The organism is Haloarcula onubensis, from assembly GCF_031624605.1.
Lineage (GTDB): Archaea > Halobacteriota > Halobacteria > Halobacteriales > Haloarculaceae > Haloarcula > Haloarcula onubensis.
Genome location: NZ_JAMQOS010000001.1, coordinates 441,047 through 880,457, shown reverse-complemented (window position 1 = coordinate 880,457; position 439,411 = coordinate 441,047). Strand labels below are relative to the sequence as shown.

Here is a 439,411-nt window from a genome sequence, read left to right as displayed (position 1 = left end):
TGAGTTCCGTGTCGGCACCGATGGTGCCGTCGTAGACGGTCACCCGGTCCTCGTCGTTGCCGCTGTAGGTACTGGTATCGCTGAGGGAGCCGGCGCTACTCGGGTGCGTGTGGACCGCGCCGTCGTCGTTGCGCGTGACGGTGTTGGTCGTGAAGCTGTCGATGGTCGACCCGCCGTCGACCTCGACGCCGTAGCCCTCGGACTCGCGGATGGTCGAGCCGTCGATGCGGACCCGCGACCCCTCGATGACCACGACGTTGGCCGGGACGCCGGCCCACGTGAAGCGGTCGCCGCCGCCGTACTCGACGACGCAGTTCCGTAGCTGGTTCTCGGTCCGGTCGGACTCGTAGAACTGCATCCCCTGCCAGTAGCCACGCGTCTGCTGTTCGCCAGTAAAGGTGATAGGCATCGACGCCTCGGTGTCGGGGTCGATGCCCACCGCGGTCAGTCGGCCCGGACCGACGTCGTCCATCAGCAGCGCGCAGTCCTGGCCGAACTCGATTGTCGCGCCCGGCGCGACCGTGAGGTGGCCCTGCACCGTCACGTCGTCGCCCGAGGCGACGCGGTAGGGCACGTCCAGCGCGTCCCAGGTCGGCTCGGCGTCGCGCTGGATGGTGCCGTCGGTCACAAGCACCACGTCCTCGTCGTTGCCGGCGTAGCTACCGGTGTCGGAGAAGGCGTCGGCCGTCCGGGCGTGGGCGAGGGCCGCGCCGTCGGCGTTGGCCGTCAGGACGTTCTGGGTGAAGGCGTCGACGGTGACGTTGCTGTCGAGTACCACCCCGTAGCCGGCGCTCTCGCGGACCATGCTGTTGGTCATGGACATCCGGGCGCCGTCGGTCACGACCACGTTGCCGGCCGCGCTGGCCCACGTGAAGCGGTCGCCGCCGCCGTACTCGACGATACAGTACGACAGTTCGCTGAGCTCCTGGTCGGCCTCGATGAGCTGGATACCCTCCCAGTAGCCCCGCGTCTCCTGCTCGCCGGTGAAGGCGATGGGCGACCCACAGGAGCCCACCGCCGAGAGCGCGCTGTCCTCCCGTATCTGCAGCGACGTGTTCTGTGCGAACACGACGCGCGTGCCCGGTTCGACCGTCAGCGTGGCACCGTTCTCTACCTCGACGGTGTCGGTGACCAGGTACTCGTCGCAGTCGCCGCCCCACGTGGCGTCCTCGGTGAGCGTCCCGCTCACACTGACCGGACTGTCACAGGTCGACGCGCTGGCCGGTCGCAGACACGGGTCCAGACCCGCCGTCTGTCCGCTCGCGCCGCCAGATTCGGTCGGCGTCCCGTCGCCGCCCGCCGGTGTCCCCGTCCCCGCTGGCGTCCCGGCCGGCGTCGAATCGCCGTCGTCGGACGACTCCGAACAGCCGGCGAGTCCGGCAGCGACCGCCCCCGAGCCGACCATCGCCAGATAGCGTCGCCGCGTCGATAGCCCAGTTCTTTTACGGTTAGTCATGTGATATTCTCGACACCCTATCCGCTAGCATACCATATAAATTAGTCTAGATTTAGCAGAGGAATACCTTCGCCCGGGATTGGCCGCCCTACAGACCCGTTAGGAACTGTTGCGGTGTGACCGGAATCGTGAAATGTACGACGGGATATGTCAGGCCGCGGCTTCGGTGTCCTCGAAGACCCACTGGACGACGCGGGCCTCGACCACGTCGCGTTCGTCGACGTAGGGGTCCTCGCGGTTTTCGAGTACGCGCTCGGCGTCGGCGCGCATCTCGGCCTCCAGTTCGGAGTGGTCCGGCTCGTCCCGGACGTCGTTGAGCAGCGCCTCGAAGTCCTCCCGCAGGTCGAAGGAGGCGCGGGCGACGTTACAGCGCGAGAGCGGGCTCATGCCCGTTTCGATGACAAGCTCCCGGACCACCTCCCAGTCGGACTCACAGAAGTAAATCGAGACTTCGCCGACGATGTCCCGCCAGGCGATGGCCGCGGCGTGTCGCAACAGCGGGACGGCTCGGGGCGGCAGGTCCAGCCGGCTGCTGGTCTCGGGGTTCCCACAGAGGCAACACGCCTTCTCCGTCTTGCCGGTGTACATGGTCGTGGGTAGGACTCGACGGCCTTGGATACGTCGCTCGGGACTGACAAGGTTTTAATCGCCGGCCCCGGGAGTCGGGGTATGAACACGGCCGACCGAGTCGACCTCGTCAGCAGCCACACACAGGAGGTCGTCACCGAGGAGGAGCTCGCGGAACTGTTCGAGGCCGGCGAGCCGACGGCGTACATCGGCTACGCGCCCACCGGGGAGATGCACATCGGGCACTTCACGACGATGCGCAAGCTCGCGGACTTCCTGCGGGCGGGCGTCGAGGTCACCGTCCTCATCGCGGACCTCCACGCCCACCTCGACGACAACAAGAGCCCCTTCGACCTGCTCGACGCCCGCTCGGCGTACTACGAGGCCGCGATAGAGGCGATGATAGACGCCGCCGGCGCGGACCCCGACGACGTGACGTTCGTCCGCGGCACCGACTTCCAGTTAGACGAGGAGTACACGCTGGAGATGTACCGCATGGCCGCCGAGACGACCATCGCGCGCAGCCAGCGGGCGGCCAGCGAGGTGGTCCGCGAGTCCGAGAGCCCCAACCTCGGCGGGCTCGTCTACCCGCTGATGCAGACGCTCGACGTGAAAGCCTTAGACGCCGATATCGCCTACGGCGGCGTCGACCAGCGCGGCATCTACATGCTCTCCCGCGAGGTGCTGCCCGACCACGGCGGCGACTCCCCGGTCTGTGTGTTCGCGCCGCTGCTCTCTGGCCTGTCGGGCGGGAAGATGAGCGCCTCCGACGCGGCCTCGAAGGTGAACCTGACCGACTCGCCCGAGGCGGTCGAGGAGAAGATCGGGCAGGCGTACTGCCCGGCCGGCGAGGTCGAGGACAACGGCGTCCTCGAATATCTGAACCACCTGGTCTTCCCCGTCCTCGACGTCGACGACGAGCCCTTCGTGGTCGAGCGCCCCGAGGAGTACGGCGGCGACCTCACGTACCAGAGCTACGACGAGGTAGAAGCGGACTTCGTCAGCGGTGAACTCCATCCGGCGGACCTCAAGCCCGCCGTCGCCGACGCCATCTCGGCGGTCATCGACCCCGTCCGAACCCGGCTCAACGACGAGCCCGAACTGCTGGCCGAGGCCTACCCCGACGAGTACGGCGGGGCGTGAAAATCGACGGCGAGCTACGACTCGTCCCGGACCGTACTACCGATGACCAGCGCCGCCGCGATGATGACCAGGTTCTTGATGATGTACTGGCCCTCGACGGTCAGCGCGTACGGGAACGTCACGTAGACGACGTCGGGGAGGAGGACGAGCGGGAGGAATGTACCGGGGAGCTGGAGCGCAAGCAGTAACAGCCCGAGACGGGTCAGCGGCCGATAGAGCAGGCAAAGGCCGATGAGCACTTCCCAGACGCCCAGCACGGGGACGAACAGGTCGGCCGGGACGACGTACACCGTCGCCGCGACGAGGTCGGCGGCCGGAGAGACGCCCAGCACCTTCAGCCCGCCGAACCAGACGAAGACGATGCCGAGTGCCGCCCGCAGCGCTGGGATACTCCAGCGGTCCATCAGCGAGGTGAGGGTCGCGTCGACCGCGTCGAACCGCTCGCGATACGTCAGCCGTGGCTGCTGTGTCTCTGTGTCTTGAGCCGTCATCGGACACCGAAACGTAGGGTCTGTGCGGGCTAAAGCCCTTTTAGCGCCGATTTATCGTGTACGTAGGCGGGCTGAAAGCCAAGCGACAACCCGAAGTCGCGCGCCCCGTTCGTGGGGATATGGGAACACCGCTGGCCAGTCGCGAGGCGCAGGCGACCGAGGTCGTCGATAGACTCCACGAGGAGTACCCCGACTCGACAATCTCGCTGAACTATTCGAACCGACTCGAACTCCTGATTGCGGTCGTCCTCTCGGCGCAGTGTACCGACGAGCGGGTCAACGAGGTCACCGCCGACCTGTTCGAGAGATACGAGACGCCCGAGGAGTACGCGAACGCGACCGAGGAGCAACTGGCCGAGGACATCTACGGCATCACGTTCCACAACAACAAGGGCGGCTACCTGCAGGGTATCGGCGAGCAAATCGTCGCGGAGCACGACGGCGAGGTGCCCGACACGATGTCTGCACTGACCGACCTCCCCGGTGTGGGTCGCAAGACCGCAAACGTCGTGCTCCAGCACGGTCACGACATCGTGGAGGGTATCGTCGTCGACACGCACGTCCAGCGGCTCTCGCGACGGCTCGGCTTGACCGAGCAAGAGCGCCCCGAAGCAATCGAGCAGGACCTGCTCGACGTCGTCCCCGAGAGCGAGTGGCAGCAGTTCACCCACCTGCTCATCGACCACGGGCGGGCGGTGTGTGGGGCCCGGTCGGCCGAGTGTGGCGAGTGCGTGCTGGCCGATATCTGTCCCTCGGAGCAAGGCGACAGCGACGTCGACCTGGCGACGGGCGAGCCCTGGTAACCCCGCTTGGCTACCGCTCTCCCGGGCTACTGGTCGCGCATCCGGACCGTCAACACCGGCTGGTCGGCCGTTCGAATCACTTTCTCGGTGACGCTGCCGAGCAGGTAGCGGTCGAGACCCGTGCGGCCGTGGGTCCCCATCACGATGAGGTCCACGCCGTGCTCGTCGGCGTAGTCGAGGATGGCCCTGTAGGGGGTGCCCGGGACGACGGCCGTCTCGACGGCCACGTCGTCGATTCCGGCGGCGGCGTCCTCGACGACGTGTCTGCCGTGTTCGCTCACGGCACCGTGTTCGTCGTGGGGCCTGCTGGTCATCCCGGTCTTGCTGGCCTCCTTTCGCTCCCGCGCTAACTCCTCGCCGCCGACCATCTCCGAGCGCCTGACGCCATCGTGTTCCTTCTCGACCATGCCCGACGGACCGAAGTCGTCTTTCGCGACGAACAGGACGTGCAGGGTCGCGTCGTACTGGCGGGCGATGTCGACCGCGTGGGCCAGCGCCGCGTCGGCCCCGTCGCTTCCGTCGGTCGGAAAGAGTACGTTCTGGTACATGATACGACAGCTACTACGCCGCCAACTATTGTCAATCTAGCTGATAGTTCGGGGTGCCAATCAGACCACGTAGCGCAGGACGTAGCGGGCCGCGCCGACGACGTAGGCGAGCATCCAGAAGATGACGTAGCCGAAGACGCCGATGCGAAGCCGGGAGCGCCAGTGGTCCATCTGTTCGCCGCCGATCTCGTCCATGAGCACGTCCTGGTCGTAGTCGTTGTAGAGGTCGTGGCGGCGTTTCGCCCGGAAGATACGGACGATTCCGGTCCCGCCGAACAGCAACAGGGCGTAGGCCTGCAGGCCCAGATAGGCGTGGACGGCGGAGAGCCCGCCGAGCTGGTCCGGCAGCCGGGGGGCCATCCAGAACAGCATCGGAACCGTCGTCAGCACCAGCCCCGTGCCGACGAACTTCAGATGGTGGACGAGCACGCCCCACGTGACCGGCTCCGTCTCGATGATGTAGTACGCGCCGTACAGAAAGCAGGGGAAGCTACAGCTCACCGACACGAACACGACGGAGGCTATCAGCGCGTCCGACACCATGGCCGGCGTTAGGACAGGACCCGCTAAAACGTGCCGGATACGCTCACCCAGTCGCCGCGACCGGGACTGTCGACGTCTCGGTAGCCACCGTGAACGACCCATCACACAGACCTGTCGTGTCCAGTTTTCCCCACATTGTTTACTAGACAATTACTATTATGACGTAATAACAGTTCAAATATAGACTTATATTCTTGATAGCGATACGTACGGCCAGACAATGATTGGATCGGCAAGCCGTCGGCAGGGCAGAAAGACCGGGCTGAATCCCCCGACGAACAGCAGCGACTACTACTACGGCGAGCGTGCGACCTGTGATATCTGCGAGGTCGAACAGCAGTGTTTCGACCGCTTCGGGATGGTGACCTGTCAGGCGTGTCAGAGCGAGTTTCTGCCCGCCGGCGGCGGCGTCCTCTACTTCGGCTAGGCGGTCGTCGACGGCGCGTGCGGGCACGCAGTGAGTGGCAATCGTCACGCTAACGGGTCTGCCCGACGTAGCACCCCCGATGAGCGATTCCTCGGACGAGCAGGCGCGAGCGGGACAGGACACCGAGCGTCCCACGGAAGCAGATTCCGAGGACGTCGAGGCGCTCCGCAAGCAGGTCGAGGAGAAGTACGACTTCGACGACTTCGGCCCGGCGGACATGGCCGAGATGACCGCCGAGGAGTGGGACGTGGCCTTCGACGAGGAGTCGTGGATAACGGGCGCAGAACTGCTGGACCGCGTCGAGCGCGACCTCCGGAGCCGGGTGGCCACGCGGGACGTGTTCGCGCGCGTCGAGCGCAACCGGAACCCGCCCCGCGTACTCGCGTACTCCGACGAGGGGTACGCCATCGTCTATCCCGACGGCTCGGTGGAGGGTGAGGGGACCGTCCTCCGCGACGTGAAGCCGACGGTCGCGCTGTGCTCGATGGACAGCTACGAGGTGCCCGAGTCGGTGCCCGACAACCCGCTGCCCGAACCCGACGCCGTCCCGGAGGGCGGGGGCGAACTCGGCAACCGGATGCTGCAGGTCATCGCCGGCGTCCAGTTGCTCGCGGGCGTGGCGATGCTCGCTGGCGCGGTGTTCGCGCTGCTCGACGTGTTCGGCCTGGGCGGTCCCGGCGCCAACATCGAGTTCCTCGTGGTCGGCGGGCTCGCCTTCGTCGGCGTCTCGCTGGTGCTGTTTTTCACCGTCGCGAACGCGCGCCTCTCCGATAAGTTCCGGGCCGAGGAGTACCGCGACCGGTTGCGGGCCGTCGGGCTCGAAGACGGGGAGCGACCCGAGTTCGTCCCCGAGCTAACCCCCGAGAACGACCGTGCCGACGGGGAGCGCGAGGACACCGACGAAGTCGGTGCGTAACGGTCCCTGCGGGTGGTATCCGGTGGGTTTATACAAACACAGTCCTGAAATCCGGACGAACATGAACAGGCGGGAATTCGTCCGGACAGCCGGGGGTGCCACGGCCGGCGTGGCGGCCCTCAACGCTGCCGGCCCGGCCGCTGCCCAGGAGGAGGGAACAGCCTCGGGCGGCGGCGAAGGCGGTGGCGGCGACACGGCCCCGGATTACGGCGGCTTTCTAGACCCGGTCGGGAACTTCGGCGGTCCCGGGAGCACCGTCGACGCGACGGGACAGGACACGGTGACAGTCGAGGTCGGCGTGCAGGCCAACGGCGGCGCCTACGGGTTCGGCCCGCCGGCGGTCCACGTCGACAACGGCGCGACCGTCCAGTGGGAGTGGACCGGCAACGGCGGCGGCCACAACGTCCACTCGGCCGATGAGGGCCCGCTGGACTCGGGCAGTGCCACGTCGAGCGCCGGTGTCAACTACGAGCACACGTTCGAGTCAGACGGCATCTACAACTACGTCTGTGTCCCCCACGAGGGGCTCGGCATGAAAGGCTCCGTCGTCGTCGGGAGCGACTACCCCACCCAGTCGCTGGGCGGCGGCGGACCGGTGGAGGTCGACCCCCACGAGGCCGGTGTCCCCATCCAGCCCCACTACGTCGGTTTCGGAGCCGGACTCGCGGTCATCATCCCGCTCATCTTCACCTTCTTCCAGTTGAAGTACGGTGAGTCGCCCCACACCAGCGGAGGGAACAACTGATGGCGTCGGAAGGCTCTACCTACGGCGATATCCACCGCTACGAGCCGCCGCGCGAGAGCACGGCCGCGGCGGTCGGTATCGTCCTCCTGACTATCATCCAGGTCGGCCTCGTCGGCCTCTTCACGTACGGGATGCTTGCCGGCTGGGCCTCGGGTATCGGGACGACCCTCACCGTGAGCCTCATCGAGGCGAACATGTTCCTCGGCGGCGTGCTGACGGCCATCTTCATCGACCTGGCCTTTATCATGCTGCTGTACCGCAAGGAGTTCCTCCCCGACGTGATGATAGTGAAGAAGCGCCGTCGCAAGTGGGAGGACCTCTACATCCGACAGGAGGACGTCGACGGCACGTCGATGGCCGACCAGGGCCAGCTCGTTGAGACTGTCAAGCGCGCGGTGTACCCCTACTACAAGAAATAAAGATGCCACTAGACGAAGACAAGTATCCGGCCGAGACGGGCAGACGACGATTCGTATCCGGTGTCGTGGGTAGCGCGGCGCTCTCCGCCGTGGGTGTCGGCGGCGCTGCTGCTGCCGACTCCCTCACCGACGCAGCTGGCGAAGGTGGCGGGACGACCACGTTCGTCGCCGTCGAGAACATCGACGGCCCGGCCCCGCGCGGGATGCCTATCATCCCCATTCAGATCGACGGCGGGACGCTGAAGGGCCACTGGCCCGAGTACGACGAGGAGGCCGGCGTCGCCATCGAACAGGACTACGGCGGGAGCGGCATCGACTACTCCTCGGCGTGGTTCCAGTACTGTGGCATTCAGACCGCCAGCGGTATCTATCCCCAGGCGGACGCCGAGAATACGTTCCTCAACAGTCAGGGGTCGTTCGACTGGCAGAGCGACGTCGAGAAGGGCGCGCCGCTGACCGTCGACATGTTCGACGACTACGAGGAGTGGGGCAACGGCATCGGCAGCGCCGGTCTGGGGAAACCAGCCGGCGCCACCTGGCGCCAGACCGACGACGGCGGCGTTCCGGTCCAGGTGCTCCGGTCGACGAGAATCGAGAAGATAGCGAACGGGGAGACCGACCTCCCGAGTAGCGTCCAGAGTTTCATCGAGGCAGCGACGGACCAGGGCTTTATCGCCTGGCTGAACAAGTGTACGCACTTCTGCTGTGTCCCCGGCTTCAAGACACAGGAGGGCAGCGCCAACTTCGGCGCGGAGAACCGAATCTACTGCCAGTGTCACCAGTCGGTGTACAACCCCTTCAGCCCGGTCCAGAAACAGTTCGTGGCACTGCCACGCCCGCCACAGACCGATGGATAACCAACCATGAGCCTAGAACGCAAAGACGACCACGACCACAAAGGGTGGATGAAATCGCGCGAGCTATCGCCGCTCGAGACCATCTACCTGACGACACTCATCTGGCTCGACAAGCGCCTGCGCGTCGTTGACTATCTCGAGATACTCGAGGACCTCTACTACAAGGTCAACATGCAGATGCCAAAGAGCCACACCGAACAGTACAACCTCGACAACAAGTTCTGGTACTGGTACCCGCTGTACGCGCTCGGCTCGTTCTCGACCATCGCGTACATCGTCGCCGCCATCTCCGGCGCGCTGCTGGGCTTTTACTACGCCCCCGCCGCCGCCGCCGCCGACGGCTCACCGACGGTGGCATACGACTCCGTGATGCTCATCATGGGCCAGCTCAACCTCGGCTACTTCCTGCGGTCGGTCCACCGCTGGGCCGCCCAGATTATGGTCGCCGCGGTGTTCCTCCACATGCTTCGCGTCTACTTCACGGGCGCGTACAAGGAACCGCGCGAGCTCAACTGGCTCATCGGCATCGTGCTCATCAGCCTGACGCTCGTCTTCGGCTACACGGGCTACCTGCTGCCGTGGAGCCAGCTCTCCTTCTGGGCTGGCCAGATCGGCGTCGAGATGTCACTCTCCATCCCGCTCATCGGCGAGTGGGTCGCACAGCTGATGTTCGGCGGGTTCACCCTGTCACAGGCCACGTTGCAACGGATGTACATCCTGCACGTGTTCTTCCTGCCGTTCATCACGACCGCCGTCATCGCCCTGCACATCGGTATCGTCTGGATGCAGGGCATCGCGGAGCCACACTGAAACCATGAGCGACAACGAAACCGACGACGACGTTCGCACGGACGGCTCGGGCTCGGGTATCGTCGCCCCGGACGACGAGACCCCCACGTGGTCCGAGCGCAAGCAACGCACGCAGGGGCTCTCCCGGCTCACCTACGAGTACTTCGAGCGCGGCCGTCGCGAGGACCAGGACCTGCGCCAGCAGTCCGACTACGTCGAGCGCGACGTGCTGGCGTTCCCGGCCTGGCCCCACGAGATGATGCGCAACCTCGCCCTGACGAGCTTCTTCGTCGGGATGATACTGTTCGTCTCGGCGGCCCTGCCCCCGGAGATGCCAAACCCCGCGAACTCGGGTGTCACGCCCGCCATCATCCTGCCGGACTGGTATCTCTACTGGTCCTTTGGCCTGCTGAAACTCGGCCCGCTGAACCCCGACCTCGCCATCCTGGGCGGGTCGAAGATAATGGCCGACCGGACCTACGGGGTGCTCGCCAACGTCGTGGTCGTCGGCTTCGTCGCCATCGTCCCCTTCCTCAACAAGGGGTCGGCGCGACGCCCCGTCGAGCAGCCGTTCTGGGCCGCCGTCGGCATGTCCGGCGTCGTCTTCAGCCTGACCATCGCCGCGCTGTCCATCAAGAACCTCATCCCGATGGACTCGCACCTGCTCTTTGACCTCACCTTCCTGGTGCCCATCGTCAGCGCGACCATCACCTACGCGGTGCTGAAGACGATGCGTGAAGGCTACATGTTCACGCTGAACCGCCGGTACTACCGGCTCCGACCGCCGAAGTAACTGCGACTGTTTTTTCCACCGGTTTCGCTGGCTCCCGTTTCGCGACTCGATAGGACAGTAGCGACAGCCGGACACTCCAGCCAGCAGCGTCGTTGCTACTAGCTCAACGGACGACCGCCCCTGCTATCTCGCCGCAGTAAAGTAGCTGTATCACCTAGCTGAGCCAATGAGCGAGGACGAATCGAGCACCGAGGACCCACCGCAGATAACAAGCAGCGGCGAGGGCAAACAGCGGGAGGTCGTCGTGCCGTTGCGCCTCTACAAGACGGTCACGGTGTTCTCGACGCTGTTTGCGATACTGGCCGTCGTCGGCGGGTTCATCCTCGTCGACGTGGCGACCGACAGAGCGTCGGCGCCGGCGTCGGAAATCGAGGTCCCCATCGCCATCCTGGGCATCGGACTCATCCTGGCCGGGACCGTGGTGTACGCCTTTTCCACTCGCTTTCGCACCGAGGAGATGGGAAAGTCTAAAGACGACGCTGACGAACCAACAGATAATGGCTGACGAGTTCATCAAAGGGTTCGCCGCGCTGATGGTCGGCGGGCTGGGCTGGATGACCATCGCGGGCTGGTACCGAACGCCGAGCTTCGAGGGGGCACAGCTCATCGGCGAAGTCACCGTCGAGGAGCCGACGGTGTTCGACACGGCGGCACTGTTGCTGATGGACGCCTTCTTCTGGTTCGCCATCTTCGGCGCGCTGACGTTCTGGGTCGTCCTCCCACTGGTGGGCGAACTGCGCGCGTATCTCGACGAGCGGTCGGCCTGAAGTTCGAGCAGACGGACCATTTCTCGACGGTCGCGACCCCGGTAGCCCCTGCCACGACAGACGGCACTAGCGACGCCGCCGCCGACACCGGACAGGCGGTGCCGACGCGGAGACGCTCGACACGCCTCGGAAGACATCCCGTACCGCCCGGTAAGCGGACCAAAGACCGGCCATAGCGGGTGTTTCGAGGGGAATCGGCCGGTCGACACGCCGGTGGCCCAGCAACGCCGCGGGCCAGGGTCCGGTGAACTCGCGCGTAAATTAGTGTCGCTGAATCGAATGAAAGGTGTCCGGGCGACGGGGCGACGCCGAAAATCGTAGTATAACTAATTCGCCGACCGAATTCATGAGACCTGTACAATGGACATGGACTTTACGTACCGGGCGTACAGGGACCTCCTCACCGCCGCGAAAGAGAACGGTTACGAACTGCTCACGGTCGACGAGTATCTCACGCGGGACGAACTGCCCGAACAGCTGCTGGTGATGCGACACGACGTGGACCGGAAAGTCGAGAACGCCCTCGACATGGCCGAAATCGAGGCGGCGCTGGGGGTGTCGTCGTCGTACTACTTCCGGGCCATCGACAAGACGTACGACCCGGAGATATTCCGGCGCGTCTCCGAACTCGGCCACGAAGTCGGCTACCACTACGAGGACCTCGACACGGCCGACGGCGACCTCGTCGCCGCCCGTCGCTCATTCGAACGGAACCTCGAACGGTTCCGCGAGCACGTCCCGGTCGACACCGTCTCGATGCACGGTAACCCGCTGACGCCCCACGACAACCGCGACGTCGTCGAGTCCATCGACCTCGAAGCGTACGACCTCTCGGGCGAGGTGTACCTCTCCTTTGACTTCTCCGAGGTCGTCTACTTCTCCGATACGAACCGGACGTGGTACGAGGAGAAGACCATCGTCAACGACTGGCCGGTCGGCCCCTCGGAGAAGCCGACGCAGGTCGAGTCCACCGAGGAACTCATCGACCTGCTCGGCGAGCAGTCGATTCCACACCTGTACCTGCTCGTCCATCCGAACCGCTGGGCGGACTCGACGGCCGAGTGGGCCATCGAGTACTCGAAGGACATCGTCACCAACGGCGGGAAGTGGGGGCTGTGGGCCGTGCGGTCCTTGCGAGGTGACGACCAGTCGGGTGATAGTGTTGTCTGAGCTCGACTCGGTCTGTGTCCTCGCCAACCGGAGCCTCCTGGAGTGGCAGGCGACGGCGCTCGAACGGATGGTCGAGGAGACCGGCGTCGACATCCCGCTGGTCGTCGTCAACGAGGTGACCGATGTCGACCACCCCGGCTTCAGCGAGGGGGCGTCGCCGCTGGGCGAACAGGCCACGAGCAACGCGACGGGCGTCGGCGTCGACGACCTGCGACTGTTCTACCACGTGCTAAAGCGGGAGGGGCTGTGGGCGTTCGTCCTCAGCGAGCGAAAGCTCGCGTGGCTGCTGGGTATCGACGACCCCGGCCGCTCGCAGCGGCGACCGCTTGACGACGTCGCGGTCCTCGACGACGCGGAGCGCGTTCGCTGTGAGCCCGTCCCGGTCGAGGGGTCGTGGTGCGACTTACCGGACGACGTCGTCGACCGCGTCGCGACGGAGACGGACGTGGCGGTCCGGTTCGGGTTCAGTCTCCTCACGGGTAGCATTCTCTCGGAACCGGCACACGGCGTCCTGAGCTTTCACCCGGCAGACATCCGCCGGTATCGCGGTCTCGGGCCGCCCCAGCCCTTCGCCAGCGGCGACCAGACGGCCGGGGCGACCCTCCAGCAACTCACCGACGAACTCGACGGCGGGAACGTCGTCGCTATCGAAACCATCGACGTGGGCGACGCCCACACCCTGGACGAAATCTACGAGCGCGTCCACGAGCGACAGAGCCGGATGCTGGCCCGGGGTATCGAGCGACTCCGCGACCCGGCGTTCGAGCCCGAACCGCCGGCGTCGCTCGGCCAGTACACGCCCGTCACGAAGCGCCAGGAGCCGGCCTTTGCGGGCAAGGTACTCGCGAAGAACCTCCTCGGGCGAGTGAGACACGAACGCGACTGAGCGGGGTCGGCCGGGGGGCCGAGACGCTGGCGGGAGAAGTGTCCGTCAGCGGCGATTGCACGGACCGACTGGCGAGGACGGTGTGTCCGCGATGCCGTTCCTCAGATGACCGACGACCAGGGGCCCTTGATGACCCAGAACAGCGCCTGGTAACTGGCGTACATCGCAACGACCAGGACGGCGACGATGGCGCCGTTGGGCCGTTCGAGCGGGATGTCACGGCGGGCTTCGACCTTCCGGGACTCGAACTCGAAGAAGTCGGTGATGACCGCGCCGAGGACCAGCACCGACATGACCATCCCGCCGTGAGCGGCGATAGTCATGTAGAAGAAGGCGGTGACGACCAGCAGGACGTTGGTCGCGACGTGTGCCGGATGGCGGGTGATGGCCTCCGCACCGCCCTCCTCGTACTGCGACTCGTGTCGTCGGTGGGCAAGCAGGCGCGTCCCGAAGTTGGCGAGGACCAGCACCAGCAGGACGTACTCGATGAGGAGCACGCCACCGGGTCCCTCGCTCCCGAAGACGGTGTCCAGCGGCCCGAAGAGGATGACATCTGGCTGCATACTTGCCTCTCTGTACGACGCCCATTAGTGTCTTTCCAATCTCCGCAGTCAACGGAAGCGAGAACAGCTCTCTTCGAGGACGGCGACACGCAACGTCCCGCTGCGACACAGCTGTGCGCTCTCCCCGCAGGCCACCGTCGCCACTGCGTCGCCGTCGGCGTACAGGGCGACCGTCGCCTCGTCGCGCTCGACCGAGACGGACAGCCCGTCGAGCGAGACGACCCAGTGGTCCGGGTTGGTCTGGAACGGGGCGATAGGGGCGACCACGCCGACCGATTCGGCCGGCGCAAACACCGGCCCGCCGACCCGTCGCGCGTACCCCGGCGACCCGGCCGGCGTCGCCAGCGTCACCCCGTCGGCGCGGAACTGCCCGACGCTGTCGGTGGTCGTCGCCACGGCGTACTCGGAGATGCGCGCCGCCTCCTCGGTGACCGCCGTCACGTCGAAGGCCGCCGTCCCCACGGCCTCGCCGGTCACGTCGACCTCGAAGAGGGGGTGGCGCTCCGTGAACGCGTCGTCCAGCCCCGAGACGGCGTCGGGCACGGCGTCGCGGGTCACGGACCGGAGGCCCCGCCCGGCGTCGACCGGCACCACCAGCGGGTCGACGACGGCGGTCGCGACGGCCCGCACCGCTCGCCTTCCGACGGCGACGACCCGCTCCGTCGTCGGGACGCTGTCGACGGTCCCCTCGACCACGGCGGCGCCCGCGGCCCGGAGCCGGTCGGCCACCGCCGGGTCACCGACCACGCCCACGGCGCTGTCGCTCATTGACGAGAGTCCCCGCCGGTCGGAGAAAAAGTTGCCGCACTCGCGCTGGCGACGACCGTGTGAGTTACCGGCCGCTGGGAGATTGACGGCAGCGCTCTGCCAACCGCAAAGAGCCGGAGAGCGGTCAGCGGGCACTGCTGCCCTGTCGCTCCGGCTATCGCAGTGGCCACTCGAAGACACGAAAACAGGTATCGCTAGCGTTGCAGCCGTCGCTTGGCGAACTTCGCGAGCAGGGAGAGGTCCGAGAAGTGCGCGAGTTCCAGGATGGCCCGTCGGTCGCCGCGGTTTATCTGTTCCAGCGTGTTGCTGTCGGTCCGCCGGAGGTCGTCCATCAGTTCGTCGTAGCGCTCGTTGGGCGCGAGATACAGCAACTCGGTCATCATCAGCCTGGAGTCGTGTTTCGGAGCGACGTCGCGGTGCCAGAGCTGGTCGTAGACGGAGAGCGTCTCGGCGTCTGTCTGGGGCTCGTCGGGGGTGAGTGCGGCGTCGACGGTGGCGGCCGCGGCCCGTGCGGATTTCATCCCCTTGTGGATGCCCTCGCCCCACAGCGGGTCGATGGTGGGGACGGTGTCGCCGATGGCCATGAAGCGGTCGGTGCTCAGCGACTGGGGCTTCTGGATGTGGGCCGAGCCCCGGTGGGCCTGGGTCCCCTCTATCTTCTCGGCGTCGGCGAATCGGGGGTCGCTGTCGAGCCAGTACCCGAGGTAGTCGTCGATACCCATCCCCTCCTTGGCGTACTGGTGGTGCGAGGAGTTCTGAATGTAACAGAGGCCGACTTTCGCCGTGTCCTCCCCGGTGTGGAAAATCCAGGAGTAGCCCCCTGGCGCGAGGTCGTGGTCCAGCCGGAGCATCATCGCGTCCCGCAAATCGGCGTAGCCGTCGTGGTTCACGGCGACGTTCTCGAACTCGTACTCGATGCCGATGGCCTGGTGTTCCCGCTGGAGGTTACAGACGTCGAGTTCCTTCGCCAGCGGCGCGGCGGGGCCGGTCGCGTCGATGACGATGTCGGCGTACACCTCCCTGTCCCCGTCGTACCGGACGCCGACGATGTCGCCGTCCTCCATGATGGGCGCCGAGACCCGCGCGTCGAAGCGGTAGGTCGCGCCCTTCTCTCGGCTGTCCTCGACGAGGAACCGCTTGAAATCGGCGAATTCGAGGACTGCACCGGTCTGCGTGCGGGTGTAGTGGTCGTTGGGCGATTCGAGGACCACCTTGTCGGTGTACTGCATGACGACCTCGTCGGGGATGGCGAAGGCGGTCATCGCCGACGGGAAGGTGCCGGCCGTCGATTTGTTGCTCTGACGTGGGAACTGCTCTTCGGGCTCGGTCTCGAGCACCAGCACGTCGTAGTTCCGCTCGGCCAGGTCGCGGGCGCACTGGCCGCCGGCGGGACCAGCCCCGGCTATCACCACGTCAAAGCGGTCGCGCATACACGAACGGAACGACGTGTTCGTAATCAGTCTTGCTTTATTGGCTCCCGAGTCTGTCTCTCGAAAGGGTAAAGAAGCCGCCAGTCACAGCAGTGTCCATACCGAGTCACGACACGATGGTTCTCAAAACAGGCGCGGCCGCGCTCGCAGACAGGCGCAGGCTGCCGACGGCGCTGCGCTCGGTGCTTGGCTACTACGCCGACACCGGCGTGTTCGACTACGGTAGCCTCTCGCTGAAATCCGAAATCGACGACCGGACCGAGCGGATGCTAGAGGACGTCTACGACCGCATCGAGGCGGCGTTAGCCGAGGAGTTCGGCCGCCCTGTCGATTTCAGCTACGACACGAAGCTCATCCTCCCGGCGCGGCTGACGCTGGGCTACGTCTATCGGGCAGCCCGCCGGGAAGCCGACACCGACCCCGTCGGCGGCGACATCGCCACGGGGGTCCCGCCGGTCGAGACGGCCGCGCTCGACGGCGAGTCGCCCACACTCAGTCCCCGCGAGCAGGTCGTCCGTGCGGAGCAGATGACCCGCCTCTCCATCGAGGCGCTCGTCGACGGCGACATGCGCGACGCCATCAACGACGCCGAATTCGAGGACTTCGAGGTGGCGTTCGGCGAGGGCGACGGCGGGGAGGCCTGGAGCGGGAGCGAGGCCGACCGCCGCCGGGTCGCCGAAATCGCCCAGCAAACGCTGCAGTCCCATCTCGACGGGCTGCTGGCGGACCTCCCCGACTCGGTCGGCGAAGCCTACCAGTGGGCGGTCGATTACTCGGAGGCCCACCAGGACCGCGACGACTACTTCCGCGGGCTGATGGACGCCGCGGAGGCGGGCGACGAGGACGCCCTCGACGCCGTCCGCGAGGAGTACAAGTTCGCCGACTACGACGAGCCGCCGGCGACGCTGTCGGCCGCCGAGCAGGCGTTGCCCTACAGCAAGACCCAGTACGCCCGCGTGGGCGTCATCTACGACGGGATGCTAGACCTCTATCGGCTCGCGGGACTGGACATCGACGACGACTTCGCGAAGGCCATCGTGCTGGCCATCATCGGCGCGCAGGTGTGGTTAGACGACGTGGACGACTACGCCGACGACCGCGCGGAGGGACAGTTGACGCCGGTGACGGCGGAGTACCTCCTGCGACCGGACGACCGGGCGGCCTACGGCCACGTCGTCGACATCACCGAGCAGTACCTCGACCTGGCAAAGGAGTACGCCACGGCCGCGGACTCGCCGCTGACCGGGGTCGCCGTCGAGTATATCTATCGCTCGGGCGACCCCGCGGTCCTGCCCGGTCATCGCTGAGCGGCCCTTTTTCATGAACGGTTTTCAGCGGGGTGGTGAGCGAGTGCTCCGAGCGAACCACCCCGTGCAAAACGGTTCTCGTAGGACATCTATCGCTCGGGCGACCCCGCGGTCCTGCCCGGTCATCGCTGAGCGGCCCGTTTTCGTGAACGGTTTTCAGCGGGGTGGTGAGCGAGGGCCGCTGTCCGGTTACTGCGCGTACTCGGGTTCGCTCTCGACCTCCGGGGCCGCGCCACAGAGTTCGTCGTCGACGACGGCGCTGTCGGGCAGGTCCGTGTCAGGCTTCCGACCGAGCGTGAGCAGGCGCTCGGTGAGCGTGAGTTCGTCGGGGCTCGGGCTCGGTTTCTGGATGGGTTCGTACTCGACGGCCACGCCGTCGGCCGACCGCGCGATGCGGACGGTACAGAGCTGGTATGAAGGGTAAAACACCGGCGGCAGCAGACCGATGACGCCGTCGCGACGGTGGAGTCGCTTGAGCCACGTCCCCGTGTTGACGAGCAGGCCGCCGTCCACCTCGCGCATCCGCGGACGGTGAGTGTGGCCGTAGCAGTAGACGGTGGTCCGGGGTTCCGCGGCGAATATCTCCCGGGCGGCGGCCTCGTAGGGCGCCTCGGCGTCGACGGTGAGGCCGGTCTCGAAGATACCAAAGCGGTTTATCGTCTGTCTGATGTCCCGCCGGAGGAAGTACAGCGGGATGCCGACGAGCAACAGGATGCCCGCGATGGCGACGTTGACCGCCAGCAGGAACCAGACGGCGGTCCCGGCGGGGCCGAACTGGCCCAGGAAGGCGGTGGTCGCGGCGACCGGAGTCGTCCAGATGCCCAGCACGTCGAGCCCCGCGACGACGGCGAGGACGGCGCTGACGTTGAACAGCAACAGGAACGGGAGCAGGGCGTAGCGAAGGACGGGGTTCATCTCGCGGTAGAAGTACTTCGAGACGAGCCACACCGGCATCCGTTCCGTGGGCGTCACCGCCTGGACGTCCTTCAGCCAGTTGTACCGGCCCCGGTCCGAGAGCTGTCCGGCCCGGCTGGTGACGAGCGTGTTGTAGTAGTAGCCAAGCGGCGTCGCGTTGGGGTCGCCCCAGTCGTCGATGCGGTTGTTGGGGTCGCGCTGGTGGCCGTGTTCGAAGTGGACGACGTGGTCGCCGACCGTCCGGGTCAGCGACTGGGCCTGCACGAGGTCGACGTTGTAGGCCGCGAACCGCTCGACGTAGGCGTCGTAGGCCGCCAGCTCGTGGTCGTGGTTGCCCGGCAACAGCGTGATGTCGATGTTCTCGCCCGTGGCCCGGAGCTGTTCGAACAGCGCCGGGTACGTCTCGACGAGGGCGTCGAACTTCCGGAGGCCGTCGACGTTCGTGAGTTCCCAGAGGCCGAAGGCGTCCCCGTTGACGACGAGTTCGGCGTCCTCGTCGGTGGTCTCGAGGCGGGCCAGGAAGTCGAGCAGTTCGTCGAGGAAGTCCACCTCCTCGAGTTGCTCGTCGCCGCCGATGTGGAGGTCGCTGACGACGTAGTAGACGCGGTCGCCGCTCTCCTCGTCCATTGGACTGGATTGGTCGGGCAACGGTTATGGGCTTTGCGGGCTCGCACTCGCGACGGCCCCATCTCGTCTGTCGGTTTCGATGTCGATACCGCGACGCCGGGCTCGCTAGCGCTTGCCCAGTGCGCGCTCGAACACCCGCTGGGCCCGCTCGTAGGCCGCGTTCCGGTCGACGATAGGGTCGGGATACTCCGGGGCGAGCCGGTCTCGCTCGGCGGCCGAGCGGGTCGGCCAGTCGACGATGTCGCCCGGGGGAACCCCGCGGAGTTCGGGGACGTACGCGGTGACGTAGTCGGCGCCGTCGTCGTACTTGGACAGCTGGGCGACGGGGTCGAAGATGCGAACGTCGACGGAGTCGGTCCCGGTCGAGGCGGTCCACTGCCAGTTGGCGGCGTTGTTCGCGGGGTCGTGGTCCAGCAGTTGCTGCTCGAAGTAGCGCAGGCCTTCGCGCCAGTCGACCAGCAGGTGTTTGGTGAGGAAGGAGGCGACGTTCTGGCGCGGGCGGTTGTGGATGTACCCCTCCGCGTTCAACTGGCGCATCCCGGCGTCGACGAGCGGGTACCCCGTCTCGCCGCGTTTCCAGGCGGCGAGCGTCTCGGGGTCGTTCTCCCAGTCGATGGCCTCGGGGAACCGCCTGTAGTTCTCCGTCGGGAGCGAGGGGTGGTGATAGAGCAGGTTGTAGTTCTGCTCGCGCCAGGAGAGTTCGTAGCGGTACTTGTCGACGTTGCGCCGGGCGTCGCCGTCGACCGCTCGGTAGCGGTCGGTGGCGTCGGCCCACAGCTCCCGAATCCCGAGCATCCCCGCAGCGAGATACGCGGAGACGCGCGAGACGGCCCGCTCGGGGCGGGAAACGGCCGCCGCCATGTCGTCGCGGGTGTCGCTGTAGGACTCGATGCCGTCGGCGAGAAAGCGGTCCCACCGCGCGCGGGCGGCGTCGTAGCCCGGCGCCGGGAGGTCGATGTCGGCCTCGGCGTCGGGGAGAGCCTGCGGGTCGGAGATATCGGCCACGGCGTCGGGGCCGGGCGTCGGCGCGGGCGCCGGTTTCTCTCGGGCCTGCCAGTCGTCGTAGAAGCGGCTGTGGTTCTCGTAGCGCGCGTCGAGGGTCGCCGGGTCGACGAGCACGAGGTCGGTGACCGCCTCGGTCGGGACCGCCTCGTCGACTTCTCGCTGGCGCTCCCGGCGGGTCGGGCGGTAGTGCTCGTTGTAGTAGACGCGGTCGGCGTCGAACTCCTCGGCGACGGCCGAAAGCGTCGTGGCCGGGTCGCCGACCCGGACGAGCAGGTCGCTGCCGCGCTCGCGGTACTCGCCCCGCAGCGTCCGGAGCCCGTTGGTCCAGAAGGCCCACTGTCGGTCGCCGACGGCGCGGCGGACCGCCGGGTCCACGACGAAGACCGGGACGACGGTGTCGTCGGCGGCGGCGGCCGCGAGCCCGCGGTTGTCCCGGATTCGGAGGTCCCGCTGGTGCCAGAAGACGTTCATGGACGCGCTTGGGCTGGCGCCGACTTGGGTTGGAGGCCGAACCAGTTTGGCAGGGGTCGCCGACGGTCCGCCGAGTGGACTGGCGCCCTTTGGATTCCAAAGTGAGAGCGACACGGTCGACGGGCGACGAACCGGTGTGGCGGACGCTGTCAGCGCCGTCGTGACGACGACCGAGCGACGCCGACGGCGTCGACCGCGTGCGCCGGACGATTGCCTGTCACTGCAAAGTCGTGCCGGCGTCCGAGTTCGGATACAAAGAGACTGCCACCGGGAGCGCCACGGAAATTCAGTAACAATCCCAATAGGAACGGCGCCCCTCCCTAGAGACATGGAACGACGAGAGTACGCGATACTGGCGGTCATCGCGGCTGCCGTCGTCGGCATCGGCGTGTTCACTACTTCGAGACCACTCCCGGCGTTCTTCGCCGAGAGCACGCGACAGTTCCTGACGACGACGGCGGCGATGGCGTGGATAACGTGGTGGGCGCTGGTCGTCGGGTTCGCCATCGCCGGCGGCGTCGAGGCGTGGACCTCGGACGAACAGGTCGCTGACCTGCTGGACGGGCACGGGCCCCGGGAAATCGGCTACGGCTCCCTGTTCGGGTTCGTCTCCTCCTCGTGTTCCTACAGCGCCGTCGCGACGGCGAAGAACCTGTTCAAGAAGGGTGGGTCGGCGGCGGCCACCATCGGCGCGTTCATGTTCGCCTCGACGAACCTGGTCATCGAAATCGGCGCGGTCATCTGGATTCTGCTGGGCTGGCAGTTCCTGCTGGCCGACATCCTCGGCGGGTTCGTCCTCATCGGGCTGATGGCGGTCGGCTTCGTCTACGTCGTCCCCGACGAGGTCGTCGAGCAGGCCCGCGAGAACATCCAGGAGGAGGGCCCTGACAAAGTGCAGGACCCCGTCTGCGGGATGGAAGTCGACCCCGACGAGGCCGACTACTCGACCGAGGTCGACGGCGAGACCTACTACTTCTGCTCGCAGTCCTGCAAGGACAGTTTCGACCCCGAGGAGGCCGACACGACGATTCGCGAGCAGGCGACCTCGCTGTCGGGGTGGCAGGCGCTCGCCGACAAGCAGTGGAAAGAGTGGGGGATGCTGTGGGACGAAATCGCCATCGGGTTCATCTTCGCCGGCCTCGTCGCCGGGTTCATCCCCGAACAGGTCTGGACCAGCGTCTTCTCCGGAGCGACCTTCGGGCTGCCGGTGTACGTGGTCTGGACGGCGGTGCTGGGGGCCGTCATCGGCGTCGCGACGTTCGTCTGCTCGGTCGGCAACGTCCCCTTCGGCGCGGTGCTGTTCAGCAACGGCCTGCCCTTTGGCTCGGTGCTCTCGTACATCTACGCCGACCTCATCGTCCCGCCGATAATGGAGGCCTACCGGGAGTACTACGGGTCGAAATTCGCGGCGGTGCTCTCCGCGATGATATTCGTCTCAGCCGTGGTCACCGGCGTCCTCATGCACTTCGTCTTCCTCGGCGCCGGGCTGATACCGCCCGCCGAGAGCGTCCAGATAGCCGAGGTCGGTATCGAACTGAACTACAAGCTGGTGTTGAACGTCCTCGCGACCGGGCTCTTCGCGGCCCTGTACTGGCTCCACCGGGCCGAACCGGCCGGCCCCGACAGCGGGGGCCAGTCCGCACAGATGGCGGACTGACGACGGGTTGCGCTCGCCGGGTCTAGCTTTAGATGCCGGACCGACGACAGGACGGGTATGACACGAGACGACCGCACGTCGCGGCGACGCGTCCTGCTGGGCACCGGTGTGGCTATCGGCACCGCTGGGCTCGCCGGCTGTGACATCCCCGGGGGTGGCGAAGACGGGGAAGATGGCGGTGACGAGGGTGGCGAGGGCGGCGAAGAAGGCGAAGACGGCGGTGGCGAGGGCGGCGAAGACGGCGGTGGCGGTGATGGCGAGGAAGAAGAGGAAGACGATTAACGGCGACCGGAAACCGACGAGCGGTGTGGTGGCCTCGCCAGCGGCTCGTCGCTGGCGAGCGGGGAAGGGCAGGCTCTCCGAAGCTATCCGCGAGCGAAGCGAGCGGTTCCCCGGAATCGCCGCAATGGGGCGATTCCGGCCTTTTTCATGAACGTTTTTCGAGGAGCGGTTCGCGCGGAGCGCGACCCCGACGACGAAAAAGGTTCTTTAGTAGAACTCCCGCACGAGGTCCATCGCGCCCTCGGGGGCGCCGTCGGGAATCTCGGCCATGGAGCTGTCGACGCCCTCGCGCTCCTCGAAGGGCACCGAGTCCTCGTCCTGGTAGAGCACGCCCATGTACTCCTTCTCGGTCTCCAGAATCTTGTCCTTGGCCTGGTCGCGGTCGCTCCGGTCGTGGTCGGTCTCTTTTAAGTCCTCGATGGTGTCACGGAAGTAGTCGTAGGTGTCGACGTCGTTGAAGGTGACACACGGCGAGTAGACGTTGACGAAGCCGAAGCCGTCGTGTTCGATGGCCTCCTGGACGATTTCGGCGTGCCGTTGTGAGTTCGAGGAGAACGTCTGAGCGATGAAGGTCGCGCCGGCCGACAGCGCGAGCGCCTTGGGGTTGACCGGCGGCTGGTTCGGGCCCTCGGGCGTGGTCGCGGTCTCGAAGTCCTCGCGCGACGTGGGCGAGGCCTGGCCCTTGGTGAGGCCGTAGATGCGGTTGTCCATGACGACGTAGCTCATGTCGACGTTGCGCCGGCAGGCGTGGATGAAGTGGCCCGCGCCGATGGAGTAGCCGTCGCCGTCGCCGCCCGAGACCATCACTTCGAGGTCGGGGTTGGCCATCTTGACGCCGATTCCCACGGGGAGCGCGCGGCCGTGGACGCCGTGCAGCGCGTAGCTGTGCATGTACGTCCCAATCTTCCCCGAGCAGCCGATACCCGCGACGATGAAGGTGTTGTCGGGGTCGTTGCCGGTCTCGGCCAGCGCTTTCATCATGCCGTTCATGGTCCCGAAGTCGCCACAGCCGGGACACCACGTCGGTTGCTTGTCGGACTTGAAGTCGGTGAATCTAACGTCTGAGCTCATTCTGCTGTCATCTCCTGTGTGCCCGCCGCGTCGGCGAGCGTCGCTTTCACTTCCTCGGCCAGTTCGTCGGCGTCGAAGCGGACGCCGGTGTACTTGTTGATGCGCTCGACCCGCTCTAAGACGTCGTGTTCGATGACGTCGGCGAACTGGCCGGTGGCGTTACACTCGACGACGATGGTCGTCTCGGCGGCCTCGACTTCCTCGGTGAGGTCCGGCCGCGGGAAGATGTAGGGGACCGAGATGAAGCGGACGTCGATGCCCTCCTCGTCGAGGAACGTCATCCCCTCGCGCATCGCGCCCTCGTTCGAGCCCCACGAGATGACCAGCGTGTCGGCGTCGGGGTCGCCGAACTCGCGGTAGTCGAACCCCTCCTGTTCTCTCGCCGTCTCGACCTTGCGGTTTCGCTTGTCGACCTGTTCGACGCGCACCTCGGTGTCCTCGGTCCGGCGGCCGAGTTCGTCGTGTTCCAGGCCGGTCGTCATGTGTGCGCCGTCGGTCGTGCCGGGGAAGGCACGCGGCGAGATGCCGTCGGCGGCGGGGAAATGGGCCTGGAACCGGCCCTTCTCGTCGAGCCACGCGTCTATCTCGTCCTCGTCGACGACCTTGCCGCGGTCGATTTCGACCTGGTCCATGTCGAACGTCTCGGGCGGGAACGTCTGCTCGGTGACGGCGAGCGCGAGGTCGGAGACGAGATACACCGGCGTCTGGTACTTCTCGGCGAGGTTGAACGCCTCGACGGTCTTCCAGAAGCACTCCGAAATCGTCGTGGGGGCGACGACGAAGCGTGGAATCTCGCCGTGGCCGCCGTACAGCGTCATGTTGAGGTCGCCCTGTTCCTGTTTGGTCGGCATCCCCGTCGAGGGACCGGAGCGCATCACGTCACAGATGACAAGCGGCGTCTCCGAGGTAGCGACCAGCCCGAACGTCTCGGTCATCAGGTCGATGCCCGGGCCGGACGTGGCGGTCATCGAGCGCGCGCCGGCGCGGGCGGCACCCAGCGCCATGTTGATGGCCGCGAGTTCGTCTTCGGCCTGGACGACCTTCCCGCCGAACTGGTCGATGCGACCGGTGAGGTACTCCATCACGTCCGTCGCGGGCGTGATGGGGTAGCCCGCGTAGAACCGACAGCCGGCGGCGATGGCGCCCATGCCGATGGCCTCGTCGCCGTTGAGCAGGACGTAGTCCGCGTCGGTGGTCTCGACGTCGTAGGGGAACTCGTGGTCGTACTCCTCGCGGACGTACTCCTGGCCCTTCCGGGCCGCTTTCTTGTTGTTCTCGACGATGGCTTCGCCCTTGTCGCCGAAGCGTTTCTGCAGACTCTCGTCGAGGTTCTCGATGGGGAAGTTCGTCACCTCGCAGGCGGCGCCCAGCGCGACGACGTTGAGCATGATGGCCCCGCCGGCGTCCTCGGCAAGCCGCTTGAGCGGGACTTCCAGGGCGGTCGCGCCGTGGGGGACCTCGACGTCCTGCATCGTCGAGCGCTCGCCGTCGTAGATGACGACGCTGTCCTCGTGGAGTTCGTCCTCGTTCTCGTGGACGGTGCGCTCGGTCAGCGCGATGAGGATGTCCAGACGGTCGACGACGCTCTCGACCCGGTCGACCGACGTGCGGACCTTGTAGGCGGTGTAACCACCACGTATCCTGGAGGCGAAATCCTTGGAGGTGAAGACGTGTCGACCGGCCCGGGAGAGAGCCTGCGCGAAGATTTTCCCGGTTGAGTCGATTCCATCGCCGGCTTCGCCGCCGATGGCCCAGTTGAGGTCGTCTGGCATACTACCACACGGATAGCCTGTGGTGGGTGAAAAGGCTTCGGTGTGCGCCCGCGCGCGTGCCACCGCGTCCGCCCGTCGGCGACCGAAATTCCCTTGTCTCCGTGTTCCAACCTCCGGGATATGGACGAACGTTCACTCACCGTCGCCGCCGTCCGTGACGTGGGCCCCGACGCCATCGCCATCGATGTCGAGACGCCCGACGACTTCGCGGCCCAGCCCGGCCAGTTCGTCAAGCTCACACTGACCGTCGACGGCGAGGACCAGTCCCGCTTTTACACCATCTCCTCGCCCGACGTCGACGGCGAGTTCGAGATGACCGTCGGCATCGACCCCGACGGCGAGGTCGCGCCCCACCTCGCCGACCTCGAAGCCGGCGACGCGGTCCGCATCGAGGGCCCCTTCGGCTCGGACTACTACGAGGGCGAGTCTCGTGCGGTCCTGCTCGCCGGCGGGCCCGGCATCGGCCCGGCCATCGGCATCGCCGAGCGCGCGCTCGCGGAGGGCAACGACGCGGCCCTGGTGTACCGGGACGACGCGCCCATCCACGAGGGCCGCCTCGACGCGCTCCGGGAGGCGGGCGTTCCGGTCCACGTACTCGACGGCGACGCCGACCTGACCGACGCGGTCGCCGACGTCACGCGCGACGGCGGCCAGGTCTTTATCTACGGCTTCGCGGCGTTCCTCGACGGCGCGACGGCCGCGCTGGAAGCGGCCGGCGTCGACACCGAGGACGCCAAGGTCGAGAACTTCGGCTAGGTGTCGCCGCTGTTCTGAGAGACGGCTTCGGCACACGGAGCCGGCAGGCCGGGCAGCGCCGCCGACGCGGGGTCGTTCACTCGGCGGTCTCGACGGACTCGACCAGCACGGTCGAGACGCGGGCGCCGTCGACGGTGGCGACCTCGATGCGGTAGCCGTCGGCCTCGACGCCGTCGCCCGGTTCGGGAATCTCGCCCAGTCGCGCCAGCACGAGCCCGCCGATGGTCTCGACGCCGTCGCTCTCGAAGGTCGACCCCAGTTCGTCGTTGACGACCTGGAGGGGGACGCTTCCGTCGATGTCGTACCGTCCGTCACCGAGCTCTCGGACGGAGTGTTCCCGCTCGTCGACGTCGAACTCGTCTCTGAGGTCGCCGACGACCGCCTCGACGACGTCCTCGATGGTCACGATGCCCTCGAACGCGCCCCACTCGTCGATGACCGCGGCCATCTGCTGGTGTTCCTCGCGGAACTGCAGCAGGATGTCGTCGGCGGTGGCCGTCTCTGGGACCATGAGGAGGCTGCGGGACAGCTCCGCCGCCGTCGTCGCTCCCGCTGTCTCGATGGCGCGCAACACGTCCTTGACGTCGATGAAGCCGACGATTTCGTCCTGGTCGTCGGCATCGACGACCGGATAGCGGGTGTGACCGGCGGTGAGGACTGTCGACCGAACCTCACCCAGCGACGCGTCCGCCGGGATGGAGACGACGTCGGGGCGCGGGACCATCACGGTCCGGACGGTGGTGTCGTCGAGGTCGAAGACGCGCTCTATCATCTCGACCTCCGCCGTGTCGACGTGGCCCTGTTCGCTGGAGCGAGCCAGTACGCGCCTGATTTCGCGCTCTTCGAGCGTCTCCTCGGTCTCCGAGGCCGGCGGGATACCCAGCAGGCGCGTGAAGGCGTTGGCGGTCCCGTTGAACAGGACCAGGCCGGGGTAAAAGACGTAGTAGAACAGCTTCATCGGCGGCGCGACCAGCAGGGAGAGCCGCTCCGCCCGAGCGATGGCGATGGTCTTGGGCGCGAGTTCGCCGAACACGACGTGCAGGAAGGTGATGAAGCTGAAGCCGACGGCGAACGCGACCAGGTGGAGCAGGTCGGGCGGCAGCAGCGGCCCAAGTACCGGCTCGATGAGCGAGGCGACAGCGGGCTCGCCCGCCCACCCCAGCCCCAGCGAGGCCAGCGTGATGCCGAGCTGGGTGACCGCGAGGTAGTCGTCGAGGTTGGCCATCACGTCCTGGAGCGTGTCCGCGCCGGCGCGACCCTCCTCGGCCAGCTGGTCGACCGAGGTCGAGCGCACGCGGACGAACGCGAACTCCGTCGCGACGAAGAAGCCGTTGAGCACGACCAGGACGAACGCGACGAGCAGTCGGCCCAGCGCGAACGCGATATCTACCATCGGTGCCTCCGGGACCCCCCGTGCCGACGACGTCGGTTCATACCCTGACGTGTCGACCTGGAGACTTAAACGGTGGCAGATGCGACGGGCGGTGTTCGAACGGAAATCCCGGAACCAGAAACAGCCAGAAAGCCGCCCGGTAGGGACGGGGCGGCGACGATAACGGCGATTGCTAGCCGGATGTCGGCCGTTTTTATCGGTCGAGCCCGTACGGGCGCTCAATGTACACCGACGAGCAGTTCGACTACGACGTGGCCGTCGTCGGCGGTGGCCCCGCCGGGCTGACGAGCGCGCTGTACACGACCCGGCTGGGGATGGACACCATCGTCGTCAACCGCGGCGGCGGCCGGGCGGCGATGATGACCGACACCCACAACGTCATCGGCGTCACCGAGGACGTCTCCGGCAACGAGTTCCTCCAGACCGCCCGCGAGCAGGTCGAGGACTACGGCGGGACCTACCAGCGCGGGTTCGTCGAGTCGGTCGACCCGCTCGACGACGCGGACGGGTTCACGGTCGACACGGGCGAGGACGCGCTCGCGGTCAAGCGCGTCGTGCTGGCGACGGGCTTCTCTGACGGGCGGCCGGACCCGCCGCTGCCCCGGACCGGAAAGGGGCTGCACTGGTGTCTCCACTGCGACGCGTTCATGTTCGTCGGCGAGCCCGTCTTCGTGATGGGGACCGGCGAGGCCGCGGCCCACGTCGCGATGATTATGCTGAACTACACCGACGACGTGGACGTCCTCACTCGCGGCGAGGAGCCGGAGTGGAGCGAGGAGACGGGAACGATGCTCGACAGCCACCCGGTCGAAATCGTCGAGACGGAGCTGTCGGGCAAGCGCACCGACGAGAACGGCTGGCTGGAGGCCTACGAGTTCGAGGACGGCAGCGTCCGGGAGTACAAGGGCGGCTTCCCGATGCTGGGCTCCGATTACCACGCCGAACTGGCCGACGGCCTCGGCGTCGAGCGCAACGACGACGGCACCGTGGCGGTCGACGACCACGGCGAGACCAGTGTGCCGGGCGTCTACGCCGTCGGCGACCTGACGCCGGGCCACAACCAGATTCCGGTCGCGATGGGCGAGGGCGCCGACGCCGGCATCGCCATCCACAAGGACCTCCGGAAGTTCCCGCGCTCCGTCGCTGACATCGAGGGCAAGGGGGCCGTCGAAGACGCGGAGGTCCCGGCAATCTCCCCCGAACTGTTCGCGACGGCCCTCCAGCACGAGGGCCACGCGGCGGGGCCGCGGTCGTTCGACGAGGACGAACCGGAGGCGGCGGCCGACGACGACTGACCGAGCGGCCGACAAAACCTATTATTCACGGCCCCGTATCGGGGGTATGCGCGAGGCAAGTCGCACGACGCGCCAGCGCATCGCCGACCGCTTGCGCGATGAGCCCATGGCCGCGGGCAGTATAGCCAACGATTTCGAGATTCCCACGAGCACCGCGCTCACACACGTCGAACACATCGCGAAGTCCCTCGACGCCACCGACGAACAACTGCTCGTCGCCCCGCCCGAGTGCAACGAGTGTGGCTTCACCGACTTCGACGACCTGACCAACCGGCCGAGCCGCTGCCCCGAGTGCAAGGCCGAGTCCGTCGCCGAGCCGGCCTACACCATCGGGTGAGCAGGTACGGCCGGGCGAGTCGTGACCAGCGGCGCCCGGCCCGGTAGCCAGAGTGACCCGGTGTCACTGGCCGGCTCACTCCGACGCTCAGGTGAGTTTCACCAGGTCCGCGCGAGTGAACTCCTCGTTACAGCAGTCACAGAAGTAGCCGCCGTCCTCCAGGACGATGGGGTTGTTGTCACACTCTGGACACGTCTCGGCCTCTGTGCGGTTTTCGCGCGTCATGAATGTTGGTACCACGTACCACACTATAATTCCACATGTAACTTTACCGGAAGTCGACCACTCGCCAGTGAACTACCCCACCCTACTCGCTCACCGCTGACGCGGTTCGCTCCTTGAGGGTGGGGCTTCCTGTTTCAACGACGCGCTTTGCAGATACGGACGTATCCACAGGGAGCGCAGTCTCCACAGGCGTTTCTTCGGAGCGTCCCGCTCCTAACCGCTTCTTCACACCGCGAGAAAGGATGTTCCACGCCGCGTTCGCGTCCCTGTCTGTCTTGAACCCGCAGGCCGGACAGGAGTGTTCACGAACCCACAGCGGTTTCTCCGTTGAGACGCCGCAGGCCGCGCACTCCTTGGTCGTCCCTCTCGGGTCAACAGCGACGAAATGCGTCCCCTCACGGTCGCACTTGTATTCGAGCATCCGCAGGAACGTCCCCCACGCTGCTCCTGCCCGATTGCGCGAGTTGCCCGGCAGTTCGACCAAACCCTTCGCGTCCAAGTCCTCGACCGCCACCAAATCGTACTCGGTGGCGTAGTAGTTCGACAACTTGTGGAGGAAGTCTCGGCGCTTTTGCTTGAGGTCGGCGTGCCGTTCGGCCACGACGCGGCGCTGTTCCTTCCAATTCGCAGACCCGTGTTCCTTCCGCGAGAGGTCGCGTTGAGCGCGTTCCAACCGCTCGCGCTCGTCGGATAGGCCGAGCGATTCGACGGCGGTTCCGTCGGTGTCGTGAGCGTACTTGAGAATCCCCACGTCGATGCCGACGCACCGCTCGGGATTCTCCGGCTTTGCGGGCGGGTCTTCCGGGGTTTCGACGCCGAGGATAGCGTACCACTTTCCGGTCGGTTCCTGCTTGACGGTGACAGTCTTTATCTCGGCGTTGTCGGGAAGGTCGCGGTGGAAGGTGACTGGGATTTCTTCAAGTTTTGAGAGCCACAGTTTTGTCCGACCGCTCGTGTTTTTGAGCTTGAAGCCGGATTGACTGTAGGTGAAACTGCGATACTCGCCCGGTGCTTTCCAGTTGAGCGTCCCGACGCGATAGCCGTTCTCTTTGCGACTGCGTAGCGTTGAGAGGTTGTCGTATAACCGTTGGACGACTTTCTGAAGAACCTTCGAGTGAACTTGTTTCAGGTCGTCCCACCACTTCTTGAGGTCCGGCAGACGTTTCTGTTCGGCGTATGCCGAAGTATCGTCGTTCCGATTCAGACGGTGGAGGAAATGATTGTAGACCTGTCTACAGGTATCAACAGTCCACGCTAACTGTTCTGCGAGGGCGTCGGACGGGTGGAGTCGATACCTGTAGTTGTAGTTCATCTACGAACGTTCTTCGATAAGTTCGTCAAGTTTCTCTTGGACGAACGAGGACAGACTCAGGTGGTTCTCCTGAATCCACTCCTCTTGGTCGTCGCGGATGGAGATGGTCTTGCGCGTTGCCACACCATAATTTATGCAAACAACGTGCTAAACAGTTGCGATTGTGTGGGCCTGTGGGCCGAGCGTCGAACGTGCAAGCAACTCGTGCGGCGCTGTATCCCCTCCCTACTCACTCGCTTCGCTCGTTCGTTGAGGAAGGGGCCTTAGCGCCTCAATTCAGGTAAACCGCTGCGAACGGGCCAGGGCGACCGGGGCTACTGTCCCGAAAAGCCGATCCGACCGCCCGAGGAGAGGTCGTGGTCGCCGGACGGACCCCGGTTCTCGAACTCGTAGCGGTCGTCGGTCAGGTAGACGTCGCCGTCCTCGACGGCCGTCTCGACCTCCTCGAGGACGGCGCCCTCACAGGGGCCGAACGTACACGAGCCCGACTCGCGCTCGAACGTCGCGCCGTGTTTCTCACACACCAGTTCGTCCTCCCGGACGGTCGCGCCGCTGCCCTTGTCAAGTCGGACGTCCCGCCAGTGGGGGCAGTAGTTCTCGAAGGCGACGACGCCGTCGGACAGCGCCACGAGAATCGCCTCCGAGGTGTCGAACCCCTCCCGGACGGTAAAGAGAAAACTCCCGTCTTCCGGCACCTCCTCGACCGCCGCGATACGACTGTCCTCGTCCATCGATGGCGGCGATACGGCCCTGCCCGCTTTCAACGTCCCGGTTGCCACACCGTTTGCGCCAAATCGTTTTGCGGGCCGGGGCCGAAGGTCCGATATGAGCGACCTCGTCGTCTACGGCTCCTACGGCTACACGGGTACCCTCATCGCCGAAGCAGCCACGGAACGGGGACTGGACCCGGTACTTGCCGGGCGCGAACGCCGGTCGCTCGAATCACAGGCCGCGCGGCTCGGCTGCGAGTTCGAGGTCGTGGCCCTCGACGAGCCGAAGGTACTGGACATGGTGCTCTCCGACGCCACCGCCGTGCTCAACTGCGCCGGCCCGTTCGCGCGGACCTGGAAGCCGATGGTCGAGGCCTGCCTGCGGACCGAGACGCACTACCTCGACATCACCGGCGAACGCACCGTCTTCGAGGCCATCCACGACCAGGGAGACCGGGCCGCGGACGCGGGCGTCATGCTGCTGCCCGGCGTCGGCTTCGACGTGGTGCCGACGGACTGCCTGGCCGCGCACGTCGCCCAGCGCCTGCCCGACGCCGACCGGCTCGAACTCGCCTTCCGTGCCGAGAACGGCGTCTCCCGCGGGACGGCCAAGACGATGGTCGAACACGTCGACGGTGGCGGCGCGGTCCGTCGGGACGGCCGCATCGAACGGGTCCCCATCGCCCACGAGAGCCGTACCGTCGATTTCGGCTGGGGACTCGACGGCCAGCACGTCGCGGCGATTCCGTGGGGCGACGTGGCGACGGCCTACTACACGACCGGCGTGCCGAACGTCACGACCTATATGGCGATGCCCGAGCGTGCGGTCCAGCTACAGCGTGCGGCCGGACTCGTCACGCCGCTGCTCTCGCTCCCGCCGGTCCGGACCGGCCTCCAGTGGCTCATCGAGCAGACCACCGAGGGACCCGACGCCGACGAACGGGAACGCGGCGAGAGCTACGTCTGGGGCGAGGCCACCACCGCCGACGGCGAGCGCGTCGTCTCCCGACTGCGTGGCCCCCACACCTACGCCCTGACCGTCGAGACGGCGCTGGCGACGGCGCGACGGGCGCTCGACGGCGACGCGCCCGTCGGGTTCCAGACGCCCGCGGGCGCGTACGGGCCGGACCTGATTCTGGGCGTCGAGGGCGTCGAGCGGGAGGACGTGGTCTGAGACGGCGCGGTCGGCTCAGTAGTGCCGTTCCTCGACCCGCTCGTCGTAGAGCCGCTGGAGCAGCTTCGTCATCGGGCCGGCGCCGACCTCGATGCCGTCGACCGTCTCGACGGGGCGAATCTCCCACGTCGAGTTGGTGAGGAAGGCCTCGTCGGCGTTGCGCAGGGCGTCCAGCGAGTAGGCGCCGGTCTCGACCGGAAACCCCTCGTCGCGAGCCAGTTCGATGACGATATCCCGAGTGACACCGGGAAGCAGGTCCAGTTCCGCGCTGGGCGTCCGGAGGCCGTTCTCGGTGACGAAAAAGAGGTTGCTCGTCGCGCCCTCGACGAGATTGCCGTCGATATCGCGAAGCAGGCACTCGTCGGCGGGGTCGCCCTCGCCCGCGGACTTGCGCAGTTCCAGCCGACCGAGAATCCCGTTCAGATAGTTGTGGCTCTTGATACCGGAGGGGACCGCTTCGTCCGGCACTCGCCGCGTCCGGACGGTCTGGACCGCCGCGGGGCCGTCCCAGACGCGCTCGCCGTCGCGGCCGCCACGCGGGAGCGGCTTGACGACGACCACGACGGTCGGGTCCACCTCGGAGTCGGGCGTGAGTTTCCCGGGCTGGACCCCGCGGGAGACCGAGACCTTGCAGTAGGCCTCCCGCAGGTCGTTCGCGGCGAGGGTCTCGTCGATTCGCTCGCGGAGGTCGTCGGGCACGGCGTCGGCGAAGCCGAGCGTCTCGGCGGTGTGGGCGAGTCGGTCGCGGTGGGCGCCCCACTCGAAGGGGGCGCCGCCGTAGACGCGTAGCGTCTCGAAGGCCGCGTCGCCGTACATGAACCCGCGGTCGAGCACCGACACCGTGGCCTCGTTCTCGGGGACGAGTTCGCCGTCTACGTGGTATTGCATGACAGACAGAAGTTCTCGACCATGGTCGTCCCGTGGTCGGTGAGGATGCTTTCGGGGTGGAACTGGACGCCGACGTGGGGGGCCTCGCGGTGGCGGACCGCCATCACGATGTCGGCCTCGGCTGCCTCGACCGTGTGGGCCGTCTCTTCGAGCACGTCGGGCAGGGCGTCGCGCCGGACCGCAAGCGAGTGGTACCGGCCGACCTCGACGGGGTCCGGGACGCCCTCGAAGACGCCCTCGCCGTCGTGGGTCACCAGCGAGGACTTGCCGTGGACGACGGCGTCGGCGTGGGCCACCTCGGAGCCGTTGGCCGCACACAGCGCCTGGTGGCCCAGACAGACCCCCAGCGTCGGGTAATCGAGTTCGGCGAAGGTCGCCATCGAGACGCCCGCGTCGGCGGGCGTGCCGGGCCCCGGCGAGACGACAATGCCGTCGGGGTCGATAGCGTGGATGTCGTCGACGGCGATGGCGTCGTTGCGCCGGACGACGACGTCGTCCTCGCCGCCGCCGAGTCGCGTGACCACCTCGCCGACGTACTGGACGAGGTTGTAGGCGAACGAGTCGTAGTTGTCTACGACGAGGACGGTGGGGGCCAGCGAGTCGGTCGTGGCGGTGGCGCCGTCCGCCGACCGCTCGCCGCCGAGCGGCCCGCTCATCTCGCGCCCTCCACGGAGAGGTCCGCGCGCTTGCCCAGCGCCTCGTCCACGGCGGTGACGAGCGCACGGCCCTTGTCGAGGGTCTCCTCGTACTCGCTGTCCGGGTCCGAATCGTGGACGATACCCGCGCCGACCCGGAGGTGGTACTCCTCGGCGTTCCGGACCAGGGTGCGGATGACGATGTTGAGCGTCGCCCGACCGTCGAAGCCGAAGATACCGATAGAACCGGTGTAGGGGCCCCGTCTGGTGGCCTCCACCTCGTCGATTATCTCCATCGTCCGGGGTTTCGGGGCGCCCGTTATCGTCCCGCCCGGGAACACCGCGGCGATGGCGTCCTCCAGGGTGGCTCGCTCGCGGAGTTTTCCCCGGACTTCGCTGACGAGGTGCATCACTTCGGAGTAGCGGTCCACGCGGCGGTAGTCGGTCACCTCGACGCTGCCAAAGCGGCTCACCTTCCCGAGGTCGTTGCGCTCCAGGTCGACGAGCATCGCGTGTTCGGCCCGCTCTTTTTCGTCGGCCCGGAGGTCCGCGGCGAGGCGCTCGTCCTCGGTCGGCGTGTCACCTCGCGGTCGAGTGCCGGCGATGGGTTCGGTCACCAGGTCGTCGCCGTCGCGATGCAAGAGGAGTTCCGGACTCGCGCTGACGAGGTCGACGCCGGGGAACTCCACGAGCGCGGAGTAGGGCGCCGGGTTCACCCGACGCAGGGCGTCGAAGGCCTCGACCGGGTGGACGGCCGCGGGAGCGGAGAGCCGCTGTGAGATGTTCGCCTGGAAGGTGTCGCCGTCGCGGATGTACCCCTTGACGGTCCGCACGCGCTCGGCGAACGAGTCGCGCGTGCAGTCGCTCTCGAAGGCGGCGCTGTCGGCCTGTACCGGCGGGTCGCCGACTGCGGGGTCGCCCTCGGTGACTTCGCGGGCCAGTTCCAGGGCGTGCTCCCGGGCGAACTCGTAGGCCACCCCGACCGAGTCGTGGTCGTCGAGGCGCGGACACGCCGTCACCGTGAGTTCGACCGGTCCGTCGTCGCGTGGTTCCGCCCAGGAGGCGACGCGGTCGTAGGTCGCGAGTTGCAGGCGGGGCAGCGCGCGGTCGTCGACGGCGCTGTCGGGCAGGGCCTCCAGGTCGCGGACGACGTCGTAGGAGAGCCAGCCGACGGCCCCGCAGGGATAGGGCACCTCGCAGTCGCCCCGGACGAGTTCCTCGTCGGCCAGCACGTCGGCCAGCGCGGGAAGCGCGGGACCGTCGGCGGCGCTCACCTCGGTGAACGCGGCGGGCGCGGTGGCGAAGTAGCCCCGGCCCGACTGCCCGCCGGTCGTCCCCAGATAGACGCCGCCGGTCGGGTCGCGGGCCCGGCGGTAGGCGGTGAACGGGTCGTCGACTGTGACGGCGACGGCGACGGGAATCCGGGCCATCGGCGGCGCGGCGGCCGCGAGGGCCTCGAAGGCGCCCCTGCTTGGCTCGACCCGTGGCATGACCGATAGCAACGAGTCCGGTGGGTAATTCGCTTGCGGTTCGGGCAGCAATCCGTCGAAGTCCGGACCACCCGGCAGGTCGCGGGGCCGACCGCAGAATCAGTACTCGTTTGCCTGCTCGACCCAGCCGGCGACGCGGCTCTCGCCGAGGTCTATCTGGTCCGCGACTTCGGCGGCGTCGGCGGCGGCCAGTTCGCCGACGGTCTCGATGCCGACGCCGGCGAGGCGGTCGCCGTAGGCGGGGCCGATACCGCTCAGCTCCGTGACGGGGTCGTCGCTTCCCTCGACCGCTTCCGCGGCCGCCTCGGCGTCCGGCTCCGCCGGCGCGGTCTCCTCGTCGGGCTCCGGCTCGGTCGGCGGTGCCGCTTCGGCGTCGGTCGCCGCCGCCTCCGGCTCGGGAGCCTCCTCGGCGTCGGCCGTCTCGTCAGCCCCGTCCGATTCACTCACCTCCGTCTCGTCCGTATCGGTCTCGTCCGCCAGGGGCTCGAACTCCTCGGCCGCGGGTTCGTCGCTCCCGGCCTCGGAGCGACCCGACGCCGCCGTCTCCGAGTCCGCAGGTTCTTCGGCGGACGCCCCACTGCTCGCCGTCTCTGTTCCTTTGACAGCGTCCTCGGACTCCGTAGACGGCTCGCGCTCGACGGTGACGTCCACGTCGCCGGAGCGGCCCGACTCCGACGACCCGGTCCCGTCGAGCCCGAGTGCAGATTTCAGCTTCTGAAGCAAACCCATACGCCCCTGTTCTGTGCCCCCACACTAATCTTTTGCTGGTACAGAACGGCTTAGAGCCCCGCCCGCAGCGCCTCGTTCATCGCCGCCACCGGCGCCGACTCACCGGTCCAGCGCTCGAACGCCTCGACGCCCTGGTACAGCAGCATCCAGGCCCCGTCGACCGTCGTCGCGCCCGCCGCCGCGGCGTCCCGGAGCAGCCGCGTCTCGACGGGGGAGTAGACCGCGTCTAACACCGCGAGGTCGCCGTGGAGCGCGTCGGCGGGCACCGGCGTCTCGTCTTCGTCCATCCCGACGCTGGTGCAGTTGACCAGCACGTCCGCGTCGGCGAGCAGCGCGTCGAGTTCACCGAGACCGTGCCCGCTCGCGCCGGGCACCTCGGCGGCCAGGTCGTCGGCCGTCGATGCGGTTCGGTTGGCTATCTCGACGGTCATCCCCTCGTCGGCCAGGCCGAAGGCGACGGCGCGGCCGGCCCCGCCGGCGCCGACGACGACCGCCGCCCCCGAGAGCGACACGTCGTGGTGCCCGAGCGCGCGGACCGCCCCCACCGCGTCCGTGTTGTAGCCCCGCGGCACCTCGTCCGAGAAGTCGACGGTGTTGACCGCGCCGATGCGCTCGGCCAGCGGGTCGGTCTCGACCGCACCGAGTACGTCCTGTTTGAACGGGATGGTGACGTTCAGCCCCGCCACGCCCAGCCGGTCGGCCGCGTCGACGGCCGCCGCGCCCTCGTCGGCCGGCGGCTCGAAGGTGACGTACTTCGCGTCGATGCCCAGCGCCTCGTAGCCCGCCTCGTGCATCGGCGGCGACAGCGAGTGCCCCACCGGATTCCCGATGAGCCCGTAGACTTGCATACTCGCGTGGGCGCGGGCGGTCCCCTTGAACGCCACGCTCCTGGTCGAAACGGCTGCCGTGGCCTCAACGACTACCAGCCGGATTTCGGACAGCCAGAAAGGCCCGACCTGCTACACTCGGGGGGCTCGTTGCGCCGTTCACTCGCTTCGCTCGCTCCAGTGCTTACATCGCCCACCTTCGTGTAGCAAGCGAGGTCGACTGCGCCGACCTCGTTACACGTGGCGGCTTTGCCGCCACGCAGCCGCCCCTTTCAGTCCCACCCGTAGCCGGTTGGTCAAACATCGTTGGGTGGGACTGAAAGGGGCCACGCTCTCGGCGAAGCACGGCGAAGTAAGCACCGCAGGCCGAAGGCCGAGGAGCACAGCGAGCCGCGCGAGTCGAGAGCGTGGGGGCTTTCTGGCTGTTGGCGGTGCCGTTCTCGGCGGTCGCTATCGGAGCCTCCTGGCCAGCACTGTGTTGCAAGATACCAATCATCTCAGTCGCGGCTAGCCGTTCGATTCGCAACCTTTTCCACCGGACCCCTGTTCCCCTCTCCTAGTGAGCCGTCTCAGTCATCCGCTCGTCCAGGTGGGGGGCGCGGTACTGCTGACCGTCAGTTGGGTCGCCGTTACCCTCCTCGGCGTCGGCCTCGGTGTCGTCGCGACGGTCGCCATCTCGGGACTGGCCGTCCTGGGCGCGTCGTTCCTGCTGGCGTGGGGCGCCGAGACCGCGGAGAAGGACGTGCCAAGAGCGTTCGCTATCGCCGTGCTCGCGGTGCTTGCAGTCGCGCCGGAGTACGCCGTCGACGCGCTGTACGCCTGGAACGCCGGGGCGGGCGGGGCGACGGCCCAGGCCTGTGCCCAGTTGACGCCGGCACAGATAGAGGCCGGCGCGACGACGCTGGCCCGGGGATGCCACGACGCGAACCTCGCCATCGCGAACATGACCGGCGCGAACCGCATCCTCATCGGCATCGGCTGGGCCGGCATCGCCGTCTTCACCGTCTATCGGGCCGCGTCCACGAGAGACACCGCAGTCAAGAACCGCGAGGGGACACTGGCCGACGCCGTGACGCTGGACCGGGACATCGCGACCGAAATCGCCTTCCTCTTCCTGGCGACCGGCTGGGCCTTCCTCGTACCGCTTGGCGGCGGTATCGGCCTGGTCGACACGCTGTTCCTGGTGGGGCTGTACGTCACCTACATCGGCCTCGTGTTGAAATCCGACGTGGAGACCTCTGACCACACCGTCGGCGTGCCGAAGTACTTCCAGCAGTGGTCGCTGCCGTGGCGGCCCATCGTCGTCCTCGCGCTGTTTGGCTACTCCGGCATCCTCATCTTCACCGCCGTGGAGCCCTTTGCCCACGGGCTGGAGGAAATCGGGTTGCGGAACGGCATCCCCGAGTTCTTCATGATTCAGTGGGTCGCGCCGCTGGCGAGCGAGGCGCCGGAGCTCATCGTCGTGACGGTGCTCGTGAACAAGGCCCGGTCGACGGCCGGCTTCAACGCGCTCATCTCCTCGAAGCTGAACCAGTGGACGCTGCTCATCGGGACCATCGCCGTCGTCTACTCCATCGCGCTGGGCGGGCTGGGGACGCTGCCGTTCGACGCGAAGCAGGCCGCCGAAATCTGGATTACCGCGGCCCAGTCCTACTTCGCGCTGGCCATCCTGGTCAACTTCGAGATTTCCATCCGCGAGGCCATCGTCCTCTTCGGCCTCTTCATCTCGCAGGTGCTCCTCGAGTTCGCACTCATCCGGGAACTCCTCGCGTTGCCCTTCGGGAGCTACGAACTGCTCATCGGCTACACGGTGCTGTACCTGGTCGCCGGGACCGCACTGTTCGCCGTCCGGCGGCAGGCCCTCGCCCACCTGTTCGGACTGGCCGGTGACGCCTTCAGAACCGCACTCGGCCGCGAGCCGGTCCACGAGGAACTGGCGGACTGATGCTCGCTATCGTCGTCTCGCGGGCCGACGAAGCCAGCGTCAACATCGGCGAGCAACTGCTTGACATCGCCGAGTGGACCGAGACCGCCGACGGGAGTCGCCCCGACGCCGACGGCGGCGGGACCGTCTATCGGACCGAGGGCGCCGAAATCCGGGAGTTCGAGGGGCGGCATCTGGAGCTCGAACGCGTCGCCGACGCCTTCGATAACGCCGGTGTCGCCGACGCCTTCGAATCCCCTGACACGGAGTCTGGAGGTTCGCCGTCGGCACCCAAGCTCCTCCTGTTCGCCTCGAAACACGCCGGCGAGACGGACGAACTGCTGACCGCCCACCCCACCGGGAACTTCGGGGAGGCGGAGTACGGCGGCGAGAGCGGGCAGTTCGCCAGGGCGGCCCCGAACGCCCACCGGGCCGTCGTCCACGCGCTCGCCGAACACGCCCCCGAGGGGTACGACGTGGGGATGGAGTGTACCCACCATGGACCGACCGACGTGGGCGTCCCCTCGATGTTCGTCGAGGTGGGCAGCGCCGAACCCCAGTGGCGCGACCCCGCCGCGGCGCGAGCGGTCGCCCAGGCGATTCTCGACTGCCGGGGCGTGGCCGCCGACACACCGGCCGAGGACGGGCGCCGGCGACAGCTCGTCGGCTTCGGCGGCGGCCACTACGTCCCCCGGTTCGAGCGGGTCGTCCGCGAGACCGACTGGGCGGTCGGCCACGTCGGCGCCGACTGGTGTCTGGACGCGCTCGACGAGTGGGCCGAAGACGAGAGCGAGTACGAAGCCGTCGTCGAGCGCGCCTTCGCAGAGAGCGGCGCCGAGTACGCGCTGGTTACCGGCGACCGCCCCGACCTCGTCGCCACAGTCGAGTCGCTCGGCTACCGCGTGGTCGACGAGCGCTTCCTCCGCGAGACGACCGGCGTTCCCCTCGATTTCGTCGACGCGGTTGAGGCTGCCGTCGCGCCGGTCGACGAGGGGCTCCGCTTTGGCGAGTCGGCCACCGAGGCCGTCTGCGAGTGGCGCGTCGTCTCCCTGCCCGACGACCTGCTCGCCGAGGCGACCGGTATCGACGCCGAGGCCGTGCGGTCGTGGTTCGAGGGTAGCGCACTCGCCTTCGGGACCGAACAGCGGGGCACCGTCGTCACCGGGCCGGCCGTCCTCGACGAGACCAGAGAGCGGGCGGCCGTCATCGACGCGCTGGCCGACGTGCTCGCCGGGCGCTACGACAGCGTCGAGCGCGACGGCGACGAACTGCGCGCCCGCGAACGGCGGTTCGACCCGGACCTCGCGGAGACGCTCGGAATTCCCGAGGGACCGAAGTACGGACGGCTTTCGGCCGGGCAGTCCGTCGAGGTCGATGGTCGAGAAATCGAGCCGGAGACGGTCCACAGCGAGCGTGTACGTCGCTTTACGTTGTAAGAAGTCGGCCCGGAACTGACAGCGGAACTGTCGGTCACCCGTCTGACACAGGGGGAAAACTAATGAGTGTTCGTCTGCAACGGGGATTTAAATATGGACTCGATTATCGACGACGCAATCGACGAGGCCGAGGGGGAACGGGAGGACTCCCCGGACCCGTCGACCAACAGCGAACACGAACCGACCCCGGACCAGGACGTCTCCACCTCCGGGACGATGACAGACGACGAGCTCGCGAGCGTCGTCAAGGACCTCGAAACCAAGATTACGGTGGTCGGCTGTGGCGGCGCCGGCGGGAACACGGTCACGCGGATGATGGAGGAGGGCATCCACGGCGCGAAACTGGTCGCCGCGAACACGGACGCCCAGCACCTCGCCGACGAGGTCGAGGCCGACACCAAGATTCTGATGGGACGCAAGCGCACCGGTGGTCGCGGTGCCGGGTCGGTCCCGAAAATCGGCGAGGAGGCCGCCCAGGAGGACATCGAGGACATCCAGCAGTCCATCTCGGGGTCGGACATGGTCTTCGTCACCGCGGGGCTCGGTGGCGGGACGGGAACCGGGTCGGCTCCCGTCGTCGCCCAGGCCGCACAGGAGGCCGGCGCCCTCACTATCTCTATCGTTACGATTCCCTTTACCGCGGAGGGCGAGCGACGCCGGGCCAACGCCGACGCGGGGCTGGAGCGGCTTCGGTCCGTCTCCGACACCGTCATCGTCGTCCCGAACGACCGCCTGCTGGACTACGCGCCCAGCATGCCCCTGCAGGACGCGTTCAAAATCTGTGACCGCGTGCTGATGCGCTCGGTCAAGGGGATGACCGAACTCATCACCAAGCCCGGCCTCGTCAACGTGGACTTCGCCGACGTTCGCACTATCATGGAGAACGGCGGCGTCGCCATGATAGGACTGGGCGAGTCCGACAGCGAGAACAAGGCCCAGGACTCCATCCGGTCGGCGCTTCGCTCGCCGCTACTTGACGTGGAGTTCGACGGCGCCAACAGCGCGCTGGTCAACGTCGTCGGCGGCCCCGACATGTCCATCGAGGAAGCGGAGGGCGTCGTCGAGGAGATTTACGACCGCATCGACCCCGACGCCCGCATCATCTGGGGCGCCTCGGTCAACAACGAGTTCGAGGGGAAGATGGAGACGATGATAGTCGTCACCGGCGTCGAGAGCCCACAGATTTACGGCCAGAGCGAGGCCGAACAGGAGCGGGCCGCCCGACAGGCCGGCGAAGACATCGACTACGTCGACTGAGTCGGCGCCGACAGCCGTTTTGCTCCGCAGTTAGACCGGCGACGCGCTGTCGCGACGTCGTGCGTACTGCCTTCAGAAGACAGAGAACAGCGACGCGCCGTGACCGCAGCGCGGTAGTTACGCCTGTGACTGTGCCTTCGAGACCCAGTCGTACGCGTGGTCTTCCGAGATGTCCGCCGCCTCGGCGACCGTCTCCGTGTCAGCGTCGGCTAGCTCGTCGACCGACTGGATGCCGGAGCCGCGAAGCTGGTCGGCGTACGGCTCACCGAGTCCCGGTATGTTCTCGAGTCGCTCGCCGTGGTCGTGCCGGGAGCCGTTCTCGCTCGCCCGCACGTCCGCTGCCAGCTGTTCCTCTGTCGTCTCGGCGACGGCCGCGTCGACTTCGTGGTCGTCCTCGGCGACCGCTTCGGACTGGCGAACGTTGTCGACGGCGTCGTCCTCGGCCTCCTGCTGGGCACTGAGCGCGGCGTCGACCGTCTCGGCGACGAGTTCCCGCTGGCGCTCGCTCAGGTCCGCGAACGCCTCGCCGAACTCGGACTCGAACTCGTTCCAGGCGCGTCGCTGGGTCCGTTCGAAGTCGTCGAACTGACTGTCGAACGCGTCGCGGAACTCGTCGTCGTCCAGCGCCGACTCGACGGCGTCCAGTTGGGCGTTGAACAGCTCCTGGGTCAGTTCGGCACCCTGCTCGAACCCCGCGTTCATGAGCTCCTGGGTCAGTTCGGCACCCTGCTCGAACCCCGCGTTCATGAGCTCCTGGGTCAGCTCGGCGTTCTGCTCGAACTGCCGGTCGAGCGTCGACCGGACCTCGTCGTCGTCCAGCGCCGACTCGACGGCGTCGACCTGCGCGTTGAACAGCCCCTGGAGGAGGTCGACGCCCTGTCGCTGCGCGGACCGCTGGGCACTGATGCCGTTGTACAGGAAGGCCTCGAAGGCGTTCTGCTGGAGTTCGAGCCCCTGCTGGAGGACGGTCTGGCTCTGCTTGATGGATTCACGCTGCATCTCGACGGCTGCGTCGAACGGTGTAGTGATGTCGCTCATTGGTATTCACGGGTTGTTGGGCGCTGCGTTCACGGCGGAGAGGTCGGGGCGCAGCGCCTGGTCTCGCGTCTGAACCGAGGGGGAGTAGCCAGATAAACAGCGAGCTTGCAGAGTATATTTGGGCACCTTCGCGACCAGAAGTACATGGATTGTCATCTATACCCATCTTTTGCTGTCGTTCCGTGAACTACATCGGTCGACAGCACTGAAGGCGTGACCTCCCGTTCCGAACGCATCCCGACTGTGGTCGGGAACCGCCGACCACAATATAGAAAAGCCATCGGACGAAAGGCCCCGATATGAACGTCCCGTACGACCTCACCTCCTACGTTCGCGTGCTCAAACTGGCGAGTACGCCCGACTGGGAGGAGTTCTCACAGATTGCAAAGATTGCCGGTGCCGGTATCCTCCTCGTCGGGCTCATCGGCTTCATCATCTTCGCCCTGATGACGTTCGTCCCGGGCAGCAAGCCGGTGTAAGAAGATGGGTATCTACGCAGTCAAAACCACGGCGAGCCAGGAGCGGACCGTCGCGGACATGATAATAAATCGCGAGGAGCCGGGCATCCACGCGGCGCTGGCGCCCGACTCGCTGACCAGTTACGTCATGGTCGAGGCCGACGACCACAACGTCTTCGACCGCATCTTAGACGAGATTCCCCACGCCAACGGCGTCGTCCAGGGCGAGTCCTCGATGGCCGAGGTCGAACACTTCCTCTCGCCGAAACCCGACGTGGAGGGCATCGCGGAGGGCGACATCGTCGAACTCATCGCCGGCCCGTTCAAGGGCGAGAAGGCCCAGGTCCAGCGTATCGACGAGGGGAAAGACCAGGTCACCGTCGAACTGTACGAGGCGACGGTCCCGATTCCCGTCACCGTGCGCGGTGACCAGATTCGCGTGCTGGATAGTGAAGAGCGGTAAGGAATCCGCGCGAGCGGAGCGAGCGCGGTTTACCGAACGCGAACGGTGCTCCGTAGCGTGAGTCAGTGAGCGGTCGACCTTTTTCGCCACCGGAAAGCTCGCTTGACTCGCCTTTCGAACTTCCGTTCGCTTCGCTCACGAAGGCCCCATTTTTCGAGGGACTGCCCCCGACCCGTCGGTGAAAATCGCGTCGAACCGTTCAGTGGGTTTACAGTGGCCAGTAGAGACGGTCCGACTAGAAGATGGTAGCTATCCGGACGCAGGGCTTGACGAAACGGTTCGGTGAGGACGTCGTCGCCGTCGACGACCTGGGCCTCTCCGTCGAGGACGGCGAGGTCTTCGGCTTTCTCGGCCCCAACGGCGCGGGCAAGTCGACGACTATCAACCTCCTGCTCGACTTCATCCGCCCCACGGAGGGGAGCATCGAGGTGTTGGGCATCGACGCCCAGCGGAACCCGGCGAAGATTCGCCGGCGCGTCGGCGTCCTCCCCGAGGGGTATGGCTTCGACGACCCGCTGACCGGGCGGGAGTACCTGGAGTGGGCGATTCGGACGAAACGCGCCGACGACGACCCCGGGGAGTTGCTCGACCTCGTCGGACTGGGCGACGACGCCGCCCGACTGGCCGGGGAGTACTCGAAGGGGATGCAACAGCGTCTGGCCTTTGCCATCGCGCTGGTCGGCGACCCCGACCTGCTGATTCTCGACGAGCCCTCGACGGGGCTTGACCCGAACGGCATCCAGCGACTTCGCGAGGTCGTCCGCGAGCGGGCCGCCGGGGGCACGACGGTCTTTTTCTCCAGTCACATCCTCTCGGAGGTCGAGGCCGTCTGTGACCGCGTCGGCGTGATGAACGCCGGCGAACTGGTCGCGGTCGACAGCATCGACGGCCTGCGCGAGAGCGCGGGCGGGGCGGCGACGCTACGGCTGACCTGCGCGAGACCGCCGACCGGTCTCGGCGTCGAAGCGCTTGCCGGCGTCCAGCGGGCGACCGTCGAGGAGCGCACGTTGGTCGTCGACTGCGCCAGCCCGGCCGCGAAAGTCGACGTGGTGACCCACGTCGCCGAGCGGGCGACCGTCGAGGACATCGTCTCCGAGACGGTCTCCCTGGAGGCGCTGTTCAACGACCTGACCGCCGGCGGCCGCGACGAGCGACGGGAGGTCCCGCAGTGAGCGCCTTAGACGTCGCCCGGAAGGACTTCGCCGCGGCGCGCCGGTCGCGGTCGCTGTGGACCGTGGCGACGCTGCTGGGACTGCTGACGACGCTCATCGCCTTCGGCTACAGCGCGTACCGCGTACCGCCGACGGTGACCGTCGTCCGCCTCTTTCGCACCATGGGCACCGTCTTCGGCCTGCTCTTGCCCATCGTCGCGCTCGTCGCGAGCTACATGTCCATCGCCGGCGAGCGCGAGAGCGGTGGCGTGAAGTTCCTGCTGGGACTGCCAAACACTCGCCGGGACGTGTTCCTCGGGAAACTGGCGAGCCGGCTGGCAGTCGTCGCCGCCGGCGTGACGTTCATGTTCGCCACCGCGACGGCGATGGCGGTCGCGCGCCACGGCGTCCTCCCGCTGTCTACCGTCGTGGGAGTGTTCGCCGTCTCGCTGCTGTACGCGGCCGTCTTCGTCGGTATCGCGGTCGCGCTGTCGGCCGCCGTCGCCGAGCGGAGCCAGGCCATCGCCGCCTCGGTCGGGTCGTACTTCCTGCTGGTCTTGCTGTACGTCATCCCCGGCGTCAGCGTGGCGTTGCTGGTCCGATTCGTCCACCAGGTGATGCTCGGCTTCGAGCGGAACGTCGACCTCTACAACGCCGTGTTGTACACCAGTCCGCTGATCGCCTACCGGAAGGCGTTGAACCTCGTCCTCCCGGGCACTGCCCAGCGACAGGTCCTCCAGCGCGCGAGCGAGGGGGACACGCTGCCGGCGTATCTCGGCGACGAGGTGTCACTGGTCGTCTTCGCCGTCTGGCTGGCCGTGCCGCTTGCGATTGGCTACTGGCAGTTCGAGGGGGCCGACCTGTAATGTCTCGGGACATCGCGGAGACGGCGAGTACGGTCCTGGTCGTGGTCGGTGTCGTCGCCCTGCTCGGCCCGGCGCTGGTCCCGGTCCAGCAGGTGCTCTACCACGAGGTCGGCGCCGGCACGACGATGAACGGCTCCCAGCTCGAAGCGGAGGGCTACACCGTCGTCGGGTACGAGAACCTCTCCGAGCGGGGCCAGGAGATATACGTGGCCGCGCTCGAGTCGCCCGACCGGGAGTACACCGTCCCCGTCGGCGAGGGCGCGCCGGAGTTCCCGTACGACGGAGCCGTCGAAGCCGACCGGAGGGAGGACTACCGAACCTATCAGCGCCTGACCGGCATCGTCGTCGAGCGGCCCGACGACGCCGACCTCCCGCCGCCGGCCGAGCCCGTCGGGCGAATCGACTACCAGCGCGAACAGCGCGATGAGCGGCCGACGAGTCAGAACGCGACGGAGAGCGAGGCCGACACACAGAGACAGCGCGCGCTCGAACGGCGAGAACAGGCCATCGGCAGGTACGACCTGCTGACCGTCAGGAAGGGGTCGCCGCCCCTGACCGACCCCGCGAACCTCGTGCGACTCGGCGCAGTCGCGTTCGGCGCGGTCGCACTCGGCGTGGGCGGCTACCTCCGCTCGCGGCCCTAGCCTTCCAGCCGGTCGATGACTTCGTTCATGTCCGCCGCGGACTCGACGGACTCCTTGATGTTCTCGCGGCGGCGGACCTCCGCGGCCGAGGCGTCGTAGGCGCGGACGTACTCGGCCCGGGAGTGTTCGTCGAACGCGTGCTTGATGGCGAAGTAGCCGTCCGGGACGACCGTCCCACAGACCTTGCAGCTGACGCGGTCGTGTTCGGTCGACTGGTGGACGATGAGCTCCTCGACGCGGTCGAACTGGCTGTCGTCGCCCTCGATAGCGCACTCCCAGCGTGGCATTGCTGAGTGGCAGGCACCCCGCCGATAAAAGCGTTCGCCACGGCCGACCGACACTTCCGCGAATAGAAACCCCTAATGGGGCGACATGGGAACCCCGAGACGTGACGAGCGAGGGGTTCACCGTCGACCTGCACGTCAAGGTGTTAGACGAGCAGGTCGTCGAACGAGCGAAAGCGCGCGGGCTCGACGCGATGGTGTACGCGCCCCACTTCACTCGACTGCCGGACGTCCGTGCCAGGGCGCGGCGGTTCTCCGACGAGGACCTCGCGATTTACCCCGGTCGGGAGCTGTTTACCGGGACCTGGCAGCGACGGCGCCACGTGCTGGCGGTCGGTCTGGACGAGCAGGTGCCGGACTTTCTCACGCTCGACGGGACGATGGCGGAACTGCGACGGCAGGAGGCGGCGGTGCTGGTCCCCCACCCCGGCTTCCTCTCGGTGAGCCTCGGTCTCGAAGAGCTCCGGACCTACCGGGAGACCGTCGACGCCGTCGAGGTGTACAACCCCAAGTACCTGCCACACCACACCCGCCGGGCCAGGCGGTTGGCCGGAACGACCGGGTTGCCCACGTTCGCCTCGTCGTACGCGCACCTGCCGGGGACCATCGGCGAGGCGTGGGTGACTTTCGAGGAGTCGGTCGCGGACGAGGCGGCGCTGACGACGGCGCTGCGCTCGGGCGCACCGCGGCGCGTCGAGCACCGGGACGGCCCCCTCCACACGCTGCGGCGCGGGCTGGAGTTCGCCCATCTGGGCTACGAGAACAGCTGGGAGAAGTTCGACCGCGTCATGTTACAGGGCACCGCGCCGACACACCCCGACCACGTTGCCTACGGCGGCGAGTTCGACGACGTGAAGGTGTACTAGGCGACCGACCCGAAGGCGTTGGTCAGCAGCTCCGTCGCCCCGGGCGGGAGATACGTCGGGAGGACGTACACCAGCGCGGCGACGGCGGCCAGTTCGAATATCGTGATGGCCACGGTGACGATTTCGGCGCGGTCCGAGGAGGTCGTCACGCCGGTCGGGAAGCCGTACTCGGTGCTCGAGATGGGGTAAAAGAGGGCGATGCCCCGCTTCGACCCGACGATGTCGAGCACGTAGTGGGTCAACACGCCGAGCCACACCCACTGGAGGTTACCGCCGTGGTACACCGGGTGTGCGAGGAAAATCAGGAGTACCGGCAGGTTGTGGAGCGTCTTGCGGTGCTTCCCGAAGGCGGTGTCCACGTCCGGGAACAGTGCTCCCAGGACCACCGGGAGGAACACCTCGGCGATGGTCGCGAACGTCGAGACGTCACCCGACGGGTCGAGGACGTAGCCCAGCCCGATGCTCAGCAGGACCGCGTTCAGGACGTGACCGCGCTTGTTCATTCAAGCGGGTCGACGACTCGCCGACCGAAAGCTCTTGCTACTGGGACCGGACGCGTTCCAGCAGGTTCACGAGTGCCTGCCGGGCTATCTTGGCTTTGACCTCGGTCCGGGAGCCGTCGAACTCGTAGTGACGGACCGTGCAGTCGGACCGGCCGGTCTCCCAGGGGGCCGCGTGGGCGACGGCGATGTGGACGGTCCCGACCGGCGTCTCGGGGCTCCCCCCGGTCGGCCCGGCCACGCCGGTCGTCGCCACGCCCCAGTCCGTCCCGGCGGTGTCTCTGACGCCGCGGGCCATCTCCGTGGCGACCGGTTCGGAAACCGCGCCGTGGGCGTCCAGGGCCTCGCGGGAGACGGCCAGTAGCTCCTGTTTTGCGTCGTAGGAGTAGGTCACCAGCGAGCGGTCGAAGTAGGCCGACGAGCCCGACACGTCGGTCACGAGCGAGCCGACCAGCCCGCCGGTGCAGGACTCGGCGACGGCCAGCGTCTCGCCGCGCTCGCGCAGCGCCGCGCCGACGCGTTGCTCGATAGGGTCGTCCGTCATGTGTCGCCGTTGGAACGGCCGGGGAATAAGCGTTCAGTCCGGACGGCGACGGGCACGGACGGCCGGTCCGGGCAGGACACGTGCCACGCGCGGACTACCGGGGAGCGGCGCTGCTTGCCGTTACCCGCCGTCTCAGTCGCTGTAGGAATTAGATATATAAGTCGACACGTGCTGTTGGGGATGTGGAACCCACATTACTACAGCTTAACGCGCCTGGCGGGCTCGTGCCCGCGGTGGTATCGTTCGTATTGACCGTCGTCACGTTCGTCGTCGCGTTCATTCTCCTCTACCTGGTCGGGAAATCGGTGCTCGTCCGGGTGACAAAACGGACGCTCAACGCGCGTGAGTTCTCGCCGGCGGTCGTCAGCCTCGGCTCCAGTATCGCCGGGGCCATCGCCCTGTTCGGGGCGGTGGCTATCGCCGCCACCGTGGCGGGCTTCCCGACGATTCTGGCCGCCTTCGCGACCATCACCGGCGCGCTCGCGCTGGGTGTCGCCTTCGCCGCGGGCGACATCATCGAGAACTTCGTCGCCGGCATCTTCATCCTCAAGGACAAGCCCTTCGAGGTCGGGGACTACATCGAGTGGAACGGCAACGGCGGCATCGTCCGTGAGATAGACCTCCGCGTCTCGAAGCTCGACACCTGGGACAACGAACAGCTCACCGTCCCGAACGGCGAACTCGCCAACGCCGTCGTCAAGAACACGCAGGCCAACGACACTCGGCGGGTCACGGTCGACTTCGGCGTCGACTACGGCTCCGACGTGGACCGCGCACGGGAGATCATCCTCGAAGAGATAGCCGCCATCGACGGCGTGCTGGAGGAGCCGGCGCCCGCTGCGCCCCTGACGACGCTCGGGGACTCCGCCATCGTCTTCAACGCTCGCGCGTGGATAAACCCGCAGGAGACCGGTGCCGGCGGCGTCAAGCACAAGCTCACCGAAAACGTGATGGACCGATTCGACGAGGCGGACATCGGGTTCCCGTACCCGCACACCGAAGTCGTCGGCTCGCTGGACGTCCACCAGACCGAACCCAGCGCCGTCGCGGACGACTAACGCAACAGCGGTTCGATTTTTTGCGACGCCGTGTCGACACGCCGTCCCGGGAGCTTTCCGTGTCGCCCCCGAACCTGTCGTATGGCCTACCGGACGACTATCGGCTGGTCGCTGCTCTCTTCTGGTATCGTGACGCTCCTGCTCGGCTTCCTCCCCGGGACGGACCTGTTCTGGGGTATCGCGCTGCTCGTCCTCGGGGCGGTGACACTGTACGTCCGGCAGTAGTCGGGGCGACGCCGGTCGCCGACGGAAAGACAAAGGGTGTCCGCCCGACCAGATGAGCCATGGACTACGAGACCCCGCAGTTCTACCGGGTCATGCAGTACGCCGCTGGCGCCGACCGGGACGTGGTCGACATGGTCTCGGGCAACCCGGACTGGGACCCGCCCGAGGCGGTCCGCGAGGGTCTGCGCGAGTACGCCGACGCCGACGCGTCGGACTTCCAGTACGCCCCGAGCCGGGGCCTTCGGGGGCTCCGCGAACGCATCGCCGCCCGCCACGGCGTCGAGACGGGCCGAATCGTCGTCACGAACGGCGCCGGCGAGGCCAACCACCTCGCGATGACGGCCGGGCTGGACCGCTTCTCCGGCAGGGAGATACTGCTTTCGGACCCGGTCTACCCCTACTACGCGGGCCGGGCGAACTTCCTCGGCGCCGAGACGAGGTTCGTCCCGGTGGACGAGAACGACAGACTCGACCCGGACGCGGTACGGGCGGCGGCGAGTCCGGAGACGGCGGTCGTAGTCCTCAACTCGCCCAACAACCCCACCGGCGCGGTGTCCGACGCCGACGCGGTGGCCGAGTTCGCAGCTATCGCCGAGGCGAACGACGCCTTGCTCGTCGCCGACGAGGTGTACGACCGGTTCGACTACTCGGGCCGGTTCGCCTCCGCGCTCGCCGCCGACTCGCCGAACGTCGTCGCCACGAACGCGTTCTCGAAGTCGATGGCCATCACGGGCTTTCGCGTGGGCTACGCGATATTCCCGCCGGCCGACGGCCCTGCAGGGGAACTCGTCGAGCGGGCGACGACGCGGCACATGCTGACGAACGTCAGCGGCTCGCGGCCGGCCCAGCACGCCGTCGAACGGGCGATGGAGACCACGGACGCGAGCTACTACGAGGCCGCCCGCGACCGACTCCGGGCCCGCATCGACCGGTTCTGTGACGCGCTCGACGCGGCTGGTGCGACCTACACCCGCCCCGACGGGGGCTTCTACGTGCTGGCCCGCTTCGAGGGCTTTCCCGGCACGTTCGAGAACGCCTACCGACTTATCGACGAGGCCGGCGTCGCGGGGATGCCGGGCGCGGCCTTCGGCGAGGCGCGCGCCGACGACCTGCGCTTTTCGCTGACGACGCCGCGGGTCGACACCGCGGCCGAGCGGCTGGTCGACTACTTCGGATAGCGTCAGGAGCGAGTCGGGAGGTAGCCGTGGTCGACGGTCTGGTACCCCAGCCCGAGGACGAGCGCCACGAGGAGGACGACGAGGACGAACGGCTGGGCCGGCATCGCCCAGCCCCGGGCCAGAAACACGTCCTCGCGCACCGTTATCGCCCACGTCGTCGCGACGACCAGCCCGGCGAGTCCGAGTCCGAGCGCGACGCCGTGGCCCAGCGCCGGCGAGAGGACGCCCGCGCGCACGGCGCCGACCGCGGCGAGAGTCGCCGCCACGATGAGGGCGACGGTAAAGGCGCTGAACAGGCCAGTCGCGTAGTACAGGTTGACGGCCGAAACCGGCTGCTGCGTGTAGGGCCAGGCGAGCGTGGCAAAGGCGAGCAGTCCGGCGGCCACGCTGAGTCCGACGGCCGAGCGGTCGCGCATGGCCCCCGTTCGCGGTCCGGACGGTTTGTTAGCCAGACGCTGGGTACGTCGCCCGAAAGTAGCGGCGGCTACCGCACCGACAACCGCGGGTTACGTCGGCCCGCGGTCGTCGTCCGGCCCCGCTGTGGGGCACCGCGCTTTCGCCGCCTTACGTCTCGTCGGACTCGTCGTCGGCCCCACCCTCGGGCTCGGCGCCCGATTGGGCCTCGGCGGCACCTTGCTCCCGGACGCCGCCGCCGTCGTCGACGGGGATGGTCCGCGCCTCCTCCTCCTGGCCCGTCTCGGGCCGCATCGTCTCCCGGCGGCCGCCGTCGCCGACGTTGACCGGAATCCGCTCGCGGAGGTCACTCGCCAGCGACTCCACGCGTCGGCGCACGCTCCCGGCCTGGTCCTCGAACTTCTCGACGTTCCTGTCGACCCGGTGGACGCGCTCTTTGGGAATCTGTTTCATCAGGTCGTTGCCGTCGGCGTCGGTACCGCTCCTGATGTTCCAGTGGTCGTAGGCGTAGACCATCTCCTCGTTGTCCACCGTCTCCTCGACGATACCCTCGTCGGGGTCCTCGTACACGATTGTCGCCTGCCCGAGTTCGAGTTCTTCCATAGCATTGAATGGTTGACACTCGCGCTACTTACGTACTCCGTCGAGAGCGAGCGGACCGCGAGAACGGGGACGGTCGCAGTCAGTTGAAGACGAGTTCGACCGACAGCGCCCGCTCTAACAGGCCCTCGTCGTAGAACTCGCCGGTCTGCTGGGGGTGGGTCTCGTCGATGGCCCGCACCTGCAGGACGGTGTTGGCGAAGTTCTTGTAGGTAGCCTCGTCGACCATCTGGCCCCCGACCACGACGGCGCCGGTCCCCTCGCGCTTGGCGTCGTTGAACGCCTCTATCTTGGTGAGGTCGCGGTCCAGTTCCTCGTCGGAGGGCATGTGGATGCGGTTGGCCTGGGCGGTCTGTTTGGGATGGAGCGACCAGGAGCCGTCGATGCCGATGGTCGCCTCGTGTTCGACCTGGTCGGCGTACCCCTCGGCGTTGTAGTAGGTGACGCCGGCGCGCTCGTGAAAGAGCTGGTCGAAGGGGCCGCCGATGGCGACGACGCCCGCCGCGCTGGTCTCGTTCGAGAGGGCTTCGAGCAGGCCGTCCCAGCGGGGGCGCTCGCCGTGGAGCGCGCGGCCGCCCAGTTCCGCGGTGTAGTCGACCGGGCCAAAGACCAGTCCCGAGAGCCGCGAGTCGGCGGCGAACTGGCATATCTCCCGGAGGTCCGAGCGGGCGGGCGCGGTTTCGAGGATGATAGCCATGTCGAGCGCACCGTCGTCGAGTCCGGCCTCGCGTTCGGCGTCGGCCAGCACGCCCGCAGCGCGACGTACGTCGTCGATGCGACCGACCTTCGGGAAGACGACGCCGTCGAGATGGTCGCCCACCTCCGTCGCGAGCCGCCGGACCTGCTCTGTGCCCCGGTCTCGGAACTCGGCGTCGTCGTAGGCCCACTCGACGCGGGGGAGTATCTCGCCCGCGAAGTCGGGCGCGTGGTCGGGCAGGCGGGAGACGACGTTGTCGACCGCCTCCGCTTTCATCGACGGGGCGGTCCCGTCCTCGATATCGGGGACGAGCCAGTCGGGCGTCTGGAAGCCCTCGCTCGTCAGACCGGATTCGAGGAACTTCGCGCTGTTCTCGCGGGGGACCGCGGCGGGTGCTGTCTGGAAGGTTCGGCAGAGTCGTGTCATTGTCGGGTAACGAGTGCGGTTCGCCGGCCGCTGTAGACCGGGGTCTGTTCCTGGTTGAACGCGACGTGTTCGAAGGTCACGGCGCCGGTGTGGTCGGGCCCGGCCGCGCCGTCGCAGTCGAGGACGCGGGTGAAGCCATAGACGGTGTCACCGAGCGTGACGAAGTCGTGGAACCGCTCGTTCTCGAAGCGGCGTTCGCGGTAGGTCGCCTCGTCCGAGCGGGCGTGGGCCAGCGCGACAGAGCGGGTCACGTCGCCGTAGGCGACGATGTCGCCCGACGGCGAGTCGGCCATCGCGTCGCGGTTGTGGTGCTGGCGGGCGGTGTTGAGCGTCGCCAGCGGGAGGCCCGCGACGAGTCGCTCGTCCATCGTCCGGCCCCGCTCGTGGCGGTAGGCGACGGCGGCGCCGTTCTCGCGGGCCCGCTCCAGGGCGACACGGAAGTCCTCGAAGGTGCCCCCGTCTGGGGTGACGAGCCTCGACGGGAGGTCGGGGATGGCGGCGTCAGCACTCGACGGCTGGTCGTCGGCGACGGCGCCGCTTCCGTCGGAGGCTACAGGTTCCCGCCGCGGAATCATGTTCGTCCGCTCGTAGGAGACCAGCACCTCGCCGCTCTCGCGGTCCCGGCCGACGGACTCCCAGGTGACGATGCCGTAGTTGGGCCGCGACGAGGAGGTCCGGGTGTCGACCACCGTCGAGGTCACGTCGAGTTCGGTGCCCGGGTAAGCCGTCCGGCGGAACTCGACGTCGGTGCGTCCGAGGAAGTAGCCGCCCTTCTCCGAGAGGTCCTCGACGGTGACGCCCATCACGCAGGCCAGCAGGTAGTCGGGGTGGGCGGGGAGCGCCTCGAACCCCCGTTCGCGGGCCCTGTCTGGCCGCCAGTAGGCCGGGTCGTGGTTCAGCGTCTGGCCCATCCACTCCTCGTTGCCGTGCCGGGAGAGGACCAGTCCGGGGCCGTGGCGAATCTCGTCGCCCTCGGCGAAGTACTCGAAGTAGTGGCCCTTCTCGCGGGTCTCGACGCGGTCGAGTACGGTCTGGAAGACGCGCTCGTCCGCGCAATCGATGGCGTCGGGCGCCGACCAGTCAGTCATCTGTCTCACCCCCGGCGGACGGCGTCGGCCCGTCGCCGTCTTCTCGCGGGCTCTGCCCGCTCGAATGGTCCGCGGAACTTCGTTCCGCGCTACTCGGCCCGTCGGCGACCTCGCTCCCTGCGGTCGCCCCAGTCGCCCGGCGCATCTCGTTCGTGACGACCATGAACCCCTCGTCGAAGCCCATGCCGGGTTTAGCCAGCACCTGCGCGGCGTCGGTCGCGAGTGCCACGTGGGCGCAGGCCCGCGCGGACGTGACCGTCTCGTTGCAGGTGCCACCGAGGTAGGCGCGTGTGTCGGTCCCGTCGCAGTACAGCACCGCTTCGGCAGAACGCTGCACGCCGCCGAGGTCCGGGGTCTTTATCTGGACCACGTCGGCGGCGCCCGCGTCGACGAACGCCCGCACGTCGTCGAACGTGTTGCACCACTCGTCGGCGACGATGTCGACGGCGACGCCGGCCGACGCCAGGGCCTCGCGGAGTTCGGCCATCCGCGCTATCTGGGCCTCGCGGCTCCCGGCGTCCATCGGCCCCTCGACCTGCAGCGGGTAGGGCGCGGCAGCCTCCCGCAGCGACGCGAAGTAGTCGGTCACCTCGCTCCGGTCGTAGGGCGGCCCGAACACCTCGCCGAGGATGCCGTAGACGTCGACGTGAAAGCGAGGGGCGTACCCCTCGGGGCCGAGCGCGTCGGCCCGCTCGGCCAGCCACGCGAGATACGCCCGCAGCCCTTCGCCGTCCTCGCCGACCTTCTCGACGCTGTTGAACAGGCCGTGCGGGAGGACGGGGACGCCCTTGATGAGCATCTTCTCGGCGTTGGTCCGTCGCTCGTCGCCGGACTGACCGAAGACGGGGACGGGTGCCGTTGCGGGGTCGGTGTCGTAGGCCGCGGCGAGTACGTCGGTCGGCGTACAGCCCCGCGCTCGCGCCGCGGCGTTCAGCAGGGCCTGTGAGACGCCGTAGCGGACGGCGGTGTGCAGGCGGTCGCCATCCGAGCGGTGCGGGTCGAGCGACTCCAGCGCCTCGGCGTTCTCGCGAAAGAGCGTCGCGTCCCGGCCCCTGAAGGCGTCGGCGACACTCCCCTCGACGACGGGACGATACTCGCTCGCGCGAAAGAGCGGGTCGCGGCCGCCGGCCCCGGAGTACTGCACCGCGGCGCAGTCGCCGGTGACGACGGAGCCGTCGGCGAGTTCCAGTTCGACGATGAGCGACTCGCCGGCCTCGCGGACGCGGTCGAACCCGGCGGTCTTTGGCGGGCCGTCGTAGGCGAACCCCCGCTGGGTCGCGCCCGCTTTGATGGCCCGCTGGTCGTCGAAGAAAAAGCCGGAGAGGCCCGGAATCGCGCGGACGGCCTCAATCCGCATCGGAGACACCCCCGCGGTAGCCGCTTGGCCGACCGATGAGTTTGCCGTCGCTGATGGCGTCGACGTCGTCGGCGACCATCCGGAACGACTGGTCGCGGCCCTCGGTCTGTGCGCGCTCGCCGAGTTTCGCCCCGTGTATCTCCTTGACCTCGTCGGGCAGAGCGAGGTCCGCGAACTCGAAGATGCGCACCCGGCCGTCGTCGTCGCGGGCCGGCAACACCGCGCCGGCCGCCGCGTCGCTGGGGGCGAAGGGCACGTCCATCTCACCGCTGTCGAAGGCGTCGACGACGCCCCGGGCCACGTCGCCGTCACCGGCGCGTTCGATTGCGTCGACGAGCGCCGTCGTGGCCCGTTCGATGAGCCGCTGTTCGTCGTCGATGCCGCCGAGGTCGATGTCTTGCTCTATCATCATATCGATAAGCTGTCTCGTGGTTCGCAGGCCCGCGGCGTTAGCCTCCTTCGTCGGGACGCCCTGGAACTCCTGTGCGGACTTGGTGATAACCTTGTCCGGCTTCGCCACCGCCGCCGTCGCCCCGCCGAGGCTGATGACGCCGTTGGCGCGGGCCTCGTCGGGCGGGAACCCGCCCATCCACTCGTGGAAGACGGTGGTCACGGTCACGGAGTCGGGCAGGTATCGCTCGGCCAGTTTGCGCAGCGCGCGCAGCGCGGCCACGTCCTGGACGAGGTTGCCGACCTGTCCGTAGCCCAGCGTCAGCGAACGGACACCCTGTGTCGCCGCGAGCCGTCCCTCGATGAGCATCACCGCGATGGCGATACACGGCGGGACGAGCGTGCCGGTCAGCGGGCCGAAGGGCTCGCGGTTGATGGTGACGCCGCGCTCGGTGTAGGCGCCACAGAGCCGGTCGACGAACTGCCAGTGTTCGATGGTCGTCGCGAGGTCGTGGCGTTTCGTGTAGGGGATGTTGTACGAGATGGGGCCCCCCTCGAAGCTCTGGAAGCCCCCAGCCAGCGTGACCATCGCCAGCAGTCGCGCGTCCGGCGTGCCGTGGCGCACCTCGATTGGGGCGTCTAAGGCCCGGACGAGCCGCCGACAGTCCTCGACGCCGTGGTTGACCGCGGGAAAGCCGTTGAGCTCGTCGCTGTCGCCGTTTCGGGACGCCGCGAGTCCCTCCTCGGCTTTCTCGTACTGGTTGTCCCGCGTGTAGGAGTCGATGGTCGTGGGCAGCAGGTCGGCGCCGCCCTCGTCCTGGAGATATCGCAGCAGGTCTATCTGGGCCTCCAGACAGGGGACGCCGGCGCGGGGCTGGAGCAGCGGCTCGTCCGCGGATTCGAGTACGCGGGCAAAGCGCTTGGTCTTGGGCAGGGACTCGTGGAAGGCGACGGCCTCCTCGAAGTCGACGGCCCGACCGGTGTGCCAGTCGTCGCGAAGCTCGTTTGCGGCCCGCTGTAGCTGGTCGGCGGGCAGCTTCGTATCTGTGGGCATCGTCAGCCGTCGACCCTGACCTGCTCGCCCTCTGTGGTCGTTATCTTGAGGTCACGGCGCAGGGCGGCGATGGCCTCCTCCGGGTCGGTCTCCGCGTCGAAGACCCGGTCGAAGCCCATCTCCGTGAACCGCTCGCGCGTGGTCTCGAAGTCGTCCTGCCCGACGGCGAGGTTCCCGCCGACGTACGTGGGCACGTCGACGCCGGCCTCGTCGAGCCGGTCGTGAAATCCCTCGCAGTCCTGGCGGGCGTGGCCGTAGAGGGAGGATACCAGTACCGCCTCGGCGTCCTTGGACTTGGCGGCGCTGACGAATTCGGCCTGTGAAGTCTGAACGCCGAGGTTGACGACCTCGAATCCTGCGGCCGACAGCGCCTGCTCGAGAATCGTGATACCGACGACGTGTGCGTCGGAGCCGATCACGCCGAGGATGACGGTACGGGGCATGTACTTCTGTGGTGGTCAGGCCGCGAGTATAAACTTAATGGTCTTTCATGATAATATCCCCTAAAGGAATTTATAATGATTCATCACCAAGATTTATGCCAGTGCCGTCTATCGGTTCGTCCATGAGTGCGCTTGCCGACCTGCGGGTGCTCGACCTCACACAGGTGCTGGCCGGGCCGTACTGCACGATGTTGCTCGCGGACATGGGCGCGGACGTGGTAAAGGTCGAGCGCCCGGGCGGCGACCTCATCCGGGCGAACCCACCCTACGTCGACGACAGCGAGTCGGAGGCCTACGGCGGCTACTTCCAGAGCGTGAACCGCGGCAAGCGCTCGCTGGAACTGGACCTCCGTACCGACGCCGACCGCGACGCCTTCCTCTCGCTGGTCGAACGCGCAGACGTGGTCGTCGAGAACTTCAAGGCCGGAACCATGGAGCGGTTCGGCCTGGGCTACGAGACGCTGCGGGAGCGCAATCCACAGCTCATCTACTCCTCGATTCGGGGCTTTGGCGACCCGCGAACGGGCGAGACCGAGCGCCAGGGCCAGCCCTCCTTCGACCTCATCGCGCAGGCGCTTGGCGGCGTGATGGAGATTACGGGCCCGGAAGACGGGCCGCCGACGAAGGTCGGCCCGGGCGTCGGCGACATCTTCACCGCCGCGCTCAACGCCGTGGGCGTCCTCGCGGCGGTCCACCACCGCGAGCGCACCGGCGAGGGCCAGTACGTCGACACCGCGATGTACGACTGCATGGTGTCGCTGGCCGAGCGCGCCGTCTACCAGTACTCCTGTGACGGGGTCTCGCCGACGCGACAGGGTAACTCCCACCCCACGCTGTTTCCCTACGACGCCTTCGAGGCCGCGGACGGCTACGTCGTCGTCGCGGCGTTCTCGGACGGCCACTGGAAGACGCTGTGTGAGGCGATGGACCGGCCGGACCTGGCCGCGGACTACCCCGACGCCCGGAGCCGCCGGGCCAACCGCGAGTCCCTGCGGGCGGAACTCGCCGACTGGACCCGTGAGCACGACACTGAGACGATTCTGTCTCTGCTGGACGGCCGCGTGCCGGCAGCGCCGGTCCAGAACACGGCCGACATCTTCGATGACCCGCACGTCAACGACCGCGAGATGCTCGCCGACGTGGCCCAGCCCGGAGCCGACGAACCGATGACCATCGCCGGGAGCCCCATCAAGATGACCGAGACGATGCCCGAGCCACGGGGCCGGGCGCCGCTGTTAGACGAGCACCGCGAGGAACTGCTGGGGGAGGACGGCGGTACGAACGGTGGTCGGGAGGTCGCCGAGAGCGACGACTAGCTGTGCCAACTCGGAGTTTATACGGCGGGACAGACTCCACGCCGACTGCCTTCACGGGAGCGGCCTTACGGCGGCGTCCACTCGTAGCGATAGACGACGTTCAGCACGCTGTCGGGCAGGAGCACCGTCACGCCGTCGTCGTGAGCCGCGGCGCTGACCATCGCCGGGAACCAGAGGTCGCCACCGGCCGTCTGGCCGCCGAAGGTGCCGAAGGAATCGACCGGCTCGTCGGGAATCCCGCCCGCCGGCAGCGTCTCGAACACCTTGATAGCGCGGTTCACCAGGTCGACGACGAACAGGTAGCCGTCGGCCAGCGCCAGGCTGGTCGGGAGGAGAAATCGCCCGGATTCGTCGCCGTAGCCCGCGGTCCCGACCACTTCCCAGCCGTCGCCGGCGTCGTACTGGAGGCGGTCGTTGCTGCGGTCGGCGACGTAGGTGGCGTCGGGCCCGACCACCACGTCCGAGGGGAGCCAGAACTCGCCGGCGTCGTGGCCGAACGTGCCCCTGGTGTCGTGGTCCTCGACGGTCGCCGTCCGACGATTGACGACCCACGAGGCGACCCGGCCGTTGAGCGAGTCGGCGACGTGGAGCCGACAGCGGCCGGCGTCGAGGGGTTCGACGGACATCCCGCGGGGCAGGCGCACGTCGCCGCCGAAGTAGCCCCAGCCGCCGAAGCTGACGACGTGTTCCGGCTCGCCGTCGACGAGTCGGTAGCAGTGAATCTGGCGGTCGTCGTCGAACGCGCCGGCGTCGGCGCTGTAGTCGGCGGCGAACAGATACGTCTCCTCGCCGACCGCCCAGGCCTCGACCGTGGCCGGGAACCGGTTCGCGGTGAGCGACGCGGGCGAGACGGGTGCGTCGAGCCCGGCGGCGGTGTGCTGGGCCCGCTCGTTGCCGCCGTCGCCGACCCAGCAGACCCGGCCGTCCGGGGCCCGATGAATCGCCGACCCCGAGGCGTAGTCGAACTGGCCGGGCCGGCGGCGGCAGCCGTCGACGGTCGCCAGCCTGGTCTTGCGCTCGGCGACGAACCGGAGCCGGTAGGCCGAGACGGCGTGGTCGAGCGCCTCCGTCACCAGCACCCGCCCGCGGATGGCGCCGGTCGGGTCGGCGTCGCCGGGGTCGTAGCCGGCGACGGCCATCGGCGCGCCAAAGCGGCGCGTCTCGATGTCGGGCGCGATGACCGACGGCACTTCCCCGCGCCGGTCGCCCGCCGGCGAGTAAGCATAGAGGTGGCCGCCGCCGATGTCGGGGACGACGATGCGCTCCTCGTCGGGCAGGTAGCTCACGGCTCTGGGGATGGCGAACTCGTCGTCCAGCACGGGACTCCCCGTCGCCGGGAACGGGACCCCCTCGCCCGCGCGGTCACAGCGGACCACGTTCGCGTAGTAGGGCGGGCGGCCGTACGCGCGGGCCTGCTGGCCGTAGCCGGTGTTCGCTATCAGGAGATTGCCCTCGGGGCCCGTGTCCAGTCCCTGGGGCCAGTACAGCCCGACGGGGTCGTCGGACGGCCGCGTGACCGAGCGGAAGCTCCCGGTCTGGTCGCCTTCACCGTCGAAGACGACGACGCGACTCCGGGTGTCCGCGGCGTCCTCGTGGTAGAACTCGTCGGCGACGAACAGCGTGAGGCCGCCCTCGTCCTCGCGGACGGCGACGCCGTTGGGGTGGAAGGCGTCGCTCCCGGGCCCGAAGGTCCGTTCGACGGTCACCGGCACGCCGCCCTCGTCGGCCTCGCCGTAGGCCAGTTCCTGCACGCGGCCGTTCCCCAGGTCGGTGACGAAAAGCCGGGGCTGGCTCGGGTGGTGGGCCAGCCTGAAAGGGAGGTCGAACTCGCCGGGTTCGGACCCCAGAGAGCCGACCTGACCGAGGACCCGGTCCAGCGACCGGTCGAACACCAGGAGGCGGTTGTTCCCGGCGTCGGCGACCCAGACCCGGCCGGTCGGGTCCTGGACGACCCCGACCGGGGTGGACAGGCCGAGTTCGGCGGCCGGTTTCGGGAACGGCCCCGTGAGGTCCGGCGCCCGCTCGCCGTATGTTTCCCGATGGTGACCCGACACGTTGTCACAACCTGAGTAGCAGTTGTATTAACAGTACTGGATACGCGAACCCGCGGCCGAACCCGGCGGTTCAAATACGGGGACGCCCAATCGCGCCACAATGCGGGAGCAGACGACTGGTTCGGAGGGATGGCGGCCGTACTTCGGGTTCGAGGAGCCGTACGCGAACCAGGCCGACGCCATCGAGCGGGTCATCGAGACCGGGAAGTCGCGGGGCTTTCTCGCGATGGAAGGTCCCTGTGGCACCGGGAAGACCATGGCCGCCCTGACCGCCGGCGCCCACCTCGTGCGGGACACCGACCTCTACGACCGCATCGTCGTGGTCACCCCCGTCAAACAACAGCTCCAGCAGTTCGTCGACGACCTGCGGACGCTCAACGGCGGCCTCGACGACCCTTTCGACGGTATCTCCCTCGTCGGCAAGCGGGACCTCTGCCCGTACGGCCGCGAGGGGAAGTTCCCCGAGGACGCGAGCACGCACGACCGCTGTGAGGACTTGCGCGAAGCGACCGCACGGCTCGTGGAGGACGACGGGCGCGGGGACGGCGCCGCGGTGGCCGACACCGCCATCGAGAACGAGGTCGACGAGGACGAACAGTGGTGGGACCCACGACTGGGTAGCAAACTCGCCGCGGCGGCCCGCCCCGACGCCGTCTCCCAGACCACGCTCGGCGAGGACACGCTGGCGACGGCGGGGGCGGCCTCGCCCTATCGCCCGAGCCAGCCCACCGCGCCCGACTCGATGGCCGAGGGCGACGACGCGCCGCTGTACTGCCCCTTCGAGGCCGACTGGTACGCCCGGAACAAGGGGTCGCCCGTGGACTTCTCGGCCGGCCCGAACAACGTCGTCACAATCGACGACTACCTCCCGGCGGCCGTCGAGCGGGGGACCTGCCCCCACCGGGTGATGAGCGTCATGCTGGAGGAGGCGGACGTGGTCGTGGGCAACTACAACCACCTCTTCGACCCGAACTCCCGGCCCCTGCTCTCCGCGATTCTGGACGAGCAGACCTTCGTCGTCGTCGACGAGGCCCACCGGCTGGAAGAGCGAGTCCGTGACCTGCTTTCGGACCGCCTGGGCAAACAGACCATCACGCAGGCGCGTAACGACTGCGACCTGCTCGTCCAGCGCGCCCAGCAGACCGCCGACCACAAGGAACAGGTCCGCGAGGTACTCTCCACGCGGGAGGTCCCCCTCGAAGCGGTCGACCGCGCTCGGAAGTTCTACGCCGACCTCGAACGCTGGCTGGACGACCGCGTCGAATCGTTCCTCGACAGCGAACACCCGGGGTGGCGCGCGGACCCCGCGATGCTCCCCGAGCACGACCACGAGATACCGCTGCGGGACCCAGACACCGTCGAGCGGGACGAACTGACCGAGTGGGCCGAGAGCGAGGGATACGACGGCGGGCTGTGGCGCTCGCTGGGACAGGTCGGCGCCGCCGTCGAGGACGCCATCGACCAGCTCGGGCTGACCCGCCAGCCCGTCTGTGCCGCCGTCGGCGCTATCTGTGGCCACTGGTGGGAGCGCGACCACTCGACGTTCCTCCGGGAAATCGAACTCGAACACTCCCCCGACCAGCGCCGGGCCGGCGACGCCGACTACGAGGCCGTCTACACGCCCGGGCTGCTGTGTTACAACTGTATGCCGGCGCTGGCTTTGCGGGACGTCTTCGACGAACTGGGCGGTGGCGTGGTGATGAGCGCGACGCTCGAACCGCTCGACGTGTTCACGAAGGTCGCGGGCCTCGACGGACTGGCCGAGCAGGCGCTGGACGAGGCGGACGACGACGCCCCGACGCGACCGGTCCGCTCCGCGACCTACGACCTCCGGTTCCCGCCGGAGAACCGCGCCTCCTATCTCGTCGACGCGCGGCCGTTCACCGCGCGCAATCGCGGGACCCCCGAGGAGATGCAGCCATTGGGCGAGAACTGGAACCCGACCCGGGACGAGTACGCTCAGGCGCTGCGTGCGCTGGCGCGCTCGCCGGGCAACGTCATGATAGCCATGCCGAACTACCGGGAAGCGCGCTGGGCCGGCGCCTACCTGCAGGAGGCCGTCGAGAAAGACGTGCTGGTCGACGAGTCCTCCAGCAACGAGGAGACCGACCGGACGAAGCGCTCGTTCTTCGCGGGCGAGGGGAAGGTGCTGGTCACGTCGACCCGGGGAACGCTCACCGAGGGCGTCGACTACGACGGCGCGAAGCTGTCGACCTGCGCCGTCGTCGGCGTCCCGCTCGTCAACATCGGCTCGCCCCGCATCCGCGCGGTCCAGCGGGCCTACGGCGACACCTTCGGTGAGGAGAACGCCTTCGAGTACGCCCTGACCGTCCCCGCGGTGCGGCGGGCGCGCCAGGCCATCGGCCGGGTCATCCGCGGCGCCGACGAGGTGGGCGTGCGGGCCTTCGTCGGCCGGCGCTACACCCCCGACGGCCGCCACTCCGTCTACGGCTTTCTCCCCGAGGGCGAGCGCGAGGAGTTCACGCGGATGACCCCTGAGTTCCTGTCCGGCCAGCTCGACGGGTTCTGGCGAAACCGGTGATACCGGGCCGCTGGTCGCCTGAGGAGGGTTCTTAACCGGTCGTCGTTGGCCGTAAACAAAAAGCATTTACATCATTATTAGAGTGTTACAAGGGATGCCCGAGTGTCAGAACTGCGGCGAATTCGTAACCGAGCAGTACGTACGGGTGTTTACACCGGAAGCCTCCGAAGCACACGGACCGAGGGTCTGCCCGAACTGCGAGGACAAACTCCGTGACGGCGCCGAAGTACGCGAAGCGCGCTCCTCGCGACAGTAACGGTCGCGCCGGTCGTCCGCGCGACCGGGACGCGTGTCGCGCGACAGCCACGGGTCACTGTCGCGCCCTTTTCGGGAACTACTCAAGGCCGGAGGCGTAGCCTCGGATATGAGCAACCTTGACGTCGAGGCGGTCGACGACATCGACGCACCGACCGGCGTCGACGCGCCCGAATACGTACTGTACGGGGGGAAAGGCGGGGTCGGGAAGACCACCTGCGCCGCCGCGACGGCGCTGGCGTCGGCCCGCGACGACACGGCGACGCTCGTGGTCTCGACGGACCCGGCACACTCGCTGTCTGACACGCTTGAGACCGATATCCCCGCCGAACCGACCCGCATCCGCGAGGACGTGCCGCTGTTCGCCGCGGAAATCGACCCCGAGGCCGCGATGGGCGAGGGGCCGCTGGGGATGGACGACGACGCGCTGGGCGGCCTCGGTGGGATGCTGGGCGGTCCGATGGGCGGGGACGCCGGCGGGCCCGTGGGCGCCGACGCGGGCGAGGACCCTATCGGCGGCGAGGACGGACTGCTGGGCGGGTCGATGCCCGGCGCCGACGAGGCCGCCGCGATGCGACTCCTGCTCGACTACACCGACGACGAGCGCTTCGACCGCGTCGTCATCGACACCGCGCCGACCGGCCACACCCTGCGGCTGCTGGAACTCCCCGAGACGATGGACTCGATGGTCGGGACCATCCTCAAACTCCGCGAGCGCTTCTCGGGCATGATGGACTCGGTCAAGGGCATGTTCGGCGGCGGCGAGGACGTCGACACCGAAGCCGGCATTCAGGATTTAGAGGAGCTGTCCGCGCGTATAGAGCGCCTGCGAGCCATCCTGCGGGACCCGACGCGGACCGACTTCCGCATCGTGATGGTACCCGAGACGCTGTCGGTGATGGAATCGGAGCGCCTGCTCGCCCAGCTCACCGACTTCGAGATTCCGGTCAGTACCATCGTCGTCAACCGGGTGATGCAAGACCCGAGCGAGGTGCTGGGTCGGGAAGTCGACATTCCCGGTCCGAATATCGAGGGCTGTGAGTTCTGCGCCCGGCGCTGGGAGGTCCAGCAGGACGCTATCGCGCGCGCTCAGGACCTCTTTCGCGGCCACGAGGTCCGGCGGGTGCCGCTCTTTGCCGACGAGGTCCACGGCGAGCGGTTGCTCTCTGTCGTCGCCGCCTGTCTGGACTGACAGTCGCACCCATCGCTCGCCGCCTGTCTGGACTGACAGTCGCACCCATCGCTCGCCGCCTGTCTGGACTGACAGTCGCACCCATCGCTCGCCGCCTGTCTGGACTGACAGTCCCACCCGTCGCTCGCCGCCTGTCTGGACCGAGAACGCGCCGCTTCAGTTCGTGAGCTTCCGAATCAGGCCGAATGCGGCGTCCCGCCAGCGTGCGGGGAGGTGGCGGGCCATGAGGATGAGCTTCGCGCCCTCGCCGACGGGGTAGCGGGGCTCGGGGTCGCTGGCGTTGGCGGCGTCCCGAATCGTCAGCGCGACGGTGCCGACCGTCACGGAGAGGGCGTCCTGAATCCCGGCCAGCCGGGAGTCCTCGCGAGCGGTGTAGAGCCAGTCGTAGGCCCCCGTCTTCTCGATGTCCTCGCGCTCGGCCATCGCGCGGTCGTAGAAGTTCGTCTCGACCGGGCCGGGCTGGACCAGCACCACGTCGATACCGTACTCGTCGGCCTCGACCCGGAGCGCGTCGCTCAGCGCTTCGAGGGCGAACTTCGAGGCGGCGTAGGCGCCCTGGCCCGGCAGCGCGAGGCGGCCGGCGACGCTGGACACGTTGATGATGGTCCCGCTCTCCCGGGCCCGCATGTGGGGCATGACCTGACGGATGAGACGGTGCGGGCCGTAGACGTTCACGTCGAACTGGCCGCCCGACGCGGCGATGTCGCCAGTCGAGACGTCCTCGACGGCGCCGAACTGGGCGTAGCCGGCGTTGTTCACCAGGCAGTCGATGCGCCCGGCGGATTCGACGACCGTCTCGACGACGCGCTCACACTGGGCGGCCTTCGTCACGTCGAGTTCGGCCGTCTCGCAACCGGCCTCGGCGAGGTCCGCGATATCGTCCTCGTCGCGGGCCGTCGCCCAGACCTGCCAGTCGTCGTCCAGAAACACCTCGGCTGTCGCGTGGCCGATGCCCGAGGAGGCACCGGTTATCAGCACCGTCTTGGCCATAACGGGGTCGTCTCACCCCGGACAATTAAGCTTCCCCCGTTCGGCGTCGCAACGAACGGCTCAGAGGTCGCCTTTCACCGAGTCGGCGTACGAATCCGCGAGCCGCGTCGGCTCCGGGAGCTTGTACCCCGCCGCCGTCGCCAGCACGAGGTCCGCGGCCGTCTCGGCGCTCACCCGGTGGCCGGGGCTGACGACGAGCGGGTTGACGTACCGGCTCGACGACTCGTACTGGCGACTCTGGACGGCGTAGCCGACGACCGTCCCCGCAGGCGCAGTCTCGACCTGCGCGTCGGCCTCGATGGCGACGCGAGCGCCCTCGGGGAGCTTCTCGTCCAGCGACTCGCGCGGCCGGCCACAGAGCAGGTTCTTCGCGACGCCGATAGTCGGCACGTCCAGCGTGACGCCGACGTGGGTCGCCAGCCCCGCCTCGCGGTAGTGGATGCGGCCGCTGCCGTCCACGAAGACGATGTCGGGCTCGGACTCCAGCGCCGCGAACGCGGCGAGGATGGCCCCGCCCTCGCGGAAGGAGAGCAGGCCGGGGACGTACGGAATCTCGGTGGGTTCGACCGCGTAGACGCGCTCGACGACCTCGCGCCCGCGAAGGACGACGATGGCCGACACTGCGCGGTCGCCGACGAACGCCTGGTCGACGCCGGCGACGAGCGGTGCGTCACTGGTGGTGCCCTCCTCGTCGGGCCGCGCGCTCAGCGTCGCTTGCCCGACCGGCCCGTCGAGTGAGACGGCCGCCGGGTCGAACGCGAAGTCGTCCTCGAAGACGGCCGCGTCGGCAATCTCTCGTTGCAGGGCCTCCATCTCGGCGGTCGACAGCGACGGGTCCGGGACGAACTCGGGGCGGACGGGCTCCATCAGAAGGGGCCGCGACCGCCGGGACCACCGGGGCCGCCCGGGCCGCCGCGGCGACCGCCGAACTGTATCTGGCCGGGGATTCGCGCCCGGTCCTTGACCCGGCGGCCGTACCAGAGCCCGATGACGAGGCCGATGAGGTGGGCCGTGTGGGCGATGTTCCCGCCCAGCAGCCCCGCGCCCTGGGGCGACAGCGTGCCCGCGATGCTGATAATGGCGTAGAAGCCGGTGATGGCCCAGATGGGCACCGGAATCAGGAAGTACAGGTAGACGGTGAGGTCCGGGTTGATGACGGTGACGAAGCCCAAAATCGCGAGTGCCGCGCCGCTCGCGCCCAGCACGCCGTAGGCGGGCCCGCCCTGGACGACCTGGAGGGCAATCTGGCCGAGCCCGGCGAGCATCCCCGAGCCGATGAAGAAGATGGTGTACGTCTTCGACCCCATCTGGCGTTCGGCCAACTGGCCGAAGAAGTAGATGACGATGGCGTTGCCGAGCAGGTGAAAGAGCCCGCCGTGGGAGAAGATAGACGTGACCCACGTCCAGACGAAGAGGACGTTGTCCGGGTGGAGCACGAAGATGGCCTGGAACGCGGCGCGGCCGAGGAAAGCATCGACGAGTTGCTCGGCCACGAACGTGACGGCCATGATAGCGAGGAACACGTAGGTCATGTTCCCGCGGAAGTAGCCCATGACGCCGCCCGGCCCGGTGTCGACGCTGAAGCGACTGGACTGGCTCGACCCGCCGCCCTCTACGGAGTCGTCGAAGCCGCTGTCGAACACCCCCTTCGGGTCGTTCCAGTTGTCCAGCCCCGGGCAGTCGTGGGCCTCGGGCAGCCGGTGCTCGGCGCAGTAGGTCCCCCCGCAGTGCCCGCACTGGTAGGGCATGTTCTCTTGCTTTCCACAGACGTCACACTCCGACATTGGCGGTGCTTGGGGTGGACGGTGCAAAGGGGTTGTGTTTGTGTCGCTCACCGGCACGAACGGGCTGCCCTCGGCAGTCGGTCACACACCCCCGGCCGACAGTATAAGAGCCCCCGGGCCAAAGACCCCAGTAGTGCAAGAGTTCGAGCGCAAACAACTGCTGGAGCGCATCGAACGGGAGGGTGCGACCGTCGGTGCCGAGATTCCCGACGAGATTACCGTCCAGGGCGAACGCATCGACCTGCAGGCGTTCGTCTTCGAAATCAAGCGCAGGGACACGGTGCCACGTGGCGAACGCGAGCGGGTCACACAGGCGAAGAAGAACCTCCGCCGTGAGCGACTCGCCCGCAAGCAAACGCTGGAGGACGGCGACGTGAGCTACGCCGAGGGCGAACAGCTGGTGGAGGCCATCGTCGGCATCGACCGGGCGCTGAACGCCCTCGAACAGCTGGGACCGGCGAACCTGGAGGACGAGGCGAAGGCACAGGAGACGGCCGACAAGAAGCGCTGGATGTCCTTCCTCCGGAAGGCGCTTGGTCACGAGGACGCCGACTCGGGGACGGGGCGAGCCAGCAGGGGGCGGCGATGAGCCGGAACGACGAGATAGCGGGTCTGTTAGAGGAGTTCGCCGACCTGCTGGACGCCAAGGGCGTCGAGTACAAGCCCCGAGCCTACCGCCGGGCGGCCGAGAACATCCGCGACCACCCCGGCGACGTCGAGGGACTGGCCGCCGAGGGCGAGGACGCGGTGGGGGAAATCGAGGGCGTCGGCGACGCCATCTCCGCGAAGGTCGTCGAGTACTTCGAGACCGGGCGAATCGAGGAGCTACACGAGCTTCGCGAGGAGTTGCCCGTCGACATGGCCGCGCTCACCGCCGTCGAGGGCGTCGGCCCCAAGACAGTGGGCTCGCTGTACGAGGCGCTCGGCATCACGACGCTGGACGAACTCGAGGCCGCCGCCGAGGCCGGCGAGATTCAGGATATCAAGGGCTTCGGCGCGAAGACCGAGCAGAACATCCTCGACAACGTCGACTTCGCCCGCGAGGCCCACGCCCGGACGCTGCTGGGGACGGCCCACCCCTACGGGGAACAGGCCCGGGCGTTCGTGGCCGACATCGACGCCGTCGAGCGGTGTGCGCTCGGGGGTTCGCTGCGGCGCTGGCGGCCCACCATCGGCGACGTGGACGTGCTGGCCGGGAGCCACGAGGGGGCGACGGTCGTCGACGCCTTCACCGACTGGGACGAGGTCGAGGGCGTCATCGAGGCCGGGGAGATGAAAGCCAGCGTCCGCGCCGGCGGACTGCGGGTCGACTTACGCGTCGTCGTCCCCGAGGAGTTCGGCGCCGCCCTGCAGTACTTCACCGGGAGCAAGGACCACAACGTCGCGGTCCGGAACCGCGCTATCGAACGCGACCTGAAAGTCAACGAGTACGGGGTGTTCGACGTCTCTGGCGTCTCGGACGACGAGGCGGACCACCAGCGCGCCGGCGAGCGCGTCGCCGGCGAGACCGAGGACGGAGTCTACGAGGCCCTGGGGATGGACTGGGTCCCGCCGGAGGTGCGCGAGAACCGCGGCGAGGTGCAGGCGGCCGCCGACGGGGACCTGCCCGACCTCCTCGTGGAAGGCGACGTCAGGGGGGACCTCCACACCCACAGCCAGTGGTCCGACGGCGGCAACACCGTCGAAGAGATGGCCGCCGGCGCGGCCGAGTTCGGCCACGACTACATCGCCATCACGGACCACGCGACCGGCCCGGGGATGGTCGGCGGCGTCGGTATCGACGACGAGGACCTGCGCGAACAGATAGCCGAGGTGGCGTCGGTCGCCGCCGACGCCGACGTCGACGTGTTCAGCGGCGTCGAGGCCAACATCGGCGAGGACGGCAGTATCTCCGTGGCCGACGACGTGCTAGCGGAACTGGACGTGGTCGTCGCCTCGCCACACGCGGGCCTCGACGGCGACGGCACCGACCGGCTGGTGGCCGCCGCGGAGCACCCCCACGTGGACATCGTCGGCCATCCGACCGGCCGGTATCTGAACCGCCGCAGCGGGCTCGACGTCGACGTCGAGCGGCTGGCGACGGCGGCGGCCGAGGCGGGGACGGCGCTGGAGGTCAACGCCAGCCCCGCCCGCCTGGACCTGGACGGCTACGCCGTCAAGGCGGCCATCGAAGCCGGCGCGACCGTCGCCATCGACACCGACGCCCACAGCCCCGGGAGCTTCGCCCAGGTGACCTACGGCGTCCACACGGCCCGACGCGGGTGGGCCGAGGCCGGGGACGTCCTGAACACGCGCTCGGCCGACGAGCTCCGGGAGTTCCTCCATGGCTGACCACGAGCGCGACCCGCTCGTGCTGGACGCGATGCTCGGAAAACTGGCGACCTACCTGCGGATGTGTGGCTACGACACCGCCTACGCGCTGGACCGCGACGCCGAGGCCGACGCCGACCTGCTCGCGCTGGCCGAGACCGAGGGCCGACGGCTGGTCACCCGCGACGAGGGGCTCGCCCGGCAGGTCCCCGACGCCGTCCTGCTGACCGAGCGCGACGTGCCCGACCAGCTCCGCGAGCTGGCCGCCGCGGGGTTCGACCTGGAACTGTCGGCCGAACCCGTCCACTGTGGCACCTGCAACGCCCCCGTCGAGCGCGTCGACCGCACTGAGCCGACCCCCGAGTACGCGCCCGACCCCGCAGAGACCGCCATCTGGCGCTGCCGTGACTGCGGCCAGCACTTCTGGCAGGGGAGCCACTGGGACGACGTGGCCGAGACGCTGGCGGAGCTGTAGCTCGGCAGAAATGTCGGGTGTATTTATTTCGCTAGCGACATATTCGAGTGTATGTCAGTCCTATCGACCGAAGACGAGGGGAAGTACCTCATGGACATCGAGGCGGAACAGATCGGTATCGTAACGGAGGTCGACACGGACGCCCAGGTCGCCTACGTCGAACCCGACCCGGGCGTCGGCGAAGCAGTGATTCAGGGCTTTGGCTACGGGGACGCCGACAGCGACGACATCGAAGTCCCCGCCGACGCCGTCGAGACGATTACCGACACCGAGCTCCGGGTCGCGAAGGACCTGTAGAACGGTATCTCTGAGTTCGTGCGTTCGTCGACGGTTGTGTGTTCAGTCGCAACCCCAATCTGAACAACCAGAGAGCCCCCTTCAGTCCCGCCCAGCGCTATTCGACCAACCAACTAGGGGGTGGGACTTTCTGGTTCTCTACATCGGGTGCTGACGACACCAGACACACTAACTCACCCCCGAAGCGCCTCGACGGGCGGTTCCCAGGCGGCCCGATACGCGGGGTAGAGCCCACCGACGAGCGCGACGAACACGCCGAAGGCGAACGCGCCGAGAGGCACCAAGGCGTTGCCGGGCTGGAGGACGGCCCACAGCGGAAGCTCGGTCTGTGTGGCGACGGCGACGACGGTCAACGTGCCAAGGAGGGCACCCACAGCCCCACCCACCACACCCAGCAGCGTCGCCTCGACCAGCAGCGTCCGGAGGACCTGCTTGCGATGGATGCCCACCGCGCGAAGCACGCCGATTTCGCCCCGGCGCTCGGCGACGGTCATCAGCATCACGTTGAAGATGCTGACACCGGCGACGACGAGCGAGATACCGGCGATGGCCAGCAGGAAGCCGTTCAGCAGGCCGAAAAACTCCGAGATTCTGTCGAGGACGCTCGTCAGCGAGAAGACGCTGACACGCTGCTGGCGGCTGTTGAGTCGCTCGCGGACGCCGCTCGCTATCGCGCGGGCGTCCTCGGGAGAGTTCGCCCGGACAACCACCTGCGAGGCCGCGTCGCTGCTGAACTCGCTGGGCGGAAGCACCACGGCCGAGTCGGGCTGGAGCGGCGAGATGCCCTCGACCGGCGGGAGGACGCCCACGACGCGGTACTCGTTACCCTCGACGGCGATGGTGCTGCCCGGGCGGAGGTCCAGGTCCTCGGCCAGTCCCGACCCGACGAGCGCGCCCTGACGGTGGGACGACGGGACGGCACCGCTGCCGTTGCCGAACAGCGCCTGTGGATTGTCGGTGCCGTATATCTGTCCGAACGACTGGCCGCCGGTCCCGCGCACGGTCCCGCCGGTCGCCTGGAGCGGGACCACAGTTCCCCGCCCGTCGGCCGCTCGGCGGACGGCCGCCACGTCGCGGCTGTCGAGCGTCTCGCGCCCGCTCTCGTCGGCGGGGCTGACGATGACCTGGTCGCCCAGGCCGCCCAGTTCCTCCTGTGCGGCCGCCGACAGCGCGTTCCCCAACAGCCCGAGCGTCACGACGGCGAAGACGCCGATGACGATACCCAGCGCCGCGAGCGCCGCACGCAGGCGCTGGCGCGAGAGGTTCCGCGTCGCGAGCGACAGCGCGGGAAACCGCCGCCCCGCATCAGACATCCCGCAACACCCCGTCGACGAGTTCCACCGTCCTATCGGCGTAGTCGGTGACGAGGTCGTCGTGGGTCACGGCGACGACGCCGACGCCGGCCTCGTCGGCGATGCGGCGAATCTCCTCTAAGATTGCGGTCCCGGTGTCGCGGTCCAGGTTGCCGGTCGGCTCGTCGGCCAGCAACACGTCGGGCTCGTTGACCAGCGCCCGCGCGATGGCGACGCGCTGTTTCTGGCCGCCCGAGAGTTCGTCGGGCGTGTGGTCGAGGCGGTCGCCCAGCCCGACGAGTCCCAGCAGGTCGCGGGCGCGGTCGGTCGCGTCGCCGGGGAGGAAAGCCGTCGGGAGCCGGACGTTCTCGACGGCCGACAGCGTCGGCAGGAGATGGAAGTCCTGGAAGACGAACCCCAGCGACTCCCGGCGGGCGTCGGTCCGCTCGGCCTCGCTCAGTCCGGCGGTGGTCTCGCCACGCAGTTCGACGCTGCCTTCGGTCGGCTCGTCGAGCAGCCCCAATATGTTCAGCATCGTCGACTTGCCGCTCCCGCTGGGACCGACGACGGCGACGACCTCGCCGCTCGCGACGGCGAAGTCGACGTGTGAGAGCGCGGTGACCGTGCCACCGCCGCCGCTCTCGTAGCGCTTGGTCACGTCGACCAGCGCGAGCGGCGGGACGGCCCGCTGGAGCGGTTCGAAACTCATCGGTAGCGAGTGACGTAGACGGTGGCGCCGGCGGCGGCGGCCAGCCCGAGGAGTATCGCGAGCGCCATCCCGGACGATATCGGCCCGCCATCGCCGCCGGTCTGGGCCGGTGGCAGCGGGACCATGACGGTCCGGTTGACCGCCTCGCCGTCGACGGCGTAGCGCACTTCGACGGGGACCTGGGTCGCGTTTTCCGTGTCCGCCTGGGCGGTCAACTGGAACGGGGCGAAGGAACTGGCGTCGACGGTGCCGACGAAGTAGTTGCGCTGGGGGTAGGCCGGCTGGACGCCCGTGCCGGGCCGGACGGCGAGGACGGCGCTGGTGACCTCGCCGTCGCCGACGTTGGCGAGGTTCCCGTCGATGGTCACCCGGCCGCCGTCGGTCACCGAGACGTCGAGCCCGGTAAGCGTCGCCTCGCCGCGCTTGGCGCGGTAGCCGTAGGCGAGGGCGGTCTCGTTGCGCCCCCGCGGGGAGTCGTAACTGACGACGAAGCGGACGCCGTCGGCGCGGACCCGCGAGAGGTCGGCGGTGACCGTCGTCTCCTCGCCGGGCGCGAGCGTGTCCGCGAGCGCGAACCGACCGACGGATCCGAGCCGGGCCCCGTCGTCGTCCTCGGCGGTGAGCACCACGTCGTCGACGGGTGCGTTACCGAAGTTCGTCACCGTCACGTCCACCCGAGCGGCACTCGCCGCGCCGTCGTCGCCGGACTGGTCCTGGAGCGCGGCGGTCCCGCCGCCCCCGCCCAGCAGCCCCGTCAGGTCGCCCGCGGCCTGCCCGCCGCCGTCGTCCTGTGGCCGCTGGACGCGGAGGCCCACGTCGGTCCGCAGCGACTCGACCGTCACCGGGGCCGACGTCAGCGTCTCGCGCTCGACGCCGTTGGGCGTCGTGTACGTCGTCCGCAGGTCGACCGTCCCGTCGCCGGCCGCGGGGACTGCGGTGAGGTTCACCGTCTCCGACGCGCCGGCAGCGAGGGTCGGAATCGTCCGTCGGCTCTCGCCGCCGGCGACCGACACCTCGATTCCCCGGAGCGGTGCCGTCGTCGGGTTCGAGACTGTCGCCCGCACCGACGACTCCGCGCCCGCGACGACCCGGTCGGTCTCGACTTCGACCTGTGGCCCGGCGCGCTCGACGCCGACGGTCAGGGGTCGGGTCGCCTCGACGCGGTCCCCGTCGCTGTCGGTGCCGACGGCCACCAGCCTGAGGTCGCGTGAACCGGCCTCGTCCACGGTGAACGTGACCGGGACGTCGAGCGTCTCGCCCGGCGAGAGCCGCCCGAGGTCAGTCGCGTTCCCGAGAACCTCGTTCTCGCCGGACGCGTTCGGAGCGACGACCCGCACCACCTCGACGGTTATCGACGTGTCGCTCCCGGCCGAGAGCCGGAGCGTCGCCTCGGCGGTGATGGGCGTGCCGACCGTCGGCGTCGCCGGGGTGACGGTCGTGTCGGTCAGCGTGACGCGGGCGTCGGCCGCGGCGGCCGGGCCGACGGCGGCCGTCCCGAACGCGGCGGCCGAGACGACGAGCACCAGCGTGAGGGCGACTGCGCGGCGGGGACGCTGCCGGGCGGGACGTGAGCGCATACCTAGCTGTGCGAAGGGCTGAACGCTCAAGTATCTTCCCTGGCCGACTCCAGAACGCTTGTTACACCTGTGCTGCTAGGGTCGACCGATGACCCTCTCGGAGGAGGCAACGGAGCGGCTCGCCGACATCGTCGCCCGCCAGCCGACGAAGAACGGCGAGCTACAGGAACTGTGGGGCATGGACAGCGGGAGCGAGGTCCACCAGTACCTCGAATCGGCGCTCAAGGAGTACTACTACCGCAACGAGAACAGCCTCATCTGTGCGACGCCGGAGGCGACGGAGCTGGTCGGTGGCAGCCCCGACGACAATCCGGCGCCGAGGATGACCGTCTCGCCGCTGCAGGGGACCATCGTGGAGGGGCTCGCCGGGCCCGACGAGGAGCCCATGAGCGTCGTCGCGACGCTGCAGGCGGTTCGGGCCGCCGGCGAAGACCCCGAGGTCGACGACGTACGGTCGGCGCTGCGGAGCCTCGCCGACATGGGCGTCGTCGAGACGGTACAGAAGACGGTGCCGACGTTCCGGCTGGCCGTCGCGCGCGAGGACCTGGACCTGGACGTCCGCGACGAGTAGCGGGGCGGGTCACTCCAGTCCGGGCCGGCGCTCGCGTCGCCGTCGAGCCAGCAGCCGCTTGCTGGCCGCGCCGGGGCCGCCCTCGATGGGCCACCCCTTCGTCCGCCAGGCCGGCGGCTCGGGCGCGAACTCGTCACAGCCGCCGCGACACTCCCGGGCGGTCGGCGTCCGTTCTTTCGCCGTGCAGTACGGCGAGACGCCGGTCGGGCCGTCCCGGAGTTCGAAGTGTCGGCAGTCGGGCCGCATCGTGTCCGCGTAGCTGCGCCACCCCCGCTCGTAGGCCCGTTCCGCGATGGCCCGGCGCTTCTCTTCCTTCCAGGCGGGGTCGACGTACTCGAAGCGAGCGGCGCTGTAGTCGTCGTCGGGCCGCTCGGTGATGCGGGTACCGGGGCCGTCGGCGTCGAGCGACCGGGGCTCCCAGACGGTATCGGCGCTCCCCGTCTCGGTGTCGACGGTCAACACGCCGGCCTCGGGCGGGAAGTCCGCGAGCAGAATCGGCTCGACGCGCTCGTCCGTGACCGCGGTCGCGACCCACACCTCGTCGGCCAGTCCGAGCGCCACGTCCCGCTCTAGCTGGTCGGCCAGGTCGCGGGCGGCGCTGGCGGTGAGGTCGGGCTTGTTCTCGATGGCGACGACGCGTCGAACCCAGTCGGGATAGGGTCGCTGGCGGCGAATCTCGATTCGTCGGCCCCGTTTCCGGGTGTCGAGGGCGCCCCGGTCGGCCAGTTCGTGAATCGACTCGCGGACGTAGCGCCACGGGTAGCCGGGGTCCGGCAGGGCGTCCCGATAGAAGGTCCAGTCGACGGGGGCGTGTTCGAGGACGTGCAGGTGGTCCGAGTCGAACGCCTCGGGGCCAAAGGCGCCGCGCGCTTCGAGTCCGTCCGGGTCGCATTCGAGTATCAGCGTGTCCCAGCGACGGTACTGGGTGCCCAGTTGCCGGGCGACGAGGACGGCGTCGCCCGCGCTCGCGGGCGCCCACTCGCGCTCGGCCCACTGGCAGACCCGCAGTTCGAACGCGAACTCGGAGTTGTGCGCCACATCGCCCGGTGTGCGGTCCAGGCCCAAAGCCCTGTCCGTACCCGGGGACGGCGCGGAGAGTCGTAACAATACAATTTCAGAAAGATTTTTGTGTAAATCTTAAGATGAATCGACGTATGGCTTTGCCAGCTACGGCGGTAAGCGACGCAGTATTGCTCCAGGGAAGTAACGGCGGCGGCGGCCTGTTGGGTGGCGTTCTGGGCGGGTTGTTCCTGCTCTTCTACTTGGCGTTTATCGTCGTCGTTATCGCGGGGATGTGGAAGACCTTCGAGAAGGCCGGAGAGCCCGGCTGGGGCGCAATCGTGCCGATATACAACACCTATCTGCTGGTCAAAATCGCCGGCCGTCCGGGCTGGTGGCTCGTCCTGTTCCTGATTCCGGTCGTCAACTTCATTATCTCCATCATCGTCAGTATCGACATCGCCAACAACTTCGGCAAGGGCACCGGCTACGGGCTCGGTCTGGGCTTCCTGCCCTTTATCTTCTATCCGATGCTCGGGTTCGGAGACGCCAGCTACCAGAGCGGTAGCACGGGCGGCTTCTGACGGAGCGGGCCGTCAATCGATTTCCCGGCCGGTCGCCGCGACCGGCCCCAACATTTTCAAAAGCGTGTAGCTGCCGCTCCGGTCTGCAGACTCGGACGGTCGGGCGCTACTCCTCGGTGTCCTCGTCCTCGCGCTCGTCTAAGAACTCGTGGGCCTGTTCCAGTATCTCGCGGGGGCCGTCCTGCGTGACGGTGTTTATCGCCTGCTCGTAGTCGCGCCACTGCAGGTCGCGGTGCTCGGTCGACAGCTCTGCCGACGCCTCGAACGATTTCGCGACGAACAGGTGGACCGTCTTGTGGATGGTGTTGCCGTTCGCCTCGAACACGTAGTCGTAGTCTTCGCGGAACCCGTCCAAGAGCCGGAAATCACCGATTCCGGCCTCCTCTTTCACTTCGCGTATGGCGGTCTGCTGGAGCTCCTCCTCGCCCTCGACGCCGCCCTTGGGGAACTCCCAGTCCCCGGGGCGGCTCTTGAGCAGGAGGTACTCCCGCCGGCCACGCGTATCGCGAAAGAGGATGGCTCCCGCGCTCGTGGCCTCTATCATTGTCTGATTTTACATCACCGGTACTTAAGAGAATATCGGAGACGAGCGCCGCGGGCGAGCGGCCCCACAGCGGGCGGAATCGGACGGTTTCGGAGCGATTCGGCCGACCACACACCTGTCGAGTAACAGAGGGTTACCGCGCGGTATCCCGTTCGTACGGCGGGCCCGCGAGCGGTCGAAGTCGCCGGCGCGGCCCTGACGAGGGCGCCCGACGGCCGACGCGAAAGGCTGGGCTTTTGGTGGTCGCCGGTCTCCTCACTTCCAATGCCGTTCGTCACGACCCTGACGCTGACGAGTGGGGACCGCCACCGCCTCGACGACGTCGTGGCGGATATCAAAGCCCGCGCCGAGCGCAAGGGCGTGGAGCTGAAAGGCCCACACCCGAAACCGCCCGAAGAGCTACGCGTGCCCCAGTCGAAGACGCTGGGGCCCGACGGCGGCCGCTTCGACCCGTGGAACTACACCGTCTACACCCGCACCATCGACATCGTCGGCTACGAGACGTTCGCTCGCGAGGTGACCGAGGAGTCGTTCCCGCCGGCGGTCCACGTCGAGGTGGGCGTCGAGCAGCGCACCCAGGTCGGCAGCGGCTCATAAGTCCCTGCGTCCCCTGCGCTCGGTATGGACCAGCAGCGACGCGAGCGGTTGGTGACCCTCCGCAGAGAGCTACACCGGCACCCGGAACCGGCGTGGTGTGAGTACTGGACGACGAGTCGCATCGTCACGGAGCTAGAACGTGTCGGTGTCGACGAGCTACTGGTCGGGCCGGACCTGCTCGACGCCGACGCGCGGATGGCGGTTCCCGACGAGGCGACACGCGACGACTGGCACGACCGCGCCCGCGAGGCGGGGGCCCGCGAGGACGTGCTGGAGCGATGCGAGGGCGGTTTCACGGGCGCGCTGGCGACCGTCGAGCGGGGCGACGGCCCCACCGTCGCGCTCCGGGTCGACGTCGACGCCTTGCCGATTACCGAATCGGACGAGGGGGGCCACGCACCGGCCGAGGCGGACTTTCGCTCGGACAACGAGGGGTTCATGCACGCCTGCGGCCACGACGCCCACGCGACCATCGGCGTCGGCGTCCTCGAAGCGGTCGTCGAGAGCGACTTCTCGGGGACGTTCAAGCTGCTCTTCCAGCCCGCAGAGGAGGTCATCGGCGGCGGCCGCGCGGTGGCAGAGAGCGGTGTGCTGGACGACGTGGACCACCTGCTCGCGCTCCACGTCGGACTGGACCACCCGACGGGCGAGGTGGTCGCCGGCGTGAACGGCTTCCTCGCGGTGCGGCAGTTCGCGGCCGAGTTCCGGGGCGAGTCGGCCCACGCGGGCGGCCACCCGGCGGCGGGTCGGGACGCCGTCCAGGCGCTGGCGGCGGCGGTCACCAACCTCCACGCCATCCGTCGCCACGAGGACGGCGCGACGCGGGTCAACGCCGGCGTCGTCTCGGGCGGGACGGCGACGAACATCGTCCCCGAGTCGGCGCGAATCGAGGGGGAGGTCCGGGGTGAGACGACCGCGCTCATGGAGTACATGAGCGAGCGGGCCGACGACGTCATCGAACACGCCGCCGGGATGCACGACTGTGAGGCGAGTGTCAGGACGACTGCGCAGGCGCCAAGCGCCGAAAGCGACGCCGCCCTCGCGGACGTGGTCTACGCGGTGGCCGAAGGCGTCGACGGCGTCGATAGCGTCCTGCACAGCGCTCCACTCGGCGGCAGCGAGGACGCGACGTATCTGATGGACCGGGTGCAGGAACGGGGCGGCCGAGCGAGCTTCGTCGGTATCGGCACCGACCACCCCGGCGGCCACCACACGCCCACCTTCGACGTGGACGAGCGGACGCTCGACATCGGCGTGGACGTGCTGGCGGGCGCCCTTGCCCGTCTGTGGTGAGCGCCGGCGTCGCTCGCGCACCGCCGGGGGCGGCTCAGACACCCGGCCCGCGCCACTCGGCGAGTCTGACGGTGACCTCCCGGTTGGGGCGTCCCAGACGACTCTGGCTGTCGCCCCCCTGAGGTCGAGATTCGGCGCGGGCAGGACCGCCGAGCCGTCGACGGTGACCGACTGGCCCGCACCCACGGGGTCGTCGGGCCCGTAGATACCGAAGGCGTCGAAGCGGTACTCGCCGTCGGCGGCGGCCGGCGTCGCCCCCTCGACGACGAGGAAGACGTCGCCGGCGGTGAGCGTGTCCCCGCCGCCGTGACGTATCTCCAGTCTGTCGGCGCCGCCCGGATTCGGCGTGTAGTCGAACTCGAAGACGGTCTGGGGGGAGCGGTGGCCGGTCCCCTCGCCGATGCCCAGGAAGACACCGGCGGTGGTCACCGCTAACAGCAGCGTGATACCGACCAGGAGGGCGACGCCGACGACCGGCGAAAGGGCCCGCGTTTGCTCGACTATCGGTTGCATGGTCCGCCCACCGGGCCGCGGCGACAGTCGCCCGCGCCGCCCCGTGAGAACTGGTGGTGATACGCCAATTCCGACCTTAACTGTTCGTCAGAAATCGACGGCTGAGCCGTCAGTACTTCGGCTCGGCGCCGGTGACCGCGTAGATGTCGTCCATGATGTCGTCCCGCTCGGTCTGCCACGCCTCGAAGCCGTCGCGGGTGCTGGGATAGGACTCGTAGTGGTCTAGTAGCCGGTCGGCGAGCTTCTTGGTCTGGTAGAGGTCCCGGATGGTCCCCCAGTGGCCGAAGGTCTTGACGGCGGTCTTGATTTTCAGGCCGAGACCGACGCTCGTGGACCCGCCGTAGAGCGCCTCGGCGAGTTTCTGGCCCGGAATCGCCGCGAGCAGCGCCATCAGGTCGTCGACGTCGTAGGCCGTGGTGAAGATGTTGTAGACGTCGAGCGCGGCGTAGCGCGCCCCGAAGTGGTCCATCACGTTGACGTTGTACTCCCAGAGGGCGTCCTCGTCGTCGGTTCGGTCGTCCTCGATGGCGTCGATGGCCTGCTCTGCGGCGTACTGGCCGGCGTAGGCCGCCCCGGCGATGCCCCCGCCGGTCGTGGGGTTGACGTGGCCCGCGGCGTCGCCGACAGCCATGTACCCCGGCGCGACCGCCGAGTCGTAGGGCCGGCGGGTGGGCAGGGCGGCGCCCAGTTTGTCCGTGACCTCTGCGCCCTCGAACTCGGGGCGAGCCCGCAGGTCGCGTTTGAGGTCGTCGACCAGTTCCATCGGCTCCTCGTTCATCTGGAACCCCAGCCCGGCGTTGATTTCCGTGTCCGTGCGGGGGAAGTACCAGAGGTAGCCCGCCGACCGCTCGGTGGGCTTGAACACCAGGGCGTCGTCCCACTCGACGGGGTCGTCGACCTCGACTATCTCCCGGTAGGCCGAACAGAACTGCGAGTAGCGGACGTTCGTGTCGAAGGTCGCGCCCTCGAAGTCGACCTTGTCCTGCAGGAGCGAGAGCGCGCCCGCGCCGTCGATGACGATATCCGCCTCGTAGGTGACGTGGTCGCCCTTGCGAACCGCGTCGAGTCCGGTGACGGTGCCGTCGTCGGCCTGGCGCACGTCCTGGACGACGGTGTCGTAGTGGAACTGCGCGCCCGCGTCGCCCGCGCCCCCGATGAGACAGCGGCCGTACTCCCAGCGGTCGATGACGGCCAGTTCGCCGGGGACCGGAATCTCCAGTACCGTGTCCTCCTGGGGAATCTCGAAGCGGCCGTGGTCGACGTCGGTGTTGGTGAAGGCGGGTTCGAGCTGGGACTTCGGGATGGCGTCGGGGAAGTCGCTTGCCCCCTTCAGCGCGTCTCCGCAGGCGATGTGGCCGGCCTCCTCGGCGTCCTTGCGCTCGACGACGACGACGTCGTAGCCCGCGTCGGCGATGGTCGCGGCGGCGTAACAGCCCGACGTCCCCGCCCCAACGACGGCCACGTCGTACTGATGTGTGGTCATGCACTCTCGTCCAGCCCGGAGCGCAAAAATCGTTCCGACTATCGGTTTGGGACCCGAGTGGCGGGAATAAAGAGTTTAGACGGGGGCCGGCAAAGCCGATGGTATGACCGACTACACCGTCTCCTTCGTCGGGACCGGCGAGGAGATAACGGTCTCCGAGAAGGAGACCATCCTCTCGCGCTGTATCGAGGAGGGCATCGCCCAGGAGTACTCCTGTCGCGTGGGGATGTGTCTGGCCTGCTCCGCGGAGATTCTCTCGGGCGAGGTCGTCCAGCCGGCGGCCCGGGGGCTCACCGACCAGGAGCGGGAGAACTACGCGCTGACCTGTATGGCCCGGCCCGCCTCGGACCTCGAACTCGACCGCGGGAAGTACCCGCCAAGCATCGAGGCCGACGCCGACGCGGCCGCGGCCGACGACTGACCCTCGGACGAGCCTCGGCCGCGCCGGCTGTCATACACCGGAAACCGCCCGATAGGTCGCGCTTGTACTCCGCCGGCGCCGTAGGCACCGGCTGCGAGTGAGTAACTCACACGTTACGTCCAACTGATAGAATAGAAGGGCAGGTCATATAAGCACGTGGTTCTTAGGGTCTACTGACACCAGCGTCAGCGGACGGCCGTCGACGACTTGACACACTCTCCCAACCATGACCAGCCGTGTATACAGACTCCACTCGACGCTCGAACTGCCATTGGAAGACGCGTACGATTTCTTCGAGGACCCCGACCTTCCACCCGAAATCGCTGACGTAGACATCACCCGTCGGAACAACACGCTCATCGTCAGTGCCGTCGCGAAAGACGACAGTATGAGCAAGTACACGCCGACGGCACAGCTGAAAGCCAGCGTTACCGAGAACCGTGTCTACGAGGAGGACCCAGACGAGATGGGCCCGCCCGGCGCGGCCTCGACCGGTTCGGCCGGCGGCGGCCCGCAGTGGGGCGCGCTCGAAGAGGAAGAGGAGGAAATCGAGTCCGAACTCGTCGAGTACGCCTGCTTCAAGGGCGACCGCGAGACCGTCCTCCAGAACACAGCGCTCCAGTACGCGATGTTCGAAGTGCTCTGTGAGGTGGCGAAAGTCGCAGAGAAGGGCACACTGACAGCCATCGCGGCTGTCGACGAGGAACTGGAGGCCGTCCGAATCGTGGACGGCGAAGAACACCCTGCTTCTATCAACGTGGTCGAAGACCCGGCCGACGAGGACGAGGAAGAAGGCGTCAACTGGCGGGACAACGAGTTCATTAGCTGATTCTCCCGCCCGGTCCACTCGAGTCGCGGCCGCCCCTCCTCACGCAGCGACGAGTTCCTCGCCAGCGACCGCTTCGGCGAGTTCGAGCGTGAGGTTCGCCTCGATGTAGGCGGCGACGACGATGAGCAGCGCCGAGACCGCGAGCAGCCACCCGGCCTCTCGCAGGTCCCGGCGGGTCACCAGGTCGGCTTCCAGCCCCCGGATATATCGGACCGTCAGCCGGGCGAACCGCAATCCGACAGCGGAGGCGACGAGCAGCGCCGGAATCTCCAGGATGCCGTGGGGGACGACGAGCATCGCGACGACGAGCGGGTCGACCTGCTGGACGGCGATGCCGACGACGGCGCCGATGAGCAGGCCGTTCACGACGAGGCCGAGGACAGTGACCAGTCCCAGCGAGACGGCGCCAAGCGACAGCGCGAGCATCGCGACGAGGTTGTTGACCGCGAGGTCGACCGTGGTCAGCGCCGGGAACGGACCCGTCCCCGCGCCCTCGCCGGTGGGGAGCGAGTCCATCGGCACGGCGCTCCCGAGCAGGAACCCGGCGACGGTGCTGGCACCCAGCACCAGCGCGGCCGCGGGGACGTAGAGTCGCAGCCACCGGCGGTAGATTGCCCGCGTGGCGTCCAGACGGGAGTTCATACCGGGTACAGGGCCGTCGCCGGGAAAAGCGGCCGGGGCCCGTCGGCGGCGGTGCCCCTGCTTGTCGGCCTGCCGCGACGGCCGTGTGAGTTACCCGCACGCCGTGTACGCATCCAAAAAGTTCTTACAACCCGTAATTATATCTCATTACACGATGTCCGAAACAGCCGAGTTCCCCGACTACCTCGACGTCGACTACAGCGACGGCGAGGGCGAGGAGCCCGAGGAGTACCCGACCGTCAACCACAAGATAGAGAAGGCTATCGAGGTCACGAAGACGGGCCTCGAACAGTACGAGAACCCCGTCGTCATGTGGACCGGCGGGAAAGACTCCACGCTGACGCTGTACTTCGTCAAGGAGGTCGCCGACCGCTTCGACCTCGAAGTGCCGCCGGTCGTCTTCATCGACCACTACCAGCACTTCGACGAACTCATCGACTACGTCGACCACTGGGCCGACGAGTGGGACCTAGACGTCATCTGGGCCCGCAACGAGGACGTCGGTGACATCGTCGACGCGCAGGACCTCGAACCCGGCGACGACATCGCCATCGACGACCTCTCCGAGCACAACCAGCACCACGTCCGGAACATCCTCGAATACGAGGAGGACACCTTCCCGTTCCTGCTGGACACCTACGTCGGCAACCACCTGCTCAAGACGGTGGCGCTGAACGACGCCATCGAGGAGTACGACGTCGACGGTATCCTGTCGGGTATCCGCTGGGACGAACAGGAGTCCCGCGCCGACGAGACGTTCTTCTCGCCGCGCCACGACCCCGACATCTACCCACCCCACGACCGCATCCAGCCGATACTCCAGTTCGCCGAGCCCGACGTCTGGGAGGCCTTCTGGAACTTCGTCGTGCCCGACACCGTCGAGGACTACCCCGAAGAGGGCTACGTCCCGCAGGGCCAGGACGACCTCCCCGAGGGCATCGAGAAGGAGGACGTCCCGGTCTCGCCGAAGTACTTCGCCGGCTTCCGCTCGCTGGGCAGTGAGGTCTCGACGGACAAGTCCGCCGACGAGCCCGCCTGGCTGCAGGACATGGCCAACACGACCGAACGCGCCGGCCGCGCCCAGGACAAAGAGGACCTGATGGAACGCCTGCGCGATCTGGGCTACATGTGAAATCGGCTCGGAACTGACTCACTGAACGAGTATTTCCGGTTTTCTCACCGCAGAGCGGTCGGTCGCGTTTCATCCGCCAGGAAACCTTTTTCTGGCTGTTCCAACTCTCGGACCAGAGATTGCCGTTCGATTCAGGGTTTCCACTGCTCACTGTTGCTAGTCGTACGTCCAGTAGTTCGCCGAGCCAACCTCGATTCGGACGGCGGTGTTCTCGGGCCACTCGTCCTCGTCGGCGCCGTAGCGGCGGTTGATACGCCGGTGCATCTCGCCCGCTTCGTCCTCGTCCGCGACGACGGTGGCCGTTCCGCGCAGCGTCACGCCCCACTGCGCCGCACCCTCGTCGGTGTCCTGCACCGAGAGCGCGACCCTGGGGTTCCGGCGGATGTTGTCGAGCTTCTGTCCGGTCGTGACGATATCGACGGCCCCGTCGCGGTAGTCGTACCAGACCGGCGCGACGTGGGGCCGGTCCGCGTAACTCGTCGCCAGGTGGGCGACGTGGGCGCCGCTGGTGAGCAACTCGGCGGCCGCGTCGGGAATCGAATCGGGCATACGGCCGCTACGGCCCCCAGGCGCAAGAAACTGTCACCGAAACAACCGTTGCCGCGCTCCGGTCACTCGACGGCCCGATACCGCTCTCCGTCCCGTTCCAGTCGGCCGTTCGCGACGGCGACTTTCAGCGCGCGGTCGACCTCGCGCTTGTCGATGGTGGTCGCGCCCATGAGCGAGTCCACCTGCGCTCGGGAACACCAGCCGTCGCCGGCGGCGTCCCGAACCGTCTCGACCACGCGGTCGGCGATGTGGCTCGGCATCGGCGGACCGAGGGGCGCCCGGCACTTGAGTCCCCGGGCGGTTGGCGATACATATTTTCCCGCACCGGCCCACGTCGTAGGTGTGAGTGAGCGTCGAGAGCGAATCGTCCTCGCGGCCGTCGTCTTCGTCGTCCTGCTGGCACAGGTGTTGCTCTACCCGGGCATCGACACGCTGGTCGTCGCGCTGGGCGCGGGGTTCGTCCTCGACGCGAGCATGTGGTTCCTGGCCGCGGAGTTCGCGGCCTTTGTCGCCTTCGCCGGCGTCTGGGGCGCGGTCAGCGACGCCACCGGCCGGCGCGTCCCGTTCATCGTCGGCGGCGCGCTCGTCGGGAGCGGCCTGTACGCCGTCCTGGCGATACTCCCGAGCGCAGGGAACGTCTCATTCGGGACGGTCCTCCTCCTGCGGGCGCTCCAGGGCGCGGCGACCATCGCGGCGTTCTCGCTGTCGATGACGATGCTGATGGACCTCTCGGGGGGCCACGGCAAGAACATGGGCGCGGCGGGCATCGCCATCGGCTCGGGGACGGCGCTGGGGGCGCCGCTTGGCGGCCAGCTATACGGCGTCTCGCCGACGCTACCGCTGTCCGTCGCGAGCGGACTCTTCCTCGTGGTGGCGCTGCTGGCCGCGCTCGTCACCGACCGCGCGCCGGCGGGCGACGGGGGCCGCCTGCGCCGCGCCCTCGGCCGACTGAGCGAGACGCCGGCGCTCTCGATACCCTACGCCTTCGGCTTCATCGACCGGTTGACGGCGGGCTTTTTCGCGCTGGTCGGGACGCTGTACTTCCGCGAGGCCTTCGGCCTCTCGCCGGCCGAGACCGGACTTGTCCTCGCGCTCTTCTTCGCCCCCTTCGCCCTGTTGCAGTACCCCTTCGGCGTCCTCTCCGATTCGGTTGGACGGACCGCCCCCATCGTCGCCGGGTCGGCGCTGTACGGCCTGGCGGTCGTCGGCGTGGGCCTGGCGCCGACCGTCGAACTCGCCGGCGCTGGCATGGTCGTCGTCGGCGTCATCGGCGCGCTGATGGCCCCGGCGACGATGGCGCTGGTCACCGACCTCGTCGGCGAGCGGGGGCGGGCGACGGCGATGGCGGGGTTCAACGCCGCCGGGAGTCTGGGCTTTCTCGCGGGCATCCTGGTCGGCGGCTTCGTCGCCGGCGAGTTCGGCTACCTCGCCGCGTTCGCCGTCGCGGGCGGCGGCGAGGTGGCGCTGGCGCTGGTCGCCCTGCCGCGGCTGCTGGCGCTGGAACTGCCGGCGGACGGTCGACCCGTCGAGTGAAGCCGCGACGGGCAAGCGGCGAACGAACCAAGACCCCTGCACGCGAACGGGCGACCAGCTATGAGCGAGTCCGGCGAGACCTACGACTGGCTGACACTGGACGGCGACGAGGAGATACTGTGGGCGGGCCAGCCCGCCACCGAGACGCTGTACGGCGCGGTGCTGGTCGGGATTCCGTTGCTCCCGTTGCTGGGACTCGGCCTGCTCGTCATCGCCAGCGCGTACCTGACCCGAGAGAACACGGACTACGTCATCACGGACAAGTCGGTGTACAAGAAGACCGGCATCTTCAGCCGCTCGGTCTCGGAGGTCGAGTACGAGAAAGTGCAGAACACCTCCTTCTCGGTCGGCGTCGTCGGCCGCTACTTCGGCTACGGGAACGTCGATATCAGCACGGCCGGCGGGTCGGGCGTCGAGATGTCGCTCCGCGGCGTCACCGAGCCACAGGACGTACAGAAGCGCCTGAGCCGTCGCGTCAAGGAGGTCCAGGGCGGTCGGGGCCGGGGCGACGAGGAGGCGAAACCGGACGTGCTCGGGGAGATACTGAGCGAGCTCCGGGCGATTCGCGTCGCCCTGGAGGGCGACGGGAGCGCCGGCGCCGAGCGCCACGACGGCGCGACAGACACCACCCGACGCGACGGGACCACAGACGCTCCCCAGTCCGACACTGGCGGCGCGACCGACTGGGACCCCGAACAGCCATGAGTGTCCCCGACTGGGCGCCAGCCACGGACACGGAGACGGTGGTCTGGGAGGGCCAGCCACGGGAACGGGTCGTGTGGCAGGGCGTCGCGGCCGGCGTCGTCGCCGCGCTCGTCGTCCTCTTTGGCGCCTATCTGGCCGCGTCGGGCGGGGCAGTTCCGGGGACGCTCGCGGCGGCCGTCGGCGTGCCCCTGGCGTTGCTCGCGTTCGCGGTGCCCGCGGGCGGGGCGTGGCTCTGGCGGTGGGCGAATCGGTACGTGCTGACCGACGCCGCGCTCTACCACCGGACGGGCGTACTCGTGCTCTCGGTCACGGAGCTCCGACTGGGCAAGATACAGAACACCAGCTACTCGCAGGGCATCCTCGGGACCGTCTTCGGCCACGGGACCGTCACCGTCGACACCGCCGGGAGCCAGGGCGCGGAGCTGACCCTGCGCCAGCTCGACGGCCCCCAGGCAGTCCACCAGCGCATCGCCGAGGCCGCGGCGAACGCGAAGGGCGAGCGAGACGACGAGATTCCCGGCTCGCTGGCGGACTGGAAAGCCGTTCGGGCGGAGGTCCGACGGATTCGGGCGGCAGTGGTCGGGAAGTAGCGCGGAGTGGTGACTCACCTCGCGTCTTCGATGGCGTCCAGCGCCTCCGGGTTCTCGATACTGGACATGTCGCCCAGTTCCTCCCCGCGGTACACCGAGCCGATGGCCCGCCGGAGTATCTTCCCGCTCTGGGTCTTGGGGAACCCGTCGACGAACAGCACCTCCCGGGGTCGGAACGGCTTGCCGAGTTCCTCGCCGACCGTCTCGGCGATGCTGTCCCGGAGGCCGTCTGTCGGCTCGTTTTCGGGTTCGAGGACGGCGTAGAGCACGACGGCGGTCCCCGTCGTGTCGTCGGGCACACCGACCGCGGCGGCCTGGTTGACGGCGGGGTGGTCCATTGAAGCCCCCTCCACTTCCGCGGGACCGACCTTCCGGCCCGCGACGTTGAGTGCGTCGTCGGCCCGGCCGTGGAGGAACCAGAGCCCGTCTTCGTCTTTCTGGGCCCAGTCGCCGTGGTTCCAGAGGTCCTCCCAGCGCGACCAGTACTCGCCGACGTAGCGCTCGTCGCCCGACCAGAGCGACTTCGTCATCGACGGACACGAGTCGCGGGCGACGAGATACCCCCGCTCGTGGGTGTCGGCGATGGAGTCGCCGGCCTCGTCGACGACGTCGATGTCCATGCCCAGCCCCGGGCCGCCCAGCGTGCAGGGTTTGAGCTCCTGGATGGGCATCGGCATGAGAAAGCAACCCATGATTTCGGTCCCGCCGGAGATGTTGATGATGGGACACTCCCCGGCGCCCACGTTGTCGTAGAACCACTGCCAGCTCTCGGGGTCCCAGGGCTCGCCGGTCGACCCCAGCAGCCGCAGGGACGAGAGGTCGTGGCCCGCCAGCCACTCGTCGCCTTTCTTGCGCAGGGCGCGAATCGCCGTCGGCGAGACGCCGAAGACGGTCAGGTCGTGGCGGTCTATCATCGCCCAGAAGCGGTCTGGGTCGGGGTGGTCCGGTGCGCCCTCGTACATGAACACCGTCCCGCCCAGCGCGTGGTTGCCAAGCAGGGTCCAGGGCCCCATCATCCAGCCGATGTCGCTGACCCAGAAGAAGCGGTCGCCGGGCTTGTGGTCGAAGCCGAAGTAAATCTCCTTGGCCGCCTGCATCAGCGCGCCGGCGTGCGTGTGGACGATACCCTTCGGCTCGCCGGTCGTGCCCGAGGAGTAGAGCAACATCGACTCCTGACCGCTGGGCAGCGATTTGGCCTCGTAGTCGTCGGACTGGCTCCCGACGGCCTCGTCCCACCACTCGTCGCGGCGGGTCCAGGTGAGCGTCTCCTCGGGGTCGTCGGCCGTCCCGATGCGGTCGTAGACGACCGTGTGCTCGACGCCCTCGCCGTCGACCGCACGCTTGGCCTGCTTGATGGCCGCGTCGGCGCCGTCCTTGAGATGGACCTTCGACCCCCGGCGGTAGAAGCCGTCGCCGGTAAAGAGCACCGAGCAGTCGGCGTCCGCGAGGCGGGTCGCCGTCGCGTCGACGCCAAAGCCCGAGAAGATGGGGACGGCGATGGCCCCGGCTTTCAGACAGCCATAGAAGATGCTCGCCACCTCGGGGACCATCGGCATGTACAGCCCGACGGTGTCGCCCGTCTCCACGCCGACCGATTCGAGGTAGTTGGCGACCCGGTTGCTCCCCGCGTGGAGGTCGTGGTAGGTGACCTGGCGCACGTCGCCGGGTTCGCCCTCCCAGACGAGCGCGACCTGGTTGCGAACGTCCGTGTCGGGCGCGGCGTGGCGGGCGACGGCGTTGTGGGCGGCGTTCAACTGGCCGCCGGGGTACCAGTTCGTGAACTGCGGGCCGTCGAAGGTCTCGGTCCCGCCGTCGGCCGTCTCTACCGTTCGCGTCTCGGTCTCGCGGACCGCGTCGTAGTCCTCGAAGAACTCGACGTGGAGGTAGTCGACGAGTTCGTCCCAGAACCAGTCGACGCCCGACTCGGGGACGCCGTCGATATCCGTCGTCGTCCGGCGTATCAACTCGTCGTAGTCGTCGATACCGAACGTCCGCATGAACTGCCACACGTTGGTCGATTCGACGAACTCCGCTGTGGGCTCGTGGACGACGCGGTCCAGGTCTTCGAGTGACTCCGGGGCCATAGCGTGAGGGTACGTGACACGTGACTAAGTAATTGCCCGACTTTCGGGACTCGAACGCGCACAGCCACCGCCTGCAGGCCCCGGAAACCCTTTTGGCCGGGGACGGCCAAGGTTCGGGCATGTACGTCCGGGATGCGAAAAACCGAGAGGAGGTCTGGCTACTGGACCACATCGAGGAGATGGGGCTGGACGAGACGAACTTCCGTTCCCGCGACTACGTCATCGCCATCGACGAACACGACGGCCGGAAGGCGGGCTTTGGCCGCATCCGAATCCACAAGCCCGACGACGGCGACCCCGTCTGCGAGCTCACGAGCATCGGCGTCCTCCCGGAGTGGCGCGACCAGGGGGTGGGCGCACACGTCATCGAACGGCTCGTCGAGTACGCCTCCGACGAGGGGTTCGACGTGGTGTACTCGCTGACGAGCGCCGACCGTTACCTCGCGCAGTTCGGGTTCGAGCGCATCGCCGTCGAGGAACTGCCGCCCCGACTGCAGGAGCGCCTCGACGAGAAGCGCGAGAACATCCAACCCGACGCCGTCCCGCTCCGGGTGGCCCACGACGACTTCACCGTCCCGCCGCGCTTTCGCGAGCGGTTCAAGAACGCCTCGGCCCACGAGTCCGAACCCGAACCGGAGGACACCGCCGAGGACTTCGGTATCGACCCCGACGAGGCGACCTACAAGTACGACACCGGCCGGTGAGGCCCGCGCTCCGCTACGAGCGAACGTCGACGACTTCGATGTCGAAGACGAGCGTCCGGCCGGCGAGTTCGTGGTTGAAGTCGACCTCGACGGCGTCCTCGCGCACGGCGGTCACGTCGCCGTGGAGGTCGTTCATCGCTTCGACGTGGAGGCCGACCTCCGGCTCCTGACCGACCATCTCCTCGAACGCCTCGGGGTCGTACTCGCGAATCTTCTCTTCGTCCATCTCGCCGTAGGCCTTCTCGGGCGGGACCTCGATGGTCTGCTCCTCGCCCTCGGCCATGCCGACGAGGGCCTCCTCGATACCCTCGATGATGTCGCCGCGACCGACGGTAAAAGAGAGCGGCGCGTAGTCGGCCGGCTGGACGCCCTGGGCCGTGATGAGGTCCTCGTGACGGGCGATATCCTGTCTGGAGGTGTCGAAGAGACTTCCGTCCTCGAACCGTCCCACGTAGTGGATGGTTACCCCATCCCCGCGCTCGATTGGCATATCAGTTGGTTCGGGCGAGGAGTGATTTAAACCCAACTCTCGGCGGCCGCGTCCGTCACTCCCGTCGCATCTCAGAGTGGGGCATCCGTGCCGGGTCGACTACGCTGTCTGACACAGTAGTAGCAGAACATATTTCGCCGGCCCGACGGTGGGGTTATTATAGCGCTACCGACAGTAAATCCGGCGCATAATCGCATTATCGACAGAAAGGGGCCTTTAACCCCATTAGAACGTCTTTCCGTCCGGCGGTTTATACATCATCTTTTTATACATTCACGTAGAGTACCACATTGGAGTGTCAACCTAATGTCAATGGACGCCGTGGTCTATCAAGGGCCACACGAAGTCGCCGTCGAAGAAGTAGACGAACCGGAGATAGAACACCCGAACGACGTACTCATCGATATCACCACCTCCTGCATCTGTGGCTCGGACCTGCACATGTACGAGGGGCGGACGGCCGCGGAACCGGGTATCGTCTTCGGCCACGAGAACATGGGTATCGTCAGCGAGGTCGGCGACGCCGTCAGTACACTCGAAGAGGGCGACCGCGTGGTCGCGCCGTTCAACGTCGCCTGCGGGCACTGTGAGAACTGCGAGGACGGCTACACCGGCTTCTGTACCAACGTCAACCCCGGCTTCGCCGGCGGGGCCTACGGCTACGTCGCCATGGGGCCGTACAAGGGCGGCCAGGCCGAGAAGCTCCGCATCCCGTACGCGGACTTCAACGCGTTGCAACTCCCGGAAGGGGACGAACACGAGGACGCGTTCGCCTTGCTCGCGGACATCTTCCCGACGGGGTGGCACGGGACGGAACTCGCCAACCTCGAACCCGGCGACTCCGTCGCCATCTACGGCGCGGGTCCGGTCGGGCTGATGGCCGCCTACAGCGCGAAAATAAAGGGCGCGGCCGAGATTTACTCCGTCGACCGAGTCCCGAGCCGCCTCGAACTGGCCGAGGAGCACTGCGACGCGACGGCCATCAACTTCGAGGACGGCGACCCCGTCGAACAGATTATCGACGAACACGGCGGCCAGGTAGACAAGGGCGTCGACGCCGTCGGCTACCAGGCCATCGACCCCGACAAGGAGGCCGACGACGCGTACGACCCCGCCCGTGAGAACCCGGCGGTCGTCCTGAACAACCTCATCCGGACCGTCCGGCCGACGGGCGAACTCGGCATCCCCGGACTCTACGTCCCCGAGGACCCCGGCGCGCCCGACGAGATGGCCGCCCAGGGTCGGCTTGGCATCGACTTCGGGCTCCTCTTCGAGAAGGGCCAGAAGCTCGGCACCGGCCAGTGTAACGTCAAGTCGTACAACCGCGAACTCCGCGACCTCATCATCGAGGGCCGGGCCGACCCGAGCTGGGTCGTCTCCCACCGCGTCGGCCTCGACGAGGCCCCCGAGATGTACGAGAAGTTCGACGACCGTGAGGAAGGCGTCACGAAGGTCCTCCTCGAACCCTGAACGGTAGCGACCGCCCATTTTTTCGGCGGCAGGGATATAGTCGTCGGGCTGAAACGTTCCGGTATGTGTCAGTACTGCAGCTATCGGTACCACGACGAGTGGAGCGCGCTGCTCGCCTACGACGACGTCTATCAGGACGCGATGGGCGCCGCGTCGGCGTCTACGTACGGCTTCCACGAGGAGTGGGACGAACTCCGCGAGGAAGTCGGCTACGGCGCCTGATTAGCTGTCTCTCGGGAAGGGGTCCGCGTCGGCCGACGGAATCTCCTCGCCGTCGCGTGCGAGACAGTCGTCCAGTTCGGCGGCCACGCCGTCTAACTCGCGGCCGATGACGACGAACCGCGTCGACGGGTCGTCGTCGCCCCACTCGCCGATGGGCCCGGCCTGTACCGCCGGGCCGGCCTGGCTCACGCCCAGGACGGTGTCGGGCCGACTCGCGACCCAGACGAACCCCTTCGCGCGCACGACGTCGCCGTCCCAGTCGTCCAGCCACGCGTCGAAGCGGTCGGGGTGGAACGGCTCCGCGCTGCGGTAGACGACGGAGTCGACGCCGTGGGCCTCGGCGGCCGACAGGCCCGCGGGATGGCCGTGGTGGTCGTCGCCCCCCGCGTGCTCGTGCCCACTATCGTCGCTATCCGCGCCCGCCAGCGTCTCCTTCCACCCCTGCCGCCGCCGCGCCGTCTCGAAGTCGAACCGCCCCGTCCCCAGCACCGCGCCGGGGTCGACCTCGCTGTAGGTCGTCCGTCGAATCTCGGCGCGGGGCTGGAGTTCGCGAATCGCGGCCTCGACGGCGTCGAGTTCGTCGTCGGGGACCATGTCACACTTGTTCAGGAGCAACACGTCACAGAACTCTATCTGGTCGACCATGACCTCCGTCAGCGGCCGCTGCGGGTCGGGCGCGGCGTCGGGGAGTGACTCCTCGGGGTCGAACGCCTTCCAGAAGCCGTAGGCGTCGACCACGGAGACCGTCGTATCGAGGGCGAACCGCTCGGGAAGGCTCGTCTCGTCGGTCCCGACGGTCAGCGTCCGGGCGATGGGTATCGGTTCGCTGATGCCCGAGGCCTCGACGACGAGGTAGTCGAACTCGCGCTCGTCGGCCAGCCGGGTTATCTCGGTCACGAGGTCGTCCTGCAGCCGACAGCAGATACAGCCGTTCGAGAGGTCGACGATGCCCTCCTCGCCCTGGTCGGCCAGCAGTTCCGCGTCGACGTTTATCTCGCCCATATCGTTGACGATAACGGCGATGCGGCGGTCGCCGGGGTCCGACAGCAGGCGGTTGACCAGCGTCGTCTTGCCCGCCCCGAGCGGCCCGCTTATCAGTGTAATCGGCACACCGTCAGATTGTTCAGTTGACATTTGTGTGAGATGAGGTCCCAGTGCGTAATGAATCCTCGGTGACGGACCGCGTCGTCGCGAACCCTTAAGCCGGGGCCCGCCGACACTTTTCGCATGTTCGACCCCGAGGAACTGGACGAGATTCGCGAGGCGAAAGCCGAGTGGGAGCGCGAGGACGTCCAGCCGACCGTCGACCGGTTCGGCGAGCGCGAGGAGCGGTTCACGACGGACACGGAGGGGCAGACGGTAGACCGGCTCTACACGCCGGCGGACGTGGCCGACCTGGACTACGACGAGGACCTGGGGTTCCCGGGACGAGAGCCCTACACTCGCGGCGTCTACTCGACGGGGTATCGGGGACGGCTCTGGACGATGCGCCAGTACGCCGGGATGGGGACCGCCGCCGAGACGAACGAGCGGTTCCACTACCTGCTGGACGAGGGCCAGACCGGGCTCTCGATGGCCTTCGACCTGCCGACCCAGATGGGCTACGACTCCGACGACGCGATGGCCGCGGGCGAGGTGGGCAAGACGGGCGTCGCCATCGACTCGCTTTCCGACATGGAGACCGTCTTCGAGGGGATTCCGCTGGACGAGGTCTCGACGTCGATGACCATCAACGCCCCCGCCGCCGTCCTGCTGGCGATGTACATCGCCGTCGGGGACCGCCAGGGCGTCGACCGCGAGGAGTTGCGCGGCACCATCCAGAACGACGTCCTCAAGGAGTATATCGCCCGCAACACGTTCATCTACCCGCCCGAACCGTCGATGCGCCTCATCACGGACATCTTCGACTTTTGTGCCGAGGAGGTGCCAAAGTTCAACACCATCTCCATCTCGGGCTATCACATCCGCGAGGCCGGTTCGACCGCGGCCCAGGAGATAGCGTTCACACTCGGCGACGGGCTAGAGTACGTCGAGGCCGCCATCGACGCCGGACTCGACGTCGACGACTTCGCTCCACAGCTCTCTTTCTTCTTCGCGTCGTACAACAACATCTTAGAGGAGGTAGCGAAGTTCCGGGCCGCTCGTCGGTTGTGGGCGAAGCTGATGGACGAGCGCTTCGACGCCGAGAACCCCAAGTCCAAGCAACTGAAGTTCCACACCCAGACCGCGGGGTCGACGCTGACCGCCCAGCAGATAGAGAACAACGTCGTCCGGGTGGCCTACCAGGCGCTCGCGGCGGTGCTTGGCGGGACCCAGAGCCTGCACACCAACGGCAAGGACGAGGCCATCGGGCTGCCGACCGAGGAGTCCGTTCGGACCGCCCTCCGAACACAGCAGATTCTCGCCCACGAGTCCGGCGCGGCCGACACAATCGACCCGCTCGCGGGGAGCTACTACGTCGAGTCCCTGACCGACGACCTAGAACAGGAGGCCCGCGCCATCATCGAGGACGTCGACGAGCGCGGCGGGATGCGTCGGGCCATCGAGACCCAGTGGGTCCAGCGCCAGATTCAGGACGTGGCCTTCGAACGCCAGCGCGAACAGGAGGCCGGCGAGCGAATCATCGTCGGCGTCAACGAGTTCGAGGTCGAGGAGGAGGGTGAGCAGGACATCGAAGAAGTCGACGAGGCCGTCGAGACCGCCCAGCAGGAATCTGTCGCCGGGGTGCGCGAGGAACGGGACGACGATGCCGTCGAGGAGACGCTGGCCGCGCTGCGCGAGGCCGCCGAGGGCGAGGCAAACCTCATGCCCTACATCGTCGACGCGGTGAAGGCCTACGCGACGACGGGGGAAATCTGCGACGTGCTCCGGGACGTCTTCGGGGAGTACCAGCCCGGCGCCTCGATGTGACCGAGAGGAACTATACCCGCGGCGACCGAACCACCGGTATGCGCTTCGACCACGCCGGCGTCGCGACCGACGACGCCGACTCGCTCGCGGGGCTCTACGCGGCCGCCTTCGACGCGCCGGTCGCCCACGAGGAGGAGTTCGACGGGCTCCGGGTCGTCTTTCTGGCCCTCGACGACGGCTACTTCGAGTTGCTGGAGCCGCTACCCGACGCCGACGGCGCCATCCCTCGCTATCTCGACCGGCACGGACCGGGACTGCACCACGTCGCGCTCGCGACCGACGACATCGAGGCGGCGCTGGCCGGCGCGCGCGAGGCGGGCGTCGACCTCATCGACGAGTCGCCCCGGCCGGGCGCGTGGGGCCACGACGTCGCCTTCTGCCACCCGAAATCGACTGGCGGTGTCCTCGTCGAGTTCGTCGAACACTGACCGGCCGTCGAGCGGGCGTGAAGTGCCAACAAACATCGTTACGTGAGTTGAACTATCCCGGCGACCGTCGAGCCCCGACGGGAGCGATGCGTTCCGCCCGAACGCGTCGACGGCCCGGCGGGAGGGAAAAGAACTTGTCACTTGCAGGTGTGGGTCGACATATGAAGGCAATTGTCCTTGCTGGTGGTTACGCAACACGAATGTGGCCGATTACGCGACACCGCCCGAAGATGCTGCTTCCGGTCGGTGAGTCGACCGTCATCGACGGCATCGTCGACGAACTCGAGAGCGACGAGCGCATCAGCGAAATCTTCATCTCGACGAACGAGGCCTTCGCCGACGAGTTCGAAGCGCACTTCGAGGAACGTGGCACCGACAAAATCAGTATGTCCGTCGAGGACACCAGCGACGAGGACGAGAAGTTCGGCGTCGTCGGCGCGCTCGCGCAACTCGTCGACCGCGAAGGGCTGGGCGAGGAGGACCTGCTCGTCATCGCCGGCGACAACCTCTTTGGGTTCAACATCAGCGAGTTCATCGACCACTTCAAGGACTACGACGACCCGACGCTTGCGGCCTACGACGTGGGCGACCTGGAGAAGGCCAAGTCCTACGGCCTCATTCAGGTCGAGAACGACGAAATCGTCGACTTCCAGGAGAAGCCCGACAACCCCAAGAGTACGCTCGTCTCTATCGCGTGCTACGCCTTCCCAGCCGACGCCATCCGCTTCGACGAGTACCTCTCGGGCGACAACAACCCCGACGAGCCCGGCTGGTTCATCCAGTGGCTCGTCGACCAGGGCTCCGTGCGACCCTTTAGCTTCGACGGCGTCTGGTACGACATCGGCACCCCCGAGTCCTACCTCGAAGCCGTCGAGTTCGCCCTCGGCGGCGAGAACATCGTCGCCGACGACGCCACCGTCGAGAACTCTCGGCTGGGCGACAACGTCCACGTCCTCCCGGGCGCGACCATCCGGAACTCCGACATCGACGACACCGTCGTCTTCCAAGACGCCACCATCACCGACGCCGACATCAACGATTCCGTGATAGACGAGAAGGCAAGCGTCGACGACAAGGACCTCGACGGCGCGCTCGTCGGGCAGCACTCGCGTATCCAATAGTACCATTTTACTTCGCCCCCACTCCTCGCGGCGCTTCGCGCCGCTGTGGGGAGGGGGACTCGCAAAAATCTACGCTAAAAACCGCCGAAAGCACGCCGCCAGCGCGCTTCCAGTGAAACTGCGGCCTGGGGCCGCCGTTTGCTCACCGGGACCGTCCGGTCAGAATATCACTCCAGCCAGGCGTCCTCGACCACGATGGTCCCCCGCGTCCCGTCCCACTCGGTGCTGTACGCCAGTTCGATGCGTCGGTCCATGTGGGGGCCGTCCACGACGAGCGTCTCGAACTCCCCGCCCTCGCCGAGGATGTGGACGCCGTATTCCTCGTTGAGCGCTTCGAGTTCGTCCAGCGCGTCGGCGTCGAGCGTGCGGCCGAGCCAGGACTCGTCTAAGCCGTAGGCGGCGACGCGGATGATGCGAATCTCGAAGCCGGCCGACAGCATCGCGTCGGCGAGGTCGCGGGGGTCTTCCTGCCAGAGCGGGGCGAAGAGGTTCGCCTCGAGGCGCTCGGCCATCGCCTCGATGCGGCTGGTCTGGTACTCGCTCTCGACGGCGCCGGCGGTGACGCCGCCGACGCCGACCTCGGCGTCTATCTCGCGCAGCGCGGCCTCCAGCGGTTCGAGTTCCGCGTCACCCTGGGCGCCCGAGTCGGGGACGTCGTCGGCCCCGAAGTCGTCGGGCTCGACTTCGACGAGTTCGATACCGATGCTCTCGGCGGCCAGGGCGGCGAGACGCGTCGCGGGGACGTGATACATGTAGGAGTCGCCCTCGGGGTGGACCGTCACCAGTCGTTCGACGGGGTAGCCGTTCTCGAGGGCGCGATACAGCGCCCACGAGGAGTCTTTCCCGCCCGAGAACAGCGACACCCACACGCCGTCGGTCATGCCCAGTCGTACTCCGGCCGGGGGTAAATCGCTGTCTGTTCGCGACTGACCCGGTCAGTCGACCAGTTCCGCTTCGATATCGTTCTGGCTGACGTAGGCCGCGACGCGGACGCCGACGACGGCGACGAGGATGCCCGCGAGGATGAACGTCGCCAGTCGCGTGCCCAGGTCCATCGCGAAGCCGTTGACCTCGATGATACCGAAGTCCATCGCCGGCACCGTGAACGGGCCGAACACGCCCGCTCGTTCGAGGAAGTACGCCGAAAAGCCCCGGACCACGAGCCCGACCGCGACCGCGCCGAAGGGGAGGTTCACGTAGGCGCTGCGGATGCCCTCGCGCTGGAGGAGTTCGTCGAGCAGGCGACCGAGCGAGGCAGCAAGCGCCGCCGCGGTCAGCCACGGGACGGACTCGAAGAGGAACCGGTTCACGAGGATGAACAGGCCGGTCGAGCCCGGTGGCGATATCTCCAGCGCGCCGGCGAAGATGCCGACGATGGAGAGTCCGCCGGCGACGACGTAGGTCACGAGCGAGACCTGCCCGGAGTACAGCGCCTCGCGTATCTGGCCCGGCAGCCGCGAGAGATAGACGTCGATTCCAAAGCCCTTGTAGATGAGGAACACGCCCAGCGCGGCGGCGATGGCGCCGATGGCGGTCGTCGGGCTGACGAACTGGAGGAGCAAGGGGAGCGCAAGCAGCGCGATGCCGACGGGGACCAGCACCGTCCGTCTGAGTTCCTCGTCGGCGAGGAACTGCTTGAGCAGGTAGTACGTCGACTCGATGTCGCGGGCCTGGCGGACGACGACGCGGTCGACGGCGTCGACGCGGACGCGGCTCTCGATGATGGGGACCAGCCGCTCGTCGTCGGCGCTGTCGACGACGACCACCGCCGAGTCGGGGTCGTACCGCTTGACCAGCGACTCGGTCTGGCGGGCGATTTCGCGGTCGCTCCCGACGGCGTCGCCGCCGCCGCCCACGACCGCCACGACGGTGTCGTCGCCCTCCGCTTCGAGGTCGTCGGCCACCCGCAGCCCCTCCAGCAGGCAGTTGATGCGGCTGTCCTCCGGGTCGACGACACCGGTCTCGGTGATGGTCGACTCGACGGCAGCCCGCCCCACGACCGGACACCTGTCTGCGACAGGGCTGTCCCGGTCGATACACACCACCAGCGTTGTCACAGTGTTGCAGACACGGCCGCGAGATAAAAAACCCTCGCGGGGTTCGCCCGCCACAGTTACACGATAATTGATGATAGAACCGGACTGTCGCCGGATTCCGGCGGAATGGACGACGTCGAGACGGCGGTCGCCTGGAGACGCGCCGACTCTCACCCTGAGGATTGAGGCCAGCGAGTCGGCGTCACTGTCGGAACGTGAAGCCGTCGACGTCGCCGTCGAAGGCGCTGGTGAGCCCCGCCCCCAACGCGAACGCGACCGCCTGTGCGCCGCCGCGGACCCGTGACATGAGCCCGCGGGCGGGCTCGAACTCCGCGACGGTCACCGGCTCGCCGAGCCGCGCTTCGAGTCGGTCCTCGACGTCCTCGCGGGTGCCGATACCGTCGACGAGACCAAGTTCGTGGGCCGCCGCGCCGAGGAACACCCGGGCCTCGGTGTCCCGGATGGTCGTCTCGTCTATGTCCCGTCCCTCGGCGACGGTCTCGACGAACTGGTCGTAGTAGTCGTCGATGAGCCCCTGGAGGTACTCGCGCTCGTCCTCCTCGAACTCCTTCAGGGGCGTCCCGGCGTCCTTGTACTCCCCGGCGGTCAGTTGCTCGTAGGACAGGCCCATCCGGTCGGCCAGGTCGCTGGCGTTGACCCGCGAGCCGATGACGCCGATGGAGCCGACGATAGAGCCCTCGCGGGCCCACAGTTCGTCACAGCCCGCGGCGATGTCGTAGCCGCCGCTGGCACAGACGTCCGTGGCGTAGGCGACGGTCGGGCCGTCGAATCGCTCGGCGGCCAGCCGGATGTCCTCGCTGGGGACGATTTGCCCGCCCGGCGTGTTGAGTTTCAGGAGGAGCGCCTCCGCACCGCGGTCGTCGTCGGCCGACTCTATCTGCTCGACGATGTCGTCCGCGCCGGGGCTGGTCGGCGGGCTGGCGATGCCGCCACCGCCGCCGTCCCGCGTTATCGGCCCCTCGACGGCCACCTCCGCGACGTTGTGGCTCGGGGCGACCGACCCCGCGACGTTGCTGGCGATGCGGGCGCCGACCAGCGCCGTCGCCAGCACGAGCACGACCCCCAGCAGGTCGGTGAGGCTGCCGGGATACGCGACGAACACCAGCCAGCCGGCGACGACGGCCGCGGCCGTCCCCAGCAAGACGATGCCCAGTCGGGCGACCGAGTCCGCGTCGGCCATCACTGGAACCCCAGCGGGCGCGCGCTCGTCGACTCCTCGCCGCCGCCCTGCATCTGCTGTGCCAGTTGGGCCTTCGTCTGGCGAATCTCCTCGGCCTGCTCGGCCAGTTCCGCGGTGTCGACCTCGACGTCCGCCAGCGGGCCGATGCCGGTCGCGAGCAGTTCGCCCGCGGCCTCGGGGTCCGGGAACTGCGGGTCCGCCTCGACCACGAGGCCGACGCTCGTCAGCCCCGCGCGCTGGGCCTCGTGGACGAGCGCGCCCGTCGGCCCCGTGATGGCGCCCGACTCCGTCGGGCTCGGAACCCCGGCCGCCTCAAGCAGTGCCGCCCCGTCGCCGGTCGCGATGCCGTACAGCGACGGGTCGCCGTCGCGCTCCGCGGGCATTCCGCTGAGGAACACCGGCGTCACGTCGTTCCCCTGGAACCAGTCGACCAGACAGCCCGCAAAGGACTCGGCGGCCTCGGGCGACACCGGCGCGTCGCTCTGGAGCACCAGCAGGTCCCGCTCGCTGTCGGCGTATATCCTGACCGGGCTCCGGACGTCCGGGTCGCCCTCGCTGTAGACCGCGATTTCCGGCAACCCGTCACACCGGGCCGTCCCGTAGTGGACCATGTCGAACGCGTCGACCAGGTGGTCGGCCGCCAGCTTCCCGACCAGCCCGACCCCCGGCAGCCCCTCGACGAGCGTCGGCGCGTCGAGTTCGATGTCGTCGCGATGTACCGCTACGTGTGCCATATGTTAGCTGTGGAGTGCTGGCCGCTTCAAAGGCATGGCTGCTAGGAACCGAGGCCACAGCGAAACTCAGCAACGATGTAGTCACTGCGTACCGCCAGAAAGCCCCGGCGGGCTGAACTCGGGGGTCTCGCTGCGGTCCTCGCTCACTTCGTTCGCTGTGGTCCTTGCGTCGCCCGCCTTCGTTCAGCCCGCCGCCCCTTTCAGTCCCACCCGGCGCTATTTGACCGACCGGCCACGGGTGGACTGAAAGGGGCGAGCAGCTACGGGAATCCCGACGACGAAAGCACTGGACTGAGCGCAGCGAAGGAGGCGCGCAGCGAGTCGCGGGACCGTAGCCGCTCGGGGCTTTCTGTCGGTGTCGAGAGTTGCGGTCTCCATCGGAAAACGGAACGTCGACTCCTAGCTTCGAAACGCACAAACGCGGTGCTCGCAAAGCTCGCGCCAATGGAACCACCGGAGCGGTACCGACCGATTGTCGACGACTTCGAGGCGTTCCGGGCGGCCTGCGAGCGGCCGCTGCCGTCGGCGATTCGGGTCAACACCATCAAGGCCACCGTCGCGGACGTAGAGCGGGCGCTCGAGACGGCCGGCGTCACCTACGAGCCGGTCGACTGGCACGAGGCGCTGTTCGTCCTGCCCGACTCGTCGCCGGGGGCGAACTGGCCGTACTTCCACGGCTGGATTCACGGGCAGGAGGAGGTGTCGGCGGTCCCTGCCGCGGTGCTGTCCCCCGAGCCCGGCGAGCGGGTGTGGGACGCCTGTGCCGCGCCGGGGAGCAAGGCCACCCAGCTAGCGGCGCTCATGGACGACCGCGGCGAAGTCGTCGCCACCGACAACAACCTCGGGCGCATCTCCGCGCTCCGGACCAACACCGAGCGCCTGGGCGCGACGAACGTCGCGGTCACCCACGAGGACGCGCGGAACCACTCGCTCAAGCCCTTCGGCGGGGCCGAGTACGACCGCGCGCTGGTGGACGTGCCCTGCTCCTGTGAGGGGACCATCCGCAAGAACCCCGACGCCTTCGACGAGTGGTCGATGTCCCACGTCCGGGGTATCTCGGGAGTCCAGAAGGACATCCTCGAACGGGCCGTCCAGGCGACGAAAGCTGGCGGTACGGTGGTCTACTCGACGTGTACGTTTGCCCCGGAGGAGAACGAGGCCGTACTGGACCACGTCCTCGACAGCGAACCCTGCGAACTGGTCGAGTTCGACCTCCCGCTCGACCACCGCGAGGGCGTCACCGAGTGGCAGGGCGAGGCGTTCGACCCGAGTGTCAGCCTCGCCAAGCGCATCTACCCGCAGTTCAACGATACGGGCGGGTTCTTCTGTGCGAAACTGGAGGTCGGACAGTGAACGACAGTACGAAGTTCACGCGGCTGCCGACGACCGACGCCGAGCGCGACGACCCCGACCGGGCGACTCGCGAGGCGGTGCTCGACTTCTGGGACGACCGCTTCGGCGTCCCGCCGGCGACCTTCGAGGAGCACACGTTCTGGGAACGGGGCAAGGGGAAGCTCTGGGTCTACCGCGGCGAGCCCCCCTCGCCCGTCGACGTCGAGGCGCTCGGGATGACCTTCCTCAGGACGCGCCAGGAACACTGGAAGCCGACGCTGGAGGCGGTCCAGCGCTTCGGCGCGCACGCGACTGACTGCGTCATCCACCTCTCCGAGGGGGAGGCCGAGGCCTTCGTCGCCGGCCACGACCAGGAACTCGACTGGGACGGCGACTGGGGGTATCTACTCGTCACGCACGACCTCGCCGGCCGCCGGGAACCGGTCGGCGTCGGGCTGTACGTCTACGGCGAACTCCGCTCGCAGGTCCCCAAGGGCCGGCGCCGGGAGCTGTAACCGCGGCTCTGGTGGACCAGAAACGTCACTTCGACGGTCGCCTCGTAGGTCGTTATCTCGCCGTCGTCGACGCTGGCCGTCCAGTCCTCGACCTCGATGCGGTGGATGTTCTCGATGGTCTCGCTGGCTTCGTGGAACGCCTCGTGGGCCGCGGCCTCCCAGGACTCGGCCGACGTGCCGAGAATCGTCGCGACTTTGACTGCGGTCATACTCAGTGACAGGGACCAACAGCAGGGTAACTATGCAGCGACTATCGCCGGCCGACGCGGGTAACGTCGGGTTATCGTCGGGAGCCACACGCGAGCGGTGGCGGTCTCACGGGCTCACTCCGGCCGTTCGCGGACAGTCCCGCCGCTCAGTCCCTCCCACTCGACCCGGTACCCCAGTCGGGAGAGGACGGCGCCGTCGTCGTCGATGCCGTACGCCTCCAGCAGTTCCGCGACCGCGGCGAGCGCCATCCCGGCCTCGACGCGCTCGGCGAGGTCGTCGAGCACGGCCGGCCGAATCAGCGTGCGCCCGACCCGCTCGTGGTCGGGGAAACGCTTTCCCTCGATGGCCTCCTCGCTGACGCCGTACTCGTCGGCCAGCGCCGACAGCGACACCGCGTCGGCGTCGGGCCGGAGCGCGTCGGGGATGTCGGCCGCGCTCGCGGCCACCAGTTCGGCCTCGTAGGGCCGCAGGGCGTCCCGGACGTCCTTGACGCGGATGGTCCCCGAGTAGGGGATGGCACGGTGGTCGCGGGCCTCGATGGCCTCGCCCACGCCCAGCGACTCGTCGACGGCGACCAGCATCGTCACGTCGTCGACGTCGGCCAGTCGGTCCAGTTTCTTCTCGACGTACTCCGGGGTCCAGAAGCCCATCACCTCGAAGAAGACCCGCTGTTCGGTGTCGCCGCTCGCGGTGTCCCGGACCGCGCCGTCGCCGCCGGGGCGCCAGTCGAACGCGAAGTCGGGAATGACGACGTGTTCGCCCGCTTCCAGCGGTTCGGGCTCGCGAATCAGCTCCCAGTCCAGCCCCAGCGACGCGAACCGGGCGGCGAAGTCGGCCTCGACGCCGCTGTCGTAGCTCACGTCGGTGACGGGCTCGACGCCGGGCACCGACACGTCCGCCTCGGTGAGACGGAGTTCACGCTCGGTTCCGCGGTCGTCGATGGCGGCCGAGAGCGTCCACTCGCCCGTCCCGGCGACGGTGCGCAACAGGCGGGCGAATCGGGTCCCGTACCGGCGCGTGTTCGAGAAGATGGCGTCGGGGCCCGTGACGACGACCTCGCGACCCCGGGGCGTCGTCCGTATCTCGTACAGCAGGCGGAGGCGCTTGACCGCAGACACCACGGCTTTCGGGTCCGACGAGCGCACCCTGACCTCGGTGGCGTCGAACAGCGCGGTCTGGGCCAGCGAGAGGTTGTACTGGGTCACCAACTCGCCCGGCGACCAGCGGGCGTCAACGGCGGCGAGAATCTGCCGGTCGTCCAGGTCGGCGTACAGCGACGATTCGAGCGCGGCGGCGTCGATACCGAGCCCGTCGGCCGCCCGGGAGAGCGCCGTCTCGCGTTCGGACTCCGTGACGACGCCGACCGCCTCGGCGGCCTCGAACGCCCGCTTGCGCGCCCGCTCGGGCGGGACCGCGGCGCGCGTCTCGAACGTCGCCTCCCGTTCGACGAGCTTCGCGAACCCCCGGACGAGCTTGAAATCCTCCGCCTCGCCCTCTATCTCGGTAAGCGCCGCCTGAAGCGTCGCCCGTGACTCCCCGACGTGGCCCTGGTAGACACCCAGCACCCGGGCCGCGAGCGTCTCGTCGTCGGCGAACTGGGGGTGGTAGCCGCCGCCGGCCCGGGACACCCGCAGCAGGTCCTTCGTCAGCACGGGCGACAGTGGGCGACGGCGCGATAAAAAGCGTGCGTCGAGCGCCGTCAGTCTCGCTTCGCTCTGGATTTCCACTCGCGCTCCTGACGGCGCTCGGTGAGGTGTCGTTCGCCGTCGGCCAGTTCCTCGCGGACCCGGCGCTCGTAGGCGGTCACGTCCGCGAGGATGCCGGACTCGAACGTCTCCAGCAGGTCGTACGTCCAGCGGTCCTCGATGGCGCCGCTGGGCAGCAGTTCGTTCCGTAGCTGGTCGGCCAGGTCGGTGTGGCCGGCCTCACGCAGCGTCGCCTCGGCGTCGTGGAGGTGGTCCATCGCGTGCCCGGTGGCGTGGTGGACCTCGACGAGGCTCCCGTGGGCCCGCCGCAGCCACTCGACACCGAGTTCGGCCTCGTGCAGCGCCGACAGTTCGGCCTCACTCAGCGCCGGTGTGTCGTCGGAATCTGTCACGAATCGAACTAGTAGGCCGCGCTGTATAGCTGTGGCGGCGCGCGGTCGGGCCACGGCCGACTCGCGTGACGGTCCACGTTCAGTTCCGCTCTACACGGACGGCTGGCCGATACATATCAAATACGGGTATCCGAGGACTATGTCGAGACCGACGACACCACCGCTCGGCCCGGGGGTCGTGTTCGTCGAGCAGTCGGACCGGACCGCGATGCAGCGACTTGTCCGTGGCGCCCAGCGCGACCTCGTCCGGACGGTCGACGACCACCGCGAGCCCGAGCGCTACGACGCGGACTTCGACGCCGACCGACTCGTCGGCGCGGCCGAGAGCGTCCTCGTGGCGCTGGGGTGGTTCGGAGCCACACCGGCGGTACCTGCGCGACACCCGCGACGCGCGGCTGTCCGCGTTCGACTGAGCAGCGGAGAAGCGGCTACGAGTCGCCCGGTTCGACCGCCGTGACCCGGCCCGAGACCGTCGTCGGCCCGAGGTCCAGCGTGAGGCCGGTGCCGACTTCCAGCGAGGTTCCGGCGTACAGGAACTCTCCCCCGTCCCGGGTCACGGGCAGCCCGACGCGGAGCGTGACCGTCCGGTGTATCGGGTGGGAGCGCACCGACAGCGCCCCCGACTCGTTCTCGGTGACCACGTCGGCCGGCGCGACGGACTTGTTCTCGATGCTGCTGACGTTCGCCGTCTCGATAGACCCCTCCGGGATGGCGTCGGCCACGTACGGTTCGACCGGGTCGGTCCGGTAGTCGACGTAGACGACCGTGCGGTCCGTCGCCGCCGTGTCCCGGTCGCCGTCGGTGCCGCCCCAGACGAGCCCAACCCCCGCGACGACGACGGCCAGGGCCAGCAGGACGACCAGCGCGTCGACGACGTTGACGACGCCGAAGAGATTCCCGTGCTCGTCGAGCAGCTCCGCCATTACCTAGACGGGGTCCGTGGAGGATTATATAACGAGTGGTCGACGCGGCTCGCACGACGGGCCCCGGGACCGGAGCGGGCTCACCGGGACTGGCGGTCGACGAAGACGACTTCGACGGCCGCGGGCTCCTCGATGGCGTCGTTGACCGCCCGGCCGAGCCGGGCGACGAGGCGCGGATACGACTCGCCGTCGGGGCGGCTCACCGTGACTGTGACCCGGCGGTCGAGCCGATAGACAGACACGCCGGCGAAACGCGTCTGGACCGAGCGGACGCCAAGCGCGCGGTAGCGCTCCTCTGATAGCGTCTCCTCGACGGCGTCGTTGACGGCGACCTCGACCTGCATCTGCTGGGCCGTCACCGAACTCGCGCCGGCGAAGACGGCGAGAAGCACCAGCAGCGCCGCGACCGTCGGGGCGTACTGCCGCGCCTGCCCCGGCGAGGGCCAGCCAGACTCCCAGTCGTCGGGCCGGAAGCCGAGTCCCCAGAGGGTCAACACGCCGGTCAGGTTGATGGAGGCGGCGTTGACCACGAGCAGGATGCCGGCGCCGAGCGCGACGGCGGGGAGCTGCCAGGCGATACCGACGCCGACGGCCGCCGCGGCGGGGATGAGCGCCGCCGCTATCATCACGCCGACCAGCGACACGGGCAGCGCCGTCGCCAGCCCGACGGCGCCGGCGGCCCCGGCACAGAGCCCCACCGCGAGCGAGAGAAAGCCCGGCGAGATGCGGTGGGCTATCTGCTGGACGGTGGTGACGCGCAATTGAGCGGGGACGAAGCCGGCCCGGCGCAGGAGGAAGCCGAAGGCGGCCGCGCCGGCGATGGCGACGAACAGGCCCATTAGCTGGTCGCGAAACCCCTCGCGGACCAGCGCCCGGTCGTCGAGCGTCGTCCCGACGGCGGCGGTGAGCGCCGACCCGACCTGCGGGGCGATGACCATCGAGCCGACGACGACGGCCGGCGAGTCCAGCAACAGACCGGCCGTGGCGACGACGGCGCTCAGGACGGTCATCCCGTAGTAGGTGACGACGCCGGGGTTCATCCCGACGGCGCGGCCGCGAAGCTCCTCGTGGGAGATGCGGTCCTCGTGGGCGTCGGTGGCCTCGGAGTGGTCGGGGCGGGCCGTCTCCGCGCGGGCCACCACCGCGTACCGGTCGTCGTCGAGCCCCGCCGCCTCGAAGTCGTCGAACACCTCGTCGACGGCCTCCGGCGGAATCGGGAACTGGACGAGCGCCCCGTCGCTGCCGTTGTGCTGCTCGTCGGTGCTGACGTAGCGTATCCCCCGCTCGTCGAGCACGTCGCGGGCGGCTTCGAGTTCACCGTCCTCGACGCGGAGCTGTATCAGGCGCACCGCTCGCGCCTCCGGGCGACTCCCGGCGGCCGAGCGACAGCGGCGTGGGCGACCAACGCGGACATTGCCGGTCCTATCGGTCCGCGCCGGTTACGTATGCACAGCTTACCGGCTGGCCGTCCCCGCTACCGCGGTTATCGGCGCCGTCTCGCGACCCGTTCCTCGGCCGTCTCCTCGGTGACGAGTTCGTACAGCAGCGCGCGGGAGTCGTCCGCTTTCGGCCGGAGAACCCGTCCCAGCCGCTGGGTGAACTCCCGCTCGGAGCCGCTGCCCGAGAGGACCACGGCGACGTTGGCGTCGGGCACGTCGACGCCCTCGTCGAGGACGTTGGCGGTCACGACTCTGGAGTAGGTGCCGTCCCGAAAGCGCGCCAGAATCTCGCGGCGCTCGCTCGCGCCCGTCTCGTGGGTGATAGCGGGGAGCAGGAACCGTTCGGAGAGCCGGTAGACGAGGTCGGTGTAGGCCGTAAAGACGATGATGCGGTCGTCGCGATGGCGGTCGAGGATGTCCGCCAGCCGGTCGACCTTCCGCTCGGCGTTCATCATCACCTCGCGGGCGCGCTGCTTCGCGAGCAGTGCCTCCCGGGCGCGGGGGTCGGTCCCCGACCGCTTGACGAGTTCCTGGTAGTCGCTGCCGGAGCGCAACTGGATGTTCGATTGCGTGAGGTAGTCCGTGAAGACGCCCTGGTGCTCGTCGTAGCGCTCGCGCTCGGCGTCGGTCAGCGCCACCTCGACGCGCTTGATGTCGTAGTCCGCGAGGTGTTCGCCCGCCAGGTCGTCCACGTCGATGCGCCGCACGAGCGGGCCGACGAGGTCCGTAATGACCTCGTGGGCACCGTCGGGGCGCTCGAACGTGGCGGTGAGGCCCAGTCGGGCGGGCGCGGCGAGCAGGCGGGCGATGTCGCGGTACCCCTCCCCGCCCAGGTGGTGGACCTCGTCGAAGACGACCAGCCCGAAGCGGTCGCCCAGTTCGTCGGCCCGCAGATACGCCGAGTCGTAGGTGGCGACCGTGACGGCCTCGACGCGCTGCTCGCCCCCGCCCAGGCGCCCGATTGGTCGCTGGAACTCCGTCTCCAGTTCGCGCTGCCACTGCTCGAGCAGGTCGATGGTCGGGACGACGACCAGGGTCGGGACGCCCAGCGCAACCATCGCCGCGATGCCGATGACCGTCTTGCCGCTCCCGGTGGGCAGTTCGAGACAGCCCCGCTCGTCGGCGTCGCGCCAGGCGTCGAGGGCGTCTTGCTGGTATTCGCGGAGTTCGTAGGTCGTCGAGAGGGCGACTGGCGCGGTGTCGAGAACGCGGTCGGCGTCGTCGACACCGCGCTCGTCCAGTTCGGCGCGGAGAGCGGCGTAGCGGTAGGCCGGCACGCGGGCGCTCTTCGAGCGGTCGTCCGACTCGACGCCGGGCAGGTCCGGCGGGACCTCCCCATCGAGACGGACAGTTCCCTCCTCGAAGGTCAACTCCAGCACGGTCGGTGGTTCGGTGAGCCCCTGGTTAACGGTTTCGCGGCTAGGAACGGCACGTGTGTGAATTGTCTCGATTGTGGGCAGCCAGACCGCCGCAGCGGCCGCCGTTACTGACAGTACTCGAGACAGCCCCCTTTCAGTTCCGCCCGTAACCGGTTGGTCAAACAGCGCTGGCCGGGGCTTTCTGGCTGTTCGTGGAGTAGCGAGTCGGCTTACCACTGATGCTCACGACGCGGTGAACTAGTACAACAGTTCCTAGCCCGCTTTCTGAATCCTTTTATTCGCGTGACCACTCCCATCGGGTATGAGTGAGCAGGACGCAGCCGAGGAGGCGACGACATCCGACGACGGGGATGCCGACGTCGACAGCGAAGCGGCCCCCGACCTCGAAGAGGCCCCGGAGGACGTCGACACGGACGAGATAGACCTCGACGACGACGCCGACGAGGAACTGGTCGAGCGGGTCGCGGAGGGAGACCCCGAAGACATCGCCCGCGAACTCGCTGCGCTGCGGAGCCGAAACGACGCGCTGGAAGACGAGGTGGAGGAACTCGAATCCGAGGCCGACGAACTTGAGGAGAAGCTAAAACGCAAGCAGGCGGAGTTCCAGAACTACAAGAAGCGGATGGACAAGCGCCGCGAGGAGGAGAAACAGCGGGCCACCGAGGACCTCGTGAGCCGGATTCTGGACGTGCGTGACAACCTCGAACGCGCGCTCGACCAGGACGAGGACACCGACATTCGAGGCGGCGTCGAGTCGACGCTGCGCCAACTCGACGACGTCCTCGACGCCGAGAACGTCGACGTCATCGACCCCGACCCCGGCGAAGACGTGGACCCGACCCAGCACCAGGTGCTGGCGAACGTCGAGAGCGAGGAGGAGCCGGGCGCTATCGCCGACGTCCACCGCCCCGGCTACGAGATGGCCGAGAAGGTCCTGCGCGAGGCACAGGTCACCGTCAGCAAAGAGGAGTAACGAGCGAGGACGGGCCGCCGCCGTCGTCGAAGCGGTCGGATTGCGGTGCATAATAACGCCACCGGTTACCGGACCGCCGTAGCCTCAAAACCGCAAGCAGGCGGCCACTGCTCTTGGTTTAGAAGTCATCGCATCTAGCAACTTTTAACCGGCCGAATCCGGTACGACATGGTAAGATGGCGAGCAACAAGATTCTGGGTATCGACCTCGGGACCACGAACAGCGCGTTCGCGGTCATGGAAGGTGGCGACCCCGAAATCATCGTCAACGCCGAAGGTGAGCGGACGACACCCTCCGTCGTCGCGTTCGACGACGGCGAGCGTCTCGTCGGCAAGCCGGCGAAGAACCAGGCGGTAAAGAACCCCGACCAGACCATCCAGTCCATCAAGCGCCACATGGGCGAGGACGACTACTCGGTGGAACTGGACGGCGAGGAGTACACGCCCGAGCAGGTCTCGGCGATGATACTCCAGAAGATAAAGCGCGACGCGGAGGAGTACCTCGGCGACGACATCGAGAAGGCCGTCATCACGGTCCCCGCGTACTTCAACGACCGACAGCGCCAGGCGACCAAGGACGCCGGCGAGATCGCCGGCTTCGAGGTCGAGCGCATCGTCAACGAGCCCACCGCGGCCGCGATGGCCTACGGGCTGGACGACGAGTCCGACCAGACCGTCCTCGTCTACGACCTCGGTGGCGGGACCTTCGACGTCTCCATCCTCGACCTGGGCGGGGGCGTCTACGAGGTCGTCGCCACCAACGGGGACAACGACCTCGGGGGCGACGACTGGGACCACGCCATCATCGACTATCTGGCCGACCAGTTCGAGGCCGAACACGGCGTCGACCTGCGCGAGGACCGACAGGCCCTCCAGCGCCTGACCGAGGCCGCCGAAGAGGCGAAGGTCGAACTCTCCTCGCGCAAGGAGACCCGCATCAACCTCCCCTTTATTGCTACCACTGACGACGGGCCGCTGGACCTCGAACAGAAGCTCACGCGCGCGACGTTCGAGAGCCTCACCGAGGACCTCATCGAGCGCACCGTCGGCCCGACGGAGCAGGCCCTCTCCGACGCCGGCTACGACAAGGGCGACATCGACGAGGTCATCCTCGTCGGTGGCTCCACGCGGATGCCCCAGGTCCAGGACCGGGTCGAGGAGATGACCGGCCAGGAGCCAAAGAAGAACGTCAACCCCGACGAGGCCGTCGGCCTGGGCGCGGCCATCCAGGGCGGCGTCCTCTCGGGCGACGTGGACGACATCGTCCTGCTGGACGTGACGCCACTCTCGCTCGGTGTCGAGGTCAAGGGCGGCCTCTTCGAGCGGCTCATCGAGAAGAACACCACGATTCCCACCGAGGAATCGAAGATTTTCACCACCGCCCAGGCCAACCAGACGCAGGTCCAGATTCGCGTCTTCCAGGGCGAGCGCGAGATCGCCGAGGAGAACGAACTGCTGGGCGCCTTCGCGCTCTCGGGCATCCCACCGGCACCCGCGGGCACCCCCCAGATAGAGGTCTCCTTCAACATCGACGAGAACGGCATCGTCAACGTCGAGGCCGAGGACAAGGGCTCCGGTAACAAGGAAGATATCACCATCGAGGGTGGCGCCGGCCTCTCCGACGAACAGATAGAGCAGATGCAGGAGGAGGCCGAGGAACACGCCGAAGAGGACGAGGAACGCCGCAAGGAGATCGAGGCCCGCAACGAGGCCGAGGCCGCCGTGCGCCGCGCCGAGACCCTCATCGAGGAGAACGAGGAGGACCTCGACGAAGACATCATCGAGGACATCGAGGCCAAGGTCGAGGACGTCCAGCAAACCCTCGAAGACGAGGACGCCGGCCGCGAGGACTACGAGGACGTCACCGAAGAGCTGAGCGAGGCGCTCCAGGAGATAGGCAAGCAGATGTACGAGGGCGCACAGCAGGCCGCCGGTGGCGCAGCGGGCGCCGGGGCCGCAGGTGCCGGTGCCGCTGGCGCTGGTCCCGGCGGCGCCGGTCCTGGCGGGGCCGCTGGCGCTGGTGGGCAGGGCGAGGAGTACGTCGACGCGGACTTCGAAGACGTCGACGACGAGGACGAGGACTGAAAGGACGAGTCCTCGTCGTCGGCTCGAAAAACGAGCGAAGCGAGTTTTTCGGCGTCTCAGAAAGTGACCGGGGGGAGCTTTCTGAGGTGAACGAGAAAGACGACGACACGTAGCGAGTCGAGGCCGTTTGGTCCGTCCGGAAGCGGCGACCGAACGCGGACGTTTCGCCAGCCGAATACGCAGGCCAGCGACACTTCCCGCTGGCACCCATACCGGTGTCACTATGGCTGACGACCTCTCGAGAGACCTGGGTCTGTGGTCCGCACTGGCAATCGGCGTCGGGACGATGGTGGGCGCCGGTATCTTCGTCCTGCCGGGTGCGGCGACGGCGGGTGCGGGGCCGGCAGCGACGGCCGCGTTCGTCCTCGGCGGGGCCATCGCGCTGTTCACGGCGCTGACCGCGAGCGAGCTGAGTACGGCGTTTCCCGAGGCCGGCGGCGTGTTCGTCTACATCGACGAGGCGCTGGGGCCGCTGGCTGGGACCGTCGCCGGCCTGGGGAGCTGGCTCGGGATGGCCTTCGCCGCCGCGTTCTACTCCATCGGCTTTGGCGAGTACGTCGCGGTCTTCCTCGCGGTGCCCGACCTCTGGGTGGTGAGCGGCGAGCAAATCAGCGCGCTGGTGCTTGGCGGAGTCATGGTGGCAGTCAACTACTCCGGGGCAGACCTCACCGGGAAAGTGCAGGATTTCACCGTGGGGACGTTGCTGGGGCTGCTCGCACTCTTCGCCCTCGCGGGGCTCGTGACCGGGGATTTCTCGAATCTGCGACCGTTCGCCCCGGCCGAGACGGGCGGCTACAGCGCCATCTTCCCGGCGACGGCGCTCATCTTCGTCTCTTATATCGGCTTCGCGAAGATTGCGACGGCCGCGGAGGAGCTGGAGAACCCGGGGCGGAACCTTCCGCTGTCAATCATCGGGAGCGTGGTCATCACTACCGTCGTCTACGGCGTGGTGATGGTGACGGTGCTGATGTTGCTGCCGTGGCAGGCCGTGGCCGGCAACAGCACCGCGGTCGCCGACGCCGGCGGCGTCCTGTTCGGGACCGCCGGGTTCGTCGTCTTGACCGTCGGTGGCCTGCTCGCGACCGCCTCCAGCACGAACGCGGCGGTGCTGGCCGCCTCGCGAATCAACCTCGCGACGGCGCGACAGACGGTGATGAGCGACTGGCTCAGCGCGACGAACGAGGACGGGAGCTCCCCGACACGGGCCGTCGTCCTCACGGGCGCGCTGATTCTCTTTTTCACCGCCGTCGGCGGCATCGAGTTGCTCGCGAAAGCCGGGAGCGTCCTCCATCTCGTCCTCTATGGCCTGTTGAACGTCGCACTGGTCGTCTTCCGGACGGCGGACCTCCCCGACGACCGGTACGACCCGGCGTTCAGGGTCCCGCTGTACCCCTACGTCCCGGCGGTCGGGATGGTACTCTCGTTCGGACTCATCGCCTTCATGGCGCCCGTCGAAATCGTGCTGAGTATCGTCTTCATCGTCGTCGCCGTCGCGTGGTACTTCGTCTACACGCGCACACGCAGTCGAGACGAGGGCGATATCGGCGTCCTGCACGAGTACCTGCTGTAGGCGCTGTCACCCCAGCTGCGAGCGGACTTCCTCGTAGTCGAACAGATAGATACTGAGGGCCAGAAAGCCGACGTTGAGCGCTATCGCGAGCCGCTCGAAGGGCGGATGGCTGTTCCCCATCGTGAGCCAGGCCAGGGTGACACCGGCGATGATGACCGCCATCAGGAGATAGAGGACCGGTTGCCAGTACCGCGTGAGATAGATGAACGCCCAGAGGGCAAGCACCAGCGCGAGCGCGACGTAGCTCCCGTCGTTCATCACTGTCGCCAGGTACAGATACAGGGAGACGAGCGACCCCACGACGAGCAGCGTGAGCCAGTCGAAGCGGTGGCGCTCCTGGTTCTTCCAGTCGGCGTCGGGGATGCCCATGTATCAGCTAGTTGTCGAGCGGGCATCAATCCGGTCCCGGCAGCCACTGCGAGTCGTCCCCGGTAGGCGACGGGAACACCGACGTCCAAGGCTGTCCCAGAAGTGGCGCCCGATACAGCGAGTGCTGTTGTGCCAGGCCATCCGGGCGCCGTGTTCGAGTTCGGCGGCCGTGTGGTCGTAGTGACCGCGCCGGCCGATGGCCCGCCAGATATCGTCGACTCTGTCCTCGATGTCCGCCGCCCTGTCGAGTTCCGCGTACCAGTGGCGGACGAACTGCTCGGCCTGCTTGAACCGGTCGAGGCGCCCGTACTCCGGACTAGCGGCCTGCATGCCGGAGCTATCGACTGTCGGCGTGTAGCCCGTCCGTGCGGGCCACTGCCCAGCGGTGCCGACGAGGGCCGAAATCACCCCGTCGCGTTCCCGACGGTGAACGTATCGAGCGTCGCTGTCCGTGTCTCCGGCGCACCGGTCAGTCGCCCCGTCCAGACGACCTCGACGGTGTCGTCCGGTGCAAGGTAGAAGCCGACGGAGCCGTCGGCGTCGAGGTAGTTCCCGTCCCCGTCGGCGTCGACGCTGGGGTCGTCGACGGTGAACGAGTCACCAGCCGTTATCGGGAGACCGCGGGACTCGTTCGCCCAATAGAGCCGCGTCGCGGTGCCGTTGTCGGCGTCGGTGACGACCAGGGCGACCCGGTCGGTGTTCCCGGTGGTCAGGGCCTCGCCGCCGGCGTGGGTCACCGTGACTGTCCCGCTCGCGTCGTCGTAACTCCCCTCGAAGGCGGTCGACGGGGTCGACTCCGCGAAGGCGGCGCCGGGGCCGACGAGGGCGGCAACGGCCGCGACGACGAGCGCGGCCGCTCCCCACACTGCGATGCGCTCGACGGTCACGGCGCCGCGGGCGTCCGACCTGTCACTCATTGGTCGGAGTGTCACACGGGGGCGAAATAAGCGCCCCGGTCGCCAGTGCCGTCGGCGCTCCCGCGCCCGCGGTTCGTAGGAGACCCGTTCTTTTGAAGTATCTGAACCCAGTATCACCCACACAACGAATGAGCCAGGATTTCTACGAGATACTGGGGGTCTCACGGGACGCCTCCGAGGACGAGATACAGGAGGCCTATCGGCAGAAGGCCCGGGAGTACCACCCGGACGTCAGCGACGACCCGAACGCCGAGGAGAAGTTCAAGAGAGCGAAGAAGGCAAAGGAAGTCCTGACCGACGAGGAGAAACGGCAGATGTACGACCAGATGGGCCACGACCGCTTCGAGCAGGCCGAGAAGCGCGGCGGGGCCGGTGGCGGCGCCGGCGGGATGGGCGGCGACCCGTTCGGCGGGGCCGGCGGCGGCTTCGACATGCAGGACATCTTCGACCAGTTCTTCGGCGGTGGCGGCGGCCGTGGCGGCCGCGGCGGGAATCGGCGCCGACAGGGCCAGGACCTGCAGACCCGTCTCAGCATCGACCTCGAAGAGGCCTACACCGGCGCGAGCAAGCAGATAACCGTCACACGCCCCGAGACCTGCGAGGACTGCGACGGCAAGGGCCACCCGCCCGACGCCGACTCGGAGACCTGCCCCGAATGTAACGGCCAGGGCCAGACCACGCGCGTCCAGCAGACGCCGATGGGTCGGGTCCAGCAGACCGCGACCTGCCGGCGCTGCGAGGGCGAGGGGACGCTGTACGACGAGACCTGTTCGACCTGCCGGGGCGACGGCACCGTCCGCAACGAGGCCACGCTGGAGGTCGACATCCCGGCGGGCATCTCCGACGGACAGACCCTGCGGATGGAACGCGAGGGCGCCCCCGGCGAGAACGGCGGCCCCAACGGGGACCTCCTCATCCAGGTCTCCGTCCGGGACCACCCCGACTTCGAACGGGACGGCGACGACCTCTCGTACAACCACGCCATCTCCTTCCCACAGGCGGTCTTTGGCGACACCATCACCGTCCCGACGCTGGACGGCGACGTCGACGTGGACGTACCCGGTGGCACCCAGAGCGGCGAGGTGTTCCGCCTGGAAGGCAAGGGGATGCCCCGCCTGCGCCGGCGCGGCAGTGGCGACCTATACGTCCAGGTCCAGGTCGTCACGCCCGACCAGCTAAACAGCGAGCAGAAGGAGGCCCTCGAAGCCTTCGCCGAGGCCGGCGGCGAGGAAGTCGACGTCGAGGAGGGCTTCTTCGAGAAGCTCAAGAACTCGCTCTAGGAATTCCTGTTTCTGTATCCGTCTGTAACGGAGCGAGAACGGATGCCGACAGCCAGAAAGCCCCGCCTGTCAGTCCCACCCGATACTGACTGACCAACCGGTTTGGATGGGACTGAAAGGGGCCGGTCGCTGGGCGTTCGAGACGAAGCAAGCACTGCAGCGAACGCAGTGAGCGAAGCGCGCAGCGAGTCGCAGTAGCCCAGCGAGCGGGGGCTTTCTGGCGGTACTGAAAGATACTCCTGAGAGTGAGCGGAGCCGTGTACTTGTCCGCAGTCCTGCGGTAACGAGCAAAAACCCGTCCTGCTAGCGAACGTTGCAGCTTTTGTCCGGCCACGCTCAAGCACACTACATGCAGGTACTGAGCGAGCTGGTCGCGACCGGCCGCGAGCGCGAGGGCGTCCTCTTTACCTCGCCACACCGTTCGGCGCCGTACAGCTACCGTGACTTCTGTACGAACGTCTGGAAGGGGGGGAACCTCATGCGTCACTACGGCGTCCGCGAGGGGATGGCCGTCGCCGTCGTCGTCGGGCCGAAGAACCCGACCGCGGGAGACGAGCCGGGGTATCTCCGTGACTGTCCCGACGGGCTGCTCGCGATACTGGCCGCCACGCTCGACGGCGCGGTCGCGGACCTGGCGCCCGGCCCCGAGGTCGACGCGACGGCGCTGGTCGCGCCGGCGGCGTGGCTCGACCGCTACGAACTGGCGCCCGGGACGAAGGCGATAGCCTACGGCGGGCCGAGCGACGACCCGACAGTCGCAGGGTTCGAGCGCGAACTGTGGAGCGAGAACCCGCTGCAGCCGCCGGGCGAGCGCGCGCCCGACGACCCCGCGCTGCGAGACGCCGACGGGAGCTACACCCACGGGGAGGTACTGGCGGCGAGCGAGCGCGTCGTCGAGGAATACGACGTCGACGCGGAGACGACCCTGGCGTTCCGGGCGTCGGTCACCTCGGCGGGGGCCGTCGTCGCGGGGCTGCTCGCACCGCTGCGGGCGGGTGCGACGGTTCGGTTCGGGGACAGCGCGGCGAGTGACGTGGCGGTGGCTGGCCAGGGTGACGACGTGCCGGAAAAGCGGGTCGTTCGACCTGACGCTATCTCAGTGTGAGGCGCGGTACTCGCCGTGTTTGACACCGAGCAGCAGCGTCACGACGCCGAACACGAGCAGGCCGCCCAGTACCATCATCACCGTGCTCGTCTGCATCGGGCTCATAATCGTCCCGGCGGCGAGAACGCCAAACAGGACGAGGAAGGTTCCGGCCGTCTTCAGCGCGTCTAGTTCCATGGCAGCCGCGAGTTAGGAGCGAACGTCCAAAACCGTTACTCTGTAGGTCTGACGAGGTCCGCCAGCGTCACCAGCGAGCCCAGCGCCCAGCCGACGGGGAAGGAGATGGCGAGCCACATGACGACGTAGCCCACGCCCTCCAGTTCGAAGGTCCGGGAGAACGTCTCGGCGAGGCCGATCGGCGCGAGCGCGTTCGCCAGCAGCCACCGGGCCAGTGCGGTGCTGTTCGGGAGGACGACGGCGGCGAGGGTCTTCGAGAACAGCGCGGCCACGACCGGCGGGAGGAAGACGGCGGTCATCGCGAACGGATAGGCGAGCAGGACCGTCGTTGCCCGGCCGCCGACCGACTTCGCCCCGACCGCCAGCGCGGCCGAGACGGTGGCAACTCCGCCGGCGAGCGCGATGGCGAGAAACCCCCCGGAGACGAGGTCCAGTTCGAACCGGGCCAGGGCGGCGAGGCCGCCCCAGACGAGCACGGAGAGCAGGACGACGCCGAGCAGGCCGAGGCTGGCCGCGGTGTGGCCGATGCGACGGGTCTGGAACCGGATGAACGCGCCCAGCAGGACCAGCGGGTAGATCAGCGCGATGACCGGTACCCCCAGCGCCGACCAGGCGCGGTACAGGACCATCCCCACCGTGGTGTCCGGCTGCCAGGTCCCCAGCACTGTATCGCCCGCGCCCCGCTGGCGGGGGTAGACCAGCTCCATCCACGTCTCGTGTAACCGCCGGAGGTCGATTCTGAGCCCGGCGATTACCCCGTCGCTCCCGACTGACATACCTTCCAGTTTACCCCTCCCCGTGGTAAAGCTTTCAGGCCACGGCAGAAGACAAATCCGCGGCGGCGCCACGCCCGCGCTACGGCCTCACACTGGTGGCCGTAACAAACTGAAATAATTCGCCATCCGGGGTGGCGAATATCTTCACGAACGTACAGCGACCAGTATCAGTCCCAGGCGTCGGGGCCAAAGTCCGGGTCGACTTTCCGGTCCTCGCGGTCGATGTCGTCGATGCGAGCGATCTCCTCGTCTCCCAGTTCGAGGTCCAGGCTCCGCCAGTTGTCCGCGATGTGGTCGCGGCCGGTCGCCTTCGGGATGGCGGTGACGCCCTTCGCGTTGAGCCACGCCAGGCTGACCTGGGCGGCGCTGGCGTCGTGGTCGTCGGCGATGTCGGTCAGCACGTCGCTCTCGAAGACGTCGCCGCGGGCCAGCGGCGAGTACGCGACGAGTTCGTAGTCGTGTTCCTCGGCGTGGGCGCGCAGTTCCTCCTGCTGGAGGAGCGGGTGGAGTTCGACCTGGTTGGCAAACAGCGGCGCGTCCAGGATGTCCATGGCCTCCTCGACGTGGTGGGGCTCGAAGTTCGAGACGCCCACGTTGTGAATCTTCCCCTGGTCGTAGAGCTCGTCGAAGGCACCGAGGGTCGACTCGGCGTCGTACTCGCCGGCCGGCCAGTGGACGTACAGCAGGTCGAGGGCGTCGACGCCGAGGTCGTCGAGACTCTGCTCGGTCGTCGCGTGGACGTCCTCGGCCGAGAGGTTCGAGTTCCAGACCTTCGTCGCGAGGAAGATGTCCGCGCGGTCCACGTCGGCGGCGGCCAGTCCGTTGCCCACGGCGTCCTCGTTGCCGTAGGCCTGTGCGGTGTCGACGTGGCGATAGCCCATCTCCAGGGCGGTCTGGACGCTGTCGGCGCACTCCTGGGCGTCGTCGTTCTGCCAGGTGCCGAGTCCGAGCATCGGCATACCGTTGGCGCGCGGGACGCTATCGGCTGTCGGCGTCTGTTGTGACATCATCGGAACTGTAGTGGTCACGGCTGAAAAGGGGCCGGGAACCGGCCGAGCGGACCGACTGGAAACCGACATATTCAGGACAGCCCGGTCCAAACGACGAACCATGACAGACGGTAGTACGGACGTGTCTCGTCGGGCCTTTATGCGGACCGCCACGGGAGCGACCGCCGCCGCGGCCGCCACCGGCACCGCGGCCGCACAGGAGGACGCGACCGAGAGCGCCACTGAAGCCGGGACGGCGGCCGGCACCGAGACTGGAACGGCGGCCGGCACCGAAGCGGGTACCGAGAGCGGCACCGCGAGCGGCGGTGGCGGCGGTGGCAGTGCCGGCCCGCCGGACTTCGGGGGCTTTCTCGACCCGGTCGGCAACTTCGGCGGGAGTGTCACCGACGCCCGCGGCCAAGACACCGCGACAGTCGAAGTCGGCGTGGAGGCCAACGGCGGCGCCTACGGCTTCGGCCCGGCCGCCATCCACGTCGACAACGGCGCGACCGTCCAGTGGGAGTGGACCGGCAACGGGGGCGGCCACAACGTCCACTCGGCCGGCGAGGGGCCGCTGGATTCGGGCAGTGCCACGTCGAGCGCCGGTGTCAACTACGAGCACACGTTCGAGTCAGACGGCATCTACAACTACGTCTGTGTCCCCCACGAGGGGCTCGGCATGAAAGGCTCCGTCGTCGTCGGGAGCGACTACCCGACCAAGAGTACCGGGGGCGGCGGCAGCGAGAGCGGCCCGCTGGGCGTGCCCGGCAGCGCGAAGATGCTGGGCGTCGCCACCTCCGTCGTGATGGTCGCGACGCTGGGGATGGCGTACGTCTTCATGCGCTACGGCGGCGACTACGAGACGCCCGACCAGTAACTACGCGGTCCGGATTTCGACGTCCGCGTCGCGGGGCTCACCCTCGATGTCGTCGACGACGCGGCGGACGATTCTGGTCGCTTCCTTCCGGACGAGCGGTTTGACCTTCTCGATGACCCAGCCAAGCGAGACGAGTTTCGGCAGGTCCACGGCGCTCGCCGACGCCGAACTGGCGTCGTACTCGATGTGGAGGACGACCTCCGTGGCCTCCGCGACGCCCTCGGGCGGGGTCGTCGGCGTTATCCCCCAGTACCCGTGTGCGTCGATGTCCTTGACGATGCGCCAGTCGATGCGCTCGGGCGGGTCGACGCCGGTCACCTCCGAACGGGCCGTGTAGGTGAGTTTCCACCACGAGAACTCCAGGGCGTATCTCGTGCCGACCGTGCCGTCGCCGTCCTGGGTCACCCGGTCGAGATACTCCGAGTAGCGCGCGTACCCGGGGAAGTCGACGAGGAAGTCGTACAGCTCCTCGGGCGACGCGTAGACGACCGTGCGAGCCTCGATTTCGTCCACACGAACCAAGGGGTCGGTTCCCACTGTAAGCTTTCGGCCCCCGGAGCGGCGAGTAATTGCCGGAAGATTCCCACCGTGCATGAGACAGAACAAGAAATATTATTACGCTGTATGCGATACGGTGTTGTATATGAGCGCATCCGACATCCAGCACGCCGAGAGCGAGGAGGAAGAGGGAGGGTGGGAAGCCGTCGCGGACCTGCCCCCCAGTGCGAAACTCGTCGCGAAGGTACTGGAGTACAACGACAGCCTGACACAGAGCCAACTCGCCGAGGAGACGCTGCTGCCGCCCCGTACCGTCCGCTACGCGCTGACCCGCCTGGAGGACGTCGGCGTCGTCGGCTCCCGCTTTTCCTTCTCGGACGCGCGCAAGCGTATCTACACGCTCACCATCGAGTGACGTCCGGCGACCGGGACCGAACAGAGCCGGGTCCCCGCACAGAGCGTCACAGTCGGGGCAACGTTGATTAGTTCCCGGACGTAGAGGTTCCGTATGAAAGTCGTCCTGATAGGTGTCGGACAAGCCGGGGGGAAGGTCACACAGGCCCTCGCCGAGTTCGACTACGACATGGGGTTCAACGCCGTCCGTGGCGCCCTCGCGGTCAACTCCGCCAGAGCGGACCTCCAGAATCTCGACATCGATACCACGCTCATCGGCCAGGACCGCGTGAAAGGCCACGGCGTCGGCGGCGACAACGAACTCGGCGCCCAGATTATGCAGGAGTCGGCGACGGAGGTGCTCGACAACATGGACGGGCGCATCACCACGGAGGCAGAGGCCGTCGTGGTGGTCGCCGGACTGGGCGGTGGCACGGGCTCCGGCGGCGCGCCGATGCTCGTCCGCGAACTCCAGCGCATCTACGAGATGCCCGTCTACACGCTCGGCATCCTCCCCGGCGACGACGAGGGCGGGCTCTACCAGGCCAACGCCGGTCGCTCGCTCAAGACTGCTATCCGGGAGTCGGACTCGGTCTTGCTGGTGGACAACGACGCCTGGCGCGGCTCCGGCGACAGCGTCGCCGAGGGGTACAAACGCATCAACGACGCCATCGCCCAGCGCATCGGCCTCCTGCTCGCCTCCGGCGAGGCCGTCGAGGGCGTCGGCGAGAGCGTCGTCGACTCCTCCGAGATAATCAACACGCTCCGCAGCGGCGGCATCTCCGCCGTCGGCTACGCCAGCGCCGAGGCCAGCGAGGACGCCGAGGAGAACGTAAACACCATCACCAGCGTCACCCGCAACGCCTTGCTTACGAGTATGAGCCTCCCTAACGCCACCGACGCCGAGTCCGCACTGTTGGTCATCGCGGGCGACCCCGAACGGCTCTCCCGGAAAGGCGTCGAACGCGCCCGCCGCTGGGTCGAAGACGAGACCGGCAGCATGCGGGTCCGGGGCGGCGATTTCCCACTGGGCTCGGACAAGATCGCCGCGCTGGTGCTCACCTCGGGTATCGAGCGCTCGGACCGCGTCAACGAGTTCATGGAGAAAGCGAAACTCGCCGCGAAATCGCAGGGCCAGGACAGCGACCCCGACGAGTTCACCAACGACGACCTCGATAATCTGATGTGAGGCCGGGAGCGGCCTCCGGGCCGCGACTCGGGGGAGGGCAGGATTCAATTGGAGGCATCCGGCGGCGTAGCTGCCGGTTCTCCGGAATCGCCGCTGAGCGGCGATTCCGGCCTTTTTAGCGTAGATTGTTGCGCCGAGCCGGTTGCGGGCCGCCGGCCCGCAACCGAACGACGTGGCGGCTTTGCCGCCACGCTGTTCCCACAGCGCGCTCGAAGAGCGCGCGAGGAAACCCGAGGCGGAAAAAGGTACTATACCAGCGAGCTACCGTCGAACTCGGTGCGGTCGTAGTCGTGCTCCATCAGGTCGAGGATGGTCGGCGCGATGTCGTAGAGGTCGGCGTCCTGGATACGGGCGTCCGCGTCGTCGATGAGTAGGGTGGCGTTGTCGAAAGAGTGCATCCCGTTGCGCGGGCCGACGCCGAAGATGTCCTCGCTGCCCTTGAATCCGGCCTTGAGGTCGAAGCCGTGGTTCGGGACGACCACCAGGTCGGGGGCGATGTCGTCGTGGGCGCCGCGGAAGGCGTCCTCGCGCGTGACGACGCGGTCGGCGACCTTGTTGCCGTTGGGGCCCTCGAGCGCTTCGAGTTTCTCCTTGAGGTCCGCGCGTACGGACTCGTAGTCGGCCTCGCTGACGCCGCCCGACGGCTCGCGACCCTCGAGGTTGATGTAGAATCGCCCGGGGATGAGCGAGTAGGCCTTGGTGTCCTCGCTGATGTCGCCGAGTTCGGAGTGGTCGTCGGTCGCGAAGTCCAGCCACCCCTCCTGGGCGAGCCACTCGTTGAAGTGGACCTCGTAGTCGAGGCTGGTGAAGCCGTGGTCGGAGGCGACGACCATGGTCACGTCGTCGTCGAGCTGGTCGCGCAGTTTGCCCAGATACTCGTCGACCTTGCGGTAGAAGTCGAAGAACTCCTGCTGGTACTCGCCGTCCTGCTCGTAGTGTTTGAACAGGAAGTGGTTGACCCGGTCGGTGGTCATGAAGACGCCGAAAAAGAGGTCCCAGTCGTCCTGCTCGACGTAGTGGGAGAAGGCCTCGTAGCGGCGTTCGAGCGTCTTGTGGGCGTCCTCGACGAACTCCGTCTTGTCGTCGTCGTGGCCCAGTTTCGCGTTGACGTCGATGCGGTAGTCGTTGGCCTGGAGGTGGTCGCGCAGGTCGTCCGGGTAGGCGGCCTTGTCGACGCCGGGCGAGAGAAAGCCCGAGACCATCCGCTGGACGTTGCGCTGGGGCGGGAAGGTGACGGGGACGTTCAGCACGGTGGCGTCCCGGCCGTCGTCGGTGATGCGGTCCCACAGCCGGGTCGCCTGGACGTCCCGACCCATGGGAACGTAGGTGTCGTAGGAGCCGACTTCGCGGTCCTGAAAGCCGTAGACGCCGGTCTCGCCGGGGTTGACGCCGGTGGTCAGGGCCGGCCAGCAGGCGCTGGACTCCGGCGGCACGATGCTGTCGATGGGGCCGCCGGCGCCCGACTGCTTGAGTTCGGTGAGGTTCGGAAACACGTCAGGATGCTCGTCGATGAGGCTGTACGGCACCCCGTCGATGCCGAAGAAGGCCACGCGCGGCGCGTCGTCGCCTTTCAGACGGTCGAATAGTCCCATGAGAGCGTGTAGACAGGTCGGGGACAAGAAGCTTCTTTTCGCAGTCGCGTCACGGAAAGCGGCAATCTGTTCGGGGTATCGGCCCCAATCAATCGGGCCGAGGTGGTAAACCGACCGGTTCGCGTCTCAGGACGACCGGTCCGCGTTCGCCGGCACGACTGTGAGGTGCGCGATACCGGGCGGTGCTGGTGTGTCGTCGTCGGCGTCGAGGCCGAGGTCGTCCGTCGGCGGAGCGGATTGGTCGGTCGCCATGCGTCCGTACCGTGGGGTCGAGCGGGCAAAAGATTACCCATGCTCATACATAATCGGCAACGGCTTCCGGTATTACCGGTGAAAATACGGCGCGGTGGCGGTCCGGCGACGAGACCGTCACCGGGTCAGTTGAACTGCTCGTCGTAGAGGTCCTGGGCGTGTTCGATAGCGTCCATCGCGGCCTGCTTGTCCTCCCAGCCCAGCGTCTCGACTTCCTTGCCTTCCTCCAGGTTCTTGTAGGTCGAGAAGAACTCGTCTATCTCGTCCAGGGTCTGCTGGGGGATGTCGTCGAGGTCCTCGATGTGGTCGTAGCGGGGGTCCTCGGTGGGGACGGCGATGACCTTGTCGTCCTGCTCGCCGTCGTCGTCCATCTTCATCAGCGCGACCGGGCGGGCCTCGATGACACACTCGGGGAACGTCTGGTCCTCGACGAGGACGAGCACGTCGAAGGGGTCCCCGTCGTCGTAGTACGACTGCGGGATGAACCCGTAGTCGGAGGGGTAGTGGACGTTCGAGTGCAGCACTCGGTCGAGCACGACGCCGGGGATGTCCTTGTCGTACTCGTACTTGTTACGCTCACCTTTGAGACACTCGACGACGGCGTAGATCTCTTCCGGTGGGTTCGGTCCGGTCTCGATGTCTTCCCAGAGATTCGTCATCGTTCGCGTGTGCGCAGGGGTATTAAAAATGATTTTCGTAATGAAAACGACAGCGACGAACATAAACTACTTGTCGGCTGACTACCGAGACTGCGACAAGCGTCGTCCGACACGTTAGGAGGTGTTTACTTCCGGTGTGCGAACCGGCGTAATCGGCCTCCCGAGACCCCGATTGACCGAGTCGGTGACAATTGCTAGGTTCCGAAATATCGGCTACCATCCGCTGATATTACCGGAACGAATGCCGGAGTTAACAAGTGTTAAATAGCTTGATGACATTTGGCTAACCATGTCAGAGGCACAATCGGTAGCGAGCAGTCCTGGCGTTGCAAAAGACCTGACCGCGTTCCAGCAGAACATCCTCGTCATCCTCGCCGAAGAGCCGCGGTACGGGCTGGCTATCAAGCGAGAACTAGAGTCCTACTACAGCGACGAAGTCAACCACGGTCGACTCTACCCCAACCTCGACGACCTCGTCGAGATGGGGCTGGTCGAGAAGTCCGAACTGGACAAGCGAACCAACCAGTATTCGCTGACCGAGGCGGGTAAAGAGGCGGTCCTCGACCAACTGGGCTGGGAGTTCTCGAAGTTCGTCACCGGCGGCGACCGTGCCGACGAACTCCACGACCTCGTCGACGGCCAGGCGTAAGCGGTTCCTACGAACGGCGTTCGGCTTTTTTGACCGTCAGCTCCACAGAGTCGTCCAGCAGCGCGCGCTGTTGCTCGGTCGGCCAGGCGTTGCGCGGGAAATACTCCTCACGGAACTCGGCCAGTTCTTCGGGCGTCGCCTCGGCGATTGGCTTGGCGTAGTGGTTCCCCATGAAGTCCGCGAGGGCCCGCGCCGTCGCGCCGTGGACGTCGCCGTCCTCGGCCCGTACGCGCTCGACGACCGCGCGGTTCTCGGCGTCGACGTCGTCCCACGCGTCGGGGTCTCCGGGCCCCGAGAGCCGAATCTCGACGCCGCGGTCCGTGTCGTCGACCATGTCAGGCTGGATGACGCCGTCATCGACCCACTCGGACGGGTAACAGACCAGTACGTCACCCGTGTCCTCCTCGCGGATGCGTGCCTCGTAGCCGTGGTCGGCGAGCAGGGCCGCTCGCCGGTCCCGGTAGGCGGCCGCCGCGCCCTCGTCGACCGCCTGGCGGGCCAGTCGCGTGAGTCGTTCCACCTCGTCTTGCGTGTCAACTGGGAGGTCAGGCATCGTCTAACGCGTCGTTTGCTAGTTGGTCGGCGCGGTCGTTTATCTCTCGCGGTACGTGCTCCAGTTGCCAGGTCTCGAACGCCATCAGGAGTTCCCGGACACGGACCCGCTGCTCTCGGAGTTCGGGGTCGTTCGTCGACCACTCCCCGCGGACCTGCTTGACGATGAGTTCCGAGTCGCCGCGGATGTGGGCCTCGTCGAAGCCGTAGTCGGTGGCGACCTCCAGGGCTCTGACGAGCGCGGCGTACTCGGCCTGGTTGTTGGTCGCCCTCCCGATGGTCTCGCCGCCCTCGGTCACGATACCGCCGTCGTCGACCAGCACGTAGCCGACCGACGCCGGGCCGGGGTTGCCACGCGACGCCCCGTCGAAGTAGACGTGGACCCGGCCGCCGTCGTCCCCGCGCAACAGCGCTTCCAGCCGCGCGGTGTCGCTCCCCTGGACGACCACTTTGTCGTCGTAGGCGACGGCGGTCGCGCCGCCGTAGTCGGCGCGCCAGCGCTCGTGGTCGGTGTTGCCGTCCGCGACGGTGACGCCGGCCGCGGCGAGTCGCTCGCGGGCCGCGTCGGGGTCACACTCGATAACGGGCATACGCGGAGGGAGTCCGGGCAGCCCTAAAAGGCGTGCTGGTCCGCCCCGTCAGTTCCCCGCGAGGCGCTGGGCACCGGTCTGTCGGCCCGCCTCGCCGCCGCGGACGCGGTCGACGCCCGACAGGACGGCGCCGAGCAGCACGACGAGACTGGTACCGAGCATCAGCGTCAGGAACGGGTCGAACGGGGACAGCAGGACCGGCGACACCAGGAGGAGGAGTCCAGCGACCACCGACGCGGCGATAGACAGCGGCACCGCCTGCTTCCCCGAGGACGCCCGGTACGTGGAGTGAGCGAGCGCGATGGCGGCGACTTCGCCCACAAGCAGGCTCGTCAGGGCCTGTGAGTGGGTCACTCGGAAGAACGCGGGCAGGACGATGACGACGAGGCTAGCGACGGTCGCGACGAGACCGGACCACTTCGTGATGTTTACCATGATTAATATCACCCGTTGTTACTCAGTCGAGGCACCTAATAGTTGCCCACTCTCGGCAGGGACACCTTCTTATCTACCAGGGGCCAACCGGCGATAGATGCGACTCGACGAGTTCATCGAGGGGTTCGAGCGCGACGAGGCCGCGGAGAAGCGCCGCCTCGCGGCCGAGAAGTCCTACGCCATCACCGACCACCTCGAAGACGTCGAGCGGCAGTTCGAGGAGGCACTCTCGGGCGACGCCCTCTTTGGCTCGACGGCGCCGGAAATCTTCGTCGGCCGCTCGGGCTACCCGAACGTCTCGACGGGGCTGCTCTCGCCGGTCGACCGCGACGCCGCCGCCGAGGGGTACGCCACCAGCAGCGACTGGTACAGCGAGGGGCTGGGTATCGAGGACGTGCTCCAGCGACGGACCGGGATGCTCAACTCGACCCGCCAGACCCCCGTCGATTCGGTCCAGACCGGCGGTCGGCGCGGGAGTCGGACCGGCAACGCCTACGACGTGTGGGAGGGCTTTGTCGGCGTGCAGCGCGAGGTCGCTATCGCCGACCACCCGGTCGACGTGGAGGTCGGACTGGACGGGAAACCGGACCTCGACGTGGCCTTCGACGACGTGGGGACGCCGACCGGGCCGCGGGCGACGGCGACCGGCGCCGACCTCACGGAGAACCCCCACGTCCCGAAGCCCGTCGAGAAGACTCTCTCGGACGACGACTGGCAGGCCCAGGGCGCGATGACATATCTGTACCGTCGGGGGTTCGACGTCTACGACATCAACACCATCCTCTCGGCGGGCGCGCTCGGCCAGGCCAGCGAGCGGTCGCTCGTCCCGACGCGGTGGTCCATCACCGCCGTCGACGACACCGTCGGGCAGTACCTCCGCGGGACGACCCGGAACAGCGACACCATCGACAAGCCCGAACTCTGGTACAACGAGTACATGGGCAACCGCTACTGGGTCTTGCTGTCGCCGGGACGGTGGGAGTTCGAACTCGTCGAGATGAAAGCGCCCCAGAGCGTCTGGAACCCGCGACCCGAGACGGGCTACTACATGTCCAGCGCCTACGAGGGGTACGAGGGCCGTACCAGTTACGTCGAGGAGACCGCCGGCGCGTACTACGCCGCCCGACTGGGCGCGCTCGAACACCTCCAGGAACGGGGTCGCCAGGCGAAGTGTCTCGTGTTGCGGGAGATTACCGACGACTACTGGGCGCCCGTGGGCGTCTGGCAGGTCCGCGAGGGCGTCCGCAACGCCTTCGAGGGCGAACCCGGCGTCGGCCAGACGTTCGGGGAGACGCTGAACGCGGTCGCGGACCAGTTGCCGGTGCCGATGGGCGCGCTCCGGCGCAAGTCCGAACTCGTGGCGGGACTGCAGTCACAGCTCTCGGACTTCGGATAACTTTACCAGCGTCGCGTGGCAATCGCGCTCCGTGTCCCTCCCACTGTTGTTCCCCGGTCTCCCCGGCGGCGTCGAACTGCTCGTCATCCTACTGCTCATGGCGACGTTGCTCGTCGTCCCGCTGGTCGCCGCCGGCTATCTGCTCTGGAAGCGCCGGGGTCGGGCGGACTCAGACGACGGACAGACCGCGGGCGGAGAGTAGCCGACACCACCCCGTCGCCGTCGGTCGGTTCGACGGTTTAATTCACGGTCTCGGGGCTGCTACCTACCGAATCGACTGGTTTAACCGTCCGAGCCTGTGACCCCAGAACGTGCCCTCACAGCCAGCAGATACGCCCCCGAGTGCCGAGCTACAGAGCGAGGCCTACCACATCACGGTCGACGACGGGTCGGACTCGTTCTGCGCGCTCAGCATCGAATCACCCGAGAACGACGAGGCGTGGCTCATCTCCGATACGGTCACCGCGTTAGAGTCGATGCGGTGAACGGTCCCGGCTGTAGAACAGTTACTCCGTCGGGACCGGCCCGGTGCCGATGACGTCCCGCACCGCCGCCTCGAACTCGTGTCGGTCCGCGAAGTACGTCGCCTCGATGTCTTCTAACACCGCGGACAGTTCCCGTGGGCCGTCGGGCGTCCGGATGGTCGTGTCGCCCTCGCGGTCGACGACGGTGCTGTGTTCGATACCCCACGTGAGCCGCGCGGTCACTCGCGAGAGCGGGGCGCCCTCCACGTCGGGCCCCTCGCCGAGTTCGACGGCCGGCTCTGCCTCGCTGTCCTCGTCGCTCATACCCGAACCCAGTCTGCCGGCCCGATTAGTGCTTTCGGAATGGCGTGGCCCGCTCGCCTGCGCGCACGCCCGTCATGCGCTCGTCTGACGGGTAGTTTTGAGGAACGCCGTCCTAGTACCGCTATGACCAGTCTGACGGACGTGTACGAGGGGGAGGTCGGCCGCGTGGCGACGCGGCGCCAGCAACTCGTTGGGACCGGGTTGTTCCTGACCGGGGCGGCGGGGCTCGTCGGCGCCATCGCGCTGGCGACCACCGGCGTCGGGGCGACGCTGGGACTGGGTGACTACGCGGCCCGGGAGGTCGCCGGCATCGTCGCCGGTATCGGGCTGCCGGCGGTCGTGCTCGGCATCTTCGCCGTGCTCCCGGCCGGCCCGCGAACCCGGCTGGCCGCGGGCGGCGGCGCCGGCGTCGCGCTGGTCGGCGTAGCCGCGTTCCAGCATATCTACCCCTACAGCTGGATGGCCGACGCCCCGCTGCTCGCGCTTTCGGCCAGCACCGTCTACTTCGCCGGCGTGCTGACGACGTTCTGGTGTCTGTTCGCCGCCCTGGCGACGTTCAAGACCCGAAACGACCCCGGCGGGAGCGCCCGAATGGAGGTCACCGAGGAAGGCAGTATCAAACTCGTCGAGGAGTCCCGCTCGATGCCCGGCCTGGGCGGCATCGGCTTCCTCGGCCGGGACCCCGACGGCGACGTCGAGACCCAGACCAACCGCGGGGCGACCACCAGCGACGGCGGAGCCACCCGAAGCGCCGACGCCAGCGCCGGACAGGCCGACACTGACGCCCGGCAAGCAGACACCGGCACTGCTCAGTCCACGCCCCGACAGCCCGAACCCGCTGCCCCGCGGGGCCCCTCCGAACACGAACTCGACCCGAAACTGGCCACCGCCGGCCCGGAAGCCAGCCCGACCACGGACGGCGGCACCACGGCCGCCACGGGCCGGGACCCCATCACCGAGACGGCGGTCCACCGCGGCGAGCCCGACAGCTACTGTGGCAACTGCCGGCACTTCCAGTACGTGATGGACGGCGACGACGTCGCCCCCTACTGCACGTTCCACGAGGAGACTCTGGATGACATGGACGCCTGTTCCGCCTGGGTCGACAACGGATAGACCGCTGTAGCGCCCTTCTTTCGTAGAACTGCGACTGCTCACAGCGAGAACTGACCGCCAGCAACTGCCAACGACCAGTCTTACTACAGCCAGGAAGTCCCTGGAGACGCGAAGCGTCCGGGGGCTCTCTGGCTGTGTACGGTCATTTTCGTGTCGCCATAGTCCCCGCGGACACCGCCGGCTACGACTCGGAACCCGGGCGTTTAACACAGACCGGCGGCATACTGCGTACACCAATGGAATTCTGCGACGAATGCGGTTCGATGATGAAGACAGAGGGTGATATGTGGATTTGCGGGAGCTGTGAGTACGAGAAATCGCGCAACCCCGAAGCGGACAAGAAGGCGGTCACGACCCAGGGGCAGGAGTCCTCCGAAGTGGTCGACACCTCGGAGGTCGACGTGGAGGACATGGGCCCGACGACGGGCGCCCGCTGTCCGGAGTGTGGCAACGACCGGGCGTTCTACGAGATGAAACAGATTCGGGCCGCCGACGAGTCCGAGACCCGCTTTTTCACCTGCACCGAGTGCGAGCACAAGTGGCGGGAGGACGACCACTAGGCTAGTGTCTCCCGACGCCGCCGTCCCGGTCGTCCCCGAGACGCGGTTGCGCCGCGGTGGCTGGGAACTGACCGACGAGTACGTCGAGACCGTCTTCCAGTTGCGGTCGGCGGCGGTCACGGGCGCGACCAGGCTCTACGACGACGTGCGAACGCGAGCGGCCGCCGAGGCCGCGTCGGGCGTCGACCGGCAGTGGCGCTTCTTCTTCGCGACGGCGCTTACCTTCCGGCCGCCGCTGGCGCCCGGCATCGGCCCGAAGATGATACTGCCGACGGTCCGGTCAGAGGCCCAGTCGGCCTTCGCCGACGAGTTGCGCGAACGGGGGTTCGAACGCGTCTCGCGGGGGCGCCGGGAGCGGGCGCGGACCGACGGCGGTGACAGACTGCACCTGCGGAGCTACACGGCCGAGCTACCGCTGGCAAGGGCCGGAGCGACGCTGTCGATAACCGGCTGGGTGGGCGTCTGGCACGCCGACGGCTTCCGCATCGCCGCGGGCGCCTACCCGGACCGACCGGTCGGGGAGCTTCTGCGCGTCGACGACCCCGACGACCCCCTGACCCGTTCGGCGACGGCGTACCGCGAAGAGCTGCTCGACCTCATCCGCGCCGTCGGGTGAGCGCCAGCACCGCGCCCTCGGGGACCAGTTCGACCGGTCCCAGCCCGAGCCGGCGGGCGAGGGCGCCGGGGACGGCCTCGTCGCCGATGCGGGCGACCGGGACGCCGCGGACCCGGAGTTCGGCGGTCAGCCCGATAGAGGAGAGCAGCGCCGCGGCGTCCATCGGGTCGACGGGGCGGTTCCGGTACAGCGAGACGGCGGCGGGCACGGAGGGCAGGTCCAGCGCCACGAGGTCGTCGTACCCCACGACGCTCGCCCGGTGGCCGTCCAGGTCGACGTCGAGGTCGGCCTCGACCGACAGCGAGGGCCGCCCTTCGAGGTCGTCCAGTAGCTCCGCGAGGGTCTCGGGCGCCTCGTCGTGTCGTCGCGTTGTCGTCGTCACTCCTTCTCGCGGGCCTTGACGGTGAGCGTGCCGTCGATGCGCCAGTAGGCGTACTCGGGGTCCTCGCCCGTGGTGCTGGGGACGTCGACCTCCATGTCCTCGAACTCGTACGTTATCTCCGCGTTCCGGCCTGTCAATCGGTCGTACAACCCGATAGCGAGTTCGGGCCACGTCGTCGTCTCGTCGGGAACGTCGCTCATACACCGTCCACTAGGCGTCACTGGGGCTTGAAACCACGGCTCGCGGAAACTGCTGTGTGGCGCCGCCGCTCTACGGCTCCGCGGGTCGCTTCGCTCCCCGCGTCGTGTTCGAGGAATCTCGCTTCGCTCGATTCCTCGCTACGGCCGTCTCGCGAACGTCAGATACCCGGTGTGGCCGACGCCGCCGGTCGAGGGGCGGGAGCCACGGTCGTCGAAGTCCATCTCGCGCTGAATCGTATCCAGCGTCTCGATGTCGGAAAGGCCCACCTCGCGGGCCGCGGCGACGGCCTCCCGGGTGTTCTCGACGAACGGGGAGTACACCGCCAGCGAGCCGCCGCGAGCGAGCAGCGTCGGCGCCCGCTCGACGACGGTCGGGGCGTCCTCGGTGTCGAGCGTCACCACGTCGAAGCCCGACAGTTCGTCCAGGTCGTCGGTCACGTCGCCGGTCCTGACCTCGACGGCGTCCGCGACGCCCGCGATGGCCATGTTGTCACGGGCCACGTCGGCGAAGTCGGGGTCGATTTCGTAGGTCACCACGTCGGCGCCCATCCGGCCCATGTAAGCGCTGAGGATGCCGGTCCCGGTGCCCGCGTCGAGCACGCGGTCGCCGGCGGCGACGCCGGTCTTGCCGACCACGAGGCCCACGTCGCGGGGCATCATCGGCGCGCCGGTGCGTTCCAGGTGGGCAAAGAGGTCCGGCCCGCGCAGCCGTCGGACCGTGAAGCCGTTGCCCAGATGCGTCTCGACGACGTCGCCGGGCGCCACGTCCGCGGGCACCTCCAGGATGCCGAGGTCGGACTCGAACCGCTCGCCGGGTTCGAGCAGGTGCTCGCGGTCCTCGTGGACGAACAGGTACACGCTACTCCAGTTCGTCGACCGCGTCCGCGAGGTCGCCGTCGTTGGCCTCGAGGGCTTCCCGCGCCGTCTCCTCGTCGACGCCGGTCCGCATCGCCACGATTTCGACGTCGTCCGCGTCGACCACGGTGTCGTCGCCCGACTCGTCCGCGTCGCCGGCGTCGTCGGCCGCCCCGCTCTCGCCGCGTTCGCGTGTCTCCGGGTCGCCGACGACCTGGTAGGTCTTCTGGCCCTGGGCCTCCATCAACTGGACGTCCGCGTCCGTGAACACCAGCTCCTCGTCGGGGGTCCGGATAATCACTTCCTCGGCGTCGATATCCTCCATATCGATGCCCATCTGCTCCATCATCTGTTTCATCTTTCGCGGATTCATCCCGCCGCCTCCTCCAAACATGTCCGTGGCTGCGCGTTCTGGATAAAAAAGCCCACCGGGTCGCTCTATCCGGTCGTCTTCCGCGGCAGGTCGCCGTACAGTTCCCGGTTCATCAGGTCCGCGACGAACTGTCTGATTTCGTCCAGCAGTGCGGCCTCGGTGTCGTAGCTGACGACCCGGGCGTCCCAGCGCTGGCTGATGGCCCGTATCATCGCGCTGGAGACGGCGTCCTCGTGGGCGAACATGACCCGTTCGCGGCCCTGCTCGTCTAAGTCTTCGAGCACCGACCCCACTTCCATCCCGACGCCGAGTTTGTCGCCCATCGCGGGGACGACGAACAGGGTCGCGTTGCTCGCGCGGGCGAACGCGATGCTCTGGCTCGCGGCGTCCACCTCGTCCAGCGGAATCTCCGGGTCGACCGCGAGAAAGGCATTGACGCCGGGGTCGGTCCGCAAGGACCCCTGTACCGAGCGGAGCGTCCCCATCATCGCGTCGAGGTCGTCCTCGGCGGTCGACGCGGCCGGCAGGGAGACTTCCCCCGGGTCGACGCCGTCGGGCACGAGGTCGGCCACGTCGAACGTCGTGTACGGTCCCATCAGGTAGACGAGGAAGTCACTGTAGGGAACAGCCCCGAGCGAGGACGTGATGCGGGCGCGCATACCGAGGCCACACCGGGACAGTAAATAAAACAAGGCGATACTCAGTATCGACTGACTCAGCAATCGTTATATCGGTCGGCACTAGAGGTACGAACAGGATGGGCACCAGCACGAGAGAGGAGACGGGGCCGGCCGAGCCGGCCGACCTCCTCCCCGAACGGAGTATCCTCACCTTCGAGGAGTACATGGCGATGCAGCGGGCCGTCGGCAACGAGACGCGGTTCCGCGTCCTCTACCGGCTCAAACGCGACGGCGCGATGAGCGCCAAGGAGCTTCGGGAGGCGCTCGACCTCCCCGGGAACACGCTCCATCACCATCTCGATACGCTGGTCGACGTGGGCCTGGTCGAGAATCGAAAGCGCAACGAGCCCACGAGCGAGGGGCTGTACTCGTACTACCGGGCGACGGCGCTGGGCGAGGCGTTGCTGGACCACGGCGTCGAGGAACTGTTGTGGCGGGAGCAGGCGTTCGCCGACGCCTACGAGTAGCTACTCCTCCCAGGTCACCTGCACGCCGTTGTCCCGCAGGATGACCTCGTGGTTCGAGCCGTCGCGGATGTCCGCGGGCTGGATGTTGAGCGTAATCGTCCTCGAGAGGCCGTCCTCGACGGCCGCCCGGAGTTCGTACGTGCCCGGCCGGTCGATGCCGGGGTCGAACTCCCGCGTGCCACCGGCGTCGAGGGTCACCGACTCGTCGAGGACGGTCGGGCCGTCGTCGAGCGCGAGGGTCAACTGGACGGTGGCGCTTGCGCTTTGCTGGTTGGTGACGACGAACAGCACCGGGTCGTCGGGGTCGGGCGTGACCCTGTCCGTCGATTCACCCCCACAGCCGGCCAGCGCGGCCGTCGAGAGCGCGACGGCGCTCAGAACATGGCGGCGGTGCATCGCGTCGGTCAGCTGTCCGTTCCCTGCCGCACTTTCACGGCCATCCCGGTCTCGAAGTCGGCCATCCCGTCGCCGGGGAGTTCGGCGCGACCGACGGCCAGCAGGTCGCCGGTCTCGTGGACCACGAGCGTCTCGTCGCCGGGCCGAATCGACGGGTCGGCCCGCTGGACGAACTTCGCGAAGGCGTTGCGGCCCTCGCGGACGAACGGCTCGCTCTCGTCGCCGACGACGACGCGGTGGGCGGGGGCGTCGAAGCCCGCGAGCAGCCGTCGGCCGCCGGCCAGCCCCAGGACGAAGCGGCCGTCGGTCGCGTAGGTGGCGATGCGGCCGTCGTCGGCGTGGACCTGGCGTGGCCGCCCGGAACTCGTGTGGGTGACCTCGACGGCGGACTCGGCCGGGAACAGGGCGGCGCCGGCACCGCGGCCGAACTGGTAGTCGGCGCCGCGACGGAGGCCACGGAACTCGCTGTCGCTCATTGGCGGTGGTGGCGGCCGTGCGGGTAACCCGTTTTCGGTCCGACGGCGGATGGTGTGCGTGAGACTCCCTCGCAAAATTGCGGCCACGTTTGGGGAAATTTATACCCGATGGCCCGCTATGACCGGCTACAATGGCTACAGACAAGCGGAAGGTGTATGCGGGCGCCGCGTTACTGGTCGTCAGTTCGGTGCTGATTCTGGCGTCGGGCCCCTTCGACATCGGTCTCTCGGCGACTATCGCGGGCGTCCTGGGCGCCGTCGCGGCGCTGGGACTGGCCGCGGGGTCGCTGCTGCTGGGCACCTCCGAAGAGGGTCGCGCGGTCTGAACACCGGGTCTTTCTGCTCGTCCGCGCCGTCCCGGTGAGCGACCGCTACAGCAGGAACGTGTCCGGGTCGCTACTGAGGTCCTCGAACCCGTCGACGGCCGACTTGAGGTCCTCCGACGACGACTCCTCGAACCCCATCGCCTCGATGCGACACCCCTCGTGGCGGACGTAGCGACAGACCCGGGCGAAGTCGCCGTCGCCGGTACAGAGGACGATAGCGTCGTTGTGTTTCGCCAGTGTGACGGCGTCTAAGCTCATCCCCACGTCCCAGTCGGCCTTCTGGGAGCCGTCCTGGAACGTCTTTATCTCCTTGATGCGAGTCTCGAAACCGATGTCGACGAGCGCCTCGAAGAAAGTCTCCTCTTCCGGCGAGTCGGCGCGGATGACGTAGGCGATGGCGCGAGTGAGTTCGCGGCCGTCGACGGCCGCTTCGAGCAGTTCCGAGTAGTCGATGTTCCGCGAGTAGAGGCTCCGGGCCGTGTGATAGAGGTTCTGCGCGTCGGCCAGGACGGCCACGCGCTGTCCCGGATGTGATACAGTCATACGGGGATTTCTCACCCGGACCCGGATAGGTTTTCGGGGTCGTCGGAGAGCAAAAATGCTAAGTCCCTCACGGACGGCCAATCAGGTATGCGACGACGCTGCGCGACGGTACGTCCGGTATCCAGCGGCGACGGCGTCGTCCCGAAACGCAAGCGCAAGCGGTGATTTCTGGCTCTCGGCGGGCGCGGCGAACCCGTCGCGGGTCGTCGACTCCCGGCGGGCGTGGCACACCCGTCGCGGGTCGCTTCTCTGACCGAGGTCAACCGGACGACTAATCCCACAGCGACACCACACCACTCAGCAATGACAGCACTGGACTTCCACGGCGTCTATCCCGCGATGTGTACGCCGTTCCACGACGACGACGAGCGCAGTATCGACTTCGAGACACTACGGCGAGACGCCCAGCGACTGGAGGCCGCCGGCGTCGACGGGCTGGTTCCCGCCGGTTCGACGGGCGAGTCGGCGACGATGACCCACGACGAACACATCGAGGTCGTCGAGGCGGTCATCGACGCCGTCGACGACGTCCCCGTCATCGCCGGGACCGGGAGCAACAACACCCGCGAGGCGCTCTCGCTGTCCCGCCGGGCGGCCGACGCCGGCGCCGATGCCCTCCTCCTGATTTCGCCGTACTACAACAAGCCCGAACAGCGCGGGCTGGTCGACCACTACGAGACCATCGCCGACGCGGTGGACTGCCCGCAAATCGTCTACAACGTCCCCTCGCGGACCGGCCAGAACATCGAGCCAGACACCGCCGTTTCCCTCGCCGCTCACGAGAACATCCAGGCGTACAAGGCCGCGAGCGGCGACATGAACCAGATATCCGAAATCATCGAGCGCACGCGCGACGAGGACTTCGCGGTGCTCTCGGGAGACGACGGGATGACCCTGCCGATGCTGTCGGTCGGCGCGGCTGGCTGTATCTCCGTCTCGGCCAACGTCGAGCCCGAACGCACCTGCGCGATGGTCGGCGCGGGGCTCTCGGGCGACTTCGAGCGGGCGCGTGCCCTCCACCACGAACTCGGCCCGCTCTTTCGCGCGCTGTTCGTCGAGACCAACCCCATCCCGGTCAAGGAGGCCATGCGGATTCGGGGCTACGGCCCGGCACACCTCCGCTCGCCGCTGTCCCGACTCGCCGACGAACATCTCGACGACCTTCGGGACGTGCTCGCCGACCTCGAAACGGAGGACTTAGAGGACGCCTACGCGGAGGTAGAGCGATGACACGGATTGCCGTCAACGGTGCGGCGGGGCGCATGGGACAGACGGTCATCGAGACGGCGGCCGACCGCGACGACCTTGCGGCCGTCGTCGGCTTCGACGTCGAGACCGGCGAGGTCGACGGCGTCCCGGTCGTCGCCGAGGACGTGGCCGACGCGCTCGCGGAGTACGACGTGGACGTCGTCGTGGACTTCTCCGTCCCGGCGTCGACGCTCCCGCTCGCAGCGGCCTGCGTCGAGGCCGACGCCGGACTCGTCGTGGGAACGACCGGCTTCGACGAGGACGGGATGGAAGACCTCGTCGCCGCCAGCACGTCGATTCCGCTGCTGAAAGCGACGAACTTCTCGCGGGGCATCCAGGTGCTCCAGCGCACCGTCCGCGAGGCCGTCCGCGCGCTCGACGGCTACGACCTCGAACTGATGGAGAGCCACCACAACGGGAAGGTCGACGCGCCCTCGGGCACGGCCAAGACCCTGCTGGAAGTCGTCCAGTCGGAGCGCGACGTGGAACCCGTCTACGGGCGCGAGGGCCACGCCCCCCGGGCCGAGGACGAAATCGGCGTCTTCGCCCGCCGCGCGGGCGACATCCGCGGCGAGCACGAACTCATCCTCGCGGGCAACGACGAAGTCGTCTCGCTGTCCCACCACGCAGAGGACCGCGCCGTCTTCGCCGCCGGCGCCCTCGACGCCGCGGCCTGGCTCGCCGGCCGGGACGCGGGGCAGTACGACTTCGGCGAGGTCGTGGACGGCGCCTGAGTGGCCTAATACGACCTAATACAAATTTCTGAATTTAACGCATACCCTTATACCCACTCGCGCAACAGCTTCTGGTATGGTCACAACACACCGACGGCCCGCATCCAGATGCCCGCACTGCGCGGGGGAGTTCGAACCGGCCCCGACAGTCACGCACTGTGCAGACTGTGGCTACATCCCCGGCCAGGGCGCCGACTGAACAGACGTCCAACCCACCAACTGTTCTCCGTTGGTCGACCGCGCGTAGCCGCGTGCCCCACCCGATTCCAGAGTCGCTATACGTCAGGACGCGGAAACGGCGCGTATGCTCGGACAAGACCTGGAGCGCAACGTCGGCGACCTCTGGACAGCGTACGAACAGGGCGCGACCGTCGAGGACATCGAGCCCCCGCAACTCGACACGCTCGACGACTTCCTCACCGCCCTGGAGAACGGCGACGTGCGGGCCGCCGAGAAAGTCGACGGCGAGTGGGAGGTAAACGAGTGGGTCAAGCGGGGCATCCTGCTGAACTTCGCGTTCCGAGAGACCTACGAACGCGACTACGGCGGCGTCACCTACCACGACGTGCTCCCGCTGCGTGACACCGGTGACCTCGGCGAGCGGGGCACCCGCAACACGCCGGACGGCACGACGATCCGCCGCGGCGCCTACCTGGGCGAGGACTGCATCATGATGTCGCCCTCCTTCGTCAACATCGGCGCCCACGTCGGCGACGGCACGCTCGTCGACTCCTGTGACACCGTCGGCTCCTGTGCCCAGATCGGCGAGAACGTCAAACTGGGCGCGAACACGCTCATCGGCGGCGTCCTCGAACCGGTCGAGAGCGCCCCCGTCATCGTCGAGGACGACGTGGCGCTGGGCGCGGGCTGTCGCGTCACCAGCGGTTTCGTCGTCGGCGAGGGCTCCATCGTCGGCGAGAACACGCTGTTGACCCCGCGCATCCCCGTCTACGACCTCGTCGAGGAGGAAGTTCTCTACGGCGAACTGCCGCCCGAGCGACGGGCCTTCCAGCGCTTCGTCGACTCCTCCGTCGGCGAGCACGACCTCATCCCCGGCGGCGCCTACAAGCCCGCCGTCGTCGCGACCGACGTCGAGGAGGAGACGCTGGAGGCGACGGAGCGAGAGGACGCACTGAGAGACTAGCGAGACGGCGAGCGACGCGAGGCGTCTCGGAAAAGCGCAGCGGTGAGCGAAGCGAGGGGCGTGCACAGCACGGCCCTCGATGCGGAACGGGGACCGAAGTGACCCGTGAAGCGAGCCGCGAGCGGCGGGACCCCTCGTGTCTCCGCTCGATACCCGAGACGCCCTCGGCGAAACACCTCGCTACACGGCCTCGGCGAGCGACCGATAGAGCGCCGCGACGGAGTGCTGGCGCTCGTCGGGGTCGGCCGCGAGCGCCCGGGCGAGGTGAGGTTTGACCCGCGAGGAGACGCCCTGTATCGGCCGCGGGATATCCCCCGGCTGAGAGGCGGACGCCGGCGGCCGCCGCTCACAGAGCAGCCAGTAGGCGACGGCACCGGTCTGGTAGACGTCGGTCGTCGCCGTCAGGCGCCCCTCGCGCTGTTCGGGCGCGAGGAAGGGGCCGTCGTGGGCCAGGCCGACCGCGTCGCGCACGGCCCACTCGATACCCCAGTTGGCGACCGTCGCCCGACGGTCGCCGCCGGCTTCCAGGAGGTGGACGTTCTCGGGGACCAGCCCGCACAGCGGCGTCGACGCCCCGCCGACGGCGGCGGCCGCGTCGGCGACGTCGCCGAGCACGTCGACGCGCGTGCGGGCCGGCAGTTCCGTCCCGACGTCCGCGAGCGTGTGCGCGCCGACGCGGTAGGCGACCCAGGAGGTCGGGTCGGTGCCGGACTCGTGTATCGTGGCGACGTGGGGTGCCCCGTCGTGGGCCTGCCAGCGCTCGAACGCCTCGGCGAACGCCTCCGGGACGCCGTCGTCGGTCGCGTACTTCCGGGAGACCGTGACAATCTGGGCGTCGGTGCCGCCGTGCCACGGCGTCGAGTAGCGATGGACGGCGCCGTCGGTGTCGGTGAACTCGACCTGGGTCACGTCGGGGACGGAGGCACCGAGCTGTCCGGGGCTCGCCGGGCCGACCGTGCCCACGTCCGACGGGCCGGCCGGCTCCTCGGGTGACGCTCCGCCCGCCGTCCCGGGCTCCGGTTCGTCGGGTTCCTCCGGCTCGGGGACCTCGGCGACCGCGTCGGGGTCGAACCGCACGCCAGAGCGGGTGATGTCGTGCCGGAGGAAGCGGTGGTCCCGCTCCTCGTACTCCTCGCCGCGGCCGTCGTAGACCCGGAGACGCTTGAAATCGTAGAGCCGCTGGAGCTTCGTGGCGCGGTCGGCGGCCTCCTCGCGGGAGGGAGCGACCGTCATCGCACAGGTCCCCGCGTCCGGGACGACGGTCCACCCGCCGACCAGGTCGTCGCGCTCGACGGTGAGCTGCTCGAACAGCGGGTTCCAGTAGAGCGCGCCGACGCTGCGCGGGGAGTCCCAGCGGACGAGACACGGACGGCGGTCGGCCTCCATCTTCGATTTCGCGTAGCGCAACGCGGAGAGCTGGGAGTCGTGGGTGGCGTGGGTCTCGCCGTTCCGTGACCCCTTGCGGTAGTCCTCGACGACCCAGAGGCTCCCCTGCTTGACTATCTCCAGCGGCGGGCGTCGCGGGACCTCCGGTTGCATGACAGTTCTGGGCCACTCCGTTCGTGGTGGAGAGTCTACTGTTAGAGCAAAAATAGGTTTGGGTGGTCAGGCCGCGGTGGTGTCGCCAGTCGCCTCCTCGAGGGTCGCCTGGCGACCGCCCCGTGTCCCCTCCCCGCGGCGGCTGTCGTAGGCGCCACGGAGCGCGAGGACGAGCGCGCCGAGGCCAAGCAGGAGTACCGCGATGTCGAGCAAAGCGCCAAGCACCGGCACCGCGCCCAGGACGGTGACACCGACGACGCCGAGGACCAGGGCGAGCCAGCGGTTCTCCCGGCCGGCAAACGAGAGGGCCCACGCGCCGAGCGCGTACTGCCCGTAGACGACGGCGACCCACACCGTGACCGCGAAGGCGACGGCGCCGACCAGCGAGAGGGGGATGCCGACGATGGTGACCAGCAGCACGACGAGCACCACCGGCACGACGAGCAGCGTCGCCAGGCCGACCCCGGAGGACCGCAGCGGCCGTTCGACGACGCCGTCGGCGACCCGGCTGGAGAACGCCGGGAAGACGGCCAGCAGGAGGACGCCGAGCAGGAGGTTCGCCAGCAGGCCGTACAGCGCACCGAGCCAGCCGGGAATCCGAAGGTCGGGGCCGGCCGGTTGCCCGAGCGATTCGTCCTGCACGACGCTGCCGCCGACGGCCGCACCGGGGGCCCTGGAGAACGTCTCCGCGTCGTAGCGGACCGTGCCGCCGACAGACGCCTCGGGGCCGAGGACGATGCGCTCGGCCCCGGCGGTGAGGTCGCCGTCGACGGTCCCGTCGATGGCGAGGTAGGTCGCCCCGGCGGTGAGGTCGCCCGCGATACTGCCCGTCTCGCCGACGGTGACGGTGCTCCCGGCCGTGTCGACGTCGCCGCCGACGGCCCCGTCGATGGTGACGGTGCCGGCGGCGGCCTCGACGTCGCCCTGGACGGTGCCGCCCTCCGCGACGTGGACGGTGCCGGCGGCCGCCGAGACGTCCCCCGTCACGGTTCCCCTGACGACGACCGTTCCCGCGATGCCCTCGATGCTGTCGTAGGTCTCGTCAGGACCGACGACGACGGTCTCCGCGGCCCCCTGGAAGGACTGGGCCGCGGCGACGCCCGCGGTGCCGGCCAGGACCACCACGGCGGCGAGCGCGACGGCGAGGCGGCGTCGCGAATCGGTTCGCATGAGAGCCGGTTGCCGGCGCCGCCTGTTAGTTAGTCACCCGCAGGACCACTGCCTCGCGGGATACTGTGGGCTTACCGGACCGCTCGCCGGTCGTCGTCGGATGACGGAGCCGTCGACCCCCCACTCGACGACCCGTCAGTCGGCCCAGGGTCTGGCGTGGTCGCCCGTCCGCACACGATACCGCGGAACCGAGCGAGCGCCGTCCCAGCGGCCGCCGGAGCGCAACCCTTGTTACGGGGCGTCGCCGTGTGTAGACTAATGAGTCACGACTCGCCGCCGGTCCGTCGCCTCGCGGACTGGGACCACGACCGCCTCGGTCGGCTGGCGGCCGACCACGGGACGCCGCTGTACGTCGTCGATCTGGACCGCGTCGCACGGAACTACGAGCGGTTCGCGTCGGCCTTCCCCGATGCCCACGTGATGTACGCCGCGAAGGCCCACACCGGCCGCGCCGTCCTGGAGAAACTCGTAGAGACCGGCGCGGACATCGAGTGTGCCGCCGCCGGCGAACTCCACCGCGCCGTCCAGGCCGGGGCGGTGCCGAACACGCTCCAGTACACTGCCGTGAACCCGCCGGACGCGGACCTCGACTACGCGGTCGAACTGGCCGAGGCGAACCCCGGCGTCACCATCACCGGCGGCGCCCGCGACACCTTCGACCGCCTGGAGTCGCGGGGCTACGACGGCCGGGTCGCCATCCGCATCAACCCCGGTATCGGGACCGGCCACCACGAGAAGGTCGCGACCGGGAAAGACGCCAAGTTCGGTATCCCTTACGAGCAGGTGCCCGAGGTGGCGGTGGACGTGGCCGACCGCTTCGACCTCGTGGGCATCCACGCCCACGCCGGCAGCGGCGTCCTCCACGACGACCTGGACGACCACTGCCGCGCCATCGGGAAGGTCGCGGACATGGGCCGACAGGTCGAGACGGACGTGACGCCGCTTGAGTTCGTCGACTTCGGCGGCGGCTTCGGCGTCCCCTACCGCGAGGACGAGGAGCCACTCGACATGGCGGTCGTCGGGGAGAAAGTCCGCGAGGCCGTCGGTGACCTCGACGCCCGGATAAAGCTCGAACCGGGCCGTTACGTCGTCGCGGACGCCGAACTCATCCTGACCGAGGTCAACACTATCAAAGAAGCCCCGGCGTCGACCGTCGTCGGCGTCGACGCCTCGCTGGCGACGCTCATCCGCCCGGCGATGTTCGGCTCCTACCACCCCATTCGGAACGTTTCGGCGCCTGAGCGGGACGCCGAACCCGTCTCGGTCGGCGGACCCTGCTGTACGAGCGCCGACGTGTTCTGTACCGACCGGCCCGTCGCCCGCCCGGAGCGTGAGGACCTGCTCGCCATCGGCAACGCGGGCGCCTACGGCTACGAACTCGCCAACCAGTTCCACTCCCAGCCACGGCCCGCGGAGGTCGCCATCGAGGGCGGCGAGACGCGTGTCGTCCGCGACCGGGAGACGCTGGCGGACGTGACCCGCATGGAACGATGAGCGTCGGCTTCGACCTGACCGACTTCCACCGCGAGGCCGTCGAGACGGACTCGACCGACGACGTGGGGCCGATGCGGGACCTGCTCGTGGCGACGCTGGACCGGGCCGGCGCCGACCCCGCAGTCGACGACCTCGGCAACGTCGTCGCGACGACGGGCGCGCCCGACCCCGACGCCGCGGCGGCCGCCGACGGCGCGCATCTCGTCCTGAACACCCACATCGACACGGTGCCGCCGCATCTGCCGTACGAACGGCGCGAGGAGCCGCCGGGTGACGAGGAGATTACGGGTGCCGGCGGTGGCATCCGCGGCGACGTGGTCTGTGGTCGGGGGGCCTGCGACGCGAAGGGACCGCTCGCCGCGCTGGTCGACGCGTTTCTGACCGTCGAACCGGCCGACGGCGCGGTGACTCTCGCGGTGTCTATCGACGAGGAGACCACGCAAACCGGCGGCGCCCACCTCGCCGAGACCCTCGACGCCGACGGCTATATCGTGGGGGAGCCGACGGGGCTGGACGTCTGCACCGCGGCGAAGGGCCAGTTCGAGGGGACGGTCACCATCCGCGGCGAGAGCGCCCACGCGGCGAGTCCCGAGAGCGGGCTGAACGCGATTCGGGCGGCCGCGCCCGTCCTGCAGGCGATGGGGAGCTACGACGAGCGCGAGACCCAAAGCGCCTCGGAACGGTCTCGCGGTGACGGCGAGGAACCGCGAGACAGCGCGGGCCCCGCGGACCACGAGAGCCTGGGCCGCCCCATCCTGACGCCGTCGATGGTCGAGGGCGGCGAGGCGACCAACCAGGTGCCCGCCGAGTGTACCATCACGTTCGACCGCCGGTCGGTGCCGCCCGAGACCAGCGACGAGTTCCCCGAGGCGCTCGAAGCGCACCTCTCGCAGTGGCTCCCCGAGTCGATGAGTCTGGACGTGGCGCTCATCCGGCCCGACACGCCGTTTCCCGACGCCTTCGCCACGGACCCCGACGCCGAGTTGGTCCAGACGCTTCGGGACGCGAGCGGCGGGACCGTCCGGCCGTTCGAGGCCGCGACGGAGGCCTCGTACTTCGCCAGCCACGGCCCGACCGTCGTCTTCGGGCCCGGCGTACTCGCCGACGGCGTCGGCGCAGTCGCCCACTCGAAACGCGAGTACGTCCGCCTCTCCGAGGTCCGGACGGCCGCCCGCGCGGTGCGGGAGACGATAGCGCGACTCCTCCAGTAGCGCCGTCGCGCTGCGGGTCACGTCACTCAGGCACCCTCGCTCAGTCCAGCAGCGCCATCGCCTCCGCGTCGGAGACCTGCGAGAAGTCCCGGAAGAACTGCCCGACGGCCCTGAAGCTCCGGGGCTGGTCCAGGACGACGAGGTGGTCGACCCGCCGCCGCAGTTCGTCGACGGTCCGGGGCGACCCGACCGGTACCGCGGCGGCGACGCTGGCGGCCCCTGCCTCCCGGACCCGCTCGACGCAGGCGAACATCGTGGCGCCCGTCGCGAGTCCGTCGTCGACGACGAGGACGTGTCTGCCGGCGAGGTCCAGCGGTGGTCGCCCCTCCCGGTAACGGCCGCGCTTCTCGGCGGCGGCCCGCTGCTCGTGTTCGATTTCGTCTTCGAGATAGTCGGTGGTCAGGTCGAGCGAGCCCACGAGCGACTCGTTGCGCCAGGTCGTCCCGTCGTCGGCGACGGCGGCGACCGCCAGTTCGGGGTTGCCCGGGGCGCCGACCTTGCTCGCGACCACGACGTCGAGGGGGACGCCCAGCGCGTCGGCGACGGGGCGGGCTATCGGGAGTCCGCCCCGTGGAATCCCGAGGACGACGTCGACGGCGAAGTCCGACCGACGGAGCTCGGTGGCGAGCTGTTCACCGGCGTCCGTGCGATTCGTGAACATGTCAGAAGATACGACTGTGTCCGACTTAACCCTCGCGGTCGCCCGTGTTCAGTTCCGTGAGACGCCCGGAAGGCGTCGCAACTCTCGCGAACGCCGTGGCGTTCGCTCAGTCCTGCGGGGCGGCGGCCGGCGACTCCTCGCCGACCGAGAGCGTCTCCTCTACCTGCCAGTAGGTCAGCCCGAGGGCGGCTATCGCGAGCACGGACCCGACGGTAAAGGGCGTCGAGAAGCCCCCGAGATTGTAGAGGACGCCGGAGGCGAGCGGTCCGGCGGCGACGCCGAGACCGAAGGCCATCGTCAGCACCGAGAGCGTCGTTCCGGAGCCGCGGTCGCCGGCGAGGTCGCCGGCCAGGGCCAGCGACGGCGCGAACACGAGCGCGACGGCGACGCCCTGGACGAACCGGGCCGCGAGCATGAGCCAGGGGTCCATCACGACCCCCTGTGCGTACACCGACGGGACGAGCACGGCGAAGCCGGCGACGACGAACGGCCGACGACCGAACCGGTCGCTCGCCCGGCCGATGGGAACCTGCAACAGGACGTTCGCGATGACGACGGCGGCGAACTGGACGCTGAACATGAACGTCGACTCGTCCAGGCGCATCCGAATCGGGCCCTCGAGCGTCGCGAACAGCGCGATGGTCGTCGCCATCAGGAAGGTGCCGACACCCAGCACGAAGACCGGGTCGAGCCCCCTCCCGTCCGGGTCCAGCACGGCGATGGAGACGTCCTTGCTCGCCGCGTCCGCTGCGGCCGGCGGGTCGTCGATGAGGACCGCGACGAGGAGGAAGCTGATGATGGCACCGGCGACGGCGACGGCGAAGGCGGCGTTGAACCCCGAGATTGACAGGCCGCCGAGCGTGTACGTGACGACACCCTCCGCGCTCAACCCGCCGGTGATGAGGATGCCGGCGACGATGGGGCCGAACCCGAAGCCGATGAGTCGGAAGGTGTTGAACACGCCGAAGTTGCCGCCCCGCTCGCTGTCGCTCTCGGCGTAGTCGTTGACCAGCGCGATGGTCGCGGGGATGGTAAAGGCGGCGCCGACGCCCTGGAACGCCCTGGCGGCCAGCACCGTCCAGTAGGAAGTCAGGAACGGGTAGGCGGCGCTCCCGATGCCAAAGAGGACCAGTCCCGTGAGGACGAACACGCGGCGGCGGCCGCTCCGGTCGGAGAGCCGGCCGGTGAAGGGCTGGCCCAGGGAGTTGAGCAGGCCAAAGAGCGACAGGACCAGGCCGATGAGCGTCTCCTCTCGCAGGACGAAGCCCAGTATCTCCGCGCCGGCGACCCCCGAGAGTGTCACCTGCCCGCTGGCGATGTACAGCGGCAACACGATGATGAGAAAGGAGTTCCCGAGCGCGTCGGCCATGCGGGCAAAGGCTAGCGTCAGTACGCGCGAATCCGTACCAAGAACCATCTACCGTCCGAACGGACCGGAGAGTTGTGAGGATTGCCCTTCCGAGCCCGGCCATCGAGCGTCGAAGGGCGGGGATACCGACTGAGAGGGGGTTAATTTATACTCCCACGCCGAGGGACAATACGTAGTATGACATTCGGTGGCAAATCAGGGTGGGGCCGAATCGAGCCGTCAGTAGTGACCGTCGACCGGGTGGCGATGCGATGAGTGCTAATTCGGGGCTGCGTAGCGTCGGGCTCTCGGCGCTGCTGGTCCTCTCGGTCGTAGCGATGACGAGTCCGGCGGCCGCTGTGACCGCGAGCGCCGACAGTCAGTCACAGCAGGCCGACGCCACCACGATTACCGGCTGTACCGTCATCGACGAGTCGGGCCACTATCGACTCGCTGTGAACGTCTCGACGGACGGGACCTGTATCGAGATAACCGCGAGCGACGTGGTCTTCGACGGGCAGGGGCACACGATAAACGATATCGACCGGAACGCGGGCGGCAACGGCATCGAGGTCAACGTCGGCGCGACTGGCCGACTGTCGAACGTGACGATACGCGACGTTCGGCTCACCAACTGGGTCTGGAACGACTTCGGGAGTAACGGAATCGGCCTCCGGATGGAACGGGTCGACGACGCGTCGATAACTGACGTGACCGTCGTCGGGAGCGACCACGGCATCCGGCTGCGAAACGTCACGGGCACGACGATAACGGATACCGCCGTCTCACAGGTCAACAACCACGGTATCTACATGGACCGCAACGCCGACAACAACACGCTCTCGTCGAACACCATCACGCAGGCGGGCCGCCGGGGGCTGTTGCTGCAATCCTCGTCGAACAACACCGTCGAAGCCAGCACGATAGCCGGTTCGGGCAACGAGAACGTGCGACTCGCCAGCGGGTCGAATCACAACACGTTCGCCGACAACGAGATATACCGGTCGAGCTACCCGGACGGCTGTGTCGACGTGTCGACGACGGCCAGCCACCTCGTGTTTCGGAACAACTCGGTGTTTGGCTGTGGCGGCCACGGTATCAGCTTCTCGCAGGCCGGCTCGCACTCCCTGCTGGTGGGCAACAACGTGAGCGCGAACCGGAACCACGGCATCCGGCTGAACCGGCTCCGGAACGTGACGGTCCGGGAAAACACCGCGAACCACAACGGCGGCCACGGCATCAACCTCCAGCGCTCCGCGAACCACACGGTCACGGACAACTACGCCCGCGAGAACGAACGGTTCGGCATCAATCTCTACGACGTAGACGGGGCCACGCTCCGGGAGAACACCGTCGCCAGCAACGAGAACGGGGGCCTCCGCTTCGTCTCCGGGTCGGCGAACAACACCGTCGTCGACAACACGGTCCTGAACTACGCCCGCGAGGAGGTCGTCTCGTTCCCGACCGGTATCCGCCTGCGCACGGCAGACGACAACGAACTCCGGGGCACCGTCGTCGAGAACGCCTACGTCGGCATCGAGATAAACGAGTCGGCGGACGGCAACACGCTCGTCGACACGCGCGTCACCGACGCGGGCACCGCCCGCTGGACGCTCGTGACGACCGCCTCGACCGGCACGACCGTCGAATCGCTCGACATCGGGCCGTCGTCGGCTGACAACACCACGCTCTCTTTCGGCGCGTACAACGTCTCTCTCGCCCCGAACACGAGCGCGCCGGCCAACCCCGACGCGGCCGCTATCGGGCGGTACGTCACCGTCGAGTCGATGGGCGCGGGTGCCTTCCTCGACCTCTCGATGCAGTACGAGAGCGGCGACATCGCGGGCGTCAACGAGTCACTGCTGGCGCTGTGGACCTACGACGGGGGCTGGACCGAGCGCGAGGAGTCGGCGGTGAACACGCGGGCGATGACGGTGCAGGCGAACGTGACCGTCCCCGCGACGGTGGGCGTCTTCGCCACCGACGACGGCGACTCCCACGCCGTTGCCCTCCCCAGTACGCCGTCGTCGACTGCGACGGCGACGGAGACGGCGACCGACCCCGCGACGGACGCGTCCGCGGGCACCGCCCCTGCGACCACCGGCGGGAACGGGCCCGGCTTCGACGCTGTCGCGGGCCTCGTGGCGCTCGTGGCCTGTGCGCTCTGGCTTCGACGGCAGCACTGAGCGAGGGCGGGGTGTTCGGACGGCCCGGGGGTCAGTACCTGTGACCCAGGTCCGAGAATGACGGGCCCCCTGGCGGGGCACTCGTATCCGCTTCCCTGCCGTGGCCACTCTTGTGTCAGAGTGGCACACAGTCGACAGAGTTTCGTAGCAGTACCCCACAAGCTACACCATGACCAGTAATGTGTCGCTGGCGAACGAGGTCGTCTCGGCGGTCGCTCGCGCGACAGACGTCGACCCGCTCGCGGTCGAACCGGAACTGTTCGAGGCGGTCGACGGCGACGCGCTGGACCGACTGTTCCAGGACACGACCGGCCAGGCCACGTTCGAGTACGACGGCTACGAGGTGACGGTCACCAGCGAGGGGGACGTCACGCTCGCTCCGCTGGCCGAGTAGCAGCCCCGCTCAGGCGGCGTCGGTGTGCTCGGCCAGTTCGGCCGCGATACCGGTGTACCCCGCCGGCGTCAGCGCCGTCAGTTCCGCCCGCACGTCCTCGCTCACGTCGAGGCCCTCGTACATCTCGCGGAAGTCCGCGATGGTCACGTCCTTCCCTCGCGTCGCCTTCTTGACCTGCTCGTAGGCGTCGTCGTGGCCCTCGCGGCGGAGGATTGTCTGGACCGCCTCGCCGATGATTTCCGGGGTCGCGTCGAGGTCCTCGCGCATGACCTGCTCGTTGGGGACGACCTTCGCGAGGCCGTTCTGGCACTTGCCGTAGGCGATAAGCGAGTAGGCCAGCGCCGAGCCGATGTTGCGCTTGACCGTCGAGTCGGAGAGGTCCCGCTGGAGCCGGGAGTTGGTGACGTAATCGCCCAGGAAGACCAAATCGGAGTTGGCCTTCGAGAGGTTCCCCTCGCTGTTCTCGAAGTCTATCGGGTTGACCTTGTGGGGCATCGTCGAGGAGCCCGTCTCGCCCTCGACGGCCCGCTGGCCAAGATACCGGTCCGAGACGTAGAGCCACATGTCCCGGTCCAGGTCCACCAGGACGTTGTTCGCGCCGCGAATCGCGTCGAACAGCGTCGCGAGGTCGTCACAGGGGTTGACCTGCGTGGTAAGGGGCTCGTGGTCGAGCCCGAGCGAGTCGACGAACGTCTCGGCGAAGGTGGGCCAGTCCACGTCGGGGTAGGCAGCGTGGTGGGCCGCGTAGGTGCCCGAGGCCCCGGCCAGTTTGCCCGAGAGCCCGTTCGCGGCCCGTTCGATGCGGGCGATAGCCCGACCGAGCCGGGAGGCGTAGACGGCCATCTCCTTGCCGAACGTGGTGGGTGTGGCGGGCTGGCCGTGGGTCCGGGCCAGCATCGGCAGGTCGGCGTAGTCGTGGGCCATCCCGACGAGCGTATCCCGAATCTCGCGCAGTTCCGCCAGGAGCACGTCCTCGGCCGCGGGCTTGACCAGCAGCCGGTGGGCGAGGTTGTTCACGTCCTCGCTTGTCAGCCCGAAGTGAATCCAGTGGTCCGCCTCGAGCCCGTCGGGCATCCCCAGCCTGATGAAGTACTCGATGGCTTTCACGTCGTGGTTCGTCGCCGAGTACTCGCCGTACCCCTCGGTCTCCAGTTGCTTGACGACGCCCGCGTCCTCGTCGTCGAACTCCTCGTAGAGCGCGCGGAGCGTGGCGCGCTGGCCCTCGGCTATCGTCAGCGGCGTGGCCTCCAGGTCCGCGAGCGCGAGAAGATACTCCACCTCGACTTCGACGCGGGCGCGCATGAGCGCCCGCTCGCTGGCGTACGGGACGAGCGGCTTCGTGTATCGGGCGTACCGGCCGTCGAGCGGCGAGACGGCGGCGAGTGGCCCTCTGTCGGTCATACCGGAGACTCCAGCGGAGACGCGAAAAAGCGTGTCGACTCACACCGCCGGCTGTACGGTCGGAAACACGCCCGCTACCCCATTCGTCGGGGCTGTCTTCCGGACGTAGCAGTCGGCGGTGGCAGCGCTATGGTAGTTTCAGGTAGGTGTCGCCCCGCTGCTGGACGCGCACGACCTCGGCGACCCCGGACTGGACGGTGCCGACGCCGGTCGCGAGTTCCTGTTCCGCGTGGTCGAAGCGGGAGAGCGAGTTCGCACACGCGGTTATCTCCACGCCGGCCTCGGCCATCTGTGATACTTTCGCGGCCTCGGGACTGGTCTCGAGGAGAAATCGGACGCCGGGGCCGTTGACGACGACCTCCATCAACTCGGGTGGCGTCTCGACGGAGCCGTCGTTGACGAGGTTCGCGAGGTTCCGCAGCGCCATCTGCCAGTCGCTGACGTCGTCGCTGGAGATGTGGACCAGAATCGAGCGGTGACTACTCATGGCCCCTACATTCAGCGGGAGCGACAAATAGCCGCCGGCGTGTGCGGGCTCAGGACAACCAGCCGTAGTCGCCCCGCGACCCCCCGAACCGGCCGTCCGGCGGGTCGTAGCGGTAGAGGTCCTGTCCGAGGGCGACCCAGGCCAGGCCGTAGCCGACGGCGGTCCACGGCGATATCTCGTTGAACCCGAGGAAGGCGAGGGTCCCCACGAACAGCAGGACCCCGAGCCACGGCGGCTGGATGCGGGTCCTGACCAGCCCGACGCTGACCAGCAGTGACCCGCTGACGAGAGCGAGGACACCGACACCGACGAACGCCTCGCCGCCGCCGGTCGCCACCACGAGCAACTGTCCGGCCGCAAAGACCACGCCGCCCAGCGCCCCGAGCCAGGCGCCCGCGGTCCCCGGCCGCTTCAGCCGCGCCCCGTAGAACGCCTCGACGGCGTAGTGCCCGACGACGATGGAAAGCGTCGACAGCGCGACCCCGACCAGGACGGGTGTGCTTTGCCGACCGGTCAGTCCGGCCGCCACGACCCAGACGAGCCACAGCACACCGCCGACGGCGGCGACCAGTCCGGCCCACTGGCAACGAAGCTTCGACATACCGGCGAGTGAACGCCGGGCTACTAATGCGCTCCGCACGAAGGACGACGGGTATGGTTCTGGTCGGTATCGGGGCGTACTACTCGCCCGTCGGCGACCGGTCAACCGGCCGGGTGGGACTGAAAGGGGCGGCCTGCTACACGACGGTGGGCGACACAAGGACCGCAGGGAGCGGAGCGACCGAGGACCGCAGTGAACTCGTTCGAAAATCTTCGATTTTCGTGATGACGAAAGGCGGCGGAGCCGTCTTTCGAACACCCCCGAGTGTAGCAGGTCGGGGCTTTCCGGTGGTTTAGCGGGCAGCCTGTATCACTCCCAGAGGTACCGCGTGCTACCCTGTCTAGCGCGTTTCGCAACTACTTTGCGCACCGGCCGCACCCACTCAGACATGAAACTCGCCGGTATGGCCAGCAACCGTGGCCGGAATCTCTTGAACATCGCCGACCGCGCGCCGGGCGGCGCGGACTTTGCCGTGGTACTGACGAACGACGCCGACGCGCCCGTCCTCGAGGCGGCCGCGGAGCGTGGCATCCCCACGGAGGTCGTCGAGCGCGGGGACGACGAGTCCCGCGAGGCCCACGAGGAACGGGTTCTAAACGCACTCGCCGACTACGACTTCGACCTCGTGACACTGGACGGCTACATGCGTATCCTCAGCGAGACGTTCCTGGACGGTGCGCCGACCACGCTCAACGTCCATCCCTCTCTGCTCCCGAACTTCCCCGGGATGGACACCCACGAGCAGGTTCTGGAGGCGGGCGTGAAAGTCACCGGCTGTACGGTCCACGTCGTCGACGAGACGGTCGACGGCGGCCCCATCGTCACGCAGGAGCCCATCCCCGTCTTCGAGGGCGACGACACCGATGACCTCAAAGACCGAGTGCTGTACGAGGGCGAGTTCACGGCGTACCCCCGGGTCGTGAAGTGGTTCGCCGAGGACCGCGTCGACATCGACTGGGACACGGGCACGGTCGACGTCGACGGCGACGAGGGCGGCGCGTTCCCGGCCCGGCGGCTGGTCTCCGACGACCGCGCCGCGGACCTCCGCTACGGGGAGAACCCCCACCAGGACGCCGCGCTGTACGCCGACACGACCGTGTCGGAGGCCAGCGTCGTCCACGCCGACCAGCTCAACGAGGGCGCGAAGGCCCTGTCGTACAACAACTACAACGACGCCGACGGCGCGCTCAATCTCATCAAGGAGTTCGACGAGCCCGCCGCCGCCGTCATCAAGCACACCAACCCGGCGGGCTGTGCGACGGCCGACTCGCTCGCCGACGCCTACGGGAAGGCGCTCTCGACGGACCCGATGAGCGCCTTCGGCGGCATCGTCGCGCTGAACCGCGAGTGCGACACCGCCACCGCCGAGCAGATTATCGACTCGTTCAAGGAGGTCGTCGTCGCGCCGGGCTACACCGACGCGGCCCTCGACGTGCTCTTCGAGAAGGAGAACCTCCGGGTGCTCGAGGTCAACGACAACTTCGACGTGACCGACACACTCACCGAGAAGCCCCTGGTCGGCGGCCGACTGGTCCAGCAGCGCGACACCCAGCACCTCACCGCCGACGACCTCGAAGTCGTCACCGACCGGGTTCCCACCGACGAGGAAGTCGAGTCGATGCTCTTTGCCTGGCACACGCTCAAGCACGTCAAGTCCAACGGCATCCTCTTCGCGAAGGGCACGGAGACGGTGGGCATCGGCATGGGGCAGGTCTCCCGCGTCGACGCCGTCCGACTCGCGGCGATGAAAGCCGACGAACACGCCGAGGGCAAGGACGCCGAGGGCGCCGTGATGGCCTCCGACGCGTTCTTCCCGTTCCCGGACGGCGTCGAGGAGGCCGCAAAGGCGGGCATCGAGGCCGTCATCCAGCCCGGCGGGTCGAAAAACGACGAGAGCGTCGTCGAGGCCGCCGACGAACACGACATAGCGATGGTCATGACCGGTCAGCGGTCTTTCAGACACGACTGACGGGAGTGTCTGAAGCTCGGGAGACGACCAGCGGGAGTCTCCCGGTGTGTCCGGACCGACCGAGCGCGAGCGAAAGCGTATCTACGGTCGCTGGCATCCCGGACGGAGCTATCCGGCACTGGAGTCGTTCGTGACCGAAACACACCACGTGCGTCACTCGGTACCACACATATATAATCTAAAAAATATGTTTTTCAGCTCATATAGCCCTAGCTCCGAACAGTGGTCTCAATGGCTACAGAATCTACAACCAACGAGTCGATGCAAGCACAGTTACAGCAGGGGGGTATCGTGGGTGGCGTCTTGCTGGCACTGCTCGGACTCCTCGCGCTGTTTACGCCCTTCATCACCGGTCTCGCGCTCTCGATACTGCTCGGCGCGGCGCTGGTCGTGGGGGCGCTCATCCACGTCGCGGCGGCCTTTTCGGCCGGGTCGGCGCGTGGCGTCCTCTGGCAAGTGGTGCTGGGTATCGTCTACGGCGTCGTCGGCATCTCGATACTGGCAAACCCGATACTCGGGCTGACGACGCTGACCATCCTGGTCATCGCGTTCTTCGCCGTCGAGGGTATCGTCCAGCTGGTCTGGGCAGTCACCGGCGCGGGGAGCCCGCTCTGGCTCGGCACAAGCGGTGTCATCTCGCTGCTGCTGGCGGGCATGCTGCTGGTCGGGTTCCCGGCCACCGCGCTGTGGGCCGTCGGCGTCCTCTTCGGCGTCGACCTGCTGGTCACCGGTATCACGATGGCCCTGCACGGCCGCAGCGAGCGGGAGACGACCGTCTCGGAGACGACGGCGGAGGCGGCCGGATAATCGCCGACACGGTATCCGTTTTTTCGGACGTCGCGGGTCGACAGCGGGCAGTCAGCCGCCGTCGGACAGCGACTCGATAGCGACCTCGACGGCCTCGACGTGCCCGAGCAGCGTCAGGTGGTCGCCCGCCCGTAACACGACGTTTGGCTCCGGGACGATGAACTCCTCGCCGCGCTGGACGAGGACGACGACACACCCCGTCGGGAGGGCCGCGTCGCCGAGCCGAGTGCCGGCGACCGACTCCGAGACGACTGTCTCCTCGGCGAGTGTCTGTCCGTGGTCGGCCGACGTCCGCCAGTCGAACAGGCTCGGGAGCGTGACGAGTTCGCCGATAGCGGCCACCGTCGCGCTCGACGGCGTTATCGTCGAGATGCCGAGGGCCCGAAACGCGTCGACCTTCGCGGGGTCGTTCACGAGCGAGACGAGCGACCCGACGCCGAAGGTCACGCTGGCCGCCTGGCACGCGAGGATGTTCACCGCGTCGTCGCCGGTCGTGGCGACGAGGCGCTCGGCGTCGGCCGCGCCCGCCTCGGCGAGCACCGCCGCGTCGGTCCCGTCGCCGTGGACGACCGAGTAGGCGTCCGCACGGAGTTCGGTCGCGGTCGCGTCGTCGCGCTCGACGATGACCGGGTTGCCGCCCTGTGCGTCGACGTCGTCCGCGAGCGCCCGACCGATGTCGCCGCCGCCGATGATGAGTGTCGTCATGGGTTCGATGTCGAGTGCCGCCGCAATTTGCGGTGCGCCGCCGGCTTCGAGGACCACCGTGACGAGGATGACGAGGAAGACCACCCCCGAGACGGCCGTCGCGTTCTCGACGCCCTCGGCGGCCAACTGGAGCGAGAACAGCGTCGCCGTCGCCGCCGGGATGATGCCCCGCGGGCCGACGGCCGAGACGAACAGCCGCTCCCGGCGGGAGAACGCGGAGCCACGGGTCGACAGGAACACGCTCAGGGGGCGGACGACGACCATCGCGACCAGGACGACCGCGACCCCGGCGAGCCCCAGCGCGACCAGTTCCTCGAAGCGGATGAGCGACGCGAGGACGATGTAGACGGTCCCGAGGACGAGCGTCGAGACGGCGCTGCCAAAGCGCGCAATCTCCCCCCGGTAGGGGATGTCGCTGTTGCCCATCACCAGCCCGGCGACCGCCACCGCCACGACGCCGGACTCGTCGCCAAACAGCGTCGCGAGCGAGTAGGTCAACAGCGCGACTCCCAGGATGGTGACCCGGGACGCCCCCGGGGACCGGCTGTACGTCCGGAGCACGTAGCCAAAGGCCACGGCGAGCACCAGACCGACGAGCGCGCCGACGCCGAGTTGCGTCACGAACTCGACGACGAGTGCCTCGACCCGCCGGGTCCGACTGGAGATGAGCGTCACCGAGAACACCGCCGACCCGAGGACCGAGGCCGTCACGTCGTTGACGATACCCTCAGTCTCCAGCAGGCTCGCGACCCGCTCGGTGACGGTGAGCTGTTCGAGCACCGGCGTGACGACCGTCGGCCCGGTGGCGACGAGCAACGCGGCGACGATGAGCGACAGCAACCAGTCGAGCCCCAGCAGTCCCCGGACGGCGAGTGCCATCCCGACGAACGTCACCGCGGCGCCGACGGTCACGAGCAACAGTGTGGCCCGCGGAGTCGCCAGAATCTTCTCGGTCGTCAGCGAGAACGCCCCCTCGAAGACGATAACCGCGACGGCGAAGCCGACGATGGCGGCGAGTTGCTCGCTCTCGAGGGACTGTCCCAGCAGCCCGAGGCCGTCCTGTCCCAGCACGACACCGAAGGCAAGCAAGAAGACGACGTTGGGAACCCGGTACCGGGCGCCCAGCAGTTTCGCCACGGCTGTCAGCGCGACGATAACGGAGACAGCGAGCAGTGGGTCCGTCGCCATGGTCAGTTGCGCAGTTCGGCGGCGTCGCTCGGCCGCGGCGAGCCGGCCGTGGACAGAGCCTGGCCCGCCGTCGGGATTGTAATACCGTTCGTATCCCGAGGACCGCCCGTGTCGCGGCGGTCGCTACCGACCGCCACGACGCCGACGACGGGTAAGACGCAGTTACCCACTCCCGTCGCTCCGAACGGGTGTCGGGCCAGTTCGCGCGAGTAGTGTGTCGGCGACGGGCGTCACGGAGTACCACGGCCGAACGCCGCCGAAAGACCCATCATGTCAGTCGGACTACTTTTCTGCATGGCTGATGGTGACCGCGACGAGAGCCTTCGGGACGCCGTTGACCGGTCGAGCAGCGGCGCGCCGGCCGGCGGCCACGCGATTCGGGACCGGTTCTCCTCGAACGAGATATTCCAGCGCATCGTCGTGGCGGCCGACGAGGAGATAACGTCCCGGCCCCGCAGGCTGTTCGCCGGCGGGCTCGCTGGGGGGTTTGCCATCACGATTACCTTTCTCCTCTACGCCTCGATGACGGCGAGTACGGACGGGGACCCGGTCGGCAGCGCCCTGCTGTACCCGCTTGGCTTCGTGTTCATCATTCTGGGCGACTACGAACTGTACACCGAGAACACGCTCCCGCCGGTGACGCTCGTCCTCGAACGCATCGCCTCTCTCCCCACGCTGGGACGCATCTGGGTGCTGGTCCTGCTGGGGAACTTCGCCGGCGGCGCCCTCGGCGCGCTCGCGCTCTCCGCGACGGGCGTGCTGTCGTCGGCGTCGGCGACCGCTGCCGCGGGCGTTGCCACCGAAGCCATCGAGACCCCCTGGTGGACGCTGTTCACCAAAGCGATGGTGGCCGGGCTCATCGTCGCCGGCGTCGTCTGGGTGGACTACTCGCTGCGGGACGGCATCGCCCGCATCGCGATGGTGTATCTCGCCTTCCTCGCGATTCCCTTCGGCAACCTCTATCACGTCGTCGTCTCCTGGACGGAGATGCTGTATCTCGTCTTCGAGGGCGACCTCGCGCTCGCGGTCGGGGTCCGGGAGTTCGTCGTCCCCGTCCTGCTTGGCAACTCCATCGGCGGCGTCCTGCTCGTGACCGTCGTCAACTACTTCCAGACGACCGAGCGCCGGGTCGCGACCGCGCGGGTCAGCGAAATCGAGCCGCTGTCGGTGCGGGAGTGGCTGCTGGGCGGCGTCGCCGGCGACGACCGCTCGTATGTCCCGACGGAGGACGACCGGGAGTGATGTCCAAACGCATTTGCACAGACATCCGCTAGCTCGACCGTGAGCTTCCTCGCCGACAACCGCCACTGGCTGCTGTTTGCCGCCACGGTGCTGTCCGGACTGGGCACCGTCGGCGTCGCCGTCACCGGCGTCCTCGCGACCGTCTCCGTGCTGGTGACCGGCGGGTCGCTGGTGCTGACCGTCGGCGGCTTCCTGCTCGCGACGCTGGTACTGGGCGGGCTGACACTGGTCTTTGCCGCCGCGCTCCTCTCGACGCTCGCCAGTCGCGCCTCGCTCCCGTCGGTGCCCCGGAGCCAGCGCGCCGCGAACGTCCTCCACGGGCTGGAAGCCGCCGTGCCCCCGCTCCGGCGCCTCGGGCTGGCCGACCGCCTCGAACCGACGGTCGAGGACCGACGGGCCGCGCTGAAAGCGCGCTACGTCGAGGGCGACCTCTCGGAACACCAGTTCGAGGCGGCGCTGCACGACCTGCTCGACGAGGAGGAACGGCGAGTGCCGGAGGTCGAGTCCCTTGACGCGGACGAGACCACACCCACCGACCGAGAGCGCGAACTCGAGCGGGAGTAGCGAGGTATCGAGCGCAGCGAGATACCTCGAACGCGACGCGGTGACCGACGGGGCTGCACCGCAGCAGGCGGCTTTTTATCCGGGCCGGCCGTCGTGACGAGTATGAGCAAGTTCACGCTGTACCGGGCCGACGTCGACTCGCCCCGCCTCGCTCGCGTGCTCGGCAAGGTGCCGGGCGTCGCGGTCGGCGGGGAGCAGGCGGCCAGCGAGCGCGAGGCGCATCGCGCCTCGGAACGGTCTCGCGGTGACGGCGAGGAACCGCGAGACGCCCCGGACGAGCCGGCGGCGCCGGGAGCGTCCGACGAGAGCGAGGACGACGGCCTGCGCGAGACGGTCCCCGTGCCGGAGACCGACGCCGACGCGAAATCGGCCGTGAAGACCTACGGCCTGCTCGGGCTGGGCGTCTCGATGGTGGCGCTCGGCATCGCGACCGTCGGTATCTGGGTGTATCGCCGGCGGACGGGCGACGGCGAGTCCGAGACCCCGCCGCCGTCGACGGGGCTGGACGCCGACGCGACGGTATCGCCGGCCCCGTCGACGGCCACCGACGAAACCGAGAGCGATACCGTGCTGTCCCGACCGGGCGAGCAGTCCGACGAGGAGGCGGAACCCGAGCGCGGCCGAATCGAGGGCGACCGCACGGACGTCGAGTGGACGACCAGAGACACGACGCCGGACGAGGAACCCGAGGCGACGCCGAGCGAACTGGAGCCGTCGGCACCGGGTCCAGCGGAGCCGTCGGCCGACGAGGACAGAGCCCGCCCGACCGAGTCGGTCGACGCCGCGCCGCTGCTTGGCGCCGCCTTCCTCGCGCTGAGTGGCGCCGTCGTCAAGTGGCTCCAGTCCGGCGGCGAGGCGTCGGACGAGCCGTCGTAGTCCCGGAGTCTCGACCGCCGGTCGGGCCGATGACCGACACGCAGCGACACCAGTCCCCGGTCCGACAACCTAAAGCGGGCGGCTCCGAAACTCCGGGCATGGAGTTCCACGAGGCCGCGAACTTCCTCTTCGAGTTGCGCCGGTTCGACTCCCGGGCCGGCACCGACGCCACCCGGGGGTTGCTGGCGGCGCTTGGCGACCCCCACGAGGGGCCGCCCTGTGTGCAGATTGCCGGCTCCAACGGGAAGGGGTCGACCGCCCGGATGGTCGAGCGGGCACTCCGGGAGGCCGGCCTCGACGTCGGCCTCTACACCTCGCCACACCTCGACGACGTCCGCGAGCGCATCCGCGTCAACGGCCACAACGTGTCCGAGGCCGCCGTCGTCGAGTTCGTCGAACGGGCACGGGAGCACATCACCGAGGAGGGGGCCAGCGGCGACTCGCCGACCTTCTTCGAGACGCTGACCGCCTTCGCCTTCTGGGAGTTCGACCGCCAGGACGTCGATATCGCCGTGCTGGAGGTCGGCATCGGCGGACGGTACGACGCCACCAGTGTCGTCGACCCCGTCGCCAGCGCGGTGACGAGCGTCACGCTGGAGCACACGGACATCCTCGGCGACACGGTCGCGGAGATAGCCACGGACAAGGCCCACGTCGCGCCCGCCGACCGGCCGCTGGTGACCGGGACGACCGGCGCGGCGCTCGCGGCGGTCCGCGAGCAGGCCGGCGACGTCGTGACCGTCGGCGACGGGAGCGAGGGCGACCCCGACGTGCGGGTCAGCTACGGCGGCCGCGAGGGGCTGGAGGCGGCCGTCGGCGTCGACGGCCCAGACTGGGCCGTCGACACGCAGCTGCCGCTGCTGGGCGAGCACCAGGCCGACAACGCGGGTATCGCCGCGACGCTCGTCCGGCAGGTCGCGGACGCCCTCGGGACCGATATCTCCCGGGCCGACGTCGAGCGGGGCCTGCGCAACGCCCACTGGCCGGGCCGCTTCGAGGTGATGGGCGAGTCCCCCCTCGTCGTCCTCGACGGCGCGCACAACCCCGGCGGGCTGGCGCGGACGATGGCAACGCTCGATAGCTTCGACTTCGAGGAGCTCCACGTCATCCTGGGCGCGATGGTCGACAAGGACCACGCGGCCATGGCCGCCGAACTCGCCGCCGCCGACCACGCCATCGCCTGTCGCGCGAACGTCGACCGGGCGGAGGCCCCGGAGGTGCTGGCCGAGGGGCTGCGCGAGGCCACCGACGCCGACATCGACACCCGCGCGGACGTGGCCGGTGCGGTCGAGCAGGCACTGGACGCCGCGAGCGAGGGCGACGCCGTCCTCGTCACCGGCTCGCTGTACGCCGTCCGCGAGGCCCGCACGCGCTGGGCGCGGGCGATGGTCCCGAAAGACGTCGACTCGATTTCCGAGGCCGAGGCGACGCTGTCCGGGGCCCACGTCACCGACGCGGGCGCGTGGCGGATGCGCGGCAAGGCCGTCCACCGCGTCCTCAGGACTCGGGTCCAGCCCCGCCAGGCGGGGTATCTCAAAGAGGAACTGCTGTCGCTGGGCGGGGAGTGTGCCGTCTCCGGGCTGAACGACCAGGACGAGGAGCGCGTCGACTGCGTCCTGATGGGGACGCTGGCGCAGTTCAGTCGCCTGGCCGAGAAACTCGACGGCCAGCCCTACGGGCTCTCGGCGTTCGCCGACGAGCTACGCGAGGCACTCGACATCCAGCAGCCACCCGCGACGAGCGACTACCCCTGGAGCGACGGCACCGCGGTGATGGGCATCCTCAACATCACGCCCGACTCGTTCCACGACGGCGGGGAGTACAACGCCGTCGAGGACGCCGTCGCACGCGCGGAGGCGATGGTCGAGGACGGCGCCGACATCCTCGACATCGGCGGCGAGTCGACCAGACCGGGCGCCGAGCCCGTCCCGGTCCAGGACGAAATCGACCGCGTCGTCCCGGTCGTCGAGGCGCTGGCCGACGTGGACGTGGCCCTCTCCGTCGACACCCGGAAGGCCGCGGTGGCCCGCGCGGCCCTCGACGCCGGCGCGGACATCTTAAACGACGTGTCGGGCCTGGAAGACCCCGAGATGCGACTGGTCGCCGCCGAGTACGACGTGCCCGTGGTCGTGATGCACTCGATTCATACGCCCGTCGACCCCGACAGCGACATCCACTACGACGACGTCGTGAGAGACTGTATCGACCAGTTGACCGAACGGGTCCTGCTGGCGGAGAAGGCGGGGCTCGACCGCGAGCAGATTCTCGTCGACCCCGGCATCGGTTTCGGGAAGTCACCCGCCGAGAGCTTCGAGTTGCTCGACCGACTCGAGGAGTTCCGGGCGCTTGGCTGTCCGGTGCTGGTCGGCCACTCCCACAAGTCGCTGTTCGGATTCGTCGGCGAACAGCCCGGCGACTGCCTGGCGGCCACCATCGCGGGGACGACCATCGCCACCGAACGGGGCGCGGACGTGATACGCGTTCACGACGTGGCCGAGAACGTCGCCGCGGTCAACGTCGCGCAGGCGACCCGCGACCAGGACGGGTTCGACGGCCAGTGACGGTCAGCGCTCGGTCGCCCAGGCGGCCACGCAGTCCTCGTCGCAGAAGTGCCGGAGACACAGTCGGTCGTCGCCGTCGCGCTCCGTGCGGACGGGATGCCACTCCGTCGGCGTAATCCGTCCCCCGCAGTTGACACACTGTCTGTGGCCGTCCGCACGCCTGTCGGCCATGCCCGTCAGGTCGTCCGGCCGCTCGCGTGCCGACGCCGAGCCGTGGCTCCCGGGACGGGACGTCCGTTCATCGCTCCGGCTCATCGTCGTCGAGCGGGGTGACGGCCACTTCGCCGTCGGCGCGGACGCACACGCGACACCCCTCCCAGGAGAACGCGAGTTCGAGCCCGGGCGCAGGGACGGTCGTCGTCTCACCGATGGCGTCTATCACGTCGGGGTCGAGCACTCGATAGAGCGGCGAGAGGTCGAGCGGGTCGAGGCCCTTTGCCGCGGCGACCGCCTCGACGACGGTGGTACTCAGTGACCCGTCTCGACAGACAGTCGTTACCGGCTCCGGGGCCAACGTAGCTTGTGACTCCATATACGTCCGAAAGGCCCACACCGGCGTAGCCCTGCTCACTACATCTGTGTACGGCCGGGGGCCCCGTTACAACGTGTGTGGTATTCGGGGCGAATCAGTCGAACAGGCGAGACAGGAGCTTTCGCTCGGCGGTCCGCAGGTGGTTGTTGAACGTCGACTGGGTGATGTCGAGCGAGCCAGCGACCTCTTCGCCGGTCCGTTCTCGCGGCCACTCGAAGTAGCCACTGAGGTACGCCGTCTTGAGAACCTCCCGCTGTCGGTCGGTCATCTCGTCGGTCAACAGGGCCTCGAAGGCCTGTCCGCCCGTGTCGGGCGGTTGTGTCTCGCGACGGGCCCGCAACTCGACCGTGACGTCGGTCGCCTCGAGTCGGTCGACGAAGGTCCGGACCGACAGCGACTTCGGAAGCTCGATGACCGCGTCGGCCGTACCGTCGGCTATCGTGATAGAGCGGGCGACGGCCCCGAGCGTCACCAGCGTCGCCGGCGTCGTCTGCCCCAGCACGACCAGGGCGTATCGGGGCTCCGACGACTCGTCGAGTCGGGCGACCTCCGGGATAGCGACGATGTCCTCGGCCGCTCGCTCGAACGTGTCGGCGTCCACACCGGCGACGGTCGCGAAGACGCGAGTCCGATTGCCCTCCTTCGGAACCGTCCCAGTGACCTCGATAGTGGCGTCGGCCGCCGTCGTGAGACGGGTCAGCGGGTCGTCCGAGTCCTCGATAGTGAGCCGCAGTTCCACCAGGCTGTCGCTGTGGAGGGCCTGTCTGGTCTCGGCCGCGTTCATCGCGTTGCCGATGGTGTCACCGAGTTCGGCGAGTACGTCCCGGGAGAGCGGGTCGAGTGCGCCCGGCGCGTCGGTGTAGACGGTGAGGACGCCGTACTGGACGCCGTCGTACTGGACGGGGACGCTGAGCGCCGACTGGAGGCCGTGGGAGAGCGCCCGCCGTCGCCACGGTTCGGCCCGCAGGTCGTCGGCGACGTTGTCCGCGTGGGTAACCGCCCCCGTGACGGCGGTCCGGGCCGCCGGTTCGAGCGTGTCGGCGTCGGTCGAGAGCGACACCTGGTCGAGGTACCCCGGCACCGCTCCCGCCCAGGCCCGCGGCGTCACGCTCGGGCCGGTCCGCTCGCCGACCCAGGCGAACCGGAACCGGTCGGCGCCCGTCAACCGCTCGCAGACCGCCTCGGCTATCTCCGCGGTCGTCGACGCCCCGATGAGCGCCCGGTCGATATCGCGGACGGTGTCGTTGAGGCGGCGCAGACGGTCCAGCCGCCTGGTCTTCGCGGCGAGCGCTCGCTCCTGTGCCCGGAGAGTGTCGGCGTGGTCGACGCGGTCGAGCGTGGCCTCTGCAGTCGCAGCCAGGTGGTCCGCCGCCTGCCGGACCCGCTCGTCGAGGGGCCCGTCCGGTGAGAGGACCGCGAGCACGCCGTGGTCGCCGAGCGGAATCCAGAGCCCGGACTGGAACGACCCGTCCGTGTCGGCGTCGGCCAGGTCGTCGCGGACGACCGTCTCGCCGTCGAGGAAGCTCTCCCAGGCGACCGACTGTACCGACGACGCCAGCGTCGGCGAGGCGTCACAGCGCTCGGCCAGGGCGGGGGTCGTCGCGGCCCGCCGCAGGCGGTTGTCCGTCTCGTCGAAGTGATAGACCGCGACGGTGTCGATAGCCAGCGCGGCCACCGCGGCGTCGGCGGTCCGCTCGGCGGCGTCGGCCACCGAGTCCGCCCGGACGAGGTCCCGGCTCGCCTCGTGGAGCCGCGAGAGCATCCGTTCGAGGCGCTTCCGGTCGGAGAGGTCCATCGCGGCCGCCGTCAGGCCGACGACCTCGCCCGCGTCGTCGCGCAGCGGCTCGACGGTGAGGTCGTAGGTCACCGTCCCGCTCGGGAGTTCGTACGTTATCTCCTCGCGAACCCCCTCGCCTGTCTCCAGCGCCCGCCGCTTGGGCGCCATGATTTCCGCGGCCGGTCCCGGCGGCAGCAGTTCGTCGTCGCGCTTGCCAAGCACCGCAGACTCGTCGAAGTCAGCGTGTGGGTTGCCAATCCACGTGTACCGGAGGTCTGTGTCCAGCCGAAAGGCTGTAAACGGGGAGTTCGCAAGGGCGACGCGGAAGTGTTCGCGCTCGGTCCGGAGCTCGCGTTGGAGGCGCTTTTGCTCGGTGGCGTCCCGGAGAACGCCGAGTGACCGCGTTCGGTCGCCGTCCCTGACGTGTTCGCCGTCGGCCGAGACCCATCGCTCGCCGTCGTCTGTGCCGACGACGCGAAACTCCACGGACCAGTCCGTCCCCGGCTCCGGCGACCGGAACGTCCGGGCGACCCGCTCCCGGTCGTCCGGGTGGACGTACTGGAGGACGGTGTCGAGGGGCAGGTCCTCTGGGTCCTCGTCGCCGAACAGCGACTCCGACGGCAGCGACCGGACGGCCACCGTCCCGTGTTCGTGGTCTACGCCCAGAAGTCGAATTCCGCCGGCGGAGAGCGCCGACCGCAGATGCGGTCCGGACAGCCGGTGGTCGTCGGCCCGGCCGGTCGCCGACGACCCCAACGTGTCCAGCATCCGGTCGACGGTCCGCTCCGGAGAGTCCCCGTTCCAGACGACCGACGGCGGCGTGTAGTAGCCGTTGCGGGCGACCGACCCGTCGGTGACGACGAGCGGGTGGGCTCGGATAGCGTCACGGAGGAACTCGGCCGGGAACCGGTCGCGGCGGTAGCCACAGAGAGCGATGACCGGCTCGTTCTCACAGAGGGACGACAGCCCCTGCTCGTAGTCGGCGGCGGCGTCCGGGTCGCCGTCGAAGACGCGGCTCACCTCGGTGACGACACGGACCGCGTCGTACTCACCGGCGTCGGTCGCCGCCGTCCGCTCGATTCGGTCCAGCACCGCTTCGGGCGCGGGGTCGTCCGGGAGGCCGGACCCAGTGGTGCTCAGAACCGTGAGCGCGCCCGAATCGACGTGTGCGTCGGCGTCGATTCCGCCGGCGCGCATCGCGTCCTCGACGGTGGCCCCGTCGCGCTCACCGGCCAGATACAGCACTCGCTCGCCGGCGGCGAGCCCGTGGCGAACGAACCGAGAGGCACCGGAGGCGTGGCCGTCGTCGGCTTCCGAAACGAGGACGAGGTGACACGAATGCGGCGCTTCGGGCGCAAGGGCGGGCGACCGGTCGAAACTCGCCAGTGCTCGTCGAGTGAGTGACTCGCTCGGGAAGCCCTCGTCGTCTGCCGACAGCCCCATGAGTATTTCTCGTCCCGACGCCGGATATCGTGAGCGCCTAACATTTTAGATACGTCGACAGAAGTCGCCGAGGATGGCGCCCGCCCGCACTCAGCTCACGCCGACGGCGAGGTCACAGTGCGCGCAGTGCCAGAGCGTGACCGTGTTCGCCAGGTCGACGACCACGGTGCCGTCGTCCCGGACCGTCAACCGGTGGACACGCCGGCCCGCCACCAGGTCGTCCGCGTCCGCGATGTCGGCCCCGCAGTCGGGACAGGTCATGGCGGCGACCATGCCGAGACTACGTCCAGACGGCCCATAAGGCCGATTTGCGGGTACACAGCAGTTCCCTCCGAGATGAGTCTCAGCCGCACGTGACTGTTCCGAGAGGGCGTTCCAGTTACACAGAAACGGCGGCCCAGGCGCAGACTGGCCGCTACTCCTCGACGGTTTCGACGGCCTGTGCGTCCCGCTCGGTGACCTGGATGCCCTTCGAGGCGAGGTGGCGCATCTGCCGGCGGACGAAGTCCTCCTCGGTCGTTCCGCGGGTCGCCAGCACGACCATCCGCGCGTCGCCGGCGGGCCGCATCGTCCGGCCGGCGCGCTGGGCGCCCTGTCGGCGGGACCCCCCGAGCCCCGAGGCGACGATTGCGAGTTCGGCGTCGGGCAGGTCGATGCCCTCGTCGCCGACCCGGGAGACGACCAGCGTGTCCTGTTCGCCCCGCCTGAACGCCTCGAACAGTCGCTCGCGCTCGGCGTGGCGCGTCTCACCGCTGATGAAGGGCGCGTCGATGGCCTCGCTGATGGCCTCGCCGTCGTCGAGATACTCGACGAAGACGAGCGCCTTCGCCGCCGGGTTCTCGGCCAGCGTGTAGCGTATCTCGTCGATTTTGCCGGTGTTACCCGCGGCGGCCTGGCGGCGGTCGTGGCCCGACGTGGCGGCGTACTCCGTGCGCTCGTCGTCGGTGCCCCACGGGACGAGGCGTATCTCGACCTCCGGTTCGGCGACGTACCCCTCGTCGAAGAGCTTCCCCCAGTCGGTGCCGATGGGCGGCCCGACGAGCGTGAAAATCTCCTCCTCGTCGTCGCTCTCGCGGGTGGGCGTCGCCGTGAGTCCGAGCCTGTGTTTGGTCTGGAGGTCGGCGCTCCGGCGGTAGATGGGTGCCGGCACGTGGTGAACTTCGTCGAACACGACGAGCCCCCACTTGCGCTGGTCGAACAGCTTCCGGTGGCGGTCCATCCCCGCAGTGCGGTAGGTCGCAATCGTCACCGGTCGAATCTCCTTCTCGCCGCCGTGGTACTCGCCGATGTCCTCGTCGGTCAGCGTGGTGTGGCGGACCAGTTCGTCGCGCCACTGGGTCGCCAGTTCCCGCGACGGGACCAGTATCAGCGTCTCGCCACCGACGGCCGCCATCGCGCCCATCGCCGCCACGGTCTTACCGGAGCCGGGCGGGCCGACGAACACGCCCGACCCCTGCTCGGTGAACCGCTCGACCCAGTCGGCCTGGTAGTCCCGCAGTCGCAGGCGAAGCTCCATCGCCAGGGGCTCGCCGGTCGCCAGTTCGCGGTCGTCCCGCACGGGGTAGCCAGCCTCGTACAGCGTCCGCTTGATTTCGGCCGTCGCGTCGGCGTCGACCCACGACTCCGAGTCCGAGATGGGCGCGCGCAGCAGGTCGTCGTCGAGTTTCGGTCGGGCGACGTTGCCCATGAGTTCGTCACTCTCGGCTGCAAGCACCACGTAGCCGTCCTCGTGGGTGTACAGCCGGAACTTCCGGGCGCGTTCCCACTGGCTGGTCACCCACTCCTCTAAGTGCGTCGAGCGCTCGCCGAGCACGTCCCGCATCGTCGCGAGCAAGTCGTCGAGGCTCTCGTGGGGCGCGGCCCAGATGTCGGCCTCGCGCAGCTCGTAGACGTAGCCGCCCGAGCGGTTGGAGTCCCCCAGCCGGGCGAACTGCGAGAGCTGCGCCCTGGTGAACTGGTCGGGGTGTTCGACGACGACCTCCCGGCGGTCCGGAAAGAGGATGACGCGCTCGCGGTCGGTCACCTCGGCCACGTCGGTCGGGTACCATATCGACTCGACGCCGGAGACGTCCTGGCGCTGTATCTCGCCGTCGGTTGCCAGCGCTTCGAGCGCCTCGCGGGCTTCCTCCGGCGTCAGGTCGGTCTTTCTGGAGAGTTCGGTCGCCGTCAGATGCGGGCGACCCACGGCGTCGATGGCGTCGTACACCGCGTCGAGTTCGATAGCAGGGGTATCGGCGGACTCCTCGGTGGTCACTGGGTCCGTGTCGGGTCGGCACGGCAAAACGGGTTTCGTTGCGGCAGCGGCGGTCCGGCAGGGCTACTCGCGCGAGCGCTTTCGGTCGTCCAGATAGGCGAGCAGGCCCAGCAGGTTGACCACCGGCATCGTCGCGGCGTGGACCCACACCCAGTCGGGGTCGTCGGTCCGGCGGGCGACGTCGACGTAGACGGCCAGTGGCACGAGGATTTCCGTGAGGACGACGAGCAAGAGCGCGAGTCGGAGCACCGGCGAGAGCCCGGTGAACGCCCCGGCCGACCCGACGAAGCCGCGCGCCACTTGGACGGCCAGCAAGCCGAGCAACAGCGTCTGTGCGAGCACGAACGCGAGCATGGCCCGCTGGTGGCCGTCGGCCATCAGAACAGCCCGCGCTCGTCGACCAGGCGTTCGTACAGGTCCGCGTACCGACCGACGACGGCGCGGTGGTCGTACTCGGCCAGCGATTCGTCGACGGTCCGGTGGGCCATCCCCGCGGACTCGACGATAGCGTCGGCAATCTCTTGGGGCGTCGTCACGCGAAACGCCCGGTCGCGGTGTTCGACCAGTTCGTGGGCGCTTGACTCGGCCTGGTACTCGACGACGGCGATGCAGCCACAGGCCAGCGCCCACAGCAGTTCCGTCGCGAACTGCTCGCGCCACGCGGTCTGGACGAACACCTGTGCGCCCTTGTAGATGGCCAGCCGCCGCTCGCGGTCACACGACCCCACGAAGTCCACCCGGTCGTCGATGCGGAGGTCGGCGGCCTCCCGCTCGTAGGTCCCGCGTTCGGGGCCCTCCCCGACGATGGTCGCCGACCACCCCTTCTGTCGGAGTTCGGCCAGCCCCAGGAACAGCGACTCGACGTTGGCGCTCTCGTCCAGCGGATGGGCGTACACCACGTCGACCTCTCGGGCCGGTTCGACATCGCGCACGAGGTCCATGTCGATGCTCTCGGGGATGACCGTCGTCAGGTCGCTGTCGGCCCCGGCCTCCCAGAGGCGCGTCTGGACGAGTTCCGACGGCGTGACGAACTGGTCGGGCGCCCGCAACGCGCCGTCCGACACCGGCGCCTCGTGGTCGCCGTACCACTCGACGACTAGCGGCGCCCGGGCGAGTTTCGCGCCGGCGCTGGCCGCCCGCAACACCGACGACGGCGTCGGGTACGCGTGGACCACGTCGGGGCGGTACTTCGCCAGCAGCGCCGGCAGCCGCGTACAGAAGGAGGCCTCCGTGGGCTCGACGGTGACCGCGCGGTAGGTGACCTCCTCGGGTTCGAACTGCGTCGCCGTCCCGCCCCACCACTGCGCACAGAAGACTGACACCTCGTGGCCCGCCTCAACGAGCGTCTCGGCGAGCCGGTCGAGATGGCGCCGTCCCTCGGTGTCCCGGTGGTGGCTGGTCTCCATCACGACGACCGCGACGCGCATACCGGAACGGAGAACGGGGCCGCTCAAAAACCCACCCCCTCGCGGCAACTCGGAAGTGGGAGTGATTGCCAGCCGTCGCCCGATCGGGCGCAAAATCAGCCCCAAGCCCCGAGACTGGTCCCTGCAACAGCGCTGTCGAAATCCGGAATCGCGGATGGTTCCGCGGGACCGTGCGACCTGCACAGCGCGTATCGGGTGGCGGGTCACCTGCCACCTCGCGGACAAGTTACTTACATACTGTTCTGCACGTGTCTGTATGAACCGGCGGCAAGCGATGGCCACAGCAGTTGGCTTTTCTATTGGATTGGCTGGGTGCGGGGAATCCCAGTCCGGGGACGGCGGCGTCAGCCTGACCGTGTTCAATCAAGCAGATGCCCCCTACACCGTCGAGTGTGAGTTCTTCGGCGACGATGATACAGAGGGGGCAGCCAGAGCGTACAGCACGACCCTCGATATCGAACCGGACGGGCAGGCGACGAGCCAGGCAGACATCGAACCCGGACGATACCTGGTTCGCTACGCCGCCTACGAAGATAACGCCGTGCTGACGGACCAGGACCACGTTCACTACATCCCCGCTGGAGACGGTGTGGCGAGTCTGTCGTTCGATATCCAGGAGACGGACGAGTTGACGCGGCGGTGAATCCATCCGCTCTATCCAGCGGGCCACCCGCAGCAATTGCCGAAAGTGCAACAGACCGCCGCAACCGCGTCGCCAGCAAAACGTTTAGCCCCCGCGAGCGCTCCTAGCGAGCGTGTACGACCTCGAACGGTATCTCAACGTCCGGAGCGCCTACGGCGCGTCCGTCGGTCCCGACGGCCGGCTGGCCTTCCTGCTGAACACGACCGGCGTCGGCCAGGTGTGGACGCTCGACGAACCCGGCGCGTGGCCCGAGCAGCGGACCTTCTACGACGAGCCGGTGGGATTCGTCTCCTACTCGCCGACGCGGCCCGAACTCGTCTTCGGGATGGACGAGGGCGGCAACGAGCGCACCCAACTGTACCGGCTGGACGACGACGGCCACATCACCGAACTGACGGCGATGCCCGACGCGAAACACCGCTGGGGCGGCTGGGGGCCGGAGGGTGACCGCTTCGCCTTCGCGTCGAACCGCCGTGACGAGGCGGTCTTCGACGTGTACGTCCAGCCCCGCGACGGGACCGGCGACGACGCCGAGTTGGTCTACGAGGGCGACGGCTGGTTCACCGTCAGCGGCTTCTCGCCCGATGGCGACAAGCTGGCCATCGGCGAGGCCCACTCCAGTTTCGACCAGGACGTCTACGTCCTCGACATCGAGTCGGGCGAGCGGACACACCTGACCCCACACGACGGCGACGTACGGTATTCGAGCGTCTCGTGGGGGCCGGACGGCGACGCGCTGTATCTGGTGACCGACACCGACAGCGACACGCTGGAACTCGCCCGGCTCTCACTCGACGGCGCTATCGAGACTGTCCGCGACGGCGGCGAGTGGAACATCGACGGCGTGGCAATCGACCAGGACAGCGGACGGCTGGCGTACTCCCGGAACGTCGAGGGGTACAACGAGATAACGGTCGGCGCCTTTGACGGCCCGACGGACATCGACGAGTTCCCGACGCCGGACCTCCCCGGCGGACTCGCCGGCGGCGTCACCTGGGGGCCCGAGGCCGACCGCTTCGCGGTCAGCGTCACCGGGCGCACCGTCAACACGAACGTCTTCGTCGTCGAGACCGCGACGGGCGAGGCCGAACAGTGGACCCACGCCGCGACGGCGGGCATTCCGCGGGAGACGTTCGTCGAGCCCGAGGTCGTCCGCTTTGCCAGCTTCGACGGCCGCGAGATTCCCGCCCTCTTCTCGCTGCCGCCGGGCGCGGACGGGGACGGTGACACGCCGGTTATCGTCGACATCCACGGCGGGCCAGAGAGCCAGCGCCGGCCCTCCTTCGCCGGGCTCACGCAGTACTTCCTCTCGCGAGGGTACGCCGTGCTGGAGCCGAACGTCCGCGGTTCGACCGGCTACGGGAAGGCGTACACGCACCTGGACGACGTCGAGAAGCGGATGGACTCGGTGAAAGACCTGCGAGCGGGCGTCGACTGGCTACACGACCACCCGGCGGTAGACCCCGACCGCGTCGTCGCGATGGGGGGCTCCTACGGCGGGTTCATGGTGCTCGCGGCGCTGACGGAGTACCCGGACCTCTGGGCCGCCGGCGTCGACGTGGTCGGCATCGCCAACTTCGTCACGTTCCTGGAGAACACCGGCGAGTGGCGTCGCGAGCTACGGGAGGCCGAGTACGGCTCGCTGGCCGAGGACCGCGAGTTCCTCGAATCCATCTCACCGATACACAGCGCCGACCGCATCGCGGCGCCGCTCTTTGTCCTCCACGGCGCGAACGACCCGCGGGTCCCGGTCGGCGAGGCCGAGCAGATAGCCGCGGAGGTCGAGTCCCACGGCGTCCCCGTCGAGATGACAATCTTCGACGACGAGGGTCACGGCATCAGCAAGCGCGAGAACAGAATCGACGCCTACACCCGCGTCGTCGACTTCCTCGACGAGCACGTGTAAGCTCGCTGTCCACTTTCTCGCGAGAGGGGCGCTACCGGCCGCCAGAAGCGGTTTCAGACGCTGAAAACGAGTGGCTGCTTTTATATCAGTAGCCGGTAACCAGATGGCATGGACGTAGCCAGCCGCTCCCGGTCGCGTGTCGAGGAGCGGTTGACGCGACTGGAGGAGGAGTTTGGCCCGCCGGAGGTCACGCAGACGACGTTCGAGGTGAGCGAGGAGCGATACCAGCGGAGCCTCGAACGGTCCCGTGACGGGCAACTCGACGTGCGTTGCGTGGTCCGGGACGACGACGGGGCGGTGTTGCTGCGGGAGGGCAACGGGGAGTGGCTAGTGCCGCGGGGCCAGACCGAACCCGACGAGCGGCTCTCGGAGGCGGTCAAGCGCATCGTCAGGGAGGCGGCGGGCGTCGACTGCACCGTCACCGACGCCGTCAGCGCCAACATCCACGGCATCCGCAACGGGGACGACGAGTCCGCGGGCACGGTGTACCGGCTGAGCGTCGTGTTCACCGCCGACGTGGTCGACGCCGCCGAGCAAAGCGGGGAGTCGGTGCGCTGGGACGCCGAACCCGACGCCGTCAGCGAACTCGTCTGACCGAGGGCACCGGGACCCCGCGCTACTGCTCTGCGGTTCCCTTCGGTCACCGCCTCGCTTCGAGGCCTCCCTCCGGTCGACCTCGCTACTGCTCTCCGGCTCGTTTCACTCGCCTTCGGGGTCGCTGCGCGACCCCGCTACTGCTCCGCGGGTCACTTCGTTCCCCGCGTCACTTTCGAGGTAGTTCGCTCCGCTCACTACCTCGCTATACGACGCCGGTGACCGTCGCCGCCTCGACGGCCGCCTCTTCGCTCATCCCGTCGCCCAGGATGGTGTAGCGGTCCCGTATCTCGTGGGCCGTCGTCAGCGCCTCGATGACGGTGTCGCGGTCGATGTCGAGCTCCGCCGCCGTCGTGGGCGCGCCGATGGCCGCGAGCGCGTCGCGCACGTCGCGCCAGCGCCCCTGCGGGCCGCTGTGGAGGTACTCGGTCATGATGGCGCCGACGCCGACCTGGTGGCCGTGCAGCGCCGCGCCGGGCGCGATGCGGTCGAGTTGGTGAGAGAAGAGATGTTCCGCGCCGCTTGCGGGGCGGGACGAACCCGCGATAGACATCGCCACGCCGGAGGAGACGAGCGCTTTGACGACAATCCAGGACGACTCTTCGAGGTTGCGCTTGATGGAGTCGGCGTTCTCGACGAGCATCTCGGCGGTCATCTGTGAGAGCGCGCCGGCGTACTCGCTGTAGGGGACGTTCTTCAGCCGGTGGGCCAGCTCCCAGTCCCTGACGGCGGTGTAGTTCGAGATGATGTCGGCACAGCCCGCGGTCGTCAGGCGCCAGGGGGCCTGTGCGAGAATCTCCGTGTCCGCGACCACCGCCAGCGGCGGTTCGGCGGCGACGCTGTGGCGGGTGTCCTTCTCCGGGACGGAGCCACGCCCCGAGACGATGCCGTCGTGGCTGGCCGCCGTCGGGACGGAGACGAACCCCTTGCCGAGGTGGTCGGCGGCCATCTTCGTGATGTCGATGGCCTTCCCGCCGCCGACGCCCAGCAGGAAGCCGGCGTCGACGTCCTCGGCGTGGGAGATGACCGACTGGACGGCGTCGAAGCTGGCCTCGTCGACGATGATGTCGTCGGGGTCGTAGCCCGCGTCGGCGAACTGGTCGATGACGCGCGTGCCGGCCACCTCGTACGGTGTCGGGCTGGAGACCACCAGCGGCCGCCCGGTGAGGTGGAGCTCCTCGACGGCGTCCAGTGTCTCCGAGAGGACGCCGTGGCCCACCACGACGTTGCGCGGGAGCCGTATCCACGTCGATTTGTCGAACATACTCCCCTCTCCTCGCCGTGATGGGAAAACGGTTTGTCCTCGGCCGAGCGCGCGCCGCTACTTATCGGTAAGCATGAAATTCACTTCTGCTGATAAGTTTTATATGATTTAATCGTGCTAGGTACTGACGCAACGGCAGTATCGATAAACGACCGCTCGTACGGCCGGTCGTACCGAATTGCCGAACCGACCGCACGCAGTCGCGTGGTCGGGGCGGAACAGGCGTACAGCCGGTCGTACCACCTGACCGAACTCATGGCTGGCAAACACACGCGACCGACCGCTCGTGAATCACTATCTGACCATCCCGACCCCGGCGACGGGGGCGGGAGCAGGGGGCGACCACAGCCGCGACACCAATCGATGTCGACCCGTCGGCCGGCGGGCCGGGCGGCGCCGGGAGGTGACCGACGATGGTAGGGACCGTCCTCCAGGTGCCGGTACTCGGCATCAGTATCACAGAGTTTCTCGTCTTGCTCATCGCCTCGTTCGCGGGCGGCATGTTCGGCGCCGCACTCGGGGCCCTGCCCGCGTTCATCTTCACCGGCTTCATGGTCATCGCCGGGGAGGCCATCAACATCCTGACCGCACAACTCAGCGCCGTCGCCGGGATTCCGACCGGCGACGTGGCCCCGAACGTCACCGCGCTGGTGGCCTTCGGTCCCGTCTTCGGGCCCCACATCGCCTTCGCCGGCGGGGCCGCAGCGACGGCTTACGCCGCGAAACAAGGGAAGATGGACACCGGGTTCGACTACCACGAGGGCAAGAACATCCTCTATGCCTTCGGCACGGAGCCGGACATCCTACTCGTCGGGGGCGTCTTCGGCGTCCTCGGGATGTTCATCCGCCAGATTTCCGGCGGCCTCCTGCTCCCCTGGGACCCCATCGCGATGGGCGTCACGCTCTCCGCGGTGGCGCACCGACTCGCCTTCGGCTTCCCGCTGGTGGGCGAGGCCCGCGGCGACGGCCTCTTCGACATGACGCCGTTCGCCCGCGGTGACATGCGGACGTCGACGACCGGCAGCGACGTCGCGGCCGACGGCGGCGTCGAGAAGAACCGGCTGGCCGTCGAGCCGTGGCTCCCCCACCAGTACAAGTGGTCCGGCGTCCTCGTGCTGGGCCTCGCCGTCGGTATCCTGGGGTCGTACATCGGCCTGGTGACCGAGAGCTTCTTCCTCGGCTTTGGCATCAGCGCGGCCTCCCTGGTGTTCCTGAACTGCGGCGTCGAGAAGATTCCCGTGACCCACCACATCACGCTCCCGTCGGCCACGGTGGCGCTGATACTGGGCACCGGCGGTGACGCCCTGCTGGCGCTGGTCGCGGGCACCCTCTTTGGCATCTACGGCGCGCTGGCCGGAGAGGCACACCAGCGTATCTTCTACGCCCACAGCGACACGCACTGGGACCCGCCGGCGGCGTCTATCGTCCTGACGACGTTCACCATCGCCGTCCTGGCGATTATCGGCGTCTTCCCGAACAGCGGCTGGGTGCCGGTGCCGGTCTAACCCTCTCGGCGTCTCCGACGGGTACAATGGACATCGAAGCGATGATACGGCGGCGCCAGCGACCGGACGAGGAGTCGCGACTGGTCGCGGGGTACGAGCCGCTGTCGCCGGCGACACACGTCGAGGAGCCGACCGACAGGGGCCGGCTCCTCGAACAGTTGCTCGACCACCTGGACCCGGTGTTCGACAGCCGGTTGCCGCCACACGGCTACCTCTACGGCCCGAAAGGCGCCGGCAAGTCGGCCGTGGTGACGGCGCTTTTCGCCCGTCTCGACCACCAGACAGTCAATCCCGGCACGGCCATCTACACGACGACTCGCGTCGAGCCCACGCGGGAGTTGCGGTTCGTCTACGTGGACACGAGACGCCACACGAGCGAGTTCGGCTTCTATCACACGGTGGTCGACGCCATCACCGACGAGCCGGTGCCCCGCCACGGCATCAGCACCGACACGCTCCGGACGCGGCTGCACCGGCGACTCGACGCGAGCGGTGCCGGGCTCCTGCTGGCCGTCGACCACGTCGGCGAGTCGGGGAGCGCGGCCGCCGAGACGCTCGTCGAGCGGTTCTCGGCCCTGCCAAGCAGCGTCAGTTGGCTCGCCGTCGGCCGGACCGAGCCCGACGAGACGGTGCTGACCGACTACACGGCCGAGGCGATTCGCGTCGGTCCGTACCGACACCACGTCCTGGTCGACGTGCTCTTGCGCCGGGCGGCCGACGCGCTCAACCACGCCGCGCTGGACGACGACGCGGCCGCCACCATCGCGGCGTGGGCCGACGGCGACGCCCACGACGCGCTCGCGGCGCTGTTCGTCGCCGCCGACCGGGCGGCCCGGGCCGGCCACGCCACCATCACCGACGCCGACGTCGACGCCGGCTTCGACGAGGTCCCCGCCGACTGCGTCGCGCTCGGCCGGGTGTTCGCGCTCCCGGCGAACAAACAGACCGTCCTGCGGGCCCTGCTCGACCTCGACCCGGCCGACCGCGAGACCGTCACCGTGGCGACGGCCGCCATCGCCGACGAGACGGACCTGGCGGCCGGCACCATCAAGCGGTATCTGTACGAACTCGCCGCCGTCGGCGTCGTCGACCGGATGCAGACCGCCGACGACGGCGACCAGGGCCGCCCGCCGAGTCGGCTGGAACCGTCGTTCCCGCCGACGGTGTTCCGGCGGCTCTACGACCTGGAGGGCTAGGAGACACTCTCCGAATCGGAGTTCGGAGCGCCTGCGGGACAGGAGTCTTCAGATGTCTCTCTAGGTCGCTACAGTTCAAAAAAACCGCTCCGCCGGCGCCGACTAGTCGTCCGAGGAAGCCGCGAAGTCCGCCTCGGTGGCGTCGGCCGTCGGCGTGGCCGCCGCGGGCGGTTCGTTGCGCACGTCGTCCCGTTCGCGGTCGCTGATGACCTCGGCGTAGGCGTCGGGCATCACCATCGTGAAGTTCGACAGTTCCTCGTCCCACTCCTCGAGGAGTTCGGCCGCCTTCTCGGAGCCGGTGTAGGCCGCGTGGTTCTCGACGAGGCGGGTTATCATCCCGCGGTCCTTGGCTTCGAGGCTGTCGCGGATGGAGACCATCCCGGTGTTGGCCTGCTCGGCGAAGGTGCCCTCTGGGTCGTAGACGTAGGCGACGCCGCCGGACATCCCGGCCGCGAAGTTCTTGCCCGTGTCACCGAGGACGACGATGGCGCCGCCGGTCATGTACTCACAGCCGTGGTCGCCGACGCCCTCGACGACGCCCTTGACGCCGGAGTTGCGCACGGCGAAGCGCTCGCCGGCCTGGCCGTTGACGTAGGCCTCGCCCTGGGTCGCGCCGTACAGCGCGACGTTGCCGATGACGATGTTCTCGTCGGCCTCGTAGTTGGCGGATTCGGGCGTGTTGACGATGAGCTTCCCGCCCGAGAGCCCCTTGCCGACGTAGTCGTTGGCGGTGCCGGTCAGCTCCATCGTCACGCCCTGTGCGAGGAAGGCGCCGAAGGACTGGCCGGCGGTGCCGTCGAGGTCGACGCGGATGGTGTCGTCGGGCAGCCCAGCGCCGCCGTGTTCCCGGCAGATGCGGTTCGACAGCGTCGCGCCGACCGCGCGGTGGACGTTGTTGATCTCCGTGTCGATGGCGACGGGGTCGCCGTTCTCGATGGCGGCCTCGGCGGCGTCGATGAGCTCCCAGTCGAGTTGCTCGTCGACGTCGTGGTCCTGCTCGCGCTGCTTGTAGCGGCCGTCCTCGCCCGCGGGTTCGGCGATGACCGACGAGAGGTCGAGCTTCTCGGCTTTGGGCTGGGTGACGTCGTCGCGCTGGGAGAGGACGCTGGCCCGGCCTATCATCTCGTCGACGGTCTCGAAGCCCAGGTCGGCCATAATCTCGCGCAGCTCCTGGGCGACGAACGTCATGTAGTTGATGACGTGCTGGGGCTCGCCGGGGAAGCGGCTGCGGAGGTTCTCGTTTTGCGTGGCGACGCCGACCGGACAGGTGTTCTCGTGGCACTGGCGGGCCATCACACAGCCCGAGGTGACCATCGAGGCGGTCCCGAAGGCGTACCCCTCGGAGCCCAGCAGGGCGGCGACGGCCACGTCGCGGCCGGTCTTCATCCCGCCGTCGGAGTGAATCTCGATGCGCGAGCGCAGGCCCGTGGCCCGGAGCATCTGGTTAGCCTCCGCCACGCCCAGCTCCCAGGGGAGCCCGGCGTTCTTGATGGAGGTCTTGGGCGACGCGCCGGTCCCGCCGTCGTGACCCGAGATGTGGACCACGTCGGCGTTGGCCTTGGCGACGCCCGCGGCGACGGTGCCGATGCCGTCCTCGGCGACCAGCTTGACGTTGATGTCGGCCTCGGGGTTGGCCGCTTTGAGGTCGTGAATGAGCTGTTTCAGGTCCTCGATGGAGTAGATGTCGTGCAGCGGCGGCGGCGAGATGAGCCCCACGCCGGGGGTCGCGTAGCGGACGTGTGCTATCATCTCGTTGACCTTCTTGCCGGGCAGGTGGCCGCCCTCACCGGGTTTCGACCCCTGGGCCATCTTTATCTGAATCTCCTCGGCCTCAGAGAGGTACTCGGAGGTAACGCCGAAGCGACCCGACGCCACTTGCTTGGTCTTGCACTCCTTCTCGGTGCCAAAGCGCTCGGGCGGCTCGCCGCCCTCGCCGGTGTTGGCGTTGGCGCCCAGCCGGTTCATCGCGATGGCGTTGTTCTCGTGCATCTCCGGCGAGAGCGAGCCCAGCGACATCGCGGCCGTCTCGAAGCGCTTGACTATCTCCTCGACGGGCTCGACGTCTTCGATGTCGACGGGGTCGCGGTCCGAGTCGAACTCCAGCAAACCCCGGAGGGTCTGGAGCTGCTCGTTCTGGTCGTTGATGAGTTCGGCGAACTCCTTGTAGGTGGAGTAGTCGCCCATCCGCACGGCCTGCTGTATCTTGCCGACCGTACTGGGGTTCCACTGGTGGTGGATACCGTTCGAGCGGAACTCGTACTCGCCCTGGCGGGGCATGTCCGGTTCCGCCTCGCTCCAGGCCACGTCGTGGCGCTGGAGGAGGTCCTCCTCTATCTCGTCGAGGCCGATACCCTCGGTCCGGCAGGTCGTCCCCTCGAAGTACTCCGCGATGAAGTCCGACGAGAGGCCCACGGCCTCGAAAATCTGGGCGCCCTGGTAGGACTCCACGGTGGAGATGCCCATCTTGGCCATCGTCTTCAGCAGGCCGTCCTCGACGGCCGTGATGTAGGCGTCGATGGCGTCAGAGAGGTCAGCGCCGTCGGGGCCGGCGACGAGGTCCTCGATAGTCTGGTAGGAGAGGTAGGGGTTGACCGCGCCGGCGCCGTAGCCGATGAGCGTCGCGAAGTGATGCACCGCACGCGGGTCGCCGGATTCGAGCACGAGCCCGACGTGGTTGCGCAGCCCGTTGCGCACGAGGTGGTGGTGGATGCCACCGACCGCGAGCAGCGAGGGAATCGGGACGCGGTCCTCGCCCGCGTTGCGGTCCGAGAGCACGATGATGTCGTGCTCCTTGGCCGCGGCGTCGGCCTCGCTGCGCACGTCCTCGACGGCCTGGCGCAGGTCCGTCCCGCGCTCGTAGGTGATGTCGACGACGGTGGTCGACATGCCGTTCTCGTCGAGGTTCTTGATGCCCTCGGTCTCCTCGTCGGTGAGGATGGGGGAGTCGAGCACCAACTGGCGGGCGTGGGCCTGGCTCTCGTCGAGGAGGTTGCGCTGGTGGCCCAGCCGTGACTCCAGCGACGTAACCAGTTCCTCGCGGATGTAGTCGAGCGGCGGGTTGGTGACCTGTGCGAACAGCTGCTTGAAGTAGGTAAAGAGCGGCCGGTTGAACTGCGACAGCACCGACAGCGGCGTGTCGTCGCCCATGGAGCCGACGGGGTCTTTCCCCTTCTCGGCCATGGGCTCTATGAGGTGGTCGACCTCGTCGTAGGTGTAGCCGTACATCGCCTGCTGGCTTCGCAGCCCGTCGGCGCTCTGGCGCGGGGTGTTGTCCTCGCGGGCGGCCACGTCGTCGATGCCGACCTGTTCCTCCGTGACCCACTCGCCGTACCTGTCGTCGGCGATGGACTCGAACACCTCCGCGTCGGGGATGACGCGGCCCTCCTCGGGGTCGGCGAGGAAACACTGACCCGGCTGGAGGCGTCCGCGTTCGGCGATGTCGCTGGGGTCGCTCTCCAGCGCGCCCGCCTCGGAGGACATCACGAGCGTGTTGTCTTCGAGGATGTCGTACCGGCACGGGCGCAGCCCGTTGCGGTCCAGCACGGCGCCGATGCGCTCGCCGTCGGTCGCCGCCACGAGGGCGGGGCCGTCCCACGGTTCGACCAGCGAGGCGTGGTAGTCATAGAAGTCCCGGCGGTCGCCGGCGACGTTGTTCATCTCGCCGCGCCACGCCTCGGGGATGAGCATCCGCAGGGCGTGGGGGAGGTCACGGCCGCCCTGGAGCAGGAGTTCCAGCGCGTTGTCGACGCTCGCGGTGTCGGACTGGCTGGGGTCGTCGATGATGGGTTTGATGCGCTCTATGTCGTCGCCGAAGCGCTCGCTCGCGATGTCGGTCTCGCGGGCGCGCATCCAGTTGATGTTGCCCTGGATGGTGTTGAACTCGCCGTTGTGGATGATGCGCCGGTACGGGTGGGCGAGGTGCCACGCGCCCAGCGTGTTCGTCGAGAACCGCGCGTGGACCATCGCGAACGTCGAGGTGAACCGCTCGTCGGAGAGGTCGGGGTAGTAGTCGGGGAGCTGTTCGGCCTTCAGCAGCCCCTTGTAGACGACGACGTCGGAGGCCAGCGAGACGACGTAGAAGCGGTCGTGGCCCGGCGGCTGCTCCCGAGCCACGGTGTTTTCGAGGGTCCGGCGGCCGACGTAGAGCTGGTTGTCCAGGTCCTCGCCGGTCGCGCCGTCCTCGGCGACGACGACGAACTGGGCGATTTCCGGCTCGGATTCCAGCGCCGTCGCGCCCAGGTCGGCGTTGTCCGTGGGCACGTCGCGCCAGCCGCGCACGTCCAGTCCTTCGCCGGCCAGTTCCGTCTCGACGAGCGCTTTCAGGTCCGCCGCGGCCTCCGCGTCGTTCGGCAGAAAGAGGGTGCCGACCGCATATGCGCCCGGCTCGGGGAGGTCAGCGTCGATTTCCTCGGCGAAGAACTCGTGTGGAATCTGGAGCATGATACCCGCGCCGTCGCCGGTGCCCTTCTCGGCGCCCGTCGTCCCGCGGTGTTCGAGGTTCTCCAGCAGTTCGAGCCCGTCGGCGACGGTGCCGTGGGCGCGCTCGCCGTCGAGGTCCATTACGACCCCGACGCCGCAGTTCGACCGTTCGTCAGTCGGGTCTGCGAGCCCGGCCTCGCCCACAGACTGGTCACTGATGTGTCGCTCAACCATGTGTGCGCACGTCTAGAGGCGACTCCCATAAGAGGATGTTCATCAATGCACTAGTGTTCCTAATCCCCCCATTAGGGCATATATATTGTACACTATTTACCGCGCTGTACGGCGGTTGACGGGACCGCTGGCGGTCACCGCGTGGCGTCGGTCGGCGTCACATTTGCCGGCGACACGGATGGGGTCAGGTCCACGCGCGGGTGGACTCGGAGTCCACGCCCCCCGCGAGATACGCCGTCAGGTCCGTCGTCGTCACCATGCCGACGACGCCCGCCGCGTCGTCGACGACGGGGACGTGGTGGATGCCGTGTTCGATGAGCAGGTTCGCGACGGCCTCGATGGACGCCCCCGCCGTGGTGGTCACCACGTCGGTGGTCATGTGGTCGGCCACCGAGAACGCCGCGGCGGAGTCCTCGGCCGCCGCGATGGCGACGAAGTCGGTCGAAGTGAGGATACCCACCAGCCGGTCGTTGTCGTCCACGACGACGACGGAACTGATTCCCGCTTCGAGCATCAGTTCGGCCGCGTCCTTCGCCGGCGTGTCGGCAGGGACGGTCGTGACGGGCGAAGTCATCAAGCTTCCGACAAATATATCGTCCATGGACAATCCTCACATACAGGCGTCAATAAAGGTGTTGCTGTCGGCACCGCGGCGGGAGCGGCCGGCGGACCCCGGTATAGAACACCGGGATGAGTCCGGCGCTATCTGGCGATGAGAGCGGCGATGGATTTATGGCCTTATTTATCATGCAGTTTTGCATGGGTCGGGAGCTGGGACGTGGGACGGTGCTCGTCGAACAGCGACGCGAGGCGCCCAGTACGGCGGCCGAGATACTGGCGGAGATGGCGGCTATCCGGGTTCGGACGGTCGGGCCGGACGGGCTGGACGCTACCGGGGAGCGAACCGCGTACAGCGACGCCGACTGCGTCGTCCTCACCCCGGCGACGGCCACCGGGACGTGGGAGGAGCGCGTTCGGGCGGCGAAGTCGATGACGCCGCCGCGCCCGGTGGTGGTCGTCGTGGCCGAGACCGTCCCGGGCCTCGCGGAGCGGGCGCTCAGACTGGGGGTCGACGGCTACGTGAACCTCGCCGCAGACGCGCCAGCAGACCTCAGGACGGCCGTCGGGGACGCGATATCGACGGTCCGCCGACGGCGCCAGTCGATGCTGGCCGACCACGCCGGCGACCCGATGTATCTCCTCGACGGCGACAACAGGCTGGTGGCGTGTAACCGGGCGGCGTGTGAACTGCTGGGCGAGCGCGAATCGGCGCTCGTCGGGCGCTCGTTCGGCGAGTTCGTCGCCCTGAACGCCGTCGACCATCTCGAGGAACAGTCCCCCGACGGCGAGCAAGACGGCGTCACCGTCGACGTGAACGTGCGACCGACAGCGGGGGAGTCGGTCCCCTGTGAGCTGTCGGTCACACCGATTCCGACCGGGGCCGAAGCCCGCGAACTGGCCGTCGCCGTGGCCCGCGACATGGCCGAACGTCGTCGCGCGACGGCGGCCCTGGAGGCGAAAAACGACCGACTCGAGGAGTTCGCCTCGCTCGTCGCTCACGACCTCAGGAACCCGCTGAGCATCGCAATCGGTCGGCTGGAGGTCGTGGGCGACGAGTACGAGAGCGACCATCTCGACGCTATCGACGACGCCCACCGACGCATCGAGGACATCATCGCGAACCTCCTCTCGCTCGCGCGGACCGGGTCGGTCGAGGGCGGCACCACGGCCGTCTCCGTCGAACAGATAGCGGCCGACGCGTGGGACAGCGTCGAGACCGGCGACGCCACGCTGGATATCGCCTTCGAACACCGCATCACGGCCAACGCGAGTCGGCTCCAGCAACTGTTCGAGAACCTCTTCAGAAACGCCGTCGAGCACACGGAGGGCACCCCGGCTGTCAGTATCGGTCCGGTGGAGGCGGTCCAGACGAGCACGCGAAGGGTCGAGGGGGTCGAGCCCGCGGGGTTCTACGTCGCCGACGACGGGCCCGGGATTCCGGCAGAGAACCGGGCCAGCGTGTTCGACTACGGCGAGAGCGACAGCGACGCCGGGAACGGGTTCGGACTGGCTATCGTCCGGGACATCGTCACCGAACACGAGTGGGACATCCACGTCACCACCAGCGCGACCGGCGGGGCCGCCTTCGAGATAACCGGCACCAGTATCGCCACCGCGGGCAGGTGAGTTGGCGTCGGGACGTCGCCATGCGGCGGCCCGAGCCGCCGGTACCCATGTCACTGAGACTGGAAAAGCGGCCGCCGTCTGCCGGTTGTCAGCCCCGAGTCTGACGCCGATTTATATGTGGTGAAAAGAGAGTCGTCCATGGGGGCATGGAGAAAGTCACACGCTCCCTCGGCCCCATTCTATCCTTCCCGAGTTCTTTCGGACGCCCCGTGACATGCGAAGCCTTAGGTAACGTAACAGTGTAGCAGAAGCGCCAGTCATGTCAAAGCGACGCATACCGTCCACACGTGGGACCGACGAGCCCCCCGGCCCGGCGGCCCGCGAAGAGAACCCCTTCGACGACGAGGGAGTCACCGCGATACTCGACGCCGCGTGGGACGACCTCCAGTCGTAGGGGTCGCCGCCGGCCAGCGGCGAGTCCAACCCCGCCGTCTACTCGCGGGTTCGGAACGACGGCGGAGCCGCCGGACACTCAGTAGCTCTTCGCGAAGTACGCCGTCTCCTCGGCCGCCTCACCGCAGATAGCACACTCCTCGTGGACCGGGTCCTCGTCGCGGGAAAGCGGGACCATCACGATTTCGGCGGCGATGGCCTCCTTGATTGGCTCCTCGCAGTCCTCGTCGCCACACCAGCCACACTTGACGTAGCCGCCGTGCTGGCCGATGGTGCCCAGTATCTCCTCGCGGCTCTCCGCTTCGCGAATCTCGCCTTCCAGCGTCGCCTCGGCGCTTGCGTACAGTTTGGCGTGGACGGTGTCGAGGTGGTCCGAGACGGTCTCGCCGATATCCTCGCGGTCGACGGTCTCGCTCTCGCCGTCGGGGCGGTGCACGAGCGTCGCCTCGCCGTCCTCGACCTCGTGGGGGCCGACCTCCACGCGCAGCGGGACGCCCTCTAGCTCGTGTTCGTTGTACTTGAAGCCGGGGTTGCGGTGGTCGCGGTCGTCGAGTTCGACGCGGACGCCCGCGTCTTCCAGGTCGACGGCGAGGTCGGCGGCGTACTCCTGAACCTCGTCTTTGGTATCTTCCTGCCAGATGGGGACGATGACGACCTGTGTCGGCGCCAGCGCGGGCGGCAGGACGAGCCCCTGCTCGTCGGAGTGGGTCATGATGAGCGCGCCCATCGCGCGCCAGGACAGCCCCCAGGAGGTCGTGTGGGCGACGTTGTCCTCCTCGTCCTCGTCGGCGTAGGTGATGTCGAACGCCTCGGCGAAGGAGGTCCCCAGATAGTGGGAGGTCGCGCCCTGGACGGTCTTGCCGTCGGGCATCAGCGCCTCGACGGTCGTGGTCGTGTGCGCGCCCGGGAACTTGTCGTGGGGCGGCTTGCGCCCCTCCATGACGGGCATCGCCATGACCTCCTCGTACAGTCGCTTGTACTGTTCCAGACGGGTCATCGTCTCGTCCCACGCGCCCTCCTGGTCGGCGTGGGCCGTGTGACCCTCCTGCCAGAGGAACTCCTTGGTACGGAAGAACGGCTTGGTCTCGGTGGCCTCCCACCGGACGACCGAACACCACTGGTTCAGCCGCAGGGGGAGGTCACGGTGCGAGCGCGTCCAGTCGGCCATGAAGGGCGCGATGATGGACTCGCTCGTGGGCCGCACTGCGAGGCGCTCTTCGAGTTCGTCGTGGCCGCCGTGGGTGACCCACGCGACCTCCGGGTCGAACCCCTCGACGACGTCTTTCTCCCGTTCGAGGAAGCTCTCGGGGATGAACAGCGGGAAGTAGGCGTTCTGGACGCCGGTGTCTTTGAACCAGCCGTCCAGGTGGTTCTGCATGCGCTCCCAGACCGCGTAGCCGCGCGGTTTCGTGACGATAAAGCCGCCCATGGGGGCGTAGTCCGCGAGGCCGGCCTTCTGGACGACCTCGGCGTACCACTCGCCGGGTGAATGCTCCTTGCTCTCTGTGATGCCGAGTTCCTGCTCGCCGCTCATTATCGGAGGGTGGCCCACGCGGCACATAAACTCCCCGAAGGGAACGTGTCACGCGCCGAGAGTCGTCAGCGACGCGATGGAGTCCGCGACCCGCCGGTCCATCCCCGCACCCGTAAAGGTCGGCGTCGGCGTCGCCCGTACCGCGTAGAACGCCCCGTCCTCGCCGCGGGCGAAGTCGACGGCGACGGCCCGGGCCCCGAGTCGGTCGAGCAACTCGCGGACCGAGGCCGCCATCGACACGTCCACGTCGGCCGGGTCGAGCAGCGGGGCGTCGCCGGGGAGCGAGGTCCGCACTTCGACGGCGCGCATGTGCGTCTCGCGGCCGTCGTCGACCGCGTAGTAGCGGTGCTCGACCGACTCCGCACCGACCCGCTCGACGTAGAACGGCGCCGACGCGTCGAGAGCGGGCGGACCTTCCCAGGTGTACCGTCGGCCCGGCACGTACCCGTCGCGGGGCCCGTCGAAGCGGACGTCCGGGACGCGACAGCCCAGCGACGAGAGCGCCTTCAGCGTGACGAGCCGGGCCGACAGGGCCACCGTCGCGTCGAACCCGTTCCACGTCTGGACGCCGTTCGCGTCGGCGTAGCGGAGAGCGGCGAGGGCGGTCGGGTGGACCTCCCCGCCGACGAGCGCCGACAGCGCATCCACGTCCGCGCGGGCGACCGCGTCGGTCGGGCGGTGAAACTCCACCTCGAACCCCCGCGCGGCCAGCCGCTGTGCGACCGGTCGGAACAGCGGGTGGTCCGGGTCGCAGATGAACCCGATGCTGTCCATACCTGTCGGTCGAAGGGGCGCCGTAAAAAACTCCCCACGAACCGAACGACTCAGGTGGGTTCGGCCGCTAAAACGAGCATGAATGTGCCGGGTCACGTCGGCGGCCACTGGGGCGTGTTCCACGCCGACTTCGCGGTCGTGCTCGCGGTCTCGGCGCTGACCACGGCGGCGCTCTGCCTGGCGGGCGTGACGGCCTACCGCCGACGGGGGTCGCGCGCCTATCTACTGGTCACGCTGGCGCTGGCCGCGCTGGTCGCCCAGCCGATACTCGGCTGGCTGGCGATGGTCGGCGCCGTCAGTCCCGCGACCCACCACACGCTCGAACACGGCGCCGACGCCGTCATCGTCCTGCTGGTGCTGGGCGCGGTGTACGACGTCCGTGCGACCGACGAGCGACGGGAGGTGGGGCGATGAGCGAGACGCGGGCGCGCATCCGCCGCCGAATCGAGCGAGAGCCGGGTATCCACTTCCGGGCGCTGACCCGGGGACTGGAACTGGCGACGGGCCAGGTGCAGTACCACCTCGGCCGCCTGGACGATATCACCGAGGAGCGGGTCAACGGCCGGACCCACTACTATCCGCCGGGGTACGACGAGTGGGAGCGGACGGCGCTGGCGCTGCTCAGACGCGAGACCGCCCGTGACATCGTCGCCGAACTGTACGACGCCGACGAGGCGCGACCAGACGCGGTCGCCGACCGGGTCGGCGTCGCCCGGTCCACGCTCGAGTACCACCTCGACGGGCTGGTGGCCGGCGGCGTCGTCCGGAAGGACCGGGACGGCAATCGGGTCACGCTCTCCCTGGTCCGGCCCGGCGAAACGGTGGCGCTGCTCGGGACCGTGGAGCCGAGCCTGGCCGAGCGGCTGACCGACCGCTTCGAGCGGCTGGTCGACAGCCTGCTGGAGCCGCCAGAGCGGGACTGAGAGGGCGCGAACTCCCGGCCACGTTCGTCGCGCGTACCAGAAACGAATAGTGCGGGGAGTCCCTAACCCGGGTGATGACTGACCGCGGCATCTCCCGACGCGACTTTGCGAAAAGCGCCGTCGCCATCGGTGGGGCGTCCGCACTCGCCGCCTGCCTCGACCGGTTCGGGTCGCCCGACGTCCCCTCGGGGACCGAGCCCGCGAGCCTCCCGGCGAGACAGCACGCCTGGGACCAGGGACTGCCCACGGACGACGCCGGGAACCACCGGCTGGGACGCCACCACGTCCTGCTCCTGCTCGACTACGAGCGCGACGGGACGCCGACCGACGGGGACCGGCGGCAGGTCACCGACGCCCTGGAGTCCTTAGAGCGGGCCTACGCCTGGCAAGTCGACGGGCTCCAGTTCACGCTTGGCTACAGCCCGACGTACTTCGAGCGGTTCGAGAGCGGCCCCGCGGGGGTCGACCTCCCCGCGCCGTCGGCGCTTGCCCCCTTCGAGGACCCCGAACTCGACACGCCCGACGCCATCCTCCACCTGGCGAGCGACCACGAACAGGTCGTGCTGGCCGCCGAGGAGGCGCTCAAGGGCAATCGGAAGTCGGTCAACGACCGCGAGATGGCGGCGTCGCTATCGGGCGTCTTCTCGGCCGCCGAGCGCCGCACGGGCTTCGTCGGCGCCGGCCTCCCAGCCGAGAACCAGGACGTCGACGGGGTTCCGGACTCCGAGCCGGTCCCCGAGGACTCGCCGCTGTTCATGGGGTTCAAATCGGGGTTCAAAGAGAACCAGGCGAGCGAGGACCGCGTCACGGTCGAAGACGGTCCGTTCGCCGGCGGGACGACCCAGCACCTCTCGCGCATCCGCCTGCAACTCCAGCAGTGGTACGAGCAGGACTCCCGGGACCAGCGGGTCTCGAAGATGTTCTGTCCGGCCCACGCAGACGAGGGGAAAGTCGAGGGCGTCGGCGAGAATCTCGGCACGAACAGCGGGGTCGGCGACTGCGCCGACGACGTGGTCGAGCGAAGCCGCAGGGAGGGCGTCGCCGGCCACGCCCAGAAGACGGCGCGGGCCCGCGACGAGAACGACTCGCCACGCATCCTCCGGCGGGACTTCGACTCGACCGACGGGGGCGAGGCGCGGCTCCACTTCCTCTCGCTGCAGCGCGCTATCGCCGACTTCGCGGCGACGAAGTCGATGATGAACGGCACCGACGTGGCCGACGAGTCCGCCGTCGGTCAGCGCGTCAACAACGGCATCCTCCAGTACATGCGCGTCGAGCGCCGGGGGAACTACCTCCTGCCACCGCGGGGCCTGCGGGCGCTCCCCCCGGCCGACCCGGCCTGACCGCCTGCCAGTTCGGTCAGTTACCGGTGGCGGACGTCGCCCTGTCCGTCCGGACGACGATGCGCTCGCCGTTCTCGACGGTCACGTGTGAGTCGCTGAACTCGAAGGCGACGCGGCACTCGCGGTCGCCCCCACTCCGTCCGGGTTCGAACATCGCGTCCAGCGCGTCGGTGTCGACGACGTCGTGGAGCGGCGGCAGGGCTGTCGGGTCGCGGTTCTCGAACGCACTCACCGCCTCGACCACTTCGACAGTCATCGAGACGTCCTGGTTTCTCCTGTGTTCCATTGTTTACTGTCACCCGGGCGAGTGGCAATAAACAGACCGGTTGCCACCGATATGTTCTGTTCCTGACCAGTTGGTTCGGAGCTTTCCAGCCGGCCGCGCCCGAGCGACGGCTCCGGAGCCGCCGTGGCGTTCGGCAGCCGTACCAGAACCGTCTTTGAGCGACGGCCGCTAGCGCCGGTATGAACCGCCGTCGCTTCCTCGCTGCCGCCGGCCTCGCCGGCGCGTCGGTACTCGCAGGCTGTGGCTCCGTCGAGAACCAGTCGACCCGGTCGCCCCCGCTGGTCGAGAACCGCCCCGACGCGACCTACTACCCCACCCACTCCGAGGGGATGAAGATGATAGGGACGAACCAGGCGGGCGAGTACATGGTCGGGCTGACCTACTCCTACCCACATCGGTTCTGGACGGTGACCGGCACCGACACCGAGCAGGTGACGATTCGGGACGCCGACAGCGTCCACCTGATGGCGTCCGTGTGGGACCCCGAGACGGCGATGGTCCTCCCGGTTGAGTCCGGCGTCTCGATAGCCATTTCAGCCGACGGCGAGACGGTCGCGGAGAAGCAACCCTGGCCGATGGTCTCCCAGAACATGGGCTTTCACTACGGCGACAACTACCAGTTAGACGGCGAGGGCGTCTACGAGATAACCGTCCGGGTCGAGGGAATGAGCGAACGCCGCCTCGGTTCGTTCGAGGGCAAGTTCGGCAGCGCCGGGGAGCTAACCACCAACTTCGAGTTCGCCCGCTCGGCGCGGGACGACATTGCCTACACCGAGCACCCGGACAAACAGGGCAATCGCGCCGCGGTCGGACTGACGAACATGGAGATGATGCCCACGTCGCAGGTCCCCGCGCCCGAGGAGCTACCCGGCGAGTTGCTGGGAACGAAGAAGGGCAGCGACGAGGTGTACGCCGCGACCTGGCTCTCCGGGACCGACTTCCTCGATTCGGGCCAGTCATATCTCGCGGTGTCGGTCCGCACGCCGTACAACCGGGTGCCGCTCCCGATGATGACCCTCGACGGCACCGTCGACGTGGGCGGAGAGACGGCCTTCGACGACGGCCTCTCGCCGGCCGTCCACCCCGACCTCGGCTACCACTACGGCGGCGTGGTCGAGGCGACCGGCGACCCGACCGTCACCGTCGAGACCGTCGCGCCGTCACAGACCTCCCGCCACGAGGGGTACGAGACGGCGTTCCTGGCGACGCCGACCCTGGAGTTCTAGAGCGAGAAGGGGCTCTCGCCCTCGGTCCAGGGCCACCCCGGCACTCTCGTCTGGACGCCCGCGGCCAGCGCCGCGTCGAGGTCGTCCGCGCCGGCCGCCTCGGATGGGTCCCCGTGGGTTCGCACGTCCGCGACGTGGAACGTCGCCTCGGCGAGCAAGCGCAGCGGCTGGTCACCGGCGAGCATGGCGGCCAGCTCCCGACCCAGGAGTTCGTCGACGACGAAGCCGGGATAGTCCTCCTCGACGTCGAGGTCGCGCAACAGACCGACCAGGGCCGCGACGTTGACCGCGCGGTCCCCGTCGTCGAAGACGGCGTCGACGGCGTCGTGGTAGTCCGCCGTGTCGATGCCGGAGACGTCGACGCCGAACTGCTCGCCCAGATGCCGCCGGGTCTCGTTGACCAGCGGGACCACCACGTCCGCCCGGCCGCGGACCCACTCGTACTCGTCGGCGACGACCGCAGGTGTCACGCGCATGGCCCGTAGTCGCGGCCCGTCGCCTTTGGTCTGGCGCCACACCCGGCGCCAGCGACGGACCGGCCACCGACTGAACCGACAGCCACCCGCGGGCCCGACGCGGGAAGCGCAGCCACGCGACCGGTGCGAAGAGTTTAATAATTCAACTGTGGAAGCTACTGCCACGTTCGGTTTTCCGGGCAGTACCGGTGGCGACACGCACGACGGACACCGCTGGAACGATTCGGCCCGGGCCGACCCGCCACGGCGGCGGCCGAAACAGGCCGCCGTCGGTTCTACACTATGAGCACGGTAGACAAGCAACTCGAAAACGTCCGCGAAACGATAGACGAAGAGGTACCGAGAGGGATTACCGTCACCGACGTGACCTACGAGGGGCCGGAACTGGTCATCTACACCCGCGACCCGAAGGAGTTCGCCACCGACGGCGACCTCGTCCGGCGACTGGCCTCCAAACTCCGCAAGCGCATCACCGTCCGGCCCGACCCGGACGTGCTCACGCCGCCGGACGCGGCGGAAGACGAGATACGCGACCTCGTCCCCGAGGACGCCGACGTGAGCGACATCCAGTTTCTCGCCGACACGGGCGAGGTCGTCATCCGCGCGAAGCAACCGGGACAGGTCATCGGTCGGCGCGGCGAGACGCTCCGGGAGATAACTAAAACCACGGGCTGGACGCCCGAGGTGGAGCGGACGCCGGCCATCGACTCGCCGACGGTCGCCAACGTCCAGACGTTCCTCACGCAGGAACGGGACGACCGCCGGGACATCTTAGAGCGCGTCGGCCGCCAGATTCACCGCGACCCGATGTCCAGCGAGGAGTGGGTCCGCGTCACCACGCTGGGTGGCTGTAAGGAAGTCGGCCGGGCGGCCTACATCATCTCGACGGCCGACACCCGCATCCTCGTCGATTGTGGCGACAAACCCGGCGAGCGGACCGAGCGACCGTATCTGGACGTGCCCGAAGCCATCGGGTCGGGCGCGACCGCGCTCGACGCCGTCGTCCTGACCCACGCCCACCTCGACCACGCCGCGCTGGTCCCGCTGCTGTACGAGAACGGCTACGACGGCCCCATCTACTGTACCGAGCCCACGCGGGACCTGCTGGGACTGCTGACGCTCGACTACATCGACTCGGCGGCGGCGACCGGACAGGTCCGCCCGTACGGCGCCGAGATGGTCCGCGAGGCTGTCAAACACTGCATCCCGCTTTCCTACGGCGACGTGACAGACATCGCCCCCGACGTGAAGCTGACGCTGCACAACGCCGGCCACGTGCTGGGCAGTTCGGTCGTCCACTTCCACATCGGTGACGGGCTGTACAACGTCGCCTTCTCCGGGGACATCCACTACGACAGCAGCCGCCTGCTCGACGGCGCCGTCAACGAGTTCCCCCGGGTGGAGACACTCGTACTGGAGTCCACCTACGGCGGTCGCAAGGACTACCAGACCGACCGGGACGACTCCGAGCGAAAGCTCAAAGCACGGCTGCGACACGCCGCCGAGAACGACGCCACGGTGCTGGTGCCGACCGACGCCGTCGGCCGGCCACAGGAGCTCCTAGTCGCCATCGAGGAGTTCGTGCGCTCGGGCGACGTCCCCGAGATACCCGTCTACATGGACGAGATAATCTGGGAGGCCACGGCGGTCCACACCAGCTACCCCGAGTTCCTCCGCGACGACATCGAGCGTCGCCTCCAGTCCGACGACGAGAACCCGTTCCTGGCCGACCAGTTCACGCCCGTCGGCGACGACGACGAGCGCCGCGCGGTCGCCGACCGCGACGAGGCCGCCGTCGTCCTCTCGACGCCCGGCATGTGTACGCCCGGCCCGGTCCGGACGTGGCTGCGGGCGCTGGCGCCCGACGCCGACAACACGCTCGTGTTCGTCGACCACCAGGCCCGCGGGACGCTCGGCAACCGCATCCAGCGCGGCACCGACTCGGTGACCCTCGACGGCGAATCGGTCCCGCTGAACCTGCGCGTCGAGACCATCGACGGCTTCTCCGGCCACGCCGACCGACAGGGCCTGGAGAACTTCGTCAAGACGATGCATCCCCGCCCCGAGAAGGTGCTCTGTGTCGACGGCGACCAGTCGGCCACACAGGACCTCTCCTCGTCGCTGTACCACGACTACAACCTCCGGACCTTCACGCCGGAGAACTTAGAGACGTTCCGTTTCATATAGTACCTTTTTACTGCGGGGGGTTTCCTCGCGCCCTTCGGGCGCTGCGGGAACCCCCGCTTGCAAAAATCTACGCTAAAAAGGCCGGAATCGCGGCGGTACCGCGATTCCGGTGAAACCGCTCGCCTGTGGCGAGCGGTATGCTCCTGACTGCCTGCCCTTCCCCGTCTGCGCGGCACGGAGACCGCGCCCGGCCACGGCGGCCAGCGGAACGTTTTTTCCGGCCGCCGACGCCCTTTCGGGCGTGAACAGACGGGACCTGTCGGGACACGACGTGCGAGTGGTGCTCGCCGGGGCGACGCTGGTCGCGCTGGTCGCCACGGCGGGGAGCCTCTTCCTGTCGCTGGGACTGGGGCTGGTGCCGTGTCGGCTCTGCTGGTACCAGCGCATCCTGATGTATCCGCTGGTAGTCGTGCTTGGCGTCGCGGCCGTCGAGCGACGCGCGGCCGTCGCGTGGACGGCGTTGCCCCTTGTGGGCGTGGGCGCGGCCATCGCGGCCTATCACTCGTGGCTACAGGTGACACAGACGACCTGTGGTATCGGGGCCGTCAGTTGCGCACAGGTCCAGTACCGGGTCGTGGGGCTGACGATACCGAACCTGTCGCTGGTCGCGTTCTGTCTCGTCGGCGTCGCCGTCGCGCTGGCGTGGCGAGGCCGCTGAGCGCGCCCGACTTGCAGGCAGGCGAGCGCTTTTCACCGTCGGCCGTCTGGGCGTCGCTATGGAGTACACACGACTCGGCTCCACCGGGACGACGGTGTCACAGCTCTGTTACGGGACCTGGCGCTTCGGCCGGGAGACCGGCGGCGTCGTCGAGACGGACAAGGAGCAGGCCCACGAACTGCTCGACGCGGCCTGGGAGCGCGGTATCAACTTCTTCGACACGGCGAACGTCTACGGGACGCCAAACGGCAAGTCCGAGCGCTACATCGGCGAGTGGCTCGACGACCGCGACCGCGAGGACGTCGTCATCGCCTCGAAGGTCTACTTCCCCTTCGACGGCTGGGGCGAACCCGGCCCGAACGACTCCGGCCTGGGGCGCAAGCACATCCGCGCCCAGATAGAGGGGACGCTGGACCGCCTCGACACGGACTATCTCGACCTCTACTACATCCACCGCTGGGACGACGAGAGCGACATCGTCGAGACCCTCAGAACTCTGAACGACCTCGTCCGCGAGGGGAAAGTCCACTACCTGGGCGCGTCGACGATGGCCGCCTGGCAACTGACCAAGGCGCTCTGGAAGTCGGACGTGGAAGGGCTCGAACGGTTCGAGGTGACCCAGCCGCTCTTTCACGCGGGCTATCGAGACGACATCAAGGACTACCTCGATGTCTGTGCCGACCAGGACATGGCGGTCTGTCCGTACTCGCCGCTCGCGGGCGGCTTTCTCACCGGGAAGTACGAGCGGACGGACGACGACGACCCGACGAAGTTCGAGGGGCCCGAAGGGGCGCGGGGTGACCTCTCGGACCGCTTCGACGACTTCTATCTCTCCGAGCGTGGCTGGCACGTCTTAGACGAGATCCGAGCCGTCGCGGACGAACTCGACGCCACCCCGCCACAGGTCGCGCTGCGTTGGCTCGTCGAGCAACCCGACATCACCTGTGTCCCCATCGTCGGCGCCCGCACCGTCGACCAGTTAGACGAGAACGTCGGCGCGGCCGATATCTCGCTGTCCGACGAGCAGTTCAACCGCGTCGTCTCCGCCCGCTACGCCGACGACGGCGAGCGGTGGGGCCACCGTCGCTGAGCGAGGGATTCCTTTTTCGTGTCTGACAGCTACTAGAACCACATGGCAACGCTCGCCGAGTTCACTCTCCCGCTCGACGCGTTCCCGCTCGGCGTGGTGTGCGAGGAGTTCCCCGACGCGACCGTCGAACTGGAGCGTGTCGTCCCCACCGCGGACGCGATGCGACAGTACGTCTGGGTCGAGCACGTCCCGGCCGAATCGATAGCGACGTTTCTCGAATCGCAGACGGATACTGCGGGGGTGAAACTGGTCGACCAGGTGGACGACCGGACGCTGTTTCGCTACCACAGCGACAGCGACGGCTGCGGCGTCCTGGAGGCGCTGGTCGACAGCGACACGACGCTGCTGTCGGCGACGGGGACGCGGGCAGGGTGGCGAGTCCACGTTCGCGGCGACGTGCAACAGGCGGTCGCCGACTTCGACGAGCGGTGTCGTCGGGCGGGCGTCCAGCCGACGCTTCGGGACCTCCACGCGACCGTCGGCACCCAGCCGAGCCAGCGAACGGCGGTGACCGACGCCCAGCGCGAGGCGCTGTTGCTCGCCTACGCGAACGGCTACTACGCGGACCCCCGGGAGACGAACCTCTCGGAACTGGCGGCCGAGGTGGGTATCTCGCGACAGGCGTTCGCCCGCCGTCTCAGCCGCGGCTACCGGACGCTGGTCGAGTCACACCTCGCCCTCCCGACGGCGGATGAAGGCGTTTCATAGTCAATCCGTCGGACTATGAGGCTGCCCGGACTTGACAGTGGCAATGGACAAGAAACCGGCCTCGGGACAACGGAGCGGATACGTGGAGACGGCGCCGGGCTGGCGCCGCTGTGAGTTCGACAGGGTTCGTACCAACGGTGAGAGCGGGCGGACGGTGGCGCGCTACGACACGGCGCTCTCTCTCGGCGTCGCGATACCGGTCCTCGTCGCCGAGCGCGCCGGCGTCGACCCCCTCTCGCTCCCCCCGCTGTACGACCGCATCGACGTGGACGCGCTGGACGCTGTGATCGGCGGCGAGAGAACGGGAGCCGAGACTCGGGTCAGGTTCGAGTACGCCGGCTACGCCGTCACCGTCGGCGGCGGCCGGCTCGCCGTCCGGCCCGCCGAGTGAGTACGGGCGTCACTGAAGGGTGAGCGACAGGTCGAACGTCCCGGTCTCGCTCCCGAGCCACGAGCCACACCAGACGGTGTACTCCCCGCTGGCCCCGAGCGTAGTGCGTATCCGGCTGTTCGTGTTCGAGGCGAGGGTGATGTCGTCGTTCCGCGCGACCACGGCCCCGCTTGGCCCTTCCAGCAGGAGGTAGGTGTCAAACTCCGCCGAGGTCATGGTGATAACGACCTCGTCGCCGCTCGACCCCTGGAACGAGAACGGTTTCGAGAGGTCGCCGTCGGGGTCCGTGCCGTCGCCCCCTTCGAGCGTGAACGTCCCCGACTGGCCGTAGGATATCGGCACCGGGTCGCCGCTGCTCTGGTTCGACGAGGACTGGTTCGACGGGGTCTGTACCCCCTCCGTGAGCGAGAGGGTGAAGTCCCCGGTCGCATCGCCGTCTCTGGACCCGGCCCAGATTGTGTACTGCCCGTCCGCGGAGAGCGTCTGCTGAATGGCGCTTTCGCCGAAGATTGAGCCGTCTTCGCTGACGACCGACCCGTCCGGCCCCGTCAGGAGGAGATGGGCGACGAACGCCGGGGAGTCCATCTCGACCGTCACCGTCTCACCGCTGCTACCCCGAAACGTCAGTGGGCGCGCGAGGTCGAAGTACTTGGGGTCGGTGCCGTCGCCCGCTTCGAGCGACAGGTCGCGGCTGTCGCCGTAGGAAATCGGTTCGGCGGTCCCCTCTCCGGAAAACGGCGGCTCGCCGCGCCGGAGCGTGAACTCGAACTCGCCGGTGCTCCCGAAGTACGAGCCACACCAGACGGTGTACTCCCCGCTCGCTTCGAGCGTCGTCTGGATACGGCTGTTCGTGTTCTTTGGGGTGTCGTCGTTCTGGGCGACGACCCCGTCGTCGGGCCCTTCGAGCACCAGTACCGGGTCGACGGCACTGGATTTCAGCAGGAGCGTGACCGTCTCACCGCTGGTCCCCTGAAACGTCAGCGGTTTCGCGAGTTCGCCGGTGGGGGCGGTGCCGTCGCCGTCCGCCAGCGTGTACTCGCCGGAGATGTCGTCGAGGACGGGTCCCGTCTCCGTCTCGGTCTCGGTCGCCGTCGTTTCGCTCTCGTTTTCGTCGTTCTCCTCGTCGTCCGCGTCGTCCTCGCTCCCACCGCCGCCGGTACACCCGGACAGCGCGACAGCCGCCGCCAGCGAAGCGCCCGCGGTCAGGAACCGTCTGCGTGTCCGATAGCTATCGTCAGTTGCCATGACTGACCATGTAGAAACCGGGTAATAGTTCTTGCTCGTCTGGACAGTGAACTGAAACGACCGGGCGGCGGCCGGCTCACTGCGCGTCCGCCGGGTCGACGACCTCGCCGGTGGCCGGATAGACGCCGACCTGGTCGCAGCGGTCGGCCAGCGGGCAGGCCTCGGGGTCGTCCAGACACGCGGGTTTCCGGGCCGTGCAGTACTCGCGACCGAACTGAATCATCGCCGTGTGGCCGAAGCCACATTTCTCGGCGGGCACGTCCCGCTCGATGTGCTCCCGGACCGTCTCGTGGTCGGCGTCGGGCGGGGCCAGCCCCATCCGGCGGGCGATGCGGTGGACGTGCGTGTCGACGGGGAAGACGCCGCCGCGGCCGCCGGCGAAGAGCAGGACGCAGTCGGCGGTCTTGGGCCCGACGCCGTTCATCTCCAGTAAGCGGTCCCGGACGACGTCAGCGTCCCCGTCCCTGACGAACGCGTCGAAGCCCGCCTCGCCGCCGAACTCCGCGCGTATCTCGTCGGCCAGGGCGACGATGCGCTCGGACTTCTGGTTGTACAGTCCGGCGGACTGGATGGTCTCGGCCAGTGTCTGCTGGTCGGCGTCGGCGAGGGCGTCGACGAGGTCGCCGTCGGTGTCGCCGCCGTAGCGGTCCATCAGCGCGTCGTGAGCGGGCTGGCTCGCCGTGTCGGAGGTGTTCTGGCTGAGGATGGTGCGGACGAGACACTCGAAGGCGTCCTGGCCGCCGTAGGTCTTGGTCCAGTACAGTTCGCCGAGGCGGTCGACGACGGCCTCGGCCCGCGTCCCCGCGGCGGCCGGGTCGAACCGGGCCTCGCTCCCGCCGCCCGCCTCGCCGCCGCTGATGTTCTTCGTCGGCTCCCGGTCGGTCATACGTCCACGCAGGGACGCGACGGGCAAAAGCACCGTCCCGACGGGCCGTCAGTCCTCGACCGACAGCGTCAGCGTCAGGTCGGCACCGTCGGCCAGCGCCGCAACGAGGTCGCGGTCGACGTCGCCGGCCGCGGCGTCGGCCCCCACCATCACCGTCCGGTCGTCGACGTAGTCGCTGGTCCGGATGACGTGGCCCCGTTCGTTCTCGAAGGAGAGGTCGGGGTGGCCCGACCCCTCGACGACGGCGCGGTGACCGTCGGCTTCGAGCGTCGCGGTGATGGTCGCGTCGGCGGACTGACAGGCGGTCACGAAGCCCTCGTCTACGTCGGCGGGGACGGTGTCGGCCTCGATACCCAGGATGCAGTCGCCGGCGGGCGTCAGGAAGTCGTCGCTCGTGACTTCCAGCGTGCTCGCGTGTTCGGCGGTGACGTTGTCGTGGCCCCGTGCGCTGATGACGACCTCGCGTTCCATACCAGTCGTTTCCGACGGCCGCACTTAGCCGGACGGATATCAGCGGGGTCGGGCGACGGTGACGGTCACCGCGCCACACGCGCACTCGTAGGCCTCCCGTCGGCCGGCGTCGGTCTCGAACACCAGCTGTGGCTCGGTCAGCGCCCGCTCGCAGCCCTCGGCGTCGCACTCCACCCGGAGATCCTGTATCATAGCAGGTGATTCGACCCGGGACTACCTTAATCCGAGCCGTCCCCGGAGTGAAAGTGAAAGTAGTAGCCGGCGCGGGGTCGGCGGGCCTCGAGGGCGCCGACGTGGGGGTAAAGGATATGCCCCCGGGGGACGGGCGAGAAGGTATGTCGCTTTCGTGGCGCGGCGCGGCGGTAGCGCCGGACGACGAGCTGCCGTCGCCGGAGACCTGGGAGCCGGTGTCGGTACCGGGTCGGCCGACGGCGTTCGCCGGCGCCGACGCCGTCGCCTACGAGACGACGGTCTCGGACCCGCGGTCGGGCGCGGACGAACACGTCGTGCTCGCCCTCCGGGGGGCCTACGCCCACACACGCGTCTGGTGTAACGGCGAGCTGGTCGCCGAGTCCGACAGCTACGTCACGCCGCTTCGCGTCCGGTTGCCCGAGGCCGAGGAGTACCGCCTCGTGGTCGAGTGTCGCGCCCCCGAGGACCGCTTTGGCGGCCTCCACGACACCGACCAGCTCCCCCCGGAGCGCCGTGTCCCCGGCATCTGGTGGGACGCCGCGCTGGAGACGTATCCGGACCCCTACGTACACGCGATGCGCGGGCGGCCACGGCGCACCGAGGACGGGGCCGCCGTCGACGTCGAGGCCGAGGTGGTCTCGGACGGCCCCGTCGACGACCGACTGACGTTCTCCGTTCGCCCGACCGGGGAGGTCCGGGGCGGCGGGATGATGGACCGGGCGCGCGTCGAGACCGAGTCGGGCTCGGCCACCGTCTCCCACACCGTCGACGTTCGGGACCCGTCGCTGTGGTGGCCCCACGATATCGGAAGCCAGCCTCGCTACGTCGTCCGGGCGAAGCTGGGCGAGGCCGAACACTCCCTGACGACGGGGCTGCGCTCGGTCGGCTACGACGACGGGCTCAGTGTCAACGGCGAGCCGGTCCGCGCCCGCGGGGTGACGCTGCTCGACCCGACCGTCGAGGACGTAGAGCGGGCCGTGGCGGCCAACGCCACTCTCGTGCGGGTCCGCGCCCAGGGGGTCCCGCCGGCCGTCGCCGAGGCCTGTGACGAACACGGCGTCCTGCTCTGGCAGGACCTCCCGCTGACGGGCCCCGGCGGCTTCGACATGGACCGGGGCCGCGAACTGGCCGCGTCGCTCACCGCTCACCTGGGCCACCATCCGTGCCTGGCCTGTGTCGCGGTCCACGACGAACCGGTCCGGCCCTACGCCGACGGCCTGGGGTCGGGCACGCTCGACCGGCTTCGCTATCGCTTCCGGGCCTGGCGGGCGAGCTACAACGACGCGCCCGCAGAGACGGTCGCCGACCGGGTCGAGGGCGTCCCCACCTTCCCGGTCGTCGGCCCGCCGGGTATCGACCCCGACGCCGTCACGCTGTACCCCGGCTGGCGCTACGGCGACGTGTCCGACCTCGCCTGGCTCTGTGACCACTACGGCGTCGGCAGCGTGGTCGCCGGCTTCGGCGCCGGGACGACGGCCGACGACGACGCACAGGCGTACCAGGCCCGCGTCGTCCGGGCCGTCGCCGAAGCGCTCCGACGGCGCGAGAGCGATATCGTCGTCCTCGACAGCCTCCGGGACGTGGCCGACGCCGGGACTGGCGTCCTCGCCGAAGACGGCACCGAGAAGCCCGCCTACGGCACGCTTTCGGACAGCTATCAGCCGACGCAGGTGGTCCTCTCGGACCCGACGCCGGGCGAGAGCGACATCGTGGCCTGCCACGACCGCCCCTCGGGGGCGACGGTGACCGTCGAGTGGGACCACAACGGGAACCGCAAGCAAGCGGAGCAAGTCATCGGCGCGTACGGGCGTGTAACGGTCGGCTCGCTGACGCTCGAAGCCGGTGACGAACTGACACTGGCCGCCGCCGTCGAGGGCCAGGTGGTGAAAAACGAGTACCGTATCGAGGGTGATATATAACGAACGGCGAATCCGTGTTACGCCTTCACGCGGCCGCAGACGGGTGTGTGAGGGGTCGCCACGGTATTCGTTGCACCGCAATATTTAAACATCAGCCGACGGTAGATGTTGGTACCAGAACGCTTTCGCGTTCAGGCAGTATCGCTCCGCGCCCAACATGAGAGGGAACCCTTGTTATTGGTGCCAGCCCCTCCATAGCTACGGTTCTGCCTGTCCGAAGGCGGTGATGGCATAGAGGTTCCAACAATGGCAGACTCGATAGACGAATCAAAGAACGTTGCAGTAACAGAAGAGGATCTCGAGAACAAATCGAAGGGCGAGCTCATCAAACTCGCCGGGCAGCTCCGCGACCGGCGCAACGAGCTGAACCAGATGGCCTCCGAGCGAGCGAGCGCTCGCGACGACCTGAACGCCAAGACCCGCGAGAAGGTCGACGAGGCCCAAGAACACCGCGAACAGCGCGACGAGCTCAACGAGCAGGTCCAGGAGCACAAGGACAAGCGCAACGAGCTCAACGCCGAGGCCAACGAGCTGTTCGACAAGGTCGACAAGGTCAAGAACGACCTCGAACTCGACGAGGGCAAATCCGTCGACGAGCTCAAAGACGAGATCGAGGACCTCGAGTTCAAACAGCAGACCGAGGTGCTCTCCTCCGAGGACGAGAAAGAACTCATCGAGAAAATCGAGGACAAGCGCGAGAAGCTCCAGAGCAAGAAGGAGAAACTCGACCAGAGCGGTGACCTCGAAGGGCTCAAGGAGGAGGCCGAAGAGGTCCGCTCCGAAGCCTCGAAACACCACCAGAAAGTCACGGAGCTGGCCGACGAGGCCCAGAAACACCACAACGAGATGATAGAGGCCTACCGCGAGGCCGACGAAATCCGTGACGAGGCCGACGAGAAACACGAGGAGTTCGTCGAGGCCCAGGAGGCCGCCGACCAGCACCACGAGGACTTCGTCCGCGTCCAGAAGCGCCTGCGCGAGCTCGACAAGAAAGAAGAGCAGGAAGAGCGCAGCCAGCGCGAGGAGAAGCAGGAGGCCGCCCGCGAGGAGGCCGAAGAGATATACCAGAAGTTCAAGGAAGGCGAGACCCTCGACACCGAGGACCTGATGAAGCTGCAGAAGGCCGGCAAGCTGTAAGTTCCGGCGTCTTTCTCTCTCCGTCTTTCACGCCCAGTAGATGCATCCCCTCCAGACCCTCCCGGTGCCCGCCCTGCTCACGACGGTCCTCGGTGGCGTCGTCTTCGGCCTCGCACTGGCCGCGCCACCCGGCCCGATGAACGCCGTCATCGCCGAGGAGAGCGTCGTCCGGGGGTGGCGAGCCGGCTTCGCGGCCGGTCTGGGTGCGATGGTCGCGGACCTCTGCTTTCTGGGGCTCGCGCTGGCCGGCGCCGTCACTGTCGTCCAGAGCGCGCCGCTGGTCCAGCGGGCGATGGTCGGCGTCGGCGGCCTCCTGATGCTGTATTTCGCCTACGGCGCGGTTCAGGAAGCAAACGCCCTCTCGTCGGTCGAGGCGACCGCCGGCGGCGAGAGCCACGGCTTTCGGAAGGCGTTCGTGCTGGCGCTGACCAACCCGTACCAGGTGCTGTTCTGGCTGACCGTCGGCGTCGGCCTGCTCAACCCCGGTCAGGTCGACGTGCTCGCGCCGCTCCCGGCGGTCGGACCCGCGCTCGCCGGCCGTTTCGTCGTCCAGACCGGCCATCCGGGGCTGCTCGCAGGGCTGTTCGGTGGTATCCTCATCTGGGTGACGGGGTTCCCGGCGACCATCGTCGCCGCCCGGCGCCGCGTCGAACGCCTCGCGCCGGCCGTCGCGTGGCTCAGTGCGGTCCTGCTTTCCGGTTTCGGCCTCTTTTTCCTCTGGCAGTCGGTCTAGGAGTCGCCCATGCCCGTCGCCACGTCGTCGAGGCTCTCTTCGGCCTCCATCTCGGCGACCTCGAGTTCCAGCCACTCCTGGAACCAGCGGGTGCGCTTGAGTCGCTGGTGGACGATAGACTCCGCGGTGTCGCTCTCGACGCGCTGTTTGGCGTCGACACCCCGTTCGATGACCCGGTCGACCATCTCCGCGGCGTCCATGTGTGTCCGTGACTCATAGCCCATCCGCAACAGCATCAGCGCGGTCCCGTTGGCACCGACTTTATCCAGGATGTCGGCCTCGATGAGACACTGGGTCTCGAGCGAGAGGTCCGAGAGGTCTCCCTGATAGGAGTGGTCCTCGACGGAGCGACAGACCTGTTCGACGAACGATTCGGGGTAGTCACCGTGGGTCGTGAGGTACTCCCGCGCGATGCGAGCGCCGGCCTCGGCGTGGACGTCCTGTTCGGCCTCCAGTTTCGCGATATCGTGGAACAGAGCGGCCACCCGCGTGACGTCGACGTTGGCGCCCTCGCGCTCGGCGATGGTCGTCGCGATGTCGACGACGTTGAGGATGTGATTGAACCGGTACTCCGCCGAGTGCCAGGGGTACCAGCGCATCCGGCCGCCCTCGTCCTCGTTCTCGACACTGGCAGCCAGGTAGTCGTGGACGAACTCACGCATCACGTCGAATTCCTCGTCCGAGACTGGTGACTCCCTAATCTCGACGCCCACAGCGACACCTCCGGCGATAGGTTCCGGTATTCATCTTACAGGTACGAAGGTCCGTTCGACTCTTAGGCGTTACGACACCCTTAGCGGTCACGAATCCGAACGGACGGGCAGAAAACAGCGATGCCGAGAGTGGCGGCATGGTTGAGCGAGCGCCCATCGCGAGCGGGGACCGGTGTCGGTCCGGCGTCGCGCGGCGCGCCGGGGGGCCATCTCGGCGGGCAGCCGGCAGGCATCGGCCGGCAAGACACGTCTCTCTGTTTCAGACAGTTATCCACTCCATTCGTACGTGATAATCAACCTCCATGGGCGTTTGTAGTTCACTCGTCTAAGAGTATAAGATTTTCTTCGATATACCCCGTTCAGGCTATCCGCGGTATCGACGGGTCGCGCCCGGCGAACCTCTCAACGGTACTGTACGTTTATGCCCGTTCGTGGCGAGGCTAGACGCATGGAACTCCGACGCGCCAGGCCGGCCGACAGCCCCGCCATCCGCGACGTCGCGCGGCGCTCGCTGGGGGCATCGTACTCGCTGGAGCCACAGGCCATCACGAACGCCATCGAGGAGTGGTACGCTGAGGACCGACTGGCGACGATGCTTTCCGACCCCGACCGCGTGCTGCTGGTCGCCGACGACGCGGGCCAGGTCGTCGCCTTCTCCGAGAGCGTCGTCGCCGCGGCTAACACGGCCACGCTGCTGTGGCTCCACGTCGACCCCGCTCACCGCGGGAAGGGCATCGCCACCGACCTGTTCGAGGCGACCGACGAGGAACTGGAACGACTCGACGTCCTGGACCTCCGGGGGCGCGTCCTCGCCGAGAACGAAGCGGGCAACGCCTTCTATCAGGACCACGGCTTCCGCCGGGTCGGCACCGACACCGTCGAAATCGACGGCCGGAGCTACGTCGAGAACATCTACGCCGAGTCCGAACAGTGGGGCCGCGAGGCCATCGACGCCCCCGACGGCCACAGCGTCTACGTCGACCACGACAACCACGAACGCGGCTCGCTGGCCCCGTTCCACGTCGTCTTCACCACCCGCGAGGGCGACGACCGCTACGGCTACTTCTGTAGCAACTGCAACACGCTCGCGCTGGCGATGGACTCGATGGGGCGCATCGAGTGTGAGACGTGTGGAAACGTCAGAAAGCCGGTCCGGTGGGACGCGGCGTATTTGTAAGTTATTTTAGATTTCCTGTCCAGATAGGAGAGGTACTGGTGTCTAAGGCCTCAGCTATTCCGTTCTAGATTTGTTAGAAATTTTTATAATAGTCCCGGGCGGATTCGAACCGCCGTCAACGGCTCACTTCAGCGAACGGCTGGAACCGAACGCCTCCAAAGGCCGCTATGATTGGCCACTACACCACGGGACTGCACTCACATTTTTGTGTTACCCCGTTTTATCCTTTCCGTCATTCCGTCGCTGGTTGCGGGCACGCCATCTCGCTAGTTTCGACGTTCCGGTGACACAGTGGGCAGAGCGTAATCACGTCATCAAGCTTATGAGCATCCTGAGGATTCTCGAACTTCCGTAACGGCGTGATATGATGCACATCGGGCTTCCGACCGAGGTCATCCTCGTCCATACCGCATATCTGACACTCACAGTCGTCTCGTTGCCGTGCAGCACGTCGGATAGACCACCACTTGCCTCTGTAGGCGTTCTCAGGACGTGTGCCTTCGTAGAGTTCGTTCGACATCCAATCGTACAGACATTCTTGGCTACAGAATCGACAGGGGTCCCGCTGAAGGGTGCTATCTAGAACTGAGAAGGCCACTTCACATCGTTCGCACTCTCGTTCGGTACGTGGAAAGTCTCTATTTGCGTAGCTCGGGGTTCCGAGAAATTCGTCGGCGTTTTCCACACACTCCAAACAGTACACGCCCGCTTTGTCCGATGCATAGTACTCGAACGCATCGCCACACAGCCTGCACTCGGCCTCCTCTTTCGCCCCTTTCCAGTTACCGTTCGACTCACCCGCCTCGGTATAGCAGTCTTCACAGTACGTCCGACGCGCCTTCGGGTCGTAGAATCCTGTTTCGCACTCCTCGCAGGCCCGATTCGGCAGCGGGTCGCCGTGGACCTTCGTGTGGTGCTGGCGCATCCCCTGTTCGGTGTTGAGTGACTTGCCACAGGTCGGACAGTCCATACTGTCCACGGCGTACGTACCGAAATTAAATCCGACCCGTCCGGGGCGAAAGTAAAACTAGTCGCTGCTCACTTCGGCCTCGACGTCGAGCAGTCCGCATACGTCGTCCTCGGCGTTGAAACAGTCGGGACACTGCGGTTCGCGGTCGATGATGGTGTCGAGGCGCTCGGCGACGGTCTCGTCGATGACGCCCTCCAGGGTCTTGGCCTCGGCGCGGAACTCCTCGACTTCCAGCACCTCGATGAGGAAGCGCTCGATGATGCAGTAGTTCTGCAGGGCGTCGCGGGCCTGTGTGATTCCCTCTTCGGTGAGGTCGACGCCCTTGTACTTCTCGTGGTCGAGCAGGCCGCGGTCCTCGAGCTTGCCGATCATCTCGTTGGCGCTGGCTGGGCTGACATCGAGCAGGTCCGCCACCGCGCCGGTCGATGCGGGGCCGTCGGCCTGTTGCTGGGTGAGATATATGGCTTTGAGATACTGCGCCTGCGTGTTCATTGTCGTGCCTCCATGAGTTCGGTCACGTCCTCGACGCCCTCGGCCTCCTCCTCGCGGATGGTCGAGAGCACGTCGAGTAGCTGCTCGCGGTCGATACCGAAGTCGGTCTCCGACGCCTCGACGGCGTCGATGAGGTCGTCGTAGAACTTGTACGCCGTCTCCTCGTTGCAGAGCTGGTCGTAGAGGACGCCGTCGAAGTCCTCGTCGGCCTCGTACTGGGCCTCGACGAGCGTCTCTATCTCAGCGAACGGGACGGTCTCGGCGTCGAGCGCTTCGACGAGCGCTTCCAGTCGGCGTCGGTGGTCGGCGGACTCGGCCGACGCCGCGTCGAGCAGCGCGTGGAGCTCCGCGTCGTCGTCGGCGTCGGTCGCCGCCGCGTGCTTGGCCGCCCTGGCCTCGACGACCTCCTCCAGAACGATGCCGATCTGGAGCAGCCGCGCAAGCTGGTGGTCAGACGCGAGCGGCTGTGTCAGGCTCACCTCCCCACCTCCCGGCGAAACGAGACAGTCATAGCCAACTGTCGGGGAGGCCGGAACTTAAGCGGTTCCCTGTGACGTGCGGGACCGCTGGCGGCTGGTCGAGCCGCCGCTCTCAGTAGCCGCCGCCACCAGGGACACGGGTCAGTCGGCCGCCGGCGGCCAGTCGGCCCAGTCGATGTCCCGTCCCGGATAGGCGACGCTGTCGAGGGGCCAGTCGTCGGCGAGCCACCGCCGAACCGTCGCCTCGATGGCGTCGGCCAGCCCGCGCTCCACGCCCGCTCGCGACACCCAGTAGTACACCGCTCCGTCGTAGCCCTCGACGCGCGTCGGCTGGACGTAGACACAGCCCAGTTCGGCCGTCTCGTCCGCGTCGACGACGGCGTAGGTGAACGCGTCACGGCGCTGATGTTCCTTCTGGTGCCAGGCGAGGTCGATGCGGTTCTGCTCGGTGGTCAGTCCCGCCGGCCACGTGTCCACCGGAGAGAATATCCCCTGCAGTCGCTCCTCGCTCGTCGTCACCGCCGCGTAGTCCAGTTCGGCGTCCGCGACGGTCAGCGGTCGAATCGCGAACCCGTCGCCGTCGACACGCTCGGGCACGGAGTACGTCGACGGGACGAGGTCCGGTGTCTCGAAGGGCACGCCAGAACCGACGGCCCGGCGGGCTATCCCGGTTGTGGTCGCCACTACGGAGCCGCGTCGCTGACCGGGCGAACGGCGTGAAAACGAATCGACGGTCGCTCTTCGAGGGGTGTGTGGCGACCTCGCGGGTCACTCCGTACTCCGCTCGAAAATCGAGGTCGCTGCGCGACCTCACTACTCGCGCTATCGCCGCTCGTTTTCGAGGAACCTCGCGGCGCTCGGTTCCTCGTTACTCGCGCAGACGCTCGTAGATGAGGTCGTCGAGGTCCTCGCGGAGTTCGTCGACCGCGACCTCTTCGAGGACGGGGACGAAGAAGCCCTCGACGAGCATGTTCTTCGCCTTCTCGGGGTTGACACCGCGGGAGGTCATGTAGAACATGTCCTCTTTGTCGACCTGGCCCACCGTCGCGGAGTGGGAGGCCTCGGTGTCGTGGTTGTTGATGATGAGTTTCGGGGAGGCGTCGGCCTCGGACTCGTCGCTAAGCATCAGCGTGTTCTCACGCTGGTACGACGACGTGTCCCAGGCCTCGCGACCGACGTCCTGGACGCCCTCGTACACCGAGCGGGCCTCGTCGTCAAGGACGCCGCGGGTCACGAGGTCGGCGACGGTGTGCTCGGCCTCGTGCCAGACGCGGCTGGCGATGTCGAAGTGCTGGTCGTCGTGGCCGAAGAAGGCCCCGACAATCTTCGACTCCGAGGAGTCACCGAGCAGGCGCGTCTCGACGTTGCTCTTCGTCAGGCGCGAGCCCATGTTGCCCTCTACCCAGTCGATACTGGCGTAGGTGTCGGCGTGGCCCCGCTTGACCTGGTAGTTGTAGCTCTCCGAGGAGAGGTTCTGGAGGGTCCCGTACTGGACGTAGGCGTTCTCGCCGGCGACGGCCTCGACGACGCCCGAGTAGTACTGGTCGCCCTCGACGTCCTCGCCCGTGGTCTGGCGCTCCAGGATGGTCACCGACGCCGACTCCTCGGCGACGACGAGCGTGTAGTTGAACAGCGACTGGCTGTTCATCGTCGTCCGAATCTTCACGTCCTCTGCGTCGACGCCCTCTGGGACGTAGACGACGGTCCCGGCCGAGAACAGCGCGGTCGACAGCGCGGTGAGGTAGTCCCGCTGTGGGTCGACGACGCTCCCGAAGTGGTCCTCGATGAGGTCGCCGTGTTCGTCTAACGCCTCGCTCCAGGAGAGCACGTCGACGCCCTCGGCGTCGATACGGTCCTTGTCCTGGGCGTAGTCCAGTGGGTCGACGAGCGTCTCGTAGTCGAGCGCGTCGAGGTTGGTCCACTTGCGGCCAGGCGTCTGGATGACACTCGGCATGTCGAGGTCGTCGAGCGCCGAAAGCGCCTCCTTGCGCGTCTCCAGCAACCACTCGGGCTCGTCGAGGTCTTCGGATATCTGTTCGACGGCGTCCTCTGATAGTGTAGCGTGTACCTGCGTACTCATGATTATCCGAGCGACCCTTCCATCTCCAGTTCGATGAGTCGGTTCAGTTCGACGGCGTACTCGATGGGCAGTTCCTCCGTGATGGGCTCGATGAAGCCGGCGACGATCATCTGCTTCGCGTCGTCGTCGTCCAGCCCGCGGCTCTGGAGGTAGAAGACGTCCTCGTCGCCGATTTTACCCACAGTGGCCTCGTGGGCCACGTCGACTTTCGACTCCTGAATCTCCATGTACGGCATGGTGTCCGAGGTGGAGTCGTTGTCGAACATCAGCGCGTCACACTCGACGGCGGTGCTCGAGTCCTCGGCGCCGTCGGCGATGTGGACCAGACCGCGGTAGTTCGTGCGGCCGCCGTCCTTGCTGATGGACTTGGACTCGATAGTGGACTTCGTGTTGGGCGCGTTGTGGTAGACCTTCGCGCCGGTGTCGATGTCCTGGCCCTCGCCAGCGAAGGCGATGGTGATGTGGTTGTCCGTCGCGCCGGGGCCTTTCAGGACGGTCGAGGGGTACAACATCGTGGCCTTCGAGCCCATGCTACCCGAAACCCACTCCATCGTGCCGTCGGCCTCGCAGATGGCGCGCTTGGTGTTGAGGTTGTAGGTGTTCTTCGACCAGTTCTGCACGGTCGAGTACTGGACGTGGGCGTTCTCGCCGACGAACACTTCGACCCCACCGCTGTGGAGGTTGAAGGCGGAGTATTTGGGCGCGGAACAGCCCTCGATGTAGTGGACTTCGGAGTTGTCCTCGGCGATGATGAGCGTGTGCTCGAACTGGCCCATCCCCTCGCTATTCATGCGGAAGTACGCCTGCACGGGCATCTCGACGGTGGTGTCCTCCGGGATGTAGACGAAGGAGCCACCGGACCAGACGGCGCCGTGGAGCGCGGCGAACTTGTTGTCGCTCGGGGGGACACACTTCGTCATGAAGTGTTCCTTGACGAGGTCTTCGTGCTCCTGGACGGCCTTGTCCATGTCACAGAAGATGACGCCTTTCTCCTCCCAGCGCTCCTGCATGTTCTGGTAGACGATTTCGGACTCGTACTGGGCGCCGACGCCGGACAGCGCGTTCTTCTCGGCTTCCGGGATACCCAGTTTGTCGAAGGTGTCCTGAATCTCCTCGGGGAGGTCCTCCCAGGACTCGGCGCCGCCGCGGGTCTCGATGTCCGGGCGGATGTAGGGGACGATGTGGTCGATGTCGACCTCCGAGAGGTCCGGCGCGCCGGGCCAGCCCTCCGGCATCGGCATCTCCTGGAACTGCTTCAGCGCGCGCAGGCGGCGCTGGAGCATCCACTCGGGTTCGTCCTTGTCTTCCGAGATGACCCGTACGGTCTCCTCGGTGAGGCCCTTCTCCGTCTCGAAGGCGGCCTTCTCCTCCTTCTTGAACTCGAAGCGGGCTTCGGTGTCGGTCTCTTTTAGGTGGTCTTGGTCTGAGCTCATTGGTATGTTGGGGTTGGTGGTGTGGACGTATGGGTGTTATGCGGCCTCGTAGGCTTCCTCGCGGACCCAGTCGTACCCCTCGTCCTCTAGCTTCTCGGCGAGTTCCGGCCCGGCGCTCTGGGCTATCTGGCCGTCGAGCATCACGTGGACGTGGTCGGGTTCGACGTAGTCGAGGATGCGCTGGTAGTGGGTGATCTGGAGGATGCCGGCGCCCTGCTCGTCGCGCAGCGCGTTGATGCCGTTCGAGACGTCCTGCAGGCGGTCGATGTCCAGCCCGGAGTCTATCTCGTCGAGCACGGCGATAGAGGGCTCGAGGATGGCGGCCTGGAGGACCTCGTTCTGTTTCTTCTCGCCGCCGGAGAAACCGGCGTTGAGATAGCGGGAGGCGAACTTCTCGTCCATGTCAAGCTGTTCCATCTTCGCCTGGAGAATCTCCTGGAACTCGGCGACACCGACTTCGCCCTCTTCGACGTTGCCCTCCATCGGGGAGGTGTCGTAGCCGGCGGCGTCCTCGTTGGTGTCCTCGGATTCGGCTTCCTCCTCCTCGTCGTCCTCGAACAGCTCTTCGCGCTCTTCGAGCTTCGCGTTGAGCGCCGTCCGGAGGAAGTTGACCATGGTCACGCCCTCGATTTCGGCCGGGTACTGGAACCCGAGGAACACGCCCAGCGCGGCGCGCTCGTTGGGTTCGAGGTCGAGCAGGTCCCAGGTGCGGAGGTCCTCGGGAATCTCGAAGTCCTCGCCGAACTCGTCGTCCTCGAGGTGGATGAGGACCTCGCCGTCGGTGACCTCGTAGGCCGGGTGACCGGCGATGACTTTCGCCGTCGTCGACTTGCCCGAGCCGTTCGGTCCCATCAGGGCGTGAATCTCGCCGGACTCCACTTCGAGGTTCACACCGCGAAGGATTGTCTCACCGCCCTCCTCTGCGACTTCCGCGTGTAGATTGTTGATTTCGAGTACTGCCATGGTAGTCTTAGGTCAACCGAAACAAGGTTGTTTTCCCCCATCAAGCTTTCGCATTGCGACGTATTCGATTTCGGGATATGGAAACAATATTTACTCGGGCAAAAACCTCCGGGGCGACGCCGTCACATGAAGCTGCCGAGTCCGGTCTGCTCCTGGCCGGATTTGACCTCGTCCCAGGAGATGTCCAGGGCCTCGAGAATCCGTGCGATAGGCCCCTTCAACGTCTTGTCGAGCATCTTGTCCCAGTCGACCTCGAACTCCGCGGGAATCTGGTCGGCGTACTCGAAGCAGATGACGTCGGGGTCCCGTCGGAACTCGCCGTACAGCGGGTCCCGGCTGGGGTCGAGGTCCAGTTCCCTCTCGATTCGGTCCCAGAAGTCCGCGTGGACGCGGTCGAGGTAGAGTCGCTTGGGTTTCGACCCGCTCTGGAAGTTCGTTCCCAGCAGGAGGTTGGCGTACTTCGCGCCCCGAACCTGCGCGGTGTCGGTGTCGTAGTTGTCCAGTTTCTTCCCGATGCCACCGGGGATGCCCACGTCGTCGTAGTCGACGTTGCCCGCCTGGTAGTCCTCGATGACCTCGCCGACGTAGCTCTTGATGCTCTCGGCGTCCTCACCGTGGACGATGCGGTCGATGACCTCCTTCTGGACGCGTTTGGTAATCGGAGCGATATCGGAGCGCTGGTACTCGAAGCCCGTGATGTCGATATCGTCGACGTCCTTGCCCTCCTTCCAGACGATGTGGCCCGCGTAGCGTTTCTTCTTGCCCGCCTGGAAGAACCGCCGGTAGAGTTTCTCGAACTCGATCTGGAAACGGTGTTCGTCGGCGTTGAGTCGGTCGCTGGCGAACTCGTCGTAGGAGGCGTTGATGGTCTCCTCCAGTTCGAACCCCTTGGCGATGGTCGCCGCGATAAGTTCGAGTTCGTCGTCGCTCATCTCGGGGTGTTTTTCGCGCATCGCGTCGGTGACTTCGACGTCGCCGGACACGTCGTCGGCAGTGATGTCGCCGACCTGGAGCATGACGGAGTCGGTATCGCCGTAGACGACCTCGTACCCCTCGTTTTCGACGACCTCGTCGGTGTAGTCGATGACCTCCCGCCCGGTGGCCGTGACGGCCGCGCCCATCTCCTTGTCGTAGAGGCGGAAGCGGTCCCATCCAAGAACGCCATATAAAGAATTCATGATTACCTTGACAGCTGCTTGCTGTCGGTCTAAGCGCTCGTACTCCGGCTTGTCGGGGCTGTAGCTGTTTCGACGTTCCTTCTTTTTTTCGCGTTCTGACAGGAGTTCGTCGACCATCTCCCGGATGACGCCGTCGGGCTCCTTGCGGAAGTGAGTCCCGTTGGGCGCGCGGTAGGTCTCGCCGTCGTAGCGCTCGGGGTCGACCTTCGTCTCCGGGGAAGCGTTGGTCGTCACCATGCACATCGGGTACAGCGACTTCAGGTCCAGCACGGTCACGTTCTCGCGCACGCCCGTGATGGGGTCGAAGACGGCCCCGCCCTCGTAGTCCTCGCTCTCCTGTTGGCCTTTCGATGGCAGCGCGTACTCCCCGTACAGTTTGTGCAGGACGTACATGTCGACGGCGTCGCCGGGCGTCGTGGCGTCTTCGAGCTTACAACCCACGAACGTGCGGACCTCGTCCCAGAAGTCGATGATGTCCTGCTCGCGGTCGAGTTCGACACAGAGTTCCACGTCCCGGAGGTTGTACTCCAGTAGTCGCTCTGGGTCCTGTTCCCAGAGGTCGCCGATATCACCGGTGTACCGTTCCTTGCCGACGCCGAGTTCCTGCTCGCCGACGGCGTCGAGTCGGTAGGATTCCAGTTCGGTGAACTGGGTACGCTTGTAGGCATAGAGGAGGTCGAAGACGACCCGGCCCTTGATGTCCGGCCCTTGCCAGTCGCTGCGCCACACCTCGTCCACCCGGGAGAGACGGTCGATGTTCAGGTCGTAGTCGTGGTCTGGCCCGGCCAACTCCTCGATGCGGTCCAGCAGATAGGGAGCGTCGAAGTCGTCGAAGTTCCACCCCGTCAGCACGTCCGGGTCGGTGTCCTCGATGTACTCGATGAAGGCGTCGAGCATCGCCGTCTCTTCGGAGAAGATACGCACGTCGGCCTCGAACTCGGCGTCCTCGCGGATGGGGTCGTAGGCGGCCAGCGCCTCGGGTCCCTCGATGCCGTCGGGGGACTCGTACAGCCAGACGACGTACTCGTCGGTGTAGGAGTCGTGGGAGGTGAGACAGACGATGGTCTGCTCGCCGTCCTCCGGGAAGCCGTGGCGGTCGTCGACCTCGATGTCGAAGGTGTTGACCCGCGGCGCGGCGCTGGCCTCGACCGGCACGATTTCCTCGTGGTGGACCTTCAGGCTCCCGTCGTCGAGTTCGCGGGCCGGGACGCGGACGCCGGAGGTGATGTCCTTGTCGATGAGTAAGCGATTGGGAAAGAGGATGTCGGCCTCGTAGTGGTCGAAGTCGTCACGCATCTGTCCCACGTCGCGGGGGGTCTGGCCGAATATCTTCGTCAAGCGCTCGCCGCGAATCGACTCGTAGGGCTCGCCTGCTCTGTCGGCCTCCTCCCAGCCCGTGATGCGGTCGTAACTGCGCAGTCGGTCCTCGCCGACGCTGGCCGTCGGCGCGTAGAAATACGGTTTGAACTCATAGACCCGGGCGTGGACCGGCTCCTCGTCCGCGGTCCGACCGAAGACGTGGACGACGGGGAACTCGTCGTCGCCCCGTCCCTCGATGGTGTAGTCGACCTGCGTGACGACGAACTCCACGGTCTCCTCCACATCGGGAAACTGGCGCTCGTCTACGTCGACGACGCTGGCGTCCCCGTCGCCGTTGCCCGCGATGGCCGCGGCCTCCGCCGCGGGTCGGTCGTCGTCGCCCCCGTCCGTGCCGAAATCTCCGAGGGCGCTCTGGCTCTCCTCACTCATTGCCCGCCCTTCGAGACCGTACATAAAAACGTCGGCGGTCGGCGAGTACCGCAAATGTTTGTCACGGGCGGAAAGTATATGGTAAAGAGTGGCATACCCCAAGACGACCCCTCATGTCGCACCGCGCATCTCCCGACGGTCAGTCGGATAGGGCGAACGAGCTCCGGTCGGACCCTGCGCTCCCCGAGGCAGTGCAGACGACCGAGACCTACGAGACCGAGGAGGGGACAGTGTTCTACGACGCGGAGAACCCGCTCGCCTGGGTCCAGACCGACGTGACGGTATCGCTCACCGACCGGGCCTGAGACGGATTCTCGTCGCCGTGTGCCGACCCGCGATAGCGGGACGACACCGACCCGCCCGAGAGAAGTCCTTTTACCCACTGGCGCCCGACGGGCCGTTGTGGCCGACGGTCCCGACGACACCGAGCCCGACGAGCCCCTCGTCGGCAAGACTCCGTACGAACCCGACGAGTTCGACCCGACGAGCCTTGGGCCCGACGTACCGGAGGTCCCCGAGCCGACCGGCGACATCGCGGACAGCGACACGGCGACGCTGTTCGTGAAACTCGTCGTCGTGTTCAACATCGCCTTACTCTGTCTGTCGGTGGGACCAATGCTCGCTTACTTCGAGGGACGGGTGGACCTCGGCATCCGAATCACGCTGCTTGGCGCCGTCACGGCCGGCTACGGGCTGTTTCGCTACCGGCAGTTCGTGACGGGAGACAGCGCCGAGAACGACCCGGACCACAACGGCTAACCACGCCGCTCGGTAACTCCGGGTATGCGCACCGTCCGCGACGAGTCGGGGACCCACTACGTGCTCCTGAAGCGGTCGAGCGAGTCGAGCCTGGTCCGTAACCCCGAGACTGGGGCTGAGAGACACGTCGCCAACGAGGAACTGACGGCCGTCGACGGCGAGTCCCCGCTCGAAACCGCCGCGGGGGCCGTCCCCGACGGCGTCCGGACCGTCCTCGCGGCCGTCCACGACGACCGGGCGCTGGGGCTGTTACTCGAACTCGACCGGCGGGGACCGCTGTCGGTCGCCGACCTGCTCGACAGCTACGACCTCTGTGAGAGCGACCTCCACGGGCTGCTCGCCGAGTTCCGCGCCGCCGGACTCGTCGAGCCCGCCGAGGTGGTCGGCCAGCCTGGCTACGACGCCACGGCGACGGCGAGCGAGGCTGTCGACGTTCTCACCGACTAGTCGGCGAGTTCGGCGACCGTCTCCTCGATGCGGTCCACGCGGGAGACGTGCGAGCGGTTCGAGGTCGCGGACTTCTCGACCCGGACGAGGTCGTCGGCCGCGCCGACGAGTTCCTCGTCGTGGCTGACGACGAGAATCTGGGCGACCCCCACCTCGTCGCGCATGTACGAGACGAGGTCGAGTAGCTGCGTGACGTGGCCCGAGTCCAAGAAGACGGTCGGCTCGTCGAGGATGAGCGGCGGCATCGGCGCGGCGCCCTCGATGCCCTCCGCCAGCAGCCGGTAGATGGCACAGCGCAGGCTGAGGTTAAAGAGCGCGCGCTCCCCGCCCGAGAGCTGTTCGGGCTCCAGCGGGTCGCCGTCCTTCTGGTACACCGTCAGCCGGTACTGCCCGTCGAGTTCGATGTGGGAGTAGGAGTCGTTCTGGTAGACGAGCGAGAACGTCTCGTTCAGCATCCGTTCGAGCGTCTCGACGTTGCGCTGGCGCAGTTCGGCCCGCAGCGTGCCGTACATCTCCTGGAGCTGTTCGCTCTCGCCGTACAGCGCGTCGAGTTTCGCGACGGTGTCGGCGAGGGCCTCGCGCTGTTCGCGCAGGCTCTCCAGCGCCTCGATTTCGGTTTTCACGCCCCCGATAGCCGACTGTGTCTGGTTCCGTTGCTCACGCAGTTCGTCGAGCTTCGCGTCGGCCTGCTCGATGTAGTCCGTCGCCCGCTGTTTCTCGTTGCGGGCCTCCTCGATGCGGTCCTCGTCGACCTGCTCGGCGAGGTCCTGCTTGCGCTGGCGTTTCTCCGCGAGGCGTTCGCGGCGCTGGTCGTTCATCGCCTCCTGCTGGGTGCGTTTCTCGCGCAATTGCTCGACGTCCCCCTCGCGGTCGTCGACGGCGTCGAGCAGCTCCGCGACCCGTTCCAGTCGCTGTATCGACTGCTTGACCGCCTGGTGTTCCTGGTTGCACTCGCCGATGACCGAGCGGGCCTCGGCGGCCCGCTGTTCGGCCTCGCTGGCGGCGTCGCGTTTCTCCGCCGCCTTCGCTTCGAGTTCCACAGCAGCTTCCCGCAGGGTCTCGATACGCTCCTCGTCGGCTTCCAGGCCGGACTCCTTCTCCTCGATGAGCTGGACGACGTTCTCGCGGTTGGATTCGAGCGTCCCGAGCCGGTCGGCGGTCTCGGCCAGCGACTCGGCCCCCTCCAGGTCGGTTTCGAGGCGCTCGACGCGCTCCCGTGCCGCCGCGAGTCCGTCCTCCAGGTCGGCGACCCGCTCGCGGTCGTCCGCGATGGAGTCGACGTGGGGCGAGTCGGTCACGTCCTGGCCGCATTCGGGACACTTGCCCTCCGCTAAGAGCGTCTCGGCCTCGCGGAGCGACTCGCGCTCGGCCGAGAGCTTCGTCTCCAGTTCGGTCACCCGCTGGCGGGCCTCGTCGAGCTCCGTCGCGACCGCGTCGCGGCGGTCCACAGCGCGCTCGCGGTCGATATCACTCTCCTCGAACCGCGTTTCGAGCGCCTCGATTTTCGCGTCGATGTCGTCGAGCTTCTCGCGGCGCTGGGCGACCGTCTCCCTGGCCGCCGCCAGGTCGGTTTCGAGCTCCGTGGCTTCCTCGCGCTTGGCCTCGGCCCGCGAGTCGAGGTCCTCGGCCTCCGACTGGCGCGAGTCGGCCTCGCTGCTGTGTTTCTGTGCCTCGACGCTCTGGGTCTTGATGCGTGACTGGAGGTCCTCCGACCGCTCCTCAAGCTGGTCCAGCCGAGCGTCCACGCGGTCGGGGTCTGCGGCGTCGAGGTCGGTCTCGGCCAGCGTCTCCTCGAGTTCCGTCTCCAGCTCCTCGCGCTCGGTCTTCAGCGCCGAGATGCGCTCTTTGAGCCGCTCGCGTTCGCTCTCCGTCTCCGTAATCTCGGCTTCGAGCGTCTCGATGTCGCTCCGGAGGTCGGCGAGTTGCTCGCGGCGCTCCTCGTACTCCTCTAGCACCGCCGTCGCCTGCTCCAGCGTCTCGGCGGCCGTCTCGCGCTGGCCCTCGATGCGCTCGATTTCCGCGGTCGTCTCCGAGAGTGTGGTCTCCAGGGCGTTGAGGCGCTCGTGGAGCCCCTTCTCCTCTTTGGCCGCTATCTGGTCGTCGAGCTGGTCGAGGCGGCTCTGTTTGTCCTCGCGGACGCGCTTGACGCCGACGCGGGCGTCGCTGGCCCGTTCGCGGTACTCCTCTAACTTCCCTAACTGCAGGAGGTCGTCGAGCATGTCCTGGCGGTCGCCCGCCGAGGCGTTGATGAGCTTGTTCACCTCGCCCTGGCGGACGTACGCGCAGTTGACGAACGCCTCGCTGTCCATCCGCAGCAGTTCGGTGACCCGGCGGCGGACCGCCCGGGCGCCCTCGAACGTGCCGTCGGGCGTCTCCAGGACGCACTTGGCGGTCGTCGCCCGCTCGCCGGTGTTGCGCACGCGGCGGGTGAGGTGGTACTCCCCGCCCGCGTGGGCGAACCACAGTTCGACCGTGCAGTCGTCGGCGCCGATGGTGACGACGTCCTCTAAGTTCTCGTCGATGGCTTTCGAGCCGTACAGGGCGAAAAAGCACGCCTCGAGCAGCGAGGACTTCCCGCTGCCGTTGAGCCCGTGGATGACCGTCACGCCGGGGTCGAGGGTGAGGTCGGCGTCGTCGTAACATTTGAACGACTCCATCGCGATTCGCTGGAACCGCATCAGGCACACCTCACAGGAACTCCTCCATGCTGGACTGGTCTTCGCCGTCCTCCGCGACCGCCCCGTCGCTCTCGGTGGTCGGCGCTCCGCCGTCCGGGTCGCCGTCGGCCGCTCTCTCGGCTGACTCGTCGTTCGCGATATCGCCGTCAGCCGTATCGCCGCCGTCGGTCTCCGCGGCTGCGGCCGGGCCGTCCGGAGTGGTCGCGTCCCCGTCCTCGTCCCCGCCGACCGCGGCGTCGAGCGCGTCGGGGTCGTCCGCGACCAGCTCCCGAACGCGGTCCTCGACCGTCTCGGCGACGTTGGCGTCCGCGACCTTCGAGGCCCGCACCGTCTCGTCGATGTCGCGGGCGGCCCCGCTCAGGCCCAGTTCCCGAACGCGTTCGGCGACGGCGTCGTCGGGGTCGGCGAAGCTCACGCTCGTCTCGCGCTCGTCGGCCGCCAGTTCCCGGTGGTCGGTGACGCGGGCGACGAGCGCCCCGCGGTCCAGCGCGTACTCCTCGATGCTCGCGGGGGCGATGGGCTCGCCGTCGCCGTCGATACTGACGATGACGACGGCGTCTTCCAGGTCGTACTGGCCGACCTGACTGTGGACCCGCTCGATGCCCTCCTCGGCGTCGAGTTCCACGTCGACGAAGACAAAGTCGCGGGTGTCGAGCCCGCGCCGGGTGATGCGGACGTCGCCGTCGAAGGTGACGATGTTGTAGCCGCGGTCCTCGCGCTCGCTGGCGCTCGCTCGTTCGGTCGACCCACAGTAGGTGACCCACGCGTCGGCGACTTCCTGTTTGCCCGGCTTGTGGTTGTCCCCAAGCAGCAGGGCGTCGAAGTCGACCGACGACTCGCCCAGCACCTCGCCGGCCTCCCAGTCGCCGTAGTCGAACGGCTGGAACAGGCCGTGGGTGACCAGCGCCGCGTGGTCGGCGTCGTGGGGGGCGAAGTCGTAGTCGAGGTCGTCGCGTTTCGAGCGCGGGACGAAATCGAGGCCGTAGAAGGCCGTATCGCCCACGACGGTCGGCTCGTCGTCGAGCCGCGTCGCCAGCCCGAGCGAGGCATAGAGGTCGAGCCACTGGGCGTCGCGTTTGGCCTCGTGGTTACCCACGACGGCCAGAAACGGAATACCTGCTGCAGAGAGCTCCTCCAGTACGCCCAGCGTGCCCATGATGTCCGACAGCGTCGGCCGTCGGTCGTGGAACAGGTCCCCGGCGTGGACCACCGCCGCCACGTCGTCGTCGACGGCGTCCCGGACGACGGCCCGGAACGCCGCGAGGAAGTCCTGCCGGCGCTCGGGCACGTGGTACTGCTGGTACCCGATGTGGGTATCGCCGGTGTGTATCACCCGTGTCATCTGTGCGGGCGTATGCCAGCCGCTCCTAAAGCCGTGTCGCCACCGCAGTGAAAGTAGTGGCTCACTCCTCGACCGGTCCCTGCGCGGCGACGCGGAACCGCTCGAACGTCGCGAGCGCCTCGCGCCCGTCGTCGGCCAGCCCGCTGACCTCGCGTTCCGCCTGCCTGACGGCCTCCTCCAGCCCGTCGAGCCCCACCGACTCGACGAACGCGGCGGCCGAATCGAGGTCCTCCGTAGCAGTCACTGCGCGCTCGATGACGGTCCGGTAGTCGGCGTCCGGCCCGATATCCGCCACGTGGTCGCTGTCGAGCAGTCCGGGAGGCGTCGCCGGTCCGTCTGTCGCCGACTCACAGGAGTCACCGCGCGCTCGACCAGTCGTCCCGCTGGTCCCGGAGCCGGACTGCCCCGCCGATTCCCCCGCTGCAAGCGCCGCGAGCGCCGCCTTCGCCTGTTCGCTCTCGGTCACAGGGTCGGTGGACCCGGTATCGTACAAGAACCTTCGGCCGAGGGTTCAAGTGTGGTGCCGGGAGCAGGACCGGCCATGACCGACGTGGAGACACTGGCGGAACGGGTCGACACGGTCGAACGGGCCGTCACCGACGGGGACCACGACTTCCCGGCGGTGGACGACCTGGCAGAGCTGACCGAGCGAATCGAAGCGCTCGAAGCAGAGGTCACAGAGCTACACGACCGCGCCGACGAACTCGAGGCCGCGACGCAGGCGCTCAGGGGGTACGTCGGCAACGTCCGCTCGGTCAACGAGCGCGTCGAGGGGCGGGCCGACGCGGCGCTGGCGGCCACCGAACGGCTGGAGCGGCGTCTCGACGCGGCGACCGAGGACCGTCGGCCGGTCGACGACGGGTCGAACGAGGACCAGCGGCCCGTCGGCGTCGACGATACCGAGGTCGGGCCGGGCGTCGACCCGTCGCCACGCGAGACGGAGTCGGGTGAACCGACCCACGAGAACCACGGCCTCGGTGGGCCGACCGCGGGTCTCGCCGGAGTCGATACCGAGGACGCGGCACGGGCGAACGGTGACTCGTCGGAGCAGTCGGCGAGTGAACCGTCCGAGTCCGGCGTCCTCGAACAGATACGGTCACTGCTGTGATACTCCGCGTGGCCCTTGCGGTGGTGCTGACCACCGCGCTGCTGGCCGCCGTCACCCCGGCGGTGGCCAACGCCGGTGCCGAGAGGGCCGACGGTGCCGTGGACCGCCAGCTCGCGGCCCTGGCCGCCGAACTGGAGACGATGGTGGCGACGGACGACCCGACGGCGGACCCTGGCGCCCGTCACGTCGTCGAACTCCGGCTACCCGGTCGGTCGCTGACGAGCGCCGCCGTCACCCGGCTCCGTTTCACCAGCCGCGGCGGGGTCGCACTGGCCACGTGGCGAGTCGGTGACGGCGCCACGCGCAGCAGCACGCGCCTCGCCGGCGTCCCCGTCCACGCGGCCGGAGGCGGGGCGCTGACCCTCCGCGAGTCCGGCACACACCGGCTCGCGTTCGAACTACGGTCGCAGGACGGCCAGCGCGTTCTGACAGTCAGTCGGCTGGGTGGTGAGCACGGTGCGTGAGTGGTTCACCGACGACGAGTCCGAGGCGGACTGCCGCTGTCGGACCGACTTCGAGCGCGAAACGCTGACCGTCGACGCTGCCGACTGTCCCGGCGACGGGCGCCTCGGCGAGGCCCCCGGCTGTCGGGCGACGGTCGTCGAGGCGCTGGGCCACGGCGACGTCGAGAGCGTCGTCACCGCCAGCGACGGGGTCGAGCGCGCGTATCTCGACGCCGACGCGGCGCTGCTGGTGGCGGCCGGCCGGTTCGCCTCGCGGGTGGCGTCGACGGACGAGCGCCTCGCGGAACGCGCTCGACGGGAGCCACTCGCCGCCGCGGCCGAGGCGACCGGTCGAGCCGGTCACGTCGCCGACCTGGCGGCCGAGACCGGATTCGCCGTCGCAGCGGAGGGGGTCGCCGCCGAGCGGGCGCTCGAACCGTACGTCGGGCCGTCGGTGAGTGACGCCCGCATCGCCGCTAACCCACCGAAAGCGGCGACGCTCAGGGACCGACGAACCGTCGAAACCGGCGCGACCGTCCGCCGGTACGAGACGCCGACGGCGCGGCTGGACAGCTACCACGTCCGCCCGCAGGAACACCAGTTCGACGCGGAGACGATGGCGGCGCTCTCCGCGGCCGTCGCCGTGCTGGCGACGACGGCCGACGACCCGGTTTCGCCCGCGGCGGCGGCCGAGCGCGTCGTCGACGACGGCCACACGGCGACTCGGCTCGCGAGTGCTCTCCGGAAACACACCGAGGGGCTTGGCGTCCTCGAAGACCTCTTCGCGGACCCGCGCGTCTCCGACGTGTTCGCCACGGCGCCCGTCAGCGAGACGCGACTCCGGGTGCGCGCCGAGGGCGAGACGCTCCGGACGAACGTCCGACTGACCGAACGGGGCGCCCGAAGCCTCGCCTCGACGTTCCGCCGGACCAGCGGCCGGGCGTTCTCGCGGGCGAGTCCGACGCTGGACGCGACGACCACCGTCGCCGGCCGGCGGGTCCGCGTGGCCGGCGTCACCGAGCCGGTCAGCGACGGCGTCGGCTTCGCGTTCCGGGGCCACGACGAGGAGTCCTTTCGGCTCTCGGACCTCGTCGAGAACGGGACCGTCCCCCCGCGGGTCGCCGGCCTCCTCTCCGTCGCCGTCGAACGCGGCGCGGCGTGTCTCGTCGCCGGGCCCCGTGGCGCCGGGAAGACGACGCTGCTTGGCGCACTGCTCTGGGAACTGCCCCGGACCGTCCGCACGGTCCTCATCGAGGACACCCCGGAACTCCCGGTCTCGGCCCTGCAGTCGGCCGGCCGGGACGTCCAGCCGCTGCGGACCGAGAGCGGTGACGGCCCCTCGGTGGACGCGGCGGCCGCGCTACGGACCGCCCTCCGACTCGGTGACGGCGCGCTCGTCGTCGGCGAAGTCCGCGGCGAGGAAGCCGGCGTCCTCTACGAGGCGATGCGCGTCGGCGGCGGCGACAGCGCGGTGCTGGGCACGATTCACGGCACCGGCGGCGACAGCGTCCGCGAGCGACTCGTTTCGGACCTCGACGTGCCCGAGAGCGCCTTTGCCGCGACGGACCTCGTCGTGACGCTCGCCCCGCCGACCGCCGAGGGCGGGCGCGGCGTCGCGGCGGTCGAGGAGGTCCGCGGGCGCGCGGACGGCGTCGGTTTCGAGCCGCTGTTCACACGCGAGAGCGCCGCCGCGACGGCCACCGGGCGCATCGACCGCGGGTCGAGCCACCTCGTCCAGTCGCTGTCTCACGCCGGCGAGTCCTACGCGAGCGTCCGCGAGGCCATCGGCGACCGCACGGCCGCGCTCAGTCCGCCGAATTCGGCGGCCGGCGGTTCCGAGCCATGAGCGAGACGGCCGACGGCGACGCGGCGGCCAGCGGCGACCACGTGGCCCGGCGACTCGAACGGCTGGTGACCGTGCCCGAGGGGTACGAGCGGTCCTGTCGACTGCTGGGCGTCTCGGCTGCGCCCGAGACGGTGCTCGCGGGGAGCTACGCGCTGGCCGTCGCCGTCTGGCTCCTTGGCGTCGCCGCACTCGCCGTCGGGGCCGGCCCGGTCGCGCTCGTCGTCGGCGCCGGCAGCGCCGTCGCTGCCGTCGGAGTCGCGCTGGCCGGTCGCTACGGCGTCGGTCTGGCCGCGCAGGCTAAACGGATTCGCGCGCTGGGCGCCGCGCCGTCGCTCGTGGCGACGCTCGTGCTGGGGATGGCGCTGTGGCCGACTACAGAACGGGCGGCGGCATTCGCCGCGATCGCGGGCGACGGGCTGCTGGCCGACAGTCTCGACGCCCACCGACGGCGAGCCTCCCGGACGCCCCGGAGCGGGCTGGACGCCTTCGCTCGCGAGTGGGACGGTGAGTTCCCGGCGCTGGCCCAGTCGCTGACGCGCATCGAGCGGGCGGCGGTGGTGACTCGCGAGGAGCGGGCGGAACTGCTCGACGCCGCCCGCCGCACCGTCCTCCGCGGGACCCGCGACGAGATGGCGTCGTTCGCCGCCGACCTGCGGGCACCGGCGACGGCGCTGTACGCCTTCGGCGTCTTGCTCCCGCTCGCGATGGTCGCGCTGCTCCCCGCCGTCGGTGCGGCCGGCGTACCGGTCTCCACGCCGCTGCTCGTGGTGCTCTACGGTATCGCTCTCCCCGCTGGGCTGGTCGTCGCGAGCGCGTGGCTGCTCGCGGGGCGACCCGTCGCCTTCCCGCCGGCGCCGGTCCCGCGGAGCCACCCGGACGTCTCGACCGGCGCGATAGACGCCCTCGTGACCGCCGCGGCCATCGCCGTCGGAAGCTGGGTAGCCGGGACGGTCCTCCTCCCGGCGTGGGCACCGCCGATAGCGGCGCTGGGACTGGGCACCGGGTCGGCGCTTGTCGTCTACTATCGACCGGTCAGGGCAGTGCGGGACCGCGTCAGAACCGTCGAAGACGGGTTGCCGGCCGCCCTCTCGGCTATCGGGCGGCGGGTCGAGCGCGGCGAGTCCGTCGAAGCGGCGTTCGACGCCGCCGTCGACGCCTCGCCCGACCCCCTGTCGTCCGTGCTGGCTGAGACGGTCGAGCGCCAGGGAACGCTCGGCGTCGACGTCGAGACGGCGTTCCGCGGCGAGCACGGGACCCTGTCGACGCTCCCGAGCCCGCGGCTCCGTCGGGCCGCCGTCCTGCTGGGCGTGGCTTCGGACATCGGACCGCCGGCCGGCGAGACGATCGCGACCATGGGCGACCACCTCGAAGAACTCGCCGAGGTCGAGCGCGAGACCCGTCGACAGCTCGCACAGGTCACCGGGACGCTGTCGAACACCGCGGCGTTCTTCGGACCGCTCGTCGGCGGGGCGACCGTGGCGATGTCGGCGACGATGGGCAGCGGTGGCCCCATCCAATCTGTGTCAGCGGCGTCGCTCGGGCCGGTCGTCGGCTGGTACTGCCTGAGCCTCGCCGCCGTGTTGACGGCGCTCTCGACCGGCCTCAACCGCGGGCTCGACCGCGCGCTGGTGGGCTACCGGGTCGGGCTGGCGCTGTGTTCGTCGACGGTTGTCTACTGTGTCTCGACCGTGGCGACCGGCCTCCTCGTGTGAGCGTTTATATCCGAAGGAGCGACCAGCCCGGCCCATGTTCGACACCCACGTCGACACCGCGTACGTCTGGGTAGCCGTCGGGGTGGTGAGCGTCGCCGTCCTCGGCGTCGTCACGCAGCTGCCCGCGTCGGCACCGCCCGACGCGGCCGCTGCCGCGACGACCATAGACGAAGTGGCGACGGGGCCACCGGGGTCGGTCGCCACCCGCGACCTGCACGCCGCCGAGTGGTCGCTGACGGGTCGCCAGCTCGGCCTTCGCGCTTCGGGCGGCACCGCTCACGAGACGCTCCTGCAGCCGGTGGTCCCCGCCGTCGACGAGGCGCTCGCCGCTGTCCTCGACGGGGAGCGACCGTCGGCAGCCTTCGGGTCTCCCGGTGCGTTCCGGCGGGCGACCGAGAGAGCGGCGACCGACGGGGACCAGTGGCGCCCGGCGCCGGACCGGCTGACGGCCAGACACGTCGCCTGGGGAGGGGTCGATGTCACGCTCGTCGGCTAGGGCGGCAACGGAACCGCTGGCGGCCTTGGTCGCCGTCGTCGCCGTCTCGGCCGGGCTCGCGCTGTACGCGGGCGCGCTGGACGAGGGGCTCGCAGCGGCGACCGGCGAGCGAGACGTTGCCGGTCCCACCGCCGACGCCGTCGAGCGACGGCTGACCACCGGCGGCGTCGTCGACCCGGCGCGGGTGTCCGATTCGCTGTCGGCGATACCGTCGGGGTACGAGGGCAACGTCACGCTACGGGCCGAACGGCAGTGGTCAGCCGGGCCGACGCCGCCGGCGAGCGCCGACACAGACGAACGAACCGTCAGCGTCGCGCTCGGCCCGGCGACGGTCCGACGGGGCCGGCTCAGGGTGGCGGTCTGGCGATGAACCGGGCGACGAGCACCGTGGTCGACGTGACCGTCTGCCTCCTGCTCGTCGGCGCAGCCGTCGCGGCCCTCGTCAACGGTGCCGCGGTCGAGCGCCCGACGACCGGGAACCCCGCCGCCGAGCGGGCGGCGTTGCTCGCGACGAGCACGGCGAGCATCGAGTACACCCTGGCCGTGCCGGGCGACCCGCCAACCTGGACGACCAACGCGACGGCGACCCACCAGCGGACCGCCCACGGAACGCTCGCGGAACTGCTGGCCGAGGCGGCGATGAGTCGTGTCAGCTACGAGGGGCACCGACTCTCACGAGTCGGAACGGGCTTCGAGCGAGCGGTCGCGACGACGACGCGAAACCGGCTGCGCGAACGGGGGCACCGAACGGTCGTACGGACCCGCTGGGAACCCTACCGCGGGGCGCCGCTCAACGCCACGATGCGGGTGGGCGAGCGGCCACCACCGACGGCCGACGTGAACGCGGCGACGACGACCGTCCCGAGTCCGGCCACGAGCGCCAGCGGGCGACTCCGGCGGGTGGCGAGGGCATCGGGATACAGGGGCATCGCCGTGGTGGCGGCCGCCGCCACCGTCGAAACGCTGTTCCCGCCACAGCAGGCCCAGGTCGCGCTGGACGGCGACTACCCCGCCGACCGGCTGATGACACGTCGCTACCGCCGCATGGGAGCGCTCACCCGGGCCGGACGGCTCTCGGTCGAGTCCAGGTCGACGACCGAACTGAACGCGGACCTGACCACGGCGCTCGCAGCCAGGTTCGAGCGCGATATGCGCCGCCGGTTCGACTCCCCCGAGGCGGCGGCCCGCGCCGTCGACACCGGGAACGTCACGGTCACTGTGAGGACGTGGAAGCCATGAGCCGGGGGCTTTCACTGGCCGAGGACCGGCGAGGGCGCGTCCCGTTTGCCCTGGTCGGCGTCCTGCTGCTCGTCGCCAGTCTCGCGCTCGCACCCACGCTGTCGACCGAGCCGGCCCCGAGCGATACGGCCGTCGAGCGCGCGCTGAGCGAGGTGACGGCCGCCAGCGACACCGCCGTCCGCGAGGGCGTCGCGACGGCCGGTCGCCGGGCCGCCGCCGCGCCCGTCCTCGAACCGGCCGACACGCCCGTCGGCCGGGCGCTGTCCGACGGCCAGCCGTTCCGCGACAGCCTGCGGCTGCGGGTGTATCTGCAGGTCCGGGCCAACCTGGAGCGACTCGCGGCCCGCAGCGACGGGGTCACGGCGACGGCGTCGCTCCCGGCGGTCGATTCGACGGCCGAGTACGAGCGCGCGATAGAGCGGGTGAGTGTCGAGCAGGCCGGCGACAACGACACCGCGTTGCGCGCCACCGTCGAGAACGTCACAGTGACGGCCCGACGCGATGGTGAGGTTCTCACGCGGCGCAGGGTCGACCGGACCGTCGTCGTCCCGACGCCGGTGTTGCACCTCCACGACCAGATGGAGACGTACGAGGCCAGAGTGACGAACGGGCTGACGAAACCGGGGCTGAGCCAGCGCCTGACCGCCCGGCTGTACCCCATCGCGTGGGCGCGGGGCTACGCGCAGTTCGGCGGCGCTCCGATAGCGAACGTCGTCGCGAACAGACACGTGAGCCTGGCGACCAACGGCGCCCTGCTCGGGGTCCAGCGGTCGGTCTTCGGCCGGAGCGACCCAGCGGGTCGACAGGCGCTGACGGAGGCGACGGCCGCCGTCGGCATCGAGGATATCGTCGCCGGAAGCAACAGCCAACTCGCGAGCGAGATACTGAGCCGGACGAGCTACCGGCCGGCGAGTCAGAACATCACCACCGGCGGCGGGGCCACAGTCCAGCCCGACGAGCCGCTGCATATCGGCGTCAACGGAACGGTCGACGCCGCCTATCGGCAGGTCGGGTTTCCGGACGCCCTCAACGCAACAGCCAGGGACGCCTACACCGTCCGGGCGACGGTCGTCAGCGAGCGCGAGCACGTCCGCGGTGGGCGACCCGAGAGGCCCGACCCGCCGGGTTCGAACTGGACCGCGGCGAGGGACAGAACCAGCGCTACGGCGAGCGTCGTCGACTCGTTCGATATCGGCGTGCGCGTGCCGAGCGGCTGGCACGCCTTCGAACGGTGGGGTCGGACAGTCGACGTCACGTACACGCGGAAGGTGACGTGGGTGAAAGGCAACAGTAACAGAGTCACCAGGAACAGCCACACCGAGCGGGTCCGCGTCAGTCTCGCCCTCGTCGGCGCCCACCGGAACGACTCGCTCGTGCCGGTCCGCGGCGTCGAGACGGCCCACGACGCGGACGGGAGCCCGCTTGGCGGTGAGAATCTCGCCGACGTGGAAGGGAAAGCGAGAGACAGGCTGCTGGACCGGAGCCGGAAACGCGCCGCGAAAGACGTCGCGCTCGGGGAGTTCGCTGCGGACACCGTGTCCATCACCGGGTCACAGCCCGACTCGATACACACATGGATGGCCCGCGACCTGCGACGGCTCCGCGAGCGGGTTCGGGACATCACCGTGACGACCGACCGCGGCGCCGTGGGGACGTTCCGGACGAACCCGGCCCGACGGCTCCGGCAGAAGCTCCGGCAGCGCCGGTCGCAGCTGGTGGACGCCCCGTCGACCTACGACAGCGCCGCCGAGCGGGCCCGCGTCGCGGCCCGCGTCGAGTTCCTCGACGCCGTCGAGCGGCGGCTGGGCGGCCACGCCGGAAACCAGTCGAGAGTGAAATCAAACCTCACAGACCGGCTCGACGGGCTTCCCGGCGGGTCGCTTTCCGGACTCAGACGGGCACTGACCGCCCGCGAGACGCGCGTGCCACGTACCCGACCGACACCGACCGGCCCCGCGGGCCCGGTTCGGACGACTGTCGAGGCCCAGCCGCAGTACCTGACGCTGGCTTCGGTGAGCGAGTCGCGGGTCCCGGCCGTCGACGGCACCGAACACCCGCTCGTGGCCCGCAACGTCAACGTCTTTAGCGTCCCCTACGGCAACGCCGCGACCGAGGTGGTAAACGCCGGGGCCAGCGCCAGAAACCGGGTCGGCCTCGCGGCGGCGGCCAGGACGCTGGCGGCGGCCAACGACACCGAGGGCGGGTCGAACGCGGCCCTCGGCGGTCCCCGGAGCCAGCTACAGACGGAGGTCGCGCGGGCCAACGGGGCGGTCGTCGGCGCGCTCGTCGAGCGGGTGCGGACGGCGACTGGCGCGGACCGGGCGGCGAGTGAACGCATCGTCAGCGACGCGATGAGCCGGTGGGACACGACGGCGGCGCGCGGACTGGCCCTCGCGAACAACTCCGCGGCCGACCGCGTCGCCGAGGTGGCCGCCGACCGCCGGGGACTCTCCACACTGCGACAGGACTGGCTCCGACTCAGGCTGCTTCGGGACACGAACGCGGCGCTGTCGACCGCCCTGGCGAGACCGTCGAAGGGACCGGTGAACCGCACCGTGAACGCCGTCCGCGAAACGTCACGGAGTCGGGTCCAGAGCGCGCTCGCGGACCGCAGCCGAGAGGAGGTCGAACGGCTCGCAAAGAAACGGCTGGGGACGAAGGTGCTCCCGTCCGGCTTGCCGCTCGCACCGCCGCTACTTCCGTGGTATCTGACGATGAACGTCTGGGTGGTGACGGTCGAGGGGACGTACGCCCGCTTCAGCGTGACGGCGAGACACGGCTCCCCTGACACCCCAGGCGCGACGGTCAGGTACGTCCGCGAGGAGCGGGCGGTCGACCTAGACGTCGACGGCGACGGGAGTGGTGAACGGCTGGGCGCCAATACGCGAATCTCCTTTCACGCCGACACCGGCGTTGTGGTGGTAGTCCCGCCGAAGCCGCGCGGCGTCGGCGACAAGGACGGCAACAGCGTGGAGACGTCGGCGGGGTGGCCGACGCCCGGCTGAGGGCGGCTGTAGACGGGTCGTTCGGCCCCGGTCGCGGCTCGGTCTGCCCTTTCGGTCGCGATAGTATCGGCGGCGAAGCCAATCCATATAACGCCGCCACCCCGTAGCCACAGCCATGCTCAGAACCGAGTTTCCGGACGCCGGCGAGCAGTCGCCCGAGGCGCTGCTGTCGGCCTACGGGTCGGTCCTCGCGGAGACGGTCGCGTCGGTCGGCGCCGACACCGTCGCCGAGTCGGCGGGCCTCGACCGCGAGACCGTCGACGCAGTCGCGGACGGCGACGGCGCGGCGCTCTCGCTCTCGGACGCGACGGCCGTCCTCGCGACCGACCCCGACCGGCCCGACGCCGACGCCCTGCAGGCCGAGGCCCGGGACATCCTCCTGATGGGGATGACGACGGCCGTGATGGACGTCGAGTCGCTGGCCTCGGGCATCGACAGTCAGCTCGAACCAAAGGAGATTCAACAGAAGATAGAGGGCCGCTACCCGATGACACTCGAGGAGTACGCCCTGTTGCACAGCTACATCGAGAGCCAGCAGCGATGAGCCGGGTCGCCATCCTGGGCTGTGGCTACGTCGGGCTGGAACTGGGCCGACAGCTCGCCGCCGACCACGACGTCGTCGGGGTGCGACGCTCCGAGGCCGGACGGGACGCAATCGAGCAGGCGGGCTTCGAGGCGGTCCGGGCCGACGTGACCGACGCCGACTCGCTGTCGGCGGTGCCCGACGCCGACTGGGTCGTCTTCGCGGCGAGTTCCGGCGGTCGCGGTGCCGAGGTGGCCCGCGAGGTGTACGTCGAGGGACTGAAAACCGCTATCGACCACTTCTGGTCGCGGACCGACGCCCCCGAGCGGCTGGTGTACACCTCCAGTACGGGCGTCTACGGCGACCACGGCGGCGACTGGGTCGACGAGGGGACGCCACTGGACCCACAGACCGAGAAGACCGACGTGCTCGCGGAGGCCGAGCGGGTCGCCCGCGAACGGCCGGGCGAGTACGGCGGCCACGGAACGGTAGCGCGCTTCGCGGGGCTCTATGGCCCCGACCGCTATCGGCTGGAACGGTATCTGGAGGGGCCCGTGACCGCGGGCTATCTCAACATGGTCCACCGGGACGACGCGGCCGGGGCGGTCCGCTTCCTGCTGGAGGGGGGCCACCGCGACGGGGTGGTCCTCGTGGTGGACGACGAACCGGTCGAGAAGTGGGCCTTCGCCGACTGGCTGGCCGAACGGTGTGGCGTCGCGTTCCCGCCCAAACAGACGACCGAGGAGCGCCTGGCCGACCCCGACCTCTCCGAGACGGCGAAGCGGCGCATCGAGACGAGCAAGCGCTGTTCGAACGACCGACTGCGCGAACTGGGCTACGAGTTCGCCTATCCGACGTTCAGAGACGGGTACCGTGCGGCGGTCGATTCGTACGTCGCCGAGTGACCGGGGGAACCTTCTTATCCTTCCCCGGAGCAGTTACCCGGTATGTACCTGGTGGCCGCAGGGGACCTAATCAGCCTGGCCGAGGGGGTTCCGGGCTACGTCAGCGAGAACCCGGTCCTGGTCGCCGGTGTCGTCGTCGGGCTCGTCGTGCTGTTCGGCGGCGGATTCACCCTCTATCGCTACCTGACGCGGTCGCCGGTCAGCCGGCTCCAGTCGCTGCTCGCCGACCACGACGCCGTGACGGTGCTGATGCACCCCAACCCCGACCCGGACGCGATGTCGTCGGCGCTGGCGGTCGACCAGCTCGCGGCCGCCACGGGGACCGACGCGAGACTGTGTTACTCGGGTGAGATTCGACGGCCGGAGAACCGGGCGTTCGAGACGGTGCTGGACCTCGAGTTCGACCGCGTCGAGACCCTGGGCGACATCAAGACGGAGGCCGTCGTGCTCGTCGACCACAACAAGCCACGCGGCTTCGCGGGCGCGGAGAAGATAGAGCCGATTGCCGTCATCGACCACCACCCCGGCGGCGGCACCGGCGCCGATTTCACCGACGTGCAGACCGATATGGGTGCCTGTGCGACGATATTCGCACAGTACTTCGAGTCCCTGGAGTGGGACTTCTTCGAGGTCGACGTCGCGCTGACCGACGGCGGCGTCGACACGGACGACGTGCCCGAAGAGGCGATGCCGAGCCACGTCGCGACGGGGCTCATCTACGGCATCCAGTCGGACACGCGGTCGCTGACGAACGGCTGTTCCGCGGCCGACTTCGCCGCGGCGGCGTATCTGTACCAGGGCGTCGACACCGACCTGCTGAACCGCATCGCCAACCCGCAGGTCGACGCCGAGGTCTTAGACGTGAAAGCCAGAGCCATCAGCGACCGCGAGGTCAGAGCCCCTTACGGGTTCAGCGACGTGGGCGACGTGTCGAACACGGACGCGATACCCCAGGCGGCCGACGAACTTGAGACACTGGAGGGTGTGTCGGCCGTCGTCGTCGTCGGCGAGAAGGAGGGGACCATCCGCGTCGCCGGCCGCTCGCGTGACGACCGGGTCCACATCGGTCGCGTCGTCGAGGCCGTCGTCGACGACATCCCGATGGCCGAGGGCGGCGGCCACGCCCGGATGGGCGGCGGGAAGATACCCATCGAGTACATGGACGGCATCGGCCCGAGCGACGGCGTCTCCCGGGAGGAACTGCAGGAGCGGTTCTTCGAGGCCATGGCCGGCGAACGCTAGCTCGGGCACGCAGGTGAACTCCGGCCAGCTACAGACCTCGCTCCTTTTACCCGCACGACCGCAACTTCGGGTATGGCAACACGTGAGGGGACGTGGGCGTACCGGGACGCCCACGACGACTTCGCACGGACCTTCTTCCGGCGCTTCGGCGACGGCGTCGCCTCCAGCATCGGCGTCGGGACGTATCTCGGCGAACCGACCGACGAGCGCGACGACGCCTACGACGAGGCCATCCGCCTAGCGCTGGAATCGGGAGTCAACGTCGTCGACACCGCCATCAACTACCGCCACCAGCGCTCCGAGCGGGTGGTGGGGCGCGCGCTGGCCGACGCCGACGTCGACCGCGAGGCGGTCGTCGTCGCGACGAAAGGCGGGTTCGTCCCCTTCGACGGCGACCGGCCAGACGATCCGGGCGCGTTCGTCAAGCGCGAGTACGTCGATACCGGACTGGTCGACCGGGCGGACCTCGTAGGCGGTCAGCACTGCATCGCGCCCGCCTTCGTCGACGACCAGCTCGACCGCTCGCTCGACAACCTCGACCTCGACACCGTCGACCTGTACTACGTCCACAACCCGGAGACACAGCTCGCCGAGAACAGCCGCGAGGCGGTGTACGACCAGCTCGAAGCGACCTTCGAGCGACTGGAACGGCGCGCCGCCGCCGGCGACATCGAGCACTACGGCGTCGCGACGTGGGACGCCTTCCGCGTGCCCGCGGACCACGAGCGGTACCTCTCCCTGCCCGAAGTCGTCGAGCGGGCGCGGGCCTCGGCGAAGGCGGCGGACAACACCGCGACGCACTTCCGGGCGGTGCAGTTACCGTTCAACGTGTTCATGGCCGACGCCTTCACCGTCGCGGCACACGAGGGGCCCGACGGCCCGCAGTCGGCGCTGTGGTTCGCCCACGAGGCCGGGCTGGACGTGTTCACGAGCGCGTCCATCATGCAGGGCCGACTGGCGACGGAGATGCCCGAGAGCGTCGAGGCGAAACTGGCGGGGGAGACGCGCGCCCAGCGAGCGCTCAACTTCGCCCGGAGCGCGCCGGGCGTGACCTGCTCGCTTGTGGGGACCGGCTCGGTCGACCACGCCCGGGAGAACGTCGACGCGGGGCGATACGAACCGCTCGGTGCCGACGCCTTCGACGCCGTCTTCGAGTAATCTAGCTCAGCTCCGTCCACGTGCGACCACACGACGGACAGACCCGCTGTTTCCCGATTTCGCCGGGGTCGTTGTCCGTCGCTAGCTCCTCCTCGCAGGCGCTACAGGAGAGTCGCCCGTAGCTGTCTTTCTCGACGTCCCCGCTCCGGAGGGCCTTTCTGACCGAGTCCATGTGCGACAGTGTGACAGCCGACGATAAAAAGGCCGCGGCGTTCCGGAAGCGCCTTCACGGTATCGGGCGAAGCGTGGACGTGTCCCGACGGTCCGTGTTCGGCTCGTTGCTCGGACTGATATTCTGCATCAACCTCGCCCGTGTCGTCTTCGCGCCGCTCATCGAACCCATCAGAGCGGCCACCGGCGCGAGCGACGCCACGCTCGGGCTACTGGCCACGCTCGTGTGGGCCGGTAGCGCGGTGCCCCGGCTCCCGACCGGCCTCTTGTTGACCCGCGTCAGCAGAGCGCGGGCCATCCTCGTCTCGGGCGTGATACTCACCCTCGGGACGGCCTTTACCGCGCTGACGACCGACCCGACGCTGTTGCTGCTGGGCGCGTTCGTCATGGGGTGTGCCAGCGGCGTCTACTTCATCGCGGCGAACCCGCTCATCAGCGAGCTGTTCCCCGAATCACCCGGCCGGGCGCTCGGGCAACACGGCGTCGCCAGCCAGCTGGCCGCGGTGGCCGCGCCGGGCATCGTCACCGCCGCGCTGGTCGTCGGCGACTGGCGGACGACGCTGCAGGCGATGGCCGTCGCCGCGGCGGTGGTGACCGTCGTCTTCACGCTGGTCGCCCGCCGGACGGAGTTCCCCGACGCCGGACGGCAAGACACCGACTTCCTGGGTGCGCTCCGCGCCCAGTGGCCCATCGTCGTGACGGCCGTCGCCACCCTCGGGCTGACGACGATGGTCTGGAACGGCGTGTTCAACTTCTACGTCACCTATCTGGGAACCGTCGGCATCGAGGCACGGGCCGGCCGGACGCTGCTGCAGGTCACCTTCGCCGCTGGCGTCCCCGCGTTCTACGTCAGCGGCCGACTGGTCGACCGGCTCCCGGCGATTCCGTACATGCTGGCTATCCTCGCCGCCTTCACCGGCTGTATCCTCCTCCTGCCCGCCCTGGGCGGGTTCTGGGCGCTGGCCGGACTCAGCGCCGTCATGGGCTACGTCATCCACAGCATCTTCCCCGCCGTCGACACCTACCTGCTGGGCTCGCTGCCGGACCACCACCGCGCCAGCGCCTACTCGGCCTACGGCGCGGGCATGATGCTCATCCAGGCCCCGGGTAGCCTCGTCGTCGGCCTGCTCCGTGACGCCGGCGTCGGCTTCCCCACCATCTTCGAGTGGATGGGCGGCGGGCTCGTCGCCCTCTTTGCCGTCCTCCTCGTCCTCCACGTCGACGGCCGACTCCCCGAGACGGCGCGGGCGTGAGAGCGAGGATACGCAGCCGATGCAATCCACAGGACAAAATATGGGCTTCCCAGAGCGGTCGGTACGGGCGGTGCAGTGGCCGGTGAACAGCCGCGCGACCGACGGGAGCGCGGTTCACTGAACCGAGGCCGAAGGCCGAGGTGCAGCCTTTTTAGCGTAGATTTTAGCAAGGAGGGTTCCCACAGCGCCCGAAGGGCGCGAGGAACCCCCGCAGTAAGAAGGCACGTGGGCGGAAACGCTGAAGCCACTGGACATACGCGTTGGACCATGGAGCTGACACCGGACGAACTGGCCGGGGTCGTGGACGTCGTCGGGCCGGTGACGCGGGCGACACTCGTACAGGCCTGCGGGGAGCTGGCGTTCAAGCGGGGCGACGACGTGGACAGCGAGACGGTCGAGGCGGCCATCGAGGGCGCGCTGTCGACGTACCATCTGGTCGACGTAGCCGACCACGACGCCGAGGCGGCCGCGCCCCTCATAGTGGTCGGGCCGGCGGCGTTCCCCGATATCGTCGAGGGGGTCGCGGACCTGCCGCACATCCTCGACCTTCCCGAGCGGGACCCGTCCGAGGAGACGGTGGCCGCGGCGGCCGAGCGGCGGTTCCGCGAGGACGCCGCCGAGGCGGTCCGGGCCGGTGACGACGAGCGGATAGCGGAACTGCTCGACGTGAGTTACGACCTCGAAGCGTGGGGGCCGGTGGAACTGGCGTCGGCGCGCGGGCTCCTCGACGAGGCCACCCAGACGAATTAAGAGCGTCGGCCCCCTCCGTACCGCTATGGACTTCGACCGGGTGGGTGCCCACGACCCCGTGACAGTCACGGGTGAGGACCGCGAGGCGGCCATCGTCGTCCCGGTCGTCACTCGCGAGGACGGCGAGGCGATTCTGTTCACGAAGCGGGCCGACCACCTGAGCGACCACCCCGGTCAGATGGCGTTCCCCGGCGGCGGCCGCGAGCCCGAGGACGCGGACCTGCTTGCGACGGCGCTTCGGGAGGCCGAGGAGGAGATCGGGCTGGACCCCGAGGCGGTCCACGTCGTCGGCCGCCTGGACGACATCCGGACGATAACCAACTACTCCGTGCGGCCGTTCGTGGGCCGTATCCCCGACCGCGAGTACCACCCCAGTGACGCCGAGGTGGCCGAAATCGTCACCCTGCCGGTGGCGGCGCTGACGGACCTGGCGAACTACGAGTCCGAACACCGCGACCACCCCCACTACGGGGAGGTTCGGCTGCACTTCTTCTACGTCGACGGCTACACCGTCTGGGGGGCGACGGCGCAGATGCTGGTCCAGTTGCTCGAACTGGCGACCGACTGGGAGATGCCGCCGGAGCCGGACCGCTACGCCGACGCGGACGACGACCTGCCAGAGCGGGTCCGCGACGAGGTGGGGTGATGGCGAGAAGTCGGAGCTTGGACCGGGTCGCTACACCGGGCGCGGCGACCGGATAGATGCGGGTCGCTATCGTCGGCGGCGGCGCGGTCGGGCTGGTCGTCGCCGGGGACCTCGCGGCGGCGGGCGTCGACGTTGTGCTGTACGAACGGGACGGACTAGGCAGCGGCGCGACCGGGCGGGCGGCGGGCGTCTGCTACGACGCCTTCGCGGACCCGACCGACGCCGCCGTCGCCACGCGCGCGCTGGAACGGTACCGCGAGTGGGGCCTGCTCTCGCCGCGTCCGTACGTCTGGGGCGCCCGCGAGGAGCGCGACGCGAGGGCGGTCCGCGAACAGGCCGCGGAGATGCGGGACCTGGGGCTCGCTGTCGAGGCAATCGAGCCCGAGACGCTCGGCGAGCGGTACCCCGCCGTCGGGACGAGCGACCTGACCGCCTGCGCGGTGGCGACCGAGGCCGGGACGCTGGACCCGGACGCGGTGGTCGAGTATCTCGCCGGGCGAGCGCGGGCGGCGGGGGCGACCATCCGAACGGGGACGCCGGTGTCGCTGGCCGGCCCGACGACCGTCGAGACAGCCGACAGCGGGACGGGCAACAGTCCGGCGGCCGGCGGTGAGACCGCGTTCGACGCCGTCGTCGTGGCCGCCGGGCCGGCGACGAAACCCCTCGTGGCCGCCCTGGATATCCCGCTCGCGCTCGAAACGTACCGTGCGCAGGCGCTGGTCACCGAACCGGTGGCCACCGACCTCCCGTCGTTCTACGACGCCAGCCAGGAGTTCTACTGGCGGCCCCGGGGCGACGGCGTGCTGGTCGGCGACGGCGCCCACGCGGTCGACCCCCAGAAGTGCGACCCGGCGGCCGACCCGGAGTTCGTCGCGTCGGCGCTTGCGCGACTCCGGGGGGCGACGGCGCTCGACCCAGGCGTCGCCCGGTCGTGGGCCGGCCCCTGTACGGCGACGCCCGACCGCGACCCGCTCGTCGGCCCGGTCGCCGACGGCTGCTGGGTGGCGACGGGCTGGCAGGGCCACGGGCTGATGCGCGCGCCGGCCGTCGGGGAGTGGCTGGCCGAGCGACTCCGCGACAAGTCTCCGACCATCGACGCGACGCTCGCCGGGCAGTTCGACCCGACGCGCTTCGACGGCGACGAGACGTTCCACCCGCTGGGCGACCCGACGGCTGACTGGTGAGCGGTGGAAAAGCGACCGGCGGTCCGAGGGAGCCGTTACGCCTCGGTCTCGTCGTCGGTGTCGGCGGCCTCGTCGGCCTCGTGGGCCGCCGCCTTCGGAATCTCGACGTGGAGCGTCCCGTCGCCTCTCAGCGTGGCCGAGGCCGCCTCGGCGTCGACGACGGCGTCCTCGGGCAGTGTCACCGAGCCGTCCAGTGCGAGCCCGCGGCCGGGGTAGGTCATCTCGTAGTCGTCGTAGAACTCCCGGAACCGGTCCAGGCGCACCTCGACGCGGTCGTCGACGTAGCGCACCTGCAGGTCGCTGGCGGTCGCGCCCGGCGCGTCGAAGACGACGAGGTAGGCGTCGTCGGATTCGAGGAGGTCCGCCGGGAGCGGCTTGTTCTCCTGGACCCGACCGGCGGCCCGGCCCAGGTTCTCGAAGATGGCCGACCCGATGGACTCGCCGATGCCGCCCATCATAACTCGACCGCCTCCAGACAGTCCACCCCGCCGCAGTACGGACAGGCGAAGTCCGACACGCCCGTCCCGTCGGGCATGTCGTAGGTGTAGTGGAGCTCGAACATGTCGAGCGTACAGTCGTCGTCGGTACAGACGACCTCCAGCGTCTCTGGCATGCCATTTCGTTGGTCCGGAAGCGTCAAACCGCTTTCGGCATCTGGCGGCGAACGCCGGACCGTCTCGCCGAGCGGCTGGGACCGCGAACAGCGCTCACGACCGGACGAAAGACCAGCCCGAGGTTGTCAGAATACTGAAGTGGCTCGGCATAGACAGGTGGGTCATGGGTTCCGGTGTCATGGGCGTGGACTTCAGCGGGGCGAGCGCGGCGGGTGACGCGCTCTGGGTGACTGAAGCCACACAGACAGAGGTCGGGTTACGTATCGAGGACTGCTATCGGGCGACGGACAGATGGGGACGGTCTCGCGAGAGCGCCCACGCGGGGCTGGTCGAGCGCATCGCGGCCGAGGACGTACACACAGCGGGACTGGACTTCCCGTTCAGCCTGCCACAGGCGCTACTCGACGAGCGCTGTGGCGGCGACTGGCGCGGCTTCCTGTCGTGGGTCGCCGGAAGCGACCGGCCGGCGGACCCGGCAGCGTTCTCCGAGACCTGTCGCAGCACGGCCGAGACGACCGTCGGCAAGCGCGACGTGCGACGCGAGACCGACGCCCGCCGTGGCGCGCTCTGTCCGTACACCAACCGCGTGCGGAGCATGACCTACCACGGCGCCCGGAACGTGCTCGGGAGCCTCGCGACCCGCGAGGACACGGCGGTCGTACCGATGCAGGACGGCGCCCACGCCGACACCGTCGTCTGTGAGGTGTACCCGGCGGCCACGTTCGGCTGGCTGGGCTGTTACCGCGAGGGGTATAAGAACACGGACGGCGCACGCGCCCGCCGCGAGCACAACCTCGCGGCCGTCGCAGACTGCGGCGTCGCACTGGGTGACCACCGCGAGACCTATCTCGACAATCACGACGCCGTAGACTCCCTGGCCGCGGCCGTCAGCGCGGCCCGCGTCGACGGCGGCGCCCGGCCGACGCCAGCGGGCACTCGCGAGGAAGGCTGCATCTACGTCTGAATCGGTCGAACTCAAGACTGACCAGAAGCCCCGAGTATTTCAGTTCCGAGCCGAACATTCCGTATGACCGACGAGGACGGCGGCTTCGAGGGGGTCCGCGAAAACGTCGACGGGAACCCGATAGCGAAGCTCGTCGGCTACGCGAAACCGTACTGGCTACGACTGTCTGTCGGCGTGCTGGCCGCCTTCCTCACCCGTTTCGCCCGCCTCGTCCCGCCCATCATCGTCGCCGCGGCCATCGACCGCGTGGTCCTCAACAGCGGCGACCCCGGGCTATTGACCGACGCCGGACTCCTGCCTGGCGGCGCCATCACGGGCGAGGCCGCGAAGATAGCCTTCCTCCAGCGGCTGGTCGCCATCGCCGCCATCGCCTATCTGGTCCGGTCGGCGACTCGCTTTGCCTCCCGCTATCTGCTCCAGTCCTCGGCCCAGAAGATACAGCGCGACCTGCGAAACGACACGTACGACCACCTCCAGCGCCTCTCGATGGACTTCTTCGCCAACCACCAGACCGGCGGGATGATGTCCATCCTCAACAGCGACATCAACAGGTTGGAGTCGTTCCTGAACACGGAGTTCCGCCAGCTGATTCGGGTCGTCGCCACCGTCGGCGGCATCGCCGTCGTCCTCTACACCTACTCGCCGCTGCTCGCGCTGGTCGCGCTGGCACCCGTCCCGATTATCGGCGTCGCCAGCGGGTTCTTCCTGACCTGGATAGAGCCCCGCTATCGGTCGATTCGCCAGACCGTCTCGCGGCTCAACACCAGACTGGAGAACAACCTGAGCGGCGCGCCGGTCATCAAGGCATTCGACCGCTACGAGTTCGAGCGCGGCCGGGTCGTCGAGCAGAGCCAGCAGTACCACGACGAGAAGGTCGCCGCCCTCCGCATCCGGCGGGCGTTCTTCGCCGGCCTTCGGCTCCTGACCGGCGTCGTCTTCGTCGCCATCCTCTACATCGCCGGGATGGACTTCATCACGAGCGCCGACGGCGAGGCCATCCTCAGCGCGGGGACGTTCGCCCTCTTTTTCCTCTATCTCCGCCGGCTCTACTCGCCGATGCGTCGCGTCGGCAAGTCGGCCAACAAGTACCAGCTCGCCAAATCCAGCGCCGAGCGGGTGTTCGGTCTGCTGGGTCGGGCCCCCACGATTACGGACCCCGACGAGCCCTACACGCCCGAGAGCATCGACGGCGACGTCGAGTTCGACGAGGTGACGTTCGGCTACGGCGACGGGGAACCGGTGCTCGAAGGCGTCTCGCTCGACGTGCCCGCTGGCGCGACGGTCGGCCTGGCGGGCGCGACCGGCGCCGGCAAGTCGACGCTCCTGAAGCTCGTCCCGCGCTTTCACGACGTGAATTCCGGAAGCGTGCGCGTCGACGGCGTCGACGTCCGCGAGTACGGGCTGCAGTCGCTGCGGGCCGACGTCGCCGTCGTCGAGCAGAACCCGTACCTGTTCTCGGGCACCGTCGGGGAGAACATCGCCTACGGCGACCGCGAGGTGCTCGACGGGGAAGCGGCGGGTTCGGCGAGTGCCCGCCAGCGCGTCCGAGAGGCCGCTCGCTCGGCCCAGGCCCACGAGTTCGTCCGCGACCTGCCCGAGGGCTACGACACCGAAATCGGGGAGCGCGGTATCAAGCTCTCGGGCGGCCAGCGCCAGCGGGTCGCCATCGCCCGCGCGCTGCTGAACGACCCGGAAATCATCATCTTCGACGAGGCGACCAGCGACGTGGACACGGAGACCGAACGCGAGATACAGGCGAGCATCGAACGGCTGGTCGAGGACCGGACCGCGTTCGTCATCGCCCACCGGCTCTCGACGATTCAGGACGCCGACACCATCGTGGTGATGGACGACGGCGAAGTCGTAGAGCGTGGCAGCCACGCCGACCTGCTCGCGACTGACGGCGAGTACGCCGACCTCTGGGCGGCCCAGGCCGACGAAGGGCCGGTCAGCGCCGACGACTGACCGGATGTGAGCGCACCACGTGAGCCGTTAGGGCGACTACGCCGAGCTTACCCGGCACGGCAGGACTCGTACCCGTCGAAATGCGGGCTTTCGTCCCGAGACGCGACCGTCCGTCGCGATACCCGACGGCTACTTTTTCGGCTGTCGCCCCTCCGCACAGGTAATGCGCCTTGTCCAAGTCGTCGTGCCCGACGAGCACTGCGAGGACATCGTCTCGGCGTTACGCGAGCGGGAACTCGGCGTCTCGACCACCAAGGAGACCAGCGGCGAGGACGACCGGACGCTCGTCTCGTTCGTCGTCCCCGCCGACGCGGTCGAGCAGGTGTTAGACGAGCTCTACGACATCGGTTTCAGCGACGAGTGGTACATCGTCTCCCTCGAGACCGAGTTCGCGTCCTACCAGGGCGTCGACGAGGTCCAGGACCGCTGGGCGAAGACGCCAAACAGGGTCGCCCCCCGCACGCTCCGGTCGAAGGCCAAGGATATGCGGCGCAACACCCGCTCGTATCTGTGGCTGATGACCCTTTCGACGGTCATCGCGACGGCGGGGCTGCTCATCGGCTCGCCGGCCGTGGTCGTGGGGTCGATGGTGCTCGCGCCCATCGTCAGCCCGATGCTGACCGCGAGCATCGGCCTCGTCCGGGACGACCAGCGGATGGTCCTCGACAGCCTCCGGATGCAGGGTATCGGGCTCGGGCTGGCCGTCGTGGGCGCGACGGCCTTTAGCTGGCTACTGAAAGTCGGCCTCGCCGTCCCGGCCGAACTGGCCGTGGGGAACGTCGAGCTGATAGCCATCCGGTTCTCGCCGAGCATCCTCTCCGTCGTCGTCGGGCTGGCGGCGGGCGCGGCCGGTTCGTTCAGCCTCGCGACGAAGGGGCAGGTCACCATCGTCGGCGTGATGGTCGCCGCGGCGCTCATCCCCACGGCGGCGGCCGCCGGCATCGGCTTCGCCTGGGGGCGACCCGCCATCGGCGTCGGGAGCGTCGTCCTGCTGACGATGACCATCGTCGCCGTCAACCTCGGCGCGTATCTGACATTCAAATACATGGGGTACGAGCCGGACACGGTCGACAGGGGCGTGTTCACCACGGACGGCCTCCGGCGGACCGCCACGCTCGCGGCGACGGTCCTCGTCGTCGTCGCGGTGGTCGGGGCCGTCGGCGTCGGCACCTACCAGCAGGTGACCTACGAGCGGTCGGTCAACGCGGCGACGACGGAGGTCCTCCAGCGAGCCGCGTACGACGACCTCGGTGTCGTCTCCGTGACCGCCGAGTACGTCGGCGTCGGCCCGCTGTTCGAGCCCTCGACGGTGACGGTGACACTGTCCCGGACCAGCGACCGCCCCTACCGGCAGTTGCCGAACGAACTGGCCCGCGCCATCGACGAGCGGACCGGCGAGCGGGTGACCGTCCAGGTCCGCTACCAGGACTACCAGCAGTCGAACGTGTCGACGGTCGACACACGCCGACGACCGAACACGGTTTTAGGTGTCGAGGCGTAAACCGCGGGTATGACCGACCCCGCCGAACTCGACGTGACCATCGTCGACGGCTACGTCGACGAGCCCGCCCACTTCGGGGTCCCGCCGTACATCTCCACGTACCCGCGCTACGCCGCCGGGGCGCTGGTCGACGCCGGCGTCCCCGAATCGCGGATTACGTACCACACCATCGACGCGCTCCGCGAGGACACCCACCTGTGGCGCGACGTGGAGACGGCCGACCTCATGGTGTACGTCGGCGGGATGACCGTCCCCGGGAAGTACGTCGGCGGGACGCCCGCCGAACCCGACGAGGTCCGCAAACTGGCCTGGACCGCCGACGGCACCTCGATAATCGGCGGACCCGTCCGCTTCGGCGTCGGCGAGGCCAACGAGGGGGCCAGCGAGACGGCCCGCGACGACCTGGACTTCGACTTCCTCGCGATGGCCGACGTGGAAGCCGCGGTGTACGACCTCGTCGAGTCGGGGCTGGAGGGGTTCAATAACCGCTATCGGGACGTCGAAGAGGAGACCCGCTGGGCCCGGGCCGGCGCCTTCGTCGTCGAGCAACACCCCAACCACCCCGACTACCTCATCTGCGAGATGGAGACCTCGCGTGGCTGTCCCTACCGGTGTTCCTTCTGTACGGAGCCGATGTACGGCAACCCCGACTTCCGGCCGCCCGAGAGCGTCGTCGACGAGGTGGACGCCCTCTCCGATAGGGGAGTCGCGCACTTCCGGCTTGGTCGGCAGGCCGACATCCTCGCCTACGGCGGCGACGGCGAGGCGCCCAATCCCGACGCGCTTCGCCGGCTCTACGGCGGGATTCGTGAGGTCGCGCCGGACCTGGAGACGTTCCATCTGGACAACATGAACCCCATCACCATCGTGAAGTGGCCCGAGAAGGCCCGGGAGGGGATTCGAATCATCGCCGAGCACAACACGCCCGGCGACACGGCCGCGTTCGGGCTGGAGTCGGCGGACCCCGAGGTGATGAGCGACAACAACCTCAACGTCACCGCCGACGAGTGTTTCGAGGCGGTGAAGATAGTGAACGAGGTCGCGGGGTTCCGCCCGGGAGGCGACAGAGATACGGCCCCCAACCACGGCGACGACGCCGCCCGCCGGCTCCCCAAGCTGCTGCCCGGCATCAACCTCGTCCACGGACTGAAAGGCGAGCGCCGGGAGACGTTCGAGCACAACAAGCAGTTCCTCCAGCGGGTCTACGACGCGGGGCTGATGCTCCGGCGCGTGAACATCCGGCAGGTGATGGCCTTCGAGGGGACGGACATGGCCGAGACGGGCGCGGACATCGCGAAAGACCACAAGCAACTGTTCAAGCAGTACAAACGCGAGGTCCGCGAGGAGATAGACAACCCGATGCTCCAGCGGGTCGCGCCGCCCGGGACGGTGCTGCCCGACGTGCACCTGGAGTACCACCAGGACGGGAAGACGTTCGGCCGGCAACTCGGGACCTACCCGCTGCTCGTCGGCCTGCCCGGCGAGCGGGAACTGGGCCGGACCATCGACGTGGCCGTCACCGACCACGGCTACCGCTCCGTGACCGGCGTCCCCTACCCGCTCGACGTCAACAGCGCGTCGATGGCGGAACTGGCGACGGTCCCCGGCGTGGGCAAGAGCCGCGCCGGCGATATCGTCGTCGGCCGCCCCTACGAGGCGGTCGGCGAGGTCGGCGATGACCTCAGGCGGTTCATCACCGCCCGGCCACCGGAACGCGCGGACTGATTCGACGGCCGATGCCCGGCCGTCGCTCGGCCGACCTATCGGCACCCGACCCGGCCGCCCTCGGTCGGATAGTTCCCCGCCAGTTAGGTGTGGTAAGGATAGTATAACGCCCGCAGGAGCGAACGGAAGCTTATTTTGTCTCGACCGCACAAAGAGTGTCAATGAACGATATCGAGGTGAGCGTCGTCCTCCCCGCGTACAACGAGGAGGACACCATCGAGCGGACGGTGACGGTCACGCTCGAAACCCTCGGTGCTTTTCTGCCGGCTGGCGCGTACGAGGTCATCGTCGCCGAGGACGGCTGCGACGACCGGACGCCAGATATCGCGACACGGATGGCCGAGGAGGACGACCGGGTCCGCCACATCCACAGCGACGAGCGACTCGGGCGGGGCGGCGCTCTGGAGTACGCCTTCGAACGAGCCGACGGCGACACGCTGGTCTATTTCGACACCGACCTCGCGACGGACATGCGACACCTCGAAGAGCTCGTCGAGAGCGTCCGGTCGGGCGAGTACGACGTGGCCACCGGCTCGCGGTGGCTGTCAGAGAACCGCGCCGACCGCCCGGCCAAGCGCGGCATCCCGAGCCTGGGCTTCAACACGCTCGTGCGGGCCGTCCTCCGGTCGGACCTACGAGACCACCAGTGTGGGTTCAAGGCCGTCTCCCGGACGGCGTTCGAACAGCTCGGTCCGCAGGTCCAGGACGAACACTGGTTCTGGGACACCGAGCTACTGGTGAAGGCCCAGCGAGAGGGGTTCCGCGTCAAGGAGTTCGCCGTCGACTGGGAACCCAAGGGCGACTCGAAGGTCGACATCGTCAGGGACGTCTTCGGCATGGGGAGCCAGATAGGCCGGACGTTCTGGGAGCTGTCGGTCAGCCCGCACATCACCCGCCGGGTGTCGATGGGCGCCGGGACGATGCTGGTCGTCCTCGCCCTGTTCCTGATGACGTTCTATCTGGAACCGGGACGGGTGCTCGACGAGATGGCCGGCGCGGCACCGGAACTCGTGGCGCTGTCGGCCGTCGTCTACGCGGTCTCCTGGCCGGTCCGAGGCTTGCGCTATCGGGACATACTCGACTCGATGGGCTTTCACGAGAAGTGGAGCTTCCTCACCGGCGCGGTCTTTATCAGCCAGACCGGCAACCTGGTCTTCCCGGCCCGGCTCGGTGACGGGGTCCGCGCCTACGTCGTCAAGGCGCGCCGTTCCATCCCCTACCCCTCCGGGTTCGCGTCGCTGGCGGTCGAGCGCGTCTTCGACCTGCTGACCATCACGGTGCTCGCCGGGACCGTCATGCTGGGCCTCGCGGCGACGGGGAGCGCCGGCGAACTGCTCTCCGCACTGACCGGCAACGCGGTCGGTGGCGCCGAGACCGCACAGAGCGGCCAGACCGCCGTCTACGTCGCCGGCGGCGTCGGCCTCGCGGCCATCGGCGCCGTCGTCGCCATCGTCGCCAGCGCCCGCACCGACGGGAACTTCGTCAGGGCGACAATCGGCCGCCTCTCCGACGACTCCTACGCCGACCACGTCGCCGGCATCGTCGAGGGGTTCGTCGCCGACATCCAGACCGTGACCGCCGACGGGTCGGCCTTCGCCCGCGTCGGCCTCGGCAGCCTGGCCATCTGGTCGCTGGACGTGCTGACCGCCCTCGTCGTCTTCGCCGCCTTCGGCTACTCGCTTACCCCGTCGCTGATCGCCGTGGGCTTTTTCGCGGTCAGCGTCGGCAACCTCGCGAAGGTGCTCCCGCTGACCCCCGGCGGCGTCGGCCTCTACGAGGGCGCCTTCACTATCATCGTTGCGCCGCTGACGCCGGTCGGCGTCACGGCCGCGCTCAGCATCGCCATCGTCGACCACGCCGTCAAGAACGCCGTCACAATTCTGGGCGGCGTCGCTTCGATGGCGTGGCTCAACGTCTCGCTGACCACCGCCGTCGAGGAGTCCCGCAGCGTCGAGGATATCCAGCCCGAAGCGGACGACTAGCGAGGTTCTGACCGAAGGGAAGAACCTCGACAAAGCGCAGTGGTGACCGAAGGGAACCGCGAGCAGCGAGGGAGTTCGCTACGCTCACCCCCTCGGAACAGTCGAGCGGCGGAGCCGCGAGACAGCGAGGAATCGACCGCAGCGACCACCGAGAGCGTCTCGTCCTTGCGAATGGGAGCCGGTCGGGAGAACACGGCGTGGACCGGTCCAGCCGTCGAGGTGCCACTACAAGCACGGGCGTCTCTCAGTCACTTGCTCGCAGGAAGGGCCCGAACGCCCCGGCGACAGCGTCGACGAGCGCGTCGGCCCGGCCGACGCGGCCGGCGGTGTAGACGCCGATAGCGCCCTCCTGTTCGGCGATGTCTTCCCGGCCCAGTTCGTCGTCGAGGACGGGACCGAGTTCCTCGCCGTTCCGGAGGCGCTGTGCGACGGCCGCGGGGAGGCGAATCGACGGCCCGGCGCCGAGGTGACTCGTCGTCCCGTCGGTGACGGCGGCCCACATCACGAGCCACAGCCCACCGGGAACGTCGCGCTCGGCGACGCCGCCCTCGATGCCGACGCCGTAGTCGGCATCGGTCACAGCCAGGGCGGCGTCCGCGCGGTTCCGGGCGCCACGGACCGTCTCCGAGCGGCCCCAGGGCTGCTCGGGAACGCCCGATTCGACGCCGAGAGCGGTCGTTTCGGCCTCCGGGACGACACGCTCGAGGGCTCTCACTTTCACCGGGTTCTCGCTCCCGATGGCGACGTGCATAGACGAGGAAACTACCGGATGGTTCATGATGGTTGTTATTTGAATGGGGGCCCTTGCGACACGCAAACCGATGGTATGTGCCGTGAGTCGGCCTTCCTCGAACCGATACCAGAATTTTTAAATGTCTTTCGAACGGATTCAGTCTTACCGATTGCCTCCGGGTTCTCCACTGTACTGTGCCCGGTGAGCGCCCGCCATCGCAACCAATGACCGAGCAAACACGAACGCGACAGCCACGAGAAGCGGAGACAGAGTCCACCGAGTCGACGTCGACGGCCTGCCCGGAGTGTAGCGGCTCGCTCGTCATCGACGACGAACACGGCGAGACGGTGTGTGAGGACTGCGGCCTCGTCGTCGAGTCCGACGAGATAGATCGCGGCCCGGAGTGGCGCGCCTTCGACTCCAGCGAGAAAGACCAGAAGTCCCGCGTCGGCGCGCCGACGACGAACATGATGCACGACAAGGGGCTCTCGACCAACATCGACTGGCGCGACAAGGACGCCTACGGCAACTCCCTGTCGGGCAAGCAGCGCCAGAAGATGCAGCGGCTCCGGAAGTGGAACGAGCGCTTTCGCACTCGGGACTCCAAGGAGCGCAACCTCAAGCAGGCGCTGGGCGAGATAGACCGCATGGCTTCCGCGCTGGGGCTGCCCGAGAACGTCCGCGAGACCGCGAGCGTCATCTACCGCCGCGCGCTCGACGAGGACCTGCTGCCGGGCCGCTCCATCGAGGGCGTCTCGACGGCCTCCGTCTACGCCGCCGCGCGACAGGCCGGCGTCCCCCGGAGCCTCGACGAGATAACCGAAGTGTCGCGGGTCGAGAAGAGCGAAATCGCCCGCACCTACCGCTACGTCGTCCGCGAACTCGGACTCGAAGTCAAGCCCGCGGACCCCGAGAGCTACGTGCCCCGCTTCGCCTCCTCGCTGGAGCTCTCCGACGAGGCCGAACACCGCGCCCGCCAGTTGCTCCAGAACGCCAAGGAGCAGGGCGTCCACTCCGGCAAGTCGCCGGTCGGGCTGGCCGCGGCCGCCGTCTACGCCGCAGCGCTGCTGACCAACGAGAAAACGACCCAGGCCGCCGTCAGCGAGGTCGCCGACATCTCCGAAGTGACGATTCGCAACCGCTACCACGAACTGCTCGAAGCCGAGCAGGACCTCCCCGTCGCATAGTCTCGCCGTCGCTTTTTCCACCGGGAGAATCAGGGCTGATAACCGCGGAGGTACGTTTAATTCGGTGGCCAGTCGCTGTAGGTACATGGCTACGGATTTCGGCAGCACCGGTCAGGAGGTGGCCGACACCGACGACACCGGCGACGAACTCGGGAGCGCCATCGACGAGTTGTTGCGCACATCGGAGAACGTCTCGGGGAGTTCACAGGAGATAAGCGACCTCGCGAACCAGCAGTCCGACAACATGCGCGAGGTCGCCGGCGAGGTCTCGAACCTCTCGGCGACCGTCGAGGAGGTCGCCTCCAGCGCGAACCAGGTCCAGCAGGTCAGCGAGCGCGCCCGCGAACTCGCCGACAGGGGACGGGACGTGGCCGACGACGCCATCGACGCGATGGAGTCGGTCGACGAGGCCAACGAGATGGTCTCCGAGGACGTCGAACAGCTCCGGGACCGCATCGACGAGATAGACGAAATCGTCGAGGTCATCAACGACATCGCCGACCAGACGAACATGCTGGCGCTGAACGCTTCCATCGAGGCCGCTCGCGCCGGCGAGGCCGGCGAGGGGTTCGCCGTCGTCGCCGACGAGGTGAAGTCACTGGCCGAGGAGTCCCAGCAGAACGCCACCGAGATCGAACAGCTCGTCTCGAACATCAAGGCCGACACCGAGGACACCGTCGAGAGCATCGACGAGGCCAACGAACAGGTGGAGTCGGGTATCGAACAGGTCTCGGAGACGGTCGAAATCCTGCGTGACATCGACGAGTCGGTCAAGGAGGCCGCCCGCGGCGCCGAGGAAGTGGCGTCGGCAACCGACGAACAGGCCGCCTCCACCGAGGAGGTCGCCAGCATGGTCGACATGACCGCCGAGAACGCCGAGGAGGTCGCAAACGAGATCGAGGAGATAGCCGCGGCCAACGAGCAACAGACCGCGAAGATAAACGAGATTCAGTCGCTGATAGACGAACGGTAGCCACAAGGCAGCGGCCCTGCATCGACCCGTATGGAGACCCGCCACCGGGCCATAACCGGCGACGCCCGCGAACTGCCTCTCGCCGACGACAGCGTCGAACTCGTCGTCACGTCCCCGCCGTATCCGATGATAGAGATGTGGGACGACATCTTCGCCGCCCTGGAGCCCGCGATTGGCGACGCGCTCGAGGCCGACGACGGCGACCGCGCGTTCTCGCTGATGCACGACGTGCTCGATACGGTGTGGGCCGAGCTGACTCGCGTGCTCGCGCCGGGCGGTATCGCCTGTATCAACGTCGGCGACGCCACCCGCTCGCTCGCCGACGGCTTCCGCCAGTACCCCAACCACGCCGAGATAACGAACCGGCTGACCGACCACGGCCTGCGCGCGCTGCCCGATATCCTCTGGCGAAAACCGACCAACAGCGGCGCGAAGTTCATGGGCTCGGGGATGGTCCCGCCAAACGCCTACCCCACCCTGGAACACGAGCACATCCTCGTGTTCCGCAACGGCCGGCGCCGCACGCTCGAACCCGGCGCCGACCGCCGCTACGAGAGCGCGTACTTCTGGGAGGAGCGCAACGAGTGGTTCTCGGACCTCTGGGACCTCCCCGGCGAGACCCAGGACATCGACGACGGCCTGCGGGACCGCTCCGGAGCCTTCCCGCTCGCGATTCCCCACCGCCTCGTCTCGATGTTCTCGGTTCGCGGCGACACCGTGCTCGACCCCTTCCTCGGGACGGGCACGACCACGCTCGCGGCGATGGTCGCCGGTCGCGACTCCGTGGGCGTCGACCGCGACGCCGACTTACTGGCCGCGCTCGACGACCGGGTCGACCGGGTCGGTGACCGGTCCCGACGGCTCGCCCGCGAACGGCTCGACGCCCACCGCGAGTGGGTGACACAGCGACGCGCGGAAGGCAAAGAGCCGGGCTACGAGGCCGAGTACTACGACTTCCCCGTGAACACGAAACAGGAACGGCGCATCCGACTCTACGCCGTCGACGAGGTCGAACGAACCGACGAGGGGTACCGCGTCAGTCACGTCCCCGTCGAGTGACTACGGCAGGAGCCCCACGAGCGTCCCCAGAGGCGTGTTCTCGTTGCCCGGCCCTGGCGTCGGTTCGGGCTCCGGTTCAGGAGTGGGTTCCGGGGTGGGTTCGGGCTCCGGAGTGGGTTCCGGCGTCGCCTCGGGCGTCGGTTCTGGTTCCGGCGTCGGTGTCGCCGCCTCGGTTTCCGTCGGTGTGGCAGTGGGTGTCGCTGTCGGCGTCGGTGTGGCAGTGGCCGTTTCGGTTGCCGTCGCTGTCGCCGTCTCAGTCTCTGTCGGCGTCGGTGTCGCCGTCTCTGTCGGCGTCACCGTCTCGGTTTCCGTCGCAGTCGGGGCCTGCGAGACGACCGGCGCGTAGAGCCCGTCGTCGGTAAGCTGGGCCGTGACGCCGCCGTCCGCGCTGGTCGACCCGTCGACCGGCGCCCACGCGGTCCCGTCGTAGCGCCACAGCGCCGCGTTGGCCTCTGTATCGGCGCCGATGGTGGCCTCGACGGACCCCTGGAGGGTCGAGACGTTCAGGCCGGGACCGGCGATAGTGCCGTTGTCGACGGGCGGAAGTTCGCCCCGGTCGACCGCCTCGAGGGTCACGCCCCGGGCGTCGATGCCGAGCGTCGTCCCATCCGCGAGTCGCACGTTCGTGGCGGTGACGGACTCGCCGGCAACGTCGATTTCCGGGCCGCTGTTGCCGCTGACGGCCGTGTCGCGAACCGTCACGTCGACGGCCGGGCCGTTCGACGGCGTCGTGTTGATGCCGACGGCGTTGCCCTCGATTCGGGAGTCGACAATCTCCGTGCTCGTGTCGCTGCCGATTGCGACGCCGGCGCCGCCGTTGTCCGTGACGACGACGTTCTGCAGGCGACCGGTCTGGCCCTCGTTCGAGACGACGACACCGTTGCCGCCGTTGCCGACGACCCGGACGTTCGTCAGTTCCATGTCGTTGGCCTGCCCGGCGCTGAGGCCGTCCCGGTCGTTGTTCCGGACCACCGAGTCGCGCACTACGGTGGCGCCTTCGAGCGCGGCCAGTCCGTCGCCGTTGGACTCGACGGTGAGGTTCGTGAGGGTAGTCTCGTCCGCTTCGGTGAAGCGGAGCCCCTGGTCGTTGTCCGCGACGACGGCGTCCTCGACGGTGAGTCCGACGCCGGCGTCGAACGTCGGAAGGGTGCTTATACCGACGTTCCAGCCTCGAACTTCGACGTTCCGGACGGTGACGTTCGTCGCGCGGGACTCGGAGGGGACGGCGATGCCGGTCGCGCCCTCGGCCGACCCGCCCGAGCCGTCGACCGCGTAGCCGTTGCCGTCGATGGACACGTCACTGGCCCGGACGACGAGACAGGACGCGTCCCCGGCGGCGTCGATGTCGCCGCCGAGTTCGTAGCTCCCCGGCTCGGTGATGTTCCGACAGGCAGTGACGAGGCGGTCGGTCGAGGTCCGAGTCGGTGTGGGCGTCGAAGTTTGCGTCCCGGTCTGTGTCGCCGTCCCGGTCGGCGTTGCGGTCTGTGTCGCCGTCTCGGTCGGCGTTGCGGTCTGTGTCGCCGTCTCGGTTTGCGTCGCCGTTCGAGTCGCTGTCGCAGTCGGTGTCTCGGTCACCGTCGCCGTCTGCTGTCCGGTGACCGTGATACGTACCTGGTCGGAGCCGTCGATTGGCACCGCCTCCCCGCCGGTGGTCTCGGCGGTCAGCGTGTACTCGCCGGGGTCGAGGCGCTGGCTCGCCTCGAAGTTCCGCGGGACCTCGAACTGCGCGACGGTCCCGCCGTCGGCGCCGACGGAGACGTCGACGCGGTCGTCGTTCGGGTTCCCGACGGTCAGCGTCCGGTTCTCGACGGTGGCGCTCAGGCTCTGGAGCGCGGGCCCGACCGAGAGCGCGAGTTCGTCGCGGCCGGCAATCTGGACCGTCTCGCCGTCGCTGGTCTCCGCCGTCAGCGTGTAGACGCCCGGTTCGAGGTCGAGAGTGGTCGACTCACCGGCCGCGAGCGTCACGGTCTGTGGGTTCTCGCCGCCGGTCAGCGTCACCGTGACGGCGGCGTCGTTGGGGTTCGCCAGGTAGACGCCCTCGTCGTCGGCCGACGCGAACAGGCTCTGGAAGCCGTCGTCGCCGGGCTGGTCCGACTCGACGGCGCCGGTGGCGTACACCTCGATGGTCTGGTCGTTGTCGATGTTGATGTCCGCGGCCGTGCCGGCGGCGTCGGACGCCGCGCGCTCGGTCTGGGTCTGTATCTGTTCGACCGTGACCGCCTGGCGCTGGGTCAGCGAGAGTCCCCCCTCGCCGGCGCCCTTCGCGGCGGACTGTATCTGCGTGACGCTCGCGCGCTGGGACTGGGAGACGGCGCCGCTGGCTGCCCCCTCCGCGGCGGTCTGGACCTGGACGACGCGCACGCGCTGAATCTGGACGACCGTCCCCTGGCTCGCGCCGTACGCGGCGGCCTGCACCTGGGAGACGGAGGTCTCCTGGCTGGCCGTGAGCGAGCCGCGACAGGCGCCGCGAGCGGCGGACTGGGTCTGCGTGACCGAGACGGACTGGCGCTGGACGAGCGCGCCCGAGGCCCCGCCCAGTGCGGCCTCCTGAATCTTCTTCGGGTCCTGGTCGCTGGCGCCCTCGACGCAGCCACCGGCCGCGCCGAACGCGGCGGCCTGTATCTGCGTGACCGACACGGACTGGTTCCCGGTGAGCGACCCGTAGGCGGCCCCCTGGGCGGCCTCCTGCACCTGGGAGACGGTCACCTGCTGTGACTGGGAGACGCCGCTGACGGCCCCGGCCGCCGACCCGAGGGCGGCGCGTTGCAGCTGAGTCACGTTGACCCGCTGGGACTGCGCGACCGAGCCGTGGGCCGCGCCGTAGGCCGCCGCCTGAATCTGCGTGACGTTCGCCGATTGGGCCTGTGAGAGTGCGCCGGCGGTGCTCCCGTAGACGCCGGTCTGGAGTTGCGTCACGGTCGCCGACTGGCTCTGGAGCAAGGCGCCGTGGCTCGCCCCCGTCGCGGCGGCCTGTATCTGCTCGACGGTGGCGTTTTGCTGCTGGCTCGCGGCGAGGCGCGCCGCGTCGATAGCGGCCTGGCGCTGTTCCTGGGTGACGGTGACGCCCTGTTGCTGTGTGAGGTTGATACCGGCCCGGGCGCCCCGGGTCGCGGCGGCACGCCTGTCTTCGGAGAGGTTACTCGGCTGCGCGCTGGCCGTCGCGTCGACGGACCCGAGCGTGTCTAGCTGGTCGCTCACGGCCTCGTAATCGACCGCCGTCCCCGCCTGGTTCCCGCCGTCGACTCGGGTGTCGTCGCCCACGAACTGGGTCGCCGAAATCACGATGCCACCGACGACGAGCAGCGCGACCAGCGCGACGGTCAGCGTCCGATTCATGCGTCGGCGCTCCGACGCCGGCGTGTCCGTCGGCCGCACCGACGTGGCGACCGGTCGCTCTGTTCGCGATGTGCTCGGGCAGGAGTCATGCCGGACGTTGCCAAACCGGCCCCAATAAATCCGATAGACCGTTGGCGTTTCCAGTCGGCCTTATCGTAGCGATAGGGTCGGTGAACGGCCGTATCCGACGGCAAGCGCGGAAGCAGTGGTACGTAAGCGGACACCAGTTCACGCAGAGACACCGACGACACTTTGACCCGCATCCGTGAAACGGGCGTATGGATTTCAGCGCGTTCCGGCTGCTCGCGGCCGGCGCCGACCTCTCGATGGCGCCCACAGCGCGGGCCGACGCCGACGGTATCGAGTTGCGGATGGACTTGGCCGACGACCCGCTGGCCCAACTCGACGGCTACGACGACGCGTTGCCGGTGCTGGTGACCAACCGCGTCGCCTGGGAGGGCGGCGAGGCCGAAGACACCGCCGAGCGACTCGACCGGCTCGAACGGGCCCTCGAACACGACGCCGTCACCGCCGTCGACCTCGAACTCGCCGCGCTCGAGGGTGACGGCGACCACGACGCCGGCCGGGTGGTCGACCACGCCCGCGAGCACGGCGCCTCGGTCGTCGTCTCCACCCACGACTTCGAATCGACTCCCGACCGGCCCGCCATCGTCGACCGGCTCGAACGGGCCTGCGAGCACGGCGACGTCGGGAAGATGGCTACGACCGCACACTCCCCAGACGACGTGCTCGCGATGCTCGGCGCCACGCGAGAACTCACGGCGGCGGGCGAGCGGGTCGCGACGATGTGTATGGGCGAGGCCGGTCGCCACTCGCGGGCCGTCGCACCCCTCTATGGCTCGCGTATCGGCTACGCGCCGGTCGACCCCGCGGCCGCGACGGCGCCGGGCCAGTACGACCTGGCGACGCTGCGGTCGCTCATCGAGCAACTTGAGAGCGAGTGACCGACCGCAACACGGAACTCCCGCCCGACCGTAGCAGCGGGCGATGGGAGACGGCTATCCGACGGTTCCCGAGGAAGCGCTGGCCGAGGGCGGCTGGGACGAACGCGTCCGCGCCGAGTCGACGGTGTTCCGGACGCCGACCTCGCGCATCGTGGGGCGGACCGTCCTGTACGACGACCAGGTGTTGCGGGCGGCGTTAGAGGCGGCCGGGTTCGGGGACCTGCTCGCCGGGCGAGCCGAATCCGGCGGTCGGCGACTCGTCGACACCGGCGAGGACGGTGGCTACTGGCGCTTTTTCTTCGCGACGGCGCTGACTTTCCGCCCGCCGCTGGCCCCCGGCATCGGCCCGGCTTCGATGCTGCCGACGGTCGTCACCGAGGCCCGTCGAACGTTCGCCGACGACCTCGAATCGCGGGGGTTTCGCGAGGTAGAGCGGGACCGGAGCCAGCGGGTTCGCACCGAGTCGGGCGACCGCGTGCGCCTCGCGAAGGTGACCGCTTCGTACCCGCTGGAGACCGACGCGGGCGACAGACTCGATATCGAAGGATGGCTCGGCGTCTGGCACGGCGACGGCTTCCGCATCGCCGGCGGCGCCTACCCCGTGCGGGGACTGGACGACCTGCTCGCCGAGCGGCCCGACGGAGAGCGACCGTCGACGGACCCGAACGAGTTTCGCTCGGAGCTGCTGGACCTGATTCGGGCCGTTCGTTAGCGCCCGTACGTGAGCCGCGTCGCTGCCTCGTCCAGCCGCCGCTTCAGGCCGCCGAGCCACGCCGCCGGGGAGACGCGGCGGGCGTCCTCGTCGGCGACCTCGATGGCCTCGTCGGTGTCGGGACCCGCGCCGTCCGCGGCGTCGACGACCGCGCTCATGCCACAGCGGCCACAGCCCTCGGTCTGTTTGCTCATAGCCGGTACTATTGGCTCGCTGACTGGAAAAAGATGGCGCCGACCAGAGGTGACACTCGTCCTGACTTTTACGATGGCCGGGAACGATGGCTTCGGTATGAGCGACGTGGACGAACGACCGGCGGTCCCGACGTGGGACGACGACTACCTCCAGCGGGTCGGCGAGCGGGTGGCCCACGCCTACGACGTCGAACGCGAGCGCGCGGTCCGGGGCGACCGGTTCGACCTCTATGGCTACCTCTCCGTCGAGAGCCAGAAGCAGTTCCTCCACCAGTCGCTCAACTGGGCCAACTACGAGACGGCCGAACACCTGTTCGTCCGGCGGACCGACGGCGTCTCGCGGGCCGACTGCGACGCGCTGGTGGAACTGGGTCACGACCTGGCCGACGAGTGGATAGACGCCGACGAACAGCACCGCGGGACGGAGTTCACGTTCGTCCTCGTCGTCCCGTCGATTCCCGAGTCCGTTCGCGAGCACGTCGCGGGCTTTCGGGACCGGACGCTGCTGAAGTTCGGCTACTACGGGGACTACGAGGTGAACCTCGTGGTCGTCGCGCCCGAGCGCGAGCGACTGGTGGCGAGCCGGGAGGCCGACAGCGCGGCCGCGTTCGACTTCTGGGGCGCGTACGACGCCGAGGAAGAGGGGCTGTTGGGCCGGCTTCGGGGCTGGCTCGGGTAGTCCGTCTCAGTCGTCCGCGGGCGCGCCGGCGGGGCGTTCCCGGACGTTCCGGATGTTCCGGTAGCCGATGCCCACGAGCGACACCGCGAGGCCGACGAGCACCAGCGCGATGACAATCTGGACGCCGACGGAGAGTCTGGCGACCAGCCCGGCGCTCTCGGCGAACCCCCCCAGGATGAACTGCTGGTACAGGTTCTGATAGAGGGCGAGATACAGCAGCGCGCAGATGGTGATGACGGTCATCAGCGCCATCGGAACGCCGGTGCTTATGAGCTGTTTGTCGCTGTCCCAGTTCGCCAGCCACACCGTCGCGGTCAGCAGGGCGAGCGCGGCCAGCAACTGGTTCGCACCGCCAAAGAGCGGCCAGAGGCTCGCCCAGGAGCCACTGGCGACCAGCGCGTAGGCGACGAGACACTGGATGGCGGCGTTGCTGTAGCGGTTGATGCCGACGGACTGGACCGTTCGCACGGCGTCGCTCGTCGCGTCCGGAGTCCCGACTATCTCCTCGGCCATGTACCGGCCCAGACGGACCGCCGTGTCCGTCGAGGTCAGCAGGAAGCTCACGAGCACCAGCGCCATAAATGGCGCGCCGACGCCGGTCGGGATGCCGAAGCTCGTCAGCATGACGGAGCCGCCGGAGGCGAAGTTCGGCAGGGCGCGGCCGATACCACCGCCCGCGGTGACGCCGGCGATGGCGACGGTGCCAAGCGCGACCGTCGCCAGCAGCCCCTCGCCGAGCATCCCGCCGTAGCCGATGGCGCGGGCGTCGGACTCCTTGTTGAGCTGTTTGGCCGTCGTCCCCGAGGAGACCAGCGAGTGGAAGCCGCTGATGGTGCCACAGGCGATGGTGACAAACAGGAGCGGGAACAGCGGCAGGCTCGCGGTACCCATGAAGCCGTAGTACGGTTCCAGCGAGATGGTCAGGGGCTCGGCCGAGGTGCCAAAGAGCGTGCCGACCACGATAGCCAGCAGCGCCCCGCCGACCCCGGCGTAAAGCAGGAACGACGAGAGGAAGTCACGCGGCTGCAACAGCGTCCACACCGGCAGGACAGAGGCGATGGCGGCGTAGACGAGGACGACCGGAATCCACGCCGCGGTGTTGGCCCCGAGCGTCCCCGCGGCGGGGACCATCGAGGCGAGGCCGGAACCGAAGAGGACGATGGTCTCGGCGGGGTAGGTACCGGCCTCGGCGGCCGGGAACAGCGCGACGGGGAAGTTGATGCCGACCCAGACACCCCCGAAGACGGCAGAGACGAACACCGCCGTGCCGGGGATGAAGGGGAGGTCGAGCTGGTAGAGGTAGACGCCAAAGACCAGCGCCAGGGCGATGTAGACGAAACTGGCCGTCGCGGCCGCCGGGTAAGCGTTGAAGACGATGGCGACGACCAGCGCGAACACCGCGACGACGAGGATGATGGTCAGGAAGGCGAACCACAGCAGCATGTTCTTGCCCCGCTCGCCGACGTACTCGCCGATGATGTAGCCGATGGACCTGCCCTCGTGGCGCAGGCTACTGGACAGCGAGACGAAGTCGTGGACCGCTCCCATCAGCGGGTTGCCGATGGCTATCCACAGCAACGCGGGCACCCATCCCCAGACCACGCCGGCGGTGATGGGGCCGACGATGGGCGCCCCGCCCGCGATGCTCGAGTAGTGGTGTCCGAGCAACACCGGCTTCTTCGAGGGGACGTACTCCTGTCCGTCCTCGTACTTGTGGGCCGGTGTCTCGTTGTCGTCGTCGAGTTCGACGAACTGCGAGAGGTATCGCGAGTAGCCGATGTAGCCGATGCTGAACGTCAGGAGTGTGGCGGCGACGAGCCAGAGTACCTGTACCATGGTAATCCTCCTCACAAAAGATGTCGGTCAGACTGTATTTAATAATTGTGGACATCATTTTCCGCGTCGAGCCGCCGAAGATGGTTGTGCGGTTTCAGGTCGGGGACGGGTCGACGGGCGTCCCGAGGTCCAGTTCGTCGACGAGCGCGGCGAGCAGGTCGGTCCCGTCGACGCCCGCGCGCTGTTCGAGCACCGCGACGACCGGCCGGTCGAACTCCGCGTGGATACGGTCGAGCCGCGCCTGCTCGGCCCGGTGGCGTTCGCGGAGGTAGGTCGCACCGGTGCCGCGCTCGCCCGCCTCGGGCGCCGGCGCGACCTTGTTCACCACGAGCCCGCCGACGGAGAGGTCGGCGTCCTCGAGGTCGTCGAGCGCCCGCCGAGACTCCGCGATAGAGAGGTCGTCCGGGTTGAGCACGAGGAAGAACTGCGCCTGCTCGGCCAGCACCCGCCCGGCGAACTCGAAGGTCTCCTTGCGCTCGGTGAGCCGCTGGACGATGGGGTCGCCGGTCATCGTCGTCCGGGGGTCGCTGTCGCCGATAGCCGCCTTCTCGAAGAGGTCGACGCTCTCGCGGCGTTTCTCTCGCAGCCGGTCGACCCACGACTGGAGGAGGTCGGGAAGGGCGAGCAGGCGCAGGGTGCCCCCGGTCGGCGAGGTGTCGAAGACGACGCGGTCGTAGTCGTCGCTCTCGCGCATCACGTCGATGAAGCGGTCGAACAGCGCCGCCTCGTACGCGCCCGGCGTCCGGTGAGCCAGTTCTATCTGGCGGTCGATTTCGTTGACGATGGCCGGGCTCACCTGGTCCGACATCGCGGCCTTGATGTCGCGCATGTGCCGGTCGACCTCCGCCTCGGGGTCGAGTTCCATCGCCGAGAGCCCGTCGTACCCCTCGACCGGCGTGGGGTCGTCGTCGAAGGGCTGGCCGAACACGTCGGCGGTGCTGTGTGCCGGGTCGGTCGAGACCAGCAGGGTCTCCAGCCCGTCACGGGCCGACTGGACGCCGTAGGCGCTGGCGACGGTGGTCTTGCCGACGCCGCCCTTGCCGCCGAAGAAGACGAACCGGTCCATGTTAGAAGTGGTACTGCTGACCCTTCCGCTCGACGAGCGACTCCCTGTCCCAGAGGCGCCGTTCCCACTGGACGAACTCCTCGGCCAGATACGGGAGCAGTTCGGCGGTGTAGTACGACACCGGGCTGGGGATGCCGAAGGCGTCCGCGAAACAGGCAAAGAGGAACACGTCCGTCGTGTCCTCGGCCTCCTTCTCTATCTTCTCGTGGGCCGGGTGTTCGACCATCCCGTGGTACAGCCCGTGGAGCCACTCCTCGAGGGCGCCGAGATACGCCGAGATGCGACTGGCGAGCGACATCGTCAGCAGGCACAGCCGGTGGTCCCCGGCGAGCGCTCGAAGGTCATCGACTCGCCGCAGTCGGGACAGTCCGGCGCCGCCTCGCCCTCGGCGTCGGAGACCCGCTCGCCGCAGTCGTCACACCAGTAGGCGCCGGTCGGCGCCTCGCCGGCGCCGCCACCGCGATGCGTCGACTGGCTCGATGCCCGCAGCACCTTCGATATCGTTGACAGGACGCCCATGTGTAAGCCCACCGACGAGACCCCAATAAATGTTGGTGAGGATTTCGGTCGCTACCGCGCCAGCAGCGGCAACGCGAGGGCGGCGACGGCGAGCAGCCCCGCGAGGAGTCCGTAGACGAGGCGTCCGAAACGGGCGTCGACCGGAATCTCGCGCCTGAGGTCGGGCCGTTCGGTCCAGACGTAGCGGTGGTAGGCGACGGCGGCGGTTACGGCCGTGGTCGCGCCGGCGACGCCGAGTCCGACCGGGAGCGAGGCGCCCAGCGCCATCACGTACAGCGGGCCGACGGCGAAGCTCACGGCGAACCCCAGGAGACTGACGACGAGGAACGGCACCGGGTCGACGGCGGCGCCCTCGCTGTTGCGGAGCATCAGCGGGACTATGTGCTCGGGGCATATCAACGCGTCTTCACGCCGCCCTGACGAGTCCGGGCCGTCTCGCGTGTTCGGAAGATATAGGGGTGTGCCCGCTAGATTCGCCGAGTATGAGCGACACCGGACGCAAGCGACCGTGGCTGGCCGCCATCCTCGCGTTCATCTACCCCGGTCTGGGCCACGTCTATCTCCGGGAGTGGCTGCGAGCGGTCCTGTGGTTCGGGCTCGTCTTCAGCGCGACGGCGCTGCTCGTCGAGGAGTCGGTGATGGCGCCGCTCAGCGACGGTCTCTCCGTCGACGCGCTCCTGGCCGTCTCTCAGGGCATCCCGACGGAGACGTCGATGGTGCTGTTCGTCATCACCGTCTTCTCCATGGCCGACGCCTTCTACATGGCCACGCGGGAGAACGTCGAGACCGAGGTCGTCGAGGGGACGAAGTGCCCGAACTGCGGGAAGGAACTGGAAGACGACCTCGACTTCTGTCACTGGTGTACGACCAGACTGGACGGGCCCGCCGAGCCCGAGAGATAGCGGCGCCGAACCTGCCGATTACTTCTCGATGATGCTCTCTTCGATTTTCTCGCCGAAGTGCGTCGCCGTGTCCTCGTAGTGGACCAGAATCTCGTCGCCGGCTTCGAGGTCGGTGACCGCCGTGCGACCCTCGCGGGTGTGGACCTTGATGGTCTCTGCGTTCTGCAGCAGCGTCTCGATGCGGTCGCCCTCCGCAGTCTCGGCCTGGACCCGGAACATCGGGCGCTTCTCTATCTTCGCGCGACCGACGATGGCCTCGCGGGTGTGGCCCGACTCGTCTACTATCTGGACCTCGTCGCCCGACTGTAGCTCCGAGAGGTACTTCGTACCGCCGTCCGGCGTGCGGACGTAGGCGTGGACCGCGCCGGCGTTGACCCGGAACGGTCGGGAGGCGACGTATGGCGACTCCGCGGTCTCGGCGTGGACGAAGAAGAGCCCGCGGGCCATCGACCCGATGAGCATCCCCTCGTCGTGGTCCATCAGATTGCCCGTGTCGATACAGACCCGGTCGGCCGAGCCGGTCTGTTCGATGGCCGTGACGGTGGCGTACTCCATCTCGACCTGCTCCCGGCCGGCCTCGTCGCGCACCTCGACGGTCTTGCGAATCTCGTCGACGTCGTCCGTGTCAAGCAGGACGCCGTCGGCGCCCAGTTCCAGCGTCTCGTAGGCAGTGCGGGCGTCCTCGGCCGTCTGGACGCCGGTGATGAGGTCGGTGTCGTCGCCGACCCGGGCGATGAGGTTCTCCAGCGGGATAATCTGCCAGTCGTCGCCGATGACGATGGTGTAGTCGGCTTCCTCGGCGACGGCCTCGGCGAAGGCCTCGTAGTCCTCGTCGAAGATGCGGACGTAGCCGCCGTCGGGCGCGGTGCCGTTGCGCCGGAGCGTCGAGAGGTCCGCAGAGCCCGAAAAATCCGTCGGGAGGTCGACGGTGCCGTCGCCCTCGCCGTCCTTGCCGACGATGGTCGCGTCGGCGTCGCTCTCCGCCTCGTCTTCGGCCTCCATGACGTGGACGTCACCGTTCGAGAAGGCGGCGACGTTGACCTGGCCGAGTTCGCGGACCTTCTCGACGTCGCTCTCGTCGACGAGCACCCAGTCCACGCCGGCCTCCAGCCCGGCGGTGATGCGTCGTCTGCGTGTCTCCCAGTCGCCGACGTCGCTGTCGGCCTTGAGCCAGACGGTTCGTGACATACGCCCACGTGTGCGACGGCGGGGCTTGAACGTGGCGGATGTCCAGTCGCGGTCGTTCCCGGTCGGCGAACTGACTCGGACACCCGACTGGTGGGGCGGGAACAGGCACGACCGATTAAAACAATATTCATAGGCAAGACTATATACTAGGGCCCCTATACAGATATACACACACAGGACGGCACTGATTTCGATGCTCCAGCGGGGAGCTGTCGCTTGGGCGAGGGTGACACGAACTGAGCCACCCCTTCTCTCTTCGCGTGACGACTGCGCGGGAACGATAGACCGACCCGCGTGTGACCCAGCAGTGACCATGTCCGATACACCCCCGATGAAAGTCGACTGTACCGAGTGCCCGTACTCCCGAATCGTAGCCGCCGACAGCGACCGGCTTCCCGCGGACCTCGTCGTCGAACACGGCCAGGAGACCGGGCACAAGCTCACGATAGAGACGCTCGAAGAGAGCAGCGACCGGGCCGCGTCGTCGTCCTGACCGGCCGTCACGCGTCATCGCCGGCGCCCGGAACGGACCGCCCGGGCTCAGGCTTCGACGGCCAGGCCGGCCTCGTACAGTGCGTCCTCGGCGCTCGCGTCGTCGTGGACGACGCTCGCCACCGCTCGCGCTATCTTCTCCGGGTCCTCGTGCTGGAAGACGGACCGACCCATCGAGACGCCGGCGGCCCCGCCGTCCATCGCGCCCCGCACCATGTCCAGAGTCTCCTCGTCGGTGCCGCGGGCGCCGCCCGCGATGACCACCGGGCGGCTGGTCGATTCGACGACGTGCTGGAAGCTTGCCGCGTCGCCGGTGTAGCCCGTCTTGATGACATCCGCACCGAGCTCCTCGGCCAGCCGGACGGCGTGGCCGACGGCCTGGTTGTAGTCGTCGGCCTCTGGGTCGATGTCCGGGCCGCGAGCGTAGGCCATCGCCAGCACCGGGATGTTGTACCGCTCGGCCTCGCTGGTGAGTTTCGCGAGGTCTTCGATCTGTTCGCGTTCGTGGACGCTGCCGACGTTGAGATGCATCGAGACGGCGTCGGCCCCGGCGCGGATGGCGTCCTCGACGGTGCCGGTCATGCGCTTGTCGTTCTCGTCGGGCCCGATGACCGTCGAGCCGTTGAGGTGGACGATGTAGCCCGCGCCGTTCTTGTGGGGGTGGACGCGGTCGGCGATGCCCCGCTGGGTGAGGACGGCGTCGGCCCCGCCCCGCGTGATACCGTCGATGGTCGATTCGATGTCTTTCAGCCCCTGTGTGGCTCCGATTGTTATCCCGTGGTCCATCGGGACGACGACGTAGCGGTCGTCTGTCCCGATGCGGTCGAGTCGAGCGCGTGTCGCTGTGTTCATGTCATGCGAACCTGTGGCAAGAACGATTATGTTCCTTCCGGTTGCGGCCGTTCCTGTGTGCCCCGAAGCGCCCCCGCCTTGAGTTCTCGGGCCAGTTCCGCCAGCCGAGCGGCGACCGTCTCGGTCGAGTCGCCGCTCTCGTGGCCCTCGGCGACGATGTCGACCAGCGCGGAGCCGACGATGACGCCGTCGGCGCCCGCCGAGACGATGCGCTCGGCGTGGTCGCCGGTCTTGATACCGAAGCCGACCGCCTTCGGCACGTCCCAGTCGGCGAGGCGGGCGAGCGACGCCTCGGTCGCGTCGTCGACATCGTCGCGCGCGCCGGTGACGCCCAGGCGGGCCTGGACGTAGACGTAGCCCGACACCTGCTCGCGCATTCGTTCGAGTCGGTCCCCGGTCGTGGTCGGCGCGACGATGAAGACCAGATCGAGGCCGAACTCGTCACAGGCCGCCCGCAGCGGGCCGGCCTCCTCGGCGGGCAAATCGGGTACGACAAAGCCCTCGATACCCACCTCGGCCGAGCGGGCGACGAAGTCCCGCGGCCCCTCGCTCTCGCCGTACTGGTAGATGAGGTTGTAGTAGGTCATACAGACCAGCGGGACGTCCACGTCGAGGTCGGCGGCGAACTCGAAGTACCGCTCAGGGGTCATCCCCGATTCGAGCGCGCGGACGATTGCGTTCTGGATGGTCGTCCCCTCGGCGATTGGCTCGGAGAACGGCAGGCCGAGTTCGATGGCGTCGGCCCCGCCCTCGGCCAGCGCCTCGACGTAGGCCAGCGAGTCCTCGTAGTTCGGGTCGCCCGCGGCGAGATACGGGACGAAGGCCGGTTCGTCGGCGAAGGCCGCTTCGAGCCCCATCAGAGCCCACCCCCGCCCATCCGCTGGAGGATGGACATGTCCGGCGCGATATCGAGGTCGCGCTTGGTCGTCTCCTCGATGACCGTCTCCAGGTCCTTGTCGCCACGGCCGGAGACGTTGACGACGACGGTGTCCCCGAGGTCGTCGTGGTTAGCTTCGAGGTAGCCAAACGCGTGGGCGGTCTCCAGGGCCGGGATGACGCCCTCGTCCTGGGAGAGGCGGTGGAACGCCTCCAGCGCGAGTTCGTCCTCGACGTTCACGGGTGTCACGCGGCCCTCGTCGACGAGGTGGGCGAGTTCCGGCCCGACGCCGGCGTAGTCCAGCCCGGCCGACACCGAGTGTGACTCCATAATCTGGCCGTCCGAGTCCTGCAGGAGCTTCGTGCGAGCGCCATGCAACACGCCCTCGTCGCCGGTCGAGAGGGTCGCGGAGTTGGGCGCGACGCCCTTCTCCTCGTCGACCGTGAGCGAGGAGCCGCCGGCCTCGACGGCGTGCAGGGCGACTCCCTCGTCGGGGACAAACTCAGCGAACGCGCCCATCGTGTTCGACCCGCCACCGGCGCAGGCCACCACGTCGCTCGGGAGCCCGCCCGTCTTCTCGATGGCCTGCTCGCGGGCCTCCTCGCTGATGACGGCCTGGAAGTCACGGACCATCTTCGGGAACGGATGGGGACCCACGACACTGCCGATGACGTAGTGGGTGTTCTCGACGGTGGTCGCCCACTCGCGCATCGTCTCCGAGATGGCCTCCTTGAGCGTCCCGCGACCCACGGTCACGGGCACGACCTCCGAGCCGTTTATCTTCATCCGGAAGACGTTGGGCCGCTGGCGGGCGATGTCGGTCTCGCCCATGTATATCTCACAGGGCATGTCCAGGTGGGCGGCGGCCATCGCCGTCGCGGTGCCGTGTTGCCCGGCACCGGTCTCGGCGATGATGCGCTCCTTGCCCATGTATTTAGCGAGCAGGACCTGGCCGAGCGCGTTGTTGAGCTTGTGGGCGCCGCCGTGGAGCAGGTCCTCCCGTTTCAGATAGACGTCGGTGTCGTACCGCTCCGAGAGCTGGTCCGCGTACTGCAGCGGGGTCGGTCGGCCGCCGAAGTCGGCCAGTCGCTCCCGGAACTCGTCCATGAATCCGTCCTCGTTGTCCAGTACGTACCGCTCGTAGGCGTCGACCAGCTCCTCGATGGCCGGCATCAGCGCCTCGGGGACGTACTGTCCGCCGTACTCGCCGAACTTGGGGTCGTGTGCGTCCTCTGTACTCATGTCTGTGTGTCCGCATCCGTCGTCTCGGCGGCCGTCAGCCGCCGGGTGTTCTCCGTCACGTCCGAGTCGCCACCGTGGTCCATGATGGCAGAGCCGACCAGCAGGGCGTCGGCGCCGGCCGTGCGCATCCGTCGCACGTCGTCCGGTGAGCCTATGCCGCTTTCCGCAATGAGCGTGACGCCTTCCGGCGCGGCCGCCGCCGCTCGCGGGAACGTCGCCAGGTCCACCTCCAGTTTGGCCAGGTCGCGGTTGTTCACGCCGACGATATCGGCCCCGGCGTCGACGGCCCGCTCGACCTCGTCGGCCGTGTGGGCCTCGACGAGGACCTGAAAGCCCCGCTCGCGGGCCGCCGCGAGCAGGTCCGCGAGGTCGTCGGTCCCCTCTTCGTCCAGGAAACGGACGATGAGCAAAATTACGTCGGCTTCGACGACGTCCAGTTGCGCCTCGTGCAAGATAAAATCCTTCCGCAGGACGGGTACGTCGACGGCCTCGCGGACCGCTTCGAGGGTCTCGGCGGAGCCGCCGAAGTGGTCGGGCTCCGTGAGCACGGACAGCGCCGCCGCGCCGCCGTCGACCATCTGCCGGGCGAGTTCGACCGGGTCGTCGGTCCGCTCGCCGTCGGCGGTCGGACTCGTCGGCTTGACCTCCGCGACGACGGGCACGCGGCCGTCGGCCTCGGCCCGCTCGAAGGCCGCGGGCAGCGAGCGCGCCTCGACCGCGACGCGGTCACCCCCGCCGCCCCGGTCACGGGCCGCCGCGAGTATCGACTCCACTGCTGGTGCCATTCGTCCGTCGGATTCCATTACTGAACACTAACGTACAGAAGTGTACATAAGTGTTGTCGTCCGAGAGCGGATATCGAGCTTTTTGCGGCCGGGCCAGCGGTGACGCGAGGGACAGCCGGTCCCCCGTCTCGACGAGGAGTGCGGACCGACACCAGTCCGTATATTCAAGAGGCGACGGGCCGATTGCCAGCCATGGCAACGCCAACGGGAGACGCCGGCATCTACGCCCGCGAGTCGACGTATCTCGACCGCTTCGTCCAGTTGGGTGAAGCGGGCGACCGAATCATCGCCGTGTCGTTTCCGACGCAGGCAGAACCCGACAGTTCGGCCGCCCACCCGCTGCTGGACCGTATCGAGGCGTATCTGGGCGGGGCCGAGGACGACTTCGACGACGTGGCCGTCGGACTGACCGTCCCCACCGCCCAGCGCAGGGTGCTTGAGCGAGTCCGCGAGATACCCTACGGCGAGGAGACCAGCGTCGCACAGCTCGCCGCGCTGACGCCCGACCTGGACCCGGACGACGAGGGGGACCTCACGGCGGTCAGAGAGGCCCTGGCCGCGAACCCCGTGGCGCTGCTCGTCCCCGACCACCGCGTGCGGGACGGCCCGAGCGGCGCGCCGCCGCCCGTCGAACAGAAGCTCCGCTCGGTCGAGGGGCTGTAGCTACGAGCCCGGACGGGCGACCCCGAGACCCTCGTGGAGACAGAGCTCCAGGGCGTTGACGAGGTAGTGGGCGACGACCACGGCGAGCAGGCTGTTCGTGAGGACGAACAGGGCACCGAGCGCCCCGCCGAGGGCGCCTGTGACGACGATGCCGACCCGCCCCTGGGCGCCGTGGCCCAGCGCGAACGCTATCGAGGAGACGACGACCATCGCCCACGCGGGGGCGCCCAGGCCGGCGACGGGGACGCCGATGGCGGCGGCCCGAAAGAGCAGTTCCTCGACGACGGCGATTATCGGCAGGACGACCCCCAGCAGGACGACCCAGCCCGCCGTTGAGTCGGGCGCGAGCAGTTCCCTGAGCGAGTCGTCGACCCCGATACCGAAGCCGTCGGCGACCGCTGCGGCGAACTCGTTGCCGACCCAGAAGCCGACGCCGGCCGCCACCCCGACACCGACGGCGGGCAGCCCCGTCGAGAGCGCGTCGGCCGCGACGCCGAACGCGACGGCGGGGATTTCGAAGAAGAACGCGCCGCCCAGCAGGAGGACGCCAAAGAGCCCCTGCGTGAGCGCGACGTTGGCGAGCAGGGCGCCCGTCGAGAGCCCGTCGTGGGAGAGTTGCCCCTCGATGTGGCGGCGCCGTCTGGCGACGTCGGTCGTCTCGAACCGGGGGTAGGTGTCGTCGTCGGGACCGGCACGCTGGAGGTCCAGTCCGCCGGTCCGGGCGGTGACGCCGCCGTCACCGGAGAGCGAGCGCTGGGAGAGCTTCGAAAGCCCGAGCAGAACGGTCAGCAGAAATCCCGTGAGGCCGACGAAGGCGGCCCACTGGGGCATCTATTGCGGGCTGGGACTGCCGCTGCCCTGTCGCCCGACCTCGTGTTCGAGCGCTTTGCCCGTGATGGATTTGAGCCGGTCGACCAGCGAGTCTTTCTCGGGCTCGCCGGCGAGTGCGACTTCGAGGACTTCGGAGATGTGCGAGACCGGGATTATCTCTATCATGTCCTCGTACTCCTCCTCTATCATCACGTCCTGCGTGTTGGCCTCGGGGATGATGACCGTATCCAGCCCCGCTTTCGCGGCGGCCTCTATCTTGTGGGTGACGCCGCCGACCGGGAGCACGTCACCGCGCACCGACAGGGAGCCGGTCATGGCGATGTTCTGCTCGACGGGGACGTTCTCCAGCGCGCTGATGACGGCGGTCGCCACAGTGATGGAGGCGGAGTCGCCGTCGACGCCGCCTTCACCGGCCTGGACGAACTGGATGTGGACGTCCTTCTCGGAGATGTCCTCGTCGCTGAACTTCTTGATGATGGCCGAGACGTTCTGGACGGCCTCCTCGGCCATCTCCTGGAGCTGACCGGTGGCGATGACCTGGCCCGGGCCCTGCGAGGGCGTGACCTCGGCCATCACCGGGAGGACGATACCGCTGTCCTCGCCCATGACGGCGAGCCCGTTGACGCGGCCGACCACGTCGCCGTCGTTGACCGTGAGCTCGTAGTCCTTGCGCCGTTCGATGTAGTTGTCCGCGAGCTGTTGCTCGATGGACCGAGAGCGCCGTTTGGCCTGTAGCACGTCGGCGCGGGTGGTACGGTCCTTGTCCTCGGCGCGGGCGATGTCGCCAGCGACGCGGACCAGCCCGCCGAGGTCGCGGAACTTCAGCGTGAGGTGGCCCTTCCGACCCGCGCGGCGTCGGGCTTCGAGGATGAGCTCCTCAACGGCCTCCTCGGTGAAGTGGGGGAGCCGACCGTCGTTCTCGACCTCCTGGGCGACGAACCGGGCGTACTTCCGGCGCATCTCGGCGTCGTCCTCGATGGTGTCGTCCATGTACACCTCGTAGCCGTAGCCCTTGATACGGGAGCGCAGCGCCGGGTGCATGTTCTCCATCGCGTCGAGGTTCCCGGCGGCAATCATGATGAAGTCCGTCGGGACCGGCTCCGTCTGGACCATCGCCCCGGAGGAGCGTTCGGACTGACCCGTGATACCGAACTCGCCCTCCTGGATGGCGGTCATCAGCTTCTGCTGGGAGCGGATGTCGAGCGTGTTTATCTCGTCGACGAACAGCACGCCCTTGTTGGCCTTGTGGATGGCGCCGGGCTCGACGCGGTCGTGAGAGGGCGTCTCCATCCCGCCGGACTGGAAGGGGTCGTGGCGGACGTCGCCCAGCAGCGCGCCGGCGTGGGCGCCGGTGGCGTCCTCGAAGGGAGCGGTCTTCTGGCTGGCGTTGTTGACCAGCAGGTTCGGAATCATCGAGTCGCTACCGCGCGAACTGTAGCGGAAGGCGAGATAGATGACACCGGCGGCGAGAATCCCCAGCAGAATCTGCTGGGCGATTATCAGCGAGTAGCCGATGACGATGGCGATGATGATCCACATCAGGAAGGTCCGCATCTGGTTGCGCTTGCGGGCCTCCTCCTTGTGGGCCTCGACTATCTGTTCGCCCTTCCCGCCGGGGACGGTGCGAACCTTCGGCTCGTTCCCGTCGTCGGGGTTGTGATAGACCAGGACGTCCTGGAGTTCCTCCCGGGGGAGCAACTGGCTCATCGCCTTCGCGAGCATCGACTTGCCCGTCCCGGGCGAGCCGATCATCATCACGTGGCGGCGCTGCTTGGCCGCCTTCTTGATCACGTCTCTCGCGTGGTCCTGGCCGATGACCTGGTCCACGAGCCGGTCGGGGACCTCGATTTCCTCGGTCGAGTCGATTTCCAGCCCGCCCAGCAGCTGCTCTTCGGCGTCCTGGAACTCCGAGTCCCCCTCTATCTCGACGTCGCTGCCGAGCGTCGTATCCGACGTCGCCCCGTCGCCGGCGTCGGGCACCTCACCGTCGGAGTCAGCGTGCCGGTCGTCGGTCCCCTCCTGACCGTCGGCCGGCGTCTCCTCCTCGGGGTTGGTCGCCTCCCGGTCGGTGTCGGGAGCCACGTCAGTGTCGGTGTTGTCGCTCATACAAACGTTGTTACCATCAGTTCGGAAGGCCTGTCCACTGATATACTTTCTCCCCCCAATCACGGTTTTGATAGCACGTAAACCACCGTACAGCGGCCGTATTGGTGGTGCGAGCCGACCGGCCGGCGAGCCGTCGGCGGGTTTATCAGACCACCGGGCGCACGTCTCCGTATGCGCGGTTTCTACATCGGTCGGTTCCAGCCCTACCACGACGGCCACCAGGCGATGGTCGAGCGCATCGCCGACGAGGTCGACGAACTGGTGCTGGGTATCGGGAGCGCCGACGACTCACACACCACACACGACCCCTTCACCGCGGGCGAGCGCATCATGATGATAACGAAGGCCGTCGCCGAGTTCGACCTGCGGACCTACGTCGTCCCCCTGGAGGACATCAACCGCAACGCCGTCTGGGTGAGCCACGTCGAGAGCATGTGTCCGGACTTCGACGTGGCGTACTCGAACAACCCCCTCGTGGTGCGGCTGTTCGAGGAGAGCGGCATCGAGGTGCGCCAGTCGCCGATGTTCGACCGCGACCGCCTAGAGGGCAGCGAGATTCGCGAGCGGATGATAGAGGACCGCGCGTGGCGCGACCGCGTCCCCGACCCCGTCGTCGAGACCATCGAGGAGATAAACGGCATCCAGCGGCTCCAGCACGTCTCCGATACGGACTCGCTGTCGCGCTACGTCGCCGAGGACGAGTCGCTCGAAGACGCGGACCTGGGAGAGGACTGATGATAACGCTCGCCTCCGACTTCGGCTCGCCCTATCCGGCGGCGATGAAAGGCGTCGTCTGCCGGCGGAGCGACGCCCGCATCGAGGACGTCGCCCACGACCTCCCCAGACAGGACGTCCGGGCGGCGGCGTTCTGGCTGACACAGACGCTCCCCTATTTCCCGCCGGCGGTCCACTGCGCCGTCGTCGACCCGGGCGTCGGTACCGACCGGTCGGCGCTGGTCGTCCGCGCCGGCGACCACGCGCTCGTCGGCCCCGACAACGGCGTCCTGTTGCCGGCCGCGCGGGAACTGGCAGACGAGGTCGAGGTGTTCCGCTGGGCCTACGAGGACCCCGAGAGTTCGACGTTCCACGGCCGGGACGTCTTCGCGCCCGCCGCGGCCACCGTCCACAACCACGGCGTCGCCGGCCTGGACGAACTGCCACGCACCGCCCGGACCGACAGCTTCGTCGACCTGTGGTTCCCGGACCCGACGGTCAACCGCGATGGCGCTCGCGGCGAAGTGCTCGTCGTCGACGACTTCGGCAACGCCATCACCAACGTCTCCGGCGAGGAACTGGCGGCCCACACCGACGAGACGGTCACGGTGAACGGCCGGCGAGCGCCGGTGCGGCGGGCCTACGCCGGCGTCGAGGCCGGCGAACCCGTCGTCACGGTCGGGAGCCACGGCAACGTCGAACTCGCCGTCAACCGGGGCCGCGGCGACGACGCGTTCGACGTCTCGCCCGGCGACGCGGTCGAACTCCGCTGGTAGGAATCTTTTAGGCCAGCCGAAAATCGGCACTCTTTTGTATTTTAGGCGAGCCTAAACAGATGGATGCCGGACGAACAGGTGTCGCGGCTGACGCGTCGCGGGCGTGAGACGGGCCGGAGCCAGCCTGCTCGCCGGGTCGCGGTCACATCGCGAATCACCGGAGGTGATGCGTCGAGAGACTGACCCTACACCAATCGGTGCCATCTGTTACCGCGGCGACGTACCGTGGGCATGGTCGTCGGTCACACCGACGCTGTCGCCGCACCACGAGTTACAGCTCGTGTCTGTCCCTTTTCCCGCTACGACGAACGCCGAAAGCGGCGGCGCCGGGTCGCCTCGCAGCCGGTCAGAGCGACTTCGCCACGGACTGGACGCCCTCCTCGATGCTCTCCCGTTCGAAGTACAGGAGTTCGACGCCGACCACGGCGGCGGCGATGATGACGACGGTCGTGAAGACGTTCGGCTGGGCCGTCGCGAGGTGCCACAGGAGAATCGGGCCGAAGGCGGCGGTGCCGACGACCCCGAGCGCCGGCCAGACGGCGGAGACCTCGTCGTGGTCCCGCTGGCTGAAGGCGAGCCAGCTCATCGTCCCGAAGACGACGATAAAGGCGAGCGAGCCAAAGGAGGTGATACCTTCGAGGCTGCCAAAGGCCGAGAAGGCAGCCGAGGCCACGCCCAGCGCCAGGACCGTCCGGGCCGGCGCGCCGTCGGCGTCGGCGCTCCCGAGCTGGTCCGGGACCAGTCCGTCAGACAGGAGGTTCTTCGTGAAGTTCGCCGCCGAGAACAGCGTGCCGTTGATGGCGCTGCCCGTCGAGAACAGCGCCGCGACGGCCACGAAGAGGAAGCCGACCTGGCCCAGGAACGGTTCGACGGCCTGTGCGACCGCTATCTCGGGGTGGTTCATAATCGTCTGTCGGCTGGCGAGGTTCACCACGAGCAGTGCGACCAGGCTGTCGATGACTATCGCGCCGACGATGGAGATGTAGATGGCCTTCGGGATGGTCTCGCTGGCGTTTTTCACGCTCCCGTAGTCGTACACCAGCAACTGCCACCCCTGGAAGGAGACGAACGAGACGGCCGTCGCCGTCACCAGCCCGACGCTCATCGCCTCCGAGAGCCCCGCCGTGAGGGTGTAGTTACCCGACTGCCAGCCGAAGTAGAGTCCCCAGAGGCTGATGGCCAGCAGGATGGCTATCTTCAGTCCGACCAGCACCTCCTCGGAGGTGCCCGTCGCCCGCGCACCGACGACGTTCAGCCCGACGAACAGCCCGATAGCGACCACGGACGCGACCGGCCGCATCGGCAGTCCGAGCCCGAGTGACGGCAACAGTCGCACGGCGAACTCGCCGAAGGCGAAGCCGTACATGGCGATGGCGCCGACGTAGCCAAACAGCAGCGTCCAGCCGACCATCCCCGCGAGGGTGCTGTTGCCGACGAACTGTTCTAGCTGTGTGACCGACCCGCCGTTGGTGTCGCTCACGCGGTTCAGGGCGATGTAGGAGTACGCCGCACACATCGACACCAGACTGGCAGCGGTGAAGGCCAGCCACGCGGCCGGGCCGGCGATACCGACGACGACGCCGAGCACGGAGAAGACGCCGCCACCGATCATGCCGCCCAGACCGATAGCTGCCGCTCCCGCTAACCCGAGTTGTCCCTCAGACATGTCACGTCGCGATTAGGTATCCGGACGGTTATGCGGCGTCTCTAAAGAATTAGGGTTCGAACTGGTCCCTCGCTGGGGGCGACCGGAGACGGCGTGGGATACCTTACGACGACGAGATGACGTCGTCGATGCGGACGATCATCGTCGCCGCTTCCGTCGCGGAGTCGACCGCTTCGCGCTTGACCGCGGCGGGGTCGAGGATGCCGTACTCGACGGGGTCGGCGACGACGCCCGTCTGACCCTCGCTGATGACGCCGGCGATGCCCTCGCTCTCGTGGCGCGAGCGCAGGTCGACCAGGGCGTCGATGGCGTCCAGACCGGTGTTCTCCGCGAGGGTGCGGGGCAGCACGTCGAGGGCGTCGGCGAACGCCTCGACGGCGAGCTGTTTGCGGCCCTCGATGGAGGCGGCCTTCGAGCGGATGTGGTCGGCGGCGGCGATTTCGGTGGCGCCGGCGCCGGGGACGACGCCGCCGGCGTCGAGCGCGGCGATGGTCACGTCGAGCGCGTCGTTGAGCGCGCGCTCTATCTCGTCGACGACGTGCTCGGTCGAGCCGCGAGCGAAGACGGTGACCTTCTGGGCTGCCGCGCCGCCCTGGATGAAGGTGACTTCCTCGTCGCCGTGTTTCTCGACGCCGACGGACTCGGCAAAGCCCAGTGCGTCGGACTCGAGGTCCTCGACGGAGCCGACGCGCTTGGCGCCGGTGGTCTCGACGACGTCCTTCGCAGTCGAGGAGCTGACGCTCTCGACGGCGAGGACGCCGGCTTTCGCCAGCTGGGAGGCGACGCGGTCCGCGATATCTTCGGTGACGAAGACCACGTCGGCGCCGCTCTCGACGACCGCTTCGGCGTAGCCCGACAGCTCCTGCTCCTCGGCGTCCAGCGCGGCGTTGAGCTGGTCGACGTTGGTGACGTTGTACTGGGCGTCGACGTTGCTCTCCTTGACGTCGAGTTCGGCGTCGAGGACGGCGATGTCGGCGTCCGCGACCGAGCGGGGCATGTTGTCGTGGACGGGCGTGTCGTCGATGATGACGCCCTCGACGAGCTCCGTCGCGGAGGTGGCCGCGCCGGTCTGGGTGTGGACCTCGATGTTGTCCCGCAGGACCCCGTCGTCGGTCTTGGCGTGTCGTACCGCCTCGACGATGACCTCGGCGAGGCGCCCGGCGTCGACGTCACCGGTGCCCTTGCCCGTCATCGAGGATTCGGCGACCTCGACGAGTGTGTCGTCGTCGAGTTCGGCCTCCAGCACTTCGGCCTCGATGGCTTCCTGCGCGAGGCCCGCGGCCTCGTGGTACCCCTCGACGATGGTGGTCGGGTGGACGTCGTCGTCGAGCAGGTCCTCGGCCTTCGCGAGCAGTTCGCCGGCCAGGACGGATGCGGTCGTGGTCCCGTCGCCGACCTCGTCCTCCTGGGTCTCGGCGACCTCGACGATCATCTGTGCGGCGGGGTGCTCGATGTCCATCTCGCCCAGGATGGTCGCGCCGTCGTTCGTGATGACGACGTCGCCGCTGTCGGAGACGAGCATCTTGTCCATGCCCCGCGGCCCGAGCGTCGTGCGTACGGCCTCACTGACGGCCTTGCCGGCGGAGATGTTCGACGACTGTGCGTCCTTCCCGTGTGTGCGCTGGGCGTCCTCGTCGAGAATGAAGAGGGGCTGGCCGCCCATGCGTCGCTGGCCAGATGACATATCTGTGTAACCTCACCTTATTCATCGCAAGCGGTTCTATATAAAGCTTTTGAACGCGATGTCGGCGGACCGACCGACGGGAGCGCGACGGACGGCGTCGAGTGGGTGTCTCCCGGCGAGCCAGATGATTTATTATCGGCTTTCCCCCATGTCCGACAATGCTGGAGCTGGAGCACGGCTTTCGGGTGGTGGACGTGCACGCGCGGGTGGAGCCCGACGAGGAGCGTCGGCCCCGTCCCGGTCTGGGCGACCCCGAACAGCTCGAACGGGAGATGCACCAGGCCGGGGTGGTCCGTGCCGTCGTCTACCCCAGCGCCCGCGAGGAGGGGTATCTGAAGGCCAACAACGCCGTCGCACGGATGTCGGTCGGGCGGCCGCTGGTGGCGTTCGCCCGTATCGACGGCGCCCGGGACCCGGGCGGTGGGGCCGGCTCGCGGCTCCGGAACCTGACCGGTCGCAACGGCGGGGACCACACCACCCCCGAGGACGTCGAGCAGTACGCCTACGACGACCGCTTCTACGGCTTCAAGCTCCACCCGGGGAAGGACGGCCTGCCGACAGCGGCCGTGCTCGAACAGCTCGCCGACGTCGCCCAGCCGCTGCTCGTCCACGGCGGCGAGGACATCCCCCCGTCGGCCATCGCCGACGCGTTGCTGGGGTACGACATCCCCGTCATCCTCTCTCACTTCGGCGCCCACCCGCTCCGCGCGGACCTGATGGACGCGGCCATCTCCCTGCTCGACGACCACGACCAGCTCTATCTGGACACGAGCGTGGTCCGCTACCGGGACCCCTTGGAGCGGGCGATTCGCGAACACCCCGACCGGGTCCTCTTCGGCAGCGGCGCCCCACACACCCACCCGAACGTGGCCGTCATGGAGATTCTCACGCTCGACGTGCCCGAGGACGCGATGAAGAAGGTGTTCTCGAACAACGCGGGCCGGGTCGTCGAGCCGCTCGCCCCGCGGCAGTTCTGACTAGCGCCAGTCGTACACCGTGACGGCGCGGTCGGCCCGGACCGACCGCCCGTTGGGGTTCTCGCCGCCCCGATACCGGGCGAGCAGGCCGTCCTTGCAGCCCGTCCCGGCGCCCCGTACCACGTCCTGTCCGGTCGAGAACCACTGTGACGGGGCGGTGTTCCCGCGAGCGACGCCTTTCAGCGCCTCGACGGCGTCGCTCGCGGCGTGGCTCACCAGCCGCCGGACCACCGTCGGGCGGACCCCGAAGTTCTTCACCATGCGGTAGGCCAGCGACCGGTACTTCCAGTGCCAGTCCCGTTCGCGGATGCCGCCGTCGGCCTCGAACTCCCGGCGCACGCACATCCCACTGTCCCACCCGACCGTGTACTCCTTCTCGGCCAGCCGATGGGCCACGTCGCGGGAACTACCTATCCGGAGGTACTCGTCGAACCCGTCCAGTTCGTCCAGCGTTTCGCGCCGGAAGGCGACGTTGCCGGCGTTGAAGTACGTCACCGCCTGCCCGGCGATGGTCCGGGACTCCTTCGACTCGGTCGTCATCCCCGCGGCGAGTTGCTCGTGGGTCGGCCCCGTCACGGCAGCGTGCTCCTCGACGCCCGCCCGGACGGCCTCGCCCCAGCCGTCCTCGACGGAGAGGGTGTGACTCACCAGCGCCACCACGTCGCCGGTCGCCCGGTCCAGCCCGGCGTTGCGGGCGACGGTGACCGACCGGTCGGCGATTTCCACTAACACGTCCACGTCCGACCGGTCCCGCACCATCCCTGTCGTGCCATCGGCAGAGGGCCCGTTGACGACGATGGTCTCGGCGTCGGGGACCTGCTCGGCGAGTGCGTCCAGACAGCCGGCCAGCTCCTCCCGGCCGTTCAGCGTCGGGACCACTACCGATAGCTCCATACTCACGGATTCGACGCCGGAACCGCATAAAACTCGCGGGCACGGAGGAGTATTTATATCCCACGTTGTGAATGGTGCGCCAAGAGTTCGGATATCGCCGGAGGGGAGCGTTCTGACCGTGGGACCTATCGGGCGACCCGACAACTGTCGGGGCGCTCGACGAACGCAAGCCACACGCCCCAATCCGGCGTGTCTAGCTCGGCGCGACGTGGGTGTTCCAGTAGGAGACCGAGGCGAGTTTGTCGCCCAGCGGCGTCCCGCCGATGGCGGTGTCGATAGAGCGAAACGAGGAGGCCAGTTCGTTCGGAATCTTCCGGTAGAAGCCGTAGGGGAGCACCCAGTCGTGGGATTCGGCGGCGAGTTCGAGGTCCGCGCCGTCGAGCAGGCGGTCTATCTCCCAGCGCGAGTACAGCCGCGACCCCATCGGGAGCGCCCAGTTGTACAGCGACCGAGTCGAGAAGCGGTTGAACGTGTCGAAAAAGACCTGCTCCTTGGCGACCCGGCGCATCTCCGCGAGGAAGGCCGCGGGCGTGTCCGCCAGGTGGAAGAATCGCATCGCCAGCACGGTGTCGAAGTGGTTGTCGGGGAAGGGGAGGCGGGCGGCGTCGCCGCGCATGAACTCGACGTGGTCGGAGACGCCGGCGGCCTTGGCCTTCTCGCGGCCCTGCTGGAGCATCGGCCCCGAGATGTCGAGCCCGACGATGTCGGCGTCGCGCTCGGCGAGCATGACCGTGAACCGGCCGGTGCCACAGGCGACCTCCAGCACCTTCTTGTCCTCGACCGGGCCGATGGCGTCGAGCACCGCTTCCTTCTCGCGACGGTCGATGAGCCGGCCGCCGCGGGAGAACCGCTTGGCCTCGTACTCTTCGGCCACGGTGTCGGTCTGGTACCACTCCTGCCCTTTCACGCACGATTGTCCCCACCGGGGGGATAAAACGATACTGGAATCGCCGTTCCGCACCGGGTTCGGTCGCGGCGCTGGAGCGTTTCGAATTTCCCAAACCCACGGTTGTATAAGGATACATTATACACATCATAGTACCATGCATTGTTTGGTCATGAATATAGCCAAGTTTTACCAGTAGTAGTGGATTATCGGTCAGTATGAGTACGACCACCGAGGACATGTCGGCGTCACCGTTCACCCAAGAGGACTTCCGGGAGCGGCTCCGCGAACTGCCACCGAGCGCGAAACTCGTCGCGAAAGTGCTGGAAGACGACGCGCCTCTCTCGCAGGGCCAGCTCGCCGAGACGTCGCTGCTGCCCGACCGCACCGTCCGCTACGCGCTGAACCGACTCGAGGAGTCCGACCTCGTCGACTCCCGGTACAGCTTCACCGACGCGCGAAAGCAGGTCTACTTCCTCACGGCCTGAGCGAGCGCCGTTCGCCAGCGTCCGCTGTCGCCGGAGTTTTCAGCGCCGCCCGCGACCGGACAGCCGATGGACTGGCGCCGAGTGACCGTCGCCGTGGAATCGCGCGCCCCGACGGGCGAGACCGCCGTGTATCTGAGCGACGGCCCCGGGGCGTTGCTCGTCGACCCGGCGCGCCGGACAGCCGACCTCGACGACGCCGTCGCGGCCGCCGACGTCGACCACGTCGCGGTCACCCACCACCACCCGGACCACGTCGGCGCCGTCGCCCACTACGCCCGCGAGACCGGCGCGACGGTGTGGGCGCGCCGTGGTCGCGTCGACGCCTTCGAAGCGGTCACCGGAATCGCGCCCGACCGGACGTTCGCCGAGGGGACGACTATCCCGGCCGGCGACGGTATCGAGGTACTGGGCCTCCCGGGCCACGCACCCGAACACGTCGGCTTCGAGACTGCGGCCGGCGTCGTCAGCGGTGACGTGGCGGTCGCCGAGGGGAGCGTCGTCGTCGGCGCCCCCGAGGGGGACATGCGGGCGTATCTCGCCTCGCTGCGCCGCCTCCACGCCCGGAATCCGCCCCGACTCTACCCGGGCCACGGCCCGACGATTACGGAGCCACGGAGCGCCTGCCGGCGGCTCCTCCGCCATCGGCTCGACCGCGAGCAGCGCGTCCGTGCGGCCGTCGAATCGGGCGCCGAGACGCCCGACGACATCCTCGACCGGGCCTACGAGAAGGACCTGACCGGCGTGCGGGACCTCGCGCGGGCGACGGTCCTCGCCCACCTGGAGAAACTCGCCGTCGAGGGCGCGCTCCGGTGGGACGGCCGGCGGGCGAACACAGCAGGCGCCCGCTCATGACACACTTTTTGCGTGCCCGTACCCAGGGACGGACATGGACTCGCTCGAAACCGAACTCGACCGCGCCCGCGAGCTAGACGTCGGCGCCCTCGCGGACGCCATCGAGACCATCGGCTTCGAGTGTACGCGCTGTGGGGCCTGCTGCAAGGCCGGCGACGGGGGGTGTGGAGACGGCGCAAGCGGCGGCGGAGACGGAGCCGCCGGGAGCGACGACGGCCCCGAGCCTCACACGGCGACGGTCTTCCCGGACGAAATCCGGCGACTCCAGGCGGCCGGCGACTACGACTTTCGCGACGTGGCCCGGCCGATGCCCTACGGGCTAGAGGAGACGCCCGAGGGCCCACAGGGCGAGACCTTCGAGTGGGCGCTCCAGACCGACGACTGTGGCGACTGTACGTTCTACGACGAGACCGACGGTGTCGGCGCGTGTACGGTCCACGAGGACCGCCCGCTCATCTGTCGGACCTACCCCTTCTCGGTCGCACTGGGCGGGACCAGCCAGCCGATGGGCGAGGCGGTAGACACCGAGGGGATGGTCCGCGCCCACGAGTGCGAGGGACTGGGCCGGGATATCGCCCGAGCCGAGGCCGAGGAACTGGCCGCGGCGCTGAAAGAGCGGGCGGTCAGGGAGCTACGGGAGGCCATCGGCGTCAGGGAGAACTACGAGCCGACGGCCGTCGACGGCGTCGTCGTCCACGACTCCGAGGGGCAGAAACGCCCCGACGGAAGCGAACTCTGAGAAGCAGTTAGCCGTCTGTACTAGTTGGGGTGCCCACCGGTAGTGAGCGGCGTGCCGAGAGAAGAGACAGTGCTGCTACAGGTCCTCGTCGATAATCTCGCCGACGGCGAAGTTGGACTTGACCTCGGTGACCTCGATTTTGACGCGCTCGCCGATGTCGGCGCCGGGGACGATGATGACGTAGCCCCGCTCGACGCGGGCGATGCCGTCGCCCTGCTTGCCGATGTCCTCGATTTCGACGTAGCGGGTCTCGCCCGGTTCGACCGGCGGCTGTGGCTGGTCGGGCGGCGTCTCCGACTCGGCGCTCTCGTCGGCCCCGGCATCGATATCCGCGGAGATGAGGGCGACACGGTACGTCCCACCGGACTCGACGGCGCCCGTCTCGACCTCGCGTCGCGGCACTTCGACGAGATACCGGTCGTCCTCGACAGTCACGTCAGCACTGAACAGACAGAGCAGTTCGTCCGAGATTTCCATAGTGATAGGCCTCTAGTTGCCACACTATCCGGCCATGATTAAAGAACTGCCGGAGGGGCCCGTCCGCGTTTCCCCGCTGTACCAACGAAGCGGCGACGGCACGGGTAGCGCGCACGGAGGCGGCCGGTAAGGCGAGAGAACCGCACGACAGCGGCCGGTTAACCCACCGTACCAAACGCCCTAAGGGAGTTTCTGACCTACTACCGAGTACATGAGCGCAACCGCACAGGCGACCGACAGCCCGCTCTCGGAGAAACAGCGGCGAATCCTCGAGTACCTGCAGGCCAACGCCGACGAGCAGACGTACTTCAAGTCCCGGCTCATCGGCGAGGAACTGGGGCTCTCGGCCAAGGAAGTCGGGACGAACATGACGACCATCGCGGATGGCGATTTCAGCGTCGACGTGGAGAAGTGGGGCTACTCCTCCTCGACGACGTGGATGGTCGACGCCTGAGACGGACGACGGCGGTCCGAGCGGAATCGGGGGTCAGGGGTCGTACCGCAGGAGAGAATCGGCGTCGGCGGCCAACTGTGCGGCGCCGTCGCCAAAGGAGTCGGCGTACCGAATCAGCAGCGTCAGGACGGTCTCGGGCTCGGCGACGGCGTAGCCGTCCGACCGCGAGAGGAGGCCGGCCGCCTCCAGGTCGCTGGCGTGTTTGCTTATCGTGGGCCGTGACACCGACAGCGTCGTCGCCAGCTCCGAGGCCGTCACCGAGGGGTCCCGGAGCAGGGCCACGAGCATCCCGCGGGGGGTCGACCGCCGCAGGTAGCCAAGCGTCACCTGCTCGAACTCGCTGAACTGGTCGGCGGGGAAGTACCGGCGATAGTCGCCGTCCTTCCGGGAGGTGACGGCGCCTTCCGTCTCCAGTCGGTGGAGGTGGTGCTGGGCCTCGCCGGTACCCAGTTTGAGGTCGTCCCGGAGCTTCGAGAAGTGGGTCCCCGGGCGGGACGAGACGTAGCCCGCGATGGCGTCTGGGGTGTCGCTGTCGCTGTCGCCACTGGCGATGCCGACGAAGGGGCTGGCGGCGCCGAGGGCGGCGAAGCGACGCAACGTCGCTCGCTTCTCCTCGTCGACCCCCTCGTCACCAGTCATATATGTTGCCGGAAGTAGTTCCAGTATAAAAAAGGTTCGGTGCCAGTTACGTACCGTCGCTCCCGGTGTCGTCCGGGCCGCCGGCGATGTCGGCACCGTCGTCTATCTCGGCGTCCATCTGCTCGATGACGTCGTCGGCGTTGTCGACGCCGGCGTCTTCGCCGTGTTTTATCTTCTGTGCTTCCTGTTCCATGGCCTCGACGTCGACCTCGGCCTCCTCGTCTATCTGGCCGAGAATCTCCTCGATGTCGTCGAGGCCGAGCATCTCGCGGGTCTCCTGGTCGAACTCCAGCGCGTCGAGGACGTGGCCGTTCTGTTTCACGTCCGAGCCCTGGAGGTGCTTGCCGTAGCGGCCCACCAGCGAGGTGAGCTCCTGGGGCAGCACGAACGTGGTCGACTCGGACTTGCCCATCTCGCCGAGCGTCTCCATCCCCTTGTCGATGACGGCGCGTTCGCCCATCGACTCGGCGGATTTCGCTCGCAGGACGGTCGAGATGGCGTCACCCTGGGCTTCCAGAATCTGGCTCTGCTTCTCACCCTGGGCGCGGATGATGTTGGACTGCTTGTCACCCTCCGCCGTCTCGATGGCGGAGCGGCGTTCACCCTGTGCCTCCAGAATCATGGCGCGGCGTTTCCGCTCGGCGGAGGTCTGTTGCTCCATGGCCTGCTGGACGTCCTTCGAGGGGTTGACCTCACGGACCTCCACGCTCTCGACGCGGACGCCCCACTCGTCGGTGGGTTCGTCCAGTTCGCGACGGATGCGGGAGTTTATCTCTTGGCGCTTGTTCAGCGTGTCGTCCAGTTCCATGTCACCCAGGACGGCGCGGAGGGTGGTCTGGGCGAGGTTGGAGACGGCACGCTCGTAGTTGTCGACCTCGAGGAAGGCCTTCTTCGGGTCCATCACCTTGATGTAGACGACGGCGTCGGCGGTCACCGGCGAGTTGTCGCGGGTGATAGCTTCCTGCCGTGGCACGTCGAGCGTCTGGGTCCGCATGTCGAAGCGGGTGACGTCCGACACGAAGGGGTAGATGAAGTGTATCCCCTGGTCGAGGATGCCACGGTAGGTGCCAAGCACCGTGTACGCACCCTTCTGGTACGGTCGGATAATGACGACACTGGAGTACGCTACAGCGATGGCCAGCACCAGCAGCACCATCGTGACGAACACGAAGATGCCGCCGGCGAGGAAACCCTGTAGCGGTATTAGCGGGGCTGTCATGGCACGTAGAACTCCGGACGGACGAAATAAAAGCCTTCGGTGGCTGTGTCACAAACTACCGATACGCAAACTCCCGTCGCGGGCGCTCAGGCGTGTTCGGACTCCGCGTCGGCCTCCGCCGACGGGTCTCGGCCGTCGGTCTCCGGCGCCGGGTTCTCCTCGCGGTCCCGTTCCAGCGCCCGGTCGATGTCGTCGTCGCCCGCCGCCGTCGCCTCGACTTTGAGGACGTTGCCGCCGCCGGGGTCGACGACCAGCACCTCGGTCCCTTCCTCGATGGCGCCGCCGACGCTCCGGGCCTCGTAGTAGGGGTTGAAGCCGCCGTCTTCGAGTTTGACCTGCCCGCCGCTCGTGGTGACTCGCTCCGTGACCGTCCCGAACTGTCCCTGGAGCGAACTCGACGAGAGGGATTGCCCCCGACCCGGCGCCGAGAAGTCTATCTTCCGGTAGCCCCACAGCGTGACGGCCGTCGTCAGCAGGACGGCGCCGGCGAGGACGAGCGGCGCGAGCAGCCCGAGGCCGGGCGGGATGAAGAAGCCGACCAGCCCGGCGACCAGCAGGGCGGCCCCGAGGACGAAGAAGTGGGCCCCCGGCGCGAACGCCTCGGCGACGATGAGCGCCGCACCGGCCAGGAAGAGGATGGCCGATATCGTCGTCCCGAACAGCGGTTCGAGCTGGGCGGGCACGAGCGCGAGCGACCCAACGGGAACGTTCATATCCTCTGTTAGGCCCGCTGACGGATTAAGTCTCTGGGGTGGTCCGGACGAGGACGCCGTAGCAGACGGCCGTCGTGAGCGCGACGGCGACGAGGACGGCGGCGACCAGCACGAGGCTCAGGCCGACGACCGTGTCCGCGAGCGCGAGTATCGTCAGACAGATACCCAGCGCCACGAACAGCGTGTTCTCCGGGGTGGGCGCCTGCGGCGTGACGGCCACGTCCGGGGCGAACGACCCCGCGACGGCCCCCTCGTCGTCCGTCTCGTCGGTCGCTGCCGACGGCTCGGCCTCCTCGATGATATCGGCCGTCGTCGCGTTCTCGTACTCGGCGACGAACTCGTCACCCTCGTCGCTCCCGTCGGCTGACATGGCCGTCGCTAGGACGGCGAGCTACTAAAAGGGACGGCGACCAATCGGGTCGACCGTATCGAAACGCTCAGTTGCTGACAGGTTTCACCGACCGTGCTGAATACAGAGATTCTATCCAGCACGGCAGCTCCGTTTCTTGCAGCTGCTTTTCCGATGTGTCACATCTTCACTCTGTGTGCGAAGTCATCATGTCGCTACTGTACGGTACGTTGATTCCTACGGACTAGTCAGTGTCCGTCCAAGGAAAACGTGGTAGCGGAGCGTCTTCTACGATCATATAGAGTCCGATACCTAATAACAAGAGCAGTAGTACGACAGCAACAACCGGTAGCTGGCCGGTCAACGCCATCGCAAAAAGCCAGAAGCTGAGAGCCGGTGCGACAAGCAAGCACCCAAATGTCATCAGTCCCCGAAGGACAGGTCTGGTCCGGTGCGTGCGATAGACAGCGAATCCACACGCCGCTGCTATGACGATGTTGAGTGATTGTAGGAGGGGTACTATCACGTCGATACGCTCGCTCTAGATGATGATATATTTACCGTCACTGCGTGCTAAAATGTGTAGATAGAGCAATATGCGTCCTCCATCGGTCGATTCAGTTCGAGGAACTCCTGTGCCGAATTAATGACCGCCTCGCGCCCTCTATGCAGCACGCCGTTCTTGTCACCCGCGGAGTGTTTCGACAACACCTCGTAGTCGCTTCTCCATGCACGGAACTGCTTCCAACCGCCAGAACGCACCTGTAGCAGCCGCTGTCAAGGGATGCCGACAACAGCCAGAAGGTCCCGGAGCGAACCAGTAGCGCCGTTACTGCACGCGGGTGCCGAGCGGGGCGTCCTCGTGGGTGGTCAGCAGGTCGGCCTCGTCGCCGGCGGCCAGCACCATCCCGTTGGACTCGACGCCGAAGATAGTCGCCTGCTCCATGTTGGCAAGCAGGATGACCCGCGTGCCGGGCAGGTCGTCGACGTCGTGGAGTTCGGCCAGCCCCGCGACGACCTGGCGGACCTCGTGGCCGATGTCCACTTCGAGTTTGAGGAGTTTGTCGGCGTCCTCGACCGGCTCGGCGCTGACGATTTCGCCGACGCGCATGTCGACGCCCTCGAAGTCCTCGAAGCCGATGCGGTCGGTTTCGAGCGGTTCGAGGTCGGCATCGGTCTCGTCCTCGGTGCCGTCACCGTCCTCGCTCGCTGCTTCGACTCGGTCCTGCAGTTCCGCGTTGAGTTCGGCGATGTGGTCGTCCTCGACCTGCTCGAACAACTGCTCGGGCTCGTCGAAGGTCTCGGGCGGCGCTTCCAGCGCGGTGTCGAGTGACACGTCGGCGACCGACCCGGACTCGCCGAGCTGACCCCACAGCCGTTCGGCCTTGCCCGGCAGGACGGGCTGGGCGACGACGGCGACGGCCTTGGCGAGCTGGATGCAGTCGCGGATGACCTGCCTCGCTTCCTCGGGCTCGTCGGTCACGAGGTGCCACGGCTCGGTGCGCTGGATGTACTCGTTACCGTAGTCCGAGAGGTCGGTCGCGAGCTCCGCGAGCGTGCGGACGTCGTAGTCCCGCACCGCCGCCTCGAACTCGTCGAGCGCCGTCTCGATGCGCTCGCGGACGTCGTCGCTGACCTCGGCGTCGGGCGTGCCGTCGTAGTTGCGGTGGGCAAAGAGCAACGCCCGGTTGACGAAGTTGCCGACGTTGCCGACGAGTTCGCCGTTGACCCGCTCGGCGAAGCGGTCCCAGGAGAAGTCCACGTCGGTCTCCAGCCCGGCGCCCGTCGCGATGTAGTAGCGAAAGAGGTCCGGATGGAAGCCGGCGTCTAAGTACTCGTCGGCCCACACCGCACGGTTTCGCGAGGTCGAGAGGGCCTTGCCGTCGATGCCGACGAAGCCGGTCGCGAGAATCGAGCGGGGCTCGTTGTAGCCGGCGCCCCGCAACATCGCTGGCCAGAAGACGGCGTGGTGCTGGATGATGTCCCGACCGATGACGTGGACGATGTCGCCGCCGTCGTCGGTCCAGTCGTCGTCCCACTCGGTGCCGTCTTCGGTCTCGCCGTCTATCTTCCACACCTGCTCCCAGTCGTACGCGTCGCTGCCGACGCGCTCTGAGTACTGTTTCGTGCTAGCGACGTATTCGATGGGGGCGTCGACCCAGACGTACAGGACGAGGTCCGTCGCTCCGGCGGTTTCACCGTCTTCGCCACGTTGCTCCTCCGGAGCAACGCCGTCCTCGCCGGGGTAGTCCACGCCCCAGTCCATGTCCCGGGTGATACAGAGGTCCTGCAGTTCGCCCTCGACCCACTCGCGGGGCTGGTTCTTCGCGTTGTCGGTGCCCTCGATACGGTCGAGGAAGCCCTGCAGGTACTCCTGGAAGTCCGCCAGCCGGAGGAACTTGTGTTCGCGGGTCCGGTACTCGGCGGGGTTGCCCGTAATCGTGCTGACGGGGTCCTCGATGTCGCCGGGTTCGAGGTGGCGCTGGCACCCCTCGTCGCACTCGTCGCCGCGGGCGTGCTCGCCGCAGTACGGACAGGTGCCCTCGACGAATCTGTCAGGGAGGGGCTGGTCCTCCTCGGTGTCCCACGCCACCTCTATCTCCTTCTCGTGGACGTGGTCGTTTGCGACCCACGACCGGACGAACTCCTGGGTGAGTTCGGTGTTGGTCTCGTCGTCCGTGTGGCCGTAGTTGTCGAACTCGACGTTGAACTGCGGGAACGTCTCGGCGTAGGTCTCGTGGTACTGCATGGCGAACTCCCGTGGCTCGACGCCCTCCTGAGCGGCGTTGACGGCGACGGGGGTCCCGTGCATGTCGGAGCCGCAGACGAAGGCGGTCTGCTGACCGATGCGTCGCAGCCCCCGCGAGAGGGCGTCGCCGGCGACGTACGTCCGGAGGTGCCCGACGTGGAGGTCGCCGTTGGCGTAGGGAAGCCCACAGGTGACCACCGCGGGGTGGTCCGTGGGGAACTCGTCGTGGCTCATACCCGTTCTGTGCCACTGGTGGGTCAAAAGGAGGGCGGTTTCCCGGCGTGTCGAAGGGCGCCAGTTAACTTCTCGGCAGGCGAGAGCTGCGGCATGGGATTCGACGAAGCCACGATCGACCCGGCGCGGTTCCTCGAAGACGTGGAGATGCGGGTCGGCGAAATCGTCGCCGTCGAGGAGTTCCCCGAGGCCCGGAAGGACGTCTACAAACTGACCGTCGACTTCGGCGACCGGCGGCTCCGGTCCGCGGCCGGCCTCACCGACGTCTACGAGCCCGAGGACCTCCACGGGAGCCAGGTAATCGCCGTCGTGAACCTCGGGACCGTCACCATCGCGGGCTTCGAGAGCGAGTGTCTGGTCACCGGGGTCGACGGCGGCGACGGCGTCGTCCACCTGACGACCGAGCGCGACGTCCCGCTCGGGACGCGGGTCTACTGAGCGCGCGAGCGGCAAACGCCCGGCGTGACCACGTGGTCCGTGGCTGGCTCCGAACGTCGGTCTCTGCCGACGTCCGCCGGGGAGCACACGGACAGGCGGGGCACCGTAGCGCCGGGCCGAGACCGGAGCACGGCAGTGTTTGTACTAACAGCCATCTTTATGCCAATTGCATGACTATACATGCTGATGAGAGGAGACGGGGCGCCGGAAGGGGAGGGAGGGAAACGACCGAGCGCTGCCACGCCCCGTCGACAGCTGGTGTTTCGCTCGCAGTCGCTCGCCGAGCCGTTTCGCGATATCTGGGACGAAAACGTGACCATCGCTGTCGAGTCCGTGGTGCAACTCGACGACGGGACACACCTCCAGTACTGGACCGTCAGACATCGGGAACCCCAGCGTCTCATCGAGACGGTCGAGCAGTTCCCGACGACGCTCGACGCGGAACTCGTCAGCACCGTCGACGACACGCATCGGTTCGAGGTCCACGGCGCACGGGAGTCGCTGTTCACGGCGTTCGAGGCGTTCGACGGCGTTACACTGTCGGCCGCGTACGACGCCGACGGCGTCGACGTCGTCGGCGAGTTCGCCGGGGACGTCGACACCGACGCGGTCGTTGAGGCGGGACAGGCGGTGTATCCGGACCTTGAACTCGTCGACAGCTACACCGTCGAGACCCTCGACACCTTCCGCCACCTGGTCCGGGACCGGCTCACACAGCGCCAGCTGACTGTCCTGCACGTGGCCTACTTCAGCGGCTACTACGAGCGCCCGCGGCGGCGCAGCGGCGCCGAACTCGCTGACCGGCTCGGCATCTCCAAGCAGGCGTTCCACGACCACCTCCGAAAGGCCCACGCCACCGTCTTCGAGGCCCTCATCGGGAACGAGACCGAACTGCACGGAGTTGACAAGTAAACCCATCCGTTGAAATGTTATCTGACTGTCCTCTTATCCATGGAAGAGGAGCCGGATGATGACGACCGCGCCACGGACAGCCGGTCCGCCGTCCGCGATGACATACCCGAGTTCTCCAGAGAGGCCCTGGAACACGAGCGTATCTACGACTCGCTTGCACACGTGCGCCGGAGGTACCTCTGTTACCTGCTGTGTGACCGCGCGGAGATACAGGTAGACGAAGCCGCGGCCGCTATCGCCGACTGGGAGAGCGACGGCGACTCGGTGCCCGAGTCACACCACGACCGGGTCAGGCTCTCCTTGCTCCACAGCCACATCCCGAAACTCCGGGCCAGTGACGTGGTCGACTTCGACCCGCACAGCGAGACGCTGGTGAGAGGGGACGACGCCGAGGCGGTTCTGGCGGCGCTGCAGGCGGTCGGGCGGACGCTCCGTCCGGGCGACGACGATGGCAACGAGGGGGGCTGAGACCGACAGCGGAGCGGGTGAGGACGGAAATTACCGCCCTCCCCCTCAATGGACGGCCGCGACCAGCCGTCGGTGAGCCGCCCGCCAGTACAGTTCGGCGCCGAGCCAGACGAGTCCCGCCGCGGCCAGCCCCAGCGCGACGAGGAGGTCGCCGAAACGCATCCAGCCGGGCGCGACGTACAGCAGGCCGTTGGTCAGCGGGCCGGTGACGAAGGCGACGGCCCAGGCGAGCCCCGTCGTCTGTTCGCCCGCCGCGGACTCGCCGGCCGTCCCGTCTGTCGACGCCCGCTTGCTCGTGCCGTTCGCGCTCTCGTCGCCGGTCCCGAGCCGTTCGGCCTCGTAGGGCGTCGGCACCCTGATAGACCAGACGACCGCGCCGGTCTCGTCGACTTCGAGCACCCGGTCGCCCTGTGAGTCGGTCACCAGCGTGTGGCCGTTGGGCAGCCGGTCCGCGTCGCGGGGCCACCGGAGCTGGCCGTCCTGCCACGTCCAGGTCTGGTGCCACCCGCCGTCGGCGCGCTGGTACTCGACGACCCGGTTGTTCTCCGAGTCGGCGACGAGGACGGCGGGGCCGCCCCGAGCCTCGGGGACGTAATCGGGGTTGTGTTGCTCGTAGAGGGTGTCGTAGGCGTCCTCCGCGCCGAGGGTCCAACGCGACTGGACGCCGCTCCCGGGCTCGACGAAGACGACCCGGTCGTGGTTGCGCAGGCTCGCCATGATGCGGCCGTCCTCCAGCAGTTCCACGTCGTTGACGTGGGTCCAGTCGCCCGGCTGCCCGCCGCTTTCCTCGCGGTCGTAGTCGGTCTCGGCGCGCCACTCCCACTCGACGGCGCCCGTCGTCGTGTTGAGCGTGAACACGCGGTCCTCGGCGATGTCCGCGACGACCAGCCGATGCTCGTCCAGGCGGTCCACGTCGTGCCAGATGTCCCACTCCGTCACCGCGGTGTGGAGCCGCTCCGTCTGGCCGGTCGTGAGGTTCACGCGCTCGATGACGACCTCGGCACAGCCGTCCTCGAAGCTCCCGTTCCCGCGGGCCGCCAGCGCCGCCGGACAGTCGTCGTAGCGGCTCCCCGCGACGTAGAGGACGGTACGGGACCCGGGCGGGTCGGGGTCCACGTCGAAGTAGTTCCCGTACGTGTCGTCGTGATACAGCGTCCGGCCGTCGGCGGTGAACGCGACGATAGCGGCGGTTCCCCCGCTGCCGCCAGGCGGGTCCGTCGTCACCACGGTGGCGTTTGGCCGCTCGGGCACGACCGCCGCGCGCTCGGCGGGCGGCGTGTCGGACTGGCCCGCCGCCGCGGCGACGGCGTCGGGCGGCGTCGCCTGCCAGGAGACCAGCAGCGTCAGCGACGCGACGAGGACGAGCGCGGCGAGGACCGCTCTGGCGACTGTCCGCCGCCGCATCTCAGGGCGACACCTCGCCGACGACACCGTCGAAACAGCGGTACATAGCAGGTCGCAGCAATGACGGCGTATTAAGTCTTGATAGGGCGCGCCGCTACAGCAGCGCCAGCGTCCCGCCGGCGAGCCCGAGCGTCACGAGCAGGCGGCCGGCGCTGCCGACGAACGTCGCCGCGCCAAAGCGCAGGTAATCTTCCTCCAGGACGGTGAAGGCGTAGATTGAGAGCGTGTCGGGGAAGAAGGGGACACACAGCGCCATCGCGAGGCCGACGTAGCCGTACTTCTTCGCTATCTGGACGGTCTTTCGCTCGGACCACTCGATGATGTCGAACCGCGAGGCCTTGATGCGGCGGACGAGCGGGCCGTACTCCTTTGCCTCCTGACCGATGTGGAACGCGAACAGGCTGCCAAGCGCCTTGCCGAAGGCGCTGCAGAAGATGATGGCGGCGAGGTTGCCGTTCGTCGACAGCCCCAGTCGGAGCGTCCCGGCCGGGACGAGGACGACCTCGCTGGGCAGCGGCAGGATAAAGGCGATGAGAAACGAGTAGACGGCGATGATGGCCAGTCCCGTCGGCCCGGTGGCGGTACAGACGGCCTGTTCCAGCAGGGCCAGCGAACCACTGGCGGTCCCGCACTCGCTCAGGAACGCGACCGGCAGTGGGACGGGGAGGGCCGAACTCACACCACCCGATAGCAAACAGCGGATACTAAAGCTTGATATGTTCGCTCGGGAGCGATACTGAGTTGGTAGTTTTGTGTTATTTCGGGTGCGAAACGAAATATTTCGCCGTTCAGCCCCCGTCTCGACCGCCACGAACTTCGGTGCCAGTCCAGGTCGGCCACGAACGACCGCAGCATCGACCGTGGCACGTGTGCCAGCACCGTTTTCGTCGTCGGGTCGCTTCGCGACCACTCCTCGAAGACCGTGCGTGAGAAAACCGGCGGCGTCGCCGCCGGATGCTAGTACCAGTCCAGGTCGGCCACGAACGACCGCAGCATCGACCGCGTCACGTGTGGCATACAGACCACCCGCATCTCGCCGGCGCCGGTCTTGGAGACCCGCCAGCCCCGCTCGCGGAGTTCGTCGGTCATCGGCACCGAGAGGTCGGCGGCCACGAGCGGGAGTTCCGGCCCGACGACGTCGTGGCCCCGGGCGCGCAACTGGTCGGCCAGCCACTCGGCGTTTTGCATCGAGCGGTCGTACTGCTCGCGGTAGCCCGCGGGCCAGAGTTCGTCCATCGCGGCGACGGCGCTCGCGACGCCGGCGCCCGACCGCGTGCCGGTGAGCGTGAGCTGACTCGTCGACTCCAGATAGGGCGTCTCGACGGCGAGTTCGTCCAGCAGCCCGTCGTCGCGGGCGAGCAAGCCGCCCGCGGGCACCGCGGCCTGGCCGACCTTGTGGGGGTCGATGGTCATCGTGTCCACGTCGGCGTGGCCGAAGTGCCAGTCGTAGTCGGTGAAAGGCAGGTAGAACCCGCCCCAGGCGGCGTCGACGTGACAGAGCGCGTCGACCTCGGCGGCGAGGTCGGCGATGGCGGGAATCGGGTCGACGAAGCCGTACTCCGTCGAGCCGGCGACGCCGACCACGCAGACGGTGTCGTCGTCTACCAGTTCGGCCACGGCGTCGGTGTCGACGCGGTAGTTCCGGGCGGGCGCGGTCCGGAGTTCGAGGTCCAGCACGTCCGCCGCCTTGGTAAAGGAGAAGTGGGCGTGGACCGGCGCGACGACGTTCGGGTCGTCGGTGTCGGCCCGATTGCGGGCGATACGCAGCGCCTGGATGTTGGCCTCCGTCCCGCCGGAGGCGACGTAGCCCGCGGGCTCCGTGAGGCCGGTCAACTCGCCCAGCGCGTCGACGGCCTCGCGTTCCAGGTCGGCGACGGTCTCGTAGGTCCCGGGGTCGCCGGGGTTCGTCGCCAGAAACCGCTCGGCCGCTCGGCGAGCCACCGGGTGTGGGACGGTACACATCGAGGAGAGGACCCGTTCGAAATCCTGTGGCTCGGCCCGCTGAAGCATCCTGTCGGGAACGTCGTGGTCTATCCGTTTAGCCGTTGTGTTCTTACCAGTTCGACGGAACCGCGTCCCCGGAGCGCCGTCCCGCTCGCCGGGCGTCGCTACGGCGGCCCCCCGTAGCCCTCCCACAGCGCCGTCCCCTGGGACTCGTAGTAGTGGAGGAGTTCCGCGATGAACTCTTCCCGGCTCTCACCCTCGCCGAGGTGGCCGTCTATCTGTTCGAGTAGCTCCTCGCTCACCGCTATCGTCGGGGCCATACTTCGTGTTGGATTCCCATCAAGAAAAGGCCGAGGACCACGGGACGACCCCGTCAGGTGCGACCGCTCGCTCACCAGTTCGACGGCCCGATTTTCTTCGTGGCCTTCGCCCGGAACCCCGTCGGGCCGACCAGCGACTCGAAGACGGTCTGGCGCTCGGTGTCGAGCGCGCCGCCGAAGGAGCCGACGCGCATCGTCCGGTAGGTCTCGAACCCCTTGTCGTTGGAGTAGAAGTAGACGGCGCCGTGGAGCAGGCCGTGGATGCGGTCGTCCCGTCGGACCTCGCCCGCGCGGCGGTCGAGTTTGACGAAGGCGACGTTGCCCCAGTTGACGACGGCCTCGCGCAGGCCGACGAGGAAGGCGACGATGCGGCCCTTCGAGAGGCCGTAGTCCTGGGCCCGGTCGAGGTCGGTCAGCGAGTCGACGACCACGATGTCGTCCGTGTCCTCGGTGATGCGCTCGGCGATGTCGTCGAGCAGGTCCCGGAACGTCTCGTCGTCCGGTTCGGCCGACTCCGGCTGGTCGTCCGCGGGCGCTTCGATATCGCTGTCGGTCCGGCGGGCGTCGAACAGTGCCGGCGGCACCGGCAACAGTTCCATGAACCGCTGTGAGAAGTCCGCCACGGTCATGTGTTCGGTCAGCGCCTCGAACTGGTAGCCGTCGAGCACCGCGTCGAGTTCGCTGTAGACGTGCTCCCGGTCGTGTGAGAGCGTGACGTACGTCACGGAGTCGGGAATCGCGTCGCTCCGGCGGGCGACGTGGCCGGGGACGAGGTCGGGCCGATGTTTCGCGAGCATCAGCGTCGCCAGGCTGGTGTAGGTGAAGGCGTCGCCGCCGGCGTCCGAGGCGCCGGCCAGCAGGACCGAACTCCCGGTCGGGATGCCGCGGACGTTCCCGTCGAGGCCGGGGATGCCGAAGGGGATGTACGACACCCCGCGACTGATGCTCTTGGGGTCGGGTTCGGACGGTGGTGACATAGCAGAGGGAGAGAAGTGCGGCTGAAAAACCTGTCGTCGGTTCAGAGAGTGTCAACCGGACGCGGCGAAGATGTTTACGTCAATATATAACTATCGTTCACCCAAAACTCAAGGGTGGAGCATCGGTACATCGAAACATGGAGTTCACACACGAGGAGTCACTCCAGCGGCTCAGGGAGACGGTATCGGACGGCGACCCGGTCGTCGGCGCCGGCGCGGGGACGGGTATCTCGGCGAAGTTCGCCGAGCGGGGCGGCGTGGACCTGCTCATCATCTACAACTCCGGGCGCTACCGGATGAACGGTCGGGGGTCGCTCGCGGGCCTGCTACCCTACGGCGACGCCAACGAAATCGTCGTGGAGATGGGCCACGAGGTCATCCCGGTCGTCGAGGACACGCCCGTGCTGGCGGGCGTCAACGGGACGGACCCGTTCCGCCAGATGGACGTGTTCATCGAGGACCTCAAGCGCCGCGGCTTCTCCGGGGTGCAGAACTTCCCGACGGTCGGGCTCATCGACGACGACAGCTCCTTCCGGCAGAACCTGGAGGAGACGGGGATGGGCTACGACAAGGAAGTCGAGATGATTCGGGAGGCCGCCGAGCAGGACATGCTCACCTGTCCGTACGTCTTCTCCGAGGAGCAGGCCCGTCAGATGGCCGAGGCCGGCGCCGACGTCGTCGTCTCGCACATGGGGCTGACCACCTCCGGCGACATCGGCGCCGAGACGGCACTGGACCTGGAGACGGCGGCCGAGCGCGTCCAGGCCCACCACGACGCGGCGAAGGAGGTCAACGACGACGTCATGGTCATCTGTCACGGCGGCCCCATCGCCTGGCCGGACGACGCCGAGTACGTCCTCAACAACACGGAGGGCGTCGTCGGCTTCTTCGGCGCGTCCAGCATCGAACGGCTCCCCACGGAGGAGGCAATCCAGAACCAGGCCCGCGAGTTCAAGGAGATAGATTTCTGAGATGGCCGTCGTCATCATCGGGACGCTCGACACGAAAGGCGAGGAGATAGCGTTCGCCCGGTCGGTCGTCGAGTCCCAGGGCGTCGACACCCACCTCGTCGACGTGGGCGTGATGGACGACCCGGAAATCGAACCCGACACGACCGCCGCCGAGGTGGCCGAGGCTGGCGGGACGACGCTCGAATCCCTCCGCGAGAGCGGCGACCGCGGGGAGGCGATGGAGGCGATGGGCGACGGCGCGGCCGCGGTGGCCGAGCGCCTGCGCGAGGAGGGCGTCCTCGACGGCGTGCTGGGCCTGGGCGGGTCGGGCAACACCTCCATCGCGACGACGGCGATGCGCGCGCTGCCGGTCGGCGTCCCCAAGTTCATGGTGTCGACGATGGCCTCGGGCGACACGGAGCCCTACGTCGGCGCCCGGGACATCGCGATGCTGTACTCGGTCGCCGACATCGAGGGGCTGAACCAGCTCTCCCGGCGAGTCATCAGCAACGCCGCGCTGGCGACGGTCGGGATGGTCGCGAACGAACCCGACGTCGAGGTGCCAGACCGGCCGACGGTGGCCATCACGATGTTCGGCGTCACGACGCCCTGCGTCCAGCACGCCCGCGAACTCCTCGAAGACCGGGGGTACGAGACCATCGTCTTCCACGCGACCGGCACCGGCGGCCGGGCGATGGAGTCGCTCGTCGAGGAGGGACTCGTCGACGGGGTGCTGGACGTGACCACGACCGAGTGGGCCGACGAACTCGTCGGCGGCGTCCTGAGCGCCGGCCCCGACCGACTGGAGGCGGCCGGCGAGGCGGGGATTCCGCAGGTCGTCTCGACCGGCGCACTCGACATGGTGAACTTCGGCCCCCGGGACTCCGTGCCCGAAGAGTTCGCTGACCGCCACTTCCACGTCCACAACCCGCAGGTGACGCTGATGCGGACGACGCCGGAGGAGAACGCCGAACTCGGCGAGATTATCGCCGGGAAGCTCAACGACGCGACGGGGCCGACGGCGATGGTCCTCCCGCTGGGCGGCGTCTCCATGCTCGACGTCGCGGGCGAGGACTTCCACGACCCCGAGGCCGACGGGGCGCTGTTCGACGCGCTTCGGGAGGGGCTCGACGACGACGTCGAACTCGTCGAGCGCGAGGAGGAGATAAACGACGAGGCGTTCGCGGCGGCGCTGGCGGAGACGTTCGACGAGTACATGCGCGACGCCGGGGTCGCTCCCGAGCCGTAGTCAGGCCCGAAGCTGGTCGAGGCGGTCTTTCAGCGCCTCGGTCGTCCCGTGGTCCCACCTCTCCCAGTTGTCCTCGGCGACCCAGCGATACTGCACCCGGCGGTCGCTGTCGACCAGAAAGAGCGCCCGTCGCACACCGGACTCCTGCTCGGCGTCGTAGACGCCGTAGTCTTTCGAGACCTCGAACTTCGTGTCCGACAGCAACGGGAACGTGAGCCCCTTCTGGCGGCTGTACTCCCGGTGGGAGTAGACGTAGTCCGGGGAGATGCCGAACATGGACACGTTCTCCTCGAACTGAAAGAGGTCGATGTCGTCCAGGTCACACACCTGGTCCGAACAGACGGGCGAGAAGTCGTTCATGTAGAACGAGAGGATGACGTATCCCTCGTCGGCGTAGTCCGACAGGGAGTACTGCGAGAGCAACTGCCCGTCGGTCCCTCTGAGCGTGAAGTCCGGCGCGACATCACCGACACGTACCATCGTGTGGTTCTATATCACGCACAGTGGTATGAAAGCAGGGGCCCAAAATATTGGGGTTACCGCACCGATTCCAGCAGCAGTCGCTGTTCGACCCGTTTGACCTCGTGTTGCACGTCGCGGACGGCGTCGATGTTCGCCGAGATGGAGCTGACGCCCTCGTCGACGAGGAACTGCACCATCTCGGGCTTCGAGGCCGCCTGCCCGCAGATGCTCGTCGCCACGCCGTGCTCGCGGCAGGTCCCGATGACACGGGCCATCAGGTCCAGCACGGCGGGGTGAAGCTCCTCGAAGCGGCCCGCGACGTTGTTGTTGTTGCGGTCGACGGCCAAGGTGTACTGGGTGAGGTCGTTCGTGCCGAAGGAGGCGAAGTCGATACCCGTCTCACACAGCTGTTCGATACCCAGGGCGCTGGCGGGCGTCTCGACCATCACGCCCCAGTCCCGTTTCTCCGGGTCGATACCCGCCTCCTGCATCATCGTCTTCGCCCGCAACACGTCCTCGGCGTCCGTGACGAGCGGGAGCATCAGTTCGACGTTGTCGTAGCCCAGTTCGTACAGCCGGGCGAACGCGCGCAGTTCGAGTTCGAACTCGTCGGGCCGGTCCAGCGACCGCCGGATGCCCCGGTAGCCCAGCATCGGGTTGTGTTCGGCCGGCTCGTCCTCGCCGCCCTGGAGCTGTCGGAACTCGTCGGAGGGGGCATCGAGGGTTCGGACTCGCACCGGTCGGGGGTAGAAGGCCTCGGCCACGTGCCGGACGCCGTCGACGATTTCGTCGACGTAGGCACGCTCGCCGTGGTCCTCGACGTACCGCGTGGGCGTCTTGTCCGTCGAGAGTATCATGTGCTCGATGCGCAACAGCCCGACGCCGTCGGCGCCGGTGGCGGCGGCCCGCTCGGCCGCCGCCGGGATGGAGACGTTGACCTTCACCTCGGTACCGGTCATCGGCTTGACCGGCGAGTGCTGGGAGTCCGTCGGCGCGGCGGCATCGTCCGCTGCCGGGGCTGCGGTGTCTGTCGCCGCCCCGTCAGCCGGGGCCTCGTCGCTCTCCGTCGGCTCATCGTCGCCGACCTGGACGGTGCCCATGTCGCCGTCGATGGTCACCGGCTGGCCGTCCCGGAGCCGGTCGGTGGCGTCGTCGGTACCGACCACGGCCGGGACGCCCAGTTCGCGCGAGACGATGGCCGCGTGGCTCGTCATCCCGCCCTGGTCGGTGACGATGCCCGCCGCGCGCTGCATCGCCGGCACCATGTCGGGCGTGGTCATCTCCGTGACGATGACGTCGCCGGACTCGACCTTGTCGAGGTTGTCGAGTTTGTCGACCACACGCACCGTGCCGGCCACCTTGCCGGGGCTGGACCCGATACCCGAGAGCCGGATATCGTCGGTCTGGCTCTCCATCGCGCCGCCGTCTGCCGACGCCGTCTCGGCCCCGCCGTCCACGGCGTCGTCGATGGTCGTGATGGGGCGGGACTGCAGCAGGTACAGCTCCCCGTCGCGCATGGCCCACTCCACGTCCTGTGGGCAGTCGTAGTGGTCCTCGACGAGTTCGCCGAGTTCGACCAGCCGACCCAGTTCCGCGTCGTCGAGCACCTGCGCGTCGCGTTTCTCGTCGGGAACCGACCGCTCGACGGTCCGGCCGTCCTCGCCGCGGACGCACATCACCCGCTTCTCGGCGACGGTCACGTCCGTCAGCTCGCCGCTCTCGCGGTCGAGGACGTAGTTGTCGGGGGAGACGGTGCCGGAGACGACGGCCTCGCCCAGCCCCCAGGCGGCCTCGACGATGGCCGTCGACGCCCCCGTCGATGGGTGGCTGGTAAAGAGGACGCCGGACTTCTCGGCGTCGACCATCTCCTGGACGACCACGGCGATGTCGACGGCGTCGTGGGCGAAGCCCTGCTCGTTGCGGTAGTAGATGGCCCGCTGGGTGAACAGCGACGCCCAGCAGTCCTTGACCCGGTCGAGCAGGTCCGTCCGCTCGACGTTCAGATAGGTGTCCTGCTGGCCGGCAAAGGAGGCGTCGGGGAGGTCTTCGGCCGTCGCCGAGGAGCGGACCGCGACGGCGCCGTCACCGAGTTCGTCGTACGCCGCGAGGACGTCCTCGCGTACCTCGGCCGGGACCTCCGTGTCACGAATCAGCTCCTGGGCGCGCTCGGCCGCTTCCGCCAGCGCCGCCGAGTCGTCACTCTCGACGTCGACGGCCTCGAACAGCGCCTCGTCGATGCCGGTTCCCTCGATGAACGACCGATACGTCCCGGCAGTCACCACGAACGCCGACGGGACGGGCAGCCCCGCACCCGCAAGTTCTCCCAGGGACGCTGCCTTGCCGCCGACCCGGTCGAGGTCGTCGGCACCGATATCCGCGAGCCACAGTGTGTGCATGGACTCGTCTTGTCTTTCATGAACGTCCATTAAGTTCGTTGCGGTCTTCCGCTCGGTAGCCGGAGCCTACGTCCCGACACCGGTGGCGCCTACACCTCGATGATGTCGTCGTCGTCGTCGGCCTCCGGGACGGTGACGGCGCCGTCGAGCGTCGTCACCGCTCGCCCGCCGACCCACGCCTCCAGCCCGTCGGTGTCGACCCGGACCGTCCCGGGCCGGTCCCGAAAGTGGCCCCCCTCGACGACGACCTGGTCGATGGTGTCGTCGAGCGCTCCCTCGCGGCGGACGTAGGCCGCGCAGGCGCCCGCCGCCGTGGCGCTGACCGGTACCTCCCCGACACCGCGCGACGGCGCGAAGCCACGGCCGTGCAGCGTCGCCGCGCCGCCGATGGTGTCGAACGTGAAGGCGTACAGCCCGACGGCGTCGACGCGGTCACAGAGGGCGTCGATAGCCGGCAGGTCGGGGTCGATACGGCTGACGTGTTCGAAGTAGTTGACCGGCACCAGCAGCCACGGCTGGCTCGTGTCCGCGACGGCCAGCGGGAGGTCCGCGCCCACGTCCCGCAACGTCGCCACGTCGATGCCCAGCGCGTCCGCGACCGCCTCGTGGTCGAGGTCGACCGCCTCGATACGGGCCTCGCCCTGTTCGAGCCACACCGTCCCGTCCGCCTGTACCTCCACGTCTCGGGTCGGGCCGACGCTCTCCATCGCGTACTCGCCCGCCGCCAGCCCGTCCCGCTCGGCCAGGACCGCGTAGGCGGCGACGGCCGCGTGGTCGCTCCGGTCGAGTTCGCCCGCCGGGCCGAAAAACCGCAGCCGGTGGTCGGCCCGGCCGCTCTCGCAGACGAACGCCGTCGCGCTCGCGCCCAGTTCCCCCGCGACGGCAGCCAGCTGGCCGTCGGTCAGTCCGTCGGCGTCCAGCACCACCCCGGCAGGGGTCCCCGCCATCGGCTCCGCGGCGAAGGCGTCGACCAGCAACACGTCCCGTGTGTCCATGGCCCCCTGTTGTGGGACCCGCCGGATAACTGTTGCCCGACCGCGCCCCCACGGGTGCTTTGAAACCGTTAAGTTCGCCCGCCCGAGCCATCTACCATGGGTGAGCTACCGGACGAGTTTCCGTGTACGATAACCAACTGGGAGTACATCTACGACCGCTGTCGGGACGTCGCCGACGAGGTCCGGGCCGACGAGTTCGACCCCGACGTCGTCGTCGCACTGGCCCGCGGTGGATGGTTCGCCGGCCGCTGTCTCTGTGACTTCCTGGGGCTCGACGACCTGGCCAGTCTGAAAATCGAGCACTACGTCGGCACCGCACAGGCGAGTGGCGACCCCGAAGTCCGCTACCCCCTGGCCGAGGGAGCCGTCGCCGACAAGGACGTGCTCATCGTGGACGACATCGCCGACACCGGCCAGTCTATCCAGACGGCGGCCGACCGGGTCACGACGCGGGACCCGGCGGGCGTGCGGACCGCGACGCTGCAGTTGCTCGACACCAGCGAGCACGAACCGGACTTCGTCGGCGAACGGCTCGAGGAGTGGACGTGGGTCGTCTACCCGTGGAACTTCATCGAGGACATGGTCGAACTCGTCGCCGGCGTCATGGCGAAAAGCGACCAGCGGGTACACTCGACCGACGACGTCCGTCGACTGCTCCACAGCCACCACCAGGTCACGCCGACCGCGCTCGAAATCGCACAGCCGGACCGCCTCGAGGAGGTCATGGCCGAGATGGTCCGCCGGGACGTGGCGGCGGTCGACGACGGCGGCTGGCGGCTTACCGACGCCTGAGACGCCGCTATCGCCGGCCCATCAGCTCTCGGCGGAGGGGCCGACGGCGTCGGCCGTCGTCACGCACGTACTCCAGCGCGGCGACGAACTGCTCGACGTCGACGCGGTCGCCGGATTCCGCCAGCCGTTCGCGGATTTTCGATGGTGTCATGGCTAGTGCGAACATAGCACACGCCGACACGTAGTCCTATCTGCGTGATCGTGACGGCCTGCTCGCCACAGGAGCACCAGCAGCGTACCGCTTAGAGCATCACTCCTCGGCTGACCCCGGCTGTTCGTCGTGGAGGTCGAACCACTCCCGCAGGGGGCCGCGAATCCCGTCGAATGTGACGGTGACGTCGCCGTTGAACCGCCACGTCGCCCGCGGGGAGCCCTCGCCGAAGTAAATCGGGATGTCCACTTCGAGGTCCTCGACGGCGACGTCCAGCGACTCCTCGCGGTCGACCGTCTCATCGAGGAGCCGTTCGACGGCGGCCTGTAGTTCGTCGGCGTCCGGTTCCGGCATCCCCGTGGACTGGCTCATACGGTCGGGTAGTGGCTCCACCTATCTCTTTGTTTCCCCCGACCCGCGGAGTCTTCACTCCCGAGGCCCTGCGGTGGGGCATGGAGACACACGCGGGTCGGTTCCGGGTGTACCGCGTCGTCGAGTCGGTGCCACACATCAATCTGTTCGACACCGAGGCCACGCGGCTGTACACGGCCTACCAGTCGGGCTACGGCGACCGGCAGGACGACATCGACGCGCTCCGGACCGGCGACCTCGTCGAGGCGACGCTGGGCGGCGACCCCGACGACCCCGACGAGGCGTGGTCCGTCCAGTCCGTCGAGCGCGTCGGCGGGGTGCGGATGGCCTTCGCCGTCGACGCCGACCCGCCGACGGTCGCCGCGGACCTGTGGACCGAGGGACAGGAGCGCCCGTCGACGACCGCGCTGCGGTGGGCGGGCGACCCGGTCGCCGAGGTGGCCGTCCAGCCACGGGCGCCGCTTCCCGGCGGCGCGTTCGTTCCCAGTGTCCTCACCGGGCTGGTCCCGATGGAGGACCGCCTCGGCACACTGTCGTCCGGGGGCGAACCGGTGACCGACGCGCTCTTTCTCGACCCGGACCCACCGGACACCGACCGCTACTCGCGGCCCTACGGCACCGCCGTCTTCTTCGGCGCGGCCGGCGAGGCGCTCCGCGACGAGTTCTACGACCGCTACGGTATCGACCCGACGGGAGACAGCCGACCGGAGTACGACCCCTACGGGATATAGAGCGGGGGCCACGCCGCGGTCGTCAGATGGCGACGACGATTGGCACCGGGACGAAACAGAGCGCGCCCAGCACGAGCGTCAGGATACCGAGCGTCCGCCGTCGTGGCCCCAGCGGCGTCTCCGCCAGCGGCGTCGCCGTGCCCGCACGCGAGAAGACCAGTGCGATAAGCCCCCAGAAACCCCACAGCGGCGCGCCCCGGCCCCCCTCGAAGGCGAACAGGTAGGCGGCCAGACCGAAGAGGAGGACGGGCACGACGAACTGGACCGCGTCCATGCGCTCGCCCACCAGCGACCTGCTGATGTGGGCGCCGTCCAGTTGCCCGACGGGGATGAGGTTGAGGAAGGTGACGAAGGCGCCGACCCAGCCGCCGATGACGACGGGGTTGGGCAGCAGGTTCGGGTCGCTGTAGACCAGCGGCTCGCCCAGCAGTGCGGCGATACCCTGTATGAGCGGCGGGTAGCCCAGTTCGATTCTGGTGATGAGACCGCCGGCGACGTATATCGGGTCGAGCGTGACCCCGACGGCCGTGACGGCGACCGTCGCGACCAGCCCGGCCAGCGGCCCGGCGACGCCGATGTCGAACAGCGCCCGCCGGTCCGGGATGTTGTCCTGCATCCTGATGACCGCGCCCAGCGTCCCGATGACGTTGAACGGCAGCGGGATGAAGTAAGGTAAACTGGCCTGGACCTCGTGGTACCGGGAGAGGGCGTAGTGGCCGAACTCGTGGACCGCGAGGATGCCGAGCACCGCCGCGGCGAAGGGCCACGCCCGCCAGATGACGGCGGGGTCGTCGGCCACCGAGAGCCCGTACCACCGCGTCCCCGCGTACAGCGTCGAGAGCAGCGTCGCCAGCGCGAGGACGACGTTGAGCCACGGGACGCCGTCGACGCCCAGCGAGCGCTCGCTCGCCACCAGGACGTGCTCGTCGGCGTCGGTCTGCATCCGCACGCGATACCCCCGCTTTCGGAACGTCGGCCCGACCTGCCGGAGGACCTGTGCGGCGTCGGTCACTGGCTCGCCGTAGTACCGGACGTCGCCCTCCGCGAGGTCGATGTCGCGAACGCTGAAGACGTCGGCGAGGTGTTCGGGGCCCGGCGGCGACTGACCCGACTCCTGACCCATCATCGACATGTACGGCGTCGAGCGGTTTGAACCTGTTTACCGGCTAGTTGGGTACGGGTGCCTCGACGCCGTCTGCCGGCTCCGTGGACCGCCCGACCGAGAGTCCACGACTGCGGACAGCCACCACACAATGCGAGGCGGAGCGGTCAATCCGCGACCGCTTCCTCGGAACCGGTGGCGGCGTTGGGGTCCTGAATCCAGAGGTCGCCAAAGAGGTCGTCCTGCTGGAGGAGGACCCGGCCGCGGTGAGCCAGAAAGAGCAGGCCGAGGAACGTCTCGACCCGGGAGCCGCCGGCGCCCTCGACCTCGCGGTAGAGTACCTCCTCGCGGCCCTTGTCGTACTGCTCGCGGACCGCGGCGTACACGTCCTCGATTATCTCGTCTATCTGCTCGCCGTGAGCGGTGCCGGTCACGTCGGCGGCGGAGGGCTCGTCGTCCAGTCGCATGTCGTCGCCACCCCGGTAGTCCAGTTCCTGGGTGCCCCGCTGGAACCCCTTGGGGGAGCCGCTGGTGTCGTACTCGCGGGACTCTTTCCACCAGTTGTCCCGCTCGGCCTCCCGCAGGTCGCGCACGAGTTCGTCCAGGGTCTGGGGCATCCCGCGGGCGCGGCGCCGTTCCAGCCGGCGGTCCATCTCGGACTCCAGGGCCGCGAAGGGGTCGGGCTCGTCGATGGGGGCGTCGCCGGACATCGCCTGCTCCCAGGGCTCGACCTGTTCGTCCTCGGGCTCGTCGGTGCCCAGCATCGCGTCGCTTTTCATCCGCACCAGCACGGAGGCATAGAAGAGCGCTCGCCCGGACGTGCGCAGGTCGCTCCCGTCGATGGCGTCGAGGAACTTGTCCGTGACCTGCACCACGTCGATGTCCCACGGGTCTATCTCGCCGTCGTCGGCCAGCTGGACGAGGACTTCGACGGGTTCGGGAGCGTCGTCTCCGTCCTCCGTATCCGGGGTGTGGCCGTCCTCGCCCGCAGGCGTGGGAGTAACCGCTGCCCCGTCGTCGACGCCCGCGTCGCCGGTGAGCAGGTCCACGTCGGACTGGTCGCCGGGTCGTTCGCTCCCTGCTCGCGGGTCGTTCCTCCCCGCTCGCTCGTCCGAGGACCGCTCCCGGTGGTCGCGGTCCTCGCGGTCCTCGTGGCCCGTGATGTCGAGTGGGATGTCGTCTGTCATGGGTATCAGTCGTCCGCGACGGCCTCCTCGTCGGGGCCGTCCCCGGAGAGGTCGATGCCGGTCACGGCCGAGACGTTGTCGCCCTGCATCATAACGCCGATGGCCCGTTCGGAGCGTTCCAGCAGCGCCGAGCGGTGCGAGACGACGACGAACTGGGCGTCGCCGGCGAGTTCGTCGACCAGTTCGCCCACGAGGTCGGCGTTTTTCGCGTCGAGGAAGGCGTCGACCTCGTCGAGCGCGTAGAACGGCGCGGGGTTGTGGCGCTGGATGGCGAAGATAAAGGCCAGCGCGGTCAGGGACTTCTCGCCGCCGGACATCGCCGCGAGCCGCTGGATTGGCTTGTCGCCGGGCTGGGCCTTCATCGTCAGCCCGCCCTCGAAGGGGTCGGCCTCGTCCTCCAGGTGGAGGTGGCCCGTCCCGTTCGAGAGGCGTTCGAAGATGTCCTGGAACTGCTCGTTTATCTCGTCGAAAGAGTCCATGAACGTCGCTTTCTTCTTGGCTTCGTAGGTGTCGATGCGCTCGCGGATACCGTCGGCCTCCTCGACCAGCGTCGCCATCTTCTCCTCTAGCTCTTCGAGGTCGTCGGCCACGCGGTCGTACTCCTCGATGGCGCGCATGTTGACCGGCTCCAGGGCCTCCATCTCGCCGGTCAGGCGCTCGATTTCCGATTCGACCGTGTCGTGGTCGGGGACGTCCTCGGGGTCGTAGTCCCCGACCTGCGCTTCGAGCTCGTCTATCTCCCACGCTAAGCGCTCGCGGTCCTCGCGCTCGTCGTCGAGGTCACGCTCGACGTCGGTGACTTTCGCCTGCTGTTCGTCGCGGGCCTCCGTGGCCGTCTGGAGGTCCTCGCGCAGGTCCTCGCGCTCGCCCTTGAGTTCGGAGAGCTCGCTCTCGAGCTCCTCGACCTCCTGTTCCTTCTCGGCCTTCAGTTCGCGTTTTGCCTCGCCCTGCTCCTCGAGGTCCGCAATCAGCTCTTCCTTCTCTGCCTTGCGGTTCTGGGCGGTCTCGATGTCGTCGTGTAGCTCCTCGATGGCGTCCTCGGCGTACTGTTTCTCCAGTTGCAACTCGTTGAGGTCCGCGTCGAGGTCGCCTTTCCGGTCTTCGAGCGCGTCTATCTCCTCCCGGATGGCCTCGCGCTCGTCGGTCAGGTCGGGCAGTTCGGACTCGGCGACCTCTGCTTCCAGGTCCGCGATGTCGCTCTCGATGGCGGCGATGGCGTCGTTGGCCGCCTCGATGTCGGCCTCCAGGTCGTCCATCTCGTCGGCGACGTCTTCGCGCTCGGCGGCGATGTCCTCGATGGCCGCCTCGAGGTCGTCGATGCGCTCGCGGGTCTGTTCCAGTTCCGCCTCCTTGCGTTCGATACCCGTCTCGATGTCGCGGACCTGCTCTGTCGCGTCGGACTCGCGGTCGCGGGCGTCGTCGAGGCGGTCCTCCACGTCCCGCAGGTCCTCACGCACGTCGGCGCGCTCGTCTTCGAGTTCCTGAATCCGGGTGGCGACCCGCTCCAGTTGGCCGGCCCCGCCCGAGAAGGAGTAGCGGGTGCCCGAGGAGGAGCCGCCGGTCATCGCGCCGCTCTTCTCGACTAAGTCGCCCTCCAGCGTGACCATCCGGTAGTCGCCCATCAGGTCCCGAGCGGTCTCCATCCGGTCGACGATGACCGTATCGCCCAGGACGTAGGAGAACACGCCCGCGTACTCGGGGTCGAAGTCCACGAGGTTGTACGCGAAGTCGACGACGCCGTCGTGGCTCGGCAGGCTGGGCAGCGAGCGGGCCTGCATCTGCGTGATGGGCAGGAAAGTCGCCCGGCCCGCGTTGCGGGATTTCAGGTACTCGATGCAGGACTGGCCGACGCCGTCGTCGTCGACGACGACGTGAGCGAGCCGGCCGCCGGCGGCGGTCTCACAGGCCGTGGCGTACTCCGGGCCCACGCCGCCCAGTTGGCCGACGGTACCGTGGACGCCCTCGCGGCCGGCGTTGAGGATGGCCGTCACGGCGCGACCGTACGAGGAGTCGCCGTCCTGGCCCGCCTTCGCTTCGAGTTCGGCGTACTCCTGTTGCTTGGCGCTTATCTCGTCTTCCAGCGCGTCGAGGTCGGACTGGAGTTCCCGCTTCTCGGCCCGCAGGTCGTCGACGACCTCGCCGATGGTTTCCTTGTTCTTCTCCGCTTTCTCCAGTTCCGATTCGAGGTCCTCGATGTCGGCTTCGAGGCCGGGAATCTCGGCCTCCAGTTCCTCGATGGCCTCGCGCTTCTCGTCTTCCTCGTTGGAGCGCCGGCGGGCCTCGTCGAGCAGGCGGTCCTGCTCGCGCTGGAGGTCGTTGCGCTCGGTCTTCTTCCGTTCCAGCGTCTCTCGCTTGGCTTCGAGTTCGTCCTTTATCTCCTCGAACTCCTCGCCGATGTCGTCGATTCGGGACTGCACGTCCGCGAGTTCGCTCTCCTTGCCGGCGATGTCGGCCTTGACGCTCGACTTCTCGACTTTCGTCTCCCGGATGTCGCTCTCCAGGTCGTCGATGGCCTCCTGCTTGCGGTCTATCTGGACGAACGCCTGGCGGCGCTCGTTCTCGGCGGCCTCGACGGCCTCCTCGGCGGTCGCTATTTTGTCCTCCAGACGCGAGATGTCGCCCTTTATCTCCTCGATGTCGCGTTTGATGGCGAGCTGTTCGTCCTCGCCCTTGCGCTCGATTTCGTTGTTCAGTTCGTGGAGCTCGTCCTCCAGTCGGACGACCTTGCCCTGTCGGCTGTCGAGTTCCGCCTGGAGCTCGGTGAGTTCGCTCTCCAGGTCGTCGATGGCAGCTTCGGTGTCGGCGAGTTCCGCACGCTTGTCCTCCAGTTCGGCGGCCTTGCGGTAGCCCTCGTACTCCTCTCTCTGTTCGCGCAGGTCCTGGTACTGCAGCGCCGTCTCTCGCTCGTCTTCGAGCTGGTCCAGTCGCTCTTGCTTCTCCTCGATGCGGAGTTCGGCCTCGTCGATGCGCTCCTGGACGACCTCCAGTTCCTCGAAGGCGTCTTCCTTCTTCTGGTCGAACTGTGCTACCCCCGCGATTTCGTCGATAATCTCCCGCCGGGAGCCGGCGGTCATGTTGATAATCTCGGTGACGTCGCCCTGCATGACGACGTTGTACCCCTCCGGCGTGACGCCGGCCTGAGCCAGCAGCTCCTGGATGTCAGAGAGGTTGACCGAGCGGCCGTTGATGTAGTAGTAGGAGTAGTAGTTGTCCTCGGTCTCCTTGACCCGGCGCTTGATGGCTATCTCGTCGACGTCGCCGACGTCCTCGGTGCCGGCGGCGTTGACCACCTGGGCACGGTCGACGGTCCGGTCCTCGTTGGCGAGGATGACCTCGACGCTGGCCTCGCGCTCGCCGCTGTACTCGACGTCCTCGTCGGCGTGGCCCGGGTTGTAGATGAGGTCGGTCAGCTTCTCGGCGCGGATACCCGACGTGCGAGCCAGACCGAGCGCGAAGAGGACGGCGTCGATGATGTTGGACTTGCCCGACCCGTTCGGCCCCGAGATAGTAGTGAAGTCCTCGTAGAACGGGATACGGGTCTTTCGTCCGAAGCTCTTGAAGTTGTCCAGGACGAGCTCTTTGATATGCATACGGTGAGGGGGCCGCCCGTCTAGGCCACGATGATGTCGGACCCGGCGTCGTCGTCGGTCTCCGACTCGGCGTCGGCCTCGGTGTCGGCCGTGTTGTCAGTCTCCTCGGGAGCCTCCGTGTTAGATGTACCGGCTTCCGGGACCAGGATTTCGCTCTCGGTCGACTCCTCGGACGCGTCAGCCTCGACTTCGGCCTCCGCCTCGGTGGCCTCGCTGTCGGCCGGTGCCGAGCGACTGAACCCGCTCTCATCGTCGACGGTGTTCTCGAGTTCGCGGATGCGAACCTTGCACTCGACGAGCTCGTCGGTCAGCCCCTCGACCGATGCCTGCAGTTGCTGGACCTGCTCTTCTAGTTCCTCGACGCGGTTACCGCACATAGGCAAAAACACCCGCGCGACCATGATAAACTTACGTCAGACATAGATATTGTCGCTGATATGTCTCGAAGCGCCGAGCGGAACGGAGACGGCCGTCTGCCCGCCGAGGAGCCCACGAGGGGGGCGCCCTCGCGACCACGGGCCTGCCCCGGTGGGGACTGCTCGACTCCCGCGACGGGCGCGGCCAGAACGCGCCGCGAAGCAGTCCTCGCCGGCGAGCGCGGGGAAAGCCGGTCACATCCCCTACCGTTATATGTAATTCAAACTAACTGTCTCAGTGGGCTACCATGGTATCAGTTACCGAATTACGGGAGATGTACGTCGACATGGTGACGGCCCGCCATTACGAAGAGCGGTTGCAGGAGGAGTATCTGGAGGGGAAACAGCCGGCGTTCGACATCTCGGCGGGGCAGATTCCCGGCGAGTTGCACCTCGCCGCCGGCCACGAGGCAGCGGCCGTCGGGGTCTGTCAGCACCTCCGCGACGACGACACGGTGACGGCGCCCCACCGGCCACACCACGTCGCTATCGCGAAGGGCGTCGACCTGGAGCGGATGACCGCCGAGATATTCGGCCGCGAGACCGGGCTCGGGAAGGGGAAGGGCGGACATATGCACCTGTTCGACCCCGACGTGAACTTCGCGTGTAGCGGCATCATCGCCGAGGGCTGCCCGCCGGCGGCCGGGGCCGCGCTGGCCGCGAAGAAGCGCAACTCCGACAGCGTGGCCGTCGCTTACCTCGGCGAGGGGGCCATCGACCAGGGAGCGTTCCTGGAGTCGCTGAACTTCGCGGCCGTCCACGACCTGCCGGTCGTCTTCGTCGTCGAGGACAACGACTGGGCCATCAGCATGCCCAAGGGGCGGGTCACCGACGTCGAAGCGGGCTCGCAACGCGCCGACGGCTTCGACATGCCCGGCGTCCGTGTCGACCACGACGACGCCGTCGCAATCTACGACGCCGCCGGCGAGGCCATCGGCCGCGCCCGCGACCGGAACGGCCCGACGCTCGTGGAGGTCCAGGTCCACCGCCGGATGGGCCACTTTATGGGCGACCCCGAGAGCTACCGGCCCGAGGAAGACCAGGAGGCGGCCGCCGCGCGGGACAGCATCGACCGGCTGGAAGCGCGGCTCCGGGCCCACGACGTCGACGAGGCGACCATCGAGGAACTGCGCGACGACGCCCACCAGCGCGTCGAGGACGCCATCGACTTTGCGAAAGACCAGCCGGAACCGGACCCGGACGACGCGTACGAGGACGTGTTCGTCAACCCGCCAAGCGGCGTGACAGATTCCGAACCGGCGTACGAACTCGCGGGGGGTGACGACTGATGGCCCAGCAAGAGCGGTCGACGGTCGTCGAGCGCGACCTGACGATGAGCCGAGCGATGGTCGAGGCCATCGCCCACGAGATGCGCGAGAACGAAGAGGTGTTCTACATGGGCGAGGACGTGGCCGACTACGGCGGCATCTTCGACTCGACACAGGGGCTCCTCGACGAGTTCGGCTACGACCGCATCATGGACGTCCCCATCAGCGAGACGGCCTACCTCGGGGCGGCCGTCGGCGCCGCACAGGCGGGGATGCGCCCCATCGCCGAACTGATGTTCGCCGACTTCTTCGGCGTCGCGATGGACCAGATATACAACCAGATGGCCAAGAACACCTACATGAGCGGCGCCAGCGTGAGCGTCCCGCTCGTGTTGACGGCCGCCGTCGGCGGCACCTACAACGACGCCGCCCAGCACTCCCAGACGCTGTATGGCACCTTCGCCCACGTCCCCGGCCTGAAAGTCGTCGTCCCCTCGACGGCCTACGACGCCAAGGGGCTCATGCACAACGCCGTCCAGGACGACGACCCGGTGATGTACATGTTCCACAAGCGGCTGATGGGCATCGGCTGGCTCCCGGCGCCGGAGGGACCGAAGACGCCGGTGCCCGAGGAGGAGTACACCATCCCCTTCGGCAGCGCCGACGTCAAGCGGGAGGGCGACGACGTGACCGTCGTCACCCTCGGGCTCCACGTCCACCGGGCGCTGGAGGCGGCCGAGTCCCTGGCCGACGACGGCGTCGACGCGGAGGTCGTCGACCTGCGGTCGCTGGTCCCGCTCGACACCGACACCGTCGTCGACTCCGTCGAGAAGACCGGGAGCCTCGTCGTCGTCGACGAGGACTACCGCTCGTTCGGCGTCACCGGCGAAATCGTCGCCAGGGTCGCCGAGTCGAACCTCGCCGCCCTCGACAGCGTCGAGCGGCTCGCGATTCCGGACGTGCCGATTCCGTACTCGCGGCCGCTGGAGAACGAGGTCGTCCCGGACGTCGACGACATCGAGGCGGCGGTCCAGCGGACCCAGTGACCGATGAGCGAGGATACAGACCGCGTCGCGGTGACCGTCGGGGAGTGGCCGGACGACGCCGACAGCGACGAGGGCGTCGTCGTCAACTGGTTCGCCCGGGAGGGCGCCGGCGTCTCGGAGGGCGAGAGTCTGTGTGAGATTCAGATAGAGAAGGTGAGCCTCGACGTCTACGCGCCCGCCGACGGGACACTCGACGAAATCGCCCGCGGCGAGGACGACGAGTTCGAACGCGGGGACACGCTCGCGTGGGTGACCCCGGCGTGACCGACGAGGCCGCGGCGCGGACCGTCCGCGAGGAGCGCGCTCTCAGCCCCATGCGCAAGACCATCGCCGGTCGGCTCGAGCAGAGCTACCGGGAGGCGGTCCACGTGACGCTCAGTCGCTCCGTGGACGCGGAGGCACTACTGCGCGCCGTCGACGACGCCGACGAGACCGCGGAGGGGGGCAACCCCTCGATGGTCGACGGCCTCCTCTGTGCGCTCTCGGACGCCCTCGAGGCCCACCCGGCGTTCAACGCCACGTTCGAGGACGGGACCCACGTGCTGTACGAGGAGCACAACGTCGGCGTCGCGGTGGCCATCGAGGACGGCCTCGTCACGCCGGTCCTCGCCGACGTGGGGTCGAAGTCGCTGGGCGAACTCGCGAGCGAGCGCCGGCAGTTGACCGAGCGGGTCAAAGCGGGCGAGTACACGATGAGCACGTTCCGGGGCGGGACGTTCACCGTCTCGAATCTCGGCCCGCTCGGCGTCGATTCGTTCGACCCCGTCATCAACCCGCCCGAAGTCGCCATCCTCGGCCTCGGTCGCGTCACGGAGCGAGCGACCCGGGCAGAAGACGGCGTCGCCTTTCGCCGTCGGCTCCCGCTCGACCTGAGCTTCGACCACCGCGTCGTCGACGGTGCCGACGCGGCCCGCTTTCTCGGCACGCTCACGGAGCGTCTCGACGCGGCCGACGAGTACGTCTGAGGCCGCGTCGCCGGCGAGAACGGCGCGGGCGGCTACACGTACTCCGCCCCTGCCTCGAACGCCCGCGGGTACGCGTCGGCCATCTCGAAGCGCCGGAACTCCTCTGAGAGTATCTCCAGTCCCCACGGCCCGTCGAACCCGCCGGCGCGGACGGCGCTCACCCAGCTCTCGATGGGGAACTCGCCCTCGCCGGGGAGCTTGCGCAGGTTGATGGTCTCTTCGAGGAACGACATCCGCGTGTCCACGTAGCCGTCGTTGAACTCCACGGCCACGATGTCGTCGCCGGAGAGCGAGCGGATGTTGTCGAAGTCGACGTCCAGTTTCACGTTGTGCCACAGGTCCAGATAGAGCCCCCCGTTGTCCGTCTGTTCGGTGGCTTCGAGCGCCTGTGGGACAGTCTGGACGTTGGGGTCCACCGGGAAGAACTCCAGGCCGACCTCGGTGTCCGTCTCCGCGAACTCGTCGCTAATCTGGGCGAACCGCTGCTGGAGGTCCTCCATAGCCACCGGGTAGCTGTTGAGGTTCCCGATTTTGACGTGGTTCGCGTCGAGAACGTCGGCCGCTTCGAGCAGTAGCTCCCGGGCGTCCTGCTCCTCCTGCCGCCGCGGGTCGTCCGACGGTAGCACCCACTCCGTGAGAAACTCCAGTTCGACGAAGTCGATGTCGTTCTCCCGGAGGACGCTGTCGAGTTGCTGGAGGCCCTGCGTCCGGTCTTCGGCCCCGAACTCGAAGTCGAGGATGTGCTGGATGTCGGGGGCGATGAGTCCGATAGCGTCGAAGCCGGCGTCGTTGAGCATCTCCGCCCGTCGGGCGATGGGCCACGGACTCCACTCCCGGTGGCCGTGGGCGCCCTGGAACGGCGTCGTACCGCCGGAGTGCATCCAGGTGTTCGCCAGCAGGTCGGCGTCGCCCTGCCCGCCGTCGGTCCGCAGTGTCTCGGCCCCGTCGGGGCCGCCTGCAGTCGTCTGTTTCCCGCCCGCCTCCCCTGTTCGGTCGCGTCGGTCTGATTCCATGGTGTCTGTCTGAATCGTGTGGCTGGTCGTCGAACTATCGCGAACCCACACGAGAACATGTCGTCGGTCGGTGGAGTCGGCGCGGTGGGCCACGCTGGAGTTTCGCCGGAAGTGTAATATAGATAATCTATCATTGCGTGTGGGCTTTGTCATGGATTTTGTGACACGTAGAGAGGAAGACGGCGGCCGGCCGGGCCTGGGCGCGTTTCTCGTGTGACTGAGCCGTTCGGGCGGGGAGCGACGCGGGGCGCTGCGGGGCTGGTGAGTCAGGAATGGAACGGCCGACACGCCGGGCAGTGACGGCGTCAGTCCTTCGGCGAGACGTCGGCGGCGAGCGTCTGGGCGACGATTTCGCCGTCGCGAATCTCGAAGGTGTCCGAGGCGAACTCGTAGACGTTCTCGGGCGTCTCGGCGTGCCAGACGATGTAGGCGTACTCGTCCCTGACGACCTGTTCGTCGAGCGAGAACGAGACGGACGGGTCGTCGAACTCCGCGAGGAGGTCCGCGAACATCGCCCGGACCTCGTCGCGGCCTTCCAGCGTCCCGTCCGCGGAGATGAAGACGGCGTCGTCCGCGTAGTCGCTCATCAGGCCGTCGAGGTCGCCCTCGCCGAACATTTCGAGGTGGTGGTCGAGCACTGACTGAGTCGAGCTCATGTCTGGTAACTAATCAGTTGTGGTAGATATTTCTGCCGGGCGACCCACCCTGACCGGGGGTCGTTACGCTTTAGCCAGCGGCCGCCGAACGACGGGTAATGACTGCACAAGCCGCCGAGTCCCGCGAACTCGCGGCCGTCATCGGGCTGGAGGTCCACGTCCAGCTGGAGACGGAGACGAAGATATTCTGTGGCTGTTCGACCGAGCCGAGCGAGGAGCCAAACACCAACACCTGTCCGGTCTGTCTGGGGCTGCCCGGTGCCTTGCCGGTCGTCAACGAGGGGGCCGTCGAGGCCGCCGTCAAGGTGGGGAAGGCCATCGACGCCGACATCCCCGAGGAGACCACGTTCCACCGGAAGAACTACTACTACCCCGACCTGCCCAAGAACTTCCAGATAACGCAGTACGACGCGCCCATCTGTGCCGACGGCGAACTCGAATTCAGCGTCGAGGGCGACCGCCGGTCGGTCGACATCCGCCGGGCTCACCTGGAGGAAGACCCCGGTTCCATCAAGCACGTCCGCGAGGGCAGCGGCCCCCTGGAGTCCCGGACCACCTCCATCGAGCGGGCCGACTACACGCTGGTCGACTACAACCGCGCCGGGACGCCGCTGATGGAGATCGTCACCGAGCCTGACTTCCGAGCGCCCGGTGAAGTGCGGGCCTTCCTCGAAAAGCTGGAGGAAGTGCTCGAGTACCTCGGGGTGTTCGACGCGACCCGCGACGGGAGCCTGCGCATCGACGCGAACCTCTCGATGGTCGACGCCGACGAGGTCGCCGAGGACGGCCACATCGACGAAGCGGTACTCGAAGACGCCAACCGCACCGAGGTCAAGAACATCTCCAGTCACAAGGGCGCCGAGAAGGCCCTGGCCTTCGAGGAGTCCCGTCAGCGCAAGCTCGTCCAGTCGGGGCGGGCGGTCGAACAGGAGACCCGTCACTTCAACGAGACCCACGGCAACACCGTCTCCATGCGCTCGAAAGAGGAGGAGAAAGACTACCGCTACTTCCGGGAGGCCGACATCCCGCCACTGCAGGTCGCCGGCTGGAAAGACGAGATTCCGATTCCGGAACTCCCGGACGCCCGCCGCGAGCGCTTCGTCGCGGAGTACGGCCTCAGCGACGAGGCCGCCTCCAAACTCACGAGCACGAAGCAGGTCGCGGACTTCTTCGAGAGCGTCGCCGAGCAGTTCGACGCCGACCTCGCCGCGACCTGGGTCGCCGACAACCTGCTGGGCGAGTTGAACTACCGCGACATGTCCATCACGGACATCGACGACCGCTTCGAGGAAGTGTCTCGCCTCGTGGAACTCGTCGACGAGGACGAGATTACGGCCAAAAACGCCCACGAGACCGTCCTCAGAGAGATGCTCGATTCGGGCGAGGACCCCGACACCGTCGTCGAGCGCGAGGGGCTGGGCAAGACCTCCGGCGACGAAGTCCAAGGGGCCGTCGAGGAGGCCATCGCGGAGAACCCCGACGCCGTGTCCGACTACTACGACGGCGAGGACGGCGCGCTGAACTTCCTCGTCGGGCAGGTGATGCAAAAGACCGGCGGGTCGGCGGACCCCGGCGAAGTGAACGGACTGCTTCGCGAGGAACTGGACGGCTGACGGCGGCTACGTCTCGGTCGTCTCGGTCTGGTCCGCGTTCGCTGCCGGTTCTGCCACGCTCGTGACCGCCGGGTCCGTCCGCAACAGCGTCGCGAAGATGGCGACCGCTCCGAGTTCGACAGTCTTGATGGCCGCCTCGATTGGCTCCGTGTTGTAGTGCGAGAGGACGAGCAAGACGGTGTTCTGGTCGCCGTGGTGGTGCCCGCCCCCGCCCGACGCGGGCGCCGAGAAGCCGTCGACGAGGAAGGCCCCGTGGCCGGTGGCGTGCCAGAACACCCACGCGGCGATGGAGCCGACGAGCAGGAGCGCGGCCCCGGCGTAGGCGGTCCGAAGGCTCACCACGTCGAAGCTGACGAGGTACGGGCCCGCGAGCAAGATGACGCCGAGCGCGACGAAGAGGAACGGCCGGGGGTCCGGCGGGACGCCGGTCCCGAACGCGGCCAGGTAGACGAGGCTTCGGGGGAACCCCCACCAGAGGTGGTACGCCGCCGTCACGAAGACGAACACTGCGGCCACCGCGCGCAGGATGCGGGCTGTCCGGCTGTCCATACCGGAGATTAGCCCGGGAGCCCAAGAGCCCATCGGATGGAGCCGCTCAATTAGCTCTCGCACACGCGGGGGCGCCCGCGTGCGCCGTCACGCCCGCGCTGTCGCTCGATTCCCCGAAAGTCTTTAGAACGACTCCGGGCGTATCGGGGCCTAATGAGCACGTCAGGTGGTGTCCGATGGAGCTGATTATCACCGAGAAGGACAACGCCGCCCGCCGCATCGCCGAGATTCTCTCGGAGGGCAGCGCCTCGGCCGAGCGGCGCAACGGGGTCAACGTCTACCGCTGGGGGACCAAACGCGTCGTCGGCCTGTCGGGTCACGTCGTCGGCGTCGACTTCCCGCCCGAGTACAACGACTGGCGCGACGTCGAGCCGGTGGAACTCATCGACGCCGAGGTGACGAAAGAACCGACCCAGGAGAACATCGTCACGACGCTCAAGCAGTTAGCGCGCACGGCCGAGAGCGCCATCATCGCGACCGACTACGACCGCGAGGGGGAGTTGATAGGCAAGGAGGCCTACGAACTCATCCGCGAGGTGACCGACGTGCCCGTCTCGCGGGTGCGCTTTTCCTCTATCACCGAGCGCGAGGTCAGGGAGGCCTTCGCCGACCAGGACGACATCGACTTCGACCTCGCGGCCGCCGGCGAGGCCCGACAGATTATCGACCTCGTCTGGGGGGCCGCGCTGACGCGCTTTCTCTCGCTGTCGGCTCGCCAACTCGGCGACGACTTCATCTCCGTCGGGCGGGTCCAGTCGCCGACGCTGAAGCTCATCGTCGACCGGGAACGCGAAATCGAGGCGTTCGACCCGGAGGACTACTGGGAGATATTCGCCGACCTCACCAAGGACGATTCGACCTTCGAGGCCCAGTACTTCTACGACGACGACGGCAGCGAGGCCGAACGCGTCTGGGACGAAGACGCCGCCGACGCGGCCTACGCGGACCTCGCCGAGGCCGACGCCGCGACGGTCACGAGCGTCCGCCGACGCACCCGCACCGACAGTCCGCCGACGCCCTTCAACACCACCGCGTTCATCTCGGCGGCCAGTTCGCTGGGCTACTCCGCTCAGCGGGCGATGTCCATCGCCGAGGAGCTGTACACCGCGGGCTACATGACCTACCCGCGCACGGACAACACCGTCTACCCCGAAGACCTAGAGGAGGACGCTCTGCTCGACGAGTTCGTCGGCCACGGTGACTTCGGCGCGGACGCCGAGTCGCTGCTCGAACAGGACGACATCGTCGCCACGGAGGGCGACGAGGAGACCACCGACCACCCGCCCATCCACCCGACCGGCGAGATTCCGCGCAAGGCCGAACTCTCCGAGGACGAGTGGGAGGTGTACGAACTCGTCGTCCGCCGCTTCTTCGCGACGGTCGCCGAGGCCGCCACCTGGGAGCGCCTGCGCGTCGTCGCCGAAGCCGCCGGTCGCTCGCTGAAGGCCAACGGCAAGCGCCTGGTCGAACCGGGCTACCACGCCGTCTACCCCTACTCCAGCGCCAGCGAGAACCACGTCCCCGACGTAGAGGAGGGCGAACAGCTGGCCATGAGCGACGTGCGACTCGACGCCAAGCAGACCCAGCCGCCCCGCCGCTACGGCCAGTCGCGGCTCATCGAGACGATGGAGTCCCGGGGGTTGGGAACAAAGAGCACGCGCCACAACTCCATCGAGAAACTGTACGACCGCGGCTACATCGAGGGCGACCCGCCCCGGCCGACGACGCTCGCGATGGCCGTCGTCGAGGCCGCCGAGGAGTTCGCCGACCGCGTCGTCAGCGACGACATGACCGCCCAACTGGAGGCGGACATGACCGCCATCGCCAACGGCGAGGCCACGCTCGACGAGGTGACCGACGAGTCCCGCGAGATGCTCCAGCAGGTGTTCGACGAACTGGTAGATTCGCGCGAGGAGATAGGGGAACATCTCCAGGAGTCCCTGAAAGCGGACAAGACGCTCGGTCCCTGTCCCACCTGTGGCGAGGCGATGCTCGTCCGGCGCTCCCGCCAGGGGTCGTACTTCGTCGGCTGTGACGGCTTCCCGGACTGCCGGAACACCCTGCCGCTGCCCTCCACCGGCGAACCGCTCGTGTTAGACGAAGAGTGCGAGGACCACGAGATGCACCACGTGAAGATGCTCGCCGGCCGGGACACCTTCGTCCACGGCTGTCCCCGCTGCGAGGCCGAGAAGGCCGACGAGAGCAAGGACGAGGTCATCGGCCCCTGCCCCGATTGCCACGAACCGGACGGGGGCGAACTCGCCATCAAGCACCTCCGCTCGGGCTCCCGGCTGGTGGGGTGTACGCGCTACCCCGACTGCGAGTACTCGCTGCCTCTGCCCCGCAACGGCGACATCGAGGTCACCGACGAGTTCTGCGAGGAACACGACCTCCCGGAACTGGTCGTCGACCCCGACAGCGACGACCCGTGGGAACTGGGCTGTCCCATCTGTAACTTCGAGGAGTACCGCGCCAGGAACGCCGTCGAGGAACTGGAAGACCTGAACGGTATCGGCGGCGCGACCGCCGAGAAACTGGCGGCGGCCGGCGTGGACTCGCTCGACGACCTGCGGGAGGCCGACGCCGACGTGGTCGCCGCCGAGGTCCAGGGCGTCAGCGCGAGCCAGGTGCGTGACTGGCAGACCGAACTCGAAGTCTAGCGCTCTATCTTCACTGTCTCGCTGGCGGCCGTCACCAGTCGCTCGATACTGTCGCGCAGGCCCAGGAACTCCCGCTCGAAGTTCGTGTCCTGCTTCAGTGCCTGCCGTTTGGCGCGTTCCTGCGTGTACCAGTCGCTCATCGTCCCGTCGGCGATTCGCTGTTCGTAGTCCGCCGGGAGGTCGTAATCGTGTCTAGCCATTGCTGTCCCTTGTTCGGGCCGGTCACCCGCTCGACACGCACGGCACTGATGCGCCGCGAAAGTCGAGTTTGGATTTCGGTCCCTTTCCGACTATTCCTTACACGTGTGTACTCAAAAGACTTTTTCTAAACTGTCTTTGCTGCATGTTTGCTCTCGTAACTGGAAAATCGCCTCCCAAGCGGTCGACTTTCCGGGCAGACGTAGCACGCTACGCTACAACTGCAGATGCGACGTCGAACTCGGCCCGTCGTCGTCGTCGATACCGCCCTCGTGCATGAATTCGTAGTCCTCGTCGAGTAGAAAGACGGTGCCGTGGCGCTCGGCCAGACCGACACCGGGCAGCGTCGTGCCGGCGGCCTCGCCGTTGTCGCAGTCGCCCTCGCAGGCGTCGAACAGCGAGCCGTGGCGAGGACAGATAATCTCGCCGTCGCGCATCGGCACGCCGTCGCCGGTGTCGAAGCGCTGGTCCTCGTGGGTGCAGCGGTTTCGCCACGCCTCGACGCCGTCCTCGCAGGGGACGACGACGAGTTCTTCTGGGTCGCCGTGGCGGTCCTCGGCCGTGAACAGATACGACCCCTCGTCGTGGACCTGCTCGACAGTCGTCAGTTGGTGCATACCGGGAGCAGTGGCGCGAACGGGGAAGGTGTGACGGTCGTCCCCGCCGTCCTCAGGCGAACGTCGGCGTCTCCCGCGACCAGTCCCAGTCGAGATAGCCGATATCGGCCGTCTCGTCGGGGAGTTGGTCGTACCGCCGCAGGAACTCCCGAACGCCCGACCGGCCGCCGAAATCGCCCGGGAACCAGCGGAACATGCGGGGCACCCGGAGCACGCCGGCGTCGGGGTCGTACTCGACGGTGGCGTCGAGATAGGTCCGCGTCGCGGTGTCGAGCTGGGCGTCGACGGCGTCGGGCTCGTAGGCCCGAATCGCGGGACAGCTGGCCGCGCCGCAGTGCAGCGCGAAGTGAAGTCTCGGGTCCACGTGGTCGAGCCTGTAGCGGTGTTCGAAGCTGTCGGGCAGCAGCCGTGGCAGATACCCCAGCCCGTACTTCGAGCGCGAGCCCCGGAGGACGCCGTGCTCGACATCGTCCAGACCGAGCGGGTGGCCGGCGACGGACAGGGCCGGCGCGCGGAAGAACCGCCAGCGCGACTCGTACAGTTCGGGCCGGTCGGTCAGCAACAGCTTCGTCCCGGCGTTGTAGCAGTTGAGCCAGAACGCGAGCCCGGTGTCGTGGTCCTCACGGACCGGCGCGAGGGAGGTCTCAGAACAGTCCGCCAGCGCCGACAGCAAGGGCTCGGTGTCGTCGCCGGTCCGCAACGCGACCAGCAGGTCCGCCGCGAGTTCGGTCGGTGGGACCGTCACCCCGGCGTCGACCGGCGCAGTCGTCATAGCCGACCCGAAGCACTCCGGTGAAAAAAGGGTTCTGCGGCCGTGTCCGGCGTCCGCCCGATGGTCGCCAGCCTCAGACTGTCGGTTTCGCCCTTCCGAAGCCGTTATGCCGACAGGCAATCGTCCCTTTGCGTATGAGCGACTGGGCGGACTGGGACCATATCACCAAAATCGACCCGGACAAGACGCTGCACGGCGACGAGACCTACGAGGACGTGGCGGCCACTGGCACGGACGCCATCGAGGTCGGCGGGACCACCGGGATGACCGAGGAGAAGATGAAGCGGGTCGTCGACGCCTGTGGCAAGTACGACATCCCCGTCTACATCGAGCCCTCGAACCCCGCGTCGGTCGTCCACAGCGACCGCCACGACGGCTACCTCGTCCCGGTCGTGATGAACGCCGGCGACGTGACCTGGATAACCGGCGCCCACAAGGAGTGGATTCGCATCGACGACGAGATAGACTGGTCCCGGACCTTCACCGAGGCCTATATCGTGATGAACCCCGACGCCTCCGTCGCCACCTACACGCAGGCCAGTTGCGACCTGGACGCCGAGGAGGTCGCCGCCTACGCCGAGGCCGCCGAACACCTGCTGGGCCAGGAGATAATCTACGTCGAGTACTCCGGGATGCTGGGCGACACCGAGAAGGTCGCCGCCGCGGCCGACATCTTAGACGAGGCCACCCTCTTCTACGGCGGCGGCATCCACGACTACGAGTCGGCCCGCAAGATGGCCGAGCACGCCGACACCGTGGTCGTCGGCGACCTGGTCCACGACGAGGGATGCGAGGCGGTCCGGGAGACCGTCGAGGGCGCACAGGACGCCAAAGCCGCGAAAGCGCCCGAGTAACCTGGCGCCCGCGCACAGTCGCCCAGCGGTTATCTTTCCGGGTGGCGTGTTACCGACCACCGATGTGTCACTGTGACCACAGCCACCTCTGGGGGCGGGTACACGTCGACGAGGAGCGCGCGGAGGGGAACACAGCCCAGCCACAGACCGAGCCGTAGCCTCGCCGCTCGCGGCTCACTTCGTTCACCGTTCGCTGTAACGAGGTCGCTCCCTTCGGTCAGCGTCTCGCTGCTCACGGGTCGCTACGCTCCCCGTTCGCTGTAACGAGCTCGCTCCCTTCGGTCGCGACCTCGCATAGAAAGACTGTCCTTAAGTCCCACCCATCAATACCTGCCCGCATGGACGACCGAACCTACACCGCAGACGCCGAGCCGGGCGACCACGTCACCGTCGCCGGCTGGGTCCACGAGATTCGCGACCTGGGTGGTATCGCCTTCCTCATCCTCCGGGACACGACCGGCAAGATTCAGGTCAAGTTCGAGAAAGACGAGATGGACGACGAGCTCGTCGAGACCGGTCTCGGGGTCCACCGCGAGTCCGTCATCTCCGTGACCGGCGACGTCGAGGAGGAACCGCGGGCCCCGACCGGCGTCGAGGTCACGCCCGAGAGCGTCGACGTCATCTCCGAAGCGGACCCCGAACTGCCGCTCGACCCCTCCGGCAAGGTCGACGCCGAACTGCCGACTCGCCTGGACAACCGGACGCTGGACCTCCGCAAGGACGAGGTCAAGGCCATCTTCGAGATTCGCGCCGAGGTGCTGCGCTCGGTTCGCGAAGCGTTCCGCGAGCTGGGGAGTACGGAGATCAACACGCCGAAAATCGTCGCTACGGGGACCGAGGGCGGCACGGAGCTGTTCCCCATCACCTACTTCGGGCGCGAGGCGTTCATGAACCAGAGCCCGCAGCTGTTCAAGCAGCTGATGGTCGGTTCGGGCCTGGAGCGGGTCTTCGAAATCGGCCCCATCTTCCGCGCCGAGGAGCACAACACGCCTCGCCATCTGAACGAGGCGACCAGCATCGACTTCGAGTCGGCGTTCTACGACCACACCGAGGCGATGGACGCCTGCGAATACGTCGTCAAGGCCGCCTACGAGGGCGTCGCACAGAACTGCGCCGAGGAACTCGAAGCCCTGGGTCTCGCCGAGGACTTTTCGGCCCCCGAGGGCGACTTCCCGCGGCTCACGTATCAGGAGGCCATCGACGAGATCAACGCCACGGGCGAACTCGACGAGCCGCTCGTGTGGGGCGACGACCTCTCGACGGAGGCCGAACACGTCCTCGGCCAGGAGGTCGGCGAGCACTACTTCATCACCGACTGGCCCAGCGAAATCAAGCCGTTCTACATCAAGGACCACGACGACGACGCGGAGATTTCGACGGGCTTCGACATGATGCACCCGTCGATGGAACTCGTCTCGGGCGGCCAGCGCGAACACCGCTTCGACCACCTCGTTTCCGGCTTCGAACAGCAGGGCCTGGACCCCGAGGCCTTCGAGTACTACACCAAGATGTTCAAGTACGGCATGCCGCCCCACGCCGGCTGGGGTCTGGGCGGCGAGCGCCTGGTCATGACAATGCTCGGGCTGGAGAACATCCGCGAGGCCGTCCTCTTCCCGCGCGACCGCCAACGTCTGAGTCCGTAGGGAGCTTCGCGACCTCGGCAGCGACCGTCGGGAGCCGTGAAGGGCCGACTCAGTCGTCGACGGCCGCCGTGCCCTCGGTACCGCCCAGCCTGACGCCGGCGTTGGCGACGGCGCCCTCGTTGTCGGCGACCCAGCTGAGCAGCAGGTACGCGAAGACGTACTTGGCGACGATGTCGAGCGCCGAGTAGCCCCAGGACGTGAGAGCGGTCGAGAGCACCGCGATGCCCGAGGTGCCCAGCGCCCAGAACAGCGGGTAGCCCAGCCACAGCACCACCGTCAGCAGTTTCAGCGTCCCGAAGATGTCGCTCGTGCCGGCGGCCGCGGCGTCGTCTGGCCACTCGACGAGCAGGACGTACAGCACGGCGAGGAAGAACGCCGAGCTGATGCCGAAGAAGGCCCAGCGCAGGGCGTAGGAGGACGTGATGAGCGCGGCGGCCAGCCCGGTGACACACATCGCGATGTCCATCGTGATGGCGGTAAACAGCGTCGCCAGGTCCGTGTCGGCGAGCAGTCCCAGCGCGAGCAGTATCATCGGCGTCGAGAGCGTCCACGTGAGATACCGGCCCCACGGCGTGAGCACCAGTTCGCCGGCCAGTGGATGGCCGGGGGGCATCGCCAGGAAGCCGACGGTCAGCCCCGACGCCAGCCCGACGTAACTCGACAGCGAGACGAGCGGGACCAGCAGCGTCGCGACCCAGATGAGCCGCGCCCGCGGCGATTCGATGTCCCGACCCATGTAGACGAACAGCAGTATCGAGAGGCCCGCGAGCGCGATGTTCACCCACAGCGAGGCGCTGAACAGGGTGTCGGCCTGGATGGCGCCGAGGACCTCCGACTGGGTCGCCTGGAGCGGTGTGGTACCGGGGTCTGACATACGGGGGCAATAGGTGTAACGACGTTATATGTCTATTCCCCAACAATTATTGTCCGGCCGCGCCGCGACGATAGCGGCCTGACTACTCCGGGAACAGCTCCTCTTCGCGCTCGATGGCTTCGATACGGGCGACCTCATCGTCGGTGAGTTCGAGGTCGGCGGCCGCCAGGTTCGCGGCCAGGTGCTCACGCGAGGAGGCCTTGGGGATGGTCACGACGGGGTCGTGGCTCGTGACCCACGCGATGGCGACGGCGGCGGGCGTCGTGTCGTGGGCCTCGGCGACGGCCCGGATAGTCGGGTCCTCGAAGACGCGGCCGCCGGCCAGTGGCGAGTACGCGACCAGCGGGTAGCCGTGGCGCCGGGCGTGCTCCAGCAGCGACTTCGACCGGAAGAAGGGGTGGAACTCCACCTGGTGGGCGGCGATGTCGACGTAGTCGGCGGCGGTCCGCAACTGGTCGAGCGTGAAGTTCGAGAGCCCGAGGTGGTCCGTGAGTCCGGCGTCCCGGACCCGTTCGAGGGCCGGCAGCGTCGTCGCGGGGTCGTACCCACCGCGGGGCCGGTGAACGTACAGCAGGTCCACGGCGTCGAGCCCCAGGCGGTCGAGGCTCCGCTCGGTGCCGGCACGCACTTCGTCGGCGGCGAGGCTGTCGGTCCAGAGCTTCGTCGCGACGAGGAGGTCCTCGCGGTCGGCGGCGGCGAGGCCCCGACCGACGACGGCTTCGTTGTCGTATATCTGTGCGGTGTCGACGTGGCGGTAGCCGGCGTCTACGGCGGCCGCGACGACGTCCGACTCGTCGATACCCATCGTACCGAGCCCGACCGGTGGCAGGTCCATGTGTGGTACATCACCGCCGGGGACCTACGGCTGTCGGTCCGGACTACCGCGAAAATCGCGGCGCGTCGGTCAGAACTCGGTGCGCTGCGTGACGGCGTCGGCGTGTTCGGCCCACTTCTCGACGGTGGCCAGCCCCCAGTAGTGGACGGCGCGGCTCCGTTCGTCGAAGTCGAGCAGGCCGATGCGGTCCAGTTCGGGCAGGTGAGTCTCGACGAGGGCGCGCTCGACGGCCTCGACGCTGGTGTCGGCGTCGGTGACCTCGCTCGCCCGGCCGCGCGCGGCCACGGCGGCGGCCAGCGTCTCGACGTCGACGCCGGTGTCCTCGCTGGTCGCGAGGTATCGGCAGACGGCGCGCCGTCGCCAGTCCGACAGCGCCTCGAACACGTCGTCTATCATCGGCGTCGTGAGGCCGCGGTCCAGAGGGGTCATCCCGCGCCACTGCTCGCCGCGCGGGCCGGATTGCTGGTCGCTCATTTCGACTACCTGTACGGACGGGCGTCAGGGCCATCAACAGAACACCTAGCCTTCTAGGTTGTCACCGAGCCGATGAACGAACTAGGCACGACGCGTCTTTACATGTCAAGCAACTCGTCCAGGATGTTCCGTTCGGCCCGTCGAAGGTGCTGGTGGAGCGTCGACGACGCGATGTCAAGCGTGTCCGCCAGTTGCTCGGCCGTGGTGTCGCGGGGCCACTCGTAGTAGCCCGCGAGGTAGGCCGCGCGGAGCACCTCGCGCTGTCGGTCGGTCAGTTCCTCCCAGAGCGAGCCGTCGTCGCTCTCGGTCCCCGGCTGGCGGTCCCGCGACTGCTTGACGGCGAGTTCGAAGCCCGGGACGTACTCCGAGAGCGTGTCGAGTACCGTCCGCGGTTCGGCGTCGGGCGGCGCCTCGACCGTGACGCTGACCGTCTCGCCGTCGGCGACGATGTCGACCGGTCTGACGCCGACGTCCAGCAACACGGACTGGTACGAGCCCGACGCTCTGAGTTCGACGACGCCGCTGTCCCCGTCGTCGCGGATGACCCGCCCGTCGGGCACCAGTTCGTGGTCGAGGAGGTCAGGCAGGACGGCCGCCGGCGAGGCGCCCTCGACGGTCTTGTACGCGAGCACCTCCTCGCCGAGGTCGACACTGCCCGACTCGCGCAGCACGCAGTCGTGTTTGGCGGCCACACCCAGCGGGTAGGCGTCCTCGGTCGACGACTGGAACTCCATCTCGACGACGCGGTCGTGGGACAGCAGCTGTCGGTTCTGGACGGCCGTGACGGCGAAGCCGACCATCTCACCCAGCACGGTAAAGGCCTCGACGGCCCGCTGGCTGAACGCCTCCGGCCGGTTGGCGTAGACGCCGAGGACGCCGTGGATGGCCTCGTCGTGTCGCAGCGGCACCACGACCGCCGACCGGAACTCCCGGGCCAGCGCCGCGTCGCGCCAGGAGGCGACCCGGTCGTCGGTCTCGATGTCGTGGACGACCTGGGCCTCGCCGGTTCGAATGACTTCCGTTCCGGGACCGCCGTCCTCGGGCGCCGAGCGCTCCGAGACGACGTCCAGGTAGCTGTCGTCGTCGCCGGCGACCGTCCGGCGCCGCACCTGCGTGCTCGCGCCCTCGCGCTCACCTATCCACGCGAACTGGTAGAGGTCGGACTCGACGATGCGTTCACAGACGGTCTCCTCGATGGCGCTCCGGGTCGCCGCCGACCCGAGCGCGCCGATGACGTCGTGGATGAGGCCGTGGACCTGTGCGAGCGTGGCCAGTTCGTCGCGCTGGCTCTCCAGTTCGCGCTGGCGCTCCTTGCGCTCGGTGACGTCCTGGTGGACGCCGACCGCCCGGAGCGGCTTGTCGTCGCCGTCGCGGTCGACGACGCGGCCGATGTCGCGAATCCACCGGTACTCGCCGCGTTTCGTCCGCAGGCGGTACTCGCAGTGGAAGATGTCGGTCTCACCGTCGAAGTGGGTCTCGATGGCGCCCCACACGCGGTCGAAGTCGTCGGGGTGGACTAATTCCTCCCACGTTTCGAGGCGATGGTCGAGTTCCGACACCGTGTAGCCGAGCATCCCCGTCCAGCGCTCGTCGAAGGTGACGTCGCCGGTCTCGACGTTCCAGTCCCAGACGCCGAGTTCGGCGCCTTCGAGGGCGAGTTCGAGCCGTTCGGTCGTCTGTTCCAGTTCGCGCTGGCGCTCCTCACGGTCGGTGATGTCGCGGTAGAGCCAGAGGTTCGCCGGGCCCGTCGGGAGTTCGACCGGGAGATAACTGCGCTGGAAGACGCGGCCGTCGGCCAGTTCGAGCTGTTCGTCGAGGCGGCGCTCGCGCCGGTCGGGCAGCCGTTCCAGGGCCGTCAGAAACGCCGCCCGGTCGGCGAACTGGTCGGCGACGGCCTCGGCGTTGTCGAGACAGTGCAGCCCGACGAGGTCCTCGGGCGACTCGGCCAGGTCGAACAGGTCGACGAAGCGCTGGTTGGCCGTGAGGACGTTGCGGTCGCTGTCCTCGACGAGGATGCCGACCGGGAGCGCGTCGAACAGCGTCGACAGCAGCGTGTTCGACTGCTCGAGTTCGCGCTCCCGGCGGACGCGCTCGGTGACGTTCTGGACGAGCACCATCCCGGAGACGACGGCCCCCTCGCTGTCCCGTATCGGGATGGTCTGGACCTCGTAGTGTCGGTCCGCGACGGTCGCGTGGAAAGAGCGCTTCTCGCCCGCCAGGACCGCCCGCTGGACCTGCTCCAGCCGCTCGGCGTGCTCCGGCGGGAACACCTCCGACGGCCGCCTGCCAACCACCGCATCGGGGTCGAGTTCCAGGCGGGCAAGTTCGTCCCCGCCAGCCATCGTGTACCGGCAGTCGTCGTCGAACAGGAGGACGGCCCCGTTGGGGAAGTGGTCGACCAGCCCGTCGAACAACTCCTTGCGCCGCTCCAGTTCCCGCTCTCGCTCGATGCGGTCGGTGATGTCGCGGGTGACCCCCATCAGGCCGGTGTAGTCGCCGTCGGCGTCGTACAGCAGCGTGTAGTGGATTGATATCTCGCGCTCGGTGCCGTCCTTGCGCTGGAAGGTCAGGTCGACGGTCGTGCTGTCGGCCTCGGACTCCAGCAGTTCGGCGATGGTCCGCTGGCCCTTCTCCAGTTCGCCCGGGGCGAGCGTCTTCTCCGCGTGCTCCCCGCGTAGCTCCGCGGGCTCGTAGCCCAGATTCCTCGCGAACGAGTCGTTACAGAAGTCGATGACGCCCCGCTCGTCGAGCGTGTACAGCCCGTCCTGGGCCCGCTCGGTCAACAGCTCCAGCATCGAGAGGCGGGCGTCGCGCCCGGCCGTCTGCGTGACATCCCTGACGAGCACGAGTTCCGACGCCTCGGCCCGGCTGCCCAGCGGGTAGCGTTGCAGGAGGAGGTGGCGCTCGTTGGCCGCCTCGCTCGTACGAATCGTCGCCGGCTCGGGCGGGCCACGGGCGAACTGCTCGACGGTTTCGGCGTCCCGGCTGTCGTCACAGAGGGCGGCAAGCTGTTCGTAGATATCGTCCGTCGCGGGCGGGTCGCTGGAGCCGACCAGCGCGACCAGCGGCGTACTGGCCCAGCGGACCCGCCCGCCGTCGACCAGAAACACCGCCTGGCCGGTCTCGGCCTGCCGGCGCACGCCGTCGAGGGCCTGCTGGAGCGCGTACTCGCTGCGCTCGGTCGGCGTATCGACCGCGCTGACGATCTTCTCCGCGAGGAACCCCCCGCGGTCCGTCGGCCCCTTCTCGACGACGGTCCGCATCGCGCCGGCCAGCGACTCATCCAGTTCGGTCGGGTCCCGCTCCGTGTAGACGATGACCGGCGCGTCGACCGCCGACAGCAGCGGGTCGACGTCGGCTAGTCCCACCGGGTCCACGACCAGACACGACGGCGGCGTCGTCGCGGCGACGTCGAGGGCGGCCTCGACGGTCCCGACGCTCGCCACGGAGAGGTCGGCCCGCCGGTCCGCCATGGCGGCCCGGGTCTGCTCGCGGACCGCCGCGTCGGCGTCGACGTACAACACCTCGATAGCGCCGCTCGGGGCCGGCACGTCCGCCCCGCCGACGATCAGTTCACGGCTTGTAGACTCGTCCGTCATGCTACCCCGACAGTTCGATGATAGCAGTACCCACAGACTGGACGAACTATACGTTACCGGTCGTGAACGGCACCAGCGGCCGCCTCGGCGACCGACGAGAGCGTCAGCCACGTGTTACATCCCGCCCGCAGGGCGACGAGGTCGTCCGCGCTGACGGTCACGCGCAACGTCGCGCCCTCGCGAGTCAGGGCCGCGGTGGTCCGCTCACCTTCGATATCACCGACTTCGGGCTGGAGGCTCCGCTCGACGCGGCGGGCCAGCGTCTCGTCGGGGTACTCGAGCGTGAAAACAGTCCGATGTGGCGTCACTTGACGTCGATTTCTTTGACGTCGGGCGAGCGCTCCTTCAGCAGGACGCGGTGGCCACAGTAGGGACAGCGGACGCCACCGTACTCGTCGAGTGTTACGTCGCGCTTACAGCGTGAACACTTGTAGCTCATGGTAGCAGGTGGGGTTCGAGACCCTTTACTCCTCGTCTTCGGCGAGTGCGGCGCGGATGGAGCGACGGACGGTCTTGCCACCGGGCGTCTCGGGCTTGTAGCTCCCGCCGGTGTACTTGTAGTCGCAGTAGCCACACTGCCAGATGCCGGTGCCCTGCCGGTCGACCTTGTCCTCGCCGCAGTTCGGACAGGTGTGGTCCTGGTTCATCTCCGCCTCTATCTCCGCGACGCGACGCCGGGAGACGCGACCGTAGCGAGCGCCGAATCGGCCGGCACTGCCGGTCTTCCCGCTCTTGCTAGCCATAGTACCCATTGGTCGGCCCAGCGGCCACATAAGCCCTTCGAGACGGACCACAGTGGTGTGAGTAGTACACACGTGAGAGCGCCGTGGCTGCCAGCAGCGACCAACAGCCGAGCAGCTGAGACAGTTCCAGAATCCACAGCACATAAACCGCGCGCCGCCAAACGCCTGCGATGCCATGGACGAAGTACTGGAAGTCGTCGACGTCGTCGCGGACTCCGGCTTCGAAGGCATCGTCACGTGGTTGCTCCGCCTCGTCGGACTCGTCCTGCTGCTCGCGGGGCTGGGCATGTGGCTGTTCACCGAGATGGGGCTGCTACTGGTGCCAGCGCTGCTCGTACTCGCCGGCCTGGTGTTGCTGGTCGCACCGAGCGTCCTGCTGCTGGCCGCCGAGTTCGCGTAGCCAGCCACAAGTCAGCCGCGGTCTAACGGCCACTCGATGGCTGTGACCGGCGGCCTTCGAGGGGTGCTCCGGCGCGTCGCACCCGCCACCAGCGGCCGCCTCGAGGAGTCGGGGTTCCTGCTCGTCGGGGCGACGGCGGGGCTGCTGGGCTGGGGCGGGACGCAGGCGCTCTCGTGGACCGACGTACCGAACAGCGCCATGCTCGCGACGGTGCTGTGGGGCGTGCTCGTCGCCGGGTTCACCGGACTCACGGTCCTGCACGCCCCCGACGCGGTGCGGTTCTCCGACGCGATGCTGGGCTGGGGCGCCGTCAACGGAACCGCGATGGCGCTGACACTGGGCGGCCTCGCCGGACTGGTCCCCGCTCGCCCGGCGTTCTGGACGGCCTGGGTCGGCGCGGCGGCGCTGGGGTACTGCTTGACCGGCGGACTGTTGGTGCGGGCGGGCGCGAGGGGTCGCGGCCGGGGGTATCTCGCCGCCGGCGGCGTCGCGCTCGCGGTGCTCGCGCTCGGGACGGTCGCGTTCGACGCCGTCGCGCCCGTCGCCTTCCTCCTGCTCGCTGCGCTGCACGCCGTCCCGCTGGTCCTCGATGCGAAGACGGACCTGTCAGCGGTGGCTCGCGGCGTCGTCCTCGTAACCGTCGTCGGCACGGTCCTGGCCGTCGGGAGCGGCCTGCCCTAGGCGTCCTGTAGCTCGGCCTCGACCAGCGCCTCGTTCAGGTCCGCGCGGACGTGTTCGCCGAGTTCGCGGTCCCCCGCCGTCGTGACCACGCGGTTCTCCTGCACCGAGGAGCCGTCCCGAATCAGCACCCGGACGTTGCCGTTGGCGTCGGCGCGAGTGGCTTTCGCCCGCACGCCGGTCGGCGAGGACGCGCCGCCGGCGTCGATGGGGCCCGGGATGACCTTCTTGACGTGGGGGTGGGCGGCGACGGTGTGGACGACCCGCTGGCCCGCCCGCCCGCCGATGAGCGTCGAGTGACTGCCCCCGAGTTTCGACGCCGGCGGGGCGTCGACGACTTCCAGCGCCGGTTCGCCCTGCCGGTCGATGACCCGCCCGACGGGGTCGTCGCCTTTCACCCGGAAGAACTCGTGGTGCAGTTGCGCCCGGACCGCGCCGATTACGTCGTGTTCCCCGGTGACGTACACCTCCTCGGGCCGTTTCCGGCGGACCTCGTCGGCGACCAGCCCGGCGAAGTTGCGCAACTCGACGACGACCAGTTCCTCGCTGCCCTCGCCCTCCGGCGTCGTCGTCACCGTCCGCTCGCCGACGACCTCGCCGTCTAACAGACAGGTGACCGTCGCCCGGTCGCGGGCCAGTTCGAGGACGACGGCGTCCGTGTTGGCAGTGTGACAGACCAGGCAGTAATCGCCCGGGCGGTCTAACGCGGTCGCACACTGCCGGCAGTCCATGGGTGGGTGTACGGTGGCTGGCGCGGATAAGCGAGGCGATTCCGAGTTGCGAAATTGTCTGGTAACTAGAACGCGACTACGAACAGCCAGAAAGCCCCCCGACCTATCGGCTCCCGCGACTCGCTGCGCGCGCTTCGCGTGCTTGCGTCGTCGGGGTTCGCCGATAGGTCGGCCCCTTTCAGTCCCACCCGTAGCCGGTTGACCAGCCGCATGGGTGGGACTGAAAGGGGCGGCCGTCTGAACTCGGGGCTTTCTGGCTCTCGGGAACCGTAGCTGTCCGGTCTTCAGGTACCGGTACGAACTACGCAGCAGGGTCGGTCTTGCGGAACTCGCGCAGCAGCACCGTCGCGTAGCTCCCTTTCGGCAGGGCAAAGTCGAAGGTCAGGTCGTCGCCGTCCCGGGAAACGCCGAGGTCGGTCCGGACCTGAATCGCCCGGCGCGTGCCAGAACTGTCGAACTCGCCGGGAAGGGCGAAATCGGCCGGTTCCAGGCCGACCTCCTCCAGCACCGCGCGTTCTATCTCGCCCGGTTCACCGTCGGCCAGGGCCGTCTCGGTGCCGACCAGCGGCGCGGTGACGAACGCGCGGCCGCGCTCGCAGTGGCGCTCGACGGTCCGCAGGCGCTTTTCCGTGACGCGCTGGGTACGGTCGGTGTCGGGCAGGGGGAAATCCGCGGGAGCGTCCGCGTCGGAGAAACAAACTACGTCGCCCACAACCGGTCGGTCGAAGGGCAGCCCCCGCTCCAGGCGCTCGGAGAGAATCCTGTTGAAGACGTACGACTGGGCGCCGTTGACGAACAGCGTCTGGAGGTTGGTGGGCAGCGTCTCGACGGCCTCGCGGAAGTCCTCGGGGCCCAGGCCGCCGTCTCGCGGACTCCGTCCGCTCGACTGTCCCGAGGCGCTTCGCGCCTCGCCGTTCTCTACCAGTTTGTGACACATCGACCGCTCGTAGCCCAGCGCTCGGGGCAGTCGGTCGAGCGCCCCGGCCCAGTCTTCGGTCTCGTCCACGTACGCGCGGGCGGCCTGCGTGGCCTCGGGTTCGCGCTCGTGCGGGTTGCCCACGTAGGCGATGACGGCCTCCTTCCACGCCTCGCGGACGATGGCGAGGCCGACCTCGTGGGTGACCGGGCGGCGCGAGCCGAATCGCTGCTGGCCGAAGTAGTTCGGGACGGCGACGGTGACGGCGTCGTCGGGCAGGTTGTCCGTCGCCGACGCGCCGGCCGCGTCGCCGCCGGCGAACGCCCGCAGGTCGGCCACCACCGACGCGGCGTTGTCGGGCGCGTCGGTGTCCCGGACGACGATTTCGAAGGCGTTGCCGGCGAGGTCGCCAAAGAGGATGGGTCGGCCGGCCCGCCCCACGACCTCGATGTCGGCGCCGTCGATGTCGGGGACGTCGTCGGGGTCGATATCCTTCACCGAGAACAGCTGTCGGGTGACCGCGCGCTTGTCCTTCGTCCCGGCCCAGGAGACGCGCTCGCGGGAGATTCCCAGCCGGTCCGAGAGGGCGCTGGCGAAATCGTTGGTGTCCCAGTCGCGGAGTTCGACCCGACAGACGAGGTGGGGGTACCCACCCGTATCGGCGTCGACGGGTGCGGTGTCGAACGCCTCCAGTTCGGTGACGCGGAAGTCCTCGGGACTGACCCGCAGGTGGCCGCCCACGCCGTCGGCGTCGCTGACGTAGTGTGCCATGCCGACAACGCGCTCTATCGGGTGGGCCTCGCGCATTGGGAGAGTGTTCGGCGGGCCGGGTTTAGCCTTGGCGTTCTCCGCGGCCGCCGCTCAGTCGACCGTCAGCAGGGACCAGGTGTAGTAGCCGGTGTACCCGAGCAACAGGACGCCGAGGAACGGCCCCACCGCCCCGAGGACGAGCCCCGTCACCAGAAACAGCCAGGCGCCCGCGCCGACGAGCGTGAGCGCGACGACTGTCAGGAAGAGAATCGTCAGGCCGTGAACGACCAGCTCCGACATAGCACGCCTGTCGGCTGGTTGTGACAATAAAATTCCGGTCGGATGACCCCTGTCACGCGTACGGTTCGAACTCCTCGCCGAACAGGAGGAAGTACGCGACGCCGACGACGCCGACGACGGTGGCGACGCCGAATGCCAGTCGCGGCCCGGCCTGCACCGCGACGCCGCCGATATCGACCGTCCAGTCGGCGCCGTAGAGCCACCCGCCCAGCGCGGCGCTTGGGATGACGAGCGTGTTTCGGACGAGGTAGTAGCTCCCGGTGACGCGCCCGCCGGCGTCGCGCTGTGCGGGGCCGACGATGAGCGCCTTGTGGGCCGGTAGACCGGCGAATCGCAGCCCGGAGTACGCAAAGAGCAGGAGCAGCACCCACTGGTTCGCAGGGGCGAAGACGAGCAAGAGCGGGAAGAGCGCGTACACCGAGAAGCCCAGCGCGACGGCGGGCTTGAGCCCGGCGTACTCGGCGAGTTTCGAGACCGGCGCCATCGAGAGGATGGCGACGACCATCTCGACGCCCAGCAAGACGCCGAAGAAGGCGTCGGGGCGCAGCGAGAGTCCGAAGCCGGAAAAGCCGACCGAGAGGAAGTCCGTCACCACGATGACGAAGAAGACGTACACCATCCCGTTGGCGAAGCGCACGAGCGTGTCGGCCACGAGCAGCGGTCGCAGGGGGGCGGGCAGTTCCCGCAGGTCGCTGACGACCTGGCCGACGCCCTCGAAGGACTTCCCGATGGTGTCCTCGCTGGCGTCGTAGAGGACATGCTGGGCGACGGTCGCGACGGCGCCGAAGCCGACGGCCACGAGGAGGACGGACTGGAAGCCGCCGGCGAACGTCGCCGTCGCGGCGAGCAGGCCCGCGGCGAGGAGCGGGCCGAACAGAAAGCCCAGTCGGCGGAACACCTCCGTGCTCGCAAAGCCCATCGCCAGTCGGTCGGGCGGGACGGCCTGTTTCACGATGGCGAAGGTCGCGCCCAGCCCGAAGGACTTCCAGGCCTGTGCGAGAAAGAGGCCGAGGAAGACGAACGTCCAGGCGGGCAGGGTCAGCGGGCCCACGGCGATAGTGCCGACCGTGGCGGCGAGATACCAGACGCCGAAGCCGGCCGTAGCGAGGACGCCGAAGGCGGTCAGGGCGACGCGCGACCCCAGCCGGTCCGAGACCGCACCCCCCGGATAGGGGTAGACGGCGCTGATGAGGTTGCCGACGCTGCCGTACAGCCCGATGACGCCCGCGCTCGCGCCCAGCACGCGCATGTACTCCGGGAGGTAGCGACTCGTCATCTGGAAGGCGAGTGAGAAGGCGAGCATCGACAGCGAGAGCACGAGAACGTCCCGCTCCAGCGCGAAGAACTGCCGGAACGAGTCGAGGGGGTCGACCGCCTCGTCGGCGGAGTCCGCGGCCATTGTCGGACGGTGTGTCGCCGCGCATTTATATCCACCAATGAGGGCGCTCACGTCGCTACGGAGTGGTATAGAGGGGTACAGAGTCGGCACCTAACCGGTAGTAGGCGGGCGATAACGAGAACGGCCCCGCGGCGAGTGTCGAACAGGTGTCGTCACGTGGTCGAACACGACGGAATACAACAGGTCGAGGACGGACCGACCGACTGGTGGGAGCGAAGCGACGTCGAGATAGAGGAGTTCGGGGGTATCACAGTCGCTCACCTGCCGGACAGCGACGAGGCGTGGATATCCGGCTGGGTGGAGGTACCCCGCTGAGGGGTCCCGAGTCGTTTACTCCGCCGAGGCGTAGTCGTCGAAGCGGTCGATGTCGACGCCGTCGGCGGTAATCTCGGCGATGACGACGCCGTTGCCGGAGCCGGTGTCGCGCTCGGCGGCGGCGTTGACCGCGCGAATCGCCAGTTCGCGAGCCGCTTCGAGGCTCATCTCGGGGTCGTAGTTGCCCTCGATAGTGCCGGTGGCGACCATCGTCCCGGAGCCCGTAACCGTGTAATCGTCCTGCAGGACGCCGCCGGCCGGGTCGACGCTGTAGACGTGCGTGCCCTCCTCGTCGACCCCGCCGATGATGGGGTTGATGGCGAAGAAGGGGCCACCGCGGGCGAAGTTGCCCGCGAGCGTCGCCAGCGCGTGGATCGAGAGCGGTTCGTCACGACGGACCTCGTAGAGGTTCGCCTCCGAGCGCAGCGAGCGGATAAAGGACTGGGCGCCGCCGACGCTGCCGACCAGCGTCATCGCCGCGGTCGGGTGAATCTGTTCGACCTTGGTGACCGACTTGTTCGAGACGAAGCGACCGCCCAGCGAGGCCCGTCGGTCCGTCGCGACGACGACGCCGTCCTCGGTGGTGATACCGACCGTGGTCGTCCCGGTCTTGGTCACGTTCTCCTCGTCGCGGCCCTCAGAGTCGGAGGGTATCGTCCCCACTTCGGGCTCGTAGGCGTCGGTGAGTCTCTCGTCGGGGTCGTACATTATTCGTCACCTCCGAGTTCGAACTCGGTCAGCCGCTCGGCGATGTCGTCCTCTTCGAGCTTGCTGAACTGCTCGCTCTCGACGTCGATGGTGGCGATGTCGACCCCCGTCGCGTCGAGACCGTCGTCGTTGACCGACGCCAGCGCGCGCAGGGCGAGTTCGACGCCGCCTTCGAGGTCCATCTCCGCCTCGTACTCGTCTTCGAGGTAGCCCTGGATGTCCTCGCGGGAGCCGCCGATGGCGACCGCCTGCCACTCGTAGGGGGTCCCCGAGGGGTCCGTCTCGAAGAGGCGTGGTTCGCCGTCCTCGATGCCCGCGACGAGCAAGGCGACGCCGAAGGGGCGCGCGCCGCCGGTCTGGGTGTACTGCTGGATGTAGTCGGTGACCTCCTTCGTCAGCGACTCGACGCTCGCGGGCTCGTCGTAGCGCAGGCGATTGACCTGGGCCTGGCGACGGGCCACGTCGATGAGCTGTCGGGCGTCGGCGACGTGGCCGGCGCTCGCGACGCCGACGTGGTCGTCTATCTCGTGAATCTTCTCGATACTGTCCCGTTCGATGAGCGGCGAGCGGGCGTGGCGGTCCGCGGCCAGCACGACGCCGTCGGCGGTCCGCACGCCGACGCTGGCGGTGCCGCGTTTGACTGCTTCGCGTGCGTACTCGACCTGGTAGAGGCGTCCGTCCGGGGAGAAGATGGTTATCCCGCGGTCGTAGGCCTGCTGTTCGTTTCCTTGCATGGTGGTCTCTGTTATTCACCTGAGGTTAGTGTTTCTGGTATATAACCGCATCGGCGCCTTCGGTGCCCTCAGTACAACGAGAGGTCGCCGGTGATGCGGTCGACCGCGTCGTCGTCGCCCGGCCCCACCGCGAGGGCCGTGACCGTCCCGGGGTCCAGTTGCGTGTGGCCGGCGTCCCTGATGACGGCATGTGGCAGGCCGGCGCGCTCGGCCGCGTCGGCGAGTCCGAACAGTTCGGACTCGCCCGACGCCTTGAGGACGACCTTCTTCTGGCCCGAGCCTTTCCAGGCTTTCCGGGCCCGCCGGCCGGTGTCCTCGTAGGCCGACAGCGAGGCGTGGGCGACCTGGGCGGCGAGTTTCCCCTCGCCCATCCCGATGTCGGCCCGCGCGACGATGGCCTGCTTCATACTCCCACCATAGCGACCAGTACATAAACCCCCGTCGGAGTCCCGCCGCGGTTGCACGTACCACAGGGCACTTACCGCATGGGTGAGGAAGGGGCCGAACAACGGGGTCGAGACAGGATACTTTAGGTCCCCCACGCCGGTACGTCGGGTAATGATACTCTCCGATGCGGACATCCTGCGCCGACTCGAGGCGGGCGACCTCGTGGTCGAGCCCCTCGACGACCCCGACATCCAGATTCAGCCCGCCAGCGTGGACCTCCGGCTGGGCCGGGAGTTCCTGGAGTTCCAGCACGCGAACATCCCCTGTATCCACCCCAACGCCGAGGCGGAGGTCGCCGAGTACGTCGAGGAGACCGAGGTCGAGGAGGGCGGCGAGTACATCCTCCACCCCGGCGATTTCGTGCTGGGGACGACCCACGAGCGCGTCGAGATTCCCGACGACCTCATCGCCCACGTCGAAGGGCGCTCGTCGCTTGGCCGACTCGCCATCGTGGTCCATGCGACGGCGGGACTGTGCGACCCCGGCTACGAGGGCCAGATAACGCTCGAGCTCTCCAATCTCGGCACCGCCCCGGTCGCGCTCACCCCCGGGATGCGCATCTCCCAGCTCACGTTTACCGAGTTGAAGACGCCCGCCGACCGCCCGTACGGGGCCGAGCGAGGGTCGAAGTACCAGGGCCAGACGGGACCGCAGGCGAGCAAGATTCAGGGTGATCGCGAGTTCGGAGGCGATCAGTGATGACCGCTGTGCGTGTCATCACGGTATCGGCGAGAAACTCGGTGGAATTTGGGGGCGACCAATGAGCGACGGAGGCAGGCGATAGCATGCGCTTTATCGAGGAGGTCGTCGTCGACGAGTTCCTGCCGACGTACCGCTCGATGCTGGCCGAGGCGCTGCGCGAGCGCGGGCTCACCCAGTCGGAGGTCGCCGACCTGCTGGGCATCAGCCAGAGCGCCGTCTCGAAGTACGTCCACGGGGAGGTCGAGCGAAACGACCGGCTGCTCGCCCACCGCGGGCTGACCGAACTGGTCGACCGCATCGCCGAGGGGCTGTCCGACGGGGAGATGAGTTCGGTGCAGGCGCTGGTCGAGACGGAGGTGTTCGTCCGCGAACTCGAACAGGGCGGCGTGCTCGCCCGACTCCACGAGGAGGCCGTGCCGGGGTTGGCCGACCACGACGGCGAGTTCGCGGTCCACGACCCCGACTCCAAGCTGCGGGCCGCCGAGCGGACGCTGTCGTCGGTCCGGCGGGGGCTGCGGGTGCTCGAGAACACCAGCGGCTTCGCGACGCTCATTCCGGCGGTCGGCTCGAACCTCGTCCAGGCCCTGCCCGACGCCGGGGGCATCGACGACGTGGCCGCCGTCCCGGGTCGGATTCTCGACGTGAAGGGGCGGGCCACCATCCCCGGTGAGCCGGAGTTCGGCGTGAGCGAACACGTCGCGTCGGTGGTCCTGGCCGCGCGAGCGGCTGGCAGTCCGGCGCGAGCGGCGCTGAACGTCCGCTACGACGAGTCGGTCGTCGAGTCGCTCGACGCGGCGGGCCACACCGCCGTCGAGTTCGACGCCGAGGCCGCCCTCGAGCCGGCCATCGCCGACGTGCTCGCCGACGGCGAGGCCGACGTCGTCTACCAGACAGGCGGGATGGGCGTCGAACCGGTGGTCTACCTGCTCGGGCCGGACGCGGTGACCGTCGCCGAGTGGGCGCGCGATATCCTGTGACCACGTTCTACGAGCGGTGGGCGACCGCCTACGACCGCGTGGCCAGGTTACCGGGGCTGCGCTCCTGGCGGGCCGGCGCCGTCGACGCGCTGGCCCTCTCGCCGGGCGAGACCGTCGTCGAGATGGGCTGTGGGACGGGCGCGAACGTCCCCGAGTTGCGCGAGCGGGTCGGCCCAGACGGCCGAGTCGTCGGGCTCGATATCACCGCCGAGATGCTGCGGACCGCGCGGCGCCACGCCGACCGAACCGGTGCGGGCGTCGACTATCTGCGGGCCGACGCCACGCGGGCGCCGGTTCGGAACGTGGACGCCGTCCTGGGGACGTTCGTCGCCGGACTCTTCGCGGACCCCGCGGCCGCGGTGGACGCGTGGTGTGACTGCGTCGTGCCCGGCGGTCGGGTCGCACTGCTGAACTTCCAGCGCAGCGGTCACCCGCTCGCGGCGCCGCTCGACCTCGCCTTCGAGGGCTTTGTCAGGCTCTCGGCGCCGGGCGCGCGGCTCTCCGGCCGTTCCCACGCCGCGACCTTCGAACGGCGCGTCGCCGCGGCGCGACGACGGCTCACCGAGCGGACGGTGGACCGACGGTACGAGACCTTCGGCGGGGGCTACCTCGGGCTGGTGTCCGGGACGGTCTCGGACGATTGTGGATAGTAACCACTTTGATTCACCTGTCAGTAGGCTGCCGTATGGCAGCCGACAGGCTCGTGCCGACCCTGGCGGTGGCCGCCCTCCTCGTCCTCGCGGGGTGTGCGGGCGGCCCGGCCGGTGGGTCGGGCGACACGACGGAATCGCCGACGACACCGACCGGGACCCCGTCGGCGCCGACGCCGACGCCCGGACAGCCGACCGACATCGGTGAATCGAACGGCACCGACACAGCGCCGTCGGGCGCAGTCGACGACGCCGTTACCGTCGAGAACGGGACGCTACCGGCCGACGCGACGCTGACGTTCAACCGCGTCGAGACACTGACCGGCGCGGACGTCGACCCCTGGCCGGTGGAAATCCGCAACCTCAGCGAGTGGCGAGCGAGCGTCCAGCGGGTCGGCGCCGTCCCGCTGAACCGGGCGCTCGGCTTCGAGAACGTCTCGACGGACTGGAGCGAGCCGACCGGCGTCACCGTCTACGGGACGGTGTACGTCCACCCCGGTGACGGCACGCCCGCGAGGACCGAGCGTGTCCTCGCCCACGAGTACGCCCACGTCGTGCAGTACCGGACGACGATGTTCCCCTGGCAGGGCCGGCTCTCCCAGCCGCGGCTGACGACCGACCGCATCAACGCCCGCCGGTCGCTAGTCGAAGGTGGCGCGGTCTTCGTCGCCGACGCCTACTCCCAGCGGTACCTCGACGTCCGGAGCAACTCGGCGTACGCCCGCGCGCTGTATCGCAACGGCTCCGCGACGACCCGCTCGGCGCTTTCCCCGTACGTCTTCGGGAACCAGTACGTTGACTCCCGCATCGACGACCCGGCGAACCTCTCTGTGGCCTACGAGTCGTATCCGCGCACGACCGAGCAGGTCATCCACAACGAGACGCCCGGCGAGGAGCCGCCGGCGAACCTGAGCGTGACCGCGACCGCCGAGAGCGAGCGCTGGGACTCCCTCGGGAACAACACGCTCGGCGAGATGACCACCCGCGCCGCCCTCGACACCGAACTCGGGCGCGAGCGGGCGGCCGCCGCGGCGGCCGGCTGGGGGACCGACCGGCTGGCCGTCTACCGGCACGCGGCCAACGACAGCCGCTACGGCTGGGCGTGGGTGATGCGCTGGGACAACGCGAGCGAGACCGACGACCTCGAAGCCGCGCTCTCGACGTTCGCCGACGCCCGCGAGGGGGCCTCCTCGGCGGCTTTCCGCGTCGCGACCGTCGACGATGAGACAGTCGCGCTCGTCTTCGGTGACCCCGCGTTCGTCGAGGAGGTCGAGGTGGCCGGGCGCGACGGGAACGTGAGCGTCGCGGCGTAGCGCCCGCCGTGTGGCCGCTCAGCTCGTCGGTCGACCCGTCACCGGCAGCACCGAGCGGGCGCCCGCGCCGGACGGCGAGTGGTCCTCACCGGCCTCCAGCGCGTCGAGAAACGCCGGAATCGTCCAGGTCTCCGTGCCGTCCGTACAGGGGTAGATACCCACGAGTTCGTCGCCCTCGTACGCGGCCGCGAGCAGCATCGGCGTCCGCAGCACGTCCTCGCTGTCGCCGACCAGCCGCGAGGCCGTTCGCGTCTCGAAGGGCGGCCGCAGACTCAGCCCCCGGTCGGCGGCCCAGTCCTCGAAGCCCTCGATGGTCTCCAGCAACGCCTCCTGCCTGTTATCGCCGGTGAGCGCTATCTCTTCGGGCCAGGTCGTCACGTCGAAATCGGCGAGCGCGCCGGCTGTGCGGAGTTCGCTCAACCGGTCGATGACCGTCGTCCGCGGCCCACACACCGGCCGCCTGACCCAAAGGTCGACTTCGAGGTCGGTATCGTTTTCCCCTGACCGTGCAGTTTCGTTCGGCATAGTACGATAACCACTAACAAAAATCTGCCAGAACCCCATAAATGTATGTATTAATATAATATAATTCACGAAACATAAGCAAGTCGTCTCACGCCGGCGTGCCGGCAGTTCAGTGAATACTTTTGTACATTGGAGTATATTTCTGTGCATGGCACGCCACGACGCCTTCGAGGTCAGTGAGTCGTTTCGCTTCATCGGCCGGACGTTCGCGGAGTACAGGCGACTGTTCGGCCTCGAGCGGGACGCCCTCGCCGGCGCCGCGGTGCTCGACTGCCCCGGCGGGCCGAGTTCGTTCACCGCCGTGGCCGCCCGGGTGGCCGACCGGACCGTCGCGGTCGACCCGGTGTACGGCACGCCGCTCGCGGACCTCGCTCCAGTCTGCCGGGACGCCGTCGAGCGGACGGTCGAACAGCTACGCGCGTCCCCCGAGCAGTTCGTCTGGACGGCGTACAGCGACCCGGCGGACCGCGGCCGGTATCTGCGCGCCGCCGCCGAGCGGTTCCTCGCGGACTACACCCGGCGGCCCGGCCGCTACCTGCGGGCGGCCCTGCCCGCCCTCCCGCTGGCGACCGACAGCGTCGACCTCGCCCTCTGTGGGCACCTGCTCTTCCTGTACGACGACCGCCTCGACGCGGCGTTCCACGCCGATGCGCTCTGTGAACTGGCGCGGGTCGCCCGCCGGGAAGTCCGCGTGTTTCCGCTCCACGCCCTCGACGGCGACCCGTCCGCCCTCGTCGGACCGACGAGCGAACGGCTGCGTGACCGCGGACTCGCGGTCGAGAGACGCCCGGTCGACTACGAGTTCCAGCCGGGCGCGACGGAGATGCTGGTCGTCTCGGACGTGGCCGGCTTCGCGGGAGCGTAGGCCGGGCGCGCGACTCACGGGTCGCTTCGTTCCCCGTTCGAAACCTCGCTCGTCTCGCGGGCTACGCCCGCTCGACGTATTCGAGGAACTTCGCTTCGCTCAGTTCCTCGCTCTCGCTAATCGTCCGCGGGCGCGGCCCCACCCGTCGAGAGGGTCACGTCGGGCGCGTCGACGGCCAGTTCGTCCAGCGCCACCTGCGCGGCCTTCTTGCCCGAGACGAGCATCGCGCCGAAGGTCGGACCCATGCGCGGGAGGCCGTGCGTGGTCGCCGTCGCCATACCGGTCGCGACGAGGCCGTCGTGGACCTTCCCGGTGTGTTCGACGACGGCGTCCTCGCTCTCGCCGACCCACATCGAGTCGTGGCCCGGCGAGTCGTGGCCCGGCGCGCCGTAGCTGTCGCCGCCGGTCTGGTCCATACCCGTGTCGCCGGCTTCGGGGCCTTCGCCCTCCAGGACGCCCCGCTCGTCGAGTTTCTTCACCGCCATCGCGTCGTGGCCCGTCGCGTCGATGACCAGGTCGGCCTCGACGGCGATGGGGTCGACGCAGGTTATCTCGCGGGGCAAGGCGTGGACCGGCGTCCAGTTCATCACGATGCCGCCGACGCGGTGGTCCTCGCGGATGACGATATCGGTGAACTCGGTCATGTTCTGCATCTTCGCGCCCGCGTCGCAGGCGGCCTTGATGAGCCCCGAACACGCTTCCGGCCCGTTGGCGACGAACAGGCCCTCAGCTTCCTCGGACTGGAGGTAGTCCACGTCGAGGTCGTCGAGTATCTCCTGGGCCGGGTCGCGCACGGTCACCTTGTTCATCAGGAAGCCGCCGAGCCAGAACCCGCCGCCCAGATAGTTGTTCTTCTCGACGACCATCACCTCGACGCCCCGTTCCGAGAGCTCTTTGGCGGCCATCAGCCCCGACGGCCCGCCGCCGACGATGATGACCTCAGTGTCCGAGAAGTCCATGAACTCCTGGGACCACTCCTGGCCGATTGCCCGCGTCACTTCCGCCTCGCCCACGTCGCTGAACTGGTCGAAGTCCTGCATACCACCTAGTGATATTCTAGAGTGGTAAATAGTCGTTGTGGTGTCGGCGCCGCGTCCGGCCGGTCGCCGCCGACAGCCCGTCGCCGCCGTAGACGACGGCGTCGTCAACGGGTGACAGTTCATGCAGCCGGTGCTGACATCGCTGCACGGGGCGAGTCCGCTATCACGCTCGCGCCCGTACGGCAACTCATGTCACACCAACCCGCGGTCGACGCCGACCACGACGTCGGCGCCCCGTCCGAACAGTGGCGCGAGTACCAGGGCGCACCGACCGGCACGGACATCGAGTGCGAGGGGTGGCGACAGGAGGCCGCCCTCCGGATGCTCAACAACAACCTCGACCCCGAGGTGGCCGAGAAGCCCGAGGAACTCGTCGTCTACGGCGGCACCGGTCGGGCCGCCCGGTCGTGGGACGCCTACGACGCCATCCTGGCGGAACTGCGCGAACTGGGCGATACGGAGACGCTGCTGGTCCAGAGCGGCAAGCCCGTCGGCCGCTTCGAGACCCACGAGCGGGCCCCGCGGGTCCTCATCGCCAACTCAAACCTCGTCGGGAAGTGGGACGACTGGGACCACTTCCACGAACTCGAAGCGAAGGGGCTCATCATGTACGGCCAGATGACCGCCGGCTCGTGGGCCTACATCGGCACGCAGGGCATCGTCCAGGGGACCTACGAGACGCTTGCCGCCCTCGCCCGCGAGCACTACCCCGACAGCGACGGCCTGCGCGGCAAGATAGTCGTCACGGGCGGCCTCGGAGGGATGGGCGGTGCCCAACCCCTCGCGGTGACGATGAACCACGGCGTCTGCATCGCCGCAGAGGTCGACGAACGCCGCATCGACCGGCGCATCGAGACAGAGTACCTGCAAGAGAAGACCGACGACCTGGACGAGGCCATCGAGCGTGCGACGGCGGCCGCGGAGAACGGCGAGCCCTACAGCGTCGGCGTCCACGTGAACGCCGCCGACATGCTGGAGGGGCTGCTCGAACGGGGGTTCGTCCCGGACGTCGTCACCGACCAGACCAGCGCCCACGACGAACTGGCGGGGTACTACCCCGCGGGCTACACCGTCGCGGAGGCAGACGCCCTGCGCGAGTCGGACCCGGAGACGTACGTCGAGGAGAGCCTCGACACCATGGCTCGCCACGTCGGGGCCATCCTGGAACTGCAAGAGCGGGGCGCCGTCGCCTTCGAGTACGGCAACAACATCCGCGGCCAGGTCGAGGACCACCGCGAGATGGACGATGCATTCGACTTCCCCGGTTTCGTCCCGGCGTACGTCCGGCCGCTGTTCTGCCAGGGGAAAGGGCCGTTCCGCTGGGCCGCGCTCTCGGGGGACCCCGCCGACATCCACCGCACCGACGAGGCGGTGCGGGAACTGTTCCCCGAGAAGGAGTCGCTGCACCGCTGGATAGAGCTGGCCCAGGAGCAGGTGTCTTTCCAGGGACTCCCCTCGCGGGTGTGCTGGCTCGGCTACGCGACGGAGGACGGTCTGACCGTGCGCGCCCGCTTCGCGCTGCGCATCAACGAACTCGTCGCCGAGGGCGAGATTTCGGCCCCTGTCGTCGTCACGCGGGACCACCTCGACGCCGGGAGCGTCGCCTCGCCGAACCGCGAGACCGAGGCCATGCAAGACGGCTCCGACGCCGTCGCCGACTGGCCCGTCCTGAACGCCTTGCTGAACTGCGCGGCCGGCGCGGACATCGTCAGCGTCCACGACGGCGGCGGGGTCGGCATCGGTAACTCCCTCCACACGAACAACCACGTCGTGCTGGACGGCACCGACCTCGCGGCCGAGACGGCCCGGCGCGTCTTTACCACCGACCCCGGCATGGGCGTGATTCGCCACGCCGACGCCGGCTACGACGAGGCCGTCGACCGGGCCGAGGCCGACGACGTGGCAGTGCCCATGCGGGACCGCGAGCCATGAGCGGGCTCACCGACCCGCCGAGGTGGGACGGTCCCTCGGCGGACCCGAACGACGAGCAGTTCGGCGATATCGTCGAACCCGCGACGCTCGCGTCGGCCGGCGAGTACGCCGCCGTCCTCGTCGGCGAGCCCTACGACGGGGCGGTCATCGGTCGACGCGGCGCACGCGAGGGGCCCGCGGCTATCCGGCGGGAACTCGCGGGGACGAAGACCCACCACGTCGAGCGGGGGCCCGTGCGCTCGGTCGGCGACCTCGGCGATATCGACCTGCCCGACGGCGACGTGGCGACGGTCCAGGCCGCCGTCCGGGAGACCGTCGCCGCCGTCCACGACGCCGACGCTGTGCCGGTGTTTCTGGGCGGCGACAACTCCCTGACGTTCCCGAACGCCGCGCCGCTGCTGGAGCGGGGACGGCTCGGCGCGCTCAGCTTCGACGCCCACCTCGACTGCCGCGCGGTCCGGGACGGCCCGACCAGCGGGACGCCCTACCGACAGCTCCACGAAGCGGGGCTCGACGCCTTCGCCGTCGTCGGCGCGCGCCACTTCGAGACCTCCACGGCGTACCACGAGTACGTCGCCGAGCGAGGCGGCCGCGTGACGACGCCCGAGGCCGTCCGGGCCGACCCGATTGCGGCGGTCGAGGACGCCCTCGACGCGCTGGAGGGCGTCGACGCGGTGTACGTCAGCCTCGACCTGGACGTGCTGGAGGCGGCGGCCGCGCCCGGCGTGAGCGCGCCGACGCCGGGCGGTGTCACGACCCGCGAACTGTTCGCGATGCTGGGCCGGGCCGCGGCCGACGACCGGGTCGCCGGCTTCGAGGTGGTCGAGTGTGCGCCGCCGCTGGAGGATGGCGACCGGACCGCGCGCGCCGCCGCCCACGCCGTCGCACACGTCCTCTCGGGGCTGGCGGTGGGCCGATGACCGACCTCGACGCGGTGGTCCACGGCGCGAGCGAACTCGTCGTCGGGCCCGCCGAGAGCGGCCGGGACGTCGAGACCGTCGCGGACGGCGCCGTCGCGGTCGTGGACGGTACCGTCGCCGCCGTCGGCCCGACCGACGAGGTCACGCGCGAGTACCCGCCGGCCAACGCCGACCGGGCCGTCGACGCCGCCGGCCGGGCCGTCCTCCCGGGGTTCGTCGACCCGCACACCCACGGGCTGTTCGCCGGCGACCGGTCCGACGAGTTCGCCGCGAAGCTCCGCGGGACGTCCTACCAGGACATCCTCGCCGAGGGCGGCGGCATCCTGCGGACCGTGCGGGCGGTCCGGGCGGCCGACGAGGCGACGCTGCTTTCGAACCTGCTGGGCCACCTCGATACGATGCTCGCCCACGGGACGACTACCGTCGAGGTGAAGTCGGGCTACGGCCTCGACGCCGAGACGGAACTGCGGATGTTGCGCGTCATCGACCGGGCCGACGAGGCGCACCCGGTCGACGTGGTGCCGACGTTCATGGGCGCCCACGCCGTCCCCGAGGGCCGCGACGCCGACGACTACGTCGAGGAAGTCGTCCAGGAACAGCTCCCGGCCGTCGAGTCCCAGGGCGTCGCCGAGTTCTGCGACGTGTTCTGCGAGGAGGGGGTCTTCTCCGTCGCCCAGTCCCGGCGCGTCCTCGAAGCCGGCGCGAAAGCGGGACTGACGCCGAAGGTCCACGCCGAGGAACTGGCTCATATCGGCGGGACACAACTCGCGGCCGAGGTGGGCGCGACCAGCGCCGACCACCTGCTGCACGCCACCGAGGCGGACATCGACGCGCTGGTCGAGGCGGGCGTGACGCCGGTGTTGCTGCCGGGGACGGCGTTCGGCCTGGGGGCCGAGTACGCCGACGCGCAGGCGTTCCTCGACGCCGGCGCGCCGGTGGCCGTGGCGACGGACTTCAACCCCAACTGCCACAGCCACAGCGTGGGCTTCGCGATGGCGCTGTCCTGCGTCGTGATGCGGATGACCCCGGCCGAGGCCCTCGTCGCCGGGACGCGAAACGCCGCGCTGGCGCTGGACCGCGCGGACGGCCGCGGGACGCTCTGCGAGGGCGCGCCGGGCGACCTGCTCGTCCTCGACGCGCCCACACACGTCCACGTCCCCTACCAGTACGGGACGAACGTCGTCGACACCGTCCTGACCGACGGACGCCTGGTCGCCGAGGGCGGGAGTACGACGTATCAGTGAGCGTCGCGTACGGTCGACCATGACAGCTACCGGTACGGACAGGGTCGTCCTCGACGGGGCGTCGCTCACCCCCGAGGCGGTGGTCGCCGTCGCCCGCGAGGACGCGACGGTCACCGTCGCCGACGACGCGCGCGAGGCGGTCCGGACCAGCCGCGAGCGCGTCGAGTCCGTCTTGGAGAGCGGCGAGACGGTGTACGGCGTCACCACCGGCTTCGGCGACCTGGTCGACGAGCGCATCCCGCCGTCGGACCTCGAAGCCCTCCAGGTGAACTTGCTTCGGAGTCACGCCGCCGGCGTGGGGCCGGAACTCCCGCGCGAGGCGGTCCGGGCGATGCTGGTCGCCCGCGTCAACGCGCTCGTGAAGGGGTACTCCGGGGTGCGCGAGGCGGTCGTCGACGCCCTCGTCGACCTGCTGAACGCTGGCGTGACGCCGGTCGTCCCGGCGGTCGGGAGCCTCGGCGCGAGCGGCGACCTCGCACCGCTGGCGCACACGTCGCTCGTCCTCGTCGGCGAGGGTGAGGCGGTGGTCGACGGCGAGGGACTGCCCGGTGACGAGGCGCTCGCGACCGCGGGTCTCGACCCGCTCACGCTCCGGGCGAAGGAGGGGCTGGCGCTCATCAACGGCACGCAACTCTCCGTCGGCGTGGGGGCACTGGCCGTCCACGACGCGACGAGGGTCGTCCAGAGCGCCGACGTGGCGGGCGCGCTCACGACGGAGGTCACGCTCGGGTCGACGGTGCCGTCCCACCCAGCGGTCTCGGCGGTCCGGCCCCACCCCGGTCAGGCCGCGAGCGCGCGCAACGTCCGGCGGTGTACCGCCGAGTCGGGCATCGTCGAGTCCCACCGCAACTGTGACCGGGTGCAGGACGCCTACTCGCTGCGGTGTCTCCCGCAGGTCCACGGCGCGGTCCGGGAGGCTATCGACCACTTACGCGGGGCCGTCGAGACGGAACTCAACAGCGCGACCGACAACCCGCTCCTCTTTGCCCGCGAGGACGCCCCCGACCGCGCCAGCGGGACCGGCGACGCCGCGGTGCTGTCGGCCGGGAACTTCCACGGCGAGCCCCTGGCGCTGAAACTGGACTACGCGACGGCCGCGCTGACCGAACTCGCGGCCATCAGCGAACGCCGCGTCGACCGGCTGCTCAATCCCAGCGTTCAGGAACCCCACCTCCCGCCCTTCCTCACCGAGGCGAGCGGGCTGCGCTCGGGCTACATGGTGGCTCAGTACACCGCCGCCGCCGTGCTGAACGAGTGTCGGGCGACGGGCCGGCACGCCACCGACTCGACGCCGGTCAGTGGCAACCAGGAGGACCACGTCAGCATGAGCGCGGGGGCCGCGCTGTCGCTGCGCGAGGTGGTCGAACACGTCGGGACGGTGGTGGGAATCGAACTCCTGTGTGGCGCCCAGGCCACCGAGTTCCTCGACGGGGAGACGGCGGTCGCGGGAGACGGTGAGTCTGCCGACGACGCGGCCTCCCACGGCGTCGGCACCGCCGTCGCCTACGAGACCGTCCGTGAGGTCGTCCCGCGACTCGACGGCGACCGCGAGGTCCACGTCGACATAGACCGCGCGGCGACGCTCGTCGCGGCGGGACTGCTGGTCGAGCGGGTCAGTGAGGCGGTCGACCTCGAATAGCTCAGGCCCAGGCTCCCAGTCCGGCCTCGGTCAGGATATCCGCGCCGCCGTCGGGCTGGCAGACAGCCCACCGCGAGCGATCGGCGCCATCGGGCAGCAGGTGCTCGGGGACGAGCGGCATCGGCACCGGCGCGTAGCCGCCCCGTCGCATCGCCGTCGGGCCGGGGAACCGCTCGACCACCTCGTCGCCCTCGGTCACCTCGAAGCGGCCGTCGTCGGCCCGCCGGTAGGCGTACTGGAAGGCGTGGCGGCCCGGCGCCGCCAGCGAATCGACGTGCTCGAAGACGGCGACGATTTCCGTGCCGACACTCAGTTCCAGCCGCGGCCGGTCCTCGTCGACGCGGACCTCGCGCCACTGGAGGTCAGCGGCGGGAGCGCGGGCACAGGCGTAGCTGCCGTCCGAGAGTGGCACCCGGTCGGGCCCCTTGTAGAACTGCCGACCGTCGGGCTCGTCGGCGGCGACACAGGCCGGGTCGCCCAGGACGGTGGCGGCGACCTGCGTGAGCGTCGTCCCGGTGTCTTCGGTGGAGGGGACGACGAACAGGCAGTCGCGGTCCTCGCGCAAGGCGTCGGCGAAACGGGGGACGAGCCCCGACGGGCCGATGTCGGCCTCGGTCAGCGGTTCGATGGCGACGGGACGGGGCTGTTCTGGCTCGACCAGGCCGACGGCGTCGGCGGTCGGTTCGGCCAGCGCCGGCGGGCCGTCGAGGCTGCGCTCGGGCCGGACCGTCACGTCGTAGCCGGCCCGCTCGCACAGGGAGACGGCGTGGTCGCGGACCGAGGGATAGACGGGCATTCACCCGGGTAGAGGGGCCGCGACGCAATGAAGGCATCCCACCGCGAGCGCGACGGCTGCCCCGCTCAGGCGCTCGGCCGGGCCAGGACCGCGTAGAAGGGGTCACGGCCGGGCCGCTCGCGAACGACGTCGGTGACGGTGAGCCCCGCCGCCCGGCAGTACCGCTCGACCAGGTCGGCCCGCTCGTCCATCGACGCCGCCCGCCACGCCCGGACCGCCTTCGTCGGGAACATCCGGTTGGTGAAACTCACCACCAGAACGCCGTCGGGCGCGAGCACGCGGGCGAACTCCGCGAACACCGCCTCCGGATACTGGAGGTACTGGACCGACAGCGCACACAGCACCGCGTCGACCCCCTCGTCGGCCAGCGGGAGCGACTGGTCGCGGTTGCAGTCCTGCAGGAACCACTCGTCGAGCCGGTCGTTCTCGGCCAGTTCCGCCCCGTTGAGCCCGTGGCCGACGACGCGCTCGAAGGGGTAGTCGGGGAGGTGTGACACCCAACTGCTCATCGCGTCGAAGACGCGGTCACCCGGGGCCAGAACCTCGGCGTACAGCGCTGTCAGCCGCGCCAGGAAGGCGTCGTCGGCGTGCGTGACGAACCGCGGGCTGTCGTAGAACGCCCCATCCGCGCCGCTGTCGAGCTTCGAGCGGTCGCGTTCCGAGAGGACCATACCGGAACTCAGGGACGCCACGGACAAGAGCGGGTCGCTGCCGCAGTGACCAGTCGGGACCAGTCTGGCCCGTTCACGACGCGGAGCGACAACCAACCCGGACGTAGACACTTACAGCGCCGGTCGGTACGGCCGGAGGGATGCTCAGACATCTCCTCAACGGTGCGCTATCCTTCGCCATCAGCGTCACCGTGGTGCTCACACTGGCTGGTGAGGGGCGCGAGCCGGGCGGAGCGGGCCGCTCCGCCTCGAACGAGTCCGGCGGCGCCTGGGACCGGACCGACGTCGCGCTGACAGCGGGCATCGCCGCGTTCGTCTCCGGGGTCTGTACCAGCTACTTCGGGGATAGCTGGCCCCGCTCGACCGGCCCGACCGGCGGAACTGACTAAACGGTTCGCCGCCTACGGTTCGCCCATGGGACAGTGGAAGAAACACCTCGTCAACGGTGTGGTCTCGCTCGTAATCAGCGTCGCTATCACGGTCTGGATGGCCGACGACGACGGCCCGTGGGACCTCTCGGATATGGCGCTTGCCGCCGGCATCTCCGGTTTCTTCTCGGGACTGTTCACCAGCTACTTCGCGAAGTAGCTACTGACGCCCCAGCTGCGAGGTCAGGTCGTTCTCGGCGTAGCGCGCTCTCTCGCCCCAGTCCGCGATGCTGGAGTGGGTCTCCCACACCGCCGTCTCCAGATGGTCCTGGCGAATCTCCGACCCCGCCCGGAGCGCGTGGCGGGCGGCGTCCTCGGCCAGCAGTTCGATGTCGCTGGCAGCGTAGCCCGCGGTGGGCTCGACGACGGCGTCCCAGTCGATGTCGTCGGCGACGGGCCGCTCCGAGAGGTGGATGTCGAGAATCTCCCGGCGAGCGGTGGCGTCCGGCGGCGGAACCTCGACGCGCTCGTCGAAGCGGCCCGACCGGCGCAGGGCGCCGTCGACGTCCTCGACGAAGTTGGTCGCGCCCACCGTCACCACGTCGTGTTCGGCGGCCTCCTCGACCTCGGTCAGCAACTGGTTGACCAGCTGTTGCTGGTTGTCGCTGGTCGACCCGCGCCGGGAGCCGGCGACGCCGTCAATCTCGTCGATGAAGAGGATACAGGGGGCGTTCGCCCGCGCGATTTCGAACAGGTCGGCGACGTTACTCGCCGGTTCGCCCATCCACTTGCTTGAGAGGTCCGCCGGCGTCACCTCGACGAAGCTGTGGCCGAGTTCGCCAGCGAGCGCCCCGGCGAGATGGGTCTTCCCACAGCCCGGCGGGCCGTAGAGCAACAGGCCCGAGAGCACGTCGATGCCGTACTCGTCGTAGGTCTCGCTGTTTTGCACCGGCTCGACGACGGTGTTGTGGAGGCGTTCTTTCAGTTCGTCCATGCCGCCCACGGAAGTGAAGTCCCGGCCCGGCTCGGGGTCGACGAGATTCGTCGCCTGCAGGTCGACGCCGTCGGGCTGGACGACACCGCCCTCCGCGGCGTCGGCGGGGTCTATCCAGTCCGGGATGCTCGTCGAGGAATCGTCGGCGGCGGCCCGCAGGTGGTCGGTCCCGATGGGAGCGTCCTCGCGCAGCGCCTGCCGGGCCGCGTTCTCCGCCAGCAGTTCGAGGTCGCTGGCGGCGTAGCCCGCCGTCGCCTCGACGACGGGGTCGAGCGTCAGGTCCTCGGCGGTCGGGCGCCCGGCCAGGTGGAGCTTCAGAATCGCCCGGCGGGCCTCGGCGTCGGGCGGGGGCACCTCCACGCGCTCGTCGAAGCGGCCCGACCGGCGGATGGCGCCGTCGACGTCCTCGACGAGGTTCGTCGCGCCGACGACGACGACGTCCTCCTCGGCGATACCCTCCAGTTCGGTCAGGAGCTGATTGACCAGTTGCTGCTCGCTGGAGTTCATGTTCGCGTCGCCGTCGCGCTGGCCGGCGATGCCGTCTATCTCGTCGATAAAGAGGACACAGGGGGCATTCGCCCGCGCGATGGCGAACAGCTCCTCGACCTTCTGGGCGGGTTCGCCCATGTACTTGCTCGTCACGTCGGCGGGGCTGACCTCGACGAAGGCGTGGTCGACCTCGCCGGCCAGCGCGCCGGCGACGTGGGTCTTCCCACAGCCCGGCGGGCCGTGCAACAGGACGCCGTTGACGACGCCGATGCCGTACTCCTCGAAGGCCTCGGGGTCCGCCAGCGGCCGGACGACCTTGTGGTTGAGCGTGTCGAGCAGGTCGGCCATCCCGCCCACGTCGGCGAAGCTCCGGTCGGGGTCGGGCTCGACGACGCTCTCTGCCTCCATCTCGACGCCGTCGGGCTGGACGACCTCGGGGTCGCCGTCGGAGCGACCGTCGGCCGACCCCTGGCGGTTGATTGTCGGGGCGCCCGACGACTCGTCGTCCCTCGGCTCGCCACCGCCGCCCACGCCGTCGCTGCCGTCGGCGTCGCCCGACTGGCCGATGCGTTCGCGAATCGCCCGCTCGACGCGGTCCGGGTCGGCCTCGTAGCCGAAGGTCGCCAGCCGCCGGGGCCGCTCGCTGACGAACGCGGAGAGCCAGCCGTGCCGGCGCATCTCGTCGACCTGGGCGTCCGGGTCACGGAAGGAGACCAGCGCGATGTCGTCGGCGTGGGGCGAGTGAAACTCCGCGAGCCAGAACGGGAGGTAACAGCGCTCGATTTCGGTGACGGCGTCGAACCCATCGGGGTCGAAATCAGCGGGCAAGCCATAGGAGTCCCGGAGCTTCCGCAGGAAGACGTTCGCGGTGGTGCCCCGCTGCTCGCGGTACTCCTGGATTCGCCGGGGGAGCAGGGACTCCGCCTCGCCGGTTGGCACCTGGAACTGCATGAGCACCGAGCGCCCGAGGTGGGGCGTGTCGACGCCGAAGTCGTAGTCGCTGGTCGCCCGGCGGACCAAATCCTCGGTGCCGTCGGCGTAGTCGGCCAGGGCGGCGTCGTTGTCCTCCCACAGCCCGTCCAGCAAAGCCGTGGCCGTCTTCGTCTCGGTGCCAAACAGCGTCCCCTCGCCGGTCTCGTAGCGGTACTCGACCCGGAACACCGGGTAGAACACACGGTGGAGCCGTTCGAGTCGCTCGTCGTCGCCGAACTTCGTCAGTGACCGCCCCGCGAGCGTCTCCCGGACGCTTCCCTCGTCCGGGAGCCGTCGGTCGGCGTAGATGTAGGGTGCCAGTCCCACCTCAGACGCCCCCTCGAATCGCCGCCTCGGCGTCGGTCAGGGCCGCCTCGGCGTCGAACGCCTCGATGGCGGCGCGCTGTGCGTCGGGGTCGCCCCGCAGGTCCCGTGCGTGGTCGGTGGCGGTCGGAATCGCCCGGATGATGTTGTCGACGATAGGGACCGTCGCGACCTGTGCCGACCGCGAGAGCGGGTTGAGGTCGACGACGAGTTCGGTCGTACCCATCTCGCCCAGCGCCTCGGCCCGGTCGCCGTCTTCGAGCGGCACCAGCACCACGTCGGCGTCGCCGATGCCGTCGGCGTCGACCTTCGCTCGCTCGTGGTCGAGCCCCGGAATCCGCCCGTCGGCGGTGAGTCCCTTGACCTCGCTGGCCCCGTGCTCGCGGAGATAGTCGGCGATGCGCTCGATGCGCTCCTCGGTCCGGTTGAACAGGTTGACTTCGAGGTCGGCCCCCGTCGCTTCGCTCAGTTCGACCAGTTCGCCGGGGACGAGCGCCGCGGCGTTGCCGTTGACCGAGACGACCGCGTGGTCCGCCGAGAGGAGGTAGGCGGCGGCCGCCCGCGCCGCCCGGTCGGCGCTGTCGATGGTCCGTTCGCCCAGCAGATAGTCGTACGCTTCCCCCCGCCCCTGGGCGATGAGCCCCTGTCGGGACGTGATGCCCCGGTCGACTCCCGCCTCGATGCGGTGGCGAGTCAGCAGTGACTCGTACCGCGGGTGACTCTCCGGCACGTCGACGTCGTCGCTCATATGCTTCCCTCTGTATGCACGTGTAGAAAAGCCCTCCGTCCCTGCGTGACGGCATAGCACGGGTCCGGTTTCGAGATGTACCGATCCCCTACAGTCGAGGCGACACCGAAGTGCCACGGCTCGCCTCGCTGGCCGTTCCGCTGCGGGGCGTGCCCTCGGGTCACGCCTCGCTATCCGTCCAGCGTCGCACCGGCCGGATACACCGCACACGAGCGGGCGTCGTAGCCCGCGTCGGTCAGCCCGGTCCCGAGCGCGAACACCGTCTCGCCCAGCATCGCCATCGCCGCGTCGCCACCGGCGCCGGTCACGTCCGACACCACCTCGCGCACGTCGTCGGTCAGCAGGTCCGCCTCGCGGGAGAACTGCCGAGACGCGCGGGTAAACGTCGACAGCGTCGGTGCCTCGACGACCATCGAGAGGGCGCGTTCGCCGGCGGTCGTCAACGCCTCGGTGTCGCCGCCGACCACGTCCGGCGTCGACAGTTCACCCATGTTGTAGTACTCCACGCGGGCGCGCTCGGGGATTGCGTCGACGTAGTTGTGCTGTGGGCCGCCGGGGTCCAACCGCAACGGGACGCCGCCGCGGGCCTGTCCCACCACGTCACCGAGGCCGGTGCCAGCCTGGACCTCCGCGCCGTGGGCGACGGTGACGAGTTCGTTGTACGAGAGTCCGCGCTCGAAGGCGGCGTTCGCGGCCAGGGCCGTCCCGAGCGCCGTCGCCCCGGAGACGCCGAAACCGGCGCCCAGCGGCAGCGGCGTCTCGGCCGTGACCCGCGCGTCGGCCCGGAGCGCCGAGAGGACCCGCTCGACCGCGCCCATCGCCACCGACTCGCCGTCGAGTTCGACCGTCGTCTCCGCGGCCGGTTCGACCGTCACCGAGACGCCGTCCGAAAGCGCGATGCCGCCGCCCCGGGAACCCGCCTTCGTCGGGTCGTCGTCCCGGTCGACGGTGAAAAAGCCCGTCACGTGACCCGGCACGAACGCCCGTGCGTCGTCGCTCATTGAGACCCACGGGGAGCGCCGACGGCTAAGCGTTGGCGGTTCGACCCGCGCTACCGGACCAGCCGGGCCTGTGACGTGTGCCCACAGCCGGTACAGACGTAGGTACCCCTCGCCGTCTTTCGGATGGGTTCGTTGCAGTCCGTGCAGTTCAGTGGCAGGTTGCCGGTCGTTTTGTCGGTGCTGGACATAGTTTGCTAGAAAGTCCAGTATATCATAAATATATCGACTGTTTAGGCGAGTTAGGGGTAGTTTAGACAAGTTATCAAAATTTTTCTGCGACATTACTGGACGTGCAGCCACCTACATCTCGATTCGTTCGTCGACTGAGAAGTCACCGGACGGTACGGGGCGGGCGTGTCGGTAACCGTCGCCCGCACATTGATGTGGGTCTACCGTAAGTGACTGTGTACACGATGCCGACTATCAGCGCACGACTCGGGGACGACGAGAAGGCGGAGCTGGACGACGTCGCGGCACTGCTCTCGGAGGACCGGTCGACGACGATTCGGAAAGCGCTCGGCGAGGGCCTGGAGACGCTTCGGGTTCGGGTCGCCGTCGAGCGGTACCAGTCGGGCGACGTCTCCGCCGCCGAGGCCGCACAGATAGCGGACTGCTCCATCGCCGAGTGGCTCGACGTGGCCCGCGAGCGGAACCTGACGACACAGCTCCAGCTTTCGGACCTGGAACTCGACGCCGACACCGCCGCCGAGTTATGACGCGTATCTACGTCGGCCCCACGTCGCTGTACAGCCTGGGCCAGGTGGGGGAACTCGCCCTGCTCGACGCCTTCGACGGCGAGGTCGTCGTCCCCGAACCGGTCGTCCGCTCCGTGAACGTCGAACCCGCCGCCACGAACCTCGCGGAGTTCCTCGACGGCGGCGTCGAGACGGGCGTCGACGAGGACCACGTCGAGCGAGCGCGAGCGGTCCTCGGCGCGAAAGACGTCGGCGCGGCCGAGACGGTCGTCGCGGGCGTACTCGCACACCGGGACCAGCGGGACCGCTCGGCCGTCGCCGTCGTCTCCGAGGACCGCACCGTCCGCCGCACCGCACAGGGCCTCGGCGCCGAAGTCACCAGCAGCTTCGGCGTCGTCGTCCGCGCCGCCATCGAGGACAAGTACCTCAGTCCCACGCAGGCAAAGCGTATCGTCCGACGCATCGACCAGCACGGGATGCACCTGACGGGTGAGCTTCGCGAGCGGGCGGTGGGCGAGGTGGCGGACTGAGGTTGTGGAGTGATACTGGACAGCCGTGAGCGAGCGGTGGCGAGCGAACGGCTGCCTTTTTTAGCGTAGATTTTTCGGCCGAGCGGTGCCCGCAGTGAGAGCGCGGTCCGACGCCGTGAGGACCGCGACGGCGAACGGCGAAGCCGTGAGCCACGAGCGAGGACACCAGAGGCCGAAAAAGGTACTCTGGCACGGGATGCACCTGACGGGTGAGCTTCGCGAGCGGGCGGTGGGCGAGGTGGCGGACTGAGGTTGGATACTGGACAGCCGTGAGCGAGCGGTGGCGAGCGGACGGGCCCGCTACCGTGGCAGAGCGTCCCAGACGACGGTGGAGGCACGGATGTCGGGTCCCGGCGGTCCGGTGTCGACAGTCATGAAAGCGTGGGTTTAACAGTCCGGACCCCGACCGGGCGAGTATGCAGGGTAACCTTCCGCCGGAAGCACAGGAGAAACTCGAAGAGCTGCAGGACCTTCAGGAGACCGCACAGCAGGTCGCGACACAGAAGCAGCAGGCCGAGTCGACGCTGCAGGAGTCCCAGACCGCGCTGGACGAACTCGACGACGTCGACGCGGACACGACGATGTACCGCGAGGTCGGCGAACTGCTCGTCAAGACCGAGCTCGACGAGGCCCGCGACGACCTCGAAGAGAAGGTCAGCAACCTCGAAGTCCGCGTCGAGACCCTCGAGAAGCAGGAAGAGCGCGTCCAGGAGCAGTTCGAGGAGCTCCAGAGCGAACTGCAGCAGATGCTCGGTGGCGGCCCGGCAGGCGGCCCCGGCGCCGGCGCGTAAGATCAGTATAAGCCGATGGCGACCGACGACGAAGTCGTAGAGACGGCCGCCGACGCGGCCGAGAACGTCATCTTTGCTCGGCTCAGCGTGAGCGAGGTCGAGGACTACGACGTGACCGTCACCTTCGAGGACCGGGTGCTGGACGTGGATATCTACGTCGAGGCGCCCGACGCGAGCGCCGACGAGGAGCGGGTGGCCGACGACGCGGCGCTGGCCGCCCGCGGCGCCGTCGACGACCTGCTCGGCGAGTGACGTGGCCGTCGGAAATCGCCCCGGTTCGCACGCTAGCGGGTGAACCGGTGTGGTCCGTTCCGATTGGCACGTCAGGTTCGGTCGCTCGCGAACCCGGTTCTGAAGGCTATCCAGCCCAGCACGCTGACGAACAGAATCGGGGGGAGAATCATGAACCCCCACAGCGGGTCGAGTCCCCACCCGAGCAGGAGGACGAGGTCGAACAGGCCGATAGCCACGAACGGCGCGATGAACAGCGTGGCCTTCTTGCGGGTCATCCCCTCGACGAGTCCGTCGTCGTCGTCCTCCAGCAGGTCCGCCGTCGTCCGCTCCGCGGGCTGGTCGAGGCCGGACTCAGCGGTGTCGTCCATACCGTGAGTCGGGGCGCCACGGCCAAAAGTATCGCGTTCGCGAACTGTGGGGCGCGTCAACTGGGGGACCATATCACGCGGCGGCCTGGGCGGTGGGCGTGGCCGTCGCGTCGGGGGCCTCGTCGGCGCCCGACTGGTCGCTGTCCCCGTCACCCGGCGTCAACTCGCGGAGTTGCTCGCCCAGCGAGCCGACGATGTCGCCGTCGAGGTACTGCCCGATGCGGTCCGGAAGGTCGCCGACGAAGTCGGGGACCTGCCCCGGGAGGTCGACGGGCGGCCCGCGGTCAGCGTCGGCCGTCGCCGGGCCGGAGGCGCCGCGTGCGGACGGGTCGTCTGCCGACTGTGGCTCGTCGGCGCCGGTCTGTTCGGCGTTGTCGTCGGCCTGTGCAGGTACGGCGCCGGGCATGGCCGCGGCCGTGCCCGTGAGCAGGAGCAGGGCCAGCGCCACGCCGGCGATTTTGGTGAGGTGCATCGTGTTGTGTCCGCCCGATACTGGAGGCCAGTGGCACTTCAAACGGGGAATCACTGGACCCGAATTCAGTCGTTTTAGACCGCTACTCTGACGATTACGCCGAATTAACGCGATTTATCCCGCGACTCACCCGTCGAGTCGGCGATGGTCGTCTGCGCTGGCGACCCGTCCGCGCCCGCGTCGCGGAAGCGGCGGCCGACCAGGTAGCCGTCGGCGTCGCCGGTGGCCCACGCGGGGGCGTCCTGGACCCACACCGTCGCCGCCCCGGTGGTGCAGGCGCGGGCCCACTCGCGGGCCAGCGGCTTCGTGTCGAACGCGCGGGTCGGCCCCTCGCGGTTGACCCACCGGCCGGCACGGGCGCTCACCCGGCGTGCTGACGGTTTCACGGCGACGAGGTAGCCCATAGCGGTCACTGACGGACTCGCCGCCCAAAACGCCAGCGGGCTAGTTTTTCATACCCGCGCGCCGAACCGGTTTATATGGAACACGAGGCCACGGTCGAGGGGGTCGGCGTCGGCGTCAGCGAGGAAGGGTCGGGGACGCCTGTGGTGCTCCTGCGTGCGCGTGAGGAAATCGTCCCGATATTCGTCAGCACCGACCAGGCCCAGTCGATGCAACTCGCCATCGACGGCGAGCCCTTCGAGCGGCCGCTGACCCACGACCTGCTGGTCGAGATGGTCGCGGACTTTGGCGGGGCCATCGACCGTGTGCGCATCGACGACCTCACGGACGGCACCTTCTACGCGAAGATAGACACCGAACAGTACCTCGAAGACCGGCGCAAGGAGATGGTGTTCGACGCCCGTCCCTCCGACGGCATCGCAATCGCCCTGCGGGTTGACTGCCCGCTGGTCGTCTCCGACGAGGTGGTCGACGTGGCCGGCCGCTCGCCCGAGGAGTTCGACGCCGACGAGGAGCTATAGCGGGCCCGACTGCCGGCACGAGGGGGGCTAGCCACAGGCGCCGTGCTGGAACGGGCGAGTGTAACCACCTGCAGGCGCCTGGTACGTAGCTGGGTTCGACACCGGGACTATGCTTTCGTCGGTCAAGTTCCGAGGGGGTCCATGGAGGACCCCGGTGGGGAGCGACAGGTAGAACAGGACACGTCGGGGCCGGTGTCACCCCCCGCGCTGCTCGACCTGCTGATAACGCGGCTGGCCGAGCCGGCGGCCGTGCTGGACGACTCGCTGGCTATCGTGGCGACGAACGACGCGTTCGCGGCGCTCGGGGCCGCCGACGGCGCGCTGGTCGGCGAGCCGCTCACGGCCGTCGTCCCGGCGTTGACCGACGACGTCGTCGAGGACAGCGTCGACACGCCGGGCGAGTACGTCTCCGTCCGGACCCGCGAAGCGCCCGACCGGGTGACCGAGTTCGGCTTCGACCGCCACGGGTCACACGTGCTCTGTATCGGTCGGCCGGTCAGCCCGACTCGCTCCGTCGGAGCGGCGGCCGACAGCGCCGGCCGGTGGCCGCCCGAGGACGCGCTGGCCGACCTGCAGACGGCGACGCTGGACCTGCTCGCCGCCCGGACCGGAGCGGGCGTCGCCGAGCATATCGTCGAAACCGCGACCGACGTGCTGGGACTACCCGGGGCGACGCTGTATCTGTTCGACGGCCACCGAAACGCGCTGTGGCCGGCGGCCGTCGCCGGAACGGGCGACAGGGACGAGCGGGCGGTGGTCGGCGGCGACGGCGTCGTCAGCGAGGTGTTCCTGGACGGCGGGACGGTCACGGTCGACGGCGGCGACCGCTACCAGTCACTCGGGGACCACGGCGTGCTTTACACCGTCGCGGGACGCGACCGGGGCGCCGGGCAGGAGGAGGGCGCCTCGACACGGCGCGGCCCCGACGAGCGGACCCGGGAACTGCTCGACCGACTCGCCGAGACCGGCCGGGCCGCGCTCGACCGGGTCGAGCGAGAAGCGACGCTCAGGGAGCGCGACGCCGTCCACCGCGAACGGACCGAGCGCATCGCCGAACTGGAGCGGACGCAGTCGCTGGTCCGGCGCGTCCAGCGAGTGCTCGTCGACGCCGATAGCGTCACGGACATCGAGCAACGGGTCTGTGCGGCCCTGACGGCGTCGTCGTGGCTGTCGTTCGCGTGGGTGGGTCGGGCCGCCGAGGACACCGTCGAGCCGCGGGCCCGGGCTGGCCGTGGCTCGGGTTATCTGGAGGCCGTCTCGCTCTCGCTCGGGGACCCCGACGCCGCGCCGGCCGCACAGACGGCGGCCTCGAATCAGGTGACGGCCGTCGACGCCGTGGCCGACGACATCAGAGACGCCCACTGGCCCAGAGCGGCCATCGCCCGGGAGTTCCAGGCGGTCATCAGCGTCCCGCTCCGGACCGACGGCGTCAGCCACGGGACGCTGACGGTCTACGCCGACCGCCCCGTCGCGTGGGACGACTCGCTGGCGTCGGTGTTCACCGAACTCGCGGCCAGCATCGCGATGGCCGTCCGGTATCGGGAGCAGCGGACGCGCCTGGCCGCCGACGCGGGTCTCGAACTGGACCTCTGTGTCACCGCTCCGGAGACACCGCTGGGACGGCTGGCGACCGCCCTCGGGGAGCCGCTGTGCTGTACGGAAGCCATTCCGGTCGACGGGTCGACGACGCGACTCTTCGTCTCGGCCCCGGGAGCCGACCACGACGCCGTCACCGACGCCGTCGCGGGGGTCCCTCGCGCCGACTCACTGGTCGCCGTCGAGGGTGACCGCTACGAGTTGCTCGTCCACGAACCGGGCGTCGTCGGCCGGGCGGTGCGCCACGGCGGGCGCCTCGACACGGTGTCCGTCACCGACGGGGAACTGGCGCTGAAGGTCACGCTGGCCGTCGACGCCGACGTGCGAGCGTTCGTCGACCGGCTGGAGCGCAGCTGTGAGCACGTCCGGCTGACTGCGCGGCGACACCGGCCCACGGCGACCGGACCGCGCGGTGGGATACGCGACTCGCTGGAGGCGGAACTGACCGACCGCCAGCTCGAAGCGCTCCGGACGGCCTACGGCAGCGGCTTCTTCGAGTGGCCCCGCGAGACGACCGGCGAGGGCGTCGCCGAGATGCTCGGGGTCGCACAGCCGACGGTGAACCGTCACCTGCGAGTCGCACAGCGGAAGCTGCTGGAGCTGGTCTTCGACGGCGAGTAGGCCGGCTATACACGTAGCGTCGCCGCCTGCCCGTGGCTACCAGGATAGCCGTAATCGGTTTTCTACCCGGCTCGGTAAGGAGAGGCAGCGAGTTCAAATAATGACAGGTACATCCACTGACCGCGTCGTCCCGTCGTCCGAACCACTGAGCCACGCCGTCGTCGTCGCCGTCGCGGCGCGCCACGGCGTCGACCCGCTCGACCTGGACGAGCGCCTCTACGACTGTATCGACCCGGACGCACTGGACACGCTGTTCGCCTCGGGCAAACGGGACGCCTGCGGGACCGTCCAGTTCGTCATGGCCGGCTGTCACGTCGAGGTGTCGGCGGGGAGACGGGTGACGGTCGAGCGGCTCTACGAGGACCCCTCGACCGCCGAAGCGCGGGTATAACTGCGCGGAGCGCGGTCCCAGCTTCTGGCGTTCTCGATGCCTAGTCGTCGGCCACCAGCGTCTCGCTGTCGTCGGCGACCAGTCGGTCCATGGCGTCGACCATCGCCCGCACCGAGGCCCGGGTGATGTCGGAGTCGCTCGCCGAGACGGCGACGGTGTCGTCGCTTCGGGACATCTCTATCTCGACGGTGACGATGGCGTCCGTGCCGCCGGTGATGGCGTCGACGTGGTAGTCCTCCAGCGTGGCGTTGGCGGTGTGTGAGAGGGCGTCCTCGGTGGCGTTCATCGCGGCGTCGACGGGGCCGGAGCCGACGGCCGCGGCCTTGCGCTCCTCGCCGTCGACCGACAGGCGGACGCTCGCCGTCGGCGTATCGGAGCCCGAGACGGCGGTCAGGCCGAGCAGTTCGACTCGGCGGTCCCCCGCCTGGCCGGTGACCTCGTCGGCGATGGTCAGCAGGTCGGCGTCGGTGACGCGCTTCCCACGGTCGCCCAGTTCCTTGACGCGGCCGACGATTTCGTTCAGCTGGTCGTCGGTGGCCTCGACGCCGTGTTCGTCGAGGGCCGCCTCGACGCCGGCGCGGCCGGCGTGCTTGCCCAGCGCGAGGCGGCGCTCGCGGCCCACCTTCTCCGGGGCGTAGGGCTCGTACATCGCGTCGTCTTTCAGCGTGCCGTCGGTGTGGATGCCCGACTCGTGGGTGAAGGCGTTCTGGCCGACGACGGCCTTGTTCGGGGCCAGTTGGATGCCCGTCCGGTTGGCGATGAGTTTCGCGAGGTCGTACACCTCGGTCAGGTCCATCGACTCGACGCCGTAGCCGTGGTCCAGGGCGATGGCGACCTCTTCGAGGGCGACGTTGCCCGCTCGCTCCCCGATACCGTTGATGGTGCCGTGGACGAGGTCCGCGCCCGCGGCCACGGAGACCAGGGCGTTCATCACGGCCAGACCCAGGTCGTCGTGGGTGTGGGTACTCACCGGGCCCAGTTCCGAGAGCCGGGAGACGCATTCGAGGGCTCGGTCCGGCGTCGCGTGGCCGACGGTGTCGGCCCAGCAGATGCGGTCCGCGCCGGCCTCGAGCGCGGCGGCGAGTAGCTCTTCGAGGTAGTCGAGGTCCGCGCGCGAGCCGTCCTCGCCGATGACCTCGACCCACAGGCCGTGGTCGGTGGCGTACTCGACCAGTTCGACCGTCGAGGCGACGTTGTCCTCGCGGGAGGTGCCGACCTTGTCCTGTACGTGGCGGTCGCTCGCCGGGACGACGAGGTCGATGCCGTCGACGCCACACTCCAGGGCGAGGTCGATGTCGTTCTTGATGCCCCGACAGAAGCTCGTCACGGTCGCGTCGAGGTCCAGTTCGGCGACCCGCGAGATTGTCTCGCGCTCGCCCGGACCCGTACAGGCGCTGCCCGCCTCGATGACGTCGATGGCCGCCGCGTCGAGCTTGCGGGCGATAGCGGCCTTGTCGTCGGGCGTCAAGGAGACGCCGGGAGCCTGCTCGCCGTCGCGCAGGGTGGTGTCCAGGAACTGTACGCCGTCTACCTCGTCGAGGGGACGCGTCGCTGGGTGGTCCCCGAACAGTGTGTGCTGGCTCACAGAAAGGTCACTTCCATCACTCGGGGCGAATTTCACACCCAGCCGCCTCGCGGCGACTTCCTCTATCCTCCGTCGGGTGTTCCGACATAGTACCCGGTACTGGGACGTTCATGGTCTTTAGTCTGGCGGATGCGATTCGAGGTGGTGGATTGGCTGTAGAGCGGGATATTCGCCGGTGTCGGCGGGGTGTTCCGGCTGGAGACAGTCACCACAGCGACGACACCGGGGATGCGTACTCAGGACTCCACGACCACGGTATCGCCCACGCTGACGCCGTCGGCGGCGCCCGCGGGGAGTTCGATGACGGCGTCGGCCTTCGCGTAGTCGAGCGAGCGCCACGGGTACATCGTCCTGACCTTGCGGACCTCCTCGTCGGCCAGCCAGACCACGTCGGTGGGGAAGCGGACGAACAGCATGTGGATGACCCGGCGGCGCACCGCCCCGAAGGGCCAGGACGGCTCGAACCGAAAGACCAGCGCGTAGTCGTCCGGTATCGACCGGCGGCCCATTAGCCCCTTCGACTGCTCCAGCATCGTCTCGGCCGTGTGGACGTTCGTCGCGAGAACGTCGGCCGAGCCGTCGGGGTCGTGAACGACGCGCATACGCTCGCGTGGGTACGTCACCACGTAAGCGTTCCGTCAGCGTGTCCGGCCGAGCGGCGGCGAGTCGCGGACACGCGTGTGGACGGACCACTCCGAATCCACCGAACGCCGGAGTGGCTACTACGACACCTCTCAGCGACGGCGACCCGCGAAAATAACGCCCCGGCCACACCCCTCGCGTCGCGGGTGCGATTCCGGGTGTGGCCTGCACGGTCACCGTGGTCGGGACACCCCGGAAGCGCCGGGTGGGGTGTCGTCGTTCTCGGCGTATCTGGCGCTCCTCGGTCGTGGGTTACGCCTCGACGACGGCTCGGTCTTCGGGCTCGTCGTCGTCACGATACCAGCCGGCCAGCCAGATTCCCGACGCGACGAGAACCAGGATGATACCGAGGACCGACGTGAGCGGTTCCGGGAACAGGAAAAACAGCGTGCCTATCACGAGCAGTCCACTGACGCCGATAACGCTCCAGTAACTCTCCCAGTCTACCATATCCGTACAAACCAGCGCGACGACCAAGCCGATTCGGCTTGCGCGTGCAACAGAGGACGGTACAGGCGTTCTGTGTCCGTTCAGCCGCCGATTCCGGCGACAGGGTCGCGTTCGGTGCGACTCGCCGGCGTCACACCAGTTCGAAGACGTGGAGCGGCCACTCCTCCTCGTAGGACAGGTCGAACTCCGAATCGATGTCGACTGTCTCAGGGGCATGGACGCGGAGTTCGACGCGGTCGCCGATGGCAACGTCCTCGAGCGGCGCGTCGACTCGACCTGTCAGTCGAGCCGACGAGTCGAGTTCGACCACGGCGACGGTTATCGGCGCCAGGTGGTCGAACGCGGACGGGGGTCGGACGACCGACGTGTACGAGATTACCTCGCCCGTCCGGGGCTGGTCCGAGAGCGTGACTGCCCGGCTGCCGCAGTTGTAACAGGCGGGACGCGGCGGCAGCATCTGTGTCTCACACTCCGTACAGCGGGCGGCCACCAACTGGCCGTCGGCTAACGCGTCGAAGAAGCCGGGGAGCGTGAACGGCGAGTCGGCGGTGATGTCGTCCGGAGCGAGCGGTCCCGTCGTCGTGGAATCGGCGTCTGTCATCGGTGAGTTACGCTCGTCAGTCATTGTGTAGTCAGGACGTGGGCTGCGGTGTGGGCGTCCGCGACGCCGCCTTCGTTGACGAGCAACGCGGTGTCGGCGTCGGCCACCTGTCGGTCGCCGGCCCGGCCGGTGAGCTGTTCGTGGGCCTCGACCGCCTGCAACAATCCGGTGGCCCCGATGGGGTGGCCGCGGGCCTTCAGCCCGCCGCTGGTGTTTATGTGGACGTCAGTCCAGCCCGGCGACCGGTCCTCGGGAGCCTCGACCGTCTCGATGCCCCGACCCTTCGGGGCGAACTCGGCGGCCTCGGCCAGCAGCGCCTCGCAGACGGTGAAGGCGTCGTGGACCTCCGCCACGTCGATATCCGCGGCGTCCACGCCGGCGTCCTCGTAGGCGGTCGAGGCGGCGACGTTCGCCCCCTCGACGAAGGTCAGGTCCCGTTCGGCGACGGCGAGGTTGTTGGCCGCCGAGCCGACGCCGGCCACGCGGACCGCGTCTTCGCGCCCCACCAATTCGTCGGCCACCGCGTCGTTCGCGACGACGACGGCCGCGGCGCCGTCGGTGACCGGCGCACAGTCGTACAGTTTCAGCGGTGGCGCGACGTCGGGGGCGTCCATGACCGTCTCGATGTCGACCGCGTCCTGGAACATCGCCCGCGGGTTGGCCGCCGCGTTCCGGTGGTTCTTGACGGCAATCTTGGCCAGGTCCCGCTCCGTCGCGTCGGTCTCGTGGAGATATCGTCGCGCGAGCAGGGCGTACGTGGCGGGCGCGGTGATGCCGGACCGCTGTTCTAAGGCCCGCTCGAAGGCGGCGCCGAGCGCGTTCGTAGCGCCTTCGGTGCCGCCGGCGGTCATCTTCTCGACGCCACAGGCCAGCACGGCGTCGTGGACGCCCGCCCGCACGTCGCGGACCGCGTTCTTGAGCGCGAGCGCACCGGCGGCCGCACACGCCTCGACGCGCTCCGCGGGGACGTTCCGCAGGCCGGCCCACTCGGCCATGAGCGTCCCATGCATAATCTGGTTCTCGTACCGTTCGGACTGTGCGCCGACGTAGAGCCCGTCGACGACGTCGGCGGGGTCGGGCAACTCCTCGAACGCCTCGGCCAGTGCCGTCGAGAACAGGTCGCGGCCGGGCAGGTCTGTCTTGCCCAGCGGCGACGAACCGACCGCGATGAGATGCGCTGTGGCCATCCTCTGTGAATCCGCAACTGACGACAATAATAGTTCGTCCCGAGGCCCGCAGCCCTCCGCGCTGGGCGCCGAGCGGCGGTTCGAAACCCATCCTATCAGTATTGTATCCATTTCTGTTACGGTGGCTATCGCCGCCGTCAGTACATCCCGGCCTGTCCTGAGGGACCGCTCCTGCCGCCGTGACGAGCGAAAACGAACATCTCAGGGGCGATATACGCCCGTTCTCGGCATCTGTCGGTCCAGGTCACTTCTGGTCCCTACGGGCGCGATTCGCGGGGACCCCGCAGGGGGTGAGAAAGAATTTTACGTGCGACAGACACGTCTTGGCATACCATGCACCGACCGATGACGACGCTCGGCTTCCTCGACAGAGGGGTCGACGTCTACGGTGACGCCGTCGGCGTTATCGCCCACGACGGCACCGAGTACACCTACGCCGAGTTCGGCGAGCGGGTCGACCGAGCGGCGGCGGCGCTTTCGACTATCGGCGTCGAGGCGGGCGACCGCGTGGCGCTGCTCTCGCCCAACACGCACTGGTTTCTGGAGACGCTGTACGCCATCAACGTCCTCGGGGCCATCTCGGTCCCGCTCAACTACCGGCTCATCGCCGAGGACTACGAGTATATCCTCGACGACTGCGGGGCCCGGGCGGTGGTCGCCGACTACGAGTACGCCGAGAAGATAGAGGCGGTCCGCGACCAGGTGCCCGCGACGGCGTTCGTCGCCAACCCGGCCGACCGTGTCGACGGCGACTGGCGTGACTACGAGTCCCTGCTGGAAGCGGCCGACCCCGACCAGGTCGAGCGCCCCGACATCTCCGAGGACGACCCCGCGACGATAAACTACACGAGCGGGACGACCGGCGACCCGAAGGGCGTGGTCCGGACCCACCGTACCGAACACTATCACGCGCTCATCACCGCCCACCACACCGAGGTCACCGACGACGACGCCTACCTCTGGACGCTCCCGATGTTCCACGTCAACGGGTGGGGGTATCCCTACGTCGTCACCGGCGTCGGCGGGACACACGTCTGCCAGCGCCACTTCGACGCCGCGGGGTCCTTCGAGCGTATCCACGACCACGACGTGACCTACCTCTGTGGCGCGCCGACGGTCCTCGACGAGATGGTCAGCCACTACGAAGCCAACGATATCGCGGCGACCGGCGACAAGCCGGTCAGAATCGCGACCGCGGCCAGCCCGCCGCCCGAAGCCACCATCCGGACCGTCGAGGACGAACTCGGCTGGGACATCTTACACGTCTACGGCCTGACCGAGACCGGCCCGCTCATCACGACGAGTAACTCGCCGCGTCGAATCGAGAGCGAGGGACGCTTCGCCATCAAGACCCGCCAGGGCCACGCCATGCTCGGGACCGAACTCCGCGTCGTCGACGAGGGCGGGGAGGACGTCCCGCCCGACGACGAGACGATGGGCGAGATAGTCGTCCGTGGCAACCAGGTCATGGACCGCTACTGGAACAAGCCCGACCGGACCCGCGAGGCCTTTTCCAGCCGTGCCGACGGCTGGTTCCACACGGGCGATTTCGCCAGTATCGACGAGCGCGGGATGATTTCCATCAAGGACCGCAAGAAGGACGTCATCATCAGCGGCGGCGAGAACATCTCCAGCGTCGAGGTCGAGGACGCGCTCTACGACCACCCCGACATCCAGCGCGTCGCCGTCATCGGCGTCCCCCACGAGAAGTGGGGCGAGACGCCCAAGGCAATCGTCGTGCCCGACGTCGGCGCCGACCTCACCGAGGACGGGGTCATCGAGTTCGCCCGCGACAACCTCGCACACTTCAAATGCCCGACCGTCGTCGAGTTCGTCGAGGCCCTCCCCGAGACCTCCACGGGCAAAATCCGCAAGGTCGAACTCCGGGAGGCCCACAGCGACCCCGTCGGGTGAGGCCGTCTTCGGCGGGTCGCAGTCGCGACCGGACGACGTGGCGCCAAAGCCTCTCGGGGTCGAGGAACTCCGACGTGGTCTGTGCGCGGAGGGGCAGATTCAGGTAGCTGGCGACCGGAGACACCGGGTATGGAGAAGGCACCGGGCGGGACGAGCGTCGGCGTCTCCGACCCCTACGACCACGTCGACCGGTGTGACTTCGTCACCGACGAGGGGAACTGTCGCTGGGCGCGCGAACACGGCCACCACGACCCGGAGTTCGCGAACGCCCGCAGCGCCGAGGGCTTTCGCTGTCCGGCGGCGGTCGGACCGGACGGCGACGCCGACGAGGCCGAGTGGGCGTGGGCCGACTGCCCGCACTTTCGCTGTCGGAACCGCGACCGGGAGTGTCTCCGCTGTGGGCTCGAAGAACGACGAAACGCCCACGACGAGTCGCGCCCGCTGCTGGAGGAACACCACCTCTCGTACGGCGAGTCGGCGGACGAACTCTCACACGAGATAACGGTCTTGCTCTGTCGGTGGTGTCACGCGAAGGTCCACAACTCCTGGGCGCGCATCGACGACGACGCCGGGCCGGACCCGGAGGCCGTCGCCGCCCGTGAGGGCCGGAAGAGCCGGGAGCGCTCGGAACTGGGCTTTACCTCAGCCGCCGACCGGTACGACGCGGACGACGCGTAGCCTCGTTGCCACGTCGAATATCAGCCGTGATAATCAGGCGGTCGGGTTTGAAGTAGTCCGCTGTGAAAGGGTCCACATTGTGCATCAGCCGGAGCTCTCGAAGCAGTCACTGGGCACTGGCTACGTGGTGGCGACGGGCGTCGCGCTGTCGCTCGCGCTCGTGGCCCACGCAGTGACGGCGCTGTCGGCCAGTCTCACGGCGATGCTGGTCGTTCTGGCCGGTATCGTCCCGGCGCTGGTGCTGGTAGGCGCGAACCAGTGGGTACCGCGCAGCGGTCTGGAGGGGGCACAGGTCTGGACGGTCGCGGAGTGGGGCGGGCTTGGCGTCGGCCTGGTGACGCTCGTCCACCTCGCCATCTCGCTGTCGGGGGACCCAGCGGCGACGATGCGGACCGCGATACTGGCGAGCAGCGTCGCATTCGGTGGGTTCGTCGGCATCCTCGTCGGCACGGTCATAGAGCTGCGCCGGTCGCGACGGCGCCTCGCCCAGAGCAACGACGTCCTCAACCGGGTGCTCAGACACGACCTCCGGAACCGGCTCAACGTCGTGCTGGGCCACCTGGACGAACTCGAACGAACGGCTTCGGTCGAGACGGCGACCGACACCGCGGAGCTCCGACAGTCCATCGAGGACCTGCTCTCGACGACCGAGAAGGCCCGCCAGATAGACGTCGCGCTGGGCACCGACCAGCGCGACCAGGGCCCGCGGGACCTCGTGGCCGCCGTCGAGAGCCGCCTCGACGCCCTCGAACGGGCCACCCCGGCGGCGGCCGTCGAGCGGGACCTCCCCGACGAGGCGCTGGTCCGGGCCGACTGGCTGCTGGGCACCGTGCTCGACAACCTCGTCGAGAACACCGTCGTCCACAGCGAGACGGCGCCGTCACTTTCAGTCAGCGTCGAGGCCGACGCGCGGACCACCACGCTCGAACTCGTCGACGACTGCCCGTCGATTCCGCAGGCCGAACTGGACGTCTTCTCGGCGCGGGCCGAGACGCCGCTCCAGCACTCGAAGGGCGTGGGGCTCTGGCTCGTCATCTGGGTGGTCGAGAGCTACGACGGCAGCGTCGCCTTCGAGCGGACGCCCGACGGCGGTAACGTCGTCCGACTGGAGTTCCGGACGGCGACGTGGCTCGACCGGCACCGATAGCGCACTCGCGGCCGTGTCTACGGACCGGTGTACGAGCGCTGACCGGGCCGCGAGCAGCTATCACGGGATATATACGCCGGGATAGCGTGACAGCTACCAATGACTCACATCGTCGTCATCGACAACCACGGCCAGTTCACGCACCTGGAGCAGCGGGCGCTCCGGGACATGGGCGTGGACGTGGAACTGCTCGACAACGACACGCCGCCGGCGGATATCGACGCCGACGGGGTCGTCCTTTCGGGCGGCCCGGACATGGACGACATCGGCAATTGCCCCGACTATCTCGACCTGGACGTGCCCGTGCTGGGCATCTGTCTGGGGATGCAGCTCATCGCCGACCAGCTCGGCGGCGAGGTCGGCGGCGGCGAGTACGGCGGCTACGCCGACGTGACCGTCGAGATTCTCGACGAGGAGGACCCGCTCGTCGGCTCGCTGGCCCCGGAGACCCGCGTCTGGGCGAGCCACGCCGACGAGGTGAAGGAAGTGCCCGACGGGTTCACCCGGACGGCCACCTCCGACATCTGTGGCGTCGAGGCGATGAGCGACACCGACCGGAACCTCTACGGCGTCCAGTGGCACCCGGAGGTCGCCCACACCGAGGAGGGCGAGGCCGTCTTCGAGAACTTCCTGGCGGTCTGTGAACAGCAGTCGGCGCCCCGACAGTAGGCGCGTTCGGAGCGGCTGGATTTATATAGCGCGGCCGGATGTCATAAATAAATGACTGCCACACAGGGGAATCTTGCGAGCCTCTCCCGGTTCATCTTCCGGGCGCCGAACTGGTACGCAAGCCTCGCCTTCGCCCTGTGCATCGCGGCGTTGACCGGCGTCGCGGCCTTCGACTCGCGGTTCGTCCTCGACGACGCCTGGCAGGGCGTGTTCTTCATCGGGCTGCCGACCGCCATCGCCGGGGCGATGACGCCGTGGGTCGACCGCCGGATGGGTGGCCAGCTCACCCCGAACCGGGCCTCGCTGCTCGCGCTCGTCTGTGAGCTCATCACCATCGCCTTCCTGACCGCCGCCGGCGTCGTCGCCCTGGTCAGTGGGCGCCTCGGCGCGAACTTCGTCTTCGACGTGTTGCTGGTGGCGCTGGCCTCCATCTTCGCGTTCCGGCTGCTCATCCTGCTGGCCGTCTCCCGGTACAGCATCCTCCGGGCGGCTGTGCCCGCGAGCGTCCAGACCGGCGCCGCGGCGGGGATGCTCGCGGTCTACAGCGGGGCGACCAGCTACATCCTCGACGACCCCCAGCTCCAGGACCTGCTTGCCCGCTCCGAACAGGCGCCGCCGGCGCTGCAGGGGTTCATCCCGGCCGATTTCGTCCTGCTCGCGGTCATCTGTCTGCTGTACGCCGTGGCCGTGTGGGTGTTCCTGGTCGCCATCGACCGACCGTGGCGCTCCTCGCTGGGCGTCTCCGCGCTCGACTTCCTGCGCGGGTTCGTCGGCTACCTCGCGGAGGGGTCCGACGAACTGGAGACCTTCTTCGAGGACATCGGCGAGGAGGCCATCGTCCCCGTCACGGTGCTGTCGGTCCGCCGTCCCAACGGCGAAGAGAAGGCCCGGTTCGTCCTGCCGATGATACACCCCGGACCGATGGGGGAGATAGGCGGCGGGAACCTCCCGAAACGGGTCGCCGACGCCGCCGACGGCGTCGCCTTCCCGCCACATGCCACCGCCGGCCACGACTTCAACCTCGTCACCGAGAGCGAGGTCGACGTCATCCTCGACGCGGCCGAGACCGCATTCGAGAACATCGACTACACCGCCGAGGCGACGGCGGGCCACCGCCACGAGGAGGGCGAGGCGACCTTGCTCGGACAGTGCTTCGGCGACGACGCGATGGTCGTGACGACCTACTCGCCGGGGTGTGCCGACGACGTGGACTACGCGGTCGGCCTCTCGGCGATGGCCGAGGCCCGAAGCGGCGGGCTGGGCGACGTGTTGCTCGTCGACGCCCACAACTGCAACGACGGGCTGGACGGCGATGACCTGGGCCACGTCGTCCCCGGGAGCCGGCGGTCGTTCGACATGATACAGGGGGCCGGCCAGCTGGGTCGAACGCTCGCCGGGGCCGACCGGGGGCCGCTGCGCTGTGGCGTCGCCTGGGCGGAAACGGACTGGGTCCCCGAGGAAGGTATCGGCCCGCTGGGCATCCGGGTCGCCGTCTTCGAGGTCGGCGACGCGCGGACGGCCTACGTCCTCGTCGACGGGAACAACATGGAACCGGGGCTGCGCGAGACTATCATCGACGCCGTCGAGGGCGTCGACGCGGTGGAGGTGATGACCAGCGACACCCACATCGTCAACACGATGGAGGCGGAGAACCAGGTCGGCCAGGCCATCCCCGAGAGCGAGGTGGTCGACCGGATTACCGACCTGGTCGCGGCGGCCATCGACGACCTCGAACCGGTCGAGGCCGGGATGGCGAGCGAACGAGCGAACGTGACGGTGTTCGGCAACGACCGCACCGAGACGCTGGCCTCGACCGCCAACGCGATGGTGTCGCTTGGCGGCGCGCTGGCCGCGGCGTTCGTGCTGGCGGTGATGGCCGTCAGCGTCCTCATCTTCCTCGTCGCCGGCGTCTGAGCTGGCCGGTCTGTCCATCAGCGGTCAGTCAGGTGGCACCGAGTTCGACACAGCACTCGCTACGCTCGTGAGTTGTGTCGGTGAGACGCCGAGGAGGAGATTTGAACGAGCCGAGACGGTCCTGCTCGTCTCACTCTGCTCAACTGCGCGGGCTGCGACTCGTCGGCTCAAATCTCCACATATTTGTTTGCTGGCGACTCGCTACGCTCGTCAGTTTGCGCCAGCAAAACGCCGAGGAGGAGATTTGAACTCCTGAGTCCGTGAGGACAGTTGCTTTCGAGGCAACCGCCTTGGCCAGGCTAGGCTACCTCGGCTCACTCGTACGTTCCGCCGTCTGCTCTTTAGGCGTTTCGATTCAGTGAGTGGTGTGTTCGCGACACCCATATACCGGGCGGGTGACACACCCACGTATGGACGTCACTGAGGCGCGCGACGTGACGAGTCAGGTCCTCGACGCTGTCGGCCGGGCAGTCGTCGCCGACCGGGAGTTCTTCGAGACGGTGTTGCTCGGCGTCGTCGGCAAGGGCCACGTGCTCCTGGAGGACGTGCCCGGCACCGGCAAGACACTCACCGCACAGAGCGTGGCGACGGCGCTCGGACTCTCGTTTGCCAGGGTGCAGTTCACGCCCGACCTCCTCCCGGCCGACATCACCGGGACACACGTGTTCAACGAACAGACCCGGGAGTTCGAGTTCAGCCGCGGCCCGGTCTTCGCGAACGTGGTGCTGGCCGACGAGATAAACCGCGCGCCGCCAAAGACCCAGTCGGCGCTGCTGGAAGCGATGGAGGAGAGACAGGTCACGGTCGACGGCGACACGTACGCCCTCCCCGACCCCTTCTTCGTCATCGCAACGCAGAACCCCGTCGACATGGAGGGGACCTTCGAACTCCCCGAGGCGCAGGTCGACCGGTTCCTCGCGAAGAGCGCCATCGGCTACCCCGACGACGAGGGCGAGGTCGACCTGCTCCGGCGGCGGGCCGGCCGCTCCGAGCAGAGTCCGAGCGTCGAGGCGGTGCTTGACACCGAGCGGGTCCACGCGCTGCGTGCCGTCCCGGAGACGGTCACCGTCGACGACGACCTGCTGGAGTACATGGCCGCCGTCGCTCGCTCGACGCGGGAGGACCGCCGCGTCGAGGTGGGCGTCTCGCCGCGCGGGACACAGCGCCTGTTCGAAGCGGCGCGGGCGAGGGCGACCATCGAGGGCCGGGCGTTCGTCTCCCCGGACGACGTCAAACGGGTCGCACAGCCCGTACTGGCCCACCGGCTCGTCCTGACGCCGGACGCGCGCGTCGAGCAGGTGGCAAAGCGCGACGTGCTGGCGGACGTGCTGGGCGAAGTCCCCGTCCCGACGGTCTAGCGGAGCCCGTAGACGGCAAGCACCGAGCCCACGAACAGGAGCCCCGCCGTCAGCGTGTCGACGGCCGGCACGGCGACGGCGAGGGTCGAAAGCGAGAGGCCGCCGACGGCGGCCGCGCCAACCAGCGTCCCCCCGGCGACGCGGACGAGTTCGGCGTTGCGGGTGACGGCTTCGTCCGCCAGCCCGTGGTCGAGCGCGACCGCGTAGTGCCCGAAGTCCCACGCGAGCACCGCCGCCGCGGTCGCGACGAGCAGTGCGAGGGGGCCCGTTCCCACCACGCCGGCGACGAGGACGGCGACCGCGAGCGTCACCGCACCGGCGGTCACGGCCCGACGAGCGGCGCGGACGGTGCCGACGGCCACCAGCCCGACCCCGAGCAGCGCGACCGGGGCCGCGAGCGTCGTCGCGGCGACGACCCCGCTGAGGAGGGCGGCGACGACGGCGGCCACACCCACGGGGCGAACGCCGGTCACGAGAACCACTCCCCGCGCTGTCGTTCGATTGCGACCGCGAGGGACTCCTCGTGGCGCCAGTCGACGACCGGAATCCCCTGCCGGCGCAGCGAGGAACAGCGGAACTGTCGCCGCGCGGCCGCGACGGTCCCGGCGGCCGTCGGCCGGGTCCCGGGGTCCGGGCTGAGGACCGTCACCGCGTGGCCGTAGGCGGCGAGGTACCGCAGCACGCGGACCACGTCGTCGTCGGTCAGCGGCGAGCAACAGACCACCTGCGCGGCGCTTGGCAGTTCCCGCCTGAGCCACCGGAACGTCGCCTCGGGGAACCACTCGCCGACGGCCGGCGTCGGACCGACGGCGGCGTTCGTGGCGAGCACCGTCTCCAGCCGACTCCGGTGGGCCTGCCCGCCGCTTGGCGGGACGTACAGCCGGTCGGTCGAGAGCGCGGCCAGGCCGACACGGTCGTCGGCGTCGAGGCGGGCGTCGAGGACGCCGCGTGCCGAGAGCACCGCCCGGTCGACGGTGGTATCGAGGGTCGGGTCGGCCGGGGCGTGGTACGCGTCGGGGCGGGCGTCGACGAGCACGACCACCGTCGCGGACTGCTCCTGCTGGAACTGCAGCGTCGACAGTTCGCGAGTGCTGGCGTAGCGGTTCCAGTCGACGCGCGAGAGCGGGTCGCCGGGGCGGTAGTCGCGCGTGGCGTAGAACGCGATTCCCTCGCCACCGTCGTCGGCCTCGATGCGCCCCCGGAGCCGCGTCGTCTGGGACCGGACGGGGACGTCGAGGTCGGCGGACGGGAGGGAGACCGAGAGACTCTCGTCGCCGGTGACGGCGGGCTCGGTCACCCGCGCACTCGCCCCGGCGGCGTCGCCGGCGACGACGCGTGGCGCGTCAAAGCGGTGCTCGCCGCGCGTCGCGCGGACGGTGTACTCCACGGTCGCCGTCGCGTCCGGCCGCAGGGCGGTCGCCAGCTGGGGCGAGCCGTCGGTGACCGCCAGCGCGTCCGGGACGCCGTCGGCGACCCGACAGTCGACCAGCGCCCGGTCGCCGTCGTTGCGGACCTGCATCCGCACGGTCACCGCGTCGCCGTGTGCCGGTTCCTCGGCGTGGATGGCCCGCGTGACCGTCAGGTCCGGGTCCGGTGGACGGGAGGCGACGCCGACCGCCAGCGCGACCACCGCGACCGCACCGGCCAGCAACAGCCCCGGTCGTCGGGCGACGATGCCGACGCCGACGAACGCGAGCGGGACCGCCCGGAAGCCGGCCCACCGGCCCGTCTCGACGACGCCGGTCCCCGTCGGCGTCCGCGCTTGGCTCGGCTCCGCGTCGGTGGCGGGCAGCCCCAGCAGCTCCCGGATGGCCGCCCCGGCGCGGTCGAGACGGTAGCCGAGTGTCGTGGTCCCGTCGCGCCTGGCTCGCAGCCAGTCACGGAGCTGCCGGGACCGCCCCACGTCGTCGGCGAACGCCGCGGCCGCGACGGGGTCGTCCGTCCACGCTCCCGACCCGATGACCTCGTCAGCAGTGGCGTCGTCCAGCCCGTCCCGGGCCACCGCGCGACGGAGGAGCGTTCGAACCTCGTCGGCGAGGCGGCGGTGGCGAGTGAGACGCGCGGACCCGCCCCCGTCGGTGCTGGGCGCCGGCGGAGCGATGTCCCGGTCCGAGGGGTCGTCGAGGACCGCGACGGCCGTGGGCACTCTCACGCGGCGGGAGAGGCTGTACAGCGCGAGTCCGACGCCGAGGATACCGACGAAGATGACGAGCCCCGGTCGGGCCGCGGCGTCGAAGCCGCCGGTCGCGACACCGAGCGCGCCCACGAGCACCGCGAGCGAGCCCAGCGCGAGGGCGAAGCGGCGATGGAGGCTCACGACTCGCTCCCGTAGGCGCGCTCGATGTTGCGCAGCGCCCGTTCGGCCCGCCGCTCGCGCTCGTCGGTCGGCGCGCTGTCGCCGTACCGCACCGACTCGAAGAGGTCGGTCAGCGTCGCCACGTCGTCGGCGTCCATCCCGGCGCGCTCGGCGGCCGCGGCGAACTCACCGGGGGTGGTGGCCGCCGGGTTCGACACGTCGAGCGCCGCCGTCATCTCCCGCCACGCGCGGTACACCGCGTTCTCCGGCGCAGCCTCGGCGGCGAGTCGGTCGGCGGCGCGACCCGCCGCGTCGCCGACTGCCGTCCGCCGGTCGACCCTGTCGGCCGCCTCGGTGCGTTCCTCGCCGTCCCGCGTCGACCAGGTTTCGGTGCCCGTCCCCCGCAGGAGGACCGCGCCGGCGACTGCGACGACCACGAACGACCCGACGGCACCGAGGGTCCACAGCGACTCCGGCGGGGGCGCACCCGACGTGACGCCCGCGGCCGCGGAGCCGTTCGACCCGTTCCCGACGAACGTCCCCGAGATGACCGGACTTCGAGAGGCGACGGCGACGACGGCCGCCACGGTCAGCAACACGCTCGTCAGCCCGGCGACGACGACGTCGTCGTAGCCGTACTGCCTGAGTCCGTAGCCGAGGCCGACGGCGGTACACAGGATGAGGAGGGGGAGAACCAGGAGACCGACGCCGTTCGAGGGCGGCATCTGGGCGGTCGCACCGGTGTCCTGCTGTCCGGGACCGACACGGCTGTCGGTGGTGCCGTCGACGGGGCCGTCGAGCGTCGGGGCGCCGACGACGAGGGCCAGCACCGTCAGCAGCGTCACGAGAGCGAGGACGGGGCGCCGTGACATGGTCCGGTGTTCGGCCCGGCGGCGGTTAAAATTACGTCGCGTCGGGGGGTATGTCCTCGGCCTCCGGGTCGCCGTATCCGCCGCCGCCGGGCGTCTCGACCCGGACCGTCGTCCCGGCGTCGACCTCGCGAGTCACCTTCGCCGGGACCGCCTCGCCGTCGACGTAGTTCGCACCGGGGGCCCCGTCGCCCCCGCCGGCGAGTCCCCAGGGAGCGTGGCGCCGGCGCTCGGTCAGCAAGGAGACGGTGGCGTCGGCCTCGACGGTGAGTTCGCGGACGAGCCCGTCGCCCCCGCGATAGCGCCCGTCGCCGCCGCTGCCCCGCCGGAGCCCGTAGGACTCGACCCGCAGCGGGTAGGCGACCTCCAGGGCCTCGACGGGCGTGTTCAGGGTGTTGGTCATCCCGACCTGGACGCCGCTCGGGCCGTCGGCGTCGCTACTCGCGCCCATCCCGCCGCCGATGGTCTCGTAGTAAGAGAAGTCCGCGCCGCCGACGACGAGGTTGTTCATGGTCCCCTGGCCGGCGGCGGGGACGCGGTCGGGGACGGCCTCGGCGAGCGCGCGAAAGACCACGTCGGCGACGCGCTGGCTCGTCTCGACGTTGCCGCCGACGACGGCCGCCGGGGGCTCGGGGTTGAGCAACGTTCCGCTCGGCGCGTGAACGTCGATGGGGTCGTAACAGCCCGCGTTGGGCGGCACGTCGGGGTCCGTGACGGCGCGGACCGCGAAGTACACCGCGCTCTTGGCGACCGACAGCGGCGCGTTGACGTTGCCCGCGACCTGGGGCGCCGTGCCCGAGAAGTCCACGGAGAGCGAGCGGCCGTCGACGGTGACCGTCACTTCGAGCGGTATATCGGCGTCGGTGACGCCGTCGCCCTCCAGGCGGTCGGTCGCGGTGTAGCTGCCGTCCGGGAACGCGGCCAGTTCCGTCTCCACGCGCTTGCGGGAGTACGCCCGCACCGCCTCGAACGCCGCCAGCAGCCGGTCGCCGTGGTCGACCAGTAGCTCACCGACCCGCTGGGCACCCCGTTCGTTCGCACCCAGTTGCGCCCGGAGGTCCGCTCGGCGCTGGGCCGGGTTGCGGACGTTCGCCGCGACCAGTTCCCAGACCGCCTCGACGGGCTCGCCGTCCGCGACGAGCCGCGTCGGCGGGATTCGCAGGCCCTCCTGCTGGATGTCACGGGCGCCGGCGGGCATGCTGCCGGGGGCCATCCCGCCCACGTCGGCGTGGTGGGCCCGCGAGACGGCGTAGCCGACGATACTGCCCTCGGGAGCGATGGGGGAGACGAGCGTCACGTCCGGCAGGTGGGTCCCGCCGGCGAAGGGGTCGTTCAGGACGAACACGTCGCCCGGCTCGGGGTCCCGGTCCAGCACAGCGTCGACGGCCTCGGGCATCGCACCCAGGTGGACCGGGATGTGTTCGGCCTGCGCCACGAGTCGGCCCGCGGCGTCGAACAGCGCCGTCGAGCAGTCCCGGCGCTCGGTGATGTTCGGCGAGAACGCCCCCCGGACCAGTACCTCGCCCATCTCCTCGGCGACGCTTTCGAGCTGGTTGCGGAGGATTTCGAGTTCGATGGCGTCCAGTTCCGGCGTCATGGCGCGGCCTCCAGTCGAAGCGTCCCCCGCTCGTCGACCGTCAGCGACCAGCCCGGCGGCACGACGACGGTGCTCTCGCCGCCCGCGACGACGGCCGGGCCGTCCAGCGTCGCCCCGCTCGACAGCCCGTCCCACGACAGCACCGGCGTCTCCCCGAACTCGCCGTCGAAGGAAACGTCGCGAGTCAGTCGCTCGCCGGCCTCGCCCGCGGCGTGACCGATAGCCGGTAGCTCGTGGGGGACGGTCGCCGTCGTCCGGAGCGTGACGAGTTCGACGGGTTCGTCCAGCCGGTAGCCGTGGGCCTGCTCGTGGGCCGCGTGGAAACGGGCGGCCAACGTGTCGGGGTCGAACCCCTCGAGTTCGACCCCGAGTTCGTGGCTCTGGCCGGCGTAGCGACAGTCGGCCTCGACGGCGACGGTGGCGGCGTCGGGCTCGGCCGTCTCGTCCAGTACCCGGGTTTCGAGGTCGTCGATGACGCCACGGACGCTCTCGGGGTCGGCCGCGTCGAGGCGCGTCCGGTAGGTGCGGACGGCGTCGTGGCGCTCGTCGGCCGCCAGCAGTCCCAGCGCGGAGAGGACGCCGCTGGCCCGCGGAACGACGACCGTTTCGACGCCGAGTCGGTCCGCGAGTGCGGCCGCGTGCATCGGCCCGGCGCCGCCGAAGGCACAGATACCGAACTCGCGGGGGTCGTGGCCCCGCTCGGCCGTCACGGAGCGGATGGTGCGGGTCATCGTCGCGTTGGCGACCCGGTAGACGCCCCGGGCCGCGTCTATCGGGCCGTCGAGGTCTGCCTCGGCCGCGAGGTCGGCCAGGGCGTCCCTCGCCGCGTCGGCGTCGAGGTCGACTTCGCCCCCGAGGGTCGTCTCGGGGCCGAGATACCCCAGCGCGAGCGCGGCGTCGGTCACCGTGGGTTCGCTCCCGCCGCGGCCGTAACAGGCCGGTCCCGGCTCGGCGCCCGCCGATTCGGGACCGACGCGCAGCGCACCCCCCGAATCGACCCAGGCGACAGAGCCCCCGCCGGCGCCGACGGTCTCGATATCGACCATCGGGACGCGGACGGGCCGGTCGCCCACGTCGGCGTCGGTCGTCCGCTCGACACCGCCGTCCCGGACCAGCGAGACGTCGCTGGAGGTCCCCCCCATGTCGAAGGTCACGAGGCCGGCGGCGTCGTCGGGTTCGAACGCGCTGGCGCCGACGACGCCCGCCGCCGGGCCCGACAGCGCCGTCGTCACGGCGTTGTCCCGCACGGTCCCGATATCCGCGATACCCCCGTTGGACTGCATCACGCGCGGCGCCGGCAGGCCCAGCTCGCGGGCCTCGGTTTCGAGCGCCCCGAGATAGGTCGACAGCACCGGCGTCACGAAGGCGTCGGCCACCGTCGTCGCGGTGCGCTCGTACTCCCGGAACGCCCCCAGCACCTCGTGGCTGGCCGAGACGTGGGCGTCGAGTTCCGCGCGCAGAACTTCGGCGACGCGCCGTTCGTTGTCGGGATGGGCGTAGGCGTGCAGCAGCGACACCGCGACGGCGTCGGCGTCGACGTCGGCGGCGAGCTCCCGAACGGCGTCGGGGTCGACCGGCCGTTCGACGCCCTCGGGCGTGGTTCGCTCGTCGAGTTCGTACCGCCGCGCGTCGGGCACGAGCGGGTCGGGTCGGGCGACCGACTGGTCGTACAGGTCGGGCCGGGCCTGCCGGCCGATGGCGAGGACATCGCCAAAGCCCGCGGTCGTCACAAGCGCCGTCTCGGCGCCGTCGGTCTCCAGCAGGGCGTTCGTCGCGACGGTCATCGCGTGGCGGAACCGGTCGACATCGCTGGGCTCGATATCGGCGGCGTCACAGGCCGCCTCGACACCCGCGACGACGCCCTCGTGCTGTGGCGTCGTCGAGGGGACCTTCGCCGTCGTCAGCCCGTCGGGTCCGACCACCAGTACGTCGGTGAAGGTGCCGCCGACGTCGACGCCGACACGTACCGAATCGTCCATGGCCCGTCTGCGACCGCCCGCGGTAAAAACGCCTAGTTCCAGGTCCAGGCGGAGTCGAGCGCGTACCGGTACAGCCCCGTCACGCCGATGGCGACGGCGTTGCCGACCAGGTACTCGGCGGTACCCAGCGTCACCAGCACGTAGAGGATGCCCAGTTGCAGCGGGATGGCCGTCCCGCGGACGAGGTTCGTCTTTCCCAGGCCCACGAGATACTCCCGCGCCGACGTGTGGCGCGAGCGGTGGAACGTCCACGCGTTGTTGAGCACGTACTGGAACAGAATCGTCAGTTCGATGGCGACGAAGGCACCGACGAGGTAGTTCGCGCCACCGAGGTCCACGAACAGCCACAGGAGCGCGAGCTGGATGCTCGCGGCCGTACAGCCCACGAGGAAGAACCGAACGAGTCGCTCCCGTCGCGGCGACGTGGCGACGCCAAACGACATGGAGCGCTATTTATAGCCGAGCGCCTTTAACCGTGCGGTTATTTCCTCGGATTCGTCGCCGGAATCGCCGCGTTGCCCGTCTTCAGGCGCCGAGTCCAGCCGGTCGACGTGGTCGGCGACGGCTCCCGACAGCCGGTCCAGCACCGGTGGCGGTGCCTCGCCGTCGGTGGCGTCGGCACAGAGGTCACGGCGCTCCTCGGGGTCGCTGTGGCGGTCGTACAGCTCGCGGTGGCCCGATTCGGTGTGTTCGATGTACGTCCAGCGGGCGTCGCGGGCGCTGACGAGCAGTTCGCCGTCGTCGCGGTGACGGGGAATCGGCTGGGTGGTGACGCTGTCGCCCCGCACCGCGACCGAGACGACGGGGCCGCGGTCGTCGAGTTCCTCGCCCTCGAGGGCAGGGGCGACGCTGTGGCCCGCCCACGCGTCGGCCGACTCGACGCCCAGCAGGTCACACACCGTCGGCGGAATCACGTCCAGGCCGACGGGCTGGGTGACCGACCCGGACTCGCCGTCGGGGAGGGTGACGAGCAGTGGCACGTCGATGAGTTCGCGGTAGAGCTTGGGGTAGTGAGAGAGGTGGCCGTGGTCCAGGAACTCCTCGCCGTGGTCGCCCGCGACGACGACGGCAGTCTCGTCGGCGACGCCCTCCCGCTCCAGGGTGTCGAGCAGGCGGCCGACGCTTTCGTCGACCTGCCTGACGGTGCCGTCGTACAGCGTCCGGAGCGTCCCGAGGGTCCGCTCGTCGACGTCCCACCCCATCCCCGTCCGGAAGTGCGACCCCAGCATCCGTAACAGGCCGAAGTTGGTGTCGGAGACCTCCCGGAGGTGCCGGGGCGCCGGGACGTAGGGGGTGTGGGTGTCCATGTAGTGGACCCACAGGAAGAAGCCGTCGTCGGTCGTCTCCAGGAACTCGGTCGCGTGGTCCTCTAGCTCGCCCATCCGGGAGGCGTCGGCGACCGGGCGGTCGTCGTCGCCGCCGCCCAGCACGCCCGCAGCCCGGCGGAACGGCGAGGTGCCAAGCTGGACCCACCCCTGGATGGTCGGATGCCTGGCGAGGAAGCCGCTGCCGTCGACGAACGGCTCGAACGCGTCGAACCCGCGGTCGTACCCCCAGTGGTCGGTCAGGAAGCCGTTGGCGGCGTTGAACCCCCCCGTCCCCAGACCGGCCTCGGAGAGCCGCTCGGCCAGCGTCGGCGTCGAGGCCACGCCGATGTCCGGACCCTCGTCGAAGACCGGGCGGGAGCCGTGGACGCTGGGAAAGGAGAAGGGCGTCCAGTTGCCCTGGGCCATGGCGTTCTCGAAGGTGACCCCCTCGGCGGCGAGGTCGTCGAGCACCGGGGAGACGCTGTCCTCGCCGCCCAGCGCGTCCTGGCGCAGCGAGTCGATAGTGACGAGGACGACGTTGTCCACCGCGGCCGGCAACTAGCTCACCTCCGCCGGCGGCCGGACGGACCGGAGAGCGGGGCGGACCAGGGCCGTCCGCCGCGCGAGACAGCGCGAATCGTTCATACCCGTCTACATTGGACACGCGATACTGAAGGTTCTGGTTGCGCCGGCGTCGACCGACTGTAATAAAGTCCGCTGTGGCCGATAGAACTGGACAGCGGCCGTCTCGGTGCCGACCGCGCGGTCGCCCTCACCGCGGGTCCGGGTCGTAGCTCGGGCCGACCCTGAGGTCGAGCGTGCGTTCCCGTACGCGGATGTCGAGTTGCTCGTGTTCGGCGACCTCGCCGTCCCGGCTGAACCGCACCGGCTCGCCGTGGCCGTCGACGGACAGCGCCCTCGCGCGGACGTGCGTGACACCCTCGGTGTCGGTCGCCAGCAGCCGGTGGCCGACGGCCTCGGCGACGAGGTTGCCGGTCGGCATCTGCTCGACGATAGCAACGTCGAGCAACCCGTCTTCCATGTCGGCCTGGCCGCCCCGTGCGACGAACTTCCGGGCGTTGCCGACGAGCAGGCACGTGGCCGACCCGGACCAGGTGACGGGGCCGTCCTCGCCGACGACCTCCAGTGAGATGTCCAGCCCGTCGAACTCGATGGCTTCCTGGGCGCCGGTGACCAGGAACGCCAGCGTCCCGAAGCGGCCCTTCAGGTCGCTTGAGGCCGCCAGGCTGGCCTCGGCGGGGAGGCCGGCGATACAGGAGACGAGAAACGGCTCCGCGCCCGCAAAGCCCACGTCGATGGTCCGCACCTCGCCGGTGTCGGCCACCTCGACGCCCTGCCGGCGGTCGCCGACGCCGATGGTGCCCGCCAGCAGGTTCGCGGTCCCGACGGGCACCACCGACAGGGTGACCTCGTCTAAGTGGTCGGCCCGGGCCAGCCCCCGGACCACTTCGTTGACCGTCCCGTCGCCGCCCGCGACGGCGACCTCGGCGGCGCCCGCCTCGCCGGCCGCCCGGCCCAGTTCGAGCGCGTCGCCCGGTCCCTCGGTCCGGGAGACGGCGAATCCGCGGGCCGAGAGCAGTCGCTCGACGGAGGCGGCGTGGTCCCCGTCGCCGCTCACGGGGTTCAGGACGGCGCGGCGCGAGCCAACGTGCATACCGACACGGAGCAGCGTCGCGTACTTAGGGGGCGGGATTCACCACCGGCGAGGCGGAACTCATCGATGCCCCGCACGCGCGAGTCCGTGTGCTCGCTCGTTCTCCCGGCGGTCGACGACGCGGTACGTGACGACCGGAATCCCGTCGACTGCGTCGCGGATGGCCCGGACCCGACGCCGACAGAGTCGGTCGCCCGGCGTCGCCGGGTGGTCGGGGTCGACCGCACGAATCACGGCGTCGGCGTCGCCGTGGACGTGCAGCGAAGCGACCCGTTCGTCGGTCGCCGCGACCGCCCGCACCGCCTCGAGCAGCGCCCGGTACTCCAGGTGAGCGCTGGAGACGAACGCGTCGACCGCCATCGACCGTTCGACGTGGGTGGTCGCGCCGCTCTCGACGAGAAAGCCGACGGCGGCCGACGTCGGAGTCGCGTTGTCGGGCCCGTACAGGACGCTCGCGTCGAAGTACAGCAACAGCGACGGAGCGAACGCGGTGTGTGACCGCCGCGCGTCGCTCTCGTCGCCGTGGGGACCCGCCATAGGTTACACTGGGCCGAGCGGGGCAAAACGCCGTCGCTACTCGTCGAGGCGGGGGCCGGGCCGCCACGTGTTACCGTCGAGGACGACCAGGTCGTAGCGTTCGAGCACCTGCAGGGCGTCGACGACGGCGCCCGGGTCGAACTCGGCGGCGGTGTCGGCGGGCAGCGCCTCGGCGATGACGCTTCGGGTCCCACCGTCGATGCCGACGACCGTCTCTAAGAGCACTTCGAGGTCGGCGACGACCGGGACGAGCGAGTCGCGGCCCGCCTCGGCCGGCTGGAGCTTCTCCAGCACGTCGTCGTACGGTCCCGAGAGCTCCATCGACACCGTCACGTCGTCACTACTGTCGGTTCCGTCGCTCATTGCCACAGCCCACTCCGTACGGACGGATATAACTTTGTCTCTCCACCGGGTCACCCACCTCGTCGCTCGGCGCGTGGCCTAGTCACGGATTTCCCCGCGGTACGGTCGCCCAACGGCGAGCTAGCGGGTGATAACAAAACCCGTCCCCGGAAAGAGAGCAGACAGATGGTCGAACAGGCGGTCCCCGGCGAACCCGGCCGATGAGCGGCGCCGACGGGGGCGCGACCTTCCTCCGATTGCTGCTTCTCGTCGTCGGAGCGGTGGCGCTGGCCCTCGTCGCGCCGTTCCTCCAGGCGCTGCTGTCGGCCGGGCTGGTCGCGTATCTCGTCGCGCCGGTGAACCGCCGCCTCGCGACGCGGCTGGGGCCGACGGTCGGCACCACCGTCACGATACTCGCGACGGTGGTCGTGGCGGTCGTGCCGCTGGCCCTCGTCGTCGGCGTCGCCGCCGAGCAGGCGCTGGCCGTGGCGCGGACGGCCTCGCTCCCCGACGCGGCGGCGGTCCAGGCGGGGCTCCGGCCGTGGCTCGCGCCGATGCCCGAGCTAGACGGGTTCACCGGCCCGCTGGTCGACGCTCTCCGGATGGGGTTTCGCGGCCTCCTCGGCGGCGTCCTGGGCGTGCTCGGTGGTATCCCGGGGTTTCTCGTGGGGACCGTCGTCTTCCTGTTCGCGCTGTTTTACCTGCTCCGGGACGGCGAGCGGCTCCTGGGCTGGCTCCGGCGGGCCGCACCGCTGGACCCGGCGACGGCGGACCGACTGGTCGAGCGCACGGACGCGCTGCTGTGGGCGGCGGTCGTCGGCAACGTCGCCGTGGCCGGCGTGCAGGCGGTGTTGACGGCCGTCGGCTTCGTCGCCCTGGGCATCGAGAACGTCGTCTTCTGGGGCCTGGCGACGTTTCTCCTGTCGTTGCTACCGATAATCGGCGCCTCCATCGTCTGGCTCCCGGCGGTGGGCTACCTCCTCCTCGTGGGTCGGGTCCCGGCCGCCGCCGTCCTCCTGGTGTATGGCTCGGTCGTCGTCAGCGGCTCGGACAACCTCGTCAGGCCGCTCGTGATGCAGCGGGGCACCGACCTCAACGCCGCCGTGCTCGTGCTTGGCATCTTCGGCGGCGTCTCGCTCTTTGGCTTCGTCGGGCTGTTCGTCGGGCCGGTGATACTGGGGCTGGCGAAGTCGCTCGTCGACGTGCTCGCCGGGATACCCGACGAGCGCCACGGCCACCGGTGAGCTACCCGTCGACACGCTCCTGTAGCCCGACCCAGTTCGCGAGCATCCCGTCCTCGTCCCGGGTCGGCACGAGCGAGACGCGGTTGCGAAAGCGACTGCCGTCGGCGCGGTAGTTCCACAGCGCCACGGTCACCGGCTCCCAGATTGCGACGGCTTCGGACAGCGCGTCGACGGTGTCGGGCTCGGTGTCGGGCCCCTGGAGCAGGCGGAGATTCTCGCCGCGGACCGCCGACAGCGAGTAGCCCGTCAGCGCCCGAAAGGTCCGGTTGACGTAGACGACGGGGTTGTCCTGGTACACCGGGCCCGCGAGCGTGATACCCAGTGGGGCGTCGTCGAGCACCCACACCCGCCGGAGCAGGGCCCGCTCGTGGGCCGACAGCGACGCCACCGCGCTCTGTGGGAGGTCGACGAGCGTCGGGAGGTCGCCCTCGGCCCGGCCGACCCGGTCCGGGTCGCCGTCGTGGGCCGCCAGAAACGACCGGGCAGCGGACGGGAACGCCGACTCCTCACACGTTAGCAGCTCCCGGAGCGACGCTCTGGTGGACATCTGTACCGGGCTACGGAGTCGCCGAAAAAGTCGCTGTCGACTGCGCCGGTCGCGTCACCCGGACCGCGGCGTTCAGTCCGACGGCGTCTCGCCGCCGCGGTCGGCGGTGTCGGTCCCCTCGACCGGTGGCTCCGCGGCCTCTTCGACCGCGGTCTCGTCGGCGCCGCCAGGGGCGACACCGGAGAGCCGGGGGAGGATGTCGGTGATGAACTCGACTGTCACCACCATCACCAGCGGCCCCATGAAGATGCCGTACCAGCCAAAGAGGGCGGGGCCGAGCAGATAGGCGAACATCACGAGGGCCATGTGGTAGGCCTTCCCGGAGAGGTAGGGGCGGACGTAGGTCCGGATGACGTTGTCGAAGACGAGCACCATCACGGCGAAGAACGCGACCGGGACCCACAGCAGCGTCGCGTCGACGGCAAGCGCCTGCACCGCGAGCAAGGCGACGATAAAGGCGTAGACGATGGAGCGTCCGAGCAGCGGGATGAGCGTGAAGATGCCGGTGACGACGGCGAGCAACACCGCCTGTGGAATCGTCAGGTCCCCCGGCGCCACCGCGTTGAAGACGGTGTAGATTATCGCCGCGAGGACGATGACGACGAAGATGGTCAGCGTGTAGCCGAAGTACACCGAGGTGAGCCCGTCGTCCACCCGGCGGAGGTACTCGACGGCCAGCGAGTCGGCGCCGAGGACGTTCGCCCGGAACCAGTCGGCCAGCGCGTCGCCGCTGGTCAGGAGGAAGAAGGCGAAGATGAGCGCCAGGAAGACGTTAAACAGCGTCGCGCCCGCCGCACCGACGGCGACCCCGAACTGGCCCAGCGCCGTCGAGACCGTCGGGTCCTGCACCAGAACGACGGCGACCTGGACCGGGTCGGTCGGGAGGGTCTGGGTCGGGAGTGGGAGTCTGGCGAGCAGTTGCTGGGCGGGCTGGCCGCCGAGCAACTGGAGCGCCTGTCCCACGGCGACCGAGAGGAACGCGGCGATAAAGAGAACGATGGGGACGATGATAAAGGCGAGCGTGATTCCGGCGGCGAGCGTCGGGGAGCCCACGCGGGACTGGACCCGTCGGGCTATCGGACGGGCGACGTAGTACGTAAAGAGGCCGAAGACGAGCCAGCCGAGATAGCTGACCCCGACCCAGGCGAGCACACCCAGCACGGCGATACCGACGAGCCACCACGCGACCCCCGGGTCACGGAGCGAGTCTCGCACTGTCGATTCGTGGTCCATGGTACCGGTACGCGTTCTGAGTAGATATTAATTATTGCCCCATTGTCACTTTTGCTAGCCGCAAGAACGCGAGTCAGTCCGCGAGGCTGGCCACGAGTCGCGACTGTAACGCGGCGTTTATCGGGAGCAACAGGAACCAGGTCGCCATCCCCACGATTGGCAGGTACCAGCCGACGACGGCCGCGAGCGCGAACACCGCCGGCGAGGCCAGAAAGCGGGCCGCCTGTATCTGGACGGTCCGGGACCGGAGGCCGGCGTCGAGGACCTCGCTCCAGTCGGCGTACGTCCAGAGGGCGGCGAGCGAGAGGCCCGTCAGCGCCAGGACGACCGAGAGAAAGGGCGTGCCAAAGCGGCCCGGGTACGTCGTGAACAGACTCGTCGCGTAGGGGACGAACGCGACCAGCAACAGAAAACAGAGGTTCAGGTAGACCACCCCGCGGTCGTGGCGCTCGATGTGGACGAACGTCCGCCGGTGGAGCACCCAGTAGAACCCGACGACCAGAAAACTCAGGACGAACCCGAGAAACTCCGGCCACTGCTCGGCTATCGCGGCCGGCAACAGGGCGAGTTGCTCGTCGCGGGGGACCGACGGGACGGTCAGGTCGAGCACGAGCAGCGTGATGACGATGGCGATGACGCCGTCGCTCAGCGCGAGGAGTCGGTCGGTCTCGTCTGCCTCCCGCCGAATCGGGTACGACATGGCCGACCCAGGCGCGCCGACAGTTTTGGTAGGTGTCGCCTACCGCATCGCGTGTCGAGTCGTGAACAGGTCGAAGTGCTTTTATTTATAGACGTGGCTGTCGAAACATGGACAGCCGACGACGCTCGTATCTCGCAGCCGCGGGCAGCGTCGTGACCGGGATACTCGCGGGGTGTCCCGGGTTTCTGCGCCCCAGTGACGGGCCCAGCGGCCGGAACAGGACTGGGACGGGGGTGGACGGTGCGAGCCTCCAGCTTCCCGAGACTGTCGAGAACGCCTACCCGCAGTACCAGTACGACGCCGCGAACACGGGGACCGTACCGGACGTGTCCGGGCCGACGGGGGCCGTCACGTCGCTGTTCGAGTTCGGGCGGGCGGGATTCACGCCCAGCCACCGGATGGGGTCGCCGTCGCTGCGTGACGGCCGGCTCTACCTGACCGAGGGGCGCATCGACGGGGCCGGTGACGGGGAGACGTTCGTCTACGCCCTCGACGCCGTCGACGGCTCCCGGCAGTGGGCGACGATGTACCGCGGGACCAACGCCGCCGGCCCGACCGCCGTGACCGACGACCTCGTCCTGGCGACCGTCGGCGAGGAACTGGTCGGGCTGGCCGCCACGACCGGCGTCGAGCAGTGGTCGTTCGACCGGGGGGTCCAGTCGGGAATCACCGTCGACGGCGACACGGTCTACGTCGTCGGCAGGGCGGACGGGAGCGCCACCCTGTACTCGCTCTCGGCCGCCGACGGCTCGCTCGACTGGCAGACGCCGGTCGACGCCGACACCGCCCCGGTGACGCCCGCCGTCGCCGACGGCACCGTCTACACGGGCGGGAACACGCTCCAGGCGTTCGACGCGGCCACCGGCGAGACGGAGTGGACCGCCGACTGCATCGTGACAGCCCCGGCGACGGTCACCGGAGAGCGAGTGGTCGTCGGCTCCGGGACCGCCGTCCGCGTGTTCGACCGTGCCGACGGGACAGAACAGTGGAGCAACGGGGTCGAGACGTACGGCAACCAGGAGTCGCCGGCGGTCACCAACCCCCCGGCGGTGACCGACGACACCATCTACGCCGTCGCCGACCGGGGGCTGACGGCGCTGAGTCTCACCGGCAGCCAGCACCGCTACACCGTCGAGATAGGTATCGACGGGACGCCCGTCGTCGCCGACGGCTTCATCTACCTGTTTGGCCGCGGGCAACTGACCTGTCGGGCCGCCGCCGACGGGCGCACCGAGTGGACCTACGGGACGCGCCAGCGGACCAGTCCCGGGGGTGCCGCGCCGGTCGTCGGCGACAACGTGGCGTTCTTCCCCGCCGAGCGGCTGTACGCCATCGCGGGATAGAGACCGGGGTCAGACCGGGACGACGGGGACGGGTGCCTCTCGGAGCACTCGGTTCGTGACCGAGCCCAGGTGGGGCGGTTCGACACCCGCCGCGCCGCGTTTGCCCATGACGATGACGTCGATGTCCTCCTGTTCCGCGTAGCGACAGATGGTGTCGTGGGGGACGCCGCGCCGGACCGAGACGGTGGCGTCGATGCCGCGTTCGGTCGCCTCCTCGACGATGTCCTCGGTCATCTCCTCGGCCTGGTCGCCGAGGTCGTCGAGGAACGCCTCGTAGCTGCTGAATGCCGGCGTCGTCCCGTAGACCGACTCGTCGACGACGAAGAGGAGGTGGAGCGTCGCGTCACTCGCCGCCGCGAGGTCCATCCCGTACTCGACGCCCCGGTCCGCGTGGTCGCTCCCGTCGGTCGGCACTAACACGTTGTCGTACATGGCCGAGAATTGGTAGCGAATCGACAAAAGTACCGTCTCAGTTCCGGCAGATAGGGGCGGATTAGCCGCGTCTGCGCCGCGATTCGCCCGGCTTATCGGCGGTCAGAAACGGAAGATAGCGGTCGAAAATCCGCCGCTCGGAATCGGAGACGGCGGCGCGTGAGCCAGACGGCGACGGCGGCCGAAGCTATATTACAATTCTCCAACAATTTCGGGCATGAACTTCGACGAGTTCACCGGAACGGCACAGCACAGACTCGAACTCGCCGGGACCGGCGAGACGCTTCGAGCGATTCGGGCGGCGCTGTTGCCGCTGGGCGAGCGACTCCCGTCCGGCCACGCCGCGGACCTGGCCGCCTCCCTGCCCATCGAGATCAAGTGGTACATGACCGGCGGCGTCCACGAGCACGGCCAGCGGTTCGACTGGCCGGAGTATCTCACCCGCGTCAGCGACATCGAGGGGACAGACCGCGCCGACGCCGCCTACCACGCCCGCGTCGTCATCGACCTCGTCTCCGAAGTGGTCCCGCCGTCCGACTTCCAGCAGCTCCGTGACGAACTCCCCGGGAGCGAGGGGGCCGAGAACTGGGGCAACCTGTTCGAGGTCGTCGACGCCGGCGGCTGGCACGAACACGACTAGCACGGAACCGACATCGCGAACGGGGCGTCGCTGTTGAGCGGTCAGTCTGTCCGCAACGCGAACAGCGCGGTCTTCGCGTCGACGTACACCGTCCCGTCGGCTACGACGGGCGTGCCGACGGCCGGGAACGACCAGCGCTCGCTCCCGTCGGCGCCGTCGACTGCGTGGACGCGGTCCGTGTCGCCGGCCCCGACGTAGACGGTCCCGTCCGCGACCACCGGCGGCGTCCACATCGCCTCGGCGGCGTCGAACCGCCACTCGACGCGCCCGTCGGCCGCGTTCAGCGCGACCAGCGGGCCGCCGAGCGACGTCACGTAGACCCGCCCGTCGGCGACTGCCGGCCGCTCGGTGGCGGACACGTCCTCGGTGACCCAGCGCTCGGTCCCGTCGGCCGCCGACAGGGCGTGGACGTCGCTCCCACGCCCAACGTAGACGGTGCCACCGGTCACCGTCGGGCCCGAACTCAGCCCCCCGCGGCTGCGCCGTGTCCAGCGCTCGGTCCCGTCGGCCGCCGACAGCGCGGACAGCGTCTCGTCGCTCCCGACGTAGACGGTCCCGTCCGCAACCGCTGGCGGGCCGGTGAGCGCGATATCGCGGCCGGTGTCGAAACGCCAGCGCTCCGCCCCGTCCGAGCGGTCAAGCGCGAGCAGCGTCCGCCCGCTCGCGACGTAGACGGTGTCGTCGGAGACGACGGGCGCGAGGGCGACCTGCCCGCCGGTCTCGACGCCCCAGCGCTCGGCGCCCCCGGGGTCGAGGGCCAACAGCGTCCCGTTCCGGGCCGCGACGTAGACGGTGTCGCCAGCTACGGTCGGCGCCGCGAGGACGGAGCCCTCGCGACCGAGACCCGTGTCGACCGTCCACCGCTCGCTCCCGTCGGCCGTCGCCAGCGCGTGGACGACGCCCTCGGGGTCGCCGACGTAGACCCGTCCGTCGCCGACGCCCGGCGGCGCCCCGTAGCGCTCCTCGGTGACCCAGCGGACCCGCGGCGAGGCGGCGTACTCCAGCCAGTTCGGGACCGCGTCGTCGTCCTCGCGACCGGCGACAAGCAGCGCCGCGAGCGGCGTCGCGGCTACCGGCAGCGCCAGTAGCTTCAGCAAGCCGCGCCGGTCGACGACGCGGTCGCTACCACGCCGGCGGCCGTCGGGTTCCGACATCGGCTATCGACCACTGTATCGACAGTCGGCAGTATAATTCTCTCGGTTCGCCGTTGTATGAACGTAGTTACGGCAGCGAAGAGCCGCTGTGGCGGCTCACTGACGGGAGCGCCCCGAGACGGCGGCGCGACGCCGGCGGCCGGCGCCGACGAGTCCCAACGTTGACCCCTCGCGAACCCGACCTCCCAGTGTGACCGACGACCAGACCAGACAGTGGCGACTCGCGAGCCGCCCGACCGGCGAACCGACCGAGGAGAACTTCGAACTGGTGACCGTCGACCGACCCGAGCCCGGCCCCGGAGAGGTGCTGGTCCGGACGCTGTATCTCTCCGTTGACCCGTACATGCGCGGGCGGATGCGCGACGCCGAGTCCTACGCCGAACCGTGGGGGCTGGACGAGCCGATGCAGGCCGGCGTCGTCGGCGAAGTCGTCGAGTCGAACCACGACGGCTTCGAGCCCGGCGACGTCGCCACCGGGAACCTGCTGTGGGCCGACCACGCCGTTGCCCACGGCGAGGAGCTTCGGCAGGTCGACCCCGACCTGGCGCCCGTCTCGACCGCGCTCGGCGTGCTCGGCATGCCCGGCATCACCGCCTACTTCGGGATGACCGACGTGGCCGACCCAGACCCCGGCGACACCGTGGTGGTCTCGGGGGCCGCCGGCGCCGTCGGCTCCGTCGCCGGGCAGGTCGCCTCGATGGCCGGCGCCCGCGTCGTCGGCGTCGCCGGCAGCGACGAGAAGTGTGACTGGCTCACCGAGGACCTGGGCTTCGACGCGGCGGTGAACTACAAGACGACCGACGACCTGGAAGCGGCGTTCGCCGAAACCTGTCCCGACGGCGTCGACCGCTACTTCGACAACGTCGGCGGCCCCGTCACCGACGCCGTCTGGGGGCAGCTGAACCGGGACGCCCGCGTCGCGGTCTGTGGCCAGATATCCCAGTACAACGCGACCGAACAGCCCACGGGACCCCGGAAGCTCGCCCAGCTCATCCAGACCCGCGCGACGGTCCGGGGCTTCCTCGTCGGCGACTACCAGGACCGCTGGGGCCACGCACTCGAACGGCTCGGCGGGTTCATCCAGGCCGGTGACCTGCGCTACGAGGAGAGCGTCGTCGAGGGGCTGGAGAACGCCCCCGACGCCTTCCTCGGGCTGTTCGAGGGCGAGAACATCGGCAAGCAGCTAGTGCAGGTCGGCGAGCGCAGCGAGGGCTGACGACCGCGAACTCACCGCCGAATTCGACGGCCGTCCCGCCGTCGCGTGGGGCGCGCCGGGGGACGGGGGGTCGATGCGGCGGCATCGACAGCGGAAACGTCGGCGTGACAGCCCGCACCCCCTTATCACGCCGTTCTGGGACATCTCGACGCACGGCCTCTACGCGGAGGTCCCCGCGGGCTACCTGCGCTACGTCGACCGGCGGTTCGCGCCGCTCGCAGTACTCGCCACAGGCATGGTCCTCACCCGGGCCGGCGCGCACACCCGGGCTCAGTCGGTAGCCGGGCTCCTGCTCGGTGTCGCTCTCCTCGCGCGTATCTGTGGTCCGACGGTGAACGGACCGCCGAACCGGCCCCGGTGTCGGGACGCCAGACTGTCAGCAGTCGCTTCCCGCACCGATATCAAAAACTATCATGCCGTCGGCGAACAGTACGGTCGATGCCCTCCAGACGTCAACTGCTCTACGCGGCCAGCGCCGGTCTCGTCGGTGCGAGCGCCGCCGCGGCCACGTCGAGCGGAGCCGATACCGACACGTCGGCCCCGTCCCCGTGGCCGATGTCCAGACACGACCCAGCCGGGACGGCACACACCACCGAAGCGGGACCGAAAGACGGCGTTTCACTCGCGTGGCGCCACGAGCGGACACCCTGGTTCAGCGGGACGAGCGAGCCGATACTGTGCGGTGGGACGCTCTACGTCGCCGGCGAGGGGCTACTCGCGCTCGACCCCGAGACGGGCGACCGCCGCTTTGGCGCTCCCGGCCCCTACGACGCCAGCCCGGCCCGGGCGCGGGCGTCGGTGTACAACTCCGACACCCTCGCCGTCCTGTCGGGGTCGGAGATTACGGGACTCAACAGCACTGGCGGTCTCCGGCTCCCCGTCGTGGGTGCGGTCGGCACCGAGCGCTGGACCGCCCCGACCCCCGACCATCGTGACCCGTTCGCCTCGATGTCCGGCGAGCGACCGACGCCGGTCGCCGCGGGCGGCACCGTCGTCACGCCGACGCCCGACCGGGCGTCGCTACTCGCGCTCGACGCCGACGACGGCGAGGTCCGCTGGCAGCGCACGCCGACCGACGACGAGGCCAGCGTCTCCTTTACCCGCCCTGCGGTCCGAGAGGGCGTCGTCTACACGACGGCGTGGCCCTACCGGGTGGCCGCGTACGACCTCGCGAGCGGGACCCGTCAGTGGCACTGCGAACTGGACGAACAGATGCTGCTGGCTCCGGTCGCGACCGAGGACGGCCTCGTCGTGCTCTCCCGCGAGTCCGTCTGGTCGCTCGACCCCGCCGACGGCTCGACCCGGTGGCGCTACGGCCACGGCGGCAACGTGACCGAGAGCGCGCCCGCGGTCGCGGACGGGCTAGTGGTCGCCCCGACCGAGGACGGCACGCTCGACGCCGTCGACCTCGCGACCGGCGAGCGGGCGTGGCGCGTCCCGTTCAGCGGGAACGGGGCGCCGGTCGTCGGCGACGGTGTCGTCTACGCCGTCCGGTCGTACTACGAACTCGTCGCCTTCGACGCCGACACCGGCCAGCGGCGGTTCACGTACGAACCCGAGCAGGTCCCGCTGTCGGCCCCGGTCGTCGCCGGGGGGCGACTCTACGCCGCGAACCGCCGAGCGATACTCGCACTGGAGGAAGCGTGAGCGTCGACGGCGCGGGTTCGACCGCCGGTGGGGCCCGCGAGCGACTGTCCCCGACCGGCGTGCTGCGGGCGGTGGGCCGCCGACTCCGCGCGGCGCCGGCGCGCTGTGTCCCGTTTACCGTCGCCGGAGTCGTCGTCGCGCTCGCCGACTGGCTCCGGCTGCGGGACCCGCTACCGGTCGCCCAGCCGGCGTGGGTCGGCGACACCGTCAGTGTGCAGTACGCCCTGTTCCCGAGCGGGACGGCGCGAACCAGCCGGCACCTCGGGGCGTTTCTCGACCTGCGGCTCCCGTATCTGGTCGGCGGGCTGACCCTCGAAGCAGTCGTGGCCCTCGCCGTCGGCACCGCCGGCTGGCTGACGATAACACGGTCGCTGTCCGCCGACCGGACCGCGGCGTCGTTCGGCCGGTACGTCGCCGGCCTGGGTGCGATGCTCGCGTTCGGGGGACTCCTGCCAGTTCGGGACGTGGAGCTAGCCAGTCTCCCGCTCGCGCTCCTGGCCGCCGCCGTCCTCGCTCTGGTCGCCGTGCGCCTGTTCTTGCTCCCCGGGCTGCTGGCGGCCGGCAGCGGCGTCACGACGGCCCTGGTTCGGAGCGTTCGGCTCTCGCGGGGGACGGGTGCGACGCTGTTCTGGCTGGTGCTCGTGTTCGGGCTAGTGTCGTGGGCGCTGGCGATCGTGCCGGTCGTCGGCGGCTTCCTGAGTACGGCCGTCGTCGGCACGGTCCACGCCGTCGCGCTCGCCGTGGTACTCGGACATCTCGACGACGAGGCGGGGGCGAGCGGCGAGCGACCCGGGCGTCCCTGACCGGTCAGCGAAAGAGCAAATCGAGGTCGGAGGCACAGGTCGACCCGCCGCCCTCGTAGCCGTCCCGCAGTCGGATACTGTGTTCCTGCTGGCGTTCCGTACACGCCTTCATGTCCGACCAGACGTGTGTCTCGTCGTCCGGCTCTTCGATGATGTATATCGTCACGTCACCGGGCTCCCAGACCCGAATCTCCGTCTCGACAGCCTCGTTTGGCGGGACGGTGACCTGCTGTGACGGAACCGAGTCCGTCACCGTCACGTTCCGGTAGCCGGCGGGCCAGACGAGCTGGGAGTACGTCACCAGCCGGTTCTCGCCCGCCGGCGTCGTGACGCGGAAGTTCGTGAGCAGGGCGTCCTCGACGCTCTCGACGGTGTACGCCGTCACCCGGTAGGTGGTGTCGCCGTCGTTCTCGACGGTGAGTGTCGGCGGGGCGTCGACGACTTCGCCACCGACCACGGAGACGCCGGCGAGGGCGACCAGGGCGGCGAGGAGGAGTCCGGCTTGGCGGGAGACCATGAGAGACACTCGAAGCCCGACCCACGAATAGGTGGGGAAACAGACGACGGCCGTGTCTACGGGCCGGATACGCCGGCGTGGGGCACGCCACGACGACAAACGCTTCGGCCGCGACCCGGTCGTGTCATATCGACATATATTTTCACGTGGGGCGGACATCGCCAGTGATGCCCTCCCCTCCCTTCGTCGACCGCGGCACCGGTGAACTCGACAGAGATCAGTTGCTCGCCGAAGCGATTCCGCTCGGGAAGCTCGTCGGTCTGTTCGCCGCCCTCGCCGTCGTCCCCTTCGCGCTCGCCTTTTTACTGGGCGGGAGCAACGGGGTGCTGGGCGCACTGTTCGTCGTCGTCGGCCAGTTCGTCCTCGCCGTCGGGACGGGTATCGTCCTCATCTACGTCGTCGCCCGCGGGATTCAACTGGCGGAGGCGTGACGGCAGCGCCGGTCGGTTCGGTCCCGCTGTCGTGTGTGGCTGTCCTCGCGTCTCGCTGATACGGTACCGACGGGCCAGTATCTACGGGGCGAGGTCGAACTTCTCGGCTGCGGTCTCCATGTCCTTGTCGCCGCGGCCACAGAGGTTCACGAGGATGGTGTCGTGGCGGTCCTCCTCGGCGAGCTTGATAGCCAGCGCGATGGCGTGGCTCGGCTCCAGCGCCGGGATGATGCCTTCCGTCTCGCTCAGTTCGCGGAAGGCGGCCAGCGCCTCCTCGTCGGTGATGCCGTGGTACTCGGCCCGTCCCAGCGACTGGAGGGCGGCGTGTTCCGGACCCACCGCCGGGTAGTCCAGGCCGGCGCTGACGGAGTGGTTCTCCGTCCCCTCGGGTATCTTCTTGGTCACCATCCCCTGGAAGACCTGTGGCTCGTCCTGTTCGGTCGCCGTGAGCGCCGCCGAGTGGTGACCCGAGTCCAGCCCTTTGCCGGCCGGCTCGGCCCCGTAGAGGGCCACGTCGTCCTCCTTGAACGCGTGAAAGAGTCCGATGGAGTTCGAGCCGCCGCCGACGGCGGCGACACAGGCGTCGGGCAGGTCGCCGTGTAGCTCCTGAATCTGTTCGCGGGCCTCCCGGCCGATGACCGACTGGAACTCCCGGACCATCCGCGGGAACGGGTCCGGCCCGACGGCGCTCCCCACGAGGTAGTGGGTCTCCTCGGTGTTCGCGACGAGGTCTTCCATCGCCGCGTCGACGGCCTCGGCCAGCCCCTCGTTGCCCCGCGTGACCGACTCGACCTCGGCGCCCATCAGGCGCATCCTGAAGACGTTCATCCGCTGGCGGCCGATGTCGTTTCGGCCCATGTACACCGTCGTGTCCATGTCCAGCAAGGCGCCGACCATCGCCGTCGCGGTGCCGTGCTGCCCGGCGCCGGTCTCCGCGATGAGGCGCTCCTTGCCGGCCCGCTTGGCGAGCAAGGCCTGTCCGAGCGTGTTGTTGAGTTTGTGGGCGCCGCCGTGGAGCAGGTCCTCGTGTTTGAAGTAGATGTCCGCGTCGTAGCGCTCGGAGAGCGTCTCCGCGTAGAACACCGGCGTCGGCCGGCCCGCGAAGTGTTCGAGGAGGTATTCGAACTCCTCCTGGAACGCCTCGTCGTCTTTCAGTTCGTCGAACGCGCCCGCCAGTTCGGCCAGCGGTTCTTCGAGCGGTTCCGGAACGTGTCGGCCACCGAACGCCTCGAATTCACCGGGTGTTGACATACGTCCCCCAGTGGCACAGCGGGCGGCTAAAAGCTACTGCCGACTGGGCCGGTCCGTACCGCCGTCGTCGACGGTTGCCAGTCGACGGGCGTCCCGCGAAGTACCGTCGGCGGCGGTGGCTGTTCGCCCGCGAGGCGCCGGCGCGTTCCGAAGTCGTGCTTCCGGCAAGCCGTGCTGCATCTCCATCGTTTAATGGCCCGTTACCTGTGTATAGCAGGCGTTTAATACGTGATAATACGTATGCGAATATAGTATAGACAACCTAATCACCGATTACAGAAGCTATAAGTGATAATAGTAGCAGAAATAAGATAGTAAAATCTGACCAATGAATTTCCCAGATAGAATCTTTACTATAGGCGGTGCAGGAAAAGAGATCGGCTTCACAATTCTCGAGACCGAGTGGATTCTGGAGGGGATTCTCGAACCCCGTCCCAACCCACAGTCGCTGACGGTCACCATGATCGACAGCGCCGAGGGCGAGGAGAACCAGGACAAGCAGCGAATCGCGGAGATTCGCGAGCGCATCGACGAGATGGAGGCAGAGCTGCGCGACCCCAACGCCGGGCGCACCGGCTCAATCACGGTCGACTACAAACTCATCAACGAGAACATCCAGCTGAGTTCCAGTATCGACCTGCTGGGTGACAACGCGATACCGCGTATCGCCAACGGCAACGGGATGGACGCCGCGAACTGGTGGCTCGAGAACGACGACATCAACGAGAACCTCGACTTCGCAAAGGGCGTCGTCAGGAAGCGCGGGCTGGGGAAAGCTATCTACTACAAAGCGTACGCCGAGGACGACTCGATTACGTCCTACATCGACCTGCCACAGAAAGGCAAGGTCGCGGTGCTGGCCGGCCTGGGCGGTGGCACCGGGTCCGGAATCCTCCTGGACCTCGTCCAGCACCTGAAGAAGCGCCAGCGGACCGCGGAGGTCTCGCTTTTCGGCATCCTGCCGAACCACACGGAGGGTATCGAGGAGTCGACGAACGCTTTCGCCGCGCTGTCGGAACTGGAGTACGCCAGCCTGGCCGGGGACAACCTGTTCAAGGACATGATACTCGTCCCGATAGACCCGACGGGCTGGGGCGGCAAGACGGGCGACCGCATCCAGACGGACCAGTTCCTCGAAGAGCTCGACCAGGCGATAACGTACCTGATAACCTCCTACTACAACACGCAGAACCTCGAGGACCCCTTCGCCAACACGCCGCGGTACGCGCCCTTCACCATCGGCATCCCGCAGGCGCTCAGGTACCGCGTCGAGGCGATAAACGAGGCTCGCGGGACCATCCGCGAGATGCTCAACACGAAAGAGGAGGGGCTCGAACGGGAGGAGGAGATATACGACTCCGTCGACCGGTTCCTCGCGAAACACTACACCGACGACGTCGAACCCGGCGTCACCGAACTGGACGAGGCCAACCTCCGCGACCGGCTCGAACAGGTCGAAGACTTACTGGAGTTCGAACTGTTCACCGAACTCAACTACGAGTCGGTGTCCATCTTCAGCGAGATAATCGCCGACGCGAAAGAGGAGAGCACGCAGCTGGTCGACCAGATTTCCCTCATCGACACGTCGATACGGACCGTCGACACGTCGGGCGACGGGGTCGGGACGTTCGTCGACAACATCGACGAACACCTCGCCTCCTTGCTCGAACACGAACTGCAACTGCTCGCGCGCCGCAAGTCGATTCTCGAACGCCGCAAGGCCGTCGACGACAACCGCATCCGGAACGCGCTCGAGTTCCTCATCACGCCGAGCGGTGATACCTCGGGGCCGGGGGTGAAGCTGAACCGGCTGGAGAGCAAGCTCGAGGACCTCAAATCCCAGCGCACGCGCGTGAAAACCAACCTCGAGAGCACGGAGTCCGAACTCGAAGCGCTCCGCGAGGAGATGGAAGACGAGGTCCAGCGACTCCTCGGCGACTGGGAGGAGACGGTCGAGCCGCCCCTCGAACAGCTTCGGAACTGCGACAGGGACGGCATCGAGAGCGAACTGCGACAGCTCCGCAACGAGCTCGAACGGTTCTGCAACCGGGTCATCAACGCAGAGTCGCCGGAGGAGGTCGAGGGCGTCCAGGCCGGTGAGATTTCACAGTCGCTGGAAGAGCTCACGCGGCTGTTCGACGCGGCCGGTGTGCCCTTCGACGAGACCCGACGCGAGGTGGAGTCCTCGCTGACCGAACTGCGGCGGGCCCGGACCGCGTTCATCAAGATGAACCGCGAGGAGAGCACCATCGAGAGCCTCACCCCGTGGGAGAGTTCGACGAAGGAAGAGCAAGAACAGGGACACAAGGACTTCCGGGTGCAGACGAACAAGCTCGGCGACCGGGATATCTTCAGCGTCGGTCCGCCGACCGGCGATTTCACCGCCGAAGTCACCTTCGACGCCCAGAGCCTGCTCCGCGACGTCACCGACCAGCAAGAGGCCTACGAGGAGACCATCGTCTCGGCACTGGCCGACCGCGTCGACGACATCGACCAGAAGAAAGTCCGCCAGCTACGGTCGAAGCTGGGGACCGAGACGACCATCGACCAACTGCGCCCCATCGCGGAAGAGGCCTTCTGGGACGACGTCGGCGAGACCGACGACCTGGAGAACCAGAAGGCGGAACTGGAAGCCGAACTGGCGGACATCGAAGAGACAATCGCCCTCTACGAACCGGCTATCGAGCTGTTCCAGAGCCTCAGCAGCCGTCACGACCAGTGGACGGACCGGCTGGCCGAGTTCGCGAAACAACAGAGCAGCTACGAGGAGGAGGCCGAGGCGCCCGCGCGAGCGGACGACGACTACGTCTACATCAAGCAGATAAAGCCAAACGACGTGTTCCGGGCGACGGGCAACGACGACATCGCCGAGAGCGATATCTCCACCAGCCAGGCGGAGAAACAGCGCATCCAGAACGGACTCGAAGAGCTCGCGAAGAACGCGCGCAACCAGCAGTACTCCGGGTTGCAGCGCCGGAAACTGAGCAAGGGCCGGAGCCGCTACGACGAGACGAAAGTCAGGGTCGCCATCCTCAGTCGGGCCATCGACCAGTTACCGAGCGAGGTCCTCGATTTCAAGGAGACCTTCGGCAACGCGTACAACCTCGGCGCGAGCGGGAAGTCGGTCGAGAGCCCCTACACCAGCTGGCAGCGCGACACCGGCGGGCCGTGGGACATCGGCCTCTCGGTGTTCATCAGCGGGGTCTTCCTCGACAACATCCGGAAAGTCGTCCAGCCGGACGGCTACTTCGCCGGGTACAGACAGAAGGAGGAGTCGAACGACAGCATCCTCATCCACCACAGCTACGAACTGGAAGAGGGCCACTACATCCGTCGGAAGGACACGTTGAACATGGAGAACGACGACGACGTGGCGTTCTATCTCCGTGACGAACCCGAAATCGTCGACGACCTGCTGACGAACTACATCGAGCAGATAGACCACACCTCCAACGATGGCTAACGCAATCGAGTGGCTCGGAGACAACCGGGAGAAGGCGTACCTGCTGGGCTATTTCGTCCTCATCCTGGGACTGAGCCTCCCCGTGGCGGGCATGGTGACGCGTGGGTATCAAGAGGCGAACCTCGTCCGGTCGCTGCTCAGACTCCGGTTGCTGGCCGGTATCACGCTCACGCAGGTGAGCGTGGCCGCCTTCGGCGTCTTCATCGGGCTGTTGATACTGATGTCCATCGACCGGAAGAAGCGGGTACAAGCGGCGCTGCTGTGGATTGGCGTGCTCGTCTCGCTCGTCGTGATCACGTCACAGGGGCTCGGCCCGGGGCTGGGCGACGCGGCGGCGAGTTCGCTGTGGTTCGTCGGCGGACTGCTCGTCGGGCTGGTCATGGGCGGCGGGCAGAAGCTACTGAACTTCGAGACGCTCCAGTTGCTGGAGTTCCGACGTGCGTCCGAAGGCGTCTACGTGTTGCTGTTCCTCGTGACCGCGCTCACCTTCCTGGAACTCCACATCGTCTATCCCGACATCTTCAACGTGGGTGCGAGCGGTGTCGGAATCCGGGAGATAGAGGGAGTCAGCTTCGGTCTCAACCAGGAGGGGCTGATTCAAAACACCGTCACGACCGGGCTGTTCCTGTTCGTCGTCAACCGGTTCATCCAGTACGACGCCGACAAGGACTTCTTCATCATCGGTCCGAAGGCCTCGGGCAAGAGCCTGTTCCTCGCCGGCGCGTTCCAGGAGGCGAACCAGCGGGCGAAATCCACCGAGAACGCCACGCCGCTCAACCCGAGTCAGGACCTGATGGAGATGATGGACGAGTTCGACCGGCAACAGAGCGGGTGGATGATCGGTGCGACCGGTCGTGGCGAACTCAACGACCTCCGGTTCCAGTTCGTCCACGGCTCGGTGTTCCCGACCAACATCTCGCTGGCCGGCGCGGACTACGCCGGTGAGTACCTCGAACGCCTCCCGGACGCGCTCTCGGGCGCGATAGACGAGGAGGACATGGACACGACCCTCGAACGGCTCAGAGAGGGGGTCGACCGGGCGGACACGCTGGTCATCATCATCGACTGCGAGCGGTTCGTGAACAACGAGCCACTGGAGATATCCCCGTACTTCAGTATCCTGCAGGCCGCCGGGGACAAGAACGCGCTGCTGGTCGCGACGAAGGCCGACCACCTGGCCGAGGAGTTCGAGGAGGAAAACCAGCTCGAACCGCACCAGTACTACGAGGAGTTCACCGACTACGTCAACCAGCGGCTCCGTCAGAACCAGAACATCAACGGCCTCGTGACGCAGGTCGGCGACGCGCGGATTCACCCCGTCTACTACCAGACGAAGGTCGACGAACAGGGCAACATCGTCCCGATGCGTGACCAACAGGGGAACGCGCTGACGGTCGGGTTCGAGAGCCTACTAGAACGACTGGGGAGGATATAACGATGGCAGAGTTACGGATTTACGATTCGCAGGGGCGCCCTATCCGGGGTGGGGCGGGCGAGAGCCAGCAGGTGAAAGACTTCTTCTTCGACGGCGTGCGCCTCGCCGTCGACGCGGGCAGAACGGAGATGTTCTGCTTCTTCCGGGCCAAGGACAACGAGACCGCCCGCTCCGAACAGTACTACGCCAAGTACTCCTACCGGAGCCGCTCGGAGATGAACGGCCTCTACCAGGAGGTAAAGCGCCGTATCGAGGGGGAGTACGGGATGATTCTGGACACCGAGAACGAGGACACGCGGTTCTTCGAACTCCTGGGGTCGTCCGAGTCCGGGCGAGCGCCCGAGAGTTCGGACCTCGACGACGTCCGCTCGCTGCTCTCGAACTTCGAGTCCGCCCGGGTCGGGGTCGGGAGCTACAGCGAAGCGTACGGCCTGTTCAGCCAACTGTTCAGCAACGACGGCGTGAGCAAGATCGCCGTGAGCGACAACGCCACCGGCCGGTCGCTGTCGGCGTACGACCTCGTCATCGAGAAGGGCGACTACTTCGGGCTCGAACTGCTGGGCGACACCGAACAGAAGGTCGAGTCGCTCCGCGAGCGACGGCGGTCGGCGTTCGACTCCGAGTACGGGACTGAGGACGACAACGACCCCATATCCGGCCTCGTGGGAGCGGCGCTGTTTGGCGGTATCGGTGTCGCACTCGTCCTCGCCGCCATCTACGGGAGCTGTCTCGGGCTCGGGATGGCACTTCCGGGCGTCGGGAGCCCCCCGTTCGTCGACAGCTGTGGGCCGTCACTCGGTGGCGTCGACGCGGACGTGGCCGGGAACGGCTCACAGGAGATACGTATCACGGGCGCCATCAACGGCCTGAGCGAGACGAACGAGACGCTCACCGTCACCGTCGTCCACGAGAACGAGACGGTACTCCACAACAGCTCTAAGAAGCGCCAGCTCAACAGCTCCGGTGCGTTCGACTTCACCGTCCGGCCAGACGGTAACGTGACCAGCCTCGCCCCGGGTGACTACATCGCGACCGTGGAGTACGGCGGCACCAGCAAGAACGCGTCCTTTACCGTCGAGGACGGCACCGATAGTGCCGAGGCGACGAGCGGGGCGTCCGAGAACGACACCGCGTCCTCGACGGCGGGTAACGACACCGCGTCCTCGACGGCGGGCAACGACACCGCGTCCTCGACGGCGGGTAACGAGAGTGACGACACGTCGTCGGCGAGCGAGAGCACAGCGGGCGGCTCTATCGAGAGCGTCAGCGCGCAGGAGACAGTCGACGGCCAGACGGACTCGTTCCAACTCGACGGGGCAGTGACCGGTGTCACGAACCGGACTGTCAACATGAGTATCGACTTCAGCGCGTGGGACGGCACATCGCTGAACAGTATCGAATCGAAGGACGTGACGGTCGCATCGGACGGGACGTTCGCGTTCACCGTCCCCTTCGACCCCAATGGCACGGACGGACCGTACGAGGTCACGGTACGTTACAACGAGTCGACCGCAAGCGACACGTTCGAGTCCGGCTCTGCGACTGACCCACAACTGGAGAACGTGTCGTTCACCTATGCAGATGGGCAGCAAGCGAAGATAAACTTCCGAGGGAACACCAGCGGCTTCGACGGCCGCACGGACACGAGTATAGACGTCCGTCTGGAGAACGACACCGCCACGGTATTCCAGGGTACCGTCCCGGTGACGGTAGACGACGACGGGACCTTCCAGCAAATCGGGCTGAACGTCTCCGAGAACAGTCTGGCTCCCGGGACGTACACCCTCGTCGTCACGTACGATGACGGGACGCCGGTCGAAGATACGTACGATATCTCCTCGAACTGACCGACAGACCGGCAGCGCCGCACCGTCGTCACACTGTGGCAGCTGACGAGTACACGTTCGCTGTCCGCTTTACCATATCGAAGGGACGGGAGCGGAGCACAGGTGGCTCACGGCGTCGGTCGAGGGCCTGTCAGTGAACGCGTCGACGGAAACGTGGAAACCAACCGTACAGGACCAGCGTCGGCGACACTGCCGAGACGCGTCCACCCGGAGTCATCCGGCCCGGGTGGCGACTGCTCTGGGGGGTCGCCTGCTCGCGCCAGACGCCGCGTCAGTTCGGACGCGGGCCGATACGTCGACTGCCTATCGGCGCACCGAGACGTACTGAGACGGGTCCGGCGTCGGGCCGCCCACGGCCGAAGCCGTAGACCGAACGCTTCGACGGTGCGGACCACCAGAAACCAAGACGTGCCGACGAGCCCCGGACCCGCTCAGCAGAGGTCCGCCGTGGCGTAGAGGTCGCCGTCACTGGAGACCGCGACACCGACACCGACAGCGTCCGCGTTCTCGTAGGAGATGCGCTCGTCGTACCGCGGCGTGGTTTTCCAGTCCGAGACCAGCGCGTCGGCGAGCCGCTCTTCGAGGGTCCCTGCGCCCCCGTTCGCGTAGGCGCCGACACTCACGCGGCCGATGACTTCGAGCTGGTTGTTGCTGGCGTCGACGATGTAGTTATCCTTCTGGAACTCACACTGACCGTACAGGTCGTTGCGCTTGTACCGGGCTTCGCTGTTCCCGTTGCCCACGTTGTGTGAGAGGAACTGCTGGTCCGCCATGTCCTGACTGTGGGCCTGTGCCATGCTGGCGAGTCGGGCGGCCGTCGTGGAGTCGGTGCTGAACTTGTTGTTGAACGACCGGTCCGCGTTGAGTTCGGTCTCGATGGCCGTGACCAGTTGCGACCGGTTCACCCTGGCCGAATCCGACTGGTCGTCCTCGGGCGACGGCGTCGCGGTCGGCTGTGTCGGCGCCGGTGTCGCTGTCTCCGGTGCGATTGGGGTCGCTTCCGGTCCGGGCTCCGTCGACGCCGCCTGACCGTCGGTCGCCGTGGGCGCCGCGGCCCCCGATTGCCCCTGGTCGCCCGAGCCGGTTCCGAGTATCAGCCCGACTCCGGCGACGGACGCCAGGACGACGAGGAAGCCAACAGCCACGATTGTGCCAGTGCGCATTGATTTACGGTTCGTGTTGTCTCTCTTCAGCCTTTTGGAAGAGTCACTTTGCTGTGATACTGATAGTACGAACCCGTCGTATCGCTGAATGTAGTCGCCTCTTCGCTCAGCGAGTGGCGCTCGTTACCATCCGCTCAAGCGCTGTCGGCCATGAACGGAACACTGCCGATTTAATTCTCGTCCCTACTGCAAAATTTTAAATACTTTCGGGCGCCCAAATCCGTTCGATGAGTGCACGAGGAGCCGGGAACCGGCACTCACAGGTCCCAGCGCCGGTCCCGCCGGACGACCCCGACGCGTGGTACGCGCCCGACGTGCGCGAACAGGACGAGATACATCCGGGCGTCGTCGTCACCGTGCGCCAGGCCGACGAGTTTCAGTACGAGGTCCGCGAACCGGTGCTCTCCGCGAGCGACCGCGAGGCGCTGGCGACCGTCGAATCGCACTTCGACGGGGCAAACATAGAGCGGCCGCGCACGCGGGAGGGCGCCATCGAACGGATGGAGCGCGGGTTCGACCCGAAACACCGGCGGGTCATCGACCGGCTGGTCGACTGCTCGCCCGCGGCCCGGCGACGGGTCGCCTACCACGCGCTCCGCTCGCTTGCCTGCCTCGGGGAGTTGACCCCCTACGCGCTCGACGAGCGTATCGACGTCGCCGACGTGACCGACGACAGCGTCGTCGTCCACACGGAGGACTACGCCCCGGCGACGACGAGCCTGGACGACCCCGACTACATCGAACGGTTCGCCAGCGAGCGCGTCGGGCGCCACACCGTCACCTTCCAGGGGTTCGAGATACCGGTCGTCGTCTACCGCGAACACCTGCTTGGCAGCGACCCGTTCACGACGAAGTACGCCGTCCGCGAACCGGACCTGCTGCCGGGCGACGAGGAGCTCATCGCGGCCTGCAAGGAGCGTGTCTGGGAGACCAGCGTCGAGGGGGTGGTCGAGGACCGCGTGGCGTTCGTCCGCGAGCGGGCCAGTTCCCTGCTCGCCCGGCAGCTGACGGTCCGCAACACGACCGAGTGGGTCGAGGCGGTGGCCTACCGGGTCCGATCGGCCCTGGCCGAACTGGACCTCGCGGTGCCGCCGCTGGACCAGCGCTTTGCCGACGACCGACTCGACGACCTGCTGTACTACGTGCTGCGGGACCTGGTCGGCCACGGCAAGCTCACCGTGCCGGTTCGGGACCACACGCTCGAAGACATCGAGGCCAACCGCGTCGGCGAGCGGGTGAAGGTGCTGCCGAGGGCGGATCTGGGCCACGACGGCCGCGTCCCGACGAATCTATCCTTCGAGGACGAGTCGGCGTTCGTCAACGTCGTCACCCAGCTAGCGGCCGACGACGGCACCGAACTCAACGCCTCGAACCCGAGCGCGAAGGTCAACATCGACCCCGAGGGCGAGGGTATCCACGACGCCGAGGAGACCATTCGGTGTGCGGTCGCGCTCCCGACCATCAGCGAGGACGGCCCCCACATCTCCATCCGGAAACAGTCGACCGACGCGATGACACCAGTCGACCTCGTGCAACGGGACTCGATGCCGACGGAACTGGTCGCACTACTCTGGCTGCTGTACGAGTCCCACGGCGTCGTCCTCTTCTCCGGGCCGACCGGCGCCGGTAAGACGACTCTCATGAACGCCCACATGCCGTTCATCCCGTATCGGGACCGCCCCATCAGCATCGACGAGGGGTCCCGTGAGGTCAGGATTCCACACGAGACGGGCGTCTCGCTCACGACGCGGGACCACGAGCGCGACCACCGGCGCGTGACGATGGCCGACCTCATGACCCAGTGTAACTACCTGAACCCCGACGTGGAGGTCATCGCCGAGATAAACACCCAGGCCTCCTTCGAGACGTTCGCCGAGACGTTGAACACCGGCCACGGAGTACTGGGTACCACCCACGCGGCCGACGTGGAGACGCTCGTCAACCGCATCATCGAGAAAGGCGTCCCGACCTACCTGTTGGCCGAAATCGACCTCGTCGTCTTCCCCCGTCACGTCGGCGGCGAGCGCTACGTCGGCGAGGTCGTCGAGTTTCCCCGCGAGCCGCCGGAGGGGGACCGCGGCGGAACCATCGAGAAAGACGGCGAGCGGATTCACTACAACACGCTCTGTCGGCACCGCCCCGACGGTTCGTTCGACCTGGCCTACGACCACCCGCAACTTGGCGACGACCGCCGTCGCGTCGAGACGGCTATCTTCGACCGCTTGTCGTCGCTCCGGGACGAGCCGGTCGAGACCGTCGAAGAGACGTTCCACCGCCGTCACAGATACGTCAAGTACCTCGTCAGAGAGGACCTCACCGACTTCGAGGAGCTGTTCGGCGTCCTCGCCGACCTGGAGACCAACGAGGCAGCGACGGTCGAGCGACTCCGTCGGCAGGCGCGCGAGACCGACCCACTACATCTGGAGGTAGAGACCGGTGACGACTGAGGGGCGGAGTCTCGGACTGCTCGACCGGGGGCTGTACGCGCTCTTCGCCCACCACACCGACGACGACCGCCACACCACGACCAGGGAGCGCTACCGGGCGGCCCATCCCGACACCGGGTTCGGGCTGTATCTCGCGCGGGTGTACGGGCTGGCGTGGCTCGCGCTCGTCGGCGCGAGTCTGGCGACCGGCGCGCTGGCACTGGCGCTGCCGGCGAGTACGTTCGACCGCCTCACCGCGGCGCTGGGACAGGCCGTTCCGGTCCTCAACCGGCTGGCGCTCCCGCCCGTCTCCCGGCTGGTCGCGACGCTCGTGCTGTCGCTCGCTGTCGGGGTCGGCTCCCGGTGGCTCGTCCTGGCGCTTGGCAACCGCTACCTCTCGTGGGTCGCCCAGGCCCGTCAGGCCGACATCGCGACGACGCTGCCCGGCGCCGTCAGATACCTCCGCGTGCTCGCCTCGGGGACCCACGACCGGACGGAGATGCTGCGGGCCGTCGCCGAACAGGACGCCTACGGGGAGACGGCGGTGGAGTTCCGCCGGGCGCTCAACCGCGGGACGCTCACCGGGAGCCTCGACGTCGGACTCGAACAGGTAGCCAGCGAGACGCCCTCCCGGGACCTGCTGGCGCCGTTCCTGCTGAAGTTCCGCGAACACGCCAACCAGAGCGCCGACGCGCTGGAGGGGTATCTGGAGATGGAGGGGCGCCTGCTGTCACACGAGCAGAGCCGCCAGCACGAGCGGGCGACGGGCTATCTCGAACTGCTCGCGGAGCTGTTCGTCGTTCTGCTGGTGATTCCGGCGCTGGTCGTCCTCATCGTCACCGTGATGGGCGTGCTCGCGCCGGGGCTCTCCAAGCCCGTCGCGACGCCGCTGGGCGCTCTCTCCGTCCGCTCGCTCGTCGTCTACTGCAGCGCCGCGTTCGTGCTGGCGACCGGCCTCGTCGCCGCGTTCGTGGTCACGAGCCTGCGGCCGCGCAACACCGCCGCGCCGAGTTACTCGCTCCCCGAAACCGCCGTCGGCGTCCTCCGGACGGTCACGTCGAATCCCGCCAGTGCCCTGACGCTCTGTCTGCCGCTGGGGGGCGCACTCGCCGGTGGACTCTGGTGGCTGGGTTACCGCCCCGTGAACGTGCTCTTGCTGTCGTACGTCGGCGTCAGCCTCCCCGTCGGGCTGGTCGCGGTGGGGCGCGCTCGCCGCGACGACGCGAAAGACCGGGAGATACAGGACTTCGTCCACGCCGTCGCCGGCCACGTCGCGCTGGGGCGACCGTTCCCCGCAGCCGTTCGCCGGGTCGCCGAGGACGTGCAACTGGGCGCGCTGGCCACCGACGTCGAGGCGCTATCGTTTACGCTCTCGCTCGCCGACAGCCCCGGCGACGCGGCCGACGACCGCCGGGCGGCCGCGCTGGACCAGTTCGTCGACCGCGTCGGGACGCCGATGGCCGAACAGACCATCGGGCTGGTGGTCGGCGCGCTCGACGCGGGCAGTGACGCTGAAGACGTATTCGAGACCTTACAGACCGAGATAGGCCGGCTGTATCACCAGCGAAAGTCGCTTCGTTCGACACTTTTGGTGTACGTCGCGGTCGGCTGGACCACCGCCTTGCTCGTGGTCGGCATCACCGTCGCGATGAACGTCTACGTCCTCTCGGAGTTCGCCCAACTCTCGACGGTCGCGAGAAGCCAGACCGTCGCCTTCGACCCGACGGCCATCGACCCCGCGAGGGAGCGCTATCGCTTTTACGTCGTGACGCAGGCGACGATGCTGGCATCGGGCTGGTTCGCCGGGACGGCGAGCCGGGGGTTCTACGAGGCGTTGCTGCACTCGGGGGCGCTGGTACTCGCGGCCTACGGCATCTACGCGGGGGTGGGGTTGCTGTGAGCGTGCGCGGCCAGTCCCACGTCGTCGGTATCGTCCTCCTGCTCGGTATCACGACGGTCGCGCTCGGCGGCCTGACGACGGTCGTCGGCGACGTCATCGACGGCCAGACGGCGACGGCCGACGAGCGCCGCGTCGCGAACGCGCTGGACAGCGGGCTCCGCCCCGTCGAGGGGACGGGGCCAAACCGGGTCGACGTGCGGTTCAGCGAGGGCAAGCTCTCCACCGTGGACCGTCAGCTGCGAATCCTGAACGCCAGCGGCGTCCGACGGGAACTCGACGTCGGCGGGCTCGTCTACACGTCGGGTGCGAACCGGGTGGGGTTCGTCGGCGGCGCTATCACCCGAGGGCCACCCGGCAACGCGTGGCCGGTTCGGGGGCCGCCGGTGACGGTCACACGTGACAACGACACCCTGCTGGTCGGCGCCGTCCGGCTGGGCGCGAACGGGACGACCGTCAGCGGGAGCGGCGGTGTCACGGCTCGACTGCGGACCAACGTGACCCACGACCGGACGGCGCTCCCGCGGGCCGACTACCGCGTCGCTGTCGAGACGGCCACGCCCGAGCCACTGGCCCGACAACTGCGCGAGCGCGGACTGGCGACGACCACGAGGGACATCGACGGTGACGGTGTGCCAAGCGTCGTCGCTGGCGTCCGGGGCCGGCAGGAGCTACAGCTGGTCGTCCACCGGACGAACACGGAGGTGACCGGCGGTGGATGACCGCGGGCTCAGCACCGTCGTCGAGAAGCTGCTGTCGCTGTCGGTCGTGGTGCTGTACATCACGCTGCTGACGACGGTGCTGTACGGCGGCTCTCTCCCGGCGTACCGCGGCGCCGTTGGGGCACAGCTGGGCGAGCGAGCGCTGGCGGAGGCGACCGCCGAGGTCGAACGGGCGGTCCCGCCGCCGGGCCGGGCCGCCGCTGCCAGCCGTCGGGTCGACATCCCGGCGACGATAGACGGGGCCGGCTACCGCATCCGGGCCAACGGGACCCACCTGTTGCTGGTGCATCCCGACGCGGAAATCGGTGGGACCGCGCGACCGGTCCTGCCCGACCGCGTCGGGAACGTCACCGGGGAGTGGGACAGCGGCGCCGACACCGTCGTCACCGTCGATGGGGCGCAGGGTAACCTGACCGTCAGACTGGGGGCGCGCGGATGAGTTCGGCGGAGCCGACGCGAGGACAGACGACGCTGCCCGCCGTCGCCGCGGCGCTGGTCCTGCTGACGCTGGTGACGGCGCTCGGGCTGGGACTGGCCGACTCGGCCATCGCGGGCGCCGAGCGGACGCCCGACGAACGCCGGGTCGCCGCGGCGACGGCCGAGCGCCTCGTGGCCGCGGACGGCCCCCTCGCCGCGCGAGCGAACGTCCTGAACGGCTCGCGAGTCGACGCGTTCGACGGCGCAACGCTCAGGAGCGAAACGCCCGCGACCGCGAGTTACGCTGTCGACGTGGGACTCGGCGGGGAGACCCTCGCGTCGACCGGCGACGCGGCGGCCGGGACGACGATTCGCCGCCTCGTCCTCGTAGAGCGGACCGACACACGGCGTATCGACCCCGAGAGCAGGCGCCTCACGCTGCCGCGCCGGGCCACGAGCGCGTCGGTCACGTTCACGCCGGGCGGCGGCGCGGCGGTCCGGACGATGCGGGTCAACGAGCAGATCCGGCTCCACAACGACAGCGGCCTCCGGGGGACCTTCGCGGTCGACCTGACGCCGTACAGGACCACCCGCATCCAGTTCCAGACGCCGGGGCAGGTCGCGAGCGGCGACGTGACGATAACCTACGAGACGCCCCGGACGACCAAGACGACGCTGTCGGTGACCGTCGATGCCTAGGGCACAGCTCCCCCTCTCGCTGGTCGAGGTAGCGCTGGGTGCGACCCTGATTTTGGGCGTCGCGCTGGGCTTTGCCCTGGCGACGCCGGCCCCGGACACGCGGGGGCCACAACTGACCGCGTACGCCGAGGACACGGCGACCATCCTCCAGACCGACCCGGCCAGACACAACGGGACGACACGGCTGGGCGAGGTCCTCGCCAGCCAGCGGACCTTCGACCGCGAGCGGGCGAATCTGGAGCGCCGGGTCGAGCGCATCCTCCCGGCGAACGTCCGCTTTGCCGTCCGGACGCCCTACGGCTCGGTCGGGACGGCGGTGCCCCGGCGGACAGCGACGGGAACGGCGACCGTACGGACCGGGTCGGGACCGGTCAGAATCGAGGTGTGGTACACGTGAGCGAACGCGGGCGCGGCCAGTTGGTGCTCGTGGCCGCGGTACTGGTCGCCGTCGCGCTCGCGCCGGTCGTCCTCGCCTATCTCCAACTGGGCTACCACGACGACGTCCGCGCGGCGAGCGCGACCGGGGACCCGACGGGAGACACCGTTCGCGTCCTCGACCGTGCCGTGACCCGCGAGGCAGCGTCCGTCCCCCGGACGTATGCGTGGGCCGACCGACAGCAGGCGGTGACTGCCTTCCGCGACGGCCTCGAACCGGTGCGCTCGCGGCTCCAGAACGCGACCGTCGAGCGTGGCACCGTCACCGAGATAACGTACAACGCGACCGCGGCGCGAGCGTGGCAGTCGGCGAACTGTCCCGGCGGGCCGGGTCGTCAGTTCGGCGGCTGTCGTACGGACCGCGGCGTCGTCGTTCAGGACCGGGTCGACCGGACACACGTGCTGGCGGTAGGGTTCGACGTGACCACGACGACCGAACGCGGCGAAACGCGGGTGACTGTCGTGGTGCGGGCGCTTGGCGCCTAGCTCACTCCCCGGAGACCTGCTCGCGAATCCGTTCGGGGACGGCGGGGTCTTCGAGCGTCGTCGTATCGGAGAGGGGCCGTTCGTTGCTTATCTCGCCCAGCAGCCGACGCATTATCTTCCCGCTGCGGGTGTAGGGCAGCGAGTCGACGACGGTGACGTGGTCGGGGCGGGCGAACTTCCCGATGTCCGTGGCGACGGCCTCCCGAACGGCCTCGCGGACCTCCGCGCCGGCCTCGGCGTCCTCGCGCAGGACGACGTACGCGTCGGGGACCTGCCCCTTCTCGGGGTGGTCGCGGGCGGCGACGGCGGCCTCGGCGACGTCGGGCACCTCGACGATGACGCTCTCCAGTTCCATGCTCCCGAGGCGGTGGCCCGCGACGTTCATCACGTCGTCGATGCGGCCGAGTACCCTGAAGTAGCCGTCGGCGGCCTCGACGGCGCTGTCGCCGGCTTTGTACACCCAGTCGCGCCAGTCGTCGCTGTCGAGGTCCGAAAAGTCGGCCCAGTACTCCTCGATGTAGCGCTCGTCGTCGCCCTGCAGCGTCTGGAGCATCCCGGGCCAAGGTCGGTCCAGCACGAGATAGCCGGCCTGGCCGCTGCCGGCTTCGAGTTCGGCCCCGTCGTCGTCGAGAATCGCGGCGGAGATGCCCGGCATCGGTCGGCCGACGTACCCGGGCTTCATATCCGCCAGCGCGGGGAGGTTACTGAGTACCACGCCGCCGGTCTCGGTCTGCCACCAGGTGTCGATGACGACGCTGTCCCCCCCGCCGACGTGGTCGTAGTACCACCGCCAGACTTCGGGCTGGATGGGCTCGCCGACGGAAGTGAGATGCTTGAAATCGAAGTCGTACGGCTCCAGGTGCGACTCGCCCCAGCGCATGAACAGCCGGATGGCGGTCGGGGAGGTGTGGAAGATGTCGACGCCGTATTTCTCGGCTATCTCCCAGACGCGGCCGCGATGCGGGTGGTCGGGCGCCCCTTCGTACAGCACCGAGGAGGCGGCGTTCGCGAGCGGGCCGTAGACGATGTAGGAGTGGCCGGTAATCCAGCCGATGTCGGCGAAACACCAGTAGGTGTCCGTCGGGTGGATGTCGAACAGGGAGTGGGTGGTGCCGGTGACGTAGCTGAGGTAGCCGCCGGTGCCGTGCTGGGCGCCCTTTGGCTTGCCCGTGGTCCCGGAGGTGTACATCAGGAAGAGCGGGTCGGTCGACGCCCGCGGGACGGGGTCGACGCTGTCGCCGCGGTGAACCGCCAGCAGGTCGCCGACGAGCACGTCGCGTTCGGTCAACTCGGTGGCCGGATGCAGGTCGTCCTCGCGGGTCCAGACGAGGACGGCGTCGACGTCGTCGTCGAGTTGCTCGCGAGCGTCGTCGGCCTTCCGCTTGTGCTGCAGGAACTCGCCGCGTCGGTAGTAGCCGTCGATAGTTATCAGGTGTCGGCTGTCGGCGTCCGCGATGCGGTCGGCCAGCGCCGGGGCGGAAAAGCCCCCGAACACCTCGCTGTGGACCGCACCGAGGCGGGCACAGGCCAGCATCGAGATGGGCAGCGCGGGCACCATCGGCAGGTGCAGCGTGACGACGTCGCCTTCCTCGACGCCGACGGCACGCAACGCGGCGGCGAACTCGTTGACCTCCCGATAGAGGTCCTGGTAGGCGAGTCGACGGCAGTCACCGGGTTCGCCCTCCCAGACGAACGCGGTCTTCTCGGCGTACTCCTCGAGGTGACGGTCGACGCAGTTATGGGCGGCGTTGAGCCGACCGCCGGTGAACCAGCGGAAATAGGGCGGGTCGCTGCCGTCGAAGACGGTGTCCCACCGCTCGTCCCAGTCCAGTCGCTCGGCGTAGGCCTCGAACCCCTCGGGGAACTGGTCGAACTCGTCGAAGACGGTCGGGTCGGTGACGTTCGCCTGGCCGACGAACGACGGCGGTGGTCGGTAGTACTCCGGTTCAGAGAGCCGCGTCTCGATGGGGACGGGGTCGTCGGTCATAGGACAGTCGGCAGACATATCGTCGGCCAGCGGAATAAGCACCGGTCGCCAGCTACGGTACGGTTCGTCCACAGATTGGCTCCCGGGGATTGCGGGATAGCCCACTCCCGTGGCGGGCGAGCCTACTCACTCCCCGGTCTGGGCCCCGGGGCCGACCAGCGCGTCCAGGTCGGCGTGGTCGGCGAGCAGGTCGCGGACGGTCTGGACGGTCCCGGCGTCCCGGACGCGGCCGCTGCGGACGAGTTCCTCGCCGCGTTCGACCGTCGTCAGCGTGTCCGCCTGGACCAGCAACAGGGGGACATCCCGGCGCTGTGCTTTGCTGACGAGCGCGTCGGCCGGCGGGTGGCCGCCGGTCAGTATCACGCAGGTGACGCCGCCGGCCTCCAGTGCGACCGAGAGGAGGTCAGAGCGGTCGCCGCCGGTGATGACCGCCGCGTCGCGTGTCCGACGGAAGTACCGGAGCGCGGACTCGCCGGACATCGCGCCGACGAGGAACCGTTCGACGGTCCGTTCGGTGGGAGCGGTGTCCGTGAGCACCGTCGCGTTCAGGTGGTCGGCCAGTTCGGCCACCGGTACGCCGGCGAGGGCCTTCACTCGCGGGAGGATGCCCACCACCGGGACGCCCCGCGATTCGAGGAACGGGACGACGGCCTCCTCGACGTAGTCGAACTGCGCGTCGGGGACGGGGTTGAACAGGACGCCGGCCAGTCGGTCGCCGAGGTCCGCCGCCGCCGCGAGGACGCCGTCTATATCCGCCGGGTCAGCGAACGGCGCGACGAGGACCACGTCGGCGTCCAGCGCCGCCGCCACGTCCGCATCGGTCAACTCGACGACGCCGCCGGTGGTGTAGCTCCCCCCGCCCTCGAGGACCACCAGGTCGCGGTCGTCGGCGAGCGTCTCGAATCGCTCGCGGAGGAGGCCCGTGAGGTCGTCTCTCGGCAGGGTGTCCCGGATGGCCTGGTCGACGAACGTCGGCGAGTAGACCACCGGTTCCATGTCGTCGATGTCGGCGTCGAGACCCAGCAGGTCCCGCGCGAGCAGCGGGTCGGTGTCGAGTACCCGCCCCTCGTGGCTCTGGAGGCGCGTCCCCTTCGGTTTCATGTAGCTCACGGCGTAGCCGCGGTCGGTCGCCGCGAGGGCCAGTCCCAGCGCGATGCCGGTCTTCCCACAGCCTTCGCTGGTCGCCGTGAGGAGAATCGACCGCACGGCTAGCTACCCCCGAGCGACGGCCGGGTCGGTACACGTGAGGCGTTAGCGTCGTAAACCATGGTAATGAGTCACAGTAGCCACTACAGCCCGGGAAAGTATAAACTATCCAACTTATTTCGAGCGCCACTCGTTGGAGGGAGTGGGTCACCAGTGGGACGGCGGTTCGGACAGCGGTCACCCGACCGTCGCGGTTCCTGGCGAGGGCGTGACGAACACCGGCGGGGCGACTGGTGAGGACCCGACTGTGAAACGACAGTCGTCCGGGACGAACGCTTAGGCGGCGTATCTGTCAACACATCGACCCGGGATGGCGCCATCCTCCGCGCGGTCCGCAGTGACGGCGGTGTTGCCCATCTACCAGTGGCTCCGGGAGTACGACCCGTCGTGGCTCCGGGGTGACATCGTCGCCGGGCTCACGGTCGCCGCGGCGGTCATCCCGGAGGGGATGGCCTACGCGTCGCTCGCGGGATTACCCCCCGAGACCGGCCTCTACGCGAGCCTCTTCGCCGTGGTCGCGTACCTCTTCGTCGGGTCGTCCAGACAGGTCGTCTACGGGCCGACGTCGGCACTCGCCGTGTTGCTGGCGACGCAGGTCCGCGGCGTCGGCGCCGGGACGCCGGCGGAGTACGCGACACTCGTCGGGCTCACGACGCTGCTGGTCGGGGCGGTGGCGCTGGTCGCGTGGCTGTTGCGCCTGGGGTTCGTGGTGAACTTCATCTCCGAGTCGGTGTTGACCGGCTTCGCCACCGGTACGGCGCTGTTCGTCGTCTCGACACAGCTCGGGAAGCTGGTCGGCATCGAGGGCGGCGACGGGACGTTCTACGAACGGGTGTGGGCCGTCGTCACGAACCTCGCAAGCCTGCAACCGGAGACGGCGGCGCTGGGTGGCGCCGGGCTGGCGGTGTTGCTGGTCGGTGAGCGGTCGGCGCCGCGGTTCCCGACGGCGCTGGTGGTCGTGGCCCTCTCGACGGCCCTCGTCGCCGTGACCGACCTGACGAGCCGGGGAGTCGCCGTCGTCGGGACGGTCCCCAGCGGAATCCCGTCGCTGTCGGTGCCGACCGGCTCGACCGCCGCCGTGACGGACCTGTTCCCGGTCGCCCTGGCGCTGTTCTTGCTTTCCTACGTGGAGGGGATGGGCGCCGTCGAGACGTTCGCCCGGCGCCACGGCTACCGGGCGGACGCGAACCAGGAGCTGCTGGCGACCGGCCTCACGAACCTGCTCGCGGGGCTGGGCGGCGGGTTCGCCGTCGGCGGGAGCATGTCCCGGTCGGCGCTGAACGACGCCGTCGGCGCCCGAACGCAGCTGACGAACGGTGTTATCGCGGTCGTCATCGTGGTCGTCCTGCTCTTTCTCTCCGAGTTGCTGACGACGCTCCCGGAGACGATTCTGGCCGCCGTCGTCATCGTCGCCGTGACCGGCCTCGTCGACGTCGCCGGGCTCCGGCGCCTCTACCGGGCCGACCGCTTGGAGTTTCTCACCGCCGCCTCGGCGCTCGTCGGCGTCCTCGTCTTCGGCGTGCTCTACGGCGTCTTCATCGGCGTCCTCATCTCGGTGCTGGTCGTCGTCGGCCGGGCGACGTACCCACACACCGCCGAACTCGGCCGCGTCCCCGACGGCACCGAGTTCGGCGACCGCTCGCGCCACCCCGCGAACGAGCGCGTCCCGTCGGTGTTCGTCTACCGCGTCGACGCGGAGCTGTTCTTCGCCAACGCCCCGACGGTCCGGCGGGACCTGCTGGACCGGCTCGACGACCGGGAGAGCGCCGTCGGGCTGGTCGTCTTCGACCTGCGGTCCTCGCCGACGGTGGACCTGACGGCGGCCGATATGCTCAGCGAACTCCACGACGACCTCGCAGAGAGGGGTATCGACCTGCGGCTGGCCGAAGCCGACGGGGCGGTGCGGGACGTGCTCGCGGCGACGGACGCGGCCGACGCGCTCTCTCGGTTCCCGGTCAACGAGTCGGTCAGTGGTGTCATCGACCGGTGGCGCGAGGGGGACGCGACCGACGCGAAGGAATGACGACAAAGCGGAGACGCCACTCCCGTCGTCGCCTACGACGTGCAGGTCACCGTCACCGACCGCGTCCGCGGGCCGTCACAGTCGAGTAGCAGTATCGACTGCCACGTCCCGAGCGCGAGCGCCCCCTCTCTGACCGGTACCGAGACGCTCTCGTCGAGCAGTAGCGCCCGGAGATGCGAGTCGGCGTTGCCGTCGAGCGCGTCGTGTGCGTACCCGTCCTCGTCGGGCACCACCTCCCGCAGGTAGCTCTCGATATCGCCGAGCAGGCGCTGTTCGGCTTCGTTGACGACGACGCCGGCGGTGGTGTGCTGGACGAAGACGGTACAGAGGCCGTCGCCGAAGTCGTCGGGAATCGCGTCCTCGACGTCGGCAGTGACGTCGACGATGTCGAGGCGGCCGGTCGTCTTCACCTGAAAGGACATACGCGGCCCTTCGGGAGAGAGCGATAAGATTCCCGCGCCGTGGGCGTCGCCGACTGGCCGGGATAGCGGCGGTATCAGTCCTGCGGGGCGCTGCTCCCGTCCTCGCCCGACGACCCGTCGTCGGCGTCCTCGCTCAGGTCGGCCGGCGACGCGCCGGTGTCCTCGGCGACGTCGGCCGACCGGTCGAGGGGCTCGCCGTGGAGCAGGTCCGGGAGGACGACGCGGACCGCCTCGATGACCAGGACGAAGACGATAGGCATGAGGAAGAAGCCGTACCAGCCGAAGAATATCGGGCCCAGGATGTACGCGAACAGCAGGACAATCGTGTTGAGCTGCTGGCCGGTGACGTAGGGCTGGAGGAACGTCTGGGGGAGGACGTCGAGGACGAGGACGTAGCCGACCAGCGCCGCGGCGACGAAGCCGAGTCCGCGCCCGCCCGACGCCATCGCCGAGAGGCCCAGATAGCCGACGACCGGGAGGTAGACGACCTTCCCGACGACGATGGGAATCAGGCTGGCGACGCCGGTCAGGAATCCGAGCGGCAGCACCAGCGGCACGTGGAGTCCCGGCGGGGCGAAGGCGTTGGTCGCCGCGTAGGCCGCCGTCGAGATGACGGACATCACGAGCACGAACAGCAGGTTTCCGAAGAATATCGATTCGAGGTCGTCGTCGACGGCGAGCCCGTAGGCGTACACCGTCGTCTCCGGGCCGCCCAGCGTCCGGGCGAACGCCTCCGCGAGCGCGTCGTCGTAGCGCAAGAGCGCGTACGCGAGTGCCGTCGCCAGCCCCAGCAACAGCAGGGTGTCGAACACGGTGCCCAGCAGTCCGAGCAATCGTTCGAGGCCGGGACCGGACAGCAGGTTCGACAGCCGTGTCAGTGAAGGCGGGTTCGCGAGCAACCGCTGCGGGTCGGTCCACAGCCATCTCGGGACGGCGTCGAGATGCGTGAGCCGCGAGTTGAGCGCCGCCACCACGCCCTGGTCGAACCGCCGACGGACTTGCCGGGCTATCTGTAACCCCGCGTAGATAGCGACGAGAAACACGGGGACGAGGACGGTCAGGACGGTCAGCGTGGCCGCGAGGTGGTCAGAGTCGACGACGCCGTCCAGGCGGTCGTACACCGGACGGGTCGCGTAGTAGCCAAAGAGGCCGAGCGCGAGGAGGTCGAGAAACGTCGCGCCGATGACCGCCACCGCCACCGCGAGGGCGGCGACGTAGGCCCACCAGCCCAGTCGGCTCCGGGACGGCGCGCTCACGGTCCGTCCGGACTGCTATCGCGGCTCGCGGACTGTTCGACCGGCGAGACCCCCGTCTGTACCACTGTACGCACAGGTGCGAGGGTCACGAACTAAGTGGCCGTGCCTGCGAACGCAAGCCGCCGGGAGCGGCTCGCAGCGACGACGGAACGACGGCCGATAGCTCGGTCGTGCGCCACTGAGCGTCAGTCCGCTCCCGCACGGAGCGCCAGCAGGGCGCGTTCCTTCGCGCCGGCCTCGACCATCACGTCGGCGGCCTCGCGGAGCCACGCCGGTACGGCGGCGGCGTAGTCGGCGTGGGCCTGCGGTCGGGCGTCGGCACCGTGCAGGCGCGCCGGTTCCGAGTAGTGTGCGACGGGGCGGATATCCCCCCAGGTAGTCCTCGCGAGGTCGAACGCCGCCCGATAGGTCAACCCGCGGTCAGTGAACTGGTGGTGGTGGTAGTCGAAGACGACCGGGACCGTCTCCCCGACCGCCTCGACAAGTTCCGGGACGCTCCAGAGGCTCGCTTTGTCGTCGTTCTCGACGGTCAGGCGCTTCCGGGCGCCCGGCGAGAGACGGGCGACGGCGTCGCGAAAGCGCTCGGCCGTCGCGGCCTTGTCGCCGTAGGTCGCCCCGATGTGGACGTTGATGCCGTAGTACGGCGAGCGGTCCAGATCCAGCAGGTCCAGCCAGTCGGCGTGGTACTCGACCGCGGTCAGCGAGTTCTCGACCGTCGACTCGGTCTCGCTGGCGAGTTTGCACCAGTGGGCCGGGTGGAAGGTCAGGCGCATCCCGTGTTCCCTGACGAATTCACCACAGTCGGCTGCGAGGTCCGCGATACCGCCGTAGTCGGGGAGGTCTTCGAGGTCGAACTGCGAGTTCCACGGCACCAGGTCGGAGCTACACCGGTAGAAGTAGATATCGTTCTCGGCGTTCCACTGCAGGATTTCGTAGAGGTCGGCGAGGTTCCGTCGCGCCAGTTCGGCCGCATACTCGATACCGCGGGACTCCCACGTCTTTCGCTGCATGCCGCGGTTACACCGCAGTGGCGGCTCGCGCTCGCGGAGGGTGCGGTTCATACAGGCGTAGCCGAGCATCGCAAGCTCTAGGGGACCCAGCGGGATATACCACTCCACGTCACGACAGCCCGACCGCGGCGGAGTGACCGACCTACCCGACGAGAAAGTCCGTGAGTTCGTCGCGGTACCGTTCGGGGCGGTCTTCCATCACCCAGTGGGTGGCCCCCTCCAGCCCAGTCAGCGTCGTGTCGGCGATGTCGTCGTCGAGGCGCTCGGCGTACTCGATGGGCTGGAACTCGTCGTCGGCGCCCCACAGCAACAGCGTCTCGGCGGCGATGGTCTCGGGGTCGATTTCGGTGGTGTGGTTGGTGTTCGTCGCGACGGCGGCACGGACCAGCGCCGTCACGCCCGCCTCGGAGGCCCACGGCGCCGTCATCCCCTCCAGAAAGGTCTCGTCGGGGTCGTCGGCGAGTGTGTTCCCGAACATCTTCTCCAGCAGCCGCTGGATATCTTCGGCGTCGTTTTGCTCGGCGTGCCCGGGCAGCCCGAGTTCCGTAATCGTCTCGACCGGCCAGGAGTCGTAAGCGACTGCGTTCGACAGGACGAGCTGGTCGACCAGTTCAGGCGTGTGCGAGGCGTAGCGTAACGCGACACCCCCGCCGAGGTCGTGGCCGACGAGCGAGACGGTGCCCAGGTCGAGTGTCGAGACGAGTTCCTCGAGCATCCGCTCCTGTGCGCGAATCGAGCGGTCGAACGTGTCCGCCAGCGAGGAGTTGCCGTAGCCGAGCATGTCCGGGACGACGACCCGACGGTGCTTTGCTATCGGTTCGACGACGTCTCGCCACAGGAACGAGTTCGTCGGAATGCCGTGGACGAAGACGACGGGGTCGCCCGTTCCCGCGTCGTAGTAGGCGACGTCGAGAGTGTGTCCGTCGACGGTGACCGCGGCGTGGTCCTGCTGGGACTCCCAGTCGGCGTACGTTGTCACAGTAAGTTCCTCCGGGTCGAAACTGGGCGCCCGAAGGGAAAGAGCTGTTCCATTTCTTATATTTTCCGGCGCGTCACGCCTCCGGTTTCGAGCCACCGTCCTCCGTGGGCCCGCCGCCCTCGACGCGGGCGCGCTCTCCGACTCCGGTGTCAGTCTCGACGCCGGCTACGCGCCCGTCTACGGGGAAGACCACGCCGAGAGCGTCCGCCGTCTGGCCGGCGACGTTACCGGGGGTCACGTCGAGGACATCGCCGGCGACCTGCGCGGGAAACACTACAACCTGTTCCCGGCCGACGCCGCGGCCACCTCTGCGGGCGACCCGTGCGTCGACCGCCGGTCAGACATCGACTGTTGCAGTTACAAGCCGTCTGCCTTTGCGATACCGTTCATTACTACCGATGGTGCTTTTCCAGTGAACGTCACACGGTTCGACCGGCGGTCGGTACTACAGACGGTCGGCGCGCTCGGCGGCACGGCCGTCGTCGGCGACGTCGTCGCGGGACAGAACGACGAGACGACCGAGGGAACCGACGGAGGTAGCGGCGACAGACCACTGGTCGTCACGTGTCGGAACGCGAACGCGGTCGCACTGTTCGACCAGGCAAACCGGGAGATTACCGCCGAGATATCGGTGGGCGAGAAGCCGCTGTACTGCGCCGTCTCGACCGACGGCGACCTGGCCTACGCGCCCAACACCGCCTCCAACGACGTCTCTGTGGTCGACATCCAGCGGCGAGAAGAGGTCGAGCGCATCCCGCTCGAGGCCTCCCCCCGCGGGGTCAACGTCCACCCGGAGACAGAGGAGGCCTTCGTCGAGGTGGCCGGCTCGAATCAGGTCGCCGTCGTCGACAACGAGTCCCTGGAGAGAACCGAGACCATCGACGTCGGCGAGGCGCCCCACAACGTCGTCTTCGACGTCGAGTCGGGGTACGCCTACGTCACGAACCAGGGCGGCAACAGCGTGGGGTTCATCGACCTCGACGAACGCGAGATGGTCGACCGGGTGACAGTCGAGAACGCGCCGCACAACCTCCACGTCGACCAGGAGCGTGGCCTCCTCTACACCGCCAACGCCCTGTCGAACGACATGGGTATCGTCGACACCGAGGAGCGCGAACTGCTCGGAAAGCGGCCGTTGACCGACCAGAACGCCGACATCCACGCGACCCAGGACGGCGAGAAGATATTCGTCGCCGGCGTGCAATCGGACGCGGTGACGGTCTATCGGTCGCCGGAAGACGGCACGGACCCGAGCGAGTACCGCGTCGACGACATCGTCACCGTCGAGGACCAAGACGAGATACGGCCGCGACTCCCCGACCGGGAGTTCGTCTCGCCGGGCCTCGGCCCGCACGGCTGTTTCGTCTCGCCGTACCGCGAGGAGGTGTACGTCACCCTCACCGGCCGCGACCAGCTGGTGATACTCGACAGCGAGACCCACGAGATACTCGACCGGGTGTCGACGCCGTCGTACCCGTTCTTCACCGACGTCCAATACGACTCCGGGAACTAATCGTCGGACCGGGAGTCGCCGTCGGCTCGCTGGCCCTCGGCGGCGGGCTCGCGGCTGTCGTCGCCAGCGGCGTTCCCGTCGTCCGCCCCGTCGTCGGACGACCGCCGGTACACCGGCAGACGAACCCCGACAGGAAGCGGACGCCACCGGAGTTCGGCCAGGCCCCACAGCGACAGCGCCGCCAGCCCGACGAGGACGGCGGCCGTCTCGCGAATCCCCACCCACACCGGCGCGACGTAGTAGAGGGCGTTCAGCCACCGCGACGGGACGACCTGCCGGAGCAGTTTCGCGACGGCGACGACGGTGTCCCGGTCGCTCTTGGCGGTCGGGTCGCCCGTTCGCTGGCCGCCGGTTCGGGAGGTGAGGTTCGCCCGCACGGCGCTGGGTCCGTCGGTGCTCCCCTCGCCGGTGCCCAGCCGTTCGGCGTCGTAGGGGTGGGCAAGCGGTATCGACCAGACGACGCTGCCGTTGCGCGCTAGCTCCAGGACGCGGTCGCCGTGGGTGTCGGTCACGAGCGTGTGGCCGTTCGGCAGGCGGTCGGCGTCCCGGGGCCACTGCATCCGCCCGTCGGTCCACGTCCACGTCCGGTGCCACGAGCCGTTCCGGCGCTGGTACTCCAGCAGCCGGCTGTTCTCGGAGTCGGCGACGACGACGGCCGGACCGCCGTTTTCCGCGGGGATGAAGTCGGGGTTGTGCTGCTCGTGGAGGCGGCTGTGGTTGTCGTCGCTCCCCAGCGTCCAGTTCGACTGGACGCCCGTCTCGCGGTCGAGGAAGACCACCTGGTCCTGGTTGCGCAGGCTGACCATGATGCGCCCGTCGTCGAGCACTTCCACATCGTTGAGGTGGGTCCAGTCGCCGGGGTAGCCGCCCCCGCTCGTGAGCGGGTAGGCGTTCTGGGCGTCCCAGCGCCACTCCGTGAGCCCGGTCGTGGTGTTGACGAGCAACACCTGGTCGGCGACCATGTCCGCGATGACGATTTCGCTCTCGCTGAGACGGGCGTGGTCGTGCCACTCGGCGGCGGTCTCGGTGTCGTCGTAGCGGGCGCGTATCACGGTCGTCTCGCCGGTCGAGAGGTTCGTCCGCTCGACGAGGTTGCGGGCACACGGCGGGTCCCAGCAGGTCGGCCCCCTCGTGTGGATGGTGTCGGTGGCCGTGTACTCGACGGTCGCCGAGGTGTTCTTCACCGGGTCGACGTCGAAGTACTTCGTGTGCTCGTCCTCGTAGTAGAGCCGGCTGCCGTTGGGATACCAGGCCATGATGGTGCCGTAGCGGGCGGACTCGGTCGCGACGGTGATGCCCTCGCGGGGCGGCGCCTCGGGCACGTCGGCGGCGGTCCCGGTTCTCGGGGCCGTCGTCGCGCCCTGCAGGACCACCAGCGCCGATAGCGAGACCACGGCGAGCAGCGCCAGGCGCAGCCGGCGGCGGCTCACGTGCTCGCACAGAAGAGCGCACACACCACACACGGCTGCCCAGAGGCGCATCAGTATTAGCGCGCTGTTCAGGGGTAAGGCCGCGCTGGGGTCGGTAACAGGCGCTTACCGGGCATCGGGCACCGGCGGCCGCGGTTCTCGAAACGGTAGTGCCCGGACGACCGATGCTGCCCCGTGGCGGTCCGTGAACGACGCACGGCCAACCGTATCACTAACAATCCTGGCAGCCAAATGGGTGGCCAACAGCGATGCAACGGGACCAGGCGGCACACGGGGACGTCCAGTTTCTCACCGGGTCACGACACCGCCCGGCCGTCCTCGCGGCGCTCTGTGAAGAGCCGGCCCGTCCCCACGAACTCTGTGCGGACATCGACGTGACGCGCACGACGATTCAGCGCATCCTCGCCGGGTTCCGCGAGCGCCGGTGGGTCGTCAAACGCGACGGCGATTACCGGGCGACGGTGACCGGACGGCGGGTCTACGAGCGGTACGCGGCGCTCCACGAGGCGGTCACGTGTGGCCGGCGGCTGGGACCCCTGACGGCCCATCTCGGCCCGGAAGGCGACGACCTGCCGGTGGCGGCACTGGAGAGGGGGCGGCTCACGGTCAGCGAGGACGGGAGCCCGCTGGCCGCCCTCAGTCGGTTCACCGAGTGGTTACAGGGGGTCGAAGGGGAGATGCGCGCCATCTCGCCCGTCGTCGCCCAGCCGTTCAACGAAATCGGCGCCGAACTGTTGAGCGGGGGGACCGACATCGAGTTCATCATCGACTCGGCGGTCCTGGCACAGTCGAGAGCGCAGTACGAGTCCGACCTGGAGTTCGGCGTCGACCACGACCGGATTAGCATCTACGTCCACGAGACCCCCCTGTCTCTCGGGGTCGCCTTCGACGACGAACGCTGCTGTGTGGTCGCCTACGACGACGCCAACAACCTCAAGGCGGTGCTCGAAGCCGGGTCGGGCGAACTCTACGAGTGGACGACGGCGGTGTTCGAGCGCCACCGCGAGCGGTCGGTCCCGCTGTCGGCGGTGTACGACCGGGAGAACGCGGGGACGGCGAGCGGGGACGGCTAAACGGGGACGGGCAGCGCGAGGCGCTGCCAGCTGTGGAGGGCCGAAGCGTCCGGTTTCGGGTCAGGGCAGCCTCCCCGATGGAACCGTCCGGTGGCGGGCCCCTATACTTATCCGCCGACAGATGTTACAGGAGTTGTAACACCCCCGGCCACAGCTTCTTCACTCGCCGCAACTGATAGCAGACGTGACAGTTCCGCACCGCCGCGGCTTCGAGACCCAGCGAGAGGAGGTCACGAGCGTCGAGCTTCCCGTCGAGGGCGAACTCCCGGCGTGGCTGACCGGCACCTACGTCGGGAACGGCCCCGGGCAGTTCGAGGTCGGGGACCGGACGCTCGGCCACTGGTTCGACCCGCTGGCGATGGTGCGCGGGCTCGACATCGGCGACGGCGTCACCTACACGAATCGGTTCGTCCGGAGCCACGACTTTGTCTTCGCCCGCGAGCGCGGGCGCGTGCGAACGCAGTTCCCCGGGACAGCGCCCGACCGGCCCGTGTGGACGCGGCTCCGGCAGGCCCTGACCGGCGAGTTCCCGGACAACCCCGTCATCGGCGTGGCCCGCATCGACGGTGAACTGGCCGCCATCACCGAGTCGCCGGTCGCGCTGACGCTCGACCCCGACACACTGGAGACGACGGGGCGCACCGACCTCACGACCGACCTCGACGCCGACCTCACGCTGGGTCACCCCCACTACGACCCGTGGCGGGAGTGTCTGGTCAACCTGGGCGTCTCCTACGGCCGGGCGACGACCTACACCCTCTTTCGCCGGGACGGGCCGGCGACGGCGCCGACGGCGACGGTCGCCTTCGACGACGCGCCCTACGTCCACTCGTTCGCCCTGACCGAGCGCTACGCGGTCCTGCCGGCGATGCCGTTCGGCCTCGACCCGAGGAAGCTCCTGCTCGGCGCGATAACCCGCCGGACGTTCGTCGAGAGCTTCGAACGGTTCGACCGACCGGGCGAGTTCGTCGTCGTCGACCGCGAGACCGGCGCGGTCGCCACCCGCAACCGGGTCGACCCCCTCTTCGTCTACCACCACGTCAACGCCTTCAGGGACGGCGACGACCTCGTGGTGGACCTCGTCGGCTACCGGAACCAGCGGGCCGTGACCGACCTGACGCTCGCGAACCTCCGGGGCGAGTCACCGTCGGTACCGCGGGGGGACCTCCAGCGGTATCGGCTCCCGCTCGACGGCGGGCGGGCGACCGGCGAGACGCTCCGGGCGGGCCACATGGAGTTTCCCGTCGTCGACTATCCGCGGGTACTGGGCCGGCAGTACGACCACGTCTACGTCGCCGAGGCCGACGGCGAGTCGGCGCTGCCGACCCGACTGGCCCGGGTCACCGTGCCCGACGGCGAGGCCGTGACCTGGCGCGAGCCCGGCACCTTTCCGGGCGAGCCCATCTTCGTCCGCGCCCCGGACGGCGCCGACGCCGAGGGCGTCGTCCTCTCGGTCGTGCTGGACGGCGAGAACGACGGCTCGTCTCTGATCGTACTCGACGCGGCGACGATGACCGAGCGGGCGCGGGCGCCCCTGCCCCACCGGCTTCCATACGGATTCCACGGGCAGTTCTACGCCGCCGACGACCCCGTCCGCAGCATGGCCTGAGGGGCGGTGTACCGGACGGCGCCGACTAGCTGCCGGGAGCGTCGATATATTAGCCAGACACTACCGAATACCGTCGGGCGAAAACTAAGTACCCGGCTCCCGTCGGTTCGGCTATGTCACCGCCCGGGCGAGAAGTCCAGTACACGGAGTCGGACGTCATCGAGGTGTTCAAAGACCGGGGCGACTACGCCGAGCCGCTGACGGCCAAGGAGATAGCGGACCGGCTGGGCTGTTCGCGCCGGACGGCACTGAACAAGCTCCACGACCTCGAAGCCGAGACGGATATAACCAGCAAGAAAGTGGGCGGCCGGTCGCGGGTGTGGTGGATTCCGGTCCGGACCGACTGAACATGTCCGAACGCGACGGGGGACTCCCGACACCGCCAGCGGCGGGACTATCATGACCCTGCAGACACTGCTCGCGGGGCGGCGAGTCAGCGTCGCGTTCGCGCTGGCGACGCTGGTTCTCGCCGCGGTACTCGTCGGCGGCTACGCCACCGCCGGGACGGACGCGACGATGACCGGAAGCGACGCCGGCGGCACCGAGTCAGGGGCGAGCGAGCGAGTCGTCCCGCCGAGGGACAATATCACCGTCGTGGCGACCGACTCGACGGCGTTTATCACCGACGAGGGCGACGGCCCGCGAAAGCGAGCGGAACTGGTCGCTTTCGCCCCGGACGGCAGCGTCTACTACCGCAACGAGAGCCACACCCGCTACTGGGACGTGGACCCGGTCGAGGGGACCGGAGCGACCGTCGAATATCTCTACGCCGACCACCTCGCGCCCGAGGACTGTCACTCCGAGAGCGTCTGTACCCGAAACGGCGTCGAGCGGGTCAACCTCACCACCGGCAACGTGACCCACGTCTACTCGCGCATCACGCCGGGGAAACACTCGACGCGGTGGCACGACGCCGACCGCATCGGCGACGAGCGCCTGCTCGTGGCCGACATCGCCCAGGACCGGGCGTTCGTGGTCAACACCACCACGGAACAAGTTACGTGGTCGTGGGACGCCCAGACGGACTTTTCGACGAGCAGCGGCGGGCCCTACCCCGAGGACTGGACCCACATCAACGACGTCGAGTACGTCGAACTCGACGGCCGTCCCACCGTCATGGTGAGCGTCCGCAACCACGACCAGGTCGTCTTCGTCGACATGGAGACCGGCCTGCGCGAGAACTGGACGCTGGGCAGCGACGGCAACCACAGCCGGCTCTACGAACAGCACAACCCCGACTACATCCCCCCTGAGCGGGGTGGTCCCGCCGTCCTCGTCGCGGACTCGGAGAACGGCCGCATCGTCGAGTACCAGCGCCACAACGGGAGCTGGAAGCGGTCGTGGCTGTGGCGCGACCAGCGCCTGACCTGGCCCCGGGACGCCGACCGCCTGCCGAACGGCCACACGCTCGTGACCGACTCCAACGGCGACCGCGTCCTGGAGCTAGCGCGCAACGGCAGCGTCGTCTGGTCGAGCAGTATCGGTTTCCCCTACGAGTCAGAGCGCCTCGGTACGGGCGACGAGAGTGCGGGCGGCCGGAGCGCGGCGGCGCTTGGCCTCCCGAACCGGACGCCCAACGCCACGAACCGCTCGGCGGTGAGCGAGGCGACGACGCTGCTGCCGAAGTCGGTCGTCAACAGCGTCGCCTACCTGCTGCCGGGGTGGGTCGGGCCGGTCGAGGCCCTGGCCGCGGTGGGGCTGGTCGTCGTCCTCGCGGCCTGGGCCGTCGTCGAGTGGCGGCGTCGCTCGGTCGAAGTGCATTTGCGGTGGCCCGTCCAGATACGAAACAGATGACCGGCTCGCACGTCGACGGCGGGGTTCGAGCGGGCGTTCGAGCACGCCTGCCGGCGTCGCCCCTCGACAGCGAGGACGCGAGGTGGCTGGGCTGGCCGCTGCTGGTCGGGCTGGCCGTCGTCGCCATCTATCTCGCGACGAACGACTACCCGGCTTACGGCGCCGGACTGTACGTGGAGACGGCCGACACCATCCGGGCGAACGGCTACGCGCTGCCGGCGACGGTGCCACACTACGGCCCGGAGGGGGTCCCCTTCGCGTACCCCCCGCTCATGTTCTACGTCCTCGCGGTGTTGCGCGATTTCGGCGCCGGGGCCTTCGCGGTGTCGCTGTACCTCCCGCCGCTGTTTACCCTGGCGGCGCTCGTCCCGGCGTATCTGCTGGGCCGGGATATGGTGGGCGACCGGCGGGCCGGCACCGCCGCGGCGCTGTTGCTCGTCTTGAACCCACAGGTACTGGAGTGGCACATAAGCGCCGGCGGGCTCGTCCGCGCACCGGCGTTCGCCTTCGCGCTCTGGGGGAGCTACGCCGCGTTGCGACTCTTTCGCGACGGGGCCCGGGAGTGGCTGCTCCCCGGGCTCGCCGCGGTGGCGCTGGTCGCACACACGCATCCGACCTACACCATCTTCACCGTCGCCACCTACCTCGTCTTCTGGGTCGGCTACGACCGCTCTCCGGCCGGGCTGGTCCGTGGCGCGGTCGTCGGTTTCGGCGCGCTCGCGGTGGGGCTGCCGTGGCTGGCGACCGTGGTGAGTCACCACGGCGTCGCGGTCTTTTCCGGCGCCGCGGGCACGCACGGCGGCCTGTTCGGCGTGGTCTACCGGCTCCGCGAGTGGGGCCCGACGGGGGCCGTCGTCCCGATGGCCGCTGCCGTTTCCCTGCTGGGGACGCGACACCGCGTGCTGGGGGCGTGGACCGCCGCCGTCTGGCTGCTGTTCGCCCAGCCCCGCTTTGCCTACGCGGTCGGCGCCGTCGCGGTGGTGGCCGCCGTCGCCGAACTCGCCAGCAGGGGGTACACCGACGGGCTCGTGGCGGTCGTCGACCGGACGCTCGCCCGCGCCGCGCCGGAGACGCCCGACCGGCCCGACGGGGGCGTCACCAGACCGACCGCGGCGGCCGCCCGGGTGGTCGTCGCCGCCCTCGTCGTGACCTCGCTGGTCGGGCTGGGCGGGCTCGGCTACGAGTTCACCCGCTCGGACGACACGACCCCGGAGTTCGTCGACGACGCCGACACCGACGCGATGGCGTGGGCCGCGACGGCGACCGACTCGGACGCGACGTTCGTCGTCTTCGGCGACGCCGCCGAGTGGTTCCCGGTCCAGACCGACCGGACCATCCTCGTCTCCCCGTGGGGCGCCGAGTGGCGCGGGCCGGACACCTACGAGGCCCACCTGCACGCGTTCGTCAACGGCTCGGAGTGTCCCAACCGTAGCTGTGCGAGTGCCGCGATGTCGCGGGTCGACGCCGACCCCGACTACGTCTACCTGCCGAAAGGCGAGTACACGGTCCGGGGGGAGTACTGGTACGCGAACGGCACCCTCGAGGCGTCGTTCGCCGAGAGCCCGCGCTACGAACGGGCCTTCGAGAACGACGGCGTGGTCGTCTTCCGGCGGCGTTAGCGCCAGCGGTCGTACAGCGCCTTCCAGCGCCCGCCCAGCGACGCCACGCGGTCCGAGGAGACGGCCCAGACGCTGAACGTCGCGAGCAGGGTGCCCGCGACCACGTCGGTCGCCCAGTGGATGCCAAGTATCATCGTCGAGAGGACGATACTCACCGCGAGGAACACGGCGACCGGCGTCCACCGGGGGAACGTCTCGTGGTCCCGAATCGCCAGCAGGGCGACCGTCATCGACAGTGAGGTGTGCAGCGACGGGAAGACGTTCGTGTTTGCGTTGACCTCGCTGGTCAGCAACTGGAATCGCGGGAGCGTATCGAACAGCAGCGGCTCGACGAGCGCCGGCATGTAGTTGCGCGGCCCGTAGGCGATAAAGAGCAGGTAACAACACATCCCGACGGTGTAGTTGATGGCGTAGGCGAAGGCGGTGTGTCGGAGGTGGCGTCGCTCGGCGGCGAGCATCGCCGCGAGCAGCGGAAAGACCAGCAGGAACGCGTAGCCGTAGACGTAGACGTAGCCGAAGTACAGCGTCAGCCAGCCGGGCACCAGCGACTGTATCGTCGCGACCACCGTCCCCTCGATGGAGAAGATGAACTCCGTGATGTTCGTGCCGATAATCCAGGAGAGGTCGACGCCGACGTTACGGACGACGCTGTTTATCAGCAGGACGCCGACGAGCAGTAAGATAGGCCTGGCCGCCATCCGCAGGCGCTCGGACAGGTCCGTGGCGGCGGTTCGGAGCCGCCCCGGGCCGACGACGACCGACAGCGAGAGCGTCAGCATGAGCGAGAGGACGGCGACGACCTCCAGGAAGACAGCGACTACTCCCATCGCTAGGACTGGAGCAGGCGCCCCTGTTCATTGTATCGGTAGCCTGCCGCCCGGAACGCCTTGCGGGCGCTTTCCGTATCGACGCTGCCGTCCGTGCCGAGGAACGGGACGGCCGGGTCCGACGGCTCCCAGGCGAGGTCCGCGGGGAGCCACGGGGTCCCCGCCAGCGGACTGACAGCGGGGTCGACGTAGCCGTCGAACACCGACGCCGCCAGGTTGTCCCGGTCGACCAGTCGGGCCATCGTGTTTCGAAAGCGAGGGTTCGTCAGCGGCGGGCGACGGGTGTTGAACCCGACGTAGTAGAACGCCCCGCTCCGGTCGACGTTGAGCGAGACGTCCCTCGCGCGGCCGATGGTCGGCGTGAGGTCGGGGCCCACACCCAGTGCGGTCACGTCGGCCTCGTCGTTCGCGATGAGGTCGACCGCGGAGGAGTCGGAGCCGACGAACTGGAGCTCGAACTCCTCGAAGGCCAGCCCGTCCGAGAGCGCACTCGGCAGGCCCGTCTCCTCGGCCGTCTCGATGAAGTGGTCGTCGAACCGCTCTAGCACCAGCGTCTGTCCCTGTGTCACCGACGTGAACTCGAGGGGGCCGCTCCCGACCGGCGGGATGTTCGACGTCACGAGCGCGTCCGTCGTCGTCACGCCCACGTCGACGCCGCTGACCGTCGCCTTGTCCGTGCGGTCGGCCCAGACGTGCTCGGGCAACACCGGGACGGTGAGCACCCGGCGGGCGACCTGGCGACTGCAGTCGGTGAACCGAATGCGGACGGTCACGTCGTCGACGGCCTCCGCCTGCTCGACGAGCGAGGAGCGCCCGCGAAAGCGGAAGGTCGGGACCGACTCGGAGAGCGACCCCAGAGAAGTGTCCCGTAACAGCCGGTAGGTGAAGGCCGCGTCCGACGCGGTCAGGCGCTGGTCGTCGTGCCAGGTGAGGTTGTCTCGCAGCGTCACGTCCAGTTCCAGCGGGTCCTCGCCCGTCCACTCCCAGTTCGTCGCCGCCCAGGGGTAGAGGGTACCCCGGTAGCGATACGCGAGTGAATCGTACAGCAGGTCGGTGATATCGGCGGGGCCCCGGTGGCTCGACATGAGCGGGTTGAGGTTCGTCATCGGCCGGTCGTCCGGCGTGGTCGCGCGGAGCCGCGTCGCCGACTCCGCGTTGCTGTTCAGCGTCAGCAGGTTCACCGGCGACGGCTCGAACACCCCGTTCCACCCGGTGAAGCGGTCGGTTCGCGCCGCCCTGATGACGTTGGGGAAGCCAAGCACCAGGAACGGACACACCTGCACGAGCCGGCGCTGGATTTGCGTGACCGTCTCGGTCCGCTGGCGGCCGGTCTCCCGGCGCTGTCGTTCGAGCAGGTCGTCCATCAGGAGGTTCGTGTAGCCAAACGGGTTCTGCATCCCCGACTCGACCGAGTACGTGGAGTGCAGCAGGGAGTAGAACGCGTCGGGGTCGGCAAACGAACCCGGGTACTGGCCGACGAACACGTCGTACTCGTGGTTGACGAGGGTCTGTCGGTAGAGCTCTTCGGCGGTGATAGGCTGGATAGTCGCCCGGATGCCGGCGGCCTCGAACCAGGCCGACAGCTGACGAGCGATAGCTATCGCGTACGGGTCCTGGTCCACCGGGAGCGTCTTGATAGAGAGCGCGACTGTCGTCGGCCGGTTCCGGCCGACGAGCGCGCGGATGCGACTGAGACAGCCGCTCGTCGCGGCGAGCCCCCCGGTGAGACCTGCCACTACGGACCGACGGGTGACCCCCACATCACCACCGGAACGGGACGCCATTACTGTAGGTGTTTACCTCATGATATAACAGCCCTGTGTTTGCGGACGCACGTTCACAGGAAGCCAAAGAGCGGGGCGAACAGCCCCCAGACCCACACAGCGACACCAGCGACGGTGAACAGCGAGCGGCGGTCCCCACCGCCCGCCGCCAGCGCTCCGAGCGCGGCCGTCACGAGCAGTCGGTGCTGGAGTATCCGGTCCGGCGGGACGAGCCCGAGCATGGCGAACTCCAGGGTGAACCCGAGCGCGAGTCCAGCAGCGGCCGCCGGGGCCGCCAGCCACCGGGGCAGGTCGGCGGCGTACCAGGCGACGGCGACGGGGAGGCCGACGGCGAGACACGGGTACAGGACGACCACGAACAGCTTCGGCGTGACGAGCGGGACGGCGTCCTCTAACCCGATGCCGACGGCGCGAACCCCGAGGGGAATCCCGGCCGCCAGCCCGAACACGACCAGCGCCTGGTCGCGGGTGGTGGGCTTCGAGAGCGCCTCGTCGATACTGTCCCACGCTCGCCGGCTCGTGATTCCGACGACCAGCGGTGCCAGCGCGCTCACGACGACGATGCCGCGGTCGAGCCCCCTGGCGTTTCGCTGGTGTCGCCGCTCGACTGCTCGCACGTCGCTGTTCTGGAACTCGGACTCCAGCATGTCCGCCGTCCCCCGGACGTCGGTGACGGTGTGGCGAAGCCGGAACCAGTCCCAGTACTCCGAGTGGGCCTGCAGCGCGGTCCACGAGGACTCCTCGGCGGGGGCGAAGGCCCGGACGTGGTGGCGCGAGCCCAGATACGTCCCGACGTGGAGCTGATACCGCTGTTCGAGCCACGCCCCCTCGCCCGAGTCGTTCTCGACGTAGGTGTACCGAATCGACCCGTGGGCGTGTCGCCAGCCCGACACCGAGTTGCTCTCGGCCAGCTGTATCTGTGCGCCGAGGGGCTGTCTGGTCGGTTTCGTCCGCTCCCACCCGTCGTCGACGTTCTCGCCGAGCAGCTCACGGGCGCGCTCCGGGTCCTCGGTGACGATGGCGTTGATGACCAGCGTCCGGTCCTCGAAGCGCTCCGAGCGGCTGGTGTAGGGCCACAGCCTGTCCCCGGCGTCGCCGACCTCGATGATGGTCCCCGGCTCGTCGACCTGCGGACTGCGGTCCGGCGCGTGGCCCGCGACGGGGACCGACAGCGCCGGGACCACCGCGAGCGCGAGCACCGCGAGCGCGACGGCGAGATAACGCCCCATTGGTGTGGCAGCTACTACAGAGCACAGCGTTAACTACGTGTCGTTCAGTCCCCACTCGGCTGCGCGCTGCTTCGCTTCTTCGCGAGCCTGTTCCCGGATGGCCGCTATCTTCTCCTCGTCTTCGAGGAACGCCTCGACGGCGCTGTGGTCGCCCGCGCCGTCGGCCCCCGCGGCGGTCGTCCGGTCCGTGGGCGCAGCACGGCGGGTGCTGTCGGCCAGCGCGGGGTCGCCGGCCAGCCGTTCGGCGGGCATCCCCGGCGGCACCCGGAGGGCGTCGACCTCGTGGACGGGGCCGAGGTCGGCCGCGTCGAGTTCGAATACCGAGACGTGATAGGGGCCGGGAACGGCGAGGTCCGCGAGCGCCGGCGGGCCGCCCCTGTCGGTGCCGGTGTGGTAAGCGACCACCGGCACACCGTCGGCGAACGTGACGACGCCGCGGCCGTCGGCGTCGAGCAACAGCGAGTCCTGTGGCTCGAACACCGCGTAGCCGGTCACCGACCGGTCGAGCACCTCCGCGAGCGGCTCGCGCGGGTCCGTGACGACGCGGGACTTCCGCAGTCGACCCTGGGGCAGCCTCATGGCGGCTCCGGGATGACCGCGCTGCGGAACCTATCGGCCACGTCCCCGGAGGTCCCGTCCCGGACCGACAGCGAGTCCGCCGCCCGGCGGTAGGCCGCCGCGGCCTCGCAGTCGGGCGCGTGGGCCAGCAGCGGCCGGCCCGCCCGGCGAGCCTCGCGTGCGGGTTCACTCTCCGGAACCGCTCCGAGTGTCGGCCCCTCGAAGTAGCGCTCGGTCTTCTCGGCGACCCGCTCGATGCCGTCTTCCCGGACCTTGTTGAAGAGGATGCCCGCGATATCGGTGTCGTAGGAAGTGGCGTACTCCTGGACTTTCAGCCCGTCCGAGATAGCGGGGATGGTCGGCTGGAGCACCACGACGGCCCGGTCGGCCATCACGACCGGGAGCACCGCGGCCCGACTGTCGAGCGCCGGCGGCGAGTCCAGCAGGATGATGTCGGTGTCGGCCGCGAGGCGAGCGACCACCTCGCGCAGGCGCGTCGGGTCCGCGTCCCGGAAGCCATCGAGGCTCGTGCCACACGGGACGACCGTCATCCCGAACCGCTCGTAGGTCGCCGCCTCGACGGCCGCCGACTCCGCGAGCACGTCGTGCAGCGTCGTCTCCGCGTCCGATAGCCCGGCGTGAAAGAGGAGATTCGCCATCCCGGTGTCGGCGTCGACGACGGTCACGTCGTAGCGCTCGGACAGCGCCATCCCCAGGGCGACCGTGCTGGTGGTCTTCCCCGTCCCACCCTTCCCGCTGGCGACAGCGAACACTTCGACCATTACCGGTAGTGGTCGGCCGACAGCATATAAACTTCCGGGTAGAGACGGCGAAAATAAGCTACCACGCGACCGGCAACGGCCCGGGGTCGACGTGGTCGCGCACCAGCGTCGCGGTCCGGTCGTAGGGGTCCAGTCGACCCTCGCCCGCTGTCGCTGGCCGTTCGACGCCGGCCGCCGCGAACGTGTTTTCCACGAAGGCATCTACCGCCGCCCGATTGGTAAAGAGGTCGTGGAGATAGGTGCCGAGCACGTCGGCGGTCGCCGCTCCGTCACCCTCGAACGGCGCACGCACGTTCGCGCTCGGTTCGGACTCGCCCGTGTGTATCTCGTATCCAGAAACGGTACCAGCGGCGCCCTCCAGCGGCCCGACGCCGTCGATGCGTCGCTCGACGTGTTCGACCGTCTTCTCGGTCGAGAACCGCGTCCGGACGGGAAGCAAGCCAAAGCCCGCGATGCGGTTTCGCTCTCCCGTGCCTTCGAGAGACGCGTTCGTAATCGCCTCGCCGAGCATCTGGTAGCCGCCACAGAGCCCGACGACGGGGCCGTCGAACGCGCGAAGTCGGTCGCCAAAGCCCGCCTCCCGAAGGGCCAGCAGGTCGTCGACGGTGTTCTTGCTTCCCGGGAGCACCACGGCGTCGGCGTCGGCGAGTGAGGCCGTCGGTGGGACGTAGGCGACCCGGACGCCGTGTTCGCTCGCCAGGGGCTGGAGGTCGGTGAAGTTCGAGATGCGCGGGAGCCGCGGGACCGCCACAGTGACGCTGCGCTCGTCGGGCACGCCGTCGTCCGCTCCCCGGACGGCCCGCTCGCCGACCGGCGGCAGCGCGACGCTGTCCTCCTCGGGGAGGCCGGGGTCGTCGTACGGGAGAACGCCCAGCACCGGGACGCCCGTGCGCTCCTCGAAGGCGTCCAGCCCCGGGGAAAGCAGCGACCGGTCTCCGCGGAACTTCGTGACGACGGCGCCGACGACTCGCTCGCGGATATCGTCCGGGACGAGTTCGAGGGTTCCGACGAGCGACGCGAAGACGCCGCCGCGTTCGATGTCGGCCACGAGCAGGATATCGGCGTCGGCAAAGCGGGCCGTCTCGACGTTCGCGAGGTCCCGGTGGTGGAGGTTTATCTCGGCGATGGAGCCCGCGCCCTCGGCGACGACGGCCTCGTGGTCGGCGGCGAGGCGGTCATAGGCTGCTTCGGCCGCGGCCAGCGCGTCGTCCCAGTGGTCGTCGTAGTAGCTCCCGGCGGCGTAGTTCCCGACGGCCTCGCCGTCGAGGACCAACTGTGACTCGCCGCCGCCCCGGGGCTTCAGCAAGACGGGGTTGTGGTCCGTCGAGGGCGGGACGCGAGCGCCGCGGGCCTGGACGTACTGCGAGACACCGATTTCACCGCCCGGCGTCGCCCGCGCGTTGTTGCTCATGTTCTGGGCCTTGAACGGGGCGACGGAGACACCGCGGTCGGCCAGCAGCCGACAGAGCCCGGCCGCTACCGTGCTCTTGCCGACGTGAGACGCGGTCCCGGCGACCAGTATCGTCGCTGCCATCTACCCGGGTGTGAGAGCGCCGTTGACATGAGTGGTTCGACGGCGGCTTTTTGCCGTCGCGCCGTCTGGCCAGGATATGGACGACGACCGCCTGCAGGACCTCTACGACCACCTGGCCGCGACCGGCGAGCGCCCGGTCGAACGCACCGCGAGCCGGTGGCTCGGCGAGGCCGAGGCCATCGCCGGTGACGTCGCCGACGGGAGCATGGCGCCCGAGGTGCAACGCGAGCGCCTCGAGAAAGTCGACCACCTGCTCGGGAACGTCGAGGCGACGGGCGACGAGGTCGCCGACGACCACGTCGAGGAAGCGCGAGCGATAGTCGAGGCGCTGCTCGACGAGGCGTGAGGGTCGACAGACGACGGCGACGCGAGCGGGCCATCGACCGGCTGCGTTCGAGCGATATGCTAAATCTATACGGATTTAGCCAGCAGCTATAAATCGTTTTGAGTTTACTTTAGAGCATGGACGGACGCTGGTGCGTCGTCGTCGGTGAGGTGGTGAACCCCCGGTCGGTCGACGACAGAGCGGCGTTGCGAGCGTCGCTCGAGACTGGCATCGAGCGAGCGAACGAGGCGCTTCGCGAGCAGACCGTCGCACCCTTTTCCGTACTACGAGGGGTCGAGGCGGTCGGCGGCGTCCTCACCAGTCCCGAGCGGATGTACCCGGCGCTCAGAGAAATTGCCGAGGCGGTCCACCCGGTCGCGGTCCGATTCGCGGTCGTCCACGGGGAGATAGACGTCGGGCTGGCGACCCAGTCGGTCTCCCGGATGGACGGCCCCGCGTTCCACGAGGCCGACAGGCTCTTAGGGGAGGTCGCCACCGACGAGCGCGCGGTGGCGGTCTCGGACCCCGACGTCGAGCCGTGGATTCTGACCTTGCTCGCGGACCAGATACGGCTGCTGTTGACGATGAAACGTGCGTGGACGGCCCATCAGGCCGAACTGGTACGGGCCTACCGGCGCGAAGGGAGCATGCAGGCCATAGCCGACGAACGCGACGTGTCGGTTCAGACGGTCTCCCAGACGCTCGGCCGGGCGAACGCGGCCCAGATTATGGCCGTCGAATCGAACCTCGACGCCGCGCTGTCGGCGGTGTGGGGGTTCTCGGTGTGAGTCGGTCAGTACTCGGTCCCCTTCCGCGCCGGATGGCCCGCGTCGAGCGGGTGTTTGACCTTGCCGACCTCCGTCACGAGGTCGGCGTGGTCGAAGACGTACTCGGGGGGTTCGTGACCGCCGGTGAGGACGAGTTCGAGGTCGTCGGGTTTCGCCGCTATCAGGTCGACCACGTCCTCGGGGTCGATGAGGTCCCGGTTCGCGGCGTACAGTATCTCGTCGATGACCAGCATGTTGACGCCGTCCTCGGGCGGTCCGTCGGCGGGAAGCGGCGCCGAGAGGTCCGCCGCGGCGCTCGCGTCGAGAATCTCGTGGGCTCGTTCTAGCGCCCCCTTCGCGCGGGCCGCGTGTTCGTCGTCGCTACTCCCGTCCATGAACCCGTGCCAGCCGTAGTGGCCGGCGTTCTCGTAGGAGAAGCCCGGCAGAGCCGCGATGGCGTTGTACTCGCCGCGGACGTCCTCGACCGTGCCTGTCCCGCCTTTCATGAACTGGAGCAGGTGGACCCGGTAGCCGTGGCCGACCGCGCGGGTCGCCATCCCCAGCGCCGCCGTCGTCTTCCCCTTGCCGTCGCCCCACCAGACCTGTACGAGGCCGAACGCCTCGGGGGCGCTGGGCTCGATTGGCTCGGCCGTCGGCCCGGCCGTGTTGTCGCTCATACTCCTGCTTCAGGGCTGGCGAACATCCGTCTGGCGGTCGGTGACGACGCCGTATTCGGCGGCGGCCGGAGCCGGTGGCCCGTCGTCGTAGCGGGCGTCGAGACTCGCCAGCACGGCGTCGCGCACACAGACCCGCGTGGCCGCCCCCACCTCGGTCGCGCTGCCCGCGAACGCGGCCGGGTCGGCGGTCGGGTCGGTGCCGACGAGGACGGCGTCGGAGGTGGTTCCCGGGGCGTCGGCGACAGCGAGCAGGGTCGCCGCCTTCGCTTCGACGACGGTCCCGAGCAGCGTCGCGAGCGCGCCGTCGGAGAGGGCCCGGTCGACGCCGACCACGAGGTTGACCGTCCCGGCTCGCCACGGGCGGCTGTCGTCGCTGTCGCGCCGGTCACCGCGCTCCTCGTCGCCGTCGACCGGGAGCACGGCGGGGTTCGAGAGCCCCGCCGTCGCCAGCACCGACACCGGCCCGCTCGTGGCGACGCGGGCGTGGCTCATTGCGACGCCGGTCAGCAGCGTCGGCCCGACCGGGAAGCCGGCGTCGGCGAGTCGTCGCTCGCGGTAGGCGTCCAGATCCGTCCGCGAGAAGCCGGTCGGGACGGTGACGTTGTAGGCCGTCTCGGACTCGCAGTAGCCGCCGTCCCACGCCGTCGAGAGCCAGCGCGCCCCCTCGCGGCGAACCTGAGCGACGCCGTCCCGGCGGGTCGTCTCAAACATCCAGCGCCTCCAGCAGCCGGTCGTTCTCGGCGGGCAGGCGGACGGCCACGCGGACGTGGCTGTCGAGCCCGCGGAAGGTGCGGGCGTCCCGCAGCGCGAGACCCGACTCGCGGGCGGTCGCCAGCAGGTCGTCGACCCCGGCGTCGCCGGTGTCGAAGCAGAGAAACGGGGCCTCGGACGGGAACACGTCGAAGCGTGTCGCGAGTCGTTCACGCATCCGTTCGCGCTCGCTGTCGACGCGGGCTCGGGTCTCGGCGACGAACTCGTCGGCCCCGTAGCAGTGCGTGCCCACGGCGGCCGCGGCCGCGCTCATCGACCAGGCGCGCCGGGCAGTCAGCAGTCGGTCGAGTGTCGCCCCGGTCCCGACGGCAAAGCCCATCCGGACCCCCGGCAGGCCGAACAGCTTCGTGAGCGAGCGCGCGACCACGACCCCCTCGCGGCCCGCAAGCGAGGGCTGGTCGGTAAAACCCAGAAAGGCCTCGTCGACGAGCAGCGTCGTGCCGACCTCGCGACAGCGGTCGGCGAACGCCCGCAGCGCGTCGGCGTCGTAGCACTCCCCGGTGGGATTGTTCGGATTGCAGACCACAGCGAGGGCGTGACCGGCAGGGTCGGCGTCGAGAACAGCGTCGTGGTCGACGAACGTCGGTTCGGCCCCCTGGAGGCGAACCTCCCTGGCGTACTCGCCGAAACTCGGCGCGGGAAGCAGGACCGACTCACCCGTCCGAACCGTCGTCCCGATGGCCAGCCGGATGGCTTCGAGCCCGCCGGCGGTCGGGACGACCTGGCCCGGCTCACAGCCGACGAACTCGGCCGCGGCCGCCCGAAAGTCGGGGTAGCCGTCGTCGGGGTAGGTGCGTGCGGCGTCGAAGGAACCCTCGAACGCCTCCCGCGTTCCCGGCGGCACCAGCGGGTTCGTGTTCGCGCTGAAGTCCAGCACGTCGGGGTCGTCGCTGCTCCCGTGGGGGACGCGTCCGTCGGCCCCGATGTGGGCGCTGTGCTCGCCGGCAGCGCGCAGCGCCGCGACGGTGTCGGGGTTCATGGGAACGACGACGGTGAGCAGTGGGGAGAAACTTTCGCGACGTGTCTCGCTGGCAAACGAACACGAAGGGCCACCAGTCCTGAACGCGACTGCGCTTACGACAGCTCCTCGGCCACCCGGGCGTCGGCGAGCGTGTTCACGTTGACCGCGACCCGGACGTCGTCGGTCAGCCACGCGTCGTCGCCGGACTCCCCGACGACGTTCAGGCCGGTGGGGGCGACCTCGCGGCCGTCGCGCTCGAACGTGGTGTCGTCGCTGACACCCAGTTCGCGCTTGCGGGCGGCGGGGACCAACACCGACAGCGAGCCGCCGTCGTGAGCGTCGAAGACGCGGTCGAGTATCGCGCCGTCGAGCAGCGGGAGGTCGGCGGCGACGGTGAGCACCGGCAGCGACAGTCGCTCGTCGGCCAGCGCCGCCTCGAGGTCCGCGACGTACCCCTCGCCGGGCGTTTCGATACAGGGGGCGTCGAGGTGAGCCCGCGTCTCGGGGGCCGCGGGCGACGTGACCGCGTAGGCCGTCTCGACGCGACTGTCGTCGAGCGCGCCCAGCACGCGGTCGACCATCGGGACGCCGCCGACGCGAAACAGGGGCTTCTCGACTGCGGTGTCGAGACGGGTGCCGCGGCCACCACACATCACCAGAGCGTCCACGCCGGCCCTCCCAGATGCCAGGCGGCGACCGCGGCGTGCAGCGCGACGACGCGGGCGAGTTCGTTTGTCGCGCCGAAAACGTCGCCGCCGACGCCGCCGACCGTCCGGGTCGCCCACCGCCGAACCAGCAGCGCGACGGCGAGAGCAGCCAGCAGCGCGACGGCCGTGACCGGGACGGCGACGAGCGCTATCGGGAGGGCGGCGGCGAGTGCGACCACGAGGTCGACCGGGCCGTTCCCGTCGAGCATCGTCGCGCCGAAGCCCTCGTGGCTCGGGTCGCCCAGACAGGCCAGCGCCGCCATCGCGGTTTTCGCGCCGACCTCGCTCGCGACGACGGCGGCGACGGCGACGAGAGCCGGCAGCGTCGTCGCCGCCAGTAGTCCAAGCGCGAGCGCGACGAGGACGGTCCCGAGTGCCAGCACCGCGCCGACGCCCACGGTGGTGTCGCGCATCACCTCGCGGCGCTCGGCCGGCGCGCCGTGGACCGCCGCGGCGTCGCCCAGGTCGGCCAACCCGTCGGCGTGGTTGACGCCCGTGACCGCGACGAGGGAGACGAGCGCCGCCGCGGCGACCACCGGCCCCGGCAGGGCGGCGGCCAGAAACGGCAGCGCCACCAGCCCGCCGACGACGTAGCCCGCGAGCGGGAACGCCGCCGGCGTCGCGGTGAACGCCGTCCAGGCGTCCTCGCCGCCCCCGACGGGGAGCCGGGAGAGAAAGCCGAGAGCGCCCCGCAGCGCGCTCAGAACCACGCGGACACCTCCCCGAGAGCGACCAGCGCGAGGCCGGCGACGGCGTAGCTCGTGACACCCGCGACGCCGACGGCCCGGACGCCGCGCCGCGCCGCTGTCTCGTCCGGCAGCGCGGCTCCGGGGTTGAGGACGTAGACGCCGGGTTTCTCCAGGCGCACGTCCAGCCCGGCGGCGGCGACACCCATCGGCCAGCCGGAGTTGGGCGACGGGACGCCGTCGAGCCACTCCCGCGTCCGAGCGAGCGAGCGCGGGTCGGCGAGCGCCACCGCGAGGACGAGCGCGCTCAGGCGGGCCGGGAGCCACATCACCGCGTCGTCGAGCCGGGCGGCGGGGGTGCCGACCCGCTTGTCCGGGTAGCCAAGCATCGAGTCGAGCGTGTTGACGCCCTTGACCCACGCCGCTCCCGCGGCCGCGACCGGGAGCGGCGGCGCTCCGGCGAGGGCGGCGACCGCGGCGGCGAGGACGAACGCCGACAGCGGCGCGAGTAGTCCGTCGGCCAGGTTCTCGGCGGCGCTCTCGACGGCCGCGCTGCGGAGCTGCCCCGACGAGAGCGCGCTCGCGTCGCGCCCGGCGAGCGCGAGCAGTCCGTCGCGGGCCGCGTCGATATCGCTCCCGGCGTTTGCGGCGACGGAGTCGGCCGCAGCGAGCAGTCGGCGGAGACTGGTCGAGAGAAACAGGACCAGCCCGGCGACGGCTGGGGCGGCCAGCGGCGACAGCGAGCCCGCGGCGACGACGGCGAGCGCGACCGCGACTGCGGCCCAGAGGGGGAGCGCGAGCGCGCCGAGCGCGCCCACGAGGAGCGGACGTCGCCACTCGCGGTCCAGCGGCGCGACCAGTCGGCCGAACCAGGCGACGGGGTGGTACCGGGTGGGCGGTTCGCCGACGAGTGTTTCGAGGGCGCCCGCGACGAGAACCGGGACGACCGGAATCACAGCCGGTCCTCCCGAAGCCGCGTCGCGACGGTCGGGAGCGACGCGTCCGCGAGCAGCACCGACCGCGCGCCGGCCCGGTCCGCACCGCCGTCGGTGCGGGCGTCGTCGCCGACGTGAACCAGCGCCGACAGGGGCAAGTCGAGCGCGTCGGCGGTCTTCTCGAAGATTTGGGGATGGGGCTTGCGCCAGCCACAGTCGACACTCGTGACGACGGCGTCGGCGGCGAGGTCGGTCCGGTCGAGCGTCCGCTCGACGAGCCCCGGGACGCTGCAGTTCGAGCAGATACCGACCGGGCCGCGGTCGGCCACCGCAGCGAGCGCGTCGCGAGCGCCCTCGCGCTGCGATACCGGCCCGTCGAAGGCCGCGAGGACGGCTTCGCGAGCGGTCGCCGCCGTCACCTCGACGCCGCGGCTGGCCAGCGCGAGTCGGACGTGTTCCGGGAGCGGCGCCTCCCGGCCGCGGTCGTACTCCCGGTGGGCGGACCGATAGGCGGACTCCCAGTCGTTCGGGACGCCGACACCGCGCTCGGCGAGGCTCTCGGCCACGGCGTTCCAGGGCTCGGCCGGTCGGTCGGCCGCGACGAGGGTCCCGAACAGGTCGAACGACACTGCCACGTCCGTGTAGTTACTGCAATCGCACTTGAACGGTCCGGTCACGGCCACCGCGTCACACGCCCGTCAGCCAAATATACAATTTCTTATAGTAATTGCGTGCAGTTATATTAGAAATCTTATATAGCTCCCGGCGTTTACAGTCAAGTTTCAAATATATACCGATAGACTGCACCGGGGTGAAAGCGGACAGCTATCTGACCAATCATCTCTTCGAGACCTCACTAGACACGGTAACCGACTTATTCGTGTACCGATATTTCCGGCAGAACGTCGGCCGCCACACCACGTCGACAGCGTGGCGGCCGCTGTGTCCATCGTGGCCACGGAGAAAAATCGGCGAAGGCCCGATAGCGAAACGGACTGCCAGTGTGGACGCCGACGGCTACTCGACCCACTTGGCGCGGCGGACGTCGTACCCGCCACAGCCCGGACAGGAG

At 68.6% G+C, this 439,411-nt stretch carries 453 protein-coding genes, 2 tRNA genes and 2 pseudogenes (1 of these 457 only partly in view); 218 read left to right on the top strand and 239 right to left on the bottom strand.

What is annotated here, in order from left to right; all coding sequences use genetic code 11:
- Both NDI86_RS04565 and NDI86_RS04560 read right to left on the bottom strand, forming a co-directional pair.
- Positions 1-1,456 carry the 5' portion of a right-handed parallel beta-helix repeat-containing protein gene (locus tag NDI86_RS04565; protein ID WP_310899216.1) on the bottom strand. It extends 482 nt beyond the left edge of the window, so only the first 1,456 of its 1,938 coding nucleotides appear in the window; it begins with the start codon at positions 1,454-1,456; its stop codon lies beyond the left edge, outside the window.
- Between the two features lie 150 nt (positions 1,457-1,606).
- A complete protein-coding gene (locus tag NDI86_RS04560; RefSeq protein ID WP_310899215.1) occupies positions 1,607-2,044 on the bottom strand; it encodes a DUF7960 family protein in 438 nt (145 codons plus the stop codon).
- Positions 2,045-2,125: 81 nt separating this feature from the next.
- Between NDI86_RS04560 and NDI86_RS04555 the strand changes: the two genes are divergently transcribed.
- The gene (locus tag NDI86_RS04555) at positions 2,126-3,166 is read left to right on the top strand and encodes a tyrosine--tRNA ligase (RefSeq protein ID WP_310899214.1); all 1,041 of its coding nucleotides are present in this window, start codon (positions 2,126-2,128) and stop codon (positions 3,164-3,166) included.
- A gap of 14 nt (positions 3,167-3,180) precedes the next feature.
- Here NDI86_RS04555 and NDI86_RS04550 read toward each other — a convergent pair whose 3' ends face one another.
- Positions 3,181-3,657 (bottom strand): hypothetical protein, encoded by a 477-nt coding sequence (locus NDI86_RS04550; protein WP_310899213.1) that lies wholly within the window; start codon positions 3,655-3,657, stop codon positions 3,181-3,183.
- A 119-nt stretch (positions 3,658-3,776) separates the two neighbouring features.
- Between NDI86_RS04550 and nth the strand changes: the two genes are divergently transcribed.
- Positions 3,777-4,460, top strand: a complete 684-nt coding sequence (gene nth, locus NDI86_RS04545; RefSeq protein ID WP_310899212.1) for an endonuclease III — start codon at positions 3,777-3,779, stop codon at positions 4,458-4,460.
- A 26-nt stretch (positions 4,461-4,486) separates the two neighbouring features.
- Here the strand turns inward: nth and NDI86_RS04540 are convergent, their stop codons facing one another.
- On the bottom strand, positions 4,487-5,008 hold the full coding sequence (locus NDI86_RS04540) for a universal stress protein (RefSeq protein ID WP_310899211.1): 522 nt from the start codon (positions 5,006-5,008) through the stop codon (positions 4,487-4,489).
- 60 nt (positions 5,009-5,068) lie between these two features.
- Positions 5,069-5,551, bottom strand: coding sequence for a DUF7321 family protein (locus NDI86_RS04535; RefSeq protein ID WP_310899210.1), 483 nt, complete (start codon positions 5,549-5,551; stop codon positions 5,069-5,071).
- A 220-nt stretch (positions 5,552-5,771) separates the two neighbouring features.
- On the opposite strand from NDI86_RS04535, the gene NDI86_RS04530 reads away from it, so the two are divergent.
- The 11 genes from NDI86_RS04530 (at position 5,772) to NDI86_RS04480 (ending at position 13,320) form a co-directional block, all read left to right on the top strand.
- Positions 5,772-5,978, top strand: coding sequence for a hypothetical protein (locus tag NDI86_RS04530; RefSeq protein ID WP_310899209.1), 207 nt, complete (start codon positions 5,772-5,774; stop codon positions 5,976-5,978).
- Positions 5,979-6,057: 79 nt separating this feature from the next.
- Complete coding sequence (locus NDI86_RS04525) at positions 6,058-6,894, top strand: DUF7319 domain-containing protein (protein WP_310899208.1); 837 nt, start codon at positions 6,058-6,060, stop codon at positions 6,892-6,894.
- A 61-nt stretch (positions 6,895-6,955) separates the two neighbouring features.
- Positions 6,956-7,639: a halocyanin domain-containing protein gene (locus NDI86_RS04520; RefSeq protein WP_310899207.1), complete on the top strand. Its 684-nt coding sequence runs from the start codon at positions 6,956-6,958 to the stop codon at positions 7,637-7,639.
- Positions 7,639-8,058 carry a DUF7318 family protein gene (locus NDI86_RS04515; protein ID WP_310899206.1) on the top strand — a complete coding sequence of 140 codons (420 nt, stop codon included), beginning with the start codon at positions 7,639-7,641 and terminating at the stop codon, positions 8,056-8,058. The genes NDI86_RS04520 and NDI86_RS04515 overlap by 1 nt, the downstream gene beginning before the upstream one ends.
- Positions 8,059-8,060: 2 nt before the next feature.
- Positions 8,061-8,915 carry a ubiquinol-cytochrome c reductase iron-sulfur subunit gene (locus tag NDI86_RS04510; RefSeq protein ID WP_310899205.1) on the top strand — a complete coding sequence of 285 codons (855 nt, stop codon included), beginning with the start codon at positions 8,061-8,063 and terminating at the stop codon, positions 8,913-8,915.
- A gap of 6 nt (positions 8,916-8,921) precedes the next feature.
- Positions 8,922-9,725 (top strand): cytochrome b, encoded by an 804-nt coding sequence (locus NDI86_RS04505; protein WP_310899204.1) that lies wholly within the window; start codon positions 8,922-8,924, stop codon positions 9,723-9,725.
- 4 nt (positions 9,726-9,729) lie between these two features.
- Positions 9,730-10,497: a cytochrome b family protein gene (locus tag NDI86_RS04500; RefSeq protein ID WP_310899203.1), complete on the top strand. Its 768-nt coding sequence runs from the start codon at positions 9,730-9,732 to the stop codon at positions 10,495-10,497.
- 166 nt (positions 10,498-10,663) lie between these two features.
- The gene (locus tag NDI86_RS04495; protein WP_310899202.1) at positions 10,664-11,002 is read left to right on the top strand and encodes a DUF7315 family membrane protein; all 339 of its coding nucleotides are present in this window, start codon (positions 10,664-10,666) and stop codon (positions 11,000-11,002) included.
- Positions 10,995-11,264, top strand: a complete 270-nt coding sequence (locus NDI86_RS04490; RefSeq protein ID WP_310899201.1) for a DUF7314 family protein — start codon at positions 10,995-10,997, stop codon at positions 11,262-11,264. Before NDI86_RS04495 ends, NDI86_RS04490 begins: the two co-directional genes overlap by 8 nt.
- A gap of 360 nt (positions 11,265-11,624) precedes the next feature.
- Positions 11,625-12,434, top strand: a complete 810-nt coding sequence (locus NDI86_RS04485) for a polysaccharide deacetylase family protein (RefSeq protein ID WP_310899200.1) — start codon at positions 11,625-11,627, stop codon at positions 12,432-12,434.
- Positions 12,427-13,320, top strand: coding sequence for a formyltransferase family protein (locus NDI86_RS04480; RefSeq protein WP_310899199.1), 894 nt, complete (start codon positions 12,427-12,429; stop codon positions 13,318-13,320). The genes NDI86_RS04485 and NDI86_RS04480 overlap by 8 nt, the downstream gene beginning before the upstream one ends.
- 101 nt (positions 13,321-13,421) lie before the next feature.
- Here NDI86_RS04480 and NDI86_RS04475 read toward each other — a convergent pair whose 3' ends face one another.
- The 3 genes from NDI86_RS04475 to NDI86_RS04465 form a co-directional block, all read right to left on the bottom strand.
- Positions 13,422-13,883: a DUF7313 family protein gene (locus NDI86_RS04475; protein WP_310899198.1), complete on the bottom strand. Its 462-nt coding sequence runs from the start codon at positions 13,881-13,883 to the stop codon at positions 13,422-13,424.
- 48 nt (positions 13,884-13,931) lie between these two features.
- Positions 13,932-14,651, bottom strand: a complete 720-nt coding sequence (locus NDI86_RS04470; RefSeq protein WP_310899197.1) for a diacylglycerol kinase catalytic domain-containing protein — start codon at positions 14,649-14,651, stop codon at positions 13,932-13,934.
- Between the two features lie 194 nt (positions 14,652-14,845).
- Positions 14,846-16,081, bottom strand: a complete 1,236-nt coding sequence (locus NDI86_RS04465) for a digeranylgeranylglycerophospholipid reductase (protein WP_310899196.1) — start codon at positions 16,079-16,081, stop codon at positions 14,846-14,848.
- Positions 16,082-16,197: 116 nt separating this feature from the next.
- Here NDI86_RS04465 and NDI86_RS04460 point away from each other — a divergent pair, with 116 nt between their 5' ends.
- A complete protein-coding gene (locus NDI86_RS04460; RefSeq protein WP_310899195.1) occupies positions 16,198-17,388 on the top strand; it encodes a hypothetical protein in 1,191 nt (396 codons plus the stop codon).
- A gap of 189 nt (positions 17,389-17,577) precedes the next feature.
- On the opposite strand, the gene NDI86_RS04455 is transcribed toward NDI86_RS04460, so the two are convergent.
- Both NDI86_RS04455 and NDI86_RS04450 read right to left on the bottom strand, forming a co-directional pair.
- Positions 17,578-18,930: a metallophosphoesterase gene (locus NDI86_RS04455; RefSeq protein WP_310899194.1), complete on the bottom strand. Its 1,353-nt coding sequence runs from the start codon at positions 18,928-18,930 to the stop codon at positions 17,578-17,580.
- A gap of 105 nt (positions 18,931-19,035) precedes the next feature.
- Positions 19,036-20,406: a cryptochrome/photolyase family protein gene (locus tag NDI86_RS04450; protein ID WP_310899193.1), complete on the bottom strand. Its 1,371-nt coding sequence runs from the start codon at positions 20,404-20,406 to the stop codon at positions 19,036-19,038.
- A 328-nt stretch (positions 20,407-20,734) separates the two neighbouring features.
- On the opposite strand from NDI86_RS04450, the gene NDI86_RS04445 reads away from it, so the two are divergent.
- Together NDI86_RS04445 and NDI86_RS04440 are read left to right on the top strand one after the other, a co-directional pair.
- A complete protein-coding gene (locus NDI86_RS04445) occupies positions 20,735-22,063 on the top strand; it encodes a permease (protein ID WP_310899192.1) in 1,329 nt (442 codons plus the stop codon).
- 57 nt (positions 22,064-22,120) lie between these two features.
- Positions 22,121-22,345, top strand: coding sequence for a hypothetical protein (locus NDI86_RS04440; RefSeq protein ID WP_310899191.1), 225 nt, complete (start codon positions 22,121-22,123; stop codon positions 22,343-22,345).
- A 207-nt stretch (positions 22,346-22,552) separates the two neighbouring features.
- On the opposite strand, the gene NDI86_RS04435 is transcribed toward NDI86_RS04440, so the two are convergent.
- Both NDI86_RS04435 and NDI86_RS04430 read right to left on the bottom strand, forming a co-directional pair.
- The gene (locus NDI86_RS04435) at positions 22,553-23,416 is read right to left on the bottom strand and encodes a 2-oxoacid:ferredoxin oxidoreductase subunit beta (protein WP_310899190.1); all 864 of its coding nucleotides are present in this window, start codon (positions 23,414-23,416) and stop codon (positions 22,553-22,555) included.
- The gene (locus tag NDI86_RS04430; RefSeq protein ID WP_310899189.1) at positions 23,413-25,188 is read right to left on the bottom strand and encodes a 2-oxoacid:acceptor oxidoreductase subunit alpha; all 1,776 of its coding nucleotides are present in this window, start codon (positions 25,186-25,188) and stop codon (positions 23,413-23,415) included. The genes NDI86_RS04435 and NDI86_RS04430 overlap by 4 nt, the downstream gene beginning before the upstream one ends.
- A gap of 120 nt (positions 25,189-25,308) precedes the next feature.
- Between NDI86_RS04430 and NDI86_RS04425 the strand changes: the two genes are divergently transcribed.
- Positions 25,309-25,944 carry an FAD-dependent oxidoreductase gene (locus NDI86_RS04425; RefSeq protein WP_310899188.1) on the top strand — a complete coding sequence of 212 codons (636 nt, stop codon included), beginning with the start codon at positions 25,309-25,311 and terminating at the stop codon, positions 25,942-25,944.
- A gap of 76 nt (positions 25,945-26,020) precedes the next feature.
- Here the strand turns inward: NDI86_RS04425 and NDI86_RS04420 are convergent, their stop codons facing one another.
- Complete coding sequence (locus tag NDI86_RS04420; RefSeq protein WP_310899187.1) at positions 26,021-27,337, bottom strand: hemolysin family protein; 1,317 nt, start codon at positions 27,335-27,337, stop codon at positions 26,021-26,023.
- Positions 27,338-27,558: 221 nt separating this feature from the next.
- On the opposite strand from NDI86_RS04420, the gene NDI86_RS04415 reads away from it, so the two are divergent.
- Both NDI86_RS04415 and NDI86_RS04410 read left to right on the top strand, forming a co-directional pair.
- Positions 27,559-28,632 (top strand): NAD(P)/FAD-dependent oxidoreductase, encoded by a 1,074-nt coding sequence (locus NDI86_RS04415; RefSeq protein ID WP_310899186.1) that lies wholly within the window; start codon positions 27,559-27,561, stop codon positions 28,630-28,632.
- A 46-nt stretch (positions 28,633-28,678) separates the two neighbouring features.
- Positions 28,679-28,969 (top strand): transcriptional regulator, encoded by a 291-nt coding sequence (locus tag NDI86_RS04410; protein ID WP_310899185.1) that lies wholly within the window; start codon positions 28,679-28,681, stop codon positions 28,967-28,969.
- Between the two features lie 87 nt (positions 28,970-29,056).
- Here the strand turns inward: NDI86_RS04410 and NDI86_RS04405 are convergent, their stop codons facing one another.
- The 4 genes from NDI86_RS04405 to NDI86_RS04390 form a co-directional block, all read right to left on the bottom strand.
- Positions 29,057-29,194 carry a hypothetical protein gene (locus tag NDI86_RS04405; RefSeq protein WP_310899184.1) on the bottom strand — a complete coding sequence of 46 codons (138 nt, stop codon included), beginning with the start codon at positions 29,192-29,194 and terminating at the stop codon, positions 29,057-29,059.
- A gap of 82 nt (positions 29,195-29,276) precedes the next feature.
- Positions 29,277-30,506 carry an RNA-guided endonuclease InsQ/TnpB family protein gene (locus NDI86_RS04400; RefSeq protein WP_310899183.1) on the bottom strand — a complete coding sequence of 410 codons (1,230 nt, stop codon included), beginning with the start codon at positions 30,504-30,506 and terminating at the stop codon, positions 29,277-29,279.
- Positions 30,507-30,629: a hypothetical protein gene (locus tag NDI86_RS04395; protein WP_255594979.1), complete on the bottom strand. Its 123-nt coding sequence runs from the start codon at positions 30,627-30,629 to the stop codon at positions 30,507-30,509.
- A 191-nt stretch (positions 30,630-30,820) separates the two neighbouring features.
- Entirely contained in the window at positions 30,821-31,237 is a 417-nt protein-coding gene (locus NDI86_RS04390) for a Rieske (2Fe-2S) protein (RefSeq protein ID WP_310899182.1), read from the bottom strand.
- A gap of 94 nt (positions 31,238-31,331) precedes the next feature.
- On the opposite strand from NDI86_RS04390, the gene NDI86_RS04385 reads away from it, so the two are divergent.
- Positions 31,332-32,390 (top strand): saccharopine dehydrogenase family protein, encoded by a 1,059-nt coding sequence (locus NDI86_RS04385; RefSeq protein WP_310899181.1) that lies wholly within the window; start codon positions 31,332-31,334, stop codon positions 32,388-32,390.
- A gap of 15 nt (positions 32,391-32,405) precedes the next feature.
- Here the strand turns inward: NDI86_RS04385 and NDI86_RS04380 are convergent, their stop codons facing one another.
- The 5 genes from NDI86_RS04380 to NDI86_RS04360 all read right to left on the bottom strand — a co-directional run bounded on the left by NDI86_RS04380 (position 32,406) and on the right by NDI86_RS04360 (position 36,980).
- Entirely contained in the window at positions 32,406-33,278 is an 873-nt protein-coding gene (locus NDI86_RS04380; RefSeq protein WP_310899180.1) for an aminotransferase class IV, read from the bottom strand.
- Positions 33,263-33,934, bottom strand: coding sequence for an anthranilate synthase component II (locus NDI86_RS04375; protein WP_310899179.1), 672 nt, complete (start codon positions 33,932-33,934; stop codon positions 33,263-33,265). The genes NDI86_RS04380 and NDI86_RS04375 overlap by 16 nt, the downstream gene beginning before the upstream one ends.
- The gene (gene pabB / locus NDI86_RS04370; RefSeq protein WP_310899178.1) at positions 33,931-35,403 is read right to left on the bottom strand and encodes an aminodeoxychorismate synthase, component I; all 1,473 of its coding nucleotides are present in this window, start codon (positions 35,401-35,403) and stop codon (positions 33,931-33,933) included. Before pabB ends, NDI86_RS04375 begins: the two co-directional genes overlap by 4 nt.
- A gap of 99 nt (positions 35,404-35,502) precedes the next feature.
- On the bottom strand, positions 35,503-36,132 hold the full coding sequence (locus NDI86_RS04365) for a helix-hairpin-helix domain-containing protein (RefSeq protein WP_310899177.1): 630 nt from the start codon (positions 36,130-36,132) through the stop codon (positions 35,503-35,505).
- A 50-nt stretch (positions 36,133-36,182) separates the two neighbouring features.
- Positions 36,183-36,980, bottom strand: coding sequence for a shikimate dehydrogenase (locus NDI86_RS04360; protein ID WP_310899176.1), 798 nt, complete (start codon positions 36,978-36,980; stop codon positions 36,183-36,185).
- 538 nt (positions 36,981-37,518) lie between these two features.
- On the opposite strand from NDI86_RS04360, the gene NDI86_RS04355 reads away from it, so the two are divergent.
- The 3 genes from NDI86_RS04355 (at position 37,519) to ftsZ (ending at position 41,576) form a co-directional block, all read left to right on the top strand.
- Positions 37,519-38,904 (top strand): sodium:calcium antiporter, encoded by a 1,386-nt coding sequence (locus NDI86_RS04355; RefSeq protein ID WP_310899175.1) that lies wholly within the window; start codon positions 37,519-37,521, stop codon positions 38,902-38,904.
- Positions 38,904-40,319 carry a D-aminoacyl-tRNA deacylase gene (locus NDI86_RS04350; protein ID WP_310899174.1) on the top strand — a complete coding sequence of 472 codons (1,416 nt, stop codon included), beginning with the start codon at positions 38,904-38,906 and terminating at the stop codon, positions 40,317-40,319. Before NDI86_RS04355 ends, NDI86_RS04350 begins: the two co-directional genes overlap by 1 nt.
- Positions 40,320-40,412: 93 nt before the next feature.
- Entirely contained in the window at positions 40,413-41,576 is a 1,164-nt protein-coding gene (gene ftsZ, locus NDI86_RS04345; protein WP_310899173.1) for a cell division protein FtsZ, read from the top strand.
- A 117-nt stretch (positions 41,577-41,693) separates the two neighbouring features.
- Here ftsZ and NDI86_RS04340 read toward each other — a convergent pair whose 3' ends face one another.
- Positions 41,694-42,614, bottom strand: a complete 921-nt coding sequence (locus NDI86_RS04340; protein ID WP_310899172.1) for a helix-hairpin-helix domain-containing protein — start codon at positions 42,612-42,614, stop codon at positions 41,694-41,696.
- Between the two features lie 299 nt (positions 42,615-42,913).
- Here NDI86_RS04340 and NDI86_RS04335 point away from each other — a divergent pair, with 299 nt between their 5' ends.
- From NDI86_RS04335 to NDI86_RS04315, 5 genes are all read left to right on the top strand, one after another.
- A complete protein-coding gene (locus NDI86_RS04335) occupies positions 42,914-43,093 on the top strand; it encodes a protein translocase SEC61 complex subunit gamma (protein ID WP_220586850.1) in 180 nt (59 codons plus the stop codon).
- A 4-nt stretch (positions 43,094-43,097) separates the two neighbouring features.
- Positions 43,098-43,535, top strand: a complete 438-nt coding sequence (locus NDI86_RS04330) for a transcription elongation factor Spt5 (RefSeq protein WP_310899171.1) — start codon at positions 43,098-43,100, stop codon at positions 43,533-43,535.
- A gap of 242 nt (positions 43,536-43,777) precedes the next feature.
- Positions 43,778-44,707, top strand: coding sequence for an ABC transporter ATP-binding protein (locus NDI86_RS04325; protein ID WP_310899170.1), 930 nt, complete (start codon positions 43,778-43,780; stop codon positions 44,705-44,707).
- Positions 44,704-45,552 carry an ABC transporter permease subunit gene (locus tag NDI86_RS04320; protein ID WP_310899169.1) on the top strand — a complete coding sequence of 283 codons (849 nt, stop codon included), beginning with the start codon at positions 44,704-44,706 and terminating at the stop codon, positions 45,550-45,552. The genes NDI86_RS04325 and NDI86_RS04320 overlap by 4 nt, the downstream gene beginning before the upstream one ends.
- Positions 45,552-46,196, top strand: coding sequence for a hypothetical protein (locus NDI86_RS04315; RefSeq protein WP_310899168.1), 645 nt, complete (start codon positions 45,552-45,554; stop codon positions 46,194-46,196). The genes NDI86_RS04320 and NDI86_RS04315 overlap by 1 nt, the downstream gene beginning before the upstream one ends.
- Here the strand turns inward: NDI86_RS04315 and NDI86_RS04310 are convergent.
- Positions 46,193-46,483 carry a DUF7565 family protein gene (locus NDI86_RS04310; RefSeq protein WP_310899167.1) on the bottom strand — a complete coding sequence of 97 codons (291 nt, stop codon included), beginning with the start codon at positions 46,481-46,483 and terminating at the stop codon, positions 46,193-46,195. The genes NDI86_RS04315 and NDI86_RS04310 overlap by 4 nt on opposite strands.
- 101 nt (positions 46,484-46,584) lie before the next feature.
- On the opposite strand from NDI86_RS04310, the gene NDI86_RS04305 reads away from it, so the two are divergent.
- Positions 46,585-47,346 (top strand): PHP domain-containing protein, encoded by a 762-nt coding sequence (locus tag NDI86_RS04305; protein WP_310899166.1) that lies wholly within the window; start codon positions 46,585-46,587, stop codon positions 47,344-47,346.
- Here NDI86_RS04305 and NDI86_RS04300 read toward each other — a convergent pair.
- Both NDI86_RS04300 and NDI86_RS04295 read right to left on the bottom strand, forming a co-directional pair.
- Entirely contained in the window at positions 47,343-47,849 is a 507-nt protein-coding gene (locus NDI86_RS04300) for a metal-dependent hydrolase (protein ID WP_310899165.1), read from the bottom strand. The genes NDI86_RS04305 and NDI86_RS04300 overlap by 4 nt on opposite strands.
- 37 nt (positions 47,850-47,886) lie before the next feature.
- Positions 47,887-48,390 (bottom strand): CinA family protein, encoded by a 504-nt coding sequence (locus NDI86_RS04295; protein WP_310899164.1) that lies wholly within the window; start codon positions 48,388-48,390, stop codon positions 47,887-47,889.
- A gap of 233 nt (positions 48,391-48,623) precedes the next feature.
- Between NDI86_RS04295 and NDI86_RS04290 the strand changes: the two genes are divergently transcribed.
- From NDI86_RS04290 to NDI86_RS04280, 3 genes are all read left to right on the top strand, one after another.
- Positions 48,624-49,448 carry a mechanosensitive ion channel family protein gene (locus tag NDI86_RS04290; RefSeq protein WP_310899163.1) on the top strand — a complete coding sequence of 275 codons (825 nt, stop codon included), beginning with the start codon at positions 48,624-48,626 and terminating at the stop codon, positions 49,446-49,448.
- Between the two features lie 81 nt (positions 49,449-49,529).
- Complete coding sequence (locus tag NDI86_RS04285) at positions 49,530-49,673, top strand: hypothetical protein (RefSeq protein WP_310899162.1); 144 nt, start codon at positions 49,530-49,532, stop codon at positions 49,671-49,673.
- A gap of 59 nt (positions 49,674-49,732) precedes the next feature.
- On the top strand, positions 49,733-50,851 hold the full coding sequence (locus tag NDI86_RS04280; protein WP_310899161.1) for a pyridoxal phosphate-dependent aminotransferase: 1,119 nt from the start codon (positions 49,733-49,735) through the stop codon (positions 50,849-50,851).
- 2 nt (positions 50,852-50,853) lie between these two features.
- Here NDI86_RS04280 and NDI86_RS04275 read toward each other — a convergent pair whose 3' ends face one another.
- From NDI86_RS04275 to glmS, 7 genes are all read right to left on the bottom strand, one after another.
- Positions 50,854-51,267 carry a DUF7548 family protein gene (locus NDI86_RS04275; protein WP_310899160.1) on the bottom strand — a complete coding sequence of 138 codons (414 nt, stop codon included), beginning with the start codon at positions 51,265-51,267 and terminating at the stop codon, positions 50,854-50,856.
- 148 nt (positions 51,268-51,415) lie between these two features.
- A complete protein-coding gene (locus NDI86_RS04270) occupies positions 51,416-51,868 on the bottom strand; it encodes a hypothetical protein (RefSeq protein ID WP_310899159.1) in 453 nt (150 codons plus the stop codon).
- A 79-nt stretch (positions 51,869-51,947) separates the two neighbouring features.
- Entirely contained in the window at positions 51,948-52,988 is a 1,041-nt protein-coding gene (citE, locus tag NDI86_RS04265; protein ID WP_310899158.1) for an L-malyl-CoA/beta-methylmalyl-CoA lyase, read from the bottom strand.
- A complete protein-coding gene (gene mch, locus NDI86_RS04260; RefSeq protein ID WP_310899157.1) occupies positions 52,985-54,076 on the bottom strand; it encodes a 2-methylfumaryl-CoA hydratase in 1,092 nt (363 codons plus the stop codon). The genes citE and mch overlap by 4 nt, the downstream gene beginning before the upstream one ends.
- Complete coding sequence (locus tag NDI86_RS04255; RefSeq protein WP_310899156.1) at positions 54,069-55,433, bottom strand: methylaspartate ammonia-lyase; 1,365 nt, start codon at positions 55,431-55,433, stop codon at positions 54,069-54,071. Before NDI86_RS04255 ends, mch begins: the two co-directional genes overlap by 8 nt.
- Positions 55,423-56,877, bottom strand: coding sequence for a methylaspartate mutase subunit E (locus tag NDI86_RS04250; RefSeq protein ID WP_310899155.1), 1,455 nt, complete (start codon positions 56,875-56,877; stop codon positions 55,423-55,425). Before NDI86_RS04250 ends, NDI86_RS04255 begins: the two co-directional genes overlap by 11 nt.
- A 2-nt stretch (positions 56,878-56,879) precedes the next feature.
- Positions 56,880-57,320, bottom strand: a complete 441-nt coding sequence (gene glmS / locus NDI86_RS04245; protein ID WP_310899154.1) for a methylaspartate mutase subunit S — start codon at positions 57,318-57,320, stop codon at positions 56,880-56,882.
- Positions 57,321-57,442: 122 nt separating this feature from the next.
- On the opposite strand from glmS, the gene mct reads away from it, so the two are divergent.
- Positions 57,443-58,636, top strand: a complete 1,194-nt coding sequence (mct, locus tag NDI86_RS04240; protein ID WP_310899153.1) for a succinyl-CoA:mesaconate CoA-transferase — start codon at positions 57,443-57,445, stop codon at positions 58,634-58,636.
- A gap of 65 nt (positions 58,637-58,701) precedes the next feature.
- Here mct and NDI86_RS04235 read toward each other — a convergent pair whose 3' ends face one another.
- On the bottom strand, positions 58,702-60,690 hold the full coding sequence (locus tag NDI86_RS04235) for an NHL repeat-containing protein (RefSeq protein ID WP_310899152.1): 1,989 nt from the start codon (positions 60,688-60,690) through the stop codon (positions 58,702-58,704).
- A gap of 100 nt (positions 60,691-60,790) precedes the next feature.
- Here NDI86_RS04235 and NDI86_RS04230 point away from each other — a divergent pair, with 100 nt between their 5' ends.
- The 3 genes from NDI86_RS04230 (at position 60,791) to NDI86_RS04225 (ending at position 64,679) form a co-directional block, all read left to right on the top strand.
- Positions 60,791-63,232 carry an ATP-dependent DNA helicase gene (locus tag NDI86_RS04230; protein WP_310899151.1) on the top strand — a complete coding sequence of 814 codons (2,442 nt, stop codon included), beginning with the start codon at positions 60,791-60,793 and terminating at the stop codon, positions 63,230-63,232.
- A gap of 94 nt (positions 63,233-63,326) precedes the next feature.
- The gene (locus NDI86_RS22210; protein WP_262176004.1) at positions 63,327-63,488 is read left to right on the top strand and encodes a DUF7563 family protein; all 162 of its coding nucleotides are present in this window, start codon (positions 63,327-63,329) and stop codon (positions 63,486-63,488) included.
- A gap of 108 nt (positions 63,489-63,596) precedes the next feature.
- Positions 63,597-64,679 carry an ArsA family ATPase gene (locus tag NDI86_RS04225; protein WP_310899150.1) on the top strand — a complete coding sequence of 361 codons (1,083 nt, stop codon included), beginning with the start codon at positions 63,597-63,599 and terminating at the stop codon, positions 64,677-64,679.
- Positions 64,680-64,835: 156 nt separating this feature from the next.
- Here NDI86_RS04225 and NDI86_RS04220 read toward each other — a convergent pair whose 3' ends face one another.
- From NDI86_RS04220 to NDI86_RS04210, 3 genes are read right to left on the bottom strand one after another with little or no spacing between them, the layout of a single operon-like run.
- The gene (locus NDI86_RS04220) at positions 64,836-65,669 is read right to left on the bottom strand and encodes an SDR family oxidoreductase (RefSeq protein ID WP_310899149.1); all 834 of its coding nucleotides are present in this window, start codon (positions 65,667-65,669) and stop codon (positions 64,836-64,838) included.
- 60 nt (positions 65,670-65,729) lie between these two features.
- A complete protein-coding gene (locus NDI86_RS04215) occupies positions 65,730-66,536 on the bottom strand; it encodes an endonuclease V (RefSeq protein WP_310899148.1) in 807 nt (268 codons plus the stop codon).
- On the bottom strand, positions 66,536-67,453 hold the full coding sequence (locus NDI86_RS04210) for a rhomboid family intramembrane serine protease (RefSeq protein WP_310899147.1): 918 nt from the start codon (positions 67,451-67,453) through the stop codon (positions 66,536-66,538). The genes NDI86_RS04215 and NDI86_RS04210 overlap by 1 nt, the downstream gene beginning before the upstream one ends.
- 133 nt (positions 67,454-67,586) lie before the next feature.
- Between NDI86_RS04210 and NDI86_RS04205 the strand changes: the two genes are divergently transcribed.
- From NDI86_RS04205 to NDI86_RS04190, 4 genes are read left to right on the top strand one after another with little or no spacing between them, the layout of a single operon-like run.
- The gene (locus tag NDI86_RS04205; RefSeq protein ID WP_310899146.1) at positions 67,587-68,042 is read left to right on the top strand and encodes a DUF5788 family protein; all 456 of its coding nucleotides are present in this window, start codon (positions 67,587-67,589) and stop codon (positions 68,040-68,042) included.
- Entirely contained in the window at positions 68,039-69,784 is a 1,746-nt protein-coding gene (polX, locus tag NDI86_RS04200) for a DNA polymerase/3'-5' exonuclease PolX (RefSeq protein ID WP_310899145.1), read from the top strand. The genes NDI86_RS04205 and polX overlap by 4 nt, the downstream gene beginning before the upstream one ends.
- Positions 69,777-70,238, top strand: a complete 462-nt coding sequence (locus NDI86_RS04195) for a Mut7-C RNAse domain-containing protein (protein ID WP_310899144.1) — start codon at positions 69,777-69,779, stop codon at positions 70,236-70,238. The genes polX and NDI86_RS04195 overlap by 8 nt, the downstream gene beginning before the upstream one ends.
- A 51-nt stretch (positions 70,239-70,289) precedes the next feature.
- Complete coding sequence (locus NDI86_RS04190) at positions 70,290-70,535, top strand: hypothetical protein (protein WP_310899143.1); 246 nt, start codon at positions 70,290-70,292, stop codon at positions 70,533-70,535.
- Between the two features lie 173 nt (positions 70,536-70,708).
- Here the strand turns inward: NDI86_RS04190 and NDI86_RS04185 are convergent, their stop codons facing one another.
- Genes NDI86_RS04185 through NDI86_RS04175 form a run of 3 tightly spaced genes read right to left on the bottom strand, consistent with a single transcriptional unit; the run spans position 70,709 to position 74,113 of the window.
- Positions 70,709-71,848, bottom strand: coding sequence for an ABC transporter permease (locus tag NDI86_RS04185; RefSeq protein ID WP_310899142.1), 1,140 nt, complete (start codon positions 71,846-71,848; stop codon positions 70,709-70,711).
- Complete coding sequence (locus tag NDI86_RS04180; protein WP_310899141.1) at positions 71,841-72,536, bottom strand: ABC transporter ATP-binding protein; 696 nt, start codon at positions 72,534-72,536, stop codon at positions 71,841-71,843. The genes NDI86_RS04185 and NDI86_RS04180 overlap by 8 nt, the downstream gene beginning before the upstream one ends.
- Positions 72,533-74,113, bottom strand: a complete 1,581-nt coding sequence (locus tag NDI86_RS04175) for a COG1361 family protein (RefSeq protein ID WP_310899140.1) — start codon at positions 74,111-74,113, stop codon at positions 72,533-72,535. The genes NDI86_RS04180 and NDI86_RS04175 overlap by 4 nt, the downstream gene beginning before the upstream one ends.
- Before the next feature lie 88 nt (positions 74,114-74,201).
- Here NDI86_RS04175 and NDI86_RS04170 point away from each other — a divergent pair, with 88 nt between their 5' ends.
- Positions 74,202-74,684 (top strand): DUF5797 family protein, encoded by a 483-nt coding sequence (locus NDI86_RS04170; protein ID WP_310899139.1) that lies wholly within the window; start codon positions 74,202-74,204, stop codon positions 74,682-74,684.
- A gap of 9 nt (positions 74,685-74,693) precedes the next feature.
- Here NDI86_RS04170 and NDI86_RS04165 read toward each other — a convergent pair whose 3' ends face one another.
- Positions 74,694-75,722, bottom strand: coding sequence for a DUF5787 family protein (locus NDI86_RS04165; RefSeq protein WP_310899138.1), 1,029 nt, complete (start codon positions 75,720-75,722; stop codon positions 74,694-74,696).
- Between the two features lie 116 nt (positions 75,723-75,838).
- Between NDI86_RS04165 and NDI86_RS04160 the strand changes: the two genes are divergently transcribed.
- On the top strand, positions 75,839-76,267 hold the full coding sequence (locus NDI86_RS04160) for a DUF5684 domain-containing protein (RefSeq protein ID WP_310899137.1): 429 nt from the start codon (positions 75,839-75,841) through the stop codon (positions 76,265-76,267).
- 106 nt (positions 76,268-76,373) lie between these two features.
- On the opposite strand, the gene NDI86_RS04155 is transcribed toward NDI86_RS04160, so the two are convergent.
- Positions 76,374-76,811 carry a bis(5'-nucleosyl)-tetraphosphatase gene (locus NDI86_RS04155; RefSeq protein ID WP_310899136.1) on the bottom strand — a complete coding sequence of 146 codons (438 nt, stop codon included), beginning with the start codon at positions 76,809-76,811 and terminating at the stop codon, positions 76,374-76,376.
- 264 nt (positions 76,812-77,075) lie between these two features.
- Between NDI86_RS04155 and NDI86_RS04150 the strand changes: the two genes are divergently transcribed.
- The gene (locus NDI86_RS04150) at positions 77,076-77,408 is read left to right on the top strand and encodes a 30S ribosomal protein S10 (protein ID WP_310899135.1); all 333 of its coding nucleotides are present in this window, start codon (positions 77,076-77,078) and stop codon (positions 77,406-77,408) included.
- A gap of 24 nt (positions 77,409-77,432) precedes the next feature.
- Positions 77,433-78,701 (top strand): amidohydrolase, encoded by a 1,269-nt coding sequence (locus NDI86_RS04145; RefSeq protein ID WP_310899134.1) that lies wholly within the window; start codon positions 77,433-77,435, stop codon positions 78,699-78,701.
- 264 nt (positions 78,702-78,965) lie between these two features.
- On the opposite strand, the pseudogene NDI86_RS22085 reads toward NDI86_RS04145, so the two are convergent.
- Both NDI86_RS22085 and NDI86_RS04140 read right to left on the bottom strand, forming a co-directional pair.
- A pseudogene (locus NDI86_RS22085) lies at positions 78,966-79,214 on the bottom strand (type IV pilin N-terminal domain-containing protein); the annotation flags it as partial.
- Positions 79,215-79,323: 109 nt separating this feature from the next.
- A complete protein-coding gene (locus NDI86_RS04140) occupies positions 79,324-80,697 on the bottom strand; it encodes a geranylgeranyl reductase family protein (protein WP_310899133.1) in 1,374 nt (457 codons plus the stop codon).
- 103 nt (positions 80,698-80,800) lie between these two features.
- Here NDI86_RS04140 and NDI86_RS04135 point away from each other — a divergent pair, with 103 nt between their 5' ends.
- Entirely contained in the window at positions 80,801-81,118 is a 318-nt protein-coding gene (locus NDI86_RS04135) for a 2Fe-2S iron-sulfur cluster-binding protein (protein WP_310899132.1), read from the top strand.
- Positions 81,119-81,344: 226 nt separating this feature from the next.
- Positions 81,345-81,947: a DUF7110 family protein gene (locus tag NDI86_RS04130; protein ID WP_310899131.1), complete on the top strand. Its 603-nt coding sequence runs from the start codon at positions 81,345-81,347 to the stop codon at positions 81,945-81,947.
- A gap of 39 nt (positions 81,948-81,986) precedes the next feature.
- Here the strand turns inward: NDI86_RS04130 and NDI86_RS04125 are convergent, their stop codons facing one another.
- Positions 81,987-82,589: a stage II sporulation protein M gene (locus NDI86_RS04125; protein ID WP_310899130.1), complete on the bottom strand. Its 603-nt coding sequence runs from the start codon at positions 82,587-82,589 to the stop codon at positions 81,987-81,989.
- Between the two features lie 154 nt (positions 82,590-82,743).
- Between NDI86_RS04125 and NDI86_RS04120 the strand changes: the two genes are divergently transcribed.
- Positions 82,744-83,721 carry a phosphoadenosine phosphosulfate reductase family protein gene (locus tag NDI86_RS04120; RefSeq protein ID WP_310899129.1) on the top strand — a complete coding sequence of 326 codons (978 nt, stop codon included), beginning with the start codon at positions 82,744-82,746 and terminating at the stop codon, positions 83,719-83,721.
- A gap of 156 nt (positions 83,722-83,877) precedes the next feature.
- Here NDI86_RS04120 and NDI86_RS04115 read toward each other — a convergent pair whose 3' ends face one another.
- Positions 83,878-84,270, bottom strand: coding sequence for a pyridoxamine 5'-phosphate oxidase family protein (locus NDI86_RS04115; RefSeq protein WP_310899128.1), 393 nt, complete (start codon positions 84,268-84,270; stop codon positions 83,878-83,880).
- A gap of 62 nt (positions 84,271-84,332) precedes the next feature.
- Entirely contained in the window at positions 84,333-84,530 is a 198-nt protein-coding gene (locus tag NDI86_RS04110; protein WP_310899127.1) for a hypothetical protein, read from the bottom strand.
- Positions 84,531-84,612: 82 nt separating this feature from the next.
- Here NDI86_RS04110 and NDI86_RS04105 point away from each other — a divergent pair, with 82 nt between their 5' ends.
- From NDI86_RS04105 to NDI86_RS04095, 3 genes are read left to right on the top strand one after another with little or no spacing between them, the layout of a single operon-like run.
- The gene (locus NDI86_RS04105; protein WP_310899126.1) at positions 84,613-85,803 is read left to right on the top strand and encodes an MFS transporter; all 1,191 of its coding nucleotides are present in this window, start codon (positions 84,613-84,615) and stop codon (positions 85,801-85,803) included.
- Between the two features lie 60 nt (positions 85,804-85,863).
- Positions 85,864-86,508, top strand: coding sequence for a PH domain-containing protein (locus tag NDI86_RS04100; protein ID WP_310899125.1), 645 nt, complete (start codon positions 85,864-85,866; stop codon positions 86,506-86,508).
- Positions 86,505-87,098 (top strand): PH domain-containing protein, encoded by a 594-nt coding sequence (locus NDI86_RS04095; RefSeq protein WP_310899124.1) that lies wholly within the window; start codon positions 86,505-86,507, stop codon positions 87,096-87,098. Before NDI86_RS04100 ends, NDI86_RS04095 begins: the two co-directional genes overlap by 4 nt.
- Positions 87,099-87,112: 14 nt before the next feature.
- Here the strand turns inward: NDI86_RS04095 and NDI86_RS04090 are convergent, their stop codons facing one another.
- Positions 87,113-89,182, bottom strand: a complete 2,070-nt coding sequence (locus tag NDI86_RS04090; RefSeq protein WP_310899123.1) for an AMP-binding protein — start codon at positions 89,180-89,182, stop codon at positions 87,113-87,115.
- A gap of 119 nt (positions 89,183-89,301) precedes the next feature.
- Between NDI86_RS04090 and NDI86_RS04085 the strand changes: the two genes are divergently transcribed.
- Positions 89,302-89,886: a GNAT family N-acetyltransferase gene (locus NDI86_RS04085; protein WP_310899122.1), complete on the top strand. Its 585-nt coding sequence runs from the start codon at positions 89,302-89,304 to the stop codon at positions 89,884-89,886.
- A 13-nt stretch (positions 89,887-89,899) separates the two neighbouring features.
- On the opposite strand, the gene NDI86_RS04080 is transcribed toward NDI86_RS04085, so the two are convergent.
- The gene (locus tag NDI86_RS04080) at positions 89,900-90,376 is read right to left on the bottom strand and encodes an FKBP-type peptidyl-prolyl cis-trans isomerase (protein ID WP_310899121.1); all 477 of its coding nucleotides are present in this window, start codon (positions 90,374-90,376) and stop codon (positions 89,900-89,902) included.
- A 312-nt stretch (positions 90,377-90,688) separates the two neighbouring features.
- Here NDI86_RS04080 and NDI86_RS04075 point away from each other — a divergent pair, with 312 nt between their 5' ends.
- Positions 90,689-91,846, top strand: a complete 1,158-nt coding sequence (locus NDI86_RS04075; protein ID WP_310899645.1) for a glutathione-independent formaldehyde dehydrogenase — start codon at positions 90,689-90,691, stop codon at positions 91,844-91,846.
- 63 nt (positions 91,847-91,909) lie between these two features.
- On the top strand, positions 91,910-92,068 hold the full coding sequence (locus NDI86_RS04070) for a hypothetical protein (protein WP_310899120.1): 159 nt from the start codon (positions 91,910-91,912) through the stop codon (positions 92,066-92,068).
- Here the strand turns inward: NDI86_RS04070 and NDI86_RS04065 are convergent, their stop codons facing one another.
- Positions 92,069-93,202, bottom strand: a complete 1,134-nt coding sequence (locus NDI86_RS04065; protein WP_310899119.1) for a CobW family GTP-binding protein — start codon at positions 93,200-93,202, stop codon at positions 92,069-92,071. It lies immediately after the preceding gene.
- Between the two features lie 93 nt (positions 93,203-93,295).
- Here NDI86_RS04065 and NDI86_RS04060 point away from each other — a divergent pair, with 93 nt between their 5' ends.
- The 3 genes from NDI86_RS04060 to NDI86_RS04050 all read left to right on the top strand — a co-directional run bounded on the left by NDI86_RS04060 (position 93,296) and on the right by NDI86_RS04050 (position 96,527).
- Entirely contained in the window at positions 93,296-94,978 is a 1,683-nt protein-coding gene (locus NDI86_RS04060) for an acyl-CoA mutase large subunit family protein (protein ID WP_310899118.1), read from the top strand.
- Between the two features lie 38 nt (positions 94,979-95,016).
- On the top strand, positions 95,017-95,406 hold the full coding sequence (gene mce / locus NDI86_RS04055; protein WP_310899117.1) for a methylmalonyl-CoA epimerase: 390 nt from the start codon (positions 95,017-95,019) through the stop codon (positions 95,404-95,406).
- A gap of 161 nt (positions 95,407-95,567) precedes the next feature.
- Positions 95,568-96,527: a nucleotidyltransferase family protein gene (locus tag NDI86_RS04050; RefSeq protein WP_310899116.1), complete on the top strand. Its 960-nt coding sequence runs from the start codon at positions 95,568-95,570 to the stop codon at positions 96,525-96,527.
- 167 nt (positions 96,528-96,694) lie between these two features.
- On the opposite strand, the gene NDI86_RS04045 is transcribed toward NDI86_RS04050, so the two are convergent.
- From NDI86_RS04045 to NDI86_RS04030, 4 genes are all read right to left on the bottom strand, one after another.
- Complete coding sequence (locus NDI86_RS04045) at positions 96,695-97,408, bottom strand: diphthine--ammonia ligase (protein WP_310899115.1); 714 nt, start codon at positions 97,406-97,408, stop codon at positions 96,695-96,697.
- 54 nt (positions 97,409-97,462) lie between these two features.
- The gene (locus NDI86_RS04040) at positions 97,463-98,584 is read right to left on the bottom strand and encodes a DUF373 family protein (protein WP_310899114.1); all 1,122 of its coding nucleotides are present in this window, start codon (positions 98,582-98,584) and stop codon (positions 97,463-97,465) included.
- Between the two features lie 181 nt (positions 98,585-98,765).
- Entirely contained in the window at positions 98,766-99,764 is a 999-nt protein-coding gene (sppA, locus tag NDI86_RS04035; RefSeq protein ID WP_310899113.1) for a signal peptide peptidase SppA, read from the bottom strand.
- Entirely contained in the window at positions 99,764-100,498 is a 735-nt protein-coding gene (locus tag NDI86_RS04030) for a proteasome assembly chaperone family protein (RefSeq protein ID WP_310899112.1), read from the bottom strand. Before NDI86_RS04030 ends, sppA begins: the two co-directional genes overlap by 1 nt.
- Positions 100,499-100,942: 444 nt before the next feature.
- Between NDI86_RS04030 and NDI86_RS04025 the strand changes: the two genes are divergently transcribed.
- Together NDI86_RS04025 and NDI86_RS04020 are read left to right on the top strand one after the other, a co-directional pair.
- The gene (locus tag NDI86_RS04025; protein WP_310899111.1) at positions 100,943-101,851 is read left to right on the top strand and encodes an RsmB/NOP family class I SAM-dependent RNA methyltransferase; all 909 of its coding nucleotides are present in this window, start codon (positions 100,943-100,945) and stop codon (positions 101,849-101,851) included.
- Positions 101,848-102,345: a DUF7122 family protein gene (locus tag NDI86_RS04020; protein ID WP_310899110.1), complete on the top strand. Its 498-nt coding sequence runs from the start codon at positions 101,848-101,850 to the stop codon at positions 102,343-102,345. Before NDI86_RS04025 ends, NDI86_RS04020 begins: the two co-directional genes overlap by 4 nt.
- Here the strand turns inward: NDI86_RS04020 and NDI86_RS04015 are convergent.
- The 3 genes from NDI86_RS04015 to NDI86_RS04005 all read right to left on the bottom strand — a co-directional run bounded on the left by NDI86_RS04015 (position 102,294) and on the right by NDI86_RS04005 (position 104,653).
- Complete coding sequence (locus tag NDI86_RS04015) at positions 102,294-102,554, bottom strand: dodecin family protein (protein WP_310899109.1); 261 nt, start codon at positions 102,552-102,554, stop codon at positions 102,294-102,296. The two genes, NDI86_RS04020 and NDI86_RS04015, sit on opposite strands and share 52 nt — an antisense overlap.
- Positions 102,555-102,668: 114 nt before the next feature.
- Positions 102,669-104,207 carry a DUF790 family protein gene (locus tag NDI86_RS04010; RefSeq protein ID WP_310899108.1) on the bottom strand — a complete coding sequence of 513 codons (1,539 nt, stop codon included), beginning with the start codon at positions 104,205-104,207 and terminating at the stop codon, positions 102,669-102,671.
- A 47-nt stretch (positions 104,208-104,254) separates the two neighbouring features.
- Complete coding sequence (locus NDI86_RS04005) at positions 104,255-104,653, bottom strand: hypothetical protein (protein WP_310899107.1); 399 nt, start codon at positions 104,651-104,653, stop codon at positions 104,255-104,257.
- 139 nt (positions 104,654-104,792) lie between these two features.
- Between NDI86_RS04005 and NDI86_RS04000 the strand changes: the two genes are divergently transcribed.
- Positions 104,793-105,110, top strand: a complete 318-nt coding sequence (locus tag NDI86_RS04000) for a hypothetical protein (RefSeq protein WP_310899106.1) — start codon at positions 104,793-104,795, stop codon at positions 105,108-105,110.
- On the opposite strand, the gene NDI86_RS03995 is transcribed toward NDI86_RS04000, so the two are convergent.
- The 3 genes from NDI86_RS03995 to NDI86_RS03985 all read right to left on the bottom strand — a co-directional run bounded on the left by NDI86_RS03995 (position 105,082) and on the right by NDI86_RS03985 (position 108,394).
- On the bottom strand, positions 105,082-105,576 hold the full coding sequence (locus tag NDI86_RS03995; RefSeq protein ID WP_310899105.1) for a DUF4330 family protein: 495 nt from the start codon (positions 105,574-105,576) through the stop codon (positions 105,082-105,084). The genes NDI86_RS04000 and NDI86_RS03995 overlap by 29 nt on opposite strands.
- Before the next feature lie 80 nt (positions 105,577-105,656).
- Positions 105,657-106,925: a TIGR00341 family protein gene (locus tag NDI86_RS03990; protein ID WP_310899104.1), complete on the bottom strand. Its 1,269-nt coding sequence runs from the start codon at positions 106,923-106,925 to the stop codon at positions 105,657-105,659.
- Between the two features lie 134 nt (positions 106,926-107,059).
- Positions 107,060-108,394 (bottom strand): DEAD/DEAH box helicase family protein, encoded by a 1,335-nt coding sequence (locus NDI86_RS03985; protein ID WP_310899103.1) that lies wholly within the window; start codon positions 108,392-108,394, stop codon positions 107,060-107,062.
- Between the two features lie 301 nt (positions 108,395-108,695).
- Here NDI86_RS03985 and NDI86_RS03980 point away from each other — a divergent pair, with 301 nt between their 5' ends.
- The 3 genes from NDI86_RS03980 to NDI86_RS03970 all read left to right on the top strand — a co-directional run bounded on the left by NDI86_RS03980 (position 108,696) and on the right by NDI86_RS03970 (position 113,021).
- Positions 108,696-109,367 (top strand): nucleotide exchange factor GrpE, encoded by a 672-nt coding sequence (locus NDI86_RS03980; protein ID WP_310899102.1) that lies wholly within the window; start codon positions 108,696-108,698, stop codon positions 109,365-109,367.
- A 176-nt stretch (positions 109,368-109,543) separates the two neighbouring features.
- Positions 109,544-111,451: a molecular chaperone DnaK gene (gene dnaK, locus NDI86_RS03975; protein WP_310899101.1), complete on the top strand. Its 1,908-nt coding sequence runs from the start codon at positions 109,544-109,546 to the stop codon at positions 111,449-111,451.
- A gap of 223 nt (positions 111,452-111,674) precedes the next feature.
- Positions 111,675-113,021 carry an APC family permease gene (locus NDI86_RS03970; RefSeq protein ID WP_310899100.1) on the top strand — a complete coding sequence of 449 codons (1,347 nt, stop codon included), beginning with the start codon at positions 111,675-111,677 and terminating at the stop codon, positions 113,019-113,021.
- A 6-nt stretch (positions 113,022-113,027) separates the two neighbouring features.
- Here the strand turns inward: NDI86_RS03970 and NDI86_RS03965 are convergent, their stop codons facing one another.
- The 3 genes from NDI86_RS03965 to NDI86_RS03955 all read right to left on the bottom strand — a co-directional run bounded on the left by NDI86_RS03965 (position 113,028) and on the right by NDI86_RS03955 (position 114,307).
- Positions 113,028-113,390: a hypothetical protein gene (locus NDI86_RS03965; RefSeq protein ID WP_310899099.1), complete on the bottom strand. Its 363-nt coding sequence runs from the start codon at positions 113,388-113,390 to the stop codon at positions 113,028-113,030.
- 3 nt (positions 113,391-113,393) lie between these two features.
- A complete protein-coding gene (locus NDI86_RS03960; protein WP_417936247.1) occupies positions 113,394-113,720 on the bottom strand; it encodes a nitric oxide synthase oxygenase in 327 nt (108 codons plus the stop codon).
- Between the two features lie 74 nt (positions 113,721-113,794).
- Positions 113,795-114,307 carry a hypothetical protein gene (locus tag NDI86_RS03955; protein ID WP_310899097.1) on the bottom strand — a complete coding sequence of 171 codons (513 nt, stop codon included), beginning with the start codon at positions 114,305-114,307 and terminating at the stop codon, positions 113,795-113,797.
- A 128-nt stretch (positions 114,308-114,435) separates the two neighbouring features.
- On the opposite strand from NDI86_RS03955, the gene dnaJ reads away from it, so the two are divergent.
- Together dnaJ and NDI86_RS03945 are read left to right on the top strand one after the other, a co-directional pair.
- Positions 114,436-115,587 (top strand): molecular chaperone DnaJ, encoded by a 1,152-nt coding sequence (dnaJ, locus tag NDI86_RS03950; RefSeq protein ID WP_310899096.1) that lies wholly within the window; start codon positions 114,436-114,438, stop codon positions 115,585-115,587.
- A 349-nt stretch (positions 115,588-115,936) separates the two neighbouring features.
- Complete coding sequence (locus NDI86_RS03945; RefSeq protein ID WP_310899095.1) at positions 115,937-116,692, top strand: hypothetical protein; 756 nt, start codon at positions 115,937-115,939, stop codon at positions 116,690-116,692.
- On the opposite strand, the gene NDI86_RS03940 is transcribed toward NDI86_RS03945, so the two are convergent.
- The 3 genes from NDI86_RS03940 to NDI86_RS03930 form a co-directional block, all read right to left on the bottom strand.
- Positions 116,684-116,869, bottom strand: a complete 186-nt coding sequence (locus tag NDI86_RS03940) for a DUF7333 family protein (protein WP_310899094.1) — start codon at positions 116,867-116,869, stop codon at positions 116,684-116,686. The two genes, NDI86_RS03945 and NDI86_RS03940, sit on opposite strands and share 9 nt — an antisense overlap.
- A gap of 35 nt (positions 116,870-116,904) precedes the next feature.
- On the bottom strand, positions 116,905-117,645 hold the full coding sequence (locus NDI86_RS03935) for a hypothetical protein (protein ID WP_310899093.1): 741 nt from the start codon (positions 117,643-117,645) through the stop codon (positions 116,905-116,907).
- A gap of 167 nt (positions 117,646-117,812) precedes the next feature.
- Entirely contained in the window at positions 117,813-118,604 is a 792-nt protein-coding gene (locus NDI86_RS03930) for an aldo/keto reductase (protein ID WP_310899644.1), read from the bottom strand.
- 151 nt (positions 118,605-118,755) lie between these two features.
- Between NDI86_RS03930 and NDI86_RS03925 the strand changes: the two genes are divergently transcribed.
- Complete coding sequence (locus NDI86_RS03925) at positions 118,756-119,511, top strand: halocyanin domain-containing protein (RefSeq protein WP_310899092.1); 756 nt, start codon at positions 118,756-118,758, stop codon at positions 119,509-119,511.
- Here NDI86_RS03925 and NDI86_RS03920 read toward each other — a convergent pair whose 3' ends face one another.
- Positions 119,512-120,024: a type II toxin-antitoxin system RatA family toxin gene (locus NDI86_RS03920; RefSeq protein ID WP_310899091.1), complete on the bottom strand. Its 513-nt coding sequence runs from the start codon at positions 120,022-120,024 to the stop codon at positions 119,512-119,514.
- Between the two features lie 130 nt (positions 120,025-120,154).
- On the opposite strand from NDI86_RS03920, the gene NDI86_RS03915 reads away from it, so the two are divergent.
- Both NDI86_RS03915 and NDI86_RS03910 read left to right on the top strand, forming a co-directional pair.
- Positions 120,155-120,424 (top strand): MarR family transcriptional regulator, encoded by a 270-nt coding sequence (locus NDI86_RS03915; protein WP_310899090.1) that lies wholly within the window; start codon positions 120,155-120,157, stop codon positions 120,422-120,424.
- Positions 120,425-120,517: 93 nt separating this feature from the next.
- On the top strand, positions 120,518-121,591 hold the full coding sequence (locus tag NDI86_RS03910; protein WP_310899089.1) for a tubulin/FtsZ family protein: 1,074 nt from the start codon (positions 120,518-120,520) through the stop codon (positions 121,589-121,591).
- A gap of 248 nt (positions 121,592-121,839) precedes the next feature.
- On the opposite strand, the gene NDI86_RS03905 is transcribed toward NDI86_RS03910, so the two are convergent.
- The 3 genes from NDI86_RS03905 to NDI86_RS03895 form a co-directional block, all read right to left on the bottom strand.
- A complete protein-coding gene (locus NDI86_RS03905; protein WP_310899088.1) occupies positions 121,840-123,183 on the bottom strand; it encodes an alkaline phosphatase family protein in 1,344 nt (447 codons plus the stop codon).
- A 126-nt stretch (positions 123,184-123,309) separates the two neighbouring features.
- Entirely contained in the window at positions 123,310-123,435 is a 126-nt protein-coding gene (locus tag NDI86_RS03900) for a hypothetical protein (RefSeq protein WP_310899087.1), read from the bottom strand.
- Between the two features lie 125 nt (positions 123,436-123,560).
- Positions 123,561-124,094 (bottom strand): inorganic diphosphatase, encoded by a 534-nt coding sequence (locus NDI86_RS03895; protein WP_310899086.1) that lies wholly within the window; start codon positions 124,092-124,094, stop codon positions 123,561-123,563.
- Between the two features lie 289 nt (positions 124,095-124,383).
- Here NDI86_RS03895 and NDI86_RS03890 point away from each other — a divergent pair, with 289 nt between their 5' ends.
- Positions 124,384-124,743 (top strand): PadR family transcriptional regulator, encoded by a 360-nt coding sequence (locus NDI86_RS03890; protein ID WP_310899085.1) that lies wholly within the window; start codon positions 124,384-124,386, stop codon positions 124,741-124,743.
- A gap of 7 nt (positions 124,744-124,750) precedes the next feature.
- Here NDI86_RS03890 and NDI86_RS03885 read toward each other — a convergent pair whose 3' ends face one another.
- Genes NDI86_RS03885 through NDI86_RS03875 form a run of 3 tightly spaced genes read right to left on the bottom strand, consistent with a single transcriptional unit; the run spans position 124,751 to position 126,320 of the window.
- Complete coding sequence (locus NDI86_RS03885; RefSeq protein WP_310899084.1) at positions 124,751-125,296, bottom strand: DUF7108 family protein; 546 nt, start codon at positions 125,294-125,296, stop codon at positions 124,751-124,753.
- Positions 125,289-125,885 (bottom strand): ribonuclease HI, encoded by a 597-nt coding sequence (gene rnhA, locus NDI86_RS03880; protein ID WP_310899083.1) that lies wholly within the window; start codon positions 125,883-125,885, stop codon positions 125,289-125,291. Before rnhA ends, NDI86_RS03885 begins: the two co-directional genes overlap by 8 nt.
- 48 nt (positions 125,886-125,933) lie before the next feature.
- Entirely contained in the window at positions 125,934-126,320 is a 387-nt protein-coding gene (locus NDI86_RS03875) for a hypothetical protein (RefSeq protein WP_310899082.1), read from the bottom strand.
- Between the two features lie 97 nt (positions 126,321-126,417).
- On the opposite strand from NDI86_RS03875, the gene nreA reads away from it, so the two are divergent.
- The 3 genes from nreA (at position 126,418) to NDI86_RS03860 (ending at position 128,201) form a co-directional block, all read left to right on the top strand.
- Positions 126,418-127,716 (top strand): DNA repair protein NreA, encoded by a 1,299-nt coding sequence (nreA, locus tag NDI86_RS03870; protein ID WP_310899081.1) that lies wholly within the window; start codon positions 126,418-126,420, stop codon positions 127,714-127,716.
- 31 nt (positions 127,717-127,747) lie between these two features.
- On the top strand, positions 127,748-127,918 hold the full coding sequence (locus tag NDI86_RS03865; protein ID WP_310899080.1) for a hypothetical protein: 171 nt from the start codon (positions 127,748-127,750) through the stop codon (positions 127,916-127,918).
- 109 nt (positions 127,919-128,027) lie between these two features.
- On the top strand, positions 128,028-128,201 hold the full coding sequence (locus NDI86_RS03860; RefSeq protein WP_310899079.1) for a hypothetical protein: 174 nt from the start codon (positions 128,028-128,030) through the stop codon (positions 128,199-128,201).
- Between the two features lie 21 nt (positions 128,202-128,222).
- Here NDI86_RS03860 and NDI86_RS03855 read toward each other — a convergent pair whose 3' ends face one another.
- Entirely contained in the window at positions 128,223-128,504 is a 282-nt protein-coding gene (locus NDI86_RS03855; protein ID WP_310899078.1) for a DUF5789 family protein, read from the bottom strand.
- A 123-nt stretch (positions 128,505-128,627) separates the two neighbouring features.
- Between NDI86_RS03855 and NDI86_RS03850 the strand changes: the two genes are divergently transcribed.
- From NDI86_RS03850 to NDI86_RS03840, 3 genes are all read left to right on the top strand, one after another.
- On the top strand, positions 128,628-129,620 hold the full coding sequence (locus tag NDI86_RS03850) for a cell division protein CdpA domain-containing protein (RefSeq protein WP_310899077.1): 993 nt from the start codon (positions 128,628-128,630) through the stop codon (positions 129,618-129,620).
- Between the two features lie 236 nt (positions 129,621-129,856).
- The gene (locus NDI86_RS03845; RefSeq protein ID WP_310899076.1) at positions 129,857-130,180 is read left to right on the top strand and encodes a transcription factor S; all 324 of its coding nucleotides are present in this window, start codon (positions 129,857-129,859) and stop codon (positions 130,178-130,180) included.
- 4 nt (positions 130,181-130,184) lie between these two features.
- Positions 130,185-130,796: a DUF6517 family protein gene (locus NDI86_RS03840; protein WP_310899075.1), complete on the top strand. Its 612-nt coding sequence runs from the start codon at positions 130,185-130,187 to the stop codon at positions 130,794-130,796.
- On the opposite strand, the gene NDI86_RS03835 is transcribed toward NDI86_RS03840, so the two are convergent.
- From NDI86_RS03835 to NDI86_RS03815, 5 genes are all read right to left on the bottom strand, one after another.
- Positions 130,777-131,178 carry a hypothetical protein gene (locus tag NDI86_RS03835; protein ID WP_310899074.1) on the bottom strand — a complete coding sequence of 134 codons (402 nt, stop codon included), beginning with the start codon at positions 131,176-131,178 and terminating at the stop codon, positions 130,777-130,779. The two genes, NDI86_RS03840 and NDI86_RS03835, sit on opposite strands and share 20 nt — an antisense overlap.
- On the bottom strand, positions 131,175-131,378 hold the full coding sequence (locus tag NDI86_RS03830; protein ID WP_310899073.1) for a hypothetical protein: 204 nt from the start codon (positions 131,376-131,378) through the stop codon (positions 131,175-131,177). Before NDI86_RS03830 ends, NDI86_RS03835 begins: the two co-directional genes overlap by 4 nt.
- 138 nt (positions 131,379-131,516) lie before the next feature.
- Positions 131,517-132,236 (bottom strand): methyltransferase domain-containing protein, encoded by a 720-nt coding sequence (locus tag NDI86_RS03825; protein WP_310899072.1) that lies wholly within the window; start codon positions 132,234-132,236, stop codon positions 131,517-131,519.
- A 1-nt stretch (position 132,237) separates the two neighbouring features.
- Positions 132,238-132,627 (bottom strand): nascent polypeptide-associated complex protein, encoded by a 390-nt coding sequence (locus tag NDI86_RS03820; protein ID WP_310899071.1) that lies wholly within the window; start codon positions 132,625-132,627, stop codon positions 132,238-132,240.
- A 44-nt stretch (positions 132,628-132,671) separates the two neighbouring features.
- Positions 132,672-133,265: a DUF7509 family protein gene (locus NDI86_RS03815; RefSeq protein ID WP_310899070.1), complete on the bottom strand. Its 594-nt coding sequence runs from the start codon at positions 133,263-133,265 to the stop codon at positions 132,672-132,674.
- 98 nt (positions 133,266-133,363) lie between these two features.
- On the opposite strand from NDI86_RS03815, the gene NDI86_RS03810 reads away from it, so the two are divergent.
- Entirely contained in the window at positions 133,364-133,753 is a 390-nt protein-coding gene (locus NDI86_RS03810; RefSeq protein ID WP_310899069.1) for an ArsR/SmtB family transcription factor, read from the top strand.
- On the opposite strand, the gene NDI86_RS03805 is transcribed toward NDI86_RS03810, so the two are convergent.
- Together NDI86_RS03805 and NDI86_RS03800 are read right to left on the bottom strand one after the other, a co-directional pair.
- Positions 133,754-134,149, bottom strand: a complete 396-nt coding sequence (locus NDI86_RS03805) for an Ig-like domain-containing protein (protein WP_310899068.1) — start codon at positions 134,147-134,149, stop codon at positions 133,754-133,756.
- 8 nt (positions 134,150-134,157) lie between these two features.
- Positions 134,158-134,625, bottom strand: coding sequence for a PUA domain-containing protein (locus tag NDI86_RS03800; protein ID WP_310899067.1), 468 nt, complete (start codon positions 134,623-134,625; stop codon positions 134,158-134,160).
- A 131-nt stretch (positions 134,626-134,756) separates the two neighbouring features.
- Here NDI86_RS03800 and NDI86_RS03795 point away from each other — a divergent pair, with 131 nt between their 5' ends.
- Complete coding sequence (locus NDI86_RS03795; protein WP_310899066.1) at positions 134,757-134,951, top strand: DUF8178 family membrane protein; 195 nt, start codon at positions 134,757-134,759, stop codon at positions 134,949-134,951.
- Positions 134,952-134,996: 45 nt separating this feature from the next.
- Here the strand turns inward: NDI86_RS03795 and NDI86_RS03790 are convergent, their stop codons facing one another.
- Positions 134,997-135,494: a LabA-like NYN domain-containing protein gene (locus NDI86_RS03790; protein WP_310899065.1), complete on the bottom strand. Its 498-nt coding sequence runs from the start codon at positions 135,492-135,494 to the stop codon at positions 134,997-134,999.
- Positions 135,495-135,797: 303 nt separating this feature from the next.
- Here NDI86_RS03790 and dapA point away from each other — a divergent pair, with 303 nt between their 5' ends.
- The 4 genes from dapA (at position 135,798) to NDI86_RS03770 (ending at position 138,620) form a co-directional block, all read left to right on the top strand.
- Positions 135,798-136,724, top strand: a complete 927-nt coding sequence (gene dapA / locus NDI86_RS03785; protein WP_310899064.1) for a 4-hydroxy-tetrahydrodipicolinate synthase — start codon at positions 135,798-135,800, stop codon at positions 136,722-136,724.
- Entirely contained in the window at positions 136,721-137,476 is a 756-nt protein-coding gene (gene dapB, locus NDI86_RS03780; RefSeq protein ID WP_310899063.1) for a 4-hydroxy-tetrahydrodipicolinate reductase, read from the top strand. The genes dapA and dapB overlap by 4 nt, the downstream gene beginning before the upstream one ends.
- A gap of 76 nt (positions 137,477-137,552) precedes the next feature.
- Positions 137,553-137,675: a hypothetical protein gene (locus NDI86_RS03775; RefSeq protein WP_310899062.1), complete on the top strand. Its 123-nt coding sequence runs from the start codon at positions 137,553-137,555 to the stop codon at positions 137,673-137,675.
- Positions 137,676-137,780: 105 nt separating this feature from the next.
- Positions 137,781-138,620, top strand: a complete 840-nt coding sequence (locus tag NDI86_RS03770; RefSeq protein WP_310899061.1) for a 2,3,4,5-tetrahydropyridine-2,6-dicarboxylate N-succinyltransferase — start codon at positions 137,781-137,783, stop codon at positions 138,618-138,620.
- Positions 138,621-138,800: 180 nt separating this feature from the next.
- Here NDI86_RS03770 and NDI86_RS03765 read toward each other — a convergent pair whose 3' ends face one another.
- Positions 138,801-140,159 (bottom strand): protein kinase family protein, encoded by a 1,359-nt coding sequence (locus tag NDI86_RS03765; protein WP_310899060.1) that lies wholly within the window; start codon positions 140,157-140,159, stop codon positions 138,801-138,803.
- Between the two features lie 66 nt (positions 140,160-140,225).
- The gene (locus NDI86_RS03760; RefSeq protein WP_310899059.1) at positions 140,226-141,329 is read right to left on the bottom strand and encodes a bactofilin family protein; all 1,104 of its coding nucleotides are present in this window, start codon (positions 141,327-141,329) and stop codon (positions 140,226-140,228) included.
- 258 nt (positions 141,330-141,587) lie between these two features.
- Between NDI86_RS03760 and lysA the strand changes: the two genes are divergently transcribed.
- Entirely contained in the window at positions 141,588-142,823 is a 1,236-nt protein-coding gene (gene lysA / locus NDI86_RS03755; RefSeq protein ID WP_310899058.1) for a diaminopimelate decarboxylase, read from the top strand.
- The gene (locus NDI86_RS03750; RefSeq protein WP_310899057.1) at positions 142,820-144,034 is read left to right on the top strand and encodes a M20 family metallopeptidase; all 1,215 of its coding nucleotides are present in this window, start codon (positions 142,820-142,822) and stop codon (positions 144,032-144,034) included. The genes lysA and NDI86_RS03750 overlap by 4 nt, the downstream gene beginning before the upstream one ends.
- Before the next feature lie 40 nt (positions 144,035-144,074).
- Here NDI86_RS03750 and NDI86_RS03745 read toward each other — a convergent pair whose 3' ends face one another.
- Both NDI86_RS03745 and NDI86_RS03740 read right to left on the bottom strand, forming a co-directional pair.
- Positions 144,075-144,695, bottom strand: coding sequence for a phosphoribosyltransferase (locus tag NDI86_RS03745; RefSeq protein WP_310899056.1), 621 nt, complete (start codon positions 144,693-144,695; stop codon positions 144,075-144,077).
- Between the two features lie 106 nt (positions 144,696-144,801).
- Positions 144,802-146,112 (bottom strand): MFS transporter, encoded by a 1,311-nt coding sequence (locus NDI86_RS03740; RefSeq protein WP_310899055.1) that lies wholly within the window; start codon positions 146,110-146,112, stop codon positions 144,802-144,804.
- 203 nt (positions 146,113-146,315) lie between these two features.
- On the opposite strand from NDI86_RS03740, the gene NDI86_RS03735 reads away from it, so the two are divergent.
- Together NDI86_RS03735 and NDI86_RS03730 are read left to right on the top strand one after the other, a co-directional pair.
- Positions 146,316-148,229, top strand: coding sequence for a right-handed parallel beta-helix repeat-containing protein (locus tag NDI86_RS03735; protein WP_310899054.1), 1,914 nt, complete (start codon positions 146,316-146,318; stop codon positions 148,227-148,229).
- 169 nt (positions 148,230-148,398) lie between these two features.
- Positions 148,399-148,623 (top strand): HalOD1 output domain-containing protein, encoded by a 225-nt coding sequence (locus tag NDI86_RS03730; RefSeq protein ID WP_310899053.1) that lies wholly within the window; start codon positions 148,399-148,401, stop codon positions 148,621-148,623.
- Positions 148,624-148,632: 9 nt separating this feature from the next.
- Here NDI86_RS03730 and purB read toward each other — a convergent pair whose 3' ends face one another.
- The 3 genes from purB to NDI86_RS03715 form a co-directional block, all read right to left on the bottom strand.
- Entirely contained in the window at positions 148,633-150,024 is a 1,392-nt protein-coding gene (gene purB / locus NDI86_RS03725) for an adenylosuccinate lyase (RefSeq protein ID WP_310899052.1), read from the bottom strand.
- A gap of 127 nt (positions 150,025-150,151) precedes the next feature.
- A complete protein-coding gene (locus NDI86_RS03720) occupies positions 150,152-150,511 on the bottom strand; it encodes a DsrE family protein (protein WP_310899051.1) in 360 nt (119 codons plus the stop codon).
- 49 nt (positions 150,512-150,560) lie between these two features.
- Entirely contained in the window at positions 150,561-151,112 is a 552-nt protein-coding gene (locus NDI86_RS03715) for a hypothetical protein (RefSeq protein WP_310899050.1), read from the bottom strand.
- Positions 151,113-151,500: 388 nt separating this feature from the next.
- Between NDI86_RS03715 and purH the strand changes: the two genes are divergently transcribed.
- Entirely contained in the window at positions 151,501-153,081 is a 1,581-nt protein-coding gene (purH, locus tag NDI86_RS03710; protein ID WP_310899049.1) for a bifunctional phosphoribosylaminoimidazolecarboxamide formyltransferase/IMP cyclohydrolase, read from the top strand.
- 231 nt (positions 153,082-153,312) lie between these two features.
- Positions 153,313-153,888: an HdeD family acid-resistance protein gene (locus tag NDI86_RS03705; RefSeq protein ID WP_310899048.1), complete on the top strand. Its 576-nt coding sequence runs from the start codon at positions 153,313-153,315 to the stop codon at positions 153,886-153,888.
- A 51-nt stretch (positions 153,889-153,939) separates the two neighbouring features.
- On the opposite strand, the gene NDI86_RS03700 is transcribed toward NDI86_RS03705, so the two are convergent.
- Complete coding sequence (locus NDI86_RS03700) at positions 153,940-155,781, bottom strand: cation:proton antiporter domain-containing protein (protein ID WP_310899047.1); 1,842 nt, start codon at positions 155,779-155,781, stop codon at positions 153,940-153,942.
- Positions 155,782-156,075: 294 nt separating this feature from the next.
- On the opposite strand from NDI86_RS03700, the pseudogene NDI86_RS03695 reads away from it, so the two are divergent.
- From NDI86_RS03695 to folP, 4 genes and pseudogenes are all read left to right on the top strand, one after another.
- Positions 156,076-157,020, top strand: a pseudogene (locus NDI86_RS03695) (formate/nitrite transporter family protein); the annotation flags it as partial.
- A 42-nt stretch (positions 157,021-157,062) separates the two neighbouring features.
- On the top strand, positions 157,063-157,587 hold the full coding sequence (locus tag NDI86_RS03690) for a hypothetical protein (protein WP_310899045.1): 525 nt from the start codon (positions 157,063-157,065) through the stop codon (positions 157,585-157,587).
- Positions 157,588-157,689: 102 nt separating this feature from the next.
- Positions 157,690-158,463 (top strand): hypothetical protein, encoded by a 774-nt coding sequence (locus NDI86_RS03685; RefSeq protein WP_310899044.1) that lies wholly within the window; start codon positions 157,690-157,692, stop codon positions 158,461-158,463.
- Positions 158,464-158,561: 98 nt separating this feature from the next.
- Positions 158,562-161,024 carry a dihydropteroate synthase gene (folP, locus tag NDI86_RS03680; protein WP_310899043.1) on the top strand — a complete coding sequence of 821 codons (2,463 nt, stop codon included), beginning with the start codon at positions 158,562-158,564 and terminating at the stop codon, positions 161,022-161,024.
- Positions 161,025-161,027: 3 nt separating this feature from the next.
- Here the strand turns inward: folP and NDI86_RS03675 are convergent, their stop codons facing one another.
- The 7 genes from NDI86_RS03675 to NDI86_RS03645 form a co-directional block, all read right to left on the bottom strand.
- Complete coding sequence (locus NDI86_RS03675) at positions 161,028-161,279, bottom strand: DUF7576 family protein (RefSeq protein ID WP_310899042.1); 252 nt, start codon at positions 161,277-161,279, stop codon at positions 161,028-161,030.
- Complete coding sequence (locus NDI86_RS03670) at positions 161,263-161,556, bottom strand: HalOD1 output domain-containing protein (RefSeq protein ID WP_310899041.1); 294 nt, start codon at positions 161,554-161,556, stop codon at positions 161,263-161,265. Before NDI86_RS03670 ends, NDI86_RS03675 begins: the two co-directional genes overlap by 17 nt.
- A 94-nt stretch (positions 161,557-161,650) precedes the next feature.
- A complete protein-coding gene (locus NDI86_RS03665; protein WP_310899040.1) occupies positions 161,651-164,776 on the bottom strand; it encodes a bacterio-opsin activator domain-containing protein in 3,126 nt (1,041 codons plus the stop codon).
- Positions 164,777-164,866: 90 nt separating this feature from the next.
- On the bottom strand, positions 164,867-165,049 hold the full coding sequence (locus NDI86_RS03660; RefSeq protein ID WP_310899039.1) for a hypothetical protein: 183 nt from the start codon (positions 165,047-165,049) through the stop codon (positions 164,867-164,869).
- A gap of 142 nt (positions 165,050-165,191) precedes the next feature.
- Positions 165,192-167,030, bottom strand: coding sequence for a DEAD/DEAH box helicase (locus NDI86_RS03655; protein WP_310899038.1), 1,839 nt, complete (start codon positions 167,028-167,030; stop codon positions 165,192-165,194).
- Between the two features lie 63 nt (positions 167,031-167,093).
- Positions 167,094-167,408, bottom strand: a complete 315-nt coding sequence (locus NDI86_RS03650) for a hypothetical protein (protein ID WP_310899037.1) — start codon at positions 167,406-167,408, stop codon at positions 167,094-167,096.
- Positions 167,408-168,457 carry a glycosyltransferase family 4 protein gene (locus NDI86_RS03645; protein WP_310899036.1) on the bottom strand — a complete coding sequence of 350 codons (1,050 nt, stop codon included), beginning with the start codon at positions 168,455-168,457 and terminating at the stop codon, positions 167,408-167,410. Before NDI86_RS03645 ends, NDI86_RS03650 begins: the two co-directional genes overlap by 1 nt.
- A gap of 256 nt (positions 168,458-168,713) precedes the next feature.
- On the opposite strand from NDI86_RS03645, the gene NDI86_RS03640 reads away from it, so the two are divergent.
- The 3 genes from NDI86_RS03640 (at position 168,714) to NDI86_RS03630 (ending at position 171,600) form a co-directional block, all read left to right on the top strand.
- Positions 168,714-169,100: a hypothetical protein gene (locus NDI86_RS03640; protein ID WP_310899035.1), complete on the top strand. Its 387-nt coding sequence runs from the start codon at positions 168,714-168,716 to the stop codon at positions 169,098-169,100.
- Between the two features lie 112 nt (positions 169,101-169,212).
- The gene (locus tag NDI86_RS03635) at positions 169,213-171,006 is read left to right on the top strand and encodes a S9 family peptidase (protein ID WP_310899034.1); all 1,794 of its coding nucleotides are present in this window, start codon (positions 169,213-169,215) and stop codon (positions 171,004-171,006) included.
- A 108-nt stretch (positions 171,007-171,114) separates the two neighbouring features.
- Positions 171,115-171,600, top strand: coding sequence for an NUDIX domain-containing protein (locus tag NDI86_RS03630; protein ID WP_310899033.1), 486 nt, complete (start codon positions 171,115-171,117; stop codon positions 171,598-171,600).
- Between the two features lie 205 nt (positions 171,601-171,805).
- Here the strand turns inward: NDI86_RS03630 and NDI86_RS03625 are convergent, their stop codons facing one another.
- The gene (locus tag NDI86_RS03625; protein WP_310899032.1) at positions 171,806-172,864 is read right to left on the bottom strand and encodes an NAD(P)-dependent glycerol-1-phosphate dehydrogenase; all 1,059 of its coding nucleotides are present in this window, start codon (positions 172,862-172,864) and stop codon (positions 171,806-171,808) included.
- A gap of 413 nt (positions 172,865-173,277) precedes the next feature.
- On the opposite strand from NDI86_RS03625, the gene NDI86_RS03620 reads away from it, so the two are divergent.
- Positions 173,278-174,369 carry a DUF7973 family transport facilitator gene (locus NDI86_RS03620; RefSeq protein ID WP_310899031.1) on the top strand — a complete coding sequence of 364 codons (1,092 nt, stop codon included), beginning with the start codon at positions 173,278-173,280 and terminating at the stop codon, positions 174,367-174,369.
- Between the two features lie 26 nt (positions 174,370-174,395).
- Entirely contained in the window at positions 174,396-175,565 is a 1,170-nt protein-coding gene (locus NDI86_RS03615) for a Cdc6/Cdc18 family protein (RefSeq protein ID WP_310899030.1), read from the top strand.
- 102 nt (positions 175,566-175,667) lie between these two features.
- Here the strand turns inward: NDI86_RS03615 and gltB are convergent, their stop codons facing one another.
- Positions 175,668-180,218, bottom strand: a complete 4,551-nt coding sequence (gltB, locus tag NDI86_RS03610) for a glutamate synthase large subunit (protein ID WP_310899029.1) — start codon at positions 180,216-180,218, stop codon at positions 175,668-175,670.
- Between the two features lie 184 nt (positions 180,219-180,402).
- The gene (locus NDI86_RS03605) at positions 180,403-180,819 is read right to left on the bottom strand and encodes a CBS domain-containing protein (RefSeq protein WP_310899028.1); all 417 of its coding nucleotides are present in this window, start codon (positions 180,817-180,819) and stop codon (positions 180,403-180,405) included.
- A 158-nt stretch (positions 180,820-180,977) separates the two neighbouring features.
- Between NDI86_RS03605 and NDI86_RS03600 the strand changes: the two genes are divergently transcribed.
- Positions 180,978-182,405, top strand: a complete 1,428-nt coding sequence (locus tag NDI86_RS03600; RefSeq protein ID WP_310899027.1) for a two-component system sensor histidine kinase NtrB — start codon at positions 180,978-180,980, stop codon at positions 182,403-182,405.
- A gap of 259 nt (positions 182,406-182,664) precedes the next feature.
- The gene (locus NDI86_RS03595) at positions 182,665-182,799 is read left to right on the top strand and encodes a hypothetical protein (RefSeq protein ID WP_310899026.1); all 135 of its coding nucleotides are present in this window, start codon (positions 182,665-182,667) and stop codon (positions 182,797-182,799) included.
- Between the two features lie 78 nt (positions 182,800-182,877).
- Here the strand turns inward: NDI86_RS03595 and proS are convergent, their stop codons facing one another.
- Positions 182,878-184,332: a proline--tRNA ligase gene (gene proS / locus NDI86_RS03590; protein ID WP_310899025.1), complete on the bottom strand. Its 1,455-nt coding sequence runs from the start codon at positions 184,330-184,332 to the stop codon at positions 182,878-182,880.
- Positions 184,333-184,380: 48 nt separating this feature from the next.
- Positions 184,381-185,106, bottom strand: a complete 726-nt coding sequence (locus tag NDI86_RS03585; protein WP_310899024.1) for an ATP-grasp domain-containing protein — start codon at positions 185,104-185,106, stop codon at positions 184,381-184,383.
- A 78-nt stretch (positions 185,107-185,184) separates the two neighbouring features.
- Here NDI86_RS03585 and NDI86_RS03580 point away from each other — a divergent pair, with 78 nt between their 5' ends.
- The 3 genes from NDI86_RS03580 to NDI86_RS03570 all read left to right on the top strand — a co-directional run bounded on the left by NDI86_RS03580 (position 185,185) and on the right by NDI86_RS03570 (position 187,372).
- Complete coding sequence (locus NDI86_RS03580; RefSeq protein WP_310899023.1) at positions 185,185-185,520, top strand: DUF7471 family protein; 336 nt, start codon at positions 185,185-185,187, stop codon at positions 185,518-185,520.
- Positions 185,517-186,029 (top strand): winged helix-turn-helix transcriptional regulator, encoded by a 513-nt coding sequence (locus tag NDI86_RS03575; RefSeq protein ID WP_310899022.1) that lies wholly within the window; start codon positions 185,517-185,519, stop codon positions 186,027-186,029. The genes NDI86_RS03580 and NDI86_RS03575 overlap by 4 nt, the downstream gene beginning before the upstream one ends.
- Positions 186,030-186,103: 74 nt before the next feature.
- Positions 186,104-187,372 (top strand): DUF7405 family protein, encoded by a 1,269-nt coding sequence (locus NDI86_RS03570; protein WP_310899021.1) that lies wholly within the window; start codon positions 186,104-186,106, stop codon positions 187,370-187,372.
- A gap of 16 nt (positions 187,373-187,388) precedes the next feature.
- Here the strand turns inward: NDI86_RS03570 and NDI86_RS03565 are convergent, their stop codons facing one another.
- Positions 187,389-187,658, bottom strand: a complete 270-nt coding sequence (locus tag NDI86_RS03565; protein ID WP_310899020.1) for a HalOD1 output domain-containing protein — start codon at positions 187,656-187,658, stop codon at positions 187,389-187,391.
- A 179-nt stretch (positions 187,659-187,837) separates the two neighbouring features.
- On the opposite strand from NDI86_RS03565, the gene NDI86_RS03560 reads away from it, so the two are divergent.
- Positions 187,838-188,884, top strand: a complete 1,047-nt coding sequence (locus NDI86_RS03560) for an iron transporter (RefSeq protein WP_310899019.1) — start codon at positions 187,838-187,840, stop codon at positions 188,882-188,884.
- Here NDI86_RS03560 and NDI86_RS03555 read toward each other — a convergent pair.
- On the bottom strand, positions 188,881-189,360 hold the full coding sequence (locus NDI86_RS03555) for a DUF7984 family protein (protein WP_310899018.1): 480 nt from the start codon (positions 189,358-189,360) through the stop codon (positions 188,881-188,883). The genes NDI86_RS03560 and NDI86_RS03555 overlap by 4 nt on opposite strands.
- Before the next feature lie 282 nt (positions 189,361-189,642).
- Between NDI86_RS03555 and NDI86_RS03550 the strand changes: the two genes are divergently transcribed.
- The 5 genes from NDI86_RS03550 (at position 189,643) to NDI86_RS03530 (ending at position 194,394) form a co-directional block, all read left to right on the top strand.
- The gene (locus NDI86_RS03550; protein ID WP_310899017.1) at positions 189,643-191,547 is read left to right on the top strand and encodes a beta-CASP ribonuclease aCPSF1; all 1,905 of its coding nucleotides are present in this window, start codon (positions 189,643-189,645) and stop codon (positions 191,545-191,547) included.
- Positions 191,548-191,788: 241 nt separating this feature from the next.
- The gene (locus NDI86_RS03545) at positions 191,789-192,205 is read left to right on the top strand and encodes a disulfide bond formation protein B (protein ID WP_310899016.1); all 417 of its coding nucleotides are present in this window, start codon (positions 191,789-191,791) and stop codon (positions 192,203-192,205) included.
- A gap of 58 nt (positions 192,206-192,263) precedes the next feature.
- The gene (locus NDI86_RS03540; RefSeq protein WP_310899015.1) at positions 192,264-193,295 is read left to right on the top strand and encodes an aldo/keto reductase; all 1,032 of its coding nucleotides are present in this window, start codon (positions 192,264-192,266) and stop codon (positions 193,293-193,295) included.
- A gap of 42 nt (positions 193,296-193,337) precedes the next feature.
- Positions 193,338-194,003, top strand: a complete 666-nt coding sequence (locus NDI86_RS03535) for a helix-turn-helix domain-containing protein (protein ID WP_310899014.1) — start codon at positions 193,338-193,340, stop codon at positions 194,001-194,003.
- A 43-nt stretch (positions 194,004-194,046) separates the two neighbouring features.
- Positions 194,047-194,394 carry a HalOD1 output domain-containing protein gene (locus NDI86_RS03530; RefSeq protein WP_310899013.1) on the top strand — a complete coding sequence of 116 codons (348 nt, stop codon included), beginning with the start codon at positions 194,047-194,049 and terminating at the stop codon, positions 194,392-194,394.
- A 9-nt stretch (positions 194,395-194,403) separates the two neighbouring features.
- Here NDI86_RS03530 and NDI86_RS03525 read toward each other — a convergent pair whose 3' ends face one another.
- The 4 genes from NDI86_RS03525 to NDI86_RS03510 form a co-directional block, all read right to left on the bottom strand.
- Complete coding sequence (locus NDI86_RS03525) at positions 194,404-195,639, bottom strand: hypothetical protein (protein ID WP_310899012.1); 1,236 nt, start codon at positions 195,637-195,639, stop codon at positions 194,404-194,406.
- Between the two features lie 76 nt (positions 195,640-195,715).
- Positions 195,716-196,525: an endonuclease III domain-containing protein gene (locus NDI86_RS03520; protein ID WP_310899011.1), complete on the bottom strand. Its 810-nt coding sequence runs from the start codon at positions 196,523-196,525 to the stop codon at positions 195,716-195,718.
- 48 nt (positions 196,526-196,573) lie between these two features.
- Entirely contained in the window at positions 196,574-196,996 is a 423-nt protein-coding gene (locus NDI86_RS03515; protein ID WP_310899010.1) for a DUF371 domain-containing protein, read from the bottom strand.
- 39 nt (positions 196,997-197,035) lie between these two features.
- Positions 197,036-197,188: a hypothetical protein gene (locus NDI86_RS03510; RefSeq protein WP_310899009.1), complete on the bottom strand. Its 153-nt coding sequence runs from the start codon at positions 197,186-197,188 to the stop codon at positions 197,036-197,038.
- A 143-nt stretch (positions 197,189-197,331) separates the two neighbouring features.
- Between NDI86_RS03510 and NDI86_RS03505 the strand changes: the two genes are divergently transcribed.
- The 3 genes from NDI86_RS03505 (at position 197,332) to NDI86_RS03495 (ending at position 200,977) form a co-directional block, all read left to right on the top strand.
- Positions 197,332-199,107: a glycoside hydrolase family 2 protein gene (locus NDI86_RS03505; RefSeq protein ID WP_310899008.1), complete on the top strand. Its 1,776-nt coding sequence runs from the start codon at positions 197,332-197,334 to the stop codon at positions 199,105-199,107.
- 246 nt (positions 199,108-199,353) lie between these two features.
- Entirely contained in the window at positions 199,354-200,244 is an 891-nt protein-coding gene (locus tag NDI86_RS03500; protein ID WP_310899007.1) for a coiled-coil protein, read from the top strand.
- Positions 200,245-200,284: 40 nt separating this feature from the next.
- Positions 200,285-200,977 carry a LysE family translocator gene (locus tag NDI86_RS03495; protein ID WP_310899006.1) on the top strand — a complete coding sequence of 231 codons (693 nt, stop codon included), beginning with the start codon at positions 200,285-200,287 and terminating at the stop codon, positions 200,975-200,977.
- On the opposite strand, the gene NDI86_RS03490 is transcribed toward NDI86_RS03495, so the two are convergent.
- Complete coding sequence (locus NDI86_RS03490; RefSeq protein WP_310899005.1) at positions 200,974-201,690, bottom strand: HD domain-containing protein; 717 nt, start codon at positions 201,688-201,690, stop codon at positions 200,974-200,976. The two genes, NDI86_RS03495 and NDI86_RS03490, sit on opposite strands and share 4 nt — an antisense overlap.
- A 448-nt stretch (positions 201,691-202,138) precedes the next feature.
- Here NDI86_RS03490 and NDI86_RS03485 point away from each other — a divergent pair, with 448 nt between their 5' ends.
- On the top strand, positions 202,139-202,867 hold the full coding sequence (locus NDI86_RS03485) for a GNAT family N-acetyltransferase (protein ID WP_310899004.1): 729 nt from the start codon (positions 202,139-202,141) through the stop codon (positions 202,865-202,867).
- A gap of 89 nt (positions 202,868-202,956) precedes the next feature.
- On the opposite strand, the gene NDI86_RS03480 is transcribed toward NDI86_RS03485, so the two are convergent.
- The 9 genes from NDI86_RS03480 to NDI86_RS03440 all read right to left on the bottom strand — a co-directional run bounded on the left by NDI86_RS03480 (position 202,957) and on the right by NDI86_RS03440 (position 212,211).
- Positions 202,957-203,060: transfer RNA gene (locus tag NDI86_RS03480), tRNA-Gln, on the bottom strand.
- A gap of 39 nt (positions 203,061-203,099) precedes the next feature.
- The gene (locus tag NDI86_RS03475; RefSeq protein WP_310899003.1) at positions 203,100-203,837 is read right to left on the bottom strand and encodes an HNH endonuclease; all 738 of its coding nucleotides are present in this window, start codon (positions 203,835-203,837) and stop codon (positions 203,100-203,102) included.
- Between the two features lie 57 nt (positions 203,838-203,894).
- Positions 203,895-204,329 (bottom strand): metal-dependent transcriptional regulator, encoded by a 435-nt coding sequence (locus NDI86_RS03470; protein WP_310899002.1) that lies wholly within the window; start codon positions 204,327-204,329, stop codon positions 203,895-203,897.
- Positions 204,326-204,808: a ferritin-like domain-containing protein gene (locus tag NDI86_RS03465; protein WP_310899001.1), complete on the bottom strand. Its 483-nt coding sequence runs from the start codon at positions 204,806-204,808 to the stop codon at positions 204,326-204,328. The genes NDI86_RS03470 and NDI86_RS03465 overlap by 4 nt, the downstream gene beginning before the upstream one ends.
- 141 nt (positions 204,809-204,949) lie before the next feature.
- Positions 204,950-205,492 (bottom strand): GNAT family N-acetyltransferase, encoded by a 543-nt coding sequence (locus NDI86_RS03460; RefSeq protein ID WP_310899000.1) that lies wholly within the window; start codon positions 205,490-205,492, stop codon positions 204,950-204,952.
- Positions 205,493-205,676: 184 nt separating this feature from the next.
- A complete protein-coding gene (gene sufD / locus NDI86_RS03455; protein WP_310898999.1) occupies positions 205,677-206,888 on the bottom strand; it encodes a Fe-S cluster assembly protein SufD in 1,212 nt (403 codons plus the stop codon).
- A 2-nt stretch (positions 206,889-206,890) separates the two neighbouring features.
- Entirely contained in the window at positions 206,891-208,321 is a 1,431-nt protein-coding gene (sufB, locus tag NDI86_RS03450) for a Fe-S cluster assembly protein SufB (RefSeq protein ID WP_310898998.1), read from the bottom strand.
- Between the two features lie 36 nt (positions 208,322-208,357).
- Positions 208,358-209,284 carry an ABC transporter ATP-binding protein gene (locus NDI86_RS03445; RefSeq protein ID WP_310898997.1) on the bottom strand — a complete coding sequence of 309 codons (927 nt, stop codon included), beginning with the start codon at positions 209,282-209,284 and terminating at the stop codon, positions 208,358-208,360.
- Between the two features lie 122 nt (positions 209,285-209,406).
- Positions 209,407-212,211: a DNA-directed DNA polymerase gene (locus NDI86_RS03440; protein ID WP_310898996.1), complete on the bottom strand. Its 2,805-nt coding sequence runs from the start codon at positions 212,209-212,211 to the stop codon at positions 209,407-209,409.
- Between the two features lie 113 nt (positions 212,212-212,324).
- Between NDI86_RS03440 and NDI86_RS03435 the strand changes: the two genes are divergently transcribed.
- From NDI86_RS03435 to NDI86_RS03425, 3 genes are all read left to right on the top strand, one after another.
- Positions 212,325-212,516: a DUF7331 family protein gene (locus NDI86_RS03435; RefSeq protein ID WP_310898995.1), complete on the top strand. Its 192-nt coding sequence runs from the start codon at positions 212,325-212,327 to the stop codon at positions 212,514-212,516.
- Between the two features lie 97 nt (positions 212,517-212,613).
- The gene (locus NDI86_RS03430; RefSeq protein ID WP_310898994.1) at positions 212,614-212,970 is read left to right on the top strand and encodes a DUF7322 domain-containing protein; all 357 of its coding nucleotides are present in this window, start codon (positions 212,614-212,616) and stop codon (positions 212,968-212,970) included.
- Positions 212,971-212,994: 24 nt separating this feature from the next.
- A complete protein-coding gene (locus NDI86_RS03425) occupies positions 212,995-213,417 on the top strand; it encodes a DUF7346 family protein (protein WP_310898993.1) in 423 nt (140 codons plus the stop codon).
- On the opposite strand, the gene rad50 is transcribed toward NDI86_RS03425, so the two are convergent.
- From rad50 to NDI86_RS03410, 3 genes are all read right to left on the bottom strand, one after another.
- Complete coding sequence (gene rad50, locus NDI86_RS03420) at positions 213,414-216,095, bottom strand: DNA double-strand break repair ATPase Rad50 (protein ID WP_310898992.1); 2,682 nt, start codon at positions 216,093-216,095, stop codon at positions 213,414-213,416. The genes NDI86_RS03425 and rad50 overlap by 4 nt on opposite strands.
- 10 nt (positions 216,096-216,105) lie before the next feature.
- Positions 216,106-217,437: a DNA double-strand break repair protein Mre11 gene (mre11, locus tag NDI86_RS03415; protein ID WP_310898991.1), complete on the bottom strand. Its 1,332-nt coding sequence runs from the start codon at positions 217,435-217,437 to the stop codon at positions 216,106-216,108.
- Positions 217,438-217,498: 61 nt separating this feature from the next.
- On the bottom strand, positions 217,499-217,903 hold the full coding sequence (locus NDI86_RS03410) for a DUF7966 family protein (protein ID WP_310898990.1): 405 nt from the start codon (positions 217,901-217,903) through the stop codon (positions 217,499-217,501).
- Positions 217,904-217,978: 75 nt separating this feature from the next.
- Here NDI86_RS03410 and NDI86_RS03405 point away from each other — a divergent pair, with 75 nt between their 5' ends.
- From NDI86_RS03405 to NDI86_RS03350, 12 genes are all read left to right on the top strand, one after another.
- Positions 217,979-218,545, top strand: a complete 567-nt coding sequence (locus NDI86_RS03405; RefSeq protein WP_310898989.1) for a DUF7310 family coiled-coil domain-containing protein — start codon at positions 217,979-217,981, stop codon at positions 218,543-218,545.
- Complete coding sequence (locus NDI86_RS03400; protein WP_310898988.1) at positions 218,542-219,009, top strand: DUF7311 family protein; 468 nt, start codon at positions 218,542-218,544, stop codon at positions 219,007-219,009. The genes NDI86_RS03405 and NDI86_RS03400 overlap by 4 nt, the downstream gene beginning before the upstream one ends.
- Entirely contained in the window at positions 219,002-220,834 is a 1,833-nt protein-coding gene (locus NDI86_RS03395; protein ID WP_310898987.1) for an ATPase, T2SS/T4P/T4SS family, read from the top strand. Before NDI86_RS03400 ends, NDI86_RS03395 begins: the two co-directional genes overlap by 8 nt.
- The gene (locus tag NDI86_RS03390; RefSeq protein WP_310898986.1) at positions 220,831-222,546 is read left to right on the top strand and encodes a type II secretion system protein; all 1,716 of its coding nucleotides are present in this window, start codon (positions 220,831-220,833) and stop codon (positions 222,544-222,546) included. The genes NDI86_RS03395 and NDI86_RS03390 overlap by 4 nt, the downstream gene beginning before the upstream one ends.
- Before the next feature lie 34 nt (positions 222,547-222,580).
- Positions 222,581-223,042, top strand: a complete 462-nt coding sequence (locus NDI86_RS03385; protein ID WP_310898985.1) for a DUF7283 family protein — start codon at positions 222,581-222,583, stop codon at positions 223,040-223,042.
- Positions 223,023-223,412, top strand: coding sequence for a DUF7285 family protein (locus NDI86_RS03380; protein ID WP_310898984.1), 390 nt, complete (start codon positions 223,023-223,025; stop codon positions 223,410-223,412). The genes NDI86_RS03385 and NDI86_RS03380 overlap by 20 nt, the downstream gene beginning before the upstream one ends.
- Entirely contained in the window at positions 223,409-224,281 is an 873-nt protein-coding gene (locus tag NDI86_RS03375; protein ID WP_310898983.1) for a DUF7284 family protein, read from the top strand. Before NDI86_RS03380 ends, NDI86_RS03375 begins: the two co-directional genes overlap by 4 nt.
- A complete protein-coding gene (locus NDI86_RS03370) occupies positions 224,278-227,286 on the top strand; it encodes a DUF7286 family protein (RefSeq protein WP_310898982.1) in 3,009 nt (1,002 codons plus the stop codon). The genes NDI86_RS03375 and NDI86_RS03370 overlap by 4 nt, the downstream gene beginning before the upstream one ends.
- A gap of 115 nt (positions 227,287-227,401) precedes the next feature.
- Positions 227,402-227,830: a DUF5791 family protein gene (locus NDI86_RS03365; protein WP_310898981.1), complete on the top strand. Its 429-nt coding sequence runs from the start codon at positions 227,402-227,404 to the stop codon at positions 227,828-227,830.
- Positions 227,827-228,714, top strand: coding sequence for an SDR family oxidoreductase (locus tag NDI86_RS03360; protein WP_310898980.1), 888 nt, complete (start codon positions 227,827-227,829; stop codon positions 228,712-228,714). The genes NDI86_RS03365 and NDI86_RS03360 overlap by 4 nt, the downstream gene beginning before the upstream one ends.
- A gap of 42 nt (positions 228,715-228,756) precedes the next feature.
- The gene (locus NDI86_RS03355; protein WP_310898979.1) at positions 228,757-229,956 is read left to right on the top strand and encodes a DHH family phosphoesterase; all 1,200 of its coding nucleotides are present in this window, start codon (positions 228,757-228,759) and stop codon (positions 229,954-229,956) included.
- A gap of 72 nt (positions 229,957-230,028) precedes the next feature.
- Positions 230,029-231,114 (top strand): aldo/keto reductase, encoded by a 1,086-nt coding sequence (locus NDI86_RS03350; RefSeq protein WP_310898978.1) that lies wholly within the window; start codon positions 230,029-230,031, stop codon positions 231,112-231,114.
- Between the two features lies 1 nt (position 231,115).
- Here NDI86_RS03350 and NDI86_RS03345 read toward each other — a convergent pair whose 3' ends face one another.
- Positions 231,116-231,286 (bottom strand): HVO_0758 family zinc finger protein, encoded by a 171-nt coding sequence (locus NDI86_RS03345; RefSeq protein WP_310898977.1) that lies wholly within the window; start codon positions 231,284-231,286, stop codon positions 231,116-231,118.
- A 115-nt stretch (positions 231,287-231,401) separates the two neighbouring features.
- Here NDI86_RS03345 and NDI86_RS03340 point away from each other — a divergent pair, with 115 nt between their 5' ends.
- The 4 genes from NDI86_RS03340 to NDI86_RS03325 all read left to right on the top strand — a co-directional run bounded on the left by NDI86_RS03340 (position 231,402) and on the right by NDI86_RS03325 (position 235,118).
- Positions 231,402-232,538, top strand: a complete 1,137-nt coding sequence (locus tag NDI86_RS03340) for an MFS transporter (protein WP_310899643.1) — start codon at positions 231,402-231,404, stop codon at positions 232,536-232,538.
- A gap of 267 nt (positions 232,539-232,805) precedes the next feature.
- Positions 232,806-233,288: a DUF7109 family protein gene (locus NDI86_RS03335; RefSeq protein ID WP_310898976.1), complete on the top strand. Its 483-nt coding sequence runs from the start codon at positions 232,806-232,808 to the stop codon at positions 233,286-233,288.
- A 25-nt stretch (positions 233,289-233,313) separates the two neighbouring features.
- Positions 233,314-233,934 (top strand): CoA pyrophosphatase, encoded by a 621-nt coding sequence (locus NDI86_RS03330; RefSeq protein ID WP_310898975.1) that lies wholly within the window; start codon positions 233,314-233,316, stop codon positions 233,932-233,934.
- Positions 233,935-233,990: 56 nt separating this feature from the next.
- Positions 233,991-235,118 carry an NAD(P)/FAD-dependent oxidoreductase gene (locus NDI86_RS03325; RefSeq protein ID WP_310898974.1) on the top strand — a complete coding sequence of 376 codons (1,128 nt, stop codon included), beginning with the start codon at positions 233,991-233,993 and terminating at the stop codon, positions 235,116-235,118.
- A gap of 35 nt (positions 235,119-235,153) precedes the next feature.
- Here NDI86_RS03325 and NDI86_RS03320 read toward each other — a convergent pair whose 3' ends face one another.
- Positions 235,154-235,576, bottom strand: coding sequence for an Hsp20/alpha crystallin family protein (locus NDI86_RS03320; protein ID WP_310898973.1), 423 nt, complete (start codon positions 235,574-235,576; stop codon positions 235,154-235,156).
- A complete protein-coding gene (locus NDI86_RS03315) occupies positions 235,573-235,731 on the bottom strand; it encodes a DUF7559 family protein (protein WP_310898972.1) in 159 nt (52 codons plus the stop codon). The genes NDI86_RS03320 and NDI86_RS03315 overlap by 4 nt, the downstream gene beginning before the upstream one ends.
- Positions 235,732-235,895: 164 nt before the next feature.
- On the opposite strand from NDI86_RS03315, the gene NDI86_RS03310 reads away from it, so the two are divergent.
- The 5 genes from NDI86_RS03310 to NDI86_RS03290 all read left to right on the top strand — a co-directional run bounded on the left by NDI86_RS03310 (position 235,896) and on the right by NDI86_RS03290 (position 243,869).
- Entirely contained in the window at positions 235,896-236,696 is an 801-nt protein-coding gene (locus NDI86_RS03310; RefSeq protein ID WP_310898971.1) for a DUF429 domain-containing protein, read from the top strand.
- A gap of 63 nt (positions 236,697-236,759) precedes the next feature.
- Positions 236,760-238,661 (top strand): ABC transporter ATP-binding protein, encoded by a 1,902-nt coding sequence (locus tag NDI86_RS03305; RefSeq protein ID WP_310898970.1) that lies wholly within the window; start codon positions 236,760-236,762, stop codon positions 238,659-238,661.
- A gap of 163 nt (positions 238,662-238,824) precedes the next feature.
- Positions 238,825-240,162 carry a TIGR00341 family protein gene (locus NDI86_RS03300; protein WP_310898969.1) on the top strand — a complete coding sequence of 446 codons (1,338 nt, stop codon included), beginning with the start codon at positions 238,825-238,827 and terminating at the stop codon, positions 240,160-240,162.
- A 9-nt stretch (positions 240,163-240,171) separates the two neighbouring features.
- On the top strand, positions 240,172-241,887 hold the full coding sequence (locus NDI86_RS03295; RefSeq protein ID WP_310898968.1) for a radical SAM protein: 1,716 nt from the start codon (positions 240,172-240,174) through the stop codon (positions 241,885-241,887).
- A gap of 161 nt (positions 241,888-242,048) precedes the next feature.
- The gene (locus tag NDI86_RS03290) at positions 242,049-243,869 is read left to right on the top strand and encodes a flippase-like domain-containing protein (RefSeq protein ID WP_310898967.1); all 1,821 of its coding nucleotides are present in this window, start codon (positions 242,049-242,051) and stop codon (positions 243,867-243,869) included.
- Positions 243,870-244,113: 244 nt separating this feature from the next.
- Here NDI86_RS03290 and yjjX read toward each other — a convergent pair whose 3' ends face one another.
- Complete coding sequence (gene yjjX / locus NDI86_RS03285; RefSeq protein ID WP_310898966.1) at positions 244,114-244,620, bottom strand: inosine/xanthosine triphosphatase; 507 nt, start codon at positions 244,618-244,620, stop codon at positions 244,114-244,116.
- Positions 244,621-244,826: 206 nt separating this feature from the next.
- On the opposite strand from yjjX, the gene NDI86_RS03280 reads away from it, so the two are divergent.
- The 3 genes from NDI86_RS03280 (at position 244,827) to NDI86_RS03270 (ending at position 247,821) form a co-directional block, all read left to right on the top strand.
- A complete protein-coding gene (locus NDI86_RS03280) occupies positions 244,827-245,789 on the top strand; it encodes a transcription initiation factor IIB (RefSeq protein WP_310898965.1) in 963 nt (320 codons plus the stop codon).
- Positions 245,790-245,874: 85 nt separating this feature from the next.
- Positions 245,875-246,762, top strand: a complete 888-nt coding sequence (locus NDI86_RS03275) for a methyl-accepting chemotaxis protein (protein ID WP_310898964.1) — start codon at positions 245,875-245,877, stop codon at positions 246,760-246,762.
- Positions 246,763-246,792: 30 nt separating this feature from the next.
- Positions 246,793-247,821 carry a DNA-methyltransferase gene (locus NDI86_RS03270; RefSeq protein ID WP_310898963.1) on the top strand — a complete coding sequence of 343 codons (1,029 nt, stop codon included), beginning with the start codon at positions 246,793-246,795 and terminating at the stop codon, positions 247,819-247,821.
- Here the strand turns inward: NDI86_RS03270 and NDI86_RS03265 are convergent, their stop codons facing one another.
- Positions 247,822-251,157, bottom strand: a complete 3,336-nt coding sequence (locus NDI86_RS03265) for a right-handed parallel beta-helix repeat-containing protein (RefSeq protein WP_310898962.1) — start codon at positions 251,155-251,157, stop codon at positions 247,822-247,824. It abuts the gene before it with no gap.
- Positions 251,158-251,435: 278 nt separating this feature from the next.
- Between NDI86_RS03265 and NDI86_RS03260 the strand changes: the two genes are divergently transcribed.
- Both NDI86_RS03260 and NDI86_RS03255 read left to right on the top strand, forming a co-directional pair.
- On the top strand, positions 251,436-252,122 hold the full coding sequence (locus NDI86_RS03260; RefSeq protein WP_310898961.1) for a type I 3-dehydroquinate dehydratase: 687 nt from the start codon (positions 251,436-251,438) through the stop codon (positions 252,120-252,122).
- Between the two features lie 43 nt (positions 252,123-252,165).
- A complete protein-coding gene (locus NDI86_RS03255; RefSeq protein WP_310898960.1) occupies positions 252,166-252,834 on the top strand; it encodes a DUF6517 family protein in 669 nt (222 codons plus the stop codon).
- Here the strand turns inward: NDI86_RS03255 and NDI86_RS03250 are convergent.
- Positions 252,831-253,028, bottom strand: coding sequence for a DUF8007 family protein (locus NDI86_RS03250; RefSeq protein ID WP_310898959.1), 198 nt, complete (start codon positions 253,026-253,028; stop codon positions 252,831-252,833). The genes NDI86_RS03255 and NDI86_RS03250 overlap by 4 nt on opposite strands.
- A gap of 97 nt (positions 253,029-253,125) precedes the next feature.
- On the opposite strand from NDI86_RS03250, the gene NDI86_RS03245 reads away from it, so the two are divergent.
- Positions 253,126-253,707, top strand: coding sequence for a DUF8052 family protein (locus NDI86_RS03245; protein WP_310898958.1), 582 nt, complete (start codon positions 253,126-253,128; stop codon positions 253,705-253,707).
- Positions 253,708-253,713: 6 nt separating this feature from the next.
- On the opposite strand, the gene NDI86_RS03240 is transcribed toward NDI86_RS03245, so the two are convergent.
- The 5 genes from NDI86_RS03240 to NDI86_RS03220 form a co-directional block, all read right to left on the bottom strand.
- Entirely contained in the window at positions 253,714-255,543 is a 1,830-nt protein-coding gene (locus NDI86_RS03240) for a carbon starvation CstA family protein (RefSeq protein ID WP_310898957.1), read from the bottom strand.
- Positions 255,544-255,637: 94 nt separating this feature from the next.
- Complete coding sequence (locus tag NDI86_RS03235) at positions 255,638-256,609, bottom strand: ArsA family ATPase (protein WP_310898956.1); 972 nt, start codon at positions 256,607-256,609, stop codon at positions 255,638-255,640.
- A gap of 1 nt (position 256,610) precedes the next feature.
- On the bottom strand, positions 256,611-256,907 hold the full coding sequence (locus tag NDI86_RS03230; RefSeq protein ID WP_310898955.1) for a DUF7990 family protein: 297 nt from the start codon (positions 256,905-256,907) through the stop codon (positions 256,611-256,613).
- A gap of 2 nt (positions 256,908-256,909) precedes the next feature.
- Complete coding sequence (locus NDI86_RS03225; RefSeq protein WP_310898954.1) at positions 256,910-257,128, bottom strand: hypothetical protein; 219 nt, start codon at positions 257,126-257,128, stop codon at positions 256,910-256,912.
- Between the two features lie 51 nt (positions 257,129-257,179).
- Positions 257,180-257,497 carry a hypothetical protein gene (locus tag NDI86_RS03220; protein ID WP_310898953.1) on the bottom strand — a complete coding sequence of 106 codons (318 nt, stop codon included), beginning with the start codon at positions 257,495-257,497 and terminating at the stop codon, positions 257,180-257,182.
- Positions 257,498-257,610: 113 nt separating this feature from the next.
- Between NDI86_RS03220 and NDI86_RS03215 the strand changes: the two genes are divergently transcribed.
- Positions 257,611-258,030 carry a zinc ribbon domain-containing protein gene (locus NDI86_RS03215; protein ID WP_310898952.1) on the top strand — a complete coding sequence of 140 codons (420 nt, stop codon included), beginning with the start codon at positions 257,611-257,613 and terminating at the stop codon, positions 258,028-258,030.
- Between the two features lie 18 nt (positions 258,031-258,048).
- On the opposite strand, the gene NDI86_RS03210 is transcribed toward NDI86_RS03215, so the two are convergent.
- Positions 258,049-259,218, bottom strand: coding sequence for a 3-dehydroquinate synthase II (locus NDI86_RS03210; RefSeq protein ID WP_310898951.1), 1,170 nt, complete (start codon positions 259,216-259,218; stop codon positions 258,049-258,051).
- Positions 259,219-259,531: 313 nt separating this feature from the next.
- Between NDI86_RS03210 and NDI86_RS03205 the strand changes: the two genes are divergently transcribed.
- Positions 259,532-259,711, top strand: coding sequence for a hypothetical protein (locus tag NDI86_RS03205; protein ID WP_310898950.1), 180 nt, complete (start codon positions 259,532-259,534; stop codon positions 259,709-259,711).
- A 47-nt stretch (positions 259,712-259,758) separates the two neighbouring features.
- On the opposite strand, the gene NDI86_RS03200 is transcribed toward NDI86_RS03205, so the two are convergent.
- The 4 genes from NDI86_RS03200 to trpC are packed head-to-tail and all read right to left on the bottom strand — an operon-like array spanning position 259,759 to position 263,484.
- Positions 259,759-260,562 carry a 2-amino-3,7-dideoxy-D-threo-hept-6-ulosonate synthase gene (locus NDI86_RS03200; protein ID WP_310898949.1) on the bottom strand — a complete coding sequence of 268 codons (804 nt, stop codon included), beginning with the start codon at positions 260,560-260,562 and terminating at the stop codon, positions 259,759-259,761.
- 26 nt (positions 260,563-260,588) lie between these two features.
- The gene (gene trpA / locus NDI86_RS03195; protein ID WP_310898948.1) at positions 260,589-261,419 is read right to left on the bottom strand and encodes a tryptophan synthase subunit alpha; all 831 of its coding nucleotides are present in this window, start codon (positions 261,417-261,419) and stop codon (positions 260,589-260,591) included.
- Positions 261,419-262,681 carry a tryptophan synthase subunit beta gene (trpB, locus tag NDI86_RS03190; RefSeq protein ID WP_310898947.1) on the bottom strand — a complete coding sequence of 421 codons (1,263 nt, stop codon included), beginning with the start codon at positions 262,679-262,681 and terminating at the stop codon, positions 261,419-261,421. The genes trpA and trpB (NDI86_RS03190) overlap by 1 nt, the downstream gene beginning before the upstream one ends.
- Positions 262,678-263,484, bottom strand: coding sequence for an indole-3-glycerol phosphate synthase (gene trpC, locus NDI86_RS03185; protein ID WP_310898946.1), 807 nt, complete (start codon positions 263,482-263,484; stop codon positions 262,678-262,680). The genes trpB (NDI86_RS03190) and trpC overlap by 4 nt, the downstream gene beginning before the upstream one ends.
- A 174-nt stretch (positions 263,485-263,658) precedes the next feature.
- On the opposite strand from trpC, the gene NDI86_RS03180 reads away from it, so the two are divergent.
- Entirely contained in the window at positions 263,659-264,129 is a 471-nt protein-coding gene (locus tag NDI86_RS03180) for a methylated-DNA--[protein]-cysteine S-methyltransferase (protein WP_310898945.1), read from the top strand.
- Here the strand turns inward: NDI86_RS03180 and NDI86_RS03175 are convergent, their stop codons facing one another.
- Together NDI86_RS03175 and lonB are read right to left on the bottom strand one after the other, a co-directional pair.
- On the bottom strand, positions 264,130-264,960 hold the full coding sequence (locus NDI86_RS03175; protein WP_310898944.1) for a CPBP family intramembrane glutamic endopeptidase: 831 nt from the start codon (positions 264,958-264,960) through the stop codon (positions 264,130-264,132).
- On the bottom strand, positions 264,961-267,066 hold the full coding sequence (gene lonB, locus NDI86_RS03170; protein WP_310898943.1) for an ATP-dependent protease LonB: 2,106 nt from the start codon (positions 267,064-267,066) through the stop codon (positions 264,961-264,963).
- Between the two features lie 171 nt (positions 267,067-267,237).
- Between lonB and NDI86_RS03165 the strand changes: the two genes are divergently transcribed.
- Together NDI86_RS03165 and NDI86_RS03160 are read left to right on the top strand one after the other, a co-directional pair.
- Entirely contained in the window at positions 267,238-267,801 is a 564-nt protein-coding gene (locus NDI86_RS03165) for a nicotinamide-nucleotide adenylyltransferase (RefSeq protein ID WP_310898942.1), read from the top strand.
- The gene (locus NDI86_RS03160; RefSeq protein WP_310898941.1) at positions 267,801-268,556 is read left to right on the top strand and encodes an SAM hydrolase/SAM-dependent halogenase family protein; all 756 of its coding nucleotides are present in this window, start codon (positions 267,801-267,803) and stop codon (positions 268,554-268,556) included. Before NDI86_RS03165 ends, NDI86_RS03160 begins: the two co-directional genes overlap by 1 nt.
- A gap of 346 nt (positions 268,557-268,902) precedes the next feature.
- On the opposite strand, the gene NDI86_RS03155 is transcribed toward NDI86_RS03160, so the two are convergent.
- A complete protein-coding gene (locus tag NDI86_RS03155; protein ID WP_310898940.1) occupies positions 268,903-270,222 on the bottom strand; it encodes an APC family permease in 1,320 nt (439 codons plus the stop codon).
- Positions 270,223-270,325: 103 nt separating this feature from the next.
- Positions 270,326-271,885: a thermosome subunit alpha gene (gene thsA / locus NDI86_RS03150; RefSeq protein ID WP_310899642.1), complete on the bottom strand. Its 1,560-nt coding sequence runs from the start codon at positions 271,883-271,885 to the stop codon at positions 270,326-270,328.
- Between the two features lie 179 nt (positions 271,886-272,064).
- On the opposite strand from thsA, the gene NDI86_RS03145 reads away from it, so the two are divergent.
- Entirely contained in the window at positions 272,065-272,883 is an 819-nt protein-coding gene (locus NDI86_RS03145; protein ID WP_310898939.1) for an amidohydrolase family protein, read from the top strand.
- Here the strand turns inward: NDI86_RS03145 and NDI86_RS03140 are convergent, their stop codons facing one another.
- The gene (locus tag NDI86_RS03140) at positions 272,884-273,777 is read right to left on the bottom strand and encodes a glycosyltransferase family 2 protein (RefSeq protein WP_310898938.1); all 894 of its coding nucleotides are present in this window, start codon (positions 273,775-273,777) and stop codon (positions 272,884-272,886) included. It abuts the gene before it with no gap.
- Positions 273,778-273,970: 193 nt separating this feature from the next.
- Positions 273,971-274,684 carry a class I SAM-dependent methyltransferase gene (locus NDI86_RS03135; RefSeq protein WP_310898937.1) on the bottom strand — a complete coding sequence of 238 codons (714 nt, stop codon included), beginning with the start codon at positions 274,682-274,684 and terminating at the stop codon, positions 273,971-273,973.
- A gap of 197 nt (positions 274,685-274,881) precedes the next feature.
- On the opposite strand from NDI86_RS03135, the gene NDI86_RS03130 reads away from it, so the two are divergent.
- The 3 genes from NDI86_RS03130 (at position 274,882) to NDI86_RS03120 (ending at position 276,742) form a co-directional block, all read left to right on the top strand.
- The gene (locus NDI86_RS03130) at positions 274,882-275,151 is read left to right on the top strand and encodes a MarR family transcriptional regulator (RefSeq protein ID WP_310898936.1); all 270 of its coding nucleotides are present in this window, start codon (positions 274,882-274,884) and stop codon (positions 275,149-275,151) included.
- Between the two features lie 66 nt (positions 275,152-275,217).
- Complete coding sequence (locus NDI86_RS03125; protein WP_310898935.1) at positions 275,218-276,003, top strand: MBL fold metallo-hydrolase; 786 nt, start codon at positions 275,218-275,220, stop codon at positions 276,001-276,003.
- A 34-nt stretch (positions 276,004-276,037) separates the two neighbouring features.
- A complete protein-coding gene (locus NDI86_RS03120) occupies positions 276,038-276,742 on the top strand; it encodes a YkgJ family cysteine cluster protein (RefSeq protein WP_310898934.1) in 705 nt (234 codons plus the stop codon).
- 75 nt (positions 276,743-276,817) lie between these two features.
- On the opposite strand, the gene NDI86_RS03115 is transcribed toward NDI86_RS03120, so the two are convergent.
- The gene (locus tag NDI86_RS03115; protein WP_310898933.1) at positions 276,818-277,219 is read right to left on the bottom strand and encodes a TRAM domain-containing protein; all 402 of its coding nucleotides are present in this window, start codon (positions 277,217-277,219) and stop codon (positions 276,818-276,820) included.
- Between the two features lie 211 nt (positions 277,220-277,430).
- Between NDI86_RS03115 and NDI86_RS03110 the strand changes: the two genes are divergently transcribed.
- A complete protein-coding gene (locus tag NDI86_RS03110; protein WP_310898932.1) occupies positions 277,431-277,673 on the top strand; it encodes a DUF7123 family protein in 243 nt (80 codons plus the stop codon).
- 33 nt (positions 277,674-277,706) lie between these two features.
- Here NDI86_RS03110 and NDI86_RS03105 read toward each other — a convergent pair whose 3' ends face one another.
- From NDI86_RS03105 to metG, 5 genes are all read right to left on the bottom strand, one after another.
- On the bottom strand, positions 277,707-278,312 hold the full coding sequence (locus NDI86_RS03105) for a winged helix-turn-helix transcriptional regulator (protein ID WP_310898931.1): 606 nt from the start codon (positions 278,310-278,312) through the stop codon (positions 277,707-277,709).
- A gap of 46 nt (positions 278,313-278,358) precedes the next feature.
- Positions 278,359-279,531, bottom strand: coding sequence for an SPFH domain-containing protein (locus tag NDI86_RS03100; RefSeq protein ID WP_310898930.1), 1,173 nt, complete (start codon positions 279,529-279,531; stop codon positions 278,359-278,361).
- An 86-nt stretch (positions 279,532-279,617) separates the two neighbouring features.
- Positions 279,618-280,244, bottom strand: a complete 627-nt coding sequence (locus tag NDI86_RS03095; protein WP_310898929.1) for an NfeD family protein — start codon at positions 280,242-280,244, stop codon at positions 279,618-279,620.
- 25 nt (positions 280,245-280,269) lie between these two features.
- Positions 280,270-280,614 carry a DUF7312 domain-containing protein gene (locus tag NDI86_RS03090; RefSeq protein ID WP_310898928.1) on the bottom strand — a complete coding sequence of 115 codons (345 nt, stop codon included), beginning with the start codon at positions 280,612-280,614 and terminating at the stop codon, positions 280,270-280,272.
- 808 nt (positions 280,615-281,422) lie between these two features.
- The gene (gene metG / locus NDI86_RS03085) at positions 281,423-283,576 is read right to left on the bottom strand and encodes a methionine--tRNA ligase (protein WP_310898927.1); all 2,154 of its coding nucleotides are present in this window, start codon (positions 283,574-283,576) and stop codon (positions 281,423-281,425) included.
- Between the two features lie 93 nt (positions 283,577-283,669).
- Between metG and NDI86_RS03080 the strand changes: the two genes are divergently transcribed.
- The 3 genes from NDI86_RS03080 (at position 283,670) to NDI86_RS03070 (ending at position 285,394) form a co-directional block, all read left to right on the top strand.
- The gene (locus NDI86_RS03080) at positions 283,670-284,014 is read left to right on the top strand and encodes a tRNA-binding protein (RefSeq protein WP_310898926.1); all 345 of its coding nucleotides are present in this window, start codon (positions 283,670-283,672) and stop codon (positions 284,012-284,014) included.
- Between the two features lie 186 nt (positions 284,015-284,200).
- Positions 284,201-284,926, top strand: a complete 726-nt coding sequence (locus tag NDI86_RS03075; protein ID WP_310898925.1) for a helix-turn-helix domain-containing protein — start codon at positions 284,201-284,203, stop codon at positions 284,924-284,926.
- 39 nt (positions 284,927-284,965) lie between these two features.
- Entirely contained in the window at positions 284,966-285,394 is a 429-nt protein-coding gene (locus NDI86_RS03070) for a DUF7344 domain-containing protein (protein ID WP_310898924.1), read from the top strand.
- 45 nt (positions 285,395-285,439) lie between these two features.
- Here NDI86_RS03070 and NDI86_RS03065 read toward each other — a convergent pair whose 3' ends face one another.
- The 5 genes from NDI86_RS03065 to NDI86_RS03045 form a co-directional block, all read right to left on the bottom strand.
- Entirely contained in the window at positions 285,440-286,798 is a 1,359-nt protein-coding gene (locus NDI86_RS03065) for an aryl-sulfate sulfotransferase (protein WP_310898923.1), read from the bottom strand.
- A gap of 94 nt (positions 286,799-286,892) precedes the next feature.
- Complete coding sequence (locus tag NDI86_RS03060; protein ID WP_310898922.1) at positions 286,893-287,477, bottom strand: YqaA family protein; 585 nt, start codon at positions 287,475-287,477, stop codon at positions 286,893-286,895.
- Positions 287,478-287,755: 278 nt separating this feature from the next.
- The gene (gene mfnA, locus NDI86_RS03055; RefSeq protein WP_310898921.1) at positions 287,756-288,808 is read right to left on the bottom strand and encodes a tyrosine decarboxylase MfnA; all 1,053 of its coding nucleotides are present in this window, start codon (positions 288,806-288,808) and stop codon (positions 287,756-287,758) included.
- 98 nt (positions 288,809-288,906) lie between these two features.
- The gene (locus NDI86_RS03050) at positions 288,907-289,062 is read right to left on the bottom strand and encodes a DUF7557 family protein (protein ID WP_310898920.1); all 156 of its coding nucleotides are present in this window, start codon (positions 289,060-289,062) and stop codon (positions 288,907-288,909) included.
- A gap of 71 nt (positions 289,063-289,133) precedes the next feature.
- The gene (locus NDI86_RS03045; RefSeq protein ID WP_310898919.1) at positions 289,134-290,039 is read right to left on the bottom strand and encodes an RAD55 family ATPase; all 906 of its coding nucleotides are present in this window, start codon (positions 290,037-290,039) and stop codon (positions 289,134-289,136) included.
- Positions 290,040-290,176: 137 nt separating this feature from the next.
- Between NDI86_RS03045 and NDI86_RS03040 the strand changes: the two genes are divergently transcribed.
- Both NDI86_RS03040 and NDI86_RS03035 read left to right on the top strand, forming a co-directional pair.
- Entirely contained in the window at positions 290,177-291,010 is an 834-nt protein-coding gene (locus NDI86_RS03040) for a phosphoenolpyruvate hydrolase family protein (protein WP_310898918.1), read from the top strand.
- Position 291,011: 1 nt separating this feature from the next.
- The gene (locus tag NDI86_RS03035) at positions 291,012-292,238 is read left to right on the top strand and encodes a Tm-1-like ATP-binding domain-containing protein (RefSeq protein WP_310898917.1); all 1,227 of its coding nucleotides are present in this window, start codon (positions 291,012-291,014) and stop codon (positions 292,236-292,238) included.
- Here NDI86_RS03035 and NDI86_RS03030 read toward each other — a convergent pair whose 3' ends face one another.
- From NDI86_RS03030 to NDI86_RS03020, 3 genes are all read right to left on the bottom strand, one after another.
- Positions 292,239-292,718 (bottom strand): redoxin domain-containing protein, encoded by a 480-nt coding sequence (locus NDI86_RS03030; RefSeq protein WP_310898916.1) that lies wholly within the window; start codon positions 292,716-292,718, stop codon positions 292,239-292,241.
- Between the two features lie 56 nt (positions 292,719-292,774).
- Positions 292,775-295,096, bottom strand: coding sequence for a phosphoenolpyruvate synthase (gene ppsA / locus NDI86_RS03025; RefSeq protein ID WP_310898915.1), 2,322 nt, complete (start codon positions 295,094-295,096; stop codon positions 292,775-292,777).
- Between the two features lie 89 nt (positions 295,097-295,185).
- Positions 295,186-296,091, bottom strand: coding sequence for a PhzF family phenazine biosynthesis protein (locus tag NDI86_RS03020; RefSeq protein WP_310898914.1), 906 nt, complete (start codon positions 296,089-296,091; stop codon positions 295,186-295,188).
- 96 nt (positions 296,092-296,187) lie between these two features.
- On the opposite strand from NDI86_RS03020, the gene NDI86_RS03015 reads away from it, so the two are divergent.
- Positions 296,188-296,883, top strand: coding sequence for a phosphoribosyltransferase (locus NDI86_RS03015; protein ID WP_310898913.1), 696 nt, complete (start codon positions 296,188-296,190; stop codon positions 296,881-296,883).
- Between the two features lie 7 nt (positions 296,884-296,890).
- Here NDI86_RS03015 and NDI86_RS03010 read toward each other — a convergent pair whose 3' ends face one another.
- Together NDI86_RS03010 and NDI86_RS03005 are read right to left on the bottom strand one after the other, a co-directional pair.
- Positions 296,891-297,034: a hypothetical protein gene (locus tag NDI86_RS03010; RefSeq protein WP_310898912.1), complete on the bottom strand. Its 144-nt coding sequence runs from the start codon at positions 297,032-297,034 to the stop codon at positions 296,891-296,893.
- 99 nt (positions 297,035-297,133) lie between these two features.
- A complete protein-coding gene (locus NDI86_RS03005; RefSeq protein WP_310898911.1) occupies positions 297,134-297,406 on the bottom strand; it encodes a hypothetical protein in 273 nt (90 codons plus the stop codon).
- 80 nt (positions 297,407-297,486) lie between these two features.
- On the opposite strand from NDI86_RS03005, the gene NDI86_RS03000 reads away from it, so the two are divergent.
- Entirely contained in the window at positions 297,487-298,137 is a 651-nt protein-coding gene (locus tag NDI86_RS03000; RefSeq protein WP_310898910.1) for a hypothetical protein, read from the top strand.
- A 22-nt stretch (positions 298,138-298,159) separates the two neighbouring features.
- On the opposite strand, the gene NDI86_RS02995 is transcribed toward NDI86_RS03000, so the two are convergent.
- The 4 genes from NDI86_RS02995 to NDI86_RS02980 all read right to left on the bottom strand — a co-directional run bounded on the left by NDI86_RS02995 (position 298,160) and on the right by NDI86_RS02980 (position 304,393).
- On the bottom strand, positions 298,160-299,263 hold the full coding sequence (locus NDI86_RS02995) for a site-2 protease family protein (protein ID WP_310898909.1): 1,104 nt from the start codon (positions 299,261-299,263) through the stop codon (positions 298,160-298,162).
- Between the two features lie 143 nt (positions 299,264-299,406).
- Positions 299,407-300,426 (bottom strand): ScpA family protein, encoded by a 1,020-nt coding sequence (locus NDI86_RS02990; protein WP_310898908.1) that lies wholly within the window; start codon positions 300,424-300,426, stop codon positions 299,407-299,409.
- Between the two features lie 5 nt (positions 300,427-300,431).
- A complete protein-coding gene (smc, locus tag NDI86_RS02985) occupies positions 300,432-304,016 on the bottom strand; it encodes a chromosome segregation protein SMC (RefSeq protein ID WP_310898907.1) in 3,585 nt (1,194 codons plus the stop codon).
- 20 nt (positions 304,017-304,036) lie between these two features.
- Entirely contained in the window at positions 304,037-304,393 is a 357-nt protein-coding gene (locus tag NDI86_RS02980; RefSeq protein WP_310898906.1) for a DUF7518 family protein, read from the bottom strand.
- A gap of 314 nt (positions 304,394-304,707) precedes the next feature.
- On the opposite strand from NDI86_RS02980, the gene NDI86_RS02975 reads away from it, so the two are divergent.
- Genes NDI86_RS02975 through NDI86_RS02960 form a run of 4 tightly spaced genes read left to right on the top strand, consistent with a single transcriptional unit; the run spans position 304,708 to position 307,711 of the window.
- The gene (locus NDI86_RS02975; protein WP_417936246.1) at positions 304,708-305,721 is read left to right on the top strand and encodes a thiamine pyrophosphate-dependent dehydrogenase E1 component subunit alpha; all 1,014 of its coding nucleotides are present in this window, start codon (positions 304,708-304,710) and stop codon (positions 305,719-305,721) included.
- Positions 305,721-306,746 (top strand): alpha-ketoacid dehydrogenase subunit beta, encoded by a 1,026-nt coding sequence (locus NDI86_RS02970; RefSeq protein WP_310898904.1) that lies wholly within the window; start codon positions 305,721-305,723, stop codon positions 306,744-306,746. Before NDI86_RS02975 ends, NDI86_RS02970 begins: the two co-directional genes overlap by 1 nt.
- A 3-nt stretch (positions 306,747-306,749) precedes the next feature.
- A complete protein-coding gene (locus tag NDI86_RS02965; RefSeq protein WP_310898903.1) occupies positions 306,750-307,010 on the top strand; it encodes a lipoyl domain-containing protein in 261 nt (86 codons plus the stop codon).
- Positions 306,992-307,711: a 2-oxo acid dehydrogenase subunit E2 gene (locus NDI86_RS02960; RefSeq protein ID WP_310898902.1), complete on the top strand. Its 720-nt coding sequence runs from the start codon at positions 306,992-306,994 to the stop codon at positions 307,709-307,711. The genes NDI86_RS02965 and NDI86_RS02960 overlap by 19 nt, the downstream gene beginning before the upstream one ends.
- A 32-nt stretch (positions 307,712-307,743) precedes the next feature.
- On the opposite strand, the gene NDI86_RS02955 is transcribed toward NDI86_RS02960, so the two are convergent.
- Both NDI86_RS02955 and NDI86_RS02950 read right to left on the bottom strand, forming a co-directional pair.
- Positions 307,744-308,724 (bottom strand): sugar phosphate isomerase/epimerase family protein, encoded by a 981-nt coding sequence (locus tag NDI86_RS02955; RefSeq protein WP_310898901.1) that lies wholly within the window; start codon positions 308,722-308,724, stop codon positions 307,744-307,746.
- A gap of 305 nt (positions 308,725-309,029) precedes the next feature.
- Positions 309,030-309,380: a nuclear transport factor 2 family protein gene (locus NDI86_RS02950; protein ID WP_310898900.1), complete on the bottom strand. Its 351-nt coding sequence runs from the start codon at positions 309,378-309,380 to the stop codon at positions 309,030-309,032.
- Between the two features lie 98 nt (positions 309,381-309,478).
- Between NDI86_RS02950 and gatB the strand changes: the two genes are divergently transcribed.
- Entirely contained in the window at positions 309,479-310,993 is a 1,515-nt protein-coding gene (gatB, locus tag NDI86_RS02945) for an Asp-tRNA(Asn)/Glu-tRNA(Gln) amidotransferase subunit GatB (RefSeq protein WP_310898899.1), read from the top strand.
- Positions 310,994-310,999: 6 nt separating this feature from the next.
- On the opposite strand, the gene NDI86_RS02940 is transcribed toward gatB, so the two are convergent.
- The gene (locus NDI86_RS02940; RefSeq protein WP_310898898.1) at positions 311,000-311,542 is read right to left on the bottom strand and encodes a hypothetical protein; all 543 of its coding nucleotides are present in this window, start codon (positions 311,540-311,542) and stop codon (positions 311,000-311,002) included.
- Positions 311,543-311,718: 176 nt separating this feature from the next.
- On the opposite strand from NDI86_RS02940, the gene NDI86_RS02935 reads away from it, so the two are divergent.
- On the top strand, positions 311,719-314,202 hold the full coding sequence (locus NDI86_RS02935; protein WP_310898897.1) for a DNA topoisomerase I: 2,484 nt from the start codon (positions 311,719-311,721) through the stop codon (positions 314,200-314,202).
- Here NDI86_RS02935 and NDI86_RS02930 read toward each other — a convergent pair.
- The 3 genes from NDI86_RS02930 to NDI86_RS02920 all read right to left on the bottom strand — a co-directional run bounded on the left by NDI86_RS02930 (position 314,199) and on the right by NDI86_RS02920 (position 315,789).
- Positions 314,199-314,402 (bottom strand): hypothetical protein, encoded by a 204-nt coding sequence (locus NDI86_RS02930; protein ID WP_310898896.1) that lies wholly within the window; start codon positions 314,400-314,402, stop codon positions 314,199-314,201. The genes NDI86_RS02935 and NDI86_RS02930 overlap by 4 nt on opposite strands.
- A 213-nt stretch (positions 314,403-314,615) precedes the next feature.
- Positions 314,616-315,017 (bottom strand): Rieske (2Fe-2S) protein, encoded by a 402-nt coding sequence (locus NDI86_RS02925; RefSeq protein ID WP_310898895.1) that lies wholly within the window; start codon positions 315,015-315,017, stop codon positions 314,616-314,618.
- Between the two features lie 52 nt (positions 315,018-315,069).
- Complete coding sequence (locus NDI86_RS02920) at positions 315,070-315,789, bottom strand: DUF547 domain-containing protein (protein ID WP_310898894.1); 720 nt, start codon at positions 315,787-315,789, stop codon at positions 315,070-315,072.
- A gap of 134 nt (positions 315,790-315,923) precedes the next feature.
- Here NDI86_RS02920 and NDI86_RS02915 point away from each other — a divergent pair, with 134 nt between their 5' ends.
- Together NDI86_RS02915 and aspS are read left to right on the top strand one after the other, a co-directional pair.
- Positions 315,924-316,643 (top strand): phosphoglycerol geranylgeranyltransferase, encoded by a 720-nt coding sequence (locus NDI86_RS02915; RefSeq protein WP_310898893.1) that lies wholly within the window; start codon positions 315,924-315,926, stop codon positions 316,641-316,643.
- A gap of 338 nt (positions 316,644-316,981) precedes the next feature.
- Positions 316,982-318,286: an aspartate--tRNA(Asn) ligase gene (aspS, locus tag NDI86_RS02910; protein WP_310898892.1), complete on the top strand. Its 1,305-nt coding sequence runs from the start codon at positions 316,982-316,984 to the stop codon at positions 318,284-318,286.
- Positions 318,287-318,335: 49 nt separating this feature from the next.
- Here aspS and NDI86_RS02905 read toward each other — a convergent pair whose 3' ends face one another.
- The 7 genes from NDI86_RS02905 to NDI86_RS02875 form a co-directional block, all read right to left on the bottom strand.
- On the bottom strand, positions 318,336-319,160 hold the full coding sequence (locus NDI86_RS02905) for a bacteriorhodopsin (RefSeq protein WP_310898891.1): 825 nt from the start codon (positions 319,158-319,160) through the stop codon (positions 318,336-318,338).
- Positions 319,161-319,242: 82 nt separating this feature from the next.
- Entirely contained in the window at positions 319,243-319,995 is a 753-nt protein-coding gene (locus NDI86_RS02900; protein WP_310898890.1) for an aldo/keto reductase, read from the bottom strand.
- A gap of 69 nt (positions 319,996-320,064) precedes the next feature.
- Positions 320,065-320,469, bottom strand: coding sequence for a DUF7344 domain-containing protein (locus NDI86_RS02895; RefSeq protein ID WP_310898889.1), 405 nt, complete (start codon positions 320,467-320,469; stop codon positions 320,065-320,067).
- A gap of 98 nt (positions 320,470-320,567) precedes the next feature.
- The gene (locus NDI86_RS02890; RefSeq protein WP_310898888.1) at positions 320,568-324,068 is read right to left on the bottom strand and encodes a PAS domain S-box protein; all 3,501 of its coding nucleotides are present in this window, start codon (positions 324,066-324,068) and stop codon (positions 320,568-320,570) included.
- A 53-nt stretch (positions 324,069-324,121) separates the two neighbouring features.
- On the bottom strand, positions 324,122-324,376 hold the full coding sequence (locus tag NDI86_RS02885; RefSeq protein WP_310898887.1) for a KEOPS complex subunit Pcc1: 255 nt from the start codon (positions 324,374-324,376) through the stop codon (positions 324,122-324,124).
- Positions 324,373-324,507, bottom strand: a complete 135-nt coding sequence (locus tag NDI86_RS02880; RefSeq protein WP_166968497.1) for a DNA-directed RNA polymerase subunit P — start codon at positions 324,505-324,507, stop codon at positions 324,373-324,375. The genes NDI86_RS02885 and NDI86_RS02880 overlap by 4 nt, the downstream gene beginning before the upstream one ends.
- Before the next feature lie 25 nt (positions 324,508-324,532).
- A complete protein-coding gene (locus NDI86_RS02875) occupies positions 324,533-324,841 on the bottom strand; it encodes a 50S ribosomal protein L37ae (RefSeq protein WP_310898886.1) in 309 nt (102 codons plus the stop codon).
- 145 nt (positions 324,842-324,986) lie between these two features.
- Here NDI86_RS02875 and NDI86_RS02870 point away from each other — a divergent pair, with 145 nt between their 5' ends.
- Positions 324,987-325,211 (top strand): hypothetical protein, encoded by a 225-nt coding sequence (locus NDI86_RS02870; protein ID WP_310898885.1) that lies wholly within the window; start codon positions 324,987-324,989, stop codon positions 325,209-325,211.
- A gap of 36 nt (positions 325,212-325,247) precedes the next feature.
- Positions 325,248-325,892 carry a hypothetical protein gene (locus NDI86_RS02865; protein ID WP_310898884.1) on the top strand — a complete coding sequence of 215 codons (645 nt, stop codon included), beginning with the start codon at positions 325,248-325,250 and terminating at the stop codon, positions 325,890-325,892.
- On the opposite strand, the gene NDI86_RS02860 is transcribed toward NDI86_RS02865, so the two are convergent.
- The 4 genes from NDI86_RS02860 to NDI86_RS02845 form a co-directional block, all read right to left on the bottom strand.
- Complete coding sequence (locus NDI86_RS02860; protein WP_310898883.1) at positions 325,889-326,620, bottom strand: DUF2103 domain-containing protein; 732 nt, start codon at positions 326,618-326,620, stop codon at positions 325,889-325,891. The genes NDI86_RS02865 and NDI86_RS02860 overlap by 4 nt on opposite strands.
- Before the next feature lie 301 nt (positions 326,621-326,921).
- Positions 326,922-328,343 carry a tRNA pseudouridine(13) synthase TruD gene (gene truD / locus NDI86_RS02855; RefSeq protein WP_310898882.1) on the bottom strand — a complete coding sequence of 474 codons (1,422 nt, stop codon included), beginning with the start codon at positions 328,341-328,343 and terminating at the stop codon, positions 326,922-326,924.
- A gap of 54 nt (positions 328,344-328,397) precedes the next feature.
- The gene (locus NDI86_RS02850) at positions 328,398-328,586 is read right to left on the bottom strand and encodes a hypothetical protein (RefSeq protein ID WP_310898881.1); all 189 of its coding nucleotides are present in this window, start codon (positions 328,584-328,586) and stop codon (positions 328,398-328,400) included.
- Between the two features lie 52 nt (positions 328,587-328,638).
- A complete protein-coding gene (locus NDI86_RS02845; protein ID WP_310898880.1) occupies positions 328,639-329,985 on the bottom strand; it encodes an MFS transporter in 1,347 nt (448 codons plus the stop codon).
- Between the two features lie 156 nt (positions 329,986-330,141).
- On the opposite strand from NDI86_RS02845, the gene NDI86_RS02840 reads away from it, so the two are divergent.
- Positions 330,142-330,300: a hypothetical protein gene (locus NDI86_RS02840; RefSeq protein ID WP_310898879.1), complete on the top strand. Its 159-nt coding sequence runs from the start codon at positions 330,142-330,144 to the stop codon at positions 330,298-330,300.
- 15 nt (positions 330,301-330,315) lie between these two features.
- Here the strand turns inward: NDI86_RS02840 and psmB are convergent, their stop codons facing one another.
- From psmB to pth2, 3 genes are all read right to left on the bottom strand, one after another.
- Positions 330,316-331,008 carry an archaeal proteasome endopeptidase complex subunit beta gene (psmB, locus tag NDI86_RS02835; protein ID WP_310898878.1) on the bottom strand — a complete coding sequence of 231 codons (693 nt, stop codon included), beginning with the start codon at positions 331,006-331,008 and terminating at the stop codon, positions 330,316-330,318.
- Entirely contained in the window at positions 331,008-331,742 is a 735-nt protein-coding gene (gene psmA / locus NDI86_RS02830; protein ID WP_310898877.1) for an archaeal proteasome endopeptidase complex subunit alpha, read from the bottom strand. Before psmA ends, psmB begins: the two co-directional genes overlap by 1 nt.
- Positions 331,743-331,810: 68 nt before the next feature.
- Positions 331,811-332,149, bottom strand: coding sequence for a peptidyl-tRNA hydrolase Pth2 (pth2, locus tag NDI86_RS02825; protein WP_310898876.1), 339 nt, complete (start codon positions 332,147-332,149; stop codon positions 331,811-331,813).
- A gap of 151 nt (positions 332,150-332,300) precedes the next feature.
- On the opposite strand from pth2, the gene dcd reads away from it, so the two are divergent.
- The 4 genes from dcd to NDI86_RS02805 all read left to right on the top strand — a co-directional run bounded on the left by dcd (position 332,301) and on the right by NDI86_RS02805 (position 335,831).
- On the top strand, positions 332,301-332,888 hold the full coding sequence (gene dcd / locus NDI86_RS02820; protein ID WP_310898875.1) for a dCTP deaminase: 588 nt from the start codon (positions 332,301-332,303) through the stop codon (positions 332,886-332,888).
- A gap of 86 nt (positions 332,889-332,974) precedes the next feature.
- Positions 332,975-333,868: a thiamine-phosphate synthase family protein gene (locus NDI86_RS02815; RefSeq protein WP_310898874.1), complete on the top strand. Its 894-nt coding sequence runs from the start codon at positions 332,975-332,977 to the stop codon at positions 333,866-333,868.
- On the top strand, positions 333,865-334,518 hold the full coding sequence (locus NDI86_RS02810) for a class I SAM-dependent methyltransferase (protein WP_310898873.1): 654 nt from the start codon (positions 333,865-333,867) through the stop codon (positions 334,516-334,518). Before NDI86_RS02815 ends, NDI86_RS02810 begins: the two co-directional genes overlap by 4 nt.
- A gap of 35 nt (positions 334,519-334,553) precedes the next feature.
- Positions 334,554-335,831, top strand: a complete 1,278-nt coding sequence (locus NDI86_RS02805) for a hypothetical protein (protein ID WP_310898872.1) — start codon at positions 334,554-334,556, stop codon at positions 335,829-335,831.
- Between the two features lie 18 nt (positions 335,832-335,849).
- On the opposite strand, the gene NDI86_RS02800 is transcribed toward NDI86_RS02805, so the two are convergent.
- A complete protein-coding gene (locus tag NDI86_RS02800) occupies positions 335,850-336,356 on the bottom strand; it encodes an HTH domain-containing protein (RefSeq protein WP_310898871.1) in 507 nt (168 codons plus the stop codon).
- Positions 336,357-336,504: 148 nt separating this feature from the next.
- Between NDI86_RS02800 and NDI86_RS02795 the strand changes: the two genes are divergently transcribed.
- The gene (locus tag NDI86_RS02795) at positions 336,505-337,221 is read left to right on the top strand and encodes a class I SAM-dependent methyltransferase (protein WP_310898870.1); all 717 of its coding nucleotides are present in this window, start codon (positions 336,505-336,507) and stop codon (positions 337,219-337,221) included.
- Between the two features lie 116 nt (positions 337,222-337,337).
- Here NDI86_RS02795 and NDI86_RS02790 read toward each other — a convergent pair whose 3' ends face one another.
- Positions 337,338-338,261 (bottom strand): sulfide-dependent adenosine diphosphate thiazole synthase, encoded by a 924-nt coding sequence (locus NDI86_RS02790; protein WP_310898869.1) that lies wholly within the window; start codon positions 338,259-338,261, stop codon positions 337,338-337,340.
- A gap of 189 nt (positions 338,262-338,450) precedes the next feature.
- On the opposite strand from NDI86_RS02790, the gene hutU reads away from it, so the two are divergent.
- Genes hutU through hutH form a run of 4 tightly spaced genes read left to right on the top strand, consistent with a single transcriptional unit; the run spans position 338,451 to position 343,996 of the window.
- Positions 338,451-340,193, top strand: coding sequence for a urocanate hydratase (gene hutU / locus NDI86_RS02785; RefSeq protein WP_310898868.1), 1,743 nt, complete (start codon positions 338,451-338,453; stop codon positions 340,191-340,193).
- Positions 340,190-341,113, top strand: a complete 924-nt coding sequence (hutG, locus tag NDI86_RS02780) for a formimidoylglutamase (RefSeq protein ID WP_310898867.1) — start codon at positions 340,190-340,192, stop codon at positions 341,111-341,113. The genes hutU and hutG overlap by 4 nt, the downstream gene beginning before the upstream one ends.
- Positions 341,110-342,357, top strand: coding sequence for an imidazolonepropionase (gene hutI / locus NDI86_RS02775; RefSeq protein ID WP_310898866.1), 1,248 nt, complete (start codon positions 341,110-341,112; stop codon positions 342,355-342,357). Before hutG ends, hutI begins: the two co-directional genes overlap by 4 nt.
- A gap of 19 nt (positions 342,358-342,376) precedes the next feature.
- On the top strand, positions 342,377-343,996 hold the full coding sequence (gene hutH, locus NDI86_RS02770; RefSeq protein ID WP_310898865.1) for a histidine ammonia-lyase: 1,620 nt from the start codon (positions 342,377-342,379) through the stop codon (positions 343,994-343,996).
- A gap of 1 nt (position 343,997) precedes the next feature.
- On the opposite strand, the gene NDI86_RS02765 is transcribed toward hutH, so the two are convergent.
- A complete protein-coding gene (locus NDI86_RS02765) occupies positions 343,998-344,792 on the bottom strand; it encodes a hypothetical protein (protein ID WP_310898864.1) in 795 nt (264 codons plus the stop codon).
- Positions 344,793-344,857: 65 nt separating this feature from the next.
- On the bottom strand, positions 344,858-345,463 hold the full coding sequence (locus NDI86_RS02760) for a methyltransferase domain-containing protein (RefSeq protein ID WP_310898863.1): 606 nt from the start codon (positions 345,461-345,463) through the stop codon (positions 344,858-344,860).
- Positions 345,464-345,603: 140 nt separating this feature from the next.
- Between NDI86_RS02760 and NDI86_RS02755 the strand changes: the two genes are divergently transcribed.
- Together NDI86_RS02755 and NDI86_RS02750 are read left to right on the top strand one after the other, a co-directional pair.
- A complete protein-coding gene (locus tag NDI86_RS02755; protein WP_310898862.1) occupies positions 345,604-345,852 on the top strand; it encodes a hypothetical protein in 249 nt (82 codons plus the stop codon).
- Positions 345,853-345,877: 25 nt separating this feature from the next.
- Positions 345,878-346,051 carry a hypothetical protein gene (locus NDI86_RS02750; RefSeq protein WP_310898861.1) on the top strand — a complete coding sequence of 58 codons (174 nt, stop codon included), beginning with the start codon at positions 345,878-345,880 and terminating at the stop codon, positions 346,049-346,051.
- Here NDI86_RS02750 and NDI86_RS02745 read toward each other — a convergent pair whose 3' ends face one another.
- From NDI86_RS02745 to NDI86_RS02730, 4 genes are all read right to left on the bottom strand, one after another.
- Positions 346,052-348,613, bottom strand: a complete 2,562-nt coding sequence (locus NDI86_RS02745) for an ATP-binding protein (RefSeq protein WP_310898860.1) — start codon at positions 348,611-348,613, stop codon at positions 346,052-346,054.
- Between the two features lies 1 nt (position 348,614).
- Positions 348,615-349,358, bottom strand: coding sequence for a 4-phosphopantoate--beta-alanine ligase (locus NDI86_RS02740; RefSeq protein ID WP_310898859.1), 744 nt, complete (start codon positions 349,356-349,358; stop codon positions 348,615-348,617).
- A gap of 170 nt (positions 349,359-349,528) precedes the next feature.
- Complete coding sequence (locus tag NDI86_RS02735) at positions 349,529-350,359, bottom strand: pantoate kinase (RefSeq protein ID WP_310898858.1); 831 nt, start codon at positions 350,357-350,359, stop codon at positions 349,529-349,531.
- Positions 350,360-350,409: 50 nt separating this feature from the next.
- Positions 350,410-350,547 carry a hypothetical protein gene (locus NDI86_RS02730; protein WP_310898857.1) on the bottom strand — a complete coding sequence of 46 codons (138 nt, stop codon included), beginning with the start codon at positions 350,545-350,547 and terminating at the stop codon, positions 350,410-350,412.
- Positions 350,548-350,772: 225 nt separating this feature from the next.
- Here NDI86_RS02730 and NDI86_RS02725 point away from each other — a divergent pair, with 225 nt between their 5' ends.
- From NDI86_RS02725 to NDI86_RS02710, 4 genes are all read left to right on the top strand, one after another.
- Positions 350,773-351,075, top strand: coding sequence for a UPF0175 family protein (locus tag NDI86_RS02725; RefSeq protein WP_310898856.1), 303 nt, complete (start codon positions 350,773-350,775; stop codon positions 351,073-351,075).
- Positions 351,072-351,584, top strand: coding sequence for a PIN domain-containing protein (locus NDI86_RS02720; RefSeq protein WP_310898855.1), 513 nt, complete (start codon positions 351,072-351,074; stop codon positions 351,582-351,584). The genes NDI86_RS02725 and NDI86_RS02720 overlap by 4 nt, the downstream gene beginning before the upstream one ends.
- A gap of 416 nt (positions 351,585-352,000) precedes the next feature.
- Positions 352,001-352,375 carry a prefoldin subunit beta gene (locus tag NDI86_RS02715; protein ID WP_310898854.1) on the top strand — a complete coding sequence of 125 codons (375 nt, stop codon included), beginning with the start codon at positions 352,001-352,003 and terminating at the stop codon, positions 352,373-352,375.
- A gap of 15 nt (positions 352,376-352,390) precedes the next feature.
- Positions 352,391-352,627 (top strand): DUF3194 domain-containing protein, encoded by a 237-nt coding sequence (locus tag NDI86_RS02710; RefSeq protein ID WP_310898853.1) that lies wholly within the window; start codon positions 352,391-352,393, stop codon positions 352,625-352,627.
- Positions 352,628-352,698: 71 nt separating this feature from the next.
- Here NDI86_RS02710 and NDI86_RS02705 read toward each other — a convergent pair whose 3' ends face one another.
- The 3 genes from NDI86_RS02705 to NDI86_RS02695 form a co-directional block, all read right to left on the bottom strand.
- Positions 352,699-352,977, bottom strand: a complete 279-nt coding sequence (locus NDI86_RS02705) for a DUF8142 family protein (RefSeq protein WP_310898852.1) — start codon at positions 352,975-352,977, stop codon at positions 352,699-352,701.
- Positions 352,978-353,050: 73 nt separating this feature from the next.
- On the bottom strand, positions 353,051-353,449 hold the full coding sequence (locus NDI86_RS02700; RefSeq protein WP_310898851.1) for a hypothetical protein: 399 nt from the start codon (positions 353,447-353,449) through the stop codon (positions 353,051-353,053).
- A gap of 104 nt (positions 353,450-353,553) precedes the next feature.
- A complete protein-coding gene (locus NDI86_RS02695; RefSeq protein ID WP_310898850.1) occupies positions 353,554-353,853 on the bottom strand; it encodes a DUF8081 domain-containing protein in 300 nt (99 codons plus the stop codon).
- Between the two features lie 75 nt (positions 353,854-353,928).
- Here NDI86_RS02695 and NDI86_RS02690 point away from each other — a divergent pair, with 75 nt between their 5' ends.
- From NDI86_RS02690 to NDI86_RS02680, 3 genes are all read left to right on the top strand, one after another.
- The gene (locus tag NDI86_RS02690; protein ID WP_310898849.1) at positions 353,929-354,372 is read left to right on the top strand and encodes a bifunctional nuclease family protein; all 444 of its coding nucleotides are present in this window, start codon (positions 353,929-353,931) and stop codon (positions 354,370-354,372) included.
- A 141-nt stretch (positions 354,373-354,513) separates the two neighbouring features.
- A complete protein-coding gene (locus NDI86_RS02685; RefSeq protein WP_310898848.1) occupies positions 354,514-356,589 on the top strand; it encodes a bacterio-opsin activator domain-containing protein in 2,076 nt (691 codons plus the stop codon).
- Between the two features lie 100 nt (positions 356,590-356,689).
- Positions 356,690-356,980, top strand: coding sequence for a HalOD1 output domain-containing protein (locus NDI86_RS02680; protein WP_310898847.1), 291 nt, complete (start codon positions 356,690-356,692; stop codon positions 356,978-356,980).
- A 40-nt stretch (positions 356,981-357,020) separates the two neighbouring features.
- Here NDI86_RS02680 and NDI86_RS02675 read toward each other — a convergent pair whose 3' ends face one another.
- From NDI86_RS02675 to NDI86_RS02655, 5 genes are all read right to left on the bottom strand, one after another.
- Positions 357,021-358,565, bottom strand: coding sequence for a (R)-citramalate synthase (locus NDI86_RS02675; protein ID WP_417936237.1), 1,545 nt, complete (start codon positions 358,563-358,565; stop codon positions 357,021-357,023).
- 236 nt (positions 358,566-358,801) lie between these two features.
- Positions 358,802-359,167, bottom strand: coding sequence for a DUF192 domain-containing protein (locus NDI86_RS02670; RefSeq protein WP_310898846.1), 366 nt, complete (start codon positions 359,165-359,167; stop codon positions 358,802-358,804).
- A gap of 292 nt (positions 359,168-359,459) precedes the next feature.
- On the bottom strand, positions 359,460-359,657 hold the full coding sequence (locus tag NDI86_RS02665; protein ID WP_310898845.1) for a hypothetical protein: 198 nt from the start codon (positions 359,655-359,657) through the stop codon (positions 359,460-359,462).
- A 130-nt stretch (positions 359,658-359,787) separates the two neighbouring features.
- A complete protein-coding gene (locus NDI86_RS02660) occupies positions 359,788-360,282 on the bottom strand; it encodes a Zn-ribbon domain-containing OB-fold protein (RefSeq protein WP_310898844.1) in 495 nt (164 codons plus the stop codon).
- Entirely contained in the window at positions 360,279-361,445 is a 1,167-nt protein-coding gene (locus tag NDI86_RS02655; RefSeq protein ID WP_310898843.1) for a thiolase C-terminal domain-containing protein, read from the bottom strand. Before NDI86_RS02655 ends, NDI86_RS02660 begins: the two co-directional genes overlap by 4 nt.
- Positions 361,446-361,778: 333 nt before the next feature.
- On the opposite strand from NDI86_RS02655, the gene NDI86_RS02650 reads away from it, so the two are divergent.
- From NDI86_RS02650 to NDI86_RS02630, 5 genes are all read left to right on the top strand, one after another.
- On the top strand, positions 361,779-363,359 hold the full coding sequence (locus tag NDI86_RS02650) for a long-chain-fatty-acid--CoA ligase (RefSeq protein ID WP_310898842.1): 1,581 nt from the start codon (positions 361,779-361,781) through the stop codon (positions 363,357-363,359).
- Positions 363,360-363,488: 129 nt separating this feature from the next.
- Positions 363,489-364,037 (top strand): DUF7097 family protein, encoded by a 549-nt coding sequence (locus tag NDI86_RS02645; RefSeq protein WP_310898841.1) that lies wholly within the window; start codon positions 363,489-363,491, stop codon positions 364,035-364,037.
- A gap of 79 nt (positions 364,038-364,116) precedes the next feature.
- A complete protein-coding gene (locus NDI86_RS02640; RefSeq protein ID WP_310898840.1) occupies positions 364,117-365,184 on the top strand; it encodes a HAMP domain-containing sensor histidine kinase in 1,068 nt (355 codons plus the stop codon).
- Positions 365,185-365,283: 99 nt separating this feature from the next.
- Positions 365,284-365,853 carry a GMP synthase subunit A gene (locus tag NDI86_RS02635; protein WP_310898839.1) on the top strand — a complete coding sequence of 190 codons (570 nt, stop codon included), beginning with the start codon at positions 365,284-365,286 and terminating at the stop codon, positions 365,851-365,853.
- Between the two features lie 51 nt (positions 365,854-365,904).
- Positions 365,905-367,767, top strand: coding sequence for a DUF2070 family protein (locus NDI86_RS02630; RefSeq protein ID WP_310898838.1), 1,863 nt, complete (start codon positions 365,905-365,907; stop codon positions 367,765-367,767).
- Between the two features lie 229 nt (positions 367,768-367,996).
- Here NDI86_RS02630 and NDI86_RS02625 read toward each other — a convergent pair.
- A tRNA-Ser gene (locus NDI86_RS02625) sits at positions 367,997-368,081 on the bottom strand.
- 96 nt (positions 368,082-368,177) lie between these two features.
- On the opposite strand from NDI86_RS02625, the gene NDI86_RS02620 reads away from it, so the two are divergent.
- The gene (locus NDI86_RS02620; RefSeq protein WP_310898837.1) at positions 368,178-369,125 is read left to right on the top strand and encodes an AAA family ATPase; all 948 of its coding nucleotides are present in this window, start codon (positions 368,178-368,180) and stop codon (positions 369,123-369,125) included.
- Here NDI86_RS02620 and NDI86_RS02615 read toward each other — a convergent pair.
- From NDI86_RS02615 to NDI86_RS02570, 10 genes are all read right to left on the bottom strand, one after another.
- Positions 369,122-369,598 (bottom strand): DUF7519 family protein, encoded by a 477-nt coding sequence (locus NDI86_RS02615; protein ID WP_310898836.1) that lies wholly within the window; start codon positions 369,596-369,598, stop codon positions 369,122-369,124. The two genes, NDI86_RS02620 and NDI86_RS02615, sit on opposite strands and share 4 nt — an antisense overlap.
- On the bottom strand, positions 369,595-371,442 hold the full coding sequence (locus tag NDI86_RS02610; protein ID WP_310898835.1) for a DUF58 domain-containing protein: 1,848 nt from the start codon (positions 371,440-371,442) through the stop codon (positions 369,595-369,597). Before NDI86_RS02610 ends, NDI86_RS02615 begins: the two co-directional genes overlap by 4 nt.
- Positions 371,439-372,293: a DUF4129 domain-containing protein gene (locus NDI86_RS02605; RefSeq protein ID WP_310898834.1), complete on the bottom strand. Its 855-nt coding sequence runs from the start codon at positions 372,291-372,293 to the stop codon at positions 371,439-371,441. The genes NDI86_RS02610 and NDI86_RS02605 overlap by 4 nt, the downstream gene beginning before the upstream one ends.
- A 31-nt stretch (positions 372,294-372,324) precedes the next feature.
- The gene (locus tag NDI86_RS02600; protein ID WP_310898833.1) at positions 372,325-373,887 is read right to left on the bottom strand and encodes a hydantoinase B/oxoprolinase family protein; all 1,563 of its coding nucleotides are present in this window, start codon (positions 373,885-373,887) and stop codon (positions 372,325-372,327) included.
- The gene (locus tag NDI86_RS02595; RefSeq protein WP_310898832.1) at positions 373,884-375,866 is read right to left on the bottom strand and encodes a hydantoinase/oxoprolinase family protein; all 1,983 of its coding nucleotides are present in this window, start codon (positions 375,864-375,866) and stop codon (positions 373,884-373,886) included. The genes NDI86_RS02600 and NDI86_RS02595 overlap by 4 nt, the downstream gene beginning before the upstream one ends.
- 32 nt (positions 375,867-375,898) lie before the next feature.
- Positions 375,899-376,309 (bottom strand): GtrA family protein, encoded by a 411-nt coding sequence (locus NDI86_RS02590; RefSeq protein WP_310898831.1) that lies wholly within the window; start codon positions 376,307-376,309, stop codon positions 375,899-375,901.
- A gap of 6 nt (positions 376,310-376,315) precedes the next feature.
- Complete coding sequence (locus NDI86_RS02585; RefSeq protein ID WP_310898830.1) at positions 376,316-377,731, bottom strand: sulfatase family protein; 1,416 nt, start codon at positions 377,729-377,731, stop codon at positions 376,316-376,318.
- Between the two features lie 214 nt (positions 377,732-377,945).
- Positions 377,946-378,848: a diacylglycerol/lipid kinase family protein gene (locus NDI86_RS02580; RefSeq protein ID WP_310898829.1), complete on the bottom strand. Its 903-nt coding sequence runs from the start codon at positions 378,846-378,848 to the stop codon at positions 377,946-377,948.
- 60 nt (positions 378,849-378,908) lie between these two features.
- Positions 378,909-379,385, bottom strand: coding sequence for a reverse transcriptase-like protein (locus NDI86_RS02575; RefSeq protein ID WP_310898828.1), 477 nt, complete (start codon positions 379,383-379,385; stop codon positions 378,909-378,911).
- A 36-nt stretch (positions 379,386-379,421) separates the two neighbouring features.
- A complete protein-coding gene (locus NDI86_RS02570; RefSeq protein ID WP_310898827.1) occupies positions 379,422-379,748 on the bottom strand; it encodes a hypothetical protein in 327 nt (108 codons plus the stop codon).
- A gap of 200 nt (positions 379,749-379,948) precedes the next feature.
- Between NDI86_RS02570 and NDI86_RS02565 the strand changes: the two genes are divergently transcribed.
- Positions 379,949-380,971 (top strand): AI-2E family transporter, encoded by a 1,023-nt coding sequence (locus tag NDI86_RS02565; protein WP_310898826.1) that lies wholly within the window; start codon positions 379,949-379,951, stop codon positions 380,969-380,971.
- Between the two features lies 1 nt (position 380,972).
- On the opposite strand, the gene NDI86_RS02560 is transcribed toward NDI86_RS02565, so the two are convergent.
- From NDI86_RS02560 to NDI86_RS02550, 3 genes are all read right to left on the bottom strand, one after another.
- A complete protein-coding gene (locus NDI86_RS02560; protein ID WP_310898825.1) occupies positions 380,973-381,518 on the bottom strand; it encodes a PAS domain-containing protein in 546 nt (181 codons plus the stop codon).
- Positions 381,519-381,590: 72 nt separating this feature from the next.
- A complete protein-coding gene (locus tag NDI86_RS02555) occupies positions 381,591-382,751 on the bottom strand; it encodes an AI-2E family transporter (protein ID WP_310898824.1) in 1,161 nt (386 codons plus the stop codon).
- A 73-nt stretch (positions 382,752-382,824) separates the two neighbouring features.
- Positions 382,825-383,451: a TMEM175 family protein gene (locus NDI86_RS02550; RefSeq protein WP_310898823.1), complete on the bottom strand. Its 627-nt coding sequence runs from the start codon at positions 383,449-383,451 to the stop codon at positions 382,825-382,827.
- A gap of 107 nt (positions 383,452-383,558) precedes the next feature.
- Here NDI86_RS02550 and NDI86_RS02545 point away from each other — a divergent pair, with 107 nt between their 5' ends.
- A complete protein-coding gene (locus tag NDI86_RS02545) occupies positions 383,559-384,794 on the top strand; it encodes a PQQ-binding-like beta-propeller repeat protein (RefSeq protein ID WP_310898822.1) in 1,236 nt (411 codons plus the stop codon).
- 9 nt (positions 384,795-384,803) lie between these two features.
- On the opposite strand, the gene NDI86_RS02540 is transcribed toward NDI86_RS02545, so the two are convergent.
- Positions 384,804-385,226: a universal stress protein gene (locus NDI86_RS02540; RefSeq protein ID WP_310898821.1), complete on the bottom strand. Its 423-nt coding sequence runs from the start codon at positions 385,224-385,226 to the stop codon at positions 384,804-384,806.
- A gap of 217 nt (positions 385,227-385,443) precedes the next feature.
- Between NDI86_RS02540 and NDI86_RS02535 the strand changes: the two genes are divergently transcribed.
- A complete protein-coding gene (locus NDI86_RS02535) occupies positions 385,444-385,866 on the top strand; it encodes a DUF2267 domain-containing protein (RefSeq protein WP_310898820.1) in 423 nt (140 codons plus the stop codon).
- A gap of 41 nt (positions 385,867-385,907) precedes the next feature.
- Here the strand turns inward: NDI86_RS02535 and NDI86_RS02530 are convergent, their stop codons facing one another.
- A complete protein-coding gene (locus tag NDI86_RS02530; protein ID WP_310898819.1) occupies positions 385,908-387,020 on the bottom strand; it encodes an outer membrane protein assembly factor BamB family protein in 1,113 nt (370 codons plus the stop codon).
- A gap of 190 nt (positions 387,021-387,210) precedes the next feature.
- On the opposite strand from NDI86_RS02530, the gene NDI86_RS02525 reads away from it, so the two are divergent.
- The 3 genes from NDI86_RS02525 to NDI86_RS02515 all read left to right on the top strand — a co-directional run bounded on the left by NDI86_RS02525 (position 387,211) and on the right by NDI86_RS02515 (position 390,686).
- A complete protein-coding gene (locus tag NDI86_RS02525) occupies positions 387,211-388,236 on the top strand; it encodes an NADP-dependent oxidoreductase (protein ID WP_310898818.1) in 1,026 nt (341 codons plus the stop codon).
- Between the two features lie 438 nt (positions 388,237-388,674).
- Positions 388,675-389,883 (top strand): outer membrane protein assembly factor BamB family protein, encoded by a 1,209-nt coding sequence (locus NDI86_RS02520; RefSeq protein ID WP_310898817.1) that lies wholly within the window; start codon positions 388,675-388,677, stop codon positions 389,881-389,883.
- Entirely contained in the window at positions 389,880-390,686 is an 807-nt protein-coding gene (locus NDI86_RS02515) for a hypothetical protein (RefSeq protein WP_310898816.1), read from the top strand. The genes NDI86_RS02520 and NDI86_RS02515 overlap by 4 nt, the downstream gene beginning before the upstream one ends.
- Before the next feature lie 4 nt (positions 390,687-390,690).
- Here the strand turns inward: NDI86_RS02515 and NDI86_RS02510 are convergent, their stop codons facing one another.
- Positions 390,691-391,203, bottom strand: coding sequence for a hypothetical protein (locus NDI86_RS02510; RefSeq protein ID WP_310898815.1), 513 nt, complete (start codon positions 391,201-391,203; stop codon positions 390,691-390,693).
- Between the two features lie 167 nt (positions 391,204-391,370).
- On the opposite strand from NDI86_RS02510, the gene NDI86_RS02505 reads away from it, so the two are divergent.
- A complete protein-coding gene (locus NDI86_RS02505; RefSeq protein WP_310898814.1) occupies positions 391,371-391,634 on the top strand; it encodes a hypothetical protein in 264 nt (87 codons plus the stop codon).
- Positions 391,635-391,715: 81 nt separating this feature from the next.
- Here the strand turns inward: NDI86_RS02505 and trpB (NDI86_RS02500) are convergent, their stop codons facing one another.
- A complete protein-coding gene (gene trpB / locus NDI86_RS02500) occupies positions 391,716-392,885 on the bottom strand; it encodes a tryptophan synthase subunit beta (RefSeq protein ID WP_310898813.1) in 1,170 nt (389 codons plus the stop codon).
- Between the two features lie 460 nt (positions 392,886-393,345).
- Here trpB (NDI86_RS02500) and NDI86_RS02495 point away from each other — a divergent pair, with 460 nt between their 5' ends.
- The 3 genes from NDI86_RS02495 to NDI86_RS02485 are packed head-to-tail and all read left to right on the top strand — an operon-like array spanning position 393,346 to position 399,630.
- Positions 393,346-396,348, top strand: a complete 3,003-nt coding sequence (locus NDI86_RS02495) for a tubulin-like doman-containing protein (protein ID WP_310898812.1) — start codon at positions 393,346-393,348, stop codon at positions 396,346-396,348.
- Entirely contained in the window at positions 396,341-397,783 is a 1,443-nt protein-coding gene (locus tag NDI86_RS02490) for a hypothetical protein (RefSeq protein WP_310898811.1), read from the top strand. Before NDI86_RS02495 ends, NDI86_RS02490 begins: the two co-directional genes overlap by 8 nt.
- A gap of 2 nt (positions 397,784-397,785) precedes the next feature.
- Entirely contained in the window at positions 397,786-399,630 is a 1,845-nt protein-coding gene (locus NDI86_RS02485; RefSeq protein WP_310898810.1) for a hypothetical protein, read from the top strand.
- Between the two features lie 431 nt (positions 399,631-400,061).
- On the opposite strand, the gene NDI86_RS02480 is transcribed toward NDI86_RS02485, so the two are convergent.
- Complete coding sequence (locus NDI86_RS02480) at positions 400,062-400,793, bottom strand: CAP domain-containing protein (protein WP_310898809.1); 732 nt, start codon at positions 400,791-400,793, stop codon at positions 400,062-400,064.
- Between the two features lie 227 nt (positions 400,794-401,020).
- On the opposite strand from NDI86_RS02480, the gene NDI86_RS02475 reads away from it, so the two are divergent.
- From NDI86_RS02475 to NDI86_RS02445, 7 genes are read left to right on the top strand one after another with little or no spacing between them, the layout of a single operon-like run.
- Positions 401,021-403,240, top strand: a complete 2,220-nt coding sequence (locus tag NDI86_RS02475) for a type II/IV secretion system ATPase subunit (protein WP_310898808.1) — start codon at positions 401,021-401,023, stop codon at positions 403,238-403,240.
- Complete coding sequence (locus NDI86_RS02470) at positions 403,230-405,119, top strand: type II secretion system F family protein (protein ID WP_310898807.1); 1,890 nt, start codon at positions 403,230-403,232, stop codon at positions 405,117-405,119. Before NDI86_RS02475 ends, NDI86_RS02470 begins: the two co-directional genes overlap by 11 nt.
- Positions 405,116-405,838, top strand: coding sequence for a DUF7289 family protein (locus NDI86_RS02465; RefSeq protein ID WP_310898806.1), 723 nt, complete (start codon positions 405,116-405,118; stop codon positions 405,836-405,838). The genes NDI86_RS02470 and NDI86_RS02465 overlap by 4 nt, the downstream gene beginning before the upstream one ends.
- A complete protein-coding gene (locus NDI86_RS02460) occupies positions 405,831-406,277 on the top strand; it encodes a DUF7266 family protein (RefSeq protein WP_310898805.1) in 447 nt (148 codons plus the stop codon). Before NDI86_RS02465 ends, NDI86_RS02460 begins: the two co-directional genes overlap by 8 nt.
- The gene (locus NDI86_RS02455; RefSeq protein ID WP_310898804.1) at positions 406,274-406,954 is read left to right on the top strand and encodes a DUF7263 family protein; all 681 of its coding nucleotides are present in this window, start codon (positions 406,274-406,276) and stop codon (positions 406,952-406,954) included. Before NDI86_RS02460 ends, NDI86_RS02455 begins: the two co-directional genes overlap by 4 nt.
- Complete coding sequence (locus tag NDI86_RS02450; RefSeq protein ID WP_310898803.1) at positions 406,947-407,351, top strand: DUF7262 family protein; 405 nt, start codon at positions 406,947-406,949, stop codon at positions 407,349-407,351. Before NDI86_RS02455 ends, NDI86_RS02450 begins: the two co-directional genes overlap by 8 nt.
- Positions 407,348-407,875 (top strand): DUF7261 family protein, encoded by a 528-nt coding sequence (locus tag NDI86_RS02445; RefSeq protein WP_417936236.1) that lies wholly within the window; start codon positions 407,348-407,350, stop codon positions 407,873-407,875. The genes NDI86_RS02450 and NDI86_RS02445 overlap by 4 nt, the downstream gene beginning before the upstream one ends.
- 1 nt (position 407,876) lies before the next feature.
- On the opposite strand, the gene acs is transcribed toward NDI86_RS02445, so the two are convergent.
- On the bottom strand, positions 407,877-409,862 hold the full coding sequence (gene acs / locus NDI86_RS02440) for an acetate--CoA ligase (RefSeq protein ID WP_310898801.1): 1,986 nt from the start codon (positions 409,860-409,862) through the stop codon (positions 407,877-407,879).
- 126 nt (positions 409,863-409,988) lie between these two features.
- Positions 409,989-411,068 carry a phosphotransacetylase family protein gene (locus NDI86_RS02435; protein ID WP_310898800.1) on the bottom strand — a complete coding sequence of 360 codons (1,080 nt, stop codon included), beginning with the start codon at positions 411,066-411,068 and terminating at the stop codon, positions 409,989-409,991.
- A gap of 310 nt (positions 411,069-411,378) precedes the next feature.
- On the opposite strand from NDI86_RS02435, the gene NDI86_RS02430 reads away from it, so the two are divergent.
- Complete coding sequence (locus tag NDI86_RS02430) at positions 411,379-413,091, top strand: SulP family inorganic anion transporter (RefSeq protein WP_310898799.1); 1,713 nt, start codon at positions 411,379-411,381, stop codon at positions 413,089-413,091.
- Between the two features lie 32 nt (positions 413,092-413,123).
- On the opposite strand, the gene NDI86_RS02425 is transcribed toward NDI86_RS02430, so the two are convergent.
- The 5 genes from NDI86_RS02425 to NDI86_RS02405 form a co-directional block, all read right to left on the bottom strand.
- Positions 413,124-413,513 (bottom strand): secondary thiamine-phosphate synthase enzyme YjbQ, encoded by a 390-nt coding sequence (locus NDI86_RS02425; RefSeq protein ID WP_310898798.1) that lies wholly within the window; start codon positions 413,511-413,513, stop codon positions 413,124-413,126.
- Between the two features lie 74 nt (positions 413,514-413,587).
- Positions 413,588-414,769, bottom strand: a complete 1,182-nt coding sequence (locus NDI86_RS02420; protein WP_310898797.1) for an AI-2E family transporter — start codon at positions 414,767-414,769, stop codon at positions 413,588-413,590.
- A gap of 185 nt (positions 414,770-414,954) precedes the next feature.
- Entirely contained in the window at positions 414,955-415,848 is an 894-nt protein-coding gene (gene uvsE, locus NDI86_RS02415) for a UV DNA damage repair endonuclease UvsE (RefSeq protein ID WP_417936245.1), read from the bottom strand.
- 73 nt (positions 415,849-415,921) lie between these two features.
- The gene (locus NDI86_RS02410; protein WP_310898795.1) at positions 415,922-416,758 is read right to left on the bottom strand and encodes an alpha/beta fold hydrolase; all 837 of its coding nucleotides are present in this window, start codon (positions 416,756-416,758) and stop codon (positions 415,922-415,924) included.
- Between the two features lie 73 nt (positions 416,759-416,831).
- Complete coding sequence (locus NDI86_RS02405) at positions 416,832-417,032, bottom strand: hypothetical protein (RefSeq protein WP_310898794.1); 201 nt, start codon at positions 417,030-417,032, stop codon at positions 416,832-416,834.
- A gap of 138 nt (positions 417,033-417,170) precedes the next feature.
- Between NDI86_RS02405 and NDI86_RS02400 the strand changes: the two genes are divergently transcribed.
- Entirely contained in the window at positions 417,171-418,271 is a 1,101-nt protein-coding gene (locus tag NDI86_RS02400; RefSeq protein WP_310898793.1) for a YncE family protein, read from the top strand.
- On the opposite strand, the gene NDI86_RS02395 is transcribed toward NDI86_RS02400, so the two are convergent.
- Positions 418,268-419,701, bottom strand: a complete 1,434-nt coding sequence (locus tag NDI86_RS02395; RefSeq protein ID WP_310898792.1) for an aryl-sulfate sulfotransferase — start codon at positions 419,699-419,701, stop codon at positions 418,268-418,270. The two genes, NDI86_RS02400 and NDI86_RS02395, sit on opposite strands and share 4 nt — an antisense overlap.
- Before the next feature lie 248 nt (positions 419,702-419,949).
- Here NDI86_RS02395 and NDI86_RS02390 point away from each other — a divergent pair, with 248 nt between their 5' ends.
- The 5 genes from NDI86_RS02390 to NDI86_RS02370 all read left to right on the top strand — a co-directional run bounded on the left by NDI86_RS02390 (position 419,950) and on the right by NDI86_RS02370 (position 425,796).
- A complete protein-coding gene (locus NDI86_RS02390) occupies positions 419,950-420,774 on the top strand; it encodes a helix-turn-helix transcriptional regulator (protein WP_310898791.1) in 825 nt (274 codons plus the stop codon).
- A 184-nt stretch (positions 420,775-420,958) separates the two neighbouring features.
- Entirely contained in the window at positions 420,959-422,383 is a 1,425-nt protein-coding gene (locus tag NDI86_RS02385; RefSeq protein ID WP_310898790.1) for a carotenoid oxygenase family protein, read from the top strand.
- 113 nt (positions 422,384-422,496) lie between these two features.
- On the top strand, positions 422,497-422,730 hold the full coding sequence (locus NDI86_RS02380) for a helix-turn-helix domain-containing protein (RefSeq protein ID WP_220586463.1): 234 nt from the start codon (positions 422,497-422,499) through the stop codon (positions 422,728-422,730).
- A 52-nt stretch (positions 422,731-422,782) separates the two neighbouring features.
- Positions 422,783-424,177, top strand: coding sequence for an aryl-sulfate sulfotransferase (locus NDI86_RS02375; protein WP_310898789.1), 1,395 nt, complete (start codon positions 422,783-422,785; stop codon positions 424,175-424,177).
- Positions 424,174-425,796: an ArnT family glycosyltransferase gene (locus NDI86_RS02370; protein ID WP_310898788.1), complete on the top strand. Its 1,623-nt coding sequence runs from the start codon at positions 424,174-424,176 to the stop codon at positions 425,794-425,796. Before NDI86_RS02375 ends, NDI86_RS02370 begins: the two co-directional genes overlap by 4 nt.
- On the opposite strand, the gene NDI86_RS02365 is transcribed toward NDI86_RS02370, so the two are convergent.
- The 6 genes from NDI86_RS02365 to NDI86_RS02340 all read right to left on the bottom strand — a co-directional run bounded on the left by NDI86_RS02365 (position 425,793) and on the right by NDI86_RS02340 (position 432,510).
- Positions 425,793-426,623, bottom strand: coding sequence for a phosphatase PAP2 family protein (locus NDI86_RS02365; protein ID WP_310898787.1), 831 nt, complete (start codon positions 426,621-426,623; stop codon positions 425,793-425,795). The two genes, NDI86_RS02370 and NDI86_RS02365, sit on opposite strands and share 4 nt — an antisense overlap.
- A 2-nt stretch (positions 426,624-426,625) precedes the next feature.
- A complete protein-coding gene (locus tag NDI86_RS02360; protein ID WP_310898786.1) occupies positions 426,626-428,359 on the bottom strand; it encodes an ABC transporter substrate-binding protein in 1,734 nt (577 codons plus the stop codon).
- Positions 428,360-428,460: 101 nt separating this feature from the next.
- Positions 428,461-429,636, bottom strand: a complete 1,176-nt coding sequence (locus NDI86_RS02355; RefSeq protein ID WP_310898785.1) for a hypothetical protein — start codon at positions 429,634-429,636, stop codon at positions 428,461-428,463.
- A gap of 33 nt (positions 429,637-429,669) precedes the next feature.
- Positions 429,670-430,215 carry a DUF8054 family protein gene (locus NDI86_RS02350; RefSeq protein ID WP_310898784.1) on the bottom strand — a complete coding sequence of 182 codons (546 nt, stop codon included), beginning with the start codon at positions 430,213-430,215 and terminating at the stop codon, positions 429,670-429,672.
- Positions 430,212-430,976, bottom strand: a complete 765-nt coding sequence (locus NDI86_RS02345) for a nucleotide-binding protein (protein WP_310898783.1) — start codon at positions 430,974-430,976, stop codon at positions 430,212-430,214. The genes NDI86_RS02350 and NDI86_RS02345 overlap by 4 nt, the downstream gene beginning before the upstream one ends.
- Positions 430,977-431,034: 58 nt before the next feature.
- Positions 431,035-432,510 carry a cobyric acid synthase gene (locus NDI86_RS02340; protein WP_310898782.1) on the bottom strand — a complete coding sequence of 492 codons (1,476 nt, stop codon included), beginning with the start codon at positions 432,508-432,510 and terminating at the stop codon, positions 431,035-431,037.
- A 76-nt stretch (positions 432,511-432,586) separates the two neighbouring features.
- Here NDI86_RS02340 and NDI86_RS02335 point away from each other — a divergent pair, with 76 nt between their 5' ends.
- Complete coding sequence (locus tag NDI86_RS02335) at positions 432,587-432,856, top strand: DUF8152 family protein (protein WP_310898781.1); 270 nt, start codon at positions 432,587-432,589, stop codon at positions 432,854-432,856.
- A 116-nt stretch (positions 432,857-432,972) separates the two neighbouring features.
- On the top strand, positions 432,973-433,623 hold the full coding sequence (locus tag NDI86_RS02330; RefSeq protein WP_310898780.1) for a SatD family protein: 651 nt from the start codon (positions 432,973-432,975) through the stop codon (positions 433,621-433,623).
- 5 nt (positions 433,624-433,628) lie between these two features.
- Here the strand turns inward: NDI86_RS02330 and NDI86_RS02325 are convergent, their stop codons facing one another.
- The 7 genes from NDI86_RS02325 to NDI86_RS02295 form a co-directional block, all read right to left on the bottom strand.
- Positions 433,629-434,279 (bottom strand): cob(I)yrinic acid a,c-diamide adenosyltransferase, encoded by a 651-nt coding sequence (locus NDI86_RS02325; RefSeq protein WP_310898779.1) that lies wholly within the window; start codon positions 434,277-434,279, stop codon positions 433,629-433,631.
- Between the two features lie 9 nt (positions 434,280-434,288).
- Positions 434,289-434,990: an adenosylcobinamide amidohydrolase gene (locus tag NDI86_RS02320; protein ID WP_310898778.1), complete on the bottom strand. Its 702-nt coding sequence runs from the start codon at positions 434,988-434,990 to the stop codon at positions 434,289-434,291.
- Positions 434,983-436,029, bottom strand: a complete 1,047-nt coding sequence (gene cobD / locus NDI86_RS02315; RefSeq protein ID WP_310898777.1) for a threonine-phosphate decarboxylase CobD — start codon at positions 436,027-436,029, stop codon at positions 434,983-434,985. The genes NDI86_RS02320 and cobD overlap by 8 nt, the downstream gene beginning before the upstream one ends.
- 95 nt (positions 436,030-436,124) lie before the next feature.
- Positions 436,125-436,664 (bottom strand): NTP transferase domain-containing protein, encoded by a 540-nt coding sequence (locus NDI86_RS02310; RefSeq protein ID WP_310898776.1) that lies wholly within the window; start codon positions 436,662-436,664, stop codon positions 436,125-436,127.
- The gene (gene cobS, locus NDI86_RS02305; RefSeq protein ID WP_310898775.1) at positions 436,664-437,428 is read right to left on the bottom strand and encodes an adenosylcobinamide-GDP ribazoletransferase; all 765 of its coding nucleotides are present in this window, start codon (positions 437,426-437,428) and stop codon (positions 436,664-436,666) included. The genes NDI86_RS02310 and cobS overlap by 1 nt, the downstream gene beginning before the upstream one ends.
- On the bottom strand, positions 437,419-438,360 hold the full coding sequence (locus tag NDI86_RS02300; protein ID WP_310898774.1) for a CobD/CbiB family cobalamin biosynthesis protein: 942 nt from the start codon (positions 438,358-438,360) through the stop codon (positions 437,419-437,421). Before NDI86_RS02300 ends, cobS begins: the two co-directional genes overlap by 10 nt.
- A complete protein-coding gene (locus tag NDI86_RS02295; RefSeq protein WP_310899640.1) occupies positions 438,357-438,974 on the bottom strand; it encodes an HAD family hydrolase in 618 nt (205 codons plus the stop codon). Before NDI86_RS02295 ends, NDI86_RS02300 begins: the two co-directional genes overlap by 4 nt.
- Between the last annotated feature and the right edge of the window lie 437 nt (positions 438,975-439,411).

Excerpts from the sequence above, each read along its gene's own strand:
- NDI86_RS04560 (WP_310899215.1), bottom strand. The coding sequence starts at position 2,044 with ATGTACACCGGCAAGACGGAGAAGGCGTGTTGCCTCTGTGGGAACCCC.
- NDI86_RS04555 (WP_310899214.1), top strand. The coding sequence starts at position 2,126 with ATGAACACGGCCGACCGAGTCGACCTCGTCAGCAGCCACACACAGGAG.
- NDI86_RS04550 (WP_310899213.1), bottom strand. The coding sequence starts at position 3,657 with ATGACGGCTCAAGACACAGAGACACAGCAGCCACGGCTGACGTATCGC.
- nth (WP_310899212.1), top strand. The coding sequence starts at position 3,777 with ATGGGAACACCGCTGGCCAGTCGCGAGGCGCAGGCGACCGAGGTCGTC.
- NDI86_RS04540 (WP_310899211.1), bottom strand. The coding sequence starts at position 5,008 with ATGTACCAGAACGTACTCTTTCCGACCGACGGAAGCGACGGGGCCGAC.
- NDI86_RS04535 (WP_310899210.1), bottom strand. The coding sequence starts at position 5,551 with ATGGTGTCGGACGCGCTGATAGCCTCCGTCGTGTTCGTGTCGGTGAGC.
- NDI86_RS04530 (WP_310899209.1), top strand. The coding sequence starts at position 5,772 with ATGATTGGATCGGCAAGCCGTCGGCAGGGCAGAAAGACCGGGCTGAAT.
- NDI86_RS04525 (WP_310899208.1), top strand. The coding sequence starts at position 6,058 with ATGAGCGATTCCTCGGACGAGCAGGCGCGAGCGGGACAGGACACCGAG.
- NDI86_RS04520 (WP_310899207.1), top strand. The coding sequence starts at position 6,956 with ATGAACAGGCGGGAATTCGTCCGGACAGCCGGGGGTGCCACGGCCGGC.
- NDI86_RS04515 (WP_310899206.1), top strand. The coding sequence starts at position 7,639 with ATGGCGTCGGAAGGCTCTACCTACGGCGATATCCACCGCTACGAGCCG.
- NDI86_RS04510 (WP_310899205.1), top strand. The coding sequence starts at position 8,061 with ATGCCACTAGACGAAGACAAGTATCCGGCCGAGACGGGCAGACGACGA.
- NDI86_RS04505 (WP_310899204.1), top strand. The coding sequence starts at position 8,922 with ATGAGCCTAGAACGCAAAGACGACCACGACCACAAAGGGTGGATGAAA.
- NDI86_RS04500 (WP_310899203.1), top strand. The coding sequence starts at position 9,730 with ATGAGCGACAACGAAACCGACGACGACGTTCGCACGGACGGCTCGGGC.
- NDI86_RS04495 (WP_310899202.1), top strand. The coding sequence starts at position 10,664 with ATGAGCGAGGACGAATCGAGCACCGAGGACCCACCGCAGATAACAAGC.
- NDI86_RS04490 (WP_310899201.1), top strand. The coding sequence starts at position 10,995 with ATGGCTGACGAGTTCATCAAAGGGTTCGCCGCGCTGATGGTCGGCGGG.
- NDI86_RS04485 (WP_310899200.1), top strand. The coding sequence starts at position 11,625 with ATGGACATGGACTTTACGTACCGGGCGTACAGGGACCTCCTCACCGCC.
- NDI86_RS04475 (WP_310899198.1), bottom strand. The coding sequence starts at position 13,883 with ATGCAGCCAGATGTCATCCTCTTCGGGCCGCTGGACACCGTCTTCGGG.
- NDI86_RS04470 (WP_310899197.1), bottom strand. The coding sequence starts at position 14,651 with ATGAGCGACAGCGCCGTGGGCGTGGTCGGTGACCCGGCGGTGGCCGAC.
- NDI86_RS04465 (WP_310899196.1), bottom strand. The coding sequence starts at position 16,081 with ATGCGCGACCGCTTTGACGTGGTGATAGCCGGGGCTGGTCCCGCCGGC.
- NDI86_RS04460 (WP_310899195.1), top strand. The coding sequence starts at position 16,198 with ATGGTTCTCAAAACAGGCGCGGCCGCGCTCGCAGACAGGCGCAGGCTG.
- NDI86_RS04455 (WP_310899194.1), bottom strand. The coding sequence starts at position 18,930 with ATGGACGAGGAGAGCGGCGACCGCGTCTACTACGTCGTCAGCGACCTC.
- NDI86_RS04450 (WP_310899193.1), bottom strand. The coding sequence starts at position 20,406 with ATGAACGTCTTCTGGCACCAGCGGGACCTCCGAATCCGGGACAACCGC.
- NDI86_RS04445 (WP_310899192.1), top strand. The coding sequence starts at position 20,735 with ATGGAACGACGAGAGTACGCGATACTGGCGGTCATCGCGGCTGCCGTC.
- NDI86_RS04440 (WP_310899191.1), top strand. The coding sequence starts at position 22,121 with ATGACACGAGACGACCGCACGTCGCGGCGACGCGTCCTGCTGGGCACC.
- NDI86_RS04435 (WP_310899190.1), bottom strand. The coding sequence starts at position 23,416 with ATGAGCTCAGACGTTAGATTCACCGACTTCAAGTCCGACAAGCAACCG.
- NDI86_RS04430 (WP_310899189.1), bottom strand. The coding sequence starts at position 25,188 with ATGCCAGACGACCTCAACTGGGCCATCGGCGGCGAAGCCGGCGATGGA.
- NDI86_RS04425 (WP_310899188.1), top strand. The coding sequence starts at position 25,309 with ATGGACGAACGTTCACTCACCGTCGCCGCCGTCCGTGACGTGGGCCCC.
- NDI86_RS04420 (WP_310899187.1), bottom strand. The coding sequence starts at position 27,337 with ATGGTAGATATCGCGTTCGCGCTGGGCCGACTGCTCGTCGCGTTCGTC.
- NDI86_RS04415 (WP_310899186.1), top strand. The coding sequence starts at position 27,559 with ATGTACACCGACGAGCAGTTCGACTACGACGTGGCCGTCGTCGGCGGT.
- NDI86_RS04410 (WP_310899185.1), top strand. The coding sequence starts at position 28,679 with ATGCGCGAGGCAAGTCGCACGACGCGCCAGCGCATCGCCGACCGCTTG.
- NDI86_RS04405 (WP_310899184.1), bottom strand. The coding sequence starts at position 29,194 with ATGACGCGCGAAAACCGCACAGAGGCCGAGACGTGTCCAGAGTGTGAC.
- NDI86_RS04400 (WP_310899183.1), bottom strand. The coding sequence starts at position 30,506 with ATGAACTACAACTACAGGTATCGACTCCACCCGTCCGACGCCCTCGCA.
- NDI86_RS04390 (WP_310899182.1), bottom strand. The coding sequence starts at position 31,237 with ATGGACGAGGACAGTCGTATCGCGGCGGTCGAGGAGGTGCCGGAAGAC.
- NDI86_RS04385 (WP_310899181.1), top strand. The coding sequence starts at position 31,332 with ATGAGCGACCTCGTCGTCTACGGCTCCTACGGCTACACGGGTACCCTC.
- NDI86_RS04380 (WP_310899180.1), bottom strand. The coding sequence starts at position 33,278 with ATGCAATACCACGTAGACGGCGAACTCGTCCCCGAGAACGAGGCCACG.
- NDI86_RS04375 (WP_310899179.1), bottom strand. The coding sequence starts at position 33,934 with ATGAGCGGGCCGCTCGGCGGCGAGCGGTCGGCGGACGGCGCCACCGCC.
- pabB (WP_310899178.1), bottom strand. The coding sequence starts at position 35,403 with ATGCCACGGGTCGAGCCAAGCAGGGGCGCCTTCGAGGCCCTCGCGGCC.
- NDI86_RS04365 (WP_310899177.1), bottom strand. The coding sequence starts at position 36,132 with ATGGGTTTGCTTCAGAAGCTGAAATCTGCACTCGGGCTCGACGGGACC.
- NDI86_RS04360 (WP_310899176.1), bottom strand. The coding sequence starts at position 36,980 with ATGCAAGTCTACGGGCTCATCGGGAATCCGGTGGGGCACTCGCTGTCG.
- NDI86_RS04350 (WP_310899174.1), top strand. The coding sequence starts at position 38,904 with ATGCTCGCTATCGTCGTCTCGCGGGCCGACGAAGCCAGCGTCAACATC.
- ftsZ (WP_310899173.1), top strand. The coding sequence starts at position 40,413 with ATGGACTCGATTATCGACGACGCAATCGACGAGGCCGAGGGGGAACGG.
- NDI86_RS04340 (WP_310899172.1), bottom strand. The coding sequence starts at position 42,614 with ATGAGCGACATCACTACACCGTTCGACGCAGCCGTCGAGATGCAGCGT.
- NDI86_RS04335 (WP_220586850.1), top strand. The coding sequence starts at position 42,914 with ATGAACGTCCCGTACGACCTCACCTCCTACGTTCGCGTGCTCAAACTG.
- NDI86_RS04330 (WP_310899171.1), top strand. The coding sequence starts at position 43,098 with ATGGGTATCTACGCAGTCAAAACCACGGCGAGCCAGGAGCGGACCGTC.
- NDI86_RS04325 (WP_310899170.1), top strand. The coding sequence starts at position 43,778 with ATGGTAGCTATCCGGACGCAGGGCTTGACGAAACGGTTCGGTGAGGAC.
- NDI86_RS04315 (WP_310899168.1), top strand. The coding sequence starts at position 45,552 with ATGTCTCGGGACATCGCGGAGACGGCGAGTACGGTCCTGGTCGTGGTC.
- NDI86_RS04310 (WP_310899167.1), bottom strand. The coding sequence starts at position 46,483 with ATGCCACGCTGGGAGTGCGCTATCGAGGGCGACGACAGCCAGTTCGAC.
- NDI86_RS04300 (WP_310899165.1), bottom strand. The coding sequence starts at position 47,849 with ATGAACAAGCGCGGTCACGTCCTGAACGCGGTCCTGCTGAGCATCGGG.
- NDI86_RS04295 (WP_310899164.1), bottom strand. The coding sequence starts at position 48,390 with ATGACGGACGACCCTATCGAGCAACGCGTCGGCGCGGCGCTGCGCGAG.
- NDI86_RS04285 (WP_310899162.1), top strand. The coding sequence starts at position 49,530 with ATGGCCTACCGGACGACTATCGGCTGGTCGCTGCTCTCTTCTGGTATC.
- NDI86_RS04280 (WP_310899161.1), top strand. The coding sequence starts at position 49,733 with ATGGACTACGAGACCCCGCAGTTCTACCGGGTCATGCAGTACGCCGCT.
- NDI86_RS04275 (WP_310899160.1), bottom strand. The coding sequence starts at position 51,267 with ATGCGCGACCGCTCGGCCGTCGGACTCAGCGTGGCCGCCGGACTGCTC.
- NDI86_RS04270 (WP_310899159.1), bottom strand. The coding sequence starts at position 51,868 with ATGGAAGAACTCGAACTCGGGCAGGCGACAATCGTGTACGAGGACCCC.
- citE (WP_310899158.1), bottom strand. The coding sequence starts at position 52,988 with ATGACACGACTCTGCCGAACCTTCCAGACAGCACCCGCCGCGGTCCCC.
- mch (WP_310899157.1), bottom strand. The coding sequence starts at position 54,076 with ATGACTGACTGGTCGGCGCCCGACGCCATCGATTGCGCGGACGAGCGC.
- NDI86_RS04255 (WP_310899156.1), bottom strand. The coding sequence starts at position 55,433 with ATGCGGATTGAGGCCGTCCGCGCGATTCCGGGCCTCTCCGGCTTTTTC.
- NDI86_RS04250 (WP_310899155.1), bottom strand. The coding sequence starts at position 56,877 with ATGCCCACAGATACGAAGCTGCCCGCCGACCAGCTACAGCGGGCCGCA.
- glmS (WP_310899154.1), bottom strand. The coding sequence starts at position 57,320 with ATGCCCCGTACCGTCATCCTCGGCGTGATCGGCTCCGACGCACACGTC.
- mct (WP_310899153.1), top strand. The coding sequence starts at position 57,443 with ATGAGTGCGCTTGCCGACCTGCGGGTGCTCGACCTCACACAGGTGCTG.
- NDI86_RS04230 (WP_310899151.1), top strand. The coding sequence starts at position 60,791 with ATGCGGGAGCAGACGACTGGTTCGGAGGGATGGCGGCCGTACTTCGGG.
- NDI86_RS22210 (WP_262176004.1), top strand. The coding sequence starts at position 63,327 with ATGCCCGAGTGTCAGAACTGCGGCGAATTCGTAACCGAGCAGTACGTA.
- NDI86_RS04225 (WP_310899150.1), top strand. The coding sequence starts at position 63,597 with ATGAGCAACCTTGACGTCGAGGCGGTCGACGACATCGACGCACCGACC.
- NDI86_RS04220 (WP_310899149.1), bottom strand. The coding sequence starts at position 65,669 with ATGGCCAAGACGGTGCTGATAACCGGTGCCTCCTCGGGCATCGGCCAC.
- NDI86_RS04215 (WP_310899148.1), bottom strand. The coding sequence starts at position 66,536 with ATGGAGCCCGTCCGCCCCGAGTTCGTCCCGGACCCGTCGCTGTCGACC.
- NDI86_RS04210 (WP_310899147.1), bottom strand. The coding sequence starts at position 67,453 with ATGTCGGAGTGTGACGTCTGTGGAAAGCAAGAGAACATGCCCTACCAG.
- polX (WP_310899145.1), top strand. The coding sequence starts at position 68,039 with ATGAGCCGGAACGACGAGATAGCGGGTCTGTTAGAGGAGTTCGCCGAC.
- NDI86_RS04195 (WP_310899144.1), top strand. The coding sequence starts at position 69,777 with ATGGCTGACCACGAGCGCGACCCGCTCGTGCTGGACGCGATGCTCGGA.
- NDI86_RS04190 (WP_310899143.1), top strand. The coding sequence starts at position 70,290 with ATGTCAGTCCTATCGACCGAAGACGAGGGGAAGTACCTCATGGACATC.
- NDI86_RS04185 (WP_310899142.1), bottom strand. The coding sequence starts at position 71,848 with ATGTCTGATGCGGGGCGGCGGTTTCCCGCGCTGTCGCTCGCGACGCGG.
- NDI86_RS04180 (WP_310899141.1), bottom strand. The coding sequence starts at position 72,536 with ATGAGTTTCGAACCGCTCCAGCGGGCCGTCCCGCCGCTCGCGCTGGTC.
- NDI86_RS04175 (WP_310899140.1), bottom strand. The coding sequence starts at position 74,113 with ATGCGCTCACGTCCCGCCCGGCAGCGTCCCCGCCGCGCAGTCGCCCTC.
- NDI86_RS04170 (WP_310899139.1), top strand. The coding sequence starts at position 74,202 with ATGACCCTCTCGGAGGAGGCAACGGAGCGGCTCGCCGACATCGTCGCC.
- NDI86_RS04160 (WP_310899137.1), top strand. The coding sequence starts at position 75,839 with ATGGCTTTGCCAGCTACGGCGGTAAGCGACGCAGTATTGCTCCAGGGA.
- NDI86_RS04155 (WP_310899136.1), bottom strand. The coding sequence starts at position 76,811 with ATGATAGAGGCCACGAGCGCGGGAGCCATCCTCTTTCGCGATACGCGT.
- NDI86_RS04150 (WP_310899135.1), top strand. The coding sequence starts at position 77,076 with ATGCCGTTCGTCACGACCCTGACGCTGACGAGTGGGGACCGCCACCGC.
- NDI86_RS04145 (WP_310899134.1), top strand. The coding sequence starts at position 77,433 with ATGGACCAGCAGCGACGCGAGCGGTTGGTGACCCTCCGCAGAGAGCTA.
- NDI86_RS04140 (WP_310899133.1), bottom strand. The coding sequence starts at position 80,697 with ATGACCACACATCAGTACGACGTGGCCGTCGTTGGGGCGGGGACGTCG.
- NDI86_RS04135 (WP_310899132.1), top strand. The coding sequence starts at position 80,801 with ATGACCGACTACACCGTCTCCTTCGTCGGGACCGGCGAGGAGATAACG.
- NDI86_RS04130 (WP_310899131.1), top strand. The coding sequence starts at position 81,345 with ATGACCAGCCGTGTATACAGACTCCACTCGACGCTCGAACTGCCATTG.
- NDI86_RS04125 (WP_310899130.1), bottom strand. The coding sequence starts at position 82,589 with ATGAACTCCCGTCTGGACGCCACGCGGGCAATCTACCGCCGGTGGCTG.
- NDI86_RS04120 (WP_310899129.1), top strand. The coding sequence starts at position 82,744 with ATGTCCGAAACAGCCGAGTTCCCCGACTACCTCGACGTCGACTACAGC.
- NDI86_RS04115 (WP_310899128.1), bottom strand. The coding sequence starts at position 84,270 with ATGCCCGATTCGATTCCCGACGCGGCCGCCGAGTTGCTCACCAGCGGC.
- NDI86_RS04110 (WP_310899127.1), bottom strand. The coding sequence starts at position 84,530 with ATGCCGAGCCACATCGCCGACCGCGTGGTCGAGACGGTTCGGGACGCC.
- NDI86_RS04100 (WP_310899125.1), top strand. The coding sequence starts at position 85,864 with ATGAGCGAGTCCGGCGAGACCTACGACTGGCTGACACTGGACGGCGAC.
- NDI86_RS04095 (WP_310899124.1), top strand. The coding sequence starts at position 86,505 with ATGAGTGTCCCCGACTGGGCGCCAGCCACGGACACGGAGACGGTGGTC.
- NDI86_RS04090 (WP_310899123.1), bottom strand. The coding sequence starts at position 89,182 with ATGGCCCCGGAGTCACTCGAAGACCTGGACCGCGTCGTCCACGAGCCC.
- NDI86_RS04085 (WP_310899122.1), top strand. The coding sequence starts at position 89,302 with ATGTACGTCCGGGATGCGAAAAACCGAGAGGAGGTCTGGCTACTGGAC.
- NDI86_RS04080 (WP_310899121.1), bottom strand. The coding sequence starts at position 90,376 with ATGCCAATCGAGCGCGGGGATGGGGTAACCATCCACTACGTGGGACGG.
- NDI86_RS04075 (WP_310899645.1), top strand. The coding sequence starts at position 90,689 with ATGGACGCCGTGGTCTATCAAGGGCCACACGAAGTCGCCGTCGAAGAA.
- NDI86_RS04070 (WP_310899120.1), top strand. The coding sequence starts at position 91,910 with ATGTGTCAGTACTGCAGCTATCGGTACCACGACGAGTGGAGCGCGCTG.
- NDI86_RS04065 (WP_310899119.1), bottom strand. The coding sequence starts at position 93,202 with ATGTCAACTGAACAATCTGACGGTGTGCCGATTACACTGATAAGCGGG.
- NDI86_RS04060 (WP_310899118.1), top strand. The coding sequence starts at position 93,296 with ATGTTCGACCCCGAGGAACTGGACGAGATTCGCGAGGCGAAAGCCGAG.
- mce (WP_310899117.1), top strand. The coding sequence starts at position 95,017 with ATGCGCTTCGACCACGCCGGCGTCGCGACCGACGACGCCGACTCGCTC.
- NDI86_RS04050 (WP_310899116.1), top strand. The coding sequence starts at position 95,568 with ATGAAGGCAATTGTCCTTGCTGGTGGTTACGCAACACGAATGTGGCCG.
- NDI86_RS04045 (WP_310899115.1), bottom strand. The coding sequence starts at position 97,408 with ATGACCGACGGCGTGTGGGTGTCGCTGTTCTCGGGCGGGAAAGACTCC.
- sppA (WP_310899113.1), bottom strand. The coding sequence starts at position 99,764 with ATGGCCGACGCGGACTCGGTCGCCCGACTGGGCATCGTCTTGCTGGGG.
- NDI86_RS04030 (WP_310899112.1), bottom strand. The coding sequence starts at position 100,498 with ATGGCACACGTAGCGGTACATCGCGACGACATCGAACTCGACGCGCCG.
- NDI86_RS04025 (WP_310899111.1), top strand. The coding sequence starts at position 100,943 with ATGGAACCACCGGAGCGGTACCGACCGATTGTCGACGACTTCGAGGCG.
- NDI86_RS04015 (WP_310899109.1), bottom strand. The coding sequence starts at position 102,554 with ATGACCGCAGTCAAAGTCGCGACGATTCTCGGCACGTCGGCCGAGTCC.
- NDI86_RS04000 (WP_310899106.1), top strand. The coding sequence starts at position 104,793 with ATGTCGAGACCGACGACACCACCGCTCGGCCCGGGGGTCGTGTTCGTC.
- NDI86_RS03995 (WP_310899105.1), bottom strand. The coding sequence starts at position 105,576 with ATGGCGGAGCTGCTCGACGAGCACGGGAATCTCTTCGGCGTCGTCAAC.
- NDI86_RS03980 (WP_310899102.1), top strand. The coding sequence starts at position 108,696 with ATGAGTGAGCAGGACGCAGCCGAGGAGGCGACGACATCCGACGACGGG.
- dnaK (WP_310899101.1), top strand. The coding sequence starts at position 109,544 with ATGGCGAGCAACAAGATTCTGGGTATCGACCTCGGGACCACGAACAGC.
- NDI86_RS03970 (WP_310899100.1), top strand. The coding sequence starts at position 111,675 with ATGGCTGACGACCTCTCGAGAGACCTGGGTCTGTGGTCCGCACTGGCA.
- NDI86_RS03965 (WP_310899099.1), bottom strand. The coding sequence starts at position 113,390 with ATGGGCATCCCCGACGCCGACTGGAAGAACCAGGAGCGCCACCGCTTC.
- NDI86_RS03960 (WP_417936247.1), bottom strand. The coding sequence starts at position 113,720 with ATGCAGGCCGCTAGTCCGGAGTACGGGCGCCTCGACCGGTTCAAGCAG.
- NDI86_RS03955 (WP_310899097.1), bottom strand. The coding sequence starts at position 114,307 with ATGAGTGACAGGTCGGACGCCCGCGGCGCCGTGACCGTCGAGCGCATC.
- dnaJ (WP_310899096.1), top strand. The coding sequence starts at position 114,436 with ATGAGCCAGGATTTCTACGAGATACTGGGGGTCTCACGGGACGCCTCC.
- NDI86_RS03945 (WP_310899095.1), top strand. The coding sequence starts at position 115,937 with ATGCAGGTACTGAGCGAGCTGGTCGCGACCGGCCGCGAGCGCGAGGGC.
- NDI86_RS03940 (WP_310899094.1), bottom strand. The coding sequence starts at position 116,869 with ATGGAACTAGACGCGCTGAAGACGGCCGGAACCTTCCTCGTCCTGTTT.
- NDI86_RS03935 (WP_310899093.1), bottom strand. The coding sequence starts at position 117,645 with ATGTCAGTCGGGAGCGACGGGGTAATCGCCGGGCTCAGAATCGACCTC.
- NDI86_RS03930 (WP_310899644.1), bottom strand. The coding sequence starts at position 118,604 with ATGCCGATGCTCGGACTCGGCACCTGGCAGAACGACGACGCCCAGGAG.
- NDI86_RS03925 (WP_310899092.1), top strand. The coding sequence starts at position 118,756 with ATGACAGACGGTAGTACGGACGTGTCTCGTCGGGCCTTTATGCGGACC.
- NDI86_RS03915 (WP_310899090.1), top strand. The coding sequence starts at position 120,155 with ATGAGCGCATCCGACATCCAGCACGCCGAGAGCGAGGAGGAAGAGGGA.
- NDI86_RS03910 (WP_310899089.1), top strand. The coding sequence starts at position 120,518 with ATGAAAGTCGTCCTGATAGGTGTCGGACAAGCCGGGGGGAAGGTCACA.
- NDI86_RS03905 (WP_310899088.1), bottom strand. The coding sequence starts at position 123,183 with ATGGGACTATTCGACCGTCTGAAAGGCGACGACGCGCCGCGCGTGGCC.
- NDI86_RS03900 (WP_310899087.1), bottom strand. The coding sequence starts at position 123,435 with ATGGCGACCGACCAATCCGCTCCGCCGACGGACGACCTCGGCCTCGAC.
- NDI86_RS03895 (WP_310899086.1), bottom strand. The coding sequence starts at position 124,094 with ATGACGAATCTCTGGGAAGACATCGAGACCGGACCGAACCCACCGGAA.
- NDI86_RS03890 (WP_310899085.1), top strand. The coding sequence starts at position 124,384 with ATGTCAGAGGCACAATCGGTAGCGAGCAGTCCTGGCGTTGCAAAAGAC.
- NDI86_RS03885 (WP_310899084.1), bottom strand. The coding sequence starts at position 125,296 with ATGCCTGACCTCCCAGTTGACACGCAAGACGAGGTGGAACGACTCACG.
- rnhA (WP_310899083.1), bottom strand. The coding sequence starts at position 125,885 with ATGCCCGTTATCGAGTGTGACCCCGACGCGGCCCGCGAGCGACTCGCC.
- NDI86_RS03875 (WP_310899082.1), bottom strand. The coding sequence starts at position 126,320 with ATGGTAAACATCACGAAGTGGTCCGGTCTCGTCGCGACCGTCGCTAGC.
- nreA (WP_310899081.1), top strand. The coding sequence starts at position 126,418 with ATGCGACTCGACGAGTTCATCGAGGGGTTCGAGCGCGACGAGGCCGCG.
- NDI86_RS03855 (WP_310899078.1), bottom strand. The coding sequence starts at position 128,504 with ATGAGCGACGAGGACAGCGAGGCAGAGCCGGCCGTCGAACTCGGCGAG.
- NDI86_RS03850 (WP_310899077.1), top strand. The coding sequence starts at position 128,628 with ATGACCAGTCTGACGGACGTGTACGAGGGGGAGGTCGGCCGCGTGGCG.
- NDI86_RS03845 (WP_310899076.1), top strand. The coding sequence starts at position 129,857 with ATGGAATTCTGCGACGAATGCGGTTCGATGATGAAGACAGAGGGTGAT.
- NDI86_RS03830 (WP_310899073.1), bottom strand. The coding sequence starts at position 131,378 with ATGAGCGACGTTCCCGACGAGACGACGACGTGGCCCGAACTCGCTATC.
- NDI86_RS03820 (WP_310899071.1), bottom strand. The coding sequence starts at position 132,627 with ATGTTTGGAGGAGGCGGCGGGATGAATCCGCGAAAGATGAAACAGATG.
- NDI86_RS03815 (WP_310899070.1), bottom strand. The coding sequence starts at position 133,265 with ATGCGCGCCCGCATCACGTCCTCGCTCGGGGCTGTTCCCTACAGTGAC.
- NDI86_RS03810 (WP_310899069.1), top strand. The coding sequence starts at position 133,364 with ATGGGCACCAGCACGAGAGAGGAGACGGGGCCGGCCGAGCCGGCCGAC.
- NDI86_RS03805 (WP_310899068.1), bottom strand. The coding sequence starts at position 134,149 with ATGCACCGCCGCCATGTTCTGAGCGCCGTCGCGCTCTCGACGGCCGCG.
- NDI86_RS03800 (WP_310899067.1), bottom strand. The coding sequence starts at position 134,625 with ATGAGCGACAGCGAGTTCCGTGGCCTCCGTCGCGGCGCCGACTACCAG.
- NDI86_RS03795 (WP_310899066.1), top strand. The coding sequence starts at position 134,757 with ATGGCTACAGACAAGCGGAAGGTGTATGCGGGCGCCGCGTTACTGGTC.
- NDI86_RS03790 (WP_310899065.1), bottom strand. The coding sequence starts at position 135,494 with ATGACTGTATCACATCCGGGACAGCGCGTGGCCGTCCTGGCCGACGCG.
- dapA (WP_310899064.1), top strand. The coding sequence starts at position 135,798 with ATGACAGCACTGGACTTCCACGGCGTCTATCCCGCGATGTGTACGCCG.
- dapB (WP_310899063.1), top strand. The coding sequence starts at position 136,721 with ATGACACGGATTGCCGTCAACGGTGCGGCGGGGCGCATGGGACAGACG.
- NDI86_RS03775 (WP_310899062.1), top strand. The coding sequence starts at position 137,553 with ATGGTCACAACACACCGACGGCCCGCATCCAGATGCCCGCACTGCGCG.
- NDI86_RS03770 (WP_310899061.1), top strand. The coding sequence starts at position 137,781 with ATGCTCGGACAAGACCTGGAGCGCAACGTCGGCGACCTCTGGACAGCG.
- NDI86_RS03765 (WP_310899060.1), bottom strand. The coding sequence starts at position 140,159 with ATGCAACCGGAGGTCCCGCGACGCCCGCCGCTGGAGATAGTCAAGCAG.
- NDI86_RS03760 (WP_310899059.1), bottom strand. The coding sequence starts at position 141,329 with ATGCGAACCGATTCGCGACGCCGCCTCGCCGTCGCGCTCGCCGCCGTG.
- lysA (WP_310899058.1), top strand. The coding sequence starts at position 141,588 with ATGAGTCACGACTCGCCGCCGGTCCGTCGCCTCGCGGACTGGGACCAC.
- NDI86_RS03750 (WP_310899057.1), top strand. The coding sequence starts at position 142,820 with ATGAGCGTCGGCTTCGACCTGACCGACTTCCACCGCGAGGCCGTCGAG.
- NDI86_RS03745 (WP_310899056.1), bottom strand. The coding sequence starts at position 144,695 with ATGTTCACGAATCGCACGGACGCCGGTGAACAGCTCGCCACCGAGCTC.
- NDI86_RS03740 (WP_310899055.1), bottom strand. The coding sequence starts at position 146,112 with ATGGTTCTTGGTACGGATTCGCGCGTACTGACGCTAGCCTTTGCCCGC.
- NDI86_RS03735 (WP_310899054.1), top strand. The coding sequence starts at position 146,316 with ATGAGTGCTAATTCGGGGCTGCGTAGCGTCGGGCTCTCGGCGCTGCTG.
- NDI86_RS03730 (WP_310899053.1), top strand. The coding sequence starts at position 148,399 with ATGACCAGTAATGTGTCGCTGGCGAACGAGGTCGTCTCGGCGGTCGCT.
- purB (WP_310899052.1), bottom strand. The coding sequence starts at position 150,024 with ATGACCGACAGAGGGCCACTCGCCGCCGTCTCGCCGCTCGACGGCCGG.
- NDI86_RS03720 (WP_310899051.1), bottom strand. The coding sequence starts at position 150,511 with ATGAGTAGTCACCGCTCGATTCTGGTCCACATCTCCAGCGACGACGTC.
- NDI86_RS03715 (WP_310899050.1), bottom strand. The coding sequence starts at position 151,112 with ATGTCGAAGCTTCGTTGCCAGTGGGCCGGACTGGTCGCCGCCGTCGGC.
- purH (WP_310899049.1), top strand. The coding sequence starts at position 151,501 with ATGAAACTCGCCGGTATGGCCAGCAACCGTGGCCGGAATCTCTTGAAC.
- NDI86_RS03705 (WP_310899048.1), top strand. The coding sequence starts at position 153,313 with ATGGCTACAGAATCTACAACCAACGAGTCGATGCAAGCACAGTTACAG.
- NDI86_RS03700 (WP_310899047.1), bottom strand. The coding sequence starts at position 155,781 with ATGGCGACGGACCCACTGCTCGCTGTCTCCGTTATCGTCGCGCTGACA.
- NDI86_RS03685 (WP_310899044.1), top strand. The coding sequence starts at position 157,690 with ATGAGCAAGTTCACGCTGTACCGGGCCGACGTCGACTCGCCCCGCCTC.
- folP (WP_310899043.1), top strand. The coding sequence starts at position 158,562 with ATGGAGTTCCACGAGGCCGCGAACTTCCTCTTCGAGTTGCGCCGGTTC.
- NDI86_RS03675 (WP_310899042.1), bottom strand. The coding sequence starts at position 161,279 with ATGAGCCGGAGCGATGAACGGACGTCCCGTCCCGGGAGCCACGGCTCG.
- NDI86_RS03670 (WP_310899041.1), bottom strand. The coding sequence starts at position 161,556 with ATGGAGTCACAAGCTACGTTGGCCCCGGAGCCGGTAACGACTGTCTGT.
- NDI86_RS03665 (WP_310899040.1), bottom strand. The coding sequence starts at position 164,776 with ATGGGGCTGTCGGCAGACGACGAGGGCTTCCCGAGCGAGTCACTCACT.
- NDI86_RS03660 (WP_310899039.1), bottom strand. The coding sequence starts at position 165,049 with ATGGTCGCCGCCATGACCTGTCCCGACTGCGGGGCCGACATCGCGGAC.
- NDI86_RS03650 (WP_310899037.1), bottom strand. The coding sequence starts at position 167,408 with ATGGCCGACGGCCACCAGCGGGCCATGCTCGCGTTCGTGCTCGCACAG.
- NDI86_RS03645 (WP_310899036.1), bottom strand. The coding sequence starts at position 168,457 with ATGCGCGTCGCGGTCGTCGTGATGGAGACCAGCCACCACCGGGACACC.
- NDI86_RS03640 (WP_310899035.1), top strand. The coding sequence starts at position 168,714 with ATGAACCGGCGGCAAGCGATGGCCACAGCAGTTGGCTTTTCTATTGGA.
- NDI86_RS03630 (WP_310899033.1), top strand. The coding sequence starts at position 171,115 with ATGGACGTAGCCAGCCGCTCCCGGTCGCGTGTCGAGGAGCGGTTGACG.
- NDI86_RS03625 (WP_310899032.1), bottom strand. The coding sequence starts at position 172,864 with ATGTTCGACAAATCGACGTGGATACGGCTCCCGCGCAACGTCGTGGTG.
- NDI86_RS03620 (WP_310899031.1), top strand. The coding sequence starts at position 173,278 with ATGGTAGGGACCGTCCTCCAGGTGCCGGTACTCGGCATCAGTATCACA.
- NDI86_RS03615 (WP_310899030.1), top strand. The coding sequence starts at position 174,396 with ATGGACATCGAAGCGATGATACGGCGGCGCCAGCGACCGGACGAGGAG.
- gltB (WP_310899029.1), bottom strand. The coding sequence starts at position 180,218 with ATGGTTGAGCGACACATCAGTGACCAGTCTGTGGGCGAGGCCGGGCTC.
- NDI86_RS03605 (WP_310899028.1), bottom strand. The coding sequence starts at position 180,819 with ATGGACGATATATTTGTCGGAAGCTTGATGACTTCGCCCGTCACGACC.
- NDI86_RS03600 (WP_310899027.1), top strand. The coding sequence starts at position 180,978 with ATGGGTCGGGAGCTGGGACGTGGGACGGTGCTCGTCGAACAGCGACGC.
- NDI86_RS03595 (WP_310899026.1), top strand. The coding sequence starts at position 182,665 with ATGTCAAAGCGACGCATACCGTCCACACGTGGGACCGACGAGCCCCCC.
- proS (WP_310899025.1), bottom strand. The coding sequence starts at position 184,332 with ATGAGCGGCGAGCAGGAACTCGGCATCACAGAGAGCAAGGAGCATTCA.
- NDI86_RS03585 (WP_310899024.1), bottom strand. The coding sequence starts at position 185,106 with ATGGACAGCATCGGGTTCATCTGCGACCCGGACCACCCGCTGTTCCGA.
- NDI86_RS03580 (WP_310899023.1), top strand. The coding sequence starts at position 185,185 with ATGAATGTGCCGGGTCACGTCGGCGGCCACTGGGGCGTGTTCCACGCC.
- NDI86_RS03575 (WP_310899022.1), top strand. The coding sequence starts at position 185,517 with ATGAGCGAGACGCGGGCGCGCATCCGCCGCCGAATCGAGCGAGAGCCG.
- NDI86_RS03570 (WP_310899021.1), top strand. The coding sequence starts at position 186,104 with ATGACTGACCGCGGCATCTCCCGACGCGACTTTGCGAAAAGCGCCGTC.
- NDI86_RS03565 (WP_310899020.1), bottom strand. The coding sequence starts at position 187,658 with ATGGAACACAGGAGAAACCAGGACGTCTCGATGACTGTCGAAGTGGTC.
- NDI86_RS03560 (WP_310899019.1), top strand. The coding sequence starts at position 187,838 with ATGAACCGCCGTCGCTTCCTCGCTGCCGCCGGCCTCGCCGGCGCGTCG.
- NDI86_RS03555 (WP_310899018.1), bottom strand. The coding sequence starts at position 189,360 with ATGCGCGTGACACCTGCGGTCGTCGCCGACGAGTACGAGTGGGTCCGC.
- NDI86_RS03550 (WP_310899017.1), top strand. The coding sequence starts at position 189,643 with ATGAGCACGGTAGACAAGCAACTCGAAAACGTCCGCGAAACGATAGAC.
- NDI86_RS03540 (WP_310899015.1), top strand. The coding sequence starts at position 192,264 with ATGGAGTACACACGACTCGGCTCCACCGGGACGACGGTGTCACAGCTC.
- NDI86_RS03535 (WP_310899014.1), top strand. The coding sequence starts at position 193,338 with ATGGCAACGCTCGCCGAGTTCACTCTCCCGCTCGACGCGTTCCCGCTC.
- NDI86_RS03530 (WP_310899013.1), top strand. The coding sequence starts at position 194,047 with ATGGACAAGAAACCGGCCTCGGGACAACGGAGCGGATACGTGGAGACG.
- NDI86_RS03525 (WP_310899012.1), bottom strand. The coding sequence starts at position 195,639 with ATGGCAACTGACGATAGCTATCGGACACGCAGACGGTTCCTGACCGCG.
- NDI86_RS03520 (WP_310899011.1), bottom strand. The coding sequence starts at position 196,525 with ATGACCGACCGGGAGCCGACGAAGAACATCAGCGGCGGCGAGGCGGGC.
- NDI86_RS03515 (WP_310899010.1), bottom strand. The coding sequence starts at position 196,996 with ATGGAACGCGAGGTCGTCATCAGCGCACGGGGCCACGACAACGTCACC.
- NDI86_RS03510 (WP_310899009.1), bottom strand. The coding sequence starts at position 197,188 with ATGATACAGGATCTCCGGGTGGAGTGCGACGCCGAGGGCTGCGAGCGG.
- NDI86_RS03505 (WP_310899008.1), top strand. The coding sequence starts at position 197,332 with ATGTCGCTTTCGTGGCGCGGCGCGGCGGTAGCGCCGGACGACGAGCTG.
- NDI86_RS03500 (WP_310899007.1), top strand. The coding sequence starts at position 199,354 with ATGGCAGACTCGATAGACGAATCAAAGAACGTTGCAGTAACAGAAGAG.
- NDI86_RS03495 (WP_310899006.1), top strand. The coding sequence starts at position 200,285 with ATGCATCCCCTCCAGACCCTCCCGGTGCCCGCCCTGCTCACGACGGTC.
- NDI86_RS03485 (WP_310899004.1), top strand. The coding sequence starts at position 202,139 with ATGGAACTCCGACGCGCCAGGCCGGCCGACAGCCCCGCCATCCGCGAC.
- NDI86_RS03475 (WP_310899003.1), bottom strand. The coding sequence starts at position 203,837 with ATGGACTGTCCGACCTGTGGCAAGTCACTCAACACCGAACAGGGGATG.
- NDI86_RS03470 (WP_310899002.1), bottom strand. The coding sequence starts at position 204,329 with ATGAACACGCAGGCGCAGTATCTCAAAGCCATATATCTCACCCAGCAA.
- sufD (WP_310898999.1), bottom strand. The coding sequence starts at position 206,888 with ATGAGTACGCAGGTACACGCTACACTATCAGAGGACGCCGTCGAACAG.
- sufB (WP_310898998.1), bottom strand. The coding sequence starts at position 208,321 with ATGAGCTCAGACCAAGACCACCTAAAAGAGACCGACACCGAAGCCCGC.
- NDI86_RS03445 (WP_310898997.1), bottom strand. The coding sequence starts at position 209,284 with ATGGCAGTACTCGAAATCAACAATCTACACGCGGAAGTCGCAGAGGAG.
- NDI86_RS03440 (WP_310898996.1), bottom strand. The coding sequence starts at position 212,211 with ATGAGTGAGGAGAGCCAGAGCGCCCTCGGAGATTTCGGCACGGACGGG.
- NDI86_RS03435 (WP_310898995.1), top strand. The coding sequence starts at position 212,325 with ATGTCGCACCGCGCATCTCCCGACGGTCAGTCGGATAGGGCGAACGAG.
- NDI86_RS03425 (WP_310898993.1), top strand. The coding sequence starts at position 212,995 with ATGCGCACCGTCCGCGACGAGTCGGGGACCCACTACGTGCTCCTGAAG.
- rad50 (WP_310898992.1), bottom strand. The coding sequence starts at position 216,095 with ATGCGGTTCCAGCGAATCGCGATGGAGTCGTTCAAATGTTACGACGAC.
- mre11 (WP_310898991.1), bottom strand. The coding sequence starts at position 217,437 with ATGACACGGGTGATACACACCGGCGATACCCACATCGGGTACCAGCAG.
- NDI86_RS03405 (WP_310898989.1), top strand. The coding sequence starts at position 217,979 with ATGACCGACGTGGAGACACTGGCGGAACGGGTCGACACGGTCGAACGG.
- NDI86_RS03390 (WP_310898986.1), top strand. The coding sequence starts at position 220,831 with ATGAGCGAGACGGCCGACGGCGACGCGGCGGCCAGCGGCGACCACGTG.
- NDI86_RS03385 (WP_310898985.1), top strand. The coding sequence starts at position 222,581 with ATGTTCGACACCCACGTCGACACCGCGTACGTCTGGGTAGCCGTCGGG.
- NDI86_RS03380 (WP_310898984.1), top strand. The coding sequence starts at position 223,023 with ATGTCACGCTCGTCGGCTAGGGCGGCAACGGAACCGCTGGCGGCCTTG.
- NDI86_RS03375 (WP_310898983.1), top strand. The coding sequence starts at position 223,409 with ATGAACCGGGCGACGAGCACCGTGGTCGACGTGACCGTCTGCCTCCTG.
- NDI86_RS03370 (WP_310898982.1), top strand. The coding sequence starts at position 224,278 with ATGAGCCGGGGGCTTTCACTGGCCGAGGACCGGCGAGGGCGCGTCCCG.
- NDI86_RS03365 (WP_310898981.1), top strand. The coding sequence starts at position 227,402 with ATGCTCAGAACCGAGTTTCCGGACGCCGGCGAGCAGTCGCCCGAGGCG.
- NDI86_RS03360 (WP_310898980.1), top strand. The coding sequence starts at position 227,827 with ATGAGCCGGGTCGCCATCCTGGGCTGTGGCTACGTCGGGCTGGAACTG.
- NDI86_RS03355 (WP_310898979.1), top strand. The coding sequence starts at position 228,757 with ATGTACCTGGTGGCCGCAGGGGACCTAATCAGCCTGGCCGAGGGGGTT.
- NDI86_RS03350 (WP_310898978.1), top strand. The coding sequence starts at position 230,029 with ATGGCAACACGTGAGGGGACGTGGGCGTACCGGGACGCCCACGACGAC.
- NDI86_RS03345 (WP_310898977.1), bottom strand. The coding sequence starts at position 231,286 with ATGGACTCGGTCAGAAAGGCCCTCCGGAGCGGGGACGTCGAGAAAGAC.
- NDI86_RS03335 (WP_310898976.1), top strand. The coding sequence starts at position 232,806 with ATGGAGCTGACACCGGACGAACTGGCCGGGGTCGTGGACGTCGTCGGG.
- NDI86_RS03330 (WP_310898975.1), top strand. The coding sequence starts at position 233,314 with ATGGACTTCGACCGGGTGGGTGCCCACGACCCCGTGACAGTCACGGGT.
- NDI86_RS03325 (WP_310898974.1), top strand. The coding sequence starts at position 233,991 with ATGCGGGTCGCTATCGTCGGCGGCGGCGCGGTCGGGCTGGTCGTCGCC.
- NDI86_RS03320 (WP_310898973.1), bottom strand. The coding sequence starts at position 235,576 with ATGATGGGCGGCATCGGCGAGTCCATCGGGTCGGCCATCTTCGAGAAC.
- NDI86_RS03315 (WP_310898972.1), bottom strand. The coding sequence starts at position 235,731 with ATGCCAGAGACGCTGGAGGTCGTCTGTACCGACGACGACTGTACGCTC.
- NDI86_RS03310 (WP_310898971.1), top strand. The coding sequence starts at position 235,896 with ATGGGTTCCGGTGTCATGGGCGTGGACTTCAGCGGGGCGAGCGCGGCG.
- NDI86_RS03305 (WP_310898970.1), top strand. The coding sequence starts at position 236,760 with ATGACCGACGAGGACGGCGGCTTCGAGGGGGTCCGCGAAAACGTCGAC.
- NDI86_RS03300 (WP_310898969.1), top strand. The coding sequence starts at position 238,825 with ATGCGCCTTGTCCAAGTCGTCGTGCCCGACGAGCACTGCGAGGACATC.
- NDI86_RS03295 (WP_310898968.1), top strand. The coding sequence starts at position 240,172 with ATGACCGACCCCGCCGAACTCGACGTGACCATCGTCGACGGCTACGTC.
- NDI86_RS03290 (WP_310898967.1), top strand. The coding sequence starts at position 242,049 with ATGAACGATATCGAGGTGAGCGTCGTCCTCCCCGCGTACAACGAGGAG.
- yjjX (WP_310898966.1), bottom strand. The coding sequence starts at position 244,620 with ATGCACGTCGCCATCGGGAGCGAGAACCCGGTGAAAGTGAGAGCCCTC.
- NDI86_RS03280 (WP_310898965.1), top strand. The coding sequence starts at position 244,827 with ATGACCGAGCAAACACGAACGCGACAGCCACGAGAAGCGGAGACAGAG.
- NDI86_RS03275 (WP_310898964.1), top strand. The coding sequence starts at position 245,875 with ATGGCTACGGATTTCGGCAGCACCGGTCAGGAGGTGGCCGACACCGAC.
- NDI86_RS03270 (WP_310898963.1), top strand. The coding sequence starts at position 246,793 with ATGGAGACCCGCCACCGGGCCATAACCGGCGACGCCCGCGAACTGCCT.
- NDI86_RS03265 (WP_310898962.1), bottom strand. The coding sequence starts at position 251,157 with ATGAATCGGACGCTGACCGTCGCGCTGGTCGCGCTGCTCGTCGTCGGT.
- NDI86_RS03260 (WP_310898961.1), top strand. The coding sequence starts at position 251,436 with ATGGATTTCAGCGCGTTCCGGCTGCTCGCGGCCGGCGCCGACCTCTCG.
- NDI86_RS03255 (WP_310898960.1), top strand. The coding sequence starts at position 252,166 with ATGGGAGACGGCTATCCGACGGTTCCCGAGGAAGCGCTGGCCGAGGGC.
- NDI86_RS03250 (WP_310898959.1), bottom strand. The coding sequence starts at position 253,028 with ATGAGCAAACAGACCGAGGGCTGTGGCCGCTGTGGCATGAGCGCGGTC.
- NDI86_RS03245 (WP_310898958.1), top strand. The coding sequence starts at position 253,126 with ATGAGCGACGTGGACGAACGACCGGCGGTCCCGACGTGGGACGACGAC.
- NDI86_RS03240 (WP_310898957.1), bottom strand. The coding sequence starts at position 255,543 with ATGGTACAGGTACTCTGGCTCGTCGCCGCCACACTCCTGACGTTCAGC.
- NDI86_RS03235 (WP_310898956.1), bottom strand. The coding sequence starts at position 256,609 with ATGGACCGGTTCGTCTTCTTCGGCGGCAAGGGCGGCGTCGGCAAGACC.
- NDI86_RS03230 (WP_310898955.1), bottom strand. The coding sequence starts at position 256,907 with ATGTCGCTCGCCAGTCGCATCTCGGCGTATCTCGGCGCCCTCGAGGAG.
- NDI86_RS03225 (WP_310898954.1), bottom strand. The coding sequence starts at position 257,128 with ATGGGCGTCCTGTCAACGATATCGAAGGTGCTGCGGGCATCGAGCCAG.
- NDI86_RS03220 (WP_310898953.1), bottom strand. The coding sequence starts at position 257,497 with ATGCTCCGCAACAGCGAGGGCGCCGCCGTCGACCCGGTGCCGTTCCTC.
- NDI86_RS03215 (WP_310898952.1), top strand. The coding sequence starts at position 257,611 with ATGAGCGACACCGGACGCAAGCGACCGTGGCTGGCCGCCATCCTCGCG.
- NDI86_RS03210 (WP_310898951.1), bottom strand. The coding sequence starts at position 259,218 with ATGTCACGAACCGTCTGGCTCAAGGCCGACAGCGACGTCGGCGACTGG.
- NDI86_RS03205 (WP_310898950.1), top strand. The coding sequence starts at position 259,532 with ATGTCCGATACACCCCCGATGAAAGTCGACTGTACCGAGTGCCCGTAC.
- NDI86_RS03200 (WP_310898949.1), bottom strand. The coding sequence starts at position 260,562 with ATGAACACAGCGACACGCGCTCGACTCGACCGCATCGGGACAGACGAC.
- trpA (WP_310898948.1), bottom strand. The coding sequence starts at position 261,419 with ATGGGGCTCGAAGCGGCCTTCGCCGACGAACCGGCCTTCGTCCCGTAT.
- trpB (WP_310898947.1), bottom strand. The coding sequence starts at position 262,681 with ATGAGTACAGAGGACGCACACGACCCCAAGTTCGGCGAGTACGGCGGA.
- trpC (WP_310898946.1), bottom strand. The coding sequence starts at position 263,484 with ATGGAATCCGACGGACGAATGGCACCAGCAGTGGAGTCGATACTCGCG.
- NDI86_RS03180 (WP_310898945.1), top strand. The coding sequence starts at position 263,659 with ATGGCAACGCCAACGGGAGACGCCGGCATCTACGCCCGCGAGTCGACG.
- NDI86_RS03175 (WP_310898944.1), bottom strand. The coding sequence starts at position 264,960 with ATGCCCCAGTGGGCCGCCTTCGTCGGCCTCACGGGATTTCTGCTGACC.
- lonB (WP_310898943.1), bottom strand. The coding sequence starts at position 267,066 with ATGAGCGACAACACCGACACTGACGTGGCTCCCGACACCGACCGGGAG.
- NDI86_RS03165 (WP_310898942.1), top strand. The coding sequence starts at position 267,238 with ATGCGCGGTTTCTACATCGGTCGGTTCCAGCCCTACCACGACGGCCAC.
- NDI86_RS03160 (WP_310898941.1), top strand. The coding sequence starts at position 267,801 with ATGATAACGCTCGCCTCCGACTTCGGCTCGCCCTATCCGGCGGCGATG.
- NDI86_RS03155 (WP_310898940.1), bottom strand. The coding sequence starts at position 270,222 with ATGTCTGAGGGACAACTCGGGTTAGCGGGAGCGGCAGCTATCGGTCTG.
- thsA (WP_310899642.1), bottom strand. The coding sequence starts at position 271,885 with ATGGGCGGCCAGCCCCTCTTCATTCTCGACGAGGACGCCCAGCGCACA.
- NDI86_RS03145 (WP_310898939.1), top strand. The coding sequence starts at position 272,065 with ATGCTGGAGCTGGAGCACGGCTTTCGGGTGGTGGACGTGCACGCGCGG.
- NDI86_RS03140 (WP_310898938.1), bottom strand. The coding sequence starts at position 273,777 with ATGGAGCTATCGGTAGTGGTCCCGACGCTGAACGGCCGGGAGGAGCTG.
- NDI86_RS03130 (WP_310898936.1), top strand. The coding sequence starts at position 274,882 with ATGAGTACGACCACCGAGGACATGTCGGCGTCACCGTTCACCCAAGAG.
- NDI86_RS03125 (WP_310898935.1), top strand. The coding sequence starts at position 275,218 with ATGGACTGGCGCCGAGTGACCGTCGCCGTGGAATCGCGCGCCCCGACG.
- NDI86_RS03120 (WP_310898934.1), top strand. The coding sequence starts at position 276,038 with ATGGACTCGCTCGAAACCGAACTCGACCGCGCCCGCGAGCTAGACGTC.
- NDI86_RS03115 (WP_310898933.1), bottom strand. The coding sequence starts at position 277,219 with ATGGAAATCTCGGACGAACTGCTCTGTCTGTTCAGTGCTGACGTGACT.
- NDI86_RS03110 (WP_310898932.1), top strand. The coding sequence starts at position 277,431 with ATGAGCGCAACCGCACAGGCGACCGACAGCCCGCTCTCGGAGAAACAG.
- NDI86_RS03105 (WP_310898931.1), bottom strand. The coding sequence starts at position 278,312 with ATGACTGGTGACGAGGGGGTCGACGAGGAGAAGCGAGCGACGTTGCGT.
- NDI86_RS03100 (WP_310898930.1), bottom strand. The coding sequence starts at position 279,531 with ATGACAGCCCCGCTAATACCGCTACAGGGTTTCCTCGCCGGCGGCATC.
- NDI86_RS03095 (WP_310898929.1), bottom strand. The coding sequence starts at position 280,244 with ATGAACGTTCCCGTTGGGTCGCTCGCGCTCGTGCCCGCCCAGCTCGAA.
- NDI86_RS03090 (WP_310898928.1), bottom strand. The coding sequence starts at position 280,614 with ATGTCAGCCGACGGGAGCGACGAGGGTGACGAGTTCGTCGCCGAGTAC.
- metG (WP_310898927.1), bottom strand. The coding sequence starts at position 283,576 with ATGAGCCACGACGAGTTCCCCACGGACCACCCCGCGGTGGTCACCTGT.
- NDI86_RS03080 (WP_310898926.1), top strand. The coding sequence starts at position 283,670 with ATGGGATTCGACGAAGCCACGATCGACCCGGCGCGGTTCCTCGAAGAC.
- NDI86_RS03075 (WP_310898925.1), top strand. The coding sequence starts at position 284,201 with ATGAGAGGAGACGGGGCGCCGGAAGGGGAGGGAGGGAAACGACCGAGC.
- NDI86_RS03070 (WP_310898924.1), top strand. The coding sequence starts at position 284,966 with ATGGAAGAGGAGCCGGATGATGACGACCGCGCCACGGACAGCCGGTCC.
- NDI86_RS03065 (WP_310898923.1), bottom strand. The coding sequence starts at position 286,798 with ATGCGGCGGCGGACAGTCGCCAGAGCGGTCCTCGCCGCGCTCGTCCTC.
- mfnA (WP_310898921.1), bottom strand. The coding sequence starts at position 288,808 with ATGCTTCAGCGGGCCGAGCCACAGGATTTCGAACGGGTCCTCTCCTCG.
- NDI86_RS03050 (WP_310898920.1), bottom strand. The coding sequence starts at position 289,062 with ATGGCCCCGACGATAGCGGTGAGCGAGGAGCTACTCGAACAGATAGAC.
- NDI86_RS03045 (WP_310898919.1), bottom strand. The coding sequence starts at position 290,039 with ATGTCACCACCGTCCGAACCCGACCCCAAGAGCATCAGTCGCGGGGTG.
- NDI86_RS03040 (WP_310898918.1), top strand. The coding sequence starts at position 290,177 with ATGGAGTTCACACACGAGGAGTCACTCCAGCGGCTCAGGGAGACGGTA.
- NDI86_RS03035 (WP_310898917.1), top strand. The coding sequence starts at position 291,012 with ATGGCCGTCGTCATCATCGGGACGCTCGACACGAAAGGCGAGGAGATA.
- NDI86_RS03030 (WP_310898916.1), bottom strand. The coding sequence starts at position 292,718 with ATGGTACGTGTCGGTGATGTCGCGCCGGACTTCACGCTCAGAGGGACC.
- ppsA (WP_310898915.1), bottom strand. The coding sequence starts at position 295,096 with ATGCACACACTGTGGCTCGCGGATATCGGTGCCGACGACCTCGACCGG.
- NDI86_RS03020 (WP_310898914.1), bottom strand. The coding sequence starts at position 296,091 with ATGGACACACGGGACGTGTTGCTGGTCGACGCCTTCGCCGCGGAGCCG.
- NDI86_RS03015 (WP_310898913.1), top strand. The coding sequence starts at position 296,188 with ATGGGTGAGCTACCGGACGAGTTTCCGTGTACGATAACCAACTGGGAG.
- NDI86_RS03010 (WP_310898912.1), bottom strand. The coding sequence starts at position 297,034 with ATGACACCATCGAAAATCCGCGAACGGCTGGCGGAATCCGGCGACCGC.
- NDI86_RS03005 (WP_310898911.1), bottom strand. The coding sequence starts at position 297,406 with ATGAGCCAGTCCACGGGGATGCCGGAACCGGACGCCGACGAACTACAG.
- NDI86_RS03000 (WP_310898910.1), top strand. The coding sequence starts at position 297,487 with ATGGAGACACACGCGGGTCGGTTCCGGGTGTACCGCGTCGTCGAGTCG.
- NDI86_RS02995 (WP_310898909.1), bottom strand. The coding sequence starts at position 299,263 with ATGATGGGTCAGGAGTCGGGTCAGTCGCCGCCGGGCCCCGAACACCTC.
- NDI86_RS02990 (WP_310898908.1), bottom strand. The coding sequence starts at position 300,426 with ATGACAGACGACATCCCACTCGACATCACGGGCCACGAGGACCGCGAG.
- smc (WP_310898907.1), bottom strand. The coding sequence starts at position 304,016 with ATGCATATCAAAGAGCTCGTCCTGGACAACTTCAAGAGCTTCGGACGA.
- NDI86_RS02980 (WP_310898906.1), bottom strand. The coding sequence starts at position 304,393 with ATGTGCGGTAACCGCGTCGAGGAACTAGAAGAGCAGGTCCAGCAACTG.
- NDI86_RS02975 (WP_417936246.1), top strand. The coding sequence starts at position 304,708 with ATGTACGTCGACATGGTGACGGCCCGCCATTACGAAGAGCGGTTGCAG.
- NDI86_RS02970 (WP_310898904.1), top strand. The coding sequence starts at position 305,721 with ATGGCCCAGCAAGAGCGGTCGACGGTCGTCGAGCGCGACCTGACGATG.
- NDI86_RS02965 (WP_310898903.1), top strand. The coding sequence starts at position 306,750 with ATGAGCGAGGATACAGACCGCGTCGCGGTGACCGTCGGGGAGTGGCCG.
- NDI86_RS02955 (WP_310898901.1), bottom strand. The coding sequence starts at position 308,724 with ATGGAATCAGACCGACGCGACCGAACAGGGGAGGCGGGCGGGAAACAG.
- NDI86_RS02950 (WP_310898900.1), bottom strand. The coding sequence starts at position 309,380 with ATGAGCTCGACTCAGTCAGTGCTCGACCACCACCTCGAAATGTTCGGC.
- gatB (WP_310898899.1), top strand. The coding sequence starts at position 309,479 with ATGACTGCACAAGCCGCCGAGTCCCGCGAACTCGCGGCCGTCATCGGG.
- NDI86_RS02940 (WP_310898898.1), bottom strand. The coding sequence starts at position 311,542 with ATGGACAGCCGGACAGCCCGCATCCTGCGCGCGGTGGCCGCAGTGTTC.
- NDI86_RS02935 (WP_310898897.1), top strand. The coding sequence starts at position 311,719 with ATGGAGCTGATTATCACCGAGAAGGACAACGCCGCCCGCCGCATCGCC.
- NDI86_RS02930 (WP_310898896.1), bottom strand. The coding sequence starts at position 314,402 with ATGGCTAGACACGATTACGACCTCCCGGCGGACTACGAACAGCGAATC.
- NDI86_RS02925 (WP_310898895.1), bottom strand. The coding sequence starts at position 315,017 with ATGCACCAACTGACGACTGTCGAGCAGGTCCACGACGAGGGGTCGTAT.
- NDI86_RS02920 (WP_310898894.1), bottom strand. The coding sequence starts at position 315,789 with ATGACGACTGCGCCGGTCGACGCCGGGGTGACGGTCCCACCGACCGAA.
- NDI86_RS02915 (WP_310898893.1), top strand. The coding sequence starts at position 315,924 with ATGAGCGACTGGGCGGACTGGGACCATATCACCAAAATCGACCCGGAC.
- aspS (WP_310898892.1), top strand. The coding sequence starts at position 316,982 with ATGGACGACCGAACCTACACCGCAGACGCCGAGCCGGGCGACCACGTC.
- NDI86_RS02905 (WP_310898891.1), bottom strand. The coding sequence starts at position 319,160 with ATGTCAGACCCCGGTACCACACCGCTCCAGGCGACCCAGTCGGAGGTC.
- NDI86_RS02900 (WP_310898890.1), bottom strand. The coding sequence starts at position 319,995 with ATGGACCTGCCACCGGTCGGGCTCGGTACGATGGGTATCGACGAGTCG.
- NDI86_RS02895 (WP_310898889.1), bottom strand. The coding sequence starts at position 320,469 with ATGAGCGACCAGCAATCCGGCCCGCGCGGCGAGCAGTGGCGCGGGATG.
- NDI86_RS02890 (WP_310898888.1), bottom strand. The coding sequence starts at position 324,068 with ATGACGGACGAGTCTACAAGCCGTGAACTGATCGTCGGCGGGGCGGAC.
- NDI86_RS02880 (WP_166968497.1), bottom strand. The coding sequence starts at position 324,507 with ATGAGCTACAAGTGTTCACGCTGTAAGCGCGACGTAACACTCGACGAG.
- NDI86_RS02875 (WP_310898886.1), bottom strand. The coding sequence starts at position 324,841 with ATGTGGCCGCTGGGCCGACCAATGGGTACTATGGCTAGCAAGAGCGGG.
- NDI86_RS02870 (WP_310898885.1), top strand. The coding sequence starts at position 324,987 with ATGGACGAAGTACTGGAAGTCGTCGACGTCGTCGCGGACTCCGGCTTC.
- NDI86_RS02865 (WP_310898884.1), top strand. The coding sequence starts at position 325,248 with ATGGCTGTGACCGGCGGCCTTCGAGGGGTGCTCCGGCGCGTCGCACCC.
- NDI86_RS02860 (WP_310898883.1), bottom strand. The coding sequence starts at position 326,620 with ATGGACTGCCGGCAGTGTGCGACCGCGTTAGACCGCCCGGGCGATTAC.
- truD (WP_310898882.1), bottom strand. The coding sequence starts at position 328,343 with ATGCGCGAGGCCCACCCGATAGAGCGCGTTGTCGGCATGGCACACTAC.
- NDI86_RS02850 (WP_310898881.1), bottom strand. The coding sequence starts at position 328,586 with ATGTCGGAGCTGGTCGTTCACGGCCTGACGATTCTCTTCCTGACAGTC.
- NDI86_RS02845 (WP_310898880.1), bottom strand. The coding sequence starts at position 329,985 with ATGGCCGCGGACTCCGCCGACGAGGCGGTCGACCCCCTCGACTCGTTC.
- psmB (WP_310898878.1), bottom strand. The coding sequence starts at position 331,008 with ATGTACGACCCCGACGAGAGACTCACCGACGCCTACGAGCCCGAAGTG.
- psmA (WP_310898877.1), bottom strand. The coding sequence starts at position 331,742 with ATGCAAGGAAACGAACAGCAGGCCTACGACCGCGGGATAACCATCTTC.
- pth2 (WP_310898876.1), bottom strand. The coding sequence starts at position 332,149 with ATGAAGCAGGCCATCGTCGCGCGGGCCGACATCGGGATGGGCGAGGGG.
- dcd (WP_310898875.1), top strand. The coding sequence starts at position 332,301 with ATGATACTCTCCGATGCGGACATCCTGCGCCGACTCGAGGCGGGCGAC.
- NDI86_RS02815 (WP_310898874.1), top strand. The coding sequence starts at position 332,975 with ATGCGCTTTATCGAGGAGGTCGTCGTCGACGAGTTCCTGCCGACGTAC.
- NDI86_RS02805 (WP_310898872.1), top strand. The coding sequence starts at position 334,554 with ATGGCAGCCGACAGGCTCGTGCCGACCCTGGCGGTGGCCGCCCTCCTC.
- NDI86_RS02800 (WP_310898871.1), bottom strand. The coding sequence starts at position 336,356 with ATGCCGAACGAAACTGCACGGTCAGGGGAAAACGATACCGACCTCGAA.
- NDI86_RS02795 (WP_310898870.1), top strand. The coding sequence starts at position 336,505 with ATGGCACGCCACGACGCCTTCGAGGTCAGTGAGTCGTTTCGCTTCATC.
- NDI86_RS02790 (WP_310898869.1), bottom strand. The coding sequence starts at position 338,261 with ATGCAGGACTTCGACCAGTTCAGCGACGTGGGCGAGGCGGAAGTGACG.
- hutU (WP_310898868.1), top strand. The coding sequence starts at position 338,451 with ATGTCACACCAACCCGCGGTCGACGCCGACCACGACGTCGGCGCCCCG.
- hutG (WP_310898867.1), top strand. The coding sequence starts at position 340,190 with ATGAGCGGGCTCACCGACCCGCCGAGGTGGGACGGTCCCTCGGCGGAC.
- hutI (WP_310898866.1), top strand. The coding sequence starts at position 341,110 with ATGACCGACCTCGACGCGGTGGTCCACGGCGCGAGCGAACTCGTCGTC.
- hutH (WP_310898865.1), top strand. The coding sequence starts at position 342,377 with ATGACAGCTACCGGTACGGACAGGGTCGTCCTCGACGGGGCGTCGCTC.
- NDI86_RS02765 (WP_310898864.1), bottom strand. The coding sequence starts at position 344,792 with ATGCCCGTCTATCCCTCGGTCCGCGACCACGCCGTCTCCCTGTGCGAG.
- NDI86_RS02760 (WP_310898863.1), bottom strand. The coding sequence starts at position 345,463 with ATGGTCCTCTCGGAACGCGACCGCTCGAAGCTCGACAGCGGCGCGGAT.
- NDI86_RS02755 (WP_310898862.1), top strand. The coding sequence starts at position 345,604 with ATGCTCAGACATCTCCTCAACGGTGCGCTATCCTTCGCCATCAGCGTC.
- NDI86_RS02750 (WP_310898861.1), top strand. The coding sequence starts at position 345,878 with ATGGGACAGTGGAAGAAACACCTCGTCAACGGTGTGGTCTCGCTCGTA.
- NDI86_RS02740 (WP_310898859.1), bottom strand. The coding sequence starts at position 349,358 with ATGAGCGACGACGTCGACGTGCCGGAGAGTCACCCGCGGTACGAGTCA.
- NDI86_RS02735 (WP_310898858.1), bottom strand. The coding sequence starts at position 350,359 with ATGAGCGACGACGCACGGGCGTTCGTGCCGGGTCACGTGACGGGCTTT.
- NDI86_RS02730 (WP_310898857.1), bottom strand. The coding sequence starts at position 350,547 with ATGTCCAGCACCGACAAAACGACCGGCAACCTGCCACTGAACTGCACG.
- NDI86_RS02725 (WP_310898856.1), top strand. The coding sequence starts at position 350,773 with ATGCCGACTATCAGCGCACGACTCGGGGACGACGAGAAGGCGGAGCTG.
- NDI86_RS02720 (WP_310898855.1), top strand. The coding sequence starts at position 351,072 with ATGACGCGTATCTACGTCGGCCCCACGTCGCTGTACAGCCTGGGCCAG.
- NDI86_RS02715 (WP_310898854.1), top strand. The coding sequence starts at position 352,001 with ATGCAGGGTAACCTTCCGCCGGAAGCACAGGAGAAACTCGAAGAGCTG.
- NDI86_RS02710 (WP_310898853.1), top strand. The coding sequence starts at position 352,391 with ATGGCGACCGACGACGAAGTCGTAGAGACGGCCGCCGACGCGGCCGAG.
- NDI86_RS02705 (WP_310898852.1), bottom strand. The coding sequence starts at position 352,977 with ATGGACGACACCGCTGAGTCCGGCCTCGACCAGCCCGCGGAGCGGACG.
- NDI86_RS02700 (WP_310898851.1), bottom strand. The coding sequence starts at position 353,449 with ATGCACCTCACCAAAATCGCCGGCGTGGCGCTGGCCCTGCTCCTGCTC.
- NDI86_RS02695 (WP_310898850.1), bottom strand. The coding sequence starts at position 353,853 with ATGGGCTACCTCGTCGCCGTGAAACCGTCAGCACGCCGGGTGAGCGCC.
- NDI86_RS02690 (WP_310898849.1), top strand. The coding sequence starts at position 353,929 with ATGGAACACGAGGCCACGGTCGAGGGGGTCGGCGTCGGCGTCAGCGAG.
- NDI86_RS02685 (WP_310898848.1), top strand. The coding sequence starts at position 354,514 with ATGGAGGACCCCGGTGGGGAGCGACAGGTAGAACAGGACACGTCGGGG.
- NDI86_RS02680 (WP_310898847.1), top strand. The coding sequence starts at position 356,690 with ATGACAGGTACATCCACTGACCGCGTCGTCCCGTCGTCCGAACCACTG.
- NDI86_RS02670 (WP_310898846.1), bottom strand. The coding sequence starts at position 359,167 with ATGCGCGTCGTTCACGACCCCGACGGCTCGGCCGACGTTCTCGCGACG.
- NDI86_RS02665 (WP_310898845.1), bottom strand. The coding sequence starts at position 359,657 with ATGGTAGACTGGGAGAGTTACTGGAGCGTTATCGGCGTCAGTGGACTG.
- NDI86_RS02660 (WP_310898844.1), bottom strand. The coding sequence starts at position 360,282 with ATGACTGACGAGCGTAACTCACCGATGACAGACGCCGATTCCACGACG.
- NDI86_RS02655 (WP_310898843.1), bottom strand. The coding sequence starts at position 361,445 with ATGGCCACAGCGCATCTCATCGCGGTCGGTTCGTCGCCGCTGGGCAAG.
- NDI86_RS02650 (WP_310898842.1), top strand. The coding sequence starts at position 361,779 with ATGCACCGACCGATGACGACGCTCGGCTTCCTCGACAGAGGGGTCGAC.
- NDI86_RS02645 (WP_310898841.1), top strand. The coding sequence starts at position 363,489 with ATGGAGAAGGCACCGGGCGGGACGAGCGTCGGCGTCTCCGACCCCTAC.
- NDI86_RS02635 (WP_310898839.1), top strand. The coding sequence starts at position 365,284 with ATGACTCACATCGTCGTCATCGACAACCACGGCCAGTTCACGCACCTG.
- NDI86_RS02630 (WP_310898838.1), top strand. The coding sequence starts at position 365,905 with ATGACTGCCACACAGGGGAATCTTGCGAGCCTCTCCCGGTTCATCTTC.
- NDI86_RS02620 (WP_310898837.1), top strand. The coding sequence starts at position 368,178 with ATGGACGTCACTGAGGCGCGCGACGTGACGAGTCAGGTCCTCGACGCT.
- NDI86_RS02605 (WP_310898834.1), bottom strand. The coding sequence starts at position 372,293 with ATGTCACGGCGCCCCGTCCTCGCTCTCGTGACGCTGCTGACGGTGCTG.
- NDI86_RS02600 (WP_310898833.1), bottom strand. The coding sequence starts at position 373,887 with ATGACGCCGGAACTGGACGCCATCGAACTCGAAATCCTCCGCAACCAG.
- NDI86_RS02595 (WP_310898832.1), bottom strand. The coding sequence starts at position 375,866 with ATGGACGATTCGGTACGTGTCGGCGTCGACGTCGGCGGCACCTTCACC.
- NDI86_RS02590 (WP_310898831.1), bottom strand. The coding sequence starts at position 376,309 with ATGTCGTTTGGCGTCGCCACGTCGCCGCGACGGGAGCGACTCGTTCGG.
- NDI86_RS02580 (WP_310898829.1), bottom strand. The coding sequence starts at position 378,848 with ATGCACGTTGGCTCGCGCCGCGCCGTCCTGAACCCCGTGAGCGGCGAC.
- NDI86_RS02575 (WP_310898828.1), bottom strand. The coding sequence starts at position 379,385 with ATGGCGGGTCCCCACGGCGACGAGAGCGACGCGCGGCGGTCACACACC.
- NDI86_RS02570 (WP_310898827.1), bottom strand. The coding sequence starts at position 379,748 with ATGAGCGACGGAACCGACAGTAGTGACGACGTGACGGTGTCGATGGAG.
- NDI86_RS02565 (WP_310898826.1), top strand. The coding sequence starts at position 379,949 with ATGAGCGGCGCCGACGGGGGCGCGACCTTCCTCCGATTGCTGCTTCTC.
- NDI86_RS02560 (WP_310898825.1), bottom strand. The coding sequence starts at position 381,518 with ATGTCCACCAGAGCGTCGCTCCGGGAGCTGCTAACGTGTGAGGAGTCG.
- NDI86_RS02555 (WP_310898824.1), bottom strand. The coding sequence starts at position 382,751 with ATGGACCACGAATCGACAGTGCGAGACTCGCTCCGTGACCCGGGGGTC.
- NDI86_RS02550 (WP_310898823.1), bottom strand. The coding sequence starts at position 383,451 with ATGTCGTACCCGATTCGGCGGGAGGCAGACGAGACCGACCGACTCCTC.
- NDI86_RS02545 (WP_310898822.1), top strand. The coding sequence starts at position 383,559 with ATGGACAGCCGACGACGCTCGTATCTCGCAGCCGCGGGCAGCGTCGTG.
- NDI86_RS02540 (WP_310898821.1), bottom strand. The coding sequence starts at position 385,226 with ATGTACGACAACGTGTTAGTGCCGACCGACGGGAGCGACCACGCGGAC.
- NDI86_RS02535 (WP_310898820.1), top strand. The coding sequence starts at position 385,444 with ATGAACTTCGACGAGTTCACCGGAACGGCACAGCACAGACTCGAACTC.
- NDI86_RS02530 (WP_310898819.1), bottom strand. The coding sequence starts at position 387,020 with ATGTCGGAACCCGACGGCCGCCGGCGTGGTAGCGACCGCGTCGTCGAC.
- NDI86_RS02520 (WP_310898817.1), top strand. The coding sequence starts at position 388,675 with ATGCCCTCCAGACGTCAACTGCTCTACGCGGCCAGCGCCGGTCTCGTC.
- NDI86_RS02510 (WP_310898815.1), bottom strand. The coding sequence starts at position 391,203 with ATGGTCTCCCGCCAAGCCGGACTCCTCCTCGCCGCCCTGGTCGCCCTC.
- NDI86_RS02505 (WP_310898814.1), top strand. The coding sequence starts at position 391,371 with ATGCCCTCCCCTCCCTTCGTCGACCGCGGCACCGGTGAACTCGACAGA.
- trpB (WP_310898813.1), bottom strand. The coding sequence starts at position 392,885 with ATGTCAACACCCGGTGAATTCGAGGCGTTCGGTGGCCGACACGTTCCG.
- NDI86_RS02495 (WP_310898812.1), top strand. The coding sequence starts at position 393,346 with ATGATCGACAGCGCCGAGGGCGAGGAGAACCAGGACAAGCAGCGAATC.
- NDI86_RS02490 (WP_310898811.1), top strand. The coding sequence starts at position 396,341 with ATGGCTAACGCAATCGAGTGGCTCGGAGACAACCGGGAGAAGGCGTAC.
- NDI86_RS02485 (WP_310898810.1), top strand. The coding sequence starts at position 397,786 with ATGGCAGAGTTACGGATTTACGATTCGCAGGGGCGCCCTATCCGGGGT.
- NDI86_RS02480 (WP_310898809.1), bottom strand. The coding sequence starts at position 400,793 with ATGCGCACTGGCACAATCGTGGCTGTTGGCTTCCTCGTCGTCCTGGCG.
- NDI86_RS02475 (WP_310898808.1), top strand. The coding sequence starts at position 401,021 with ATGAGTGCACGAGGAGCCGGGAACCGGCACTCACAGGTCCCAGCGCCG.
- NDI86_RS02455 (WP_310898804.1), top strand. The coding sequence starts at position 406,274 with ATGAGTTCGGCGGAGCCGACGCGAGGACAGACGACGCTGCCCGCCGTC.
- NDI86_RS02450 (WP_310898803.1), top strand. The coding sequence starts at position 406,947 with ATGCCTAGGGCACAGCTCCCCCTCTCGCTGGTCGAGGTAGCGCTGGGT.
- acs (WP_310898801.1), bottom strand. The coding sequence starts at position 409,862 with ATGACCGACGACCCCGTCCCCATCGAGACGCGGCTCTCTGAACCGGAG.
- NDI86_RS02430 (WP_310898799.1), top strand. The coding sequence starts at position 411,379 with ATGGCGCCATCCTCCGCGCGGTCCGCAGTGACGGCGGTGTTGCCCATC.
- NDI86_RS02425 (WP_310898798.1), bottom strand. The coding sequence starts at position 413,513 with ATGTCCTTTCAGGTGAAGACGACCGGCCGCCTCGACATCGTCGACGTC.
- uvsE (WP_417936245.1), bottom strand. The coding sequence starts at position 415,848 with ATGCTCGGCTACGCCTGTATGAACCGCACCCTCCGCGAGCGCGAGCCG.
- NDI86_RS02390 (WP_310898791.1), top strand. The coding sequence starts at position 419,950 with ATGCAACGGGACCAGGCGGCACACGGGGACGTCCAGTTTCTCACCGGG.
- NDI86_RS02380 (WP_220586463.1), top strand. The coding sequence starts at position 422,497 with ATGTCACCGCCCGGGCGAGAAGTCCAGTACACGGAGTCGGACGTCATC.
- NDI86_RS02375 (WP_310898789.1), top strand. The coding sequence starts at position 422,783 with ATGACCCTGCAGACACTGCTCGCGGGGCGGCGAGTCAGCGTCGCGTTC.
- NDI86_RS02370 (WP_310898788.1), top strand. The coding sequence starts at position 424,174 with ATGACCGGCTCGCACGTCGACGGCGGGGTTCGAGCGGGCGTTCGAGCA.
- NDI86_RS02365 (WP_310898787.1), bottom strand. The coding sequence starts at position 426,623 with ATGGGAGTAGTCGCTGTCTTCCTGGAGGTCGTCGCCGTCCTCTCGCTC.
- NDI86_RS02355 (WP_310898785.1), bottom strand. The coding sequence starts at position 429,636 with ATGGGGCGTTATCTCGCCGTCGCGCTCGCGGTGCTCGCGCTCGCGGTG.
- NDI86_RS02350 (WP_310898784.1), bottom strand. The coding sequence starts at position 430,215 with ATGAGGCTGCCCCAGGGTCGACTGCGGAAGTCCCGCGTCGTCACGGAC.
- NDI86_RS02345 (WP_310898783.1), bottom strand. The coding sequence starts at position 430,976 with ATGGTCGAAGTGTTCGCTGTCGCCAGCGGGAAGGGTGGGACGGGGAAG.
- NDI86_RS02340 (WP_310898782.1), bottom strand. The coding sequence starts at position 432,510 with ATGGCAGCGACGATACTGGTCGCCGGGACCGCGTCTCACGTCGGCAAG.
- NDI86_RS02335 (WP_310898781.1), top strand. The coding sequence starts at position 432,587 with ATGGACGACGACCGCCTGCAGGACCTCTACGACCACCTGGCCGCGACC.
- NDI86_RS02330 (WP_310898780.1), top strand. The coding sequence starts at position 432,973 with ATGGACGGACGCTGGTGCGTCGTCGTCGGTGAGGTGGTGAACCCCCGG.
- NDI86_RS02325 (WP_310898779.1), bottom strand. The coding sequence starts at position 434,279 with ATGAGCGACAACACGGCCGGGCCGACGGCCGAGCCAATCGAGCCCAGC.
- NDI86_RS02320 (WP_310898778.1), bottom strand. The coding sequence starts at position 434,990 with ATGTTTGAGACGACCCGCCGGGACGGCGTCGCTCAGGTTCGCCGCGAG.
- cobD (WP_310898777.1), bottom strand. The coding sequence starts at position 436,029 with ATGAACCCCGACACCGTCGCGGCGCTGCGCGCTGCCGGCGAGCACAGC.
- NDI86_RS02310 (WP_310898776.1), bottom strand. The coding sequence starts at position 436,664 with ATGTGTGGTGGCCGCGGCACCCGTCTCGACACCGCAGTCGAGAAGCCC.